Below are 461373 nucleotides of genomic sequence, written 5' to 3' on the forward strand. Positions count from 1 at the left end.
GAAACATTTTTGTACGTGTTTGCGCGCGTATTTGAAACATTTATGGGAGTTTTTGTCGCAATCCTTGTAAATTATGATATTGAGCAACTGAAACTCCTTTGGGAGAAAAAAAGAAAATAATGTTACATTTTATGACATTATTCGTTGACGTATGTCTTTTTTTAGACTATAATAGACAGGAAGAAGGAAATTGTAAATGAAGGAAAGAGAATTTCGCCGAAATATGGCTGTTTTTCCTATCGGCAGTGTTATGAAGTTGACCGATCTCTCGGCGCGTCAGATTCGTTATTATGAAGATCAAGAGTTGATCAAACCTGATCGAAACGAAGGGAACCGTCGCATGTATTCGTTGAATGACATGGATCGTCTGCTTGAAATCAAAGATTATATCTCTGAAGGTCATAATATTGCTGCGATTAAGAAAAAATATGCTGAACGCGAGGCGAAGTCCAAGAAAGCCGTGAGTCAGACGGAAGTGCGTCGTGCACTTCACAATGAACTCCTCCAGCAGGGGCGCTTTGCTTCAGTACGGTCACCCTTTGGTCGCGGTTAGGCAATCGCAAGTAGTCATATATTAAGGAGAAAACCCATGCCAATCACAGCTGCAGATATTCGTCGTGAAGTCAAGGAAAAAAATGTTACCTTTATCCGTCTCATGTTTTCAGATATTCTGGGAACCATGAAAAACGTCGAAATTCCTGCTACAGATGAACAGTTAGATAAGGTCTTGTCAAACAAAGCCATGTTTGATGGCTCTTCTATTGAAGGTTTTGTACGTATCAATGAGTCAGATATGTACTTGTACCCAGACTTGGATACATGGACAGTCTTCCCTTGGGGAGATGAAAATGGAAGTGTTGCAGGTTTGATCTGTGATGTCTATACAACAGAAGGCGAACCCTTTGCAGGTGACCCTCGTGGTAATCTGAAGCGTGCACTTCGTCATATGGAAGAAGTAGGATTCAAATCTTTCAACCTTGGTCCAGAACCAGAATTCTTCCTCTTTAAGTTGGATGAAAATGGGGATCCAACACTTGAAGTAAATGACAAGGGTGGCTACTTCGACTTGGCGCCTACAGACCTTGCAGACAATACGCGTCGTGAAATCGTTAATGTCTTGACCAAAATGGGATTTGAAGTAGAAGCGAGTCACCACGAGGTTGCGGTTGGACAACACGAGATTGACTTCAAGTATGATGAAGTCCTCCGTGCCTGTGACAAGATTCAAATCTTTAAACTTGTTGTTAAAACCATTGCTCGTAAACACGGTCTTTACGCAACCTTCATGGCGAAACCAAAATTTGGTATCGCTGGATCAGGTATGCACTGTAATATGTCCTTGTTTGATGCAGAAGGAAATAATGCCTTCTTTGATCCAAATGATCCAAAAGGAATGCAGTTGTCTGAAACGGCCTACCATTTCCTTGGCGGTTTGATTAAGCATGCTTACAACTATACTGCTATCATGAACCCAACAGTTAACTCATACAAACGTTTGGTTCCAGGTTATGAAGCGCCTGTTTACATTGCTTGGGCTGGTCGTAACCGTTCGCCACTTGTGCGCGTACCAGCTTCACGTGGTATGGGAACTCGTCTTGAGTTGCGTTCAGTGGACCCGATGGCAAACCCATACATCGCTATGGCAGTTCTATTGGAAGTTGGTTTGCATGGTATTGAAAACAAAATCGAAGCACCAGCTCCTATCGAAGAAAATATCTATATCATGACAGCGGAAGAGCGTAAGGAAGCTGGAATTACTGACCTTCCATCAACGCTTCACAACGCCTTGAAAGCCTTGACTGAGGATGAAGTGGTCAAGGCAGCCCTAGGTGAACACATCTACACTAGTTTCCTTGAAGCCAAACGTATCGAGTGGGCTAGCTATGCAACCTTTGTGTCACAATGGGAAGTTGATAATTATCTTGATTTGTATTAAGAACATAAAAAAGATTGTCTGATTGGGCAATCTTTTTTATTGTTGCAAAAATTTAAATGGATTTTGACGCTGTTTTTAGTATAGTTATTATATAGAAATACAGAAAATGAGAAAGAGTGAATTATGCATTAAAAAGAAATAATATTCTGAAAATAACTAGAAAATGACGTTCATAAATTTTCGTTATACCTATTTAATGCAGTAGTGTGGCGGGTTTAGCGTGGGAAAGAAAAAAGTTTACAATTTGACAACATATTTCTTGAAATACGAATTAGTAAATGATAAAATGTTTTTTGGAATGGATGAGTTTCGGAGAGTTTATAAATTATTTACTATATTATTTACTCAAGTTCTACTCGCCATATTTCATTAAAAAGGAAAGGAGATTCTATGCAAAAAGATAAGTGGTGGCTTCCGTTTTTAGCAGTGGGAGTCATCATCGGATTGTCGGTGGGTTTGATTTATTATACTAGACCCGCTAAGGACGGAGAAGTAGGGACTTCATCAGTTTCGCAATCAACTTCAAGTGCTGAGAACAATACTGCCTTGAGTCTAAAAGGTCAACAACTTCCAGAATTTAAAATGACTTCTCAAGACGGTAAATTGGTTGCTAGTTCAGAGCTGTATGATAAACCTATGTTAATTGTCGAATGGGCTAGTTGGTGTCCTCATTGTCAGAAACAACTACCCATTGTTCAGCAGATGTATGAAAAGTATGGTGAACAGATCAATTTTGTTTTACTAAATATGAACGAACCTGGTAAAGAAACAAAGGAGAGTGCTGATCGATACATTAAGGAAAAAGGATACACTTTCCCTTATTACTATGACGAAGATCAATCAGCGGCAGATCTATTACAGGTTCAGACCATACCAAGTATGTATTTTGTAACCAAAAAGCAAGAAGTAAAAAATGTATTGGTTAATCATTCCGATGCGGAAAGCTTTTCTAAAGAGTTGCAAACACTACTCAACTAACATATATCTACTATAGAAAAGGGGGAAGAAGAAATCACAATAGGATTTCAGAAATAGCAATGAGAGATTTCATTAAAAAGGTCTCCATATTGTTTATCGTTTTATTCTTATCTGTTCCATTAGCCTTAATGGGACAGCTGCTTGGTAGCGCTGCAGAAAATGAAGGCAGTAATACTATTGAAGTAGGTGGAAATACAAAGATAACACAAAATGGATGTTCCCGTAAAATTGAAAAAACGGAAAAAATTAGCTGGCGCCTGCCTAGAAAACCAGTGGATTTGGTAATCTTGCAGGATGCGAGTGGATCATTTAAGAACACCATTCCAAATGTCCAGAACGCTTTAAAAACTCTGACGACATTTGTGAAGGAAGAAGAGTATGATGAAAATAACCCACGTTTGGTTAAGACTGATAATCCAGATACATCAGACCGGGTTATGATGGCGACCTTCCAAGGTGCAGATGGATACAACTACTACTACAATAATGATTTTACAGGTCGTAAAGATGTTTATGGTAGTTGGGGACCTGACTATGATTACAAATACAAGGCAAGTAACTTGTCTTCTGATCAAAATGATATCCATCAATTCATTAATAATATTAAAGTAGCGGGAGGAACACCAACTGTTCCAGCTATTGACGATGTCATTGCTCAATATAATGAAAGAAAAGGGAATATGGCTAATGGTCGTAAAACTATCTTTCTTTTGATTACGGATGGTGTTGCCAATGGGAAACGTGACCCTGATGGTAAGGTTCGTCTAGAGTACAGTGATTATCGGAACAATATTCTTACACGTGCATGGAATTTTAATGAACTAACAGAGGCTTCTCAAAACGTTTTAGGGCGTGTGAAAGAGGTTAAGGAAGCATCTACAAGACTTAAAAATGTTGTTGGTTCTGAAGGAACAGTAGTAGTTGGTTTCTGGGAGGACGTAACAATCTTTGCGAATTCCAAAGCTCAGTACTATGACACATATAAAGAAGGTTATTCAAAATATTTTGATATAGGGGATAACCGAAGTGTCCAAGAGATTTTCCATGAAGCATTAGAGGGGATGGCTTCTCCAGCTAAAAATATCAATGGAAAAGATGTTTCCTTCTATGTTAATGAACAAAGCGATATCAATAAATTCTCAAGTCGAGTTCTAGAATCTGTTGGTGCTGCTCTGGTTAAAGAAGATATCAAAGGTGAGTTTGAAGTTACTCCAGGATATAAGGTAGATGCAGTTCGAATCAATGGTAAGAAGATTGTATCAAAGGTTACCGATTCGAAGAAAGAAATTCGTGGTAAGATTGTTCAAGAAGGAGACAAGGTTACAATCTCTGTTCCAGAGAGTGTCTTTAATCCAGGAAACAACAAGTTTGACTATGATTTGAGTAAGGAAGCACATGCTGAACAAGTTGATGAGGATGATGAGCAAGACCCTCCTGCAGACTACAAACCAGTTAAGGAGACAGTACCAGTTCCTGAGCTGACTGGTAAATTTAAAGTTGGTGATTTTGCGACTGAAACAATCGGTGGTTCGAAAGAAACTGTAGAAGTTCAAAAACTGGAATACTGTTACCCAAGTGCCACCAAGAAAATTGCAGACCAAGATCAAAGCAATGATACTGGTACTATTGAAGATCCGCTTCAATTGACTAAAAAACCAGCCTATGCAGCGAACTTGTCTGCCAAAGACGAAACATTTACTTATACAGTAGATTACAACTTCAACAACGCTCCTTATGAGTTTAAGCAAAACGTTATGTTGACAGACCCTCTTGACTATCGTTTGGAGGTTGTAGGTCACCATGCGTCTGGCCCAGAAGGTACTATCCTGACACGTGTTGTGAAGCAAAAGGATGATCTTGGAAACGAACGTGATGTTGTTGTTGCTGATGTACCAAGTGTGAATGGTTATGAATACTTAGTGCTTCAAAAAGCTAAAATGACCATTACCGTTCGCTTGAAGGAGCAATATCGCAATAATCAAGCGAGCAAAGAATTTATGGCCCTTCTTCAGGATAATGATGGTTTCGGTTTGCTGAACCAGGGTAATATCATGTGGAATGGTGAGGATAATAATCCTGATCCAAGTAACCATGCTAAAACAGCTGACAAACCAAGTACAATTCGACGCTCAAACCCAGTCTATGTCAAACCACCAGTCGAGACAGAAGTTACAAAGAAGGTCAATGGTAAGGAACATGAAGATCTTAAGAAAGAAGAAGAACTCTTCGAGTACAAGGTGACTGTTCCATGGCCAGGCATTGCAGATACATTCAGCCTTACGGATACAGTTGTTTCAGAGTTGGAAGTTCAGGCAGATAGCTTGAATGTAAAACTTGGTGAAAAAGATAATACTGAGTTGAAAACTGCTACAAAAGTTGAAGGTCAAACTGTTTCACTGACTCTTGATAAAACTCAACTTGAAAAAATCTCACGTAAGGTAACGCGTCGTAAAACTAAAGATGTTCAATACCTTGAATTGACCTTCAAGGCTAAGATTCGTCCGGGTGCTGACCTTTCTAAATATAAGGAAGATGGTCAAATTAAAGTACCTAACACGGCAGATGTTGCCTTGAATGATATCAAGAAAACATCGAATAAAGTAACGGTTACCCCACCAAAACCAAAAGAACCTTCTATTGATAAGAAGATTAATGAGAACTTGGATAGCTTCCAAACGTTTGATGGGCAACCATACAACTACAACATTACAACAGCAGTACCAAGTGATGTTGCCAATTACAAGAAATTTGTGATTCGTGATACACTGGATGCTAATTTGGAACTTGCAGGCGACGTAAGTATTAAAGGTTCTGCAGCGGCACTCTTTGATATCCACACCAATGACCAAGAGATTACGGCAACGGTGAAGGATGGTCAGTTTGGTGAACTTGCAAAATACTCAACTGTTGAACTAGTCATTCCTGCAAAAGTTAAAAATGGTGTGACAGGTACAACCATTGAAAACAAGGCTTCTATTTCCTTTACAAATGAGAATAATGTAGAGAAAGAAGTTGAATCGAAACCTGTCACCGTAACGCCACCTCCTGTAACGAAGAAGATCAATGAAACCCTTGATCACTTAGATATCGCGACAGGTCAAGCGTATAACTACAACATTAAGACAAAACTTCCAACAGATATTACAGATTACAAGAAATTTGTGATTACAGATACACTTGAAGGAGATTTGTCAGTTATCAATGAAACTTCAAGCAAACCAGTTATCAAAGGAGCGGCTACAGCCTTCTTCGATGTAACAGTTGAGGGTCAAACCGTGACTGCAACGATGAAGGACTTTGCGAACGCTACAGACCTTGCTGGTCAAGAAGTGGAATTGATTATTCCGGCTAAGATCAATGATGGAGTGACTCGTATCAACATTCCAAATACTGCGAAGTTCAGCTTCACAGATAAGAACGATCATAGCGGAGAAAAAGAAACGAAACCTGTCACCGTAACCCCTCCTTCAGAACCAGGTGTTGATAAGAAAATCAACGAAACACTGACAGAGGCAACAATCGGTGCAGAAACCGACTTTACTTATAATATCAAAGCGAAATTGCCAAATGATATTACAACGTACAAGTCCTTCGTTGTAACGGATACCTTGGATGAGAACTTGACTCCAGGTCAAGCTGAAATCAAGGGAGCTGCAGCGAAATTCTTCGATGTAACAGTTCAAGGTCAAACCGTGACTGCAACGATGAAAGATTTTGCGAATGCGGGTGACTACGGTAACCAAGAAGTAGAGCTCGTGATTCATGCCAAAGTGAAGAAAGGCTCAACTGTTCCATCTATTGAGAACAAAGCTAAGATTACTTACACCAACAAGAATGACCAACAAGGTGAGAAAGAAACCAAGCCGGTCACTGTTACACCACCACCAATCACGAAGAAGGTGAATGGTCAGGAACACGCAGATCTTGGTAAGTTATCAGAAATCTTTACTTATACGATTGACTCAACGGTTCCACATGTGGCAGATACCTTTACCATTTCAGATGATATCGTCAAAGAATTGGCATTTGAAGGAGAAGCAACGGTCACTGTTGATGGCCAAGCTGTTCAAGACCTTACTGTAACAACAGAAGGTCAACGTTTGACGGTCACATTTGGTAAAGAGCAAGTGAAACAATATGCTGGTAAAGCTGTACAAGTTTCATTTAAGGCTAAGGTGAAGGAAGGCATTACCTTTGATGCACTTTTAGCGGCTTATCCAAATGAATCAAAAGACAAGCCGGTAGTACCAAATACTGCTAGCTACATCATTAATGACAATCCAGATTCTAAGAAAGAATCAAAACCAGTCACTGTCACTCCACCGCCAACAACAACTCCAGAGCTTAGGAAGGAAGTAAACGGAGCAGAACGTTACGATCTTGCAAAACGTAATGAAGAATTTACTTATACTTTGAAAACAACAATGCCTGCCAATGCAACTGAGTTTGAGATGACAGACGAGTTGAAAGAAGTTCTAGAATTTGTTGGTGAGAATGCTTCAGCTACTGTTAAACTTGATGGTGAGGATGCAGGATCTAAGGCGACAGTGACACTTTCTGGTCAAGTCATCAAAGTTGCCTTTACAGAAGCTTCTGTCAAAGCAGATGCCGGTAAGTCAATTGAAGTGAATTTCAAGGCTAAGATTAGAGATAATGCCAACTTGTCAGCTTATGTGAATAAAGATGGTAAGACAGAGATTCCGAATAAGGCTTCTTATGATATTGATCATAATCCAAAATATCACAAGGACTCTAACGAAGTCCCAGTAACGCCACCAACACCAGAAGAGCCAGAGATCAAGAAAGATGTGAATGGCAAAGAATCAGCAACACTTGCGAAACGTGATGAAGTCTTCACTTATAATGTGAAAACAAGTGTAGCGCAAGATGCGACAGCCTTCTCAGTCACAGATACCCTAGTGGACGTTCTTGAATTCGCAGGAACTTCAAGTGCTAAATTGAATGGTCAAGCTCTTGATGCAAGTCAAATCAAGGTAGAAGGACAAACCATTACCTTGACGCTTACAGAAGACCAAGTGAAAGCCAATGGCGGTCAAGCAGTTGAATTAACATTCGATGCCAAGATCAAAGCTGGCGCAAACTTGTCTGCATATGTGAAGGAAGACGGCCGTACACAGATTCCGAATAAGGCTTCTTATGACGCAAGCTTCCCACACAAACCAGGTGTGCACAAGGATTCGAACGAAGTCCCAGTGACGCCACCAACACCAGACGAGCCAGAGATCAAGAAAGATGTGAACGGTAAGGCAGAAGAAACCCTCGTAAAACGCGACCAAGTCTTCACATACAATGTGAAAACAACAGTAGCGCAAGATGCGACAGCCTTCAGCGTAACCGATAAGATCGAAGATGTTCTTGAGTTCGCAGGTAAATCAAGTGCGACCTTGAATGGTCAAGCTCTTGATGCTAGCCAAATCAAGGTAGAAGGACAAACCATTACCTTGACCCTTACAGAAGACCAAGTGAAAGCCAATGGCGGTCAAGCAGTTGAATTAACATTCGACGCCAAGATCAAAGCTGGCGCAAACTTGTCCGCATATGTGAAGGAAGACGGCCGTACACAGATTCCGAATAAGGCTTCTTACGACGCAAGCTTCCCACACAAACCAGGTGTGCACAAGGACTCTAACGAAGTCCCAGTAACACCTCCAACACCAGACGAGCCAGAAATCAAGAAAGATGTGAACGGCAAGGCAGAAGAAACTCTCGCAAAACGCGACCAAGTCTTCACATACAATGTGAAAACAAGTGTAGCGCAAGATGCGACAGCCTTCTCAGTCACAGATACACTAGTAGACGTTCTTGAATTCGCAGGAACTTCAAGTGCTAAATTGAATGGTCAAGCTCTTGACGCTAGCCAAATCAAGGTAGAAGGTCAAACCATTACCTTGACTCTTACAGAAGAACAAGCTAAAACAAGTGCTGGTCAAGCTGTTGAATTAACTTTCGACGCGAAGATCAAAGCGGGTGCTAACTTGTCTGATTATGTAACAGAAGATAAGTCAATCAAGGTTCCGAACAAGGCAGCTTACAAGGTAGATCTTCCAAACAAACCAGGCTTCACTAAGGATTCCAATGAAGTTCCAGTAACGCCACCGACTCCAGAAGAGCCAGAAATCAAGAAAGATGTCAACACGAAAGCTGAAGAAACACTCGCTGATCGTGATCAAGTCTTCACCTACAACGTGAAAACAAGTGTTCCAACAGATGCGACAGTCTTCAGTGTAAGTGATACACTTGAATCTGTTCTTGATTATGCAGGTTCAGCAAACGCGAGCTTGAATGGTCAAGCGCTTGACGCTAGCCAAATCAAGGTAGAAGGTCAAACCATTACCTTGACACTTACAAAAGAACAAGTGAAAGCAAATGGTGGTCAAGCAGTTGAATTGAGCTTCACTGCGAAGATTAAAGCGGGAGCTGATTTGACTCCATATCTAACAGATCGTGGATTCACTGTTCCAAATACAGCTTCTTATGACGCGAAGTTCCCACACAAACCAGGGCTACACAAAGATTCGAATAAAGTTCCGGTAGTCGTTCCAAAAGAACCAGAACCAGAAATTTCTAAGAAGATTAATCGTACCTTGGACCACTTGGATGTGGAATACGACGCACCATACATGTATAATGTCAATACAACTTTGCCAAAAGATATTGATAAGTACAAAGAGTTCACAGTCACAGATACACTCGAACCGGTCTTGGCAATCGCTGATACGCCAGTAGCCTATGTGGATGGTCGTGATGCAAATGGTGCCCTTGAAACAAGTGTTAAGGGAAATACAGTCACTGTGAAAGTGAAAGATTTCGCTCGATTGAAAGGTTTCAAAGAAATCCAATTGTATATTCCAGCTAAACTCAAAGCGAATAGCGATTTGAAAGCTTATAAGGACCAATTGGTACCAAACAAAGCAACTGTCAACTTCAAGGATGCGAATGGTCAATCTGGCAGCAAGGAAACAAAACCAGTAACGGTGAAACCGCGTGACCCAGAAAAACCAACAGATCCAACACCAGGTGAACCTGCTAAGACAGTTGGGCCAGAAGATGGATCTAAACCTGATAAAGACTACCACTTACCAAACGCTTTAGATACCTTCCGCTTCGATATCACTACACCGGTTCCAACAGATCCAGTAGATGAAAACGGAAATGCTAAGAAGGATCAATATGGTCGTCTTATCAAGACAGACTTGACTAGCTTTACGATCACTGATAAAATCGATTCAGTCTTGAAAGTCAACAAAGACCGTATCGCTCTTAAAGTTGAAAATGCTCAGTTTGACAAGATCAAAGCAACTCTTCAAGCTCAACTTGAACAGTCTGAGAAAGAACTCAAAGCTTTGACAGGCAAGTCAACAGAAGAGACTTCAACAGAGACTGGTAAGAAGGAAGAACTCAAGGCAGCGGAAGCTAAAGTAGCTGAATTGAAAGCGAAGTTGGAAGCAGCTAAGGCAGCGCAGCCAGCTAAACCAGCTGAAACTACAACACCAGCTACTCCAGCAACAGCTGCTGAAGAAACAACTCCAGCTACATCTAATTCTTCTGCATCAGAAGATAAGAAACCTGCAACTAGCGAGCCAAGTCAAGATCTTGCAAGCTTGGAAGCAGAGTTGAAAGCAGCTGAAGAAAACTTGGCTAAACTTCAAGCACCAGCTGAGAAAGAATCAGAATTGGTACCAGCTGATAAGAAACAACAACAAGAGAAACTTGAAAATGAAATCAAGAAACTAAAAGAAGCTCAAACCAAGCTTCAAGCAGCTATTGATAAATTGAGTAAGGCTTCAAATGATCGTGGTGAATTAGTAGGTAAAGATTTAGAAGCAATTGCTACTGTTACTTACGATGAAACTAGCAATGTTGTGACTTTTGAAATCAGCGATAAGGATGTTCTTGAAGCCGTGAAGGGAAGTACCGTACGTCTTGTACTTTACACTAACTTCAAAGAAGGAACAGATTTTACAAAATTCACTGGTGGTGTACCAAATACAGCTGAAGTAAGCTTTAACCATAATCCAAAGCCAAAAACTACCAACAAAGTTGTGGTGTTCCCACCAACACCAGAAAAACCACAAACTCCGCCACCAGGTGGAACCGTTCCTCCAGCAGAACCTAAGAAAATATTGCCAAATACAGGTTCTGAAGGATCTTCAATCTTTGGAGTACTTGCAGCCCTAGCTCTAGGACTTGCTGGACTTCTAGTTTGGAAGCGTAAAGCTGAACGTTAGTATCATATAGTAAGAGGAGAGTAGAAAATTTTACTCTTCTCCTTACTGTATATTGAAAGTGTTAAGGAAAGAATAATGAGTAGAAAAAAATTATTAAAGTTAGGAATTTCTATACTTGCTTTAAATGCACTTGGAGTAGCCACTTATCATGTAGCTCCCGACTTGTATCAAATTCCAACAGTGCATGCGGAAGAGACACCAGCGGAAGATGAAGAAATTCCAGATGGCCAAGAGCGAAGTATTGCAAATACTTTCAAAAGAATGCTTGATAGTATAGAATCTTCAATTAAGGATTTTACAAATAGTCCAGATGAGGATAATAAAGAACTCCTAGAGGGTGATGTAGAAGAAGCAAAGAATTTTTTTGAGACTGCAAAGAAGGCAATGAAGAGTCCAGAAGGTCAAAAAAGTTTTGCGGCGCTTGAAGCTCGCTACAATTCTTTAAAAGCTAAGGCTGAGGCACTTCTCACTGGGGGAGATTTAAAAGAAGAACATCAAGAAGTCACAACTACTGAGGAGATTCCTTACCCATCTCGGACAGAAAACAATGCAGACCTCGCTGAAGGTACTCGAAAGGTAAAACAAGCGGGAGAAAAAGGTCAGAAGAAAGTTGTTTGGGATGTTACTTTGGTAAATGGCGTTGAGAAAAAACGTGATAGAAAGAACCAAACAGTAATTAAAGAACCAGTAGAAGAAATCATCGAAGTTGGAACTAAGAAAACAGGTGTTGAAACCAAAGAAACAGTGACTGTGGAGGAAAAAGTTGCTTTCAAAGAAGAAACGAAAGTAGATCCAGCACTGGATAAAGGTCAAACGCGTGTTGAAGAAGGTGAAGAAGGTATCGATGAAGTCACTTATGAAGTGACAAAAGTGGATGGTGTTGAAAAATCTCGTAAAGAAGTTTCACGCAAGACTAAGAAAGTTGCAAAAAACAAGATTACTTATACAGGTTCAAAAACTGTTGTAACGACTAAGGAAGTAACCAAAACTGAAGAAGTTGCCTTCCAGACTCGTGAGGTTGAAAATGCACTCTTAGCCGAAGGTGTTCGCCGAGTGAAAACAGCTGGGCAAAAAGGTGTTCGTACGATTGTTGAAACAGTGACTTACACAGACGGTGTTGAAACAGGCCGCGAGGTGAAATCAAATACAATCACTACTCCAGCAGTAGACGAAGTTGTCGAAATTGGAACTAAGAAAGCAGCGGTTGTAACGACTAAGGAAGAGACCAAGACAGAAGAAGTTGCTTTCCAAACTAAGGAAGTAACAAATCCAAATCTTCCAGAAGGAAGTCGTCAAGTGAAAGCTGTTGGTAAGAAGGGTGTTCGCACCATTGTTTATACAGTGACTTACACAGACGGCGTTGAAACAGGTCGCGAGGTGAAATCCAACACAATCACCACTCCAGCAGTAGATGAAGTTGTCGAAGTTGGAACTAAGAAAGTAGTAGCCCCAGTTGTAACGACTAAGGAAGAAACGAAGACAGAAGAAGTTGCTTTCCAAGTCAAAGAAGTGCAGAACGCAGACCTTCCAGAAGGCAGTCGTCAAGTGAAGATAGCTGGTAAGAAGGGTGTTCGCACCATTGTTTATACAGTGACTTACACAGATGGCGTTGAAACAGGTCGTGTTGAGAAATCAAGCACAATCACCACTCCAGCAGTAGATGAGATTGTCGAAGTTGGAACTAAGAAAGTAACTCCTACAACAACCAACGGTGATAAGAATGATACTGCAACAACAGGGAACCAAGCTGAAAGCACTAAGAAAGAAGAAACTGCAAGCCAAGAACAGAAAGTTCTACCAAGCACAGGTACAGCTTCTACCAGTCTTCTTTCAATGATTGGTTTATTTATCGCTGGTCTAGTAGGCTTTGTCGTTCGTAAGAAAGACTAAGGCTCTCTAATTGTACAAAAGCATCTTTTGTACGAGAAATACTAAAAAGAACCCAGAATTTATTCTTGGGTTCTTTTTTATAAAAAATTAAATATATTAATGTTTATGTGTAGCTTGAGTACGTTATGAAACTCATGGAGTGATAATAGGTTCAACAATAAAACAGCTATTTACATAGTGTAAACGCCTGTTCTGAAATTTTGATATTTTAATTATTCTCACCGAAAATTGACAATCTGGAAATACAAAAAAGTAAATATTTTTTTATATCTGCTTTCAATTTCCCTTTCTTTGTGTTAGAATGAGATGAATATTTCTTTTGAAATGATCAAATAATCATTTTTAGTTTTGGAGGTACATTATGAAATGGAAATATCGCATGAGAATGCCTTTTTCTACTATTTTCAGTAGAAAAAAACAGGCTTTTCTCGGACTAGTCGTTTTACTTTTTTCTATTTTTCTTCTTCCGCTTCAATCTTATGCGGCTTTAGAAGAAATAAAAAATGGAACGGATATCTCAACCTTGGATATTCGTAAGTTTAATTTGAACATCAACAATTTTAGTGTTTTATCTAAATCACAGGCTGTTGATCAGTTTCATTTATCGAATCCCCACTATGAATATCTCTGGGGTGGTGCCTATCCAGGCGAGATGGAGAACTTTACTCTTAAAGTAGATAAAAGTAAAAAGCAGGATCAAGTTTTTGAAAATCCTCTTTCTCTAAAATTCACAAATATTGGGACAGTTAATGGTAAGCAAGTAGATGCTTACTTAAAATTCAATAAGGTAACTCTTCACTATCTAAACACTGCTCAAGCAGAGTCTGAAATGAATAGTACTCAAAAATCTACTGTTGAATTTTTCTCAATTTCTGAATTATGGGAAAGTAGTGCTTTTGAAATTGGTAATGTTCCTTACGTAGATGCGAATCATGACTACATCATGAATAAAGCATTTTGGATTGATGCTGATGTAACAGCCGAGTTGAGTTATGCAGATGGTTCAGAGACAGATTTGAAGTTGGTCATGAAACCAACGGATATCGATGCAATGGATGCAAACAACTTGAAGGAAACCTTCTATATTAAAGGTTATCAAAATGATGTTAATCTTCGTCTGATGAACAATGCCAATGTTTTGAAACAGGAAGACCAAGGAGAACGAACTGCTTGGATTGCGACTCAGATTACAAGTGGTAGCTATTCTGAGAACAATATCTCTGGTTTCGCCCTTCGATCGAATAGTAATAGGATGAATTTTGCTTATTCATCAACAGAGGTTGCTTCGGCCGTCTTTGGTCTCTATGTTGAAAAACTTGATCCTAGCCCTGTTCTAGAAGTTGATCCTACAGAGATTCCAGCTAAAGAGGGGCAAAATATCACTTATAAAGCAAGGTTTAAAGTTCCGGTTCCTGGCAAAGATCTTTTAGCAGCGCCTTCATCTATCGAAATGGTTCAGAATTTTGATGAGCGCCTTGATTATCAAGAACTTAAAGTTGAATCAGGTGGAGTGACTCTGCAAGAAGGACGTGACTATACGATCGAGAAATCAGGTCAAACAGTTACTGTTAAAATGACACCTGAATACATAAAAGCAAATTCTTCTGCTGAAATTATTGTAACTTATAATACTACTACAAACAAAAAAGTGGAAGAAAAGGGACCTGAAAAAATTAACAACACTGTAACCTTGCATGTTGATAACTTATCAGCTCCTTCTAATCAGGTGAGCACTGCTCTTCTTTACGAAAAACACCATGAATTTGTCAGTGGAACTCCAGGTAAAGAGTTGCCACAAGAAGTGAAAGATTTGCTTCCAGCAACAGAAAAGAATTTACCTAATGGCAGTCAAGTAACGCCAACACAACCAAGTCAAACGGAAGTGAAGACAGCAGAAGGTACTTGGAGCTTCAAGTCCTATGACAAGGCATCAGAAACCATCAATGGAGCGGATGCTCACTTTGTCGGTACTTGGGAATTCACCCCAGCACCAACTTACAAGGCAACACATGAGTTTGTCAGCGGAACGCCAGGAAAAGAACTTCCACAAGAAGTGAAAACCTTGCTTCCAGCAGACCAAACAGACTTGAAAGATGGTAGTCAAGCAACTCCAACGCAACCAAGCCAAACAGAAGTGAAGACCGCAGAAGGTACATGGAGCTTCAAGTCCTATGACAAGGCATCAGAAACCATCAATGGAGCGGATGCCCACTTTATCGGTACTTGGGAATTCACCCCAGCACCAACTTACAAGGCAACACATGAGTTTGTCAGCGGAACGCCAGGAAAAGAACTTCCACAAGAAGTGAAAACCTTGCTTCCAGCAGACCAAACAGACTTGAAAGACGGTAGTCAAGCGACTCCAACCCAACCAAGTCAAACTGAGGTTAAGACAGCAGAAGGTACATGGAGCTTCAAGTCCTATGACAAGGCATCAGAAACCATCAATGGAGCGGATGCCCACTTTATCGGTACTTGGGAATTTACTCCAGCACCAACCTACAAAGCAACACATGAATTTGTAAGCGGAACTCCAGGTAAAGAACTTCCACAAGAAGTGAAAGCCTTGCTTCCAGCAGATCAAACAGAACTGAAAGACGGTAGCCAAGCAACGCCAACACAACCAAGTCAAACTGAGGTTAAGACAGCAGAAGGTACATGGAGCTTCAAGTCCTACGACAAGACTTCAGAGACCATTAATGGAGCAGACGCACACTTCGTAGGCACCTGGGAATTCACTCCAGCGCCAACAGTGACTCATAAGGCAACTCACGAGTTTGTCAGCGGAACTCCGGGTAAAGAGCTTCCACAAGAAGTGAAGGCCCTTCTTCCGGCAGACCAAACAAACTTGAAAGATGGCAGCCAAGCAACACCAACTCAACCAAGTCAAACAGAAGTGAAGACAGCAGAAGGTACATGGAGCTTCAAGTCCTACGACAAGACTTCAGAGACCATTAATGGAGCAGACGCACACTTCGTAGGCACCTGGGAATTCACTCCAGCGCCAACAGTGACTCATAAGGCAACTCACGAGTTTGTCAGCGGAACTCCGGGTAAAGAGCTTCCACAAGAAGTGAAGGCCCTTCTTCCGGCAGACCAAACAAACTTGAAAGATGGCAGCCAAGCAACACCAACTCAACCAAGTCAAACAGAAGTGAAGACAGCAGAAGGCACTTGGAGCTTCAAGTCCTACGACAAGACTTCAGAGACTGTCAACGGTTCAGATGTTAAGTTTGTAGGTACTTGGGAATTTACAGCGAGCTCAGCTCCAACAGTGACTCATAAAGCAGTTCACGAGTTTGTCAGCGGAACGCCAGGAAAAGAACTTCCACAAGAAGTGAAAGCCTTGCTTCCAGGAGATCAAACAGATCTGAAAGATGGCAGTCAAGTGACTCCAACTCAACCAAGTCAAACTGAGGTTAAGACAGCAGAGGGCACATGGAGCTTCAAGTCCTACGACAAGACATCGGAAACAATTAATGGATCAGATGTTAAGTTTGTAGGCACATGGGAATTCACAGCAAGCCCGGTTCCAACAGTGACTCATAAAGCAGTTCACGAGTTTGTCAGCGGAACTCCAGGCAAAGAACTTCCACAAGAAGTGAAAACCTTGCTTCCAGCAGACCAAACAGACTTGAAGGACGGCAGCCAAGTAACTCCAACTCAACCAAGTCAAACAGAAGTGAAGACCACAGAAGGTACATGGAGCTTTAAGTCCTACGATAAGACTTCTGAAACTATTAATGGGGCAGATGTTAAGTTTGTAGGCACATGGGAATTTACAGCAAGCCCAGTTCCAACAGTGACTCATAAAGCAGTTCACGAGTTTGTTAGCGGAACCCCAGGTAAAGAACTTCCACAAGAAGTGAAAACCTTGCTTCCAGCAGACCAAACAGACTTGAAAGACGGTAGTCAAGCGACACCAACGCAACCAAGCCAAACAGAAGTGAAAACGGCAGAAGGCACCTGGAGCTTTAAGTCTTATGACAAGGCATCAGAAACCATCAATGGAGCGGATGTTAAGTTTGTAGGTACATGGGAATTCACAGAAAGCCCAGCTCCAACAGTGACTCATAAAGCAGTTCACGAGTTTGTCAGCGGAACGCCAGGCAACGAACTTCCACAAGAAGTGAAAACCTTGCTTCCAGCAGACCAAACAGACTTGAAAGACGGTAGTCAAGTGACACCAACGCAACCAAGCCAAACAGAAGTGAAGACGGCAGAAGGCACCTGGAGCTTTAAGTCTTATGACAAGGCATCAGAAACCATCAATGGAGCGGATGTTAAGTTTGTAGGTACATGGGAATTCACAGAAAGCCCAGCTCCAACAGTGACTCATAAAGCAGTTCACGAGTTTGTCAGCGGAACGCCAGGCAACGAACTTCCACAAGAAGTGAAAACCTTGCTTCCAGCAGACCAAACAGACTTGAAAGACGGTAGTCAAGTGACACCAACGCAACCAAGCCAAACAGAAGTGAAGACGGCAGAAGGCACCTGGAGCTTTAAGTCTTATGACAAGGCATCAGAAACCATCAATGGAGCGGATGTTAAGTTTGTAGGTACATGGGAATTCACAGAAAGCCCAGCTCCAACAGTGACTCATAAAGCAGTTCACGAGTTTGTCAGCGGAACGCCAGGCAACGAACTTCCACAAGAAGTGAAAACCTTGCTTCCAGCAGACCAAACAGACTTGAAAGACGGTAGTCAAGCGACTCCGACACAACCAAGCCAAACAGAAGTGAAGACAGCAGAAGGCACATGGAGCTTCAAGTCCTACGATAAGACATCGGAAACAATTAATGGATCAGATGTTAAGTTTATAGGTACATGGGAATTTACAGCAACTCCAGTTCCAACAGTGACTCATAAAGCAGTTCACGAGTTTGTTAGCGGAACTCCAGGTAAAGAACTTCCACAAGAAGTGAAAGCCTTGCTTCCAGCAGACCAAACAAACTTGAAAGATGGCAGCCAAGCAATGCCAACGCAACCAAGTCAAACAGAGGTTAAGACAGCAGAAGGCACATGGAGCTTCAAGTCTTATGACAAGACATCTGAAACCATCAATGGAGCAGACGCACACTTCGTAGGAACCTGGGAATTCACTCCGGCCCCAATTAAAGATTCTGGAAATACTAGTCAACCAGAAGAAGGAAGTAGTCAAAAGCAGAACTTGTTACCAAACACAGGTTCAGCAGTATCTGGTCTTCTTTCAATCATCGGTCTTGCCTTTGCAAGCCTAGCAGCTTTTGTTCTTCGCAAGAAAGATTAAGCTACTCTTAGGAAATAACAAAATGACTTCTTAATTCCTGAGCCTAAGAAGAGAGAACGAAAAATCGTTCTCTCTTTTTCGTTTTATACACTTGTTTAATTTCTTATCTAATCTATGGTTTTTTCAGACTTAAAAGGAAATGCCAAGTATATGAGAAGTAAGATTCTAGGTCTTCAGACTGATTTTTAGCACTCTTGGCAAAAGAGTGCTAAATTTTTGAGTTTTTGTCTTGACATTCTCTTCTAAGGGTGTATAATAGAATCATGAATTAGCACTTGGATGTATCGAGTGCTAATCGATTGGACGGAGAGGAGTGATGAGATGGTTACAGAGCGTCAGCAGGATATTTTAAATCTGATTATTGACATCTTTACCAAAACGCACGAACCTGTCGGATCCAAGGCGCTACAAGAGTCTATTAATTCTAGTAGTGCTACCATTCGTAATGACATGGCAGCTCTAGAGAAGCAGGGTTTGCTTGAGAAGGCTCATACCTCAAGCGGTCGGATGCCAAGTGTCGCGGGATTTCAGTACTATGTGAAACACTCGCTTGCTTTTGACAGACTGGCTGAAAATGAGGTATACGAGATTGTCAAAGCCTTTGATCAGGAGTTCTTCAAACTGGAGGATATTCTGCAAGAGGCTGCTAATCTACTGACAGACCTGAGCGGCTGTACGATAGTAGCACTGGATGTTGAGCCGAGCAGGCAACGATTGACAGCCTTTGATATCGTTGTTTTGGGACAACATACAGCCTTGGCAGTATTTACCCTAGACGAGTCCCGAACGGTTACCAGTCAGTTTCTGATTCCAAGGAACTTCTTGCAGGAAGATTTGCTGAAACTGAAGAGCATCATTCAGGAACGTTTCCTCGGTCACACCGTTCTGGATATTCACTACAAGATTCGGACGGAGATTCCGCAGATTATCCAGCGTTACTTTACGACAACGGACAATGTCATGGATCTCTTTGAACACATTTTTAAAGAAATGTTCAACGAAAACATTGTAGTGTCGGGTAAGGTCAATCTCTTGAATTTTGCCAATCTAGCAGCCTATCAGTTCTTTGACCAACCGCAAAAAGTGGCTCTGGAGATTCGTGAGGGTCTGCATGAAGATCAAATGCAAAATGTCCGTGTTGCGGACAGTCAGGAATCCTGTCTAGCTGACTTGGCGGTGATTAGTAGCAAGTTCCTTATTCCTTATCGAGGTTTTGGAATTTTGGCGATTATCGGTCCGGTCAATCTGGATTACCAGCAATTGGTCAACCAAGTCAATGTGGTCAATCGTGTTTTGACCATGAAGTTGACAGATTTTTATCGCTACCTCAGCAGTAATCATTATGAAGTAAATTAATTTTGAAATCATTAAAGGAGGCGAACATGGCCCGAGATAAAAAAAACGAAGAAATGAAAGAAGAGGAAGTTGTGGAAACAACTGAAGAAACAACTCCTGAGAAGTCTGAGTTGGACTTGGCAAATGAACGTGCGGATGAGTTCGAAAACAAATACCTTCGCGCTCATGCAGAAATGCAAAATATTCAACGCCGTGCCAATGAAGAACGTCAAAACTTGCAACGTTATCGTAGCCAAGATCTGGCAAAAGCAATTTTACCGTCGCTTGACAACTTAGAACGTGCACTAGCAGTTGAAGGTTTGACAGACGACGTCAAAAAAGGATTGGAGATGGTGCAAGAGAGCTTGATTCACGCTTTGAAAGAAGAAGGAATCGAAGAAATCGCAGCTGACGGTGAATTTGACCATAACTACCATATGGCCATCCAAACTCTCCCAGCAGACGATGAACACCCAGCAGACACCATCGCTCAAGTCTTCCAAAAAGGCTACAAACTCCATGACCGCATCCTACGCCCAGCAATGGTAGTGGTCTATAACTAGGCTAGAGAACTTAAAAACTTGTCCGAAACGACAATAAACTATGAAGAAAGATAAAAAGCAAGCCGGAGGCTTGCAAGGAAGATATTTCCCGCCGTGGTGAAAGTTTCAGTAGCTTTTGCTACTGAAACAGGGGATTTTTGAGACAATAGGCTCAAAAATAAGTGATGAAATCCCAAAGGGAGTTGCTCACGTCCCCACCACTTAAGGGAAATATCAAAAAATCAAAATTCGAATTAAAATTTAAGGAGAAAAACACATGTCTAAAATTATCGGTATTGACTTAGGTACAACAAACTCAGCAGTTGCAGTTCTTGAAGGAACTGAAAGCAAAATCATCGCAAACCCAGAAGGAAACCGTACAACTCCATCTGTAGTATCATTCAAAAACGGTGAAATCATTGTTGGTGATGCTGCAAAACGTCAAGCAGTCACAAACCCAGATACAGTTATCTCTATCAAATCTAAGATGGGAACTTCTGAAAAAGTTTCTGCAAATGGAAAAGAATATACTCCACAAGAAATCTCAGCTATGATTCTTCAATACTTGAAAGGTTACGCTGAAGAGTACCTTGGTGAAAAAGTAACCAAAGCAGTTATCACAGTTCCAGCTTACTTCAACGATGCTCAACGTCAAGCAACTAAAGACGCTGGTAAAATCGCTGGTCTTGAAGTAGAACGTATCGTCAACGAACCAACTGCAGCAGCTCTTGCTTACGGTTTGGACAAGACTGACAAAGAAGAAAAAATCTTGGTATTCGACCTTGGTGGTGGTACATTCGACGTATCTATCCTTGAATTGGGTGACGGTGTCTTCGATGTATTGTCAACTGCAGGGGACAATAAACTCGGTGGTGATGACTTTGACCAAAAAATCATTGACCACTTGGTAGCAGAATTCAAGAAAGAAAACGGTATTGACTTGTCTACTGACAAGATGGCAATGCAACGTTTGAAAGATGCGGCTGAAAAAGCTAAGAAAGACCTTTCTGGTGTAACTTCAACTCAAATCAGCTTGCCATTCATCACTGCAGGTGAGGCTGGACCTCTTCACTTGGAAATGACTTTGACTCGTGCGAAATTTGACGATTTGACTCGTGACCTTGTAGAACGTACAAAAGTTCCAGTTCGTCAAGCCCTTTCAGATGCAGGTTTGAGCTTGTCAGAAATCGACGAAGTGATCCTTGTTGGTGGTTCAACTCGTATCCCAGCCGTTGTAGAAGCTGTTAAGGCTGAAACTGGTAAAGAACCAAACAAATCAGTAAACCCTGACGAAGTAGTTGCCATGGGTGCTGCGATCCAAGGTGGTGTAATTACTGGTGATGTGAAAGACGTTGTCCTTCTTGATGTAACACCATTGTCACTTGGTATCGAAACAATGGGTGGAGTCTTCACAAAACTTATCGATCGCAACACTACTATTCCAACATCTAAATCACAAGTCTTCTCAACTGCGGCAGACAACCAACCGGCCGTTGATATCCACGTTCTTCAAGGTGAACGCCCAATGGCAGCAGATAACAAGACTCTTGGACGCTTCCAATTGACTGATATCCCAGCCGCACCTCGTGGAATTCCTCAAATCGAAGTAACTTTCGACATCGACAAGAACGGTATCGTATCTGTTAAAGCCAAAGACCTTGGAACTCAAAAAGAACAAACTATTGTTATCCAATCTAACTCAGGTTTGACTGATGAAGAAATCGACCGCATGATGAAAGATGCGGAAGCTAACGCTGAAGCAGATAAGAAACGTAAAGAAGAAGTAGACCTTCGTAACGAAGTAGACCAAGCTATCTTTGCGACTGAAAAGACAATCAAGGAAACTGAAGGCAAAGGCTTCGATGCAGAGCGTGACGCTGCCCAAGCTGCCCTTGATGACCTTAAGAAAGCGCAAGAAGATAATAACTTGGACGAAATGAAAGCAAAACTTGAAGCATTGAATGAAAAAGCTCAAGGACTTGCTGTTAAACTCTACGAACAAGCTGCTGCAGCCCAACAAGCTCAAGCAGGAGCAGAAGGCGCACAAGCAACAGGAAACGCAGGCGATGACGTCGTAGACGGAGAGTTTACGGAGAAATAAAATAGTCCAGTGGACTATTTTATCCCGAGCTTGAAAATCGGAGAGCGAGGTCGATAAGAATGAGGAATCACTAGAGTGATTGTCATTCTACTGCAATCGCTATGGCGACTTGCTAAAAGCCTTACTCGTTCAAAAAAAGTATAATCGACTTTGTTTTAGAACGTCGTAATGATAAGAAGAAATTCAGAGGTTGCAACCCAGCCTCTGTTTTTCGGTAAGAAAAGAGTTGGAACGTAAATTTTTGGTTCTTCTTTAAACTAAGTTAGAAAGGAACTGAAACTGACCTAAACCGAGGTTTCGTTCCGAAATATTAACAGAAAGGAATAAGGGTGTTCGTAATTGAACTCGAGCGGAAAGCTTGGAAATTAGATAAACCTCCTAAGAAATCAGGATTTCTTGTCGGTTTCCTAAATTTCAGTCGCTTTCTGTTCGCTCTTAGTATCTTGTATGAACAATACTGAATTTTATGATCGTCTGGGGGTGTCAAAAAACGCTTCGGCAGACGAGATCAAAAAGGCTTATCGTAAGCTTTCCAAAAAATACCACCCAGATATCAACAAGGAGCCTGGCGCTGAGGAAAAGTACAAGGAAGTTCAAGAAGCCTATGAGACTTTGAGTGACGACCAAAAACGTGCAGCCTATGACCAATATGGTGCTGCGGGTGCCAACGGTGGCTTTGGTGGTGCTGGTGGTTTTGGCGGATTTGACGGAGCAGGTGGCTTCGGTGGTTTCGAAGATATCTTCTCAAGTTTTTTCGGGGGAGGCGGAGCTTCACGCAATCCAAACGCTCCTCGTCAAGGGGATGACCTCCAGTACCGTGTGAACTTGACCTTTGAAGAAGCTATTTTCGGAGCTGAAAAAGAAGTCAAGTACAACCGTGAAGCAAGCTGTCGTACATGTAACGGCTCTGGTGCTAAGCCAGGGACAAGTCCAGTCACTTGTGGACGCTGTCATGGTGCTGGTGTTATTAACGTTGATACGCAGACTCCTCTTGGTATGATGCGCCGTCAAGTAACCTGTGATGTCTGTCATGGTCGCGGAAAAGAAATCAAAGATCCATGTACAACTTGTCACGGAACAGGTCATGAAAAACAAGCTCATAGCGTACATGTAAAAATCCCTGCTGGTGTGGAAACAGGCCAACAAATTCGCCTAGCTGGTCAAGGTGAAGCAGGCTTTAACGGTGGGCCTTATGGTGACTTGTATGTAGTAGTTTCTGTGGAAGCTAGCGACAAGTTTGAACGTGAAGGAACCACTATTTTCTACAAGTTAAATCTTAATATCGTCCAAGCTACTCTTGGAGATACTGTTGAAATTCCAACCGTGCATGGAGATGTTGAATTGGTTATCCCAGAAGGAACACAGACTGGCAAGAAATTCCGTCTACGTGGCAAGGGAGCACCGAGCCTTCGTGGCGGTGCCGTTGGTGACCAATATGTTACTGTCAATGTCGTGACTCCAACAGGTTTGAACGACCGCCAAAAAGCAGCGCTTAAAGAATTCGCAGCTGCAGGTGACTTGAAAGTTAATCCAAAGAAAAAAGGCTTCTTTGACCATATAAAAGATGCCTTTGAAGGAGAATAAAGTAAAAAGAGCCGGCGGGCTCTTTTTAAAGCGTAAACAAGCTATATCCCATCAACTATACACCACAATTTAGACAACTCATTCACCATTTCATAACTAATACTCTTCGAAAATCTCTTCAAACCGCGTCAACGTCGCCTTGCCGTATATATGTGACTGAATTCGTCAGTCTTATCTACAACCTCAAAACAGTGTTTTGAGCAACCTGCGGCTAGTTTCCTAGTTTGCTCTTTGATTTTTATTGAGTATAAATCAAATACTTTCCCAGACTTTTCGCCGCAATGAAAACACCTGAAACCGGTTGATTTCAGGTGTTCGGAAACTTTAAGACCTAGGCTCAAAGTTTAGGTATGGAATTTCGAAGAAGGTCGCTACTGTTCGTCATTACTTAAGGAGAGTCTTAAAAAATCTATAAACCAAAAAGAGCCATCGGGCTCTTTTTAATTATCCTCATGCTCCTGTGTTTCTTTTATCACAGCTAGTCTAGTTTGGAAATCTTTTTCCAAGACTTTAAATTTATAGGTTAAATCTTTTTGGTATTCCTTGATAAGGGCTTTTTGTTGGTCGATGATTTGTAGGCTGTTTTGGATGATATCCAAATCCTCCTTCATAGCCTCGACACGGTCGCTAGTATCCACAAATTCCTCTGTGATGGCTTGGCGATTTTTTACGACAAAATAACTTCCAGCTGCAGCTCCTGCAAATAGCAGTAGATTAGATAATTTCATGGCAACTCCTTAGGCGTTTTTGATAGTTTCAGCGACTTGGGCGAGTTTGTCAAAGTCAGGTTCGTGGGCGATAAAATCAATCTTGAGGTCATCGTCCGCACTGTAGCGAGGTACGAGGTGAACGTGGGTATGAAAGACTGTTTGGCCTGCGATTTCTTCACAGTTGGCAATGATATTCATGCCAGCAGCCTTGGTAGCTTTCATAACTTTTTGAGCTACTTTTGGTACTTGGGCAAAGAGTTGGCTGGCGCTAGTAGCATCCATTTCCAAAAGATTGCGATAGTGCTCTTTTGGTACGACCAAGGTGTGTCCTGGTGTTACTTGAGAGATATCAAGAAAGGCAAGAATCTGCTCATCCTCGTATACTTTTGAAGCAGGAATCTCCCCTGCGATGATCTTACAAAAAATGCAATCTGACATAAAATCCACCTCTACTGTATTGAATTTTGATATAATATAGCTACATTATACCAGATTTGGAGAAAATATGTTAGAAATTAAAAACCTGACAGGAGGCTATATTCACGTTCCTGTCTTGAAAGATGTGTCCTTTACCGTTGAAAGTGGGCAGTTGGTCGGTTTGATTGGCCTCAACGGTGCTGGGAAATCAACGACTATCAATGAGATAATCGGTCTTTTGACGCCTTACAGTGGGGAAATCAAGATTAATGGTTTAACCCTGCGAGAAGATGCGACCAACTATCGCAAGCAGATTGGCTACATCCCAGAAACGCCTAGCTTGTATGAGGAATTGACCCTCAGAGAGCATATCGAGACGGTTGCCATGGCCTATGGTATTGGGCAAAAAGTGGCTTTTGATCGTGTGGAACCTTTGTTAAAAATGTTTCGTCTGGATCAAAAATTAGACTGGTTTCCAGTGCATTTCTCCAAAGGGATGAAGCAGAAAGTCATGATTATCTGTGCCTTTGTGGTGGATCCGAGCCTTTTCATCGTTGATGAGCCTTTCCTTGGGCTCGATCCGCTGGCCATTTCTGACTTGATTCAGCTTCTAGAAGTAGAAAAGCAAAAAGGCAAGTCCATTCTCATGAGTACCCATGTTTTGGATTCGGCGGAGAAGATGTGTGATGCCTTTGTTATTCTCCACAAGGGGGAGGTGCGGGCTCAGGGGAACCTCCAGCAACTCCGCGAAGCCTTTGACATGCCTCAAGCGAGTTTGAATGACATTTACTTGGCTCTGACCAAAGAGGAGGAGCTATGAAAGACTTGTTTTTAAAGCGAAAGCAGGCTTTTCGTAAGGAGTGTGTCGGTTATCTACGTTATGTCCTAAATGACCACTTTGTCTTGTTCCTGCTAGTTCTCATCGGTTTTCTAGCTTACCAGTACAGTCAACTCTTGCAAGATTTTCCTGAAAATCACTGGCCTATTCTCTTGTTTTTAGTAATAGTATCTATCTTGCTTTTGGCTTGGGGAGGAATCGCGACCTACATGGAAGTACCTGACAAGCTCTTTCTCTTAGCCAGTGAAGAGGAGGTTAAGTCTCACCTCAAAGGGCAGACGGTGCGCTCATTGGTTTTCTGGACAATTGTTCAAACCCTCTTTTTACTCTTGTTTGCGCCCTTATTTTTAGCCATGGGTTATGGCTTGCCAGTCTTTCTCATCCATGTGCTTTTACTGGGAGCTGGGAAATACTTCCTCTTTCGCCAAAAGGCCAGTAAATTTCTTACTGAGACTGGAATCGACTGGGACTATGTGATCACCCAAGAAAGCAAGCGCAAGCAAGTCTTGCTTCGTTTCTTTGCTCTCTTTACTCAGGTTAAGGGTGTTTCAAATAGTGTCAAACGTCGCGCTTATCTGGATTTTATCCTAAAGACTGTTCAAAAGGTGCCAGGGAAGATTTGGCAAAACCTCTATCTTCGTTCTTACTTGCGAAATGGAGACCTCTTTGCGCTCAGTCTCCGCCTCTTGCTCCTATCCTTGTTAGCTGTAATCTTTATCGAGCAGTCTTGGATTACGACAGCAGTGGTTGTCCTGTTTAATTACCTCTTGCTCTTTCAGTTGCTAGCACTCTATCATGCCTTTGACTACCAATACTTAACCCAGCTCTTTCCTTTAGAAAAGGGTGAAAAAGAGAAGGGCTTAAAACAGATTGTGCTCGGTGTTGGAAGTGTCGTTCTTTTGTTGGAATTGCTAGTCGGAGCAGTGGTTTTTCAAGAAAAAATAGCCTTGTTGGCTCTTGTAGGGGCTAGTCTCTTCCTACAATTGTTTTATTTACCTTACCAACTAAAAAGATTGGTTGACGAATAGACCAAAAACTAGTAGAATAGTAAGGAAACTTTATACGGAGGAAAGAAATGGACTTGGGTGATAATGAGCTAACGCTGACCCCTATACCTGGGAAGAGTGGCAAGGCTTATATGGGAAGCTACCCTGATGGGAAGCGCGTCTTTGTAAAAATGAACACCTCTCCAATCCTACCTGGCTTAGCCAGAGAACAAATCGCTCCTCAATTACTATGGACTCGTCGTTTGCCAGATGGTCGTGATATGTGTGCCCAGGAATGGTTGACGGGTAAAATCTTGACACCGCACGATATGAATCGCAAGCAGATCATCAATATCTTGACGCGTCTTCACCGCTCACGTCCCTTGATGAAGCAGTTGAGCCGTTTGGGATATACCATGGAGACGCCAGTAGACTTGTTGCAGTCTTGGAGGCAGGAAGCACCCGAAGTCTTGAAACGACATCAGTACTTAAACTCGGTGATTGATGATTTGCGCAGGACAGTTCCAGGTTTTAGAGAAGACCATGCAACGATTGTGCATGGTGATCTTCGCCATAGTAATTGGATTGAGACAGAGAGTGGACTCGTTTATCTAGTGGATTGGGATTCGGTTCGTCTGACGGATCGCATGTTTGATGTGGCGCATATGCTGTGTCATTATATTCCAGAGCAACATTGGCATGATTGGCTAACTTATTACGGTTATAAGTACAATCAGACAGTTTTAGATAAATTGTATTGGTATGGTCAGTATTCTTACTTGAGCCAGATTGCCAAATACTTTGTAAATCAAGATTTAGATAATGTAAACCGGGAGATTTATGCCTTGCGTGTCTTCCGTGACAAGTATGGAAAGAAGAGATGAGAGTTAGAAATCGTAAAGGGGCGACAGAGTTACTAGAGGCTAATCCCCAGTATGTTGTCCTCAATCCCTTGGAAGCCAAAGGGAAATGGCGAGACTTGTTTGGAAATGATCATCCTATTCATGTTGAAGTTGGGAGTGGGAAAGGAGCCTTCGTATCTGGAATGGCCAAACAGAACCCTGACATCAATTACATCGGGATTGACATCCAAAAGTCGGTATTAAGTTATGCCTTGGATAAGGTATTAGAAGTTGGAGTGCCTAATATCAAGTTGTTGTGGGTAGATGGTTCTGATTTGACGGACTACTTTGAAGACGGTGAGATTAATCGTCTCTACCTAAACTTTTCTGATCCCTGGCCTAAAAAACGCCATGAAAAACGTCGTTTGACTTACAAGAGTTTCTTGGATACCTTCAAGCGCATCTTGCCTGAGAATGGGGAAATCCATTTCAAGACAGACAATCGTGGCTTATTTGAGTACAGCCTAGTGAGCTTTTCTCAGTATGGGATGAAACTCAATGGTGTTTGGCTGGACTTGCATGCCAGTGATTTTGAAGGCAATGTCATGACAGAGTATGAGCAAAAATTCTCCAGCAAAGGTCAAGTAATCTACCGAGTTGAAGCAGAATTTTAAGAAATAGCTTGAAAACCAGCCGTTTGAGTGCTTATGCTTTACATAAATTGCCAAACGTGCTATACTAATAGTAAGAATATGAGAAAGAGAGGCGGGGAAATATCTTCGCCTCTTGCTTATGAGGAGGTGGACGCAATCGCAACAATCGTAGAATTAGTCAGAGAAGTTGTAGAACCTGTCATCCAAGCGCCTTTCGAACTCGTGGATATCGAGTATGGAAAGATTGGCAGTGACATGATTCTCAGTATTTTTGTAGATAAACCTGAAGGAATTACCTTGAACGACACGGCAGACTTGACAGAAATTATCAGTCCTGTCTTAGATACCATCAAGCCCGATCCCTTCCCAGAACAATATTTCCTAGAAATCACCAGTCCAGGCTTGGAACGTCCTTTAAAAACCAAGGATGCAGTCGCTGGAGCAGTTGGGAAATACATTCATGTCGGGCTCTACCAAGCCATTGATAAACAAAAAGTCTTTGAAGGAACCTTGCTATCCTTTGAAGAGGACGAGTTGACTATGGAGTATATGGACAAAACACGTAAGAAAACAGTTCAAATTCCATACAGTTTAGTATCAAAAGCACGTTTAGCAGTAAAACTATAGAAAAGAAAGGATAGCTTTTGAGGATTCAAAAGTAAAAAGAACATGAGTAAAGAAATGCTAGAGGCCTTCCGCATTTTGGAAGAAGACAAGGGAATCAAAAAAGAAGACATCATCGACGCAGTAGTAGAGTCGCTTCGTTCCGCTTATCGTAGACGCTATGGTCAATCAGACAGCGTAGCTATCGACTTCAATGAAAAGACAGGTGACTTTACAGTTTATACTGTCCGTGAAGTTGTTGATGAAGTGTTTGATAGCCGTTTGGAAATCAGCTTGAAAGATGCCCTTGCCATTAATTCAGCCTATGAGCTTGGTGACAAGATTAAGTTTGAAGAAGCACCAGCTGAGTTTGGTCGTGTAGCAGCCCAATCTGCTAAACAAACCATCATGGAAAAAATGCGCAAGCAAACACGTGCCATCACTTATAATACTTACAAAGAACATGAACAAGAAATCATGTCTGGTACGGTAGAACGTTTTGACAACCGCTTTATCTATGTCAATCTCGGTAGCATCGAAGCCCAATTGTCAAAACAAGACCAAATCCCTGGAGAGGTGTTTGCTTCCCACGACCGTATCGAAGTCTACGTTTACAAGGTTGAAGACAACCCTCGTGGTGTCAATGTCTTTGTTAGCCGTAGCCATCCAGAAATGATCAAACGCTTGATGGAGCAAGAAATCCCAGAAGTGTATGATGGAACTGTTGAAATCATGAGCGTAGCTCGTGAAGCAGGTGACCGTACCAAGGTTGCCGTTCGTAGCCACAATCCAAACGTGGACGCTATCGGGACAATCGTTGGTCGTGGTGGTGCCAATATCAAGAAAATCACCAGCAAGTTCCACCCAGCTCGTTACGACGCTAAGAGCGACCGTATGATTCCTGTTGAAGAAAACATCGACGTTATCGAGTGGGTAGCAGATCCGGCTGAGTTTATCTACAATGCTATCGCACCTGCAGAGGTTGACCAAGTTATCTTTGATGAAAACGACAGCAAACGTGCCTTGGTCGTTGTACCTGATAACAAGCTTTCTCTTGCTATCGGTCGTCGTGGGCAGAACGTTCGCTTGGCAGCTCACTTGACGGGTTACCGTATCGATATCAAGTCTGCCAGTGAGTTTGAAGCTATGGAAGAAGCAGGTCAAGTGGATTACGCAGTTTCGGATGAATTGATCGAAGAATAAAAGCTGCTAGAGGAGGGAAAGATGAAAACAAGAAAAATCCCTTTGCGCAAGTCTGTTGTATCCAACGAAGTGATTGACAAGCGTGATTTGCTCCGCATTGTCAAGAACAAAGAAGGAGAGATCTTTATCGACCCGACAGGCAAGGCCAATGGCCGTGGCGCTTATATCAAGCTAGACAATGCAGAAGCCCTAGAGGCGAAAAAGAAGAAAGTCTTTAACCGCAGCTTTAACATGGAAGTGGAAGAAAGCTTCTATGACGAGTTGATCGCTTATGTGGATCACAAAGTAAAAAGAAGAGAGTTAGGACTTGAATAAGCAAAAAATAAGCAATCTCTTGGGACTTGCTCAACGAGCAGGTCGGATCATATCAGGTGAGGAATTGGTGGTTAAGGCCATCCAAGACCAGAAAGCCAAGCTAGTCTTTCTAGCCCATGATGCTGGCCCTAATCTAACCAAGAAGATTCAAGATAAAAGTGACTATTATCAAGTAGAAGTTATAACCGTGTTTTCAACACTGGAATTAAGCATAGCAGTCGGAAAATCAAGAAAGGTTTTGGCTGTGACTGATGCTGGATTTACAAAGAAAATGAGGTCTCTTATGGAATAGAAGAGGAGGACATGATTTGTCTAAGAAAAGATTGTACGAAATCGCAAAAGAACTTGGAAAAGAAAGTAAAGAAGTTGTAGCGCGTGCAAAAGAGTTGGGCTTGGATGTGAAAAGCCACTCATCGAGCGTGGAAGTTGCTGCTGCTGAGCAAATCGCAGCTAGCTTTAAATCGGCACCTGCTCCTAAGGCAGAAGCAAAACCTGTAGCACCAAAAGCAAGTGTAGAAAAGAAAGCAGAAAAGTCTGTTCCGGATAAACCAGCTGCCGCAAAGGAAGAAAGCAAACCAGTTGCACCTGCAGCTCCTAAGGAAGAAAAAGTGGTGGCTGCAAGACCGCAGAGCCGAAACTTCAAGGCGGAGCGTGAGGCACGTGCAAAAGAGCAGGCAGAGCGACGCAAACAAAACAAGGGCAATAACCGTGACCAACAACAAAACGGCAACCGTCCGAAAAACGACGGCCGTAATGGTGGCAAACCTGGTCAAGGAAACCGCGACAATCGCCGTTTTAACGACCAAGGGAAGAAACCACAAGGTCAAGGAAATCGTAGTAATGATCGCCGTCAGCAACAAGACTTCCAGCCAAAACCAGCTGGACCACGTGTTGACTTTAAAGCCCGTGCAGCAGCCCTAAAAGCAGAGCAAAATGCAGAGTACGCACGCTCAAGCGAGGAGCGCTTCAAACAATCGCAAGCTGCTAAAGAAGCTTTGGCTCAAGCTAATAAACGCAAGGAGCCTGAAGAAATCTTTGAGGAAGCTGCTAAGCTAGCTGAACAAACGCAGCCAGCCGTAACAGTAGCTCCTGCAGCCAAGGAAGCGCCAGTGGATACACGTCGTAAAAAACAAGCTCGACCAGACAAAGAACGTGACGATTATGATCACGAAGAAGATGGTCCTAGAAAACAACAAAAGAATCGAAGTAGTCAGAATCAAGTGAGAAATCAAAGAAATAGTAACTGGAATAACAACAAAAAGAATAAAAAAGGCAACAAGCAAAATAACCGCAATCAGGCACCAAAACCTGTTACAGAACGTAAGTTCCATGAATTGCCAAGCGAATTTGAATATACGGATGGTATGACTGTTGCGGAAATCGCAAAACGTATCAAACGTGAACCAGCTGAAATCGTTAAGAAACTATTTATGATGGGTGTTATGGCCACACAAAACCAATCTTTGGATGGAGAAACCATTGAACTCCTATTGGTAGATTATGGTATCGAAGCCAAACAAAAGGTTGAAGTGGACAATGCGGACATCGAGCGCTTCTTCGTCGAAGATGGTTATCTCAATGAAGATGAACTGGTTGAACGTCCACCAGTTGTGACCATCATGGGACACGTTGACCATGGGAAAACAACTCTCTTGGATACCCTTCGTAACTCTCGTGTTGCGACAGGTGAAGCGGGTGGTATCACTCAGCATATTGGTGCCTACCAAATCGTGGAAAATGGCAAGAAAATTACCTTCCTTGATACACCAGGACACGCGGCCTTTACATCTATGCGTGCGCGTGGTGCATCTGTTACCGATATTACCATCTTGGTCGTAGCGGCAGATGACGGGGTTATGCCTCAGACTATCGAGGCCATCAACCACTCAAAAGCAGCCAACGTTCCAATCATCGTAGCCATCAACAAGATTGATAAACCAGGTGCCAACCCAGAACGTGTTATCGGTGAATTGGCAGAGCATGGTGTTATGTCAACAGCTTGGGGTGGAGATTCTGAATTTGTCGAAATCTCAGCTAAATTCAACCAAAATATCGAAGAATTGTTGGAAACAGTCCTTCTTGTGGCTGAAATCCAAGAACTCAAGGCAGACCCAACAGTGCGTGCTATCGGTACGGTTATCGAGGCTCGTTTGGATAAAGGAAAAGGTGCGGTCGCAACCCTTCTTGTGCAACAAGGTACTCTGAATGTGCAAGACCCTATCGTTGTCGGAAATACCTTCGGTCGTGTCCGTGCTATGACAAATGACCTTGGTCGTCGTGTCAAGGTTGCTGGACCATCAACGCCAGTTTCTATCACAGGTTTGAACGAAGCGCCAATGGCGGGTGACCACTTTGCTGTTTACGAAGATGAAAAATCTGCGCGTGCAGCCGGTGAAGAACGTGCGAAACGTGCCCTCATGAAACAACGCCAAGCTACCCAACGTGTCAGCCTTGAAAACCTCTTTGATACACTTAAAGCTGGTGAGCTTAAGTCTGTTAACGTTATCATCAAGGCCGACGTACAAGGTTCTGTTGAAGCCCTTTCTGCCTCCCTTCAAAAGATCGATGTGGAAGGTGTGAAAGTTACTATCGTTCACTCGGCAGTCGGTGCTATCAACGAATCTGACGTGACCCTTGCGGAAGCTTCAAATGCCTTTATCGTTGGTTTCAACGTACGCCCTACACCACAAGCTCGTCAACAAGCCGAAGCTGATGACGTAGAAATCCGTCTCCACAGCATTATTTATAAGGTTATCGAAGAGATGGAAGAAGCTATGAAAGGGATGCTTGACCCAGAATTTGAAGAAAAAGTTATTGGTGAAGCAATTATCCGTGAAACCTTCAAAGTGTCTAAAGTCGGAACCATCGGTGGATTTATGGTTACTAGCGGTAAGGTTACCCGTGACTCTAAAGTCCGTGTTATCCGTGACGGTGTCGTTATCTATGACGGCGAACTCGCAAGCTTGAAACACTACAAAGACGACGTCAAAGAAGTTACAAACGGTCGTGAAGGTGGATTGATGATTGATGGCTACAATGATATCAAGACTGATGATGTGATTGAGGCTTATGTCATGGAAGAAATCAAACGATAATAGAGAAACGATAGCCAATTTGACTCGTCGTCAACAGCGCCTTGATGAACCCTTAGTTCTATCTAAGGCTTGTTTCCTAGATTCAAATGGCTCTAGTTCCTCTATCTAACAGAAATAGCTAGGTCTGCTGGCCTAGCTTTTGGTTCAAAGTAGAGAAAGGAATATAATGGCAAATCATTTCCGTACGGATCGTGTGGGCATGGAAATCAAGCGCGAAGTCAATGAGATTTTGCAAAAGAAAGTCCGTGATCCGCGTGTCCAAGGTGTGACCATCACAGATGTTCAGATGCTAGGTGACTTGTCTGTTGCCAAGGTTTACTACACCATTTTGAGTAACCTTGCTTCGGATAATCAAAAAGCTCAAATCGGGCTTGAAAAAGCAACTGGTACCATCAAACGTGAACTTGGTCGCAATTTGAAATTGTACAAAATCCCAGATTTGACCTTCGTCAAAGACGAATCCATCGAATATGGAAACAAGATTGACGAGATGCTACGCAATCTGGATAAGAACTAAGAAAGAGGGGGAACCCTCTTTTTTGTTGCTGGAGTGCCAGATATGACGAGGCAATAATCTGTAAAAAAGAAAGTTAAACAAATGATTTTTTTGAAAAGGCTTTATATTTTTCTTATAGTATGATATGATAAGATGTGAAAAAAAGAAATAAGGAGATTGAAATGGCTGAACAAGATCTAGCTATGCAAGTATTGGAACAAGTGGTGAAACTACCTGTTGTGAAAGTTGATCGTTCAAAATTTTTAGTGGACAAGTTTTCTAAAGAATTAGATCCGAAGGATATCTCAACATTATTGGAGCAGGGTCCTTCTAGCTTGCTATCTCAGGAAATCTTAGATAGAGTTGCTAATGCTTGTATTATGGATAATGTCTTGCTGGCCAGTGGGACCTCGGTTTTAGCAGGCCTACCTGGAGGTCTTGCCATGGCAATTACCATACCAGCAGATGTAGCTCAATTTTATGCTTTTTCATTAAAATTAGCTCAAGAATTGGGGTATATTTACGGTTACGATGACCTTTGGGCTTCTCGTGATGAATTAAGTGAGGATGCTCAAAATACCCTCTTGCTATATCTTGGTGTCATGCTTGGGGTAAATGGTACAGCTGCCTTGCTTCGAGCAGGAGGTGTTGCTGTTGCTAAGCAAGTGATGAAAACTGTTCCTCAGAAAGCCTTGACAAAGACGCTCTGGTATCCAATTTTGAAAAAAGTTTTGAAAATTTTTGGTGTTAATCTGACAAAAGGAGGCCTAGCCAAAGGAATGGGGAAATTCATTCCTATCCTAGGTGGCATTATTTCAGGTGGCTTAACCTTTGCGACCATGAAACCGATGGGGGAAAGCTTGCAACAGGAGTTATCTAAATTAGTTAACTATAATGAAGAACAATATCAAGAAGACATAGAAACTATCCGAAAAGAAGCTGAAATCATCGAAGGTGAGTAATATGGGATTCATTAAAATTCTGACCAAGACTTACGGGAATTACTTTTTCGTGATGCAAAGCATCAAAGTCCTGAAGAACATGAAAAAAGATGACAATGCTCTAGTAGGTTTCGGGAAAGTACTGCTTGCTGACAAGCTGATGGATGTAGCCCAGTGGCTCGCAAAACCAGATGATAAGGAATAACTTGAAATGAAAGAAACTAGCAGGAACTCCGCTGCTAGTTTTTTAATCTCTTTCTATATGGTATAATATAAGCAGTAAAATCATTTTATACTCTTCGAAAATCTCTTCAAACCACGTCAGCTTCACCTTGCCGTAGGTATGGTTACTGACTTCGTCAGTTCTATCCACAACCTCAAAACACTGTTTTGAGCAACCTGCGGCTAGCTTCCTAGTTTGCTCTTTGATTTTCATTGAGTATTAGAACATACAATGGAGGTCGTCATGGACAATATCATCGATGTGTCAATACCCGTTGCAGAAGTGGTAGACAAGCATCCAGAAGTTTTGGAAATCCTAGTGGAGCTCGGTTTTAAACCACTTGCTAATCCCTTGATGCGCAACACAGTCGGTCGCAAAGTATCGCTCAAACAGGGTTCTAAACTTGAAGGAACTCCTATGGACAAGATTGTCCGCACGCTAGAAGCGAACGGCTATGAAGTGATTGGATTAGACTAATGGCAGATGAACGGATTCATATCCTACGGGATATTTTGCTAGAATTGCACAATGGCGCCTCTCCTGAGTCAGTTCAGGAGCGATTTGATGCGACTTTTACAGGTGTTTCAGCCATCGAGATTTCCCTCATGGAGCACGAGCTGATGAACTCAGACTCAGGTGTCACCTTTGAAGATGTCATGGAACTCTGTGATGTCCATGCTAATCTTTTTAAAAATGCAGTAAAGGGCGTCGAAGTAGAAGATACCGAGCACCCAGGTCACCCAGTTCGCGTCTTCAAGGATGAAAATCTGGCTCTCCGTGCTTCCTTGATTCGCATTCGGAGATTGTTAGATACCTATGAGTCTATGGAAGACGAGGAAATGCTTGCGGAGATGCGCAAGGGTTTGGTTCGTCAAATGGGGCTTTTGGGGCAATTTGATGTCCACTACCAGCGTAAGGAAGAGCTCTTTTTCCCCATCATGGAGCGCTATGGTCACGATTCACCCCCAAAAGTCATGTGGGGAGTGGATGATCAGATCAGAGAACTCTTTCAGACAGCTCTAGCGACAGCCAAGGCACTACCAGAAGTGTCGATTAACACTGTAAAAGAAGATTTCGAAGCTTTTGCGACAGAGTTTGAAAGTATGATTTTCAAGGAAGAGACCATCCTACTCATGATTCTCCTTGAGTCTTTCACCCAGGATGACTGGATTCAGATTGAGGAGGAGAGTGATGCCTACGGCTATGCCATTATCCGTCCGTCTGAAAAATGGGTGCCAGAGCGCCAGAGTTTCCTTGAGGAAAAGAGCGCAGAGGAGCCCGTGCAGCTAGACACGGCTGAAGGTCAAGTTCAGCAAGTTATCGATACACCAGAAGGACAGTTCACCATTACCTTTACCCCTAAGAACAAGGAAGCGGTACTGGACCGTCATAGTCAACAGGCTTTTGGCAATGGCTATCTCTCCGTCGAGCAGGCCAACCTCATCCTCAATCACCTCCCTATGGAGATCACTTTTGTCAATAAAGACGATATTTTCCAGTATTATAATGACAATGCGCCGGCTGATGAGATGATTTTCAAACGGACGCCGTCCCAAGTCGGACGCAATGTAGAACTCTGCCATCCGCCCAAGTACTTAGACAAGGTGAAGGCCGTTATGAAAGGTCTTCGTGAAGGGGTCAAGGACAAGTATGAAATGTGGTTCAAGTCAGAGTCGCGAGGCAAGTTTGTCCATATCACCTATGCCGCAGTACACGATGAAAACGGGGAATTCCAAGGCGTGCTAGAGTATGTTCAGGATATCCAGCCCTATCGAGAGATTGATACGGACTATTTCCGTGGATTAGAATAAGGAGAATCAATGAGTTACGAACAAGAATTTATGAAGGAATTTGAAGCCTGGGTCAATACCCAGATCATGATCAACGACATGGCGCACAAGGAAAGTCAAAAAGTCTACGAAGGAGACCAAGATGAACGCGCCAAAGATGCTATGATTCGCTACGAGAGTCGCTTGGATGCTTATCAGTTTTTGCTTGGTAAGTTTGAAAACTTCAAAGCAGGCAAGGGATTTCATGATCTGCCAGAAGGCTTGTTTGGTGAGCGAAACTATTAAAATACAGATACTTTCTTGATTTTTTCCCAAAATCTTGATAGAATATCTTTATTAAATCCTTGTCAGAGCAGGGATTTTTTATTGAAAGGATTTTATCATGTCAAAGAAACTCCAACGTAAAAAACAATTGCGAAATAGCCTTCGTCGCTCAGGTGCATTTTCAAGTACGGTGACCAAGGTTGTCGAAGAGACTAAGAAAGTCGTGAAACATGCAGAAAAATCTGCCAGCCAAGCAGGAAAAGTTGTCTCTAAAAAAGTGGAACAAGCAGTAGAAGCGACCAAGGAACAAGCTCAAAAAGTGGCGAATTCAGTAGAAGATTTCGCAGCTACTTTGGGTGGCCTCTCAGTAGATCGCGCTAAGACTTTCTATGATGAAGGCATCAAGTCAGCTTCTGACTTCAAAAACTGGACAGAAAAAGAACTCCTTGCCTTGAAAGGAATCGGCCCAGCTACCATCAAGAAATTAAAAGAGCACGGAATCAGCTTCAAGTAATTTTTCTTGTCCCTTGCATTTCCGTCAAAAACTTGCTACAATAGAGCCATTAGAGGTGTTTTGAGTCTCACATTTTACAGAAAGTGGCGGTGCTGAGAAGTCCACAAATGTGTCAAAACTGGTTGCTGATGGATGAAAAATGAAATAATATTGTCTTTTTATTATAAAGACGAGAGTTGCGGGCGTCTCTGCCCGAAATTGGGTGGTACCGCGGATAAACACATTCGTCCCTGTCATGGATATGGCAGGGGCGATTTTTTGTAGAAAGAGAGGTAGAAGGATGACAAGAGCAGAGTTGCCAGAACGAATAGAGACCGAGCGTCTGGTCTTGCGAGTCCGTACCGTGGCTGATGTTGTGGATATCTTTGACTATGCCAGTAGGTCAGAAGTTTCCTACCCAGCAGGCTTTCCGCCCGTCAAGAGCTTGGAAGATGAGATTTATTATCTAGAGCATATTCTGCCCGAGCGTAATGAAAAGAACAATCTCCCAGCGGGCTATGGAATTGTCGCTAAAGGAACCGATAAGGTCATCGGCTCTGTTGATTTCCCTCGTCGTCACGAGGATGATGTCTTGGAGATTGGCTATATCTTAAATCCAGACCATTGGGGTCTAGGTTATGTTCCAGAAGCAGCGCGTGCCTTGATTGACCTAGCTTTTAAAGAATTGAATCTGCATAAGATTGAACTGACTTGCTTTGGTTATAACCTTCAAAGTCAACGAGTTGCAGAGAAACTTGGCTTTACCCTTGAAGCTCGCATAAGAGACCGCAAAGATGCCCAAGGCAACCGTTGTGACAGTCTGATATATGGCTTGCTGAGGAGTGAGTGGGAGAGTTTTTAATGAGTAAGATATATTCTTGTTTTTATATGCTTTAAGGGAGACATGATGAGAAGTAGTCATAATCAAATATTAGATGCTTGGATTACAGTAGAACAATTATCAGAAGGGAATATTGAAAAAAGTGATTCTAAGTATAAGATTTTTCAAGGTGATGATTATCAATCAATATTAAAAGATTTTTTTAAACGTCAAAAATTAAAATCCAGTTCAGGGATTGCTGTTTATTGTGGAATTTTCCCTTTTCGAAAAATTATTGAAGTGTTAAGAGGCAAATACAATTTAAAGGCGACGGAGGAAGAATTGGGAAGAGCTTCTTATAAATTTACTTTTGCTCTATACTTTGATAAAGATTTGAAGTTCTTAGCTGATAAGTTTTTTTTAACCATGAGTGGGCAAATTTTCAAAAATGGGGAATTGCCTAAAGATTTCTTAATAGCAGAAAATGAGCTTCGAGAACAGTTAGGTCAGGCGTTTCTTGATGGAGAGTTCAATGAAGTTTTTAGTAAACTTCTCAAAAAGTATGAGATTTCACCAAGTGATTGCAGATATTATTTTGTTAAGAATTTTGCTGACGAAATAAATTTACATTCATTTTTTCTAAAGGATTTGAAATATGCAAAATCAATTTATAATGAAAATCTCAATCGTTATTTATCAGGATTCGATTCTGTAAGGGTTAATTTGGACGGCAATAAAGAATCATCCTATTTTAATCCCAAAGATTTAGAAACTATACTTGAACCGAAAAATTATCCATTAGGAAGATTTCCTAGTAACCCTGAATATGCTCTTTCCATGATGCAACAAGTAGCTGTAAATTTAGCTTCGAATGCGGATGAAGATGTGAGAAGTGTCAATGGTCCTCCGGGGACTGGTAAAACGACACTTTTAAAAGATATTTTTGCAGATCTGGTAACGGAACAGGCGAGAATTATTAGTGAATTATCGGCTCCTAAGCTTAAAGGGGATCTAGTTTGTCATGACAAACTAGATCTTATTGCAAAATTACCAAAAGAAATTGCAGAAAAAGGAATCGTAGTTGCAAGTTCTAATAATGGTGCTGTTAAAAATATTGTTAATGAATTACCCCAAAGAAAAGAAATTTATCAGAAATTAAATTGGTTAGATGAATTAAAGAAAATTGATTACTTTGCTGAAATCAGTAATGATTTATTGTTAGAAGATGAAGATGTTTCTAACGACAAAAAATATTGGGGATTGTTTTCGATAGAAGGTGGAAAAAAACAGAATAGAGACCGTCTGCAAAATGTTTTAAAAGCAATACGACAAGAGTTGAATTCGGATAAATTTCAATCGAATCCATCAGTATACGAAGAGTTTAAAATTCAATATCAGAAGCTATTTGATAAAAGAGAAAAGATGCAAGATATAGCAGATAAGATTCGATTGCATGTAAAATTGAAAAATGCTTACCAACAGGTTGAGATAGAGTTTCATCAGGATGATGCCCAAAGACGTTCAGAACTATCTAAAATACGGGATAAACATATTCAATTAGAAAATAGTAAAAAGGAAATAGAATCTGAGCTGTTTGAGCATGAGCGTCTTATTTCTATGTTAAATGTTAACAAACAGATAGCAGCACAAGATGTTGAGTTGATAAAATTACAAGCTCCACGTTTCTTATGGTTAAAAAGACTTTTCACACCATCGAAATTAGATACTTATTTTACGAGATTGAATCAAGCGAATGAAAGTCTAAAAGCAGAACTGAAGAAAGTACATGATGAAAGTCAATATTGCCACGGTTTGCAAAAAGAGATAAAAATGCATGAACTTGAATTAAATCAATTGAGTCAAAGGCAACAGAGGTATAATGAATGGAAATCTAAACAAGAAGATAAATTAATTCGTCATCAGGAAAAAATTTTGAAATTACAATCGGAACTTGCTACATACCCTGTTAAAAAGTTGAATTTTTCTGTTCCATATGAAGAACTACAAGTATCAAATTTTTGGTTTGATGATGACTATCGAGAAGAGCAGAGTCGTTTGTTTATTAAAGCACTGGCAGTTAGGAAGCAATTTATATATGACAATAAAAAGCATTTTGAAAAAGCATTATGGATTTGGGAGAAGCCTCAAAACTATTCAATGAGAGATAATGCTAGTGATTTATATAAAGCTGCGTGGAATTGGGTCAATTTCACTGTTCCAGTTATTAGTACAACTTTTGCAAGCTTTAATTCCATGTTTCGGTGTTTGCCTGAAAATAGTATCGGTAATGTATTTATTGATGAAGCGGGTCAGGCATTACCTCAAGCAAGTGTGGGGGCTATTTTTAGAAGTAAGCATATTATGGCTGTTGGGGATCCTTCTCAAATACAACCAGTACAGACTATGGATAAAAATATTTTAGGATTTTTAGCACAGCACCACAAGATAGCCTCTAAATATCTTGTGTCATCAACGCAAGAATTGATGGATTCTGCTAGTAGATATGGTTTTAAAAAACAAGATGGGACATGGATAGGACTTCCTCTCTGGGTTCATCGTCGTTCTAGTGATCCGATGTTCAGTATTTCCAATAAAATTTCTTATGATAATTTAATGGTTCAAGGAAAGGAAGAAGCTCGAGGTCTGGGAGAATGGTTTGACGTTGGTGGAGGTGCTAAGGATAAATTTGTTCCTGAGCAAGCTGATTATTTGAAAGAAGAGTTGCAGAAAAGACATGAGGAATTTGATGATATTTATGTCATTACTCCTTTTAAAAATGTATCGGTTCAACTAGCAAAAGAACTAGATAAAATCGGTTTCACAAAGCGGGAGAATGGAAAACCTATAAATGTAGGGACGGTACATACTTTCCAAGGAAAAGAAAATAAGATTGTATATTTTGTGCTTGGAGCAGATAATATGAGTGAGGGGGCTGCTCGCTGGGCTGTCTCTGAACCCAATATTTTAAACGTTGCAGCGACTAGAGCTAAAGAAGAGTTTTATATTATTGGGAATAAATCTCTTTACAAAGCCACACAGAGCCCTATTATAAGAGATACTATTGACATTTTAGATTCTTATCAAAGTAGCTTAGAAATTAACTAGAAAGGACACACACATGTCTAAAGAACTTTCACCTAAATACAATCCAGCCGAGGTTGAGGCTGGTCGTTACCAAAAATGGCTTGATGCTGATGTTTTCAAGCCTTCAGGCGATCAAAAGGCTAAGCCTTATTCGATCGTGATTCCACCACCAAACGTTACAGGTAAACTCCACCTTGGTCACGCTTGGGACACAACTTTGCAAGATATCATCATCCGTCAAAAACGCATGCAAGGTTTTGATACGCTTTGGCTTCCAGGTATGGACCACGCTGGGATTGCGACTCAGGCTAAGGTTGAGGAGCGCTTGCGTGGTGAGGGCATTACGCGTTATGACCTTGGTCGTGAAAAATTCCTAGATAAAGTCTGGGAATGGAAAGACGAATATGCCACTACCATCAAGGAACAATGGGGCAAGATGGGTCTCTCTGTAGACTACTCTCGCGAGCGTTTCACCCTTGACGAAGGCTTGTCAAAAGCTGTTCGCAAGGTTTTTGTCGAACTTTACAAGAAAGGCTGGATCTACCGTGGTGAGTTTATCATCAACTGGGACCCAGCAGCTCGCACAGCCCTTTCTGATATCGAGGTGATTCATAAGGATGTTGAAGGTGCCTTCTACCACATGAACTACATGCTGGAAGACGGCTCACGCGCCCTTGAAGTAGCGACCACTCGTCCTGAGACTATGTTTGGGGACGTTGCCGTTGCGGTCAATCCAGAAGACCCACGCTACAAGGATTTGATCGGTAAAAACGTCATCCTTCCAATCGCTAATAAATTGATTCCAATCGTTGGAGATGAGCACGCAGATCCTGAGTTTGGTACAGGTGTCGTGAAAATCACACCTGCCCATGATCCAAACGACTTCTTGGTTGGTCAACGCCATAACTTGCCACAAGTTAACGTCATGAACGAGGACGGAACCATGAATGACTTGGCCTTCGAATTTGCCGGCATGGACCGTTTTGAAGCTCGTAAGGCAGTCGTTGCTAAGTTGGAAGAAATCGGTGCCCTCGTTAAAATCGAAAAACGTGTCCACAGTGTTGGTCACTCAGAGCGTACTGGTGTAGTGGTTGAACCACGCTTGTCTACTCAATGGTTCGTCAAGATGGACCAATTGGCTAAAAATGCCATTGCCAACCAAGACACAGAGGACAAGGTAGAATTCTACCCACCTCGTTTCAACGATACCTTCCTCCAATGGATGGAAAATGTCCACGACTGGGTGATCTCTCGTCAGCTCTGGTGGGGTCACCAAATCCCTGCTTGGTACAATGCTGAGGGTGAAATGTACGTCGGCGAAGAAGCACCTGAAGGTGACGGATGGACTCAGGACGAAGACGTCTTGGATACTTGGTTCAGTTCTGCCCTTTGGCCATTCTCAACCATGGGCTGGCCTGGTGTCGACTCAGAAGACTTCAAACGTTACTTCCCAACTTCAACCTTAGTAACAGGTTACGACATCATCTTCTTCTGGGTGTCTCGTATGATCTTCCAATCCTTGGAATTCACTGGTCGTCAGCCATTCCAAAACGTTCTTATCCATGGTCTCATTCGTGATGAGCAAGGACGCAAGATGTCTAAATCTCTTGGTAACGGGATTGACCCAATGGATGTCATCGAGAAATACGGTGCCGATGCCCTTCGTTGGTTCCTTTCAAACGGTTCTGCACCAGGGCAAGACGTCCGCTTCTCTTACGAGAAAATGGATGCTTCATGGAACTTCATTAACAAGATCTGGAACATCTCTCGCTACATCCTCATGAACAATGAAGGTTTGACCCTTAAGCAAGCAACTGTCAATGTTGAAAAAGTTGCCAATAAGGAAGCTGGAAATGTCACAGACCGCTGGATTCTCCACAACCTCAATGAAACTATCGGCAAAGTCACTGAAAACTTTGACAAGTTTGAGTTTGGTGTTGCTGGTCACATCCTCTACAACTTCATCTGGGATGAATTTGCGGACTGGTACGTTGAGTTGACCAAGGAAGTCCTTTATAGCGATAATGAAGAAGAGAAAGTCATCACACGTTCTGTTCTCCTTTACACTTTGGACAAGATCCTTCGTCTCCTTCACCCAATCATGCCATTCGTGACAGAGGAAATCTTTGGACAAATCTCAGAAGGCTCTATCGTTACAGCAGAATACCCAACTGTTAACCCAGCCTTTGAAGACCTTGCTGCCCACACTGGTGTAGAAAGTCTCAAAGACCTGATCCGTGCTGTTCGGAATGCGCGTGCTGAAGTTAACGTAGCACCAAGCAAGCCTATCACCATCCTTGTTAAAACTAGCGATAGCGACTTGGAAGCCTTCTTTAACAGCAATGTCAACTACATCAAACGCTTCACAAATCCAGAACACTTGGAAATCGCCTCAAACATCCCTGCACCTGAACTCGCAATGTCAAGCGTCATCACAGGAGCAGAAATCTACTTGCCTCTCGCAGACCTCCTCAATGTCGAAGAAGAACTCGCTCGTCTCGACAAAGACCTCGCTAAATGGCAAAAAGAACTGGATATGGTCGGCAAGAAGCTCTCTAACGAACGCTTCGTAGCCAATGCCAAACCAGAAGTTGTCCAAAAAGAACGCGATAAACAAGCCGACTACCAAGCTAAGTACGACGCGACCGTCGCACGTATTGATGAGATGAAGAAGTTGGTGAAATAAGTAATTATATAAATATAATAAAACGCAGTGTAAAAACTGTGTTTTTTTTGGTATAATCAGTATAAATAAATTATCCAAAAGAGGTACAGATATGCCTTATGAATCAGGTGGAAGAGCAGATAAATTAGGTAATAAATATGAGTTTAACTGGATTGTTTTAAAATTTATTGATATTATTTCTGAAAAAATAGATGCTATTAAAGTTGAAGCTATAGGTGAAGAAGAAGTGGGGGTGGACGTTTGGGTTAGATACTCTAACGGAATAACAGAAGCTCAACAATGTAAAGGAAGAAATGCTAGTAAAGATTATTGGACTTTATCAGATTTAAATAGTCGTGGAATTTTGAAATATTGGAAATTGCATCTAAGCAGAGACTTGACAACTAAAGTTTCATTAGTTAGTCCACTTCCGTTTACAAACTTTTCTGATTTAATTTATAGAGCTAAGACTAATGATAATGCTCAGTCTTTTATTGATTATCAAGTTAATACATCTTCAGAGATTAAAAACTTATTTGATAACTATGTTAATAATTTGGGATTTTCCAAGGAAAAAGATATTCCAAAAATTATAAATTTTTTAAGTAGAACGGTGATTAGACAAGATCCATCTCCAGAAAATGAAGAATTTATAAAAGATATGATTAGTCAATATTTTATTGGTGATGCTGCTAGCATAAAGTCAAAATTCATTAATCTAATTTTACAAGGTGAAATTTATGGAAGATGGCTTTCATTTCAGGATTTGGAGAAATTTATTAAAAATGAGAAAATTGAATTCAGAAATTTAGCACGTGATGATAGGATAATACCTAGAATAAATATTTTAAATGATGAGTATAAAAACAGCTTTAAAACATTGGATTCCGGTCTAAAAATTCGCAAACAATTTGATGAATGTAAGAAATATATTCAAGAAGGAAAATCAATTATCATTCACGGGAAAGCTGGGAATGGTAAAAGTGGTTTAACAGAAAATATTATTGATTGGTGTAATAAAAGTAATATTTTACACTTAGATTTAAAACTAGATTGTTATATTCCTGAGGGTACTGCACAAGAATGGGGGGAGAAGTTAGGATTTCCTGCTAGCATAAGTTATTGTTTGAACGCTTTTTCTAAAGAGGATAATACTGTTCTCATATTAGATCAACTAGATGCATTAAGATGGACAGCAAGAAATTCTAAAAGTTCACTTGCGACTTGTTTGGAGTTGATTCGAGAGATACGGAACCTTAATTTGGAAAGAGAAAATAAAATCTCAATTATTTTTGTTTGCAGAACTTATGATTTAGAAAATGATAACGGAATTAAGGCGTTATTTGAAAATAAATCGAAAGATGATACTGAATCTTGGCATAAAGTTGAAGTTAATGAATTGTTGGAAAATGAGGTTGAGGAAATTTTAGGAAGTAAATACCATAGCTTTCCAAATAAATTAAAACAGTTACTAAGAACTCCTAGCAATCTCTACATATGGGAACAAATTAATAATAAAGAGGAGTACTATCAAATAACAAGTACATATAATCTAGTAGACAAATGGTGGAGAGATTTATCAGAGAAGTGTCACGATGCTAGCCTCATTGAAGATAATCTGAGTGATTTAAAAGAAAAATTTGTAAAACTATTTACGGATACAGGTGAAACTGTATTTAGCAAGAGAAGACTACGGGGTAATGAGAGGGCTTTGCGTTATCTAACTAGTCAAGGGATGTTAACAGAACATTCCAACAAAGTTTCTTTTGTTCATCAGTCATTCCTAGACTGTTTTGTTGCAGAGCGAATGATTCTTGATTACTATACTAATTCTGATGTAAACGACATTCTTGGAAATAAAACACAACAGAATCCAACAAGACGATATCAATTTCAGATTTTTCTTCAATCATTGTTAGAGGAATCAGAAAAAGATTTTTTAAATTTTGGAACTAGATTAATAAAGAGTGATAATGTCAGGTTTAATTTCAAATATGTTTTCTTTGAAATCTTAGGAAGTATTCAAGAACCATCTAAAAAGATTTTAGATTATATAGCAGAGCTGATTCAAGAAACAGAGTATAGAAATCATTTGTGTCAAACGGTAATTAGTAGTCATCAATTATATGTGAATTTTTTAGTGGAAGAGGGTATTTTTAAAAAGTGGTTTGATGAGAATAGAATATTAGTAATAAATTTATTAAGTAGTATCTCTCCAAATTACACAACTGAAAGTATTAAATTTATCAAATTATCAATAGCAAATTCTGATGATAAAAATGAGTGGCGGGGCTGTTTCTTTAATGATTATCATAATGATTCAGAAGAATTTTTTAAGGTAAGATTGTATTATTGGAAATCTTATCTAAAAGAACCAGATTTGTTTGACGACTTCTATAAAAATATAAACGCATATACAATTAAGATTATATGTTTATTTCTTGACAAATTTCAAGGCTCTGAAAATAGTAATAGATTTTATAGTGAATCAAAGGAATTTGACGAAGATTCGCATAATTACATAGATAAAAATTGTATACAAATCGTCAAAATATTATTGCCTTATCTTAAAAAGTATTCCGAGAATAATTCTACTAAATACAATCCAACCCTGAAAGAACGCGATAACTTACAAAGATATTACCTTCATTTATTAAATGAAACCAATAAATGTCTAATTTCGAAATATCCTGAGATTTTTTTTGAAATTTATAGTAGTTATATGGGAAATGGTGATTATCTCTATAATGAAGTTATTTTAGATGCAATGTATCACTTGCCTACGAATTATTTTAATACTTGTGTTGAATATTTACTGGCTGATTTTGATAAAACACTCTTTGAAAAATCTCAAGGCCATTCAAGCAAATTATTTTTAGCCAAACGGTTGATTTCAAAAGTTTCACAGAGCTGTTCGTTAGAAATGTATAATAAACTTGAAGAACAAATTATTCATTATGTTTCACCTGAGGCTAAACAAAGACTAGCAAGAAGAATTGAAAGAAATAAATCTCAAGATGATTACAGGGTTTATTGGCCATTTTGGGGAAGTTTACAATTTGAATTACTATCAGTTTTACCGAAAGAAAGGATAAGTAAAGAAGCTATCGAATTATTAAAGGTATTAGAACGATCTAATAGTTTTTCTGATTCTTTTTATGGCTCACATTGTGGAAGTGTAGTTTCTCCATTACAAGGTAAGAATATTTCTGCTAAATCTTGGAGAAATATTCTCATCAGCCCAAAAGGTGAGACAAAATGTAGATGGAATAGTGAGAGAAACATATTTATTGAGTCTTCTCCTAGTGAATTGGCTACTGATTTTAGAAGTACTGTTTCTAAAAATCCTAAAGAGTACGTTTCTTTATTTTTAAACTTATCGTCTAATCATAAAATCAATGAACATTATATAGATGGTCTACTGGGGGGGATTGTAGACTTAGAAAAAATTCCAGATACTGTTTTAAGTGATCTTGAATTCATACTATTAAATTTTGTAAATGAAAATAATTGGGAGAATCTTTATTATTTTTTCCGAGTCATAGAGAAACACGCAAACATAGAATGGTCCGAGAAAGTTTTGGAAAGGCTTAATTATTATCTTAAGAAAACTGATTTAGATGCTCTTGATAAATTTAACGAGAATCAAACTATGGAAAATTATTTACAACAGTCATACTCAACTTTAAGAGGTCATGGAATACATGCTTTAACAAAACTAATAGAAAATTCACCAACAAACATTTCGTACTTCAAAAATACTATCATTTCACTTGCTAATGATAAGACTGATTACATACGCTTAAATGCTATTTTTCTTCTGTATATAATTTTGGATTTAGATAAGGATTTTGCTAGAGAGTTATTTAGAGGGATTTTTACGGATGAAAAGATGTTAGCTCATTGGCATAGTAACTACATTTTGTATAGACTATACGAAGTTGAGAAAGAACAAATTCAATCTCTATTGCAGTTAGCTTTTGATTCAAAAGATACATTACTTGTAAAAAATGCTTCATGCCTGATTACAGAAATTTACTTAAATGAAGGAGATATGGAATCAACTGTATATAGTGGAAGTGGACTTCAAGTAGAAGGTATTTGTCAGATGGCTATTAATTATTTAAAGGTAAAGAACCATGAAGACAAATCAAAGAGGATTATACTGAATTATTTAGGTAAGAATGTTACAAATTTAGAAAAAATTTTACCACAACTATTCAGGGATGATTTATTAGATATTAAAGAAGATAAGGATTTAATATTTAATCTACTAACTTCTGAATATAGAGATAAATTATATTATTATTTTTTAGAATCTCTTGAAAAACAAGAATCAATTTCAGAATATGAAAACATCATTTTTGAAACAGTATGCAATATTGTGAGTAAAACTAATAAATTGAAATTAGAACCATATTATTATAGACGAATAGAAGAATATCTTTCTAGATTGATGATGCAACTTTACGATAAACATATGGGAGACGATATTGCTGATAGGTGTTTAGATATTATTGATCAAATGTTTGAAAATGAGTTTGGTAGCTCACGAACTCTGATTGAAGAATTGATGAATAAATAACAAAATTTTATAAGAAACTGATTGTAAGAGATTGAATTATTATGAATCTTAGAAAGAATTAGATAAACATAATGTGATTTATTCTTTTCAAGAGTTAGTCTTTTTGCATATAAAAGCTAAAGTAAAAGATATAGATTTCTCTCCCTTAACCTTTGACTATTCCGCAAAATTATCGTACAATAAAGAGTACATGATAAAATGAGGTCAGAGTCTGTTTGCTCTGGCGATAGTAGTATAAATGAGGAGAAACGCTTTGGAATTAGAAGTATTTGCTGGGCAAGAAAAAAGTGAACTATCTATGATTGAGGTGGCGCGTGCTATCTTGGAACTTCGTGGTCGCGATCATGAGATGCATTTTAGTGATCTTGTAAACGAAATTCAAAACTACCTTGGAACATCAAACAGCGATATCCGCGAAGCTTTGCCTTTGTTCTACACAGAGTTGAACTTTGACGGTAGCTTCATCTCTCTCGGAGACAACAAATGGGGGCTTCGTTCATGGTATGGTGTAGACGAAATCGACGAAGAAATCATCGCTCTTGAAGAAAGTGACGACGATGAAGTAGCACCAAAAGCTAAGAAAAAACGTGTCAATGCCTTTATGGATGGTGATTCAGATGCCATTGACTACAACGCAGATGATCCAGAAGACGAAGATGCATACGAAGCTGATCCAGCTCTTTCATACGATGATGAAAATCCAGATGATGAGAAAAATGAAGTGGAAGCTTATGATGCAGAAATCAACGAAATCGCTCCTGATGACTTGGGTGAAGACGTGGATCTCAACGAAGAAGACGACGAGTTTTCTGACGATGACGCTGAAACGAGTGAAGAAGAGTAAAAGACTTCACAGAGGAGATCGTAAGATCTCTTTTTTTGTTGCTTGAGCAGGTCATCCGTTTGGATGCGGATCTTTAGTTGGTTTTCTGAAAACAATCTCCTTTTTTCATCTTTTACCACTTCGGGTTGACAAATGTTCTGCTTTGAGGTATTATATTGTTCGGGCACCTCTTTTAGAGGTCGGGGCTCCCTAGTTACTAGGGAGCTATTTTTATTTTTCAGGAAGTTTTCTGGAAAAGTCGTTATTCATAAGGGTCTTGTTTTCTATCTCCCCTCGTAGTTAACAAGGCCTTGAGCATTTTAGAAAGAGGAATCTATGTCTACGAAATATATTTTTGTAACTGGTGGTGTGGTGTCGTCTATTGGGAAAGGAATTGTCGCAGCAAGTCTGGGTCGTCTCTTGAAAAATCGTGGTCTAAAAGTGACTATTCAGAAGTTTGACCCTTATATCAATATCGATCCGGGAACCATGAGTCCTTACCAGCATGGGGAAGTCTTTGTGACAGATGATGGGGCTGAGACCGATTTGGACTTGGGTCACTATGAACGTTTCATCGATATCAATCTCAACAAATATTCCAACGTGACAACTGGGAAAATTTACAGTGAAGTTCTTCGTAAAGAACGCCGTGGCGAGTACCTTGGGGCAACTGTCCAAGTCATTCCTCATATCACAGATGCTTTGAAGGAAAAAATCAAGCGTGCCGCTGTAACGACCGACTCTGATGTCATTATCACAGAGGTTGGTGGAACCGTTGGGGATATCGAGTCCTTGCCATTTCTAGAGGCCCTTCGTCAGATGAAGGCAGATGTGGGTGCAGATAACGTCATGTACATCCATACAACCTTGCTTCCTTACCTCAAGGCTGCTGGTGAGATGAAGACCAAGCCAACTCAACATTCTGTAAAAGAATTGCGTGGTTTGGGAATCCAGCCAAATATGTTGGTCATTCGTACAGAAAAACCAGCTGGTCAAGGGATTAAAAATAAACTAGCACAGTTTTGTGACGTGGCTCCAGAAGCTGTTATCGAATCGTTGGACGTTGAACACCTTTACCAAATTCCATTGAATTTACAGGCGCAAGGCATGGACCAAATTGTCTGTGACCATTTGAAATTAGACGCACCAGTAGCGGATATGACAGAATGGTCAGCCATGGTGGACAAGGTCATGAACCTGAAAAAACAAGTCAAGATCTCCCTCGTTGGTAAGTATGTGGAGTTGCAAGATGCCTACATCTCTGTGGTTGAAGCTTTGAAACACTCTGGGTATGCCAACGACGCAGAAGTGAAGATTAATTGGATCAATGCCAATGATGTGACAGCAGAGAATGTGGCAGAACTCTTGTCTGATGCGGACGGAATTATCGTACCAGGAGGTTTCGGTCAACGTGGTACGGAAGGGAAAATTCAAGCCATCCGTTATGCGCGTGAAAATGATGTTCCAATGTTGGGAGTCTGCTTGGGAATGCAGTTGACTTGTATCGAGTTTGCTCGTCACGTTTTGGGTCTTGAAGGTGCCAATTCTGCTGAACTTGCACCAGAAACAAAATATCCTATCATTGATATCATGCGTGATCAGGTTGATGTTGAGGATATGGGAGGAACCCTTCGCTTGGGACTTTATCCATCTAAGTTAAAACGTGGCTCTAAGGCAGCAGCTGCTTATCACAATCAAGAAGTGGTGCAACGCCGTCACCGTCACCGTTATGAGTTTAACAACGCCTTTCGTGGACAGTTTGAGGCAGCAGGTTTTGTCTTCTCAGGAGTTTCTCCAGATAATCGTTTGGTAGAAATTGTGGAGCTACCTGAAAATAAATTCTTTGTGGCGTGTCAGTATCACCCTGAACTTTCCAGCCGTCCAAACCGTCCAGAGGAACTCTACACAGCCTTTGTCACTGCAGCAGTTGAAAATAGTAACTAGTTATCTTCTAATTTCTGAGAATAATCTCAGAGGTTTCTTCTAGCATATTTAGGATAAGATTTGCAAAAAAAATAGATAGTGATATAATTAATATAATAATTCCTAAGGAGGATATACAATGAAAAAAATCACACTATTTTGTTTGTCTCTAACAGGTTTAGCTTTACTGGCTTTCCCTCATTCAGGAAAAGCATTCGAATTGCAAGAAGAATGGGTTATTAAGGGTGGGGTTAAGTATCAAGATGGCAAAATTCTTCGATTTAATAATGGCCATGAAGTAGATATCAAAGTCTTGGATTTGCCAAAAACTGAGAAAATCGAGTGGATGGTCAGTCTCAATGGTCAAGATCAGACAGTCAATTTCCTAGGCCAAGAAAAGGACAAGTCTATGGTCGGTACAGAGGGGCGTTACCTAAATTTCTACGTACCTTATGGCTATAGAGGAGATATCAAGGTCGAGGCCAAGAGTGGAAATGAAGTAAAGACCTGGTCCTCTAAAGTGGTAGATGATGTATATAATGGTGAGAAAAGTGGCTACTACCGTATTGAAGAATCAAAAGACCATTACACCTACCTTGATACAAAATGGGACTATCAAACCAAGACCTACACTGCTACCTTACCAGAGACTATCAATGGTCAAAAAGTTTATGCTTGGAAAGACCATGACAATGGTGAGTTAAAACTTACAAAACCAGAATCGATCAGTCATTCCTACAAGGGAGGAGGAGCCTTCCGAGAACTTTATCCGATTGTAAAAGCAGAAAGCTGGCTAAAATCAGACCAAAATTGGTACTATCAAAAACAAGGCCAACTAGTTCAAAATGCTTGGGTTAAAGACAATGGAACTTGGTACTTTATGAATGATAAAGGGATTATGTTTAATCAAACTTGGCTCTATCAAGGTGGCAACTGGTATGCCTTTAAATCATCAGGAGCTATGATTGCTAATGATTGGCTTTACGACCAAGGCAAGTGGTACTATTTATCAACTTCAGGCTCTATGAAAGCAAGCACTTGGATTTTTGACAAGGAAGAATGGTATTATGTAAGTTCTTCTGGTGCCATGATTGCGAATGATTGGGTCAAAGACAATGGTAAGTGGTATTATCTAGCTTCATCAGGTAAGATGCTTCGCAATACCTACACACCAGATGGCTACTACGTTGGCAACTCAGGTGCCTGGCAATAAGAATAATGCTCTTCGAAAATCTCTTCAAACCACGTCAGCATCGCCTTACTGTAGGTATGGTTACTGACTTCGTCAGTTCTATCCACAACCTCAAAACACTGTTTTGAGCAACCTGCGGCTAGTTTCCTAGTTTGTTCTTTGAGTATAAGAAGTCCTTTTCCTTTAAGGAAGGGGCTTTTTACTTGCTTTTCTGCGGCTTCCCTATTTGTCCTAGAGCCCTTTTTGTGTTACAATGAATGGTATGAAAGCTAAGAAATTATGGATGACTGGCTTGACTGTGGCTGGTCTAAGTGCCCTTGCTTTAGGGGCTAAAAAAGCAGCAGATAACCACAAACTCATGAAGACTCAAGAAGAGTTGACCGCTATCGTGCGCGAACTTTTCTCAGATATGGGTGAGATTGCGACTCTCTATGTTCAAGTCTACGAAAGTAGCCTAGAGCGACTGGTCGGAGGAGTCATTTTTGAGGATGGTCGTCACTATACCTTTGTCTATGAAAATGAAGATCTAGTCTATGAGGAGGAAGCCTTATGATTATTCCCAGTAATATAGAAGAGCTAGCAGGTTTTGTCGAGCAAGATGGCAAGAAGGTCTTCCTTTTTGTGGCGGACTGGTGTGGCGATTGTCGTTATATCTATCCTGCCTTGCCAGAGATTGAGGAGACAAATCCAGAGTTCACCTTTATTCGAGTGGACCGTGACCAGTACATGGATCTAGCCAAACTCTGGGATGTGTACGGGATTCCTAGCCTTGTTGTGCTAGAAAAGGACAAGGAAATCGGCCGATTTGTCAATCGCGACCGTAAAAGCAAGCAACAAATTAACGACTTTTTAGCAGAACTGAAATAGGAGAAAAGGAAAGAATGATTTTTACATATAATAAAGAGCATGTTGGCGATGTCCTTATGATCATCGTGAAAAACAGCGGAGATGCCAAACTAGACGTGGAGCGCAAAGGCAAAGTAGCCCGTGTTTTCCTCAAAGATAATGGGGAAACAGTAGCTTGGAATATTTTCGAAGTTTCAAGTTTGTTTGCAATTGCAGAGCGCGGTCAAGTCTTTTTGACAGATGAGCAAGTAGCACGTTTGAACCAAGAATTGCAGGCGGAAGGATTTACAGAAGAAATTGTCAATGACAAAGAACCTAAGTTTGTTGTTGGTGAGATTGTCGAGATGGTAGCCCATCCAGATAGTGACCACCTCAACATCTGCCAAGTTGCAGTCGCAAGTGATAAGACAGTGCAAATCGTTGCAGGGGCTCCCAATGCGCGTCTTGGCCTGAAAACCATTGTAGCTCTTCCTGGAGCTATGATGCCCAAAGGAAATCTCATTTTCCCAGGCGAACTTCGTGGTGAAAAGAGTTTTGGTATGATGTGCAGCCCTCGTGAATTGCATTTGCCAAATGCTCCGCAAAAACGTGGGGTTATTGAATTATCAGAAGACCAAGTTGTTGGAACTCCATTTGACCCAGCCAAGCACTGGATGGCCTAGGAAATTTTCAGTATTTGATAGACCAGATAGAAGGAAATAAGATGGCAAAAAATGTAGTAATTACAGGAGCGACCTCAGGAATCGGTGAAGCGATTGCGCGTGCTTATCTAGAGCAGGGGGAGAATGTCGTTCTAACAGGGCGACGGACAGACAGACTAGAGACTCTCAAGTCAGAGTTTGCAGAAACTTTTCCAAATCAAACAGTTTGGACCTTTCCACTGGATGTGACGGATATGACTATGGTCAAGACTGTCTGCTCCGATATTTTGGAAACGATAGGGCAGATTGATATATTGGTCAATAATGCCGGACTGGCTCTAGGCTTGGCTCCCTATCAGGACTATGAAGAATTGGATATGCTGACTATGTTGGATACCAACGTCAAGGGTTTGATGGCAGTTACTCGCTGTTTCTTGCCAGCAATGGTAAAAGCCAATCAAGGCCATATTATCAACATGGGATCGACCGCAGGAATCTACGCCTATTCAGGTGCAGCTGTTTACTCAGCCACCAAGGCTGCTGTTAAGACTTTTTCAGATGGCCTGCGAATTGATACCATCGCAACGGATATCAAGGTAACTACCATTCAGCCAGGAATTGTCGAAACAGATTTTTCTGCGGTACGTTTCCACGGTGACAAAGAGCGTGCTGCAACCGTCTATCAGGGAATTGAGGCCTTGCAAGCTCAGGATATTGCAGATACAGTGGTCTATGTGACCAGTCATCCCCGTCGTGTGCAGATTACAGATATGACCATTATGGCCAATCAACAGGCGACAGGTTTCATGGTGCATAAAAAATAAAAAATTTCTTCGAAAAGTTACAAGTTTCTGTAACTTTTTTTGATTTCCTGCGAATAGATAAGTAGGAGGAAGAAAATATGTATAATAAAGTTATCTTGATTGGACGTTTAACGTCTACACCAGAATTGCACAAAACCAACAATGACAAGTCAGTAGCTCGCGCAACTATTGCTGTGAACCGTCGTTACAAAGACCAAAATGGGGAACGTGAAGCTGACTTTGTCAATCTTGTTCTTTGGGGGAAATTGGCTGAAACCTTGGCAAGCTACGCAACCAAAGGTAGTCTTATCTCTGTGGATGGAGAACTTCGTACCCGTCGCTTTGAGAAAAATGGTCAAATGAACTATGTGACTGAAGTTCTTGCCACAGGATTCCAACTTTTGGAAAGCCGCGCCCAACGTGCTATGCGTGAAAATAACGCTGGACAGGATTTGGCAGACTTGGTTTTGGAAGAGGAGGAATTGCCATTTTAAGCATAGAAAAGCCTGAGTCAATCTTAGGCTTTTTTATCTTGAGAAAGTCAGACTTTTTTCTTGACTATTTCTGACCAAGTGATACAATAGAACTATGATTTAGCACTCAGATATAAAGAGTGCTAATAATATGTATGTCATCATGGAGGAAAGCAAATGTTGAAACCATTAGGAGACCGTGTGGTCTTGAAAATCGAAGAAAAAGAACAAACCGTTGGTGGCTTTGTCCTTGCGGGTTCAGCCCAAGAAAAAACCAAAACTGCCCAAGTTATAGCTACAGGACAAGGTGTTCGTACCTTGAATGGTGACTTGGTTGCTCCAAGCGTTAAGGCTGGAGACCGTGTCTTAGTTGAAGCACATGCAGGTATTGATGTCAAAGATGGAGATGAAAAGTATATCATCGTTGGTGAAGCTAATATCTTGGCAATCATTGAAGAATAGAAGGAGAAAGTAAGTATGTCAAAAGAAATTAAATTTTCATCAGATGCCCGTTCAGCTATGGTCCGTGGTGTCGATATCCTTGCAGATACTGTTAAAGTAACCTTGGGACCAAAAGGTCGTAACGTTGTGTTGGAAAAATCATTTGGCTCACCATTGATTACCAATGACGGTGTGACTATTGCCAAAGAAATCGAATTGGAAGACCATTTTGAAAATATGGGTGCCAAGTTGGTATCAGAAGTCGCTTCAAAAACCAATGATATTGCAGGTGACGGAACAACAACTGCAACTGTCTTGACCCAAGCTATCGTCCGTGAAGGAATCAAGAACGTCACAGCAGGTGCCAATCCAATCGGTATCCGTCGGGGGATTGAAGCAGCGGTTTCCGCAGCTGTAGAAGCCTTGAAAAACAATGCCATCCCTGTTGCTAATAAAGAAGCCATCGCTCAGGTTGCCGCTGTATCTTCTCGTTCTGAAAAAGTCGGCGAATACATCTCTGAAGCCATGGAAAAAGTGGGCAAAGACGGAGTCATCACTATTGAAGAGTCACGTGGGATGGAAACAGAACTTGAAGTTGTAGAAGGAATGCAGTTTGATCGTGGTTACCTTTCACAGTACATGGTGACAGATAGCGAAAAGATGGTGGCTGACCTTGAAAATCCATACATCTTGATTACCGACAAGAAGATTTCCAATATCCAAGAAATCTTGCCGCTTCTAGAAAGTATTCTTCAAAGCAATCGTCCACTCTTGATTATTGCGGATGATGTAGATGGCGAAGCTCTGCCAACTCTAGTATTGAATAAGATTCGTGGTACTTTCAATGTAGTTGCTGTTAAGGCTCCTGGTTTCGGTGACCGTCGTAAAGCCATGCTTGAAGATATCGCTATCTTGACAGGCGGAACTGTTATCACAGAAGATCTTGGCCTTGAGTTGAAGGACGCTACTATTGAGGCGCTTGGTCAAGCAGCGAGAGTAACTGTGGACAAAGATAGCACGGTTATCGTAGAAGGTGCTGGAAATCCTGAAGCTATTTCTCACCGTGTTGCAGTTATCAAGTCACAAATCGAAACCACAACTTCTGAATTCGACCGTGAAAAACTCCAAGAACGCTTGGCTAAATTGTCAGGTGGTGTCGCAGTGATCAAGGTCGGTGCAGCAACTGAAACTGAGTTGAAAGAAATGAAACTCCGCATTGAAGATGCCCTCAACGCTACTCGTGCAGCCGTTGAAGAAGGAATCGTTGCTGGTGGTGGAACTGCTCTTGTCAATGTGATTCCAGCTGTTGCTACCTTGGAATTGACAGGAGATGAAGCGACAGGACGCAATATTGTTCTTCGTGCCTTGGAAGAACCTGTTCGTCAAATTGCTCACAATGCAGGATTTGAAGGTTCTATTGTTATTGACCGTTTGAAAAATGCTGAAGTTGGTACAGGCTTCAACGCAGCAACTGGCGAATGGGTCAACATGATTGAAGAAGGAATCATTGACCCAGTGAAAGTGAGCCGTTCAGCCCTTCAAAATGCAGCATCTGTAGCCAGCTTGATTTTGACAACAGAAGCAGTCGTAGCCAATAAACCGGAACCAGCAGCCCCAGCTCCAGCAATGGATCCAAGCATGATGGGCGGCATGATGTAAAAGTAACTTATAAAAAACACAAAAGGAGGGAAGAACATCCCTCCTTTTAAGGTTTTCTCTTCTAAAATTGATTTGAGCTCTCCTAACTTATATGATAAAATAAGACTAGAAAAAGGAGAAGAACATGATCGATGTAGAAGAAATTCTGAGCAAGATGAATCCCAATCAGAAGATTAATTATGACCGTGTTATGCAGAAAATGGTACAGGTTTGGGAGAAAAATGAGCAACGTCCAACTATTCTCATGCATGTTTGCTGTGCTCCTTGTAGTACCTACACCCTAGAGTATCTGACCAAGTACGCTGATGTGACCATCTATTTTGCCAATTCCAATATCCATCCTAAGGCAGAATACCACAAGCGAGCTTACGTCACCAAGAAATTTGTCAGTGATTTCAATGAGCGAACAGGAAATACGGTCCAGTATTTAGAAGCGCCCTACGAACCCAATGAATACCGGAAGTTAGTCAGAGGACTGGAAGAAGAACCCGAAGGTGGGGATCGTTGCAAGGTTTGTTTTGACTACCGTCTGGATAAAACGGCGCAAGTGGCTATGGACTTGGGCTTTGACTACTTTGGTTCAGCTTTGACCATCAGTCCTCATAAGAATTCTCAAACCATCAACAGCATCGGAATCGATGTACAAAAGATTTATACCACCCACTATCTTCCAAGTGATTTCAAGAAAAATCAAGGCTACAAGCGCTCGGTGGAGATGTGCGAGGAGTATGATATCTATCGTCAATGTTATTGTGGATGCGTCTATGCAGCTCAAGCTCAGAACATTGATCTTGTTCAGGTTAAGAAGGATGCCACAGCTTTCTTGTTGGATAAGGATGTTGAAAAAGACTATTCCCACATCAAGTTTACTGTTACTAAATTAGATATATAGCAATCAACCCAGCTGAAAAGCTGGGTTTTTCAAATAAAAAACCAGGGCTTTCACCCCAGTTTGACAACTTTACCGATTCTTTAGTTCTATGTAGCGTTTGTACCAAATGTTGACATAGGCCTCTGAGAAAGGACCGCGCCCATTGTTGATCCAATCAACAAGGATTTTAACATGCTCTTTCAAAATATAGTCTAAATCATCAGAATACTTCATTTTGCGTTTATGGCGTTCATATTCTTCAACGTCCAAGAGACGCTTTTCACCATCAGTGAAAACCTTGACATCCAAATCATAATCAATGTATTTCAGGGCTTCCTCATCTAGATAGTAGGGGCTGGCCATATTGCAATAGTAGGAAATCCCATTATCACGAATCATGGCAATGATATTAAACCAATATTTTTTGTGAAAGTAAACAATAGCCGGTTCTCGAGTCACCCAACGACGACCGTCACTTTCGGTAACAAGTGTGTGGTCGTTGACGCCAATAATAGCGTTCTCTGTTGTTTTTAGTACCATGGTGTCCCGCCAAGTACGGTGGAGACTTCCATCATGCTTATAACTTTGAATTGTAATAAAGTCGCCTTCTTTTGGAAGTTTCATAACTAACCAACTTTCTACAATTTATAAGTTTATCGTTTACTATTATATCATAAATCGGTCTAATTTTTTTGAATTTTACCTGAAAATGTTAAAGATATTCTCTGAGAGCGCTGGCTATATCCGAAAAATCATAGCCTTTTCGAGCTAAAACTTGGGTTAAACGCTGTTTAAGTTCGTATCCTTCATACTTTCGAGCATACTTAGCATATTGTTTGTCTAGCTCTTTAAAAATGAGTTCTTGAGTCGTTTCTTGGTCGACTTGACTGTCCAAGTCGTCAAAGGCATTCTTAGCATCAGAATAGGAGAAGCCTTTGTTCGTTAAGTTTTGAATGATCTTATCTTGCAAGGCACGAGCAGGAAGCTTTCCATTGTATTTTTTAAGCAGTTTTTCTGCAACACGTTGAGCAACCTCTGAAAAATCAAAATCCTTTAAAACATCTTCAATAGTTGATTTGACAATCCCTTTTTGAGACAGTTTTTGAGCTAGCACATAGGGTCCCTTATCTCCAGAAAGTTGATTTGCATTGATGATAGAGTAGGCATACTGACGATCATTAATCCAGTTATCTTCTTTGAGATTAGCGATAACTTGACTAGTGATTGTTTCATCAATATCATACTTTTTCAGATACTCTCTCACTTCTTTTTCAGTACGAGCCTTAAATGATAGATGATAGAGGGCGAGATTCTTACCATAAGAAAACTGAGCAAAGCCCTGAATCTCAGTCAATTCTTCAGTGCTAACCACCTTATCTTTAGACAACATAAAACGGACAATGGTATCCTCCGTGATATAAGAGGTTTGCTGTCCATCTAACTCCATCAAGTAGAGGAGTTTTTTCTTTTCAAGTTTTGTGATTTTCATAGTTCTATTATACCCTAAAATGTGATAAGATAGGGGTATGAATCTGAAAGTCAAACAAAAAATACCTTTAAAAATCAAGCGGATGGGCATTAATGGTGAGGGAATCGGTTTCTATCAGAAAACCCTCGTTTTTGTGCCAGGCGCTCTCAAAGGAGAAGACATCTATTGTCAAATTACTTCTATTAAACGCAACTTTGTTGAAGCCAAATTACTAAAGGTTAATAAGAAGTCTAAATTTCGAGTCGTGCCAGCTTGTACGATTTATAATGAATGTGGTGGTTGCCAAATCATGCACCTCCACTACGATAAACAGTTAGAGTTCAAAACGGATCTGCTCCATCAAGCCCTGAAAAAATTTGCTCCTGCAGGATATGAAAACTATGAAATCCGTCCAACTATCGGAATGCAGGAACCAAAGTACTACCGTGCTAAGCTTCAATTTCAGACTCGGAAATTTAAAAATCAGGTCAAGGCAGGTTTGTATGTGCAAAACTCTCATTATCTCGTAGAGTTGAAAGACTGTTTGGTGCAAGATAAGGAAACCCAAGTGATTGCGAATCGCCTAGCTGAACTTCTTACTTACCACCAAATCCCCATCACCGATGAGAGAAAAAAGATAGGCGTTCGCACCATCATGGTACGCAGAGCAAGAAAAACGGGGCAAGTTCAGATTATCATTGTCACAAATCGCCAGCTTAATTTAAATCAACTGGTCAAAGACTTAGTCAAGGATTTTCCAGAAGTCGTCACAGTTGCAGTCAATACAAATACAGCAAAAACAAGTGAAATCTATGGTGAAAAGACGGAAATTATCTGGGGCCAAGAGAGCATTCAAGAAGGAGTACTCGACTATGAGTTTTCTCTCTCGCCCCGAGCTTTTTATCAACTTAATCCGGAGCAGACAGAAATTCTCTATAGTGAAGCAATTAAGGCTCTGGATGTCAGCAAAGAAGACCATCTAATCGATGCCTATTGCGGTGTTGGGACGATCGGATTTGCCTTCGCAAAGAAGGTCAAGAGTCTCAGAGGAATGGATATTATTCCGGAAGCTATTGAAGATGCCAAGCGAAATGCTCAAAAAATGGGGTTTGACAATACCCATTACGAAGCGGGGACAGCAGAAGAGATTATTCCACGCTGGTATCAAGATGGCTACCGAGCAGATGCCCTGATAGTCGACCCTCCTCGTACAGGCTTAGATGATAAGCTGTTGGAAACCATTCTGACCTATGTTCCAGACAAAATGGTCTATGTATCCTGCAATGTTTCAACCTTGGCACGAGATTTGGTTAAACTAGTAAAAGTCTATGATCTCCAGTATATCCAGTCGGTCGATATGTTTCCCCACACTGCACGGACAGAAGCAGTGGTTAAATTAGTGAAGAAAAGAAAAAATTAACTTCACTGAAAAAAGTCCTTGACAAAGGTAAAAAAGTAGGTATAATAGAAAGAGTTGAAAAGCTCAGGTCCGTTGGTCAAGGGGTTAAGACACCGCCTTTTCACGGCGGTAACACGGGTTCGAATCCCGTACGGACTATGTTGTATTGCGGCTAAAAAAACTTGAAAAAAGTTTAAAAAATCTGTTGACAGAGACAGGTGGCTGTGATATACTAATATAGTTGTCGCTCGAGAGAGAATGAGTGACAAAGACCTTTGAAAACTGAACAAGACGAACCAATGTGCAGGGCACTATAACTGAAGTTATAGTACTGAACAATGAAAAAACAATAAATCTGTCAGTGACAGAAATGAGTGAGAACTCAAACTTTTAATGAGAGTTTGATCCTGGCTCAGGACGAACGCTGGCGGCGTGCCTAATACATGCAAGTAGAACGCTGAAGGAGGAGCTTGCTTCTCTGGATGAGTTGCGAACGGGTGAGTAACGCGTAGGTAACCTGCCTGGTAGCGGGGGATAACTATTGGAAACGATAGCTAATACCGCATAAGAGTAGATGTTGCATGACATTTGCTTAAAAGGTGCAATTGCATCACTACCAGATGGACCTGCGTTGTATTAGCTAGTTGGTGAGGTAACGGCTCACCAAGGCAACGATACATAGCCGACCTGAGAGGGTGATCGGCCACACTGGGACTGAGACACGGCCCAGACTCCTACGGGAGGCAGCAGTAGGGAATCTTCGGCAATGGACGGAAGTCTGACCGAGCAACGCCGCGTGAGTGAAGAAGGTTTTCGGATCGTAAAGCTCTGTTGTAAGAGAAGAATGAGTGTGAGAGTGGAAAGTTCACACTGTGACGGTATCTTACCAGAAAGGGACGGCTAACTACGTGCCAGCAGCCGCGGTAATACGTAGGTCCCGAGCGTTGTCCGGATTTATTGGGCGTAAAGCGAGCGCAGGCGGTTAGATAAGTCTGAAGTTAAAGGCTGTGGCTTAACCATAGTACGCTTTGGAAACTGTTTAACTTGAGTGCAAGAGGGGAGAGTGGAATTCCATGTGTAGCGGTGAAATGCGTAGATATATGGAGGAACACCGGTGGCGAAAGCGGCTCTCTGGCTTGTAACTGACGCTGAGGCTCGAAAGCGTGGGGAGCAAACAGGATTAGATACCCTGGTAGTCCACGCCGTAAACGATGAGTGCTAGGTGTTAGACCCTTTCCGGGGTTTAGTGCCGCAGCTAACGCATTAAGCACTCCGCCTGGGGAGTACGACCGCAAGGTTGAAACTCAAAGGAATTGACGGGGGCCCGCACAAGCGGTGGAGCATGTGGTTTAATTCGAAGCAACGCGAAGAACCTTACCAGGTCTTGACATCCCTCTGACCGCTCTAGAGATAGAGTTTTCCTTCGGGACAGAGGTGACAGGTGGTGCATGGTTGTCGTCAGCTCGTGTCGTGAGATGTTGGGTTAAGTCCCGCAACGAGCGCAACCCCTATTGTTAGTTGCCATCATTTAGTTGGGCACTCTAGCGAGACTGCCGGTAATAAACCGGAGGAAGGTGGGGATGACGTCAAATCATCATGCCCCTTATGACCTGGGCTACACACGTGCTACAATGGCTGGTACAACGAGTCGCAAGCCGGTGACGGCAAGCTAATCTCTTAAAGCCAGTCTCAGTTCGGATTGTAGGCTGCAACTCGCCTACATGAAGTCGGAATCGCTAGTAATCGCGGATCAGCACGCCGCGGTGAATACGTTCCCGGGCCTTGTACACACCGCCCGTCACACCACGAGAGTTTGTAACACCCGAAGTCGGTGAGGTAACCTTTTAGGAGCCAGCCGCCTAAGGTGGGATAGATGATTGGGGTGAAGTCGTAACAAGGTAGCCGTATCGGAAGGTGCGGCTGGATCACCTCCTTTCTAAGGATAAGGAACTGCACATTGGTCTTGTTTAGTCTTGAGAGGTCTTGTGGGGCCTTAGCTCAGCTGGGAGAGCGCCTGCTTTGCACGCAGGAGGTCAGCGGTTCGATCCCGCTAGGCTCCATTGGTGAGAGATCACCAAGTAATGCACATTGAAAATTGAATATCTATATCAAATAGTAACAAGAAAATAAACCGAAACGCTGTAGTATTAAAAGAGTTTATGACTGAAAGGTCAAAAAATAAGGTTAAGTTAATAAGGGCGCACGGTGGATGCCTTGGCACTAGGAGCCGAAGAAGGACGTGACAAACGACGATATGCCTTGGGTAGCTGTAAGTAAGCGATGATCCAGGGATTTCCGAATGGGGGAACCCAACAGGTACTACCTGTTACCCGCATCTGTTAAGGATGTGAGGAGGAAGACGCAGTGAACTGAAACATCTAAGTAGCTGCAGGAAGAGAAAGCAAAAGCGATTGCCTTAGTAGCGGCGAGCGAAACGGCAGGAGGGCAAACCGAAGAGTTTACTCTTCGGGGTTGTAGGACTGCAATGTGGACTCAAAGACTATAGAAGAATGATTTGGGAAGATCAGCCAAAGAGAGTAATAGCCTCGTATTTAAAATAGTCTTTGTACCTAGCAGTATCCTGAGTACGGCGGGACACGTGAAATCCCGTCGGAATCTGGGAGGACCATCTCCCAACCCTAAATACTCCCTAGTGACCGATAGTGAACCAGTACCGTGAGGGAAAGGTGAAAAGCACCCCGGGAGGGGAGTGAAATAGAACCTGAAACCGTGTGCCTACAACAAGTTCGAGCCCGTTAATGGGTGAGAGCGTGCCTTTTGTAGAATGAACCGGCGAGTTACGATATGATGCGAGGTTAAGTTGAAGAGACGGAGCCGCAGGGAAACCGAGTCTGAATAGGGCGCCTTAGTATCATGTCGTAGACCCGAAACCATGTGACCTACCCATGAGCAGGTTGAAGGTGCGGTAAGACGCACTGGAGGACCGAACCAGGGCACGTTGAAAAGTGCTTGGATGACTTGTGGGTAGCGGAGAAATTCCAAACGAACTTGGAGATAGCTGGTTCTCTCCGAAATAGCTTTAGGGCTAGCGTCGACATAAAGATTCTTGGAGGTAGAGCACTGTTTGGGTGAGGGGTCCATCCCGGATTACCAATCTCAGATAAACTCCGAATGCCAATGAATTATGGTCGGCAGTCAGACTGCGAGTGCTAAGATCCGTAGTCGAAAGGGAAACAGCCCAGACCACCAGCTAAGGTCCCAAAATAATTGTTAAGTGGAAAAGGATGTGGGGTTGCACAGACAACTAGGATGTTAGCTTAGAAGCAGCTATTCATTCAAAGAGTGCGTAATAGCTCACTAGTCGAGTGACCCTGCGCCGAAAATGTACCGGGGCTAAAACAATTTACCGAAGCTGTGGATACCTTTATAGGTATGGTAGGAGAGCGTTCTATGTGTGAAGAAGGTATACCGTGAGGAGTGCTGGAACGCATAGAAGTGAGAATGCCGGTATGAGTAGCGAAAGACAGGTGAGAATCCTGTCCACCGTAAGACTAAGGTTTCCAGGGGAAGGCTCGTCCGCCCTGGGTTAGTCGGGACCTAAGGAGAGACCGAAAGGTGTATCCGATGGACAACAGGTTGATATTCCTGTACTAGAGTATGTAGTGATGGAGGGACGCAGTAGGCTAACTAAAGCAGACGAATGGAAGAGTCTGTCTAAGCAGTGAGGTGTGATATGAGTCAAATGCTTATATCTATAACATTGAGCTGTGATGGGGAGCGAAGTTTAGTAGCGAAGTTAGTGACGTCACACTGCCAAGAAAAGCTTCTAGCGTTTAAACATACTCTACCCGTACCGCAAACCGACACAGGTAGTCGAGGCGAGTAGCCTCAGGTGAGCGAGAGAACTCTCGTTAAGGAACTCGGCAAAATGACCCCGTAACTTCGGGAGAAGGGGTGCTGACTTTACGTCAGCCGCAGTGAATAGGCCCAAGCAACTGTTTATCAAAAACACAGCTCTCTGCTAAATCGTAAGATGATGTATAGGGGGTGACGCCTGCCCGGTGCTGGAAGGTTAAGAGGAGTGCTTAGGAGTAATCCGAAGGTATGAATTGAAGCCCCAGTAAACGGCGGCCGTAACTATAACGGTCCTAAGGTAGCGAAATTCCTTGTCGGGTAAGTTCCGACCCGCACGAAAGGCGTAATGATTTGGGCACTGTCTCAACGAGAGACTCGGTGAAATTTTAGTACCTGTGAAGATGCAGGTTACCCGCGACAGGACGGAAAGACCCCATGGAGCTTTACTGCAGTTTGATATTGAGTGTCTGTACCACATGTACAGGATAGGTAGGAGTCTATGAGATCGGGACGCCAGTTTCGAAGGAGACGTTGTTGGGATACTACCCTTGTGTTATGGCCACTCTAACCCGGATAGGTTATCCCTATCGGAGACAGTGTCTGACGGGCAGTTTGACTGGGGCGGTCGCCTCCTAAAAGGTAACGGAGGCGCCCAAAGGTTCCCTCAGAATGGTTGGAAATCATTCGCAGAGTGTAAAGGTATAAGGGAGCTTGACTGCGAGAGCTACAACTCGAGCAGGGACGAAAGTCGGGCTTAGTGATCCGGTGGTTCCGTATGGAAGGGCCATCGCTCAACGGATAAAAGCTACCCTGGGGATAACAGGCTTATCTCCCCCAAGAGTTCACATCGACGGGGAGGTTTGGCACCTCGATGTCGGCTCGTCGCATCCTGGGGCTGTAGTCGGTCCCAAGGGTTGGGCTGTTCGCCCATTAAAGCGGCACGCGAGCTGGGTTCAGAACGTCGTGAGACAGTTCGGTCCCTATCCGTCGCGGGCGTAGGAAATTTGAGAGGATCTGCTCCTAGTACGAGAGGACCAGAGTGGACTTACCGCTGGTGTACCAGTTGTCTTGCCAAAGGCATCGCTGGGTAGCTATGTAGGGAAGGGATAAACGCTGAAAGCATCTAAGTGTGAAACCCACCTCAAGATGAGATTTCCCATGATTTTATATCAGTAAGAGCCCTGAGAGATGATCAGGTAGATAGGTTAGAAGTGGAAGTGTGGCGACACATGTAGCGGACTAATACTAATAGCTCGAGGACTTATCCAAAGTAACTGAGAATATGAAAGCGGACGGTTTTCTTGGTATTTGATAGATATTCAATTTTGAGTAGGTATTACTCAGAGTTAAGTGACGATAGCCTAGGAGATACACCTGTACCCATGCCGAACACAGCAGTTAAGCCCTAGAACGCCGGAAGTAGTTGGGGGTTGCCCCCTGTGAGATATGGAAGTCGCTTAGCAGAATAGGAAGTTTAGAGACTTCCTTTTTGGGAGTTTAGCTCAGCTGGGAGAGCATCTGCCTTACAAGCAGAGGGTCAGCGGTTCGATCCCGTTAACTCCCATAGGTCCCGTAGTGTAGCGGTTATCACGTCGCCCTGTCACGGCGAAGATCGCGGGTTCGATTCCCGTCGGGACCGTTTAAGATAACGGAAGTTATTTTAGACTCGTTAGCTCAGTTGGTAGAGCAATTGACTTTTAATCAATGGGTCACTGGTTCGAGCCCAGTACGGGTCATATTTGCGGGTTTGGCGGAATTGGCAGACGCACCAGATTTAGGATCTGGCGCTTAACGGCGTGGGGGTTCAAGTCCCTTAACCCGCATAATAGAAATCAGCCGGCTTAGCTCAGTTGGTAGAGCATCTGATTTGTAATCAGAGGGTCGCGTGTTCAAGTCATGTAGCCGGCATTTTTTTATATAGAATAAGAGGTCGATGCGAACGTAGTTCAGTGGTAGAACACCACCTTGCCAAGGTGGGGGTCGCGGGTTCGAATCCCGTCGTTCGCTTAGAGAGGCCGGGGTGGCGGAACTGGCAGACGCACAGGACTTAAAATCCTGCGATTGGTAACGATCGTACCGGTTCGATTCCGGTCCTCGGCATATAATGATGAGCACCCTTAGCTCAACTGGATAGAGTACCTGACTACGAATCAGGCGGTTAGAGGTTCGACTCCTCTAGGGTGCATTTTTTTATTTAACGCGGGAAGTAGCTCAGCTTGGTAGAGTACTTGGTTTGGGACCAAGGTGTCGCAGGTTCGAATCCTGTCTTCCCGATTCATGGCGGTGTAGCTCAGCTGGCTAGAGCGTCCGGTTCATACCCGGGAGGTCGGGGGTTCGATCCCCTTCGCCGCTATATTGATCTTGTTGGACCTTTAGCTCAGCTGGTTAGAGCTCTCGGCTCATAACCGAGTGGTCGTAGGTTCAAGTCCTACAAGGTCCATTGTAAATAATGGAGGATTACCCAAGTCCGGCTGAAGGGAACGGTCTTGAAAACCGTCAGGCGTGTAAAAGCGTGCGTGGGTTCGAATCCCACATCCTCCTTTTTATATTAACGCGGGATGGAGCAGCTCGGTAGCTCGTCGGGCTCATAACCCGAAGGTCGTAGGTTCAAATCCTGCTCCCGCAATTTGGCTCGGTAGCTCAGTTGGTAGAGCAATGGATTGAAGCTCCATGTGTCGGCGGTTCGATTCCGTCTCGCGCCATATTTTGTTTTATTAAGCGGGTGTAGTTTAGTGGTAAAACTACAGCCTTCCAAGCTGTTGTCGCGAGTTCGATTCTCGTCACCCGCTTTGAACGAAAGTTCATACCAAGTTTTTGAACTTGGGCGCGTAGCTCAGGTGGTTAGAGCGCACGCCTGATAAGCGTGAGGTCGGTGGTTCGAGTCCACTCGTGCCCATTAATAGGAGAATTACTCAAGAGGCTGAAGAGGACGGTTTGCTAAATCGTTAGGTCGGGTAACCGGCGCGGGGGTTCGAATCCCCCATTCTCCGTGAGTTAAGAGGGCTGTTAGGCTCTTTTTTTGTAAGCAAATCCCCCTTCTAAATCGTTAAAAGGGGGATTTGTTTATTACCAATTTGTTAGTGATATTTCTCCGCTATTTAGCCAGATAGTTTGTTTATCTTCAAGTTCAACTTGAAGTTGACCAGATTCTGAGATTTCTTTTGCAAGACCTTTTTTCAATTTTTCATCTAGCTGGAAGGTAACTTCTTTTCCAAGAACGATTGATCTTTCTTTATAGATATAAAGTAGCTCATCTGAATCCGTATTGTAGAAACAATTCCATATTTCGCTGATGAGCTCATTACGACTAATTGGTGCAGGTGGCATAAATAGGCTGCCTGCTTTTTCTTTTAGGTCTTCTGGGAAGTCTGCTATAGAAAAATTTATACCAAGTCCGATAATGACGTCTGTAACCGAGCCTGTCTCAACTGATGTCATTGCTTCGGTGAGGATACCTGCTATCTTTTTATTTTTTAAGTAGATATCATTTACCCATTTGATATCTACTTCTATCATAGTTAGATTTTTAATGGCTTTGTAGACTGCAGCAGCTACAAGGAGAGTATAGGAAGGGAGTTTTTCATAGGGAAGATTGGGTTGAATATGCAGGGACATATAGATCCCGCCCTGAGATGGAGAATAGTAGGGACGCTGAAAGCGGCCACGACCTGCTGTTTGACAGGTTGAAAGATAGAGTGTATTTCCTTTGTTTCCAGCTTCAATCCCTTCTTTTGCATCTGTTTGTGTTGATTTGGTCTCAGGTTTGTAGCGAATGGTTAAGTTGGTTTTCTCCTGAATCAAATCAGGCAATATCAAATCGCCTTGAATAAGCTTGTAGCCTCTATTTTTGATACTGTCAATTTCTAGGCCCTCTTGTTGAAGACGTTGGATCGCTTTCCATATGGATGTACGGCTTAAATTCAGTTCTTCTCCGATTTTTTCTCCGCTAACATAATCGTTTTCTCTAGCTAATATTTGGTAAACTAGTTGGTGTGATTTCATTGATTTTCCTTTCTAGCTAAGAGAGAGTGAGAGTATTCATTTCGAGTTTGACTAGGTGTTTTATGAAAAAACTGTTTGTAGGCTTTTGAGAAATGTAGTGGATCTGAAAAACCCACAGAATATGCAATGACTTTGATCGTTTCATTGGTGTGTTCTAGTAACTGTTGAGCACGCTTCATTCGAACGAAAAGTAAATACTCTTTTGGAGAGAGTTGGTGAAATTCTTTAAACACACTAGTTAAGTAACTTCTATGAACCGATAGCTCTTTTGCTAAATCTTGAATGGTGAGCGATTGTGGATAGTGATTATCAATTAATCGTTTGCAGTCAAGATAGAGCTGGTGAGTTGATGAAATATTCTCTTTTTTCTGATTGGGAGCAATCGTTCCTAGATGAAACATTAGTTCATGGAGTTGTCCCATGATGTGGAGTTGAGCCAATTCATTAGATTTTGTAATCTGAGCAAAGCGGACAATATCTGAGATGAGTTTTGCAGTTGTTTGTGTATGACAGTTATTTGACTGGATGAGGTAGGATTGGTCAGAAATTTGAGATAGAGCAAAGTAGTCAGGTGCCCTCCCTCCAGTGATCCCCAACCAGTAGTAAGCCCAAGGATCCTGGTTATCTGCTTTATAGAATGTTAATTCATCTGGTTTTAGTAAAAAGAAATCTCCTGCCTTTAAATCAACAATTTTCCCCTTATAATGGAATTGACCTTTTCCTTTAGTAATGTAATGTAGTACATAGGTATCTCGAATAGCTGGGCCAAAAGAGTAATTAGGCGTGCATTCTTCATAACCGTAGAAGCTAAGAGAAAGATCAATTGTTCCAGTCTGGTATTCTGAAAAAACGAGCATGGGCCACCTCCTACCTAACATTTTACCATACTTTGTATACATTTCTCTATTTTAGAAAGCGCTTTTATGTGCTAAAATTTTATCAAGAAATAGATGAGGTACAATTTATGGGAATTCGGATAGAGAATAATCTATTTTACGTTGAGAGTAAAGGTTTAAGTTTGATTATTGAAAATAGGGATGGATTCTTATTATTAAAACATTTAGGAAAGACTATTAAGAACTATAGAGGGGCTAATAGTGTTTACGAACGCGATCATGCTTTTTCTGGTAATCCCATAGCTACTAATCGCACCTTTAGTTTGGATACGCAACGTCAGATTTTTGGACAACATGGTTTGGGTGACTTTAGAAAACCAACTTTACAGATTCAGCATGATGCAACTGAAGTAACAGACTTTCGATTTGTAGAAGCAAAGATTTTAAAAGGTCAGAATGGTCCACAGGGTTTACCTTCTCCACACAGCATGGATGATACAGAGACTCTTGCCTTGATTTTAGAAGATTCTAAGGCTCAACTTAGTCTGACTTTGTATTATACTGCTTTTGATAATGATGCGACAATTGCTAGTTACAGCAAATTGGAGAATAATAGCAATCAGGAAGTTGTCATTCATAAGGACTTTTCTCTCATGGCTGATTTTCCTGCTGCAGCTTACGAAATAGTGACTTTACAGGGAGCTTATGCTCGTGAAAAGACTGTCCGACGTCAACAGGTAGAGCAAGGAATCTTTTCGATTAGTTCGAACCGTGGAGCTTCTGGGCATGCTCAAACACCAGCTCTTCTATTATGTGATCAAGGAGTTACAGAGGATGCTGGGAATGTGTTTGCTCTACAACTGATGTATAGTGGAAACTTCGAAGCTTTTGTCCAAAAGAATCAACTGAATGAAGTTCGGGTGGCTATTGGAATTAATCCAGAAAATTTTTCTTGGAAGTTAGATCCTGAGGAAAACTTTGAAACACCGGTAGCTTTAGTGACCTATTCAGACGAGGGATTAACTGGTATTAGTCATGAAAGTCAGAATTTTGTACTTAAGCACATTATGCCAAGTAAATTTTCTAAAAAAGAGCGTCCAATTCTAATCAATAACTGGGAAGCTACCTACTTTGACTTTCAGAGAGAAAAATTGTTAGAACTAGCTGATGAAGCTAAGAAAGTTGGAATTGAACTTTTTGTATTAGATGATGGGTGGTTTGGTAATCGCTTTGATGATAATCGTGCTTTAGGTGACTGGCGTGTTAATGAGGAAAAATTGGGTGGAAGTCTAGTAAGTCTGATTTCAGCGATCCATGAAAGAGGTTTGCAGTTTGGGCTTTGGTTAGAACCTGAGATGATTTCCGTTGATAGCGACTTGTATCGTAAACATCCTGACTGGGCCATTCAGGTTTCAGGTTATGAGCATACCTATTCTCGAAATCAATTAGTACTTAATCTTGCTAATCCTCAGGTAGTAGAATATTTGAAAAATGTTTTAGATGAACTCCTCTCTCATCATAAAATTGACTACATCAAATGGGATATGAACCGCAATATCACTAATCTGGGGAATGGTTCAGTTTATCTGGAAACCCAGATGCAATCTCATCAATATATGTTGGGGCTTTACGAACTCGTTTCTTATCTGACAGAGAAACACAGTCATATTCTCTTTGAGTCCTGCTCTGGTGGTGGTGGACGAAATGATCTTGGTATGATGCGTTATTTCCCACAAGTCTGGGCTAGTGATAATACTGATGCTATTGCACGTTTACCAATCCAATACGGTTCATCCTATCTCTATCCAACCATTTCCATGGGGGCTCATGTGTCAGCAGTACCAAATCATCAGATGGGACGAATGACACCATTGGAAACTCGTGGTCATGTAGCAATGATGGGAAATCTGGGGTATGAGCTTGATTTGACAAGTTTATCAGATGAAGAGAAGGCTGAGATTGCTAATCAGGTGAACTTGTATAAAGAATTGCGACCAGTAGTCCAGTTGGGGAATCAGTATAGGTTAATCAATCCCGATGCTGAATCCAATGAAGCAGCTGTACAATTTAACTATGAAAATCAAACGATTGTGACCTACGTCCGAGTCCTGTCAGTTGTGGAAACAATGGAAACCACCTTGAAACTGAAAGACTTAGAAGTGGAAGGGCTTTATGAGCTGGAAGGGACAAACATTGTTTACTCGGGTGCAGAGCTCATGTATGCAGGTTTAACTGTTACCTTATCACCAGGAGATTTTTTGAGTAGACAGTATAAATTCAAAAGACTATAATAAAAGCGTATAAATTTATCAAGGAGGCATTCCAATGAAATGGTATAAGAAAGCAGGTTTTCTTTTAGTAGCTGGGGCAAGTTTACTAGGCCTCGTGGCTTGTGGTCAGAACAATCAATCAACTGATGGCAAGGTAACGATTGAGTTTTTTAACCAGAAGACCGAGATGGCAGATACCTTGCAAAAGATAGTGGATGATTTTGAGAAGGAACACCCTAATATTGATGTGAAGCTGACTACAGTACCTTCAGCTGGAATTGTTCTAAAGACTCGGATTTTATCAGGAGATGTTCCAGATATTATTAATATCTATCCTCAAAATATGGATTTTCAGGAGTGGGCGAAGGCAGGTTATTTTGCGGATATGACAGGAAAACCCTATCTTGAGAACATCAAGAATGACTATGCTGAAAAGTATGCAATCAATAACAAGATTTATAGTGTGCCTTTAACGGCCAACCTTTATGGAATCTATTACAATAAAACGAAGTTTAAAGAATTAGGACTTGAGGAACCGAAGACTTTTAAAGAATTTCAAGAGATTGTTAAAAAGATAAAAGATAGTGGGAATTCTCCATTTGCGGTTGCGGGCAATGAAGGCTGGACATTAAATGGTTACCACCAACTTTCTCTCATTACTATTACAGGTAGTGGAGATGCGGCTAATAACTACCTTCGCTTTTCAAAACCAAATGCTATCTCTGCAGATGATGCTGTTTTAAAAGCCGATGCAGAACGACTCGATTTATTGGCAGATAATGCTCAGGATGGTTGGCGTGGTGCTTCTTATAATGATGCGGTGGTAGCATTTTCGAGTGGAAAAGCCTGGATGATGCCACAAGGATCATGGGCATTAGCGGCAATTAATCAACAGGATCCAAAATTTGAGGTGGGGATGTTTGCCTTTCCTGGAGAAGAAGTAGGAAAAGAAGTCACTGTTGGTGCAGGGGACATGGCATTATCAACTTCGGCTACTACTAAACATCCGAAAGAAACCGAAGAATTTATCAGCTATATGACTAGTCCAAAAGCTATGCAGTCATATTATGATGTAGATGGATCACCAGTTGCTGTAAAAGGCATACAGGAAAAAGAAGACTCAGCGCTTACAGAGATTTCTAAACTGGCATTTACTGACAAACATTATGTTTGGTTGGGCCAACACTGGAATTCTGAAGAAGACTTTTTTAATCTAAGTGCAGGTTACTTGATGGATAAAAATCTGAAAAATATGGCAAACAATCTCAATGCTTTCTTTAATCCAATGAAGGCAGATTTGGACTAGAATAGGAGTTAAGATGATATGGCTATTCGAAAATTTTTAAATAAATACTGGGGTTGGACTTTTTTGCTCATCCCACTTGCATTACAAGCTATCTTCTTTTACTTTCCAATGGTGCAAGGTGCTTTCTATAGTTTGACTAACTGGACTGGATTGACCTATAATTATAAATTTGTTGGTTTAAATAACTACAAATTGCTGATGATTGATGGTAAATTCTTCACAGCCATAGCCTTTACTTTGATTTTAACTCTGGCATTGATTATTGGAGAGATTACGATTGGGATGGTTGTGGCACGAGCCTTAAATTCTAAGATGAAGGGGCAGACCTTCTTTAGAGCTTGGTTCTTTTTCCCGGCTGTTTTGTCTGGTTTGACAGTTTCCTTGATTTTTAAACAATTCTTCAACTATGGGCTTCCAACGATTGGAAAAATTTTAGGGCTTGGTTTTTTACAAGAGAGTCTATTAGGGACACCTGTCGGAGCGGTAGTGGCAACTATTTTTGTTCTTCTATGGCAAGGAGTAGCTATGCCAATCATTCTCTTTCTTGCTGGTCTTCAGAGTATTCCAAATGATATTTTAGAGGCAGCATCAATTGATGGTGCAACGAGTAAACAAACCTTTTGGAAGATTGAATTACCCTATTTGCTGCCAACGATCTCAATGGTTTTTATCTTGGCACTTAAGTCCGGTCTGACTGCCTTTGACCAGATTTTTGCATTGACGAGTGGTGGTCCAAATAATGCTACAACGTCTCTTGGACTTTTAGTCTACAACTATGCTTTCAAGAGTAATCAATATGGATATGCGAATGCAATTGCTTTGATTTTATTCTTAATTATTGGAATTGTTTCTCTGATCCAAATCAAACTATCAAAGAAATTTGAAATCTAATAGAGGAGTCCTACACATGAAAAAAGAAGAAAAATTGAATCAGTTTTGGAAATATGTCCTCTTGATAGTAGGTGGTATCCTTATACTTGTTCCTTTATTGGTAACAGTATTTAGTTCTTTCAAAATAACTAAGGATATCATGAATCATTTCTTTAGTTTGCCCAATCCTTTTACCTTAAGTAATTATGAACGATTAATTTCGGATGGAATTGGAGGCTATTTCTGGAATTCAGCTGTTATTACGGTGTTATCATTGATTGTAGTGGCTTTCTTTATACCAGCTGCAGCTTATTCCATTGCTCGAAATATGTCCAAGAAAAAAGCCTTTGCAATTATGTATTCGCTCTTGATCTTAGGGATATTTGTTCCATTTCAGGTGATTATGATTCCCATCACAGTTATGATGAGTAAACTCGGTCTAGCAAATATGTGGGGACTAGTAATACTCTACCTAACTTATGCCATTCCACAGACTCTCTTCTTGTATGTTGGCTATATTAAAATCAGTATACCAGATAGTTTAGATGAAGCTGCAGAAATTGATGGGGCTGATCGTTTTACAACTTATCGTCGAATCATTTTTCCAATGCTGAAGCCCATGCATGCGACAACTTTGATTATCAATGCTCTCTGGTTCTGGAATGACTTTATGTTGCCACTCTTGATTCTGAATAAGGATTCCAAGATGTGGACTTTGCCTCTCTTCCAATACAACTACCAAGGTCAGTACTTCAATGACTATGGCCCAAGTTTTGCATCCTATATTGTGGGAATTGTAACGATAACCATTGTCTACCTCATCTTCCAAAAACATATCATTTCAGGAATGAGCAACGGGGCAGTGAAGTAAGAAAGTGCTTAGGGGATTTATAATTTCATACATAGACGAACGGTTCAGCTTATTGACAATTCTATGTAGAAAACAAGAAAGTAGTGCTTAATTGCTTGCAGTCTATATTAGTACGAGTTCAATGTGAACAAAAATCTAAAAATATCTTTCATTTACGAAGCCAGGTCATATAAGACTTGGCTTTCATCAGAAAAAGGAGAACATCTATGACCATTCAAAATAAAACCATGTTGATTACTTACTCAGATAGTCTTGGAAATAACCTTAAAGACCTGTATGAGAATTTGGAAGAACATTTTGGCGATGCTATTGGGGGAGTTCACCTTCTACCATTTTTCCCATCAACAGGTGATCGTGGATTTGCGCCAGTTGACTATGATGAAGTGGATTCAGCTTTTGGTGATTGGGAGGACGTTAAGCGTTTAGGTGAGAAATATTATCTTATGTTTGACTTTATGATTAATCATATTTCTCGCCAATCTAAGTATTATAGGGACTATCAAGAAAAACATGAAGCCAGTGAATTTAAAGATCTCTTTCTAAACTGGGATAAGTTTTGGCCGGAAAATCGTCCGACACAAGCTGATGTGGATTTAATTTACAAACGTAAGGATCGTGCACCAAAGCAAGAGATTGTTTTTGCAGACGGTTCAGTAGAACATTTGTGGAATACCTTTGGTGAGGAGCAGATTGATCTTGATGTGACCAATGAAGTAACGATGGCATTTATCCGTAAGACGATTCAACATCTAGCGAGTAATGGGTGTGATTTGATTCGTCTAGATGCCTTTGCTTATGCAGTGAAGAAATTGGATACCAATGATTTCTTTGTGGAACCAGATATTTGGAATTTATTGGACAAAGTTCGAGATATCGCTGCTGAGTATGGGACAGAGCTCTTACCTGAGATTCATGAACACTATTCGATTCAGTTTAAAATAGCGGACCATGATTACTATGTTTACGATTTTGCCCTTCCAATGGTGACCCTTTATACTCTTTACAGTTCCAGAACAGAGCGCTTGGCTAAGTGGTTAAAGATGAGCCCGATGAAGCAATTTACGACACTAGATACTCATGATGGGATTGGAGTGGTAGATGTCAAGGATATCCTGACTGATGAGGGAATTGACTATGCTTCAAATGAGCTCTATAAGGTTGGAGCGAATGTCAAACGTAAGTACTCTAGTGCAGAGTATAACAATCTAGATATCTACCAAATCAATTCAACCTACTATTCTGCGCTTGGAGATGATGATGTCAAGTATTTCCTCTCTCGTTTGATTCAAGCTTTTGCTCCAGGCATTCCTCAGGTTTACTATGTGGGTCTATTAGCAGGTAAGAATGACTTGAAATTATTAGAAGAAACCAAAGAAGGTCGAAATATTAATCGTCATTACTATAGTAATGAGGAAATAGCAGAAGAAGTTCAACGTCCTGTGGTGAAGTCTCTTCTCAATCTATTTTCTTTCCGTAATCAATCAGAGGCCTTTGACCTAGAAGGGACTATTGACATTGAAACACCAACAGCTCACAGCATTGTAATCAAACGTCAAAATAAAGACAAGTCCGTAACAGCAGTAGCAGAAATTGATTTGCAAAGTCAGACCTATCAAGTAGTGGAAAACGGCAGAAAAATTCAGTTCTAGTGCTATATTGATGATAGAATTTTTTGTGGTGAAAACGTGTTCATTGTTCCCAAATGACGGAAAAAATGGTAGAATATAAAGATAGTTTAGCATTTATCTTCTGGAGAAATCCAGAACAGAAAGGATCCGTTTTGAAATCAATTGGATTACTGGATAAGATAAGAGGGCTTTCGAAAAAAGATTTCTTTTTATATTTGATGATCATAAGTATCTTTTTACCTTTTTATTTATTCTTAGGGCTCTTTGCTTTATATTTGATAGGTTTACTTGTTACTGGGGAGATGAAGGGAATTATCAAAGGATTGGCCAAACATCCTGTACTTCTCTTTTTTATTGCCTACAGTAGTATCATCTCTATCGTCGCTAAGAATTGGCTTGGATTGGTTGCATCTTTACTGATGTTTCTCTTCCTCATTTTCTTTAGTTTTTACCAGAAACGTCTGACACATGCTTTCTTTCGACTGATACTGCAGACAATCTTGTTTGGTAGTGTGCTCTCTGCGGCTTTTGCTACTTTGGAGCATTTCCAAATTGTAAAGAAATTTAACTATGCCTTTCTTTCGCCCAATATGCAGGTATGGCATCAGAATCGGGCAGAAGTGACCTTTTTTAATCCTAATTACTATGGAATTATTTGTTGTTTCTGTATCATGATTGCCTTCTATCTCTTTACAACGACCAAGTTGAATTGGTTGAAGGTATTCTGTGTGATTGCAGGCTTTGTTAATCTCTTTGGATTGAACTTTACGCAAAATCGAACTGCCTTTCCTGCTATTATCGCTGGAGCCATCATTTATCTCTTTACAACCATTAAAAACTGGAAGGCCTTTTGGCTTAGTATCGGGGTCTTTGCGATTGGCTTGAGTTTCCTTTTTTCTAGTGATTTGGGAGTTCGGATGGGGACTTTAGATTCCTCTATGGAAGAACGCATTTCTATCTGGGATGCTGGGATGGCCTTGTTTAAGCAAAATCCTTTTTGGGGGGAGGGGCCATTGACTTACATGCACTCTTATCCTCGGATAAATGCTCCTTATCATGAACATGCTCACAGCCTTTATATTGATACGATTCTGAGTTACGGAATTGTGGGAACCATTTTATTAGCTTTGTCTTCTGTTGCTCCTGTTCGTTTGATGATGGATATGAGTCAGGAGTCGGGGAAACGTCCAATTATCGGTCTTTATCTATCTTTCCTTACAGTGGTTGCTGTGCATGGAATCTTTGACTTGGCCCTTTTCTGGATTCAGTCAGGCTTCATTTTCTTGTTAGTTATGTGCAGTATTCCATTGGAGCGTCGAACTTTGGTATCAGACATGACGGATTAAGTTTATAAGATTGAAATCTTCTACCTTGAGTAGGAGATTTTTTACTGAGAAAAATTAGTTCTAAATCGAAATAGTTGACAATTGGAATAATAAGTATTATAATGTTTTTTATTCGTATCGATATAGAAATAAATTGGAGGTTTCATGAAATATTGTCATTTGGTAGCCCATCATATTCGTTTGTTGAATGGGCGGATTTTTCAAAAGTTACTGAGACAGGATCCTGAGGCTCTTTATCGGAGTGAACAGGGCAAGATTTTAGCGGTTTTATGGAATAGTGAAACTGGCTGTGCAACTGCGACAGATATTGCGCTAGCGACTGGGCTTGCTAACAATACGCTCACAACCATGATAAAGAAACTTGAGGAGCAAAACCTGGTCATCATTAGCCCATGTGGAATAGATAAGAGAAAGAAGTATGTCAAGCTAACGGAGCAAGGTTTGTCCCAGAAAGAAATTGGCCAGCGTGTCAGTCAAAAATTGGATGCAATTTTTTATAAAGGATTCACTGAGGAAGAAATTCGTCAATTTGAAAGTTATCAAGAACGCATCTTAGAAAATTTAAAAGAAAATGAGGCATAAATCATGTCAAAACAAGTTGAAAATGCTCACAACCTATACATTCATGCTATTCAAGATGGACGAGTTGCTGAGGCTCAGGCCCAGTCTGTAGGAGATACCTACATTCAACACTCGACAGGAGTGCCAGATGGGAAAGAAGGGTTTGCGGCTTTCTTTGCAAATTTCTTTGAGCGCCATCCCGAGCGTGAGATGAAAATTGTTCGCACTATTGAAGACGGCAATCTAGTCTTCGTCCATGTTCATCAATATCTCAATGGTGGGGAAGCTCAATGGGTGACGACAGATACTTTCCGTGCGGATGAGAATGGTCGTATCGTGGAGCATTGGGATGTTATTGACTACTATCGTGCTCCAGAAAACGGCCAATTAGACCAGATTTTTGGAGATTTTAAGATCAAGGATTTGGATAAGACAGCAGAAAATAAAAAGTTGGTTCGCCGTTTCTTGACAGAAATTTTCCAAAATGGGGAACTGGAGCAGTGGAATGATTATGTGGCAGACGATCTGATTCAGCATAATCATGAGATTAGCCAAGGAAGTGATGCTTATAAAAACTATGTGGCTGAACATGGTGTCACTTTCGACTTTGTTTTCCAGCTTTTGGGACAAGGAAACTATGTGGTTAGCTATGGACAGACTCATATTGATGGAGTTGCCTATGCTCAGTATGACATCTTCCGTTTGGAGAACGGCTTGATTGTGGAGCATTGGGACAATAAGGAAGTCATGCCTAAGGTAGAGGACTTGACCAATCGAGGAAAATTTTAAATTGAGGACAAAGAATGATTGAATATAAAAATGTAGCGCTACGCTATACAGAAAAAGATGTCTTGAGAGATGTCAATTTACGGATTGAGAATGGGGAGTTCATGGTTTTAGTTGGACCTTCTGGGTCCGGTAAGACGACCATGATTAAGATCATTAATCGTCTCTTGGAACCAACTGATGGAAATATTTATATGGATGGCAAGCGCATCAAAGACTATGATGAGCGTGAACTTCGTCTTTCTACGGGTTATGTTTTACAGGCCATTGCTCTGTTTCCCAATCTAACGGTTGCGGAAAATATTGCTCTCATTCCTGAGATGAAGGGCTGGACTAAGGAAGAAATAGCGACGAAAACAGAAGAGCTTTTGGCTAAGGTTGGTTTACCGGTAGCTGACTATGGGCACCGTTTACCTAATGAATTATCTGGCGGAGAACAGCAACGGGTCGGGATTGTCCGTGCTATGATTGGTCAGCCTAAGATTCTCCTCATGGATGAGCCCTTTTCAGCCTTGGATGCTATTTCGAGAAAACAGTTGCAGGTTCTGACGAAAGAATTGCATAAAGAGTTTGGTATGACAACGATTTTTGTGACCCATGATACGGATGAAGCTTTGAAATTGGCGGACCGTATTGCTGTCTTGCAGGATGGCGAGATTCGTCAGGTGGCGAATCCTGAGACGATTTTAAAGGCTCCTGCAACGGACTTTGTAGCAGACTTGTTTGGAGGTAGTGTTCATGGCTAATTTGATATCAACTTTTCAGGAGCGTTTTGGTGATTGGGTAACAGCTCTATCTCAACATTTGCAGTTATCGCTTTTGACCTTGTTACTAGCTATTTTTATAGCGATTCCCTTGGCTGTTTATCTTCGCTATCATGAGAAATTGGCGGACTGGGTCTTGCAGATTGCAGGGATTTTCCAGACCATCCCGTCTCTGGCCTTGTTGGGGCTCTTTATTCCCTTGATGGGAATTGGAACCTTGCCTGCTTTGACGGCTCTAGTGATTTATGCGATTTTCCCGATTTTGCAAAATACTATTACTGGGCTGAAGGGAATTGATCCGAGTCTGCAAGAGGCTGGGATTGCCTTTGGTATGACCAGGTGGGAGCGTCTCAAGAAGTTTGAAATTCCACTTGCCATGCCTGTCATAATGTCTGGTATTCGGACGGCGGCGGTTTTGATTATCGGTACGGCAACCTTGGCTGCCTTGATTGGTGCAGGGGGACTAGGTTCCTTTATCCTTTTGGGAATTGACCGCAATAATACCAGTCTGATTTTGATTGGGGCCCTTTCTTCTGCAGTGCTTGCCATTGCCTTTAACTTCCTACTAAAAGTGATGGAAAAAGCAAAATTGAGAACGATTTTCTCTGGTTTTGCCTTGGTGACCATATTGCTCGGTCTGTCTTATAGTCCAGCCCTTTTGGCTCAAAAAGAGAAAGAAAACTTGGTGATTGCTGGGAAATTGGGACCAGAACCCGAAATTTTGGCCAATATGTATAAGTTGCTGATTGAAGAAAATACCAGTATGACTGCGACTGTTAAACCGAATTTTGGGAAAACAAGCTTCCTCTATGAAGCTCTGAAAAAAGGGGACATTGATATCTATCCTGAATTTACTGGTACGGTGACTGAAAGTTTGCTTCAGCCATCACCTAAAGTGGGTCATGAGCCAGATCAGGTTTATCAGGTGGCGCGTGATGGCATTGCCAAACAGGATCATCTGGCCTATCTAAAACCTATGTCTTATCAAAATACCTATGCTGTAGCTGTTCCGAAAAAGATTGCTCAAGAATATGGCTTGAAGACCATTTCGGACTTGAAAAAAGTGGAAGGACAGTTGAAGGCAGGCTTTACTCTCGAATTTAATGATCGTGAGGATGGAAATAAGGGCTTGCAATCAATGTATGGTCTCAATCTCAACGTAGCGACCATGGAGCCAGCTCTTCGCTATCAGGCAATTCAGTCAGGCGATATTCAAATCACAGATGCCTATTCGACAGATGCAGAGTTGGCACGTTATGATTTACAGGTCTTGGAGGATGACAAGCAACTCTTCCCGCCTTATCAAGGGGCACCACTCATGAAAGAAGCTCTTCTCAAGAAACACCCAGAGTTAGAAACGGTGCTTAATAAATTGGCTGGTAAAATTACAGAAAGCCAGATGAGCCAGCTTAACTACCAAGTTGGTGTAGAAGGCAAGTCAGCAGAACAAGTAGCCAAGGAATTTCTACAAGAACAAGGTTTGTTGAAGAAATAGTTTGAAAATGTCAAACTCAACTTGCTTAAACGACTATAGAAAAGAATGCTCAGACAATGTCGTCTGGGCTTTTTTGATATTAGAGTTACTGAATGTCTTTCAAAATGGAAAATAAGAGGAAATTTTTAGGATTTTCTAAAATTTTACTGTAAATACACTTGACTATTCACAAAATAGGTGTATAATGTGTTGTGAACTAATTAACAAATAAAGATTTCCAGCTCATGTCGACTAAGGATGGAAATCTTGTGTATAGACAGTTCAGTAGATATATAATAGAGCGTTGCGTCCGAAAGTCTATCCAGACACGGCTCTTTAAAAACAAAAGGAGAAGATTATGAAAACAGAACCGATTCATCGTACCAGTATGTGGAAATTTAAGTTAAGTGCTGCCACCATGACTTTGATTCCCGCTGCCGTGGGGATTAACTATGTTGCCAAAGCCTTGGCGGAGGGGTTAAAGTTGCCCGTTTGGCTGGGGTCTTTGGGAACCTTTCTTACCAGCATGTTGGCTGGGCCAGTTGCCGGTGCCATTAGTGGTTTCATCAACAACGTGATCTATGGGCTGACCTTATCGCCAATTTCAACCGTGTATGCGATTACCAGCATCGGAATTGGGATTGCTGTCGGAGTTTTGCACGCCAATGGGTGGTTCTCGTCAGCGCGACGAGTATTTGTTTCTGCTATTATTATTGCCATCGTTTCAGCTGTCATTTCAACGCCACTCAACGTCATCTTTTGGGGTGGTCAGACCGGTATCGCTTGGGGTGACTCATTGTTTGCGGTAATGGTCGCCAATCATGTACCAGTGTGGCTGGCCTCATTTACCGATGAGTTTGTCTTGGATATTTTGGATAAAGTCTGCGTGGCCTACCTGGCATTCTTCATCTATCGTCAGCTGCCGAAGCGGATGGTGCACTTCTTTAGCGATGATAAATGATGACTGATAAAACATTGATTTCTGGAGCGTCACGGGTCAAGCTCAAGTGGTACCAGGTGATCGATCCGATTACTAAGCTCTTGTTCATCTTGGACATGACGTTGTTGAGCTTTGCCAGTATGAATTTATTGCTTCAGGCCGGATTAATTCTTGTCGCAACACTGCTATTGTTATTTTCCAAATTGAGTTCTACCACCTTTAAGGCGCTGGGATTCAGCCTGTTTCTGATTTGCACCATGCTGATCATCCAAGGGTTATTTTACAGTCGGAATCAAACTGTGCTGTTTTCTGTGCTTGGGGTGTCGTTCTACAAAGAAGGCCTGATTTACGCCACCACTCTGGGTTGTCGAGTATTGGTGATTATTTTGACCAGTGGCTTTTTTATGGTGACCACGAGTATTTCAGAAAACGCGGCCTATTTGGAACTGTCCGGATTGTCTTATAAAACCGTCTACGTTCTGATGTCGGTGTGTTATATTTTGCCGGAAATGATGCGCAATATGCGGAAAATCCAGCAGGCACAAAAAGTTCGCGGAACCAATCCGCAAAAAACGTTGATTCAGAAACTAAAGTCAGTCCTGCCGGTTCTAATTCCATTGGTGATTAAGACATTGGATCAATCGATGACGCGGTCGATTTCTCTCCAACTGAGAGGTTTTGATAATCTCAACCGGACTGTCAGAACCTCCCAGCGCGTGTATCGCCTGTCGCGGACGCTGCACATTGGTCTGACTGGATTGGCAATTTTATTGATTGGGTGGAAGATATGGACGAAGATAAACGGATTGTAATTGAAAATTTGACCACCCGTTATCCGGGTACTGAGCAACCACAACTGCGTCAGATTAACGCGGAGGTTCATACCGGCCAGGTGGTTGGGATTATCGGGAATAGCCACTCCGGCAAATCGACTTTGTGCCGTGTTCTGGCAGGGGTCATTCCCAAAATTGTGTCTGCTGAGATTGAGGGCGATTGGCACATGTTTGGCCAGCGAGTGTCTGACAATTGGCCCGTTTATAATGCCATGAATGGAGTTGTACTGCAAAATCCAGCTGGCCAACTAAGCGGGTTGGCAGACACGGTTGCCGATGAAATCGCCTTTGACTTGATTAATCAGGGAATGGCTGAAGGACTGATTCAAAAACGGGTTGAAGAAGTTGCCACGCAAATGGGGCTGATTGAACAGCTGAATTTGCGTCCCGAGAGCCTTTCCGGTGGTCAGATCCAGCGGTTGGCAATTGCCACGGCGATTGTGGCTAATCCGGCTGTTTTGATTATGGATGATCCGACCAGTGAGATGGATCCCCTTGGCCGCCGGCAATTTTTCCAATGGCTGGCCCAAGTCAAAGAGACGACTGTCTTCATTGTCACCAGTGAAATTGACGATTTGTGCGAAGTCGCCGACGTTGTGTGGGTGCTGCACGAGGGTCAAATGGTAGCCCAGGGCAGGCCGGGTGAGGTGTTTAATCATTTGGCAGCTGACTGGCAGATTCCAGCCCCGACAATCCAGCAACTTGCTCAAAAAATGGATTGGCACTTGGCTGATGGCCGGTATCCGGTGAATTACGCTGATCTGAAGGAGGTTCGTTATGTCCACAATTGAACTGAGCCACCTGACGTTCACTTATCCGGAACGGTCCTTTAGCTTGGATGTTGAAGACAAACACTTCGCCGATCCGATGGTGGCGATTGTCGGCCAAAATGGTGCCGGCAAATCAACGCTCTTCAAATTGTTGACGGGTTTGCTGACACCACAAACCGGTGTGATTAAGATCGATGGAGAAAATTTTAATGATCTTAAACCAGTCGAAAAGTTACTGAAGGTTGGGATTACTTTTCAGAATCCTGACGATCAGCTTTTCAACCCGACCGTTCAACGAGAGGTGGAGTGGAATGTCGCGCAGGTCATGGATGACCACGACACGATTACGAGGCGGGCTTTAGCGGCTCTAAAAAGAGTTGGCTTGGATGATAAAACAGCTGAAAGTCCATATGACCTGTCATTGTCGGAACGCAAGCTGTTGAGCGTTGCCACAGTTTTGGCAGTGGATCCGGCGATTTATTTATTTGATGAGCCGATGATGTCGCTTGATTGGGAAAGCCGGCGCAAGTTGACCGCAATTTTCCATCAGTTGGCTGATTCGGGCCACCAAGTTGTGACCATCACCCATGACATGGATTGGGTCGCCGCCGAGTTTGAGTCGGTGTATGTTATGGAACACGGGAAGTTTGGCTTCGCCGGCAGTCCACGGGAATTGTTCAGCAATCACGAACTTGTCCAGCGAGTGGGATTACTACCACCGCGGATTATGGACATAGCGGAGTCGCTGGGTGATTCACAGACATATTTATCGGTTAATGATTATTGCCAGAAAAATCGAGATGTATAGAAAAAGTCACCTCTGCGGGTTTTCCAGGTTGAAGGATTAACCTCAGCTTCTGGCAAGAACTCACATGGGTGACTTTTGTGTTTAATAACGTTTCATGATCATCGGGTGCTTCCTCAGATCACTCGGTTTGATTTTACTTTGTTTCATGGTCATAATCATATACCATTTCTTTTGGATTTTTTGTTTGACTAATACAAAATAGGTCTTCGCATTTTTAGCGCCCATTAGGATCATCAGTATAATTTTCTGAATTAGGAGACTGTCCCATCACTATTCGAACTTCGTCTCCCAACTTACGCTGTTCCCATTCATCCGTGAATCCTTTAAATCACAATTCTGGAACTTTCTTTTTAACTGAATCATCTATTTTCGCCATAGTCCCCACCATTTTATTGGTTTTTCTTGTTCTTCTATCCTTTTTTGATCTTTGATTTGTTCCTGCAAATTTTCCAACTTCTCTTTAAGAGCGTTCACTTCATCTTTATATTGATTGTCTAAGTGTTTGAATTCTGTTTCCTGTGAGGGCATTTTGAGGGCTTTTAAGTTATCATTTTCCGCCTTGTATTCTTCTAGCAACTTTTTATCTTGCAAGGCTAATCGTTGTTACTGGTCTAACAAATTAGTTAGTTTTTCTATTTGTTGGTCTTTGGTATTTGATTTGCTACTACTTTCTACTTTACCTAAAATTATTTTTTCTGCTTTAGAATTTATTAGATTAGACCCATTGGAACTTTTAAGCTGTAATTCTTTTGGTAACCTTTGGTAGTGATATTGAATATTTTGTTTTGTAACACTCAACTCATCCGCCAGCTCTTTGATCGTTTTTAAGTCTTCACTCATGGTTTAAGTCCTGCCTTTTAACCGTTGGTAGATATTGTTCAATGGCTTTTTTGAGGTAGCGTGCGATATTATGCTTAGAATATTCTTCACGTCTGCTGGCAACATAGGACAAGTGGTCTTTGACACTATTTAGCCCTCTTAATTCTTTCAGTTCGTCATAGAGGGGGTAAACATGGACTTGCAATCCTGCCATGATTTTTGTATCTTGCATTTCAAACGGACTTAGCAACATATTTTCTAGCAATAGTGTGGTGTACTTGCTTTTCATTGCTTCAATAGCTAGCTTATCTTCGGTTTCTGCTTTGCGTGCTTTATCTTCTTGATAGGCGGTATCTTCTAACTTATAGCTGTTATCGTCTGCTCGACGTTTCTTTCGTAACCAGATATCCAATGTTAAACCGTCCGCATCAATCGCTCGATAGAGATAATGCCAACGCCCCTTAATTTTGATATAGGTTTCATCCATTTTCCACGAATAGAAGGACTGTTTATTTTTCTTTTTCCAGAGATGATAGAGGATTTTACTGTATTCTTGAACTCACCGATAAATCGTAGTGTGACAAACATTTATTCCACGGTCATAAAGCAATTCCTGAACTTCACGATAGCTCAGATTGTAACGTAGGTAATAACCAACAGCGACAATGATGACGTCTTGTTGGAATTGTTTGCCTTTAAAATGATTCATCTCTCAAGCCTTACTAACCTTTTTTCTGCTCTTTGAGAAGCTGAAGGTCGAGCAAGTAATTACCTTTTTGGTTTGATTAACTCTGTCATTTACCTTATCTTGGCTTTGCAGAAAGGCTTTTATGGTGAGGTGTTAACGACACTTTACTTTACGGTCATGCAGCTAATTGGACTTCTAGTTTGGATCTACCAGGCACAGTTTAAGAAAGAAAAGCAGGAGTTTGTCGCGCGTAAACTGGATGGCAAGGGTTGGACCAAGTATCTTTCCATTAGTGTTCTTTGGTGGTTGGTATTTGGATTCATTTATCAGTCTATCGGAGCCAATCGTCCTTATCGTGATTCCATCACTGATGCGACTAATGGGGTTGGGCAAATCCTCATGACAGCTGTTTACCGTGAGCAATGGATATTCTGGGCAGCTACCAATGTCTTTTCAATCTATCTCTGGTGGGGAGAAAGCTTGCAAATTCAAGGAAAATACCTGATTTACTTGATCAATAGTCTCGTTGGTTGGTATCAGTGGAGCAAGGTAGCAAAGAGTGCTTAAAAAGTAAAAAAGGATCAGATGATCCTTTTTTGTGTTAGAGCAAAATGAATAATACCGTAATGATAATAGCGCTCGTTATACGAACGATGTGGTGCGATATATGTTGGTTTTCTTGCTGTCGCCCGTTCCAGTAGGCACCATAGCAGACGATACTCGAACCCACAATCCATAGAAGAATGGTTGCAAGTGGGACGAAGTAAAAGATGGCTAGAGCCAGAGAAGTGAGGCAACTGCCGACCAAGATACACTTGTTTCCCAAACTGTAGTTCTTTTGTTTCATGGCTGAAAAAGCAGCAGCAAGGTGAAGCAGTGAGAAGGCGAGAGCTAGTACAATTGTTAGTATTCCTAGAATCATCGAAGTTAACATAGTTGGTTCCTTTCTGAGTTACAGGCTTAGTTATCAAGTGGAGTTATAGAGGTCATCTCGATTACATCAAGGTAAAATCTCACCACTTGGTCTTCGGTATAGGATTTTCCTTTTTTTAGCCACCAAGTTAGGGTCTCGATAAAGTTCGTCACAACAAAATGCTGGAGGTAGGAGGCCGGAATGTTTGGATAGGCCTCTTGCAAGTCATCCGCCACCATGGGATAGACGTGGTGTTCGAGTTCCTTGTGTAGTTGGCGGAGGAAGTAGTCGTTTTTGGAAAAAAGGAGACTGGTGACACGGTCCTGGTTTTTCTGAAAATGTGAAAAGATATGTGTGAGGTAGTCCTCGGTAGTAAAGTGTTCTTCCCTTTCAAAGAGATGATGAAAGAGGTAGCGACAGAGTTCATCTAAAAGCAGTTCCTTGCTCTCGTAGTGACAGTAAAAGGTTGAGCGCCCAACATCTGCCAAGTCAATGATATCTTGGACAGTAGTAGCATCATAGCCTTTGTCGTTCAAAAGTTGTAAAAAAGCTTGATAGATAGCTTGTTTAGTCTTGCTGACTCGACGGTCTCTATTTGGCATATAGACACTTGAGACAAACTGTTCAGAACTGAACATGGCTGACAGTTTGCTTCTATCCTTTCTTTAGATTTTATTAGATAATACAAATGAAGGAAGTATGTATATACCCATTATACCAAAGGAGGGAGAGAAATGAGTTCTAAAACATCTATCTGGTTAGCTTTTTTCTTAAATTTAAGCTATGCGATAGTCGAGTTTATCGCAGGAGGAATCTTTGGTTCGAGTGCAGTTCTTGCTGATTCTGTTCATGACTTGGGAGATGCTATAGCCATTGGCATCTCAGCCTTTTTAGAAACAATTTCAAACCGTGAAGAAGATAGGCAGTACACCTTGGGTTACAAACGTTTTAGTCTTTTAGGGGCCATGCTAACGGCTGTGATTCTTATGATAGGGTCTGTCCTAGTGATTTTGGAAAATATCACAAAGATCGTTCACCCTCAACCCGTTAATGAAAATGGTATCCTCTGGCTGGGAATCATTGCAGTGGCTATTAATGTGCTAGCTAGTCTAGTAGTCCGTAAAGGAAAGACAAAGAACGAGTCAATTCTTAGCTTGCATTTTTTGGAAGACACTCTTGGTTGGTTGGCCGTCATCCTAATGGCGATTATCCTTCGGTATACAGACTGGTATATCCTTGATCCGCTTTTGTCTCTAGTTATTTCTATCTTTATTCTATCGAAAGCCATTCCTCGCTTTTGGAGCGCGCTAAAAATTTTCCTAGATGCTGTGCCAGAAGGGGTCGAGACAAGTGATTTGGAGAAAGATTTAGAGGCTCTACCCAATGTCAAAAGTGTCAACCAACTTAGCATTTGGTCCATGGACGGTTTAGAGAACAATGCTGTTGTCCACATTTGTATCTGGGATTGGGAACAGATGATGGAGACCAAAGAAGTGGTGCGTCAATTTTTAGAAGAAAGAGGCGTGCAGAATATCACTATTGAAGTGGATAGCAGTCAAAGCAATCATGCGCAACATAAGCGGAGGGTGAGAGAATTAGAGCAGAAGCATGGGCATCATCATTAGAAAAACGACCTCGCTAGAGGTCGTTTTGTTATCCTATTCATTCCTTGTACTTTCCCTCAAGGTCAGTCTGGTTCCCAGCATGGTCAGGCTAGGGATTTTGCGACCGTGTAGAACTTCCTTGTTAAGAATATCCATACCTGCTCGGCCCATTTCCTCGGTATAGACGGTAATGCTAGAAAGAGGAGGATAGACCTGCTTGGTCAGGCTAGTGTCGTTAAAAGAAATGAGGCTGACGCGGTCTGGTAGGCTGATTCCAGCTTCTTGGAGAGCACGGAGGGCGCCGATGGCTAAACTATCGCTGGCAGCGAAAAAGGCTGGTGGGAGTTGTTCTCCTAGCTTGTGAATGGCCTCCTTCATCAAGTCATAGCCAGACTGGGCAGTAAAGATCCCTTGAAAGACCAGTTCTTCATGGTAGATTCCTTTTGCTTGGGTAATGTCTTTGAAATTTTCTAGCCGCTTATCCTCAATGATTTCTTCTTGGTCGGTTGTTTCCTCAAGGCCTGTTAGAATGCCAATCCGATCCAGTCCCTGACTGAGGAAATGGACTACAACTTGTTTCACAGCAGTGTAAAAGTCCGTAATAATGCAGGTATGTCCCAATGAAAGTGTATCGCTGTCTAAAAAGACCAGGGGTTTTTGGTATTCTTCAAAGGCAGAAATCTGAGCTCGGCTGAACTTTCCAATACAGAGTATCCCGATTACTTCCTCACTCAGTGTAAAAGGATGGTCATTAAAATAGCGCAAGATATCATAGTCCAACTCTTGGGCTCTTTTTTCAATACCGAGACGAATCTGGTAGTAGTAGAGGTCGTCTAGCTCCCCCTGCTCGCTGACCCATTGGATAATGGCAATTTTCTGCTTGGGCTTATGGGATTCGCCTGTCTTGAGGTGCTTGGTATAGCCCAGCTCTTCAGCGACAGTTAAAATACGGTGTCGGGTTTCTTCTGTAACAGATAGACTCTGGTCGCGATTGAGGACACGGGATACGGTCGCGATAGAGACAGAGGTTAGCTGTGCAATGTCTTTTAAGGTAGCCATAAATCCTCCTTCTTTTAGGTTAGTATATCATATTTTTCTTATTTTTACCTATTTTTTAGTAAAACTTTAGTAAAAAGGATTGACCTTGGTAAAAACCTTGGATACAATAGAAGAAAACGATTACACGTTAAGGTGGCTTAACGGACAGTCAAAGGAGAATTCATATGACACAACATCTTACTGCTGAAGCCCTTCGTAAAGACTTTCTTGCCGTTTTTGGTCAAGAAGCAGACCAAACCTTCTTTTCACCAGGTCGCATCAATTTGATTGGTGAACACACGGACTACAATGGCGGGCACGTTTTTCCAGCTGCTATTTCCTTGGGAACATACGGTGCAGCTCGCAAGCGTGACGACCAAGTCTTGCGTTTCTACTCAGCTAACTTTGAGGACAAAGGTATCATCGAAGTGCCTCTTGCTGACCTCAAATTTGAAAAAGATCACAGCTGGACCAACTATCCAAAAGGGGTTCTTCATTTCTTGCAAGAAGCTGGACATGTGATTGACAAAGGGTTTGATTTTTATGTTTATGGGAATATCCCAAATGGTTCTGGCTTGTCTTCATCAGCATCTTTGGAACTCTTGACAGGGGTCGTTGCAGAGCATCTCTTTGATTTAAAACTAGACCGTTTGGATTTGGTTAAAATCGGAAAACAAACAGAAAACAACTTTATCGGAGTCAACTCTGGTATCATGGACCAGTTTGCTATCGGTATGGGTGCTGACCAACGTGCCATTTACCTGGATACCAACACCTTGGAGTATGACTTGGTGCCACTTGATTTGAAGGACAATGTCGTTGTTATCATGAACACCAACAAACGTCGTGAACTGGCGGACTCTAAGTACAATGAACGTCGTGATGAGTGTGAAAAAGCAGTAGAAGAATTGCAAGCTGCCTTGGATATTCAGACCTTGGGTGAATTGGATGAGTGGGCCTTTGACCAATATAGCTATCTGATTAAAGACGAAAATCGCTTAAAACGAGCTCGCCATGCTGTGCTTGAAAACCAACGTACTCTTAAAGCTCAAGCAGCCCTTCAAGCAGGTGATTTGGAAACATTTGGTCGCTTGATGAATGCTTCTCACGTTTCTCTAGAACATGACTATGAAGTAACTGGCTTGGAATTGGATACCCTTGTTCATACGGCTTGGGCACAAGAAGGTGTTCTGGGTGCTCGTATGACAGGGGCAGGATTTGGTGGCTGTGCCATTGCCTTGGTGCGAAAAGATGCTGTTGAGGCCTTTAAGGAAGCTGTAGGCAAGCACTACGAGGAAGTAGTTGGATACGCTCCAAGCTTCTATATCGCTGAGGTTGCAGGTGGCACTCGCGTCCTTGACTAGTTAAAAGGAGGCTCTATGGTGACCTTAGTAGATAAATTTGTAACACACGTTATTGCTGAAAGTTCATTTGAGGAAATGGATCGAATCTACCTAACCAATCGTGTCTTGGCACGAGTGGGAGATGGTGTTTTGGAGGTTGAGACTGATCTAGATGAGTTGATTGACCTCAAGGACCAGTTGGTCGAGAAAGCGGTTCGATTAGAGACGATTGAGGATAGTCAGACTGCGCGTGAAATCCTCGGTGCTGAACTGATGGACTTGGTGACCCCTTGTCCAAGTCAGGTTAATCGTGACTTTTGGACAACCTACGCCCAATCTCCCGAACAGGCGATAGCGGATTTTTACCAGCTCAGCCAGAAAAACGACTATATCAAGCTCAAGGCTATTTCTAAGAATATCGCTTATCGCGTTCCATCAGACTATGGAGAGCTTGAGATTACCATCAACCTCTCTAAGCCTGAAAAGGATCCAAAGGAGATTGCGGCAGCTAAGTTGGTTCAAGCTAGCAATTACCCACAGTGTCAGCTTTGTCTAGAGAACGAAGGCTACCATGGTCGGGTTAACCACCCAGCTCGCAGCAATCACCGCATTATCCGTTTTGAAATGGCTGGTCAGGAGTGGGGCTTCCAGTATTCGCCCTATGCTTATTTTAATGAGCACTGTATCTTCTTAGATGGTCAGCATCGACCTATGGCCATTAGTCATCAGAGCTTTGAGCGTCTGCTGGCTATTGTAGAGCAGTTTCCTGGCTATTTTGCAGGCTCTAATGCCGACCTGCCAATCGTGGGAGGCTCTATTCTGACTCATGATCACTATCAAGGAGGCCGTCACGTGTTTCCTATGGAATTGGCTCCCCTGCAAAAGACTTTCTGTTTTGCTGGTTTTGAGCAGGTCAAGGCTGGGATTGTCAAGTGGCCTATGTCAGTGCTTCGTTTGACTTCGGATTCCAAAGAGGATTTGATCAACTTGGCTGATAAGATTTTGCAGGAATGGCGCCAGTATTCAGATTCTGAAGTGCAGATTTTAGCAGAGACAGACGGGAGACCGCATCACACTATCACACCGATTGCGCGTAAGCGTGATGGACAGTTTGAATTGGACTTGGTCTTGCGGGACAATCAGACTTCGGCAGAGCATCCGGATGGCATCTATCATCCCCACAAGGATGTTCAACATATCAAGAAGGAAAATATCGGCTTGATTGAGGTCATGGGCTTGGCTATCTTACCACCTCGTTTGAAAGCGGAAGTGGAGCAAGTTGCAAGCTACCTTGTGGGAGATGGTGAAGCGGTTGCTGCTTATCATCAGGAATGGGCAGACCAGCTTAAAGCCCAACATCTGGACCTAGCAGATAAAGAAAAAGCCCTTGAAATCGTCAAGGACTCTGTGGGTGCTATTTTTGCACGTGTTTTGGAGGATGCAGGAGTTTACAAGCAGACGGAACAAGGACAGGAAGCCTTTATGCGCTTTGTAGAACAGGTCGGAATTTTGCCAGACTAAGAGCTTTCTCCTTGCACAGTCCTATAAAAAGTAGTATCATAGTGTCGTTTGAACTATCAGGAGGAAACGATGAAAGATTTTCATTTTGACGCTATATCTGCCTTTGAAAATTACGAAATAGAAAAAATGAGAGATGGTCATGTCGTGGTGACGACAAAAGTAGTGGACTCGTCGCTCAACTACTATGGCAATGCCCATGGTGGCTATCTCTTCACCCTTTGTGACCAAATCAGTGGTTTGGTGGTCATCTCGCTGGGGCTTGATGGAGTGACGCTCCAGTCCTCTATCAACTACCTCAAGGCAGGAAAACTCGACGATGTGCTGACCATTAAAGGAGAATGTGTCCATCAAGGTCGCACAACCTGTGTAGTGGATGTGGATATCACCAATCAAGAAGGCAGAAATGTCTGCAAAGCCACCTTTACCATGTTTGTCACAGGCCAGCGGTCAGAAGAAAGACAGGTAAGGATATAGATAAACAAAAAAGAGGCTCCCACCTCTTTTTCTTATTTCTTTTTCCGGTTTAGGACGGCATTGAGTACAATGGCCAGTAAGCTGGCTACGACGATTCCGTTTGAGAAGAACATTTGGAAGGCTGTCGGCATGCTGACGAAGAGATTACTATTGTTGAGTCCGACACCTGCAGCGATTGAAACTGCTGCGATAAGGAAGTTATGTTCATTGTTAGCAAAGTCAACGCGGGCAAGGATTTGCATCCCTTGAAGGGAAACAAAGCCAAACATCACCAGCATGGCCCCTCCAAGGACAGGGCTTGGAATGATTTGGGCGAGGGCTCCAAACTTAGGAAGGAGTCCAAGGAGGACTAGGAAACCAGCTGCGTAGTAGATTGGCAGACGGGTCTTGATACCTGATAATTTAACCAAACCAACGTTTTGTGAAAATCCTGTGTAAGGGAAGGTGTTAAAGATTCCTCCGAGAAGTACGGCCAAACCTTCTGCGCGGTAACCGTTGCGAAGGCGTGTGCTGTCGATTGGGTCATTGGTAATATCAGACAAGGCCAGATAAACACCAGTGGATTCAACCATAGACACCGTTGCAATGATACACATCATGACAATAGAAGAGATTTCAAAAGTTGGCATCCCAAAGTAGAGTGGAGTTGGGACATGGACAAGCGGTGCTGCCGCAACAGGGGAGAAATCTACCAAGCCCATGGTAGCAGCAATGGCAGTTCCAACGACCAACCCAATCAAAATCGAAATCGACTTAATAAATCCTTTGGTAAAGATGTTGATCAAGAGGATAGTCAAAACAGTGATAGCTGCAAGCAAAAGGCTTTGACCAGTTGGCTCTGGAACATTATTTCCCATATTTCCGATAGCGACTGGAATCAGGGTCAATCCAATCGTGGTAATAACAGATCCTGTTACGATAGATGGGAAGAGATTGGCTACTTTTGAGAAAATACCTGAAATCAGAACTACATAAATCCCAGAAACGATAAGGGCACCAAACATAGCACCGCTACCGTGACTTTGCCCAATCATAATCAAAGGAGCGACGGATTGGAAGGCAACTCCGAGAACGACTGGTAGTCCAATCCCAAAGTATTTGTTGAGTTGGAGTTGGAGGAAGGTCGCCACCCCACACATGAAGATATCGGTAGAAATCAGGTAGGTCAATTGCTCAGCTGAATAGCCCAGAGCTGTCGCAATCATGATGGGAACCAGGATGGATCCTGAGTACATGGCTAGTAAGTGCTGTAAGCCAAGAACGGCTGCTTGTGAGTGTTTTTCTTGTTTTTGCATTAGAGATCTGCCTCCTTAAATACGACCTGACCATTTTCAAAACGATCCAAACGGGCCAGTGATAGGACGGGATATCCTGCTTTTTCAAGCAAATCACGACCATCTTGGAAAGATTTTTCAATCACAATACCAATCGCTTCAACTTTTGCTCCGGCTTGTTCGATGATTTGGATCAAGCCTTTGGCAGCTTGTCCATTTGCTAGGAAATCATCGATAATCAAGACCTTGTCCTCTGGTGAGAGGAATTTTCCAGCGATGGAAACGGTGCTGGTCACCTGCTTGGTAAAGGAGTAGACTTGGGCGGTTAAGATGCCTTCGTTCATGGTGATGTTTTTAGCTTTCTTGGCGAAAATCATGGGAACATTTAAAGCTTCAGCTGTAAAAACGGCTGGGGCAATACCTGACGCTTCAATGGTTACGACCTTGGTAATGCCAGCAGAAGCGAATTTTTCCGCAAAAACCTTACCAATCTCTCGCATCAAGCTAAAGTCAACTTGGTGGGTTAAAAAGGAATCCACCTTGAGGATGTTGTCACCCAAGATATGCCCATCCTTGAGGATGCGCTCTTCTAATAATTTCATAAGACCTCCTAAAGTCTAAAAGATACTTCATTTGCTTGTCTAGAGTTTCTAGCAAGAAATAGAAAAAGGACCTACTTAATCCCCTAAGTAAGTCCCCAAAATAGGCATGGCCAACACCATACCTTCAGCTGACATACTCATTGTTAGGTGTTACGGCACCTTGTAGAAACGTCGTGCCAATTCACGACATAAACAAGTAAAATGATATTCAATTTTAAACAGGTTACTGCCAATGTTTTTATTTTACACCAATTAGCTTTATAAATCAAATATTTTGTTAGCAAATAGTTCATAAAAGCGAACGAATAAAAGGCTGCAACGCTAGAAAGTATTGTAGCCTTTTATTCTTCTATTCGCTAAATCTTAAAAAATAACCATCTGGATCCAAAACGGCAAATTCGTGAGGATAGATGTAGTGATCCCCAACACGAAATGTTCTCTTAGTCAAAGGACGATAAATAGGATAGTCAGCTTCCAGCAGTTTTTGGTGGAGCTGTGGGACATCTTCAATGCCAAAGGAAATATTGACACCGCGCCCGAAAGGATAGGTTAGTTGGGCTAATTCTTCTGTGCTGCCTTCTTCTAGCATAAGTTGGCAGTCTTCAAGCGAGAGGAAGAGAAATTTCTCCTCTGGACGCTCGTATTCGACAGAAAATCCCAGCAAGTCGCAGTAGAAGTGGCGTGACTTTTCGAGGTCAGATACTACAAATTCAGGAATGACAGCTTGATAGTCCATTAGCTTTCTCCTTAAAGTTCAATTTCCAATACAATCGGCGTATGGTCTTGACGCGCACCTGAGTCAATCATGTCAGACTTGGTCACCTTGTCAGCCACGCGGTTGCTAGTGAGCCAGTAGTCGATTCTCCAGCCTGTATTGTTGATTTTAGAAGTCTTGCTACGTTGGGCCCACCAAGTATAACGTTCTGGGACATCGCCGTGAATATGGCGGAAGGTGTCAGTAAATCCAGTTGCCAAGAGGTTGGTAAATCCAGCACGCTCCTCGTCTGTAAATCCTGGTGAACGGCGGTTGCTGGCAGGATTTGCAAGGTCGATTTCCTTGTGAGCTACGTTGTAGTCTCCAGTCGCAAGGACTGGTTTTTCTTTGTCTAGTTGCGCCAAATACTCAGCATATTTGACATCCCAGACTTGGCGTTCTTCCAAGCGTTTGAGCCCATCACCAGCGTTTGGAGTGTAAACTTGCGTTACGAAAAATGTATCAAATTCCAAGGTGATGATGCGGCCTTCCAAATCCATGGTAGAAGGAGCACCGATTTCTGGGAAGCTAATCGTTGGTGTGAGTTCTTTCTTATAGAGGAACATGGTTCCAGCGTAGCCTTTGCGAGCAGGTTCTTGAGAGGAACGCCAAGTGTTTTCATAACCTGGGAAGAGTTCTTCAAGCACTTCTATGTGTTTCTTAGTAGGGCCCTTGGCAGAAAGCTTGGTTTCTTGGATAGCGATAATATCAGCATTTTCGGCTACCAAGGTTTGTAGGACTTCTTGGGACAATTTTGCACGAGCTGAGTCGCTCGTTAGGGCTGCATTGAGGGAATCAATATTCCATGATATGAGTTTCATAAACTTACCTTTTTCATTCAGATTACAGACTATATTATACCAAAAAAAGGCGCATTTCCCCAACGTATGGTTTGAAAAATCACCCTCTTTCGTTTATAATTAAGAATGATTTTATGAAAGGGAGTGAAAATACATGAAATTCTATTCTTATGACTATGTCCTCAGCCAAATCGGTCAGCAAAATGGCATCATGATTGGTTTAGGGATTGTTTTATTAGCTGTGACAGGATTTTTAGCTTTCAAGGCTTATCATGATAAAAAGGGGACCAAATTTCGTGAGTTGGTCATGATTTCAGCCTTGACCTTATTAGCTCTCCTTTTAGTCAGCATCACGACTTATCAAAACAATCAAGTTTCTAATAATAAATTTCAAGCTTCACTTCATTTCATCGAGCTTGTTTCCAAAGAATTGGGAGTAGACAAGTCAGAGGTCTATGTCAATACTTCTGCGGATACTGATGGCGCACTTATCAAGGTAGGAGATCACTATTATCGTGCCTTGAACGGAAGTGAGCCAGACAAGTACCTGCTAGAGAAAGTGGAATTGTATAAAACAGATGCAATTGAACTGGTGGAGGTGAACAAATGACACTCAATTATATCGAAATTTTAATCAAACTAGCCTTGGGTCTCTTTTCTCTTGTTTTCGTAATTAATGTGACAGGAAAGGGCAACCTAGCGCCTAACTCAGCAATAGATCAAATTCAGAACTATGTACTCGGGGGGATCATCGGTGGGGTGATTTACAATAGTGCCATCAGTATCCTTCAGTATGCAGTTATCTTGATCATGTGGACCATTCTGGTCTTGACTCTCAAATGGCTTAACAACAATATTCACTTTGTGAAACGTTTAATTGATGGGAAGCCAACCCTGCTCATCAAAAATGGGAAGATTGATCCAGAAGCCTGCCGTTCGGTTGGTTTATCAGCAGCGGACGTAGCACTTAAGCTCCGTAGCCAGGGAATTTTCCAAATGAAACAAGTTAAACGCGCTATGCAGGAGCAGAACGGTCAACTTATCGTAGTCCAAATGGGAGATGAGAATCCCAAGTATCCTGTTGTCACAGACGGTGTTATCCAAGTCGAAATTTTGGAGACCATTGGTCGCAGCGAAGAATGGCTACTTGATAACCTCAGCAAACAAGGGTATGACAATGTTGTCAATATCTTTATCGCTGAGTATGACAAGGGTGTCGTCTCAGTCGTAACTTATGAATAAGAAAAACCTGGGGTCTTGTACTCTTCAAAAATCAAATTCAAACTGCGTCAACGTCGCCTTGCCGTACTCAAGTACAGCCTGCGGCTAGTTTCCTAGTTTGCTCTTTGATTTTCATTGAGTCTTGGCCTCAGGTTTCCATTTGCAATCAGAAAGGGATTTTATGTCCATTATTCAAAAACTCTGGTGGTTTTTCAAGTTAGAAAAGCGCCGTTATTTAGTCGGGATTGTGGCCTTGGTCTTGGTTTCCGTCCTCAATCTCATTCCCCCCATGGTCATGGGACGGGTGATTGATGCCATTACGTCGGGGAAATTAACCCAGCAGGACCTCCTTCTTAATCTATTTTATCTGCTGCTGGCAGCCTTTGGGATGTACTATCTGCGCTATGTTTGGCGCATGTATATCCTTGGCACCTCCTACCGTCTGGGGCAGATTATGCGGTCTCGTTTGTTTGAGCATTTTACTAAAATGTCGCCAGCCTTTTATCAGACCTATCGGACGGGGGATCTGATGGCACACGCTACAAATGACATCAATGCCTTGACGCGTCTGGCAGGTGGCGGAGTCATGTCAGCAGTGGATGCTTCTATCACGGCACTGGTGACTTTGTTGACCATGCTCTTTAGCATTTCATGGCAAATGACTTTGGTTGCCATTCTTCCCTTGCCTTTTATGGCTTATGCGACCAGTCGTCTAGGGAGAAAGACCCACAAGGCCTTTGGCGAGTCACAGGCAGCCTTTTCTGAACTCAATAACAAGGTGCAGGAGTCTGTATCAGGTATCAAAGTGACCAAATCTTTCGGTTATCAGGCGGATGAGTTGAAGTCCTTTCAGGCAGTCAATGAATTGACCTTCCAAAAGAATCTCCAAACCATGAAATACGATAGTCTCTTTGACCCTATGGTTCTCTTGTTTGTTGGTTCGTCCTACGTTTTAACTCTTTTGGTCGGTTCTTTGATTGTTCAGGAGGGGCAGATTACGGTTGGAAATCTGGTTACCTTTATCAGCTACTTGGATATGCTGGTTTGGCCTCTTATGGCTATTGGTTTCCTCTTTAATATTACTCAGCGAGGGAAGGTGTCCTATCAGCGGATTGAGGATCTTTTGTCTCAGGAATCACCTGTAAAAGATCCTGAATTTCCTCTGGACGGTATTGAAAATGGGCGCTTGGAGTATGCTATTGACAGCTTTGCCTTTGAAAATGAGGAGACACTGACGGATATTCACTTTAGCTTGGCAAAAGGGCAAACTCTGGGCTTGGTTGGTCAGACAGGCTCTGGGAAAACATCCTTGATTAAACTTCTCTTGCGAGAATACGATGTAGATAAAGGAGCTATTTACCTAAATGGTCATGACATTCGGAATTATCGTCTGACGGACCTTCGCAGCCTTATGGGCTATGTTCCTCAGGACCAGTTCCTCTTTGCGACCTCTATTTTAGACAATATCCGCTTTGGCAATCCTAATTTACCCCTTTCAGCAGTTGAGGAAGCGACCAAGCTAGCACAAGTTTACCAAGATATTGTAGCCATGCCTCAGGGATTTGATACGTTGATTGGTGAAAAGGGAGTCAGTCTTTCTGGTGGTCAAAAGCAACGTCTGGCCATGAGTCGGGCTATGATTTTAGACCCTGACATCTTGATTCTAGATGATTCTTTGTCAGCCGTGGATGCTAAGACAGAGTATGCGATTATCGACAATCTCAAGGAAACGCGTAAGGATAAGACAACCATCATCACGGCTCATCGCCTCAGTGCAGTTGTCCATGCAGATCTAATCTTGGTTCTGCAAAATGGCCAAATTATAGAACGGGGTAGACACGAAGACTTGCTAGCCATGGATGGCTGGTATGCCCAAACTTACCAGTCTCAGCAGTTGGAAATGAAAGGAGAGGAAGATGCAGAATAAGAAAGAACAATGGACTGTATTGAAGCGCCTGATGTCCTATCTCAAGCCCTATGGCCTCCTGACCTTTTTGGCATTAAGTTTTCTCCTTGCGACTACGGTCATTAAAAGCATCATTCCACTTGTAGCTTCCCGCTTTATCGACCAGTATCTCAGCAATCTTAATCAACTGGCCGTGACCGTTTTGCTGGTCTACTATGGTCTTTATCTCCTGCAAACTCTAGTTCAGTATGTCGGCAATCTTCTCTTTGCACGGGTGTCTTACAGTATTGTCAGAGACATTCGGCGGGATGCCTTTGCCAATATGGAGAAACTGGGCATGTCTTATTTTGACAAGACGCCAGCAGGTTCCATCGTCTCACGTTTGACAAATGATACCGAGACCATCAGTGATATGTTTTCGGGGATTTTATCCAGCTTTATTTCAGCAGTTTTTATCTTTCTGACAACTCTGTATACCATGTTGGTGCTGGATTTTCGTTTGACAGCTTTAGTCTTACTCTTTCTTCCCTTGATTTTCCTTTTGGTCAATCTCTATCGGAAAAAGTCAGTGAAAATCATCGAGAAAACCAGAAGTCTCTTGTCGGATATCAATAGTAAGCTGGCAGAAAACATCGAGGGAATCAGGATTATCCAGGCCTTTAATCAAGAGAAGCGCCTGCAGGCAGAATTTGATGAGATCAACCAAGAACACTTGGTCTATGCCAACCGTTCTGTGGCCTTGGATGCCCTCTTTTTGAGACCTGCCATGAGTTTGTTGAAACTTCTAGGCTACGCTGTTTTGATGGCCTATTTTGGCTACCGTGGGCTTTATCTGGGAATAACAGCAGGAACCATGTATGCCTTTATCCAGTATATCAATCGTCTTTTTGATCCCCTTATTGAGGTAACGCAAAACTTTTCAACCCTGCAAACGTCTATGGTATCTGCAGGCCGTGTCTTTGCCTTGATTGACGAGACGACCTATGAGCCTCTTCAAGAGAATGGGCAAGCTAAAGTCAAAGAAGGCAATATCCGTTTTGAACATGTGTGTTTCTCTTATGACGGTAAACATCCGATTCTGGATGACATTTCCTTTTCAGTTAAGAAGGGTGAAACCATTGCCTTTGTAGGTCATACAGGTTCCGGGAAATCTTCCATTATCAATGTCCTCATGCGCTTTTATGAATTTCAGTCAGGCCGCATTCTCTTGGATGATGTGGATATCCGAAACTACAGTCAGGAAGAGTTGAGAAAAAACATCGGTTTGGTCTTGCAGGATCCCTTCCTCTATCACGGGACTATCAAGTCCAATATCGCCATGTATCAAGATCTTAGTGATGAAGAAGTCCAGGCTGCGGCTGCCTTTGTTGATGCAGATTCCTTTATTCAGGACCTTCCGCAGGGTTATGATGCACCTGTGTCTGAGCGTGGCTCGAGTTTTTCTACTGGCCAGCGCCAGCTTCTTGCCTTTGCTAGAACAGTCGCCAGTCAGCCTAAAATCCTGATTTTGGATGAAGCGACAGCCAATATTGACTCTGAAACAGAAAGTTTGGTTCAAGATTCCCTAGCTAAGATGAGACAGGGTCGGACGACCATTGCTATTGCTCATCGCCTTTCGACCATCCAAGACGCCAACTGCATCTATGTCTTGGACAAGGGGCGCATCATTGAGAGTGGAACCCATGAGGAACTCTTGGCCTTGGAAGGAACCTATCACAAGATGTATAGCTTGCAGGCAGGGGCTCTTACCTAAAGAAGAATTCCTTTAAATTACAGATTTCTTGCACCGCCTTTTCCATTTTGTGGTATAATGAAAAATGTTGACAAATAGTATAATAAAAACAAAGGAGAAACAGCATGCTGAAATGGGAAGACTTGCCCGTGGAGATGCAATCAAGCGAGGTTGAGTCTTACTACCAGCTTGTCTCTAAAAGGAAGGGTTCGCTGATTTTCAAGCGTTGCCTGGATTGGGTTCTGGCCTTGTTTTTGCTAGTTTTGACTTCTCCCATCTTTCTTATCTTGAGCATTTGGATCAAGTTGGATAGCAAGGGACCTGTCATTTACAAGCAAGAGCGCGTGACCCAGTACAACCGTCCGTTCAAGATTTGGAAGTTCCGTACTATGGTAACGGATGCGGATAAAAAAGGAAGTCTAGTGACTTCTGCTAACGATAGCCGTATTACCAAAGTTGGAAATTTCATCCGCCGTGTGCGTTTGGACGAACTGCCTCAGTTGGTCAATGTCCTTAAAGGCGAAATGTCCTTTGTCGGTACACGACCTGAAGTGCCACGTTACACCAAGCAGTATAGTCCTGAAATGATGGCGACCTTGCTCTTGCCAGCAGGAATCACCTCTCCAGCCAGCATCAACTACAAGGATGAGGATACGATCATCAGTCAGATGACAGAGAAAGGTCTGTCGGTTGACCAGGCCTATATCGAACACGTCCTCCCTGAAAAGATGCGCTATAACCTCGCCTATCTCCGAGAGTTTAGTTTCCTTGGAGACATCAAAATCATGTTTCAAACCGTGTTTGAAGTGCTAAAATAAAGTAGTCATGAGAAAATGAGTACAGATAAAAGGAGCAAATCAATGCCAAATTACAATATTCCATTTTCACCTCCCGATATTACCGAAGCTGAAATTGCTGAAGTAGCGGATACCCTTCGTTCTGGTTGGATTACAACAGGTCCGAAGACAAAAGAACTGGAGCGCCGCTTGTCTCAATACACACAGACACCTAAGACTGTCTGCCTCAACTCTGCGACAGCCGCTCTTGAGTTGATTTTGCGTGTTTTGGAAGTGGGACCAGGTGATGAAGTCATCGTTCCAGCTATGACTTATACAGCTTCATGTAGTGTCATCACTCACGTAGGAGCAACACCTGTCATGGTGGATATCCAAGCAGATACTTTTGAAATGGACTATGACTTGCTAGAGCAAGCCATTACTGAAAAGACTAAGGTGATTATTCCGGTTGAGCTTGCAGGGATTGTGTGCGACTATGACCGTTTGTTCCAAGTCGTGGAGAAAAAACGTGATCTCTTTACAGCTGCTAGCAAGTGGCAAAAAGCCTTTAATCGTATCGTGATTGTCTCTGATAGTGCTCATGCTTTGGGATCGACCTATAAAGGGCAACCAGCTGGTTCGATCGCTGACTTTACTTCCTTCTCATTCCATGCTGTTAAGAACTTTACAACGGCTGAGGGAGGAAGTGCGACTTGGAAAGCCAATCCAGCGATTGACGACGAAGAGATGTACAAGGAGTTTCAAATCCTTTCCCTTCACGGTCAAACAAAGGATGCTCTTGCCAAGATGCAATTGGGTTCATGGGAATACGATATCGTTACACCAGCCTACAAGTGCAATATGACGGATATCATTGCTTCGATTGGTTTGGTACAATTGGACCGTTACCCAGCTTTGCTACAACGTCGTAAGGACATCGTGGACCGCTATGATCGTGGGTTTGCGGGTACTCGTATTCACCCACTGGCACACAAGACTGATACTGTCGAATCTTCACGCCACCTCTACATCACCCATGTAGAAGGAGCAAGTTTAGAAGAACGCAACCTCATCATCCAAGAATTGGCCAAAGCAGGAATTGCAAGTAATGTACACTATAAACCGCTTCCTCTCTTGACAGCCTATAAGAATCTTGGTTTTGATATGGCAGATTATCCAAGGGCCTATGCCTTCTTTGAAAATGAAATTACCCTCCCTCTTCACACTAAATTAAGCGATGAAGAAGTTGATTACATCGTTCAGACTTTGGTGAGAATTTCTGAAGAAATCCTCGGTTCTGGAAAAAAATAATAAAAAATCTTGACAAAAAGCGGACAATAGCATATAATATTCTCAACAAATCAGAAAAGTAACTATTTTTGATCTTCAGGGAGCCTGTGGTGATTGTGAACAGGTGGTTGGAAGTAGTGAAAGTGGGCTGATTTTAAAAATGAATTTGAAACAATGAAAATTCGGTGCGCACACCTTACAGTGCAACTTGTTGTTAGACAAGGCAGAGATGTAAAGGGGAATAGTCCCTTTATAATTGAGGTGGCACCGCGTTACCAACGCCCTCACACAGAAGTAGATTCTGTGTGTGGGCTTTTTTCTTTCGGTCATTTTGTTTATCTTTTATTAGGGCGTTAAGTCGCTTTGATGAACTTGAGTTCTATCTGCAGCTCCTTGCCTACTACTAAAAGCAAACAAAACGGCCGGATTAATATGGAAAGAGGAAAATTTTATGACAACTAAAGGATATTTTGGACAATTTGGTGGTAGTTTTGTACCGGAGCCGATTCAGGCTTTGTTGGATGAGTTAGAAGTGACATTTGATAAATACAAGGATGATCCAGAGTTTTTGGCAGAATTTCGTCATTACTTAAAAGACTATTCAGGTCGCGAAACACCGCTTTATTTTGCGGAAAGTTTGACAGATCACTTAGGTGGGGCTAAGATTTATCTTAAACGTGAAGACCTGAACCACCTTGGTTCTCACAAACTCAACAACGTTTTAGGGCAAATTCTTCTTGCCAAACGTATGGGTAAAAAACGTGTCATTGCAGAAACAGGGGCTGGTCAGCACGGTGTTGCGACAGCAGCTGCTGCAGCCAAGTTTGGTATGGCTTGTGATGTCTACATGGGGGCAGAAGATGTGGAGCGTCAACGTCTCAATGTTTTCCGTATGGAGATGATGGGAGCGACCGTTCACGCAGTTGAAACAGGGACACGAACTCTCAAGGATGCGGTCGATGCAGCCTTTGGAGCATGGATGAATGACCTTGAAGCCTTCTACGTTTTGGGATCTGCTGTAGGACCTCATCCTTATCCTACAATTGTTCATGAATTCCAAAAGGTCATCAGTGAAGAATCTCGCCGTCAAATCTTGGAAAAAGAAGGCCGTTTACCAGACTACGTCATTGCCTGTGTAGGTGGTGGTTCCAATGCTATCGGTGCTTTTTCACAGTATGTGGCTGATGAAGAAGTCAAATTGGTTGGGGTCGAAGCTGCCGGTCATGGACTTGACACAGACAAGCATGCAGCCACTATGACAAAAGGTAGTGTCGGAATTGTCGATGGTATGAAGACCTATGCAGTCTTTAAGGAAGACGGAGAGCTGGCGCCAGTTTACTCTATCTCAGCTGGTTTGGACTATCCAGGGGTCGGCCCAGAACACGCCTACTTCAAAGATTCAGGCCGCGTAGAATACGTAGCAGCGACAGATGAAGAAGCTGTTCAAGCCTTGCTCCTTCTAAGCAAGACTGAAGGGATTATCCCAGCGATTGAAAGTTCGCACGCCATCGCAGAAGCGGTTAAACGTGCACCGAAACTAAGTAAGGATGATATTATCATCATCAATGTCTCTGGTCGTGGAGACAAGGACGTAGCTGCGATTGCAGACTACCTAGAAGCTAAGAAATAAGAGATGGAAAAATTACAGCCTTTTCTCTCACAGAGAGCTTGTGGTTGCTGAAAACAAGCAGAGAAAGCTGTAAGGTTGGGTCCATCTGAAACGAGAGAAGAAAACATAATTCTCAAGGGAGTGCTCTTTATCGCACAGCCTGTTACAAGAGCTTTCTGAGACAGGAATGAGAGATAGGAGAAATCCTATAATTGAGGTGGCACCGCGAATTTCGTCCTCACGCAAGTTATTTTGCGTGGGGATTTTTCATACAATCGCCACGGACTAGAAGTAGAACTGAAAGGGAAATTACAATGGAACGAATCATTCATGGAGATGTCTTATCACCAATCTTGGCTTATATGCGCCTAAAGGGGCAACACAAGGTGATCTTAGAAAGTATTCCGAGAGACAAGGAAACCGCTCGTTTTTCTATCCTAGCCTATAATCCTGTTTTTGAGATTCAGTTTGAAAATGGAGTCCTCTATCAAAATGGGCAAGTGATTGATCGGGATCCTTTGGATTTCCTTTATGATGTGACTCATAAGAGCCAGCACCATTCAGACCTCCCTTTTGGTGGGGGAGCTATTGGCTTTGTCGGTTACGATATGATTTCGCTCTATGAAGAAATCGGTCAAATCCCTGAGGATACCATTGGAACGCCAGACATGCATTTCTTTGTCTATGAGAGCTACATGGTCTTTGACCACAAGAAGGAAAAAATCCATGTCATCGAAGATGCTCTTTACAGCGAGCGCAGTCAAGAAGACTTGGAAAAAGCCTTGAACCAAGTGCTAGAGGAGTTACGCATCCCTGCTCCAAATGAATTTGAAGACTTGGATTTATCTCCGCTAGACTTCAAACCGCATATCGCCCCTCAGAAGTTTGAGCAAATGGTCGAAACCGCTCGTGACTTGATTCGTAATGGTGATATGTTCCAATGCGTGCTCAGTCAGCGTTTCTCAGCAGAAGTTACTGGAAATCCTTTTGACTTCTACAGAAATCTCCGCGTGACCAATCCATCTAATTACCTCTATTTCTATGATTTTGGGGATTATCAAATCATCGGTGCTAGTCCAGAAAGTTTGGTTTCTGTCAAAAATGGCATCGTAACTACCAATCCGATTGCAGGTACGCGACCAAGAGGAGCTACGGATGAAGAGGACAAGGCCTTGGCGACAGACCTCCTGTCTGATGAGAAGGAAACAGCAGAACATCGAATGTTAGTAGACTTGGGACGTAACGATATCGGCCGCATCTCTGAAACGGCAAGTGTCCAAGTCACTAAGTATATGGAAGTGGAGCTCTTCCGTTATGTCATGCATTTGACCAGCGTGGTCAAGGGACGTTTGCTTCCAGAACTCAATGCCATGGATGCCTTGAAAGCTACACTTCCAGCTGGAACAGTTTCAGGAGCACCAAAGATTCGGGCCATGAGACGGATCTATGAACTGGAGATGGAAAAACGAGGCGTATATGCAGGAGCAATCGGCTACTTGTCTGCGACGGGTGATATGGATTTCGCCATTGCCATCCGAACTATGATTCTCAAAAATCAAATAGCCTATGTGCAGGCTGGGGCAGGGATTGTCTATGACTCCATCGCCCAAAACGAATACCAAGAAACCATTAACAAGGCTAAATCTATGACTAGAATTGGAGAACTAAGACCATGATTTTATTGATTGACAACTATGATTCTTTTACCTATAACTTGGCGCAGTACATTGGGAATTTTGCAGAAGTGCAGGTCTTGAGAAATGATGATTCCAAGCTGTATGAAGAAGCTGAAAAAGCAGATGGTCTGGTCTTTTCTCCTGGTCCTGGTTGGCCGGTGGATGCCGGAAAGATGGAAGACATGATTCGTGATTTTGCTGGGAAGAAGCCGATTCTTGGAATTTGTTTGGGTCACCAAGCTATCGCAGAGGTCTTTGGTGGGAAGCTAGGCTTGGCTCCAAAAGTCATGCATGGGAAACAGAGCCATATCAGCTTTGAAGCGCCATCTGTTCTCTATCAAGGCATTGAGGATGGTCGTCCAGTCATGCGTTATCACAGCATTTTGATTGAAGAAATGCCAGAAGGCTTTGAAGTGACAGCTCGTTCGACTGATGACCAAGCTATTATGGGAATTCAACACAAAAACCTTCCAATTTATGGATTCCAGTACCATCCAGAGAGTATCGGAACGCCAGATGGCTTGTCTTCTATTCGGAATTTTATCGAGAAGGTTGTAAAGTGAGGAAACTAGGATGAAAGAGATTATTGAAAAATTAGCAAAATTTGAAAATTTATCAGGTGTGGAAATGACGGATGTCATCGAGCGTATCGTAACTGGGCGTGTAACCGAAGCGCAGATTGCTTCTCTCCTCTTGGCCCTTAAGATGAAGGGGGAAACACCTGAAGAACGCACAGCCATTGCACAAGTCATGAGAGGGCATGCCCAACACATTCCAACTGAAATTCATGATGCTATGGACAACTGTGGTACAGGTGGGGACAAGTCCTTCAGTTTTAACATCTCAACAACTGCAGCCTTTGTCTTGGCTGGTGGCGGTATTCATATGGCCAAGCACGGTAACCGTTCGATTTCTTCTAAATCGGGTTCGGCAGATGTCCTTCAAGCATTGGGTATCAATCTTGACCTCAAACCAGCTGAACTAGGTAAGGTTTTCGATAAAACTGGAATCGTCTTTCTCTTTGCTAAAAATATGCACCCAGCTATGAAGTACATCATGCCCGCTCGTTTGGAACTAGGAATTCCAACGATCATGAACTTGACTGGTCCACTGATTCACCCAATGGCTTTGGAAACACAGCTTCTTGGTATTAGTCGTCCAGAACTGCTAGAAAGTACAGCTCAGGTATTGAAAAATATGGGTCGCAAACGTGCAGTTGTGGTTGCTGGACCAGAAGGTCTTGATGAAGCTGGCTTGAACGGAACAACCAAGATTGCTCTTCTTGAAAATGGCGAAATCACCTTGTCAAGCTTCACTCCAGAGGATTTGGGGATGGAACGCTACGCTATCGAAGATATCCGTGGTGGCAATGCTCAGGAAAATGCAGAAATTTTGCTCAGCGTTCTTCAAAACCAACCAAGTCCATTCTTGGAAACGACAGTCTTGAATGCTGGTCTTGGTTTCTATGCCAATGGTAAGGTAGCTAGTATCAAGGAAGGAGTTGCCTTGGCTCGTCAAGTGATTGCTAGTGGCAAGGCCCTTGAAAAACTCAGACTGTTACAGGAGTACCAAAAATGAGTCAGGAATTTTTAGCACGAATCTTGGAGCAGAAGGCGCGTGAGGTCAAGCAGATGGAACTGGAGGAAATCCAGCCCCTACGCCAGACCTATCGCCTAGCTGAATTTTTGAAGAATCACCAAGATCGTTTACAGGTAATCGCTGAAGTCAAGAAGGCTAGCCCTAGTCTGGGAGATATCAATCTCGATGTGGATATTGTGCAACAGGCCCAGACTTATGAAGCGAACGGAGCAGTGATGATTTCGGTTTTGACAGATGAGATTTTCTTTAAAGGGCATTTGGATTATCTACGGGAGATTTCCAGTCAAGTAGAGATTCCGACGCTCAACAAGGACTTTATCATCGATGAAAAACAAATCATCCGCGCTCGCAATGCCGGCGCGACAGTTATCTTGCTCATCGTGGCTGCCTTGTCAGAAGAACGCCTCAAGGAACTGTATGACTACGCGACAGAGCTTGGTCTGGAAGTCTTGGTGGAAACTCACAATCTAGCTGAACTAGAGGTAGCCCACAGACTTGGTGCTGAGATTATTGGGGTTAATAACCGCAACTTGACCACCTTTGAAGTCGACTTGCAGACCAGTGTAGACTTGGCCCAGTACTTTAAGGAAGGTCGCTATTACATTTCTGAATCTGCTATTTTCACAGGGCAGGATGCAAAACGACTAGCACCATTCTTTAACGGAATTTTAGTTGGGACAGCTCTGATGCAGGCAGAAGATGTAGCTCAGAGAATCAAGGAGTTGCAGATTGACAAAGGTTAAGATTTGTGGACTATCGACCAAAGAAGCGGTAGAGACAGCCGTATCAGCAGGTGCGGATTACATCGGTTTTGTCTTCGCACCTAGTAAAAGGCAGGTGACCTTGGAACAGGCTGCTGAGCTAGCAAAGCTCATTCCTGTCAACGTTAAAAAGGTTGGTGTATTTGTTTCACCAAGTCGAGCAGAACTGCTAAAAGCGATTGAAAAAGTTGGCTTGGACTTGGTTCAAGTTCATGGTCATGTAGGGGATGATTTGTTTGAGGATTTACCTTGTGCCAGCATTCAGGCGGTGCAGGTGGATAGAAATGGACATGTGTCCAATTCTCAGGCAGATTATCTACTCTTTGATGCCCCTGTGGCTGGGAGTGGCCAGACCTTTGACTGGGGTCAACTGGATACGACAGGACTAGCTCAGCCCTTCTTTATCGCAGGTGGGCTTAATGAAGATAATGTAGTAAAAGCAATTCAACACTTTACTCCCTATGCAGTAGATGTATCAAGTGGAGTGGAGATAGATGGACAAAAAGATCAGGAAAAGATTAGAAGATTTATAGAGAGGGTAAAGCATGGCATATCAAGAACCAAATAAAGATGGATTTTACGGAAAATTCGGCGGACGTTTCGTCCCAGAAACATTGATGACGGCAGTTTTGGAGTTGGAGAAGGCCTACCGAGAAAGTCAAGCAGACCCCAGTTTCCAAGAGGAATTAAATCAGCTTTTACGCCAGTATGTAGGACGTGAAACTCCTCTTTACTACGCAAAAAACTTGACCCAGCATATTGGCGGAGCCAAGATTTACCTCAAACGGGAAGACCTCAACCATACAGGGGCCCACAAGATTAACAATGCCTTAGGACAAGTTCTTCTGGCTAAACGTATGGGTAAAAAGAAAATTATCGCTGAAACGGGTGCTGGTCAGCATGGTGTGGCAACTGCAACAGCTGCGACACTCTTTAACATGGAATGTACCATCTACATGGGTGAGGAAGATGTCAAACGCCAAGCCCTTAATGTCTTTCGTATGGAGCTTTTGGGAGCTAAGGTTGAGGCCGTGACAGATGGTTCGCGCGTGCTTAAGGACGCAGTCAATGCAGCCCTTCGTTCATGGGTGGCAAATATTGATGATACCCACTATATCCTTGGTTCTGCCTTGGGGCCTCATCCTTTCCCAGAAATCGTTCGTGACTTCCAAAGTGTCATCGGGCGAGAGGCTAAACAACAGTACCGTGACTTGACAAGTCAAGATTTACCAGATGCCCTAGTAGCTTGTGTTGGTGGTGGTTCCAATGCCATCGGTCTCTTCCATCCATTTGTGGAAGATGAGTCAGTAGCCATGTATGGAGCTGAAGCAGCAGGACTTGGTGTGGATACAGAGCACCACGCAGCAACTTTGACCAAGGGTCGTCCGGGTGTCCTTCACGGTTCCCTCATGGATGTACTCCAAGATGCGCATGGTCAAATTCTTGAAGCCTTCTCTATTTCAGCAGGTTTGGACTATCCTGGTATCGGTCCAGAACATTCTCACTACCACGATATCAAACGTGCCAACTATGTCCCTGTGACAGACGAGGAAGCCTTGGAAGGATTCCAACTCTTGTCTCGTGTGGAAGGGATTATCCCAGCCTTGGAATCTAGCCATGCTATCGCTTTTGCAGTGAAATTGGCTAAAGAACTCGGACCAGACAAGTCTATGATTGTCTGCCTATCTGGACGTGGGGACAAGGATGTGGTTCAAGTTAAAGACCGCTTGGAAGCAGATGCAGCAAAGAAGGGAGAAGCTCATGCCTAAGACACTAACAGAAAAATTGGATGCTATTAAAGCAGCTGGAAAAGGAATTTTCGTTCCCTATATCATGGCCGGAGATCATGAGAAAGGTCTGGATGGTCTCGCTGAAACAATCCACTTTTTAGAAGATTTGGGTGTTTCAGCTATTGAAGTGGGCATTCCCTTTTCAGACCCTGTTGCAGATGGACCTGTGATCGAAGAAGCAGGCTTGCGCAGTCTAGCTCATGGGACTTCTACCCAGGCTTTGGTTGAAACCTTGAAAACTATTCAGACTGAGGTGCCACTGGTCATCATGACCTACTTCAACCCCCTTTTTCAGTACGGTGTGGACAAATTTGTCAAAGATCTGGCAGATACAGCAGTTAAGGGCTTGATTATCCCAGACCTGCCTCATGAGCATGCCAACTTTGTAGAGCCCTTTTTGGTAGACACAGATATCGCCTTGATTCCCCTAGTTAGCTTGACCACAGGACTTGAGCGTCAAAAAGAGTTGATTGCAGGGGCAGAAGGCTTCGTCTATGCCGTTGCCATCAATGGGGTGACAGGGAAATCTGGCAATTACCGTGCAGACTTGGACAAGCACTTGGCGCAACTGCATCAAGTAGCCGATATTCCTGTCTTGACAGGATTTGGTGTATCAAGTCAGGCTGATGTAGAACGCTTTAATGCGGTGTCAGATGGCGTTATCGTCGGTTCGAAAATTGTAAAAGCTCTCCACCAAGGAGAGCCGATTGAGGACTTTATCAAACAAGCAGTAGCTTACCAAAAATAATCACACAAGCAGCAAGTAAGAGGAAAGGCACGAAAGGAAGTCTTTCCTTTTTCTTTTGAGGGTATACGTTCATGAATGACAGTTGATTATTAGTTTGGGTATTGCTTATGAATGGTATCTATATAGTTGGTGAAATGTTTCAGGAAATGCTTAGGAGATATAACAGTGATGTATTTTCCAAAAGCAAGCAAGGTATTGTATCCCCAATCATTGTCGTTTAACGGATAAGTAATCTCGTAAATATCGCTATTAATAGGTTTTATGGCATTATAGCCTAAGAGTTCGACAAATCGATCAAGAACAATTTTCTGGACATGCAGGATGACAGGTACTTTGTTTTCATTCATCCAAGCACCACCATCATAGGGAAGTGGTGTAAAATGTCTTTTTGAAAAAGTATCGGAGAGAGTAAGTTTACTAATTCTAGCAACTTTAAAAACAGAAAAACGCGCTTTATCAGTTTCGTAGGCATCCATATACCAACTCCGGTCCTTATAGACAATACGGTAAGGCTCACAATTTTTTTGACTCACCAGTCCTTGTGAATTAATATAGGAAAATTTTATTTTTACTCTACCTCTGATAGCTTCCAATAACTTAAAAATCAAAGTTCGGATTTCCAAGTTCCCTTGAGATAGAGACAAATCAATTTCGAAATCAGAGTATGTATTGGTAGCATTTAATTTCAATATAGCATTGAAAGTAGAGGTATCTTCCAATACTTGATAACGGCTTTTTAAACCAGATTCGATTGAAAGTCGTTCGGATTGAGTCAAGGGAGGTTTATCAGTTTGAAAGTCTTCCATAAGAAAAATTCCTCCGTTTTTTCCTTTCATTACATAGAGAGGAATGCCTGCAAGAGATAAATCATCAATATCTCTCATAATAGTTCGGGTACTGACTTTAAAAAGTTCTGATAGTTCTTTAGCTGTTGTTTTTCGTTGATTTACTAAATGAGAAATGATTCCCATTTGACGGTCGATTTTCATAATTTTCTCCTTAAATATGACAGATAGTTGTCATATTACTTTTGTTATGATTATACCATAAAGAAAGGAGTTCATATAATGAAACATCAAACTAAACCATCGTTTACCTTAGTTGGCAAGAGTATTTTGATAGAAGGAACTACAGTTCATGAACATCACTATTCTAAAGAGAAAACGGCATTCTATACTCAGTTATTTAAAGAAGGAATGCTAGGAAAATTGATGCCCCATTCTCTAGATAAAAGAGGCTATGCTTTGATAGTTCCTCATAAAGATGGTATACAATACTACGCAGGAGTTGCGGCAAATAATGCTGTGGCAGGTTACGAAAGCATTCTTGTCCCAGAGAAAGATTATTTAGTAAGCTCAGCCAGTGGTGATAAATCAAGACTCTTGTTTGATAAATTGGAGGATAACTTTTTTGAGGGAGAATATAGTTCGCTTTACAATGATGGAATTATCTTAGAAATACTTTTAAACGGTAATCCCATGGATGCAGAAGTTGAGCTTTGGGTTCCCAATTCAACAAACTAATAAGAACTGATAGAAAATTATTATAGTTGCAGCAAGTAAGAGGAAAGGCACGAAAGGAAGTCTTTCCTTTTTCTTTTGCAGGAGAAAGGCCAGAATGCCTGCCGCAGAAGCGAACTGAATCAAGATGAGTAATTCTGTCACGCTAAAGACGAGCGCACAAGAAGCCAGAAAGAGAAAATCCCCTGCACCCATGCGGATATCTATGAAATGAGCCATGATTCCAAGGATAATGAAGAAGACCATGACTAGATTCCAACCACAGAAAGCCATGAGGATTAGGTGGAAAGTCATCCAGACCAGCAAGGGATATTCCTGATGGCGAAAGTCATAGATTCCTAAGGTCAGGCCAGCAGTGATGAGGATGATTTGACCCAAGGAAATCCATCCCCAAGACCAAGCTAGAAAGAGGATTCCTAAGCCGAGTTCAAAGAGGGCATACCAGAATGGATAACGAATCTTGCAGTAGCGACAGCGAAAGCGATTAAATACCTGCGAGAGGATAGGAATCAAATCCAACGGACGCAAGCGAGTCTGACAGGAATCGCAGTGACTAGCTGGTCGGATAATGGATTGCTCAGGAAAACGGTCAATGACCAAACCCAAGAAAGAAGCGAGAATGCTCCCGACAAGAAAAAAATAAAGATCAATCATACTTATCTATTCGTAAAAAATAGGAGAAGTAGTATAATAAAGAAACATTGATAAGATGGTGAGGTCAAGATGATGATTCGTTTTGAAGAAAATGTGAGCACAGAAAATGCTCAGCACGTATGCCAATGGTCCAACTCCCTTGGCAAATCCTTTCAAGAACAATGGATGGGAACAATGATTCCTTTTCCCTTAACAATTCAAGTCTTGCAAGATTTGGAAGGAATTTTTTCAATCTTTGATGGACAAGAGTTTGTGGGGCTTATCCAGAAAATCAGGCTAGAAGACAGGAATCTTCATATCGGGAGATTTTTTATCAACCCTCAGAAGCAGGGGCAAGGCTTAGGTAGCCAGGCTTTAAGAAAATTTGTTAGTTTGGCCTTTGAAAATGAAGACATAGACACTATTTCTCTAAATGTCTACGAGGCAAATCAAACAGCTTACAAGCTTTACCAAAAAGCAGGATTTGAAATCGTTCAAATGGTTGAAGTACCTATACGAAAATACATCATGAAAAAGGGCAGATAGCAGTCACATGGGGCTAGAGTCCCAAGGATTTTCAAGGAAAAGGAAGTTATCTTTCAAAGTTAGAAACAAGACTTCTATGATTTCTTAGATAGAGGAGATAGACATGTCGAGACCTAGAAAAATACGAATCTTGCTCGCTTCTGTACTTGCCCTAGTTGTTGGTATCAATCTTTATTCTCAGTATCAAAGCCACCAAGAACGGTTCCAATTAAAGACCTCCTTTGAAGAAAAGGACACTATAGCCGTCTTAAAACATTTAACGGATTCAGGGAGATATGCGTCTGACATTCGTAAAGCAGGCTATGTCGTTCCTCCCGACGGTGCCATTCGCTTGGATGGAGGAATTGACTCCATAGGGATAAAAGGAGACATTGATTTGAAAATGTTGAATCCTGGCAGGGATGAAGTCTCTGTTATATTTGAAACAATGGTAAATGAGGAAAAAATAAATGCCTACTATATTTTAGATAAGCAATTAACCCTAAAACGTAGATACTATTCTTATATTAGTAATCAAAATAAAGAAAGTGTGATGATATCTCAAGCCGAAGAAGAACGCTTATTAAAGATTGTTCGAAAAGAGTTGAAAGCTTTTCTAGATAAGATGTATCAGACTTTGTATGGTTGATGTTACTAGTGAGAAATGGAGGCGAGATTCTGTTTAGGATTTCAACGATAATGAGAAAGGAGGGACAAGAATGTTTACAGAATTGCTCTTTATTGTCTCTTTTGTGTTACTTTTACGTTTGTTTAAGAGTAGGCGCTCACGAACGATTATAGGAGTCTTGTATAGTTTGCTGCTAGTCTGGTTTGTCTTTTCCGTTTTGAACTATGGCAAATACACTCTTCAACCAGGTCAATCCGTCAACTTAAGAGTAAATCCCAGAACGCAAGATTTGGAATACTATTCAATCTTCATCTTGAAGAAAAATGATTCAAGCAGAATTAAATTAACTGGCTCTAGTGTTTGGAGTGAGAGTAATGGTGATGTTTACTATGAAGTAGAGGGACAAAAAATTACAAAAAGCCATGGTTTCGATGAGGAGGATGAAGAACTTCCAAACAATCAAGCAGATATTTATTTAGAAAAAGATGGAGTTGTTGTGAGTTACCAAGGTGAAAAAGTGTTTGATGCCACCAATAACAAGCCCTACACGATAACCATTACCAATGTAGACAACCAGCCAGCCCAATTTGAGGCTCAGGTGGTGGATAAGTAAGCACGTCTAGTAGTGTGTAAGCTTTTAAATGTTCTTTCTTTAAAAGGGAGATATTATTTTAAGTAAACAAAAAAGCCTTGATTCCAAGGCTTTTCCTGTTAAGAATCTCTTTTAACGAAAAATGGGAAGCGGGTTTAGAATCCGATCTACAAAAAAGAGGACATTTACGGTCCTCTTTTTGACTACTATAATGAAAAGGTCAATTAACGTTTAGCCTTATTTTTCGTCTTTGTGAAGCATGTTTTTAACACCTTCAATAGCGCCTTCGACAGCGTCTTTTGCATCTTCAGCAACTTCTTTTACTTTAGAAACAACTTTTTCAGCTGTTCCTTCTTTTTCCATTTTTTCATCGCCGATCATTTTGCCGACACCTTCTTTAATGGAACCTTTTGCTTGGTTTAATTTTTCTTCTGTTGACATGATTCTGCCTCCTTTAAATTGATTGATTTTGATTAGATGAATTAGTGTACGCGAGCATTTTCTTTTGTTTCGCCTTTAACGGCTTCAACACCTTCGCCTACTTTTTCTTGAACAGCAGCAACACCTGAACCGATACCAGATTTCACTTTTTCAAATTGTTCTGAAGCAAATTCTCCTGTTGAAGAAGCCACGTCAGTTACTCGATCTTGAAGGCTAACTGAATCTGCTTCATGCTGTTCCTTCGTTTTGATATCAACAACATTCACATTGACTTCAACAACTTCTAGATCCGTCATTTTTGTAACTTGTGATACGACAACATCTTTGATTTCTTTGTACAAAGCAGGGACATTCTTTTGGTATTCAACAACAATGTTCAAGTCAACTGCAACTTGCTCTTTCCCAACTTCAACATTGACACCATGAGTGACATTATCTGTATTGATAATTTTTTCTGTTAGATTAGAGAAGAATCCTCCATCCACATCCAAAAGTCCAGGTACTTTTTCAAGCGAAAGACCAATGATTTTTTGGATTACTTTGTCTTCATAAGTGAGTTCCCCTTTGACATTTTGAGAAACAACAGCAACATCTTTTTTATCTACATTTTTATCTACGTTTGACATACGAGACTCCTTTATTTATTTAAATATTTTTCCTTAACATAGTATCCAGCAAATGCTCCTAAACCTCCACAGATTAACACAAATAGTGTTTTGAAAAAGCCAAAGGATAAGATAAAGCAAGCGAGAATGACACCTACTAGACCTGCAATAATTGGATACTGATATTTTTTAAACCATTCCATTTTTTACTTCCTTACTTTACACGACTAACAGTCTTTTTGGTCGTTTTTGGAGGTTCAAATTCTTTCACTTTAACTTCAAGTTTTACCTCACGTTCAATACCAAAGAACTGCTTTAATCCATGAGTTATTTCATTCTGGATGACAAGACATCGATTTGAGATGTTTTCTGAAGGAAGAATTTTGCCCTCAACATAAACGAAACATTTATTTTTGCGGCTATTTACATGGACTGTTGGTTCTTTGATCAACTGATGATCAATGACCAAACATCGAACAAAGCCTTCGATAGCTGAATTTTTTAGTTTTAATGTATCTTCTTGAGTCTCTAATTGAATCTCTAAATACTGTTTAGGATAGAAGAGTATTACTAGCATTGAAATTAACACTAAAACAGATAGGACAAGTGTCCCCCAAAAGACATATCTAGCAATCATAAATTCAGCGTAGAGTTCTCTCCAACTGAATAAGTGGATATCTAAATCACTGACCTGATGATAATCTATGAGAATAGGAAGGAAAATAGTCAAGATTAAGATACAGAAAATAAGTAACAATATTTTCTTTGATTTTGACATATTAAATCCTTTCAATTGAAAAGCTTTAAACCATAATTTTACCCGTCTACAGTATTCAAAATTATGGCTTATCACTTTTAATTTCTTATTAGGTAATGCTTATTTTTTACCAAATAGAAATGAAACGACTGCAACAACAATCACAGCACCTACGATTGATGGAATAATAGCCATCCCAGCCAATGAAGGTCCCCAGCTTCCGAGAAGAGATTGTCCTACAGATGAACCGATAAGCCCTGCAAAGATATTTGCAATTATTCCCATTGAACCACCTTTTTTAGTGATTGCACCAGCGGCGAGACCAATAAGACCTCCTACAATAATGGACCACAACATAGTGTATCCTCCTTTTCTATTTCTAAATCAAAGAATCAATTTCAGAAAATCAATTTCTTTGATTAAATTAATTATATAATATTTAAATATGGAAGGATAATAATTTGTCTTAGATTACGTATTATAAAAATACACCATAGGTACAAATAAATAAGAAAATCTTGGTGCTACTGAGTTTCTAAGTGATTAGACTAGTCTTTTGATGACAAGCAAAAGTCGTTGTAAGAGGATAAATGCACTCTATATGGTATAATTGCATGAAGATTGATAGGCAATCCTTTAGTTTATTACAAAGAGAGAAAAGCTATTCATGAGAGATTTATTATCGAAAAAAAGTCACAGACAATTAGAATTATTAGAATTACTATTTGAAAACAAACGCTGGTTTCATATTTCAGAACTAGCAGAATTATTGCACTGTGCAGAACGTTCTGTAAAAGATGACTTATCCCATGTCAGATCTTCTTTTCCTGACTTGCTATTTCATTCCTCGACAAATGGTATCCGTATCATAAATACTGACGATAGTGATATTGAAATGATCTATCATCATTTTTTTAAGCATTCAACTCACTTTTCAATATTAGAATTTGTCTTCTTCAATGAAGGATGTGATAAAGAGAATATTTGCAAAGAGTTTTATATCAGTTCTTCCTCTCTTTACCGTATCATCAGTCATATTAATAAAATTATTAAGAAGCAATATCGTTTTGAAATTAGCCTCAATCCAGTTCGAATCACTGGAAATGAAATCGATATCCGTTACTTTTTTGCCCAATATTTTTCAGAGAAATATTATTTCCTCGAATGGCCCTTTGAAGATTTTTCTGTAGAACCTTTGTGTAAGCTGTTGGCACTGGTCTATAAAGAAACTGCATTTCCAGTCAATTTCGCCACTCAACGAATGTTAAAGTTACTCCTCGTAACAAATTTATACCGAATAAAGTTTGGTCATTTCTTGGAAGTTGAGAAAAATTCTTTTAACAATCAATTGTTGGAATCTTTCATGCAGGCAGAAGAAATCGAAGAGATTGTAGCCAGCTTTGATTCTGAATATCATATCTCATTGAATATAGAAGTGATAGGTCAACTGTTTGTATCCTATTTTCAAAAAATGTTTTTCATAGATGAAGAAGTATTTCTGAACCATGCAAAAACAGACAGTTATGTAAAAAAATCGTATCAGTTATTGGGAGATCTAGTAGATCAGGTATCAAGAGACTATAATCTTCAAGTAGACAATAGAGACAATCTGATTTGGCATCTGCATAATACGGCACATCTGCATCGTCAGGAATTATCGACAGAGTTTATCCTATTTGATCAAAAAGGTAATACAATCAAGAACTTTCAAAATATTTTCCCTCGCTTTGTTTCAGAGGTGAAGGAAGGAATGGAACATTATCTAAAGACTTTGGAAATGGATGATAGTTCAATGAAGGTCAATCATTTGTCTTATACTTTTATCACTCATAGCAAACACTTGGTGCTAAATCTTTTACAAAATCAACCGAAATTAAAGGTTTTGGTCATGAGTAATTTTGATCAGTATCATGCAAAATCAGTAGCTGAGACACTTTCTTACTATTGCAGCAACAATTTTGAACTGGAAGTTTGGAGTGAATTAGAGTTATCACTTGATGCTCTAAAGGAATCACCTTACGACATCATTATTTCTAATTTTATTATTCCTCCTATTGAAAATAAGAGACTGATCTATTCCAATAATGTCAATACAGTCGCTCTCATCTCTTTGCTTAACGCAATGATGTTTATTCGATTAGACGAGTAACTAAGAATAACAAAAAAGCCTTGACTCCAAGGCTTTTCCTGTTGTATTTAAATGCCCTGCAAGCATTTTTAAGAAATCTTCATCTTGAAACTAACCAAAAATGTTGAAATATAAACGATTTTTGGAAGATACTTGGAATAATTTTGAATGTGATTATTTCAAAACGTGGCAAAAGTGGGGCAAATTATTTAGGATATAGAAAATAGATAAGTTTTGATATCATCTTTTTCTTGATAGTCGAGTCATAATAAAGTTAAGATATTGTGGACTTATTTTGAAACATCTCAATCTTATCATTGCAATAAGCGATTAAATCCTGAGATCTTTCAAAAGTATAACCTTTTTCAGAAACTGTTTTGACAGTTTTATCATCAAAATAGTAGCCTGTCAAACCAGTGACTTCTTCTGATAAGGTGAGGTAGTAGCCTGTTTTAATTCCCTCATCTAAATCTTTTGAAAAAGATTTCATCAGGCGTCCAAAGAGAGACTTTTTCGTTTTTTCATCACTGGAATCATTCCCCAAGTTGGTTGAAATTAAACCTGGATGGTAAGAATTGATGGTGATGTTTGAACCTCTTAAGAAGAACTTTCTGGCTAGATAGCGTGTCATCCAAATAGTGTAAAGTTTAGAATTATTATAGGCCAATCCGGGATTATAATTGTTCTCAAATCCAAAGTCTAAATCCTTGACCTTGGCAAAATGATGCATATAGGAGGAGGTATTAATGATACGACCGTCAGGCGCTTTTTCTAACAAGGGGCTTAGCTCAGTTGTTAACATATAGGGAATGAGAACGGATAACATAAAAGTCAACTCGACATTTTCAGCACTCGCTTTTCGTTCTTTTCCTGCATACAGTCCTGCATTGTTAAACAAGACATCGATACTTTGAAAGTCTCGCTTGATTTCTTCCACAAATCGATAAACATCGTCTAATTTTGAAAAATCTGCAAGGTAACTAGAAACTCTGCCTCTCAAGGAAACTGCCCGAACCTCTTGAAGCGCCAACTCAAGTTTTTGAGGGTTTCGACCATGGAGGATGATCTGATGACCTTCACTGGCCAGTTTCTTTGCCAAATGTTTCCCAATACCGTCAGTAGCACCTGTAATCAGAATCGTTTTGACCATCTTAGTCCTCCAAGAAAGTAATGAGTTCTTTTGAAAATTCGTCTGCATATTGGAAGATCGAACCGTGCCCTGCATTTGGATAGATAATCAGCTTACTATTTTCGATTTTCTCATGCATGTCATAGGAATTTTCCGTTGGAACCTGCATATCCTTGTCCCCGTTGACGATTAAGGTTGGTTGAGTGATAAATGTTAGATCGTCTTGAGGATCTTTCCCCCAACCTTTAATAGCTTTGAGTTGAGTTAGGAATCCTGATACGTTCATGTCTTTATCCGCAAATTCCTTTGTTCTCATACCCATTCGTCCTAGAACTTTCAAAGCTTCAATTTTCCCTTGTTCATCATGATTATAGAAGATATAGCGTTTAGGGTCGATGCGCTCGAGTCCAGCTTTAAACATATACTTAAATGTTTTCCCTGTTACCTTATCGATCTCTTTTCCACCTCGAGGTCCTGTTCCTGCCAAGATGAGACGGTTGACTAGATTAGGCTTGATTCTGACAATTTCTTGTGCAATCATACCTCCCATTGAAAGACCTAGGAGGTTGATTTTATCGTAACCAAGGGCTTGAATAAAGGCAATTGTCTGCTCAGCCATTCCAGGAATCGTCGAAGCAACTTTTCCCTGGCTGGCTCCTACTCTAGGAAGATCGACTACAATGACATGGTGCTTTTCAGCAATCAAGTCTAATAGTCTTGGATCCCAGTTATCTAGAGTTGCTGCCAAATGGACCAGCATCAGAAGAGGTAGTTTTGATTTGCCTTTACTGAGTTCGCGATAGGCAATTTGATTTCCTTGGACAGTGATGTATTGATTTTTAGTTGTAAGATATGACATTGTGTTTTCCTTTTTATTTCTTAAAGCTGAGGACTGTTTTTCCACGCGAGCGACCATTAGCGACCTTGTCTAAGGCGCTATTCACTTCTTCAAATGGATAAACTGTATCGATAGAGGGTTTGATTTCTAATTTACTAAAGAGGTCAGCTACCTCTTGTAATTGAGCGCCGTTGCTTTCTACAAAGATAAAATGGTAGTGGACACCGTATTTGTCAGCCATCTTATCAAATTTACGACCTGCTAAGCCGAGAATAATCTGTTTCCATTCTGGCAGATTCATACGTTTGGCAAAGTCACCGTTTGGCATAGCACGGAGAGAAACAAGGTGACCACCTTTTTTCATGATAGACATTTGTTTTTCAGTTTCAGCTCCACCGAGAGTATCGAGGACATAATCAACCTGGCTAACATTTTTTGTATAATCCTCTGTTTTGTAATCGATAAAGCGGTCTGCTCCTAGGTTCAATACACGCTCAGCGCTATCTCCAGCCCCATTGGTAATGACCTTCAAACCTTTAGCCTTAGCAATCGGAATGGCCATTCCACCGACACCGCCTGTACCACCAGAGATAAAGATTGTCTTGCTAGCTTGAGCATCCATGAGTTCCAAGGCTTGCATAATGGTCAAGGCAGTAAGCGGAACAGCAGCGGCTTCCTCGTCTGAAAGATAGTCTGGAACCTTGGCTAAGGCTTGGCTATCGACAGCAACGTATTCTGCAAAGGCACCGATGTGGTCGAGTGGGAGACGTCCAAAAACTCGGTCTCCAACTTTGAGGTTTTTGACTTGTCTTCCGGTCTCTTCAATGATACCGACCACTTCATTACCCGCAGTTTGTGGGAGTTTGTAAGGTACGATCATCTTGACTTCTCCTCGGGAAATCATGTTATCCAGAGGATTAACACCAGCTGCGGAGACTTTGACCAAAACTTGTTTGTCTGTAATGCTTGGTTTAGCGATTTCTATGATGTTCAGTGTGATATTGTTTTTATTATAAGTAGTGTGTTGAGCGACTTTCATGTGATTTCTCTTTTCTTTTTAATGTGATTTCATATACTTGTATCTAATACAAGTATGTGTTGTTTCCGATAAAAACTGACTTGCTATCAAATCAGTTCCGGACTTGTTTATATAAATTGTCAATGACATCTTCTAAAGTTTGATTTGCTAATTCCTTCTCTAATTGAGATTCGGCACTAGCGAAAAGCGGTGAAACTGCTCCTTGGATATGTTTTCCAACGGGACAATCAGGATTACTATTTTGATGAACAGGAAATAAACTAATATGTTTGATTTCTTGAGTAGCATAGTAGATCTCTAGTAAAGTCATTTTCTTTGGAGACTTACTGAGTTGATAACCCGTTTTTCCTTGATGGGAATGAATCAAATCTGCATTTTTCAATAAGGCAATTACTTTTCGAATGTAACTAGCGTTAGTCCCAACACTAATAGCTAGTGCTTGAGAACTTAAGGTTTCCTTGCTTTCACTAATCATTGTTAAGATATGCAAAGCAACTGAGAATTTTGTATCCATCTGAACTCCTTTTTATAAACCTGTATCAGATACAAGAATAAGTATAACATAAATAAAAAGAAAAGCAAGACTTTTGTTTTAAATTAAGAAAAATTTTTTTGAAGAGTGTCTTAAGATTAAAGATGTCTAGAAAGGAAGTTGATAAACAAATGTGGGACAAATCTTACTTAGACAAGTGAAAAAAGCCTTGAGTTCCAAGGCTTTTCCTGTTGTATTTAGATGCCCCCTGCATGGATTTGTAAGAACTTTTCATATTGAAAATAAACAAAAATGTTGAAATATAGCTGATTTTAGGGAAATACTTTTAGGTATTTTCAATGTCAGGATTTAAAAATGGGGCAAAAGCGGGGCAAAAACGAATGACTCGTATTTTGTTTGAAAACCTATAATACCTAATGATTATGCTATTCTAGATATATAGTTTTGTTATAAATAAATGTCAGTGCGAGATCAAATTGGAGAATAAAATGGAAAAACAAATTTCTACGTAGAATGGAATGCGAAAAAGTGATAATTAAAGAGACGAAAAAGCTGAGAATATGATTTCCCAGCTTTTTTGAATGCGATAGAAATAGCAACTAGACTATTTACGAAAGGCCTCAATAATGTAGGTGAAGCCAGTAACTAAAAATGAAAAGGCAATGACATAAACGACAAAGACACCTGTAGCCACTGGATTGAACAGAATCACTAGACCTAGTAAAAATTCAAGCAAGGCTACCCACATGATATTGCTACCAATAATAGGGAAAATCAATCTTAGACGATTGCCTTTAAAGAAAGCAATAATGGCTTCTACAATTAACCAAATTCCTACAATGGTCGGAATGACGACCGGCAGGGTCACAAAGCCATAAGCAACGAGGTAAAGAGCTAAGAGAAGACTAACAAATCCTTGGAAAAGATAAACAGGTGAGCGAAGCTCTTTTGGTGCAGAGAAATAGCCTAAAATAGCTGCTATAGAAGAAACCAGTAAACCAAATGAAATCCACCAGCTGTAAGCAACAAGATTAGCTACTGGGTTTGTAAATAGGAAAAGTCCTAAAAGGACAAAAACAACTCCTGCAAGGAATAGCAGTAAACGATTAGAAAATTTCATTTCAATACCCCCTATATAGTATAGTATAGTTTGATAATAAGACTATTGTACTTATTTTTATAGAAAATGTCAATAAAATAAATAAACAATTTGGAAGTTTCAGTCTGATTCATGAAAAGAAAATCAGTTTTTATCATTTTGAAAATAAAAAGAGAAGATAAAATTTGTCTTCTCTACATGAAAATATTGTATGGCATCAAAGCAAAAGTAACTGGCTTTACACTATTTGTTAAGATGTAATTTGATTCAAAAAGAAAAGATAGATTTAAATGTAGGGCAAATCAGTTATAGACAAACAAAAAAGCCTTGTAAATCAAGGCTTTTTCCTGTTGTTTAGATGCCCCCTGCAGGGCTCGAACCTGCGACCCATAGATTAAGAGTCTACTGCTCTACCAACTGAGCTAAGGAGGCAAAGAAAAAGCTGTATTGGTGCCGAAACTTCACGGTTTGTATTGAACCCGCGCAATTAAGCAGGTGGGCAACTCGCTCTAACTGAAGCTGTTTCCGTGTGAGACGGCCTACATGCTGTTAGAAGACTTTTGTTTCCCTAATAATACAAAAAATAGTCGGTCAACACTTAAGTGTGAAGTCGTACACCACAGCGTTTCTATGTTTATATGATACCACTTTTTCAAAAAAAATCAAGAGGAAAATGCAATTATTTGAAAAGGATTTCACAAGTCCCGTAATTTATCAATGGTTTCCTTGCGTTGCGCCAAGGCCCGTTCGTACTTGCCAGTATCTTCCGGAGTGAAATAGCGCTGGTCTTTGATTTTTTCTGGCAGATAGTCTTGCTTGACCCAGTTTCCAGGATAGTTGTGCGGATAGAGATAGTTTTGCGCATTCCCAAGTTCCTTGCTTCCGCTGTAGTGGCCATCGCGCAGGTGTCGAGGGATAGGCAAATGCCCTGATGTTTTGAGATCAGCAAGGGCCTTGTCCATCGCCACATAGGCTGAGTTGGACTTGGGTGAAAGTGCCAAATCAATCACGACATTGGCGATGAGGATGCGAGCTTCTGGGAAGCCAATCTTTTGAGCAGCATCTAGAGCAGTTACAGTATGGATTTGAGCTTCAGGATTGGCCAAACCGATATCTTCATAGGCGATAACGGTCAAGCGACGAGCGAGACTAGGAAGATCCCCAGCCTCAATCAAGCGGGCAGCATAGTGGAGACTGGCATCAACGTCCGAGCCACGGATAGACTTTTGCAGGGCTGAGAGGACATCGTAGTGACCGTCCCCATCCTTATCCATGGTAATGTAACTCCTCTGCAGGCTGTTTTCCATGATATCCAGTGTGATATGGCGGATGCCCTTGTCATTTTCGGGAGTAGAGAGAACAGCCAGATCCAGCGAGTTAAAGGCAGAACGCAGGTCTCCATTTGTAGAGGTTGCGATGAAATCCAGCGCATCCTCATCTAGCTCAACTGGGAAGTCAAATCCCCTTTCAGGGTCGCTGATGGCAATTTGCAGGGCTTGTTTAACATCTTGATTGGACAAGGGTTCTAACTCAAAAATCTGAACACGGCTACGAATGGCTGGAGTGACAGAAAAGAAAGGATTTTCAGTCGTCGCCCCAATCATGATGACCAGACCACTTTCTAAGAGGGGAAGGAGAAAGTCTTGCTTGGTTTTATCTAGTCGGTGGATCTCGTCCAGTAGTAGGACCAATCCACCAGAGAATTTAGCCTCTTCAGCGATTTCTTGAAGTCGCTTCTTACTATCGACTGTCGCATTAAAGGTCCGAAAGGCATACTTGGTCGTTCCAGCGATGGCAGAGGCAATACTGGTCTTGCCAATACCTGGAGGTCCGTAGAGAATCATGGAGGACAGACGATTGGCTTCCACCATGCGACGGATAATTTTTCCTGGTCCGACCAGATGCTCCTGACCGATGACCTGGTCGATAGTTTTTGGGCGCATGCGAAGCGCGAGATTGTCTGGCATAGCAGTCCTTTCTAACATGGATTTTCTGATGTATATGTGGTAAGATGGTAGTATCTATTTTAGCATATTTCCGAGTAATCGGGGCGATTTAAGAGTCGCATAGAAAGAGGACAAAATGGCAACATACGGATTTTTAGATGTTTTAGAGGAAGAATTGGACAAGAACTTTCCCTTTGACTTTGAGATTAGCTGGGACAAGCGCAATCATGCAGTTGAAGTGAGTTTTTTATTGGAAGCACAAAATGCTGCGGGAGTAGAGATGCTAGACGAGGACGGAGAGGTCTCATCAGACGACATTCTCTTTGAAGAAGCAGTCCTTTTCTACAATCCTGCCAAGTCAACAGTCAATGAGGAAGACTATTTGACAGTTATCCCTTACCTACCTAAAAAAGGTTTTTCTCGTGAGTTTCTAGCTTATTTTGCGCTATTCCTCAAAGACACTGCAGAGGTTGGGCTGGATGCGCTTATGGACTTTTTGGAAGACCCAGAAGCAGAAGAGTTCGTCATGGAATGGAACCAAGAAGTCTTTGAAGAAGGAAAAGTCGGCTTGGAAGAAGGAGAATTTTATCCTTATCCGAGATACTAGAGACTAGGGGAGAAAGTATATGAAGAAAATAGTCTTGTCTTGTATTTCTGGTCTGTCCTTTGTTTTTTTGATGCTGGGATTTGTTTTTGGGACGATTGCCTTTAAAGAGTTAGATTTCTCGTTAGTCTTTGTTCCAGGCTATCTATTTACTTTTTTCAGCATTTATCTGATATTTATCCTTCATGAGCTGGGGCACGCAGTCTGCGGTTACCTGACAGGCTATCGACTGGTGGCTTTTGGATTAGGGAATTTTCTTTTGACCAAAAGGTCAGGCAAGTTTTCTCTTAGTCGAACAGCCGTTCTGAAAAATGTTGGTGCTCAGTATATTGGATTGAAAGAAGATGAAAGTGATCAAAGAATCATCTTGATGCTTGCAGGTGGCTTGATAGTTCATCTTAGCTTGATTTTATTGGCGATATTGTATGGATTTTTGACAAGAAGCTGGTATTTTGCGGCTACTTGGATTTGCCTAAATGTATCTTTTCTTCTCATCAATGCTAAGCCAGTTGGGATTACCGATGGAGCAAAAATTTGGGAATTGCTACAACATCCTGAAAATACCAAATACGCCTACTCGGTGTTGAGGCATTCTGCTCAGACCTTGCTAGCTCCTCAAGAGTATGATTTGAAAGACTTTATCATTCCTGTTGATGAGGATGTGAGAGGGAGTTTTGCTGAAAGCATTCAGATTTTTCAGGGACTAGTTTTCATATTCGATGGTCAGATAGAGACTGCCAAAAAACACTTTCAGTCTTTATTAGATAAAACAGACAATCCGATGTCTCAAACTCTTTCCCAATTATACCTTCTTCAAATTGCCTTGCTTGAAAGGGATCATGAGAAAGCAGAGGAATATGCAAGTAATCGAGGAGTCAAGTCCTTCTTATCTCTAAAAATGGCAGACACGCAGATAATGCAAGCCTGGTATCAATTTCTGGTAAAGAAAGATATGGATCAGACTGACAAGGCTATAAAAATTGCTAGACAAAACATGGTGACCAGCCGTTTGGTGCGGGATGAGAAACGTTATTATGAAAACTGGTTAGCAGAGTTGGAGAAAGAATTATCCGAAGGAGTCTGATATGGAAATAGAAATTTCTGATTTTACAGGTTGCAAAATTGCCCTCTTTTGTGAGGATAGGATTTTAACTATCTTGCGTGATGATAAGGCAAGCATTCCTTGGCCCAATATGTGGGAATTGCCAGGTGGCGGACGAGAAGGTGATGAAAGTCCTTTTGAGTGCGCGGCGCGTGAAGTTTACGAAGAACTAGGAATTCATCTGACTGAAGATTGCCTGCTTTGGAGCAAGGTGTACCCAAGTATGCTTTTTGAGGGGAAGGAATCCGTCTTTCTAGTGGGAAAGTTGACTCAGGAACAGTTTTACAAGATTGTCTTTGGAGATGAAGGGCAGGGATATAGACTGATGAGCGTTGAGGAGTTTCTTGGCTCAGATAAGGTTGTGCCCCAGTTGCAGGATAGAGTGAAGGATTATATGGAGAGTAATTATGATTAGACTAGAACGAGCAGGAGCAGAGGATTTAGAAGCGATTATTGCGATTCAAAGAGCCAGTTTTAAGGCGGTCTATGAGAAATACCAAGATGAGTATGATCCCTATCTAGAGGATCGTGAACGAATCAAGTGGAAATTGGTTGAGCGTCCCAATAGCTATTACTACTTTGTGAAAGAAAATGGAGAAAATATCGGATTTTTACGAGTTCAGACAAATGAAGAGTTAACGAATGCTTGGTTGGGAACGGCAGCGATTTTGCCCCAGTATCAAGGAAAAGGTTATGGTTCTGGGGGATTGAGATTGCTGGAAAAGGAATTTCCGACGATTAAACAGTGGGATTTGTGTACGGTATTACAGGATGCGGGCATGGTCGCCTTTTATGAGAAAAATGGCTACCGTCAAACCCATATCGAGCCTGAAAAAGAAGGTATGGATATGGTTTACATGAAAAAATTGATTGACAAATAGAAAGGATGGTTCGGTTACATTTCTAAACTGAACCCGCCCTAAACACTGTGCCAAAAAGATAAACTTCTCTTAGACACAATCGTCTTCAGAGAGTTTCCTATTTTGGCATTGTGTTTTACGGGCTTGGTATCTTAATGATGGAAACATGGCAAGAGTTAAAAGTTACAGTGAAGCGTGAGGGGGAGGAGCTGGTCTCTAATCTCTTGATTGAGCTAGGAGCGCAAGGTGTTGCGATCGAGGATAGTATGGACTATGTGGGAAATGTGGACCGATTTGGTGAGATTTTCCCAGAGGTCGAGCAGCAAGAAGAAATCGTGGTGACAGCCTATTATCCCGAAACGGTTGATGTAGCAACGGTTGAGGCAGACTTGCAGGCACGTCTGGCAGAATTGGCAGATTTTATGGACTTAGGAGAAGTCAAGATGGGGACGACTGCCTTGGCTGAGGAAGACTGGGCAGACAACTGGAAGAAATATTATGAACCAGCTCGTATCACACATGACTTGACCATTGTGCCGTCCTGGACGGACTACGAGGCGACTGCTGGAGAAAAGATTATCAAGTTGGATCCTGGTATGGCCTTTGGGACTGGAACCCATCCAACGACCAAGATGAGCCTCTTTGCCTTGGAGCAGGTTCTCCGTGGTGGCGAAACGGTGCTAGATGTGGGTACTGGTTCAGGAGTCCTTTCTATTGCCAGCTCGTTGCTTGGTGCCAAGGAGATCTTCGCCTATGACTTGGATGATGTGGCAGTTCGAGTCGCTCAGGAAAATATTGAGCTCAACCCTGGTATGGAAAACATCCATGTAGCGGCAGGTGATTTGCTCAAGGGTGTGGAGATTGAGGCAGATGTGATTGTGGCTAATATCTTGGCGGATATTCTCATTCATCTGACGGATGATGCTTATCGCTTGGTCAAGGATGAAGGTTACCTGATAATGAGTGGGATTATCAAGGACAAGTGGGACATGGTGCGCGACTCGGCTGAGTCAGCTGGATTTTTCCTTGAAACCCACATGATTCAAGGGGAATGGAATGCCTGCGTCTTTAAGAAGACTAAGGATATTTCAGGTGTGATTGGAGGCTAGCATGCAGCAGTATTTTGTCAAGGGTATTGCTACCTCGCCAGTCACCATTGAGGACAAGGAAACCAGCAAGCATATGTTTCAGGTTATGCGCTTGAAAGAAGATGATGAGGTTACCTTGGTCTTTGAGGATGGTATTAAGCGTTTGGCGCGCGTGCTAGATGTGGAGGCTCGTCAGTTGGAGCTAATCAAAGAATTAGCTGACAATGTGGAACTGCCAGTCCAAGTGACCATTGCATCTGGATTTCCCAAGGGAGATAAGCTAGAGTTTATCACTCAAAAAGTAACCGAACTTGGTGCCGGCCAGATCTGGGCTTTTCCTGCTGACTGGTCAGTTGCCAAGTGGGACGGCAAGAAATTGGGCAAGAAAGCCGAAAAACTAGAAAAAATTGCCCTTGGAGCAGCAGAGCAAAGCAAGCGAAATCTGGTCCCAAGTATTCAGCTTTTCGAGAAAAAAGCAGATTTTCTAGCACAGCTGGACCAGTTCGACTCTATTGTAGTGGCTTATGAAGAATCAGCAAAAGAGGGAGAAGCCGCTGCGCTTCTGCAAGCAGTCACTGGTCTTGAAAAAGGAGCTAAATTGCTCTTTATCTTTGGCCCAGAAGGCGGTCTATCACCTGCAGAAATCGAAAGTTTTGAAGCCAAAGGAGCCGTCTTGGCAGGACTTGGTCCCCGCATTCTAAGAGCAGAAACAGCACCACTTTACGCCTTATCAGCCCTTAGTGTTTTATTAGAATTAGAGAAATAAGAGGAAGAAAATGGAACAAAAACACCGTTCAGAATTTTCCGAAAAGGAACTTTGGGATTTAACAGCCCTATACCAAGACCGTGAGGATTTCTTGCGTGCAATCGAGAAAACGCGCGAAGACATCAATCAATTTAGCCGAGATTACAAGGGTAATCTTCATACTTTTGAGGATTTAGAGAAGGCCTTTGCAGAATTGGAACAAATCTATATCCAGATGAGTCATATCGGCAATTATGCCTTTATGCCTCAGACGACGGACTATAGCAATGAGGATTTTGCTAATATTGCCCAAGCTGGGATGGAATTTGAGACAGACGCCAGTGTAGCCTTGACTTTCTTTGACGATGCCTTAGTCGCTGCAGATGAGGAAGTCTTGGATCGTTTGGGTGAACTGCCACATTTGACGGCAGCCATTCGTCAGGCTAAAATCAAAAAAGCCCACTATCTCGGGGCAGACGTAGAGAAGGCCTTGACCAACCTAGGGGAAGTCTTCTACAGTCCACAGGACATCTATACTAAGATGCGTGCTGGGGATTTTGAAATGGCTGACTTTGAAGCTCATGGCAAGACCTACAAAAACAGCTTTGTAACTTATGAGAATTTCTACCAAAACCACGAGGACGCTGAGGTTCGTGAAAAATCCTTCCGTTCTTTCTCAGAAGGACTTCGTAAGCACCAAAATACAGCAGCCGCAGCCTATCTAGCTCAAGTCAAGTCTGAAAAACTCTTGGCAGATATGAAAGGCTACGACTCAGTTTTTGATTATCTTTTAGCTGAGCAGGAAGTAGATCGTGCCATGTTTGACCGCCAGATTGACCTCATCATGAAGGATTTTGCGCCAGTGGCTCAGAGATACCTCAAGCATGTTGCCAAGGTCAATGGTCTTGAAAAGATGACCTTCGCTGACTGGAAATTGGACTTGGATAGCGCCCTCAATCCTGAAGTGAGCATTGAAGATGCCTATGATTTGGTCATGAAGTCAGTAGAACCTTTGGGACAAGAATATTGTCAGGAAGTTGCTCGCTATCAAGAAGAGCGCTGGGTGGACTTCGCTGCCAATAGTGGCAAGGATTCTGGTGGATATGCGGCGGATCCATATCGCGTGCACCCTTATGTCCTCATGAGCTGGACAGGCCGTTTGAGCGATGTCTATACCTTGATTCATGAAATCGGGCATTCTGGTCAATTTATCTTTTCTGACAATCACCAAAGTTACTTTAATGCTCATATGTCGACCTACTATGTTGAAGCGCCATCAACCTTCAATGAATTGCTTTTAAGTGATTATTTGGAACATCAGTCTGACGACCCTCGTCAAAAACGCTTTGCCCTTGCTCACCGTTTGACAGACACCTACTTCCATAACTTTATTACCCACCTCTTGGAAGCAGCCTTCCAGCGCAAGGTTTATACATTGATTGAAGAAGGAGAAACCTTCGGAGCAAGCAAACTTAACAGCATTATGAAGGAAGTCTTGACGGATTTCTGGGGAGATGCCATTGAAATTGACGACGATGCGGCTTTGACTTGGATGCGCCAGGCTCACTACTACATGGGCTTGTATAGCTACACCTACTCAGCCGGACTTGTCATCTCGACCGCGGGTTACCTTCATCTGAAACATTCAGAAACTGGAGCTGAAGATTGGCTCAATCTTCTCAAATCAGGTGGAAGTAAGACACCGCTTGAGTCAGCCATGATTATCGGAGCGGATATCTCAACAGACAAACCACTTCGTGATACCATCCAGTTCTTGTCAGACACAGTTGACCAGATTATCGCCTACAGTGCTGAGCTGGGAGAGTAAGGGTATCCAGTGTCGGATTTAAGACGGTTTATCGATAAGATGAATACACAAAAATCACCTGTTTTAGGTGATTTTTTCATGCTTTAAAGATTTACTCAAATTTTCCTTTATTGGCTTCATTTGAAGCCTTCATGCTAATTTGTAAAAGGTTGGCGAGATTTTCATTATCAAGGCTAGCTTCTCCATTATTATCCACTTTTATGGCGAGGTAATGAGTGTTACGATCAAGATAATCCATTCCCTCTAAGTCGACATAGTTATTTGCTTTAAAATCAAGCGCCGCTAATTGATAAACAAATCGAATATTTAGAGCTTTAGCATAGTCTGTTTCAAGAACTTTTTGTTGTTCTTCTGCCAGTCCTTGAAAGAATTCGAGACTGTCTGTGTGATAGGATGCTTTGACTTCATATTGGTAAGTATCTACAGCTGGAGACATAAATTTCAAATAAACCAAGTCGCCTTCTACCTTATAGTCCTCAAGAGTATAGGCACCTGCTTTTCCTAATGCATTGGTGTTGACCTTGAAAAACATTGGTGCATAAATTTTCAGAGGATATTTTTCTCCCTTATACTCAAAGATGGTATCATTTGAAAAATTCGGACGGATTTTAGTTAACTCAGGGACTAAATATTCGTTCCAAATCTTATCAAATAACTCTTCTTGATTGCTAGCACTCGCTGATTTCACAACTAGGTCAAAATTTTCTTGATTGACAAAGACAGCATCCACTAATTTGAGGGCTGTTTGAACCTTAGGATCCGAAATTTCCTTTTTCTTTTTTTCAAGATTCTCAGCCGCCTCTTTCGTGCGATCTAAAGTTTTATTAAATTGACTGCCACTGTTGGTTTCAACAAAGGTTCTCTCATAGTTGGTAGGTTCAACTTTGGCATTCCAGTCAAATGAAGCGGCAGGACCAGTTACATCTTTCTTGTGATAGGTAGAGGCCTGATTGTTTGAATTATTTGTAGAACTAGTAGATGGCTTTGATGAGCAAGCACCAAGGGCTAAGGCTAGTGTTGTCACACAAGCTAGGCAACAAAGTCTGAACGATTTTTTCATACATTTCTCCTTCAAGTAATGCTTGTTATTCATTGGCTATTATATCATGACCTTTAGGATTACAGTGTTTTAAAATGAATTAGACAGGATTTTAACATCATAGATGAAACAGTCATATCAGCCTTTTATGATATACTATAAGGGAAATATGATTAGTTGTTTTATTAATTATCATAAGCAAGGAGAGGGTTATGAAAAAACGCATATTTCTCACAATGTTACTTTTAGGAGGATTGATAATGATAGGATTGGCAGGGTGTGGAGAAAATAAAAATAGTCGAGAATGGATTGAGAACAAAGTCTCCGAGGTCAGTCGTGTCTATCCAACCGAGAATCTGTTTGACTTGTTTAAGCAATTTCCGGAAGGATTTGAGATTGAGCAGGTCTATTTTAAAAAGAAAAGTGATGGAATTGACGATTTTATCACAGAAATTAAGCTGAAAGGTGATGCAACATCGCATACAATAACGGGTACTCTTTCTAAAATCCCAGCGAAGGATGATGCACCAAAAAGCGAAGAAGTAGTAGTAAGTGTTCAATATGTAGACAATAAATTTATTTTTTCTGATGAAGAAACTGCTAAAAAAATATGGAAGTTTGACAGATTTTTATTTCAAAAGTTGACTTTAAATAAAACTGAATTGTCTAAGTTAAGATTAAAAGAGAAATCGTATAATAGCGTGACAAATGGTTTTAGTATTTTATATTTTACAGAAAATGAAGTAGTTAATAATTATTTTCATAAAAATGATTCTGAAACATCCGTACTGGAGATTGGAAGTTCTCTACAAAATGAGGGTTATTACTACTACTCAATTTTACTAGATTACAATGATGGCTATTATTTTAGAGAAACGGTATCAAATGCGGAGGTATATAACGGCCAATAGTGGAATTCCAACTTTAGACGTGGCGAATATGACTTACGAATTTGAATAAGACGCAAGGCAATATTGCTTTTATGATATCCTACAAGAGAATGATGGTGGCTATCTTATTGAATATTATAAAAAAGGAGAAGGTTATGAAAAAACGCATGTTTTTCGAAATGTTACTTTTAGGGGGATTGATCATGATAGGATTTGCGGGATGTGGAGAAAATAAAAATAGTCGAGAATGGATTGAGAACAAAGTCTCCGAGGTAAGTCGTGTCTATCCAACCGAGAATTTGTTTGACTTGTTTAAACAATTTCCGGAGGGTTTCAAAGTAAATCAAGTATTTATAAAACGTGGAAACTATATTATCGAAATAACTTTACAAGGAGACAGTAGTAACCAAACAATTTCTGGAGTGCTAACCAAGATACGGGCTTCTGATAATATTACTGAAAAGCCAGAAGAAACAATAAGGGTGAATTATATAGATGGAGAATTTATCTTTTCCGATGAGGGGAAAGCGAAAGAATTATGGCCTTTTGATGGATTCTTATTCCAAAAGTTAACAATTAATCAGTCTTTTCTATCTTCTTTATCTATGAAATCCAAAAGTTATAATGGCAATAATGGTGCATTTGATATTGATTATTTGGTTCGGAATCAAACTATCAATCAGTATTTTAAAAAACATGAAAACGAACAGGCAACATTAGGTTTTGGAAGTTCATACCGAAACGACGATTATTTCTATTATTCAGTAACTGTCAACTACGACAATGTTTATTCATTTAGAGAAACCGTGTCAAATTAAAAGGAGATTCAATGGTGGATAAAAAATTTGTTAATAGTGGAATTCCAACTTTAGATGCGTCGAATCTAACTTACGAATTTGAATAAGAAGCAAGGAAATATTGCTTTTATGGTATATTATAAGGGAGCTATTGTCAGCTGTTTTATTGAATATTATAAGCAAGGAGAGGATTATGAAAAAACGCATGTTTTTCGAAATGTTACTTTTAGGGGGATTGATCATGATAGGATTGGCAGGATGTGTAGAAAATAAAAACAGTCGAGAATGGATTGAGAACAAAGTATCTGAGGTTAGTCGTGTCTATCCAACCGAGAATCTGTTTGACTTGTTTAAGCAATTTCCAGAAGGGTTTGAGATTGAGCAGGTCTATTTCAAAAAGAAAAGTGATGGAATTGACGATTTTATCACAGAAATTAAGCTGAAAGGTGATGCTACATCGCATACAATAACGGGTACTCTTGCTAAAAGCCCAGCGAAGGAAGATGCGCCAAAAAGCGATGAAGTGGTAGTAAATGTTCAATATGTAGACAATAAATTTATTTTTTCTGATGAAGAAAGTGCTAAAAAAATATGGAAGTTTGATGGTTTCTTGTTTCAAAAAATTGGTATAGATAAAGAATTTTTAAGTAAATTATCATTAAAAAACAAACATTTTAACGGAAATAATGGTTCTTTTGATATAGATTATATTATTAAAAACACAACGATTAACCAATATTTTAATAAACAGCAACAAGTTGAAACAGTACTAGGATTTGGTAGTTCTTTGAGGTTAGATGACTTTTATTACTATTCTGTTAGTGTTGATTTTAATGATGGCTATTATTTTAAGGAGAGAGTATCGAATTAGGAGAGAAGTATGAGTAAAAAGGATACGGCGAATAGTGGTATTGCTACTCTAGATGCAGCAAATCTGACTTACGAACTTGAATAAGCAGCAAGGAAATATTGCTTTTATGGTATATTATAAGGGAGCTATAGTTAGCTGTTTTATTGAATATTATAAGTAAGGAGAGGATTATGAAAAAACGCATGTTTTTTGAAATGTTACTTTTAGGGGGATTGATCATGATAGGATTGGCAGGATGTGGAGAAAATAAAAATAGTCGAGCATGGATTGAGAACAAAGTATCTGAGGTTAGTCGTGTCTATCCAACCGAGAACCTGTTTGATTTGTTTAAGCAATTTCCGGAAGGGTTTGAGATTAGAAGTACTGATACTTACGATGAGACGAAGGACTATTCTCGTTATCAGAAGATTGAACTCGTAGGAAATGCAGAAACAAAAGAAATAACTGGTAATTTTAAAAGAATAGAAGCTCGAGGTAATTCTTATGAAGAAAAAGTGCTTTTAGAAAGCCGTATTGTGTACACTGAAAAAGGATTAGAATTTTTGAATACAGAAGTTTCTATAGATGATTTGTTTTATGATGGGTTTTTATTTCAAAAGTTAGAACTAAATAAAGCAGTTCTATCTCGATTTGAGCTCAAAAAAACGTACTATAATTGGGAGACTGGTGATGCTTCTATTACTTATAAAAATGTAAATAGTAAAATTATTCAGGATTACTTCCATATACAATCAAGTGAGTCGTTAGACCTTTTTATTAGTGCAGACCACTCTGCAACTATTGGCTATGAATACGGTTATCCTGTGGTTTTTGACGGAGAAAATATATCTCATTCAGAACTTATAACAGGAAAAAGTAAGAGTATGGAGAAGATAGATGACAAATAGTAATGTACTGACCTTGGAGACGTCTAATCTGACTTACGAATGTGAACAAGATGCAAGGAATTGTTGCTTTTATGGTATACTATAAGGGAACTATGATTAGTTGTTTTATTGAATATCATAAGTAAGGAGAAAGTTATGAAAAAACGCATGTTTCTCATAATGGTACTTTTAGGAGGATTGATAATGATGAGCTTGGCAGGGTGTGGAGAAAACAAGAATAGTCGAGAATGGATTGAGAATAAAGTCTCTGAGGTTAGTCGTGTCTATCCAACCGAGAATCTGTTTGATTTGTTTAAGCAATTTCCGAAAGGGTTTAATATTACTCAAACATTTTATAAGGATTCGCTCAGAACAGTAGTTTCCTTAGATGGAGATGAAGAAAGTCAAACCATAAAAGGAAAGATAGAGACTATGCAAATCTCTACTGATCCATATAAAGAAGAAGTGAAAGAGCATGTTGATGTAGAATATAAAGATGGTGAATTTATATTTTCTAGCAATGAGGTAGCGGAAAAAATTTGGGATTATAAAGGTTTTCTATTTCAAAAATTAAGTTTGAATAGAGATGTTTTATCTCAAATGAAGCTTGAAAAGTTTCAATATTATTCAAATCGCAATGTGTTTGAAATCTATTATTTTAGTGATGACTCTACGATAAATAATTTCCTTAATTCAAAAGGAGAACACATCTTATCAATAAGTGGCTCGGAATCTTATAATAATACAAAAGGTTATCGATTGAATGTTAATATTGCTTTTAAGGATAACCCAAATGATGGAATGAGTGAGATAGTTTCAAGTTGGATAGATGATAGAAATAGTGTTTCTAATTAATTTGCTAACATTTAAAACATCCTGATTGACCTGATTATAAATAAGGAGCATGCGAAAGAATGAGTGAAAAAGAATCAGTTAACAGTGGAATTCCAACTCTGGATGCAGCGAACCTGACTTATGAATTTGAGAATGCAAGGTGGAGAGGAGCAACTGATGAACAAATTTTAGATAAGAAAATAGGTGCTCAAAAGGATAAGACTATCCCCTCCAACCTCCAATATCTAGATGATTTTCATGATGATTCCGCTGGCACAAGTGGTACAGCCTTCCTAGATAAGGACAGTGGAGAGGTGATCATTGCCTATACGGGAACGAATCCTAATGCGGATATAGTCAAGGATGTCGCTACAGATGTCGGTAGTATAGCCATGGCGCTCGGTTTTCATTATGATGAAGCTTTCAAATTTTATGAAAGGATTCGACAGAGATATGGGGATAATATTACTCTAACTGGACATTCTTTAGGAGGGAACATCGCTCAGAGGGTGGCCTTAGAGTATAACGCTCCGCGTACTGTGGTATATAACTCAGCCCCTCTCTATTTAGAAGGTCTTATCGAATCTAAAGATAAAATCATAGATTATCTGACTCCGTGGGATTCGGCAAGGGAGAAGATAATCAATAAACAAAAGACATTCACAGGTCAAGTAGTACGAATCCGGACTCAAGATGACTTTCTTAACAATATCTCAAAGCCTTTTTTAGGTGTATACTTGGGAGAAGATTATCTGCTTGAAAATTCTGGTGGGCACAATATTGACCCAGATATTACGGGTGATAAAAATCAAATTAACCAAATCAAGGATATTTTGGAAAAACAGAGTCCAGAGAAAATGACTGGACTTGAAAAGAAGAACTATGAGACCCTGAAGAAATTACAAGGTGTCAAAAATGGACTTCTAAAACAGTTGAATACTAAATTTTTATCAGATGGCAGTATAAGTAGCCATGAGATGTTTTTCTTGGATAGTGTCCAAGCAACAGCTGTTGCGACGGCAATGACAGAGAGTGTCAGTAACGGACACAGCGAGATTGAGGCAGTGGCTAAAAAAGCAGTTACAGATGCTGAAACACTCTACGATAACAGTAAGGAAGTTCCCTGGTTTGTAACAGAGTTAACTAATGATGAGATAGAGGATGTCTATGTAGAAGCTGGGGTAACGTATGATAGTATTGTGGGTGAGACTCAGAGACATTTTGATAAAAAAGTAAGTAAATCAGCTGCGATTGTAAAAGCCTTTACGGATTTGGAAACCAACATTCAGAAAGGTGTTGAACAGGCGGTTGAAGGAGACGAAAGCTTGGCAAGGGATATTAATCAATGGACAAACTAGAAGAAATCCAAGTGAAAATAAAAAAGCAAGAAGAGGGACTTTGGTCCTTGGAGGATGACTATAGAACTGCTAAGAAGAAAATAGAAGAATCCTATGAAAGTTTAGATCATAATCGTTCTCAGTTGACAAGACTATATGAGGAGTTTGAGAACATTGCTTATGATTTTGGTAGACAGAAATCTGGAGACGATGGGGAGCACCATCAATTTCTGATGTTATTGGAATCTTATTCAAGTGAGACGAGTAGTGAGTATCTTCGGCAGTATGCTAAAATAGAGGCAAAAGATGAAGAGTTGCAGACTCAGTACCGAAAAGAGCGCTCTCGCTTAGAAAAAGAGTTAGAAGAGAGTTATAGTCAAAGAAAAGACTTATATGAGTTAGAAAGGAGGCAGAAGAAATGCTAGTGGATTTAGTCATAGATGCTTTGATTGGACCTATGTCAGAATCAGCCAGACGAGAAATCAAAAAAACATTAGAAAGAGCAGCTATCAAAGCATTTTGTGCTCCTCCTATAAAATCAGGTAGAAAAGGTATTGTAGATAAGTACGATGAGGAGATAGGGGTTCTTGCTATGACAAATAAAACTGCTGTAACGACTTTAGCAGCTCAAATGGATAGCTCAATTAATGGGTTGGGACAAAAAGCCATTAGCGAGACTATTAGTAAAAATAGTACATCTTTTGAAGATTTAACTCCGAAAAAGAAAAAATAGTGCTTTAACTATGCCATGTTCCTTTCCAATTTTTCCAAATATTCCTATTCAAAGTCATCTTCGGATGGCTTTTTGATAAGTTACTAGAAATGTAGAGGTGCTAGAGATGCGTCAAGAATTACAAAGAAAAGTGACAGAAGAAAAACCAAGCTATAGTCGAGAAGAAATTCAGTGGTTGCTTGAGCATTTAGGAGATCCCTCTCCAGAAATTCGAGATGAACTTGTTTTTACGAGTTTGGCTAGAGGAATTCAAGAAGAACTGTTTTCCCTTGAGCAGTTTCAGTTTATCTCAGAAGAGGTCTCCTCTAATGAAAGGCTATACAAAGAGATTGATAGTAGAGGAGTTTCAACTCTTAAACGTTCTTTTAGGGCGCTTATTTATGCCAATCTTTTGTATGCAGATGGTAACGAGCACTCTCTTTTCTATAAAGGCTTAAAAGCTGATATAAGAAATGCTATGCTATCTCAAGGTTTGTATTACCTTAAAAAAGAAAAGGATACGACAGGTTTTTCAAGTCAGTATGGTTGGGTTCACGCTTTTGCGCATGGAGCGGATCTCTTGACGGAAGTCGTTTGTCATCCAGATTTTCCTAGTAACAGATTTTCTGAAGTATTTGATGTACTGGGTCAATTATTTAAAAGAATTACCATTCGTTTTACAAATGATGAGGACTGGCGCTTAGCGAGAGTACTTTATGAACCCATTTTGCAAGGGAAATTAGGGCAAGAACAAGTAGCTTCTTGGATAAAAACTATTGACTTTCCGATAGAAGAGAGGGAAGATTTTTATAAATTTTCCAACTTCAGATCCTGTCTGTTGGAAGTCTATATCCAACTTGACCAGAAAAATAGTTTACAAGATGCCTTGAAAGAAGCCATTCAATCTTTTCAGTACTAAGGATAAGCGAGTCGTTTCATGATTTTCAAATACTTTCCAGTCAATTTTCTTGAAACACTTTCCTTCTTTTGATAGACTAATACATAGTTTGAAAAAAGGAGATTTACCATGAAAAAATTTGTTGCTGAATTAATCGGTACATTTATGCTTGTGTTCATTGGAACAGGAGCTGTTGTTTTTGGAAATGGTCTTAATGGCCTTGGACACCTTGGAATTGCTTTTGCCTTTGGTTTGGCAATCGTAGTTGCAGCTTTCTCAATCGGAACTGTTTCAGGTGCACACTTGAACCCGGCGGTTTCGATCGCTATGTTTGTAAACAAACGTTTGTCATCTTCAGAGCTTGTAAACTATATCCTTGGACAAGTAGTTGGAGCTTTCCTTGCGTCAGCTGCAGTATTCTTCCTCTTGTCTAACTCAGGCATGTCAACTGCTAGTCTTGGTGAAAATGCCTTGGCAAACGGTGTCACTGTCTTTGGTGGATTCTTGTTTGAAGTCATCGCAACTTTCTTGTTTGTCCTAGTTATCATGACTGTAACATCAGCAAGCAAGGGTAATGGCGCAATCGCTGGTTTGGTAATCGGCTTGTCCTTGATGGCTATGATCCTTGTGGGATTGAACATTACTGGCCTTTCAGTAAATCCAGCTCGTAGCTTGGCTCCTGCTGCATTGGTAGGTGGTGCAGCCCTTCAACAAGTATGGATTTTCATCCTTGCCCCAATCGTTGGTGGCGTTCTTGCAGCACTTGTTGCGAAAAATTTCCTTGGAACAGAAGAATAATTGAAACTCAAAAAGCCTTGCTCCTCAGTTTGAGGAACAGGGCTTTTTCGTATCTGTTTAACGGTTGTCAATTTTCTCTGGATAAAGGTCGTGCTGGAAGAGGCGTTGTTCTGCCAAACCTTCATACTTGCTTCCAGGTCTACCGTAGTTGTAGTAGGGGTCGATTGAGATGCCACCGCGCGGAGTGAATTTTCCCCATACCTCCAAATAGCGAGGGTTTAGTAGATTGACCAAGTCTTTCCCGATGGTGTTGATACAGTTTTCGTGAAAATCCCCATGGTTTCGATAGCTAAAGAGGTAGAGTTTGAGGGATTTTGACTCGACGCAGAGCTTGTCAGGAATGTAGGAAATATAAATGGTCGCAAAGTCTGGCTGAGCAGTGATTGGGCAAAGGGAGGTAAATTCAGGACAGTTGAATTTGATGAAATAATCATTTTCCACATGACGATTGTCAAAGGATTCGAGAACTTCTGGTTGATAGTCAAAAATGTAGTTGGTTTCTTTGTTGCCCAGTAGGCTTAGGTTTTTCATTTCTTCTTGTTGTGACATGTTTTTTTCTTTCTAATTTAAACACCACGTTGGTTGTCGTAGAGGAGGGTATGGAGTTGAGGAAGGACGCGGACATTGCCCCAGCTATCGTCAGTAGCGACACATTCCCAGAGTTCTTTGAGTCGGTCTAGTTGGTCTTGGACAATATTGCCTGTAGCCTTGGGCTCAGGATTTCCAGCCGATAAGAAAAGGACATCTGGTTGGTAGCGTTCTTGAATCCCTTTAGCAAAGGCCAAATCGGCATCATCAAAGACAGGGATTTTAAAGGTGACCTTGTCTGGATCCAATTGGGAAACGATAAAGTCCAAGGTCTCGAAGTTGACTTCCATCTTTGATGAAGGAGGCTTGGGGCTCAGAGTGACCTGGTCGATGTCTTTTAACCAATTTTGCCAGCGAGAACCTTGAGTCTCAACAGCCAGAGTGATACCGCGTTCCTTGAGCTTGGTGACGAGTTCGGCCATGTTAGCTGCTAGGATAGCGGGATTTCCGCCAGATAGGGTTACATAGTCGTAGCTTCCTAGCTTATCTAAGGCTGCAATGACTTCATCAGCGGTCATGCGAGTTGGTTTTTCAGAACCATCCCAAGTAAAGGCAGAGTCGCACCAGTCGCAGTGGTAGTCGCAACCAGCAGTGCGGACAAACATGGTTTTCTGCCCGATAGCACGACCTTCACCTTGAAAGGTTGGGCCGAAAATTTCCAGAACTGGTAGTTTGAGGACACGTTCCCTAGTCATCTAACCACTCCCGTCTAAACTCCGCAAAGGCAGTCGGAGTCTCATAGAGACGAACATATTCCAAACGGAGATTGCGCTCGTCTGGCAACTCTTGGCTCATGGTTTGAAAAATCCAGTAAACCATATTTTCAGCGGTTGTATTCATATAAGGCAAGGTTTCATTGAGATAGCGATGATCCAAGTGGGGTTCTAAGTAGTTCTTGTAGATCGCTTTGATATCTCCAAAATCGTAGGTCATACCACGTTCATCTAAAAATCCACTGACAGCAACTTGCAGATGATAGGTGTGGCCATGCAGGGATTTGCATTTTCCCTCATAGTGAAAGAGGTGGTGGGCAGCGTCGAAGGTGAACTCTTTTGATACCAAGGTTCTGTGAGGATTGTAGACAAGAGACTCCCCAGTTTCCTGTTTGATTTCTTTGGGTGCAAAAAACATTAACCCTCTCCTTTCTGTGAGAGATAAACATCAAGGCCATGCTGACGCAGGTGGCAGGCTGGACAATCACCGCAGCCACTTCCGATAATCCCATTGTAGCAGGTCAAGGTCCTTTCACGAACGTAGTCAAATGCGTCGAGTTGGTCGGCTAATTCCCAAGTTTCAGACTTGTCTAGCCACATGAGAGGTGTTTGGATAACAAAGTCGTAATCCATGGCAAGGTTGAGAGTGACATTGAGAGATTTGACAAAGACATCCCGGCAGTCAGGGTAGCCAGAAAAATCTGTCTCGCAGACACCAGTAACGATATCTTGAATGCCTCGTTGCTTGGCAAGAACTGCTGCAAAGGATAGAAAGAGGTGGTTGCGGCCGTCAACAAAGGTATTGGGAACCTCTCCCTCTTTTTGCTCGATTTCCATATCAGAGGTCAGGGCATTTTCAGTGATTTGTCCCAGCAGAGACATATCTAAGATGTGATGACGAATGCCTTGTTCCTTAGCGATTTCTCTAGCAACTTGAATTTCGAGATGATGGCGTTGGCCGTAGGAAAAGGTGACGGCTTCGACTGTTTCATAGTGTTCTTTAGCCCAAAAGAGGCAGGTTGTGGAATCTTGACCGCCACTAAAGACGACCAAGGCTGATTGACGTTTCATAGTACTCCTTCCAAAGTGGAAAATGTTCAGAGCACGCAAAAAGCTCCCTTGAGGGGAGCTAAAAAATACCAAGTAGAGGTTTTTTTTAGCGATGGCATGTCCCAAACATCGTAATATTCTATCTACAGTCTAGCATATTTTTTGAAAAATGGCAAAGGGCAAGAAAAAAGAGACCAAATGAAGCACTTGGTCTCTCGTGTGATTAGCTCAATTCAGCAACGATGGCCTTGATTTGTTCTGCAGTATGTACTCCAGCAACTTGTTTTACCACTTGGCCGTCTTTTTTGAAGAGAAGAGTTGGGATAGACATGATTCCAAAGGCACGAGCTGTGTTTGGATTTTCATCAACGTCCATTTTAACGATTTTCAAAACATCTTCTGAAAGTTCTTCAGACAATTTATCCAAGATTGGACCTTGCATACGACATGGACCACACCAAGTTGCCCAGAAGTCTACCAAGACCAAACCGTCTTTTGTTTCTTGTTCAAATGTTGCATCTGTAATTGCTTTTGCCATTGTATTTCTCCTTTTTTAGTTATATTGGCTTAAATCTTGTTTCATGAGATAGAAGAAAACATCTCCATAAGTCCCATGGTAGTCCAAATCATGACCATTGTAGGTTAATTTTTGGACAGTATAGTAATCAGCAACGCCGATGAGGCAGGCGTGTTGAGAACGTTCAAAGTCTTGGTAAGACTCGAAAGTCATGGTTCTCTCTTGCTTACTGGCGTCTAGATAAGTAATTTCGATCATATAAAACTCCTTTGTTCGATCTTGACTTTATTGTACTCCTTGAAAAGAGAAATGTCAAGAAAAATGATTGCGCACGCAACTTTTTTAAAAAATCTGATTAAGAAATGAAATCAAGACTCGTTTCCAGTCTTTCTTCGACGGCTTTTTGCAGGTAAGCTAGGGTGGTTTGTCCCTCGTCAGTCAGGCAGATAAAACTAGCCCGTCTATCCTGATCGCAACATCTGCGACTAAGCAAACCGCAGTTTTTCTCTTCTAATCGTGCCACCATTCGAGAAACAGCGCTCGGACTGAGATGGAGTTTATCGGGTAAATCAATCTGTCGTAAGGATTTTTCATCGGCTAGATCCAAATAGTAGAGCAGGTAAAACTCTTTCAAATTCAGCCTTTGTTCACTCTGCTGGGCAATAGTTTCTTCCAACAAGGCTTCCATTTCTTTTTGATGGCGGTTGTAGTCAAACCATTTTTCTAAGTAGGTCATTGCTTTCTCCTGTCTTTTCAAAGTAAAAATCACAAAGTCATTAGTGACTGTTTCTGCAATACAAGATGATTGCGCATGCAATGATTATACTACTTTTAACTAATCCGTGCAAGAGAGAAGAATTGCAATATTTCCTTGAAATTTTCTGAAAAAAGAGTAAACTGGTATGCAAGAAGTCTATTTCGTGGAGTTTAGAATGAAATTATATGTTCAATTAATGATTCTCTTTGTGATTTCATTGATCGGTGAGGGAATTTCTAGTTTCTTTCATCTGCCTATCCCAGGCAGTATTATCGGTTTGATTATTCTCTTTCTAGCCTTACAGTTCAAGTGGCTGAGAACCAGACATGTCAACATGGTGGGGAATTTCTTGCTGGCCAATATGACTATTCTCTTTTTGCCACCAGCAGTGGGAATAATGGAGAAGTTTGATGTGATTGCTCCCTATCTCCTGCCCATCGTTTTGATTGTCTTTTTTGCAGCTGTCATCAATATTATCCTCATAGCCGTGGTAGTTCAGTTCATTAAGAGACGATTTGAGGGAGATTATGAGAAAGGAGATGCCAAATGAGTGAATTTGTTTCCAATCCCCTGTTTGGGCTTGCCCTGTCTATCCTTGCTTATCTAGTGGGGATGCTGATTTACAGACGTTTTCCCCATCCATTGACAACGCCCTTGCTTTTGTCGGCTGTTTTCATTATCATTTTTCTAAAGCTGACGGGGATTTCTTACCAAGATTACTACCAAGGTGGGGTTTATCTGAACAATTTGATTGTTCCGTCAACAGTGGCTTTAGGGATTCCGCTTTATAAGAGTTTTCACTTGATGAAGCACCATGCTCGCAGTATTCTCTTTGGTAGTCTGTTAGCAGTAGTTGTCAATACTTGCTTTACTGCCATAGTAGCGAAAATATTTGGCATGGACTTTTTCCTAGCTATTTCTCTCTTTCCCAAGTCAGTGACAACCGCTATGGCAGTGGGGATTACAGAAAAATTGCAAGGTTTGACGACTGTGACCTTGGTCGTCGTAGTGGCCACTGGCATTTTGACCAGTGTGATCGGACCAACCCTTTTGAAATGGTTGAAGATCGATGACCCAGTGGCTGTGGGACTTTCTCTTGGAGGAACAGGTCATGCTGTCGGAACGGGAACCGCCTTTCGATACGGATCGGTAGCAGGAGCCATGGGTGGCTTGGCTATCGGTGTCACTGGTATTCTCTACGTCTTTGTCAGCCCCATCGTAGCCAGTTTGATATTGAGTTAAAAAGCAAGGAAGCTGAGTTCCTTGCTTTTTTCCAATTTTATTTTGTAAGGATTTACTTTTCTTTGCTTAAATGAATGACTTGGTCGTAGCGTTTTAAGTCCTCGTCTGTATAATGGTGAATGACTTCAATGACTGTCTGAGGTAGCGAGAAGAGGAGGTCGCTAATCTTTTTGCTATTCTCTAAGTCAAGATTGGCCTTAATCTCATCAGCCAAGATGAGTTGGCTGTCGTGATAGAGCGCGCGAGCGATTTCGAGTCGTTGTTTCTCGCCACCAGACAGGCTATCGTTGCTAAGAGTTCGATTTTTCAAATGTTCTAAACCAGTTGTCTTGAGGATATGATTCAACCTTTCTTGCTTTTTAGTCATTCCTAGAAGGATATTGTCTTCCAGAGACAGCGTGTCAAAGTAATGGCTATCTTGGAGGATATAGGAGCTAACGCTCGTGATTTCTTGGCGTGATAGGCTTTGGCCAGCAAATGCAATCCGTCCACTGGTCGCAGCCAACTCTCCATGAATGATATTGAGTAAAGTCGTTTTTCCAGAGCCACTTTCACCGATAATGGCAATCTTTTCTCCTTTCTTGATGTGCATGGAAAGAGGGGATAAAAGGACCTGTCCCTCTTTTTCTAGAGAGATATTCTCTAGTTGGACGGGATAAATGTTTTGGAAGGTGCTAGTAGAAATAGGACTAGAATTTGTGAAAAGTACTTGGTACTTTTCACAGAGGTATTGAGTTGCTTTTCGGGTGTTAGTAAAGTAGGCTAATTCTTGGAATTGATAGCCAATATTATGAGAAACGAGATAAATGGCTACAAAACTAGCTGCGTTTAAATAACCATAATAGGTCATAAAACCGCCAATGACAATAGGGGCAACGGAGCAAAAGGCATCGATGCTATTGATAAAGAGACTGTTTAGGGTACGTTGTTTCTCATATCGTATTTCCGCATCCAAACTAGTCTGTAACTGATTTTGATAGCGAGCAAAAAAGAAGTCCTGTCCCTGATAATGACGAATCTGTTGGCTACCGCCAATAAAATTTGTCAAGCTTGATAAGTAGCTCTGGTTAATAGTGGACCGCTTTTCAGAAAGTGAATCTAAACGCTTAGATCCGATGGCACTACAGAGGACAGGGACGGAGTAGAAGAGAATAAAAATCAAGCCTAGGTAAAAATTAGTCCACAGGGCATATAGAATGGAGACGGTTGTGAAACCAAGAGAAGAAATAATGATAACGGTTGGCTCAATATAGCTCTTTTCTAACTGGTTGACGTCGTTTTCTAAATCAGACAAAATATCCTTTTCATCAATATCATAACCGCTGAGGAATCGCTTGAAAATAGCGCTTTTAATTCCATATCTGAAATCAGTAATCAAACGAGCGTAGTAATAGCGTTTTCCAGCTAGCCCCAGTAAGAGGATGAGGTTTCCAAGGATTCCCAGAATCAACACTTTCCAAAGAAGTTCCAGTTCTTGATTGGTAAAACTAGCAACGATACTCTGAATGAGCGCTGGCGTAATAATCGCTTCCAGCCATGTGATTGCAATCGAAAAGAAGTAAAGTGTTAAGTGTTTCTTTGCAACAAACGTTCTAAGCATAAAGAGCTCCCTCCTTATCAATATACAGTAATCACTTTTAAAATTATTATACTCCTTTTTATCCACATTTTCATACAATATATCTAAAAGAAAAGATCTAGCGATACAGAGTCGCTAGACCTTTAACTTATTGCAAGTTAACCTTGTTTTTCAAGATATAGTAGGTACCGAGATAGTAGATAGCTGATAAAAAGAGATCGCGCAGAATTTCTGTACCAATCATCATGTTAAAGTCATTTTCAATTCGGAAAAAGAGAGAAACATAACCAATGACGATGGCAATGACGATATAGGCTAGAATCCCCATAGCTGTTCGATACTCATTAAAGAGTTGTCCGATAGAGATGGAGAGGTAGATGGATAAAATCCATGCGATCGAACCTACAAACAGTGATAGCGCATACAGCCAGCCGTAGCTGAGGTAAGGGGAAATGAAGTTATAGAGGGCAGTGAAGTCTTTTTCTATTGGTGTTAAGAAGAAGATAATCAATATACTCAAGATAAAGACGATATAGCTTAAGATGGACCAGACAAGACCACCTAAAAGTTTTGCGATGATGATTTGGTGCTCAGAGACAGGCAAGGTCAGGGTCAAGTACCCTTGGCGGTCATAAACACTGCCCTTGAATCTTCGGATGATTAAAAAGATTGTTGCAATCCAAAGAGTGACGCTGAGTCCTCCAAAGACTAGTACTAAAAAGAAGATGAAATAAGCAGCATTGTTAGGATTGTAACTCTGGCTAAGGCTGCTAATAAAAGCTCCAATCAAAACTGAAATTGCAAGCACAGCACCGTAGAGTGCCAGATACCATTTATTGACATTTTTAAATTCATAACGAACTAGATTCCAAAACATAATAATCTCCTTTGCTTAGGCTTTAAATTCCTGGCGGAAGAGCTGGTCAATTGATTCACCTGACTCGTAACGAATATCATCAACATTTCCTTGGCGGACGACTTTTCCGTCTTTGAGGAAGATAATCTCATCCAAGATTGGCTCAATATCTGAAATCAAGTGGGTTGAAATTAGCACCGTAGAAGTTGGGGAATAGTTGTTGATGATGGTATTGAGGATATAATCACGGGCAGCTGGATCCACGCCTCCGATAGGTTCGTCCAGAACGTAGAGGCGGGCTTCACGGCTCATAACCAAGATGAGTTGGACCTTTTCCTTGTTCCCTTTTGATAGTTTCTTGAGGCGACTGTTTTCATCAATACCGAGATCGGCTAAAAGGTGTTGGGCTTTTTCGAGATTGAAATCCTGGTAGAAGGTTTTAAAATAGGTTAGAGCATCCTTAACCTTCATCTCTTCATTGAGGTAGGTTGTGTCTGGCAGATAGGAAACGATCGCCTTGGTAGCAGGACTTGGATCCTGTCCGTTAATGAGGACACGTCCTTTATTTGGTTGAAGGAGGCCATTGATTAGTTTGATTAGAGTTGTTTTTCCGGATCCGTTTGGTCCAAGGAGCCCGACAATCTTTCCGGCTGAGATCTCTAGTGAGATATTGTCAAGTGCCGCGGTTGCTCCATATGATTTTGTTACATTTTCAAGTGCTAGTAGTGTCATAGTCTTAAACTCCTTTAATATAGTCGCTTAATACATTTGGCAGTTCTTCTTTTTTGTAGCCAAATTGGAGCATGCAAGAGACGAATTGTTGCAGTTGCTCCTCGGAAAGTTGTTTGCGGGACTGAAGGATGAGGTCCAAATCCTCGGTGACAAATCGACCAGTTGTCCGCTTGCTATATACAAATCCTTCACGTTCGAGGTCAGACAAGGCGCGCTGAATGGTATTGGGATTGACCCCAGCCTCGCTCGCCAAATCTCTCACGGTAGGGAGCTGTTGATTGGGTTCCAGTTCATGGGAAACAATCTGTAATTTGATTTTTTCCATAATCTGTAAATAAATCGGTTTTGTATTATCAAATGACCAGGACATCATAGTCTCCTTTCTTTGCCTTTATTGTTCTAATCAAATAATACAATAAAACAAAAAACTTGTCAAGTAAAAATAAGAATTGTTTTGGGAATTGCTCAAAAAATGGTATAATGAAAAGAAAACGACAAGGAGGGAAGTGCATGCGTTGTCCAAAATGTGGGGCTACCAAGTCTAGTGTTGTTGATAGTCGACAAGCCGAAGAAGGAAATACCATCCGCCGAAGACGTGAGTGCGACGAGTGTCAGCATCGTTTTACAACCTATGAACGAGTAGAAGAAAGAACGCTGGTTGTCGTCAAAAAAGACGGTACGCGAGAGCAGTTTTCAAGAGATAAAATCTTTAATGGGATTATCCGCTCAGCCCAGAAACGTCCTGTGTCAAGTGATGAAATCAACATGGTGGTCAATCGCATCGAGCAAAAACTCCGTAGTCGCAGTGAGAATGAGATCCAAAGTGAATATATTGGGTCCTTAGTCATGGAAGAATTGGCAGAGCTTGATGAGATTACCTATGTTCGTTTTGCCAGTGTTTACCGTAGCTTTAAGGATGTGAGTGAGTTGGAGAGTCTGCTCCAGCAGATCACCCAGTCCTCTAAGAAGAAAAAGGAAAAATAGATGAAACCAAATGACCGTTTTTCTTTTCTAAAGAATAATCGGGTGTCGCAAGATACCTCTTCTCTGGTGCAGTGCTACCTCCCGATTATCGGTCAGGAGGCACTGAGCCTCTATCTATATACCATTACCTTTTGGGATGGTGGGCAAAAGGAACACCTCTTTTCCCATATCCTCAACCACTTAAACTTTGGCATGCCGACCTTGCTCCAATCCTTCAAAGTCTTATCTGCCTTCGATCTGTTGACCCTTTATCAGAAGGAGAATGTCTATGAATTACAGCTTCATTCTCCCCTCTCCAGTCAAGAATTTCTAAGTCATTCTGTCTATAGCAGATTATTAGAGAAAAAGATTGGGGATACAGCTGTTTCTGCTATGAAGCAGACTCCAAGTGAGGGAGAAGCACTCTCTGTTTCTTTGAGCCAAGTCTTTCCAACCCTGACTGAAGAAGTGACACCAAGCGAGTCTAAAAGCAAGTTAAAAAATGATTTTGACTTGGAACATTTCCAGCGTCTGATGGCTCGAGATGGCTTGCGTTTTGAAGACGAGCAGGCGGATGTTTTGGAATTGTTTGCCATCGCAGATGAAAAAAAATGGACCTGGTTTGAAACCTATCAATTAGCTAAGGCGACAGCTGTAGCTCAGGTTATTTCTGTCAAACGCATGCGTGAAAAGATAGCACAAAAACCAGCTACTTCTGACTTTAGCCCCAAAGAAATGACCATTATCAGGGAAGCCAAAAATAAAACACCCCTACATTTTTTAGCGGAAATCAAGCAAACGCGTAAGGGGAACATCACCCAAAGTGAAAGAGAACTCCTTCACCAGATGGCGTCTTTAGGCTTGATGGATGAAGTCATCAATATCATCTTGCTTCTAACCTTTAACAAGGTTGATTCGGCAAATGTCAATGAAAAATATGCCATGAAGGTTGCCAATGACTATGCTTATCAAAAAATTCGAACAGCAGAAGAAGCTGTGCTTCGGATTCGAGAGCGTCAGAAAAAAGGGCAAGAAGACCAGAAATCGAAAACTAGCTCGACTAAGACAAATGTTCCCAAGTGGAGCAATCCAGAATATAAAAATCAAACCAGTGAGGAAACTCGTCTGGAACTAGAACGTAAAAAACAAGAAATGTTAGCCCGATTAGAAGAAGGAGGAGACTAGATGGAGAGTGTTGGCGACGTTATCAAGCGTCAGATAAGTCGTTTTCAGTATCAGGACCTAGTCCAGCAGATTATGAAAGACCCAGATGTAGCGGCTTTTATCCAGAAAGAATCCCTCAGCCCAGAGGAGTTGAATCGTAGCATCTCCAAGTTCAACCAATATATCACAGAACGGGACAAGTTTCTTCGTGGGGATGCGGACTATATAGCGCGTGGCTACAAGCCCATCTTGGTTATGAATCACGGATATGCGGATGTGTCTTATGAAGAAACACCAGAACTAATCGCGGCAGAAAAAGAGGCTGCAATTAAGAATCGTCTTAAGTTGATCAATCTACCAGCCAGTCTCAAGAAAGCGAAATTGGCTCAGATTGACCTGGATGATCTAGGACGGTTGCCGATTTTTGAGAGACTCTATTCCTTTGTTGACCTTTACCCAAGCATTCGAAAAGGCCTCTATCTTTACGGAGATTTTGGTGTTGGTAAGAGTTTTATGATGGCAGCCTTAGCTCATGACCTATCTGAAAAACGTGGGGCATCAACGACCATTCTCCATTATCCAAGTTTTGTCATTGATGTGAAAAATGCCATCGGTGAAGGATCTGTGAAGACCTTGGTGGATGACATCAAGTTAGCAGAGGTCCTGGTCTTGGATGATATTGGTGCAGAGCAGTCGACACCTTGGGTACGTGATGAGATTCTCCAAGTCATTCTTCAGTACCGCATGCAGGAAGATTTGCCAACCTTCTTTACTTCCAACTTTAATTTCCAAGATTTGGAAAAACATTTTGCCAAAGGAAAGAATGGAAATGACGAGACTTGGGAAGCTAGACGGGTCATGGAACGAATCCGTTATTTGGCTGAGGAAACGAGACTAGAAGGAGAAAATCGCCGATGACAGAAACCATTAAACTGATGAAAGCTCATACTTCAGTTCGTCGCTTTAAGGAGGAAGAAATTCCTCAAGCAGACTTGGAAGAGATTTTGACTGCTGGACAAATGGCATCATCTTGGAAAAATTTCCAATCCTACTCTGTGATTCTTGTGCGCAGTCAAGAGAAGAAAGATGCTCTTTATGAATTGGTTCCTCAGGAAGCCATTCGCCAATCAGCAGCCTTTTTGCTCTTTGTTGGTGACTTGAATCGAGCGGAAAAGGGAGCAAGCCTTCATACGGACACTTTCCAACCTCAAGGGGTAGAAGGTCTCCTTATCACGTCTGTGGACGCTGCGCTTGCGGGGCAAAATACCTTGCTTGCAGCAGAGAGTCTGGGATATGGTGGTGTTATCATCGGTTTGGTTCGTTACAAGTCAGAAGAAGTGGCAGCGCTTTTTAACCTACCTGACTATACCTACCCTGTTTTTGGGATTGCCCTTGGCGTGCCAGATCAACAACACGAGGTCAAACCAAGACTGCCTTTGAACCAAGTGGTATTTGAAGAGGAATACCAAGAACAGCCAGTAGCGGCGATTTTGGACTATGACAAAGTACAGGCAGACTATGCTGGTGCGCGTGCGACGACCTCTTGGAGTCAACGTTTGGCAGAGCAGTTTGGTCAAGCTGAACCTAGTTCAACTCGGAAGAATCTAGAACAGAAAAAGTTATTGTAGAAAGTGAGAAAACATGGCCTTACCAACTATTGCCATTGTGGGACGTCCCAATGTTGGGAAATCAACCCTATTTAATCGAATCGCTGGTGAGCGAATCTCAATCGTAGAAGATGTCGAGGGTGTGACACGTGACCGTATCTATGCAACGGGTGAGTGGCTCAACCGTTCTTTCAGTATGATTGATACGGGAGGGATTGACGACGTCGATGCTCCCTTCATGGAGCAAATCAAACACCAGGCAGAAATTGCCATGGAAGAAGCGGATGTCATCGTCTTTGTAGTTTCTGGGAAAGAAGGAATCACAGATGCAGATGAGTACGTAGCTCGTAAACTTTATAAGACCCATAAACCTGTTATCCTTGCGGTTAACAAGGTTGACAACCCTGAGATGCGAAATGATATCTTTGATTTCTATGCGCTAGGATTGGGTGAACCACTGCCAATTTCGTCTGTCCATGGTATCGGTACGGGTGATGTGCTGGATGCCATTGTGGAAAATCTACCACACGAAGTCGAAGAAGAAAATCCAGATGTCATCAAATTCAGCTTGATTGGCCGTCCTAACGTTGGAAAGTCAAGTTTAATCAACGCTATTTTGGGAGAAGACCGTGTGATTGCCAGCCCAGTAGCTGGAACAACGCGTGATGCCATTGATACCCACTTTACAGATACGGATGGACAAGAGTTTACCATGATTGATACAGCTGGTATGCGTAAGTCTGGTAAAGTCTATGAAAATACGGAGAAATACTCTGTCATGCGTGCCATGCGTGCCATTGACCGTTCTGACGTGGTCTTGATGGTCCTCAATGCCGAAGAAGGTATCCGTGAGTACGACAAGCGTATCGCAGGTTTTGCCCACGAAGCCGGTAAAGGGATGATCATCGTGGTCAATAAGTGGGATACCCTTGAGAAAGATAACCACACCATGAAAAAATGGGAAGAAGATATCCGTGAGCAGTTCCAATACCTGCCTTACGCACCGATTGTCTTCGTGTCTGCTCTGACCAAGCAACGTCTCCACAAACTGCCTGAGATGATCAAGCAAATCAGCGAAAGTCAAAACACACGTATCCCATCAGCTGTCTTAAACGATGTCATCATGGATGCCATTGCCATCAATCCAACACCGACAGACAAAGGGAAACGCCTCAAGATTTTCTACGCAACCCAAGTGGCAACCAAGCCACCAACCTTTGTCATCTTTGTCAATGAAGAAGAACTCATGCACTTCTCTTACCTGCGTTTCTTGGAAAATCAAATTCGCAAGGCCTTTGTCTTTGAAGGAACCCCGATTCATTTGATCGCAAGAAAACGCAAGTAAGCCTTACTTATTTTTCTACAAAAACAAACTAAAAGAAGACTTCATAGTCTTCTTTTTTCTATCTAAGAGGGGAGAAAAGAACCTATCAAATTGGAGGAGAATCTGTCATCAAATTTCAATCATTCTCCTATCTTTTGTAATCTATTTGTAATGAAAATGCACTTTCTTTGTAAAAATCAAAATGCTATAATTCCTTAAATCAATTTTCCTTTATCAGGGAGGTTATTATGAAAAAAAGCAGATTATTTAAACATAGTTTGTTGGTTCGCTTGCTTGGGTTGCTGATGGTCTTTCTCTTCTTGTCAGCATTCACAGCACCTGAAAAACCTGAGTACGGGATCTATGACCCGGATCACTATCTAACGGATGAGACTATAAGTCAGATTCGGGAATTGAATAATGTAAATAGTAAAAAATCAGAAAAATTCCAGATGGGTGTTTACGTTGTGAAAAGCCTAGATGGAGAAACAATCGAGACTGTAGCCAATGAAACAGCTAGAGCTTGGAAGATTGGCTACTCGGGAGACAATCACGGTGTCTTGATTGTGGTAGCAGTCCAAGATAGAAAATCACGGATTGAAACCAGTAATAATGTGGCCAGTAAGATCACTGACTATCAGACTCACAGGTTCTTGACAACAGCACGTCCTTACTTTAAAAATGGTGACTATAACAAGGGTGTTCTCTCAATAGTCAATAATCTCAACTACATGTTCTATAGTGGATCGAGTACGACTGCTTCAAGTTCTAAAAGTAGTTACGACTATACTACCAACTCTAGTCGCTTAAGGGAACTTGAAAGGTATGCTGGTGAGAGCAGTTCTTCGAGACGTCATCGAAAAAGCAGTTCAAGTGACGGAGTTATCGTATTTGGAGTTCTCATTTACTTCATCGTGATGATTATCGGATTTCTATTTGGTGGTCGTGGTTCACGTGGAGATGATTCTGGCGGTGGCTGGTGGGGCGGTGACTCATCAGACTCAGGTTCCTCTTGGTCTGATTCGGGCTCCTCTTGGTCTGACTCAGGCTCCGACTCATCTGGTGGCTGGGACGGCGGTGGCTTTGATGGTGGCGGTTCGTCTGATGACTGGTGAGTAATCGTATATAGCTCAAATCGATTTCTCCATACAGTAAGGTGACTCCTTTGCAAGAGTTCACTCCTTAATTAAAAATAAAAACAAAGTTTGGGAAATTGATTTAAAATCTGAGTATTTTCTCAGAAAAGTTAATAAAAGAAAGTGTTAAGGTTTTGATATGAAACAAAATAAAGTAATTCTCTCAATAGTGGCTATTTTCTTTGGACTACTAATTCTGGGAAGTTGTTCCGCAGTGACGACCTATAATGGTCTGGTTGGTGAACAGACTAAAGTGGAGCAGGCTCAGGCTGATGTCTCGACAGCCCTCCAACGTCGTTCGGACTTGATTGGTAACTTGGTGGAGTCCGTTAAAGGACAAATGAATCATGAAACCGAAGTCTTTACCAAGATTGCGGATGCTAGAGCTAAAATCGGTAGTAGCTCAGTGACATCGGAAGAAAACCAAAAGGCTCAGGGAGAGTTGAGCTCAGCTCTTTCCCGCTTGATTTCCTTGACGGAGAATTATCCAGAACTCAAGAGCAATCAAAATGTTGAGCAACTAATGGTCGAACTTTCAGGCAGTGAAAATCGTATCTTTGTAGCACGCAAGGATTATAATAAAGTCGCAGCCGAGTACAATCAAAAGTTGAGAAGTTTTCCAACCGTGCTTTTTGCGAATATGATGAACTTTAAAGAAGCTGAAACCTTCAAGGAAACAGAAGAAGCCAAGACAGTTCCTAAGGTTGATTTTGGAACCTCTTCATCAAGTCAATAAAGTGAATCAGCCTATGAATAAAGGAATTTCTCTAGCGTGACTAGTGATTTCCAACCGAACCTGGAAAGCTTTTTCCAGGTATTTTTGGTATAATAAAAGGGAAGAGACAGTGACTCAAATGGAGGTTTGCTATGGAGAAAACAAAAGCCTTTCTTGAAGCGCACTACAAGAGATATATCCTTACGATTTGCCTTCTCTGGTTCCTCATGTTTTTTCTTCCTTGGGATTGGCAAATAGGAGGAGTTTCAGTATATTATTTCGTTATGAGAAAACTCTTTGTGGTTTTTGGTGTTTTATCTATCTTATACTCCGTGCTGATTAAAAAATTCAGTCTTCTCATCTTTGGAATTATCTTTTGCTTGGCCTTCTGGATCAATCTCTTTTTGTACTTTGGCTTATTGCCAGCATTTTTGGGAAATTAAACATTAAAAATTGGTGGACTAGACGAGTTTCTAGTCCTTTTTTCTTCCTTGACAAAATAGTTTGAGAAGTGAAAATGATTTTGTTGACGGGCGATCTGTATGATATAATAAGTTCCGTAAACAGAAGATTAAGGAATTTAATAATGGCGAAAAAAGTAAAGGACTATTATGACTTGGCTTATGCTAGGGATTTGAGTCAACGGATGCAAGAAGCGTCCCCTGCCTTTGAGGGACAAAAATTTATCTTGTTGCTAGAAAAAGACTTGGAAAATTTGGAGTTTAGCCAGCGTCAAGAACTCTTGGCTAAAAGTATCAAAGAATGTCTCCCCCTATCTTATCAGGACTCTCTCAAGGTTTTTGAGAAAATTTTAGGTCCTGAGTTAGAGGGTGGTTTAGGCATGTTTTCAGAAGGGTATTGGCTTTGGCCAATCGGTAAATATGTAGAACTATATGGAGACAAGGAATTTGAATTGAGCGCGGCCTTTAGTAAGGAACTAACCAAGCGATTTACTGGAGAATTTTCTATGAGACCTTTGCTGGCTCGCTATCCTAAGGCTACAATGACTTTGCTGTTAGAATGGAGTCGGGATGAAAATTTGCGCGTTCGTAGACTTGCTAGCGAGTGCATGCGTATCCGTCTGCCTTGGGCTAAGAGACAAACCGTGGTATTGGATTATTTTGAGGATTTTACCACTATTCTGACCAATCTAAAGGATGATAGAGACAAGTCCATTCAAAAAAGTGTAGCCAATAATCTAAATGATTTGTACAAGGAAGACCCTGATAAGTTTGAAAGGATTCTTCAAACTTGGCAAAAGGAGGAGCTGAGTCCAAGTTGTGCTTGGATCATCAAGCATGCATCTCGAACAAAAAACAAAAAGGTAGCCACAGAAGATTGATGCAAAAAAAGCTGAATTTTGGCTGGCCTTTTCCGTTGTAAATTAAGGATTCTTTCTTGAAAAATAATGGTAAATATGCTAAAATTAAAAGAACATTCTAAAATATTCAGAATAAAAAGTAAGGAAAATCATGGCTAATATTTTAAAAACGATTATTGAAAATGATAAAGGAGAACTTCGTCGTCTGGAAAAGATGGCTGATAAGGTTCTTAACTATGAGAGCCAAATGGCTGCAATGTCAGACGAAGAACTAAAAGCGAAAACTGACGAATTTAAAGAACGATACAACAAGGGTGAATCACTTGATTCATTGCTATATGAGGCTTTTGCGGTAGTACGTGAAGCAGCAAAACGTGTCCTCGGGCTTTTCCCTTATAAGGTTCAGGTCATGGGTGGGATTGTTCTTCACCATGGTGACGTTCCAGAGATGCGTACGGGTGAAGGGAAGACCTTGACAGCGACCATGCCAGTATACCTCAATGCCCTTGCAGGTAAAGGGGTTCACGTAGTTACAGTCAATGAATACCTAACAGAACGTGACGCGACTGAGATGGGTGAGCTTTACTCATGGCTCGGTCTTTCAGTAGGGATCAACTTGGCAGCTAAATCTCCAATGGAGAAAAAAGAAGCTTATCTTTGCGATATTACCTACTCAACCAACTCAGAGATTGGTTTCGACTACCTTCGTGACAACATGGTCGTTCGTGCAGAAAATATGGTACAACGTCCGCTCAACTATGCCTTGGTCGATGAGGTGGACTCGATCTTGATCGATGAAGCTCGTACACCATTGATCGTTTCAGGTGCTAACGCAGTTGAAACAAGCCAACTCTACCATATGGCGGATCACTTCGTGAAATCCTTGGATAAGGACGACTATATCATTGACGTTCAGTCTAAGACGATCGGTTTGTCAGATTCTGGTATTGACAAGGCTGAAAGCTACTTCAAACTAGAAAATCTCTACGACATTGAAAATGTGGCTCTTACTCACTTTATCGACAATGCCCTCCGTGCCAACTATATCATGATTCTCGATATTGACTATGTGGTTAGTGAAGAGCAGGAAATCTTGATTGTCGACCAATTTACAGGTCGTACCATGGAAGGTCGTCGTTACTCTGATGGTTTGCACCAAGCGATTGAAGCAAAAGAAGGTGTGCCAATCCAAGATGAGACCAAGACATCAGCTTCTATTACCTACCAAAACCTCTTCCGTATGTATAAGAAATTGGCAGGTATGACAGGTACTGGTAAAACAGAAGAAGAAGAATTCCGAGAAATTTACAACATTCGTGTTATCCCAATCCCAACTAACCGTCCAATTCAACGTATCGACCACTCAGACCTTCTCTATGCAAGTCTTGATGCGAAATTTAAGGCTGTTGTTGAAGATGTAAAAGCTCGTTACCAAAAAGGTCAGCCGGTCTTGGTAGGTACAGTTGCCGTTGAAACGAGTGACTTCCTTTCTAAAAAATTGGTAGCAGCAGGTGTTCCTCACGAAGTCTTGAATGCGAAGAACCACTACAGAGAAGCGCAAATCATCATGAACGCGGGTCAACGTGGTGCCGTTACCATCGCAACCAACATGGCCGGTCGTGGTACCGACATCAAGCTTGGTGAAGGGGTTCGTGAACTTGGTGGTCTTTGCGTCATTGGTACAGAGCGCCACGAAAGTCGCCGTATTGATAATCAGCTTCGTGGACGTTCAGGACGTCAAGGAGACCCAGGTGAGTCACAATTCTACTTGTCTCTTGAAGATGATTTGATGAAACGTTTCGGTTCTGAACGTTTGAAAGGTGTCTTTGAACGACTCAACATGTCTGATGAAGCCATCGAATCTCGCATGTTAACGCGTCAAGTTGAAGCAGCTCAAAAACGTGTCGAAGGAAACAACTATGACACTCGTAAACAAGTCCTTCAATACGATGATGTTATGCGTGAACAACGTGAGATCATCTATGCGCAACGCTATGATGTCATTACTGCAGATCGTGACTTGGCACCAGAAATCCATGCTATGATTCGTCGTACCATTGGACGTATCGTGGATGCACATGCTCGTTCGAAAGAAGATGAAAAATTGGAAGCAATCTTGAACTTTGCTAAGTATAACTTGCTTCCAGAAGATTCAATTAGCCGTTCAGATCTTGCAGGTTTGTCAGACCAAGCTATCAAAGATGAACTTTTCCAACGTGCCTTGAAAGTCTATGACAGCCAAGTTGCTAAGCTTCGTGACGAAGATGCAGTGAAAGAATTCCAAAAAGTCTTGATCCTACGTGTTGTAGACAACAAGTGGACAGACCATATCGATGCTCTTGACCAGTTGCGAAATGCTGTTGGTCTTCGTGGATATGCTCAAAACAACCCTGTTGTAGAATATCAAGCAGAAGGTTTCCGCATGTTTAATGACATGATTGGATCAATTGAATTCGATGTGACCCGCTTGATGATGAAAGCACAAATCCATGAACAAGAACGTCCGCAAACTGAACACAATATCAGTACAACTGCGACTCGTAATATCGCAGCGCAGCAGGCAAGCCTTCCAGAAGATTTGGACTTGAGCCAAATCGGACGAAACGACCAATGCCCGTGTGGATCAGGTAAGAAATTCAAGAACTGTCATGGTAAGAGACAATAATATGAGATAAGATACAGGCGGATACCTGGTAAAAATCATTTTTTGCTTGGTGTCCGTTTGCTTTATAAGGAGATGAATCATGGTATTTAAAGCTAAAAGTCCTAAAATTAACATTGAAGAAGTTCGCGCCTTGTCTAAATTAGAGGGAGCGGCTCTTGCGATAAAAAATCAACGTGATCAGGAATTGGAAGCCATCATCCGTGGGGAAGACCAGCGTATTCTCTTGGTGATTGGACCATGTTCATCTGATAACGAAGAGGCGGTTCTCGAGTATGCCAAGCGTCTATCTGCTTTGCAAGAAGAGGTCAAAGACCGTATTTTTATGGTCATGCGTGTCTATACAGCTAAACCTCGTACCAATGGTGATGGCTATAAGGGCTTGATTCATCAACCAAATGCGACAGAAGCACCTAGCTTGATCAATGGGATCAAGGCTGTTCGCCAACTGCACTACCGTGTGATTACCGAGACGGGAATGACAACAGCGGATGAGATGCTTTATCCTGAAAATCTTCCGCTGGTGGATGATTTGATTTCTTATATGGCTGTTGGAGCTCGATCTGTAGAGGATCAACAGCACCGTTTTGTAGCGAGTGGAGCAGATTTCTCGACAGGATTTAAAAATCCCACATCTGGAAATCTCAATGTCATGTTTAACGGGATTTATGCAGCACAAAATAAACAGAGTTTCCTCTTCCTCGGCAAAGAGGTGGAAACGACGGGGAATCCATTGTCCCACGCCATTCTTCGCGGAGCATTGAACGAATACGGGAAAAATATTCCTAATTACTACTATGACAATTTGATGGATACCATTGATCAGTATGAAAAGATGGGCTTAGAAAATCCCTTTATCATCATCGATACCAATCACGACAATTCAGGCAAGCAGTACATGGATCAAATCCGTATCGTTCGTCAGACCTTGATTAACCGTGACTGGAATGAGAAGATCAAAAAATATGTTCGTGGTTTTATGATTGAGTCCTATCTAGAAGATGGACGTCAAAATGAGCCAGAAGTTTTTGGTAAGTCCATTACAGATCCGTGTCTAGGCTGGGACAACACAGAAGCACTTGTTCGCGAAATTTACCAAACGCTAGGAGAGTAAGATGGCATTTATCGAAAAAGGTCAAGAAATTGATATTGAAGCAATCAAGGCTGCGACCCAGTTGTCACCTGAAGCCTTGCGAAAGAAAGAAGCCCGCGATAGAGAGCTGGCAGCCATCATCTCAGGTGAGGACGACCGAATCCTTTTGGTGATGGGACCGTGTTCTTCAGACAATGAAGAAGCTGTGCTCGAATATGCTCGTCGTTTAGCAGACTTACAGAAAAAAGTTGCAGATAAAATCTTTATTGTGATGCGTGTCTATACGGCTAAACCTCGTACCAATGGAGATGGCTATAAGGGTTTGGTTCATCAGCCGGATACTTCTAAAGCTCCAAGCTTGATTAATGGCATACAAGCTGTTCGTCAGCTGCACTACCGTGTGATTACGGAGACGGGCTTGACGACAGCTGATGAGATGCTTTATCCGTCAAATCTCGTTTTGATCGATGATCTAGTCAGCTACCATGCTGTAGGGGCTCGTTCAGTAGAAGACCAGGAACACCGTTTTGTAGCGTCTGGGATTGATGCTCCAGTTGGGATGAAAAATCCAACATCTGGGAACCTTGGGGTTATGTTTAATGCTATCTATGCAGCTCAAAACAAGCAAACCTTCCTTTACCACGGTCAAGAAGTGGAAACTTCGGGAAATCCTTTGGCCCATGTTATCCTTCGTGGCGCCATGAACGAATATGGTAAAAATGAACCCAATTTCTACTATGAAACCCTCTTAAATGCCATCAATCGTTATGAGACCATGGGACTTGAAAATCCCTTCATTATCATCGATACCAATCATGACAATTCAGGCAAGCAGTATATGGAACAAATTCGCATTGTTCGCCAAGCCTTGCTGAATCGTGACTGGAATGAAAAGATTAAAAAGACGGTTCGAGGCTTTATGATTGAGTCTTACCTAGCAGACGGTCGTCAAAACCAACCAGAGGTCTTTGGTTGCTCCATAACTGACCCTTGTCTAGGTTGGGAAAATACAGTAGCCTTGGTAGAAGAAATTTATACCACCTTAACAAAATAAGTGAAAAGGATGGAGTTGGGGGAATCTCAGCTCCTTTTATGAGTATGATAGTTGGACACGGAATTGACATCGAAGAATTGGCTTCGATAGAAAACGCAGTTACACGACGTGAGGGCTTTGCTAAGCGCGTGCTGACCCCTAAAGAAATGGAGCGTTTTGCCAGTCTCAAAGGGCGCAGGCAGATCGAATACTTGGCAGGCCGCTGGTCGGCTAAGGAGGCCTTTTCCAAGGCTATGGGGACAGGAATTGGCAAACTGACCTTTCAGGATTTGGAAGTTTTGAACAATGAACGAGGCGCGCCTTATTTTAGTCAGGCACCATTTTCAGGAAAGATTTGGCTATCTATCAGCCATACAGATCAGTTTGTGACAGCCAGTGTCATTTTGGAGGAAAATCATGAAAGCTAGTCCACATAGACCAACCAAGGCTCTGATTCATCTGGGAGCTATTCGACAAAATATTCAGCAAATGGGGGCTCATATCCCTGAAGGAACGCTCAAGTGGGCAGTGATCAAGGCTAATGCCTATGGTCATGGGGCTGTTGCCGTTGCCAAGGCTATTCAAAATGATGTTGATGGATTTTGTGTTTCCAATATTGATGAAGCTATTGAACTTCGTCAGGCTGGCCTCAGCAAGAAAATCCTCATTCTAGGTGTATCTGAGTTAGAAGCTATTGGCCTAGCTAAAGAATACGACATCACTTTGACGGTGGCTGGACTGGAGTGGATTCGAGCGTTGGTTGCCACTGGGGCTGATTTATCTGGCTTATCGGTTCACCTCAAGATTGACTCAGGGATGGGACGGATTGGTTTTCGAGATTCCAGTGAGGCAGAGCAGGCTCAAGCCTTGCTCCAACAACACGGCGCTCGTGTTGAGGGGATTTTTACCCACTTTGCTACTGCAGATGAAGAATCAGATGACTATTTTAATGCCCAGTTAGAATGCTTTAAAACTATTTTGGCAAGTATGAAGGAAGTTCCAGAGCTGGTTCATGCCAGCAACTCAGCAACGACCCTCTGGCATGCTGAGACTATTTTCAATGCAGTCCGTATGGGAGATGCCATGTATGGTCTCAATCCTAGTGGAGAGGTCTTGGACTTACCCTATGATTTGACACCAGCCTTGAGTTTGGAGTCTGCCCTTGTTCATGTCAAGACAGTTCCAGCTGGAGCTTGCATGGGCTATGGAGCAACCTATCAGGCGGATAGTGAGCAAGTCATTGCGACCGTGCCAATCGGCTATGCGGATGGTTGGACACGAGATATGCAAAATTTCACTGTCTTGGTAGATGGCCAAGCTTGCCCAATCGTCGGACGAGTATCTATGGACCAAATCACCATTCGTCTGCCTAAGATTTATCCGCTAGGAACAAAAGTAACCTTGATCGGCACAAACGGTGGCAAGGAAATCACAGCTACTCAGGTAGCGACCTATCGTGGAACTATTAACTATGAGGTGGTTTGTCTCCTCAGCGATCGCATTCCGAGAGAATATTATTAAAAAAGAAAGGAGTGGAGCATGAATCTACATCAACCCTTGCATGTCTTGCCTGGTGTGGGACCAAAGTCAGCAGAGAAATACGCTAAACTAGGAATTGAAAACTTGCAAGACCTCTTGCTCTACTTTCCTTTCCGTTATGAAGATTTCAAAACCAAGCAAGTGCTGGAGCTGGAAGATGGAGAAAAGGCTGTTCTTTCTGGTCAAGTCGTGACTCCTGCCAGTGTCCAGTATTATGGTTTTAAGCGCAATCGCCTGCGCTTTAGCCTCAAGCAGGGAGAAGTCGTTTTTGCGGTTAATTTCTTTAACCAGCCTTATCTAGCAGATAAGATAGAATTGGGAGCAACTCTTGCCGTTTTTGGAAAATGGGACCGTGCCAAGGCCAGTCTGACTGGGATGAAGGTTCTAGCTCAGGTGGAAGATGACCTCCAGCCTGTCTATCGTCTGGCTCAAGGAATCAGTCAGGCCAGTCTGGTCAAGGCCATCAAGACGGCTTTTGATCAGGGACTGGACCTCTTGATAGAGGAAAACCTTCCCCAGTCTTTGCTGGACAAATACAAACTCATGTCCCGTTGCCAGGCTGTTCGCGCTATGCATTTTCCCAAGGATTTGGCAGAATACAAGCAGGCCCTTCGCCGGATCAAGTTTGAGGAACTCTTTTACTTCCAAATGCAGTTGCAGTTACTCAAGTCTGAAAATAGAGTTCAGGGAAGTGGTCTGGTTCTGAATTGGTCTCAGGGAAAAGTGACAGCCGTTAAAGAAAGTCTTCCTTTTGCCCTGACCCAAGCTCAAGAAAAGAGTTTGCAGGAAATTTTGACAGACATGAAGTCGGACCATCACATGAATCGTCTCCTTCAAGGAGATGTGGGAAGCGGGAAAACGGTAGTTGCTGGCTTGGCCATGTTTGCGGCGGTGACGGTTGGCTATCAGGCAGCTCTTATGGTGCCAACAGAAATCCTAGCAGAGCAACACTTTGAGAGTTTACAGAACCTTTTTCCAGACTTGAAACTGGCTCTCTTGACAGGATCCTTGAAAGCTACAGAAAAAAGAGAAGTCTTGGAGACTATTGCCAAGGGTGAGGCTGACTTTATTATCGGGACTCATGCTTTGATACAAGATGGAGTGGATTATGCTCGCCTTGGCTTGATTATCATCGATGAGCAGCACCGTTTTGGCGTGGGGCAAAGGCGTGTTCTGAGAGAAAAAGGGAACAATCCTGACGTTCTCATGATGACAGCGACGCCCATTCCACGGACGCTGGCTATCACAGCCTTTGGCGATATGGATGTTTCCATTATCGACCAGATGCCAGCGGGTCGGAAACCCATTGTGACACGTTGGATCAAACATGAGCAACTACCTCAGGTACTGACTTGGTTAGAGGGGGAAATTCAAAAAGGTTCGCAAGCCTATGTTATCTCTCCCCTGATCGAAGAATCTGAAGCTCTGGATCTGAAAAATGCTATTGCCTTATCTGAGGAGTTGACAGCTCATTTTGCTGGCAAGGCAGAAGTAGCCCTCCTACATGGTAAGATGAAGAGTGACGAAAAAGACCAGATCATGCAGGAGTTCAAAGAGAGAAAAACGGATATTCTGGTTTCGACAACGGTTATTGAGGTTGGGGTTAATGTTCCCAATGCGACCGTCATGATTATCATGGATGCCGATCGGTTCGGTCTCAGCCAACTTCACCAGCTCAGAGGTCGTGTTGGTCGGGGGGACAAGCAGTCCTATGCTGTTCTCGTGGCTAATCCCAAGACGGATTCTGGGAAAGATCGCATGCGTATCATGACAGAAACGACCAATGGATTTGTCCTTGCGGAGGAAGATTTGAAAATGCGTGGTTCTGGAGAGATTTTCGGAACCAGACAGTCAGGCCTTCCAGAGTTTCAAGTGGCTGATATTATCGAAGATTTTCCGATTTTAGAAGAAGCCAGAAAGGTTGCCAGCTACATTAGTTCGATAGAAGGTTGGCGAGAGGATCCAGAATGGCGCATGATTGCTCTCCATCTGGAAAAGAAAGAACATCTAGATTAATACTCTTCGAAAATAAAATTCAAACCACGTCAACGTCGCCTTGGATTATATATGTAACTGACTTCGTCAGTCTTATCTACAACCTCAAAGCAGTGCTTTGAGCAACCTGCGGCTAGTTTCCTAGTTTGCTCTTTGATTTTCATTGAGTATAAGCTTTCTCTAAGGAAAACTTAAGCTAGCTTTTAGGTTTGGGTCTTATACTAGAGTCATCAAAAAGAAACGAGGGCTCTCACATGACTATTAAAGTAACCTACCAAAAGAAATTCCAAACCGTCAAACTAGAGAAAGGAGCTAGCACCTATTGATACACAGAGAGCGGAAACGCTCTTTTTATTTTTAAAACTACTTTCAGACGATAGGTTTGAGGAAAGAGAATCTAAAATCACTTTCTATTTAGAATTCTTTCTTGCATTGCCTTCCTAGATATGCTAGAGTTATGATAGCGATTACAAAATAAAAGGAGCATACTATGAAAAATCCAGCTTTGTTAGAAGAAATCAAGACCTATCTAGGAAGGGATGAGGTTCCAGAAGACTTTGATGCTTTCTGGGATGAAGAGGTCAAAAAAGTTTCATCTCTTCCAGCCTACCAGTTGGAGGAAAGAGATTTCCATATTCCTCAAGTCAAGTGCTATGAGCTCACTTTTGAAGGAACCAATGAAGGCAAGGTTTATGCACGTGTCATCCTTCCAAAGAGTGAAGGTAAAGTTCCCTTAATCTTCCACTTTCACGGCTATATGGGACGTGGCTGGGACTGGGCCGACATGCTGGCCTTTACCGTGGCTGGTTACGGTGTTGTTTCTATGGATGTCCGTGGACAGTCGGGCTATTCGCAAGACGGCATGCGTTCTCCACTAGGAAATACCGTTAAGGGACATATCATCCGTGGTGCTGTTGAAGGTAGGGATCATCTCTTTTATAAGGATGTTTATCTGGATATTTACCAGTTGATCGAAATTGTTGCTAGTCTACCTGAGATTGATGAGAAGCGACTTTCTAGTTATGGTGCCTCACAAGGAGGGGCTTTAGCCTTAGTTGCAGCTGCTCTCAATCCTCGGATTCAGAAAACAGTGGCCATCTATCCTTTCTTGTCAGACTTTAGACGAGTGCTTGAGATTGGCAATACCAGTGAAGCCTATGATGAACTCTTCCGTTATTTCAAGTTCCACGATCCCTTCCATGAAACAGAGGATGAAATCATGGCGACTCTTGCCTATATCGATGTGAAAAATCTTGCCCATCGTATCAAAGGAGAGGTCAAGATGATTACGGGCTTGGATGACGATGTTTGCTATCCTATTACCCAGTTTGCGATTTACAACCGCCTAACTTGCGACAAGGCCTATCGCATCATGCCAGAGTATGCTCACGAAGCCATGAATGTTTTTGTCAATGACCAAGTCTATAACTGGCTCTGTGGCAGTGAGATTCCTTTTAAGTACGTAAGATAATGAATGAGAGAGCCCAGGAGCTCTCTTTTTATGTCCAAAACCTGAAAGTACTTTTAGAAAATTTAAAATATTAAAATATTCTTAAAAGTAAAATCTATTCTGTGGGAACACAGATATAAATATAAGACTTTATTGTATAATAAAGGAAAAGTCACTTGTGAAAGGAGGAAAAAGGCTGCTGGGTGCTTAAAGAATTCCTCAGCAGAAAATGGGAGAGGATTGGAAGCTCTCATTAAGTTGGATATTTTCTTGTAAAACTTGTCTCTTGAAGAGACAATAAAAATTTTTAAAGAAAAAAGAAAGCGCTTTATTTTATGAAAAATGAAAGGACAAACATGAATTACAAATATTTAAATCGGAAACAGCGATACGGAATTCGAAAATTTGCAGTTGGGGCGGCATCTGTAGTGATTGGTACAGTGGTATTTGGAGCAAATCCAGTCTTAGCTCAAGAGCAAGCCAATGCAGCAGGGGCCAATACAGAAACTGTCGAACCTGGTCAAGGTTTATCAGAATTGCCAAAAGAAGCGTCCTCGGGAGATCTTGCTCATTTGGATAAGGATTTGGCTGGTAAATTGGCAGCAGCTCAAGACAACGGCGTTGAGGTGGACCAAGACCATTTGAAAAAAAATGAGAGTGCAGAATCAGAAACCCCATCCTCTACCGAAACCCCTGCAGAAGAAGCAAATAAGGAAGAGGAATCAGAGGATCAGGGTGCTATTCCTCGTGACTATTACTCAAGAGATTTAAAAAATGCTAATCCTGTCCTTGAAAAAGAAGATGTTGAAACCAATGCAGCAAATGGTCAGAGAGTTGATTTATCAAGTGAACTAGACAAACTAAAGCAACTAAAAAATGCTACAATTCACATGGAGTTCAAACCAGATGCATCAGCTCCACGCTTTTACAATCTCTTCTCTGTATCCAGTGACACCAAGGAAAATGAGTACTTTACTATGTCGGTCCTTGATAATACAGCTCTTATTGAAGGGCGTGGCGCTAACGGGGAGCAGTTCTATGATAAGTATACAGATGCTCCTTTGAAAGTTCGTCCTGGACAATGGAATTCCATGACCTTTACTGTCGAACAACCAACAGCGGAGTTACCTCATGGTCGAGTTCGTCTCTATGTGAACGGTGTCTTATCTCGAACAAGCCTCAAATCTGGTAACTTTATCAAAGATATGCCAGATGTTAATCAAGTTCAACTTGGAGCAACCAAACGGGCCAATAAAACAGTTTGGGCATCAAACCTACAAGTGCGAAACCTAACTGTTTATGATCGTGCTTTAAGCCCAGATGAAGTTCAGACAAGAAGTCAACTATTTGAAAGAGGTGATTTAGAAAAGAAACTTCCTGAGGGAGCGAAAATCTCAGAGAAAGAAGACGTCTTTGAAGGTGGAATGAACAACCAACCAAATAAAGATGGTATCAAGAGTTATCGTATCCCAGCTCTTCTCAAGACAGATAAAGGAACGCTGATTGCAGGTGCAGATGAACGTCGTCTCCATTCGAGTGACTGGGGTGATATCGGCATGGTCATCAGACGCAGTGAAGATAATGGTAAAACTTGGGGAGATCGAGTAACTATTACCAACCTACGTGACAATCCAAAGGCTTCTGATCCATCAATCGGTTCACCAGTGAATATCGATATGACCCTGACTCAAGATCCTGAAACCAAACGCATTTTTGCCATTTATGACATGTTCCCAGAAGGAAAAGGAATCTTTGGAATGTCTTCGCAAAAAGAAGAAGCCTACAAAGAAATCAATGGTAAAACCTATCAACTCCTCTATCGAGAAGGTGAACAGGAAGCTTATACTATTCGAGAAAATGGTACAGTTTACACTCCAGATGGTAAAGCAACAGACTACCGTGTTGTTGTAGAACCTGTTAAACCGGCCTATAGTGACAAGGGTGATCTATACAAGGGTGACCAGCTACTGGGCAATATCTACTTCACAACAAACAAAACTTCTCCATTTAGAATTGCGAAGGATAGCTACCTATGGATGTCTTACAGCGATGACGACGGGAAGACCTGGTCAGCGCCTCAAGATATTACTCCTATGGTCAAAGCCGATTGGATGAAATTCCTAGGAGTAGGTCCTGGAGTGGGGATTACCCTTCGTACTGGACCACATAAAGGTCGAATCGTCGTTCCTGTCTATACGACCAACCGGGCTAACCACCTCAATGGTTCTCAATCATCTCGAATCATCTACTCAGACGACCATGGTAAGACTTGGCATATGGGTGGTGGTGTCAACGACAATCGTACACTTTATGATGGTACAGTAGTCGATTCAAGTACCATGAGTAATTATTATGCTCAAAATACAGAAGCTTCAGTTGTTCAGTTAAACAATGGGGACCTCAAACTCTTTATGCGTGGGTTGACAGAAGATCTACAGGTTGCAACCAGTCATGATGGTGGTCTAACTTGGGACAATAACGTTGAACGCTACGATGTGCCAGACGTTTATGTTCAAATGGCTGCGACTCACACGGTTCAAAATGGCAAAGAGTATATTCTATTAGCAAATGCAAATGGTCCTGGTCGTAAAAATGGTTATATTCGAGTGGCTCGTGTAGAAGAAGATGGTCAGTTAACTTGGTTGCACCACCATTTGATTCAAGAAGGTGAGTATGCTTATAACTCACTTCAACAAATCGGACCAGATGAATTTGGACTTTTATATGAACACCATGCTCCTGGAGGTGTTCCATACACACTTTCCTTCAAGAAGTTCAACTGGGATTTCTTGACCAAGGAAAGAGTTTCTCCTAAAGAAGCAAAAGTAAAATATGCTATCCAAAAATGGCCAGGCATTATAGCCATGGAGTTCGATTCGGAAGTATTGGTCAACAAGGCTCCGACCCTTCAATTGGCAAATGGCAAGACAGCAACCTTTATGACCCAGTACGATACAAAAACTCTCCTATTCACAATAGACCCAGGGGATATGGGTCAAAGGATTACAGGTCTAGCCGAGGGTGCAATTGAAAGCATGCACAATTTACCAGTTTCTTTAGCTGGCTCTAAACTAAGCGATGGTATTAATGGCAGTGAAGCTGCTATCCATGAGGTGCCGGAGTACACAGGTGGTGTCAATGCAGAGGAAGCAACGGTTCATGAAGTTCCGGAGTATACAGGTCCAATGGCAACAGTAGGTGAAGAAGCAGCTCCAACGGTTGAAAAACCTGAATTCACAGGTGGTGTCAATGCAGAGGAAACCCCAGTGGCAGAGATACCAGAGTACACTGGACCATTGGCAACAGTAGGTGAAGAACCAGCTCCAACAGTAGAAAAAACAGAATTCACTGGTGGAGTCAATGCTGTTGAGGCAGCAGTCCATGAACTTCCAGAGTTCAAGGGTGGAGTCAATGCAGTTCTAGCAGCCTCAAACGAGCTTCCTGAATATAGAGGAGGTGCTAACTTTGTCTTGGCAGCTTCAAATGACCTGCCAGAGTATAAGGGTGGTGTCAATGGTGCTGAAGCAGCAGTCCTTGAAGTGCCAGAGTACAAGGGAGACACCAATCTAGTATTAGCAGCTGCAGACAACAAACTGTCTCTAGGCCAAGATGTGACCTATCAAGCGCCAGCAGCTAAACAAGATGAACTTCCAAATACGGGAAGCAAGGAAACAAGCTCACTGCTTTCCCTTGGTCTTGCAGGCGTTCTTTTATCCTTGTTTGCATTTGGCAAGAAGAGAAAAGAATAGTAAGCAAAAGCTATTTGAGTAGGTCTCAGAAGAGATAGCAGGTTTTTCATCCTGCTATCTTTCTTTATTACATTCAGCTTGATTCGAAATCATAAGAAGTCTGAAACTACTTTCAGGATAGTCTGTTCTATAAAATAGTTTTGAAACTGAAATCTATTCTATCACAATCTATTGAAAGCGCTTAACAAATGATATATAATAAGCCCATAGAAGAAAGAAAGGGAGGAAAGAGGATGCCACAGATCAGCAAAGAAGCCTTGATTGAACAAATCAAAGATGGAATCATTGTCTCTTGCCAGGCACTTCCTCACGAACCGCTTTATACAGAAGCGGGAGGAGTCATTCCCTTGCTAGTCAAAGCGGCTGAGCAAGGTGGAGCAGTCGGTATCCGAGCAAACAGTGTTCGCGATATCAAGGAGATTAAGGAGGTTACGAAACTCCCGATTATCGGGATTATCAAACGTGACTATCCGCCACAGGAGCCATTCATTACAGCTACTATGAAAGAAGTGGATGAATTGGCTGAACTCGATATTGAGGTCATTGCTCTGGATTGTACCAAACGTGAACGTTACGACGGTTTGGAAATTCAGGACTTTATCCGACAAGTCAAAGAAAAATATCCGCATCAACTCTTAATGGCTGATACTAGCACGTTTGAAGAGGGTATAGCAGCAGTTGAAGCAGGAATTGATTTTGTTGGAACAACCCTATCAGGTTACACCTCTTATAGTCCTAAGGTAGATGGTCCAGACTTTGAACTGATCAAAAAACTGTGTGAAGCAGGTGTGGATGTCATCGCTGAAGGGAAAATTCATACACCAGAACAAGCTAAGCAAATCCTTGAATATGGAGTGCGAGGTATCGTTGTTGGTGGAGCTATCACTAGACCAAAAGAGATTACGGAACGCTTTGTTGCCGGTCTAAAATAACACAATCTCAAAAAAGAGGAGAGTGGTCGATGCGTCGGACAAAATGAAAACGTATACAAATATAAAGAACTCATTATCCAATATGGATACGCTTATCAATTAGGAGAATACAAATGAAATTTAGAAAACTAGCTTGTACAGTACTTGCGGGTGCTGCGATTCTTGGCCTTGCGGCTTGTGGTAACTCTGGTGGAAGTAAAGATGCTGGAAGCTCTAGTAGCGATAGCGGGAAAACAGAAATCACTTGGTGGGCATTCCCAGTCTTCACACAAGAAAAAACGGGTGACGGTGTTGGAACTTATGAAAAATCAATCATCGAAGCTTTTGAAAAAGCAAATCCAGATGTAAAAGTGAAATTGGAAACCATCGACTTCAAGTCAGGTCCAGAAAAGATCACAACAGCTATCGAAGCTGGAACAGCGCCAGACGTACTCTTTGACGCACCAGGACGTATCATCCAATACGGTAAAAACGGTAAATTGGCTGAGTTGAACGACCTCTTCACAGACGAATTCGTCAAAGATGTCAACAACGAAAACATCGTACAAGCAAGTAAGGCTGGAGACAAAGCTTACATGTATCCAATCAGTTCAGCTCCATTCTACATGGCTATGAACAAGAAAATGTTGGAAGATGCTGGAGTTGCAAACCTTGTAAAAGAAGGTTGGACAACTGATGACTTTGAAAAAGTTTTGAAAGCGCTTAAAGATAAAGGCTATACACCAGGTTCATTGTTCAGTTCTGGTCAAGGGGGAGACCAAGGAACACGTGCCTTCGTTGCAAACCTTTATGGCGGTTCTGTAACAGATAAAGACGTAACCAAATATACAACAGACGATCCTAAATTCGTCAAAGGTCTTGAAAAAGCTGCTAGCTGGATTAAAGACGGTTTGTTGAACAACGGTTCACAATTTGACGGTGGAGCAGATATCCAAAACTTTGCCAACGGTCAAACTTCATACACAATCCTTTGGGCACCAGCTCAAAACGGTATCCAAGCGAAACTCTTGGAAGCAAGTAAGGTAGACGTGGTAGAAGTACCATTCCCATCAGACTCTGGTAAACCATCTCTTGAATACCTTGTAAACGGATTTGCAGTATTTAACAACAAAGACGATAAGAAAATCGCAGCTGCTAAGAAATTCGTTCAATTCATCGCAGATGACAAAGAATGGGGTCCTAAAGACGTAGTTCGTACAGGTGCCTTCCCAGTTCGTACTTCATTTGGCAAACTTTATGAAGACAAACGTATGGAAACAATCAGTGGCTGGACTAAATACTACTCACCATACTACAACACTATCGATGGATTTGCTGAAATGAGAACACTTTGGTTCCCAATGTTGCAATCTGTATCAAATGGTGACGAAAAACCAGCGGATGCTTTGAAAGCCTTCACTGAAAAAGCTAACGAAACAATCAAAAAAGCTACAAAACAATAAGCACTAAGTCAGATTGATTCCCCCCTTTTCCCTGTGCACTATGGTGTAAGAAAAGGGGGACTTTTGTTTGAAATGGTAGGAACTGTCACGAAATTAAAATGAAGTTCTTACATAAGCGAATCTTAAAAAATTTCATTTTGGTTTTAAAACAGTTCAAGAAAATTAAAAACTATTCTATTTGAAAGAGAGGTGCCGACTGTGAAAGTCAATAAAATTCGTATGCGGGAAACAGTGATTTCCTACGCTTTCCTAGCACCAGTGTTATTCTTCTTTGTCATCTTTGTCTTGGCTCCTATGATTATGGGATTCATTACAAGTTTCTTTAACTACTCCATGACTAAATTTGAGTTTGTGGGCTTGGACAACTACATTCGCATGTTTAAAGACCCTGTCTTTGTGAAGTCTTTGATCAATACCGTTATCCTGGTTATTGGATCTGTTCCGATTGTGGTTCTCTTCTCGCTCTTTGTAGCATCTCAAACCTATCATCAAAATGCCATTGCCCGTTCTTTTTATCGTTTCGTCTTCTTCCTTCCTGTAGTTACAGGTAGTGTTGCCGTAACGGTTGTATGGAAATGGATCTATGACCCCCTATCAGGGATTCTAAACTTTGTCCTTAAGTCAAGCCACATCATCAGCCAAAACATTTCTTGGCTGGGTGACAAAAACTGGGCTTTGCTAGCGATTATGATCATTCTTTTGACAACATCTGTTGGTCAACCGATTATCCTTTATATCGCTGCAATGGGGAATATTGACAACTCACTTGTTGAAGCAGCGCGTGTAGACGGTGCGACTGAATTCCAAGTCTTCTGGAAGATCAAATGGCCTAGCCTTCTTCCAACAACTCTTTACATCGCAATCATCACAACCATCAACTCATTCCAATGTTTCGCCTTGATTCAGTTGTTGACTTCTGGTGGTCCAAACTATTCAACAAGTACCTTGATGTACTACCTTTACGAAAAAGCCTTCCAATTGACAGAGTACGGCTATGCAAATACCATCGGTGTCTTCTTGGCAGTGATGATTGCCATTGTCAGCTTTGCTCAATTCAAGATCCTCGGAAACGACGTAGAATACTAAAGAAAGGAGACAGTTATGCAACCTACACAAAAGAAACCTTTAACAGCTTTCACTGTTATTTCAACGATTATCTTGCTCTTGTTGACCGTACTGTTCATCTTTCCATTCTACTGGATCTTGACAGGGGCCTTCAAATCACAACCTGATACCATTATGATTCCACCACAGTGGTTCCCTAAAATGCCAACCATGGAGAACTTCCAACAACTCATGGTGCAAAACCCTGCTATGCAGTGGATGTGGAACTCTGTATTTATCTCACTGGTAACCATGTTCTTAGTCTGTGCAACCTCTTCTCTAGCAGGTTATGTCTTGGCTAAAAAACGTTTCTATGGTCAACGTATCCTCTTTGCAGTCTTTATCGCTGCCATGGCACTTCCAAAACAAGTTGTCCTTGTACCATTGGTACGTATCGTTAACTTCATGGGAATTCACGATACTCTTTGGGCAGTTATCTTGCCTTTGATTGGATGGCCATTTGGGGTATTCCTTATGAAACAATTCAGTGAAAATATCCCTACAGAATTGCTTGAATCAGCTAAAATCGACGGTTGTGGTGAGATTCGTACCTTCTGGAGCGTAGCCTTCCCTATCGTGAAACCAGGATTTGCAGCCCTTGCAATCTTTACCTTCATCAATACTTGGAACGACTACTTCATGCAGTTGGTTATGTTGACTTCACGTCAAAACTTGACTATCTCACTCGGGGTTGCGACCATGCAGGCCGAAATGGCAACCAACTATGGTTTGATCATGGCAGGTGCAGCTCTTGCAGCCGTGCCAATCGTAACCGTCTTCCTTGTCTTCCAAAAATCCTTCACTCAAGGGATTACTATGGGAGCTGTTAAAGGATAAGACCTTGCGAAAATCGAGTTTAAACTACACCAGCATCACCTTGCCATACTTAAGTATTGCCTGCGGTTAGCTTTCTAGTTTGTTCTTCGATTTTCATTGAGTATAAGAGAATACAGAGTTATAAGTGTCTACAAAATGGAGAGTATGCAGTTACTTCGTGAAGTTTTGTCAGACACTTATAAACTTAAGAATGAACTCTTTTCATGATACTAGTTAGAGTAGGTTCGTTTTAGGGTAACTATTTCCCGCTTTAGTGGTATCTAAGATAAGCATCTTACGCTTATCTTAGACGGAATTTTTGAGACTGACGATGAAGGAGTGAAAGGCTCAAAAATTAGGAATGAAATTCCGAAGGAATTTGCTTCCGTCCGCACTATTACAGGGAAATAGAGGAAGGATAATTCGAAACTGAAAACTAGTAACTATCAGAAACGAAGGAAACAGTATGATTTTTGACGATTTGAAAAACATCACCTTTTACAAGGGGATCCATCCCAATCTAGACAAGGCTATCGACTATCTCTATCAGCACCGTAAGGCTTCTTTCGAACTCGGTAAGTATGAGATTGACGGGGACAAGGTCTTTCTAGTTGTTCAGGAAAATGTCCTCAATCAAGCTGAAAATGATCAGTTTGAGCACCATAAACACTATGCAGATTTGCATTTACTGGTAGAAGGACATGAATATTCAAGCTACGGTTCACGTATCAAAGACGAGGCAGTAGCATTCGATGAAGCGAGCGACATTGGTTTTGTCCATTGTCATGAACGCTACCCACTCTTGTTGGGTTATCACAATTTTGCGATTTTCTTCCCAGGAGAACCGCATCAGCCAAATGGCTACGCAGGGATGGAAGAGAAGGTTCGTAAATATCTCTTTAAAATTTTGATTGATTAAAAGAATCAGGAGGAGCAAACATGGCACAAAAAGGAGTAAGCCTTATCAAGGCAGCATTTGATACAGACAACTTTCTCATGCGTTTTAGTGAAAAGGTTTTGGATATCGTCACAGTCAATCTTCTTTTTGTCGTCTCTTGTTTGCCCATCGTGACGATTGGAGTGGCGAAAATCAGCCTCTATGAAACCATGTTTGAGATTAAGAGAAGCAGACGGGTACCAGTCTTTCAAACTTTTCTAAGAGCCTTCAAGCAAAATCTGAAACTGGGTTTCCAGTTAGGTTTGCTAGAGTTGGGTATTGTGTCATTAAGCCTTTTAGATCTCTATCTCTTCTGGGGCCAGACAGCTTTGCCTTTCCAGATTGTGAAAGCAATTTGTTTGGGGATTCTCATCTTCCTCACTCTCGTGATGCTAGCTAGTTATCCCATCGCTGCGCGCTATGATTTGTCATGGAAAGAAGTGCTGCAAAAAGGGCTTATCTTGGCAAGTTTTAACTTTCCATGGTTCTTCCTCATGTTAGCCATTCTCTTTCTCATTGTGATGGTTCTTTATCTATCCGCCTTCACTCTCCTTTTGGGTGGATCGGCCTTTATCCTCTTTGGTTTTGGTTTGCTAGTCTTTCTCCAAGCAGGTTTGATGGAGAAAATCTTCGCAAAATACCAGTAGGATGGCTTGTTTCTGAAACTACTTTCAATCGTTACAGTTTCTAAAATACAAGTAGAAACTAAAATCTAAGTGTATACAAGATATTGAAAGAGATTTTCACAAGGTGTATACTAAACTTGTAAAAAATAGAGCTGCTCTCAGCAGAAAAAAGAAATCTTAGGAGAAAATCTATGTCAGATTTGAAAAAATACGAAGGTGTCATTCCAGCCTTCTACGCATGTTATGATGATCAAGGAGAAGTCAGTCCAGAGCGTACCCGTGCCTTGGTTCAATACTTCATTGATAAGGGTGTTCAAGGTCTCTATGTCAATGGTTCTTCTGGTGAATGTATCTACCAAAGTGTGGCAGACCGCAAATTGATTTTGGAAGAAGTCATGGCAGTTGCTAAGGGCAAATTGACCATCATTGCTCACGTAGCTTGCAACAATACCAAAGATAGTATGGAACTTGCTCGCCACGCGGAAAGCTTGGGTGTAGATGCCATTGCAACGATTCCACCGATTTACTTCCGTTTGCCTGAGTACTCAGTTGCTAAATACTGGAATGACATTAGTGCTGCAGCACCAAATACAGACTATGTTATCTACAACATTCCTCAATTAGCAGGTGTTGCTTTGACTCCAAGCCTTTACACTGAAATGTTGAAGAATCCTCGTGTTATCGGTGTTAAGAACTCTTCTATGCCAGTTCAAGATATCCAAACCTTTGTCAGCCTTGGTGGAGAAGACCACATCGTATTCAATGGCCCAGATGAACAATTCCTAGGTGGTCGCCTCATGGGTGCCAAAGCTGGTATTGGTGGTACTTATGGTGCGATGCCAGAACTCTTCTTGAAACTCAATCAGTTAATTGCTGAGAAAGACTTGGAAACAGCGCGTGAATTGCAGTATGCTATCAATGCGATCATTGGCAAACTCACTTCTGCACATGGAAATATGTACGGTGTGATTAAGGAAGTCTTGAAGATCAATGAAGGCTTGAACATTGGTTCAGTTCGTTCGCCATTGACGCCAGTAACCGAAGAAGATCGCCCAGTTGTAGAAGCAGCAGCACAATTGATTCGTGAAACCAAGGAGCGCTTCCTCTAATCCATAAGGAGGTATTTATGACACACTACGTTGCAATTGATATCGGTGGAACCAACATCAAATATGGTTTGATTGACCAAGAAGGCCAACTTGTTGAATCGCATGAAATGCCAACTGAGGCATATAAGGGTGGACCCCATATCTTACAAAAGACAAAAGATATCGTTGCCAGCTATTTAGAAAAGGGCCCAGTAGCAGGTGTTGCCATTTCTTCTGCAGGAATGGTGGATCCTGATAAGGGTGAGATTTTCTATGCTGGTCCTCAGATTCCCAACTATGCAGGAACCCAGTTTAAGAAGGAAATCGAGACGAGTTTTGCTATTCCTTGTGAGATTGAAAATGATGTCAACTGTGCAGGTCTTGCTGAGGCAGTATCTGGTTCAGGCAAGGGAGCGAGTGTCACTCTTTGCTTGACCATTGGAACAGGTATCGGTGGTTGCTTAATTATGGATGGGAAAGTTTTCCATGGATTTAGCAATTCAGCCTGTGAAGTTGGTTATATGCATATGCAGGATGGAGCTTTCCAAGACTTGGCTTCTACGACAGCCTTGGTAGAGTATGTAGCAGCAGCTCATGGTGATCCAGTTGACCAGTGGAATGGCCGACGCATTTTCAAGGAAGCTACTGAAGGAAACAAGATCTGTATGGCTGGCATTGACCGCATGGTAGATTACCTTGGAAAAGGTTTGGCAAATATTTGCTACGTTGCCAATCCAGAAGTAGTCATTCTCGGTGGCGGCATCATGGGGCAAGAGGCTATTCTCAAACCGAAGATCCGCACAGCCTTGAAGGCGGCCTTGGTGCCAAGCCTAGCTGAAAAAACACGATTAGAATTTGCCTATCACCAAAATACGGCAGGTATGTTGGGAGCTTATTATCATTTCAAAACAAAACAATCCTAGTTTGGAATTATAGAATTAAGCAGAACACTTAATCACTAGTTGAGTGAAAAATGTTTTGCTTAATTCTTTTTTTATTGAAAAATTTGAGCCAAAGGATGTAATCGTGAGAAACTAGGAGAAAATAACCGACTTGCATGAGAAGTTAAGGAGAGAGCAATTCTATCATCAATTCAACTAGTGTTTAGCTTGAGTAAATGAGAAAATGTGGAAAAGTGATATAATGAGATGGATGAGAAATTGACAAATTAGAATTTGTAGAGGTGAGAAAATGTAATGGCAACCTATTCACCTGAAATCGAAATACTATAAAATTGCGAGGAGATTGTAAGATGAATAATTATATAAAATTAAATGAAGATAGATGGAATAATGTAAAAAACGACTATACTGAGCCATTGACACATGAAGAATTAGAAGAAGCTAGAAAGCATCCAATTTCTGTCGCCTTAACTGTGGGGAAAAAAGTTCCGACAGAATGGTTTGAAAAAGCCAAGGGACAAAAGATATTAGGTTTAGCTTGTGGTGGTGGCCAGCAGGGTCCGGTTTTTGCTGCAAAAGGTTATGATGTTACCATCATGGATTTTTCTAAATCGCAATTAGAAAGAGATGAGATGGCTGCAAAACGAGAAGGCTTAAAAATCAATACCGTTCAAGGCGATATGACAAAACCATTTCCATTTGAAGATGAAACCTTTGATATTGTTTTTAATCCGGTTTCAAATGTATATATAGAAGATTTAGAAAACATGTATAAAGAAGCCTCTCGCGTATTGAAAAAGGGTGGTCTGTTAATGGTTGGATTTATGAATCCTTGGATCTACATGTATGATGCTGACATTGTATGGGACAAACCTGATGAGGAATTACTGTTAAAGTTTTCACTCCCTTTTAATTCAAGAGAGCTTGAAGCGGAAGGCAGAATAACCATCAATCCAGAATATGGATATGAATTTAGCCATACCTTAGAAATGCAGATTAGAGGACAACTGAAGAATGGTCTCGCTATGATCGATTTTTATGAATCGTGTGACAAAAGACATCGATTGTCACGTTATGGAAATGACTACATTGCTACACTCTGCATTAAACTATGATATTATAGAACGTACCTCAGGAGAATAGCTCGTTTTATTTTACGATTAGAATTTCCCATACCCAAAATACCGCAATGTTGGGTGCCTATTATCATTTTTTACTCAATGAAAACCAAAGAGCAAAGTAGGGAGCGAGCCAGAGGTTGCTCACAGCACAGCTTTGAGGTTGTAGATAAGACTGACGAAGTCAGTTACCTATACGTACGGCAAGGTGAAGCTGACGTGGTTTGAAGAGATTTTTGAAGAGTATTAAAACAAAACAATCCTAGTTTGGTTCAACCAAACTAGGATTTTCTAACACGTTTTTGTCTACGATAGCCGTTGAGTTTTTTATTTTCCCAATAGCTGTTAAAGATTTTTTCCTTGCTCTCGCGATTGATTTCTAAAAAGTAGGCATAAATCAAATCTATTAAAATGAGCATAGGGAGTTGAGCGGAAATACGCTGGATGTAAGAAGATTGACTATGGCTTGTCACAAGGACTGTTTCAGTATAAGCCTGACTGTTTTTGTTTGGAGCGCTGGTAAATAAAATGGTCTTGGCCCCCATTTCCTTGGCGTCCAGCAAACTATCGAGGACGGATTGGGTAGTGCCTGAGAGAGAAAAGCCAAGTACCAGACAATTTTCATCCATGATACTAGTCGTCCAAGCAAAGCCATCCTGATCGGTCAAAGCTTCACAGACAACACCTAGACGCATAAAGCGCAGTTTCATCTCGCGGGCAATCAGACCAGAACTTCCCGTCCCAAAAAAGTAAACTCGTTCTGCGTCATCGATTAATTGGGCGACGCGTTCCAGTTGTTCTTCGTCAATCAAATCCTGAGTTTGTTCTCGCATGATACTGTAGCTTCGCAAAACACGTTTGGTCAAAGGACTGTGTTTGTGCGAATGAGTGTCCGGTTTACTAGCCTGATGCTGGTATTGAAAGACGAACTCTCGGTAGCCTGTAAAACCACACTTTTTGGCAAAGCGGGTCAAGGCTGCTTGGGAGATATGTAATTTCTGGGTAACTTGCTGAGAAGAGAGATCATCTTGGATCGTTTCAGCTTGCAAAAAATAGCGAGCGATTTCTTGCTCGAGCTCGGTTAATTCTTCAAAATGGAGGTCGATTATGGTTGCGATATCTGGCTTGTTCATGAGGCTCCTTTTTATGAGTCAAAGTCTTAAAAATTAACGCTTTCCTAACTATTACTATCATTATATCATAGAAAATAGGATAACCAAATAAAAAGGCATTTTCAATTAAAAGTCAAAAAATGCTTCGACTTTTCCAAGAGTTTCTCCGTAAAATATGGTACAATGAAATATACTGAGCTTCACCTGTTTGCTCTATTATTTTAGGGAAAATAAAGGTGGAAATCGGGAATTTTTCTAGAAAAGAGTCTTAGTTGTATGAGAAAATTTAATAGCCATTCGATTCCGATTCGGCTTAATTTACTATTTGCGATTGTCATCCTGCTCTTTATGGCCATTATTGGTCGATTGTTATACATGCAGGTGCTCAATAAAGATTTCTATGAAACAAAATTGGCCTCAGCCAGCCAAACAAGGGTAACAACCAGTTCAGCTCGTGGACAGATCTATGATGCGGCAGGGAAACCCTTGGTGGAAAATACTGTCAAGCAAGTTGTTTCTTTCACACGAAACAATAAAATGACGGCAACTGAATTGAAGGAGACAGCCAAGAAACTCCTCACATATGTAAATGTAACCTCTCCTGATCTGACAGATCGACAGATTGCAGACTACTACTTGGCGGACCAGGATATTTACAAAAAAACAGTCGAATCCTTGCCAAGCGATAAACGCCTGGATTCAGATGGGAACCGCTTATCGGAAGCGACACTTTACAATAATGCGGTTGAAAGCATTGACGTGAGTCAACTTAATTATACAGATGACCAGAAAAAGGAAATCTATCTCTTTAGTCAGCTCAATGCTGTTGAAAATTTTGCAACGGGAACCATTTCTACGGATGCCTTAGATGATACCCAAGTTGCTCTCGTTGCATCAGCGTCCAAGGAATTACCAGGTATCAGCATTTCAACCTCATGGGATCGTAAAGTACTGGATACATCTTTATCAACAATCGTTGGTAGCGTTTCAAATGAGAAGTCAGGACTTCCAGCAGAAGAAGTTGATGCCTATCTCAAAAAAGGCTATTCTCTCAATGACCGAGTGGGAACTTCCTATCTTGAAAAGCAATATGAAGATGTTCTTCAAGGAAAACGTTCCGTAAAGGAAATCCACCTCGACAAACACGGAAATATGGAAAGTGTGGAAAATGTCGAAGAAGGAAGCAAAGGAAACAATATCAAGTTAACGGTTGACCTAGCTTTCCAGAATGGTGTGGACGACCTACTCAAGAGCTACTTCAACTCAGAGTTGGGTAACGGTGGAGCCAAATACTCTGAAGGAGTCTACGCTGTAGCCCTCAATCCTAAAACCGGTGCAGTTTTGGCCATGTCAGGTGTCAAGCATGATGTCGAATCCGGGAAATTGAGCTCAGATTCGCTTGGAACGATAACCAATGTCTTTGTGCCAGGATCTGTTGTTAAGGCAGCGACCATCAGCTCTGGTTGGGAAAACGGAGTCTTGTCAGGTAATCAAACCTTGACAGACCAGCCGATTGTTTTCCAAGGTTCGGCCCCTATCAATTCATGGTATACCTTGTCATACGGCTCTTTCCCTATCACAGCAGTTGAGGCTTTGGAATACTCTTCTAATACCTACATGGTTCAAACTGCGCTAGGAATCATGGGACAAACCTACACACCAAATATGACAGTCGCAACGGGACAGTTAGAGACTGCAATGGGCAAATTGCGATCAACCTTTGGGGAATATGGACTCGGAGCTTCCACAGGAATTGATCTTCCTGATGAGTCAACAGGATTTACGCCGAAAGACTTCGATTTGGGGAACTATATCAATAATTCCTTTGGTCAGTTTGATAACTACACACCGATGCAGTTAGCCCAGTATGTCGCAACCATTGCAAACAATGGCGTACGTTTGGCTCCTCACATCGTTGAAGGAGTTTATGGAAACAATGACCAAGGTGGTTTAGGCAGCCTGATTCAAGAAACAGCAACTAAGGAACTAAACAAGGTCAATATCTCAGAATCAGATATGGCTATCTTGCAGCAAGGTTTCTATCAAGTTTCGCATGGAACGAGTGCTCTGACAACTGGTCGTGCCTTTTCAAATGGCGCAGCCGTTTCCATCAGCGGGAAAACGGGTACTGCCGAAAGTTACGTTAATGGTGGTCAAAAAGCCAATAATACCAATGCAGTCGCCTATGCACCGACCGAAAATCCTCAAATTGCGGTCGCAGTCGTCTTTCCTCATAACACCAACCTTACAAACGGTGTCGGACCTTCTATTGCGCGTGATATCATCAATCTTTATAACCAACACCATCCAATGAATTAGAAAGGAACTTATGCTGTATCCAACACCTATTGCCAAGCTGATTGATAGCTATTCAAAGTTACCAGGTATCGGGATTAAAACGGCTACCCGCCTAGCCTTCTATACCATTGGAATGTCTGATGACGATGTCAATGAATTTGCCAAAAATCTCCTGTCTGCTAAGCGGGAATTAACCTATTGTTCCATCTGTGGCCGTTTAACGGATGACGATCCTTGCTCGATCTGTACAGATCCGACTCGTGATCAGACAACCATCTTGGTGCTAGAGGATAGTCGCGATGTGGCTGCTATGGAAAACATCCAAGAATACCATGGACTCTATCATGTCTTGCACGGCCTCATTTCTCCGATGAATGGTATCAGCCCAGACGATATCAACCTCAAGAGTCTCATGACCCGTCTCATGGATAGTGAGGTTTCAGAGGTGATTGTGGCAACCAATGCGACGGCAGATGGGGAAGCGACATCTATGTATCTCTCTCGTCTCCTCAAACCCGCTGGTATCAAGGTAACTCGCCTAGCACGAGGACTAGCCGTGGGAGCAGATATCGAGTATGCGGACGAAGTCACACTCTTACGAGCCATTGAAAATCGGACAGAGTTGTAGGAGTCAGTAAAAACGTAGCTCATTTTGACACATAAGACGAGCCCTAGGAATTTTTCTAGGGCTTGTCTTTTTCTGTTTCTCACGAGAGGTGAACAAGCCTTGCTAATAAGACTACTCAAACTATAAGGCATCAGAAAACGGGTCTCCAAAATCACTAGTGGCGTCTTTGTCAAACTCATTCACTGAGCGATAGAGTTTACTCTAAGGAGATGAGCTCACTTGCCCTTAGGGTTTGTTTTGAAATCGTACTATTTTTGTGTTATGATATGGTCAATATACAATGAATAAAGGGAGTTTGAAGTATGGGTGGAAAGATAAAATCTAGCACGATAGCAGCAGAGGCAGCTATTAATGAATTGGTTGGGTATGACACGAGCAAGAAGCAAAATCAGCAAGTAGAATTTTCATATACTTCTGAAATTGCAGGGATGGAAGCTGGACGCCAGGCTTGCAATCAAATGCTTCAGGCGGTCAGTGATTTCAGCTCGGCTGTTTTGACCCAAGCAAATAAGTTTCCAGAAATTGCTCATAAGATTGAAAAACGCGACGTAGAGCTGGCTAAGAGATGGGAACATTAAAAATGGCAGATAAGAACGAAGAAAAACGCTACAAACTTTGGCGAGAAATTGTCAAGATTGACGATAAAGAAGAAAGTCTTCAGACTCTAAAAAGACAATATGAACTGCAGGTAACTCACTTTCACTCAGAAATCCAGAGTATCCACCATCGTATGGCGACTCTATTAGCTATCTCGCCTAGTTCTCGTCAGGTGATAGAGCAAATCGAAAGTGATAATAGAACCATTCAACGACAGATCAACTCTTATGTAGAAGAGGAACTGGATGAATTGGGAAAACAAACGAAGAAGGCTCGTCGGTCTTTCGATGAAGCTAGAGAAGAACTGATATCAGAAAGGAATCGGCTACCATGGGAGTAAAATACAGCGCACAAGAATCCCAAGAATTGATTCAGGCCATGACTAACAATCTCCAAGTCGCAAATGAAGTCACGGACCGCTTATCTAGTGGCTGTGATCACCTAATTTCCTCTTTAGACTCAGGTGAGCTGACAGGAGCAGCCTACACAGCTGGTAAAGGTCTCTTTACAGAGATTATCATCCCCAGCATCAAGAAGTTACAAGCAGCGATAGATGATATCCAACTAGAGTTGACCTCCTACAAAAATGCAGATGCTCAGGTCTCTGGATATGGAGATTTGGACCTGGACCAGCTCAAGGAACTTAAAAAATTGAGGGAAGAGCAGTTAGCTATCGTAGAAGCTCAGATTCAAGCGAGGGAGAACTGGCTAAATCAAATCAAAGATCTCTTTAGTCTCAATTGGGGGAAAGCCTTCTCTGAGAAGACCATCCTCTACAATACCAAGACTCAAATCGAGTCGGGTATTCAGGATTTGGATGACAAGATTGAAAAACTAGAATTTTTTGTCTCACAGGTTTCCCAGTATTTCAGCGATAGTCTAGAAGTCCTTAGCTTAGCGATTCAAGGAGCTACGCAACTAAGTAAAGTCATTGTCGATAGCGATGGTAACTACTATGCGGACGGTGTGGACATGAGCTGGGTGCAGAAGATGAAGGATGTGAAGATTGTTTCGCATGCCAAAAGAGATTTTCAAGACTCTGAAACTCGTGCCATCAATAAAGCTTCTAGGGATATGATGCTATCGGAAGATGGTGATGCCTACTATCGTGCCGAATTAAAGAAGCGCTTAAAAGGCCATGACAAGTCCGAATGGGATAAAATAATTGACGACTACAATCACACTCTTAAGATTGATGAAACAGGGAATATCATTGAAATTTCCCCCTTGGAACAAGGCTATGTCGTTTCAAAAAACGGGAAATACGATGCTGACTATACTCATTTGGTTAACAAAAAGTTTGATGAATTAAAAGCACAAAACTTTGAAGCAAATTCAGTCGAATTTTGGAGTGGAGTAGCTCAAATATTCTCTGGATTGGGAGTTTACTTTGCGAGTGGCGCCCTTGAAGTCTTGAGTATCATGGCTGGTCCACCAACAGCAGGGACAAGTATCGTAGCTGGTACGGCAGCATCTGTATCAGGGGTACAATATGGGAATGTACTGATAGCTAGTGGAGCAGTAACTAGCTTATCAGCTATCACAAAGACAGCCTTACTAAATGGCGAAATTCAGGTTAATTATTCTAGCAACTACGATAGCTGGAAGGCCAATAAACCTACGAGTAAGACCATTTCTGGCAGGGGTGGTAAACAAATTGAAGCCCGAGTAGGAAATCGAAAAGAGAACATTCGTGTAGATTGGGAGCCAAATAGTGGTCCTAATGGTGATGGATTATTTCAGGTTCAATCTGGAAGTGGGAAGTCGGGCTATTCGCTTAACGAAGCTATAGATGTTAATAGTATTTCAAGCAAAACAGATATATTGGATTGGGTGAATAAAACTAAAAAGATAAAGAATCTAGATAAAAGTGTGAAGAGTGAAATTGTAGAAAGAATATGGAAAGGATACCGAAACTATTACGGAAATTAGGTGAAGTGTATGAGACTATATATCAAAGGAGACTATACTAGAAAAGTGCCTTTTGGATACAGAGAACTCGCATGGAAAATGTGGTTTAAAGAAAGAAATGGTCAAGAAATAAGTTTCTCAAATGTCGGGGATGATGAGATGTTGCAAAATGACTTCTATTTATCTTTGAGGTTAGATAAGTGGGGAGCAAGTGGCTCTCGTTGGAAAGATGCCAAGGTTAAAGGTGGTAGTGCAATCAATTCCCAAAAATATGAAAATATTGATTTGGATTATGAGGGAAGTTATGAAAGCGACGGTAGAGAAAAGGGAAAATATCTAAGAATCGCTTCTAATTATTTGGATGTTTTAACAGTTGATAAACGAGCTATGTATATTATGGCACTCGAAATTGCGACTGCGATTGATGGAAAAATTAGTGAAGATGATAAGAAAACATGGTTAAGAATCGAGGAGTTCAAGGAAAAGCACAAAGATATCTTATCTCTGACCTTTGACGAAGCAAATGAGATGAGTTTGGAAGAAATTCAGACGATTGACGCTATTGACGAACCCATCTGGGAAGAATTGGATAGGCTTCGTGAAGAATACATCAAAATCCATGGTGAACGAGTTTATGACGATGAGGACGACGAGTGAAACTATATCTTAAAGGCAACTACGAAACTAGTATATACCAAAACTGTATGGAATATCCTTGGAAAATGTGGTTCAAAGAACGTAAGGGAGTGAAAGTTGGTTTTTCTTATGCATTTGATGATAATTTTTATTTGAGTTTAACTCTAGATAAATTTTCTTCAAATGATGAGCGTTGGGGAATGGCTGATTTTAGAATAGGAAAAGACTCTTGGGCGACTTTTAAGCGTGAAAATTTAAATTTAAATTTTGAAGATTCTTATGAAAGTGATGGGCGAGAAAAAGGAGACTATCTTCGAATAATCACGACTCATAAGGATATTCTAACGGTTGACAAGCGAGCGCTCTATATCATGGCGATTGAGGTAGCATCTGTCATTGACGGTCAAATCAGCGAAGACGACAAAGAAACTTGGCTGAGTGTTGAAGAATTCAAAACGAAACATAAAGACCTACTGAATATGACCTACGACGAAGCAGTCGATATTAGTTTAGAAGAGATAAAGGTTTTGAAAGCTATTGACGATCCCATCTGGGAAGAATTGGATAGGAAGCGTGAGGAGTACATCCAAATCCATGGCGAACGTGTTTATGACGATGAGGACGACGAGTGAGAATTTACATCAAAGGTGATTATGCTAAAAAAATAACATTTACTACTATAGAACTAGTTTGGAAGATGTGGTTTAAAGAACGGAATGGCAAGAAAATAAGTTTCTCCAATGTTGGTGATGATGCCATGCTACAGGATGATTTTTACTTTGGTGTTCGGTTACACAAATGGGCTTCTGTTGATGAAAGATGGGATAAAGCTTCTTTTATAATTCCGAGCAATCCTTGGTTGTCTTTGGAATATGAGAGTATAACATTGGAATTTGAAAAAACTTTCATTACAGAGTGGAGAGAACGTGGGGATTATCTACGTATCGCAACCTCTCATACAGATGTGTTAACAGTTGATAAACGAGCTATGTATATCATGGCAGTCGAGGTAGCTTCTGCAATTGATGGTCGGATTAGCGAGGATGACAAGGAGACCTGGATGGATGTAGAGACTTTTAAGGAGTTGCACAAGGATGTCTTATCACTAAGTTAAGATAAAGCAACCGATATCAGCGTGGAGGAACTGAAAAGTTTGAAACCTGTAGAGGAACCTTTGTGGGATGAAGAAGAACGTCTTCGTGAAGAATACATCAAAATCCATGGTGAACGTGTGTATGACGACGAGGAAGACGAGTGAGAATTTACATCAAAGGTGATTACATCAAAGAAATTCCATTTGATTACATGGAACTAGCGAAAAGGATGTGGTTTGATACTAAAGATGGGAAGACAGTAGATATTTCTTATTTTGGGAATACTCGCCCATTTAAAACAGACCCAACTATTCACTTGAAATTGAATAAGTGGATGCATGATAATAGATGGAATAATGTTCAGTTGAAAGAAGGGATTATCAATAAATTTGGGAGTCATGTATATGAAAATCTTGAATTAGATTTTGAAGACAATCCAGCAACAGACTATCGAGAAAAAGGAGACTGTCTACGTTTAGCTTCTACCCACCTTGACCTTCTAACTGTTGATAAACGTGCCTTCTATATTATGGCCATTGAAATTGCGACTGCTATTGATGGTCAGATTAGCGAAGATGATAAAGAGAGCTGGTTAAGTGTGGAGGAATTTAAAAACCAGCATGAGGATATCCTTTCGATGAGTTATGAAGAGGCTAACGAGCTGAGTTTGGAAGAAATTCCGTTTATGGACGATGTAAGAGACCCGGTTTGGGAAGAAGACGACCGCAGGAATGAAGAATACATCAAAATCCATGGCGAGCCAGTTTATGACGACGAGGAAGACGAGTGAGAGTTTATAATAAAACTTATTTGAAAGAGAGTGTTATATGGAGGGAAGAAACTAATGTCAGATAAATTAAAACAGTTTAAATGGTTGATCGTATTGTTTTTGTTTCTGTTAGCAATTCCTTCATATTTTGCTTACAATCATTTCCGACAATCTAGTACTTTAAAAGAAGCCTTTGAGAAAAATGAAAGAATTGAAGTTCTTCATCATTTAATGGCATCAGGAAAATATGCGTCTGACATCCGCAAGGCAGGATATACTATTCCTTCTGACGGAGCTATTCGATTGGATGGAGTTATTTATCCATTAGAAATTGAAGGAGAGTTACATTTGAAAATTAGCCCTCCCAAAAAGGATGCTAAGGATTTTCAGTTGTTTTTCATTACACAGATTAATGAAAAACAAACGCATGTAGCTTTCATTTTAGATAAAAATCTGAATTTAATTTATTCCAGCTATTCTCAGCAAAATGGAAACGGGAAAAGAGAGATTGTTTCTGTCTCACAAGCCGAAGAAGATTACTTGTTGAGAAGTGTTCAAAGCGAGATTGATGACTTCATGAAAAAAATGTATCAAACCTTGTATGGTTAGATTGTTTGAGAAAGTAACTTCTTGCTCAACGCAATGCTGTATGAACAAGACTTCTAAGATTACTTAGACAGAGGGGGTGAAAAGAATGTCGGGACTTAAAAAAATACTGATCGTTATTGGTTCTGTAATTGCCTTAGCTACTGGCTTGAATCTTTATTTTCAGTATCAAAACCACCAAGAATATATGCAATTAAAAACCTCCTTTGAAGAGAGGGACAATATAGCCGTCTTACAACGTTTAATGGCGTCAGAAAAATATGCGTCTGATATCCGTAAAGCGGGTTATGTCGTTCCTCCCGATGGTGCTATTCGTTTGGATGGAGGAATTGACTCCATAGAGATAAAAGGAGACATCAATTTGGATATCTCAAATCCGGGACGGAATGGGGTTACTGTTTATTTTAGAATGGAGATAGATGGTAAAATAACTAGCGTACTATATGAATTGGATAAGAACTTTGATATAGTTTCTAGCAGCTACTTTCAATTTAATGAAAAAAATATAAAAGAGAGTGTGAACATCTCTCAATCCGAAGAAGAACGCCTATTAAAGATTGTTCAAAAAGAGCTTGATGGCTTCATGAAAAAGATGTATCAAACCTTGTATGGATAGTTTGCCAGAGAAAGTAACTTCTTGCTCAACACAATGCTGTATGAACAACACTTCTATGATTACTTAGACAGAGGGGGTGAAAAAAATGTCGGGACTTAAAAAAATACTAATCGTGATTGGTTCTGTAATTGTCTTAGCTACTGGCTTGAATCTTTATTTTCAGTATCAAAACCACCAAGAATATATGCAATTAAAAACCTCCTTTGAAGAGAGGGACAATATAGTCGTCTTACAACGTTTGATGGCATCAGAAAAATATGCGTCTGACATCCGTAAAGCGGGCTATGTCGTTCCTCCCGATGGAGCTATTCGCTTGGATGGAGGAATTGACTCCATAGAGATAAAAGGAGACATCGATTTGAAAATATCACATCCTGGACGTAATGGGGTTACTGCTTATTTTGAAATAGAGATAGATGGTAAAATAACTAGCGTACTATATGAATTGGATAAGAACTTTGATTTAACTTCTAGCGCCTATTTTCAAATAAATGAAAAAAATATAAATGAGAGGGTGACTATTCCCAAAGTCGAAGAAGAGCGCCTATTAAAGATTGTTCAAAAAGAGCTTGATGGCTTCATGAAAAAGATATATCAGACTTTGTATGGATAGTTTGCCAGAGAAAGTAGCTTCTTGCTCAACGCAATGCTGTATGAACAACGGGGTGTGTTGAGGGATTTTACTAGAAAAAGATACCGTAGATGAGATACAAAAAAATTACCCAAGTACTTATAATTTCATTCGAAATATTGAAACAGGGAATCAAGAGTTGACAGAGATGAGGTGATTAGATGAAGAAGAGAAAATTTGTAATTTTTTCGTTGCTAATAGTTCTATTATTATCTTTCTCTGGTTTTCAGTACTATAAATATCAGAGAGTTCATAATATTTTTGATGAAATATACTACGAAGAAAGTGATTATCACAATTATACATTTCTCTGGAAAGGACGAGCTTTTTATAAGTTAAAAAGTTTAAAATTTGTGGACAACGATTCTCAAGAAATTTCTATTCATTCTATTGATTATAAAAGTGTAGATTTACCAAATACTATTCAATCTCTAGGTTATTATTTTTAATTTGGATTTCAGGAGATGACGAAAGTTGGGATAGAGATGCGTTTGAGACTGCCAGATACAGAGACAACCATAAATGTAGATTACCTGTACGATGTAAACAATCGGCAATTAGAACGGTTTATGTGGTACTATGATGATGAGAGTACAGGATATTTTCAGTAGTCTCAAGTAGAGGACTTTCTTGCCAAACGCGGTAAGACTGTTGATGAGATTCGCAAGGAAGCAGACAATGTACTCCGTAATAAAGTCCTTAAAGACTGGACCACTATCTACTCTAGTCGTTTTAGCACAGATAATTGGGGAGAAGTGACAGTTAAGGATATATGGAGAACAGAATAACAAACGAAACGGCGAGGCAATAGTGTTATACAGGTGGGGTGCTATGACAGAGTTCTTAAGAATATTTTATTTTATTCGATAGCTTTGGTCTGCTTTCTTTTGGTGTGACGAAAGAAACTCCCTATACTATCACCATCACCAATGTAGACAACAAGCCAGCTTACTTTGAAGCTCAAGTGGTGGATCGGTAGATTTAGGAACCGTAAACTAGGCCTCAGTTGTTGTAATTGTTTGGTAAAGGAGACTTATTTGCTTTGAAAGTAACAATCAGCTTGTTTCTTTCGAATATGCAAGAGAGGCTCTAGTGGCGAATACTAGTCAAAATGTCAAAAAAGATTTAGATAAACCTAATCCCGCAGTTGGAGAGTAAAATGTTAAAAAGAATAAGAAACTATTATAAAAACAAACCAACTCAAGCTGTCCTAATGCTCATAGTTCTTATTTGGTCAGTATATGAGATTGGTGCGACCAGCTTGGCAAGTAACTCGGCATTAACTAAGGAATTCATGCATAGTCGGTATGTTATAGTTTGGCCAATGGTAGATAAGAAAATGAAATTATACCATTATGCGGAAGAATGGACTAATGACGTTTTAGTTGGAATGATGCATTTAGACTATGGAAATATAAGAATAACTAGTTTTCCTAAAAAATGGGAGAGTGAAGCTGAAGTTTACTATACGCTGACTCAGGATGAGTATGCTGATAGAGTATATTTTTTCTTAGACGAGCCAATTTCCAAAGCCTATATCAGCAGATTAGAACAAAATTATTATTTGATTTCAAAGAATGCAGTTGCTATTAAAGAGGAAACAGGTAAAACGGTTGAACAGTTAGTTCAAGAAGTGGGGAATGCAAGGAAAACCTTCTTATCAGCTCTTGGAAAGATGAAAATCCTTCGTTTGGTTTATTTGATTCTTCGTATGATAGTATTGTTGCAGTGTATCAGGTGGTCGGGTCAGCGTAGAAAAAGGAAAGAGAACGAAATTTTGCAGAATAGATAGAGCTCCCAAAAGGTATGATGATAAAGAGCTTCCAAACAATCAAAAAGATATTCATTTGGTAAAGAATGGGATTGTTGTCAGCTACCAAGGGGAGAAAGTTTTTTATGTAACCAATAACAAGTCCTACACGATCACCATCACCAATGTAGACGACAAACCGGCGCACTTTGAAGCTCAAGTGGTGGATAGGTAAAATTTCAGCTCTCAAATGAGGGCTTTTTTAGATACAAGTTTCAAAAAAGAAGCAAATATGATATACTAAAGAACGAATATTCTATTAGAATTAGGACAAGCAATATGAAACAAACGATTATTCTTTTATACGGTGGGCGTAGTGCAGAGCGTGAAGTCTCTGTCCTTTCAGCTGAAAGTGTGATGCGTGTGGTCAACTACGATCGTTTCACAGTCAAGACTTTCTTCATCAGCCAATCAGGTGACTTTATCAAAACGCAAGAATTTAGCCAGACTCCAGGTCAAGAGGATCGTCTCATGACCAATGAGACCATTGACTGGGACAAGAAAATCGCGCAAAGTGCCATCTATGAAGAAGGTGCAGTGGTCTTTCCAGTTCTTCATGGTCCGATGGGAGAAGATGGCTCTGTTCAAGGATTCCTTGAAGTTTTGAAAATGCCTTATGTCGGTTGCAATATCTTGTCATCAAGTCTTGCCATGGATAAAATCACGACCAAGCGTGTGTTAGAATCTGTCGGGATCGCTCAAGTTCCTTATGTGGCCATTGTCGAAGGAGATGATGTGACTTCTAAAATCGCTGAAGTTGAAGAAAAACTGACTTATCCAGTCTTCACGAAGCCGTCAAACATGGGTTCCAGTGTCGGTATTTCTAAGTCTGAAAACCAAGAAGAACTCCGCCAAGCTCTAGAACTTGCCTTCCAATATGACAGCCGTGTCTTGGTAGAGCAAGGGGTAAATGCCCGTGAAATCGAGGTTGGTCTCTTGGGCAACTACGAAGTGAAGAGCACGCTTCCTGGTGAAGTGGTCAAGGATGTTGCCTTTTATGACTACGATGCCAAATATATCGATAACAAGATTACCATGGACATCCCAGCCAAGATTAGTGATGATGTAGTAGCTGTCATGCGTCATAATGCAGAAACAGCCTTCCGTGCAATCGGTGGCCTCGGTCTGTCTCGTTGTGATTTCTTCTATACCGATAAGGGCGAGATTTTCCTAAATGAGCTCAATACCATGCCAGGTTTTACCCAGTGGTCTATGTATCCACTGCTTTGGGACAATATGGGGTTCAGCTACCCAGAACTAATCGAGCATTTGGTTGACCTTGCTAAGGAAAGCTTTGACAAGCGCGAAGCGCATTTGCTATAAAAATGAAAGAGAGGGTAGAAGCCGGAACTATCACTGCATGGTGACTAGAGTTCTCGGACTTCAACCCTTTTTAAAGGAGTAGAAATGAAATTAACAATCCACGAAGTGGCTCAAGTTGTAGGAGCTAAAAATGATATCAGCATCTTTGAGGACACCCAGTTAGAAAAAGCTGAGTTTGACAGTCGTTTGATTGCGACAGGAGATTTATTTGTCCCCCTCAAAGGTGCGCGTGACGGTCATGACTTTATCGAAACAGCTTTTGAAAATGATGCAGCAATAACCCTCTCTGAGAAGGAAGTAGAAGGTCATCCCTACATTCTAGTAGATGATGTCTTGACTGCCTTTCAAACCCTAGCTGCCTACTACCTTAAAAAAACGGCTGTTGATGTCTTTGCTGTTACAGGTTCAAATGGAAAGACAACGACCAAGGATATGCTGGCGCATTTGCTGTCAACAACCTACAAGACTTACAAAACACAAGGAAACTACAATAACGAGATCGGACTTCCTTATACAGTTCTTCATATGCCTGATGATACTGAAAAGTTGGTCTTGGAGATGGGACAGGATCACTTGGGAGATATCCATCTCTTGTCTCAATTAGCCCACCCAAAGACAGCCATCGTTACCTTGGTTGGGGAAGCCCATTTGGCCTTTTTCAAAGACCGTTCCGAGATTGCTAAGGGGAAAATGCAAATTGCAGACGGGATGGCACCTGGTTCCTTGCTTTTAGCGCCAACTGACCCTATTGTAGAGGAATACTTGCCAACTGATAAAAAGGTGGTCCGTTTTGGGCAAGGAGCAGAGCTGGAAATTACCGACTTGGTTGAGCGTAAGGATAGCTTGACCTTTAAGGCCAATTTCTTGGAGCAAGCCCTTGATCTGCCAGTAACTGGTAAGTACAATGCCACCAATGCTATGATTGCATCCTATGTTGCCCTGCAAGAAGGAGTCTCAGAGGAGCAAATTCGTCAGGCCTTCCAGAACCTAGAATTGACCCGAAATCGTACTGAGTGGAAGAAAGCAGCCAATGGAGCAGATATTCTGTCTGACGTATACAATGCTAATCCAACAGCTATGAAGTTGATTTTGGAGACATTCTCTGCCATCCCAGCCAACGAAGGAGGCAAGAAAATCGCTGTCTTGGCAGACATGAAGGAACTCGGAGACCAGTCTGTCCAACTCCATAACCAGATGATTTTGAGCCTATCGCCAGATGTGGTGGATACCGTGATTTTCTATGGAGAAGATATTGCGGAATTAAGCCAGCTGGCTAGTCAAATGTTCCCAATCGGTCACGTTTTCTACTTCAAGAAAACAGCTGACGAGGACCAATTTGAAGACCTAGTCAAGAAGGTTAAGGAAAGCCTTGGAGCCAATGACCAAATTTTGCTTAAAGGCTCTAACTCCATGAATCTAGCCAAGCTGGTAGAAAGTTTAGAAAATGAATGCAAGTGATTTTACCAAGTATCTGCAAAGAATGCTAGCCATTACGGATACTGGATTAACCTTTACAAAAGATCCTTTCGACCGTGAGCGCTACGAGGACTTGCGAATCCTGTTATCTGAAATGTTGAATCAGGTATCAGACCTCGATGCAGAAGAAGTGGCAGAAGTCATGAAACCGACTTCCGCTTATGCAACTCCTCTGATGGACGTCCGTGCTTGGATTGTTGAGGATGAAAAAGTATGTTTAGTTAGAGGAAAAGGGGAGGATAGTTGGGCTTTGCCAGGTGGATTTGGTGAAGTCGGCTACTCTCCAACCGAAAATATTCTTAAAGAAATTGAAGAAGAAACTGGTTTTACAGCAAAAGCTGAAAGGCTGCTTGCAGTTTTTGATACCAATCGTTTCCAACTACAGAGCAAACAATATGCAAAGTTTGTCTTTGAATGTCAACTTCTTGACGGACAATTTCAAGAAAATCAAGAAATTGCTGAGCTTCAATTTTTTGCCATTGACCAATTGCCAGTTTTATCTGAAAAACGCATCACCAAGGAGCAAATGGAGATTCTTTGGCAAGTTTATAAAGGACAAAGAGACCAATATGTTGATTAGTTTATGCTAGAGAAGTTGACAAATCAAAAAAGGGTATCTACAAGGTGCATTTCTGCAATACAAATGATATAATAGGTTGCGAATTTAAGACTCAAGTATTCTATGCATGGCATAGAATCAAGTTTTTTCAAAAAATTTAAAAGCTGGGGGGAGTGAATTTTTTTTACTGCCTCTAGCTAGATGAACGAGGAATAGAATATGAATTTGTGGGATAAATTATTTACCACACAGATATCAGAACCGCCCCAGTTTGAACTTCACTGGTACATTGGTTTGTTATGTTTATTGGCTCTTACTTTTTATGCTTCTTATCGTTTTCGCGACAAAGTTGCTTACCAGCGTTTTATTCAGATTCTTCAGTCTGTTCAACTGATTGTTCTGTATAGCTGGTATTGGGGGAATCTCATGCCTCTGTCAGAAAGTTTGCCCTTCTATCATTGCCGTATCGCCATGTTTGTGATGCTCTTAATTCCAGGGACATCCAAGTACAAACAGTACTTTGCCCTTTTAGGAACTTTTGGAGCAACAGCAGCACTGGCTTACCCACTCTTTGATCCCTACCCATTTCCACACGTGACCATTTTGTCCTTCATTATCGGACATGTTGCCCTTTTAGGAAATGCGCTCCTATACTTGTTTAGAAACTATCAACCTTCCCTTCTCGATTTGAAGAATGTGGTGGTGATTACCTTCGCCTTAAATGGCTTGATATGGGTTGTCAACTTAGTTGTAGGTGGAGATTATGGATTTTTAAACAAACCACCACTTGTTGGAAGCTTCGGCCAGCCCTTAAATTATCTCATTGTTTCGACTGTTATCGTGATAGCAATTCGCTTAACAGGGAAATTAGTAGAAAATTTTTTACAACAAAAATCGGAAGAATTTATTCAAGAGAAGATCTAAAATGATCTTCTCTTTTTTGGATTTTTAAGAAACAAAAAAGAAATTGTGAACGTTAACTTCAAATAATCTCTTAGAAGAAGAATTTTTCTAGAATTTTCTCAAAAAACATGCAGGAATTTTATCAAAAACTAAGCACGATTGGATTTTTTGTGTTATAATATTCTTTGAATAGCTATGCCCAAACATAGTTATTAAATAGAAGTGAGAAACTTGGAAGACAGAGAGGATGCGATGTAATGACTAGAGATGGTTTTTTTACAGGCTTAGATATCGGAACTAGCTCGATTAAAGTGCTAGTAGCTGAGCATAGAGATGGCGAAGTAAATGTAATTGGTGTTAGCAATGCCAAAAGTAAAGGTGTAAAAGACGGAATTATTGTTGATATTGAAGCAGCTGCTTCAGCGATCAAATCCGCAATCACACAGGCAGAAGAGAAAGCTGGTATTTCTATTAAGTCTGTTAACGTTGGCCTTCCAGCAAACCTCTTGCAGGTTGAACCAACACAAGGAATGATTCCTGTAACTTCAGATACCAAAGAAATCACAGATCAAGATGTTGAAAATGTTGTCAAATCAGCTTTGACAAAGAGCATGACTCCTGACCGTGAAGTGATTACCTTTATTCCAGAAGAATTCATCGTGGATGGATTCCAAGGCATCCGTGACCCTCGTGGTATGATGGGTGTCCGCTTGGAAATGCGTGGTCTGCTTTACACAGGTCCTCGTACGATTCTACACAATCTTCGCAAGACGGTTGAGCGTGTAGGTATTCATGTTGATAACGTGATTATTTCACCTTTGGCAATCGTGAACTCCGTTCTCAATGAAGGTGAACGTGAATTTGGTGCGACTGTCATTGACATGGGTGGAGGTCAGACTACTGTAGCGACTATTCGCAACCAAGAATTGCAGTTCACTAACATCTACCAAGAAGGTGGAGATTACGTTACTAAAGACATTTCTAAAGTCTTGAAAACATCTCAAAAAATTGCAGAAAGTTTGAAACTGAACTATGGTGAAGCTTACGTTCCACTTGCAAGTAACGAAACTTTCCAAGTTGAAGTAATTGGTGAAGTAGAACCTGTTGAAGTAACCGAAAGCTACTTGGCAGAAATTATCTCAGCACGCATCAAACATATCTTTGACCAAATCAAACAAGAGTTGGAAAGAAGACACTTGTTAGATTTGCCAGGAGGTATCGTCCTTATCGGTGGAAATGCAATTTTGCCAGGAATTGTTGAATTAGCCCAAGAAGTATTTGGTGTTCGCGTAAAACTTTATGTACCAAATCAAGTTGGAATTCGCAACCCTGCATTTGCGCACGTGATTAGCTTGTCTGAGTTTGCTGGTAAATTGACTGAAGTCAATCTTCTTGCTCAAAAAGCAGTTAAAGGAGATGAATTCCTTCGTCAAAAACCAATCAACTTTGGCATTCCAAATCAACGTTTGAATCCTGTAGCGCAACCAAGTCCAGCACAAACAGCTCCAGCTGAAACCGTGCAGGAAGCTCCAGTTGCTCCCAAGGAAGAATTCCAAGCAAGTTCTCAAAGTAAACCGAAGCTAACAGAACGTTTCCGTGGTTTGATCGGAAGCATGTTTGATGAATAAAAGAGGATAAGAAATTATGACATTTTCATTTGATACAGCAGCAACTCAAGGCGCAGTTATTAAGGTAATTGGTGTCGGTGGTGGTGGTGGTAACGCCATTAACCGCATGGTTGACGAAGGTGTTGCTGGTGTAGAATTTATCGCAGCCAACACTGATGTACAAGCCCTTAGCAGTACGAAAGCAGAAACAGTTATCCAACTTGGTCCAAAATTGACTCGTGGTTTGGGTGCTGGAGGTCGTCCGGAAGTTGGACGTAAAGCTGCAGAAGAAAGTGAAGAAGCTTTGACGGAAGCTATCACTGGAGCAGACATGGTCTTTATCACTGCAGGTATGGGTGGTGGATCTGGTACAGGTGCAGCCCCTGTTATTGCACGTATCGCTAAAGATCTTGGTGCTCTTACAGTTGGTGTTGTGACACGTCCTTTCGGATTTGAAGGAAGCAAACGTGGCCAGTACGCTGTAGAAGGAATCAACGAACTTCGCGAGCACGTTGATACTTTGTTGATTATCTCTAATAACAACTTGCTTGAAATTGTTGATAAGAAAACGCCACTTCTTGAAGCTCTTAGCGAAGCAGATAACGTTCTTCGCCAAGGTGTTCAAGGGATCACTGACTTGATCACGAACCCAGGATTGATTAACCTTGACTTTGCTGATGTGAAAACTGTAATGGCAAATAAAGGAAATGCCCTTATGGGTATCGGTATCGGTAGTGGTGAAGAACGCGTTGTTGAAGCCGCTCGTAAAGCTATTTACTCTCCACTTCTTGAAACAACTATTGATGGTGCAGAGGATGTCATCGTCAACGTTACTGGTGGTCTTGACTTGACTTTGATTGAAGCAGAAGAAGCTTCAGAAATTGTCAACCAAGCAGCTGGTCAAGGTGTAAACATCTGGCTTGGAACATCAATTGACGAAAGCATGAAGGATGAAATCCGTGTTACTGTTGTAGCGACAGGTGTTCGTCAAGAGCGCGTGGAAAAAGTAGTTGGAGCTCGTAACAACCAACCAGTTGGACGTCCATCAACTAAAGCGCCACAAGCACACACATTTGACCGTCAATTCGACTTGGAAGAGACAGCAGAATTGCCTAAATCAAGCCCACGTCGTTTTGAAACAAACCAAGCCTCTGCTTTTGGAGACTGGGACTTGCGTCGTGAGTCAATTGTTCGCCAAACAGATCCAGTTGTTTCACCAGTAGAACGCTTCGAAACACCAGTTTCACAAGATGAAGATGAATTGGATACACCTCCATTCTTCAAAAATCGTTAATCAATGAATTTGAAAAAAAATACTGAATTAGTTTTTCAGCAAATAGCTGATGCTAGTCAAGAAGCCAACCGTGCTCTAGATGCTGTTTCAGTAATCGCAGTGACAAAGTATGTAGATGTACAAACAGCGGAAGCCTTGCTTCCGCTTGGTGTCCGTCATATAGGTGAAAATCGAGTCGATAAATTTTTAGAAAAATATCAGGCCTTGAAAGATTACCCAGTTACTTGGCATTTAATAGGAACACTACAGAGACGGAAAGTGAAAGAAGTAATCCCATATGTGGATTACTTTCATGCTTTAGACTCCCTGAAGTTAGCCCAGGAAATTCAAAAGAGAACAGATCATGTTATCAAGTGTTTCTTGCAGGTCAATATTTCTGGGGAAGAAAGCAAGCATGGGTTTTCAAAAGAAGAATTGCTAGAACTTTTGCCAGAATTGGCTAAGTTAGATCAGATTGAGTATGTTGGTTTAATGACCATGGCTCCTTTTGAGGCAGACAGTGATGAATTGAAAGAAATTTTCAAGGATACGCAGGCTCTGCAAGCAGAAATTAGAGAAAAACAAATCCCTAATATGCCGATGACAGAGCTAAGCATGGGAATGAGTCGTGATTTTAAAGAAGCGATTCAGTTCGGCTCAACCTTTGTTCGAATCGGTACAGCATTTTTTAAATAGGAGAGAGCTATGTCTTTAAAAGATAGATTCGATAAATTTATAGATTATTTTACAGAAGACGGAGAAGAAACGACTAACTACCAGACTCAACAAGAGGAAACAGTTAGCCCAGCCATCTCATCTTCTAAAGAATTACCAGCACCTGCTCAGTCAGGATCAGCAAAAGATGCAAATATTACTCGTCTACATGCGCGTCAGCAAGAATTAGCAATGCAAAGCCATCGTTCAGATGAGAAAGTGACAATTGACGTTCGCTATCCAAGAAAATATGAAGATGCAACTGAAATTGTAGATTTGTTGGCTGGCAATGAAAGTATTTTGATTGATTTCCAATACATGACAGAGGTACAAGCCCGTCGTTGCCTTGATTACTTGGACGGAGCCCGTCATGTCTTGGCTGGAAATATGAAAAAAGTTGCGAGCACGATGTATCTATTGACTCCTGTCAACGTTGTCGTGAATATTGAAGATATCAAACTTCCAGATGAATCACAAAGCGCTGAGTTTGGTTTTGATATTAAACGAAATAGAGCAAGATAATGATTTTCTTAATCCGTTTAATCCAAAATGCGGTTAGCATTTATTCCATCATTCTCGTTGCATTTGCTCTTCTTTCATGGTTTCCAAATGCCTATGAAAGCCAACTAGGTCGCTTAGTTATCAGACTTGCTCGCCCAGTTATTGAGCCACTTCGTAAACTCAATCTACAATTTGCTGGTCTTGACTTTACGGTTTGGGCAGCGCTGATTCTGATTCAGTTTGTTGGAAATCTCTTAACACGACTAGTCTTATTACTATGACAGCAAATCGAGCCATTTATCAGCATTTTTCCCAAGATGATATTCCCTTTATTGATAAGGGTTTAGAGTGGTTCAAGCGTGTAGAAGATACCTATGCGCCGGTACTTACTCCTTTTATCAATCCCCATCAGGAACAGATTTTGAGGGTGCTAGCTGGGACATATGGACTGGGTTGCCAAAGTAGTGGTGATGTTCTTCCGACAGAGTCGGTTCGTGTTCTTCTCTATCCAGATTACTTTGAACCGGAGATATCAGACTTTGAAATGGCCTTGTTGGAAATTTGCTATCCGAGTAAGTTTGAACAACTGAGTCATGGAAAAATATTGGGAACAATCATCAACCAACTAGGAATTGACCGTAAATTATTTGGTGATATCTTGGTAGATGAAAAGAGAGCACAGATTTTTGTCAATCGTGATTTCATTCCTCTTTTTCAGGATGGAATAAGAAAGATTGGCAGACTTCCTGTATCGCTGGAGGAACGTCCTTTTACCGATAGGATTTTGTCTAAAATTGATTATAGAGAACGAGAAATTTTAGTTTCGAGTTTTCGATTGGATGCCCTCTTATCAAGTGCCTTGAAATTATCTAGAAATCAAACTAGCCAACTGATTGAGAAAAAATCTGTCCAGGTAAATTATCATGTGATTGAAAAATCTGATTACCAGGTTGCAGTTGGAGATTTGATCAGTGTGAGAAAGTTTGGTCGTTTGAAAGTTGTCAAAGACAATGGTCAGACCAAAAAGGATAAGAAAAAACTAACAGTCCGGCTACTTTTAAGCAAGTGAGAAGAAATATGTCGATTACACCACAAGAAATAAGTGATAAAGCTTTCTCAAGAACATTCAGAGGCTACAATCAGGAAGAAGTTGACCTCTTTCTTGATAAGATTTACTTTGAATTAGAGGAGATGATTCGATACAAAGATGAAACTGAACTCTATATCAAAAAACTAGAAGAACGTCTTTCCTATTATACGAATGATATTCCTAAGAGAACAGTAACAAGCGAGCAAGAACCAGAAGCAATTAATGATTCTATTTTTTATTAAGTAAGTGAGGAAAAGTATGCCAATTACATCGTTAGAAATTAAAGATAAAACCTTTGGCACAAGATTTAGAGGTTTTGACCCAGAAGAAGTAGACGAGTTTCTTGATATCGTTGTTCGTGATTATGAAGACTTGGTTCGTAGTAATCACGATAAAGAGACACACATCAAAAGTTTGGAAGAACGTTTGTCTTACTTTGATGAGATGAAGGATTCCTTGAGTCAGTCAGTTTTGATTGCTCAAGATACAGCTGAGCGTGTCAAACAAGCTGCTCAAGAACGTTCAAACAATATTATTCAACAAGCTGAACAAGATGCTCAGCGTTTGCTTGAAGAAGCGAAATACAAGGCAAATGAAATTCTCCGTCAGGCTACAGATAATGCGAAGAGAGTGGCTGTTGAGACAGAAGAGTTGAAGAACAAGAGCCGTGTATTCCATCAACGCCTCAAGTCTACGATTGAAAGTCAATTGGCTATTGTCGAGTCATCTGATTGGGAAGACATTCTTCGCCCAACAGCTACTTACCTTCAGACAAGTGATGAAGCCTTTAAAGAGGTGGTGGGTGAAGTTCTTGGTGAAACTGTATCTTTACAACCAGAGGAAGAACCAATTGATATGACTCGCCAATTCACACCAGAAGAGGTTGCTGAATTGCAAGCTCGTATCGAGGCTGGCAATAAAGAATTAGCTGAGTTTGAAGCTCAACAAAATCAACAGACAGAAGAAAGTGACCAGCATGAAGAGTCAGTTGAAGTAGAAGCTACTGCGGCAACTGAGAACGATGCAAATAAAGAATCTGTTCTTATCCTATAAAAAAATGTGAGAACAAGATCCAACCAACTATATTTTCAGCGAGCGGGAGATGGTGAGAGTCCTGCAATCCCTAGTGGTTAGATTATCCTCTCAATCAATCTAGTCCGAAAGCAGTAAGACTAGACGTCCCCCACGTTACGGGAAAAGAGGAAAAGAGACCCTGTCTTTTTTCGAACAAAGGTGGTACCACGATTTTCGTCCTTTTTGCGAATCGTGGTTTTTATTTTGTCAGTTTAAATTAAAGGAGTAACAATGAAACTTAAAGAAACCCTCAATTTAGGGAAAACAGACTTTCCTATGCGTGCTGGTCTTCCAACCAAAGAACCAGTTTGGCAAAAAGAATGGGAAGAAGCAAAACTTTACCAACGTCGTCAAGAATTGAACCAAGGAAAACCACATTTCACCTTGCATGATGGACCTCCGTATGCAAACGGAAATATCCACGTTGGACATGCCATGAACAAGATTTCTAAAGATATTATTGTTCGTTCTAAGTCTATGTCTGGATTTTACGCTCCTTACATCCCAGGTTGGGATACTCATGGTCTGCCAATCGAACAAGTCTTGGCAAAACAGGGTGTTAAACGCAAAGAAATGGACTTGGTTGAGTACTTGAAACTTTGCCGCGAGTACGCTCTTTCTCAAGTTGATAAACAACGTGAAGACTTTAAACGATTGGGTGTTTCTGGCGACTGGGAAAATCCTTATGTGACTTTGACTCCGGACTATGAAGCGGCTCAGATCCGTGTCTTCGGAGAAATGGCTAAGAAAGGCTACATCTACCGTGGTGCCAAGCCAGTTTACTGGTCTTGGTCATCTGAATCAGCTCTTGCTGAAGCGGAAATTGAGTACCATGATTTGCTTTCAACTTCCCTTTACTATGCTAATCGCGTCAAAGACGGAAAAGGTGTGCTAGATACAGATACCTATATCGTTGTCTGGACAACAACTCCATTTACCATCACAGCTTCTCGCGGTTTGACAGTTGGAGCAGATATTGATTATGTAGTCGTACAACCAGCTGGTGAATCTCGTAAGTTTGTGGTTGCTTCAGAATTATTAAATAGTCTTTCTGAGAAATTTGGTTGGGCTGATGTTCAGGTCTTGGCAACCTACCGTGGTCAAGAATTGAATCACATCGTAACAGTCCACCCATGGGATACGGCTGTAGATGAGTTGGTAATCCTTGGTGACCACGTTACGACTGACTCTGGTACTGGTATTGTCCATACAGCCCCTGGTTTTGGTGAGGACGACTACAATGTCGGTGTTGCCAACGGCCTTGAAGTTGCTGTAACAGTTAACGAACGCGGTATTATGATGGAAAATGCTGGTCCTGAATTTGCGGGTCAGTTCTATGACAAGGTTGTGCCGACTGTTATCGAAAAACTGGGTGATTTACTCCTTGCTCAGGAAGAAATTTCTCACTCATACCCATTTGACTGGCGTACCAAGAAACCAATCATCTGGCGAGCTGTTCCACAGTGGTTTGCTTCTGTATCTAAATTCCGCCAAGAAATCTTGGATGAAATTGAAAAAGTGAAGTTCCACTCAGAATGGGGGAAAGTTCGTCTTTACAATATGATTCGTGACCGTGGCGACTGGGTTATCTCTCGTCAACGTGCTTGGGGTGTTCCGCTTCCAATCTTCTACGCAGAAGATGGTACAGCTATCATGACAGCTGAAACGATTGAACATGTAGCTCAACTCTTTGAGGAACACGGTTCTATCATCTGGTGGGAACGTGATGCTAAGGACCTCTTGCCAGAAGGATTTACTCATCCAGGTTCACCAAATGGCGAGTTCAAAAAAGAAACAGACATCATGGACGTATGGTTTGACTCAGGTTCATCATGGAATGGAGTAGTGGTCAACCGTCCAGAACTCAAATATCCAGCAGATCTTTACCTTGAAGGTTCTGACCAGTACCGTGGTTGGTTCAACTCATCACTTATCACATCTGTTGCTAACCATGGCGTTGCTCCTTACAAACAAATCTTGTCACAAGGATTTGCGCTTGATGGTAAAGGTGAGAAGATGTCTAAATCTCTTGGAAATACCATTGCTCCAAGCGATGTTGAAAAACAATTTGGTGCGGAAATCTTGCGTCTCTGGGTAACAAGTGTTGACTCAAGCAACGACGTGCGTATCTCTATGGATATCTTGAGCCAAGTCTCTGAAACTTACCGTAAGATCCGTAACACTCTTCGTTTCTTGATTGCTAACACTTCTGACTTTAACCCAGCTCAAGACGCAGTGGCTTACGATGAACTTCGTTCAGTTGACAAGTACATGACGATTCGCTTTAACCAGCTTGTCAAGACCATTCGTGATGCTTATGCCAACTTTGAATTCTTGACAATTTACAAGGCCTTGGTGAACTTCATCAACGTTGATTTGTCAGCCTTCTACCTTGACTTCGCTAAAGACGTTGTTTACATCGAAGGTGCCAAATCACTCGAACGCCGTCAAATGCAGACAGTCTTCTATGACGTTCTTGTCAAAATCACCAAACTCTTGACACCAATCCTTCCTCACACAGCAGAGGAAATCTGGTCATATCTTGAGTTTGAAGCTGAAGAATTTGTGCAATTGTCTGAATTACCAGAAGCTCAAACTTTTGCCAACCAAGAAGAAATCTTGGATACATGGTCAGCCTTCATGGATTTCCGTGGACAAGCTCAAAAAGCCTTGGAAGAAGCGCGTAATGCAAAAGTTATCGGGAAATCGCTCGAAGCACACTTGACAGTTTATCCAAATGAAGTGGTGAAAACTCTTCTTGGAGCAGTGGATAGCAATGTGGCTCAACTCTTGATCGTGTCAGAATTGACCATCGCAGAAGGACAAGCTCCAGAGAGTGCAGTAAGCTTTGAAGATGTAGCCTTTACAGTTAAACGCGCTGCAGGTGAAGTATGTGACCGTTGCCGTCGTATCGATCCAACTACTGCAGAACGCAGCTACCATGCAGTCATCTGTGATCACTGTGCAAGCATCGTAGAAGAAAACTTTGCAGATGCAGTTGCAGAAGGATTTGAAGCGAAATAATCAGATTAGAAATATGTCTTCTCATAGTTTAAGATGAGATAAAAATGTAAAAGAGAGAAAGTTATTTCTCTCTTTTTTGTTGGAAAAAGTTTAGGACAAAGGGGGGAATCTAATAAGTTTGGGCCTCGTTTTAAGTTGGATTTTTGAGATTTTTTAAAAAGAGAGGTCGTTTTTTGGTACTTTTCAAAAGCATGTGTTGCTTCTAAAAATCGCGACAAATAATTTGAATAATCAAGTGAAATCAGGTAGAATAGAAAGGATTGAATAATATATTGAAAAGGAAATCTTTAGAATGACACATCAGTTTTATGGAGAAAAACGACAGCGCTTTTCTTTCCGGAAGTTGTCCGTTGGGCTCGTTTCGGCGACTATTGGAAGCTTCTTTTTGAGTGGGCAAATAACTGGGGACTTGACTTCTGTAAAGGCAGCAGAAATTCAAAGTCAGCAGTCTGCTCATGTCAAATACCACTACGTAGTGGAGTCTGAATTGACGGAGGCAGAGAAGAGTGCCTTGATCAGGGAGATTCCAAAGTATGTTGAGGATGCTTCAGAGACCTATTACTTAGTTTATCGTCCGACTACTCAAGGGGATTCATCTGGAGTATTGCCTAAGACAGGTCACTCCGGCCTTTGGGAATCAACTTTTACAGCGATGGGTCTTGCATTACTAGTGCTTGTAGTAGTTAGAGGCAGGAATGGGAAGAGATATTTATCTTCTATCTTGTTGGTAACTGGAATGGGATCAATACTGTTATCTCCAACAGTCTTAGCAGTGACGAATATCGAACTTGCGGCATATAATCAAAGTCTTAACTTGGGTCTTGGAGATGCACTGCCAGCGCCATTGAAAATTGACGGTTACGACTATATCGGTTATCTAAAGAATGAAGAACAAAATGATAGTCATTTAGCTCATTCTGCTCATAAGGAAAATCCGACACTTGACTTGGAGAAAGAGAAGGGAAGTGAACTTAAACCGAGTGAAACAAATCTTGATATGAAAGAGGTTGTTTCAGATAAGGGGGATGCTTTAACTGAGGAAGAAAGAGAAGCTATAGCTGCTAAGGAGATAGAGTTCACACGCTCAACTCCTATTTATGACTTACCAGAACTAAAAATTAGTGAGCAAAAGTCAGTCCAAGAACTTCCTTATCAGACAAAATACCAATATACCGATGAATTGGCTCAAGGTCAATCAAAAGTTATACAATCAGGTGTTCGAGGTCAACGTACAGTAGTGACTCGTCATTTTCGTAAGGATCAAGAAATCGTAAAAAGCGAAATGATTTCTGATCAAGTGACGGTTGAACCTGTTTCTGAAATTATTTTAGTTGGAACAGCTCCAACTAACTCGATACCCAAAGAAACTCCAGTTCACGAAGTTCCGGAGTTGGCAGAATATGGCACAACTCCTGAGACAGCTCCAGTTCACGAAGTTCCAGAACTGACGGAATACGGTACAACTCCTGAGACAGCTCCAGTTCATGAAGTTTCAGAATTGACAGAATATGGCACCAGTTCTGAGACGCCTCCAGTTCAAGAGATTCCAGAACTGACGGAATATGGCACCAGTCCTGAGACGTCTCCGATTCGTGAGACTCCAGAACTGACAGAATATGGCACCAGTCCTGAAACATCTCCAGTTCACGAAGTTCCAGAATTGACAGAATATGGCACCAGTTCTGATACGCCTCCAGTTCAAGAGATTCCAGAACTGACAGAATATGGGACTAGTTCTGAGACGTCTCCAGTTCGTGAGACTCCAGAACTGACGGAATACGGTACAACTCCTGAGACAGCTCCAGTTCATGAAGTTTCAGAATTGACAGAATATGGCACCAGTTCTGAGACGCCTCCAGTTCAAGAGATTCCAGAACTGACGGAATATGGCACCAGTCCTGAGACGTCTCCGATTCGTGAGACTCCAGAACTGACAGAATATGGCACCAGTCCTGAAACATCTCCAGTTCACGAAGTTCCAGAATTGACAGAATATGGCACCAGTTCTGATACGCCTCCAGTTCAAGAGATTCCAGAACTGACAGAATATGGGACTAGTTCTGAGACGTCTCCAGTTCGTGAGACTCCAGAACTGACAGAATATGGTACAACTCCTGAAACAGCGCCTGTTCACGAAGTTCCAGAATTGACGGAATATGGCACCAGTTCTGATACGCCTCCAGTTCAAGAGATTCCAGAACTAACGGAATATGGGACAAATCCTGAAACAGCTCCTATTCATGAGAATTCTGAGTTGGAATTGACTACAAATGATGAGGTTAGAATAGAAAAGATTGATTTTTCTATTGACGAGCAATATACAGATGAGATTCCAGAGGGTAGTCGCCAGATCGCAACACCAGGTGTTGAGGGAGAGCGCACGATCAAGACTCGTGTCTACAGTTCTAACGGTCAAGAGGTTGACCGCCAAGAGTTGTCCAACGAGGAAACTCTAGCTCCCGTAACACAAATTGTCAAAGTCGGCACGGCTAAGCCAACTATGGTACCGAACGATCCACCGAAAGAAGACGCACTGCCAGAGTATCCGTTGACTTATACCGACGAAACTCGTGTAGAGAAAATAGCCTTCAACATTGACGAGCAAACTACGGATGAATTGGTCCAAGATGCCCGCCAGATCACAACACCAGGTGTTGAGGGAGAGCGCACGATCAAGACCCGTGTCTACAGTTCCAATGGTCAAGTTGTTGACCGCCAAGAACTTTCGAATGAAGAAACCTTGGCTCCAGTAACACAAATTGTCAAAGTCGGCACAGCTAAGCCAACTATGGTACCAAGCGATGCGCCAAAAGCAGACGCTTTGCCAGAGTATCCACTCACTTATACCGACGAAACTCGGGTTGAGAAAATTAACTTTAGCATTCGTGAAGAAGAAACCGATGAGCTTGTTCGAGATGCTCGTCAAATCGCAACTCCGGGAGTCCAAGGTGAGCGCACGATTAAGACTCGTGTCTACAGTTCTAACAGTCAGGAAATCGACCGTCAAGAACTTTCGAATGAAGAAACCTTGGCTCCTGTAACGCAAATTGTTAAAGTTGGTACGGCTAAGCCAACTATGGTGCCAAATGAAGCGCCAAAAGCAGATATTCTGCCAGAATATCCGCTAACTTACACTGACGAAACGCGCGTTGAAAAAATCAACTTTAACATTCGTGAAGAAGAAACGGATGAATTGGTTCGTGATGCTCGTCAAATCGCCACTCCAGGCGTTCAAGGCGAACGGACCATCAAGACTCGTGTCTACAGTTCTAACGGTCAAGTTGTTGATCGTCAAGAGTTGTCTAATGAAGAAACCTTGGCTCCAGTAACGCAAATTGTCAAAGTCGGCACAGCTAAACCAAGCATGGTACCGAATGAAGCTCCGAAAGCAGATATTCTGCCAGAATACCCGCTAACTTACACTGACGAAACGCGCGTTGAAAAAATCAACTTTAACATTCGTGAAGAAGAAACGGATGAATTGGTTCGAGATGCTCGTCAAATTGCGACTCCAGGAGTCCAAGGTGAGCGTACGATTAAGACTCGTGTTTACAGCTCTAACGGTCAGGAAATCGATCGCCAAGAATTGTCTAATGAGGAAACCCTAGCTCCAGTAACGCAAATTGTCAAAGTCGGAACAGCTAAACCAAATATGGTACCAAATGATGCACCAAAAGCGGAAGCTTTAGAGGAGTTCGATTTAATTTCACTGCATAATCTCTTGGCAGAAGCGGATCAGATTAAAGCTCAGGCCAGTTATTTCAACGATAGTCAGAGTCATCAAGCTAACTATGATGCTGCTTTGACGGCAGGTCAAGCTATTCTGAGCCAATCTCAAGCTAGCCAAGCAGAAGTCAACCAACTGGTGGAACAAATCAATCAAGCCAAGGCGCAATTAAGTGGACTTGAAGTTGTCAAAACAGCTCTCCAGACTGAGTACGATTTAAATCCAAGAGTTAAAACTTCTGTTAAATATAAGAATGCGGATTCAGAAAAGCAGACAGCTTATACTGACGAATTGACCAAGGCAGAGGGAGTTTTGAACGATCAAACAGCTACACAAGTACAGGTCAACCAAGCTCTTGTTAGTCTGACAGCAGCCAAAGAAGCACTAAATGGAGTGCCTAAAGTCAAGCCGACAGTTTCCATTCTAAGTCTGACTGAGAATACTGATGATAAGTCGGTGACGGTCCAATATAGATTGGAAGACCAGACCCAGTCCTTCCGTTCAGCGACTGCAGAATTGTACCAGGGAGACCAGCTGATTCGCACTCTTCCAATTACCAACTTTGCTGGCAGCTTGAAAATTGGCGACTTAGACTACTACACAGGCTACACTCTAAAAACTAAGTTGACTTATGAATTGGATAATGGTAGCTTTACTGAGTTTGAAACAGACAGTCGTAACTTTGAGCTAGAATACAAGAAGATTGCCTTCCGTGATATTGATTCCGTTGAGTTTTATCATAAAGAAAACGACCAATACAAGCGCTTTGTATCGATGAACTCTATGCCTACGGATCTGTCTACTTACTTCGTCAAGATCAAATCAAGCGAATCCAAGGAAATTCTCCTACCAGTTCACAGCATTTCTGAAGCAGAGAAAGATGGCAAGGCAGTCTATAAGGTTAATGTAACCCTTCCTGAACTCGTCCAAGAAAGTGAAACGGGCTATAAGTCTGGGCACGACTTCTACATCAGTAAGGCAGTCCCAAGCCAGCAAAATGTCTACACTAGCTTTGCTAGATTGGTAGACGCTATGAAGCGAAATATGGCAGGAAATTATGTGTTGGGAGCTGATTTGGATGCTAGTGAGGTTAGTCTTGCACCTGCAGATTATGTCTACCTCAAAGGGAACTTCACAGGTAGTCTGACAGGTAGTCATAATGGTAAGCAATACGCCATTTATAATCTAGCCAAACCTTTATTTGAAAACCTCAAGAGTGGGTCTACCATTTCCAATATCGACTTTAAAGATGTGAATATCGTGGGTACCTATGACTCAGCTGCGCTGGCACGCAATGCGGAGAATGCGCGAATCACAGATGTTTCTGTTCAGGGGAGAGTATCGGTAGTAGGAAACGCCTCTAACGTAGCGGGTCTAGTAGTTAATGGAACCAATACGAAGATTACAAATAGTTCCTTTACGGGTACCATCCTATCTAACAGTCAACACATCAAAGCCTATAACGTAGGTGGTTTGGTTTCAAGCCTTAAAGGAGGAGAATCTCTTCTTAGCCAAAGTAAAGCAGATGTAACGATTATAAGTGGTGCACGATCAAATGAACAACGTATCGGTGGTTTGGTTGGACGTCTAGAAAACAATGCTCGAATCACCAAATCTTATGTGACAGGAAAAGTATATAATGCAACCACTAACGGTCAAATCGGTGGAGTGGTCGGCTCGAACTACTTTAATGGTTTAGTTGATAATGTGATCAGTAATGTTAGCGGTACAAATGTTTACAGTATTTCTGGGGATCAGGGCTACAAAAACGACCGCATTACGCAAGCATATAAAGTTGCTAAGAGTGAAACCTTGAAAAACGATCAGTTTGTTACTTCTACAATTACTCAAGAAGAAATGGAAGAAAAACTGACTGCTATGGACATCACGACTAGCCTAGATGACACGAATCTAAATACGCGTTTTGTCGACTATGGTGAGGAAAAAAATGTTCAATTCGACCGCGGATATTCTTACGCAAATATGGAGAAACTGCTTCCTTTCTACAATAAAGAAACCATTGTTTCGTTTGCGAACAAGATTCCGAAAGAGCATAAGTTGAACAAGGAGTACCTACTGGATGTTGTTCCGATGAAGGGTGACCAGATTATCACTGATATCCATGGCAATAAAACAGCAATCAATCGTTTGATGCTTCACTACATGGACAATACCATCGATTACCTAGAAATATCTTATAAGGGAGATTTCGTAAATCGAGGCATTGCTGAGTATAGTATCAAGGGGTTAGACCTTCTTTATACTCCAGAAGCCTTTGTATCAGATTATACTAGTATTCTAAATCAAATCCTGCCAGAGTTAAACAAGGTCGTTCTTGATTCGCCAGCTATGCGCACAGTTCTTGGTGTAGCAGCAGATACTTCTTTGGATGAACTATACTTAGACACTGCATTTACGCAAGTGAAAAGCAAGCTATCAGGGGAGCTTCGCAAAGTGCTGGCTATGGATAAGGCTATCAATACTGAAGGTGAAGTAGTTAAGGATTATCTTGTTAAGAAGATTCTTGCTGATAAAGAAGCTTTCCTATTAGGTCTGACTTATCTTAACCGTTGGTATAATATCAACTATGACGATTTTAATGTTAAGGACTTGTCGGCTTACAAGTTGGATTTCTACGGTAAGAATGATGTTTCGGTTCTTGATACAATCATAGCTTTAGGGAAATCAGGACTAGAGAATCTCAAGGCTAAAAACAACTATACAGCGTATGATAATTCGCTCTCTGAAGCAACTGATAAACGAGGACTCTTCAATTACCTTGAAGGCTACCGTCAGCTCTTCTTACCATATAAGACCAATAATGAATGGCTCAAAACCAATACAAAGGCCTACATCGTTGAGGCTAAATCGGATGTAGCAGAAGCGAGACAGCTTCAGGATGCAGCCGAGGGCAAGAGCAAGTACTCTGTCGGTGTTTATGATAAGATTACTGCAGATAATTGGGAACACAAGGGCATGCTCCTGCCACTCTTGACCATGACAGAGAAGGGTGTCTATGCTATCTCCAATATGTCTACCCTCTCTATGGGAGCTTATGATCGCTACCGCCTGGATGCCAATAACAGGGTGCGCACAGACGCAGAACTAGTTGAATATGTCGAAGACAGAGTGAGAAAAACAGCTGAATACCAGCGCGACCACTATGATTTCTGGTATAAGATTCTGAATCCAGAAAGCAAGGACAAGCTCTTCCGTTCTGTTCTGGTTTATGATGGGTTCTTCTTGACTGATAAAGCAGGACAAAGCTACTGGGCTCCAGCTAATGACAAAAAATCACAGGCTATGCAGGAATTCTTTGGACCAGCTGGCAAGTGGTATCCAAGCAAGGGTTACAATGCCTATGCTACGGGAAGTGTTACCCATTTTGATAGAGCACGATTGTTAGAAGACTATGGAAACTCAGTCTACACGCATGAGATGACCCATAATTCTGACGGTGCAATTTACTTTGAAGGTTATGGCCGTCGTGAGGGCTTGGGTGCGGAACTCTATGCTCGGGGACTCTTGCAATCTTCGCCGAGCGCAGATGAACCAACTATTACGCTCAATACTCTCTTCAAGGTGGACAAGGATTCTAAGACACGTATGCATACCTATAATTTCAAGGAACGTGTTCAAAATGCAGCAGACCTGCAACACTATGTCCATGGTATGTTTGACATGATCTACACCTTGGACTATCTAGAAGGTACTTCTATGCTGAAGCAGAGTGATGCTGCCAAGTTACAGTGGTTCAGGAAGATGGAGAATTACTATATTACAGATAAGTATGGCAAGGAGACCCACGCTGGAAACCAGACGCGAAGCTTTACAGCTGAGGAAATCAAGCAACTGAAGACCTTTGACTCCCTGATTGAAAATGATGTGATCACTCGTCGGGAGAATAAGGAAAGTGGGAAATATGGTCGAAATGGCTACCTCAGTCTCAGCCTCTTCTCACCAATTTACTCAGCCTTAAGCAATCCAAATGGAGCACCAGGTGACGTTATGTTCCGTCGCACAGCCTATGAATTACTAGCAGCCAAGGGCTACCATGACGGATTTGTCCCTTATGTTTCTGGTCAGTACTCTCAGGAAGCTTTCGATGAAGGGAAGAAAACGTGGGACGGATGGTCTGGAAGAGATGTTGGTCTCGTGACGGACCAGAAAGTCTTGGAAAATGTATTTAAAGGTGAATACACCTCTTGGGCAGCCTTCAAGAAGGCCATGTACAAGGAGCGAATTGATCAGCTGACCAAGCTGAAGCCAATTACCATTGAGTACGAGCTTAAAAATCCAAACAGTACCAAGAAAGTAACCATTCGTTCTTATGCAGAGATGCAGCAGTTGATGGACGCAGCCGTGGCAGAGGATGTACGCAACATTACCAATGCTACTAGCCGTGTCGAAGCTAGCTGGGTTAACCTGCTCAAGAAGAAGATTTACAATGCTTATCTTCGTGAGACAGACGACTTCAGGCAGTCTATTTTCAAGAAATAAGGAAACGATTCTGTTTGATTAAAATTTGAAAAATTCCTAGGTTTAAGGCTACCTAGGAATTTTTCTGTGGTTTCTCCATGATCTTGTTTGTGCATTCAATACCTGATTAGATAAGGATTTTGAAAGCGTAAATGAACTGAAAAGATTAGCAGTTTTTTGTGGCTATTATTTATAGCAAATAAATTGAATAATCTAGTAAATTTCGGTAGAATAGAGGGGATTCAAATCATGATGAAGGAAAGATTAGGAATGAAAAGAAATTATTTAGGAGAAAAGCACCAACGTTTTTCATTGAGAAAAGTTTCGGTTGGTTTGGTTTCTGCTCTGGTAGGCGTTTTCTACCTTTCTAGTGGAGGAGGTTCTCTTGCAAATGTAGCAGCTAGTGAACAGACGCCATCCGTCACAAAACAGATTCACTATAAGTACGTGACAGAGAGTGAACTCACGGACCAAGAGAAGCAGTTGGTAGTCAAAGAATTGCCACAGTTTGCTGAGGAAACAGATGATACTTACTATTTGATTTATCGTCCGACGAGACAGCTGCCTGCAACTGGTCACAGCCAACTCATTAGCTCAATTGCAGCAGGGGCAGGCATTGTGCTACTGGTCGTAGCGATTAAACTGGGCAGAGATGATCGCAAGAAACTTGCTTCATTCATGCTTTTGACCAGTCTAGGAAGTCAGCTGATTGCGCCAACTTCCTTGGCTTTGACAAATCAAATGCTGGCAGACTATAATCAGGAATTGACTGTACAGGTCGGGGAAACATTGCAATCCCCACTTACGATTGAAGGCTACCAATATGTAGGGTATTTGAAATCTCAAAAAGAAGTAAACTCTCCAGTTGATGGCAAGAAAGAGTTGAATCATTCGGCTCCTATTGATACTCCAGTCCAAACTTCGAACGGAAGCCAAGCGCAGGAAGAGTATCGTGCTCAGAAACCAAGTGAAGCTCCTGTCTTTGAACAACCAGAGTTAAAGGTTGATAGTAAAGAAACGAGTCGTACAGAGATTATTCCTTTCCAAGTGGAGGAAGTAGAGGCGGATGATTTGCCGCAAGGTCAAACTGAGGTGATTCAGGCAGGGAAAAATGGTAGTCGTACCATCGTGACCCGCAGCTACCTTTTAAATGGTCAGGTGATCCATACAGAGGAGGTTTCCAATCAGGTAACGACTGATCCGACTTCTGAGATTAGAAAAGTCGGAAGCAAGATCCCTTCTCCTACAAAACCAAGCCCAGGGGAGTCCGTTAGCGAGAAACCAACAGACGCTCCAATAAATGAAGTTCCAAGCTTAAACGTTGAAGAAAAAGATGTTACCACAACAGTGGCTGAACCCTACACTCGAGAACGAGTAGAGAGTGATAGCTTGCCAGTTGGCCAAATCAAGATAACTCAAGCTGGTCAAGATGGCGTGCGTACAATCGTCACCCGTCAGTACATGGTAGATGGAAAAGTAGAGAGAAGCCAGGAACTCTCTAACGAAGTGACGACTCCAGCGGTCTCAGAAATCGTAACAGTTGGAACAGGCCCTGTTAGTGACAAACCAACAGACGCTCCTATAAATGAAGTTCCAAGCTTAAGCGTCGAAGAAAAAGACGTTACTATGACGGTAGCAGAACCTTACACTCGAGAACGAGTAGAGAGTGATAGCTTGCCAGTTGGCCAGACAAAGATAACCCAAGCTGGTCAAGATGGCGTGCGTACGATCGTCACTCGTCAGTACATGGTAGATGGAAAAGTAGAGAGAAGCCAGGAAATCTCCAACGAAGTGACAACTCCTGCATTATCAGAAATCGTAACAGTCGGAACAGGTCCTGTTAGCGAGAAACCAACAGACGCTCCTGTAAATGAAGTTCCAAGCTTAAACGTTGAAGAAAAAGATGTCACCACGACGGTAGCAGAACCCTATCCAACTAAGGAAGTGGAAAGTGCTGACCTGCCTTTGGGGCAAAGGGAAGTTAGCCAAGCAGGCCAAGATGGCGTCCGTACGATTGTGACTCGTCAGTATTTAGTAGATGGAAAAGTTGAAAATACAGAGGAAATCTCTAACACTATTACAAAAGAAGCAGTTCCTCAGATCATCAAAGTCGGTACAAAACCAATTTCTACAAATGCGGATCATGCTCCTGTAGAGCCAGAAAAAGGAATCCTCGACCTCGAACCCTTGCACCAATTAGTGGAAGAGGCCGATAGCATCCAGAAAACGCATCAGTATTTCAATGATACCACTGCAGATCAAGAGTCTTATAAACAGGCAGTCGCAAATGCCCAAGCTCTCTTTGAGGCATCTCATGCCAGTCAAGAACAGGTTGATTCCTTGAAAAATGCCCTTGAAACTGCTAAGAATAATCTAGACGGTCAACCTGTTGATAAGAAAACTCTTGGTGTTGAATTTGACATGAAGGATGTGACTCAGTCTACAGTTGCTTACCAGTATGCTGATGAACAAGCCAAACTCCGCTATCGTCGTGCTCTAGATCAGGCCAAGCTCGTTTTGGACAATCCTTTCGCCAATCAAGCCTTGGTCGATCAAGTTCGGACGGATCTCGAGGCAGCTCGTCAAGCTCTGGATGGAGTCAAGAGAAAACCAACCCTCTCTCTAGTCCGTGTCGAGAAGGAAGAAGATCAACGCCAAGTTTCTCTTAGCTATCACTTGACGGATGCTACAGCTAGCTATCAATCAGCCAAAGTGCAGCTATACAAGGGCGAAACGCTGATCAAGGAAGTCGACCTTGTGGACCTCGCTCAAAAATTGACACTTGATGACTTGGACTACTATACTCCTTATACCCTCAAAACTGTCATGAAATATGACCTGGGTCAAGGGGAACAAACTAGTATAGAGGATCAACGTCCAGTTCAGCTAGATTATAAGAAGGTTGAAATCAAAGACATCGACCGCATCGAACTGTACGGTAAAGATGGTAGTCACTACCGACGTTACCTATCCCTGTCGGAAGTGCCGTCCGATATGAATAACTACTATGTCCGAATTCAGTCAGATAAGTTCAAGGATATGCTCTTACCCGTTTCTAAGATTACAGACAAGGGCAATGCCTATTCCGTAACGGTATCAGCTAATCAGCTCGTCGAGGGAGAAGGGGACCATTATCGTCCAGATTACTCTTTTGAACTGCCGAAAACGCCTCTTAGCCAAGAAGGTGTCTATACGTCCTTCAAAGCGCTCATAGAGGCCATGAAGTCAAACCCGACTGGAAACTTCAAACTAGGAGCGGATGTTTCAGCAGATGAGATTCAGTTAGAACAGTCTGCGACAAGCTATGTTCCAGAAGAATTTTCAGGTAGTCTAACTAGCCGAGTGGATGGAAAAGATTATACCATCTACAACTTGGCAAAACCACTCTTTGCAACCTTGAAAAATGCCACCATCCAGCAACTGACCTTGAAATCGGCTGCAGTTTCAGGTAAGGACTCTATAGGGACCTTGGCTAGCAATGCTCAAAATGCAACGATTACGGATGTTTCTGTAAGTGGTAGTCTATCTGGAAACAAGCATATCGGTGGACTGGTAGGAGTTGCCCAAAACACAAAACTAACCAATGTTGCCTTTAAAGGGTCCATCACCAGCACCCAAGATGGGGGACAGGAGTACAATATTGGTGGCTTGGTTGGTAATTTCCACGGCAACCAATCACTGGCGCAGAAGAGTCAGGTGGATGTATCTATCCAAGTAACGGGTCGAAATGGAGACCAGCGTGTTGGAGGCTTGATCGGTCGTTTGCAGAATGGAGCTAGATTAGAAACTTCTTATGTGTCTGGTTCTATCCAAAATGGAGGTCATTCTGGCCAAGTCGGTGGAGCGATCGGGTCTACTTGGAACAATGGACAGGTCCGAAATGTCTTGACCAGTGTCAAGGTTCAAAATGGTCATGCGATGACAGGAGATCCCTATCCTGAGGCTTCTGTTCGGGACTCTTATGTTCTTGAAGGAACTACAGCAAATCGAAAAGATGAGCGTTTTGTCCGTTCTATTTCAGAGGCCGATGCGCAAGCCAAACGTCAGTCCTTTAGAATCACTTCGAACTTGACGGACCAAGAGCCATTGCAGCAAGCTTACCAGCATCAAACAGACTATAGTCGAGTGAGGGGAGCTCAGGAGTCCAGAAAGCAAGCCTACGAAAATGTAGAAAAACTATTACCATTCTACAACAAAGACTTCATCGTTCATACAGCCAACCAATTAGCTGAAGATGATAAACTCAACAAAGTAGCCCTGCTAGATGTGGTTCCGATGAAAGATGAGACACTGATAACAGATGTCAACAGCCATAAGGGTGAAATCAATAGACTGATGCTGCATTATGCAGATAAGACGATCGCTTATCTTGATCTGACCTACAAGGGTGATTTTGCCAATGGCCAGATTGCAGAATATAGCATCGCTGATAAGAATTTGCTCTATACGCCAGAAGCCTTCCTATCTGACTACCAGTCCATTAAAGCGAGTGTCTTGGAAGAACTCAAAGCTGTGACCTATGACTCAGCTGCAGTTCGAAAGGTCCTTGGAATTGGTGAAACAGCTTCCTTAGATGATCTTTATCTAGAAAAAGCCTTTGAACAAACCAAAGCCGAACTAGGTCAGGAACTCCTTAAGGTGCTTTCAGTTGATAAGTCGATCAACACCCTTGGCCCTGCTGTAGCGGATGCGATTAGCCAAAAGATTCTGAAGAACAAAGAGGCCTTCATGCTTGGTCTGACCTATCTCAATCGTTGGTACAATGTCAACTATGGAACGTTCAATACCAAAGATCTTAGTGCCTATAAGTTTGATTTCTTTGGCAATCAAGCAGCTTCGACACTGGATACTATCATCGCTCTCGGGAACTCTGGAATGGGCAATCTTCGAGCGCAAAACAACTTCAATGCTTACCGACAATCCCTAGCCAAGGAAAAAGGCAAAGGAGACCTCTTTGCTTACTTAGAAAGTCTGCGTGAACTCTTCTTGCCAAATAAAACCAACAGTGAGTGGTTCAAGGAAAATACTAAGGCTTATATCGTAGAAGCTCGTTCAAGTCTGCCAGAAATTCAGGCTAAGCAAGACAATGCAGATCGTAAGAGTAAGTATACAATCAAGGTCTACGACAGACTGACTCAGGGAGATTGGGGCTTCAAGCAAATGGTCCTCCAACTTCTGACCTTACCTGAAAGAGATGTCTATATCATCAGCAATATGTCGACTATTGCCTTTGGTAGCTTTGGAGGCTACAGGAAAGAAGGTGGTAGAGTTCTCTCAGGCGAGGAACTCCATCGACACGTTGAAAAACTTGTGGATCAATCAGCTGAATGGCAACGAAACCACTATGACATGTGGTACAACATTTTAAGTCCAAACAGGAAAGACACTCTATTCAGACGGGTGATCGTTACAGACGGTTTCTTTCTTTATAATGATAAAGGCCAGCAATATTGGGCTCCTCGTAATAATAAGACCTCTGTTGCTATGTACAATTTCTTTGGTCCTGCTGGCAAATATCACGGAGACAATGGACTAGGAGCCTTTGCCAATGGTTATGAAGTCTTCTACGTCTATGACCAGATGCTGGGAGCTTCTGGAACCATGGTCTATACCCATGAAATGACCCACAACTCGGATGGTTCTATCTATTTTGAAGGACATGGTCGTCGTGAGGGTGAAGGACCTGAGAGCTTTGCTACAGGGATGTTAGAGTCTGTAACCAATGTTAGCGAAAAAGGTCTCGTACTTAACAGCTTCTATCAAGGAGATAAAGATTCGACCACACGTTACCATACCTATGATCCTGTTGCTCGATTCTCCTCAGCAGATGCTCTTCGCGACTACATGCATGGAGTCTTTGACGTACTGAACCTTCTAGATTATGTAGAAGGGGATGTTGTTACTGGTGTTCTAACTGATCAACAGAAAATGAAATGGTACCGTAAGGCTGAAAATTATAAATTTGAGAATACGTCTTATGGTAAGCAAGCTCACGCTGATGATCGAATTGTCCCTATAACTGCCGAAGAAGCAGCCAAACTAAAATCTGTCGATGCTCTGGTTGATCATAATATCATTGGTCGTCGCGATGGTTGGGATAGAGCTAGCTTTGGACGAAATGGCTACTATGTCATCAATATGTTTGCTTCCTTCTATGCAGCTCTGGACAATCCAACTGGTGCACCTGGGGGACTTATGTTCCGCCGTAGAGCTTATGAATTGCTCGGAGACAAGGGTTACCAACAAGGATTTGTCCCATATGTATCTGGCCAATACGCTGGCCAAGCGCTTAAAGAAGGTCATAAGACCTACTCAATCTGGAACAGAGGAGATGTCGGAGTAGTTGGAGATGATTTGGTTTTCAAAAATCTCTATGGTAGCCAGTATGAATCATGGAAGGATTTGAAGAAAGCCATGTTGAATGAGCGATACAACAAGGCTCAAAACTTCCTTCGCCCTATCACTATCGAGTTTGAAGCAGGAAAACTAGATAGCAAACGACAAATTACGATTTCTTCTTATGAGGAATTACAAGATTATATGTACTTAGCAGTACTAGCGGATGCCTCAGCTAAGAACATTGATCGTGCCTTATCAGACAGCTCTAAGAGCAGTGTCGCCCAACTCAAGTATCGTATTTTCAACGCTTATCTACGTGCCACAGACGACTTCAGACAGTCCATCTTTGAAAGATAGACACGAAAAAAGAAGATCCAAGTGATCTTCTTTTTTAGGTGAATGGCTTGCTTAGTACAAAAACGAATGAATTTACAAATAAATTGATACAGGACATATTTCTTACTCTAAATATCTGGAGAGAAATTGGAAAACATTCATCATCTAGTATACTCGTTTCGAAATTTCTTTTGTTTTTCATGAAAATATGATAAAATGATAGTTGTAAAATTTTTTTAAGGAGATTCGGATGAAAACAAAAGCACTTGCTCGCGTAAATGCGATTTTTGGTCTTATTTCAGGTATCGTCTTGCTGTTGGCACCTCTTGTTATGTTTATGATAGCTGTCGGGGCTGCTGCGGCGACGGAGGACTCGGATGCAACAGTTGGTATATTGACGATTTTTTCAATCATTTTGGCATTGGTAAAAATTGCTGTCTTGGTTTTAGGAATTGTGTCTATTGTCTATTACAAGGACGATGAACGTGTGACCCCTGCACCGTCTGTTTTGTTTATCGTAGGTGGTTCTGTTGGATTGATCCCATTCTTGGGATGGGTAGGAGGAATTCTGACAATCATTGGTGGTTCCCTCTATTTTGGACTTTTGAAAAAATTCGAGATTCAAGAATAATGACTTTTTGTTAGAAATATTTTCAAATAAGAGAAGGCGCTTAGCCTTCTTTTTGTGTCATCAACCAGGGGTAAATTTGACAGGATAAATAAGCTTTTACATTCATAAAATTCAAAGTATTTATTTGAGACAAGGAAGTATTTTTATAGTATAATGGTGGATGTGAAATACCTATATCAAAATATAATGCTAGTTATTTTCTTGATAGAGGTTGAATAGTTGAGAGGATTTAGAATGAAAAAGTTTTTTGGAGAGAAGCAGCATCGTTTCTCCTTACGAAAATTAGCAATTGGACTTGTGTCAGCTTCGATTTCAAGCCTATTTTTTGTGTCCATTGCTAGTAGTGGAACCGTATTTGCTCAAGAAAATGCAGCTGTTCACTACAAATATGTGACGGATACAGAGCTAAGTAGTCAAGAGAAGGACTTGATTGTAAAGGACATTCCTAAAATTGCGGAAGATAGTGAGAGCACCTATTATCTAGTCTACCGTATGGATGAGAAAGCCCAGCTAGGTCAGTTGCCCAATACAGGTGGGCAGAATAGCTTTACTAGTGTTTTAACTGGTGGAGCCTTGGCTTCGATTGGCCTCCTCATTTTTGTCGTATCGAAAAAGAAAGGCAAAAAGAAAGCTCTCTTGAATGTGATTTTGGTAACAGGGATGGGCAGCGGTTTAGCTTCTTCAGTTCAGGCTATTGAAAATCAACTTTTGCTCCAGTACAATCAAGAATACCAATTATCTCAAGGAGATAGTCTGCCATTGCCACGCGCCTTATCGGGTTATACCTATCTAGGCTATATTAAGAAAGACAAGGACTCTAGTCAGCAAGAAACTGCTGCTAGGGATCAGAAACTAGACTACACGGTTCAACCTCATTTCCAAACCAACGAAGGTGGACAAAGGGCAGGAGATGAGCAGAAAGCTCCGTCTCCTACAATCCCTTCTCAAGATTCATCCAATCAAAATCCGTCTGGTCTTGCGAGTGTGGATCCTCAGGATGAAGTCTTGGCTGGTCGCGTGAACAAACCAGAACTCCTATACAAAGACCAAGCGATTGTAACCAAACTAGACTTTTCAGAAGTGGTGCAGGAAAATCCAGAACTAACAGAAGGAACCATCCATGTCAAACAAGAAGGTCGTGCTGGAAAGAAGATTGAACTTGTTCGCATTTTCACAGTTGAAAACCAAGAAATTTCTCGGGAAGTTCTCTCAACTAAAGTAGAAGAAGCCTTGCCACGTATAGTTGAGAAAGGGACTAAGAAGGCAGTAGCTGCGAGTGAAGCACCTCAGTCTGCAAGAAAAGGAGAGCCTGAGACGCAGGCTCCATTACCAGAATATACAGGCGAGCAAGCGGGAGCGGTTGTAGCCCCAGAGACAGCTGAAAAAACAGAATATACAGGCACCCAAGCAGGAGCAGTCGTTGAACCCGAGCAAGTTGCTCCATTGCCTGAGTATCAGGGAACTCAAGCTGGTGCCATTGTTGAACCGGAAAAAGTTGTGCCAGAGGTTGGGGGCGTCCAGTCAGGGGCTTTGGTGGAACCAGAAACGACTAACAAACCAGACTATACAGGCGAGCAGTCTGGAGCAATCGTAGAACCGGAACAGGTGCCACCAACACCAGAATATACAGGAACTCAAGCGGGGGCGGTTGTAGCCCCAGAGACAACTGAAACATCAGAATATACAGGCACCCAAGCAGGAGTCATTGTGGAACCAGAGACCCAGTCTTCCCTACCAGAATATACAGGCACTCAAGCAGGAGCCATCGTTGAACCGGAACAAGTCGCTCCTCTTCCAGAATATACTGGTAATACTGAGCAAGTAAAACCGGAAGCTCCGACAGAAAAACCAAAAGAAAAAGATCCAGAAAAAACACTTGAATTAAGAAATGTTTCGGATCTGGAGTTGTATAGTCAGACCAATGGTACTTATAAACAACACGTTTCTTTAGACGGTGTCCCAAGTAATCCAGACACTTACTTTGTCAAGGTTAAATCTTCGACGTTTAAAGATATCTATCTACCAGTCGCTTCAATAACGGCAGAAATAAAAGATGGTCAGCCAGTTTATAAAATCACAGCCAAGGCTGAGAAACTCCAGCAAGAGCTAGAAAATAAATATGTCGATAATTTCACCTTCTACCTAGCTAAGAAGGCTAGAGAGGAAACGACAACCTTTACTTCCTTTAGCAACCTAGTCAAAGCTATCAACCAGAATCTCTCTGGAACCTATCATTTAGCATCTAGTTTGAATGCCAATGAAGTGGAGTTGGAGCCTGAAGCTAAATCCTACATCAAGGGCATCTTTACTGGTCAGTTGATCGGTGAAAAAGATGGCAAGCAGTATGCTATTGACAACTTGAAAAAACCACTGTTTGAAATTTTGAGTAGTGCCACAGTAGAAAAATTGAGTCTGAAAAATGTCTCTATTTCAGGTAAAGATGATATCGGTTCACTGGCCTATGAAGCCCGGAATGGCACAAAGATTAAGCAAGTTCACGTTGATGGTGTTCTCGCCGGTGAACGTGGTATCGGTGGTTTGCTGGCTAAGGCTGAGCAATCAAGTATCACAGAGAGCAGTTTCAAGGGAAGAATTATCAACACGTATGAGACGACTGCTGCCTATAATATCGGTGGTCTGGTCGGTCATTTGACAGGTGACAAGGCTTTACTTACTAAGTCAAAAGCGACAGTAGCCATTTCGTCCAACACAAATAGTTCAGATCAGACAGTGGGTGGTCTTGCAGGTCTAGTAGATCAGGATGCACAAATCCAAGATAGCTATGCTGAAGGCGATATTAACAATGCCAAGCACTTTGGTAGAGTCGCGGGAGTAGCAGGCTATTTGTGGGATCGAACTTCTAATCTAGAAAAGCATGCTGGAAGATTGACCAATGTTCTTAGTGATGTCAATGTAACCAACGGAAATGCCATTACCGGTTACCACTATAATGGAATGAAGGTGAAGGACACATTCAGCAGCAAGGCCAACAGAGTCTACAATGTCACCTTAGTCAAGGATGAGGTCGTCAGCAAGGAATCCTTTGAAGAAAGAGGAACGATGCTAGATGCTTCCCAAATCGAAAGCAAAAAAACAGCCATCAATCCTCTCACTCTACCAACAGTGGAGCCCCTCTCAACAAGTGGCAAGAAAGACAGTGATTTTTCTAAGGTGGCTCATTATCAAGCTAAGCGCGCCTTGGCTTATAAGAACATTGAAAAATTGTTATCTTTCTACAACAAGGCAACCATCGTCAAATACGGAAATCTGGTCAATGAGAACAGCCTTTTATATCAAAAAGAACTCTTGTCAGCAGTCATGATGAAGGATGACCAAGTCATCACAGACATTATTTCTAACAAACAGACTGCAAACAAACTCTTGCTTCACTACAAGGGTCATTCATCTGAGAAGCTCGATCTCAAGTACCAGGCTGATTTTGCCAAATTAGCAGAATATAGTCTAGGAGATACTGGCCTTCTCTATACGCCAAACCAATTCTTGTATGACCAAAGCTCTATCATCAAGCAAGTCTTACCAGACTTACAAAAGGTTGACTATCATTCAGAAGCCATCAGAAAGACGCTCGGTATTTCTCCAAACGTTAAGCAGACTGAGCTCTATCTAGAGGACCAGTTCGCCAAAACCAAGGAACATCTGGAAGACAGTTTGAAGAAACTCTTGTCAGCAGATGCTGGACTTGCTGGTGACAACCCAGTTACCAAGGGCTATCTTGTAGATAAAATCAAACGCAACAAGGAAGCCTTGCTACTTGGTTTGACGTATCTGGAACGGTGGTATAACTTCAGCTATGGTCAGGTAAACGTCAAAGACCTTGTTCTGTACCATCTGGACTTCTTTGGTAAGGGAAATGCTTCACCATTAGATACTCTGATCGAGTTGGGTAAATCTGGCTTTAACAACCTTCTAGCTAAGAACAACGTTGATACTTATTCTATTAGTCTAGCTAGCCATCATGGAACGACAGATTTATTTAGCACTCTAGAACATTACCGAAAAGTCTTTTTACCAAATACAAGTAACAATGACTGGTTTAAATCAGAGACTAAGGCTTACATCGTCGAAGAAAAATCCACTATCGAAGAGGTGAAAAAGAAGCAAGGACTAGCTGGCACCAAGTATTCTATCGGTGTTTATGATCGCATCACGAGTGCCACATGGAAATACCGCAATATGGTCTTGCCTCTCCTTACCTTGCCAGAGAAATCAGTATTTGTCATCTCGACCATGTCCAGCCTAGGATTTGGAGCCTATGATCGCTACCGCAATAGTGAGCATCAAGCGGGCAAGGCTCTCAATGACTTTGTTGAAGAAAATGCGCGTGAAACAGCCAAACGCCAGCGAGATCACTACGATTATTGGTATCGTATTTTAGATAATGAGGGACGTGAAAAACTCTATCGTACGATTCTCCTTTATGATGCCTATAAGTTTGGGGATGACACAACATCTGGAAAAGCTACAGTGGAGGCTAAGTTTGATAGCTCCAATCCAGCCATGAAAAACTTCTTTGGCCCAGTTGGCAATAAGGTAGTACACAATCAGCATGGAGCCTACGCAACAGGTGATGGAGTCTATTATATGTCTTACCGTATGCTGGACAAGGATGGAGCCATTACTTATACCCATGAAATGACCCATGATTCCGATCAGGATATCTACCTTGGCGGCTATGGTCGAAGAAGTGGCTTGGGACCAGAGTTCTTTGCAAAAGGTTTATTGCAAGCCCCTGACCAACCAAGTGACGCAACCATTACCATCAATTCTATCTTGAGACACTCAAAATCAGATAGTACAGAGGGATCCCGTCTGCAAGTCTTGGATCCGACAGAGAGATTCCAAAACGCAACAGATCTTCAGAACTATGTCCACAACATGTTTGATCTTATCTACATGCTGGAATACCTCGAAGGGCAATCAATCGTTAAGAAACTGAATGTTTACCAGAAAATGGCGGCTCTCAGAAAAATTGAGAACAAGTATGTAAAAGATCCAGCAGATGGAAATGAGGTTTACGCCACTAACGTAGTCAAAGAATTGACAGAAGCAGAGGCTCAAAAACTAACTAACTTTGATAGTTTGATTGACCATAACATCTTATCAGCTCGTGAGTACCAATCTGGAGACTACGAGCGAAATGGCTACTATACCATTAAACTCTTTGCCCCAATCTATTCAGCTCTCAGCAGTGAGAAAGGCACGCCAGGGGACCTTATGGGACGTCGGATCGCTTACGAACTTTTGGCTGCCAAAGGTTTTAAGGATGGTATGGTACCTTATATCTCAAATCAATACGAAGAAGCTGCCAAACAAAAAGGTCAAACTATCAATCTCTATGGGAAAGAACGAGGATTGGTGACCGATAAACTTGTATTGGACAAGGTATTTGAAGGCAAGTATGCATCTTGGGCTGCCTTTAAGAAAGCCATGTATAAAGAACGTGTGGATCAGTTTGAAAACTTGAAACAAGTGACCTTTAAAGATCCGACAAAACCATGGCCAAGCTATGGGACCAAGACCATCAATCAAGTGAGTGAATTGCAAGCCCTCATGGATCAAGCTGTTCTCAAGGATGCTGTAAGTCCTCGTTGGAGCAACTATAATCCAGAGTATGATAGTGCCGTTCATAAGTTGAAGAGAGCAATCTTTAAAGCTTATCTTGACCAAACAAACGACTTCAGAACCTCTATTTTTAAGAAATAAGGGTTGGAAAATGAAAAGGGAGGATCGACAGATCTTCTCTTTTTATGTTCGGATGTCTGAAAGCAGGTAGGCGATTTGTTTGTGACGGAGAAGGTCTTTTGTTTCTGGAGCAAATATGGTAGAATGATAGCTACGAGAGAAGGAGGTTTTTATGGAGAGAGATAGATTGGTTCGACTCAATTGGAGACTGGGCATGGTGGCAGGCATAACCTTGCTTTTGGGACCTGTCCTACGATTTTTGCTATCCTATACTGGTGCCATCATCTATAAAGATCCTTCAAAGGTGCTGGTCGTCACGGTAACCTTTTCCTTGCTCCTGACATTTTTTAAGATTTTGATGATTGCATTAGGGACCTTTATGTTAATCTATTTCGAAGAAGATCAACAACTTCGAAAGCTACCTTCTATTTTATTTATCATTGGTGGCGTGCTGGGCTTTCTTTCAGCGACCGAGTGGATAGGAGGATTTCTAATCATTAAAGGCGCTGTTTCTTTTTCTAAATTTTTGAAAGAAGTCCGTGGCCTTGTCTGATAGTCTAGTGAAACAATCCGTTTGAGGGTTGTTTTTTTATTTAAAGAATTATCTGGCAAAAGAATATGTTAGCAAAATGCTTTTTTATAAGAAAACATGATGTCATACAACTTGAAAAAATAAAAAGAGAATATTATGAAACAATCTTTCATTACATCGTATTTAACATTCTATTTAAAAGCTTCCATTGCTTTAGAGGGAGTCTTTATAAAAACTTCTAACCCTAATACTATTTTAAAAGTTATTCCACTGGGTTCTCAAAATAAAACAATTCCTGTTGATCATGTTGCAAGTGTAGATAGTTCATTTCATCTTGATTTCAAATCATTTGCTTGGGGTATCATTTTCGCTCTTATTGGCCTTTCAATGATGCAAAATTCATTTATCGGAGGATTGATATTAGCGGTTTATGGTGTATTAACAGTGCTAAGTGCTTTTCAAACTCTACTAGTTTTGCATCTTACTTCTGGTGGAACACATGTTGTCAGTGTGGTAGTATTTGAAAAAGCTAATCTTGAAAATTGCAAAGAAACAATTGAAGGTCTAATTCATAATCGTTACAATGATACTAATGTAACTAAGAATACTGATCGTTTAATTGATGCTTTAAATAACAAATAATTGCAATCGTTTCTTGATTGAATATCGCGAATTAATAATATCTAGATGAGAGGACACCGTTCTCTCTTTTTAGTTGATTTTAACTAGCTTTTTTGTGAAAAATTGTGTAAAATAGAATAGATAAACGAGGGAAACCTCGAAAAATAAAAGGAGAATCCATCTAATGGTAAAATTGGTTTTTGCTCGCCACGGTGAGTCTGAATGGAACAAAGCTAACCTTTTCACTGGTTGGGCTGATGTTGATTTGTCTGAAAAAGGTACACAACAAGCGATTGACGCTGGTAAATTGATCAAAGAAGCTGGTATCGAATTTGACCAAGCTTACACTTCAGTATTGAAACGTGCAATCAAAACAACAAACTTGGCTCTTGAAGCTTCTGACCAATTGTGGGTTCCAGTTGAAAAATCATGGCGTTTGAACGAACGTCACTACGGTGGTTTGACTGGTAAAAACAAAGCTGAAGCTGCGGAACAATTTGGTGATGAGCAAGTTCACATCTGGCGTCGTTCATACGATGTATTGCCTCCAAACATGGATCGTGATGATGAGCATTCAGCACACACTGACCGTCGTTACGCTTCACTTGACGACTCAGTTATCCCAGATGCTGAAAACTTGAAAGTGACTTTGGAACGTGCCCTTCCATTCTGGGAAGACAAAATCGCTCCAGCACTTAAAGATGGTAAAAACGTATTCGTAGGAGCTCACGGTAACTCAATCCGTGCCCTTGTAAAACACATCAAACGCTTGTCAGACGACGAAATCATGGACGTGGAAATCCCTAACTTCCCACCATTGGTATTCGAATTCGACGAAAAATTGAATGTAGTTTCTGAATACTACCTTGGAAAATAATCTATAAACAGAAAGCCTAGGAATTCCTAGGTTTTTTTGTATCTAAGTTTAAAAAAAGGCAATTTAGCTAATTGAAAAAGTATAAAATGAGAGGATATAGCTTATGAAATAGTAAGTTGTATGAATTAATCTTCTTTTGATTCGTAGCTCCAGTGTTCGTAGTTATAGGTTGATAAGATTATATCCGTGATTTCTTCCGGTTCTTCTTGAGCTCCCCCAGCAATCCAAAGAGAAATAATTCCTTCAATACTTGATAAGAAGATTTCCAAAGCGTATTTGTGAGGAATTTGGAAGTTTTCAGATAAGAAATGACGAGTCTTTTCTTTTTGATTTTCAGTTAGAATAATGCTACTTAGAAATTCACGAATTGCACCACGAAAGTCTATGTAATGACTTTGGGACAAGGCGTTAATAAGGCGTTCGTTCGAACGTAATATATAGAAGTTGGCTAACATAAACTTTCTAGGCGATTCTCTTTCTTTTTCTAAAAAAATGTAGAGCTGGGAAATAATTTCACTTTTAAAACTGTCAATCATTTGATATTTGTCTTCATAGTGTAGATAGAAAGTTCCCCTATTAATTCCTGCCCGTTTACAGAGCTTACTAATTGATATATTTTCAAATTTATCCTCTGATAGCAGCTGAATCAAAGCTTCTTTGATATCTTCCTTAGTAGTAGTTTTTCGTTTCTGAACCATTTTATCTTCCTTCTTCTTAAATCAACACTTTGTTGATTTTTGATTATTGCTTTTTGACTTAGCCCATTATATAATATTTGTGATTTAGAATCAACATCTTGTTGATTTAAGAAAACGAGCTTTGAAAAGGAGATAAACGATATGGCTTATATTGAAATGAAACACAGCTACAAGCGTTATCAGGTTGGGGATACGGAGATTGTGGCTAATCGTGATGTGAATTTTGAAATTGAAAAGGGGGAGCTGGTCATTATCCTTGGTGCTTCTGGTGCTGGAAAATCAACGGTTCTCAATCTCCTAGGAGGTATGGATACCAATGATGAGGGAGAGATTTGGATTGATGGTGCCAATATTGCCAACTATAGTTCGCACCAACGAACAAACTATCGTCGTGAAGATGTAGGCTTTGTTTTTCAATTTTACAATCTGGTCTCCAATCTGACAGCCAAGGAAAATGTGGAATTGGCCTCAGAAATCGTGACAGATGCCTTGGATCCAGAGCAGGTTTTGACAGATGTAGGGCTAGGTCATCGCCTCAATAACTTTCCAGCCCAGCTTTCTGGAGGGGAGCAACAGCGAGTCTCCATTGCACGCGCTGTAGCTAAGAATCCTAAAATTCTCCTTTGTGATGAACCGACAGGTGCCTTGGATTACCAGACAGGGAAACAAGTCTTGAAAATTCTCCAAGACATGTCTCGTCAAAAAGGAACGACGGTGATTATCGTGACCCACAATGGCGCGCTAGCCCCTATTGCAGATCGCGTGATTCATATGCGTGATGCCACGGTTAAGAGTGTGACGATTAATGAGAATCCACAGGATATCGATATATTGGAGTATTAGCATGAAAAAAACATATCGGAAAGACCTATTTCAGTCAGTGACGACTTCAAAGGGACGCTTTGTTTCTATCTTGACCTTGATGATGCTGGGTTCTTTAGCCCTAGTAGGACTCAAAGTGACTAGCCCAAACTTGGAACGCACGGCAGGGGATTATCTCCGTAAAGCCAATGCTTTGGATCTGGCAGTGATAGCTGATTATGGCTTGGACAAAGAAGATCAGGACGAACTAAAGACCCTTCAAGGAGCAAGTGTTGAGTTTGGCTATATGGCAGACCTAACCGTTGAAAATGGTGAGGAAGCAGTTCGACTTTATTCCAAACCAGAGAGCATTTCAACCTTTCAAGTGACAGAAGGGCGACTGCCAGAAGCTGGTGAGGAAATTGCCCTAGCCGACTTCTGGAAAGACCGCTATCAGATTGGGCAGACCATTACCTTTACTAAGAAAGAAGAAAAGTCCATCGTAAAATCCCAAACTTTTACAATTACTGGATTTGTTCAGTCGGGTGAGATTCTTTCTAAAGAAGATTTAGGAAGTGCTAGTAGTGGAAATGGCAACCTGACTGGCTATGGAGTAATTTTACCCAGTCAGTTTGACTCAGATGTTTATAGTATTGCGCGTGTGCGCTATGACGATTTAAAAAATCTGGATACTTTTTCATCAGACTATAAGACCAAACGAGCCCAACATCAGGAAGAGTTGCAAGACTTACTTGCTGATAATGGTCAAAAAAGATTGGCAAGTATTAAAACAAATGGGCAAAAGAGCCTGAAAGATGGGAAAGAACAGCTCCAAACTGCTGAAAGCAACCTTGAAAATGGTAAGAGTCAGTTAGAGCAGACTGAAAGTCGCTTGAAAACGCAAGAAGAACAAGCGACCGCTTTACCAGAACCGCAAAAGAGTCAAATCGAGGGACATCTGACAAAAGCTAAGGAAGAACTGGCGACTAAAAAAGAAAAACTGGCTCAGACAGAGAGTGATCTAACCAAGGAAAAAGAGAAGCTTGAACAGCGTCAGAAAGACCTTGATGAACTGGCAGAGCCGAAATACCACGTATACAATCGCCAAACCATGCCAGGTGGTCAAGGCTACCGCATGTACAGCAATTTATCAACAAGTATTCGTTCTATCGGAAATATTTTCCCCGTGGTGCTATATATGGTCGCTGCAATGGTGACCTTTACAACGATGACTCGCTTTGTAGATGAAGAACGCACCAATGCAGGCATTTTCAAGGCCTTGGGTTACCGCAACCGAGATATTGTTGCCAAGTTTGTCCTCTATGGTTTTCTTGCAGGAACTGTGGGAACCCTTATAGGAACACTTCTTGGACATTATCTTCTTGCAGGGGTGATTTCAGATGTTATAACAGCTGGGATGGTTGTTGGAAAAAGTCACGAGTATTTCTATTGGTCTTATAGTCTTATTGCCCTAGCTTTAAGTTGGGTATCCAGCGTTTTGCCGGCTTATCTGGTAGCGCGGAGGGAATTACACGATGAAGCAGCCCAACTCTTACTTCCCAAACCTCCCGTTAAGGGATCAAAGATTTTGCTGGAACGCCTGAGCTTTATTTGGAGTCGTTTGAGTTTTACTCATAAGGTTACGGCAAGAAATATCTTTCGTTATAAGCAACGGATGTTGATGACCATTTTTGGAGTTGCAGGTTCAGTTGCTCTCCTATTTGCAGGTCTTGGCATTCAGTCATCTGTGGGAGGAGTTGTCGAGCGCCAATTTGAACAAATCCAGCAATACCAGATGATTGTAGCGGAAAAGAGCAGTGCGAGTGAGCAAGAAAAAGCAGATTTAGAAACCGCCTTGCAGGCTGAATCTATCTATGCTTATCAAAAGATTTACTCTAAATCCATTGAAAAAGATTTCAAAGGAAAAGCAGGACTTCAAACCATCACTATGATGGTTACTAGTGGAGAAGACTTTAAGCCTTTTATCATATTAGAGGAAAATGGGCGAGAGGTGCAGGTCACCGATGGAGCGGTCGTGAGTCAAAAATTAGCCCAACTAGCAGGTGTTACGGTTGGAGATGAGCTAGAGCTTGATGGGAAGGAAATCAAGGTCGCGGCTATTTCTGAAAACTATGTTGGACACTTTGTTTATCTCAAACGAGCGACTTACGAACAAGTCTATGGAACTAGTCCGCAAGACAATACCTACCTAGTAAAATTAAAAGACCCAACACCTTCCAATACGGAGAAAGAAGCGGCTACTTTCATGGGAAAAGCTGCTGTTTCTGGGGTAGTCCAAAATGCAACGGCTATCCATCTCTTTGAATCTGTAGCCAATTCTCTCAATAAAACCATGGCAATCCTTGTCCTTGTTTCCGTCTTACTAGCCATTGTCATTCTTTACAATCTCACCAATATCAATGTGGAAGAACGTATCCGCGAACTTTCCACTATCAAGGTTCTCGGTTTCCACAATAAAGAAGTGACCCTCTATATCTACCGCGAGACCATAGTGCTATCCCTTGTGGGGATTGTTCTCGGTTTGGTAGCAGGCTACTATTTACATCAATTTTTGATACAAATGATTTCACCTGCCACCATACTCTTTTATCCTCAGGTCAGCTGGGAAGTCTATGCGCTTCCAATCGTCGCAGTGACGGTGATTTTGACTTTACTAGGTCTCTTTGTCAATCACCACTTGAGAAAGGTGGATATGCTTGAAGCCCTGAAATCAGTAGAGTAATTCAAGGTTTTAAACAGTAAATCAGTTGACAAAGTCTCTGCTTCTTGGTAGAATAAGAATTGTCGTAAAGACAAATAACTTCTTCTTGGTTACAGGCATGCCAACCTGTCACTCGGATGAAGCCAAATAAAAAGGAGAAACATCATGGCAATCTCAAAAGAGAAAAAAAATGAAATCATCGCACAATATGCACGTCACGAAGGTGATACAGGTTCAGTAGAGGTTCAAGTTGCTGTCCTTACTTGGGAAATCAACCACCTTAACGAACACATCAAACAACACAAAAAAGACCACGCTACTTACCGTGGATTGATGAAGAAAATCGGTCGCCGTCGTAACTTGCTTGCATACTTGCGTAAAAACGACGTTAACCGTTACCGTGAGTTAATCAACTCTCTTGGACTTCGTCGTTAATCTTGCGTCTAAAACGTTTCTATACTTCGTTGCCTTCGCCTCGATGTACCATCAGTACAATCTTCGGCTTGTCGCCTAGTCTATAAACGTTTTATCCAGCAAGAATCAAGCTCTCTGATTTCAGAGGGCTTTTTATGTTGTCACCTTATCTCGATATACTCAAGTATAATCTTTGGTTACGGTTCCTAGCACTGTAAGGTAAAATAAACCAGATCATCTCCCTTCGGGGAGATTTTTTTGTTTTACTAAAAATTTTGTACAATCTTCGGCTTGCCGCTTAGTCTATAAACGTTTAATCCAGCAAGAATTATGATGCTAAGGGCGCCAAAAATCCGTATGAAAATAGGGAAAGGACACAGTGTTCGATGAACACAAGGAGTTTTATCTTTTTCACTAGGATTTTAGCCCGAGCTCAAATCAGCTCTCTGACTTCAGCGAGCTTTTTTATTGAGGTTTTATCGGTCACAATTTTGGAGACTACAAAAACAATGATCTTGGCTGTTGCAGCTCCAACATTGTTTTATCGGTCACAATTTTGGAGACTACAAAAACCACTAGCGAAGATTCTTGCTTCTTCTGCGTGTTTTATCGGTCACAATTTTGGAGACTACAAAAACCTCAAATGGTATCAGCTAATTACACCATAAAGGTGCGCAGCTACTCGGCTTGAAAAGTCGAGTAGCTGTCTGCAAGCCCCCTCGGAGAGCCCACACTTTACGAAGTAAAGTATAGTATGTTATACTTTACATGGAAGTAGTCACCGAATTTCAGTTAGAAATTACTTTGTAACTACGTTTTGAGGAGGAGTAAAATGCTTTCCTACGTTCGACATTACCCACTAGCGATAGCAAAATTAATGTGTCTGTGCTCTCCTAAAATCTGCTGATTTATTACTAACTAATACAGGAGGCTTTTATGGGACAGACAATCATATCTGCTATTGGTGTTTATATTTCCACCAGTATCGATTATTTAATTATTTTAATTATTTTATTTGCACAGCTATCACAGAATAAACAGAAATGGCATATTTATGCGGGGCAATATCTAGGCACAGGCTTACTTGTAGGGGCGAGTTTAGTTGCTGCTTATGTCGTTAATTTCGTGCCTGAAGCATGGATGGTTGGATTGCTTGGTTTAATCCCTATCTATTTAGGGATTCGCTTTGCAATTGTTGGAGAAGGTGAGGAAGAAGAGGAAGAAATTATTGAAAGATTAGAACAAAGCAAGGCAAATCAACTGTTTTGGACAGTTACATTGCTGACAATTGCGTCTGGCGGAGATAATTTAGGTATCTATATACCTTATTTTGCTTCGTTAGATTGGTCACAGACCCTCGTGGCGTTGCTTGTGTTTGTAATCGGCATAATTATCTTTTGCGAGATTAGTCGGATGTTATCCTCTATTCCGTTAATATTCGAGACAATTGAAAAATACGAGCGAATCATTGTGCCCATAGTATTCATTCTACTTGGACTATACATCATGTATGAAAATGGCACGATAGAGACTTTTCTGATCGTGTAGATTTTTTTGTTTCACTAGGATTTTAGCCCGGGCTCAAATCAAGCTCTCTGATTTCAGAGGGCTTTTTATGTTGTCACCTTACCTCGATATACTCAAGTATAATCTTCGGTTACGGTTCCTAGCACTGTAAGGTAAAATAAACCAGATCATCTCCCTTCGGGGAGATTTTTTTATTTTCACTAGTTTTATAGTACAATCTTCGGCTTGTCGCCTAGTCTATAAACGTTTTATCCAGCAAGAAACAGGAGATGCTAAGGGCCTTAAAAATCCGTATGAAAATAGGGAAAGGATACCGTGTTCGATGAACATAAGGAGTTTCATCTTTTTCACTAGGATTTTAGCCCGGGCTCAAATCAGCTCTCTAATTTTAGAGGGCTTTTTATGTTGTCACTTTACCTCGATATACCCAAGTATAATCTTCGGTTACGATTATTAGCACTGTAAGACCAACTATATTTATTTTTCTCATCTTGTTCCATTGTTGAAAATATGGTATACTTTTTATGAGAATTTTCTAAATTTTTAATTTTGTCTAAGGAGGTTTTCATGCTTTCCAAATTTTCTGGAAGCCGACAGAACGTACAATTTGTGTTACTTTTAGGTGTTTTGCTAAGTGTTTTAGGAATTTCACTTTTTCTAGCTGTTTCTATGGGGTCCGTAGCGATTGACTTAGGAGATACCTATCGGATAATTTTGAGCAGATTGGGATTTCCTCTTGAGATAGGAGAGGTTTCCAAGTCTACTCTTGCCATTGTATGGAACATGAGATTCCCCCGAGTATTATTAGGTCTGATAGTAGGGGCTGGTCTTTCTATGTGTGGTAGCGTGATGCAGTCTACAGTGAACAATCCCATCGCAGAGCCTTATGTCTTAGGAATTTCTGCGGGTGCAACTCTAGGAGCAACCTTAAGCATCATTCTTGGTTTAAAATTGGTGATTAGCCTTGGAGCTTTCCTTGGAGCTATTTTGGCAACAATCGCTGTCCTTATCATTGCCTCTATGCAGGGAAGGATGACGACTTCTAGTCTGATCTTATCAGGAACGGTGGTCAATGCTCTCTTTCTGGCATTTTCCAACTTTATTATCTCAGTTGGCGCTAATGCGGACAGTGTGATGACCATTAAGTTTTGGACCATGGGCTCGCTTGCAGGGACTACTTGGTCTGACTTAGTCCTGCCAACTATAGTAGTAGGATTGGCCTTTCTATTTTTCGCTACCCAGTATCGTGTTTTTAATGCGATGATGATGGGAGATGAGGCTGCTTTAACTTTGGGAATTCCCTTACGCTTCTATTGGTATCTTTACGTGACCGTGGTGGCTGTGCTGACAGCTGTCTTGGTGGCTACTTGTGGGATTATTGGATTTGTCGGTCTCATTACTCCTCACTTAGCTCGAGGATTAGTAGGAACGAATTACAGGAGACTTTTTCCTGTTGCGACCTTGCTGGGTGCCCTCTTTGTCATCTGGGCAGATGTACTCTCTCGTGTCATCATTCCAAACGCTGAGTTGCCGATTGGTATTTTCACAGCCTTAGTAGGTGCTCCCTTCTTTATCTACATTGTTGGAGGTAGGCGAAGGGAGGTGAGGACCTGATATGGACTTGATTTGTCAGGATGTCCACTTTGGACTAGGAGAGAAAAAAATTCTCAAAGGAGTTTCTCTTAAGGTTGAAGGGCATCAATTTCATACGATACTAGGACCAAATGGAAGTGGAAAAACCAGCCTGCTTAAACTCCTCTATCGTCAAGAAAAAGCGGACAAAGGCTTGATAAGCCTAGATGGAAAGCCGCTGGAGTATTGGTCACTTAAAGAAACGGCTAAGCAGATGGCAGTTGTAACCCAGTTTAATCAATTGCAGTTTGATTGTACAGTTGAGGAAATCGTCTTGCTAGGAAGAACTCCCCACCTCTCTTTTCTACAGAAGGAAAAGGAAAGGGATTATGCCCTCGTTCAAGATGCTCTTGTCAAGGTGGATATGCTCGAGAAGAAAACTCGTCTCTATTCGTCTCTGTCAGGGGGGGAGAAACAACGAGTCTTGTTAGCACGCGCCTTAGCGCAAGAACCGACTCTCTTGCTCCTGGACGAACCAACCAATCACCTGGATATCAAGTACCAGTTAGACTTGTTGGCCATTGTGAAGAATCTCAAGGTCAATGTTTTAGCTGTCCTACATGATATTCAACTTGCTTGTCGCTATTCGGATTATCTCTATCTGATGAAAGAGGGAGAAATCCTTTACCAAGGGACTCCAAAGGAGACCATCACCCCTGAGTCATTGCAAACTGTATATGGAGTTCAAAGTCAGGTGACTTGGACTGAGGATCAGCAAGCCATGATTCACTATTTATAAGAAAGAAAAGGAAAACAAAATGAAAAAAACACTCAGTATTTTACTCGTAACAGTAGCTACCCTAACCATGGCAGCTTGTGGTAACACTACTACAGAAAAAGCTACCACACAGTCTAGTACAGAAACAAGTCAAAAGGCAAGTGCAGAGACGACTTATCCGTTAACGGTCAAGACCTATGATGCTAAAGGGAATGAAGTCGAACAAGTTTTTGAGAAGGCACCTGAAAAAGTTATCACCAACAATCTGTCAACCACTGAAATCTTATTGGAGTTAGGCTTGAAGGATAAAATTGCTGGTATGCTCAACCCAGACAATGCCTTAACAGGTAAATACAAGGACGCGATTGCAACGATTCCTCAAATTGGGGACAAAAAAACAGTCTCACAAGAGACAGTCCTTTCTTATGAGCCAGATGCTGTGATGGGTCGAAACATGATGTTTTCTGAAAAATCCTTGGGGACAGTTAGCACTTGGAATGAAAACAAAATCCCAGTCTATACGCAAAAAGCTTCTCTCTCAACGATTCAGCAAGATTTGGGGAATATTGTAGAAGATGTCAAAAATCTTGGAATGATTTTCAATGTTCAGGACAAGGCCAATGAATACGCAGCCCAATTACAAGCTAAAATTGACGCTGTTAAGAAAGCAAACCCAGCAAGTCAAGGTGAAAAGAAAAAGGCTTTGATTATGGTTGCTTATAATGACGAAACCTTTGGTGCTTACAAGTCTGCTTTGCAAGAGAGCCTGCTAAATCAACTTGGTTATACAAATGTTGCAACGGGAACATCAGGCTTGACCTTGGAAAATCTCGTGTCAATGGATCCTGAGTTGATTATCTATGTAACCAGTGACCGCAATAAAAAATTGGATGCTAACGCAGTAGAGTTGATGAAGGCAAATGAAGTTTTGGAAAATGTTCCTGCTATTAAGAATCAAAAAATCATGACTATTTCTTACGATGAGTTGATGGATTATGGTCCAGCAGTGATTGATTCCCTTGAGAAAATCAATGACTTTATCAATAAATAATGAGTTTGATTGGGAAGGGATCCAAGTCAAGGTCAGTCTTCCTTCGACCTATGACCCCAATCAAACCTATCCAGCTATTCTCTTGAATGATGGAAACTTGGATTTTCTATCTTCCCTTTCTGAATCTGTGATTTTAGTGGGCTTGACCTCTAAAAATCGCCTAGACGATTACACTCCATGGAAGGCAGCTGCTCTGAGAGATGGGGCTCCAGATTTTGGCGGTCAGGCAAATACCTATCATAGTCATTTATTTGGAGGTCTTTTAGACAAGTTGCAGTCACTTTATCGTCTGGACAAAAATCGCCTTGCTTATGGAGGATACTCACTAGGTGGTTTGGCGGCTGTATACAGTCTTTTCCGTTTTGATAAGGTCTCTTGTATCTTCTCTATCTGCGGTTCCTTTTGGTATCCTGATTTTACGACTTATTGCAAGGATGAAAATGTGAGAAATCTAGATTGTTTGCTGTATTTACAGAATGGTCAAACAGAAGGAGCCCATCATACCAATCGCTTGGCTCAAGCACCAGTCTATGCTGAGCAGATTCATACCAGTCTTCAGAAACACTATCCGACTAGTCAGTTTGTCTTTGATCCCTATGGGCATCATGAGCAAGTGGCTGAACGATTCCTAGCCTTTTCCAACTGGTTGGCCCAAAAATGGAAAATCGAATAAAAGAAATATCCCTTGGTTTTTACCAAGGGATAATTGTATTTCTTAACCAAGAGACTCTCTCTTCTTATCTGGATTCCAGATAAAGCTTGCGATGAAGGTAAAGATAATCGTTAGGATACCAACAATCACAGCAAGGAAGAGGGCAGGGATGCGGACAAACCACCAGAGTGGATTTGGTTTTTTATCATTGTGCCACTGCTTGGTTTCTTCGTCCAAACGTTGGAATTCTGCTTGGATACGGTCTGCAACCATTTCAATCCCTTCATCATTCATTTTCTTGATGTCTGAGATATCGATAGGATTCCCAAAGTTCATATCCACACGTTCACGGCTGACCAATCCCTTCAAGGTCATGGGACCTGTGTAGGTGACAGGCATGATACGGACCTTGGCCATTTTGGCAATCAAGGCAACTCCACCCTTGACATCATTTGAGTGACGGCTCCCACTTGGGAACATGATGAGAGAGCGGTCGCTTTTTTTGAGGACGTTGATAGGGTACTTGATGGCAGAGGCGTTAGGTTTTTCCCGGTCGATAGGAAAGGCGCCACACATACGGATCCACCAGCCAAAGATGCGGTTGTTAAACAGCTCTTTTTTAGCCATAAAGATGAACTGTTTTGGCTTGGTTGCAAAGGCCATGTAAACAGGATCCCACCAGGTACGATGAGGTGCTACGAGGATATAGTTTTCATCTTGACTAGGGATTTTATCAGTATTGTAATAGTGGGCATTGCCATTGATGGACCACAAGATCAGCATGACTAGTCCACGTAAATAAGTATAAAACATGAGATCTCCTTCGATTGTATTGCTTTTATTATTATACCTTATCAAAAGACTGCTGGCAAACTTTTTCAGTTGACAGTGGACAGTTTTAGATTTGATTAGAATTCTTTTAAAAAAAATGATATGATAGAATTTATGGATAAAAATAAGATTATGGGATTAACCCAAAGAGAAGTCAAGGAAAGACAGGCTCAAGGTTTGGTCAATGACTTTACCGCATCAGCCAGTACCAGTACTTGGCAAATCATCAAACGAAATGTTTTTACACTTTTTAACGCATTAAACTTTGTTATTGCCCTAGCGCTTGCCTTTGTGCAGGCTTGGAGCAATCTGGTCTTCTTTGCCGTTATTTGCTTTAACGCTTTTTCTGGGATTGTGACCGAGCTGCGAGCCAAACACATGGTGGACAAGCTCAATCTCATGACCAAGGAAAAGGTCAAAACCATTCGTGATGGTCAAGAAGTCGCTCTCAATCCTGAAGAATTGGTTCTAGGAGATGTCATTCGTTTGTCTGCGGGAGAGCAGATTCCTAGTGATGCTCTGGTTCTGGAAGGATTCGCAGAAGTCAATGAAGCTATGTTGACGGGTGAGAGTGATTTGGTGCAAAAAGAAGTGGATGCCTTGCTTTTATCAGGGAGTTTCCTAGCCAGTGGCGCAGTTTTGGCTCAAGTTCACCATGTCGGGGCAGAAAACTATGCTTCCAAACTCATGCTGGAAGCCAAGACCGTTAAACCCATCAACTCTCGTATCATGAAATCGCTAGACAAGCTAGCTGGTTTTACTGGGAAGATTATCATTCCCTTTGGTCTGGCCCTCTTGCTAGAAGCCTTGCTTTTAAAAGGCTTGCACCTCAAGTCATCCGTTGTAAATTCGTCGACAGCACTTTTGGGTATGTTGCCTAAGGGAATCGCCCTTTTGACCATCACTTCGCTCTTGACTGCAGTGATTAAGCTAGGCTTGAAAAAGGTTTTGGTTCAGGAGATGTACTCTGTTGAGACCTTGGCGCGCGTGGATATGCTCTGTTTGGACAAGACGGGAACCATCACCCAAGGAAAGATGCAGGTGGAGGCTGTTCTTCCTTTGACCGAAGAGTATGGTGAGCATGCGATTGCCAGCATTCTGACTAGCTATATCGCTCATAGTGAGGATAAAAATCCTACAGCTCAAGCCATTCGCCAGCGTTTCCAAGGAAAGGTTGCCTACCCTATGCTTTCCAATCTTCCCTTCTCTAGCGACCGCAAGTGGGGAGCTATGGAGTTAGAAGGGCTAGGGACAGTTTTCTTAGGTGCGCCTGAGATGTTGTTGGACTCTGAAGTCCCAGAAGCTAGAGAGGCCTTGGAGAGAGGCTCGCGTGTTTTGGTCTTGGCCCTCAGTCAGGAAAAACTAGATCATCACAAACCACAGAAACCGTCTGACATTCAAGCCCTGGCCCTGCTGGAAATCTTGGATCCGATTCGAGAAGGAGCAGCTGAGACACTAGACTATCTTCGTTCCCAGGAAGTGGGACTCAAGATTATCTCTGGTGACAATCCCGTTACAGTTTCCAGCATTGCCCAGAAGGCTGGCTTTGCAGACTATCACAGCTATGTAGATTGCTCAAAAATCACAGATGAGGAATTGATTGCCATGGCTGAAGAGACTGCGATTTTCGGACGTGTTTCCCCTCATCAAAAGAAACTCATCATCCAAACGCTGAAAAAAGCAGGGCATACAACAGCAATGACAGGGGACGGTGTCAATGATATTCTGGCCCTTCGTGAAGCAGACTGCTCTATCGTGATGGCTGAGGGAGATCCTGCGACTCGTCAGATTGCCAATCTGGTTCTCTTGAACTCAGACTTTAATGATGTTCCTGAGATTCTCTTTGAAGGTCGTCGTGTGGTTAATAACATCGCCCATATCGCACCTATTTTCTTGATTAAGACCATCTATTCCTTCTTGCTTGCAGTCATCTGTATTGCCAGTGTTCTTCTAGGACGGTCTGAGTGGATTTTGATTTTTCCTTTCATTCCGATTCAGATTACCATGATTGACCAGTTCGTGGAAGGTTTCCCACCATTCGTTCTGACTTTTGAGCGAAATATCAAGCCTGTTGAGCCAAATTTCCTCAGAAGATCCATGCTACGTGCCCTACCAAGTGCCCTTATGGTCGTCTGCAGCGTTCTTTTTGTGAAAATATTTGGGGCTAGCCAAGGTTGGTCAGAGTTAGAAATCTCAACCCTACTTTATTATCTCCTTGGGTCTATCGGTTTCTTATCCGTATTTAGAGCCTGCATGCCATTTACCCTCTGGCGTGTCCTCTTGATTGTTTGGTCAGTAGGAGGCTTCCTAGCCACAGCTCTCTATCCAAGGATTCAAAAACTGCTTGAAATATCAACCTTAACTGGACAAACACTGCCTGTTTATGGAGCCATGATGCTGGTCTTTACTGTGATATTTATCTTAACCAGTCGTTATCAAGCTAGAAAATAAAGAAAGGCTGCAATCTGTGGATTGCGGCCTTTTTAGGTGCAAGATTGCTAGCCGAAATATGGTATAATAAGAGGTAATAGAGTTTTGGAAAGTGAGAGAAGATGATTTCAAAGAGATTAGAATTGGTGGCGTCCTTTGTGCCACAGGGGGCCGTTTTACTAGATGTGGGAAGTGACCATGCTTATCTGCCCATCGAGTTAGTTGAGAGAGGCCAAATCAAAAGCGCCATTGCAGGGGAAGTGGTGGAAGGTCCTTACCAGTCTGCGGTTAAAAATGTTGAGGCTCACGGTCTAAAGGAGAAAATCCAAGTCCGTTTAGCCAATGGCTTAGCGGCATTTGAAGAGGAAGACCAAGTATCGGCCATCACCATTGCTGGTATGGGTGGCCGTTTGATTGCGACCATATTGGAAGAAGGCTTGGGCAAGCTAGCTAATGTAGAGCGTTTGATCCTCCAACCCAATAATCGTGAAGACGACTTGCGTATCTGGTTGCAAGATCACGATTTTCAGATCGTGGCAGAAAGCATCCTAGAAGAAGCTGGCAAATTCTACGAGATTTTGGTGGTGGAAGCGGGACAAATGAAGTTATCAGCCAGTGACCTTCGCTTTGGTCCTTTCTTGTCCAAAGAGATCAGTCCAGTCTTTGTTCAAAAGTGGCAAAAAGAAGCAACTAAGCTAGAATTTGCCCTCAGTCAAATCCCAGAAAAAAATCTAGCAGAACGTCAAGTTCTAGCTCATAAAATTCAAGCCATCAAGGAGGTACTCCATGCTAGCAAGTGAAGTGATTAAACGTTATGAAGCCTTTTGTCCGCAAGAATTTTCTATGGAGGGGGACAGTCGTGGTCTGCAAATCGGGACTCTAGACAAGGATATCCAAAAAGTCATGGTTACCCTCGATATTCGTGAAGAGACAGTGGCAGAAGCTATTGAAAAGGGTGTAGATTTGATTATCGTTAAGCACGCGCCGATTTTCCGTCCCATCAAGGACTTGGTAGCCAGCCGTCCGCAAAATCAGATTTACATCGACCTTATCAAGCATGACATCGCCGTTTATGTCAGTCATACTAATATTGACATCGTTGAGAATGGCCTCAATGACTGGTTCTGCCAGATGCTAGGTATTGAGGAAACGACCTATCTGCAGGAAACAGGCCCAGGACGTGGGATTGGGCGGATTGGAAATATTCAAACTCAGACATTTGGGGAATTGGCCCAGCATGTCAAGCAAGTCTTTGGTCTTGATAGTCTTCGCATGGTCCATTATCAAGAGAGTGATTTGAAGAAGGAAATTTCAAGAGTAGCCATCTGTGGTGGTAGTGGTCAATCTTTCTATAAGGATGCTTTAGTAAAGGGAGCAGATATCTATATTACTGGTGATATCTACTACCACACAGCTCAGGATATGCTGTCTGATGGCTTGTTGGCGCTGGACCCGGGCCACTATATCGAAATTCTTTTTGTGGAAAAAATTGCTGCACTCCTTACTCAATGGAAGGAAGAAAAGGGCTGGACTATTGATATTGTACCTAGTCAAGCATCGACCAATCCTTTCCACCATATCTAGTTAGAAAGTGAAGACAATGAAAAAAGTTGCCATTATCGGAGCAGGGATTGTAGGGGCAACAGCTGCCTACTACCTTTCTAAAGAAAGTGATCTAGAGGTGACCGTTTTTGACCATGGACAAGGTCAGGCTACCAAGGCAGCAGCGGGAATTATCAGTCCTTGGTTTTCCAAACGTCGTAATAAAGCCTGGTACAAGATGGCGCGCTTGGGAGCTGACTTTTATGTGGATTTGTTGGCTGATTTAGAAAAGTCAGGACAGGAAATCGACTTTTACCAGCGTTCGGGAGTTTTTCTCTTGAAAAAGGATGAATCCAAGTTAGAAGAACTCTATGAACTAGCACTCCAGCGTAGGGAAGAATCTCCCTTGATAGGTCAATTAGCTATTCTAGACCAAGCGTCTGCAAATGAATTATTCCCTGGCTTGCAGGGATTCGACCGCCTGCTCTATGCTTCTGGTGGAGCGAGAGTAGATGGCCAACTCTTAGTGACTCGTTTGCTAAAAGCTAGTCAAGTCAAGCTGGTCAAAGAAAAAGTGAGTCTGACACCTTTAGCATCCGGCTATCAGATTGGTGAAGAGGTGTTTGATCAGGTTATTTTGGCAACAGGAGCTTGGTTGAGGGACATTTTGGAGCCTTTAGGATATGAGGTAGATGTTCGTCCCCAAAAGGGGCAACTCCGAGATTATCAGCTTGCCCAAGACATGGAATCATACCCTGTTGTCATGCCAGAAGGGGAGTGGGATTTGATCCCTTTTGCAGGTGAGAAATTGTCCTTGGGTGCTACCCATGAAAATGATATGGGATATGACTTGACGGTAGATGAAACCTTGCTCCAACAAATGGAGGAGGCAGCCTTACCCCACTATCCAGCCTTGGAAGAAGCGAAATCATCAGGTGAGCGTGTGGGAATCCGTGCCTACACCAGTGATTTCTCCCCATTTTTTGGGCAAGTGCCAGGATTGGCAGGTGTCTATGCGGCTAGCGGTCTAGGTTCATCAGGCCTCACAACGGGCCCGATCATCGGGTATCATCTAGCTCAGCTGGTCCAAGACAAGGAGTTGACCTTGGACCCTGAAAATTATCCCATTGCAAACTATGTCAAACGAGTAAAAAGCGAATAATACTCAATGAAAATCAAAGAACAAACTAGGAAGCTAGCCGAAGGCTGTACTTGAGTACGGTAAGGCGACGCTGACGTGGTTTGAATTTGATTTTCGAAGAGTATAAGCATTTTACTGAAATTTTAGCAGGCAGTTTAGGATGTCAAATGACATTCCCTATCAAAAATGATAAAATAAGAAAAAATAATCCGAGAATCGAGGAAAAAAGATGCAAGAAAAGATTTTGGTAACTGGTGGTGCCGGATTTATCGGAACCCACACTGTTATTGAGTTGATCCAAGCAGGTCATCAAGTCGTTGTGGTGGATAATCTTGTTAATAGTAACAGAAAAAGTTTAGAAGTTGTTGAGAGAATTACAGGAGTTGAAGTACCTTTCTATGAGGCAGATATCCGTGACACAGATACCCTCAGAGATATTTTCAAGCAAGAAGAGCCGACTGGTGTCATTCACTTTGCCGGTTTGAAGGCTGTTGGTGAATCAACACGTATCCCTCTTGCCTACTATGACAATAATATCGCTGGAACTGTCAGCCTTTTGAAAGCTATGGAAGAAAACAACTGTAAGAACATCATCTTCAGTTCTTCTGCGACAGTTTACGGAGACCCTCATACAGTTCCAATCTTAGAAGATTTCCCACTTTCAGTGACCAACCCTTACGGTCGTACCAAGCTCATGCTAGAGGAAATTTTGACCGATATCTACAAGGCTGACTCAGAATGGAATGTGGTCTTGCTTCGTTACTTTAACCCAATCGGAGCGCATGAAAGTGGAGACCTAGGAGAAAATCCAAACGGAATTCCAAACAATCTCTTGCCTTATGTTTCACAAGTAGCAGTTGGCAAACTAGAACAAGTACAAGTTTTTGGAGATGATTACGATACAGAAGATGGAACTGGGGTTCGTGACTATATCCACGTTGTCGATTTAGCCAAAGGTCACGTCGCAGCTCTACAAAAGATCCAAAAAGGTTCAGGCCTTAATATTTACAACCTTGGAACAGGTAAAGGCTATTCAGTTCTTGAAATTATCCAAAACATGGAAAAAGCAGTGGGTCGTCCTATTCCTTACCGCATCGTAGAACGTCGCCCAGGTGATATCGCCGCATGCTACTCAGACCCGGCAAAAGCCAAAGCAGAACTGGGCTGGGAAGCAGAACTCGACATCACCCAAATGTGTGAAGACGCATGGCGTTGGCAAAGCAAGCATCCAAATGGATTTGAAGACTAAGATGATGATTTCAATCATTGTCCCTTGTTTAAACGAAGAGGAAGTACTTCCTCTTTTTTATCAGTCTGTGGAAGCTCTGATTCCTGATTTGGGAGCAGAGGTCGAATATGTCTTTGTAGACGATGGCTCAAGCGATGGAACCCTGCAGCTTTTGAAGACCTATCGGGAGCAAAATCCTGCGGTCCGTTATGTCTCATTCTCACGAAATTTTGGGAAAGAGGCAGCCTTATACGCAGGCTTGCAGCATGCAATTGGAGACTTGGTGGTCGTGATGGATGCAGACCTTCAGGATCCTCCTAGTATGCTACTTGAGATGAAAGCCTTACTAGACCAAAATGCAGATATAGACTGTGTTGGGACACGGAGAACTAGTCGGGAGGGGGAACCCTTTTTCCGCAGTTTCTGTGCTGACCTCTTTTACCGCCTCATGCAAAAAATTAGCCCAGTGGCCTTGCCCTCAGGTGTCCGTGATTTTCGCATGATGAGAAGGTCTGTGGTAGATGCTATTTTAGCCTTGACCGAGTCCAATCGTTTTTCTAAGGGCCTCTTTGCTTGGGTTGGTTTCCGAACGCACTATCTTGACTATCCAAATGTCGAAAGACAGGCTGGCAAGACCAGTTGGAGTTTTAGGCAGCTCTTTTTCTACTCGATTGAAGGGATTCTTAACTTTTCAGATTTTCCCTTGAGTATAGCCTTTGTAGCGGGACTCTTATCTTGTTTTCTTTCTTTTGTGATGACAGTTTTTGTAGTGTTTCGGACTCTTATCTTGGGAAATCCGACATCTGGTTGGACCTCTTTGATGGCTGTCATTCTTTTTCTTGGAGGGATTCAACTCCTGACCATTGGAATTCTAGGCAAGTATATCAGTAAGATTTATCTAGAGACCAAAAAAAGACCACTCTATCTCGTCAAAGAAAAAAGTGATGATAGGCCCCCGAAAAAAGATAGAATTTATCTAACATAGTCACTTTTTGTTGTTTATAATTCTTTTAGTTCGGAGTTTGGGTGATTTTTAAAAGAATTAGGGATTTGAAATGATTTAAAGAATCTATGCAGACGAAATTTACTGCAATTGTAGTGAGTTAATAAATAAAAATTTAGGAGGATTATTTTATGCTAAGTAAAGAGGATTATACTGAAGAAATCGGGCTAATAAAGAAACAAAATTATGTAGAGGCTGAATTGTATCCTATAGTTGCTGATATAATTAAGCCAACTTTAAAAGATAGTTTATCAAAAAGATATGTCTTCGGAAGACAAAGAAGTGATTTGGGACAAATTTATTATGGTCTAAGTAATTTTCCTGATATAGTTATTTTAGATAAGACTTATGAAAACAAATCTAGGAAAAGTATAAAAATTGAAGAATGGAAGAAACTTCGAGGATGCGTGGAAGTTAAGAATTTAAATCATCTTTTAATTACAGAGGAAGAAATCAAATCAACCATATCGAACAGTTTTGAACATATAACTGGAGAGATGGGACAACTTATTGGAGACCTTTTATGGTATAAAAAAGTAATTTATACAAATGGAATTGAATGGAGATTTCTAAGTTTAGATGACAAGGAAGAGATAGATAACACAATTGTTGAAGTGGTTAACAAAAGAATAGAAACAGAAGAGGCGGGAAATTCTTTTGATTGGTGGAAGAATATTAAAGATTTATCGTTCAATTATACGGATATATGTTTATCTAAAGATTGTATACAGGAGTGGGACGAATTTGTAAAGAAAGTAACGGAAATAGAATGGTAGGAGTCTATTCTCATTGAGAAATTTAGATTATAAGTTACAGTAAGATTTACCTGGAAACCAAAAAAAGACCACTCTACCTCATCAAAGAAAAGAGTGACCTTTCTATTATTGAAGGAAAAAATAACCAAAAAAGACTATAATTTTACCTAGAAATATGCTAAACTAGTAAGTGTGGGAAAAATGAGAAAAAATCAATTATATTTATTTCCTGCTTCCTACGATGGATCTTTTAGGAGTGCACGTGTAGGACAATTTTTGATGGCCTCCAGAACATCGCTGGTCTCAGCGATTTCTCTTTGCAATTCGACTGGATCATCGTAAAATCGAACGATTCCATTATCATGGTAATCAAAGAGTTCAGAATAGGTTTGGCAAAGCCCGCAGGCGATGCACCGTTCGGGTATAAGTGTGACTTTCATATTTATATTGTAATAAGAAAATGTAAAAAAAACAAGGAGTAAGGTATGGAAAAAGAACCGTGGCAAGAAGATATTTACGAAAACAATGAGGAAGAAACAAGATCAGAGCGTCGACACCGGAAACAAAAAGGGAAAGGCGTTGTTGCGAATCGTGTCTTGACAGTTCTAGCTAGTCTCTTCTTTGTAATTGTTGTAGCGATGGTAGTTGTATTGATTTACCTATCAACCGGTGGAAGCAATCGTACATCATCTTTGAAGGACTTCTATGATGCATCGTCTCCTTCTACAAGTTCAAGTTCTAAAGTGGAAGAATCATCATCTTCAAGTAGCAAGGTAGAGGAAACAGCTTCTTCTGAATCAACACCTTCACAGAGCAGTTCGGAAGAGCATACTACAGAGGGTGAAGGAACACTTACAGTACAGCCTGGAGAGGGAGAAGCAGCTCTTGCTCAACGTGCAGGGATTTCCATTGCCCAGCTAGAAGCCCTAAATCCTTCTCACATGTCATCTGGATCTTGGTTTGCCAACCCAGGTGATGTCATCAAGACAAGATAGGAGTCGGTCATGAAGACAATTCAAATTGCTATCGATGGTCCAGCTTCGAGTGGTAAGAGTACGGTCGCAAAGATTGTCGCTAAGGATTTTGGTTACACTTATCTCGATACGGGTGCTATGTACCGTGCTGCGACTTATATAGCGCTCAAACACCAGTTGGATGCAGGAAATGTAGATCAACTTCTCGAGCTTCTTAACCAACACCCCATTAGTTTTGGTCGTTCAGAAACAGGTGAGCAACTTGTTTTTGTAGGGGATGTTGAGATTACGCATCCGATTCGTGAAAATGAAGTGACCAACAAGGTTTCAAGCATTGCTGCCATTCCTGAAGTGCGTGAGAAACTGGTTTCGCTCCAGCAAGAGATTGCTCAGCAAGGTGGTATCGTCATGGATGGGCGTGATATCGGGACAGTTGTTTTACCACAAGCTGAACTCAAGATTTTCCTAGTGGCTTCTGTTGAAGAAAGAGCAGAGCGTCGTTACAAGGAAAATATTGCTAAAGGGATTGAAACAGACCTTGAAACGCTGAAAGAAGAGATTGCTGCGCGTGACTACAAGGATAGTCATCGTGAAACCTCACCTCTCAAACAGGCTGAGGATGCAGTTTACCTTGACACAACTGGACTAAGTATCCAAGAAGTGGTTGAAAAAATTGAATCAGAAGCAAAAAAATATATGTCCTAGGGACGAGAGGAGCAGGCTAAATGAAGCCTGCTCCTTTTCTCTCTTTTGCGCGCGTTTCAAAACAGTCTTTTTGGGAGAATTTTGATAAAATAGTAGTATCAATAAAAAGGACGGAAGCATGACAAAGAAAATCATAGCCATTTGGGCCCAAGATGAAAAAGGTGTGATTGGGAAGGAAAATCGTCTCCCTTGGCATTTGCCAGCAGAGTTGCAACATTTTAAGGAAACAACTTTAAATCATGCTATACTGATGGGGCGAGTGACCTTTGATGGCATGGGACGTCGTCTGCTTCCAAAACGGCAAACCCTGATTTTAACGCGCAATAGCGAAGAAGTCATAGATGGGGCGCTCGTATTTCAAGATGTGGAGTCTGTTTTAGCGTGGTATCAGAGTCAGGAAAAAAATCTCTATATCATTGGCGGAAAACAGATTTTTCAGGCTTTTGAGCCTTATTTAGATGAAATCATCGTGACACAGATTCATGCTCAGGTGGAGGGAGATACCTATTTTCCTGAGGAATTTGACTTGTCTCATTTTGAGACAGTAGCAAGCAAATCTTATACCCGAGATGAGAAAAACGACTATGATTTTACTATCGAATACCGAGATAGAAAGGAAGTCTAATGGAGCGCAGTATATTTGGATTTTTTACAGCTTTTTTGTGTGTGATCTGTATTTTGACTGGAGCACAGGCTTTTCGTAAGAAGCGCTATGGACTGTCTGCCTTACTCTGGTTGAATGCTTTTACCAATCTGGTGAACAGTGTCCATGCTTTTTATATGACCTTATTTTAGATAGAATGATAAATTAGAATGGAAGGAAATCATGCCTACAAATAGGAAAAATGATATGATGGTTTATTGCTCATTTTGTGGCAAGAGCCAAGAAGAAGTAAAGAAAATAATCGCTGGGAACAACGCCTTTATCTGTAATGAATGTGTGGAGTTGGCCCAGGAAATCATTTGGGAGGAGTTGGCTGAGGAAGTCTTGGCAGACTTGTCTGAAGTACCAAAACCAATCGAGCTCCTCAATATCTTGAATCACTATGTGATCGGTCAGGATCGTGCTAAACGTGCCTTGGCAGTGGCAGTTTACAACCACTACAAACGCATCAATTTCCACGATACTCGTGAAGAGTCAGAAGATGTGGATTTGCAGAAGTCAAACATCTTGATGATTGGCCCAACTGGTTCTGGGAAAACCTTCTTGGCTCAGACTTTGGCTAAGAGCTTGAATGTGCCTTTTGCTATTGCAGATGCGACAGCTCTGACTGAGGCTGGGTATGTGGGTGAGGACGTGGAAAATATCCTCCTCAAACTCTTGCAGGCCGCTGACTTTAACATCGAACGTGCAGAGCGTGGGATTATTTACGTGGATGAAATTGACAAGATTGCCAAGAAGAGCGAGAATGTGTCTATCACACGTGACGTATCTGGTGAAGGTGTGCAACAAGCCCTTCTCAAGATTATCGAGGGAACTGTCGCTAGCGTGCCGCCTCAAGGAGGACGCAAACATCCACAACAAGAGATGATTCAGGTGGATACTAAAAATATCCTCTTTATCGTGGGTGGTGCTTTTGATGGCATCGAAGAAATCGTTAAACAACGTCTGGGTGAAAAAGTTATTGGCTTTGGCCAAAATAACAAGGCGATTGACGAAAACAGCTCTTACATGCAAGAAATCATCGCAGAAGACATTCAAAAATTCGGTATTATCCCTGAGTTGATTGGACGCTTGCCTGTCTTTGCTGCTCTTGAGCAATTGACGGTCGATGACTTGGTTCGCATCTTGAAAGAGCCAAGAAATGCCTTGGTGAAACAATACCAAACCTTGCTTTCTTATGATGACGTTGAGTTGGAATTTGACGACGAAGCCCTTCAAGAGATTGCTAATAAAGCCATTGAACGCAAAACAGGTGCGCGTGGTCTTCGTTCTATCATCGAAGAAACCATGCTAGATGTTATGTTTGAAGTGCCAAGTCAAGAAAATGTGAAATTGGTCCGCATCACGAAAGAAGCTGTCGATGGAACGGAAAAACCAATCCTAGAAACAGCCTAGAGGAGACTATGGAAATCAATACACACAATGCTGAAATCCTGCTCAGTGCGGCAAACAAGTCCCACTATCCGCAGGATGACCTGCCAGAGATTGCCCTTGCAGGGCGTTCAAATGTCGGCAAGTCTAGCTTTATCAACACCATGTTGAACCGCAAAAATCTTGCTCGTACATCAGGAAAACCTGGGAAGACCCAGTTACTCAACTTCTTCAACATTGATGACAAGATGCGCTTTGTGGATGTGCCTGGTTATGGCTATGCCCGCGTTTCCAAAAAGGAGCGTGAAAAGTGGGGGCGCATGATTGAGGAATACTTAACGACTCGTGAAAATCTCCGTGCCGTGGTTAGTCTAGTGGATCTCCGCCACGACCCGTCAGCAGATGATGTGCAGATGTACGAATTTCTCAAATATTATGAGATTCCGGTTATCATCGTTGCGACCAAGGCGGACAAGATTCCCCGTGGTAAGTGGAATAAGCACGAATCAGCAATCAAAAAGAAATTAAACTTTGATCCAAGTGACGATTTCATCCTCTTTTCATCTGTCAGCAAGGCAGGGATGGATCAGGCTTGGGATGCAATATTAGAAAAATTGTGAGGGAAAGAAATGGCAAAAACAATTCATACAGACAAAGCTCCAAAAGCAATCGGACCTTATGTTCAAGGGAAAATCGTTGGCAATCTTTTGTTTGCTAGCGGTCAAGTTCCTCTATCTCCTGAAACTGGAGAAATTGTAGGAGAAACGATCCAAGAACAGACCGAACAAGTTTTGAAAAATATCGGTGCTATTTTGGCTGAAGCAGGAACAGACTTTGACCATGTTGTTAAAACAACTTGCTTCTTGAGCGATATGAATGACTTTGTTCCTTTTAACGAGGTTTACCAGACTGCCTTTAAAGAGGAGTTCCCAGCTCGTTCAGCTGTAGAGGTTGCACGTCTTCCTCGTGATGTAAAAGTCGAAATTGAAGTGATCGCAGAGATTGGATAAGCTAGTTGAAGTTTGGCTCTGCCAAACTTTTTTTGATATAAGGAGAGATAGATGATAAAGAAACAACTTCACCTGGTGATTGTGACAGGGATGAGTGGCGCAGGGAAAACGGTAGCCATTCAGTCCTTCGAGGATTTAGGATATTTCACTATTGACAATATGCCACCAGCCCTCTTGCCAAAGTTTTTGCAGTTGGTAGAGACCAAGGATGATGACCATAAGTTAGCCCTAGTAGTCGATATGCGGAGCCGTTCCTTCTTTTCAGAGATTCAGGCTGTTTTGGATGAATTGGAAAACCAAGACGATTTGGATTTTAAAATTCTCTTTTTGGATGCAAAAGATAAGGAATTGGTGGCACGCTATAAGGAAACTAGAAGAAGTCACCCTCTAGCTGCTGATGGTCGGATTTTAGATGGCATCAAGCTGGAACGTGAACTCTTAGCACCTTTGAAAAACATGAGTCAAAATGTGGTGGATACGACAGAACTCACTCCGCGTGAACTGCGTAAAACCATTGCTGAGCAATTTTCGGACCAAGAACAGGCCCAGTCTTTCCGTATCGAGGTTATGTCTTTTGGATTCAAGTATGGTATCCCGATCGATGCAGACTTGGTTTTTGATGTCCGTTTCTTGCCAAATCCATACTACCTTCCGGAGCTCCGTAATCAGACAGGTGAGGATCAAGCAGTTTATGATTATGTGATGAATCATGAAGAGTCTGAAAGTTTCTATCAGCACTTACTCGCCTTGATTGAACCCATTTTGCCAAGTTACAAAAAAGAAGGCAAGTCTGTTTTAACCATCGCAGTAGGATGTACAGGTGGACAGCACCGTAGTGTTGCCTTTGCCAAACGAATCGCTGAGGACCTTGCTAAAAATTGGCCTGTCAATGAAAGCCATCGTGACAAAGACAGAAGAAAGGAAACGGTAAACCGTTCATGAGAAAACCAAAGATAACGGTGATTGGTGGAGGAACAGGTATCCCCGTCATTTTGAAAAGCTTGCGAGAAAAGGATGTTGATATCGCTGCTATCGTAACGGTAGCTGATGATGGTGGATCTTCTGGTGAACTAAGAAAGAATATCCAACAGCTGACACCACCAGGTGATCTTCGCAATGTTCTGGTGGCTATGTCGGATATGCCTAAGTTTTATGAGAAGGTTTTTCAGTACCGCTTTTCAGAAGACGCTGGAGCTTTTGCGGGTCATCCACTGGGGAATATTATCATAGCAGGACTCTCTGAAATGCAAGGGTCCACTTATAATGCCATGCAGCTGCTAAGTCTCTTTTTCCACACAACAGGAAAAATCTACCCCTCAAGCGATCAGCCTTTGACACTGCATGCAGTCTTTAGAGACGGTTCTGAGGTGGCAGGTGAGAGCCACATTGCAGATCATCCAGGCATGATCGACCATGTCTATGTGACCAATACCTTGGATGATGAAATACCCCAAGCCAGCCGTCGAGTAGTCAATACTATTCTCGAGAGTGACATGATCGTCTTGGGGCCTGGTTCCCTCTTTACATCGATTTTGCCCAATATTGTCATCGAGGAGATTGGGCAGGCTCTACTGGAGACCAAGGCAGAGATCGCCTATGTTTGCAATATCATGACCCAGCGCGGGGAAACAGAGCACTTTTCAGACAGTGACCACGTGGAAGTCCTCCATCGACACTTAGGTCGGCCTTTTATTGATACGGTCTTGGTTAATATCGAGAAGGTTCCTAGAGAATACATGGATACCAACCGTTTTGATGAGTATTTGGTTCAGGTAGAGCATGACTTTGCTGGTCTTTGCAAGCAGGTTCCTCGTGTGATTTCATCCAACTTCCTTCGTTTGGAAAATGGAGGAGCCTTCCATGATGGCGATTTGATTGTAGACGAATTGATGCGCATCATACAGGTGAGAAAATGAGTTTTACAGTTGCAGTAAAAGAAGAAATTCTTGGTCAACACCATCTCAGTCGTCATGAATTATCAGCCATCATCAAGATGTCTGGTAGTATTGGTCTCTCGACTTCGGGCTTGACCTTGTCCGTCGTGACTGAAAATGCTAAGTTAGCTCGGCATCTCTATGAGTCCTTTTTCCATTTTTATGAAATCAAGTCAGAGGTTCGTCACCATCAGAGAAGCAATCTTCGCAAGAACCGTGTCTATACGGTCTATACCGATGAGAGGGTGCAGGAGCTTTTAGCTGATTTGCGGCTTGCGGATTCCTTCTTTGGTTTGGAGACAGGTATCGATCCTGATATTTTAGCAGATGAAGAAGCAGGTCGTGCCTACTTATGTGGGGCCTTTCTGGCAAATGGCAGCATCCGAGATCCTGAGTCTGGCAAGTACCAGTTGGAAATCAGTTCTGTTTATCTAGACCATGCCCAAGGACTGGCCTCTCTTCTTCAGCAGTTTTTGCTGGACGCCAAGGTTATAGAGCGCAAGAAAGGTGCAGTTACCTATCTCCAGCGAGCAGAAGACATTATGGATTTCTTGATCGTGATTGGGGCCATGCAGGCGCGTGATAATTTTGAACGCGTCAAGATTTTGCGTGAAACCCGTAACGACCTCAATCGAGCCAATAACGCTGAAACAGCCAATATCGCTCGGACAGTTTCTGCCAGTATGAAGACCATCAATAATATCAGTAAAATTAAAGATAGAATGGGCTTGGAAAATTTACCCGTGGATTTGCAAGAGGTGGCTCAGTTGCGAATCCAGCATCCAGACTACTCTATCCAGCAGTTGGCAGATAGCCTGAGCAATCCCCTGACCAAGAGTGGTGTCAACCACAGACTCAGGAAGATCAATAAAATAGCAGATGAATTATAAAACCACGGATTAGTAAATCCGTGGTTCTTTTCTTATAAACTGGTTGAGTGTTTGGGTTGTACTTTTTGGTCAGGGTCGATGTAGTTGATAGCATTGTTAACGGCAGTAGGTGCTTCACCCAGTCCTGTCGCGATCAAATCAATCTTTCCTTCGTAGTAGCAGCAGTCTCCGATAGCGTAAATACCTGCTTGGCTGGATTCTTGCTTGCTATTGACGATAATCTTATGGCGGTTGAGATCCAGTCCCCAGTTTTTAAGATTTCCGACAGAAGACTTGAAGCCGTAGTTGACAAAGAGGTGGTCCAAGTCAATCGTTTCGGCTTCATCCGATTTGACTTTTGTAATTTCCAGTTTATCAAGTGTTTTTCCATCTCCAAGGAGTTGGCTAGGAACGAATGGTGTCTTGATAGTCACAGATGATGCTTGCAGGGCTTGCACACTGTGTTCCAAGGCACGGAAGTTATCTCGACGGTGAACAAGAGTAGTTGGGGCGATTTTTTCAAAAGCTAGAGCCCAGTCCACAGCTGAGTCCCCTCCACCAAGGATGGTCACTTTCTTACCAGCGTATTGCTGGATATTGGCAACGTGGTAGTGGATATTTTCATAGTTTTCGACGCCATCTAATTCGAGCGGACGTGGTTTAAAGGCACCACCACCCATGGCAATGATGACTGTTTTGGTCAGGTGGCTTCCCTTGTTAGTTGTAATGCTAAATCCCTCATCTTGTTTCTCAATCTCAAGAACGGTTTCGTTGAGGTGAACAGGTGTTTCAAAGCCGTTTAGCTGTTCAAGTAAACGCTTGGTTAACTCTTCTCCAGTTAAGTTTGGGAAACCTGGCACATCAAGGATTTGCTTTTCAGGGTAGAGGATGGCAGGCTGACCACCGAGCTGGGGAAGGGAGTCGATGATTTGGACTTTGGCTTGGCGTAGGTGGGCGTAAAAGGCAGCAAAGAGGCCGACAGGACCGCCACCTACAATAGTAATATCATAGAGTTGAGACATGATTTCTCCTTCGTTTTTTCTAGTCAGTTTATTTTATCATAATTTTGCTTAATTTAAAATGAAGTAGGATGGGGAAAAAATGAGTAGAAAATGGTATAATAGTACGGAAAGTGTTTTGACAGGGAGGAGGCCAGGGATGAATTTTCAACAATTATCCAATTGGCAATACTGGACGAGTTTGTTTTCAAGTCCTTGGACGATAGTCATCAATCTGATTGATATTTTGATTGTGACTTATATTTTATACCATTTTACCAAAGCGATTGCAGGGACCAAAATCATGATATTGGTGCGGGGAGTCCTGGTCTTTATTTTAGGCCAGATTCTGTCCAATATGATTGGCTTAACGACCATTTCATGGTTGATCAATCAGATTATCACCTACGGGGTCATCGCAGCGGTGGTTATCTTCTCGCCAGAGATTCGGACTGGTTTGGAGAGATTGGGGCGAGCTACTGATTTCTTCTACAATGCCCCTATTAGTGCGGAAGAGCAAATGGTTCGTGCCTTTGTCAAATCAGTCGAGTACATGAGTCCGCGTAAGATAGGTGCTCTGGTTGCTGTTCAGCGAGTGAGAACCTTGCAGGAATATATCTCAACTGGGATTCCTCTAGATGCGAAAATCTCATCCGAGTTATTGATTAATATCTTTATCCCCAATACTCCCTTGCACGATGGTGCGGTCATTGTCAGAGAAGATCGGATTGCCGTAACTTCAGCCTACCTACCCCTGACTGAAAATACAGGAATTTCCAAGGAGTTTGGGACACGTCACAGGGCAGCGATTGGTTTGTCGGAAGTATCAGATGCTCTTACCTTTGTGGTTTCAGAGGAAACAGGCGGAATCTCAATCACCTATAATGGAGTCTTTAAGCATGATTTGACCTTGGAAGAGTTTGAATCTGAATTAAGAAGAATCTTGCTTCCAACATCAGAGAAAAAACAAGGTCTGAAAGAGCGTTTGCTAGGAGGATTGAAACATGAGAAAAAATAGTCTTTATATTATTTCTTCCTTCTTTTTCGCCTGCATCCTCTTTATCTATGCGACTTCAACAAACTATCAGAATAGCAACAGCGCCAGACAGGTGAGGACAGAAACCTATACCAATACGGTTCTTAATGTCCCAATCGATATTCAGTACGACAGCGATCAGTACTTTATTAGTGGCTTTACCTCTGAAGTGACCGTCTTTCTGACAGGGTCAAACAGAGTTGCATTGGCGAGTGAAATGCAGGAAAGCACTCGGAAATTCAAGGTCAAAGCTGACTTAACCAATGCCAGTGTAGGAACCATCGAAGTTCCTCTAACCATTGAAAATTTACCAAGTGGTTTGACGGCTGTTGCAACTCCGCAAAAGATAACAGTCAAGGTCGGTAAAAAAGCAAAACGAGATAATGTAATCGTTGTGCCTGAGATTGATCCTAGCCAGATTGATTCTCGAGTGAAAATTGATACAGTCACTGTGTCAGATGAAAAAGTAACGGTCATTAGTGACGAGGAAACTCTCTCTAGAGTAGATCGTGTCATTGCCATCTTGCCAACGAGTGAACGGATAACAGGTAACTATTCAGGCTCTGTTCCTCTACAAGCAGTTGATAAAAATGGAAATGTCTTGCCAAGCGTCATTATGCCATTTGACACTACAATGAAAATTACAACCAAAACAGTATCGTCTAGCTCGAGTTCTTCGTCAACGACCTCATCAACAGGATCCTCGACTAGCAGCTCGTCTTCAACGAGTTCAGAAACAAAACCAGACTCGTCTAAACAAGAATAAATAAAAAAGTAGAAAAGGATGATTAACAAAATGGGTAAATATTTTGGGACCGATGGAGTCCGTGGAGAAGCAAACGTAGAACTGACGCCAGAATTGGCCTTTAAATTAGGACGTTTTGGTGGTTATGTTCTTAGTCAACATGAAACAGAAGCCCCTAAAGTCTTTGTAGGACGTGATACACGTATCTCAGGAGAAATGTTAGAATCAGCCTTAGTGGCAGGTCTCCTCTCTGTAGGGATTCACGTCTACAAACTCGGTGTCCTTGCAACACCAGCAGTAGCTTATTTGGTCAAAACTGAGGGAGCCAGTGCAGGTGTCATGATTTCCGCTAGTCACAACCCAGCCCTTGATAATGGAATTAAATTCTTTGGTGGGGATGGCTTCAAACTTGATGATGAAAAAGAAGCAGAAATTGAAGCCTTGCTAGATGCTACTGAAGACACTCTTCCTCGTCCAAGCGCCGAAGGCTTGGGAACCTTAGTGGACTATCCAGAAGGTTTACGTAAGTATGAAGGCTACCTTGTTTCAACTGGAACGCCTCTTGAGGGAATGAAAGTGGCCTTGGATACAGCCAACGGTGCAGCGTCTACGAGTGCTCGTCAAATCTTTGCAGACCTTGGGGCTCAAATAACTGTTATCGGTGAGACACCAGATGGTCTGAATATCAACTTGAATGTGGGTTCTACACACCCAGAAGCTCTCCAAGAACTAGTCAAAGAAAGCCAGTCAGCTATTGGTTTGGCCTTTGACGGAGACAGTGACCGTTTGATTGCTGTTGATGAAAATGGCGACATCGTCGATGGTGATAAAATCATGTACATCATCGGGAAATACCTTTCTGAAAAAGGACAGTTGGCTCAAAACACCATCGTGACAACGGTTATGTCTAACCTTGGCTTCCATAAGGCCTTGGAGAGTGCTGATATTAACAAGGCAGTGACTGCTGTTGGTGACCGCTATGTCGTTGAAGAAATGAGAAAATCAGGCTACAACCTTGGTGGTGAACAATCAGGTCACGTTATCTTGATGGACTACAATACAACTGGTGATGGTCAATTATCAGCTGTCCAATTGACTAAAATCATGAAAGAAACAGGCAAAAGCTTGTCTCAACTAGCATCAGAAGTGACAATTTACCCACAAAAACTGGTCAATATCCGAGTGGAAAATGCCATGAAAGAAAAAGCCATGGAAGTACCAGCCATTAAAACTATCATCGAAAAGATGGAAGAGGAAATGGCAGGGAACGGTCGTATCCTTGTCCGCCCAAGTGGAACAGAACCCCTCTTGCGCGTCATGGCAGAAGCCCCAACAACAGAAGAAGTTAACTACTACGTAGATACAATTGCTGCTGTTGTTAAAGATGAAATCGGAATTGACTAAGGCCTAGAAAAACTAGATGAAATGATAAAAATGTGGTACAATTGCATAGTAAATTGTAGCAATGGGAGAGAAAAATGAATCTTAAACGAGAACAAGAATTTGTTAGCCAGTATCACTTTGATGCTCGTAACTTTGAATGGGAAAATGAAAATGGAGCTCCTGAAACCAAGGTAGACGTGAACTTTCAGTTACTCCAGCATGACCAAGAAAATCAAGTAACTTCTTTAGTCGTTATCTTGAGTTTCATGATTGTCTTTGACAAATTTGTCATCAGCGGAACGATTTCCCAAGTGAACCATGTGGAAGGTCGCATTGTCAACGAACCAAGCGAATTTAACCAAGAAGAAGTTGAAACTCTGGCACGTCCATGTTTGAACATGCTCAATCGTTTGACGTATGAAGTAACAGAAATCGCCTTGGATCTTCCAGGGATCAATTTGGAGTTTTAGTCATGAAATTAGCTGTCATTACAGATTCTTCAGCCTATTTAGAGGAGAAGACGCTGCAAAGAGAGAATCTTTTTATCTTGGATATTCCTGTCAATATCGATGGGGAGGAGTATGTGGAAGGTGTCAATCTGACTGCTGAGGAATTTTATCAAAAAATGGCTCAGTCTGCAGAATTGCCTAAAACTAGTCAACCAAGTATTGCCAAATTGGATGAGATTCTAAGTTCCTTGAAAGATGAAGGCTATACTCATGTCTTGGGCCTCTTTCTTTCGTCAGGAATTTCAGGCTTTTATCAGAATATCCAATATATGTTAGACGAGTATGAAGGTTTGACCATTGCCTTTCCAGATACCCATATCACAAGTTCCCCTCTAGGATTTATGGTAGAGAGTGCCTTTGAATGGGCCGAACAAGGCGATGATTTTGCTCAGATTCAGGAGAAATTAGCTCTTCAAATTGCTGATAATTCAGCCTTTATCATAGTAGATGACCTCGACCACTTGGTTAAGGGAGGACGTTTGTCAAATGGGGCAGCCGTCTTAGGAAATCTTCTCAGTATCAAGCCCATTCTTTACTTTAATGACCAAGGTGTAATTGAAGTTTACGAAAAGGTTCGTACGGAAAAGAAGGCAACCAAGCGTTTGGTGGAAATCATCAAAGAGTTGACAAAAGATGGGAACTACCGTATTACAGTCATTCATGGTAACGCACCTCAAAAGGCGGCAGATTTGCGCCAACTCTTGATTGAGAATGGTGTGAATTCTGAGATTCCAATTGTTAGCTTTGGTAGTGTCATTGGGACCCACCTTGGAGAGGGCAGTATCGCCTTGAGCTATACACCAATCGTCTAAATTGTTCTTACAAGCTTTGTATCTTATATAGGAGTAGAGATGAGTATTCGAGTAATTATTGCCGGTTTTAAGGGAAAGATGGGCCAAGCTGCTTGTCAGATGGTCTTGGCTGATCCTAACTTGGACTTGGTTGCAGTTTTGGATCCGTTTGAGTCTGAGTCAGAGTGGCAGGGAATTCCTGTCTTCAATGATAAGGCTGCCTTGGCTGGTTTTGAAGCGGATGTCTGGGTGGATTTCACCACACCAGCTGTTGCCTACGAAAATACGCGCTTTGCCCTTGAAAATGGCTTTGCTCCTGTCGTAGGAACAACAGGCTTCACTAGTGAAGAAATTGCAGAACTAAAAGCATTTTCCCGTGAACAAGATTTGGGTGGCTTGATAGCCCCTAACTTTGCCTTGGGAGCAGTCTTGCTGATGCAATTTGCGGCGCAGGCTGCCAAATATTTCCCAAATGTGGAGATTATCGAGCTCCATCATGACAAGAAAAAAGATGCTCCGAGTGGAACAGCTATTAAAACAGCTGAGTTGATGGCGGAAGTTCGGGAATCAATCCAGCAAGGTGCGCCTGATGAGGAAGAATTGATTGCGGGTGCTCGTGGTGCTGACTTTGATGGCATGCGCATCCACTCGGTTCGTCTACCAGGCTTGGTTGCCCATCAGGAAGTCATCTTCGGCAATCAAGGAGAAGGATTGACCCTCCGTCATGACTCCTATGATCGCAGCTCCTTCATGACAGGGGTCAATTTGGGAATCAAAGAAGTTGTCAAGCGTCATGAGCTTGTCTATGGATTAGAACACTTATTATGAGATTAACACAAATGCCTTCTGAATTTCAGAAGGCTTTACCAGTATTAGAAAAAATTAAAGAAGCAGGTTTTGAAGCCTATTTTGTTGGAGGCTCTGTTCGAGATGCCCTCCTCCATCGTCCTATCCATGATGTGGATATTGCGACCTCTTCCTATCCAGAGGAAACCAAGCAGATATTTCCGCGAACAGCTGATATCGGAATCGAGCACGGAACCGTCTTAGTTTTAGAAGGGGACGAGGAGTATGAGGTAACAACTTTTCGAACAGAGGATGTCTATGTGGACTATCGCAGACCCAGCGCGGTTTCCTTTGTGCGTTCGCTAGAAGAAGACCTCAAGCGCCGTGATTTCACAGTTAATGCCTTTGCCTTAGATGAGACAGGGGAAATCATTGACTTGTTCCATGGTTTAGAAGATTTGGAGAACCAAGTCTTGCGAGCGGTTGGGGTGGCTAGTGAGCGTTTCAATGAAGATGCTCTGCGCATTATGCGTGGTTTTCGTTTTCAGGCCAGTCTCGGTTTTAAACTTGAGCTAGAAACTTTTGTGGCGATGAAGACTTTGACGCCACTCTTGGAGAAAATTTCTGTAGAGCGCACCTTCGTTGAGTTTGATAAACTCTTGCTGGCACCTTTTTGGCGAGTTGGTCTGTCTTCCATGATTGAGAGTCGAGCTTATGACTATCTTCCAGATATGGCAGGGAGCCAGGACAAGCTCAACAAACTGTTTGATTTGGAAACTGATTTCACTTTTGAGTCTTCCGAACAAGCCTGGGCGGCTCTATTGTGGGCTTTGGAGATTAAAGATGCACAGCCATTTTTGAAGCATTGGAAAACCTCACGTCAATTTGCCAAGCAGGTTCAGGATTTGCTGACTATTTTGGCTTTGCGAGAAGAAGGAGAGCTGAGCAAGCGCGATTGTTACCGATTTGACTTGGATTCCCTTCTACAAGCTGAAAGTCTTCGTCAGGCTCAAGGAAAAGAAGTCAATTCACAAGCTATCACAGAAACCTACCAGAGTTTGACCATTCATGATAAGAAAGAAATTCAGATTAATGGTGGCATTTTGATTAAGGAATATGGCTATCAACCAGGGCCAGACTTGGGAGAGATTTTAACAGAGATTGAATATGCCATTGTCGATGGAGAGTTGGAAAATGATCGTCAAGCCATCCATGTTTACCTAAGGGAGAAAAAATGAGTGATTTTATCGTTGAAAAACTAAGTAAATCCGTTGGTGACAAGACCGTTTTTAAGGATATTTCTTTTATCATCCATGACTTGGACAGAATCGGTCTGATCGGTGTCAATGGAACGGGTAAGACCACCCTTTTAGATGTTTTATCAGGTGTTTCAGGCTTTGATGGGGATGTCAGTCCTTTTTTGGCTAAGAATGATTACAAGATTGGCTACTTGACCCAGGATCCAGAGTTCGATGATAGCAAGACAGTTTTGGATACGGTCCTATCCAGTGACCTCAAGGAAATCCAGTTGATTCGTGAGTATGAACTCCTCATGCTCGACTATAGCGAGGACAAGCAGGCTCGTTTGGAACGAGTCATGGCTGAGATGGATTCTCTCCAAGCCTGGGAAATCGAAAGTCAGGTCAAGACGGTTCTCAGCAAGTTGGGTATTCAGGATTTGTCGACTCCAGTTGGTGAATTGTCAGGTGGTCTGAGAAGACGGGTTCAGTTGGCGCAAGTTCTCCTAGGCAACCACGACCTCTTGTTACTGGACGAGCCGACCAACCATCTGGACATTGCGACCATTGAGTGGCTGACTCTCTTTTTGAAAAATTCCAAGAAGACAGTTCTCTTTATCACCCACGATCGCTATTTCCTAGATGCACTATCAACGCGGATTTTCGAGTTGGACCGAGCAGGCTTGACCGAGTATCAGGGAAATTATCAGGACTATGTTCGTCTTAAGACAGAACAAGATGAGCGTGATGCAGCACTTCTCCACAAAAAAGAACAACTCTATAAGCAAGAATTAGCCTGGATGCGTAGACAACCGCAAGCGCGTGCGACCAAGCAGCAGGCTCGTATCAATCGTTTTCACGATTTGAAAAAAGAAGTTTCAGGTGGCGTTGCTGAAACAGACTTGACCATGAACTTTGAAACTAGCCGTATTGGTAAGAAGGTCATCGAGTTTAAAGATGTTTCCTTTGCTTATGAGAATAAGCCGATATTGCAAGATTTTAATCTCTTGGTGCAAGCCAAAGACCGTATCGGTATCGTTGGGGACAACGGTGTTGGGAAATCAACTCTGCTTAATCTCATCGCAGGAAGTCTTGAGCCGACTAAAGGTCAAGTGATCATCGGTGAGACGGTTCGCATCGCCTATTTTTCTCAACAAATTGAAGGTTTGGATGAAAGCAAACGGGTTATCAATTACCTGCAGGAAGTAGCAGAAGAGGTTAAGACCAGTGGTGGTTCTACGACTTCCATTGCAGAGTTGCTAGAGCAGTTTCTCTTCCCACGTTCTACGCATGGAACCTTGATTGAGAAATTGTCTGGTGGAGAGAAAAAACGCCTTTATCTTCTCAAATTGCTCTTGGAAAAACCCAATGTTCTTCTTTTGGACGAGCCGACCAATGACCTAGATATTGCGACTTTGACAGTCTTGGAAAATTTCTTACAGGGCTTTGCAGGTCCTGTCTTGACAGTTAGCCACGATCGTTATTTCTTGGATAAGGTAGCGACCAAGATTCTCGCCTTTGAGAATGGCAAGATTCGTACTTTCTTTGGTCATTATACCGACTATCTTGATGAAAAAAACTTTGAAACTGATATAGCCAATCAAGTGCAAAAGGCAGAAAAGGAAAAAGTAGTCAAGGTCCGTGAAGACAAGAAACGCATGACCTACCAAGAAAAGCAGGAGTGGGCAAGCATTGAAGGCGATATTGAAGCCTTGGAAAATCGTATCGCTACCATTGAAGAAGAAATGCAGGCAAATGGCTCTGACTTTGGTAAACTAGCAATGCTTCAGAAAGAGCTAGACGAGAAAAACGAAGAACTTCTTGAAAAATACGAACGCTATGAATATTTAAGTGAGTTGGCATGATGGAAGAAAAAGTCATTAAACGTAGTCCCAAGAAAATCATTTGGAATGCCTTGTTTGGCCTCGCTTCAGTGCTTTTCTTCTTGCTACCTCTCTATTATCTCCATTCGTATTCGCAAAAGGGGACCAGACTTCATACGATAAGTCTGTTATTAATACTGCTTGTCCTCTTTTGTGCTGGAGTAGTCATTTATCAGACTTACAGACTTTTAAGCTCGGATAAGGAATATTTGAGATGTACTGTCGAGGGGTTTTACTACAAACCAAATCCAAAAAAAACCAGCCATTTCTACGCTTGGGCTGATGTAGAGGAATTTTCCTTCTCTCGGATTCGAGGGAAGTACAGGGACTCCTATCGGATTGAAGTTTTTTTTAAGAATAACGAAAATGTGAAATCCCAATCACCTCTAGCCCTACTGATGAAAAGGTGTTTCCCTTTTCATCCGTCAGCAGATTTAATTATTCCGATCTTTCTACTAGATGTAGGACTTCCTGAAAGAGTCTATGAGACCATGAAGTACTATGAAAGAGAATGGCGCATCGAGCAAAATCGTCAATCAAGAAAAGAGGCAAAACAAGCTTCGAAAAGCAAATCTTCCAAACCGTCATAGTCTGTCTTTGCTTAAAGTAGAATAATCAAAAAGGCCCTATCCATTGGATAGGGTCATTGTTTGTCTTCTTTTTTAGTTTCCTGGTGGAAGATATTTTGCCAAGTTTCATGGCGACGCCAGATACTGGTGTGGACGATACCATCTAACTCATAGCAAATGAGCTTGGTTTTCTGACTAATGGAAGTGATTTGAATATCCTTAATAGTAGCTTTAAGTTCTTTTTCGGCTTGATAAGCGACTTTATCCATCTGCTCTCCATCTTGACGGATATAGAGAAAGTCCTCAGCAAGGAGTTCTTCTAGCTGATTTCCTTGGTCAATCAATTGCTCACGCATGAGCAGTTTTTTGTAGACATTGTCTAAAATTTCGTCCTCAGGTATGGGAGCTGGCTCGATATGAACATCGGTATCAAAGACTCCAAAACGTTCTTCCAGCATGGATTCGACCTGGTCCGCAATCTCGTGACTTTCATAGACAGATAGGTCAGGATTCATCTCCAGGGTGATATCAAGGTAGATATTGCTACCGTAGGTACGCCCTCTTTGGGACTTGACCTTACTAATCTTTGGTATTTCCATGATGGCCTTTTGGTAGTCCTCTAGCAGACGGTCATCGAAGCCATCTGAAAGACTAAAGGAAGACTCGATAAAGATATCATAGGCTGTCTTTAAGATAAAGAAAGTGATGATGATTGCAACCAGTTTATCCACAATTGGATAATTGAAACTGCTGGCTAGGATAGCAATGGTCGTCCCAAGCGAGGTGACAGCATCGGAAAGATTGTCCTTAGCAGCTGCTTTGAGAGCCTTGGATTTGGATTTCTTACTGAGACGAGTATTATAGAGATAAACGGCGAACATGACTGCTGCAGAGACGACTCCGAGAGTTGCACCCAATGGGTCGATAACTGTCTGTTCCCGACTGAGAATTTTTTGAATGGTGTCCCGAAGAACATCAAAGCCAACGTAGAACATGATGATGGAAGTAATCAAACTAGCCAAATCTTCAATTTTCCAGTGACCGAAACGATGGTCACGATCTGCGGGTTGGCGAGCCATCCGAATCCCAATCAAGAGAGCAACATTTCCAATAATATCTGATACGTTGTTGAAACCATCCGCTACCAAACTGGAAGAATGCAGGAGGTGGCCAGTTGCCAATTTTGCTGCAGACAAGAGGAGGTAAGTCGAAATGCTGATAATGGCTCCACGTTCTGCCAATTTGAGATTTGACATGGATTGGTTCATCGGGCTTCCTTTCTAGTCATATAGTATTCTACCATTATACTGGTTTTCAAAGGAAAATTCAAATTTAGTCTTGTTTCATCGGATTTAAACCCTTGAAAATTGTTCAAATTTTGATATAATAGTACTACTCAAGGGAGTAGCTGGCAGAAACCTGTGATAGTGTCGTCATTCCGAATTGTATACTGAAAAGTATGTTTTCCGGCACTATCTTAAACAGCGAGACTTGTTATGATTAACAGGTCTCTTTTTGTTTGTCGTGAAAAGATAGGACAGAAAGAGAGTCTGTTTTGCACACAATGTCAAGGAGGAGACACATGTCAAAAGAACAAAAACGCCAAGCGTTTTATACTCAAAGTCCTGAAGAGGTCTTGAAGTCAGTAGAAGCAAATGAGCAAGGTCTTTCGTCAAGCGAAGCGCAGAAACGCCTAGCTGAATATGGACGCAATGAACTTGAAGAGGGTGAGAAAAAATCACTCCTAGTCAAGTTTATCGAGCAATTTAAGGATTTGATGATTATCATCCTAGTTGCTGCGGCTATCTTGTCTGTCATCACTTCTGGTGGGGAAGATATCGCAGATGCTATCATCATCCTAGCCGTGGTTATCATCAACGCTGCCTTTGGTGTTTACCAAGAAGGAAAAGCAGAAGAAGCCATCGAAGCCCTCAAGTCTATGTCTAGTCCAGCTGCTCGCGTTCTTCGTGATGGACACATGGCTGAGATTGACTCAAAAGAATTAGTGCCAGGTGATATCGTTGCCCTTGAAGCAGGTGATGTGGTGCCAGCAGACCTACGTTTGCTAGAAGCCAACTCTCTTAAAATCGAAGAAGCAGCTTTAACAGGCGAGTCTGTTCCAGTTGAAAAAGACTTGACAGTCGAGCTCGCTGCAGATGCTGGTATTGGTGACCGTGTCAATATGGCCTTTCAAAACTCAAATGTGACTTATGGTCGTGGTCTTGGTGTTGTTGTCAATACAGGTATGTACACTGAAGTGGGTCATATCGCTGGCATGCTCCAAGATGCGGATGAGACGGATACACCTCTCAAACAAAACTTGAACAACCTTTCTAAGGTCTTGACGTACGCTATCTTGGTCATTGCCCTTGTTACTTTTGTTGTTGGTGTCTTCATTCAAGGAAAAAATCCACTTGGTGAGTTGATGACCTCTGTTGCGCTTGCTGTTGCAGCCATTCCAGAAGGACTCCCAGCTATCGTAACCATCGTTCTTGCCCTTGGTACTCAAGTTTTGGCCAAACGAAACTCTATCGTTCGTAAGTTACCAGCAGTTGAAACGCTTGGTTCGACTGAAATCATCGCTTCTGATAAGACTGGTACGCTTACCATGAACAAGATGACAGTCGAGAAAGTCTTCTATGACGCAGTCCTACATGACTCAGCTGATGACATTGAACTTGGCTTGGACATGCCACTACTTCGTTCAGTTGTCTTGGCCAACGATACCAAGATTGATGCTGAAGGAAACCTGATCGGGGATCCAACGGAAACAGCCTTCATCCAGTATGCCTTGGACAAGGGTTACGATGTTAAAGGATTTTTAGAGCAATATCCTCGTGTAGCTGAGTTACCATTTGACTCAGATCGTAAACTCATGTCAACGGTTCATCCATTACCAGATGGTAAATTCCTCGTAGCAGTCAAGGGGGCTCCAGATCAACTTTTGAAACGTTGTGTTGCTCGTGATAAAGCTGGAGATGTTGCTCCGATTGATGAGAAAGTCACTGAATTAATCCATACAAACAACTCGGAAATGGCTCACCAAGCCTTGCGTGTCCTTGCAGGTGCTTATAAGATTATCGATAGTATTCCAGAAAATCTTACTTCTGAAGAGCTTGAAAACAACTTGATCTTCACTGGTTTGATCGGAATGATTGACCCTGAACGTCCTGAAGCCGCAGAAGCTGTTCGTGTGGCTAAGGAAGCTGGAATCCGTCCAATCATGATTACAGGTGACCACCAAGACACAGCAGAAGCTATTGCCAAACGTTTGGGAATCATTGATGCAAATGATACAGAAGGTCACGTTTTAACTGGTGCTGAACTCAACGAACTGTCTGATGAAGACTTTGAAAAAGTAGTTGGTCAATACTCTGTTTATGCCCGTGTGTCTCCAGAGCACAAGGTTCGTATCGTGAAAGCTTGGCAAAAACAAGGTAAAGTCGTTGCCATGACAGGTGACGGTGTCAATGACGCGCCAGCTCTGAAAACAGCCGATATCGGTATTGGTATGGGAATCACTGGTACAGAGGTTTCTAAGGGAGCTTCTGACATGATTCTTGCAGATGATAACTTTGCGACCATCATCGTTGCAGTTGAAGAAGGACGTAAGGTCTTCTCAAACATTCAAAAGACTATTCAGTACCTACTTTCTGCCAATACTGCTGAAGTTTTAACCATCTTCCTATCAACCCTCTTTGGTTGGGACGTCTTGCAACCAGTTCATCTCTTGTGGATCAACTTGGTAACAGATACCTTCCCAGCTATCGCTCTAGGTGTTGAGCCTGCTGAGCCTGGTGTCATGAACCATAAACCACGTGGACGCAAGGCAAGCTTCTTCTCAGGTGGTGTTTTGAGTTCTATCATTTATCAAGGTGTACTCCAAGCAGCTATTGTTATGAGTGTTTATGGCCTTGCGATTGCTTACCCAGTTCACGTGGGTGACAATCATGCTATTCACGCAGATGCCCTCACTATGGCCTTTGCAACACTTGGTTTGATTCAGCTCTTCCATGCCTACAACGTCAAGTCTGTTTACCAATCCATCTTGACAGTCGGACCATTCAAGTCTAAGACCTTCAACTGGTCTATCTTGGTATCCTTCATCCTCTTGATGGCAACAATCGTTGTAGAACCGCTTGAAGGTATCTTCCACGTAACCAAACTAGACTTGTCTCAATGGGGTATTGTTCTAGCTGGAAGCTTCTCAATGATACTTATCGTCGAAATCGTTAAGTTTGTTCAACGTAAACTTGGTCTTGATAAGAACGCGATTTAAAAAGAAAGTCATCTTCGGATGGCTTTTTTTGCATTTGAGAGAAAGGACTAGGAGTTGCTCCCTTTTGTGCTATAATAAAGTAAAGTAGCAAGGAGTGAAAGAGAATGGAAAAGAAAATTGTCCGAGATGTCTTATTCTTGTCGCAGGTCTCGAAACCTGCAAGTCAGGAAGACCTTTATCTGGCTAAGGATTTGCAGGATACCCTGCTGGCTAATCGCGAGACCTGTGTCGGTCTGGCAGCCAATATGATTGGTGTGCAGAAGCGTGTCATTATCTTTAATCTTGGCTTGGTTCCCATGGTCATGTTTAACCCCATTCTCCTTTCCTATAAAGGACCTTACGAGACAGAGGAAGGTTGTTTGTCTTTGACTGGGGTGCGACCAACAACTCGCTATGAAACGATTACGGTTTCCTATCGTGATAGTAAGTGGGAGGAACAGACCATTACGTTAACAGGTTTTCCAGCTCAGATCTGCCAACATGAACTGGATCATTTGGAAGGACGGATTATTTAGGAGGAACTCAGATGAAACGCATACTTTTTGAACTTGTTTTTATCGCAACGACTTGGTATATCTTTTTGCCGCCCTTCAATCTGACTAGCTGGGAATTCATCTTCTTTCTCTGTGGGCATCTGGTGGTGATGGGGATTTTGTTTAGTTTCCGCAAGGATACCAATCTCCTCAAAACTGTTCATGTACGTCATGGCAAGGCTGCCAAAGATCTCAATCTAGAAGGATTCCTTTTTACCAAACTTAGTAGAGGATTGTTTCTGACTGCAGGTATCATGTTTGCCCTTGCTGGTCTGGTAAGCCTAGTAACCTCTAGCTTTTTCCAAGCAAAAAATTATGCTAATGTGGTGTCTATCACAGAAAAAGATTTTAAAGATTTTCCTAAGAGTGATACCAGTAAGGTTCCAATCCTAGATCGGAGCACTGCAGAAAAGATTGGAGACCGTTATCTAGGCTCTCTGACGGATAAGGTCTCCCAGTATGTGGCAGCAGATACCTACACTCAGCTGACGGTTGATGGCAAACCTTATCGGGTGACACCTTTGGAGTATGCCGACTCGATCAAATGGTTTAATAATCAGTCCAAGGGAATTGGTGAGTATATCAAGGTTGATATGGTGACAGGAAATGCGGAATTGGTGGATTTAAAAACGCCAATGAAGTATTCAGACTCCGAGTACTTTAACCGCGATGTTAAACGTCATCTTCGGATTAAGTACCCAACCAAGATTTTTAAAAAGCCATCCTTTGAGGTGGATGATGAAGGCAATCCTTTCTATGTAGCAACCGTTTATCAAAAGCAGTTTGGTCTAGGAGTTCCTCGCCCTTCGTCTGTTATTATCTTAGACGCCACCAATGGAGAAACCAAGGAATACAGCTTGGATGAAGTACCAGAATGGGTGGATCGTGTCTATCCAGCAGAAGAAACCATCCAGCAAATCAACTATAACGGCAAGTATAAAGACGGCTTCTGGAATGCCTTGATTTCTAAGAAAAACGTTACCCAAACGACCGAGGGCTATAACTATCTTTCTATCGGAAATGACATTTATCTCTACACTGGGGTGACTTCAGCCAACGCTGACGAAAGTAATCTAGGATTTATCCTTGAAAATATGCGCACTGGTGAAATCACCAAGTACAATCTAGCTTCAGCAACCGAAGAATCAGCCCGTGCTTCCGCAGAAGGAGCAGTGCAGGAAAAAGCCTATAAGGCGACCTTCCCTATCCTTGTCAATCTCAATGACAAACCGCTCTACATCATGGGATTGAAGGACAATGCAGGCTTGGTTAAGGAGTACGCATTGGTCGATGCCGTGGAGTACCAAAACGTCATCGTAGCAACTACTGTAGATGAACTCCTCAGCAAGTATGCCAATAAAAACGACCTCGAGCTGGATAATGAAACGGTAGAAAACATCAAGGGAGTGGTTTCAGACCTTAAATCAGCTGTTATCAAGGGTGACACCGTCTACTTTTTCAAAGTTGATGGCAAGATTTATAAGGTCAAGGCTTCCGTGTCAGACGACCTTCCTTACCTTGAAAATGGCCAATCTTTCGAAGGTCAAGTTGGAAAAGATAATTATCTCAAGACCTTTAAAGTACAATAATACTCTTCGAAAATCTCTTCAAACTACGTCAGCGTCGCCTTGCCGTACTCAAGTACAGCCTGCGGCTAGCTTCCTAGTTTGCTCTTTGATTTTCATTGAGTATAAAAATAGGTTTTCTCAGTTCAAGGAGAAAAAAGATAAATTCTTATCTATCTTAACAAGCTTAGCTGGCACAGCCCTTGTTCTCGTGGCTATCTGGTTAGGATGGCCAAAATAAACAGAGAAACCTCGGTATGAACCGAGGTTTTTAAGATGAAATTCTTGGTAGTGGTTGAAAAATATGCTACACTAACAATATGAAAATTTTAATCCCAACAGCAAAAGAAATGAACACAGACCATCCTTGTATCGAAGCGCTCCCTTTGAGGGAAGAAAGTCAGGCAGTCCTTGAATCACTGGCGCATTACTCAGCTAGTGAATTAGAGACTTTTTATAAGGTATCTGTCGAGAAAGCAGAAGAAGAGTACGGCCATATTCAAGCTTTAAAAGATCACAGGGCTAAACATTATCCAGCCTTGAAACTTTTCGATGGTCTCATGTATCGTCACATCAAACGAAATGGGTTAACCGAAGCTGAACAAACCTATCTTGAAAATCATGTCCTAATTACCTCGGCTTTATACGGTGTTGTCCCCGCCTTGTCGCCCATGGCTCCTCACCGTTTGGACTTTCTGATGAAGTTAAAAGTAGCTGGTAAGACTTTAAAGAGTCATTGGAAGTCAGCCTACGATGAGGTCCTACAAGATGAGAACTTGATATTCTCACTCCTATCATCAGAGTTTGAAACCGTATTTTCTAAGGAAATTAGAGAAAAGATGGTGACCTTCAAATTTATGGAGGATAAGGCAAGTCAGTTGAAAATCCACTCAACTATTTCAAAAAAAGCCCGTGGCGCCTTTTTGACCGCCTTGATAGAGGGGCAAGTCCAAACAGTCGAACAAGCTCGCCAGCTCAGTTTTGCAGGTTTTGACTACCAACCTGATTTATCCAGTGACTTAGAACTCGTCTTTGTGAAACAAGCATAAAACCAGCTCATTCGAGCTGGTTTTTGCTGTATTAGTTGATGGCTGCAAGAATGTCGTCCGCTTGTTTTGCAAGTGATGAAGCAGTTGCTTCTTCTAACACCAATTTTCCATCTGTCCAAGCAGAGTCATTGACACGAGCAGCTGTAAAATCACCAACGACTTGTGTACGGATAAATGGCAAGAGGTCTTTATAAATAGCAAAGAGTTGATCGTGACCGGCATTGGCTACAGATGAGACAGTAACAAACTTGTCTTGGAGGGCAGAAGCACCACGTGTATCAGACAAGTCAATGGCGCGAGAGAGCCAGTCAAGCAAGTTTTTCACTGTTCCAGGGATAGAGAAGTTGTAGACTGGAGAGAAGATCCAGATAGCATCCGCAGCAAGGACTGCTTCACGAGTAGCAACTACAGCTGGATGAGTTGGACCTTCCAAATCTTGGCTGAAGAGAGGAACAGCTGAGTAATCAAGATAGCTAACTTCTGCTTTTCCAGCAAGTGCTTTTTCAGCTTCAAGGGCCATTTGGTGGTTGAAAGAACCTTGGCGAAGTGAACCGACGATAAATAGTACTTTTTTAGACATGATGTGTCTCCTTTAGTTTAAAATTCAAAGAGCGAGCCCTTTTGTTACCATCTATGTTACAACAAATGATACTAATTAGCAATAATTTTGCTCACAAATTTTTAAATTTTTTTAAAATGCGGATTAAGTCTTCCTTTTCGCCATCTTCCAAGATGCTGAGTGCTTCTACGATAGAATCGATATGGTCAGGAAGAACCTCTTCGATTTTTCTGCGTCCTGCAGGTGTTAATTTCAGGAAAAAGGATCGACGATCTTTTGGGTCACAAGTTCTAGAAATCCACCCATCTCGAACCATATTTCGAATGACAACAGTCATGTTTCCAGAAGTGGCTAGCATTTTTTCAATCAAATCCTGAATGCGTAGTTCCCCCTTGCTATAGAGGGTTTCCAAAACTGAAAATTGGGTGGGTGTTAGCCCGTGTTCTTTAGCAGCCTTAGCTTCATATGGTTTAAAAGTCCGTATGGCTTTATTGAGGATGATAGTTGTTTTTAAGTCTAGTTGATTATCGGAAATTTTCTCTTTCAAATATTGTTTCATAAGGTTATTTTATCAATAATGAGAGAGAAAAACAAGAACTTATATTTTATAGGAAAAGAATCTTAGAATGTTCCTGTATTCACTTGTAATAAAGGAGGAGAGATGGTAAAATAGACGAGTGAAACTAAGACAGAAAAAAGCAAAAAACAAGCTACTTTTACAGTATGGAATCGGCATTGCTCTGGTAGTACTAGTCATGACGACTTCCTTCCTTTATCTGATATCACTCAGCATGAAACCCTATCAAGATGCTAGAGTTGAGGGAGAAAAACTAGCCAAGCAGTATGCAGAATTGGAAAAGGCAGATCAGGTTGATTTTTATAATGGGCTAGAAGGTTATTACAGCGTTTTAGGACATAATAAAAAGCAAGAGGCCATTGCCGTACTGATTGAAAAGAATGACCACAAGATTTATGTTTATCAGCTTGATAAGGGGATTTCTCAAGACAAGGCAGTGACGATTTCGAGGGAAAAAGGAGCTAGCGACATTGACAAGATTACTTTTGGTCGCTATCAGGACAAGCCGATTTGGGAAGTTAAGTCAGGAAACCAGGACTACCTGGTTGACTTTGAAACAGGAGCAGTGATCCAATAAGGAGGGCATATGAAACTATCCAAACGTGTACTAGAAATGGAAGAAAGCGTCACTCTAGCTAGTGATGCAAGAGCCAAAGCATTAAAAGCTCAGGGAAAGGATGTTCTTTTCTTAACCTTGGGACAGCCTGATTTTCATACTCCTGAAAACATTCAGGATGCAGCGGTAGAAGCGATTCGAGATGGACGAGCTTCCTTTTATACAGTTGCTTCAGGCCTACCAGAGTTAAAAGCGGCGGTTAATACCTATTTTGAACGCTATTATGGGTATTCTGTTGCAGCCAACGAGGTTACCTTTGCCACTGGTGCTAAGTTCTCTCTCTACACCTTCTTTATGGCTGTGGTCAATCCAGGTGATGAGGTCATCATTCCTACACCATACTGGGTCAGCTATGGAGATCAGGTCAAGATGGCAGAAGGTGTGCCAGTCTTTGTCCAGGCAAAGGAAGACAATCACTTTAAAGTAACAGTAGAGCAGCTAGAAGCAGCCCGAACAGATAAGACCAAAGTCTTGGTTCTCAATTCGCCATCGAATCCGACTGGTATGATTTACTCTCGTGAGGAACTCATGGCTATCGGAAATTGGGCTGTTGCGCATGATGTCCTTATCCTAGCAGATGATATTTATGGTCGTTTGGTTTATAACGGGAATGAGTTTGTTCCAATCTCTAGTCTGTCAGAAGACATTCGCAAGCAAACCATCGTGATTAACGGTGTATCTAAGGCCTATGCCATGACTGGTTGGCGGGTAGGTTATGCTGTGGGAAATCCTGAAATTATCGCTGCCATGAGCAAGCTAACAGGACAAACGACTTCCAATCTGACAGCAGTATCTCAATATGCAACGATTGAGGCGCTGACTGGACCGCAAGACTCTGTTGAAACCATGCGCCAGGCTTTTGAGGAGCGTTTGAATACCATTTATCCTCTCTTGTGCCAAGTGCCAGGATTTGAAGTTGTCAAGCCCCAAGGAGCTTTCTACCTCTTCCCAAATGTTAAAAAAGCGATGGAGATGAAGGGGTATACCGATGTGACAGAGTTTACAACAGCTATCCTCGAAGAAGTCGGCCTTGCCTTGATTACAGGAGCTGGATTTGGAGCACCAGAAAATGTTCGTCTCAGCTATGCCACAGACTTGGATACCTTGAAAGAAGCTATTCGCCGTTTGCATCAATTTATGGAAAAATAAAACTTAGAATCTTCGCCTTTTTAGCGAAGATTTTTTGTAACGAAAATCTCACGATTTTTCTCTAGTAGAACCTAGCTATCACAGTCTATTTATGGTAAAATAGTGGGTAATGATGTCTTCGGACAAGTTAAACTAAAAAAGGAAGATAGATTATGACAAAACGTGTAACAATTATCGATGTAAAAGACTACGTTGGTCAAGAAGTGACCATCGGAGCCTGGGTTGCCAACAAATCTGGAAAAGGGAAAATTGCCTTCTTGCAATTGCGTGATGGAACAGCCTTCTTCCAAGGTGTAGCCTTTAAACCAAACTTTATTGAAAAGTTCGGTGAAGAAGTGGGACTTGAGAAGTTTGATGTCATCAAACGCCTAAGCCAAGAAACTTCTGTTTATGTGACAGGAATTGTCAAAGAAGACGAACGTTCTAAGTTTGGCTATGAGTTGGATATTACAGACATCGAAGTGATTGGTGAATCTCAAGACTACCCAATCACACCAAAAGAACACGGAACAGACTTCTTGATGGACAACCGTCACTTGTGGCTCCGCTCTCGTAAGCAAGTAGCGGTTATGCAAATCCGTAACGCGATTATCTATGCGACTTATGAGTTTTTCGACAAGAACGGCTTCATAAAATTTGATAGCCCTATTCTTTCAGGAAACGCAGCAGAAGATTCTACAGAACTCTTTGAAACAGACTACTTTGGAACACCAGCCTACTTGAGTCAATCAGGTCAGCTTTATCTAGAAGCAGGAGCTATGGCTCTTGGTCGTGTCTTTGACTTTGGTCCAGTATTCCGTGCTGAAAAATCAAAAACACGTCGTCACTTGACTGAGTTCTGGATGATGGATGCTGAGTACTCCTACTTGACACACGATGAGTCACTTGACTTGCAAGAAGCTTATGTAAAAGCTCTCCTTCAGGGTGTCCTTGACCGTGCTCCTCAAGCCCTGGAAACCTTGGAACGTGATACGGAGCTTTTGAAACGCTACATTGCGGAGCCGTTCAAACGCATCACTTACGATCAAGCCATTGACCTCTTGCAAGAGCATGAGAATGATGAAGATGCTGACTACGAGCATTTGGAACATGGAGATGACTTTGGTTCACCACACGAAACCTGGATTTCAAACCACTTTGGTGTGCCAACATTTGTCATGAACTACCCAGCAGCTATCAAGGCCTTCTACATGAAACCAGTTCCTGGAAATCCAGAGCGCGTACTTTGTGCAGACTTGCTTGCACCAGAAGGATATGGAGAAATCATCGGTGGTTCTATGCGTGAGGAAGACTACGATGCCCTTGTCGCTAAAATGGAAGAACTTGGAATGGATCGTACAGAATATGAATTCTACCTTGACCTTCGTAAATACGGTACAGTACCACATGGTGGATTTGGTATCGGTATCGAGCGTATGGTAACCTTCGCAGCTGGAACCAAACACATCCGTGAAGCTATTCCATTCCCACGTATGTTGCACCGTATCAAACCATAAGCTAGTAAAAGAAGATAATTTTGTCTTCTTTTTTCACTTTTATCTTGCTATCTATCAGTTTTTCTAGTATAATAGTTTATTGTGAGCAAACCTCACTTACCCCTTGCAACGACTGGGGGTCATTAGACCAAAAGGAGGAACATATCAATGGCTAAATACGAAATTCTTTATATCATTCGTCCAAACATTGAAGAAGAAGCGAAAAACGCTTTGGTAGCACGTTTTGACTCTATCTTGACTGACAACGGTGCAACTGTTGTTGAATCAAAAGACTGGGAAAAACGTCGTCTTGCATACGAAATCCAAGATTTCCGTGAAGGACTTTACCACATCGTTAACGTTGAAGCAAACGACGACGCAGCTCTTAAAGAGTTTGACCGTCTTTCAAAAATCAACGCTGACATTCTTCGTCACATGATCGTCAAACTTGACGCGTAAGAAGGTAAATTATGATTAACAATGTTGTACTTGTAGGGCGTATGACACGTGATGCTGAGTTGCGTTATACCCCATCAAATGTAGCAGTTGCGACTTTTACTCTTGCAGTAAACCGTACATTTAAGAGTCAAAATGGCGAACGTGAGGCTGATTTCATCAATGTCGTTATGTGGCGCCAACAGGCTGAAAATCTTGCTAACTGGGCTAAAAAAGGCTCTCTTATCGGGATCACAGGTCGTATCCAGACTCGTAGTTACGATAACCAGCAAGGACAACGTGTCTACGTAACAGAAGTCGTGGCTGAGAATTTCCAAATGTTGGAAAGCCGCGGAGTGCGTGAAGGACATACAGGTGGAGCTTATTCTGCACCAACTGCTGGTCAATCAGCACCTGCAAACCCAGTACCAGACTTTTCACGTTCTGAAAATCCATTTGGAGCAACAAATCCATTGGACATTTCAGATGATGATTTACCATTCTAATGGACAATTAATACTATAAAGGAGAAAAAACATGGCTCAACAACGTCGTGGCGGATTCAAACGCCGTAAAAAAGTTGATTACATCGCAGCAAACAAAATTGAATATGTTGATTACAAAGATACTGAGCTTCTTAGCCGTTTCGTTTCAGAACGTGGGAAAATCCTTCCTCGTCGTGTAACAGGAACTTCAGCTAAAAACCAACGTAAAGTAACAACAGCTATCAAACGCGCACGCGTAATGGCTTTGATGCCTTTCGTAAACGAAGATTAAAAAAAAGACCCGGGTGGGTCTTTTTTTCAGGTCCAGTGGCCCTCTTTTACACGAGCATGGAAATGAGAGAGCGAGTTGAGGTCCAGTGGACCTCTTTTTCATGAGCTCGGAAATAAGAAAGCGAATTAAGATCCATATGGGTCTTTTTTTCACGAGCCTTGAAATGAGAGAGCGAATTGAGGTCCAGTGGACCTCTTTTTCAGATTTTTATAGGATTTTGTTAGAAAGGATTCCCTGTTGACCTAGTAAGATTCTTTTGTCTTACTAGGTTTTTTCTTTTAATCTTTATTATCGTGCTATAATGGTAGGAGAAAGCTATAAAGGAGCAGCTTATGAAGACGACATGTTCAATTAGAAAAATGCAAGAATCTGACATACAAGAACTATCTCGAGGATTTATCAGCCAAGGTTGGCCAAGTAGAGAGGAGATTTTAACTCGATACTTTAAGGAGCAAGAAAGTGGGGAGAGAGAAGTCTTAGTTGCAGAGGTTGAGGGTGCTTTAGCGGGTTATATCACAATTTTGTCCTGCGCTAAGCAGGGGCCTTTTGCAGAAATCTATCCAGAACTCTCAGATTTTAATGTCTTTGAACCTTTTCAAAATCAAGGTATTGGAAATCTCTTGCTGGAAGAAGCAGAAAAACAAGTTAGGCTCATATCGGATAAGGTGACCCTTGGTGTTGGGCTCCATTCAGGGTATGGACCTGCCCAGAGATTGTACATCAAACGAGGCTATATTCCAGATGGGACGGGTGTTTGGTATCAGAACCATCAACCGGCCATGAATGCGGTTTGTGAAGATATCGGAGAATTGGTCTTGTATCTGTCGAAAAATTTGTTTTAAGACAGATTTTATAAGGTTTAAATTTTAAATATAGTAAACAACAATCACAGTCCCTTTTTCATTCGAAAAAGGAATTTTTTTGTTTGAAATTGTTTGATTTATTCCTCAAAGTGGTAAAATATAATTGTTTGAATTATCAAGATAAAAATAAATATCAAAAAAAACATATAAGGTTTAGTTTTTTTAAATACGGATTCTTTTGAAAAGTCTTAAAATTTCCTAAAATAAGGCTTTTTAAAGGTTGTAAATAATATTGTTACAAAAAGGTTACAAATTGTTAAAATTAAATTAAATGCAATAATATAATTTGGAAAAAATTTGACATATAAATTAATTGACGGTAAAATAATTAAGATAATCAAATTAATTGATTTGCGCAATAATTCGATATAAAGATTAATCTGATGTGTCAAATTTTATTATAGTAGAAGGATAGCGTAATGAAGAAACTGAAAGTGATGGTTGTTTTTGGAACACGACCAGAAGCTATTAAAATGGCCCCTTTAGTGTTAGAATTGCAAAAACATAGTGACAGCATTGAGACGATCACAGTTGTGACAGCTCAGCACCGTCAAATGCTTGATCAAGTTCTTGAAACGTTTAGCATCGAGCCACATTATGACCTGGATATTATGGGGAAAAATCAATCCCTCTTAGACATTACTGGAAAAATTTTAGAAAAGTTTGATCCAGTTGTTAAGCAAGAACTTCCAGATATAATTCTTGTTCATGGAGATACAACAACAACTTTTGCAGCAAGTTTAGTTGCTTTCTATAATCAGGTACGAATCGGCCACGTTGAAGCTGGCCTAAGGACATTTGATAAGTATTCTCCTTTCCCAGAAGAAATGAATCGTCAGATGACTGATAACCTAGCGGATCTCTATTTTGCTCCAACTAGTGAGAGTAAAGAAAATCTCCTCAAGGAAAATCACCCTGAGTCTGCTATTGTCATTACGGGAAATACAGCCATTGATGCCTTGAAACTAACCGTTCAATCGGATTACTATCATGAAGTTTTAGATCAATTGGATCCAGATAAGAAACTTGTATTAGTAACCATGCATCGTCGTGAGAATCAAGGTCAACCAATGAGAAATGTCTTTGCAGCTTTACGTGAGATGGTCGATCTTCATCAGGAAATTGAAGTTGTTTATCCTGTTCACCTTAGCCCTGCTGTGCAAGAAGCAGCAAACGATATCTTAGCTGGTCACGATCGTATTCACTTGATTGAGCCTTTAGATGTACTTGATTTTCATAATTTGGCTTCAAGAAGCTATTTTATCATGACTGACTCTGGAGGTGTTCAGGAAGAGGCGCCTTCTCTCGGCAAACCTGTCCTTGTCCTTCGTGACACAACGGAACGTCCAGAAGGAGTAAGAGCAGGTACGTTGAAGCTAGTTGGTACGGATCCAGTACGTGTGAAAGAAGCGATGGCAGCACTCTTAACAGATGAAACTCTTTATAGACAAATGTCTCAGGCACCAAATCCTTATGGAGATGGAAGAGCCTCTGAACGAATCGTACAATCCATTCAACAGTACTTTGGGGCAGCGACTTCTGTATCGGAATTCAAAGGGGGGAAATAAGATAAAATGAAAAATTGGAGTCAATTTAAAAACTGGCTTATGGCTTTGCTTGCTTGTGAGGTCATTCTTTTGGTGCTTTGTTTTTTGTATGCTCGAGCAATCATTTTAGAACAAATCTTTTTTTTAGCTTTAGCCTTGTTTGCAGTGTTGGTATTATCTGACCTTTTGCTTACTTGGACCCTTATCTTAGCATTTGGTTTTGGACTTATCGTTTTGGTTGCGGGTGTGGTTTATATCCCGATCATTCAACTGGTCTTTTTATTAATCAGTTTTCCTCTTTTGATTGGGATTCTACTTAAGGTTCGTTATTATTTCTTCAAGGTGGCCTCAAAGGTACAAGAACAGGAAGACGAAGCGCGAGCAGATTACCAAGCGATGGTCACTGAACAAAGTGATGTTACGGTTCAATCTCTATTGATTCATTGGGCACATGAAGATTTGTTCTTCCAGATTAAACCGAAAGAACATAACCAGATGCTCAGTAGCATTCAAGAGGTAATTGCTCAGGAATTGAGCTACAATGATAAACTCTATTACGTTTCGGATGGTAATTTTCTCGTTCTATCCAGTAAAAGCCAACATTCTTTGAAGGAACTTTATTTGAATGGTTTGCAGGAGAAACTGAGCAGTTTAGTTTTTCATGGAGAAGATGGCAATCAAGGAATTCAGTTCCAAACAGGCTATTTGGTGATTAACTCTGATAATAAAGATAAATACCAAGACTACGCGGATGTCGCCAGTCATCTCAAACGTCAACTAGAGACAGATGTAATTGTGGAATATTAGGAGGGGAACATGACTTTAACCGAACTATTTTTTGGTATTGCTTTGGGACTCAGTCTCGCCTTTGGCATTTGTTTTATCATACTATTTATTGCATACAATATTCTTTACCATCGAGTAAACAAAAATTTTAAGGCGGTGAATCATGATTAGTCAAATGTTAATGATTTTTACCTTGCTTACAATTTGGATTTCTCTAGCATGGGGCTTGGTAATTCTCTTTTCGGCAGTACACTTTTGGTTTAAACACAGTGATTTTCGTGTAGACACTTCGCCTCTACCTTATTATCCTAAGGTAACGATTGTTGTTCCTGCCCATAATGAGGATGTGGTTATTGCCCAAACGGCAAAAGCTATCTTGGATATGAACTATCCTCACGACCGTGTGGAGTTGCTCTTGTTTGCGGATAACTGTTCGGATAACACCTATGCAGAATGTTTGTCTGTACAAGCCATGCCTGAATATGCAGGAAGAAATCTAACCATTATCGACCGTACTGGTACGGGAGGAAAAGCGGGCGTTCTAAACGATGCTTTGGAGATGGCAACAGGCGAATACATCTGTGTTTATGATGCAGATGCCATGCCTGAAAAAAATGCTCTTTATTTCCTTGTCAAAGAAGTTATGAAGGATCCAGAACGTCATGTGGCATCTTTTGGCCGCAACAAGACTCGAAACGCCAACCAAAATTTCTTGACTCGTTGTATCAACCAAGAGATCGTTGTTACTCAGCGCGTGCACCACGTTGGGATGTGGCATCTCTTTAAAATTGGGCGTATCCCAGGAACCAACTTTATCATTCAAACCGACTTTGTAAAGAGTATCGGTGGTTGGAAAAATGGTGCCTTAACTGAGGATACCGATATTTCCTTCAAAATCATGCAGAGTGGTAAATTGATTGCCCTTGCCTATAATTCAGAGGCTTTCCAACAAGAACCTGAGACCTTAAAGAGTTACTATATGCAGCGGAAACGTTGGGCGAAAGGAAATTATGAAGTTGTTCTCTCGAACTTTAAGCATTTATTTGGCAGAGCAAACTGGCGCGTTAAACTAGAAGTCTTTAACTATTCTTGTGTTTTCTTTTGGTTTAACTTTGCTATTGTTCTTTCGGATTTGATTTTCCTAGCGAATGTGCTAGCGATCTGTCTTAATCTTTTCTTCCCAGATGTCAGGGTTCCATTTGCTTTTGATGCGGACAATATCTACATCGCTCAGCTCATGCTCTTTAACTGGATTCTCATGATTGGTCTCTATTTGATGCAAATTATGACAGCATTGGCAAGTCAATTTGGACAAGCAACAACTAAACAAATCTGGTTAGCCCTGGCAGCCTATTTCTCTTATGCACAGATGTTTATCGTTGTATCCGTTGATTCCATTTCTTCAATCGTGCTGGATAAAGTACTCCGACGAAAAGAAACCAAGTGGGTTAAAACCAAGCGATTTGCAGGATAGGAGGTTCTATGAAAACGAATAAATTAAAATATGTCTGGTTTGTGCTCATTCTTTCTATCTTTTGTTTAGCCTTGTTTTTGGCAAGAGGAAGGACTAAAATCGAGATGCGTAATCGAATTTACAGCCAATGGAGCCAACAGTTCCTTGTTACAAAAGGCAATCAGTCTTATGTTCGTACGACGAGTGATTCGGAGGGAACAACAGTTCTATCTGAAGCCCAAAGTTACGGCATGCTCATAACGGTTTTAGCAGCCCAAAAAGGGCAAGCAAGTCAAGCAGATTATGAGAGTCTTTATCGCTATTATCAAAATCATCGTATTGAGGGAACGCAGTTGATGTCTTGGAAGCAAGTGATCAAAAATGATAGCGAAACGGTCGAGAAACAAAATGCAACTGATGGAGATCTCTATATCGCTTATTCTTTAATTGAAGCTGCCAAACAGTGGCCAGATAAGGCGCAGGAATACCAAGAGCAAGCTAAAAAAATCTTGGATGATATCCTTAAGTACAACTACAATGAAGAGACAGGTGTTTTAACAGTAGGAAACTGGGCAAACAAGGATTCTGATTATTATTACTTGATGCGGACATCTGATACTCTTCCTCACTATTTCCAGTCTTTCTATGACCTGACTGGAAACAAACAGTGGTTAGATGTTAAGGATAAGATGCTTGGGCAATTGGAGCAAATCAGTTCTCATTCTGATACGGGTCTCTTGCCAGACTTTATCTGGGCTGAGAAGTCAGGGGCACGTCTTGTTGATGCCAACACTATCGAATCTCAATACGATGGGGCGTACTCTTATAACGCTTGCCGTTTGCCTTATCACTTGTCACAGAGCCAGGATGAAAGAAGCCAAAAACTCGTTCAAAAGATGATGGATTTCTTTATGAAAGAGCAACGCATTTATGCTGGCTATGACTTGAATGGAACGGCCCTCAATCAATACCAGGCAGGTAGTTTCTTGGCACCGATTACCTACGCGTCTGACAAGGGAGAAGGCTATCTGAAACTTCTTCAGCAAAATAAATACATTTTCACACAAGATTTACCTTCGGACAACTACTATGATGCAACGATGATTACCATGATTGCTCTAGAGATGTTCTAGGATGAAAAGAGAGGGCTAGTTTTTCTGGCTCTCTTTTTGATAGGATTTTCATCTTTTTTCATAAAGGGAATTTCATCAGCTTTATGGTATAATGGAAAGAGTGATGGAAAAGAGGTAGAGAGATGGATGCGAAATTAAAATACAAGGCAAAAAAGATTAAAATCGTCTTTTTTGATATTGATGATACCTTGCGTACGTCAAAGACAGGTTTTATTCCAGCTACAATTCCCACTGTCTTTAAACAGTTACGTGAAAAAGGAATTTTAACAGGAATTGCCTCTGGTCGTGGTATTTTCGGTGTCGTTCCAGAGATTCGTGAGCTCAAACCTGACTTTTTTGTAACTCTAAATGGGGCTTATATCGAAGATAAAAAAGGCCAGGTCATTTATCAGCATCAGATTGACAAGTCAGATGTTGAGGAGTTCATTTCTTGGACTAAGCGAGAGGAAATTGAGTACGGCTTGGTTGGTAGTCTTGACGCCAAACTTTCTACTCGAACAGAACTGATCAGTGAGGCTATTGACCCGATTTATCCGAACCTGGGTGTGGATCCTGACTTTCATGAAAAAGCAGATATTTACCAGATGTGGACCTTTGAGGATAAAGGGGATGACTTACGGTTACCAGATAGTCTCTCTGGTAAACTTCGCATGGTGCGTTGGCATGAACATTCATCAGATATCGTGCCTATTTCAGGTTCAAAAGCAACTGGTGTAGCCAAGGTGGTGGAACATCTAGGCTTGAAACCAGAAAATGTTATGGTCTTTGGAGATGGGCTCAATGACTTGGAACTCTTTGGTTATGCTGGAATAAGTATTGCTATGGGTGTTTCCCATGATAAAATCAAAGAAAAAGCAGATTATATTACAAAAACAGTAGAAGAAGATGGCATTTTTGATGCCTTAGAAGGATTTGGTATGGTAGAAAAAGAATTGCATTTCCCACAAGTAGACATTGAAGCAGTAGAAGGTCCGCTTGCGACCATTAAGACAAATCACGGAGACTTGCGTATCAAGCTTTTCCCTGAACATGCTCCTAAAACAGTGGCTAACTTTGTTGCTCTGTCAAAAGACGGTTACTATGATGGTGTGATTTTCCACCGAATTATCAAGGACTTTATGATCCAAGGTGGAGACCCAACTGGTACTGGTATGGGTGGTGAGTCAATCTACGGCGACTCTTTTGAAGATGAATTTTCAGAAGAACTCTACAATATCCGTGGTGCCCTTTCTATGGCCAATGCGGGTCCAAATACCAATGGCAGCCAGTTCTTTATCGTTCAAAACCAACATTTGCCGTACTCTAAAAAAGAGATTGCGCGTGGTGGCTGGCCTGAACCAATCGCTGAGATTTATGCAGAACAAGGTGGAACTCCTCACCTTGACCGTCGCCATACTGTTTTTGGGCAATTGGTGGACGCAGAATCGTTTGCGGTCTTGGATGCCATTGCAGCTGTTGAGACTGGTGCAATGGACAAACCAGTTGAAGATGTAGTAATTGAAACGATTGAAATTGAGGACTAGAATGAAAATTGGTGATAAGCTAACTGGGCGTATTACAGGAATTCAGCCCTATGGTGCCTTTGTTGAGTTAGAGACAGGGGTGACAGGGCTGATTCACATCTCGGAGATTCGGACGGGATTTATTGAAAATATCTATGACATTTTAAAAATTGGTGATGAAGTCCAAGTTCAGGTGGTGGATTTTGACGAATACACTGGGAAGGCTAGTCTTTCTATCCGTACCTTGGAAGAGGAAAAACATCAATTGCCAAGACGGAGACGTTTTTCAAATGATCGGATCAAGCACGGTTTTGCACCACTTGGGCGAATGATGCCTGTTTGGACGCGTGAGGCACTAGAGTATTTAAAGAAGAAGCCATAAATACGATTATTTAAATCGTTTGTAATATTAACATCATTTGTTATAATAAAAGTATGAAAGAAGAACAATTATTAAAACCAGGAGAGCGAATCAATCAGCTCTTTTCGACAGATATCAAAATCATCCAAAATAGAGAGGTGTTTAGCTATTCGGTGGATAGTGTTCTTTTATCACGCTTTCCTCGCTTCCCTAAACGGGGTTTAATTGTGGACTTTTGTGCTGGAAATGGTGCAGTGGGACTTTTTGCTAGTTCACGTACTCAGGCGCGGATAATATCTGTAGAGATTCAGGAGCGCTTGGCGGATATGGCAGAGCGTTCGGTTCAGTTGAATGGCTTGGAAGAGCAGATGCAGGTCATCTGTGATGATTTGAAAAATATGCCTGCCCACATTCAGGGAAGTAAGGTGGATATGATTTTGTGCAATCCGCCTTATTTTAAGGTGGATCCGCATTCCAATCTGAACGAGAGTGAACATTACCTTCTGGCCAGACACGAAATTACGACTAACCTAAAAGAAATTTGCCGTAGTGCTCAGAGTATTCTCAAGTCTAATGGCCGTTTGGCCATGGTTCATCGTCCAGATCGGCTCTTGGATATCTTAGACATGCTTCAACGCCATAATTTAGCACCCAAGCGCCTGCAATTTGTCTATCCTAAACGTGAGAAGGAGGCTAATATGCTCTTAATCGAAGCTATCAAGGATGGATCGACCAGTGGCTTTAAGGTCTTGCCACCACTCATCGTTCACAATGATGATGGTTCTTATACACCAGAAATTCAAGAGATTTACTATGGATCATAAGGCCTATATGTATGTGGTGGAGTGTCGCGACGGTTCTTACTATACGGGCTATACAACGGATGTGAAGAGGCGCCTTGCCGTTCATAATAGTGGTAAGGGAGCCAAGTATACCCGAGCTCGCTTGCCAGTCAAACTCATCTATGTAGAGGGTTTTGCCAGTAAGGAAGAAGCCATGTCTGCCGAGGCTCTCCTCAAACGAAAGAAACGTCCTCAGAAAGAACGATTTTTATCTGAAAATCAAGAGAAAAATCTAGTCAACCATATTGATGTCTAAGGAGGAGTCTTTTGGCTCCTCTTACTTTTGTCAAAAGAGGAAAAAAGTGCTACAATAAGATGAATAAATTTAAAGAGGTATTATCATGTCTAAGATTCTAGTATTTGGTCACCAAAATCCAGACTCAGATGCCATCGGGTCATCTGTAGCCTTTGCTTACCTTGCAAAAGAGGCTTATGGATTGGACACAGAAGCAGTAGCACTTGGAACTCCTAATGAAGAAACAGCCTTCGTTTTGAACTATTTTGGTGTAGAAGCACCACGCGTCATCACATCTGCTAAAGCAGAAGGTGCAGAGCAAGTCATCTTGACTGACCACAATGAATTCCAACAGTCAGTGTCAGATATCGCTGAAGTAGAAGTTTACGGAGTTGTGGATCACCACCGTGTGGCTAATTTTGAAACTGCCAGCCCACTTTACATGCGTTTGGAACCAGTTGGATCAGCGTCTTCTATCGTTTATCGCATGTTCAAAGAGCATGGTGTAGCTGTTCCTAAAGAAATCGCAGGTTTGATGCTTTCAGGTTTGATTTCAGATACTCTTCTTTTGAAATCTCCAACAACTCACCCATCTGATAAAGTCATTGCGCCTGAATTGGCTGAATTAGCAGGCGTCAACTTGGAAGAGTACGGTCTTGCTATGTTGAAAGCTGGTACAAACTTGGCTAGTAAATCTGCTGAAGAATTGATTGATATCGATGCTAAGACCTTTGAACTCAATGGAAATAAGGTTCGTGTTGCCCAAGTCAATACTGTTGATATTGCTGAAGTCTTGGAACGCCAAGCAGAAATCGAAGCAGCAATGCAAGCGGCTAATGCGGCAAACGGCTACTCAGATTTTGTCTTGATGATTACAGACATCGTCAACTCAAACTCTGAAATTCTGGCTCTTGGATCAAACATAGATAAGGTGGAAGCAGCTTTCAATTTCAAACTTGAAAACAACCACGCTTTCCTTCCAGGTGCTGTTTCACGTAAGAAACAAGTGGTGCCTCAGTTGACTGAAAGCTTTAATGGGTAATTCTTAAGGAATATTTGGAACTGTTAATTTGACTATTTATAGAAGGTGATAGCATGATGCGATTGATTGAAGGACTGCGCTTTTTGGTTGAGGTGGTGGCAATCCTTGGTCTTTTCTCCGTATCTGTGATACAAATTTCTTGGCTGGAAAAATTCCTATTTTTTCTTCTAGCAGTTCTATTAATCTTATTTTGGGCGCGATACATGGCACCAAAATCTCCATATGCTTTTAAAAAATGGCATCGCCTCGTTGCTGAGACATCGATTTTTATTTTAGTTAGTGGTAGTTTTTGGCATTTGTATGGATTGCAAATAGGAATCCTATACTTAGCTCTGTCTTTTGGAAGTTTGGGTCTGCTTTATTATTTTCAGCTAGAGTGATTCTTATAATATATTTAATGAATTATTTAAATGGTAATTATTTGACTGGAGATTGACACGAGAAAACGGTGTTTTCTATATAGCTAAAGGGGTTTCGGCTCCTTTTTTTCTAGGAGAGAAAGATGTTAGAAAATGGTGATTTGATTTTTGTGAAGGATCTTTCAGATATGGGGCAGGCTATCCAGGCTTCTACTGGGAACTATAGTCATGTAGCCATCTTTTTGGACGGTTTCATCTACCATGCTAGTGGGAAAGCTGGTGTCATTTGTCAAGAACCGGCTGAATTTTTTGAACCAACTCATCTTTACGATCTTTATGTCTATCCAGAGCTGGAAGCTGACTTGGTAAAGGAGAGAGCTAGCAAACATTTGGGTGCACCCTATAATGCCTCTTTTTATCCAGATGGTTCTGGCTTTTATTGCTCCCAGTATATCGCTGAAATCCTCCCGATTTTTAAAACTATTCCCATGAAATTTGGGGACGGGGAGCAGGAGATCAGTGATTTTTGGAGGGAATACTACAGGAAACTCGAACTTCCAGTGCCTCTGAATCAACCAGGGACCAATCCTAGTCAACTAGCAGCATCCCCCCTTTTAGAATGTAAAGAAAGGAATCTTCATGATTCAGATTTTTAATCCATCTCGTTTGACTCGGCAGCCATTTTTTATAGATTTGGTGGACTATCTGGACCAGCATGACGATGTGATCCTCCGAGAAATCAAGGCCCAGTTTCCAGATGTGGCAGTTGATAAACTCATGGAAGAGTATATAAAGGCAGGATTGATCCGAAGGGAAAATAAACGCTATTCCCTCAATCTCCCTTTTCTAGAATCAATAGATAGTCTGGTCCTTGACCAAGAAATTTTTGTCAGAGAGGATAGTCCAGTTTATCAAGCCTTGCTGGAGAAAACTTTTGAGACGGAATTGTGCAATCAAACCAATGCTGCCATTTTAGTCGAATCTACAGATTTTGCTAGAGAAAAGATGACCCTGTCTAACTATTTCTACAAGGTCAAGAATCAATATCCTTTGACAGAAAAACAGCAGGAACTCTATGCCATTTTAGGAGATGTCAATCCTGAGTATGCTCTCAAGTATATGACGACCTTTTTACTGAAGTTTCTCAAAAAAGACCAGCTTATGCAGAAACGGCGTGATATCTTCGTTGAGAGTTTAGTCGTCTTGGGTTATATTGTTCAAAACGAAGAAGGAAAGTATGAGTTGGCTGTTGATTTTAACAAGGAACGCTTGACTTTCTATTTACCTTAATTGCTTGCTTTTGAGCAGATTATTTGACTTTACTAAAGAATAAGCATAAACTAAATGTAAGCGATAACCATTATCGTATTAAAAGCAAAGGAGACAGAGCTATGTCACTTGAAAATAAATTGGAACAAGCAACTGGTGCTATCAAAGAAGGATTTGGGAAAGTTACTGGTGATAGCAAAACTGAAGCAGAAGGTGCTGTAGAAAAAACAGTTGCGAAAGCAAAAGAAGTTGTAGAAGATGCTAAAGGTGCTGTAGAAGGTGCCGTTGAAGGTCTTAAAAATTCATTTAAGAAAGAAGACTAAAAAAATCAAGGGAATGCTTCCCTTGATTTTTTTATAGATAACGTTCTGCGATAGCTGCATCTCCAGGATAATCTTCTTTCTTTCCTTGGACGATCTGGTAACAATCAGCTCCCTTACCAGCAATAATCACGGCATCGAGTTCTTGATTTGTGATGGCCATCGCCGCCTTGATGGCTTGTTCACGATTGGCAATCTTTTCAACAGGATGACTGATATAGCTACTGATTTCCTCTGCAATGGCCATTGGATCTTCATAGTTGGGGTCATCCGCAGTTAGAAAGACTTGAATCTCAGGATGTTGATTGAGAAGGAGTCCAAAGTCTTTGCGACGACTTTCACCCTTGTTTCCAGTCGAACCGAGAACCAGAGCGATCTTTCCAGTTTGATGGGTTTCAACAACAGAAATCAGTTTTTTCAGACTATCGCCATTGTGGGCATAGTCGATGAAGATCTTGGCTCCATTTTTCTGAGTGAGAACTTCCATACGTCCAGGAACCCGGGTTGCAGCAATCCCTTTTTTGATGTCCTCTAGACTGGCACCTAGACGAAGACAGGCAAGTCCTGCAGCAACTGCATTTTCTTGGTTAAAGTGGCCGATGAGTTGGATATCATAATCACCAGCGAGTTTACCTGTAGCTGAAAAGCTAAAGGCTTTGGAGTTCGCGATTTGGTTGCTTGACTGGCTACCATAGAAGTCATGTTCTTGATCTTCTACTTGTTCTTTCAATACAGAAAAGTGGTCCATGTCGCTATTAATGACAACTGCTCGGCTATTTTTCATCAAGAGACGTTTGTGGTAGAAGTAGTCTTCAAAGCTAGGATGCTCAATCGGACCGATATGGTCAGGAGTGATGTTAAGAAAGACACCTACATCAAAGGTTAGACCATAGACTCGATGAACAAGATAGGCTTGGCTAGAGACTTCCATTACAAGATGGGTTCTTCCATTCTTAACAGCCTGAGCCATCATGTCGAAAAGATCGATATTTTCGGGTGTTGAGAAGGAAGATTTAAAGAAGGTCTCGCCATCCAGAGTTGTGTTCATAGTTGACAAGAGAGCTGTTGGGTAGCGTTGAGATAGGATGTGGTAAGCAAAGTACGCTGCTGTTGTCTTTCCTTTTGTCCCTGTGAAAGCGAGAATTTTGAGTTTCTCTTGTGGATTGCCATAAAATTCCATAGCAATCAAACTCATGGCTTTTTTGATATCGTTCACAATGATGACGGGGATACCGACTTCGTAGTCCTTTTCAGCTACATACCAACCTAACCCCTGCGAGATAGCTGAGAGCAGATATTCTTTTTTAAAGGCAACACCTTTTGCAAAAAAAAGAGTCCCTTCTTTTACTTTTCGACTGTCGTAACTGATGCTGTCAAAAACAACTTCACTGTAGTTGTAGTGGTAATGTCCTTGGTCAATAATCTCGCGAAAAAGGCCATCTTTCTTTAAAATATCTAATACGGTTTCAATCTTAATCATACTTTCTATTATAAACTTCAAGCCCGAATTTTACAAGTAACAAGGAAAAGTTTATAATGGAAGATAAGGAACCTTTCCTAGTTATCAAAATTGAATGAGGAAGCTATGTCTAACGAAAACAATCACCAGCAAGCCCAGATGTTGCGAGGGACTGCTTGGCTAACAGCTAGTAACTTTATTAGTCGCCTCCTTGGTGCTATCTACATTATTCCCTGGTATATCTGGATGGGGACCTATGCTGCCAAGGCAAATGGACTCTTTACCATGGGCTACAATATTTACGCCTGGTTCTTGCTGATTTCGACAGCGGGTATCCCAGTTGCGGTCGCCAAACAAGTGGCTAAGTACAATACCATGCGAGAAGAAGAGCATAGCTTTGCCTTGATTCGGAGTTTCCTAAGCTTTATGACGGGCTTAGGCATAGTCTTTGCTTTGGTCTTGTATCTCTTTTCTCCTTGGTTAGCAGATTTGTCAGGTGTGGGGAAAGACCTGATTCCCATCATGCAGAGCTTGGCTTGGGCGGTCTTGATTTTCCCGTCTATGAGTGTCATCCGAGGTTTCTTCCAAGGGATGAATAACCTCAAACCCTATGCTATGAGTCAAATCGCCGAGCAGGTGATCCGTGTTATCTGGATGTTGATGGCAACCTTCTTCATTATGAAGATGGGTTCTGGTGACTACTTATCAGCCGTTACTCAATCGACATTTGCGGCCTTTGTGGGGATGGTGGCGAGTTTTGCAGTTTTGATTTATTTCCTTGCCCAAGAAGGTTTACTCAAAAGAGTATTTGAAACACGGGATAGGATCAATAGTAAGCGACTCTTAGTCGATACCATCAAGGAAGCCATTCCCTTTATCCTGACAGGATCAGCCATCCAGCTCTTCCAGATTTTAGACCAGATGACCTTTATCAATAGTATGAAGTGGTTTACCAACTACAGTAATGAAGACTTGGTTGTCATGTTTTCTTATTTCTCTGCCAATCCTAATAAAATTACCATGATTTTAATCTCTGTAGGGGTTTCCATTGGTAGTGTCGGCTTGCCGCTTTTGACGGAAAACTATGTAAAAGGTGACTTGCCAGCTGCGGCTCGCCTAGTCCAAGATAGCCTCACCATGCTCTTCTTATTTTTACTGCCGGCAACGGTTGGAGTGGTCATGGTAGGGGAGCCTCTTTATACAGTCTTTTACGGTAAGCCAGATAGTCTGGCCATGGGCTTGTTTGTCTTTGCAGTTTTGCAGTCTACTATCCTAGGCTTGTATATGGTCTTGTCTCCTATGCTTCAGGCCATGTTCCGAAACCGCAAGGCAGTTCTATACTTCATCTATGGTTCCATTGCTAAGATTGTCTTGCAATTGCCAACCATTGCTATTTTCCATAGCTATGGTCCCTTGATTTCAACGACTATCGGACTAATCATTCCGAATGTCCTGATGTACCGAGACATCTGCCAGGTAACGGGTGCTCGTCGAAAGATAATCTTGAAGCGAACCATTTTGATTACCATCTTGACCCTTGTCATGTTTATCCTAGTTGGCTTCTTGCAGTGGCTACTCGGTTTTGTCTTCCAACCAAGTGGACGTTTTTGGAGTTTCCTTTATGTGGCTCTCATCGGAGGGCTTGGAGGAGGCCTTTATGGTTTGATGAGCCTACGGACACGACTCTTGGACAAGATAATTGGAAAGGCTCAAGCAGACCGACTACGTACACGATTGAAAATATCGTAAAAAGATTTATAAATAAAAGTAATAAATTTAACCTTTCTTTAACAGAAAGGTTTTTATACTACATTTTTCTAAAAAAAAGAGAACTTTTTCTAAAATCAAGAGCAAAAAATATGCTTTTTTAAGGTTTTCTTCAGAAATCGCTTGACTAAATAAAACCAAAGCTGTATAATAAGACAAAACTTTTAAACAGGAGGTTCTGGAAATGAAAAAGTCTAAGGCCAAGTATCTGACACTTGCAAGTGTCGTGTTAAGCGCAGGTATCTTACTGAGCGCATGTGGAAATTCAAGTAGCGCTACTAAAACATATAACTATGTTTATTCGAACGATCCATCTAGTTTGAACTATCTTGCAGAAAACCGTGCAACAACCAATGACATCGTGACCAATTTGGTGGATGGGTTAATGGAAAATGACCAATATGGTAACTATGTTCCATCATTGGCAGAGGATTGGACTGTTTCTCAGGACGGTTTGACCTATACTTACAAATTGCGTAAGGATGCAAAATGGTATACTTATGAGGGTGAAGAATACGCCCCTGTAACGGCCCAAGACTTTGTGACAGGTTTGAAATATGCTGCTGATAAAAAATCCGAAGCTTTGTACCTTGTTCAAGACTCGGTAGCAGGTTTGGATGACTATATCAACGGGAAAACAACTGACTTTTCAACTGTCGGTGTTAAGGCGATTGACGACCAAACGGTTCAGTACACTTTGACACGTCCAGAATCTTATTGGAATTCTAAAACAACTTCAACCATTCTCTTCCCTGTCAATGCAGATTTCTTAAAATCAAAAGGGGATGACTTTGGTAAGGTAGATCCTTCTAGTATTTTGTACAATGGACCTTTCTTAATGAAATCTTTTGTTTCAAAATCTGTTATCGAATTCAAGAAAAATCCCAACTACTGGGATGAAAAGAATGTCTTTGTGGATGATGTGAAATTGGCCTATTATGATGGTAGTGACCAAGATGCACTAGCACGTAACTTTGTAGAAGGAGTCTATAGCTACGCGCGTCTCTATCCAAATAGCTCAAGCTTTGAAGGCATTAAAGAGAAGAACAAGGATAACATCATCTATAGTATGCAAAATGCAACTTCTTATTACTTGAACTTCAACTTGGACAGAAAATCTTATAACTTCACTTCTAAGTCCTCTGATATCGAAAAGAAATCAACCCAAGAAGCAGTTCTTAATAAAAACTTCCGTCAAGCCTTCAACTATGCTTATAATCGTACAGCCTATGGAGCACAATCTCAAGGGGAGGACGGAGCAACGAAGATTATTCGTAACTTGGTTGTACCTCCAACATTTGTAAGTATCAACGGAAAAGACTTTGGCGATGTTGTTTCAGAAAAGATGGTCAACTATGGCCAAGAATGGCAAGGAATCAACTTTGCAGATGCACAAGATCCATACTACAATCCTGACAAGGCTAAAGCTAAATTTGCAGAAGCTAAGAAAGAATTGGAAGCTAAGGGTGTGCAATTCCCAATCCACTTGGATGTATCTGTAGACCAATCAGCTAAAAAAGGTGTACTTGAAGCAAGCTCTTTGAAACAATCCATCGAATCTGTTCTAGGAGCTGAGAATGTGGTTATCGATATCCAACAGCTATCAACAGATGACTTTGACAACTCTAGCTACCTAGCTCAAACTGCAGCTCAAAAAGACTTTGATATCTATAATGGCGGTTGGAGTGCGGACTACTTGGATCCATCAAGTTATCTTGATATCTTAAATGTCAATAACGGTGGTATGTTGCAAAACATTGGTCTAGAACCAGGTGAGGTCAATGACAAGGCTAAGGCAGTTGGTCTGGATACTTACACTCAAATGTTAGAAGAAGCGAACAAGGAGCAAGATCCAGCAAAACGTTATGAAAAATATGCTGAAATTCAAGCTTGGCTCGTTGATAGCGCCCTTGCAATTCCAAACGTTTCTCAGGGTGGAACACCGACCTTGAGAAAGACAGTTCCATTCTCATCACCATTCTCACAAGCTGGAAATAAGGGTGTCGAATCATACAAGTATCTCAAGTTACAAGATAAGACTGTAACGGCTGATGAGTATGAAAAAGCTAAAGAAAAATGGCTAAAAGAAAAAGAAGAATCAAATAAAAAAGCCCAAGAAGAACTGGCAAAACACGTTAAATAACCAGTCTATTCAACAGGAAAAACGATAGTTTCTCAAGGAACTATCGTTTTTATATAGTTTGAAACTATAACTAGCTCTTGAAAACAAGAAAATGAGTTAGTAAAAATAAGTGGTACAATAGTTACTATAGATTTGGAGGTATTGTATGAGCAAAGAACTACACATCAACACAATTTTGGCCCAGGCTGGGATCAAGTCAGATGAGGCTACAGGTGCCTTGGTAACACCGCTTCATTTTTCAACCACTTATCAGCATCCGGAGTTCGGTCAGTCTACGGGATTTGACTATACTCGGACTAAAAACCCAACTCGCAGTAAAGCGGAGGAGGTCTTGGCGGCTATTGAGTCAGCAGACTATGCCCTAGCGACAAGCTCAGGAATGGCTGCGATTGTACTGGCCTTTAGTGTTTTTCCAGTAGGAAGTAAAGTCTTGGCTGTGCGTGATCTGTATGGGGGTTCTTTCCGTTGGTTCAACCAAGTGGAGCAAGAAGGCCGTTTCCATTTTACCTATGCCAATACAGAAGAAGAGCTAATTGCTGAGTTAGAGAAAGATGTGGATGTTCTCTATATCGAAACACCAACCAATCCCTTGATGTTGGAATTTGATATTGCCAAACTAGCCAAACTAGCTCATGCCAAGGGTGCCAAGGTAGTGGTGGACAATACCTTCTACAGTCCGATTTATCAACGTCCGATTGAAGACGGTGCGGATATCGTTCTTCATTCTGCCACCAAGTACTTAGCAGGGCACAATGATGTCTTAGCTGGGGTGGTTGTGACTAATAGTTTAGAACTATATGAGCAATTGTTCTACAATTTGAATACGACTGGTGCGGTCTTGTCACCATTTGATAGTTATCAGTTGATTCGTGGTCTCAAAACCCTGCCTCTTCGTATGGAGCGTTCTACAGCCAATGCCCAAGAAGTGGTTGCCTTTTTGAAGGCTTCACCTGCTGTCAAGGAAGTGCTCTATACAGGACGTGGAGGCATGATTTCCTTTAAAGTAGTGGATGAAAAACGTATTCCTCATATTTTAAATAGCCTCAAGGTCTTCTCTTTTGCGGAAAGTTTGGGTGGGGTGGAGAGTCTGATCACCTATCCGACGACTCAAACCCATGCGGATATTCCAGCAGAAGTGCGCCATTCCTATGGCTTAACAGATGACCTCTTGCGCTTGTCAATTGGGATTGAAGATGCTAGAGATTTGATTGCGGACTTGCGCCAAGCTTTGGAAGGATAAGATAGATATGGGAAAATATGATTTTACAAGCCTGCCCAATCGTTTTGGGCACCATACCTATAAATGGAAAGAAGCAGAAGCTGATCGAGAAGTTCTACCAGCCTGGATAGCAGATATGGACTTTGTGGTTTTGCCTGAAGTTCGACAAGCTGTACAAGCCTACGCAGATCAGTTGGTCTATGGCTATACTTATGCTAGTGATGCTTTGATTGAGTCGGTTCAGGACTGGGAAGCCAGTCAACACGGGTATCACTTTGACAAGGATGCCCTCGTCTTTATAGAGGGAGTGGTACCAGCTATTTCAACAGCTATTCAAGCCTTTACAAAAGAAGGAGAGGCGGTTCTGATTAACACACCGGTCTATCCACCTTTTGCCCGCAGTGTCAAACTCAACAATCGCAGATTGATTACCAATTCTTTGGTGGAAAAGGATGGGCTGTTTGAGATTGACTTTGACCAGTTGGAGAATCAATTGGTAGAAGAGGATGTGAAGCTTTATATCCTTTGCAATCCCCACAATCCTGGTGGACGTGTTTGGGAAAAGGAAGTGTTAGAAAAGATTGGGCATCTCTGCCAAAAACATGGTGTTTTGTTGGTTTCAGATGAGATTCACCAAGATTTGGCTCTCTTTGGTCGCAAACACCAGTCTTTTAACACCATTGATCCCGCCTTTAAAGATTTTGCCCTTATCTTGAGTAGTGCCACTAAGACCTTTAATATTGCTGGGACCAAGAATTCCTATGCAGTTATTGAAAATCCAAAGCTTCGTGTGGCTTTCCAAAAACGTCAGTTGGCCAATAACCAACATGAAATCTCAGGCTTGGGGTATTTGGCGACAGAAGCTGCCTACCGTTATGGTAAGGACTGGTTAGGAGAGTTGAAAGAAGTCATCGAGGACCACATTAACTATGTAGTAGATATTTTGGGCAACGAAACCAAGATTAAGGTCATGAAACCACAAGGTACCTACTTGATCTGGCTTGATTTTTCAGCCTATGACCTAACAGATGACCGCTTGCAAGAGCTTTTGAAGAATGAAGCCAAGGTTATCTTGAACCGAGGTTTGGACTTTGGTGAGGAAGGAACTCTTCATGCCCGTCTCAATGTAGCTATGCCGAAGTCAGTACTGGAAGAGGTTTGTCAACGCATCGTGACCACTTTTGCTACCCTTTAAAAATCGAGCCTTCTAGGAGAAAAGTCTTCCTAAAAGGCTATTTTCATAGGGGAAAATGTGGTATAATGAAAAGATAAGATAAAGGGGTAACTATGGCTAAATTGATTCCAGGGAAGTTGCGCATGGAGGGTGTTTCCCTCTATGAGAAGGGCAAGATTGAGATCATCAAGGAAAAAGGGAATCGCCTCTATACTCGTGTGTCGGGAGAAGACTTGCGCTACAGTTTAGAGGATGATCTGGTTTTTTGTGCTTGCGATTTTTTCCAAAAAAGAGGTTACTGTGTTCACCTCGCAGCGCTCGAGCATTATCTGAAGAACGACGAAGAAGGCCAGGTGATTTTACAAGCCTTAGAAAAAGGACATGAAGAGCAAGAAGAGGTCGAAACCAAGGTTGGTTTTGGTGGTAGTTTTTTGGAGCGTATCCAACCTCAGAAGAGAGAGAAAATCTACACTTTGTCGGCTCAAGGCCAGGTAGAAGCTGGAACCAATCGCCTCCTTTGGACTCTCCGAATCGGTTTAGTTGATAGTCAAAAATATTATGTCATTCGTGACATCCCTCTCTTTTTGAAGGTCTTGGTCCATCGAAAGCCATATATGATTGGGAAGCACTATGAAAATGACTTGTCTTGGGATGCTTTTGATACAGCTAGTCAAGAAGTTCTTACTTTTTTATGTGGCTTGATTGAGGAGGGACTGAGTCAAGACCTCTTTTTCCCCAATCAAGGCCGTCACCTCTTTTTCCCTCTGACCTTTTTTGAGCAGGGAGTGGAGTTGCTGATGAACTTGGAGGATTTTCATTTTGAACACCAGATTACAAGTTATGAAAATCTTCTCTTTCATGATTTAGATCCAGATGCAGAACTGTTCTCTTTTTCCGTGCAGGAGTATCCCGATTATTTTGAGATGGAAATTTCTGAGACTGAGCGAGTTAACGTATTCTATGGAGGGGCAGTTCTCTTTCGTAAGGGGAATCTTTATCTCTTAAACCCTAAACAAATCAGCCTCCTAAAGGAAGTCAAGAAGCTTCCTCAGGAGGAAAGAGGGAGGAAATGTCTCCAGTTTGACAACAGTGATCGCGACCGTCTGGCCGCCTGTCTTCCCTTGTTTGGACAGCTAGGAACAGTGTCTGCCCCCGAGCGCTTGCAAATCAGACCCTTTTCACCAATCTTTTGCTTTGATAGGGAGGATGACGGCCGCATTCGCTTAGATATCCAGTTTGACTATGGAGATGTTAAGGTGACTAGTCGTCAACAGCTGGAACAATTACCTTTTTCAAGTGATGCCGTCTTGGAAAACCAGCTATTTCAGGTTTGTTTAGGGGCTGGTTTTGAGGCTGATTTTCAGTCTTGGAGACAGGCTTTGAAGCCAGAGGCAGTTTATTCTTTCTTTCACCATACGATTCCAGCTTTTGAGAAGTTGGGCCAGGTTTTCTTGTCTGATGAGATGAATCAGCTCTACAGTGTCCAAGCTCCTCAGGTTCAGATTGAGCCCAAGGGAGGACTGTTGGAGATTCAATTTGATTTCCAAGGGATTGCCCAAGAAGAGATTGATCAAGCTCTTAAAGCCCTGACCAGCAATCAGGATTTCTATATCAGTTCTTCTGACCAAGTGTACTTTTTTGATGAGGAAACCAAGCAGATTCGTCAAAATTTGCAGGAACTGGGGGTTGAGCTAAAAGATGGTTCTTTCCAAGCGCGAAAATCTCTGGCTTATAGCCTTTCTCAGCTTTTTGAAGGTCGAGATCGGATCTCCTTCTCGGAAGAATTTCAGCATTTAGCTCATGATTTGACCCATCCAGAGGACTTTCCTTTGGGAGATATACAGGTTCAGGCGAGTTTGAGAGATTATCAGGAAAAGGGTGTTCGTTGGCTCCAGATGCTTCATCACTATGGCTTTGGTGGCATCCTAGCCGATGATATGGGACTGGGAAAAACATTGCAAACCATTGCTTTTTTGACTAGTCAGGTGACAGAAGATAGTCGGGTCTTGATTTTAGCGCCGTCAGGTTTAATCTACAACTGGGCAGATGAATTCAGGAAATTTGCCCCACAGTTGGATTTGGCTGTCGTTCATGGTTTGAAAGCGAATCGAGAAGCGATTCTTTCTGAAAATCACCAAATCTATGTGACTAGCTATGCCACCTTTCGTCAAGACAGCGAGCTTTATCAAGAGATGGCTTTTGATTTTCTCTTCTTAGATGAAGCCCAGGTCATGAAAAATGCCCAAACCAAGATTGCTCAGAGTTTGCGCCAGTTTGTGGTGCCGGCAGTCTTTGCTTTGTCAGGTACGCCTATTGAAAACCATTTAGGAGAGTTGTGGTCTATCTTTCAAATTGTGCTTCCAGGACTCTTACCAAGTAAAAAGGAGTTTATGAAATTACCGGCTGATCGAGTCGCGCAGTTTATCAAGCCCTTTGTCATGAGGCGTAAGAAAGAAGAAGTTCTTACAGAACTGCCTGATCTGATCGAAGTCGTCTATAAAAATGAACTGGAAGACCAACAGAAGGCTATCTATCTAGCCCAGTTGCAACAGATGAGAGACCGCCTAGCGCAAGTGACCGATCAAGAATTCCAGAGAAGTCGGGTAGAAATCTTATCTGGACTCATGCGTTTGCGTCAAATCTGCGATACGCCAGCTCTCTTCATGGACGATTACCAGGGAGCTAGTGGTAAACTCGATAGTCTCCGAGATTTATTGCTACAAGTGGCTGATGGTGGGCATCGGGTCTTGATTTTCTCCCAGTTCAAAGGAATGTTGGAAAAAATCGAGCAAGAACTCCCAGACTTGGGCTTGACCTCCTTCAAAATCACAGGTTCAACTCCTGCTCATGACAGACAAGAGATGACCAAGGCCTTTAATCAGGGAGAAAGAGACGCCTTTCTCATCTCTCTGAAGGCAGGTGGTGTTGGTCTCAATCTAACGGGAGCTGATACGGTTATTTTGGTTGACCTTTGGTGGAATCCCGCTGTCGAAGCCCAGGCTATCGGACGTGCCCATCGTATGGGACAGGAGCAGAAGGTAGAGGTTTATCGCTTAATTACAAAAGGAACCATTGAAGAGAAAATCCAAGAACTTCAAGAACAAAAGAAACATTTGGTTTCCCAAGTTTTAGATGGTACGGAGTCGCGTGCGAGTCTCAGCCTGGCAGAAATTCGTGAAATTTTGGGAATTTCTGAAGCCAGCACTTGAAAAATCAAGACAATACGCTATAATGAAGTGTTGAAAGGAAATACAAAATGAAACAAGATCGATTTCCATTGGTGTCAGATGATGAGATCATGCTGACCAAAATGCCAGTCATGGACTTGTACGATGAGTCAGACTTTATTAGCAATATCAAAGGTGATTACCGCGATAAGAACTATTTGGAATGGTCTCCTATTAATGAAGAAGAAACCGTAGTTTCTCCAGTGGTTAATAAGGAGTCAAAACCAAGTCCAGAACCTAAAAAAGTTGAAAAAACCTATGCTGAATTGGCTCGAGAAGAGGCGCGTGCGGACTTGAAGAAGAAACGTTCAGCCAAGTATTTGACTCAGGATGTTAGTCATACCAGACGACACAATGGTTCCACACTTGTTCGTCAAGGAAACCAACCAACAGCACCATTTCAAAAGGAAAATCCAGGTGAGTTTGCCAAATTTAGCAAAAACTTGAGCCAGTCTCACTATATCTTAGCTGAGGAGGTTGGCCAAGTGGCGAACCCAACTCCGAAAGTCCAAACGGGAAAAGCTAACAAGAACAACTATGATTTTCTAAAGAAGAGTCAAATCTATAATAAAAAGAATAAGCAAACGGAACAGGAACGTCAGGTTGCCCAAGAGTTGAATCTGACAAGAATTACTGAGTAGGGGAGAAAAGCATGTCAAAAACATATCATTTTATTGGAATCAAGGGATCAGGGATGAGTGCCTTGGCCTTGATGTTGCACCAAATGGGACACAAGGTTCAAGGTTCAGACGTTGAAAAATACTACTTTACTCAACGTGGACTAGAGCAGGCAGGGATTGCCATTCTTCCTTTTGATGAAAAGAACCTACAAGGTGATGTGGAGATTATCGCGGGGAATGCCTTCCGTCCAGATAACAACGTTGAAATCGCCTATGCAGATCAAAATGGCATCAGCTACAAACGTTACCACGAATTCCTAGGTAGCTTTATGCGCGACTTTGTCAGCATGGGAGTAGCAGGAGCTCATGGAAAAACTTCAACGACAGGTATGCTGTCACACGTCTTGTCTCACATCACAGACACCAGCTTCTTGATTGGTGATGGGACAGGTCGTGGTTCAGCCAATGCCAAATATTTTGTCTTTGAATCAGACGAATATGAGCGCCATTTCATGCCTTACCACCCAGAATACTCTATCATCACCAACATTGACTTTGACCATCCAGACTACTTTACAAGTCTAGAGGATGTTTTCAATGCCTTTAACGACTATGCCAAACAAATTACCAAAGGTTTGTTTGTATACGGTGAAGATCCTGAGTTGCGTAAGATCACAGCCAATGCGCCAATCTATTACTATGGTTTTGAAGCAGAAGGCAATGACTTTGTAGCTAGCGATCTTCTTCGTTCTACGACTGGTTCGACATTCACCGTTCATTTCCGTGGTCAAGAGTTGGGTCAATTCCACATTCCAACCTTTGGTCGTCACAATATCATGAATGCGACAGCTGTTATAGGTCTTCTTTACACAGCAGGTTTTGATTTGAACTTGGTCCGTGAACACTTGAAAACTTTTGCAGGTGTTAAGCGTCGTTTCACTGAAAAAATCGTCAATGATACAGTGATCATTGATGACTTTGCCCACCATCCAACAGAAATCATTGCAACCTTGGATGCAGCTCGTCAGAAATATCCAAGCAAGGAAATCGTGGCAGTCTTCCAACCGCATACCTTTACAAGAACCATTGCCTTGTTGGACGAATTTGCCCATGCATTGAATCAAGCAGACGCCGTCTACCTAGCGCAAATCTATGGATCAGCTCGTGAAGTGGACCATGGTGATGTCAAGGTAGAAGACCTAGCTAATAAAATCAACAAGAAACATCAGGTTATCACTGTTGAAAATGTTTCTCCACTCCTAGACCATGACAATGCTGTTTACGTCTTTATGGGTGCAGGAGACATCCAAACCTATGAATATTCATTTGAACGTCTCTTGTCTAACTTGACAAGCAACGTCCAATAAGGAAAACAGATGGAAATTCCAATCACTATAAGGCAAGCTACCCTATCAGATTTAGAAGAAATGTTGGCGATTGAAGAAGCCAATCCTTCGTTAGAAGAGGCATTTAGCCGCCAATCCTTAGAAGAGAGTATCCGCAAGACTGCGGGTACCTTTCTTGTAGCTGGGGATGAAAATCAGCTCCTAGGCTATGTTTTAGGAGAAGCTCAGTATCTTCATCCCAAGTGGATAGAAATAAAATCATTGACCATTCTTCCTGACCATTGGGGACAGGGGTTGGGAACTCTTCTTCTTGCGGCCTTGAAACAGGTGACAGTCGAACTAGATTACCAAGGTATTCTTTTACAAAGTCCTGATGAACTACTATCTTATTTTGAAATGAATGGCTTTGTTGAAGAAGAAATGACAGAAAGTCATTATGGCAGTGGTTCTGAATGGTATCTGATTTGGGAAAATCCCTTTTATCAGGAGGAAATATGAAAATCAGACAAGCAAGATTTTCGGATTTGGATCGGATTATAGAGATAGAGCTGGAGAATTTTTCACTGGAGGAAGCCATTCCTCGTTCGGTCTTTGAGGCCCATTTGCAGGAAATTCAGACCAGTTTTCTGGTAGCTGAAAAAGAGGGGAATATTCTTGGTTATATCGAAGGTCCAGTCGTCCCACACCGCCATCTACATGATCAGTCATTTACAGAAGAAATAAAAGACTATAGCCATCAACCTGGAGGTTATATTTCTGTGACTTGCCTATCTATTGCCAAGGAAGCACAAGCTTTGGGGGTAGGGAAAAGACTATTAAGGGCTTTGAAAGAAGTCGCTTTAGAACATGAGCGAGAGGGCATTAATCTGACATGTCATGATTACCTTATCGCCTATTATGAAAAGCACGGCTTTGTTAATGAAGGAATATCCCAGTCAAACTTTGCTGGGGAAACATGGTATGATATGGTCTGGCAGCCTGAAAATCAATAAAACTAGCTAGGGAATGCCCTAGTTGGTTGCTTTTCTACGACTTTTAAGATATAATATTATGGATTGTCAACAAGGAGGTAATGCTTTTGACTGAAAAATCAAGAGAAGAAGAAAAATTAAGCTTTAAAGAGCAGATTCTACGTGATTTAGAAAGAGTAAAAGAACAAGATAGAAGAGAGAAAGAAGTAGAGATTCCAAATCTGACGGCTTCATCATCTCAAGCTAGTTCAGCAACTCCTTCAGATCTTGAACCAGAAACATCAACAGAAGAGTTGATGGCTGATTCCCTGTCTGTTGTCGATAAAATTCTAAAGAATGCACCAAGTGTTCCTCCACTTTCAAGTGCTAGAACTGATGAAACGGATGACCAAGAAGAGAAAGAGATTAGACAGCCAATCATCGACAAGATTGAAGTTGTAGAATCTGAAGAACCTCTAGTAGAGCCGATTCATCTGGCTGAAGAACCTGTAGTGGAACCCGTTCAACCTAAGGTAGAACCAGTTGAGCTTAAACCCGAAGAAAAAGAATTTAACGATACTCCGACTAAGGTTGCCGTAACCTATAAAACAGAAGACAAGAAAGAGGAAATCACTCCAGGAATGCCTGAAAGAGTTGAGCCTGTTTCTACAGAATCTAGCAGTGGATTAGCTGATGCTCCACGTCGTAGTCGTCGTCAAGGTGCAACATCAACTAAGAAAAAGAATAAATCAAAAGCTAAAGGTTGCCTAGTAACAGTTCTAGTTCTCCTAGTACTCGTTACAGTTGGTGGTTACTTTGGTTATGGTTACGTTCAAGATTCCTTGAAACCTGTGGATGCAAGCTCTAAGGATTACGTAACGGTTCAAATCCCAGACGGTGCAAATGTTCAAGAAATTGGAAGCACCTTGGAAAAATCTGGTTTGGTTAAACATGGACTGATCTTTAGCCTTTATGCTAAATACTATAGCCATGCTAACTTGAAGTCAGGTTATTACAACTTGAAGAAGAGTATGAGTACGGATGAGTTGATTCAAGAATTGGAAAAAGGTGGGACTCCTGAAGCTCAGGCACCTGTTCTTGCAAACTTGACAATTCCAGAAGGCTATACATTAGAGCAAATCGCTCAAACAGTAGGACAACTTCAAGGTGAATTTAAAGAACCTCTTACTGCGGATGCTTTCTTGGCAAAAGCTCAAGATGAGACCTTTATCTCACAATTAGTAGCCAAGTATCCAAACCTACTTGGAAGTCTTCCAACAAAAGACAGTGGCGTTCGTTATCGTCTTGAAGGCTACCTTTTCCCAGCCACCTATACGATCAAAGACGGCACAACTGTTGAAAGTTTGATTGATGAGATGGTGGCTGCTATGGATAAGGCTATGTCGCCATATTACGCTACGATCAAAGAAAAGAATCTGACAGTTAATGAATTGCTCAGCATTGCTTCTCTTGTCGAAAAAGAAGGTGCTAAGACCGAAGACCGCAAGAAAATCGCAGGTGTCTTCTATAACCGCTTGAATGTTGGTATGCCACTTCAAAGTAATATCGCTATCCTATATGCTCAAGGAAAACTTGGTCAAAAGATTAGTTTAGCAGATGACGCTGGAATTGATACAACGATTGATTCACCATACAATGTTTACACACACCTTGGTCTCATGCCTGGACCGGTTGATAGCCCAAGTTCGGATGCGATTGAAGCAAGTGTAAACCAGACAAAGAGTGAGTACTTGTACTTTGTAGCAAATGTTGAAGACGGTAAAGTATACTTTGCAACAACAAAAGAAGAACATGATCAAAACGTTGCAGAGCATATCAATAGCAAGTTACCTCAAGCAAGTAGTTCAAACTAAAATTATGTGGTTTTCCACATAATTTTGTTTTAAAAAAGTAAATAGAAAAGAAAGTTAAAAAAATGGCAGAAAAAACTTACCCAATGACCCTTGAAGAAAAGGAAAAACTAGAAAAAGAATTAGAGGAATTGAAACTCGTTCGTCGTCCTGAAGTCGTAGAGCGTATCAAGATTGCTCGTTCTTATGGAGACCTTTCAGAAAATAGTGAGTATGAAGCAGCGAAAGATGAACAAGCTTTTGTTGAAGGTCAAATTTCAAGTCTAGAAACAAAAATTCGCTATGCTGAAATTGTTAATAGCGATGCAGTTGCCCAAGATGAGGTAGCAATCGGTAAAACAGTAACAATCCAAGAAGTCGGTGAAGACGAAGAAGAGGTCTACATCATCGTCGGTTCCGCTGGTGCAGATGCTTTTGCTGGTAAAGTCTCAAATGAAAGTCCGATTGGCCGTGCTTTGATTGGCAAGAAGACTGGTGATACTGCAACGATTGAAACACCAGTTGGTAGCTATGATGTCAAAATCTTAAAGGTTGAAAAAACAGCTTAAATAGAATGAAAAAGGAGTAGTGAAGGTTTTGCCTTGCTCAACTCCTTTTTGGTTTTTTAGATAAAAAGGAGACTATATGAGTGAAAATAAGAAGAAAAACAAAATGGAGCGTGGTTTAACCAATCGCCATGTTCAGGTGATGGCCATTGCGGGGACAATCGGAACAGGACTTTTCCTAGGTGCTGGTCGCTCTATCAGCCTTACAGGACCTTCTATCATTCTGATTTACATGATTACTGGAGCCTTTATGTTTTTGATGATGAGGGCTGTTGGGGAGATGCTGTATCAGGATCCAGAACAACATACCTTTATCAACTTTATCACCCGTCATTTGGGGAAAGGCTGGGGATATTTCTCAGTTTGGTCTTATTGGTTGTCAGTTGTCTTTATCGGTATGGCAGAAATCACTGCCATCTCAGACTATGTCCGCTTCTGGTTTCCCACCTGGCCTAGCTGGATGATTCAGCTTGTCTTTTTAACGATTTTGGCTTTGGTCAATCTGATTGCGGTTAAGCTCTTTGGAGAAGTCGAGTTTTGGTTTGCTATGGTCAAGATTGTGGCGATTTTAGCCATGATTGCCACTGGGGTCTTTATGGTTTTGACGGGCTTTAAGACACCGCATGGTGTTGCAAGTTTGGCAAATATCAGTGACCAATTCTCTCTTTTTCCAAACGGAGTTATGAACTTTGTCATGGCCTTTCAAATGGTATTTTTTGCCTATCTGATGATTGAGTTTATCGGGGTAACAACTTCTGAAACAAAGAACCCTCGTCAGGTCTTGCCCAAAGCTGTTAAGGAAATTCCTCTCAGAATTATCTTCTTCTATGGGGGAGCTCTTATTGCGATTATGGCCATTATTCCTTGGTCTTATCTTAATTCTTCTGATTCTCCATTTGTAACAGTCTTTGAACTGGCAGGGATCAAGTGGGCGGCGGCTCTAATCAATTTTGTTGTCTTGACCTCAGCAGCTTCTGCTCTTAACTCAACTCTCTACTCAACAGGGAGACACCTATATCAGATTGCCCATGATTCGCCCAATCGTTTCTTAAAGGCCATCAAGGTCGATACCCTTTCTCGCCACAATGTTCCACAAAATGCCATCATCGCCTCAGCGATCTTGATTGCTCTGGCTGCCTTTATCAATGTGTTGCCAGGTGTTTCAGATGCCTTTGCTTTAATCACCGCATCCTCATCAGGTGTATACATCGCGATTTATATCTTGATTATGGTGGCTCATCTCAAATACCGCAAGTCACAAGACTTCATGGCTGATGGCTACCTCATGCCTCAGTATCGCTTGCTTAATCCCCTAACCATTCTCTTTTTTGTCTTTGTTTTCGTGACTCTCTTTTTGCAAGAGTCTACCTTCATGGGGGCAGTTGGTTCTGCTATCTGGATCCTTATTTTTGGGATTTATAGTCAGTGGAAATTTAGAAAATAAATCATGAACTCATCAACTCTGCTTGGTGAGTTTTTCTAGTTTGACAGTCTATTGAAATAGGATTATAATCAAGCTGTAGCAGTTTATTAGGAGGTTTGAATGCACGTTAGATTGGAAAATAAGGAATCACATAAAGCGCAAGAAATCGCGAATCAAATTCGTGCTTATAATCGTTCCAAAAGAGAAGAGGCTGAAAGCGAGCCACTGAATCTTTATGTTGAAGACGAAATGGGCAATCTCATGGCGGGCTTAGTAGCTGAGACTTTCGGAAATTGGTTGGAAATCGAATATTTATTTGTGAAAGAGGAATTGAGGGGACAAGGAATTGGTTCAAAACTATTGGAGCGAGCAGAAAATGAAGCCAAGAATCGAAACTGTCGTTTTGCTTTTGTCAACACTTACCAGTTTCAAGCGCCAGATTTTTATCTAAGTCATGGCTACAAGGAAGTTTTTGCCTTGCAAGACTATCCCTACACAGGACAAAGATACTATTACCAAAAGGATTTGTGATCTAGACTTCTTTCCTTTGAAGAGGAGCTTAGCTAAGTAGCAAAAAAGAACGAATACTCTTTATCATGTAAGATGGTAGAGAGTTTTTTTGTTAATAAAATATTACAAAATGACATTTATATATTGCATTAAGTTAGATATATGGTATAATGTATTTGAGAAAAGGAGCGCAACTTTTTAAAAATTATAAGGAGGAATCAAGTGGCTAAAAATTTAAAGCTAAAACTAGCTCGTGTGGAACTTGATATGACACAGGGGGATTTGGCAGAGGCTGTTGGTGTTACTAGGCAGACTATAGGCTTGATAGAAGCAGGGAAATATAATCCTAGTCTTTCCCTTTGCCAGTCTATTTGCAGATGCTTAGGCAAAACTTTGGATCAATTATTTTGGGAGGAAGAAGATGAAAAATAGAAAAAAACTTGTGATCAAAGATGAACGTACGGAAAAATTGGACGGAAACATTTCAGGAGAAATTCTCTTGGGAATGTGCTTATTTTTGGCACTGGAAATTTTTGCCAAAGTTTATATTTTCAATTTAACACTTTTGTCCTATTTATCAGAATTACTTTTATTGATTGGAGTCGGTTTGTATGCTATTATTCGCCGCATGTATGTAGGAATTGACATTCGAGATATTGTTGAGAATACTGGAAAAGAAAGAATTTTATCTGCTTTGGGATTTTCTATAGTGATTTTATTGATTGATATCGTAGGCAATCGCGAGGAACTGGTCAATCTATTGACTTGGAAGTACTCCCTAAAAGTGGTTCTAGCAGTTATCATCTATCTCGTTGGGAGTTTTTCTATGGATAGAGTTATCCTATACTTGAATCGCAGAAATCAGCAAGTTTGGGAGGAAGAAGATGAAAAATAGATTTTTTTATTATCAATTACTAGACGAAAGAGAAGAACAACTGATTAACAAAGCTGGGACAGAGTCTTTTAATGTGTTTATCGGGCTCATTCTGCTAAGTTATTTGGTGGCTGTATTAGCACCTGCTCTTTTTAATTCTAATATTCTTCTGGTTACCCTTCTTTTAGGAATTTCCTTCTTTTTCAATCGTGCACGACAACTTGGAGTGACCTACTATAGTCGTTTTCATTTTACGATTGTAGGGTGTTTGCTGGTAACTCTCGCTATTACGACTCTCTTGATGTTGGAGAATTATCAATTCAATATCGAAATTTATCAGCACAATCCTTTGAACGTTAAATACTTGTCTGCTTGGGTCATTACTTATCTGATTTACCTTCCTTGGGTTTTTATCGGCAATCTCGGCCTTAAAAGTTATGGTGAATGGGCTCAAAAAAAGTTTGAGCAAGATATGGATGAACTGGAGAATGGAGAATAGCTTGTTAGCTTTTTATCAATCTCAGTAAAATGTGTTATAATAGTACTAATTTATCGGATGGTGTGAAAGTGGTAGAATACGTTCATACCTTTGTAAAGTAGGAAGAAGGAAAACAGATGTATCCAGATGATAGTTTGACATTGCACACGGACTTGTACCAGATTAACATGATGCAAGTTTACTTTGACCAAGGAATTCACAATAAAAAGGCGGTCTTTGAAGTTTATTTCCGTCAGCAACCTTTTCAGAACGGTTATGCAGTTTTTGCTGGCTTGGAAAGAATTGTACATTATCTTGAAGACTTACGCTTTTCTGATAGCGATATTGCCTACTTGGAGACGCTTGGGTATCATGGAGAATTCTTGGACTACCTACGAAATCTCAAGTTAGAACTAACGGTTCGTTCTGCTCAGGAAGGGGACTTGGTTTTTGCTAATGAGCCGATTGTGCAGGTTGAAGGACCTCTAGCCCAATGTCAATTGGTCGAAACGGCTCTCTTAAACATCGTTAACTTTCAAACCTTGATAGCGACCAAGGCAGCACGTATTCGTTCAGTCATTGAAGATGAACCCTTGATGGAATTCGGTACACGTCGTGCGCAAGAAATGGATGCAGCTATCTGGGGAACACGCGCAGCCGTGATTGGAGGAGCCAACGGAACTAGCAATGTGCGAGCAGGGAAGCTCTTTGGCATTCCTGTCTTGGGTACTCATGCCCATGCCTTGGTACAGGTTTATGGAAACGACTATGAGGCCTTCAAGGCTTATGCGTCAACCCATCGTGACTGTGTCTTTCTAGTAGATACATATGATACGCTTCGCATCGGTGTGCCAGCTGCCATTCAGGTTGCTCGTGAACTGGGAGACAAGATTAATTTTAAAGGCGTTCGTATCGACTCAGGGGATATAGCCTATATTTCCAAGAAAGTTCGCCAACAGTTAGATGAGGCTGGATATCCAGATGCCAAAATTTACGCTTCCAATGACCTCGATGAAAATACTATCCTTAACCTCAAAATGCAACACGCTAAGATTGACGTTTGGGGGGTGGGTACCAAGCTGATTACAGCCTATGACCAGCCAGCTCTTGGGGCAGTTTATAAGATTGTGGCTATCGAAGATGAAACTGGTAAGATGCGCAATACCATCAAGCTTTCAAGCAATGCTGAAAAAGTATCGACACCAGGTAAGAAGCAAGTATGGCGCATTACTAGTCGTGAAAAAGGTAAGTCAGAAGGTGACTACATCACCTATGACGGTGTGGATGTTGCCAGCATGACAGAAATCAAAATGTTCCATCCAACTTATACCTACATCAAGAAGACCGTTCGAAATTTTGATGCTGTTCCTCTCTTGGTGGACATCTTCAAAGCAGGAACATTAGTTTACAACTTGCCTAGTTTAACAGAAATTCAGGCCTATGCTCGCAAGGAATTTGACAAGCTATGGGATGAGTACAAGCGTGTGCTCAATCCGCAGCACTATCCAGTAGATTTGGCGCGTGATATTTGGCAAGATAAGATGGACTTGATTGATAAGATGCGCAAAGAAGCCCTTGGTGAAGGAGAAGAAGAATGAGTTTGCAAGAGACCATTATCCAGCAACTGGGCGTCAAACCAGTGATTGACGCCCAAGAAGAAATTCGTCGTTCGATTGATTTCTTAAAGAGATACTTGAAAAAACACCCCTTCCTTAAAACATTTGTACTAGGGATTTCTGGAGGACAAGACTCAACCTTAGCAGGGCGTTTGGCGCAATTAGCTATGGAAGAAATGCGAGCTGAGACAGGAGATGACAGCTACCAATTTATCGCTGTCCGCCTGCCATACGGAGTGCAAGCTGATGAAGCAGATGCTCAAAAAGCTCTTGCTTTCATCCAGCCAGATGTCAGCTTGGTTGTGAATATCAAGGAATCAGCTGATGCTATGACAGCTGCAGTCGAAGCGACAGGAAGTCCTGTTTCAGACTTTAACAAGGGAAATATCAAGGCTCGTAGTCGTATGATTGCCCAATATGCCCTTGCGGGTGCCCATAGCGGAGCGGTCATTGGAACAGACCATGCTGCGGAAAATATCACAGGCTTTTTTACTAAGTTTGGTGACGGTGGTGCAGATATTCTCCCACTTTATCGCCTCAATAAACGTCAAGGGAAACAACTCTTGAAGGAACTTGGTGCAGACCCAGCTCTTTATGAAAAAATCCCAACAGCAGATTTGGAAGAAGAAAAACCTGGACTTGCTGACGAAGTTGCACTTGGAGTCACTTACAATGAAATTGATGATTACCTTGAAGGCAAAACAATCAGCCCAGAAGCTCAAGCGACTATCGAAAACTGGTGGTACAAAGGCCAACACAAACGCCACCTACCAATCACCGTATTTGATGACTTTTGGGAGTAAAAACCTCCAGTGGAGGTTTTTAGCCTCTCACCTTGAAATAAAAAAGTGAGAGTTAGTCCAGTGGACCTTTTTAGCCCGAGTCTAGAAACGAGAAAGCGAGGCAGATTCGGTAACTCGTAGAGTTCGATTTTCCTTGTCTCACCCCCGCAACGATGACTAGGTTTGAAAAAGCTTGATAAAGCGCATTTCAAACCAGACAGCGACTGCGTCAAGTAACTAGATGAAAAACTTGTTTTCTAGCTGTTACTGAGTATAGTCTTTTTACCCTGAGCCTAGAAATGAGAAAGCGAGGAAGGTCCGGGGGACCTTTTTAGCCCGAGTCTAGAAACAGGAAAACGAGGCAGATTCGGTAACTCGAAAAGTTCGATTTTCCTTATCTCACCCCCGCAACGATGACTAGGTTTGAAGAAGCTTGGTAAAGTGCATTTCAAACCAGACAGCGACTGCGTCAAGTAACTAGATGAAAAACTTGTTTTCTAGCTGTTACTGAGTATAGTCTTTTTATCTTGAGCCTTAAGCTTAGAAAGCGAGGTAACATTATGAAAGCAATCGGTACGCAAATATTACAGACAGAACGTTTAATTTTGAGAAGATTTGTGGAGAGTGATGCAGAAGCCATGTTTCAAAATTGGGCTTCGTCTGCTGAGAATCTGACCTATGTCACCTGGGATCCTCATCCTGATGTTGAAGCGACTCGGAACTCGATTCGAAATTGGGTTGCATCCTATACTAATCCCAACTATTACAAATGGGCCATTTGTCTCAAAGAGAACCCAGAGCATGTGATAGGAGATATCAGCATCATTGAAATGCACGAGGAAGATTTAAGTTGTGAAATTGGGTATGTTTTAGGAAAAAACTTTTGGGGCCGAGGTATGATGACAGAGGCCTTGAAAGCTGTGTTAGACTTTTGTTTTACTCAAGCAGGCTTTCAAAAGGTCAGAGCTCGTTACGCCAGTCTTAACCCAGCTTCAGGCCGTGTGATGGAGAAAGCTGGAATGTCCTATCTAAAAACTATTGCCAATGGTGTGGAGAGAAAAGACTACGTTGCGGATCTTATTTATTACCAGATAAGTAGGGAAGACAGGTGATTTCTTTTCTGTTTCTATCAAAGTCAGACCTTGTCTGGCTTTTTTTGTGCCAGATTTCTGAATAAACTGATTAAATTCCTATTTTTCCCTATCATTGTCCCTGTTTTTTCTGGAGTTTTGGAGCTATAATAGTCCTATCAAATCAAAGAATGGAGGAAGGCAATGGACAATATAATCTTTTTTATCAGTGTTTTTCTTGCTGGAATTCTTTCCTTCTTTTCTCCTTGTATCTTACCCTTGTTACCGGTCTATGCAGGGGTCTTGTTGGATGACAAAGATGGTGCTCAGGCTTCTAGCGGAAAAATTTCAATCTCACTTGTTAGTTTAGTGAGAACTCTGGCCTTTATAGCGGGGATTTCTTTTATCTTTATCTTACTGGGCTATGGAGCTGGTTTTTTAGGCAATTTGCTTTATGCTTCTTGGTTTCAGTATGTGACGGGTGCGGTCATCATTCTCTTGGGCTTGCACCAGATGGAAGTTTTACATTTGCAGGGGCTCTACAAGGAAAGAAGGCTACAATTAAAGAGACAGGGGCAAAAGGGTAACGGATATAGTCAGGCATTTTTACTGGGGTTGACCTTTAGTTTTGCTTGGACGCCATGTGTAGGGCCAGTTCTGGGGTCTGTTTTAGCCTTGGCGGCTTCAGGTGGTTCAGGAGCTTGGCAGGGTGCTGGTTTCATGTTGGTTTACACGCTGGGTTTAGCGCTGCCATTTTTGGTTCTAGCTCTCGCCTCCAGCTATGTTTTGAAACATTTTCGAAAACTCCATCCCTACCTCGGAACTCTCAAAAAAGTGGGTGGTTTCCTCATTATCGTGATGGGAATCTTGGTGCTTTTGGGGAATGCTTCCATTTTAACTACATTATTTGAATAGAGAGGAAAAAGAAATGAAAAAATGGCAAACATGTCTCCTTGGAGTAGGCTCAATCTGTTGCTTGGCAGCCTGTTCGGCTAAAAATATGACAGAGGAATCTACTATGAAGGAGCAAACGAAAACAGAACAAGTCAGTTCGCAAACTGCGACTAAAGGTCAGGCGGTTGGTGATTTTGAACTGATGGGAGTAGATGGTAAGACCTATCGTTTATCTGACTACAAAGGCAAGAAAGTCTATCTTAAATTCTGGGCTTCTTGGTGTTCCATCTGTCTGGCTAGCCTTCCAGATACGGACGAAATTGCTAAAGAAGCTGGTGATGACTATGTGGTATTGACAGTGGTCTCTCCTGGGCACAAGGGAGAACAATCTGAAGCTGACTTTAAGAACTGGTATAAGGGCTTAGATTATAAAAATTTACCGGTTTTAATTGATCCATCAGGCAAACTTTTGGAAAGTTATGGTGTTCGTTCTTACCCGACTCAAGCCTTTATAGACAGGGAAGGCAAGCTGGTCAAAACGCAACCAGGTTTTCTGGATAAGGATATGATTTTAAAAACATTGAAAGAAATGGGGTAGAGAAAGGCTATGAATGATAAAGTAAAACTTTTTGTCTTGGCAGGGGTCATTCTCCTAGCCCTAACCGGTTTCTATTTTCTATTGATGCGAAATGCAGGGCAGACAGATAGCTCGCAAATTGAGAAAGCGTCAGTTAGCCAAGGAGGAAAAACAGTGAAAAAAACAGAAGTGAGTAAAGACGCAGACTTGCACGAAATTTATCTAGCTGGGGGATGTTTCTGGGGAGTGGAGGAATACTTCTCACGCGTTCCCGGAGTGACAGATGCCGTTTCAGGCTATGCAAATGGTAGAGGGGAAACAACCAAGTACGAATTGATTAACCAAACAGGACATGCAGAGACTGTCCATGTTACCTATGATGCCAATCAAATTTCCCTCAAAGAAATCCTGCTTCATTACTTCCGCATTATCAATCCAACCAGCAAAAATAAACAAGGAAATGATGTGGGAACCCAGTACCGTACTGGCGTTTATTACACAGATGACAAGGATTTGGAGGTAATCAACCAAGTCTTTGATGAAGTTGCTAAGAAATATGACCAACCTCTGGCAGTTGAAAAGGAAAACTTGAAGAATTTTGTGGTGGCGGAGGATTATCACCAAGACTACCTCAAGAAAAATCCAAATGGTTACTGCCATATCAATGTTAATCAGGCGGCCTATCCCGTCATTGATGCCAGCAAATATCCCAAACCAAGTGATGAAGAATTGAAAAAGACCTTGTCAGCTGAGGAGTATGCAGTTACCCAGAAAAATCAAACAGAACGAGCTTTTTCAAACCGTTACTGGGATAAATTTGAATCTGGTATCTATGTAGATGTAGCTACTGGCGAACCTCTCTTTTCATCAAAGGACAAGTTTGAGTCTGGTTGTGGCTGGCCTAGTTTCACCCAACCCATCAGCCCAGATGTTGCTACCTACAAGGAAGATAAGTCCTACAATATGACGCGCATGGAAGTGAGAAGCCGAGTTGGAGATTCTCACCTTGGCCATGTCTTTACAGATGGGCCTCAGGACAAGGGTGGCTTACGCTACTGTATCAATAGTCTCTCTATCCGCTTTATTCCCAAAAACCAAATGGCAGAAAAAGGCTATGCCTATTTACTAGATTATGTTGATTAAGAAGGCTTTCCTAAGCAGTTAGAGGAAAATTTTGCTATACTGATACTAGTAAGTGACAAAGGAGCAGAGCATGACCTACACAATCTTAATCGTAGAAGATGAGTATCTGGTTAGACAAGGCTTGACTAAGCTGGTCAATGTAGCAGCCTACGATATGGAAATCATCGGTCAGGCTGAAAATGGAAGGCAGGCTTGGGACTTAATTCAAAGGCAGGTGCCAGATATCATTTTAACCGATATCAACATGCCTCAGCTGAATGGCATCCAGTTGGCCAGTCTGGTACGAGAAACCTATCCTCAGGTGCATCTGGTATTTTTGACAGGTTACGATGATTTTGATTATGCCTTGTCTGCTGTTAAACTCGGTGTAGATGATTACCTGCTCAAACCCTTTTCTCGTCAGGATATTGAGGAAATGTTGGAGAAAATCAAGCAAAAACTAGACAAGGAAGAAAAAGAAGAGCAGTTACAAGATTTATTAACCGATAAGTTTGAGGGAAATATTGCTCAGAAGATCCAGTCTCATCTGGCTGATAGTCAATTTAGTTTAAAGTCTTTAGCCAGTGAATTGGGCTTTAGTCCGACTTATTTGAGTTCCTTGATTAAGAAAGAGTTGGGCCTGCCTTTTCAGGATTATTTGGTGAGAGAGCGTGTCAAACAAGCCAAGCTCTTGCTTCTGACTACGGATTTAAAGATTTATGAGATAGCCGAAAAGGTTGGTTTTGAGGATATGAACTATTTTACCCAACGTTTTAAACAGATTGCAGGTGTGACACCTCGTCAGTTTAAGAAAGGGGAAGGCCGATGAAGCGTTCTTCTCTCTTAGTCAGAATGGTTATTTCCATCTTTCTGGTCTTTCTCATTCTACTAGCTGTTGTTGGGACTTTCTACTATCAATCTAGTTCAGCAGCCATTGAGGCTACTATTGAGGGCAATAGTCAAACGACCATTAGCCAAACTAGCCACTTTATTCAGTCTTATATCAAAAAATTAGAAACCACCTCTACCAGTTTGACCCAGCAGAAGGATGTCTTGGCCTATGCTGAGAATCCTAACCAAGACCAAGCCAAGGGAATCCGAGATCTGTTTTTGACTATCTTAAAGGCAGACCAGGACTTGAAAACGGTGGTACTGGTCACCAAATCCGGTCAGGTTATTTCTACAGATGATAGTGTGCAGATGAAAACTTCCTCAGATATGATGGCTGAGGATTGGTACCAAAAGGCCATTCATCAGGGAGCTAAGCCAGTTTTAACCCCAGCTCGTAAATCAGATAGTCAGTGGGTTATTTCTGTCACTCAGGAACTTGTTGATGCAAAGGGAGCCAATCTTGGTGTGCTTCGCTTGGATATTTCCTATGAAACTCTGGAAGCCTATCTTAACCAACTCCAGTTGGGCCAGCAGGGTTTTGCCTTTATCATCAATGAAAATCATGAATTTGTCTACCATCCTAAACATACAGTTTATAGTTCATCTAGCGAAATGGAGGCTATGAAACCCTACATCGAGACAGGACAGGGCTATACGCTGGACCATCAATCCTACGTTAGTCAGGAAAAGATTGCAGGAACAGATTGGACGGTTATAGGAGTGTCTTCGCTGGAGAAGTTAGACCAAGTTCGGAGTCATCTCTTGTGGACCTTGCTTGGAGCAAGTGTCACATCTCTTCTTGCCTGTCTCTGCTTGGTGTGGTTCAGTCTCAAGCGCTGGATTGCCCCTTTGAAGGATTTGAGAGAAACCATGCTGGAAATTGCTTCTGGTGCTCAAAATCTGCGTGCTAAGGAAGCTGGCGCCTATGAACTGAGAGAAGTGACTCGCCAGTTTAATGCCATGTTGGATCAGATTGATCAGCTGATGGCAGATGTGCGCAGGCAGGAAGAAGCGACCCGGCAGTATGAACTTCAAGCCCTGTCGAGCCAGATTAATCCGCATTTTCTCTATAACACCTTGGATACCATCATCTGGATGGCTGAATTTCAGGATAGTCAGCGAGTGGTTCAGGTGACTAAGTCCTTGGCAACCTATTTCCGCTTGGCGCTCAATCAAGGAAAGGATTTGATTTCTCTTTCTGATGAAATCAATCATGTCCGCCAGTATCTCTTTATCCAAAAACAACGTTATGGGGATAAGCTGGAATATGAAATTGATGAAAATTCTGCCTTTGATAACCTAGTCTTACCCAAGTTGGTGCTACAACCCCTTGTAGAAAATGCCCTTTATCACGGCATCAAGGAGAAGGAAGGTCAGGGCCATATTAAAGTTTCCGTCCAGAAAAAGGATTCAGGGCTTGTCATCCGCATTGAGGATGATGGTGTTGGTTTCCAAAATCCTGGCGATAGCAGTCAAAGTCAGCTCAAACGTGGGGGAGTTGGTCTGCAAAATGTCAACCAACGCCTCAAACTTCATTTTAGAGAAAACTATCAGATGAAGATTGATTCTGTACCTGAAAAAGGGACGACAGTTGAAATATGCATCAATAAAAAAGCAATTAGCTAACTCCCAGTATATTCTGGGAGTTTTGCTTTTAAAAATCAGAATGATTAGTTGGCCTTGATAAAATCAGTAAAAAAAGATATGATAGATAGTGACAAAAGAGGTATCAAGTATGAAGGAAAAAGATATTCAAAGAGCAACAAGCCAGATTGTTGAAGATGTATTAGAAAAGGCCAATTTGAAGCAGGGATCCATCTTTGTTTTGGGCCTTTCTTCTAGTGAGGTGATAGGTGGTCAGATTGGCAAGGAATCCAGTCAAGAAATTGGGGAAATTATTGTGAAGACCATCCTAGATATCCTAGAGGGAAAAGCAATTCATCTAGCCGTTCAAGGTTGTGAACATGTCAATCGAGCCCTCGTTGTTGAACGCCAGGTGGCAGAGCAGTTTGGTCTGGAAATGGTCAGCGTCCTTCCGACTCTTCATGCAGGAGGTTCAGGTCAGTTGGCAGCCTTCAAGTTTATGAAGGATCCAGTTGAGGTTGAATTTATCAAGGCCCATGCTGGGTTGGATATCGGAGATACTGCAATTGGCATGCATGTCAAGCACGTTCAGGTTCCGATTCGCCCTGTACTGCGTGAAATTGTGCATGCCCATGTAACGGCTCTAGCTAGTCGTCCAAAATTAATCGGAGGTGCGCGTGCGCATTATCCGCAAGATTCTATTAGAAAGTCGTAAAATCATTCTGTAGCAACAGAAGAAAAGCAAGAGACAGAGGAAACAATGGTATAGATACCATGACTTCCTCTGTTCTTTTTTGTTGTATTTTTGTGTAAAGTGCTCCAAATAAGACCAGTTTTTACAAGAAGAAGGGGTGCTATCTGATGGAGAATTGCCAAAAAGTAGAAAAAAAGAAACTTAGAGAAGATTTTCCGTTATAGAAATCAGTAAACAAAGCTGGATTTAGCTGTTCTAGGTCGGCTATTTTGTGCTATACTTAAGATATGCATAGAAAAACAGTGATTGATTTTAGGGCTTTGGGGGAGAGATACACCTTTACCCAGCCGATCAGAGAGTTAAAAACGAGAGATTTAGCAGAAGTAGCAGACTTGCTGGCACAAGTGGAAAGCTACCAAGAGCAAGGCTACTATGTAGTGGGCTATGTCAGCTACGAGGCTGCACCTGCATTTGAGGAGAAATTAGCAGTTCATAAAGCTCCTTTACTGGCAGAGTATCTGCTATATTTCACAGTTCATGATAGGGTAGAAACATCGCCTATTCCTTTGACTTATGAGGAAGTAGATCTGCCTTCAAAGTGGCGAGAACAAACATCTGCAGAGGACTATAAAAAAGCTATTTCCCAGATTCACCATCATTTGCGTCAGGGGGACACCTACCAGGTAAATTACACTGTCCAACTCAAGCAAGACTTGAGTGTCAATCCTTTTGCCATTTACAATCGTATGGTGGTAGAGCAGGAGGCGGGCTACAATGCCTATGTTGAACATGATGAGATGGCAGTGATTTCCATGAGCCCAGAGCTCTTTTTTGAGCAAAAAGACCGTGAGTTGACAACGCGACCAATGAAGGGAACGACTCAGCGGGGAGTGGCTGACCAAGATGATCTGGACCAGGCTAGTTGGTTGGAGCAGGATCCCAAAAATCGTTCTGAAAATATGATGATTGTGGACCTCTTGCGCAATGATATGAACCGTATTTCCGAAGTGGGTAGTGAACATGTGGAGCGTCTCTGTCAAGTGGAGCAGTATTCAACCGTTTGGCAAATGACTTCGACCATCAAGAGTCAGTTACGATCGGATGTTGACCTAGTTGAAATCTTCCGTTCGCTCTTTCCATGTGGTTCCATAACGGGAGCTCCAAAAATTGCGACCATGGAAATCATCAAGAACTTGGAGCCCCAACCCAGAGGAGTTTACTGCGGAACGATTGGTCTCTTGCTTCCAAATGGACGACGGATTTTCAATGTCGCCATTCGGACCATTCAACTGCATCAAGGGAAAGCCATCTATGGAGTTGGAGGCGGGATTACTTGGGATAGCACCTGGGAATCTGAATACCGAGAGGTTCATCAAAAGGCGGCTGTACTCTATCGTAAACAAGCACGTTTCCAATTGATTACAACTGGGAAAATCAGCCAGAAAAACTTGTTATTTGAAGAACAACATCTGGAAAGACTGACAAAGGCTAGTCGATATTTTGCCTATCCTTTTAATCCGGAAGAACTGAGACAAAAGATAGAGAAAGAGTGCCAAGTTTGTGATGCTAATCAAGACTACCGCTTGCGAATCATCCTCAGCAAATCTGGAGAGATAGAACTCAGTAGCCAAATCTTAACACCCCTTAGTCCAAGTTTCTGTCAGGCTCAACTTTGTCTGCAAGAAGCAGATTTGAATCAAGCGTTTACCTACTTTAAAACAACTAATAGACCACACTTAAGTCTAGGGGAACAGGAAATCATTTACCATAATGCAACAGGAGAACTACTTGAGACCTCTATTGGAAATCTGGTCTTAAAAATTAATGGTAAACTCTACACACCGCCTACCAGTCTAGGAATTTTACCAGGAATCTACCGCCAGCATTTGCTGGAAAGAGGACTGGTAGATGAAAAAGTCTTGACTTTAAAAGACCTAGCTCAGGCGGAGGCTATCTATGGCTGTAACGCAGTCAGAGGTTTGTATGAGTTGGAAGTGATATAACTATGGATTTTTCAATTAAGTTTTAGATTTATTTGTTAATATTTGATTTGAAAGCAAAATTAAATATATGGTATACTATAAGTATAAATCAATAAAAATAATGGAGATTTTTATGAAAAAATCAAAAAAAATTTTAGTAACCAGCTTAGCAACTGCAACACTGGGACTTATTGCATTATCAGATACAACTGGAGACTTTCCTTTTTCGGCTCAGCATGTTTCTGCTCAAGAAAAGGATGCATCTAAAAATGGTAAGGTTGTAAAAGAGAATACAACTTCGGCGTCAAATCAAGCTGAGAAATCAAAAACACCAGCGCAAAAACCTGCTGAGAAATCAAAAACACCAGCGCAAAAACCTGCTGAGAAACCAAAAACACCAGCGCAAAAACCTGCTGAGAAACCGAAAACACCAGCACAAAAACCTGCTGAGAAACCTAAAAATACAAGTCCTAAAGAGGATAAGTCCAAATCTACAGCTCAGTCTGGTTGGGTAGGCTCATCGTACTATGAAAATGGTACTAAAGTTACTAATAAGTGGATTTTTGATAAAAAAGCTAATTCTTATTTCTATCTAAATGCTTCGGGAAACTATGTCCAAAATACTTGGGAAGGCAATTACTATCTCAAATCAGATGGAAAGATGGCCAAGAATGAATGGATTTATGATAAGAAATACTCTGCTCATTATTATTTAACAGGAGAAGGCAGCTACGCTCGTAATACATGGGTAGGTAATTACTATCTAAAATCAGATGGGAAGAGAGCTAAAAATGAATGGATTTATGATACGAAATCGAGTTCATATTTTTATCTAACATCAGAAGGAAGTTCTGCTCGTAACACTTGGGTAGGAAATTACTACCTCAAATCAGATGGAAAGATGGCTAAGAATGAATGGATTTATGACAAAAACTACGGGTCATACTATTATCTAACAGCAGAAGGCAGCTACGCACGTAACAAATGGGTAGGTAATTACTATCTAAAATCAGATGGTAAGATGGCCAAAAATGAATGGGTAGATGGTGGCCGGTATTATGTTGATTCTGACGGAAAGATAGTAAAAAGTGAATGGATTTATGACAAAAACTATGGTTCCTATTATTATCTAACAGCAGAAGGCAGCTATGCTCGAAGCAAATGGGTCGGAAATTATTATCTCAAATCAGATGGTAGGATGGCTAAAAGTCAGTGGGTAGATGGTGGCCGTTATTATGTAGGAGACGATGGTTTGTGGCAACCAAAACCAGCGCCAAAGCCAGCACCAAAACCAGCTGAGAAACCAAAAACGCCAGCACCAAAACCAGCTGAGAAACCGAAAACGCCAGCACAAAAACCAGCTGAGAAACCGAAAACGCCAGCACAAAAACCTGCTGAGAAACCGAAAACACCAGCACAAAAACCTGCTGAGAAACCAAAAACACCAGCACCAAAACCGGCTGAAAAAACTAAAGAAACAACTCCTAAACAGGATAAATCACAATCTAAAGTTCAGTCTGTCTGGGTAGGAAATTACTACCTCAAATCAGATGGAAAGAGAGCTAAAAATGAATGGGTAGATGGTGGTCGTTATTATGTTGATTCTGATGGAAAAAAGGTTAAAAGTGACTGGATTTATGATAAAAACTATGGTTCATATTATTATCTAACAGCAGAAGGAAGCTCTGCTCGCAATAAATGGGTAGGAAATTATTACCTCAAATCAGATGGAAAGATGGCCAAGAATGAATGGGTAGATGGTGGCCGTTATTATGTTGAATCAGATGGTAAAATGGCTAGGGATAAATGGGTAGATGGTGGCCGTCACTATGTAGACTACGATGGTGTGCGGCAACCAAAACTAGATGGGAAGCAGTACAATGCTGCTTTAAATAAAGCGAAAAGCTATAATTCGGTTTTACATATGTCAAAAAAAGATCTCTATAACCAATTAACGTGGAATGGTTTTTCAAGTTCAGTAGCGCAGTATGCCATCGATCACTTGAATGCAGATTACAAAGCAAATGCCTTAATTACAGCAAGAGCATACCGAAAGAATAACCATTTATCAAAGACAGAGATTTATGAGTGGCTAACTTCTTCTTATGTTGGAAAATTTACAAAAGAAGAAGCAAACTATGCAATTCAAAAACTTAATCTACCATCAGAAGGCAGCCAAGCTCGCAATAAATGGGTAGGAAATTATTATTTCAAATCAGATGGAAAGATGGCCAAGAATGAATGGGTAGATGGTGGCCGTTACTATGTTGATTCTGAAGGCAAAATGGTAAGGGGCAAATGGGTAGATGGTGGCCGTCACTATGTAGACTACGATGGTGTGCGGCAACCAAAACTAGATGGGAAGCAGTACAATGCTGCTTTAAATAAAGCGAAAAGCTATAATTCGGTTTTACATATGTCAAAAAAAGATCTCTATAACCAATTAACGTGGAATGGTTTTTCAAGTTCAGCAGCGCAGTATGCCATCGATCACTTGAATGCAGATTACAAAGCAAATGCCTTAATTACAGCAAGAGCATACCGAAAGAATAACCATTTATCAAAGACAGAGATTTATGAGTGGCTAACTTCTTCTTATGTTGGAAAATTTACAAAAGAAGAAGCAAACTATGCAATTCAACATTTAGGTGACTAATTTTTACAAATAGTGAAGCAAATGAGATGTTTTAATTTTGGCTTGTGGCCTGCAAACCTTTGCACAAAAGAGACGATTTTGTTATACTATATCTGTAAGCATTTTCAATTAAAAAGGAGAAGACGATGAGTCAAAAGATTATTGGGATTGACCTTGGTGGAACATCTATCAAGTTTGCAATTTTAACTCAAGAGGGAGAAATCCAAGAAAAATGGTCTATCAAGACTAATATTTTGGATGAAGGAAGCCATATCGTAGATGATATGATTGAGTCTATTCAACATCGTTTGGACTTGCTTGGATTGTCAGCTACGGATTTTCGAGGTATTGGAATGGGATCACCAGGTGTGGTTGACCGTGAGAAAGGGACTGTTATCGGTGCCTACAACCTAAACTGGAAAACCCTTCAACCGATTAAAGAAAAGATTGAAAAAGCCTTGGGGATTCCATTCTTTATCGATAATGATGCCAACGTAGCTGCTCTTGGTGAGCGTTGGATGGGTGCTGGTGAAAACCAACCAGACGTTGTCTTTATGACACTTGGTACAGGTGTTGGTGGCGGTATCGTGGCAGAAGGCAAATTGCTTCACGGTGTTGCTGGTGCAGCAGGAGAGCTTGGTCATATCACTGTTGACTTTGACCAACCGATCGCATGTACCTGTGGTAAAAAAGGCTGTCTTGAGACAGTTGCTTCAGCAACAGGGATTGTTAACTTGACTCGTCGCTATGCAGATGAATACGAAGGCGATGCAGCCTTGAAACGCTTGATTGACGACGGTGAAGAAGTAACTGCTAAAACTGTCTTCGACCTTGCAAAAGAAGGGGACGACCTTGCCTTGATCGTTTATCGTAACTTCTCACGTTACTTGGGAATCGCTTGTGCCAACATCGGCTCAATCCTCAACCCATCAACAATCGTTATCGGTGGTGGTGTATCAGCTGCGGGAGAATTCCTTCTACAAGGTGTTCAAAAAGTCTACGACGAAAACACCTTCCCACAAGTACGTACATCAACAAAATTAGCTCTTGCAACTCTAGGAAATGACGCTGGAGTTATCGGTGCGGCATCACTTGTATTGCAATAAGATAAAAAAGGGGGAAAAACACTACTTTAAAGCTAGTGATTTTCCTCCTTTCTTTTTTTATGCTATACTAGTTAAGACTATAAATGAGGTGAGAGTAAATGACAAAAGCTGATACGATTTTTAAAAAAAATATTGAACGAATCCTCAAAGACGGTGTCTTTTCTGAGCAGGCTCGTCCCAAGTACAAGGATGGGACTGTTGCCAACTCCAAGTACGTAACGGGTGCCTTTGCCGAGTATGATTTGTCTAAGGGCGAATTTCCCATCACAACCTTGCGGCCCATTGCAATCAAATCCGCCATCAAGGAAGTGCTCTGGATCTACCAAGATCAGTCTAATAGTCTAGAAGTTCTCAATGACAAGTACAATGTTCATTACTGGAATGATTGGGAAGTGGGAGACACGGGAACCATTGGTGAGCGCTATGGGGCGGTCGTTAAGAAACACGACATCATCAATAAGATTCTCAAACAGTTGGAAGCCAATCCTTGGAATCGTCGCAATATCATCTCACTCTGGGATTACCAAGCATTTGAGGAGACAGACGGCCTCCTTCCATGCGCCTTTCAGACCATGTTTGATGTCCGTCGCGTTGATGGGGAAATCTATCTGGATGCGACCTTGACCCAGCGTTCTAACGATATGTTGGTGGCCCACCACATTAACGCTATGCAGTACGTGGCTCTTCAAATGATGATTGCCAAGCATTTTGGATGGAAGGTTGGGAAGTTTTTCTATTTTATCAACAACCTTCATATCTATGATAATCAGTTTGAACAAGCTGAGGAATTGCTCCGTCGTGAGCCGTCAAACTGCCAACCACGCTTGGTTTTAAATGTTCCTGATGGGACCAATTTCTTTGATATCAAAGCAGAAGACTTTGAGTTGGTTGACTATGATCCGGTTAAGCCACAGCTGAAGTTTGATTTGGCTATTTAAGAAAAATGTAAATATCCTTCTATGACTAGCACCTCATAAGTTAGACAGAAAAATCTAACTTATGAGGTGTTTTCTTATGTTGTAATTTATGAGGATAAAGTTCAAATTTATAATCTGCAAAAGCAGGCTTTTCGTCAACTGTAGTGGTCTAGCGAAAATCCTTTTTAAGACAGGTATAGGAGTTATTGTGCTGACTATAGTTAAACTTTTTCGGACTAAGCATATCCTTCTGTCTGCTAGGACGAGTGTAAGGAGAGATAGGAGTGATGTCTTAATTCAGTAAGAACTTAAGTTTAATGGGAGTTTTGTAACTGGAATTCGCGATAATGTAAGAAAGTTTGATGTTTTCTATCTAGCTAAAGAGGGCAGGCAATACCTGACTGTTACGTACATTACCTGCCTCCAAACTATAGCCGGCGCTCAGCAGTACTTATCGCTGAGCAGTCTAGGCAAAACTCTCCTTAGAAATTAAGATTATCCAACTCCGATAATAATAATTCCTTCTAGTAAAAAGAGTAGGAGTGGTAATATTTTTTGTTTTTTCATGTGTAATCCTCACTTTTGTTTTTTTTTATTATATGTTATTATTGGGGTGAATAAAATATATTCCCATATATGCGTGATGGAGGTTCAGAATGAAAAATTTTGGAGAAATTTTTAAAAAGTTTAGAGAATCAAGAGGATTGCGGTTAAAGGATCTCACGAAGGATGGTATATCAACATCTCAGCTTTCACGTTTCGAAAAAGGAGAAACGGATTTAACCATTTCAAAGTTTATACATATTCTAAATGAAATTAATATGCCAATTGATGAATTTATGTATGCCGTTCATGATTTTCATCGTGATGAACTAAATGAACTATTAGCTCAGGTTAGGAAATATGTAACGACTCGCGACATTGAAGGGATGAAGAGATTGTTGATATCTCAAATGGAAAATGAAGGAAAACGAGAGAAATTTCATCATATAAATACCATTTTAGTTAAAATTCGTCTTCAGGATTTATCGGGAGAAAAATACTATAATGAAACAGATTTGAATGATTTAACCGATTATCTATTTGGTGTTGAATATTGGGGATATTATGAATTGTTGATTTTCATGAATACTTTGGATGTTCTAAAACATGATGTTTTTATGGTTTTAGCAAGAGAAATGTCTAGACGATCAGATTTTTATAAAGAAATTCCTATTAATCGACGCCTGATTTCAACCATGTTGCTTAATGCTTATATTACCTGTATTGAAAAGAAAAAGTTTATGGATGCTTTGTATTTTGAAAAACAATTGAAACAATGCTTTTTTATCGAGATAGAAATTTATGAAAGACTCATTTTTCTCTATGCTCAAAACCTTTATCGCTATCAAAAAAACGGAAATAAGATTGCAATTATTGAAATGAAAAAATGTATTGGAGCAATAAAATTAGCAGGCAGTAACCACTTAGCAAAGATTTATGAAGGACATTTAAAAAAAGTTTTAGGGGAGGACAGTCATCAAGCAGATATGGGAAAGAAATTTTGACTGAACTATTGAATGATATAATCATATCATCAAATAAAGGAGGATAATAAAATGGATAATCTCAAAATTATCGATTTGGAAGAATTACTAGCCAATAAATCAGCCTATGTTATTCATGATTGCGGCCCTAGTCATTCTTGTGGTGGAGGTCGGTAACGACTATCTTATTTTTATTGTGAGAGGGATTTTTATTCCCTCTCTATGTTATATAGGGGGAATAATTATGTTAAAAGCATTTATTACAGAATCTGATACTCTTTATTTTAATTCTGAAACCTTTACTTTATCAACTTCAATAGATGATTTGAATAATAATATCAAAAAAGAAAACGATTATAATATTTTAAAAAAAGTAGTAATCAATATTTCAAATAACTGTAATCTTTCATGTACATACTGCTATGCTGATGGTGGTAATTACGGAATGATGAATCAACTGATGAATATTGATACAGCAGATAAAATTATTGATCAGCTAGTCTCTCGCAGAATTCAATGTATCAAGAGATTAATCCTTTTTGGAGGCGAGCCGTTTTTAAATATTGATTTGTTTGTTTATATTATTGAAAAGCTATCTAAAAATATTGAGATTCAAAAAATTGAAACTGTGACAAATGGTACCATCTTAAATAAGAAAGTTGAAATGATGATTAACAATTATCATCCTTTTTTAACAGTTAGCCTTGATGGCCCACAATTGATTCACGATAAGTTAAGAGGCAAGGGAAGTCATAGACGAACATTGAATTTTATTCAGTATTTAAAAGAAATAGATTACGAAAATTTTGAAGTCGCTTCTACTTACACGCGGATGCATCAAAAACTTGGATTTCAAAAAGGGGATATCTATAGATATTTTACTGATATGGGTGTTAGATTTAATATCAATAATGTATTTAGCAAAAATAAAATTCTAATAGTTAAAGAAATGGAAATGACTGAAGAAAATAGAAAAACATTTATCGATCAGTCATTCGAAGATATTATCAATAATAATGTTAAAAACTACATTAGCCCGATTGTTTATGATGTGCTACTTTCAATGATTTTTAAAAGTAAGATAGAATCGTTTTGTGTTGATATTGATCCAGAAACAACAATAACATTTGATGTTGATGGATCAACTAAATCTTGCTTTAGATTTTGGGGGACCCATAGCAGTGATAAAGTTACACAATTCAATAATAAGGATAACTTTTCTAAGTGTAAAGATTGTTGGTGTAGAGGAATGTGCATGGAATGTGTCGCAAATATGATTGATGGCTATTCATCAATTATTTCTGAAGAAGGAAAATTTATTGAGTGTAAAAAACAAGATTTAATGGAATACTGTATTTATAAAATTATTGAATTGAGTAAGGATAAAGAGCGTTTAACAAAATTAGTTAACAATTTTGAAAGGTTCATTAGATATGCTTAAAAAGTTCATCACAAAAAAACATTTGGTGCTCTATTTTATTTTCATTGCTATTACGTGGTTAGAGGCTATCATCACACCAACCTTGGTATCGATGATTATAGCCAGTTTTGAGAAGAAGATTCTGGATGATTTATGGATAGCCCTTACTGTAGGTATAATTGGTAATTTATTTATTCTTATTGGATTGGCTGGGAAAAGGTATTATTATGCCAAGTTAGTAGCAGATTTCACTTGGATCATGAAATATAAATTGTTTGAGCATTTTCTATATAATAAAAATAGTAAAAAAGAGGATATCCTATCCAATCTTGAAAACGATGTCAAACAATTAGAAACGTCTTATCTCGAACCAGCAGTCATTATTATTTCCTCAGTTGGTTTTACAATAGTTTCCATTGTATATGCATTGACAACAAATTTTTGGTTGGGCTGGATATTTATCTTTTTTTACTCTATGCCTGCACTCTGTAGTGGTATAGGTAGTAAAAAATTAGCCCTTATTTCTGAGGAAAAAGCGACGTCGAATCAGGAGTACTTGTCTCAGACAACGAATATCATTGGTGGAGAGAGTGTGATTAAAAATTACGGTGCTATGGATTTCTTCTATTCTCTTTTCAGAAGAGCCTTGTCGAAGAGAATTGATCAGGACATTCGTTATGAACAACAACGTACGATTAATAATATTCTCATTAATAGTATTGACGCATTTTGTTCGGTAGTTCCCATCATTATCGGTGGTATAATGACTTATTATAATTATTTGTCAGGAGCTAGTTTTGTTGCAATTTATCTAGTATCTCATAACATAGGCTATCAATTCAATGAATTGTCATATTTTATCAATACCTATAAATCAAGCAAGCAGCTTAGGAATCGTTATGATTTTCTACTTCAAGATGCGATTATACAAACAGATGACCTGTCTTCAACATCACTTTTTCCTATCTTAGTTGATTGCGTCAGTTTAAGTTTTGAAGATAATATACTTTTTGAAAATCTATCATTTGAAATTAAAAAAGGAGAAAAAATTGCTCTAATAGGTGCAAGTGGTTGTGGTAAGTCAACCTTACTTAACCTCATCTATGGGCAACTATCTCCAGATTTGGGGAAGGTGACTTATGCTGGTCAGATCTTAAATCAAGAGCAAGTTGCCAAATCAGCTTCTTATATTTTACAAGATTCCTATATTTTTGATGGTTTATCACTTGAGGAGAATATTACCCTTGGAGAGTCGATGGATAATATAAAGATGGACCTGATTCTTAATCGAGTAAATCTAGAATTTTTAAAGGGACATCTTCTTTATGGAAATCATCTTTCTGGTGGGGAAAAGCAACGTATAGAAATCGCTCGCAGTTTGTATCATAATAGTGATCTGATTTTGGCAGACGAGGTTAAAGCCAATCTTGATAAAGTGAATTCAAAACAAATTTCAAATATCTTATTAACCCTTCCACAAACCTTGGTTGAGGTAATCCACCATTATGATGAGGAGACACTTGCACAATACGACAAAGTAATTAATTTGTCTCAGTGACAATCAATAAAAAGAGGAAAGTATGTCTCGTTCATTTGTAAAATTATTAGTACGCGAATTGTTTGCATTTGGATGACAGTTAACATCATTGTGTATATATACGTTATTACAAAATCTGATATTGTAAATTTAATAGATTCAATATTGCCTTTTTATGAATAATATAAGTAAAGAATAGTAGCAAACATATTTAATTTACACCTCAATCATGAAATTTTCTGTCTAACTTTCGTAATATAGATTCATACTTTATTTATCAATTCGATTTCTACTTTTTAATTATAAAGTATGGGTTAAAAGTCGTCGAAATCAAAAAACACATAGTATCAGTTTTTTGAATACCTGATACTATGTGTTTTATTGTGGAAATATTTATTGGGCATTCTCCTCAAATTAAGTTTATCCCCAACTTCTTTTGTTGCTTAATGTGATACGCGGCGGCGAGCTGCTTTTTTGCGGTTTTCTTCGATGAAAGCTGCTTTTTGCTCTTCTGGCTCAATCACTTTCTTTTTAATTGCGTATACTGCACCTGCAACAGCAGCGACAGTTCCTGCGACACCTGTTACAAGACCTTTAGCGAATCCTTTAGCCATGAGTCTTCCTCCTTTATCTTCCCGATCAGCCAGGCTCCCCAAGTGGTAGCATTTTTCTGACTGACCTTTTTGTGATATAATAATAGTAACGAAAAAATGGAAATTTTTCAAGGAAAAAAGATGAAAACAAAAATAATTGTGATTGTTGGACCGACCGCTGTTGGGAAGACAGCCCTTGCTATTGAAGTAGCCAAGCGCTTTGGTGGAGAGGTGGTCAGTGGTGACAGTCAGCAAGTATACAGAGGGTTGAATATTGGGACGGCCAAGGCTAGCCCAGAGGAGCAAGCAGCTGTTCCTCATCATTTGATTGATGTCAGAGAGGTGACCGAGTCTTACTCGGCTTTTGATTTTGTTTCAGAAGCTAAGAAGGCTATTGAGGATATTCAAAGCCGTGGCAAGCTAGCCATTATCGCTGGTGGAACTGGACTTTATATCCAGAGCTTGCTTGAAGGCTATCATCTAGGTGGGGAAACACCTCATGAGGAGATTGTAGCTTATCGGGCTAGTTTGGAGCCTTATTCAGATGAGGAATTAGCCCATCTTGTGGAGCAAGCAGGTCTTGAAATTCCCCAGTTTAATCGTCGTCGTGCCATGCGTGCCTTGGAAATTGCCCATTTTGGTCAGGATTTGGAAAATCAGGAAAGTCCTTATAAAGCTTTGATTATTTGCTTGGATGATGAACGCAGTCAGCTTTATGAACGTATCAACCGTCGAGTAGATCTGATGTTTGAGGCTGGACTTTTGGATGAGGCTAAGTGGCTTTTTGACTATTATCCAGATGTGCAGGCTGCTAAAGGCATTGGCTACAAGGAACTCTTCCCTTATTTTCGAGGAGAGCAAACTCTTGAGGAAGCAAGCGAGAGTCTCAAACAGGCGACCCGCCGTTTTGCTAAGCGTCAGTTGACCTGGTTCCGTAATCGCATGCAGGTGACCTTTTATCAGATAGGAGAGTCTGGTGTGAAGGAGCGCATTCTAAGCCAGATTGAGGAGTTTTTACATGATTGAAACGGAGAAAAAAGAGGAGCGAGTTCTGCTGATTGGTGTGGAATTACAGGGCATGGACAATTTTGACCTCTCTATGGAAGAATTGGCCAGTCTAGCCAAGACAGCTGGGGCAGTCGTAGTCGATAGCTACAGGCAAAAACGGGAAAAGTATGACTCCAAGACCTTCGTTGGTTCTGGTAAGTTGGAAGAAATCGCTCGAATGGTGGATGCAGAAGAAATTACTACTGTCATTGTCAATAATCGCTTGACTCCACGGCAAAATGTCAATCTAGAGGAAGTCCTGGGTGTAAAAGTGATTGACCGTATGCAGTTGATTTTGGATATCTTTGCCATGCGGGCTCGAAGCCATGAAGGGAAACTCCAAGTCCACCTAGCCCAGCTCAAATATCTCTTGCCTCGCTTGGTTGGTCAAGGGATTATGCTCAGCCGTCAGGCAGGGGGAATTGGTTCCCGTGGTCCAGGGGAAAGCCAGCTGGAACTGAACCGTCGTAGCGTTCGCAATCAAATCACAGATATCGAGCGCCAGCTCAAGGTGGTTGAGAAAAATCGAGCGACTGTCAGAGAAAAACGCTTGGAGTCAAGTACCTTTAAAATCGGTTTGATTGGTTACACCAATGCTGGGAAATCAACCATCATGAACACCTTGACCAGTAAGACCCAGTATGAAGCAGACGAGCTGTTTGCGACCCTGGATGCGACGACAAAGAGCATCCATCTAGGGGGCAATCTTCAGGTTACATTGACTGATACGGTTGGCTTTATCCAGGATTTGCCAACAGAATTGGTGTCCAGTTTCAAGTCAACCTTAGAAGAAAGTAAACATGTAGACCTTCTGGTTCATGTCATCGATGCCAGCAATCCTTATCACGAGGAACATGAAAAAACGGTTCTGTCTATCATGAAAGACTTGGATATGGAGGATATTCCTCGCCTGACTCTTTATAATAAAGCGGATTTGGTGGAGGATTTCACGCCTACTCAAACGCCGTATGCCCTCATTTCTGCCAAGTCTGAGGATAGTCGTGAGCAGTTGCAAGCATTGTTTTTGGAGAAGATCAAGGATATTTTTGAAGTCTTTACCCTGCGCGTGCCTTTTTCAAAGTCTTACAAGATTCATGATTTAGAAAATGTAGCGATTCTGGAAGAGCGTGATTATCAAGATGACGGTGAAGTGATTACAGGCTATATTTCTGAGAAAAATAAATGGAGGTTAGAGGAATTTTATGACTGATATTAAAACTTTGGCTCTAAAGTATGGAGGTTATACAAGTCTGGATAGGGTCTATCTAGATCAGCTTCTAGCTGGCAAAACAGAGCAAGAGCAGTTGGCTCTCATCACACCTCCTCCGAGTGTAGTCAATGCCTACTTTGCTGAACTCTACCAGAAAAAGAGTCCTCAGGCTGCGACAGATTACTTTGCAGAACTCAGTCAGGAACTAAATCTCTACAATGTTGAGCCAAGTTTCACTCTAGAAAGCAAGCCCTTTATTCGCCTTAACCTGTCGGGTAAATCCTTTGGATTTTGCTATGAGAGTGAGGGATTGGGGCGGATTTTCTCTGAAAATGAAGAGGGAATCTCGGATGACTTGCTCTTTGAGATTGCGCAAATTTTCCCTCATCAACTCGTCTTTGAAGAATTTGGAAAGATTTACATGAAGGATGCCGGAGATGAGGAAGTTATTAGTGTAGAAAATCTCACAGCTTTGACAGATTTGGAAAGTTTAGCAGATGGCCGTAAGCGTCTCAAAGGCTACAGCCAAGAGGATTTACTGCAAGAAGCTGTTGCTTTTTCTAGCAAGCGCTATTTCCGATCGGAAAATCGCACAGCCATGTTATATATTGATTAATTAGAAAGTATCGAATGGATATTCAATTTTTAGGAACAGGGGCAGGTCAGCCCTCTAAAGCCCGCAACGTTTCAAGTCTCGCATTGAAACTCTTGGACGAGATTAACGAAGTCTGGCTCTTTGACTGTGGAGAAGGAACGCAAAATCGCATTCTGGAAACCACGATTCGACCACGGAAGGTCAGCAAAATCTTTATCACCCACCTGCATGGAGATCATATCTTTGGCTTGCCAGGATTCCTTTCTAGCCGTGCCTTTCAGGCAAATGAGGAGCAGACGGATTTGGACATCTATGGACCGCAAGGAATCAAGTCATTTGTTTTAACCAGCCTTCGTGTGTCAGGCTCTCGTCTGCCTTACCGCATTCATTTTCATGAGTTTGACCAAGATTCTCTAGGGAAAATCCTTGAGACCGATAAATTCACTGTGTATGCAGAGGAGCTGGACCACACTATTTTCTGTGTTGGCTATCGTGTCATGCAAAAGGACTTAGAAGGTACCTTGGATGCTGAGAAACTCAAGGCTACTGGTGTCCCGTTCGGCCCGCTTTTTGGAAAAATCAAAAACGGTCAGGACGTTGTTCTAGAAGACGGAACTGAAATCAAGGCTGCTGACTATATCTCAGCGCCACGTCCAGGTAAGATTATCACCATTCTGGGTGATACCCGAAAAACCAATGCCAGTGTGCGTCTGGCTGTCAATGCCGATGTCCTTGTCCATGAGTCCACTTATGGAAAGGGCGATGAGAAGATTGCCCGCAACCACGGTCACTCAACCAATATGCAGGCAGCGCAAGTAGCAGCAGAAGCCGGTGCTAAACGCCTCTTGCTCAATCATATCAGTGCACGTTTCCTCTCAAAAGATATCAGTCAGCTCAAGAAAGATGCAGCAACTGTTTTTGAAAATGTCCATGTCGTCAAAGATCTGGAAGAGGTTGAGTTATAATGTTATAGTTCGTTGAGAGGGAAATAAGATGACTGTTGAAAATCGTTTATTGGATAAAGCGGATTGGTATTTTGAGAATGCCTTAACCAACTACTTGCACAGCTATTCATTACAAAAAGAAGAGTTAACTCAAAAAGATTATCGGGAGATTTATCGTTGGGCTGCGAATCATATCGGTTTTTTCGTTACTTGGCTCATCCAGCATGATGCCAAAGAAATGATGTCTCCTGATGAAGAAACGGTATTCCAAAGTGTAAAAAATGAGCAAACTTTGGGTGTTGATTATCTTTTAGACTGGTGCGATGGTAAACTGGGAACAATGGATATTACAAAGGATTTTCAGGCTTTTGTAAATGACTATTATGAACATCAGTATATGGATGATTATTCCGAATTTGTAGTCAATGACTTGTATGACTTGCCTTTAGAATTTTTAGGCAGCTGGGAGGATTATCATCTGTTTGCTCCTGTCATTGACCAAGCTTATGCTCATTATTTAGCTGGAAAAAGATTTCATTAATTGACCAAAACTTTGAAAGGAATAGAGATGCGCACCATCATCATCACTGGAGCAAGCGGTGGCTTAGCCCAAGAAATGGTCAAACTCTTGCCAAATGACCAACTCATCTTGCTAGGTAGAAACAAGGAAAAACTAGCCCAACTATATGGAAATCATCCTCATGTGGAATTAATTGAAATCGATATTACTGATGACTCAGCCCTAGAAGCTCTGGTAGCTGACCTCTATCTCCGTTACGGCAAGATTGATGTCTTGATTAACAATGCTGGATATGGAATTTTTGAAGATTTCGACCGGATCCCTGATCAAAACATTCACAAGATGTTTGAGGTCAATACCTTTGCCCTGATGAACCTTTCTCGTCGCCTTGCGGCGCGAATGAAGGAGAACCGAAAAGGGCATATCATCAACATCGTCAGCATGGCAGGTTTGATAGCGACTAGCAAGTCCAGTCTTTACTCAGCGACCAAGTTTGCGGCTATTGGATTTTCAAACGCTTTGCGCCTCGAACTGATGACCTATGGTATTTATGTAACAACAGTCAATCCAGGACCAATCCGAACAGGATTTTTTGACCAGGCTGACCCAGATGGGAGCTACCTCAAGTCGGTTGACCGATTTCTCTTAGAACCAGATGCAGTCGCTAGAAAGATTGTCAAAATCATAGGAAAAAACAAACGGGAACTCAATCTCCCAGTTTTGTTGAACCTAGCCCATAAGTTTTATACCCTTTTTCCCAAGCTGGCCGATAAGTTGGCAGGGGGAATCTTTAATTATAAGTAGAAGGAGTTCCTTACAAAAGGAACTTTTTTTATAATATTGAACTGAGTGTCAAAAATTTGTTTGTTTTTGTTCTAAATCTACATTCACATTTTTTGAATCTTCTACAAATTTTAGAAAAAACAATCAAAAATATGATTTTTTGTGTTTAGGGTATTGTAATTTCCTATATTGTTTTATAAAATAAGGATAAAAGGCTATGAAAAAGTAATGCGCTTACAAAGAAATGGAAGCGGTTACTAAAGGAGGGTTTTATGGAAAAAGGCTTTTGGAATCGTAAAAGAGTCTACAGTATTCGGAAGTTTGCTGTAGGAGCTTGCTCTGTCATGATTGGAACCTGTGCGGTTCTATTTGGAGGAAGTGTCATTGGAGAATCACCAGTTTTCGCAGATGAAACTCCGATTACTCACACTGTGGAACAAGCAAAAGAGGAAAGTCCGGCAGTGGAGGAAAAAGAAAATCAAGCTGTAGCAGAGCACAAGGATGCTGCAAGTGTCGATCAAAGTCAAGCCACTCCAATTGAAGCAAGCAAACCAGAGGTGAAAGAAGAGGAACCTGTAGCTCCAAAAGAGGAGAAAGCATCTCTAAAGCCTGAAGAAACAGCTCCAAAGGTAGAATCTCAAGCTTCAAGTCAAGAAAAGCCTGTCAAGGAAGATTTGAAAGCTGCGACAAATGAAGAAGTGAATCAAATGATTGAAGATAGAAAAGTGAATTTTAATCAAAATTGGCACTTTAAACTCAATGCGAATCCTAAAGAAGCTGTGAAATCAGATGCAGATGTATCAACATGGCAAAAATTGGATCTCCCACACGACTGGAGTATCTTTAACGATTTTGACCATCAGTCACCTGCCCAAAACGAAGGTGGACAGCTCAATGGTGGTGAAGCTTGGTATCGTAAGACTTTTAAACTTGATGAAAAAGATCTCAAGAAGAATGTTCGTTTGACCTTTGATGGTGTCTACATGGATTCTCAAGTCTTTGTCAATGGCCAGTTAGTGGGACATTATCCAAACGGTTATAACCAGTTCTCATACGATATTACCAAATACCTCCACAAAGATGGTCGTGAGAATGTGATTGCTGTCCATGCAATTAACAAACAACCAAGTAGCCGTTGGTATTCAGGTAGCGGTATCTACCGTGATGTGACCTTGCAAATGACAGATAAGGTTCATGTTGAGAAAAATGGTACAACCATCTTAACACCAAAGCTAGAACAACAGCAACATGGCAAGGTTGAAACGCATGTGACCAGCAAAATCGTTAATACAGACGATAAAGACCATGAACTTGTAGCAGAGTATCAAATCGTTGAACGTGGTGGTCAGGCTGTAACGGGTTTGGTTCGTACAGCGAGTCGTACCTTGAAAGCACATGAATCAACAAGTCTTGATGCGATTTTAGAAGTTGAACAACCAAAACTCTGGACAGTTTTAAATGACAAACCAGCCTTGTACGAATTGATTACGCGTGTTTACCGTGATGGTCAATTGGTGGATGCTAAGAAGGATCTGTTTGGTTACCGTTACTATCATTGGACTCCAAATGAAGGTTTCTCTTGAATGGTGAACGCATTAAATTCCATGGTGTTTCCTTGCACCATGACCACGGAGCGCTTGGAGCAGAAGAAAACTATAAGGCAGAATACCGTCGTCTCAAACAAATGAAGGAGATGGGCGTTAACGCCATCCGTACAACTCATAACCCTGCAAGTCCACAGACTTTGCAAATCGCAGCAGAACTTGGTTGCTGGTTCAGGAAGAGGCCTTTGATACTTGGTATGGTGGTAAGAAACCTTATGACTACGGACGTTTCTTTGAAAAAGACGCTACTCACCCAGAAGCTAGAAAGGTGAAAAATGGTCTGACTATGATCTTCGTACCATGGTCGAAAGAGATAAAAACAACCCAGCTGTCTTCATGTGGTCTATAGGGAATGAAATCGGTGAAGCAGATGGAAAGGCTCACTCTCTTGCAACGGTTAAACGCTTAGTAAAAGTGATTAAAGATGTTGATACTACACGTTATGTTACCATGGGAGCAGATAAGTTCCGCTTTGGTGATGGTAGCGGTGATCATGAGAAAATTGCTAATGAACTGGATGCAGTTGGTTTCAACTATTCAGAAGACAACTACAAGAAACTTCGTGCGAAACATCCAAACTGGTTGATTTATGGTTCTGAAACATCTTCAGCTACCCGTACACGTGGAAGTTACTATCGCCCTGAACAGGAATTGAAACATAGTAACGGACCTGAGCGCCATTACGAACAGTCTGACTATGGTAATGACCGAGTTGGCTGGGGTAAAACGGCAACAGATTCATGGACCTTTGACCGTGACAACGCTGGCTATGCTGGACAGTTTATCTGGACAGGTACGGACTATATCGGTGAACCTACACCATGGCACAACCAAAACCAAACTCCCGTTAAGAGCTCTTACTTTGGTATCGTAGATACAGCAGGTATTCCAAAACATGACTTTTATCTCTACCAAAGCCAATGGGTTTCTGCCAAGAAGAAAACGATGGTACACCTTCTTCCTCACTGGAACTGGGAAAATAGAGAATTGGCATCGAAAGTTGAAGATTCAGACGGAAAATCCCAGTTCGAGCTTACTCAAACGCTGCAAGTGTAGAATTGTTCTTAAATGGTCAATCTCTTGGAGTTAAGAAGTTCAACAAGAAACAAACCAGTGATGGCCGCACTTACCAAGAAGGTGCCAATGCTAAGGAACTCTATCTTGAATGGAAGGTTGCGTACCAACCAGGTACTTTAGAAGCTGTAGCTCGCGATGAAGCTGGAAAAGAAATTGCACGTGACAAGATCACGACGGCAGGTCAACCAGCAGGTGTTCGTCTCATCAAGGAAGAACACGCAATCGCAGCAGATGGAAAAGACTTGACCTACATCTACTACGAAATCGTAGATAGTGAAGGAAATGTGGTACCAACTGCCAATAATTTGGTTCGTTTCCAATTGCATGGACAAGGTCAACTGGTTGGTGTTGATAATGGGGAACAAGCCAGCCGTGAACGCTACAAGGCACAACCTGATGGTTCTTGGATCCGCAGAGCCTTTAACGGTAAAGGGGTTGCCATTGTTAAATCAACTGAGCAAGCAGGTAAATTCACTCTAACAGCCCATTCAGATCTCTTGAAATCTGGTCAAGTAACGGTCTTTACTGGTAAAAAAGAAGACCAAGAAAAGACCGTTCTCGGAACAGAAGTACCAAAAGTACGTACTGTTATTGAGAAAGAGCCAAAAATGCCGAAGACAGTCGGTTTTATCTACAGTGATGGCAGTCGTGAAAAACGTCCAGTAACTTGGTCTTCAGTTGATGTGAGCCAAGCAGGAGTTGTGACTGTTAAAGGTATGGCAGACGGACGCGAAGTTGAGGCCCGTGTCGAAATTCTAGCAATCGCAAATGAGCTTCCAACTGTTAAGCGTGTTGCTCCAGGAACAGACTTGAGCGCTGTTGACAAATACGTTTCTATTGCTGTTACGGATGGAAGCGTACAAGAATACGAAGTTGATAAGTGGGAGATTTCGGAAGCAGATAAAGCTAAACTGTCAGTTGCAGGATCACGTATTCAAATGACTGGTCAACTGGGTGGTGAGACTATTCACGCTACCCTTGTGGTAGAAGAAGGTAATCCTGCGGCTCCTGCAGTACCAACTGTAACTGTTGGTGGCGAATCTGTCACTGGTCTTACTACTCAAAATCCAATGCAATATCGAACTCTTGCTTACGGTGCATCCTTGCCAGAAGTTGTAGCAAGTGCTGAAAATGCGGATGTTACTGTAGTCCAAGCAAGTGCAGCAAACGGCATGCGTGCAAGCATCTATGTTCAACCAAAAGATGGTGGACCTCTTCAAACATATGCAATTCAATTCCTTGAAGAAGCACCAAAAATTGACCACTTGAGCTTACAAGTAGAGCAAGCTGACGGTCTTAAAGAAGACCAAACAGTGAAATTGTCTGTCCTTGCACACTATCAAGACGGAACACAAGCAGTTTTACCAGCAGATAAAGTGGCCTTCTCTACAAGTGGTGAAGGGGAAGTCGCGGTTCGTAAAGGAATGCTTGAGTTGCATAAGCCAGGAACAGTCTCTCTCAAAGCAGAATATGAGGGGCTACAGGTCAAATCGATCTCACGATCCAGGCCAATACTGAGAAAAAAGTAGCCCAATCTATCCGTCCAGTAAATGTAGTCACAGATTTACATCAAGAACCAAGCCTTCCAGCTACAGTGACAGTAGAGTATGACAAAGGTTTCCCTAAAGCCCACAAAGTCACTTGGCAAGCCATTCCAAAAGAAAAACTCGACCACTATCAAACCTTTGAAATTCTAGGTAAAGTTGAAGGTCTGGATCTTGAAGCGCGTGCTAAAGTATCTGTAGAAGGCATCGTTTCAGTTGAAGAAGTCAGTGTGACAACTCCAATTGCAGAAGCACCACAATTACCAGAAAGCGTTCGTACCTACGATTCAAATGGCCACGTTTCATCAGCTAAAGTTACTTGGGATGCGATTCGTCCAGACCAATACGCCAAGGAAGGTGTCTTTACAGTTAATGGTCGCCTAGAAGGTACGCAATTAACAACTAAACTTCATGTTCGCGTATCTGCTCAAACTGAGAAGGGAGCAAACATTTCTGACCAATGGACCGGATCAGAATTGCCACTGGCCTTTGCTTCAGACTCAAATCCAACTGATCCTGTTTCAAACGTCAACGATAAATTGATTTCCTTTAATGACCGCCCAGCTAATCGTTGGACAAACTGGAACCGTACTAATCCAGAAGCTTCAGTTGGTGTCCTATTCGGAGATTCAGGTATTTTGAGCAAACGTTCAGTTGATAATCTAAGTGTCGGATTCCACGAAGACCACGGAGTTGGTGTACCGAAGTCTTATGTGATTGAATATTATGTCGGTAAGACCGTTCCAACAGCCCCTAAAAACCCTAGCTTTGTAGGTGAGGAAAACCATGCCTTTAATGATCCTGCAAACTGGAAAGAGGTAAGCAATCTCAAAGCACCAGCTCAATTAAAAGCTGGAGAAATGAATCATTTCAGCTTTGACAAGGTTGAAACCTATGCGGTTCGCATTCGTATGGTTCGACTTGATAGCAAGAAAGGAACGTCTATCACAGAAGTACAAATTTTTGCGAAACAAGTTGCGGCAGCTAAACAAGGACAAACGAGAATCCAAGTTGACGGTAAAGACTTAGCAAACTTCAACCCTGATTTGACAGACTACTACCTTGAGTCTGTAGATGGAAAAGTTCCTGCAGTAACAGCAAGTGTTAGCAACAATGGTCTCGCTACCGTAGTTCCAAGTGTTCGTGAAGGTGAGCCAGTCCGTGTCATCGCGAAAGCTGAAAATGGTGACATCCTAGGAGAATACCGTCTACACTTTACAAGCAATAAAGATTTGCTCTCTCGTAAACCAGTTGTCGCGGTCAAACAAGCACGTTTGGTACAAGTAGGTCAACCACTTGAATTGCCAACGAAGGTTCCGGTTTACTTCACAGGTAAAGACGGCTACGAAACAAAAGACTTGGCAGTTGAATGGGAAGAAGTTCCAGCAGAAAATCTGACAAAAGCAGGTCAATTTACTGTTCGAGGCCGTGTCCTTGGTAGCGACCTCGTTGCGGAATTCTCTGTACGAGTGACAGACAAACTTGGTGAGGCCCTCTCAGACAACCCTGACTATGATGAAAATAGTAACCAAGCCTTTGCCTCAGCAACTAATGATATTGACGACAGTTCTCATGACCGTGTTGACTATATCAATGATAGAGATCATTCTGAAAATCGTCGTTGGACAAACTGGTCTTCAACACCATCTTCTAATCCAGAAGTATCAGCGGGTGTGATCTTCCGTGAAAATGGTAAGATTGTAGAACGGACTGTTGCTCAAGCTAAACTTCACTTCTTTGCAGATAGTGGTACGGATTCACCATCTAAACTCGTTTTAGAACGCTATGTCGGTCCAGAGTTTGAAGTGCCAACCTACTATTCAAACTACCAAGCCTACGACGCAGACCATCCATTCAACAATCCAGAAAATTGGGAAGCTGTTCCTTATCGTGCGGATAAAGACATTGAAGCCGGTGATGAAATTAACGTTACCTTTAAAGCTGTGAAAGCCAAAGCCATGAGATGGCGTATGGAGCGCAAAGCGGATAAGAAGGGTGTTGCGATAATTGAGATGACCTTCCTTGCTCCAAGCGAATTGCCTCAAGAAAGCACTCAATCGAAGATTCTTGTAGATGGAAAAGAACTTCCTGATTTCGCTGAAAACCGTCAAGACTATCAAGTAACTTATAGCGGACAACGTCCAAAAGTTTCAGTTGAGGAAACAGACCAAGTTGCTTCAACAGTTGTAGATAGCGGAGACGATAGCCTTCCAGTACTTGTTCGTCTTGTTTCAGAAAGTGGAAAACAAGTCAAGGAATACCGTATCCAGTTGACCAAGGAAAAACCAATTTCTGAGAAGACAGTTGCTGGTGAACAAGAAGAACTTCCAAAACTCGAATTTGTTGAAAACGATTTGGCCTACAAGACAGTTGAGAAAAAGGATTCAACGCTGTATCTAGGAGAAACTCGTGTAGAACAAGAAGGAACAGTTGGTAAAGAACGTATCTTTACAGTGATTAATCCTGATGGAAGTAAGGAAGAAAAACTTCGCGAAGTGGTAGAGACTCCGACAGACCGCATCGTCTTGGTTGGAACTAAACCAGGAACCTCCCTTCCAGAAGATGAAGTGAAGAACCTAGTCCTTAACAGACCAGAACTTGTAATCGAAGAAGAAACAATTGATTTCAAGGTTCAGGAGCAAAAGAATGATCAGCTTCCAGTAGGTCAAACTCGTGTTCTCCAAGAAGGTCAAAAAGGTATCCGTGTTCACTTGATCGAAGTTGAAAATGGCAAGCGAACTGAAAAAGAAAGCTATGATAAAGTCATGGCTCAAGATCGCATTGTAGAAGTTGGTACGGCTGTTGAAACGACTAAACCAGTACCTCAAGAATCTACAAAACCACAAGTATCAGAAAAAGCAGATACAAAAGAAATCTCCTCAAGTGAAGCTAGTCAAGCTCAAGAAGAACAGTTACCAAATACAGGAAGTGCAGAAAGTCAAGCAGCTCTAGCAGCAGGTTTAGCTCTTCTTGGCTTGAGTGCAGGTCTAGTGGCCACTAAAGGTAAAAAAGAAGACTAGAATGAATCAGTATTTCTTCTAATTGTATCTCAGAAAGACCAGGGAAACCTGGTCTTTTTAATGGGTAGAAGTATTCTCTAAAGAGCAATTTAACGTTTGTGAAATCAGATAACCAAAATGATAAAAACACTATCTGGTATCCAAAACGAGATGAACTTATTTTTTAAAAAATAGCGGTAAAATATACCAGTTTCTGTTTCGATGATAGGAGAAGAAAAAGGCATAAAGTGGTTAATATACGGATGTGAAAAAGTCGATTTCAATCGGTAAGAAAAAATTGGATATTTTTTATAAAAATTTGCTTGATAGTTCTAGCCTTTTTCTTCATAGTATGATAAAATGTGGATGTGATGTGGCTAATAATTTTCGCTTGAAAAAGGAGAATGGTGATTAGTTGGGGACAATCATTTAGTTTACTATTACATTGTACATTTACAACTGAATATTATAAGAAAGGAAGATTAAATGAACAAGAAAATAAGATCTTGGATTCAGATCCTTATTCTTTGTTTGGGAGTTATTCTCCAATCATTTGCCCCTCTGACGCAAGTACATGCGACAGAGTATAATGATGTGATCACTAGTGTTGGTGTTGAAAACAGATCTGGTGAAGCTTTAACGCAAGGGTTGGATATTTGGCAAGAATTCCGTCTTACTGCAGATTTTGTTTTGCCAGATAATACGGTGCATGAAGGTGATACAACAACACTTCAATTGCCATCAGAGATTACATTTTCAAACTCTTCAGACATTGAATTACGAGATGCTTCTAACAATCTTGTAGCTACTGGTCGTTTAGATGCAGCTAGCAAAACGATTACTCTAACTTACACAAAGTTTGTTGAGAATAATTCTGGCGTTAGGGGGAAATTCTTTGTCTATGTTCGAGTTGACCATGATGTTGTTTCAGAAGAAAAAGACATTGATGTCAATATTACTGTAGGACATAGAGTTCTATTTGCAGGGAAAATCCGTTACAACGGCCCTCCAGGGAAATACGACTCTAAAATTGAAAAGAGTTCCTTCCAATACAAGGATGACGAGAAAAATGTAATCCGTTATAACATTACTGTAAACCGCAATATGGCGAACTACAGTGATGTCACTATCAAAGATGCTTTCTCTTCTCCAAATATGACCTTCCTACCAGATACTTTTCGTATTTACAAAGTAGATTGGAGTTGGAATAACGGAGACTGGAAATGGACTAATGCTCAGGATATGACCGAAACCTTTAAAAACCAACTAGTGGTAAATGCGAATGGTGATGGTTTCACCCTTCCTTTAGGAGATACTAATGGTTTTGGTTATATGATCGAGTATCGAGCTAAAGCGAATTATGATCTAGTCGATGGTGAGGAAATCACGAACGTAGCCAACATGAGCTACAATGGTAGTGAGAATGAACAATCAACCAGCACACGTACCTACCAGATTGCAGGTGGTGTTGCAGAAGGATATGTTTTCACCATTAAAATTCATAAGGTAGACGAAGCAGGCCAACCTCTGCAAGGTGCAGTTTTTGAAGTGATTCGTGATCGTAACCAAGCCGTTGTTGGACGATTGACAACAGATTCTGATGGTAACGCTAGTGTAGGCAAATTGTTGCGAGACAACTATACAATTCGTGAAGTAACTGCTCCTCTTGGCTATGACAAATTAACTGAAGATATTAAAATTTCTCCAGATGAGTTTGGTTCAGACAAATCAGTAGAACGTCGAATTGAAAATAAAAAGACACCTCCGAAGACTCCAACTGAAAAAGAAATTACTTTCAAAAAGGTGGATCCAAATGGGAAAGAAATCCCAGGTGCCGAACTTAAAATCTACAGCGGAGATCGTGTAAGACCAGAAGCTCCACCTGTAGCAGACTGGACAACAGAAGCTAATACTTCTAAAGTGATTAAATTAGCTCCTGGTACCTATACTCTAACAGAGTCCTATGCTCCAGATGGGTATCAGTATGTTGATGATGTTACCTTCACGGTCAATGCTGATGGTTCTATTACAATTGTCAAAAAAGGTACAACAGATACTGTCGTAACAACTGGTTCTGTTTTGTCAATCACTGACAAAGAGGATACAACTCCAAAGGCTATTACCTTCAGTAAAGTCAATCTTGGAGGAAATGAAATCGCTGGTGCACAGATTAAGATCTACAAGGGCGAAAAAGCTGAAGGTACAGCCGTAGAAAGCTGGACTTCAACTGACCAACCTAAGCAACTGAATCTTGAACCAGGCATCTACACTTTCCATGAGGAAGCAGCCCCAACTGGTTACCTCAAAGTAACGGATATCACTTTCCAAGTTAAACCTAACGGTACTGTTGAAGTGACAAAAGTAGGTGAAAAAGATTCTAAAGGTGAAGACAATCGTGTTGTAGCCCAAAATTCAACTCTGACAGTTACTGATAAAGATGACGATGTAGCTCGTAAAATCACGTTCAGTAAAATTAGTCTTGGTGGGGTTGAAATCGCAGGAGCACAAATCAAGATCTTCAAAGGCGATAAGGCAGAAGGTACAGCTGTAGAAAGCTGGACTTCAGAAGCTGGTAAGTCTAAAGAATTGAGTTTGGCCCCAGGTACTTACACCTTCCATGAGGAAGCAGCCCCAACTGGATACCTCAAAGTAACGGATATCACTTTCAAAGTTAACTATGATGGAACAGTTAAAGTGACGAATGTTGGTACTAAGGATGCTAAAGGCGAGGACAATACAGTCGTAACCGATGGTTCAACAATCAAAGTCACTGATAAAGATGACGATAGTCCACGTAAGATTACCTTTAGTAAGGTTAACCTTGGTGGTACAGAAATTGCAGGAGCTCAAATCAAGATCTACAAGGGCGACAAGGCAGAAGGCACAGCTGTAGAAAGCTGGACATCTGAAGCTGGTAAGTCTAAAGAGCTCAACTTGGCCCCAGGTACTTACACCTTCCATGAGGAAGCCGCTCCAACTGGTTACCTCAAAGTAACAGACATCACTTTCCAAGTCAAACATGATGGCACAGTGGAAGTGACCAACGTTGGTGAAAAAGACTCTAAGGGTGAAGACAACAAGGTCGTAACTAATGGCTCAACTGTTACAGTAACGGATAAAGACGATGATAGTCCAAAAGCCATTACTTTCAGTAAAGTTAGCCTTGGTGGAACAGAAATCGCAGGCGCTCAAATCAAGATCTACAAGGGCGACAAGGCAGAAGGCACAGCCGTAGAAAGCTGGACTTCAGAAGCTGGTAAGTCTAAAGACTTGAACTTGGCTCCAGGTACTTACACCTTCCATGAGGAAGCAGCCCCAACTGGTTACCTCAAAGTAACGGATATTACTTTCAAAGTGAAAACTGACGGAACAGTAGAAGTAACCAATGTCGGCGAGAAAGACTCTAAGGGTGAAGACAACAAGGTCGTAACCAACGGCTCAACTGTAACTGTAACTGATAAAGATGATGACCTTCCACGTAAGATCACCTTCAGCAAGGTTAGCCTTGGTGGAACAGAAATCGCAGGCGCTCAAATCAAGATCTACAAGGGCGACAAGGCAGAAGGCACAGCTGTAGAAAGCTGGACATCTGAAGCTGGCAAGTCTAAAGACTTGAACTTGGCTCCAGGTACTTACACCTTCCATGAGAAAGCAGCTCCAACTGGTTACCTCAAAGTAACGGACATCACTTTCCAAGTCAAACATGACGGCACAGTGGAAGTGACAAATGTTGGTGAGAAAGACTCTAAAGGTGAAGAAAACAAAGTCGTAACCAACGGCTCAACAGTAACTGTAACCGATAAAGACGATGACCTTCCACGTAAGATTACCTTCAGCAAGGTTAGCCTTGGTGGAACAGAAATCGCAGGCGCTCAAATCAAGATCTACAAGGGCGACAAGGCAGAAGGCACAGCCGTAGAAAGCTGGACTTCAGAAGCTGGTAAGTCTAAAGATCTCAACTTGGCTCCAGGAACTTACACCTTCCATGAGGAAGCAGCCCCAACTGGATACTTAGCAGTAACAGATATTACATTCCAAGTCAAACATGACGGCACAGTGGAAGTGACAAATGTTGGTGAAAAAGACTCTAAAGGTGAAGAAAACAAAGTTGCCACAAACGGTTCAACTGTAACTGTAACCGATAAAGACGATGACCTACCACGTAAGATTACCTTCAGCAAGGTTAGCCTTGGTGGAACAGAAATCGCAGGTGCTCAAATCAAGATCTTCAAGGGCGATAAGGCAGAAGGCACAGCCGTAGAAAGCTGGACTTCAGAAGCTGGTAAGTCTAAAGATCTCAACTTGGCGCCAGGTACTTACACCTTCCATGAGGAAGCAGCTCCAACTGGTTACCTCAAAGTAACGGACATCACTTTCCAAGTCAAACTTGACGGCACAGTGGAAGTGACAAATGTTGGTGAAAAAGACTCTAAAGGTGAAGAAAACAAAGTCGTAACCAACGGCTCAACTGTAACTGTAACCGATAAAGACGATGACCTACCACGTAAGATTACCTTCAGCAAGGTTAGCCTTGGTGGAACAGAAATCGCAGGTGCAGAGATTAAGATCTATAAAGGCGATAAGGCAGAAGGCACAGCCGTAGAAAGCTGGACTTCAGAAGCTGGTAAGTCTAAAGATCTCAACTTGGCGCCAGGTACTTACACCTTCCATGAGGAAGCCGCTCCAACTGGTTACCTCAAAGTAACGGACATCACTTTCCAAGTCAAACATGATGGCACAGTGGAAGTGACAAACGTTGGTGAGAAAGACTCTAAGGGTGAAGAAAACAAAGTTGCCACAAACGGTTCAACAGTAACTGTAACCGATAAAGACGATGACCTTCCACGTAAGATCACCTTCAGCAAGGTTAGCCTTGGTGGAACAGAAATCGCTGGTGCAGAGATTAAGATCTATAAAGGCGACAAGGCAGAAGGCACAGCCGTAGAAAGCTGGACTTCAGAAGCTGGTAAGTCTAAAGATCTCAACTTGGCTCCAGGCACTTACACCTTCCATGAGGAAGCAGCTCCAACTGGTTACCTCAAAGTAACGGACATCACTTTCCAAGTCAAATACGACGGCACAGTGGAAGTGACAAATGTTGGTGAGAAAGACTCTAAAGGTGAAGAAAACAAAGTCGTAACCAACGGCTCAACAGTAACTGTAACCGACAAAGACGATGACCTTCCACGTAAGATCACCTTCAGCAAGGTTAGCCTTGGTGGAACAGAAATCGCTGGTGCACAAATCAAGATCTACAAGGGCGACAAGGCAGAAGGTACAGCCGTAGAAAGCTGGACTTCAGAAGCTGGTAAGTCTAAAGACTTGAACTTGGCACCTGGCACTTACACCTTCCATGAGGAAGCAGCTCCAACAGGCTACCTCAAAGTAACCGACATCACTTTCCAAGTCAAACATGACGGCACAGTGGAAGTAACCAATGTTGGAGAAAAAGACTCTAAGGGTGAAGAAAACAAAGTTGCCACAAACGGTTCAACTGTAACTGTAACTGATAAAGATGATGACCTTCCACGTAAGATCACCTTCAGCAAGGTTAGCCTTGGTGGAACAGAAATCGCTGGTGCAGAGATTAAGATCTATAAAGGCGACAAGGCAGAAGGCACAGCCGTAGAAAGCTGGACTTCAGAAGCTGGTAAGTCTAAAGATCTCAACTTGGCTCCAGGCACTTACACCTTCCATGAGGAAGCAGCTCCAACTGGTTACCTCAAAGTAACGGACATCACTTTCCAAGTCAAATACGACGGCACAGTGGAAGTGACAAATGTTGGTGAGAAAGACTCTAAAGGTGAAGAAAACAAAGTCGTAACCAACGGCTCAACAGTAACTGTAACCGACAAAGACGATGACCTTCCACGTAAGATCACCTTCAGCAAGGTAAATCTAGCGGGTGAAGAAATCGCGGGTGCAAAAATCCAAATTTTCCGTGGAGAAAAAGTTGCAGGTAATCCTGTGGCTGAATGGACTTCAAAAGCCAAACAATCACATGTACTTGATTTGACTCCGGGAGTATATACTTTCCATGAAGAGGCCGCTCCAACTGGATACTTAGCAGTAACAGATATTACATTCCAAGTTAACTACGACGGAACTGTAACAGTGGTAAATGCTAGTGGAAATCAGGTTGAGTTTAAGGATGGTAAGTTAGTAGTAACGGACCAAACTGAACCAGAAAATCCTAACCTACCAAACACTGGAAGCGAATCTGGACAAGCTGCATTAGCAGCAGGTTTAGCTCTTCTAGCTTTAGGTGCAGGTCTTGTTGCAACTAAACGAAGAAAAGAAGACTAATCTCATTTAGTAGCCAATAAGTACAGTAAAGAAAGATCAGGGATAACCCCCTGGTCTTTTTTCTATGATTCAGAATAATGAAATATGATAAATTAAACTATTTACCAGTATGGTATATGACTATTGCTAAATCTCTTCTGATTTTTACTTATATAAAATAGTTTGGATAATTATTAAGGTGTATCAAACTTATAAATAAATGGAACGTTTTGTGCATTGTTCCTTTCTGTTTGTTTAAAAGAGAAGTTGTTCGTAAGTGTTCACTATACTTAAAGAAACTTCAGTCTGATGAAAGAATTAATTTTTATGGCAGTAATTTTACACTGTGTCAATATTTTCAAAAGGCAATAACCTCATAATATTACAAAAAAAGTTAATTTTGTTTTATAATGAAATTAAAGGAGGTTTCTATATTAAAAATAGAACAAATATGATAAATATTGCACTCACATATAGTTATGAAACATGTTAATATGATGTAACTTATTCAATAACCCTCATGGATTTCAACGAATTCGAAAGGAGATGAGTGTTGAGATTTTATAATCATAGTTTGTCGGTTTAATGTTTTCGGTAATTTAGAAAGGAAGATTATGAAGAACAAGAAATTCTGGTTACCCATCCTAACTTCTCTGGCCTGTTTGCTAGGGATAATCTTTGCTCCAAATTCAGTTCAAGCAAAGGAACTGAAGAACGTTATCAGTAATATTGGAATTTGGGAGGTTGATAATGGTAAGTTTATAAAACCGGATGCGAATGGTGTTTATACACTTTCTCCTGAGCATCATAACTACTCAAATTATAAATTCACTGTTGATTACGATTTGAGCGCCTATGATGGTAAATTAGAGGACGGTGATACCTTTACCTTTACTGTTCCGAGTCCTTTAACGGTTAGAAATGAAACCTTTGATTTAAAAGATAAGGAAACCGATCTGGTTATCGGAGAAACCCAAATTGTATCAAACGGGGATAATAATGGTGGTAAGGCAACTATTACATTAAAAAATCTGAAAACCTATCTTGAGAAAAAAGGTGGCTATCAAGTCCAAAACGTTAAAGGGAATTTCTTTGTTGGTTTTAGTTCTAAAAATGAATTAAGCAATGAAACGCTTCGTTTTGATAAAACGGAAACCATAAATGAAATTACCCATCAAATCAAGGTGAAAAAAGGTGGTACAGCTGATTATTCTGAAGGAATCGGTCGAGCTAATTTCAATAAATATCATGGTTTGATTTACAAAGAGGATTGGACATCCAAGGCTCTAAATAAGAGTGGAAAATACTTACACAGCTGGTATGTTCGTGTTAATCCGAAACAAGCAGCCTATAATAAAATTGAAATTCATGACTGGGTAGATCCAAATGCTTCACCAATGCAGATGATCCCTGAAACATTTAGCGTCACGGCAGGTTGGTATGATCAATATTATTACTTTAAAGATGAAGTGGTTTTAGAAGCTGGTAAGGATTATCAAGTAAAATGGAATGATTCTTACACAGAATTTACTTTAACAATTAACAATGCATCTTCAATTCTTGCGAAGAACGGTAAACCAGCAGCATTTCGAATTAATTATAAAACAAGTGCTCCAGCTGATGGCACGCAAGTCCAAAACAATGCTGAAATGAAGGGTGATGACCAGATTCTAACATATGACGACTATAGTAATAAGACAGTCGTTAAGCAAATCGGAAACTCAGTCGTTGCTTCTGGTGGTACAATTCAGTTAGAAACTGGTTACCGTATCATTCTTTACAAGGTCGACGAGCTGACTCATGACCGTCTAAAAGGAGCAAAATTCAAGATTACTCCTCCGGCAGGAGCTACGGCTAAAGAGGAAATTGTAACGACAAATGATGACGGAATTGCTGAGTCATCTATTTACTCAGAAAGTGATATCAAGAAAGGGAACTTTACAGTAACCGAGATTGAAGCTCCTGAGGGATATGAGTTGAATCCTACTCCATTTGAGATGACTGTTGGACAAGATGGAGCTATCAAAACAGTTACAAATAAACGTAGCAAAGCTAAAGTTAAGATTAAAGCTAATAAAAAACTTACAGGACGTGAGTTGAAGGCTGAAGAGTTTGAATTCACTTTAACAGACCAAGATGGTAAGGTGAAAGAAACTGTGAAGAATGACAAAGACGGAAACATTGCTTTCTCAGAATTGGAATTCGACAAAGCAGGGACTTATACCTTTAAAATTGCTGAAAAAGCTGGCAGTGATACAAACATCAAGTACGACACTAAAACTGTCACGGCTACAGTTACTGTAGCGGACAAGGGTAAAGGTGCACTTGAAGCAACTGTTTCTTACGATGATGAAAAAGCTTTCGAGAATACTTACACTCCAGCAAAAACGGAAGTTCCTGTGAAGAAAGTATGGAAGGACGAGAACAACCAAGACGGTAAACGTCCAACTTCTGTCACAGTTAAATTGCTTGCAGATGGTCAAGATACTGGTAAAACACTTGAATTGACTGAAGCAAATGGTTGGGCTGGAAGCTTCAAAGACCTTGATGCTGATAAAGGCGGCACACCAATCCAGTACACGGTAGTAGAAGTAACTGTTGCTGGTTACACTTCTGAAATTACTGGTGATGCTGCATCTGGATTCACCATCACAAATAGCTATTCACCAGAAACAGTTGATGTAAAAGCAACTAAGAACTGGGATGACGCTAATAACCAAGACGGCAAACGTCCGACTAAGATTACAATCAATCTTTTAGCAGACGGTAAGAAAGTTGATTCGAAAGAAATTCAGGCTGCTGCAGACGGAACATGGACTGCTACATTCGAAAAATTAGCAAAATATAAAGCTGGTAAAGAAATCAAATACACTGTAACAGAAGAAGCCGTAGCAGAATACGAAGCGACTATTACAGACTTTACCATCACAAACAAATATGCTCCTAAAGAAATTGACTACAAGGTAACAAAAGTATGGAACGATGCGAACAACCAAGATGGTAAACGTCCTGAGTCCGTAACGGTTCAACTTTATAAAAAAGTAGGAAATGCAGATCCAGTAGCCGTTGAAGGTAAGAAATTGACCTTAACAGCTAAGGAAAAGACTGATGATAACACTTGGGTAGCATCCTTCACCAATCTTCCACAATACGAAGCTGGAAAAGAAATCACCTATTCTATCAAGGAAGTGGATGTACCAGCTGGTTACGAATCTTCTGTGACTGGTCAAGTAGTTACAAACAATTACACACCAAAAACAGTAGTTCTTTCCGGAACTAAGGTTTGGAAAGATAACAACAACCAAGACGGTAAACGTACAACATCTGTGAAAGTTCAAATTCTTAACGGAGAAAAAGTTGTTCAAGAAATTGAAGTTTCAGAAAAAACTGGCTGGAAGTTCGAATCTAAAAAACTTCCTAAGTATGAGAATGGTAAAGAAATCAAGTATACTGTCAAAGAAACTGCTATGACAGAATACAAAGCAACCATCACTACAGATAAGGATGGAAAGTACACCATTACCAACGAACATACTCCAGAAAAAACAGCTGTAAAAGGTCATAAGATCTGGAAAGATGAAGATAACAAAGATGGCATCCGTCCAGCATCTATCACCGTAAAACTTCTTGCAGATGGTAAGGAAACTGGTCAGACAGCTACAGTGTCAGAAACAAGTGGCTGGACTTATGAGTTTACAGGTCTTGATCGTTATCAAGAAGGTAAGGAGATTGCCTACACTGTTGAAGAAGTGAATGTTCCAGATGGTTATACAGCTTCAGTAGAAGGTTACAACATTACAAATACACACACTCCTGAAAAACCAACACCTGGTAAACCAAATGAACCAGGTAAGCCTAAAAAAGGTGGGGAATTACCTAATACAGGAAGCGAGTCTAACCAAGCGACTCTAGTAGCGGGAATCGCCCTTCTTGGATTGGGAACAGGATTCTTGGCAAGACGCAAAAAAGAAGATTAAGTTTTTTAAACGGTATCTTTCACGAAATGTTGCAACGCAGTTTAAAAGTAGAAACAAGTGTCAATGGAAATTGGCACTTGTTTTTTGTAACTGACCCTGGTTCTACTACCGGATACAAGTGGATAGTTGCCACTTACTAAAAAGCTATTGTTTTTGCGATGAATTCCACTATAATAGGTGACAAATAAAAAAGGAGATGTTGCATATGATTGAAACAAGATTACAAGATAAATTAAAGTCAGGTTTAGAGGTAGAAAATTTTCAAAAAGATGGCGATATCTATCTGTCTCTTAATCCAGATTATCTATCTGGAGATAATGCTAAATACATGACCATGTATAACCGTATGGCTCGCTGGTACGATATGAGTGAGAAATGGATAGGACCACTTCTCCACGGCAAGGCGATTGATAAGTTGAGAAGGGATCTGATGGAGGAAATAGAATGGAAAGATAATTTATCTGTTCTTTATGTCTCTATAGGGACTGGTCAAGACCTCCGTTATATTCCTGAGACAATTGACCTGAAAAGTTTAGACTTTGTAGGGGTAGATATTTCTATCAGTATGCTAAAAAAATGCCAGAGATCTTGCGCTAAAAAGACCAATTTGCAACTTTTCCATGCTTGCGCGGAGGAACTACCCTTTGCGGATAATAGTTTTGACATTGTCTACCATATTGGCGGAATCAATTTTTTCAATGATAAGGCCAAGGCTATGCAGGAAATGCTACGAGTGGCGAAGCCAGGAACCAAAATTTTAATCGCAGATGAGACGGCTGACTATGTGGATCAGCAATATAAGAAAAATCATTTTAGTAAGGATTATTTTAAAGACGCTACTGTTGATTTGAGTGAAATTGAGAATGCTGTTCCAAGCGAAGTTAAGGAAAAGGAAATGAAACTTCTTTGGGATGGCAAATTCTACGCCTTGACATTTAGGAAATAAGAAAAAGTATCTTGGTAGAGCTTAGAAAGTAAGTATGAAGATAAAAACATTCCCTTAGACAGCTGTCTGAGGGAATGTTTTTTATGGGAGCATCATCAATTCGACAATCATAGCTATGTAGATGATTAAGGTAAGGAGAAAACCGGCTCTCCAGAAGAATTTGATGAATTTAGGGTAATAAAAACTTCGTTTTTTGACAAGGAAAAAGACTACAAGGAGGATTGCTAGGAGAGAAAGTGCGACTCCAAGTCGCGGTAGAAAGTTGTGGGTAAAGGCTTTAGCAGTAATCAGATGGTACTCAAATACCAAAAGTGGAAAAGCTAGATCCGCGAAATTAAATCCTATTTTCCTAAGTCCAAAAAGCTTGGTGACAATAAAGCAAACCACCAAGGTTAATATCAATAATAAAATAGATGCTATTTTCATTAAAATCATACCAATATTGTATCATAAAAAAACGCTAAAGGAAATGAGAAACAAGGGAATTTGTTGGAAAGTCAGGCTTTTGAGATTGTAGGTGTTTTTTGTTATAATGAAAGTTATGAAATCTTATAATACCTTGAATGATTATTATCGAAAACTTTTCGGAGAAAAGACTTTCAAAGTTCCTATCGATGCGGGATTTGACTGTCCAAATCGGGATGGAACTGTAGCACATGGTGGTTGTACTTTTTGTACGGTTTCAGGTTCTGGAGATGCCATCGTGGCACCGAATGCCCCTATTCGTGAGCAATTTTATAAGGAAATTGACTTTATGCACCGCAAATGGCCAGATGTTAAAAAATATCTAGTTTATTTCCAAAACTTTACCAACACCCATGAAAAGGTGGAAGTGATTCGAGAACGTTACGAGCAGGCTATCAATGAGCCAGGTGTAGTAGGAATCAATATCGGAACGCGCCCAGACTGTTTACCCGATGAAACCATCGAATATTTGGCTGAGTTGTCGGAACGCATGCATGTGACGGTAGAATTGGGCTTACAGACAACCTTTGAAGCAACCTCTGACCTGATTAACCGTGCCCATTCTTATGAATTGTATGTGGAAACAGTAAAACGCTTGAGGAAATATCCCAAGATTGAGATTGTTTCCCATTTGATCAACGGTCTTCCAGGGGAAACCCATGAGATGATGGTTGAAAATGTCCGTCGCTGTGTCACGGACAATGATATTCAAGGAATTAAACTGCACTTGCTTCACCTCATGACCAATACACGGATGCAGCGAGATTACCACGAAGGACGTTTGCAACTGATGAGTCAGGACGAGTATGTCAAGGTCATTTGTGACCAGTTGGAAATCATTCCCAAGCATATCGTCATCCATCGAATTACAGGAGATGCACCGAGAGATATGTTGATTGGTCCTATGTGGAGCCTCAATAAATGGGAAGTGCTAAATGCTATTGAAACTGAGATGCGCCGTCGTGGAAGTGTGCAAGGATGCAAGGCTGTAAAACAGGAGTTTAAAAATGAAAAGACCACTTGAGATGGCACATGATTTTTTGGCTGAGGTTGTGACTCAGGATGATATCGTAGTGGATGCGACCATGGGCAATGGCCATGATACCCTTTTTTTAGCCAAGCTAGCCAAGCAAGTCTATGCCTTTGATATTCAGGAGCAGGCTTTGGAGAAGACGCAAGAGCGTTTGGATCAGGCTGGAATGACAAATACCCAGTTAATCTTGCAAGGTCATGAGACACTAGACCAGTTTGTGACAGAAGCTAAGGCAGGGATTTTTAATCTGGGTTATCTGCCTTCTGCTGACAAATCCGTCATCACTCAACCTCAGACTACTATCGAAGCCTTAGAAAAGCTGTGTCACTTGCTTGTCAAAGGGGGACGGATTGCAATCATGATTTACTATGGTCATGAAGGAGGAGACACCGAGAGGGATGCTGTATTGGATTTTGTTAGCCAGTTGAACCAACAAGAGTATACAGCTGCCATTTATCGGACACTCAACCAAGTTAATAATCCACCGTTTTTAGTTATGATTGAAAAATTAGAAAGGTATAGACATGGATAAACAATACCTTCGTGAGAAGCTTGAGGCAATGCGCCAAAATTTTGTCGAGTCAACGCATCACGAGCGAGCAGTCGGGGTGCTCGACGAAGCACATATGAGCAAGAAAATGCTTAAAATTAAGAAAAAATTAGTGGCTCTTGAAATGGAACGGTGCCAGAAAAAAATTGAGCACAAAGACTGTTCTAAGATTGATCAGAAAATCCAAGAGCAAAAGGAGATTTTTGAATCTTGTTGTAAAAAAGATTAAGGAGGAATTGTGTGGAATTACTCATTTACTTGATTCTATTTTTATTTGTCTTAATCATTTCAACCACGACCAATAAACTTCTCCCTTTTTTGCCCCTTCCTCTTGTACAAATCCTTTTGGGGATTGGAATTGGCTTATTTGTTCCCGATGCGGACTTTCATCTCAATACAGAGCTGTTTCTGGCCATAGTTATTGGTCCCTTACTTTTTCGGGAGGCAGAAGAAGCGGATATTACGTCCATTTTGAAGCACTGGCGGATTGTTGTCTTTCTGATCTTTCCTGTGATTTTTATCTCGACCTTGAGCTTGGGGGGCATGGCTCACTTCCTTTGGATGACTCTTCCTTTGGCGGCCTGTTTAGCAGTTGGGGCGGCACTTGGGCCAACAGATTTGGTTGCCTTCGCATCTCTTTCTGAACGTTTTCGTTTTCCCAAACGGGTTTCTAATATCCTAAAAGGGGAAGGACTCTTAAATGACGCTTCTGGTTTGGTTGCCTTTCAGATGGCTCTTGCTGCTTGGACAACAGGAACCTTTTCTTTCAGCCAAGCTGGAACTTCCCTAGCGTTTTCTATCCTTGGTGGTTTTGTAGTCGGTTTTGTGACGGCTATGGTCAATCGTTTTTTGCATAGCTTTTTACTGAGTGTGCGAGCGATAGATATAGCCAGTGAACTATTGCTAGAGCTAAGTTTGCCACTCATGACCTTTTTCATCGCAGAAGAGTTTCATGTTTCAGGGATTATAGCAGTAGTGGTTGCAGGTATTTTGAAGGCCAGTCGTTTTAAGAAAATTACGCTCCTTGAGGCTCAGGTAGACACCGTGACGGAGACCGTCTGGCACACCGTGACCTTTATGCTAAATGGATCAGTCTTTGTTCTCTTGGGAATGGAATTAGAGTTGATAGCAGAGCCGATCTTGTCTAATTCTCTCTACAATCCCCTTCTTTTACTGCTTTCAGTTGTCGTTCTGACCTTCTTACTCTTTGCGATCCGCTTTGTCATGATTGCTGGTTTTTACTTTGTGAGGACGCGTCGACTTAAGAAAAAAATTCATAAGTACATGAAAGATATGCTTCTTTTGACCTTCTCTGGTGTCAAAGGGACAGTATCTATCGCGACTATTCTCCTCATACCAAGTCATTTGGAGCAGGAATATCCTTTGTTACTCTTCCTTGTAGCAGGCGTTACACTGTTGAGCTTTTTAACAGGTTTACTAGTCCTCCCTCACTTATCTGAGGAACAAGAGGAAAGCAAGGACCATTTGATGCATATTGCGATTCTGAATGATGTAGCTGCAGAATTAGAAAAAGAACTAGACCATCACAAGAATAAACTTCCTCTTTATGCAGCTATTGATAATTACCATGGTCGGATTGAAAATCTCATCCTTAGTCTGGAAAATAAGAGAGTCCAAGAGGACTGGGAGTCCTTAAAGCTTCTTATCTTGAGTATTGAGAGTGACGGTTTGGAGCAAGCCTATGAAGAAAATAGAATTAGTGAGCGTGGCTATCGAGTTTACCAACGTTACCTAAAAAACATGGAGCAGAGTATCAATCGGAATTTCGCTTCTAGAGTGACTTATTACTTCCTAGTTTCCTTACGGATACTGCGCTTTCTACTCCATGAAATGTTTACCTTTGGCAAAACTTTCCGTAGTTGGATGAACGAAGAATCTCGTAAACTACTAGCAGTTGACTATGATCAGATTTCAGAGTTGTATTTGGAAAATACAGAGCTGATTATCGAGAGTTTGGAAAACCTAAAAGGGGTTTACAAGAGTTCTCTGATTAGTTTTATGCAAGAATCTCGTCTACGCGAGACGGCTATTATCGGAAGTGGTGCTTTTGTTGAGCGGGTTATCAATCGCATCAAGCCAAACAATATCGATGAAATGCTACGAGGCTACTATCTCGAACGTAAGGCAATCTTTGAATACGAAGAAGCTAAACTGATAACAGCCAAGTATGCCAAAAAACTACGACAAAATGTGAATAATTTAGAAAATTATTCTCTGAAAGAAGCCGCAAATACTTTACCTTATGATATGCTAGATTTAATCAGAAGAACTTAGATGATGAAGAAAATGACGGAGGATGGAACATGAAAAAGTGGTGGAAAGAGCTGATGGACAGGCCCTTATTGAAAGCTTTTTTGCATTATTATCAAGCATCTGATAGTGAGTTGACCAGTGTTGCGGTTGCCTACTATTGGTTGATTTCAATCTTCCCCTTGCTGATGATAATGGTCAATATTTTGCCTTATTTTCAGATTCCAGTCTCAAATTTCTTACTGACAATCAAGGAATTCTTGCCTGATACGGTGTATGATGTGGTTGCCAAGATTGTACGAGAAGTTCTGACTCAACCATCAACTGGTTTGCTGAGTTTTGCCGTTTTATCTGCCCTCTGGACCTTTTCGAAATCAATGGATTTCCTCCAAAAAGCCTTTAATAAAGCCTATGGAGTGACCAAGAGTCGAGGAATTATCTCCCATCAGTTGATGAGTTTACTTGTTAGTTTCGGCTTGCAGATTCTTTTTGCATTGGCCTTATTTTTGAGTATGTTTGGTCGTATGTTGCTCAACATCCTCAAAACTTACTGGCAATCAGACAGTTCGCTATTCTCCTACCTGCAAGACTTTACAGGCCCTCTGGTCTATGCCTTGATCTTTGCCATTCTAGTTATGATTTATTACTTCCTTCCAAAAGTAAAAGCACCACGAATCCGCTATGTTTTACCAGGAAGTGTCTTTGTTTTGCTAACTCTTATCTTTTTATTGAATATCTTTTCTGTCTACGTCAATAGTTATGTTAATCATCTAGTTGACGTTCGATTTTTCAGTTCCATTATCGTGGTAGTCATGATGTTTTGGTTTATTCTCATTGCAAAGATTTTGATTATCGGAGCAGTTATCAATGCCAGTGTTCAGAGTTTGAAAGATCCAAAGTTTAGTATGGAATAATTAAAAAAATCCCTATTAGGTTTCCTAATAGGGATTTTCTTAATAGATAAACATAGCATCTCCAAAACTGAAGAAGCGGTAGTGTTCTTGGATGGCATGGTGATAGGCATCTAGGACTAAGTCACGACCGGCAAAGGCAGAAACTAGCATAACAAGAGTTGACTTGGGTAGGTGGAAGTTGGTTGAAAAAGCATCCACAACCTTCCAGTCGTAGCCTGGTTTGATAAAGATATTGGTCCAGCCAGAATCTGCTTGGATTTGCCCATTAAACTTGGAACCGATGGTTTCCAGTGTGCGGATCGAAGTGGTTCCGACAGCGATGACGCGACCTCCATTTTCCTTGACAGAGCGAAGGGTGGCAGCTGCTTTCTCAGAAAGTTGGTAGAATTCTGAGTGCATTTCATGTTCGTCCAGATTGTCAACAGAGACAGGTCTAAAGGTTCCGAGTCCGACGTGAAGAGTGAGATAAACCAGATGAACACCCTTGGCTTGGATTTCTGCTAGCAGTTCTTTAGTAAAGTGGAGACCAGCAGTCGGTGCAGCAGCAGAGCCACTTTCTTTAGCGTAGACCGTTTGATAACGTTCGCGATCATCTAGTTTTTCATGGATATAAGGCGGCAGTGGCATTTCACCTAGACTTTCCAAAACTTCTAGGAAAATTCCTTGGTATTCAAAGCGGACAATGCGGCCCCCGTGGGTTAATTCTTCGGTAACAACAGCGCTGAGGCGGCCATCGCCAAAGCTGACACGAGTACCAACCTTGAGGCGTTTGGCAGGTTTAGCGAGGACTTCCCACTCATCACCACTAGTATTTTTGAGCAGGAGAAGCTCCACATGACCTCCGGTCTCTTCCTTTTGACCATAGAGGCGGGCAGGGAGAACGCGAGTGTCGTTCATAACAAGGGCATCACCTGGTTCCAACATATCAATAATAGAGTGAAAGTGTTTATCCTGCATTTCTCTCGTCTCGCGATTAACGATAAGAAGTTTAGACGCATCACGTTTTTCAAGGGGTGTTTGGGCAATCAATTCCTCAGGTAAGTGGAAATCAAAATCAGCTGTATTCATTTTTTTATCATTCTTTCTAAGTTCTAATCTTATCCATTATAACATGTTTCAAGTTTAGACGCTCTTTTTTAAGAAATTAAATCGTTTTCACTTGACAAAAATTGGTCTATACCATATAATAAATATAGAAACATGGAGGATATAAAATGAAAGTTATAAAAGTTGAGAATCAAGTCGAAGGTGGAAAAGTAGCTTTTGAGATTTTGAAGGAAAAATTGGCCAATGGTGCTCAAACATTAGGACTTGCGACAGGAAGCAGTCCACTTGAATTTTACAAGGAAATCGTTGAGAGTGACCTTGATTTTTCAAATCTAACCAGTGTGAACCTTGATGAGTATGTAGGGCTTGATGGGGACAATCCGCAGTCTTATCGTTACTTCATGCAGGAAAACTTGTTCAACCAAAAACCATTTAAAGAAAGTTTCTTGCCTCGTGGGGTTAAGGACAATGCTGAAGAAGAAGTTGAACGCTACAATCAAATTTTGGCGGACCATCCTGTTGATTTGCAAATCTTGGGAATTGGTCGCAACGGACATATCGGCTTTAACGAGCCAGGAACTCCATTTGATAGCCAAACGCATCTAGTAGAACTTGATCAATCTACCATCGAAGCTAATGCTCGCTTTTTTGACAAGATTGAAGACGTTCCAACTCAAGCCATTTCAATGGGAATTAAAAACATCTTGGATGCCAAGTCAATTATTCTTTTTGCTTACGGTGAGTCAAAAGCAGAAGCTATTGCTGGAACAGTATCTGGCCCAGTGACTGAGAACCTCCCAGCAAGTAGTCTACAAAACCACCCTGATGTGACTATTATCGCTGATGCAGAAGCGCTCAGCTTACTTGAAAAATAAAAATTACACGAACCACTTGCTCTTTGGAGTGAGTGGTTTTTTGATTCTTATAAGCTAGAAGTGAAATTTTGATAATTTTGGTTTAAACTATAAAATATTTGAATAAAGAAATTATATAAATTTTAATGCAGGAAAAAATATAACAAGATAATAATTGAAGTTAAGTATACGTAGTTTTTTTCTTTTATAATTTAAATAATAACTAAAATTTTTTAAGTTTACTTAGTAGCGAAGCTATAAAAAAAGTTGTATAATGTTCTGAGTTATAAAATTATAATTAAGGAGATTATAATGGGGAAAGATTTATTTAATCCACGCCTTCATAAGTTTTCTATTCGAAAACTAAATGTAGGTGTTTGTTCTGTGCTCTTGTCCACCTTGGTCCTTTTGGGAGCAACTTCTCAAGTTAATGCTGATGAGACGAGTGTGACAAACTCTTTAAACGAGGTAGCTAAAACAAACTTTGATAAGACAACGGGGACTTCTATATCACCTACAGATTCTAAAACATCAGAAAAGTCTGAAACACCATCTGTAGTAGAATCCTCTCAACCAACTAAAGAAACAGCAACTTCAAATTCTGGAACAGAGCCTGCTGATAAAAAGAACAATGACCAATCGGTTATCTCTGAAACATCACAGTCTCCTGTTGAGAAACCAGTTACTTCTCCAGAAGATAAATCTACAGAGAGTACTAAACCAGAAACTGCAGTTGCTCCAATAATTGCTGAACCTACTGAGACGTCTAGTGTTACTGAACAATCTACACGTTCTCGTAGAGTTCGTCGTGATACCCAGGCAACTTCAGTTGCACCAGCTAGTTATGCAGGTGCGGACGATGCGACTCCTGTACCACGTACATCTAAACCAGAATTGTCTGAATCAGAGAAGAAAGAAAGTACACAATTAGCAAAACAAATTAACTGGATTGATTTCTCTGATACAGCAAGCTTGAAAAACTTAGATCCTCAGGGAGGGTTTAAGATTGGAACTACTTATACGAAAGAAATTTCACCTGGTTATGTAGTTACCTTGACAGTTACTGAGCTTAAACCATTCCACGCTACTGAAATTTATAAAAAGCGTGTGGAAGGAACTTCATCTGCTGGAACTTATGATCCAAATGCAACAAACAGTTATTTAAAAAACTGGAAAGATTATGGAAAAACTCCACCTCCTGTATCAGGTCAACCACAAGATAAATGGAGTACTATTGGTGGACAAGGTTTTGATACAAAAGGCCATAAAACTCAAATTATCGTACCAGTTGATGGTGTAAACTGGGGGGTTAAATTTAAAATAGAAGCCACTTATCGTGGAAAAAAAGTAAAACCAGCAGTTGTTATGGCTGATGGAGAAGATGCTAACCCTGGTGAATATGGTATTTTTACCACTAACGGTGAAGGTTGGGAATACGTAGGAGAATGGATGAAAGGTCCTCGTGCAAAAGGACCTTACACTGTTACGACTGAAGAACTTGTTAAGCAGGCTGACAAGACAACAAGAGGTGGTCTACTCATCCTAAAAGATAAGACTATCGATTGGAATAAGTTTTTGAGTCCTGATACAGTTACAGGTGGTCTGGGTAGTCAAGTATTTGGACCAATAGTTTCAGCAAGTAAAGCAGTACCAGTTGTAATGACCCGTGGGGCTTCTGAGGTAGGTTTTTATGTTGCGACCGCAGGGCAACAGGCACTTATGATGGGATTCTTGGTAGTTGATGGTGGTGATGCGCCAGAAAGTTACGGTGAAGCTCATCATACTATCTCTACACGCGATTCGATAACAAATGTTCAAATAAAGCAACCTTACTTAGGTTCTACAGAAGCAGATATCGATGTGGATTCTAAAAATGACTGGACTTCTGATGATCGTGAGGATGTTTCAGATGAAGGTCCGCAGCAATTGCTAACTGCTGATCAATATAGCAACACTAACGACCTCTTGGATTTAAACAAAGCTAAGAATGGCACTTATACCCTTAAGATTAAGGCTAATCCAAATGGTAATGCTAAAGCATATGTCAAAGCATGGGTGGACTTCAATAATAACGGGAAATTTGATGATAATGAAGGCAGTGTGGTTAAAGAAATAACTGCTAATGGAGACCACACTTTAACATTTAATGCAATTCCGAGTCTTAGTGGTGGATTAGTTGACCAACTTGGAATGCGTGTGCGTATTGCGACTAATGCAGGTGATATTGAGAAGCCTACCGGGACTGCCTTTAGTGGTGAAGTTGAGGACATGTTGGTTCGTCGTACTTATCCACCTCAAGGTGAAAAGAAAGAAACAACTGGTCTTCAAGGTGAGACACAAAATGCTACAGTTCACTTCACACCTAAAGGACCAGATCGTTCAGATTTTGTAACTAATGCTAGCATGAGTAGCCAAGCGCCACAGGTTTTGGATAATCAAGGGAATGTCTTGACTCCAACTAACGGCAATACTTATGTGCGTCCTGAAGGGACCTATGTAGTGACTGCTAATGGTGATGATATCGATGTAGTGTTCACACCAAATGCAGACTTCATAGGAACTGCTGAAGGGATTAATATTCGTCGTACAGACTCAAACGGTTCATCAACTAACTGGCAATCAACTGATGCATCAAATCCAAATAAGAATGACATTTTGAACAATATGGATGGTCGCTACATCCCTACTGTTCGAAAGATACCGACATATGAATCAACTGGTGTTCAAGGTCAAGAACAAAACAAAAATCTAATCTTTAATGATGGCGATCCAGCTAAAACGCCAGTGACTCCAGATGCTTCACGCCCTGCGACCTTTGTGGATGCTAACGGCCAACCTATTACTGGTAGCTCAGTTCCTGCTACATCCAATGGTCAGTCAGTTGGAACTTATGAGTTAGACCCTAACACTGGTCAAGTCACTTTCAAACCTAACAAAAATTTTGTCGGTACTCCAGACCCAGTTACTGTCCAAGTAAATGATTCTAACGGTGTTCCTTACCGAGCACATTATAAACCAACAGTGACTAAAGTGACACCTACAGGAACTAACGCAACCAGCACAGGCCCTCAGGGTGTTCCACAAACAGGCACTCCAAGCTTCCAAGGTGGTGATCCACTGGTTCCAATCGATGAAACAGTCGAGCCAACCTTCGCAGATGGAAGCAAGGAAAAAGTGATTTCAGGTCAAGGAACTTACACGATTGCGCCAGACGGAACTGTAACTTTCACTCCAGACAAGCAGTTTGTAGGCAAACCAGATCCAGTCACAGTCAAACGCGTAGATAAGAATGGCACCCCAGTGACTGCGACTTACAGTCCAGAGTTTACTAAGGTAACACCAACTGGTACGGGAGATAAGACAGAGGGTCTACAAGGTCAGGTCCAAGAAGGTAAAGTGACCTTCACTCCAGGTCATGCCTCAGTTCCATTCCCAGCTGATTCAACTCCACTATTTGACAATGGTACAACTGTGAAAGAAGTGCCAAATGTCGGTAAGTTCGAAGTGGACGCAGACGGAAAAGTAACTTTCACACCAGACAAACAGTTCAAGGGTGAAACACCAGAGCTTGAATTGACTCGTGTGGATGTCAACGGAACTCCTGTTACTGTCAAGTACCAAGCGGTGGTGAAAGAAGTAACCCCAACTTCAACAGACGCCACTTCAAATGGTATCCAAGGTCAACCGCAAAAGGGTACCCCAACCTTCACAGAAGGTAATCCGGCTGTTCCAATTGATGATACGAAACCAATGACTTTCGAAGATGATCAGTCAACAAAAACAGTTCCAGGTGTAGGTGAATACAGCATCAATCCAGATGGCTCTATTACCTTTACGCCAGAAAAACAGTATGTTGGTACACCAACTCCAGTCACAGTGAAACGTGTGGATAAGAATGGCACCTCAGTCACTGCGACCTATACCCCAACAGTGACCAAGGTAACCCCAATCAGCACTAACGCAACCAGCACAGGTCCTCAGGGTGTTCCACAAACAGGCACTCCAAGCTTCCAAGGTGGCGATCCATTGGTTCCAATCGATGAAACAGTAGAGCCAACCTTCGAAGATGGAAGCAAAGAGAAGTCTATTCCAGGTCAAGGAACTTACACGATTGCATCAAATGGAACTGTAACTTTCACGCCAGACAAACAGTTTGTTGGAAACCCAACTCCAGTCACAGTCAAACGTGTGGATAAGAATGGTACTCCAGTTACTGCGACTTACAGTCCAGAGTTTACGAAAGTAACACCAACAGGAACTAGCGCAACTAGCACGGGTATCCAAGGTCAACCGCAAAAAGGTACCCCAACCTTCACAGAAGGTAATCCATTGGTTCCAATTGATGAAACAGTAGAGCCAACCTTCGAAGATGGAAGCAAAGAGAAGTCTATTCCGGGTCAAGGAACCTACACGATTGCACCAGACGGAACAGTGACCTTCACCCCAGACAAACAGTTTGTCGGAAACCCAGATCCAGTTACAGTCAAACGTGTGGATAAGAACGGGACCCCAGTTACTGCGACTTATACCCCAACAGTGACCAAGGTAACACCAACAGGAACTGGCGCAACCAGCACAGGTCCTCAGGGTGTTCCACAAACCGGGACTCCAACATTTGCTGGTGGTGATCCACTGGTTCCAATTGATGAAACAGTAGAGCCAACCTTCGCAGATGGAAGCAAGGAAAAGAATATTCCAGGCCAAGGAACTTACACAATTGCGCCAGACGGAACAGTAACCTTCACTCCAGACAAGCAGTTTGTAGGCAACCCAGATCCAGTCACAGTCAAACGTGTAGATAAGAACGGGACCCCAGTTACTGCGACTTATACCCCAACAGTGACCAAGGTAACACCTACAGGAACTGGCGCAACCAGCACAGGTCCTCAGGGTGTTCCACAAACCGGGACTCCAACATTTGCTGGTGGTGATCCACTGGTTCCAATTGATGAAACAGTAGAGCCAACCTTCGCAGATGGAAGCAAGGAAAAGAATATTCCAGGCCAAGGAACTTACACAATTGCGCCAGACGGAACAGTAACCTTCACTCCAGACAAGCAGTTTGTAGGCAACCCAGATCCAGTCACAGTCAAACGTGTAGATAAGAACGGTACAGAGGTTACTGCGACTTATACTCCAACAGTGACTAAGGTAACCCCAACTAGCACTAACGTAACCAGCACAGGTCCTCAAGGTGTTCCGCAAACAGGAACTCCAAGCTTCCAAGGTGGCGATTCACTGGTTCCAATCGATGAAACAGTTGAGCCAACCTTCGAAGATGGAAGCAAAGAGAAATCTATTCCAGGCCAAGGAACTTATGCAATCTCACCAGATGGCACCGTCACCTTCACTCCAGACAAACAGTTTGTCGGAAACCCAACTCCAGTCACAGTTAAACGTGTAGATAAGAATGGCACCCCAGTTACTGCGACTTACAGTCCAGAGTTTACTAAGGTAACTCCGACTGGTTCAGGTGATAAGACAGAGGGTCTGCAAGGTCAAGTCCAAGAAGGTAAAGTGACCTTCACTCCAGGCCATGACTCAGTTCCATTCCCAGCTGATTCAACTCCACTATTTGACAATGGTACAACCGTGAAAGAAGTGCCAAATGTTGGTAAGTTCGAAGTGGACGCAGACGGTAAGGTGACCTTCACTCCTGATAAACAGTTCAAGGGTGAAACACCAGAACTTGAATTGACTCGTGTGGATGTCAACGGAACTCCTGTTACTGTCAAGTACCATGCGGTGGTGAAAGAAGTAGTTCCAACCAGCACTAACGCAACCAGCACAGGCCCTCAGGGTGTTCCGCAAACAGGTACTCCAACCTTCCAAGGTGGTGATCCACTGGTTCCAATCGATGAAACAGTAGAGCCAATCTTCGACGATGGAAGCAAAGAGAAGTCTATTCCAGGTCAAGGAACTTACACGATTGCATCAAATGGAACTGTAACTTTCACGCCAGACAAACAGTTTGTTGGAAACCCAGATCCAGTTACAGTGAAACGTGTGGATAAGAATGGTACTTCAGTTACTGCAACCTACAGTCCAGAGTTTACGAAAGTGACTCCTACAGGAACCGGTGCAACCAGCACAGGTCCTCAAGGTGTCCCACAAACTGGTACTCCAACCTTCCAAGGTGGCGATCCACTGGTTCCAATTGATGAAACAGTCGAGCCAACCTTCGCAGATGGAAGCAAAGAGAAATCTATTCCAGGCCAAGGAACTTACACGATTGCGCCAGACGGTACAGTGACCTTCACTCCAGATAAGCAGTTTGTAGGCAAACCAGATCCAGTCACAGTCAAACGCGTAGATAAGAATGGCATCCCAGTTACTGCGACTTACAGCCCAGAGTTTACGAAAGTAACACCAACTGGTAAAGATACTTCTTCAGTTAACATTAAGGGTCTTGTTCAAACAGGTACGCCAACATTTGAAGGTGGTAATCCGCTTGTTCCAATCGATGAAACTGTGGCAGCAACATTTGAAGATGGATCAACTGAAAAAGTGATTCCAGGTGAAGGAACTTACTTAATCTCACCAGATGGCATCGTCACCTTCACTCCAGAAGCTAATTTTGTAGGAAAAGGAACAGGCGTAACGATTGTCCGCAAGAATAAGAATGGTACTCCAGTTACTGCAAGCTATCGTCCAACAGTTGTAGATCCATCTACTGGTCATGACACGGCTTCTACAGGAGCAAAAGGCCAACCACAAGTGGCAACACCAACGTTTGAAGGACATATCGATAGTACAGTTCCACCAACCTTTGAGGATGGCAGCACGACTATGGTTGTTCCGGGTGAAGGAAGCTATACAATTGATAAAGATGGTCACATTACCTTTACACCAGAACCAGACTTTGTTGGTACAGCTAAAGGATTGGTTGTGAAACGTCTGGATATGTATGGAAATGTAGTTATTGCTCATTACACACCAACTGTCCTTGGACAAACACAAGTGAGTGATGCGACATCCGAAGGTCTTAAAGGTCAAACTCAGACTGGTAAACCAAACTTTACAGGTGATGTCGATCTGACAGTTCCGCCAACCTTTGAAGATGGAACAACTGAAAAAGTCGTTCCAGGTGAAGGAACTTATGTAATCTCACCAGATGGCACCGTCACCTTTACCCCTGAGGCAGACTTTGTAGGACAAGCTAAAGGTGTGAAAGTGATCCGTAAAGATCGCAATGGAAATATTATTTCAGGATTCTATACTCCAACAGTAGTAGAACTTCCTGTGGTTGAAAATCCAGAACAACAAGGTATTACAGAAGAAAGAACTGCTAAAACTCTTCCAAATACGGGTTCTGAGGAGACATCTCACTTGACAGTTGGTCTATTGGCTGCTTTATCAGGTATGGGATTAATTTCTCTAGCTCAAAGAAAAAAATCTGAAGAAGAATAATTAGTGGCGAAAGTCATCTAATAAGTTGTTTTAGATACTTGATTGAAATGATTACATTCATTGCTATCTAAGAAGATGTCAGTCTAACAGAAAGAGAGAACCAATTGGTTCTCTCTTTTTGGTAATTGATTTGAAAATCGTCTAATTATTTTGCCTCAATTGTTCACTATCCTGCTAAAGTGGTATAATAAAGTTATTCAGAGGGGGTTCGAAGTTTTGATTTAATCACAGCCTTTCAAACTCATTTTCATTGGCAGGACCTATAGGCTTCTTTTATGGAACTTCGAAGAATACTCAAATCAGACGGGATACTCTTACTAGCTTGTGAGTATAACAAGTTATCTTACTTTTTACCAGAGGTGCAAAGCGAAGAAGCATTTAGACGATTCTTGTTGTTAATAAGGTTTGAGCTCGTAACTAGTCAAAGAAAGGGAGCGTGGATCTTTTATAAAATTCGTAAAGGATTTGTTAAAAAGTAGCTTTTTTAAAATCTTTTACAGGAGGGATCGGAATGAATACGAAGAATAGGAATTTGATAGAAGATAATAAAAAAGCTGAAAACAAAAGCTTTCTCTATTATTTACACGAGGAAAAAGTATTTGATTCGCAGTCGCTAGCTGATTTATGTCGCTACGTAGAAAAGCTCGATTCTATTAGTATAGATCAGATGAGGGATTTGCATTTTATTGAAAATCAAATTCTTCGTCATCTGGTATATCATTTTGACAGCAATGACTTGAGTAAGATTTCGAATCTTCCTGATGAATATTGGGAATATATTGAACCTTTTGAACAAGCAGTAACAAAGTTGTATGATTTGATGTAAAAATTGGTGGATTTGATAAAGTATAGGCAAGAAAGTAATTATTGAATCGGAAAATCGGAATAAATGTAGGTTTTCCCTTGACAATTATTCCTTTTACGTGTAAAATAGAATAGATCTTGAACTTGAAGGGAGTGAAAAAAATGTCTAAAACAGTAGTACGTAAGAATGAATCTCTTGACGATGCACTTCGTCGTTTCAAACGTGCGGTTACTAAAGCTGGTACTCTTCAAGAAACACGCAAACGTGAATTCTATGAAAAACCTTCTGTAAAACGTAAACGTAAATCAGAAGCAGCTCGTAAACGTAAAAAATTCTAATTTGAAATGAAAGGCTAGACTTGTCTAGTCTTTTTTTGCATAGTATTTAGAGGAACAAATTCTTATGAAAGAGTATATAAAAGAATATCAAAAAATGCGTGAAAATCACTTGGAAGATTGGGGTTATTGTGCTGATCCGATAGATTGGAAGAGTCAAACCAAAGAATTTTTGAAAAGTATTTGACCGATTCAAAAGTATTGTCTGACAAGGTTTTAAGGGTTAAATTGTACAGTAGCTTATTGCTAGATGATATTCAATATTTTGCCTATTATGCTGCGTTTTTAGATGGGGATTATAAGCAGTTAAACAACGCTCTATGGCAAACAGGAAGAACCGAGTTGCTGAGAGGCGGTTTGTTAGCAAGTGGAACCATTTACACAGATGGAATTTTGAAAGGCTTGTTTACCTCTTTTGCTTGTAACGATTTTTCAGCCATTCCATCATTCATCCCCAAAGATTTACCCTTGTTGAAAGGAACCTATTATCCAGAAAATGTGATGAATCTTTTATACGCTCTTTATTATCAAGATGAAGAAAGATTATCCGATTCTCTTTTACGTGCACAACAGTTTTTGGAGAAGAAAAAACGAACTGGCATGGAAGAATTTTCTGTTCGGTATTTTATAAACTTGGCAAGAAAAGATGCAGTTGCATTAAGTGAGGCCTTACAAAGTTTATGCCTAGCTTATCAGAGGCGAGGTTACCCTTATGAAAAAATTGATAAGTGCTTTGCGGATGAGATTCATGGTCTATATCGTTTGGTACGATTGTTTGACCATTCCTTGTTCGAAGAAGTCAGCATGCCGTCTCATAAGACTTTTTTGAAGGACTTTGAAGAATGGCAAGTCCGAAATCAGTTTCCAAAAGGTCAACAGTTCTATACCTATCCTCAAGATATGGCTGATGCAAACAGAATGTTAACAAAAGGTCTTCCAAGGATTTACTTAGAAAAATCTGGAAGAGACTTGGTGATAGACGTTGACCAATTTGCAGTAGATTTGTCTCGGTTAATTTAAAAGAGTAGGAAAAGACTTACTAGTCAAATCTTTTCCCAAGCAACATCAAATAAATACTGTAAATCCTGCAAAAAAAGGAAACTTCCACCTACAATCTGATATAATAGTAGGGAGAACTCGATTGAAGGAGGAAATTATGTCGGTTTTAGTAAGAGATGTCATTGAAAAACTCAGACTAGATATTGTCTATGGTGAAGGCGAATTACTTGAAAAAGAAATCAATACTGCGGACATTATGAGACCTGGTCTTGAAATGACGGGCTATTTTGATTACTATACACCAGAACGGATTCAGCTGTTAGGGATGAAGGAGTGGTCCTATTTAGTTGCCATGCCTGCCCAGAACCGTTATCAAGTTTTGAAGAAGATGTTTCTACCTGAAACACCTGCGGTTATCGTGGCTCGTGGTCTGGTAGTACCAGAGGAAATGTTGAGGGCTGCTAGAGAATGCAAGATTGCGATTTTAACCAGTCGAACAGCAACCAGTCGTTTATCTGGAGAACTTTCTAGCTACCTTGATTCCCGTTTGGCTAAACGTACTAGCGTGCATGGTGTCTTGATGGATATCTATGGCATGGGGGTCTTGATCCAAGGGGATAGTGGTATCGGTAAGAGCGAGACAGGTCTTGAGCTTGTGAAACGTGGACACCGTCTAGTAGCAGACGATCGTGTAGATATTTATTCTAAGGATGAGATGACTCTTTGGGGCGAACCTGCTGAAATCTTGAAGCATTTACTTGAGATTCGTGGAGTTGGGATTATCGATATCATGAGTCTTTATGGTGCGAGTGCTGTAAAAGATTCTTCACAAGTTCAGCTAGCAGTTTATTTGGAAAATTATGATACGCATAAGACCTTTGACCGTCTAGGAAACAATGCCGAAGAACTCGAAGTTTCTGGTGTAACGATTCCGCGTATCCGCATCCCAGTAAAAACAGGACGCAATATCTCCGTTGTTATTGAGGCAGCTGCCATGAACTATCGTGCTAAAGAAATGGGCTTTGATGCGACGCGTTTATTTGAAGAACGCTTGACAAATCTAATCGCTCAAAATGAGGTGAAACATGATTAATCCAGTCGCATTTGAAATTGGCCCCTTTGCTATTCGTTGGTATGCTTTGTGTATTGTAGCTGGTTTGGTTCTGGCAGTTTATCTTGCCATGAAAGAAGCTCCTAAAAAGAAAATTCTATCAGATGATATTTTGGATTTTATCCTGATTGCTTTTCCAGTAGCTATTTTAGGTGCTAGACTATACTACGTACTCTTTCGCTTAGATTATTATCTGCAAAATCCAGGTGAAATCATCGCCATTTGGAATGGTGGTTTGGCCATTTATGGAGGTTTGATAGCAGGGGCTATTGTCCTTTATATCTTTGCAGATAGAAAGCTGATTAATACTTGGGATTTCTTAGATATTGCAGCACCGAGCGTCATGGTTGCCCAGAGTTTAGGGCGCTGGGGGAACTTCTTTAACCAAGAAGCCTACGGTGCAGCGGTAGATAGTCTGGATTATTTGCCGGGCTTCATTCGTGACCAGATGTACATTGATGGTAGCTACCGTCAGCCGACCTTCTTATATGAGTCGGTTTGGAACCTGATTGGATTTGCTTTAATCTTGATTTTTAGACGAAAATTGAAGGGAATCAGACGCGGTCATATCACTGCTTTCTACTTGATTTGGTATGGTTTTGGTCGTATGATTATCGAAGGAATGCGGACGGATAGCCTTATGTTCTTTGGTCTGCGAGTTTCCCAATGGTTATCAGTTATCCTTATCGGACTCGGTATTTTTATCATACTTTATCAAAATCAAAAGAAAGCCCCTTTCTATCATACAGAGGAGGAAAAATAAATGTTAGAAGTTGCATATATTCTTGTTGCGATTGCTTTGATTGTCTGTTTAGTCTATTTGACAATCACGATTCAAAAAGCCGGTCGTATGATTGATGAAACAGAGAAAACCATCAAAACGTTGAGCTCAGATGTGAACGTTACCTTGCATCAGACCAATGAATTGTTGGCTAAGGTCAATGTGTTAGCAGACGATATCAATATCAAAGTTGCGACGATTGATCCACTTTTTACGGCTGTGGCTGACTTATCTGAGTCAGTATCTGATCTCAACCAACATGCACGTGTTTTAGGTAAAAAGGCTTCATCTGCTGGTTCAAAGACCATTAAAACAGGTGCAAGCTTGTCCGCTCTTCGTTTCGCAAGTAAATTTTTCAAAAAATAAAAAAGGAGAAATCTTATGGGAAAACTATCCTCTATCCTTTTAGGAACAGTTTCAGGTGCAGCTCTTGCTTTGTTTTTGACGAGTGACAAGGGCAAGCAAGTTTGTAGTCAAGCTCAGGATTTTCTAGATGATTTGAGAGAAGATCCAGAATATGCTAGAGAGCAGGTTTGTGAAAAACTAACAGAAGTAAAGGAACAGGCAACTGACTTTGTACTGAAAACAAAGGAACAAGTAGAATCTGGTGAAATCACTTTTGATAGTGTCCTTGACCAAGCTAAAAACTGTGCTCGACAAGCGACAGAAGCGTCAAAGGAAACCTTTAACAATCTCAAGGAGCAGTGGCAAGAACAGTCAACAACTCCAGACGTTGCTGAAGACCAAGAAGAAATCATCATCGATATTACTGAAGTATAATGCATCACCATCTCTGGTTTTTGGAGATGGTGATTTTTATCTGCAAGCCTGTCTTTGTGGTATAATAAGTACTATGCAGAAAAAACCAACGTCCGCCTATGTGCATATTCCCTTTTGCACACAGATTTGTTATTATTGTGACTTTTCAAAGGTGTTTATTAAGAATCAACCAGTAGATAGTTATTTGGAGCATCTGCTAGAAGAGTTTCGTTCTTATGATATCCAAAAATTGCGAACCCTCTATATTGGAGGTGGGACGCCAACGGCTTTGTCCGCTCCGCAATTAGAAGTGCTCTTAGATGGTTTGACTAAAAATCTAGACTTGTCAGCCTTAGAAGAGTTGACCATTGAGGCCAATCCTGGTGATCTGGACGCGGATAAAATCGCGGTTTTGAGGCATTCGCCAGTCAATCGTGTTTCACTAGGTGTGCAGACTTTTGATGACAAAATGCTGAAAAAGATTGGGCGCAGTCATTTAGAGAAGGATATTTATGAAAATATCGACCGCCTCAAATTGGCTGGTTTTGACAATATTTCTATCGACCTAATCTACGCTCTTCCAGGTCAAACTATGGATCAGGTCAAGGAAAATGTGGCAAAGGCTATCTCGCTTGATATTCCTCATATGAGCCTTTATAGCTTGATTTTGGAGAATCATACGGTCTTTATGAACCGCATGAGACGTGGGAAATTGCCCCTACCCAAGGAAGAGTTAGAAGCGGAAATGTTTGAATACATCATTTCAGAGCTTGAGCGGGCTGGCTTTGAGCATTATGAGATTTCCAATTTCTCCAAGCCAGGCTTTGAAAGTCGCCACAATCTCATGTACTGGGACAATGCTGAATATTATGGTATCGGTGCGGGTGCTTCAGGTTATGTGGACGGGGTACGTTATAAAAATCATGGTCCTATCCGCCACTATCTCAATGCGGTAGAGGCAGGAAATGCTCGGATTACAGAAGAACACCTGAGTCAAAGGGAGCAGATGGAAGAAGAAATGTTTCTAGGCCTCCGGAAAAAATCCGGGGTTTCCATGGCGCGATTTGAAGAAAAATTTTGACGGTCCTTTGATGGACTTTATGGTGAAATCATCAGAGACTTGGTTCAACAAGGACTTATGCAGATTGACGGTGATCGTGTCCGAATGACAAAGAGGGGTCTCTTCTTAGGAGACACTGTAGCAGAACGATTTATTTTGGAGTAGAACAATGGGCTTAACTTATCAAATGAAAATGAAAATTCCTTTTGATATGGCGGACATGAACGGTCATATCAAACTTCCAGATGTGATTTTGCTGTCCTTGCAAGTATCAGGTATGCAGTCAATTGAGCTGGGAGTTAGCGACAAGGATATGTTAGAACGCTACAATCTGGTCTGGATTATTACAGACTATGCGATTGACGTGGTACGCTTGCCTCGCTTTGCTGAAGAGATTACGATTGAAACAGAAGCATTGACTTACAATCGTCTTTTTTGCTACCGCCGTTTTACTATCTATGATGAAGCAGGTCAAGAAATCATTCGCATGGTAGCAACCTTTGTTCTCATGGACAGGGACAGTCGTAAAGTTCATGCCGTCGAACCGGAAATTGTTGCTCCTTACCAGTCTGAGTTTGATAAAAAACTCATCCGCGGGCCAAAGTATGCAAATCTAGAAGATCCGATCAGTAAAGACTACCATGTTCGTTTTTACGACTTGGATATGAATGGTCATGTTAATAACAGTAAATACTTGGATTGGATTTTTGAGGTCATGGGAGCAGATTTTTTGACCAAGTATATTCCAAAGAAAATCAATCTCAAATATGTCAAAGAAGTGCGACCAGGTGGCATGATTGCTTCAGCTTATGAACTCAAGGGACTAGAAAGTAAGCATGAGATTATCAGTGATGGCGAGATAAATGCCCAAGCTATGATTACGTGGCAAGAAATTGAAGACAATTAGAAAGGACGATATGGCTTATAAAGGTTATTTAATTGATTTAGACGGAACCATTTACAAGGGGAAAGACCGGATTCCGGCAGGTGAGGCTTTTGTCCATGAGTTACAAAAAAGAGAAATTCCCTACCTCTTTGTGACCAATAATACAACTCGTACTCCTGAGAGTGTACAAGAGATGTTGGCTAAAAATTTTAATATCAACACGCCTTTATCAACTGTCTACACAGCAACCTTGGCAACCATCGACTATATGAATGACTTAGGACTGGAAAAGACAGTCTATATTATCGGCGAAGCGGGGCTCAAGGATGCCATTCAGGCTGCAGGTTATGCGGAAGACAAGGAAAATCCTGCCTATGTGGTCGTTGGACTGGACTGGCAAGTTGACTATGAAAAATTTGCCACAGCAACCCTAGCTATCCAAAAGGGTGCTCACTTTATCGGAACCAATCCAGACCTCAATATCCCTACGGAACGTGGTCTTTTGCCTGGTGCTGGTTCACTAATTACACTTCTTGAAGTAGCAACACGGGTCAAACCAGTTTATATCGGGAAACCAAATGCTATCATTATGGATAAGGCAGTTGAGCACTTAGGTTTGAAAAGAGAAGAATTGCTCATGGTTGGGGACAATTACCTGACGGATATCCGAGCAGGGATTGACAATGGCATTCCAACGCTCTTGGTGACGACAGGTTTTACCAAAGCAGAAGAAGTGGCGGACTTGCCAATCGCACCAACTCATGTAGTTTCTAGCCTTGCGGAGTGGAATTTCGATGAAAACTAAACTGACCTTTTGGGGAAGTATGCTCTTTCTCCTCTCCCTTTCTATCCTACTGACCATTTATCTTGCATGGATTTTCTATCCTTTGGAAATTGAGTGGCTGAACTTAGCGGATCGAGTCTATCTAAAGCCAGAAACCATTCAGTACAATTTTCATATCTTGATGAATTACCTGACTAATCCCTTTAGTCAGGTCTTAGAGATGCCAGATTTTCGTTCATCAGCAGCAGGTCTACACCACTTTGCGGTGGTGAAGAATCTCTTCCACTTGGTTCAGCTAGTTGCCCTAGTGACATTACCAAGTTTCTATTTCTTTGTTAGAAAGATTGTGAAAAAAGGCTTTTTGCCCCTATATCGTAAAAGTATCTTGACTTTAGTGCTATTGCCTCTCGTCATTGGCTTTGTAGGAGTGTTGATTGGCTTTGAGCAATTCTTTACTCTTTTCCATCAGATTCTCTTTGTGGGAGATGATACCTGGCTTTTTGATCCAGCAAAGGATCCCGTTATTTGGATTTTGCCAGAGACTTTCTTTCTCCATGCCTTTGTACTTTTCTTTGTTTTATATGAAGGAATGTTTGGTTTCCTTCTTGCTAAAGCTTCAAGGAAATAGTGGAAAAAGTTCTGTATTTTTAATAAAAAACGAGAGAAGTTGCTCTACTCCCTATTTATTGTTAGGTTATCCTAAAGATAAACTTGCAAAGCAGGAGATTTTTGCAGAAAACAGTCTATTTTCTATGAAAAAATAGGCTTTTTTTCTAAAAATACCTAGTCAAGCGCTTTATTTTTTTGTATAATAGAAATAGCAAGTATAGATAAAAGAAGAGAAAAGCATGATTACACTATTTTTATCACCGAGTTGTACATCATGTCGTAAGGCAAAGGCTTGGTTAGAGACGCATAAAGTGCCCTTTCAAGAGCATAATATTATGACTAGTCCTTTAACAAGAAAAGAATTACAACATATTCTTTCCTTGACCGAAAATGGTACTGATGACATCATTTCAACTCGTTCAAAAATTTTTCAAAAATTGGATATTGATGTAGAGAGTATCTCGGTATCGGAGTTGCTTCAGTTGATTGAGCAATATCCTAGTCTTTTGCGTCGCCCAATTATTATAGATACAAAACGCATGCAGATCGGTTTTAATGAAGATGAGATTCGTGCTTTTCTCCCTCGTAGTTACCGTAAACAAGAATTGAAAGAAGCAACATTGAGAGCTGGTATTGGATAGATGAACAAACAGTATAGTTACCCACTAGATTTGTCGTGGAGCACTGAAGAACTTGCTTCAGTGCTTTCTTTTTTTAATGATGTTGAAGCTGCTTATGAAGATAAGGTAGAAGCAAAAAAACTGCTAGATTCTTACAAGAAATTTAAGTCTGTGGTTCCGAGCAAAAGCGAAGAAAAACGCTTAGGTCGCGAATTTGAGACAGCGAGCGGTTATTCCTTCTATCATGCAGTTCAATTAGCAAAAGAAAAAAGAGAAGGGAAGATTTCTCTTGGAAACTAAATTTGAATTTGCCAAACAGATTGTGCAGGAAGCTGCTGCCTATATTTTGGCTCACATGAAAGAAGATTTGCAGGTTGAGCGCAAGTCTTCGCCTACAGACTTGGTGACGCGTTTGGACAAGGAGGTCCAGGAACTCTTGGTTGAACGGATCAAGTCCTCCTATCCTGAGGACTTGATTTGCGCGGAAGAGGGTTGTTTACGTGCTGCAGTCGGTCAAGGTTCCGTTTGGGTGATTGATCCCATTGACGGTACCAATAACTTTGTCGCCCAGCAGGAAGATTTTGCCGTGATGTTGGCTTATTTTGAGAATGGTGTGGGCAAATTTGGTGTCATCTATGATGTCATGAAAAGTGATTGTTACCATGGTGGTGGTGCCTTTCCTCCTTGCCGCAATAATGAGCCCTTACCGCCTTTTAAAAAGAAACCTCTTCAAGAATTTTTAGTTGCCGGTAACTCAGGTATGTTTGAAAGCAATGAGTGGGGCTTGGCGGATTTGGGTCGAGCAGCGTTGGGAGTCCGTGTCTATGGCAGTGCGGCTATTAGTTTTGCCAAGGTTTTATGTGGTCGTCTTCTGACTTATATTACCTACCTGCAACCATGGGATTACGCTGCGGCCAGTATCTTAGGGGAAAGTCTGGGTTATCGTCTTCTTACGGTATCAGGTGAGCCCGCTGATTTTAAAACGCGTCAGCCTGTCATGATGGTGCCAATCGAGATGCAAGAAGAGATTCAGTCTTATATCTACGAAAGGAAAGAAAACTAAATGCAATTTCCAGAAGGATTTGTTGAAAAATATGAAGCGATACTAGAAGATGAGGCAAGAGACTTTCTTGCCTCTTTTAAACAAGAAGCGGTTTCGGCTTTTCGGGTCAATCCCTTAAAAGAAAGTCAGTTATCGTTTGCGGATGCCATTCCAAATACACCTTGGGGGTATTATGGTAAGGTTTCTGGGAAGTCACCAGAGCACGTGACAGGTTTCGTTTATTCGCAAGAGCCTGCAGCCCAAATGGTGGCCCAGGTAGCTCAACCCCTTCCCGGTATGAAGGTTTTGGACTTGGCGGCAGCACCAGGTGGAAAATCCACTCAACTAGCAGCTTATCTGGCTAATCAAGGAGTCCTTGTCTCCAACGAAATTTCAAGCAAGCGAGCTAAGATTTTAGTGGAAAATATGGAACGGTTTGGAGCTACAAACGTAGTCGTGACCAATGAGTCTGCGGATCGCTTAGCCAAGGTCTTTAAAGGATACTTTGATGTGATTGTCCTTGATGCTCCTTGCTCGGGTGAAGGGATGTTCCGTAAACAACCAGATGCCATGGATTATTGGAACATCGACTATCCGAATCAATGTGCCAGTCTCCAAAGAAAGATTTTAGAAGATGCAGTCACCATGCTTGCTGAGGGTGGCCGTCTGGTCTACTCGACCTGTACTTGGGCACCAGAGGAAAATGAAGAAATCGTCCACTGGTTGCTGGATACTTATGATTTTGAACTGCTTCCAGTCGAGCATGTGAACGGTATGGTAGAAGGAATGGACCTTCCTGAAACGGCGCGGATGTATCCTCATCATTTCAAGGGAGAAGGTCAGTTTGTTGCCCACCTGCAGTTTAAGGGACAAAATCCCGCACCTAAATTCAAAGCTAGCAAGAGCAATCTCAGTCGTGAGCAACTGGCTTTGTGGCAAGAATTTGCCCAAAAACACTTGCGAGTCAATCTAACTGGTATCTTGCAGACTTTTGGAGACCAGATCTATCTCTTGCCAGAGATGCTACCTGATCTAGGGAAACTCAAAATTGCCCGAAATGGGCTCCATCTGGGTACTTTTAAGAAGAAACGTTTTGAACCAAGCTTTGCTCTCGGATTAGCCTTGAAACCAAGTCAAGTAAAACAAAGTGTCGAAATCAATGATGAGGACTTTGTAAAATATGTGGCTGGTGAGACTGTTCAATTGGCTGAAGATCGACCAAATGGCTGGTACCAAGTTGTGCTTCAAGGAAACGGATTGGGCTTTGCCAAGGTAACGGGAAATGTTTTGAAAAATTATTATCCAAAAGGGCTCAGATTCAGGTGAAAAAGCTAGTCAAAGAGCCTATTCTATGTTATAGTGGAAGTATGAGTTTTTTCTGATAGTCTTTCATTATTACTTATATTATACGATGGAATTGTCCGCTCCTAAGAATGACTAGATAAAATAAAGCGGGACAATCATTGATGATAATTAGATGATCAGGACAAACGGAAGAAATCAGAACATTTATCATTATGTTCAAGGAGAATAACAGTGAAAAAAAGAAAAAAGCTCGTCATGTCTCTTGCAGCTCTTTTGATGGCAGGTTCTCTAGCAGGATGTGCTAGCTGGATTGATCGTGGAGAATCTATGACAGCCGTTGGTTCAACAGCTCTTCAGCCTCTTGTCGAAGCGGCAGCAGATGAATTCGGTTCTAGAAACATCGGAAAAACAGTTAATGTTCAAGGTGGTGGATCGGGTACAGGACTATCTCAAGTCCAGTCTGGAGCAGTTGACATCGGGAACTCTGACGTCTTTGCAGAGGAAAAAGAAGGAATCGATGCTTCAGCTCTAGTAGACCACAAGGTTGCAGTGGCTGGTCTTGCAGTGATTGTAAACAAGGAAGTGGATGTTGAAAATCTCACAACCGAGCAACTTCGCAAGATCTTTACTGGTGAAGTAACTAACTGGAAAGAAGTTGGGGGCAAGGACCTGGCAATTTCAATCATCAACCGAGCAGCAAGTTCTGGTTCACGAGCGACGTTTGATACGGTGGTTATGAATGGCCAAGCAGCAATGCAGAGCCAAGAGCAGGATTCTAACGGGATGGTCAAGTCCATTGTATCCCAAACGCCTGGAGCCATTTCTTACCTGGCTTTTGCCTATGTAGATGACTCCGTGAAAAGCATGAAACTGAATGGGTATGAGCCTACGTCTGAAAATGTAACAACCAACAACTGGCCTTTGTGGTCTTATGAACACATGTATACCCTAGGTCAGCCGAATGAGTTGGCGACTGAATTTTTAAAATTCATCCTCTCAGACGAAGCCCAGACTGGAATTGTTAAGGGCATGGGCTATATTTCCATCAATGAAATGAAAGTCCAAAAAGATGCGTCAGGTACCGTAACAGCGATAGAAGGGAGTCAATAATGAATCAAGAAGAACTTTCAAAAAAATTGCTCTCTCCTTCAAAGAACTCTCGCCTTGAGAAGTTTGGTAAAGGATTGACCTTCGCCTGTCTTTCTTTGATTGTCATCATTGTGGCGATGATTTTGATTTTTGTAGCGCAGAAAGGCTTGTCGACCTTCTTTGTCAATGGGGTGAACATCTTTGATTTCCTCTTTGGACAAACTTGGAATCCTTCAGGAAAACAATTTGGTGCTCTGCCAATGATTTTGGGTTCCTTTATTGTAACGATTTTATCAGCTCTCATCGCAACTCCCTTTGCTATTGGTGCTGCAGTCTTTATGACAGAAGTATCACCAAAAGGTGCTAAGATTTTGCAACCAGCTATTGAACTTCTTGTTGGGATTCCATCAGTTGTCTATGGATTTATCGGTTTGCAGGTTGTGGTTCCATTTGTTCGTAGTGTCTTTGGTGGAACTGGTTTTGGGATCTTGTCAGGTATTTTCGTTCTCTTTGTCATGATCCTACCAACTGTAACCTTTATGACAACAGACAGCTTGCGTGCTGTGCCCCGTCACTACCGTGAAGCTAGTTTAGCCATGGGAGCCACTCGTTGGCAAACCATCTGGCGTGTGACCTTGAAAGCAGCACGTTCAGGTATTTTCACTGCAGTGGTCTTTGGGATGGCGCGTGCCTTCGGTGAAGCCCTTGCTATTCAGATGGTGGTCGGAAACTCAGCAGTTATCCCAACCTCGCTCACAACACCAGCTGCGACCTTGACATCTGTATTGACTATGGGTATCGGAAATACCGTCATGGGTACAGTTGATAATAACGTACTCTGGTCACTGGCCTTAGTCTTGCTCTTGATGAGTTTGGCCTTTAACAGTGTGATTAAATTGATTACGAAAGAAAGAGGAAAGAAAAACTATGCACGCTAAGAAATTAGATAAACTTGCAACAGCTGTCCTCTATACCATCGCGGGTATCATCGTGACCATCTTGGCATCTTTGATTCTCTATATCTTGGTGAGAGGGTTACCGCATATCTCTTGGTCCTTCTTGACAGGGAAATCTTCCTCTTATCAAGCAGGTGGGGGTATTGGGATTCAGCTCTATAATTCCTTCTTCCTTTTAGTCATTACCTTGATCATTTCTGTTCCCCTGTCTATGGGAGCTGGCGTTTTCCTCGCTGAGTATGCCAAAAAAGGACCTGTGACCAATTTTATTCGTACCTGTATTGAGATATTGTCTTCTCTACCATCAGTCGTTGTGGGTCTCTTTGGTTACTTGATCTTTGTAGTCCAGTTTGAGTATGGATTTTCAATCATTTCAGGTGCCTTGGCCTTGACGGTCTTTAACCTCCCTCAGATGACTCGAAATGTTGAGGACAGTTTAAAACACGTTCACCATACACAACGTGAGGCTGGTCTTGCCCTTGGAATTTCTCGTTGGGAGACTGTGGTCCATGTCGTCATTCCAGAAGCCCTTCCAGGTATCGTAACGGGTGTTGTCTTGGCATCTGGTCGTATCTTTGGTGAGGCCGCCGCTCTTATCTATACGGCAGGACAATCTGCTCCAGCCCTTGACTGGTCTAACTGGAATGTCCTCAGTGTTACCAGCCCTATCTCAATCTTCCGACAAGCAGAAACCTTGGCTGTCCACATCTGGAAGGTCAACAGTGAAGGAACCATTCCTGATGCTACTATCGTATCAGCAGGTTCTGCCGCTGTGCTCCTCATCTTTATCTTGATTTTTAACTTTGGAGCACGTAAACTCGGAAGCTATTTACACAAGAAATTAACCGCTGCCTAAAGGAGAAGCCATGTCAAAATATAACTGGGATGAAAAGCATATCATCACCTTCCCTGAAGAAAAAGTGGCCCTCTCTACCAAGGATTTACATGTTTACTATGGTAAAAATGAATCCATCAAGGGCATCGATATGCAATTTGAAAAAAATAAAATTACAGCCTTGATTGGTCCTTCTGGATCAGGGAAATCTACTTATCTTCGCAGTCTCAATCGGATGAATGATACTATTGATATTGCCAAGGTCACAGGTCAAATTCTCTACCGAGGGATTGACGTTAATCGTCCAGAAATCAATGTCTATGAGATGCGCAAGCATATCGGAATGGTCTTCCAACGTCCAAATCCATTTGCCAAGTCTATTTACCGCAACATCACTTTTGCTCATGAACGTTCAGGTGTTAAGGACAAGAAAGTACTTGATGAAATTGTTGAAACCTCTCTAAGACAGGCAGCCCTATGGGATCAGGTCAAAGATGACCTCCACAAATCAGCCTTAATGCTTTCTGGAGGTCAGCAACAACGTCTCTGTATCGCTCGCGCTATCTCTGTTAAGCCAGATATCCTCTTGATGGATGAACCGGCGTCAGCCTTGGATCCGATTGCGACAGCCCAGCTGGAAGAAACCATGTTGGAATTGAAGAAGGACTTTACCATCATCATCGTTACCCACAGTATGCAACAGGCTGCGCGTGCAAGTGACTACACAGGATTTTTCTACTTGGGTGACTTGATTGAGTATGATAAGACATCCAATATTTTCCAAAATGCTAAGTTACAGTCAACAAATGATTATGTAACGGGACACTTTGGTTAGAAAGGAAACGGTATGTCAGAAGCGATTTTACAGGTCTCAGACCTGTCCGTTTATTACAATAAAAAGAAGGCCTTGAATAGTGTTTCCCTTTCTTTCCAACCTAAGGAAATAACGGCCTTGATAGGTCCATCTGGATCAGGAAAGTCCACCCTACTCAAAGCCATCAACCGCATGGGCGATCTAAATCCTGAGGTGACTACAACTGGATCAGTGGTCTATAATGGTCACAATATCTACAGCCCCCGTACCGATACGGTTGAATTGCGTAAGGAAATTGGTATGGTCTTTCAACAGCCCAATCCCTTCCCTATGTCTATCTACGAAAATGTTGTCTATGGCCTACGTATCAATGGGGTTAAGGATAAACATGTTTTGGATGAAGCAGTAGAAAAAGCCTTGCAACGTGCTTCTATCTGGGATGAAGTAAAGGATCGTTTGCATGATTCGGCCATTGGTCTCTCTGGTGGACAACAACAACGTGTTTGTGTTGCTCGTGTCCTAGCAACCAGTCCCAAAATTATCCTCTTAGATGAACCAACTTCAGCTTTGGATCCTATTTCTGCAGGTAAGATTGAGGAAACCTTGTATGGTCTGAAAGATAAATACACCATGCTCTTGGTAACGCGTTCGATGCAACAAGCCTCACGTATCTCTGATAAAACAGGATTTTTCCTAGATGGGGATTTGATCGAGTTTAATGATACGAAGAAGATGTTCCTAGACCCACAAAACAAGGAAACAGAAGATTATATTACAGGAAAATTTGGATAAGGAGTTGAATGATGTTACGATCTCAATTTGAAGAAGATTTGGAGAAATTGCACAACCAGTTCTATGCTATGGGACAAGAAGTGCTCTCGCAGATCAATCGTACAGTGCGTGCCTTTGTTACGCATGACCGTGATTTGGCAAAAGAAGTCATCGAAGACGATGCAGAAGTAAATGAATATGAAGTGAAGCTGGAAAAAAAATCATTTGAAATGATTGCCCTCCAACAACCTGTTTCGCAAGACCTTCGTACCGTCTTGACCGTTCTCAAGGCAGTGTCAGACGTGGAACGCATGGGAGATCATGCAGTGTCTATCGCTGAAGCGACCATTCGTATGAAGGGGGAGCAACGTATCCCTTCTGTTGAAGAAGAAATCAAAAAAATGGGACGCGACGTGAAAAACTTCGTCGAAGCAGCTCTAGATCTTTATCTCAATGGGTCTGTGGATCAAGCCTACGAAGTAGCGGCGATGGATGAAAAAATCAACCATTACTTTGATAGCATCCGTGATTTGGCTACAGAAGAAATTAGAAAAAATCCTGAAGCTATCGTTACAGGCCGTGATTACTTCCAGGTTATTTCCTTCTTGGAACGTATTGGAGACTACGCAAAAAATATCTGTGAATGGGTTGTTTACTTTGAAACAGGTAAGATTGTCGAACTATAAGAAACGGTTTAAATATACAGAAGAAAAGGCTGATTAAAATAAATCAGTCTTCTCTTTTTATGAAAAGAATTGTTTTACAATCAAAATCTCTAAAAGGGTTGACAACTATTTTTAAAAGAGTTATAATTATTCAGAATTAACAGAAAGGTCGTTTATTTATGAAGTTTAAGAAATGGATATTAGTTGTGTGTAGCATGCTTGCCAGCATGGTTTTGGTAGCTTGCCAGTCAGGAATGGATAGTTCTCAGTCTGCTGTGGACGCTATTAAACAAAAAGGGAAGCTAGTTGTGGCGACCAGCCCAGACTATGCGCCATTTGAATTCCAAGCCTTGGTAGATGGTAAAAATCAAGTGGTTGGGGCAGATATTGATATGGCTCAAGCGATTGCAGATGAGCTTGGGGTTAAACTTGAAATCTCTAGTATGAGTTTTGACAATGTCTTGACCAGTCTTCAAACTGGAAAGGCTGACTTGGCTATTGCAGGAATTAGTGCTACAGATGAGAGAAAGGAAGTCTTTGACTTTTCAATCCCTTACTATGAAAACAAAATGAGTTTCTTGGTTAGAAAAGCCGATTTAGACAAATACAAGGATCTTACAAGCCTAGCAAGTGCCAATATCGCAGCTCAAAAGGGAACTGTGCCAGAAACCATGGTCAAGGAACAATTACCAAATGCCCAGTTGACATCTTTGACCAATATGGGGGAAGCCGTCAATGAATTGCAGGCTGGAAAAGTGGATGCGGTTCATATGGATGAACCAGTTGCTCTTAGCTACGCAGGTAAAAACTCAGACCTTGTTGTTGCATCTGTTAACTTGACGATGAAAGATGGCGAAGCCAATGCCGTTGCTATCAAGAAGGATCAATCAGACTTAAAAGCAGTAGTAGATAAGGTTATCCAAAAACTGAAAGATGACGGAACCTATCAAACTTATCTTGAAAAGGCAGCAAAACTAACAGAAGTTGAACAATAAGAAAAAGCAGAGTTGGACTTTAATCCGATTCTGCTTTTATGTATTCTAATAGCTCTTCTAGATTTTCAAGAGTGACTTTAGCGAACTGATAAGGACAGGCGTTCAAATAAGCCTTCTCAAAAAAGTCTAGTTTGAGTGAGCTGTGTTTCAAACTGGCAATTTTAGGATAGTGTCTCAAATCAAGCAAGAGACCATCGTGTAGAGGATAGTGGGGCAAGGGACAGGTGTTTTTTTCAAGTACTTCCTTAATCTGAGCCTGATAGTTCTCTTGAAGGGTCAGTCTGGCCAGTCGATTTTTTTCAAATAACTGGCTATCGATGTAAAGAGACAGAGCCTTTTGCATGATGAGATTGCTGTCATAGTCCAGGATATTTTTGTAGGAAACAAAGGCCTCTTTTAGGGCATTTGGGAGAATGAGAGCGGTAAGACGAAGGGCTGGAAAGAGACTGGTTGAGAAGGACTTGATATAAATGACCCGATCCTCTGTATCCAGATAGTGGAAGGTCTGTCCTTTTTTAGGGTCTAAATCTCCTAGATAGTCATCCTCTACGATATATACACCATACTGATTTGCTAGATCCAGAATGGCCCTTTTTTCCTGATCAGAATAGGAATGACCTAGGGGATAGTGGAAGCGAGGAATAGTGTAGAAAAACTTGATCTTCCTAGATTTGAACTGTTCTTCTAGTTCGTCAAGGTTGATGCCATCAATTCGGCGTTCAATGGTCTGGTATGCTAGCCCCTGAGCGACCAAGAGGCGATTCATCCGGTGGTAGGTCGGTTGTTCGACCAAAATCTCAGTTCCCTTGCTCGGAAAGTCAATCTGAGAAAGGATAAAGAGAGCTTGCTGGGTACCAGATGTTAGAACCAGTTGATCGGGTTTACAGTAGAGAGCTTGGTTGAAAAGAAGTTGATGGACAGATTGTCTTAGTTCCTCAAGGCCTTCTTGGTTGTCATAGTAGTTGAAGAGGTAGTTTTCTCGGCCTATCAGGGTTTCGTTGACGCAGAGTCGGAAGTCGTCATAGGCACTGGCATGTTCGTCAGTGACTTCGATTTCCAAGTCTTGGTGCTGTCCTTGTTCTAGAACATAGTAGCCACTTTGGGGTTTGGCATAGAGGTATTGTTCATGGCGTAATTCCAGCAGGGCTCGTTGGATAGTGTCCTTGCTACAGTGGAAGTCTTGGCTCAATTGACGGATGGAGGGAAGCCGGCTACCTGTTGGAAATTTTCCTGATTCGATCCCCTTTTTTAGAAAGGAAACGACTACTTGGTATTTACTTTCTTTCTTCATTCCAGACCTCCGTTGATTTTGTTACATTGTACCTTTTTTTTGCCTCCTTTGCAATGGGAAAAGCATTCCCCCTTTCACAACTAGGAGCAAATGTGGTATACTTAGAAAGTATAATGATTCATTGAAAAGAAGATAAGAAAGAGAATGGATAGAAAAGTGCAGGAACCGGTAAAATTATTTCAATACAATACTCTAGGTGCCCTAATGGCTGGTCTCTATGGCGGAACCATGACAGTGGGAGAATTGCTGGAACATGGTGATCTTGGTTTGGGGACTTTGGATTCGATTGATGGGGAGTTGATTGTCCTTGATGGTAAGGCTTATCAAGCCAAGGGATCTGGTCAAACGCCTGAAATCGTTGAGGTGGCAGCGGATGCTCTTATTCCCTATGCAGCAGTGGTCCCTCATCAGGCAGAAGTGATTTTTCGTCAGCGCTTTGAGATGACGGACAAGGAATTGGAAAAGCGAATTGAGTCCTACTATGATGGGGAAAATCTTTTTCGTTCCATCAAGATTCATGGCGAATTTTCACAAATGCACGTACGGATGATTCCTAAATCCACACCTGATACCAAGTTTGCTGATGTAGCGACTCACCAACCTGAATATAGCCGTGAAAATGTATCGGGAACCATTGTTGGATTTTGGACACCTGAGATTTTCCATGGGGTGAGTGTTGCAGGCTATCATTTGCATTTTATCTCAGATGACTTGACCTTTGGTGGGCATGTGATGGACTTTGTTATCAAAGAAGGAATGATTGAGGTTGGGGCAGTCGACCAGTTGGACCAACGTTTTCCAGTCCAAGATCGCCAGTATTTATTTGCCAAATTTAACGTTGACGAGATGAAGAAAGATATTGATAAGTCAGAATAGGAGAAAAAGATGACAGTACATATTATCCTCACCATGATCGCTTTGGTTCTCATTCTAGTAAGTGGAACTTGGTATGCCAAAAAACGGTTTAAAATCTCTCTTGCAGTGATGGGCTTGGGGGCAATCGCATTTTTTGTTTCTTCTCAAGTGTTAGAGAAGATGGTTCACCTTCTGGTACTCCATCCGCAAAAAGATGGAGCCATTCCGCTCATGCAGGAGCAGCCTTTCTTATACGTCCTTTATGGAATCGCCATGGCTGCCCTCTTTGAGGAAACAGCTCGTCTTGTCTTTTTTAAATGGTTGGAGAAAAAGAGAAAGCTAGAAGATCGAGATGCTTTGGCCTATGGTTTGGGACATGGGGGCTTGGAGATGCTCTATCTCGGAATGGGAAGCTTGATTGGTTTGTTGATCCTCTTTTCACTCATCCAGTCTTCAAATACTGATGTAGCCAATCTCCTTCCAAAGTCTACACTCGAAACGGTTCAGTCTCTATCGGTTTGGCAGGTTTATTTACTAGGAGTTGAACGTGTTCTTGCTCTGGTTCTGCAAATCGGTCTTTCCATCTGGGTTTACCAAAGTGTTAGCCAAAAGAAATGGATCTATCTCTTTGCTGCCTATGGATTACATGCCTTGTTTGACTTAGCTCCAGCTCTATCTCAAGTGGGCTGGATTGCAAATCCGCTTCTAGTTGAGTTTATTCTTCTCGTAGAACTTCTAGCTTTTATCTGGCTAACCAAATCTACATTTTGGAAAAAATCATAAAAAGAGGGGTGACCTCTTTTTTTATGTAAAGATAAAACAAGCTCTTTTTATGGTCGTCAAATGTCTCTAAAAATGGTATAATGGAATGAATTTTGAAAAAGGAAGAGTGACATGTCAGTAAAAGAAAAAATGCTTGAAATCCTAGAAGGAATCGATATTCGTTTTAAGGAACCCTTGAAGACCTATACCTATACCAAGGTTGGAGGTCGAGCGGATTATCTAGTTTTGCCACGCAATCGCTATGAGATGGCTCGTGTCGTCCAATTTGCCAATCAAGAGAATATTCCCTGGATGGTGCTAGGAAATGCCAGCAATATCATCGTTCGTGAAGGTGGAATCCGTGGTTTTGTCATCTTGTGCGATAAGCTTAATAACGTTTCGGTTGATGGCTATACCATCGAAGCAGAAGCTGGAGCCAACTTGATCGAAACGACACGTATTGCCCTCCGTCATAGTTTGACTGGTTTTGAGTTTGCTTGTGGGATTCCTGGAAGCATCGGTGGAGCTGTCTTTATGAATGCAGGTGCCTATGGAGGAGAGATTGCCCATATCTTGCAGTCTTGTCAAATTTTGACCAAGGAAGGGGAAATCAAGACCTTATCTTCCAAGGATTTGGCTTTTGGTTACCGCCATTCAGCTATTCAGGATTCTGGGGCTGTTGTTTTGTCAGCTAAATTTGCCCTTGCACCTGGAAATCATCAGGTTATCAAGCAAGAAATGGACCGCTTGACGCACCTACGTGAACTCAAACAACCTCTAGAATACCCATCATGTGGGTCAGTCTTTAAGCGTCCAGTGGGGCATTTTGCAGGACAGTTGATTTCAGAGGCTGGCTTGAAAGGCTATCGTATCGGTGGTGTGGAAGTATCTGAAAAGCATGCCGGTTTTATGATTAATGTTGCTGACGGAACGGCCAAAGACTACGAGGACTTGATCCAATCTGTTATCGAAAAAGTCAAGGAACACTCAGGTGTCACCTTAGAGCGAGAAGTTCGTATCTTGGGTGAACACGAATAACATTATTTTTACATAGCATTCAAAGATTGGGATTTTATCGCTAAATGAGGTTTAGGTCAATTTATTTCCTACGCTTGTGTCTAGCATTCTAACAAGGTCCCAATCTGTTAATTTACGAAGAAGAAGGAATTTAGAGGAATTGAAAAAACCAATTATTGAATTCAAAAACGTCTCTAAAGTTTTTGAAGACAGCAACACCAAGGTTCTCAAAGACATCAATTTTGAGTTGGAAGAAGGGAAGTTTTACACTCTTTTAGGCGCATCCGGTTCAGGAAAATCAACCATTCTAAACATCATTGCAGGTTTACTGGATGCGACGACAGGGGATATTTTACTGGATGGGGTACGGATCAACGACATTCCAACTAATAAACGAGATGTCCATACGGTCTTCCAATCCTATGCCTTGTTTCCACATATGAATGTGTTTGAAAATGTTGCCTTTCCACTCCGCTTGCGTAAAATCGACAAGAAAGAAGTCGAACAACGTGTAGCGGAAGTTCTCAAGATGGTTCAGTTGGAAGGATATGAAAAACGTTCCATCCGTAAACTTTCTGGAGGACAACGCCAGCGTGTGGCCATTGCCCGTGCCATTATCAACCAGCCCCGTGTGGTCTTGTTGGATGAGCCCTTGTCAGCGCTGGACTTGAAATTGCGAACAGACATGCAGTACGAACTGCGTGAACTGCAACAACGATTGGGGATTACCTTTGTCTTTGTCACTCACGATCAGGAGGAAGCTCTGGCTATGAGTGACTGGATTTTCGTTATGAACGATGGCGAGATTGTTCAGTCAGGAACACCTGTTGATATCTACGATGAGCCAATCAACCATTTTGTTGCGACCTTTATCGGTGAGTCAAATATCTTGCCAGGAACCATGATTGAGGACTACTTGGTTGAGTTTAATGGCAAACGCTTTGAAGCAGTCGACGGGGGGATGAAGGCAAATGAGCCTGTTGAGGTTGTCATTCGTCCAGAGGACTTGCGCATTACCCTTCCTGAAGAAGGCAAGCTCCAAGTTAAAGTTGATACCCAGCTTTTTCGTGGGGTTCATTACGAGATTATCGCCTATGACGAGCTCGGAAATGAATGGATGATCCACTCGACCCGTAAGGCCATCGTTGGTGAAGAAATCGGTCTGGACTTTGAACCAGAAGACATCCACATCATGCGTCTAAATGAAACCGAAGAAGAGTTTGATGCTCGTATCGAAGAATACGTAGAAATCGAAGAGCAAGAAGCAGGTCTGATTAACGCGATCGAGGAGGAAAGAGATGAAGAAAACAACCTCTAAACTCTTTGTAGTGCCCTACATGCTTTGGATTGCCCTCTTTGTATTGGCACCCCTGGTCTTGATTTTTGGGCAATCCTTTTTCAACATTGAAGGCCAGTTCAGTTTAGAAAACTATAAATCTTACTTTGCGTCACAAAACTTGACCTATCTTAAGATGAGCTTCAACTCTGTGCTCTATGCAGGCATTGTAACTCTAGTGACACTTCTTATCAGCTATCCAACAGCTCTCTTTTTGACTCGTCTCAAGCACCGTCAACTCTGGCTTATGCTGATTATCCTGCCTACATGGATCAACCTACTCCTTAAGGCCTATGCCTTTATCGGGATTTTTGGTCAAAATGGGTCTATTAACCAATTCTTGGAATTCATCGGAATCGGTTCGCAACAGTTGCTCTTTACGGATTTCTCTTTTATCTTTGTCGCAAGCTACATCGAGCTTCCATTTATGATTTTGCCGATCTTCAATGTTTTGGATGATATGGACAATAATCTCATCAATGCCAGCTATGACCTCGGTGCGACCAAGTGGGAAACCTTCCGCCATGTTATCTTCCCTCTTTCTATGAACGGTGTGAGAAGTGGGGTTCAATCTGTCTTTATCCCTAGTTTGAGTCTTTTTATGTTGACACGTTTGATTGGGGGGAACCGGGTTATTACGCTGGGAACGGCTATTGAGCAGAACTTCCTGACCAATGACAACTACGGTATGGGTTCTACCATCGGTGTGGTTCTCATCCTGACCATGTTCATCACCATGTGGGTGACCAAGGAAAGGAGAGAACGATGAAAAAATTTGCCAATCTTTACCTAGCCTTTGTCTTTATCATCCTTTATTTGCCAATTTTTTACTTGATTGGCTATGCCTTTAATGCTGGCGATGATATGAACAGCTTTACTGGTTTTAGCTTGAGTCATTTTCAAACCATGTTTGGTGATGGTCGCCTCATGTTGATCCTCACCCAAACCTTTTTCTTGGCCTTTCTGTCAGCCTTGATTGCGACCATTATCGGGACTTTCGGTGCCATTTATATCTACCAGTCTCGTAAGAAATACCAAGAAGCCTTTTTATCACTCAATAATATCCTCATGGTTGCGCCTGATGTTATGATTGGTGCCAGCTTCTTGATTCTCTTTACCCAGCTGAAGTTTTCACTTGGCTTCTTGACGGTTCTATCTAGTCACGTGGCCTTCTCCATCCCAATTGTGGTCTTGATGGTCTTGCCTCGTCTCAAGGAAATGAATGATGATATGATTCACGCGGCTTATGACCTAGGTGCCAGCCAGTTTCAGATGTTCAAGGAAATCATGCTTCCGTACCTAACACCGTCTATCATTGCAGGCTACTTTATGGCCTTTACCTATTCATTAGATGACTTTGCCGTGACCTTCTTTGTAACGGGAAATGGGTTTTCAACCCTATCAGTCGAGATTTACTCTCGTGCTCGGAAGGGGATTTCGCTAGAAATCAATGCCCTGTCTGCACTCGTCTTTCTCTTTAGTATTATCCTAGTTGTAGGTTATTACTTTATCTCACGTGAGAAGGAGGAGCGAGCATGAAAAAACTCTATTCATTTTTAGCAGGAATTGTGGCGATTATCCTTGTCTTGTGGGGAATTGCTCATCATCTAGATAGTAAAATCAACAGTCGAGATAGTCAAAAACTGGTTATCTACAACTGGGGAGACTACATTGATCCAGAACTTTTGGAGAAATTCACAGAAGAAACAGGGATCCAAGTACAGTATGAGACCTTTGATTCTAACGAAGCCATGTATACCAAGATCAAGCAAGGGGGAACAACCTACGATATTGCCATCCCGAGTGAGTACATGATCAACAAGATGAAAGATGAAGATCTTTTGGTTCCTCTTGATTATTCAAAAATTGAAGGCATCGAGAATATCGGACCTGAGTTCCTCAACCAGTCTTTTGACCCGGGCAATAAATTCTCCATCCCATACTTCTGGGGGACCTTGGGAATTGTTTATAATGAAACCATGGTAGATGAAGCGCCTGAGCATTGGGATGACCTCTGGAAACCAGAGTATAAGAACTCCATCATGCTCTTTGATGGAGCGCGTGAGGTTCTGGGACTGGGGCTTAACTCGCTCGGTTACAGCCTCAACTCAAAGGATCCTCAACAGTTGGAAGAGACAGTAGATAAGCTCTACAAACTGACTCCAAATATCAAAGCCATTGTGGCGGACGAGATGAAGGGTTACATGATTCAGAACAACGCTGCTATCGGTGTGACTTTCTCTGGAGAAGCCAGCCAGATGTTGGAGAAAAATCCTAACCTCAAGTATGTCGTTCCGACTGAGGCCAGCAATCTCTGGTTTGATAACATGGTCATTCCAAAAACCGTGAAAAACCAAGATGCCGCCTATGCCTTTATCAACTTTATGCTGAAACCCGAAAATGCTCTGAAAAATGCGGAGTATGTAGGCTACTCAACACCAAACCTACCAGCCAAGGAAATGCTCCCAGAGGAGACAAAAGAAGACAAATCCTTCTATCCAGACGCTGATACTATGAAACACTTGGAAGTTTATGAGAAGTTTGACCATAAATGGACAGGAATCTACAGTGACCTCTTCCTCCAGTTTAAAATGTATCGGAAGTAGGAGATATGCTTTCTTGTCAGCTTTCCCAGTTGACGCAGAACTCAAAAAACGATATAATAAGAAAGTTGAGAATTGATTTTCTGTCATCTTAGTCCAGAGAATTGGCGGTGCTGCGAGCCATCTAAGCTAGGAAATCATGCTACTCAATCACATAATTGCATAAGAATAAGAGAATGACAAGTTCATTGAATGAAGGTGGTACCGCGGTTTTTCGCCCTTCGTGATGTGAACTTGTCTTTTGATTTTTGGAGGTGTTTATGAAGACATTTCTCGTGAAACAAAAGTTTCGTCTTGGGGGCGAACGCTTCGATATCAAGGATGATAGAGGAGTAGTGAACTATCAGGTGGAGGGCTCTTTCTTCCAAATTCCTAAGACCTTTACCATCTATGACGCCTATGGTGAGCAGATCAGTGAAATCAGTAAAGAATTTTTCACCTTGCTTCCTCGCTTTAACATTCAGCTACGGGACGGGTCAAATTTCGTCATTCGTAAGAAGTTTACTTTCTTCAGAGATAAGTATGAATTTGACAACCTCGGTCTTCGTATTGAGGGCAATATCTGGGATTTGAATTTCAAATTGCTGGATGATCGTGACCAAGTGATTGCTGAGATTCGGAAAGAGATTTTTCATTTAACCTCGACTTACACCGTAACCGTCTATGAAGACTCTTATGCAGACCTAGTCATTTCCCTCTGTGTCGCGATTGACTATGTGGAAATGCTGGAAAGCCAATCAAATTAAACAAGTAATAAGGAGATATTATGAAACAACTATCTAGTGCTCAAGTACGCCAAATGTGGCTAGATTTCTGGGCAAGCAAAGGCCACTCTGTAGAACCATCAGTCAGCTTGGTTCCTGTAAATGACCCAACTCTTTTGTGGATCAACTCTGGGGTAGCAACCCTTAAGAAATATTTTGACGGAACCATCATTCCTGAAAATCCACGTATTACCAATGCCCAAAAAGCCATCCGTACGAACGACATCGAAAACGTAGGGAAGACTGCGCGTCACCATACCATGTTTGAAATGTTGGGGAACTTCTCTATCGGAGATTACTTCCGTGATGAAGCTATCACTTGGGCTTATGAGCTTTTGACAAGTCCTGAATGGTTTGACTTTCCTAAAGACAAACTATACATGACCTACTATCCAGACGATAAAGATTCTTATAATCGCTGGATTGAAGTGGGCGTGGACCCAAGTCACTTAATCCCAATCGAAGATAACTTCTGGGAAATCGGTGCTGGGCCTTCTGGACCAGATACAGAAATCTTCTTTGACCGTGGGGAAGCCTTTGACCCAGAAAACATCGGTATTCGCCTTCTTGCAGAAGATATTGAAAACGACCGTTATATCGAGATCTGGAATATCGTATTGTCACAATTTAACGCAGACCCAGCAGTCCCTCGTAGCGAGTACAAGGAATTGCCACACAAGAACATCGATACGGGTGCTGGTTTGGAGCGTTTGGTGGCAGTTATCCAAGGGGCGAAGACAAACTTTGAAACGGATCTCTTCATGCCGATTATCCGTGAAGTTGAGAAATTATCTGGTAAGGTCTACGACCAAGATGGCGATAACATGAGCTTCAAGGTTATCGCTGACCATATTCGTTCTCTTTCATTTGCCATCGGTGATGGTGCCCTTCCAGGAAACGAAGGCCGTGGTTATGTCCTTCGTCGTCTTCTTCGTCGTGCTTCCATGCATGGTCAAAAATTGGGTATCAATGAGCCTTTCCTTTACAAACTCGTTCCAACTGTTGGAAAAATCATGGAGAGCTACTACCCAGAAGTGCTTGAAAAACGTGACTTTATCGAGAAAATCGTTAAGAGCGAAGAAGAGTCATTTGCTCGTACCCTTCACTCAGGTCAACACTTTGCAGAAACTATCGTAGCAGACTTGAAAGCTAAAGGACAAAGCGTTATCGCTGGGCAAGATGTTTTCAAACTCTACGATACTTATGGATTCCCAGTTGAATTGACAGAGGAAATCGCCGAAGAAGCTGGTATGACTGTAGACCGCGAAGGCTTTGAAGCAGCCATGAAAGAGCAGCAAGAACGTGCGCGTGCTTCAGCTGTCAAAGGCGGATCCATGGGGATGCAAAATGAAACCCTTCAAAATATCACTGTTAAGAGTGTCTTCAACTACAATGCTAGCCAATTGTCTTCTAAATTAGTGGCTATCGTAGCTGATAATGCAGAAGTAGAAGTTGTATCTGAAGGAACTGCATCTCTTATCTTTGCAGAAACACCATTCTACGCTGAAATGGGTGGACAAGTAGCTGACCATGGTCAAATCTTGGATGCTACTGGAAATGTCGTAGCTACTGTGACAGACGTTCAAAAAGCACCAAACGGCCAAGCTCTTCATACTGTTGAAGTTCATGCTCCGCTTACTTTGAATGCAGAATATACTTTGGCGATTGATACTGACCGTCGTCACCGTGTCATGAAGAACCATACAGCAACTCACTTGCTTCATGCGGCTCTTCACAATATCCTTGGCCACCATGCAACTCAAGCAGGATCTCTGAACGAAGTCGAATTCCTTCGCTTTGACTTCACACACTTCCAAGCCGTGACTCCAGAAGAATTGCGTGCTATTGAACAGCAAGTCAATGAAAAGATCTGGGAAGCTATTGCAGTCAAGACTGTTGAGACTGATATCGACACAGCCAAAGAAATGGGAGCTATGGCCCTCTTTGGTGAGAAATATGGTAAAGAAGTCCGCGTTGTGACCATCGGTGACTACTCAGTAGAACTCTGTGGTGGTACCCACGTTGGCAATACTTCTGAAATCGGTCTCTTCAAGATTGTCAAAGAAGAAGGAATCGGTTCAGGTACCCGCCGTATCTTAGCAGTGACTGGTAAGGAAGCCTTTGAAGCTTATCGTGAACAAGAAGACGCTTTGAAAGCCGTCGCAGCAACCTTGAAAGCACCTCAACTCAAGGAAGTTCCTCATAAGGTTGAAGGACTTCAAGAGCAACTTCGTCAATTGCAAAAAGAAAATGCAGAATTGAAGGAAAAAGCAGCAGCTGCAGCTGCAGGTGATGTCTTCAAGGATGTGAAGGAAGTCAACGGACACCGTTACATTGCAAGCCAAGTTTCTGTATCAGACGCAGGTGCCCTTCGTACCTTTGCGGATAACTGGAAACAAAAAGACTACTCTGATGTGCTTGTCCTAGTTGCATCTATCGGTGACAAAGTCAATGTTCTTGTAGCTAGCAAGACAAAAGATGTGCATGCAGGAAACCTTGTCAAAGAATTGGCTCCAATCGTCGATGGACGTGGTGGTGGTAAACCAGACATGGCCATGGCAGGAGGAAGCAACCAAGCGAAAATCCAAGAACTCTTGGAGGCAGTAGCAGGTAAATTATAAGACAATAAAGATCTATCCATTTGGGTAGGTCTTTTTGTGCATACAAAAAAGCCAAATCCGGTTGGATTTGACTTGTACCTGATAGGTTTATTTTGCTGCCCAGACACTGACTGAACCCGCTGCTACTGGAAATTCTCCATAACCTTCAGCATTGATTGTAACTTGATTGTGGTGGTTTCCAAGTAAATCTACGAAAGTTTGGTTAGCCCATTCTTGACCAACAAACATAGACTTGCTGTTTTCTTGGTCATTGGAGATAAGGACAGCGATTGGGGATTGATGTTCAGCACCCGAACGTACCCATCCGATACAGTTGGCATCGTCAAAGTAGTCTGTTTGCTCTCCATAGGCCATGTCTTTTCGGATGGCTAGGAGACGGTCAAGAACTTCTCTGAAATCTTGTTGAGCAAATTGCCCAGAAATACCATAATAGTCTCCGTAAAAGACACATGGAAGACCATCTTGGCGTAATAGAATAAGGGCATAGGCTGCAGGTTTAAACCATTCTTCGACGGTTGATTCAAGTGCCTGTCCTCTTTGAGTATCATGGTTGTCAACGAAAGTGACAGCCTTATCAGGTTTGATTTCCACTAAACTATCAGCAAAAATACTACGAAGGTCATAGCTTGCTCCAGCTTGACTGGCTTCAAAGAGATTTTGGTGGAGACGAACATCCACAAGGTCAAAGCGCTCCTCAATTTTTTCAAGATAGTCCAGATTGGCTTCTTTGTCTGGGTTCCAAAATTCACCAAAAACATAGAAATCTTGACCGTATTTTTCCTTCATATCACGGATGAAATTGCCCATAAAGAAGGAGTCAATGTGCTTAACGGCATCCAAGCGGAAACCAGCTACACCAGTCGTTTCCATGAACCAGTCAGCCCAGTCATAGATGTTTTGGATGACTTCGGGATGCTTAAAGTCTAGGTCAGCATACATGAGGTAGTCGTAGTTACCGTTTTCGTTATCGACCAATTCCTCATTTGCCCAACCTTTATTGTCTCCTTGGATCAGGTAAATACCAGACTTACGGCGTTTGGCATCGTAGTCTGTACCTGTGAAGTGGTACCAGTGCCAGTGGAAGTCATTGTAGGTATCTTGGCGACCATCGAAAGTAAAGTGAGTCCAGCCATTGATAGTAAAGGGCTCGCTTAGTTGAACGGTACGATCCTCAGGGTCCACTTCAATAACCTGAAAGGCTTCCATATGATCGGCAGCAGCCTTGTGATTGAGCACCACATCGGCCATAGGTTGAATTCCCTGTGCTTTTAGGGCTTGAATGGCTTGAAGATAGTCTTCTTTAAACCCATACTTGGTACGGACAGTTCCTTTTTGCTGAAATTCGCCTAGGTCAAAAAGATCGTAAACACCATAGCCGACATCTTTTTCGTTGGTTGCCTTGAAGGCAGGTGGCATCCAGACGTGGCTAATCCCCAGATGAGCTAGGTGTGAAGCATCTTCAGCCAGTCGCGTCCAGTGTTGGCCGTCGTGAGGCAGATACCATTCAAAGTATTGCATAAGTGTCTGATTTTGCATTGTTTTTCCTCTTGCTTATCAATGTTGTGTTTTATTCTACCATAAAGTTTAGAACTAGGCAAACGTTTGCGCAAGATTCTATACTCATTTCTGAAATTGTCTATTTTTAGCGAATAAAATCTCTATTTCCATCACAAGGGAGAGGATGTTTTGCTGAAAAAGTAAATGGCATATACTTATTTGAACAAAAATGACACTCAGTAAACTAAAGTACATATGGTTAAACGGTTTCTTTTTTGAGAATTGTCACAAAATTTGCTATAATAGTAGCTATGAATAGAATTAGGGTCAGCAGACGTGTTGAAAAAAAGCTAGCTAAGGGTCTAGTTCTTTTGGAAGCAAGTGATTTAACAGATATTGATCTGACGGATCAGGCAGTAGAAGTTCTTAGTCAAGACGGGAAGTTTTTAGGGAGTGCCTATCTTTCTCAGCAGAACAAGGGCATTGGCTGGTTGGTCAGCAAGGAAAAGGTTGGTTTCAACCAATCCTTCTTTGAAACTCTGTTTCGTAAGGCTAAGGAAGCTAGAAAGCCTTATTATCAAGATGACTTGACTACTGCCTTTCGCCTTTTTAACCAAGAGGGGGATGGTTTTGGTGGTCTGACTGTTGATCTCTATGGAGATTATGCTGTCTTTTCTTGGTACAACTCCTTTGTTTACCAGATTCGTAAGCTGATCGTAAAGGCTTTTAAGGAAGTTTTTCCTGAGGTCTTGGGGGCTTATGAAAAGATTCGTTTTAAAGGTCAAAACTACGAGTCTGCCTATGTTTATGGTGAGGAAGCGCCAGATTACTTTACTGTTCTTGAGAATGGCGTGCTCTATCAAGTCTTTATGAATGATGGCTTGATGACCGGGATTTTCCTAGACCAGCATGAGGTTCGTGGGAGTCTGGTTGACGGTCTAGCCATGGGCAAATCCTTGCTCAATATGTTTTCCTATACGGCGGCCTTTTCAGTTGCTGCAGCTATGGGAGGTGCCAGTGAGACGACTTCAGTTGACTTGGCCAAACGGTCTAGAGAGCTGTCAGAAGCTCATTTTCAGGCAAATGGACTCAGCACGTACAATCATCGTTTTATCGTCATGGATGTCTTTGAGTACTTCAAGTATGCCAAGAGAAAAGGCTTGACCTATGATGTGATTGTTCTTGATCCGCCAAGCTTTGCCCGCAATAAAAAACAAACATTCTCTGTAGCTAAGGACTATCACAAGTTGATTTCCCAGAGTCTAGAGATTTTAAATCCGGGAGGCATTATCATTGCCAGTACCAATGCTGCCAATGTTTCCCGCCAGAAATTTACAGAACAAATTGATAAAGGTTTTGCAGGAAGAAGGTATCAGATCTTGAACCAATATGGTCTTCCAGCTGACTTTGCCCATAATAAAAAAGATGAAAGCAGTAATTACCTCAAGGTGATTAGTATGAAGGTTAGTAGATGAAATTAATCGTTTCAGTGATGCCAAGAAGTTTAGAAGAAGCGCAAGAACTGGATGCAACTAGGTATGAAGATGCCGATATCATTGAGTGGCGTGCGGACTTTCTTACAAAGGACGCTATTTTACAGGTAGCACCCGCTATCTTTGAGAAATTTGCAGGACGCGAACTGGTCTTTACCCTTCGGACTCGAGCTGAGGGAGGAGAAATCGAACTTTCCTCAGAAGAGTATGTTCAAATCATCAAGGAAGTTACTCAACTCTATCAGCCGGATTATGTAGATTTTGAGTATTTCAGCTATAAGGACGTTTTTGAGGAAATGTTGGATTTTCCAAATCTGGTTTTGAGTTACCATAATTTCCAGGAGACACCTGAAAACATGATGGAGATTTTGTCTGAGTTGACCAGTCTCTCTCCGAAAGTGGTCAAGGTATCAGTTATGGCCCATACGGAGCAGGATGTTTTAGATCTGATGAACTACACACGAGGATTTAAGACACTCAATCCTGAGCAAGAGTACGTGACCATTTCCATGGGGAAAATGGGCAAGGTATCACGCATTACTTCAGATGTGACGGGTTCAAGTTGGTCATTTGCTAGTCTGGATGAAGCGAGTGCCCCAGGTCAGATTTCGCTATCAAACATGAAGAAAATCAGGGAGATTTTGGATGAAGCTTGATGGCTATACACGTTTAGCTGCGGTTGTTGCCAATCCCATCAAACACTCTATTTCACCCTTTATCCACAATAGGGCCTTTGAGGCGACAGCTACCAATTGTGCCTATGTAGCTTGGGAGATTGAAGCGGGTGATTTGGCAGAAACAGTCGCCAATATTCGCCGTTACCAGATGTTTGGTATCAACCTGTCTATGCCTTACAAGGAGCAAGTGATTCCTTATCTGGATGAGTTGAGTGATGAGGCTCGTTTGATTGGGGCGGTCAATACAGTTGTTAATCAAGACGGAACGTTAATTGGATATAATACAGATGGCAAGGGATTTTTTAAGAGCTTGCCTTCTTTTACAATCTCAGATAAGAAAATGACCATTCTGGGAGCAGGTGGTGCGGCCAAATCCATTTTGGCGCAGGCTATTTTGGATGGTGCCAGTCAGATTTCAGTCTTTGTTCGTTCAGCTTCTATAGAAAAAACAAGACCTTACCTAGATAAGTTGCAGGAGCAAACAGGCTTTAAAGTGGACTTGTATGCTTTAGAAGATATTTCTGAACTGCAAGAAAAGATTGCCAAGACGGACCTACTCGTCAATGCCACTAGTGTGGGGATGGATGGCAAATCATCCCCAATTCCTGAAAGCATAGTCTTACCAGAGGCTCTATTGGTGGCAGATATTATTTACCAACCCTTTGAGACCCCATTTTTGAAATGGGCCAAAGGTCAGGGGAATCAAGCAATCAATGGCCTTGGAATGTTGCTCTATCAAGCTGCTGAAGCTTTTCAACTGTGGACAGGTAAAGAAATGCCGACAGACGAGATTTGGCAGTCCTTAACAGAAAAATATCAATAATGAAAAGGAGACCCTACTATGAAAATCAGAATCGATATTCCGCATCATCCTTATGATATTCAGATTGAAAAAGGTTGTCTGGCTCAGGCTGGTCAATGGTTGCGAGAACTCTGGCAACCTCAAAAAGTGGTCATTGTAACCGACAACCATGTAGCTTCTCTCTATGCAGAGAAGGTTAAACTCAGCTTAGAAGATGCTGGTTTTCAGGTAGCTGTTTTTGACTTTTTAGAAGGCGAAGAAAGAAAGAATTTAACAACCGTTCAGAAGGTCTATGAATTTCTAGTCAAGCAAGGTCTGACTCGTAGCGATGGGATCGTGGCTCTTGGCGGTGGTGTTGTTGGGGATCTGGCTGGTTTTGTAGCCTCTACCTATATGCGGGGCATTCACTTTGTTCAGATTCCGACTAGTTTGACTGCCCAGGTTGATTCTTCTATCGGTGGAAAGACGGGTGTCAATACTCCATTTGCTAAAAATATGGTGGGAACTTTTGCCCAACCAGATGGGGTTCTGATTGACCCGCTGGTCCTTGAAACACTCGGAAAAAGGGAGTTGATTGAAGGGATGGGTGAGGTTATCAAGTATGGCTTGATTGAGGATCCAGAACTTTGGGCTCTCTTGACGGAGCTGGATGGTTCTGTAGAGAGCATTCTGGAGCATGCAGAGACTTTGATTGAACATTCTTGTCAGGTTAAGCGGAAGATGGTAGTCGAAGATGAGTTGGATAACGGTGTTCGTCTTTACCTCAATTTTGGACACACTATTGGTCATGCCATTGAAGCAACGGCCGGTTATGGCAAAGTCATGCATGGTGAGGCCGTGGCCATGGGGATGGTGCAGATTTCCAAGGTTGCTGAGGAAAAAGGTCTTATGCCAGAAGGAATAACCCAGTCCATTAGAGAGATGTGCCAGAAATTTGGTTTGCCAGTTGACTATGAAAACTGGGATGTTGACAAGCTCTATCAGGCTTTGACTCATGATAAGAAAACGCGTGGCAACACCTTGAAACTGGTCTTGGTACCAGAGCTTGGTTCAGCGACCATTCACCCAGTTTCTCTGGAAGAGATGAAAGACTACTTGGTAAAATAAGGAGAATGTATGAGATATTTAACTGCAGGAGAATCACACGGCCCCCGTTTGACAGCCATCATTGAAGGAATTCCTGCTGGACTTCCTTTGACAGTAGAGGACATCAATGACGACCTTAAACGCCGTCAGGGTGGCTACGGTCGTGGTGGTCGTATGAAGATTGAGAGTGACCAGGTTGTCTTTACATCAGGCGTTCGCCACGGGAAGACGACAGGGGCTCCGATTACCATGGATGTTATCAATAAAGACCACCAGAAATGGCTGGATATCATGTCTGCGGAGGACATTGAAGACCGCCTTAAAAGCAAACGAAAAATCACCCATCCACGTCCCGGTCATGCCGATTTGGTTGGGGGCATCAAGTACCGTTTTGACGATTTGCGAAATTCTTTGGAGCGTTCATCAGCTCGTGAAACAACCATGCGAGTAGCAGTTGGAGCAGTAGCCAAACGTCTCTTAGCTGAACTGGATATGGAGATTGCCAACCATGTCGTGGTCTTTGGTGGCAAGGAAATCGATGTACCTGAAAATCTGACAGTGGCTGAGATTAAGGAACGAGCTGCCCAGTCTGAAGTTTCTATTGTCAACCAAGAGCGGGAACAGGAAATCAAGGACTATATTGACCAAATCAAACGTGACGGTGATACCATCGGTGGGGTTGTAGAGACAGTCGTCGGAGGCGTTCCAGTTGGCCTTGGCTCCTATGTCCAATGGGACAGAAAATTGGATGCGCGATTGGCCCAAGCAGTTGTTTCTATCAATGCCTTTAAAGGGGTGGAATTTGGTCTTGGATTTGAAGCTGGTTACCGCAAAGGCAGCCAAGTTATGGATGAAATTCTCTGGTCTAAAGAAGACGGCTATACTCGTCGTACCAATAATCTAGGTGGTTTTGAAGGTGGTATGACCAATGGGCAACCAATTGTTGTTCGTGGAGTTATGAAACCCATTCCCACTCTTTACAAACCACTTATGAGTGTGGATATCGAAACCCACGAACCTTACAAGGCAACCGTGGAGAGAAGTGATCCGACCGCTCTGCCAGCAGCTGGGGTAGTCATGGAAGCTGTTGTAGCAACGGTTCTGGCGCAAGAAATCCTTGAAAAATTTTCATCGGACAACCTAGAGGAATTAAAAGAAGCGGTAACCAAACACCGTGAGTATACAAAGAACTATTAAGGAGTTCCTATGGCAAAAACCATCTATATCGCAGGTCTCGGTTTGATTGGTGCCTCGATGGCGCTTGGTATCAAACGCGATCATCCTGATTATGAAATTCTAGGTTATAATCGCAGTCAGGCTTCTAGAGATATTGCCTTGGAGCGGGGGATGATTGACCGTGCGACGGATGATTTTGCCAGTTTTGCTCCTCTGGCAGATGTCATCATCTTGACCTTGCCAATCAAGCAGACCATTGCTTTTATTCAGGAGTTGGCAGGTTTGAACTTGAAAGAAGGCGTCATTATCTCGGATGCGGGCTCAACCAAGGCTGCCATTGTGGAAGTGGCGGAGGAATATTTGGCTGGCAAGTCAATTCGTTTTGTCGGGGCTCATCCCATGGCTGGTAGCCACAAGACAGGAGCTGCCTCTGCCGATGTTAATCTCTTTGAAAATGCCTACTATATCTTTACTCCATCTAGCTTGACCACTCCAGAAACCCTTTCAGAAATGAAGGACCTACTTTCAGGCCTCCATGCTCGTTTCATTGAAATTGATGCCAAGGAGCACGATCAAGTAACTTCACAGATTAGCCATTTTCCCCATATCTTGGCATCAGGTCTCATGGAACAAACAGCAGTTTATGCTCAAGAACATGAGATGGCAAGACGCTTTGCGGCGGGTGGATTTCGAGATATGACTCGCATTGCGGAAAGCGAGCCAGGTATGTGGACTTCTATTCTCTTGTCTAACCGTGAGACTATTCTAGAGCGAATTGCGGATTTCAAGGAACGCTTGGAAGCGATTGGTCAGGCCATCAGCAGGGGAGATGAAGAGCAAATCTGGAACTTTTTCAACCAAGCGCGTGCGCAACGTCAGGCCATGGAAATACATAAGCGTGGTGGTGTGGACAGTTCTTATGACCTCTATGTCGACGTTCCCGATGAAGAAGATGTCATCTTGCGGATTTTGGAATTGCTACGTGGAACTTCTTTGGTTAATATCCACATCAACGAGGAAAACCGTGAGGATGTTCACGGGATTCTACAAATTTCCTTTAAAAATGCTCAAGATTTGGAACGAGCTGAGCGCTTAATTACAGAAAATACCGACTACACAGTCGTCATCAAATAAGGAGAAAATCATGTCAAATATTTACGATAGTGCAAATGAACTTAGTCGCGGATTACGCGAATTACCAGAATACAAGGCGGTTAAGGTAGCCAAAGATGCCATCCAAGCTGATGAACAAGCTAGCAAGATTTTTGCAGACTACCTCGCTTTCCAGCAAGAAATCCAAGTCATGGCGCAAACGGGACAAATGCCAGACGCCTCTTTCCAAGAAAAGATGCAGTCTTTCAGCAAACAAATCCAAGAGAACGCTCTTTTGTCAGATTTCTTTGCCAAACAGCAACAATTGTCCATTTATCTTTCGGACATTGAAAAAATTGTCTTTGAACCTGTTTCAGAATTATTGAAATAGTATTTTATCTGTATAAAAGCCAGAAATTTTAGGAATTTCTGGCTTTTTTGTGATAAAATAAGAAAAAGTATTGCAAGTATGAGGTCAACTATGAAACTAAAAACAAACATTCGCCACTTACATGGCAGTATCCGGGTTCCAGGTGACAAGTCTATCAGCCACCGTACGATTATTTTTGGAAGTTTGGCTGAGGGCGAGACTAAGGTTTATGATATTTTGCGTGGAGAGGATGTACTTTCAACCATGCAGGTTTTTCGTGACCTTGGTGTTGAAATTGAGGACAAATATGGGGTTGTTACCATTCAAGGTGTTGGAATGGATGGCTTAAAAGCTCCGCAAAATGCCTTGGATATGGGGAATTCTGGCACCTCGATTCGCCTGATTTCAGGTGTCCTTGCTGGTGCAGACTTCGAAGTAGAGATGTTCGGAGACGACAGTCTTTCTAAACGTCCTATGGACCGTGTGACGATTCCATTGAAAAAAATGGGCGTCAGTATTTCAGGGCAAACTGAGCGAGACCTGCCCCCTCTTCACTTAAAAGGGACGAAAAAACTTACACCTATTCACTATGAGTTGCCAATCGCCTCTGCTCAGGTCAAGTCAGCCTTGATGTTTGCAGCCTTGCAGGCTCAGGGGGAGTCCGTTATTATCGAGAAAGAATGTACTCGTAACCACACCGAAGATATGCTACAGCAATTTGGTGGCCATTTAAGTGTGGATGGCAAAAAAATCACAGTTCAAGGACCACAAAAACTGATCGGACAAAAGGTAGTTGTTCCAGGAGATATTTCCAGTGCAGCCTTTTGGTTGGTCGCAGGTTTGATTGTTCCAAACTCTAGTGTGGTGCTGCAGAATGTGGGGATTAACGAAACTCGTACTGGTATTATTGATGTCATTCGCGCCATGGGTGGAAAACTAGAAATAACTGAAATCGATCCTGTCGCTAAATCAGCAACCTTGACTGTCGAGTCTTCAGACTTGAAAGGAACAGAGATTGGTGGAGCCTTGATTCCCCGCTTGATTGATGAATTGCCTATTATTGCCCTTTTAGCGACACAAGCGCAAGGTGAAACAGTCATTAAGGATGCTGAGGAACTCAAGGTAAAGGAAACAGACCGCATTCAGGTGGTGACAGATGCCTTAAATAGCATGGGGGCGGATATCACTCCTACAGCAGACGGGATGATTATCAAAGGAAAATCAAGACTTCATGGCGCTAGAGTCAATACGTTTGGTGACCATCGAATTGGAATGATGACAGCCATCGCAGCCCTCTTGGTTGCTGATGGAGAAGTGGAGCTTGACCGTGCAGAAGCCATCAACACTAGCTATCCTAGCTTCTTTGATGATTTGGAGAGCTTGATTCATGGCTAAGGTATTACTCGGATTTATGGGGGCAGGCAAGTCGACAATTGCTAGAGGCTTGGACCCAGACTATATCGATATGGATGCCTTAATCGAGGAACGTTTGGGCATGTCTATTGCGGATTTCTTCGCTGAAAAAGGAGAAGTGGCCTTTCGTCAAGTAGAGTCAGAAGTTCTAGCTGACTTACTAAAAACGGACCGAGTTGTGTCAACTGGCGGAGGAGTCGTCATTTCTCAGAGAAATCGTGACTTGCTCAAAACCAATCCTGAAAACATCTACCTAAAAGCAGATTTTGAAACCCTCTACCAACGTATCGCAGCTGATAAGGACAATCAGCGCCCACTGTTTCTAAATAATAGTAAGGAAGAACTGGCAGCTATTTTCAAAGAAAGACAAGCTTGGTATGAGGAAGTAGCCAGTCGGGTTTTGGATGTAACCAAGTTAAGCCCAGAGGAAATTACAGAGGAACTGAGATGAAAATTGCCTATCTAGGTCCCAAGGGATCTTTTTCGCATCATGTTGTGCAAACGGCTTTTCCACATGAGGAACTAGAGCCTTTTTCAAATATTACAGACGTTATCAAGGCCTATGAACAGGGCTTGGTGGACTATTCTGTGGTACCAGTTGAAAACTCCATTGAAGGTAGTGTCCATGAAAGTTTGGATTACCTTTTTCACCAGGCTCGCATCCAAGCAGTTGCAGAAATCGTCCAGCCTATTCACCAGCAGTTAATGGTGGTTCCAGGTCAGTCAAAAATTGAGAAAATCTTTTCCCATCCTCAGGCTCTGGCTCAAGGAAAGAAATTCATTGATAAACACTATCCAGAGGCCAAAATTGAGGTAACAGCCAGTACCGCCTATGCAGCTCGCTTTATTTCAGAGCATTCAGACCAGCCATACGCAGCTATTGCTCCTAAAAGTTCAGCTGAAGAATATGGCTTGGAATTGATTGCAGAGGATATTCAGGAGATGGAAGCCAATTTCACACGTTTTTGGGTGTTAGGGGCAGAGATACCGAAGATTCCTTTGAACTCACAAGCTGAAAAAATGAGTTTGGCCTTGACCTTACCAGACAATCTACCAGGTGCTCTTTACAAGGCGCTTTCGACCTTTGCTTGGAGAGGGATTGACTTAACAAAGATTGAAAGTCGCCCCCTTAAAACAGCCTTGGGAGAATACTTTTTCATTATCGATGTAGACTATAGTGACAAAGAACTGGTTCATTTTGCAAGACAAGAACTAGAAGCTATTGGAATCCAGCACAAGATACTGGGAACCTACCCGATTTTTACCATAACTGATTTAGAAAAGGAGAGTCAATGAGCAAAGAAAATCCTTTAAGTCACCACGAGCAGTTACGTTATGACTATCTCTTCAAAAATATTCATTACCTCAACGACCGTGAACGGAGGGAATTTGATTATCTGCAACAGAAAATGGCAGGTCCTAAGTCTGAAGTTCACCATTTCTACCAAGAAGAAAAAGAAGAATCTTGGGGTAGAGATATTGATCTTCCGACTTATGGCAGTAGAAGCCGGTCTAAGAAACGTGAAAAGGTAGCTCCTCAACCTAAAGTCAAAAAGAAAAAGAGAAGAATTCGCTTCAAACGAATACTGACTTGGTTCTTGCTGTTGATTACCTGTGTGCTTGCAGGAATGATTTTTATGTTTCTTCGAGGGTTCCAGTCAGCAGCAAATCCAACAAATAAGCCAGCTGACGCCAAGGCAGCTCAAGTAGAGGTCTTTAACGGTCAAGATACCAAAGATGGTGTGAATATCCTAGTCATGGGGACAGATGGCCGTATCGGTCAAAATAGTGCAGAAACCCGTACTGACACAATCATGGTACTGAATGTCAGTGGATCGGATAAGAAGATCAAACTAGTCAGCTTTATGCGTGACAACTTAGTTTATATCGACGGGTATAGTAAGATTATAAATGGCCAGAAACAGACGGATAATAAACTAAATGTTGCTTATGAACTTGGGGAACAAGAAGGGCAAAAAGGGGCAGAAATGGTCCGCAAGGTTCTAAAAGACAACTTTGATTTGGATATTAAGTACTATGCCCTGGTCGACTTCCAGGCTTTTGCAACAGCTATTGATAGCCTCTTCCCTGACGGAGTAACGATTGATGCCCAATTCTCAACATTGAATGGTCAACCTTTAACAGAAGCCACAGTTGGAGATGACCTTCATGCAACAGAGACAGAATCGCCAACCCAAACCATCAAAGTTGGAAAACAGCAGATGAATGGATCCACCTTGCTGAACTATGCTCGCTTCCGTGATGATGACGAGGGAGACTACGGCCGTACCAAACGTCAGCAACAAGTCATGTCAGCTGTTCTTGAGCAAATCAAAGATCCAACCAAGCTCTTTACGGGATCAGAGGCACTTGGAAAAGTCTTTGGAATGACATCAACAAATCTACCATATAGCTTCTTGTTGACCAATGGCTTATCTGTCCTAGAAGGTGCTCAAAATGGCATTGAAAGACTCACCGTCCCAGAACTTGGTGACTGGGTAGATGCTTATGATATCTACGGTGGACAAGGACTTCTAGTTGATCAAAATAAATACCAAACCAAACTCGCCCAAATGGGAATGAGATAGAATACTATAAAAAAATCAAAGTTTGAATCACTAGTGAAAAAGTGGTTTAGGCTTTGATTTTTCTTAGTATCTGATGGATTTTTAGGGCTTTTTTATGGTATAATAAAACGATATAACTCGTTATTGGACAGAAGAGGAGAGACATGAGTGATTTGAAAGCGATTCAGGCTCGTAGTCTGGAAATGGCTGAATATTTCGTCGCATTTTGTAAAGAACATGATTTGTTGTGCTATCTCTGTGGTGGAGGAGCCATTGGCGCCCTTCGTAATAAGGGCTTCATTCCTTGGGATGATGATTTGGACTTTTTCATGCCGCGTAAGGACTATGAAAAATTAGCAGAACTGTGGCCACGTTATGCAGACGAGCGTTATTTCTTGTCAAAGAGTAATAAAGATTTTGTAGACCGTAACCTTTTTATTACCATTCGTGACAAGGAAACTACTTGTATCAAGCCTTATCAGAAGGATTTGGATTTGCCACACGGTTTGGCCTTGGATGTTTTACCATTGGATTATTATCCTAAAAATCCAGCTGAGCGTAAGAAACAGGTTCGTTGGGCCTTGATTTATTCACTCTTTTGTGCGCAAACTATCCCAGAAAAGCATGGTGCAGTCATGAAATGGGGAAGTCGTATCTTACTCGGCCTGACTCCAAAATCTCTACGTTATCGCATTTGGAAAAAAGCTGAAAAAGAAATGACCAAGTATGGTCTGGCTGAGTGCGATGGAATTACGGAATTATGCTCAGGTCCCGGCTACATGCGAAACAAATACCCAATCGCATCCTTTGAAGACAATCTTTTCTTGCCATTTGAAGGAACTGAGATGCCTATTCCAGTTGGCTACGATGCTTATCTCAGCACTGCTTTTGGGGACTATATGACACCGCCACCAGCGAACAAACAAGTACCGCATCATGATGCTATTATAGCAGACATGGACAAGAGCTACACAGAGTATAAGGGAGAATATGGAGCATGATGGGAGAAAAAATAAGCGTTATCGTTCCAGTTTACAATGTAGAGGCTTATCTGGAGCGATGTGTGGAGTCGATTCTTCAACAGACTTATGCCCATTTTGAGTTAATCCTAATCAATGATGGTTCTACTGATTCCAGTGGACAGATCTGTGATCACTTAGCGTCTCAGTATGAGAATATCAAGGTTTATCATATCGAAAATGCTGGTGTTTCAAATGCTAGAAATATGGGAATTCAGCTAGCAACGGGTTCTTGGGTTACCTTTATTGATAGCGATGATTTCGTTACCCAGGATTACCTAGCTACTTTAGCAAGTGCAGCTGAAGGGTTGAATGTAGGCTTTGTAATTGCTCCTCTGCACCATATCAAAAACGGCATTGTAACAGACCTACCTTCACATTCAGAAAAAACAGAACTCTGGTCAACAGAAGAAACCATGAAGGAACTACTGATGACTACCAGAACATCATTTTTTCCAGTCGCAAAACTGTTTAAGAGAGACCTGCTTGCCGATGAAAAGTTTAATACCAATTATCACCTAGCTGAAGATGCCTTGTTTTTAACTGAATTGCTACTAAAGACAAGATGCAGTTGCGTATTTATTGACAAACCTGTTTATTATTATGATCATCGTGAGGGAAGTGCAACAACATCTGTTAATCGACATGTATTTGACACAATAGAAGTTTATAAGCAAATAATTGCTCAAGTTTCACAAGCCTTCCCTAATTTAAAATACGAATTAATAAATAGAGAATGTTGGTCGTACATCACAGTTTACGATAAAATTATCTTTACTTCACGTGAAGAGTATCAAAAGGAGAAAGCCGAGCTGAGGACTTGGATTGTTCAGCACCGACGCGAAATATGGAAAGATGCTTATTTCACCACTTTTCGCAAGGTAGCTATCCTTTCACTTGTCATTTCTCCATGGCTATATAAGAAAATTGTTGGATTAAAAAACTAATATCATGAGAAGGAGTTGAAAATGAATTTTTCAAAAATGGATGAATACTTTGAAAAATCAAAACTATGGATTGCGTATCTATTTGTTTTCATTTCGATTTTAAGTATGAGTTCACTGGTTTATAAGATAGCAAATCCCCTCTACAAGGGATTATCAGCGATTGTAGTGCTTTATATTTGCTATACCTTATTGTTTAAGTGGAAAGAAATCACAGCAGATCGCAAATTTCTATCCTTATTTGGACTCTTAGCTGGAAGTCATCTGCTATCAGCTGTTTTCAATCGCTCTGGACATCTGATTGGAAATGTGATTGAAATTCTCTTCATGGTAACCTATGTTTTATTATTTACCATGTTACAATCAGGGCAACTTAAAAAATTATTTGACTGGATTGCCTATACGGTTCAAATTGTATCTTTTTCTTCAGCAATTTTTGCGTTTGGTTTATTGATAAGTAGAGTCCTCATCCTATTTAAGATTGGTGAACAATCTTATTACTATGGTGTCATGAACGGCCGTCTGTGGGGGATTGTCAATCCAAATGCTAGTGCGATATTTTCATACATTAGCATTATTTTGGCTATGTATTTGATCCATAAAGGAAGTAAATATTCTGTTTATCTTAAACTGAACAATGTGATTCAATTCGTTTACTTCGCTACGATGCAAAGTCGAGGAGCCTTACTTTCTTTACTTCTCATGATTGGACTCTATAGTTTCTTTGCTACTAGAGGAAGTATCGTTAAACGATTCCTCACTTTTATAGTTGCTGGTTTGCTGATTACTGCAACTAATATTGGATTAAGCTATGTAACTTCAATCTATATCTCATCTGAAACTGCGACTGTCTTAGATTTAAACAAAGGAGAATCCTATGCTGAAACAGATTCGTCTGTCACTAAGAAGAACGGTGAGCTCCATCTGATCGAAACAACACCAAGTGGTAGAACCTATATCTGGAAAAATGCCATCAAGATGGGAAGTGCCAAACCAATTTTTGGTTATGGTGTACGAAACGTTCCAGATTACTACGCAGAATATTTCAGTAAATTTGAGATTCAAAACTCCCTTATCGGTGGGAATTTCCATAACATTTTTGTGACTATATTTGTCAGTTCGGGAGTTATAGGTTTGGTATCCTTCCTTCTTGTACTGGCTTATGTCATCAAGCGCTTTTTAACGTATTTGATTGTTTCCAAGAAACATACTGATAAATTGATCATGATCCTTTTCTTTGGTATCTTGTTTGGTCAATTATTTGAAAGTCAGATTATGTATTCAACCAACTTTATTAATATCATCTTCTGGCTAGCGATTGGCTATGGACTCGTAGTCTGCAAACGGGATGAAGGAGTTCGGTACCAAGAAGTAACAGATGTCAATGAAATTCAAGAGATGGAACTTGGAATCATGGAGTATATTCATGAAGTTTGTCAGAAAATTGGTGTCAAGTATTTCTTAGCATATGGAAGTCTAATTGGTGCTGTTCGCCATCAAGGATTTATCCCTTGGGATGATGACATGGATATCTGCATGTTACGAGAAGATTATGAAAAGTTGCAAGACTACCTTATCGCTAACCCTGATGAACGTTACGAGGTCATGTCTTATAAAAATAATCTCAACTATGTCTATCCCTTCATGAAAGTGCAGGATAACCATACTTACTTGCTGGAAGAAGATGTTCGCATTGATTCGAATATGGGAATCTATGTCGATATTTTCCCTGTGGATGGCTACGAGGATGACGTACAATTTAAAAACAAGATGACGAAACTGATAAAGAAACGTCAATTGAGTTGCTACACCTTCAAAGGCATTACCAATACAAAAAGTGTACTGAATTCACTGCTACGTTATGTGTCAGTTATTATTTTCTATTTCACCAATACGAACAAATACGTTGCCCAGATTGAAGAGCTTGCAAAATCCCGTAAAGTCTCAGATTATGAGCAAGTGGATTATCTTATCTACAAGGATATGAACAAACCAGTGTGGAGACGTGAATGGCTGGAACAAGTTACTACTGGAATATTTGAAGGTAAGGAATTTACCATTCCAAAAAATTATCATGAAATTTTGACCTCAGACTACGGAGACTATATGCAATTGCCACCGGTTGAACAAAGAGTATCTCATCATGATTTTAAATTATGGAAGATTGTTAAAAGGTCTAAATGACGGGATTGGGATTAAGAAACGTTTAAAAATATAGTCAAATTTAGGAGAATAGAACCTATGTCTGAAAGAACTTTAACTCTTGAAGAAATAAAGCAAGTAGAATTGGATATTTTAAAGTATCTACATGATCTTTGTGAACAACATCAAATCAAATACTTTATTGATTTTGGAACCTTACTAGGGGCCGTACGCCATAAAGGATTTATCCCTTGGGATGATGATACAGATATTTCCTTGGCGCGTGATGAATTTGAAAAACTGTACAAGGTTTTACAAAATGAAAATCATCCCTACTATAAATTGATTTCATTCAGAGAAACAAAGGGATATCCATACAGTTATATGAGAGTCTATGATGTAAGGACTCGTCGAGATGCTAACCTCGTAGACCCAACGGTTGTATTGGGAACTTGCGTTGACATTTTTCCATATGATGGTGTCGTAAAAGAGGAAAGTGACCGTAAAAAAATGAAGCTCTACAAATATTTCATTCGCCTTTCTTCTTTGAATTTTAAAGGGATCAAGTCTGAGAATGGTGGACTTAAGAACCTCCCTCGTTATATGGGATCAGCTATTTTCCGCTTAACTTCCCCACAGCTATGGAATCAAAAATTAGAGAGCCTTGCTTTGAAGTATAGTGTAGATCAAGCAACAGATCTAACTTGTACTATCTATGACCCTTATTATCCAAATGGTATAAAAAAAGAATGGCTCTATGATTTGATTGATATGCCCTATGAAGACATTGTGGTCAAGGTTCCGAGAAAATACCATGAAATACTTGTCTACGAATTTGGAGAAAACTATATGACTCCACCTCCTATTGAGCAACAAGTCCCAGGAGGGGATAAAAATTATTGGATTGATTAGATTTAAAAGTTGCTTATTGTTAAGATAAAGGAGTTTTCAAGGTGAAAAATAAATGGTTATTAAAATCAGTCAGCTATAGTGTTCTCGCATTCTTTCTATTACTGATTCAGTTATCGCAAGGAGTAGATGCAGATACCATCTCTGCAGGTTCGGGCAATCGTATCCATTTCATAAATACTAAAGCAAAATCTGGGAGTGATGCCATCCTTCTGGAAAGCAATGGTCACTATGCTTTGATTGATATGGGGGAAGACTATGATTTCCCTGATGGGAGTGACCCACGCTATCCAAGCCGCTGGGGAATTTCCATGAGAAATTATCAAGTATTGGAGGATCGATTGATTCGCCACTTGGATCAAATAGGTGTAAAAAAATTAGATTTTATTATAGGCACTCATGTTCATAGTGACCATATTGGTGGAGCAGACGAAATACTCAATCGATATCAAGTCGGTAAGTTTTATTTGAAAAAATATTCAGATGATCGGATCACAGCAAACTGGGGACTATGGGATAATCTTTTCAATTATGATAATGCTTTGAGAGCAGCTCAAAAACGAGGAGTTACTCTTATCCAGAATATTTCAGATGAGGATAGCCATCTAAAATTAGGTGATATGGATATCCAACTCTACAACTATAAGAATGAATATGATGCTGACGGGAATCTGAAAAAAGTTCGAGATGATAACTCCAACTCCATTGTTTCAGTAGTGACTGTGGCAGGAAAGAGAATCTATCTTGGTGGAGATTTGGATAATGCCGAAGGAGCAGAAGATAAGTTAGGTCCAGTTATCGGCAAGGTTGATATGATGAAATGGAACCACCATTATGATGCGACAATTTCAAATACGATTAATTTCCTTGAAAACTTATCACCAAAAATGATTATTCAGACAACTGGTGGAGATATTAATGTTGCTTCAACCAGAGAATACCTTCAGAAGAAAAATATTCAGGTTCTTCATGCTGCTAGCCAAACTCAAGACGCTACCGTTTTTGATATTAGCGATAAAGGATTTGCAAATGTTTCAAATTCCTTCCCTAATATCCCTGTAGTTGACGAAAAATGGTATCAAGAAGATGGTTATTGGAAATATCGTTTGACTGACGGAGAAATGGCTATCGGCTGGAGAGAGATTGGCGGAGCCACTTATTTCTTTAATGGAAAAGGACAAATGCAAGCAGGTCGCTGGCTTCACCTTAACGACGACTGGGGAGAAAATGCCAAAGGGAATGATTACTATCTGAACCAAAATGGTAAAATGCAAACTGGTGGTTGGTTCAAACTAGATGACTCTTGGTATTATATCCAATCAAATGGTGCTAGACGATTTAGCGAGCTCTCTGAAATTGGAGGGAAAAAGTATCTCTTTGCTGCAGATGGGAAGATGCTAACAGGACACCAAGTCTATAATGGCAAGAAGATGTTCTTTAGCGAAAGTGGTGCACTCCAAACAGCAGGTAAGCCTTCAACATGGCAAAAGATTGATTCAAATTGGTATTTCTATGATGAGGATGGGCTAAAGACCATCGGTAAAAAGAATATCAATGGAAGCACATACTACTTTAATCAAGAAGGTATCATGCAAACTGGCTGGGCATTTGTTGATGGTCACTGGAACTATTTTGCAAGTTCTGGAGCTATGAAAACCGGCTGGGTCAAGGATCAGGAAACATGGTATTATCTGGATAAAGATGGCATCATGTTAACTGGCAGACAAGATATAAATGGTGTTCGTTACTATTTGAATGCTAGTGGTGCCATGCAGACTGGATGGAAGTGGCAAGACAATAGCTGGTACTTCTATACGAACTCAGGTGCTATGAAAACTGGTTGGTTGAAAGATAAAGAATCATGGTATTATTTGGATCCAGAAACAGGTATTATGGCTGTAGGATCTAAAGAGATTGACGGTAAGAACTATTTCTTCAGCTCAGCAGGTACTATGCAAGTTGGATGGCAGTGGTCAAATGATTCTTGGCATTACTACGCTACGTCGGGCGCACTCCAAACTGGTTGGTTGAAAGATGGTGATGTCTGGTATTATCTTGAAGGTAAGGAAGGCGTTATGTTAGTCGGCCTCCATCAAGTAGATGGTAAGCAATATTACTTTAGCAAATCTGGTGCCATGCAAACAGGCTGGAAATGGTTTGATAATCATTACCGTTACTTTGAATCAAATGGAGCCATGAAAACTGGTTGGATAAAAGACAAAGGCGTCTGGTATTATCTAAATCCTGAAGATGGCATCATGTTGGTTGGCCTTCATAAAGTAAATGGTGATCATTATTACTTTGATGAATCAGGAGCTATGCAGAAAGGTTGGAAACAGCTTGATGGTAATTGGTACTATTTCCAAGCTGATGGTTCTTTGTTGAAGAACGCAACAACACCTGATGGTTATAAAGTAAACGAAGAAGGAATCTGGAAACAGGCTGTTGCTGCTGTAAATAGCGATGCAGTCAAGCCAGAACAGAAACAAGAAGCTAATTCCTCTATTGTTGAACAACCTAAACAAGATTCAAATCTAGAAGCCAACGCTTCTGATAAGAAAGAAAAAGAATAAAGAAGAAATCCCCTACTGACAACTAATTTATCAGTAGGGGATTTTTTTAATTTCGTTTTAATTTAGCAAGTACAAGGTTCAGTGCATAGTGGAGTGTTTTATCTTTGGTAATAAAGAGGGTCAAGAGGTAATAGATACCACAAGTTGCTACGGTAGACAGAACCATGAGAATCATATTGAAGTTTACTGTGTAGGAATTGATTTGGAAAATCATCTTGAAAATATAGAAGATTGGGATAAAACCAAGGGATATAATGCTATAACGTGTTAAGGTTATAAAAATTTCTTTTAAACTAATCAGTTGGTGTTTCTTGATAAAATGAATTTCAAGTAAAACAACGATAGTTTCTGCGATAATGGTCGTAGCGATGTAATACTCAGGTGCAAAAATATTATTGAAATACAAGATGCTATTTAATAGTATATTGGCACCACCACCAAGGAAGTAGAAGGCGGTTAAGCGATTTTCATGGTCATTGATAAAGATAATCTGTTTACCAAGAATCAACTCAATAGCCCAAATGATGGTACGAAAAGCGAAGACGCTAGTTACGATACCCGCTTCAAGATATTTTTCAGAAGAATAAATAACAGTTGCGTACCGTCCCAATATCATAATCCCAATACTAGTTGGAACCATAAGGAAATAGAATAAGGATGCCGCTTGATTCACGAGATAATTATAGGACTTGTAATCCTTTTTACCGAGATAGTAGCCAAGGCGCGGAATACTAACGTTGATAGCTCCACTCAAGACACTGGCAATCAACATGACAATACTATAGGCAATTGTATAATAAGAAATGTAGTTTTCATCTGGTCCCTTGGTGATAAACATTCTATCTAGCAAGGTGTAAAGCATATTAGCGTTTGCTAAGAGAAGCATAGTGAAGAGCGGTTTAGAAGCTTTGACTAATTCGACGAATCCAATTTTAACAAAAGAAACTTCTCTCTTAATCCAAAGAAAACTGAGCAGGTAGTTGAGGATAGTGGTCGCTGTCATAACGATAGCATAAGGAACAATATCATCTGCCGTTTTAACAAAGGCGAAGATAGCGACCAGCATGGTAATTCGAATAATTAATGTTTTATAGAGGATGAAGGCATAGTTTTCATAAGCCTCGTTCATCCATTCGATATTGAGAAATTGGAAGAGTGCTTGGGCCCCTAGGATGTAGTACAGGACTTTCAGATTCTCAATGCTGGTGTCAAAGAAGATAATGAGGAAGTAGATACCTGTCGTCAGGAGAGAGGTGAAAACCGAGATATAAAACAACTTAGAAAAGACGTAGTTGATTTTATTCTTGTCATCCTTGACCTTACTAATAGCTCGAATCCCGTAGTTGTATATTCCAAAGGCAGCTAGTGGAATAATGAAACTTGCCCAGGTATTGGCTGTATTGAAATAACCGTAATTGGATTTGCTGAGAATCCGCGTCAGATAAGGATTGGTTATCAGTGGAAAAACGATATTGAGAATATTGACCAGCAAGCTGGCCAAGGCATTTACTTTTATATTTTTCATTGAACTTTCTTTCTTAAATCTAAAATCATATCTAGTATTATATCACATTCTCGCTTCATTCTTTTGATAAAATCGTAAAAATCTAGTATAATAGATAGACTGAAAGTATGAGGTTACTAGATATGAAGATGAAACAAATTAGTGATACAACACTGAAAATAACGATGACTTTAGATGATTTGATGGATCGAGGAATGGAGATTGCGGACTTTCTCGTTCCTCAGGAAAAAACCGAAGAGTTTTTCTATGCTATTTTAGATGAGTTAGAGATGCCAGACAATTTCTTGGATAGCGGCATGCTGAGTTTCCGCGTGACGCCAAAACCTGATAAGGTGGACGTCTTTGTGACCAAGTCCAAGATTGACCAAAATCTGGATTTTGAAGATTTGGCGGACTTACCAGACATGGAAGAATTAGCCCAAATGTCGCCGGATGAATTTCTCAAAACCTTGGAAAAGAGCATTGCAGATAAGACCAAGGACGATATTGAGGCCATTCAATCTCTAGAGCAGGTCGAAGCAAAGGAAGAAGAGCAAGAGCAGGCAGACAAGGAGACTGAGAGTAAGAAAGAACCTTATATCTACTATATCCTGCGCTTTTCAAGCCTTGGTGACTTAGTTGCTTTTGCAAAGACGGTTAACTACCAGATGGAAACCTCTGAACTCTATAAGATGAATGGGCACTACTATTTGACAATCTTAGTCGATGTGGAAAATCATCCAAGTCCATATCCGGCTTGGCTCTTGGCTCGTATGCGTGAGTTTGCAGACGACAGTGACATCAGTCGTTCAGTCTTGCAAGAGTATGGGCAAATCTTGATCAATCACGATGCAGTTCTTAATCTGCAAAAGATTCGTTCATAATTTTTAAAATCAATTTTCATTTATCAAGAAAGACGAATCATGGGATTCGTTTTTTCTTTTCTAGACTGAAATAGTGATTTACTATAATAGGAATTTTCATAAAATTCTGTTATAATGGCTATATCAGAAAATTTCTAGGAGACAAACATGACAGTTAAAATTGCTTTACTTGGATTTGGTACCGTTGCAAGTGGCGTGCCTTTCCTCCTAAAGGAAAATGGAGAAAAAATCGTTCAGTCAGCTCATTCAGAGATTGAAGTAGCCAAGGTATTGGTCAAGGATGAAGATGAAAAGAACCGCTTGCTTGCAGCAGGGAATGACTTTAACTTTGTAACCAATGTAGATGATATTTTAGCAGACAAAGATGTTACCATTGTAGTGGAATTGATGGGACGTATCGAACCTGCTAAGACCTTTATCACTCGTGCCTTAGAAGCTGGGAAACACGTTGTTACTGCTAACAAGGACCTTTTGGCTGTCCATGGTGCAGAATTGTTAGAAATCGCTAAAGAGCACAATGTGGCACTCTACTACGAAGCGGCAGTTGCTGGTGGGATACCAATTCTTCGTACCTTGGCAAATTCGTTGGCTTCTGACAAAATCACTCGTGTTCTTGGTGTCGTAAACGGAACTTCTAACTTTATGATGACCAAAATGGTCGAAGAAGGCTGGTCTTATGATGACGCTCTTGCGGAAGCACAAAGACTAGGTTTTGCAGAAAGTGATCCTACAAATGACGTGGATGGGATTGATGCAGCCTACAAGATGGTCATTTTGAGCCAATTTGCCTTTGGGATGAAGGTTGCCTTTGACGATGTAGCCCACAAGGGAATCCGTAACATCACACCAGAAGACGTAGCTGTAGCCCAAGACCTGGGCTATGTAGTGAAATTGGTTGGTTCTATCGAGGAAACTCCTTCAGGTATTGCCGCAGAAGTGACCCCAACCTTCCTACCTAAAGCACATCCACTTGCCAGTGTGAATGGTGTAATGAACGCTGTTTTTGTAGAATCTATCGGTATCGGTGAGTCTATGTACTACGGACCAGGTGCTGGTCAAAAACCAACTGCAACAAGTGTTGTAGCAGATATTGTTCGTATCGTTCGTCGCTTGAATGATGGTACCATTGGTAAAGACTTCAACGAATATAGCCGTGAATTGGTCTTGGCTAATCCAGAAGATGTCAAAGCTAATTACTATTTCTCAATCTTGGCTCCAGACTCAAAAGGTCAGGTCTTGAAATTGGCTGAGATTTTCAACGCTCAAGATATTTCCTTCAAGCAAATCCTCCAAGATGGCAAAGAGGGTGACAAGGCGCGTGTCGTGATTATCACTCATAAGATCAATAAAGCACAACTTGAGAATGTTTCAGCTGAGTTGGGCAAAGCTTCAGAATTTGACCTCTTGAATACCTTCAAGGTGTTAGGAGAATAGGATGAAGATTATTGTACCTGCAACCAGTGCCAATATCGGGCCAGGTTTTGATTCGGTCGGTGTAGCTGTAACCAAGTATCTTCAAATTGAGGTTTGTGAAGAACGGGATGAGTGGTTGATTGAACACCAGATTGGCAAATGGATTCCCCATGACGAACGTAATCTTTTGCTTAAGATTGCCTTGCAAATTGCGCCTGACTTGCAACCGAGACGCTTGAAAATGACCAGTGATGTTCCCTTGGCGCGTGGTTTGGGTTCTTCTAGCTCGGTTATCGTTGCTGGGATTGAACTGGCTAACCAACTGGGCAATCTCAACTTATCTAACCACGACAAATTGCAGTTGGCTACCAAGATTGAAGGACATCCTGACAATGTAGCTCCAGCCATTTATGGAAATCTTGTTGTTGCGAGTTCCGTTGAAGGGCACGTTTCTGCGATTGTGGCAGACTTCCCGGAGTGTGATTTTCTAGCTTATATTCCCAACTATGAATTACGCACTCGCGATAGCCGAGGTGTCCTTCCTAAGAAATTGTCCTACAAGGAAGCTGTTGCAGCTAGTTCTATCGCCAATGTGGCCGTTGCAGCCTTATTAGCAGGAGATATGGTGACAGCTGGCCAAGCAATCGAGGGGGACCTCTTCCACGAGCGTTATCGTCAAAGTCTGGTCCGTGAATTTGTGACGATTAAGCAAGTAGCCAAAGAGAATGGTGCCTATGCAACCTATCTTTCTGGTGCTGGACCGACAGTTATGGTCTTGGCTTCTCATGACAAGATGCCAGCGATTAAGGCAGAATTGCAAAAGCAGTCTTTCAAAGGCAAACTTCATGATTTGAAGGTTGATACCCAAGGTGTCCGTGTCGAAACAAAGTAAAGAAATAGAGGATAGGATGGGGAAACTCTCGACCAGAGGGCTTCCTATCCTTTTTTTGAAAAGAAGTTTATACTCAATGAAAATCAAAGAGCAAACTAGGAAGCTAGCCGCAGGTTGCTCAAAACAGTGTTTTGAGGTTGCAGATGTAAGCTGCCGTGGTTTGAAGAGATTTTCGAAGAGTATTAGTTAAAAACTCGATAAAGGAGAAACGAAGATGGCAGAAATTTATCTAGCAGGTGGTTGTTTTTGGGGGTTAGAGGAATATTTTTCCCGTATTTCTGGAGTGCTGGCAACCAGTGTCGGCTACGCTAATGGGCAAGTCGAAACGACCAATTACCAGCTGATTAAGGAAACAGACCATGCAGAAACGGTTCAAGTGATTTACGATGAGAAAGCAGTGTCACTTCGAGAAATTTTGCTTTATTATTTCCGAGTCATCGATCCCTTATCTATCAACCAGCAAGGGAATGACCGTGGTCGTCAATATCGTACTGGGATTTATTACCAAGATGAAGCAGACTTGCCTGCTATCTACACAGTGGTGCAGGAGCAGGAACGCATGCTGGGTCGAAAGATTGCAGTAGAAGTGGAGAAACTTCGGCACTACATTTTAGCAGAAGACTACCATCAAGACTATCTCAAGAAAAATCCTTCAGGTTACTGTCATATCGATGTGACCGATGTTGAGAACCCATTGATTGATGCTTCTAACTATGAAAAACCTAATCAAGAGGTGTTAAAGGACAGTTTAACTGAAGAGTCCTATCGTGTCACCCAAGAAGCTGCTACAGAGGCTCCATTTACCAATGCCTATGACCAAACCTTTGAAGAAGGGATTTATGTAGATATCACGACTGGCGAGCCACTCTTTTTTGCCAAGGATAAGTTTGCTTCAGGTTGTGGTTGGCCAAGTTTTAGTCGTCCGATTTCTAAGGAGTTGATTCATTATTACAAGGACATGAGCCATGGAATGGAGCGAATCGAGGTTCGTTCTCGGTCGGGAAATGCTCACTTGGGTCATGTTTTTACAGATGGACCGCAGGAGTTAGGTGGCCTCCGTTACTGTATCAATTCGGCCTCCTTGCGTTTTGTAGCAAAGGATGAGATGGAAGAAGCAGGATACGGCTATTTATTACCTTATTTAAATAAATAAAACTGAGAGGGTGGGGCTTCCCACTTTCTTCATTTCCAGAATAAGAATAGAAGGGATCTATGAAACACTTACTATCTTACTTCAAACCCTATATCAAAGAATCGATTCTAGCACCCTTGTTCAAGTTACTTGAAGCTGTTTTTGAGCTCTTGGTTCCCATGGTGATTGCTGGGATTGTTGACCAGTCCTTGCCCCAGAGAGATCAAGGGCATCTATGGATGCAGATTGGCCTGCTCCTTATCTTTGCAGTGATTGGCGTTTTAGTGGCCTTGGTAGCCCAGTTTTACTCAGCCAAGGCAGCGGTTGGTTTTGCCAAGGAATTGACAGATGATCTTTATCGTCATATTCTTTCCTTACCCAAGGATAGTAGAGATCGTCTGACAACTTCTAGCTTGGTGACTCGCTTGACTTCGGATACCTACCAGATACAGACTGGGATCAATCAATTCCTGCGCCTCTTTTTGCGAGCGCCTATTATCGTTTTTGGTGCCATTTTTATGGCCTATCGCATCTCGGCTGAGCTGACTTTCTGGTTTTTAGTTATGGTTGTCATTTTGACGATTGTCATTGTCGGCCTATCTCGGCTAGTCAATCCTCTCTACAGTAGTCTCAGAAAGAAAACGGATCAGCTGGTTCAGGAAACGCGTCAGCAATTACAAGGCATGCGAGTTATTCGTGCTTTTGGTCAGGAAAAACGAGAGTTACAAATTTTTCAAACTCTTAACCAAGTTTATGCTAGATTACAAGAAAAGACAGGTTTCTGGTCTAGTTTGTTAACACCACTGACTTATCTGATTGTTAATGGAACTCTTCTCGTCGTCATCTGGCAGGGATATATTTCAATTCAAGGAGGTTTACTCAGTCAAGGTGCCCTGATTGCTCTTATCAACTACCTCTTGCAGATTTTGGTGGAATTGGTTAAGCTCGCCATGCTGATCAATTCCCTCAACCAGTCCTATATCTCAGCCAAGCGAATCGAGGAAGTCTTTGACGAGGCTCCAGAGGATATCCATTCAGAGTTAGAACAAAAGCAAGCTACCAGAGATAATGTTTTACAAGTCCAAGAATTAACCTTTACCTATCCTGATGCCGCCCAGCCTTCTCTGAGAAACATTTCCTTTGATATGAAGCAAGGGCAAATCCTTGGTATCATCGGAGGAACTGGTTCTGGTAAATCAAGCTTGGTGCAAGTCTTACTTGGTCTTTATCCAGCAGACAAGGGGAGCATTGATCTTTATCGAGATGGATGCAGTCCTCGTAATCTTGAGCAATGGCGGTCTTGGATTGCCTATGTGCCCCAAAAGGTCGAACTCTTTAAGGGAACTATTCGTTCCAACTTGACTTTGGGTTTCAATCGAGAAGTGTCTGACCAGCAACTCTGGCAGGCCTTGGAGATTGCGCAAGCTAAGGATTTTGTCAGTGAAAAGGAAGGACTTTTGGATGCCCTAGTTGAGGGAGGAGGGCGAAATTTCTCAGGCGGACAAAAACAAAGGCTATCTATTGCCCGAGCAGTCTTGCGTCAAGCTCCATTTCTCATCCTAGATGATGCGACCTCGGCCCTCGACACCATCACCGAGTCCAAGCTCTTGAAAGCTATCCGAGAAAATCTGCCAAATACGAGCTTAATCTTGATTTCTCAACGGACTTCGACACTTCAGATGGCTGACCAGATTCTCCTTTTGGAAAAAGGTGAGCTCCTAGCTGTTGGCAAGCACGAGGACTTGATGAAAACTAGCCAAGTCTATCGCGAAATCAATGCATCTCAACATGGAAAGGAGGACTAGCATGAGACGACAAACTGCAAACCAGACGCTCAAACGTTTAGCCGTAGATTTAGTAAGCCATCCTTTTCTCCTTTTCCTTGCCTTTCTAGGAACTATTGCCCAAGTTGCTTTATCGATCTACCTACCTATCTTGATTGGGCAGGTCATTGACCAGGTCCTAGTAGCTGATTCTTCACCAGTTTTTTGGCAGATTTTCCTTCAGATGATCTTGGTGGTTATAGGAAATACACTGGTACAATGGGCCAATCCTCTTCTTTATAATCGTCTAATCTTCTCTTATACCAAAGACTTGCGAGAGCGAATCATTCATAAGCTCCATCGTTTACCGATTGCTTTTGTGGATCGGCAGGGCAGTGGAGAGATGGTCAGTCGTGTGACCACAGACATCGAGCAGTTGGCAGCTGGTTTGACCATGATATTTAACCAATTTTTCATTGGCGTCTTGATGATTTTGGTTAGCATTCTAGCAATGCTTCAAATTCACCTCCTCATGACCCTCTTGGTCTTGCTGTTGACGCCACTGTCTATGGTGATTTCACGCTTTATTGCCAAACGCTCTTATCATCTCTTCCAGAAGCAAACAGAGACGAGGGGAATTCAGACTCAGCTGATTGAAGAATCGCTTAGCCAGCAAACTATTATCCAGTCCTTTAATGCTCAGACAGAGTTTATCCAAAGACTGCACGAGGCGAATGCCAACTACGCAGGCTATTCTCAGTCAGCCATCTTTTATTCTTCAACGGTCAATCCTTCGACTCGCTTTGTCAATGCGCTCATTTACGCGCTTTTAGCTGGAGTGGGAGCTTATCGTATCATGATGGGATCCACCTTGACTATTGGGCGTTTAGTGACTTTTTTAAACTATGTCCAACAGTACACCAAGCCCTTTAACGATATTTCTTCAGTTCTAGCCGAGTTGCAAAGTGCTCTCGCTTGTGCAGAGCGCATCTATGCTGTCTTAGAGAACTCTGAGGTGTCTGAAACAGGTAAGGAAGTCTTGACCAGCGACCAAGTCAAGGGAGCTATTTTCTTTAAACATGTCTCTTTTGGCTATCATCCTGAGAAGGTTTTGATTAAGGATTTATCCATTGATATTCCAGCTGGTAGCAAGGTAGCCATCGTTGGTCCGACAGGTGCTGGAAAATCAACTATTATCAATCTCCTCATGCGTTTTTATCCTATTAATTCAGGAGATATCTTGTTAGATGCTCATTCCATTTACAATTATACCCGAGCGTCATTGAGACAGCAGTTTGGGATGGTTCTCCAAGAAACCTGGCTCAAGCAAGGAACCATCCATGACAATATTGCCTTTGGAAATCCTGATGCTAGTCGGGAGCAGGTGATTGCTGCCGCAAAAGCAGCCAATGCAGACTTTTTCATCCAACAGTTACCACAGGGATACGATACCAAGTTGGAAAATGCAGGAGAATCACTATCTGTCGGTCAAGCCCAGCTCTTGACCATCGCCCGAGTCTTTCTAGCTATACCAAAGATTCTTATCTTAGACGAAGCGACTTCCTCCATCGATACACGGACAGAAGTGCTAGTACAGGATGCCTTTGCTAAACTCATGAAGGGACGTACAAGCTTTATCATTGCTCACCGTTTGTCAACCATTCAGGATGCGGATTTGATTCTTGTCTTGGTAGATGGTGACATTGTAGAGCATGGTAACCATCATGATCTCATGGATAGAAAGGGCAAGTATTACCAAATGCAAAAAGCTGCGGCCTTTAGCTCTGAATAAGTCATTCCTACCCATTTAAATTCTTAATGACACTAAAAGTTGCCTTCGGGTGACTTTTTTGTTACAATAGCTAGAAAAAATCAAGGTCTTAGAAGGAGAAAACAATGAAAGTCTATCAGCATGTAAATATCGTGACTTGTGACCAAGATTTCCATGTTTATTTGGATGGTGTCTTAGCCGTTAAGGATTCTCAAATCGTCTATGTCGGCCAAGAGGAGCCAGAGATTTTAGAGCAAGCTGAGCAGATTATAGACTATCAGGGAGCCTGGATCATGCCTGGTTTGGTTAATTGCCACACCCATTCTGCCATGACAGGTTTGCGAGGGATTCGGGATGACAGCAACCTCCATGAATGGCTCAATGACTATATCTGGCCGGCAGAAGCAGGATTTACTCCCGACATGACTACCAAGGCAGTCAAAGAAGCTCTGACAGAGATGCTCCAGTCAGGGACAACAACCTTCAACGATATGTATAATCCCAATGGTGTGGATATTGAGCAAATTTATCAGGCAGTCAAGGCATCTAAGATGCGTTGTTATTTCTCACCGACCCTCTTTTCTTCAGAGGCAGAAACAACTGCTGAGACCATAAGCAGAACACGTGCCATCATAGAGGAAATCTTAGAATATGAAAACCCAAATTTCAAGGTTATGGTAGCTCCTCATTCTCCATATAGCTGTAGTAGAGACTTGCTGGAAGCGAGCTTAGATATGGCAAAAGAGCTGGACATTCCTATCCATATCCATGTGGCGGAGACTAAGGAGGAATCAGGAATTATCCTCAAACGATACGGCAAACGCCCCCTCGCCTTTCTAGAAGAACTGGGTTACTTAGATCATCCGTCTGTCTTTGCTCATGGGGTCGAATTAAACGAGAGAGAAATTGAACGCTTGGCAACTTCTCATGTGGCTATCGCCCATAATCCTATTAGTAACCTCAAACTGGCCTCAGGGATAGCTCCAATCATCCAACTGCAAAAAGCAGGAGTAGCAGTCGGAATTGCGACAGACTCGGTTGCTTCCAATAACAATCTTGATATGTTTGAGGAAGGACGGACCGCAGCCCTTCTTCAGAAAATGAAGAGTGGAGATGCCAGCCAATTCCCTATCGAGGCAGCCCTTAAGGCACTGACGATCGAAGGAGCTAAGGTTCTAGGAATGGAAAAGCAGATAGGAAGCCTAGAAGTCGGCAAACAGGCAGATTTTCTGGTCATTCAACCACAAGGAAAAATCCATCTTCAACCTCAGGAAAATATACTCTCTCACCTGGTTTATGCTGTCAAATCCAGTGATGTCGATGATGTTTATATCGCTGGAGAACAGGTGGTTAAGCAAGGCAAAGTTTTGACAGTAGAGATTTAAAAAAATTTAAAAAAAGTTTGCAAAAATCTTGCATTCTTTTTTTGTCTATGCTATACTTATATACGGTTTGAAAAAACTGCCTAAGACAGTAGGGGAGCTCGACTCATAAAGATCCTACCGAGGACAAAACGTATCATGTAAAAAGAAGCGTATTGTACTTTCGTGTCTAGGTTTGGGCGCGTTTTTCTTTTGGAAAAATTCCCCAAGCAAAATAATTACGGAGGTGAACACACTAATGAGTGAAGCAATTATTGCTAAGAAAGCGGAACTAGTTGACGTAGTAGCTGAGAAAATGAAAGCTGCTGCATCAATCGTCGTTGTAGACGCTCGTGGTTTGACAGTTGAACAAGATACAGTTCTTCGTCGTGAGCTTCGTGGAAGCGAAGTTGAGTATAAAGTAATTAAAAACTCAATCTTACGTCGTGCAGCTGAAAAAGCTGGTCTTGAAGATCTTGCATCTGTTTTTGTTGGACCATCTGCAGTAGCATTTTCTAACGAAGATGTTATCGCACCAGCGAAAATCTTGAACGATTTTGCTAAAAACGCTGAAGCACTTGAAATCAAAGGTGGTGCAATCGAAGGCGCTGTCGCATCTAAAGAAGAAATCGTTGCTCTTGCAACTCTTCCAAACCGCGAAGGACTTCTTTCTATGCTCCTTTCTGTACTTCAAGCGCCAGTGCGCAACGTTGCTCTTGCAGTCAAAGCGGTTGCAGACAACAAAGAAGACGCAGCTTAATCTTAAGCTACGCAGCGTAGCCTAGCTACGGAAAAACGATTATAAAATTAAAAACTTATTTGGAGGAAATAACAATGGCATTGAACATTGAAAACATTATTGCTGAAATTAAAGAAGCTTCAATCCTTGAATTGAACGACCTTGTAAAAGCTATCGAAGAAGAATTTGGTGTAACTGCAGCTGCTCCTGTAGCTGTTGCTGCAGCTGGTGCTGCTGACGCTGGTGCTGCTAAAGACTCATTTGACGTTGAGTTGACAGCTGCTGGTGACAAAAAAGTTGGCGTTATCAAAGTTGTACGTGAAATCACTGGTCTTGGACTTAAAGAAGCTAAAGAACTTGTTGATGGTGCACCAGGTGTCATCAAAGAAGGCGTTCCAACTGCAGAAGCTGAAGAAATCAAAGCTAAATTGGAAGAAGCTGGAGCTTCAGTTACTCTTAAATAATAGAGCAACTACATTAGTAGCTTAAAAACATGATTAAACCGCTATTCTTAGGAGTAGCAGTTTTTCTTTTTGTTCAAGAAGGGGCAGAAAAGGGGCGAACTAATTATATAGTTTATCTAGGAGACAAACAAGTTTTGAATAATAGACTTTCCATAAAAAATGATACAAGTTTTTACCCTTCAGGATTTATTTTTTCTAGTATCATCATTCCTATTAACAGTAGAAAAGTAAGTTTTTAATTTATTGATACTCCGGATATTACAATCTCAGTATTAAAGAACTTTATTGAAGGTAATTTTCGAACGGTTTGAGGTAATTTCAATGAAATTTTAATAGATATTTCAATTTTCTTCTTGACTCTGACCTTAGGTAAGGGATTATACTAATAGTAGATAAGAAAGGAGATTATTATGCAAATCAATATGATTCGTTCAGATAAAGTTTACCAAGAGATGCTCGAGCTTCCTTTAGAAAAGAGAGAAGGTTACTTTCGAGCTAAAATATTAGCACCTTTTGCAACCAAATACCAAACGCAACACATTCCTCTGAAAGCAAAGTATCCTGGAGGATTTGATGCTCTTTTCCTACTTGGCTTTATGAATCAGCTACCCAGCACTTTGTCAGAAAAGGATAGACCAGCTATTGATGCTCTGAGCTCTGATCAACTCTGGCAAAATTGTCAAGATACCATCAAGAGGAGTATCGGTCTTTTTGAGCAAGCTGGCTATGATTTAGAGGTTGAGGATTACTATTTTACTATTTTGTTAGGCAATCCAGAAAAACCTATGCTACAGCTCAATAAGGGTTACAGCGGAGATGGAGGAATTCCAGGCTACCTCATGCTTAGTTTACTACCAAATGACTATACTTTACCCCGTGTGCAGGCAGCGTTGGCCCATGAGTGTAATCACAATGTCCGTTTCCAATTTGTCAAATGGAATCAGCAGACGACATTAGCAGACTGGGTAGTCAGTGAGGGATTGGCAGAGTCTTTTGCAGCTGAGCTTTATGGCAAAGATCTAATCGGATCTTGGGTTACTTCAACCAGTCCAGAGCAGTTAGAAGAGATTAAGCCCATCATCTCAAGTCAGCTTCAGCTAACAGGGATGGCGGAAATGGCACCATATCTCTACGGTGATGAAATAGCTAAGATACAGGGTCAGATACCAGTTGGAATGCCTTATGCTGCGGGCTATGCTTATGGTTATCATCTGATACAAGCTTATCTGAAAAAGACTGGCAAGAGCATTATTGAGGCTACTGTGACATCAACGGAAGAGATTCTAGAGGCGACGAAAGACTTTTGGAAATGACACTTTTGCTTGCAAATCTGCCAGAGTTTGATATAATGTAGGTAATTTTTGGAGGTGACTATATGCACTATAAAAGAGTTGAATTAAAAGTCGCAAATCAGGGTATCCATGAGCGCAAGATTTTTCAAGGTGTTAAGATTTTCAGTCGTAGCAAGCTGTCCAAAGATCAGAAAAGCATTCTAACACAGAAGCTTTACCTGACACCGAAGCAAAACATTGTTTACTATCAACGGACAGATATCAACTATGACCAGAACTGGTATCATCATAAGGACTATTATGAATTAGCTTATGGTCAGATGGATAGAGAGACGGTTTTTAAGGTTTGCCAAGATTTTGACGAACTAAGTCCTTTTCTGGAGAACGAGCTGCTGGAGAAGCTAAAAGAAGAGCAGTCTGCAGGCAAATTTTTTGAAAAATTAGATATATAAAAATCCGACTGCTTTTATAAGCAGTCGGATTTCTTCTAGTGTGATAGTGCTGAAACAATACCTTTACTATCATAGCATTGGCTACATTTTTAAAAGTTGTTTTAGCTGTCTTGAGGAGCTTGATACTGATGTCCTCGAGTCGACCATAGTATACTAACATCTATTCATCTGATAAGAGGGATTTTATCATCCAGATATTCATAGCTGGGTGGCCGGCAGCGTTAGAAAGTGGTTGTTGCAATGCTGTAAAACCATAGTGCTGATAGATTACCACAGCCGTAGCCAGTTCAGTAGAGGTTTCTAGATAAAGTTGTTCATAACCTGCTAGGCGGGCTTCATGGAATATCCGCTTTATCAACCTGCTGGAATAACCTTTGCCACGGCTATTTTTAGTGACATACAGTTTTTGTAATTCAGCAATCTTATCAGACACAGGTGCAAAGCCACCGCAACCAACCAGCTGACCTTCATCTTCCAGAATAAAGTAAGCTGCTCTCTCTTGCTGTTGATAGTAGTCGGCCAAATGATCTAGATGAGAATCAAAGTAGACTGTTCCAGGTTTGTCAAGCCCGAATTCTTCAAGACTAGCTCGAATGAGTTGTGCTACAGCTAGATTATCTCTTACTTCCATTGGCCGTAAGTTCATCATTTGTCCTCCGATAGGATGTATCGACTAATTAAACAATACCTTGTGCAATCATAGCGTTTGCTACGTTTTCGAAGGCAGCGATATTTGCTCCTGCAAGGTAGTCGGTACCAAGTCCGTATGTTTCAGCAGTTGTTTTAGCTGTATTGAAGATGTTTGTCATGATGTCTTTGAGGCGTCCATCAACTTCTTCACGGGTCCATGAAAGGCGAAGGCTGTTTTGGCTCATTTCAAGCGCTGATACAGCTACACCACCAGCGTTAGCAGCTTTGGCAGGTCCGTAAAGGATTCCGTTTTCTTTGTAGACTTTAATCGCATCAAGGTCACTAGGCATGTTAGCACCTTCAGATACACAGATAACGCCTTGAGCAACCAAACGTTTAGCTGCGTCGCCGTTGATTTCGTTTTGAGTCGCACATGGAAGAGCGATGTCGTAGTTTCCAGCGTAAGTCCATACAGAACCTTCATGGTAAGTAGCAGTTGCTTTCTCAGCTGCATACTCAGTCAAACGAGCACGGCGTTTTTCTTTAACATCAACCAAAAGATCAAAGTCAATTCCGTTTTCGTCGATGACATAACCGTTTGAGTCAGATACAGAGATAACAGTAGCGCCGAGTTCAGTTGCTTTTTGAAGAGCATATTGAGCTACGTTACCAGAACCTGAAATAACCACTTTCTTACCAGCAAAACTGTTACCATTAGCTTTGAGCATTTCTTCAGTATAGTAAACCAAACCATAACCAGTTGCTTCTGGACGAATCAAGCTACCACCAAATCCAAGAGGTTTACCAGTCAAGACACCCGCATCAAATTGGTTAAGACGTTTGTATTGTCCGTAAAGGTAACCAATTTCACGTCCTCCAACACCGATATCACCAGCAGGTACATCAAGAGATGGTCCGATGTATTTTTGCAATTCAGTCATGAAGCTTTGGCAGAAGCGCATCACTTCAGCATCAGTCTTCCCTTTAGGATCGAAGTCTGATCCACCTTTACCTCCACCGATTGGAAGTCCAGTCAAAACGTTTTTAAAGATTTGTTCGAAGCCAAGGAATTTCAAGATCCCTTGGTTTACAGTTGGGTGGAAACGAAGTCCGCCTTTATATGGTCCAACAGCTGAGTTGAATTGAACACGGTAACCACGGTTGACTTGGACTTTTCCCTCACGGTCCACCCAAGGAACACGGAAAGAAATCACGCGCTCAGGCTCAGTGATACGTGCCAAGATGTTTTCTTCGATATACTCAGGGTGTTTTTCAAAGACAGGCTCCAAGGTACTGAAGAATTCCTCAACCGCCTGGAGAAATTCAGCCTCATGCCCGTTACGAGCTTTCACAGTTGCAAACACGCTTTGGATATAGTCTTTAGCAGATGTCATATCGTTCTCCTTTTTGTTGTTATATTTTATTACATGAGCCATTATAGCAGAAATTTTTTTGAGTGTAAAGAAAAAAACAGAAATTTTCTAAAAATTCTTTCAATTTACAAAACCGAACGTTTTATATAGAAATTAGTTTCTCAAAGAGAAAATCTTAAAGTATGGTATAATATTAGAAATAAAAGGAATCTGGAGGATCAGAATCATGGTATCAACGAAAACACAAATAGCTGGCTTTGAGTTTGACAATTGCTTGATGAATGCAGCGGGTGTTGCTTGTATGACGATAGAAGAGCTTGAAGGGGTCAAAAACTCAGCAGCGGGTACTTTTGTCACGAAGACAGCGACCTTGGACTTTCGTCAGGGCAATCCTGAGCCACGCTACCAGGATGTTCCACTTGGTTCTATCAACTCTATGGGCTTGCCAAATAACGGCTTAGACTACTATCTGGACTATCTTTTGGACTTGCAGGAAAAAGAGCCAAACCGTACTTTCTTCCTATCTTTAGTTGGCATGTCTCCAGAAGAAACACATACCATCTTGAAAAAAGTTCAAGAGAGTGAATTCAAAGGACTGACAGAGCTTAATCTCTCTTGTCCAAATGTTCCAGGAAAACCTCAGATTGCCTATGATTTTGAAACAACAGACCGTATCTTGTCAGAGGTATTTGCCTACTTTACCAAACCTCTTGGAATCAAATTGCCACCTTATTTTGATATTGTCCACTTTGACCAAGCGGCTGCTATTTTCAACAAATATCCACTCAAATTTGTTAACTGTGTTAACTCTATCGGGAACGGCCTATATATAGAAGACGAGTCGGTCGTTATTCGTCCTAAAAATGGTTTTGGTGGCATTGGTGGAGAGTATATCAAACCGACTGCTCTTGCTAATGTGCACGCCTTTTATCAACGCTTAAATCCGCAAATCCAAATTATCGGAACGGGTGGTGTTCTAACGGGTCGTGATGCCTTTGAACACATCCTCTGCGGTGCTAGCATGGTGCAAGTAGGGACCACCCTACACAAGGAAGGCGTTGGAGTTTTTGAGCGCATTACCAATGAATTGAAAGCTATTATGGTGGAAAAAGGGTATGAGAGCCTAGAAGATTTCCGTGGGAAATTGCGCTATATTGATTAAGTTTAATAAAAAATCAGAAGAAAGGAGAGATGATGCTAGCCATTGAAGACAGTCAGAAGTTGACTTTATCAAATCTATCTAGCTTGAATCTATTTACAGGAACAGATCAGGGCCAGTTTGAAGTTATGAAGAGTCAGGTGTTGAGGCAGATTGGTTATGATCCAGCTGATCTCAATTTTGCTTACTTTGATATGAAAGAAGTAGCTTATAAAGACTTAGAGTTGGAGTTGGTCAGTCTCCCTTTCTTTGCGGATGAGAAAATCGTGATATTAGACCATTTTGTCGATATCACAACAGCCAAGAAACGCTTTTTAGCAGATGATGAGCTCAAGTCGTTTGAAGAATACCTTGATAACCCTTCACCAACAACCAAGTTATTGATTTTTGCAGAAGGAAAGTTAGATAGTAAAAGACGGCTGGTCAAATTGCTCAAACGAGATGCGACTGTCTTTGATGCTATTGAACCCAAGGAACAAGAACTCCGCCAGTTTTTCCAAAAATGGAGTCAGACACAAGGTCTGCAGTTTGCGGAAAAATCTTTTGAAAATCTACTCATCAAGTCTGGTTTTCAGTTTAGCGAAATCCAGAAAAATCTCCTCTTTTTACAGTCTTATAAATCAGACGGCGTGATTGAGGAGAAGGACATTGTCGAGGCCATTCCAAAGACCTTGCAGGATAATATTTTTGATTTGACTCAGTTTATTTTAGCTAAGAAGATTGACCAGGCCCGTGACTTGGTTAGAGACTTGACCTTGCAAGGGGAGGATGAGATCAAGCTCATAGCTGTCATGTTAGGACAGTTTCGTACCTTTACCCAAGTGAAGATTTTATCAGAGACTGGTCAGACGGAATCGCAGATTGTAAGCAGTCTGGGAACTTATTTGGGGCGAAATCCTAATCCTTATCAAATCAAGTTTGCACTGAGAGATTCGAGAGGGATTTCCATTGCCTTTCTCAAGCGAGCGATTTCTTATTTGATTGAAACAGACTACCAGATTAAGACAGGTGTCTATGAAAAGGGGTACCTGTTTGAAAAGGCACTTTTGCAGATCGCGGCAGAAGCAAATTGAGCAAAAAACTTGAAAAAAGAGGATGATTGCGTTATCATTTTCATATAGAAAGAAAAAGAGGTATTACAGATGGCTATTATCTTACCAGACCTTCCATACGCATACGACGCTTTGGAACCATACATCGATGCAGAAACAATGCACTTGCACCATGACAAACACCACCAAACTTATGTAAACAATGCAAATGCAGCTCTTGAAAAACACCCTGAAATTGGTGAAGACCTTGAAGTCTTGCTTGCTGATGTAGATTCTATCCCAGCTGATATCCGCCAAGCGCTTATCAACAATGGTGGTGGACACTTGAACCACGCTCTTTTCTGGGAATTGATGACTCCAGAAAAAACAGCTCCTTCAGCAGAACTTGCAGCAGCAATCGATGCAACATTTGGTTCATTTGAAGAGTTCCAAGCAGCCTTTACAGCAGCAGCTACAACTCGCTTTGGTTCTGGCTGGGCTTGGTTGGTTGTCAACAAAGAAGGGAAGCTTGAAGTAACTTCAACAGCAAACCAAGACACACCAATCTCAGAAGGCAAAAAACCAATCTTGGGCTTGGACGTTTGGGAACATGCTTACTACGTGAAATACCGCAACGTGCGTCCTGACTACATCAAAGCTTTCTTCTCAGTGATTAACTGGAACAAAGTAGACGAGCTATACGCAGCAGCTAAATAATAAAATATGGAGGGAAGAGTCAATCTTCTCTTTTTAAGGTTATAAAGCAGAAGTCTGACAGAATCGTCAGACTTTTTTCATTTAGAGGATATTCGTGCCAACTGCTAGAAATTATGGTAAAATAGAGTGTTAAGTAATCGTGGAAAAGGAAGACTATGCGTAAAGAAATTGCACCTGAATTATACAACTATAACAAGTTTCCTGGCCCAGAATTTCATGTGAATGGGGATAAGGTTGAGACTGAAGGGATTGCTTTTACCTTGGTTGAAAATATCAAGGATGCTTTCGATGTGACTGTCTTTAATCAACGCTTCTCAGAAGTGTTGACCAAGTTTGATTATGTCGTGGGGGACTGGAGCAATGAACAGCTCCGCCTACGCGGTTTTTACAAAGACGATCGAACAGAGGAAAAAATTGAAAAAATCAGTCGCTTACAAGATTATCTTTTGGAGTACTGTAGTTATGGTTGTGCTTATTTTGTCTTAGAAAACCAAGCACCTAAGCGTGCGTCATTTGACAAGAAAATGCGTAAAAAGGAAGAGGAAAACCTTCCTAGAAGAGGAAAGAAACCTTCGCAAAACAAGAGAAAACCAAATGCGGATAAGAGAAATAGACGTCGTCATAAGGACCAAAAGTCTCAGAAAGAGGACAAGGGACAGCGCCATTTTGTCATTCGTCAGAAATAGATAGAGAATAAGGAGAAGAGATGAAACCGTCTATTTATAGTTTAACACGTCAAGCCATGCAAGAATGGGTATTAGAACAAGGAGAAAAGAAATTCCGAGCAGATCAAATCTGGGAATGGCTCTACCGTAAACGTGTCCAGTCATTTGAAGAAATGACCAATCTTTCCAAGGATTTGATTGCTAAGCTCAATGAGCAGTTTGTGGTCAATCCTTTGAAACAACGGATTGTACAAGAGTCGGCTGACGGTACTGTTAAGTATCTTTTCGAGTTGCCAGATGGTATGTTGATTGAAACAGTGCTGATGCGTCAACACTACGGGCTGTCAGTCTGTGTGACTACTCAGGTCGGCTGTAACATCGGCTGTACCTTCTGTGCATCAGGCTTGATTAAGAAGCAACGTGACCTTAATAACGGTGAAATTGTAGCGCAGATCATGCTGGTTCAGAAATATTTTGATGAGCGTGGTCAAGACGAGCGTGTCAGTCATATCGTAGTCATGGGAATTGGAGAACCATTTGATAACTACAACAATGTTTTGAATTTCGTCCGTACCATCAATGATGACAAGGGGATGGCTATCGGTGCTCGTCACATCACAGTTTCAACTTCAGGTTTGGCCCATAAAATTCGTGACTTTGCTAATGAAGGCGTACAAGTCAATCTCGCTGTTTCCCTTCACGCACCCAATAATGAATTGCGCTCAAGCATCATGAAAATTAACCGTGCCTTTCCGATTGAAAAACTCTTTGCTGCTATTGAGTACTATATCGAAACAACCAATCGCCGTGTGACCTTTGAATACATCATGCTCAATGAAGTCAACGATGGAGTAGAACAAGCCTTGGAGCTTGCTGAATTGCTCAAGAACATCAAGAAATTGTCTTATGTAAACTTGATTCCCTATAACCCAGTTAGTGAACATGACCAATATAGCCGTAGTCCCAAAGAGCGCGTGATGGCCTTCTATGATACCCTCAAGAAAAAAGGGGTCAACTGTGTTGTCCGTCAGGAACATGGTACAGATATTGATGCAGCTTGTGGACAATTGCGTTCCAATACAATGAAACGTGACCGCCAGAAGGCAGTCGCAGCGGTAAATCCATAAAATGACTAGAAAAAGAGAATTAATCTTAAGGTTGGGAGTGGCTATTTACAGTTTTTGCATTGTCTGTTTTTGTTTTACCCCCCAGCCTCAACTTCCTACAGGAGTGGAAACTCCAGGTATTCAAACTTTTGGACGCCTGGTTTTTCTTTTAACTCCCTTAAACTCCCTTTGGAATCTGGGTGAAGTGACCAGTTTGGGACAAGTCATTTGGATCTTTTTGCAGAATATTTTAAATGTCTTCTTGCTCTTCCCTCTGGTCTTTCAACTGATCTATCTCTGTCCAAATTTACGACAAACGAAAAAAATCCTATTTCTCAGTTTTCTACTGAGTCTAGGAATTGAGTGTACGCAGCTGGTCTTAGACTTTTTCTTTGATTTTAATCGGGTCTTTGAGATTGATGATTTGTGGACCAATACCTTGGGTGGCTATCTGGCTTGGATCCTCTATAAAGGGCTGCATAAAAACAAGATAAGGAATTAGAATGAGTATTTTAGAAGTTAAAAATTTAAGTCACGGTTTTGGTGACCGTGCAATTTTTGAAGATGTGTCCTTCCGTCTCCTCAAGGGAGAGCATATCGGTTTAGTTGGTGCTAACGGTGAAGGGAAATCAACCTTTATGAGCATTGTGACTGGTAAGATGTTACCAGATGAAGGGAAGGTAGAGTGGTCTAAGTATGTGACTGCTGGCTACCTGGATCAGCATGCTGTGCTAAAGGAAGGTCAAACTGTGCGTGATGTACTCCGTACTGCCTTTGATGAGCTTTTCAAAGCAGAAGCACGTATCAATGACCTCTATATGGAAATGGCCGAAGACGGAGCGGATATCGATGCGCTTATGGAAGAAGTAGGAGAGCTCCAAGACCGTTTGGAGAGTCGTGACTTCTATACTTTGGATGCTAAGATTGATGAAGTGGCGCGTGCTCTCGGTGTTATGGACTTTGGCATGGATACGGATGTAACTGCCTTATCAGGCGGTCAAAGAACCAAGGTCCTCTTGGCCAAACTCCTCCTTGAAAAACCAGATATCTTGTTACTTGACGAGCCAACCAACTACTTGGATGCTGAACACATTGACTGGCTCAAGCGTTATCTCCAAAACTATGAGAATGCCTTTGTCCTTATTTCTCACGATATTCCTTTCCTCAACGACGTGATCAATATCGTCTACCATGTTGAAAACCAACAGTTGACGCGTTATTCTGGTGATTACTACCAGTTTCAAGAAGTCTATGCTATGAAGAAATCTCAGCTAGAGGCGGCATACGAACGTCAACAGAAAGAAATTGCTGACCTCAAAGACTTTGTCGCTCGAAACAAAGCCCGTGTCGCAACACGTAATATGGCCATGTCTCGCCAGAAGAAATTGGATAAGATGGACATTATCGAGCTGCAAAGTGAGAAGCCAAAACCATCCTTTGATTTCAAACCAGCTCGTACGCCAGGGCGCTTTATATTCCAAGCCAAGGACTTGCAGATTGGTTATGACCGTCCTCTTACCAAGCCTTTAAACCTTACTTTTGAACGCAATCAAAAGGTTGCAATAATTGGAGCCAATGGTATCGGGAAAACAACTCTCCTGAAGTCTCTCTTGGGCATTATCCCACCAATCGCTGGAGAAGTCGAACGTGGCGACTACCTAGAACTTGGTTATTTTGAGCAAGAAGTAGAAGGTGGCAATCGTCAAACACCTCTTGAAGCTGTTTGGAATGCTTTTCCTGCACTTAACCAAGCAGAAGTCCGTGCGGCCCTTGCTCGTTGTGGTTTGACAACTAAGCATATCGAAAGCCAGATTCAGGTCTTATCAGGTGGAGAACAAGCCAAGGTACGCTTCTGTCTCTTGATGAACCGTGAAAACAACGTTTTAGTGCTGGATGAGCCGACCAACCACCTAGATGTGGATGCTAAGGAAGAACTCAAACGGGCGCTTAAAGAATACAAAGGAAGCATTCTTATGGTTTGTCACGAACCAGACTTCTATGAAGGCTGGATGGACCAAATCTGGGACTTTAACAAGCTAACTTAAAAGCAGTAAAAAAGCCAAGTCGAAATGACTTGGCCTTTTTGACTAGTAATTTAAATAGTTTTCAACTTCAGATTTCTCAATTTCTTTACCGTAGTGGCAAATCGGACAAGAAACGAAGTAACTCTTACCATAAGGGAAAAGTGGAATCCAGTAGAGGGTGAACTTGCGTCCAGTTTCTACAATCTCCCAAGTGTCAACATTGTTACAGTGACCACATTCGATCGCAGTTTGCGTATGTCCCAAATCTTTCTGATAACCTTTAGAACCCCAAAATAAAATCATGTCATCGTCTCCTTATCTGTTGATGGCTTATTTTTTGCTGAAGTCGTAGTCTTTCACGACTTCTATACTATCAATGGTGATAGCAGACGTTGGTTTGTCTTTCTCATCTTTTTCAGCTTTGGCAATCTTGTCAACAACATCCATACCATCAATGACTTGACCAAAGACGGGGTGTTTGCCGTCTAGACTTGGATTTCCACCTTCTTTATAGGCTTCAATGATTTTCTTTGGATACTTGCTTGTAGGGAGTTTAGCTGAAATATCTGTTGAGTTTTGATTGACGAAGAACTGGCTACCGTTGGTGTTTGGTTGACCAGTGTTAGCCATAGCAAGGGCTCCTCGGATATTGTATAGGTAAGGAGAGATTTCATTTTTGAAACCAGTTCCCTTGTCCTTTGTTTTATCCTTATCATGCCAGATAGATTGGCCCCCTGTACCATCTCCCTTAGGATCTCCAGTTTGGACCATAAAGCCATCGATGACACGGTGGAAGGTGATGCCGTTATAGTAGCCTTCCTTAGCGTGAGTAAGGAAGTTTTCAACCGCAAGAGGTGCTAGTTTTGGAAAGAGTTTGATGCGGATATCGCCTTGATTTGTGTGTAAAATGACCTCAGCTTCATCTTCAGCAACTTCCTTAGAAAGTTGAGGGAAGTTGGCATTTTCATTGGTCAATGCGTCATTCAAATCTTTGGCAGCCTGAGCAGCTGCTTTTGAGCTTTCTTCAGCTGAGATGCTGGAGTCGACATATTCATCACCACGGAGACTACGTTGGATACTAGTACATCCAACAAGGGCTACAGTTGATAGTAAAAGAAGGGTTGCTAGTTTTTTCATTGTTTTCCTCTCAAAAATTCATTTCTACCATTGTACCCTAAAAGGGAGGTGATTTCAAATGTTAATGATTTTACTAAAAATTTCTAGGAGTTAAAAAAATTAAAACTCTGTCAAGTTTTTTTCTTGACACCTGTCAGAAATCTGCTATAATAGAACATGTGCTAAATAGCTCAGCTATTTCACCGAAATAAAAAAATAAGAAAAGAGACATTAAAAAATGGCAGTTAAAATCCGTTTGACTCGTATGGGTTCTAAGAAAAAACCTTTCTACCGTATCAACGTAGCAGACTCACGTTCACCACGTGACGGACGTTTCATCGAAACAGTTGGTACTTACAACCCACTTGTTGCTGAAAACCAAGTAACTTTGAAAGAAGACCGCGTTCTTGCATGGTTGGCTGATGGAGCTCAACCTTCAGATACAGTTCGCAACATCCTTTCAAAAGAAGGCGTATTGAAAAAATTCCACGATTCTAAATTCTCAAAATAAGTTTAAAGTAGGTTGACAGATGGATACGATTGAAAATCTCATTATTGCGATTGTGAAACCTTTGATTTCACAACCTGATGCCTTAACTATCAAGATCGAAGACACACCAGAGTTTTTGGAGTATCACTTGGATCTTGACCAAAGCGATGTCGGTCGTGTTATCGGTCGTAAAGGTCGCACTATCTCAGCGATAAGAACGATTGTCTACTCTGTCCCAACTGAAGACAAGAAAGTAAGAATCGTTATCGACGAAAAATAAGAAAAGCGGGACAGAAGTCTCGCTTTTTTGTGAGGAGGAGAAGATGAAGGATTTAACGTTTAGACAATTACAAGCTTACTTACTCGAACATTACCAGCAATCTCGGACTGAGGAAGGTCTCTTTATCAAGCTAGTGGAGGAAGTCGGAGAAGTAGCCGAGGTCTTGAACGGGCGCTCTGGTCGAAAAGAGTCTGTCCAGGACTCAAATGAGGAACTAGCCAAAGAACTAGCTGATATCATTCACTACACCGTCGCAATCGCGACCATAAACGACATTGATCTAACCAAAACCATCTTTGACAAAGATAAGAAGGCTGCCATTAAGTACCAACATGAACGAGATTTGGAAGAATTTTTGGAGGGAAAATATCTATAGTGTCTTTTTTCTTCAACTTGTGAAAATCCCTAGAACGTGATAAAATAAAGGATAAGGGTTTTTAATAAATCATTGTTATAGAATGAGTGGATTTCTTTATGAAACGATTTGAAGTAACTACAAAAATTGGCAGCCTCTCTGTTACTTATAAAAAGCAAAAGAAAGTGCTTGTTTGTTTAAATGGCGCAGGTTTGCTACCAAGTTATGAAAATTTTTCACTTATACTTGAAAAACTTCCTCCCACAATTGGTTATTTGACAATTGATTTTCCAAACACAGGTAGGAGTCCGATTCATGACCAATCTGGAAAAAATCTGGACAATCTTGTAGACGCGGTTTATGAAGTACTTGAAGAATTGGCGATTTATGAATATATACTTTGTGCACATAGTTTGAGTGGAATTTTAGCTTGCAAATTGATGAACAAATCAATTAAGTGTCAGGCTTTAGTAGCAATTGAACCAACAACTAAAAAAGTAATGTTTTCTGATTTTTCAGAAAATCCTTATCCAGAAATGGAAGAGCAAATGAGACTGATTGAAGAGTGTGGCCCCGAAGTCTATTTTAAGAACATAACTCAAGCAGCATTTAGCTCTGAAACTAATGAAGAAATCTGGGATTTAGTGCAAGAAAAAGATTCAGAGTTGGAAAGACAAGTTCCAGAATTTCATATATATTGTGAGATTACTGAGGAAGATTTTAAGAATGTATCTATAGAAGCTCATGTCCCTGTATTTATTTTTTGTCAGGCTTATAGAGAAAAAGAATACAGAGACTCAGAATATTGGACTTCCAATACTAAACTCATTTTAGGAGGGAATCACCATTATTTACAATGGTCTGAATCAGAAAAAATTGCGAATATTATTCGAGAATTGTCAGAATAAGATGGAAAGAAGGAGAGTACAGGAGACAAGATGAACTACTTTAATGTTGGGAAAATCGTTAATACGCAGGGTCTACAAGGTGAGATGCGAGTCTTGTCTGTGACGGATTTTGCTGAGGAACGGTTTAAAAAAGGGGCAGAGCTGGCTTTATTTGATGATAAAGACCAGTTTGTCCAAACAGTGACCATCGCAAGTCACCGTAAGCATAAGAACTTTGACATTATCAAATTCAAAGACATGTACCATATCAATGCGATTGAAAAGTACAAGGGTTATAGTCTCAAGGTCGCCGAGGAAGATTTGAACGATCTAGATGATGGAGAATTCTATTATCACGAGATTATCGGTTTGGATGTTTACGAGGGAGATAACTTGGTTGGAACCATCAAGGAAATTCTGCAACCAGGAGCCAATGATGTCTGGGTGGTAAAGCGAAAAGGTAAGCGAGATTTGCTTTTACCTTACATTCCGCCAGTAGTTCTCAATGTTGATATTCCAAACAAGCGGGTTCAAGTGGAAATCTTAGAAGGGTTAGATGATGAAGATTGATATTTTAACCCTCTTTCCAGAGATGTTTTCTCCGCTAGAGCACTCGATTGTTGGAAGGGCTCGAGAAAAAGGGCTCTTGGATATCCAGTATCATAATTTCAGAGAATACGCTGAAAAAGCCCGTCATGTTGACGATGAGCCCTACGGAGGCGGTCAGGGGATGTTGCTAAGGGCTCAACCCATTTTCGATGCCTTTGATGCTATTGAAAAGAAAAATCCCCGTGTCATTCTTCTTGATCCTGCTGGGAAACAGTTCGATCAAGCTTACGCTGAGGATTTGGCTCAGGAAGAGGAACTGATCTTTATCTGTGGTCACTATGAAGGGTATGACGAGCGTATCAAGACCTTGGTAACCGATGAAATTTCCCTAGGAGACTATGTTTTGACTGGAGGAGAATTGGCGGCCATGACCATGATTGATGCGACCGTGCGCTTGATTCCAGAAGTGATTGGTAAGGAGTCTAGTCACCAGGATGATAGCTTCTCTTCGGGACTTCTCGAATATCCTCAGTATACTCGCCCTTATGACTATCGAGGCATGGTCGTGCCAGATGTGCTCATGAGTGGGCACCATGAAAAGATTCGCCAGTGGCGACTATATGAGAGTCTAAAGAAAACCTACGAGCGCAGACCTGACCTGCTAGAAAACTATCAACTGACAGCCGAAGAAGAAAAGATGCTGGCTGAAATCAAAGAAAACAAAGAATAAAGGAGAACCTTATGCAAGTAATCAAACGTAATGGAGAAATTGCTGAATTTGATCCAGATAAAATTTACCAAGCTGTCCTAAAAGCAGCTCAAACAGTTTATGTTTTGACTGATGACCTACGTCAAAACCTAGCGCAAGTTACTAAGAAAGTCGTTTTGGACTTGGAAGAAGCAAAAGTAGAACGTGCGACTATCAGCATGATCCAATCAATGGTAGAGCACCGCTTACTTGGAGCTGGCTACATTACCATTGCAGAACACTATATCTCTTATCGCTTGCAACGTGATTTGGAGAGAAGTGGTTATGGCGACCATATCGCAGTTCACCTTCATTTTGAACAAATCCGTTAAGAAAAAGAGTGGGATGCAAAGAACATCTCACTCTTTCTTAAATAGACTTTTCTGAGCTTTTTGTACAGTTGAGGGAACAAAACGAAGTCGTTTAATATCACTGATACGAATGATTCGGGTCACGTTTTTTGAAAAATTTTTGACGATGATTTGTTGGCGGTTAGCATCGTGTTTGACAATATCACCCGTAAAACTTGTCTCAGCAAGTATGACATGAATAGCCGACTTTTTCTGGATGGCTTGTTCAATCATAGTAGTGAGGGAGTTGTCCTCGATTTGAGGATGATCATCATTCCCATTGAGAAAACCATGTAGTTTATCTAGAACTAGTTTGAATGTCTGTCTCATAGAATCCTCCCTTCTTATATATCCACATTATATAAAATTTTCCTAAAAACCACAAGATTTTTACGAATAGACTATAGAAAGCATATCACATAAAGGAGTTAAAATGGCAGAATTTACATTTGAGATCGAAGAACACTTGCTCACCTTGTCTGAAAATGACAAAGGATGGACAAAAGAACTAAATCGCGTTAGCTTTAATGGAGCACCAGCAAAGTTTGATATTCGTTCTTGGAGTCCTGACCATACTAAAATGGGCAAAGGAATCACGCTTTCCAATGAAGAATTTCAGGTAATGGTCGATGCCTTTAAAGGGGGACAATAAAAAGAATCTTGAGTGCAACTCAAGATTCTTTTTTTAGGACACAATATAGTCACAGAGAGAAGTCTTAGACAATTGAATGAAAGTCTCTCTATACTCTTCAGGTGGAATTGGATTATCTTTACGAATCCAGATTTCAATGAAAGAGATTGCCATGGTTGTAATGATATAAGCGATGTCCTCTTTATTAAAATTATATTTCAGTTGGTAATTGACATTCTTTAGTACCCACTCTGAGTATGTTCCACGCAGAAATTCCTTCCAACATGGGTCGACTTGTGTGGTATACAAGGTGTTAACAACTTCCCTTTTTTCGTATATGAGAGGAAGTATATGGTCTGCTAAAAAGCTGATAGGATCTCCATCATTGCTAGGGCAGTACTTATTAAAGACGTTAAAAATGTGCTGATTGGTCTCTTCGTGAATGTATTCAATAATATCTTCAAAGTTGTTAAAATGCTTTTGATAAATCGCTTGTCGTGAAATACCAGCTTCAGCAGCAATTTCAGTCATTGTAAAGGAACTACGCTGAGGATTTTTCTTAGCTAGTGTGATGAGAGCCCCAATGATTAGCTCACGAGTATTCTTTGCCATAGAATTACCTTTCTACTTATAATTATTTACAGTTATTTTTGAATGAAGAAAAATCAGAATGTTCAAGTTAATATAAACAATCAATGAACATTAAATTTTCTGAATCTTTTAGGTGGCTCTATTGTATCATAAATGATTTATAAAATATAGCTCAATCATTGAAAATGCGTTTTCTGAAAAGTATACAATTGCTAAGCATCCAAAATCAATAGAAGCTTATTCGGTTTGAATCAATTAGAATACTTTTCTACTTTGCATATTTTGAATAGCTATAATTTGAAGAATAAAACGATTAATATTCATACTGGTATAAGAATAGTCAAGTATCTAAATAGTGTACAGTTGATTCTTAGAAAGGAAATAGTCCAGAACAATGGTTCTAGACTATTCTTTTATCTTGAAAAATATGGAAGGCTTTTCAATCGTTTGAGTAGGGGACGACTAATGAAACTAATGGCAATAATCTTACCAAGATCAGGGAGGATAAAGGGAAGGACACCAACTGCAAGTGCCTGATCAAATGGCATCCCAGCAAGGAAGTGGAGGCTGAGAATGCCTCCGGCAAAGACGAGGGAGTCACCCAAGAGGTTGGCTAGGAAAATGCGAATGTAGCCACTATTTTGATGGATGAGATAAGATGTAAGTCCAGCATAGACAAGGTCGAACCAAAGATAACCTGCACTTGGGCCGATTAAAACGTGAAATCCTGCACCACCCCCTGCAAAGACAGGTAGACCAATAGCACCCAGCAGGAGATAGAGAGCTACAGATAAAACAGCTTCCCTAGGTCTAAAAACAGTAGCAATCAGACCGATCGCAAAGTTTTGCAGAGTGAAAGGGACAGGACCGATAGGGAGACTGATTTGTGCCAATACAGCGATGAGAGCAGCGCCGATAGCAGGAATGGCATAGATATGAGCTTTTTTCAAAACTGTTAACCTCTTTTCAAAATTATAGTAACTATTATACTAATTCAGAAAGAAAAGTCAACCTATTTTTAAAAACAAGGTAACAATTTTGTAACGGCCGATTTTGCAAGTAAAAAGAGACCTCAAGAGGTCTCTTGCGATAATTAGCGCATGGTCACAAATTCTTCTGAAGCGGTTGGGTGGATAGCTACTGTAGCATCAAAGTCCGCCTTGGTTGCTCCCATCTTAATAGCAACAGCGAATCCTTGAATCATCTCATCCACTCCGTAACCAAGTCCGTGAAGTCCAACAACTTTTTCGTCAGCACCGGCGGTGATGAGTTTGAAGCGAGATTCTTGACGATGGCTTGTAACGGCTGAGTACATTGATGCAAAGCTTGACTTGTAGACTTTGATGTTATCTTGGCCGTATTCTTTGATAGCTTGATCTTCAGTTAAACCGACTGTTCCGATTGCTGGGTGGGAGAAAACAACAGTAGGGATAGTCGTGTAGTCCATCTTGGCATTTGTTTTCCCGTTGAAGAGGCGTTCAGATAAGGTACGTCCTGCCTTGATGGCTACCGGGGTCAGTTCTTTCTCACCAGTAACATCTCCAAGAGCATAGATGCCATCTACAACTGTATTTTGATATTCATCTACTTGGATAAATCCACGTTGGTTGAGTGTGACGCCAGCCTTTTCTAACTCCAGACCGTCTACATTTGGACGGCGACCGGTAGCCCAGATAACTTGGCTGGCAGTGTGACTAGAACCGTCTTCGAAATGAATGGTAATACCTTGCTCCGTTTCTTCGAGCTTGACGGGTACCTTATGTGTGTGCAAAGGTAGACCTGTTTTTTCCATTTCATTGACAAGTCCTTCAACGATGTAGCTGTCAAAACCACGCAAGGGACGATCGCGACGGACAAACAAATCGGTTTTTACTCCTAGTGCGTGGAGAACACCTGCTAATTCAACGGCGATATAACCAGCTCCAAGAATCGCAACGGATTCAGGAAGCTGCTCCCAAGCAAAGACATCGTCTGAGCTGCCACCGAGTTCAGCTCCAGGGATAGTTGGGATGCTTGGACGAGCACCAGTCGCAATCACGATATGCTTGGCACGAATCAATTCACCATTAACACTGACAGTGTGGGAATCAACAAAATGAGCACGCCCCTCAATCAAATCAACTCCGTTGCGTTTGAAACTTCCATCATAAGATGAACGAGCGCGATCGATATAGGCTTCACGATTTTGACGAAGTTTTGCGAAATCAAATTGAACATTTGAACTCGTAAACCCATAGTCAGGACCGTAGTGGTGGAAGCTTTCAGCGATTTGTGCTCCATACCACATGATTTTTTTAGGAACACAGCCGACATTGACACAAGTTCCGCCTAATTTTTTTTCTTCGATAACAGCTGCTTTAGCGCCGTGTTCACCAGCTCGGTTCATAGTGGCGATGCCACCGCTCCCTCCACCAATGGCGATGATATCATATTCTCTCATAGAAAACTCCTTATAGCTTTGATAGTCATATTCTATCGTTTTTATTTTTTGAATGCAAAAATCTGCTACGGTAAAAAAATTATAAAAACGCTTGCCAAATTCCAAAAGATATTGTATTCTATTTCTAGAACAATAACCCAATAAACGAATGCCGAACGAAATAATGATTCTGAATTGTCATTGTTTCCATCTGAACTGTTATTGTTTGGGCTTGGTGTTTCTGATATAATGGTTTTTGTAAGGCAAAAGAATAAAGGAGCTTGAAAATGAAAAGAAATAAAAAGGCAAAAAAATGGCAATTATATACAGCGATTGGTGTTGCCAGTGCTATTGTTATCGGTGCTGCGGCGATTATGATTTTTAGACAACCTTCCCAGTCAGCAGTCAAGGATGAAACCTCTCATATCGTTACTGCTAAGGAAGGTTCCGTTGCTTCATCGGTTCTCTTGTCAGGTACGGTTACAGCAAAAAATGAACAATACGTTTATTTTGATGCTAGTAAGGGAGATTTAGATGAAATTCTTGTTTCGGTTGGGGACAAGGTAGAAGAAGGGCAAGCTTTGGTGAAATACAGCAGTGCAGATGCTCAAGCTGCCTATGATGCAGCCGATCGTGCAGTTGCAAAGGCAGACCGTCATATCGAGGAGTTAAACAAAGCTCGTGAGAATGCATCAGCTGCACCAGCTTCTCCACAAGTTCCAACAGAAGCTGGACTCCCAGAACAAGCGCAAGCAGCAACTTCTTCCGTATCCTCTATTGATTCTCAAATCAGTGATGCCAAGGATAACCGTGCAGATGCTGTGGCTCAGCTCAACAAGGCTCAAGCTCAGCTAGATGCTGCAACAGTCCTCAGTACACTAGAAGGGACTGTAGTTGAAGTTAATCGTAATGTTTCCAAATCGCCAACAGGTAATAGCCAAGTGGTAGTACATGTCGTAAGTAATGAAAACTTGCAGGTCAAAGGGGAGTTGTCTGAATACAACCTTGCTAACCTTTCTGTTGGGCAAGAAGTTACCTTTACTTCGAAGGTTTACCAAGATAAGAGCTGGACAGGAAAAATCAGCTATATTTCTGATTATCCTAAAAACAACGGAGAAGCAGCAAATGCAGCCCTTGGAGGAAATACTGGATCTAAGTACCCTTATACTGTTGATGTGACCAGCGATATCGGTGAGTTGAAGCAAGGCTTCTCTGTCAGTGTGGAAGTCAAAAACAAGAGTAAAGCCATCCTTGTTCCTCTGACAAGTGTTGTTACCGAAAATGACAAAAACTATGTCTGGATCGTTGACGACCAGAAAAAAGCGAAGAAGGTAGAAGTTACTTTGGGGAATGCGGACGCAGACAACCAAGAAATTACTTCAGGTTTGACAGACGGTGCCAAGGTCATCAGTAATCCAACATCTTCCTTGGAAGAAGGAAAAGAGGTGAAGGCTGATGAAGAAACTAATTAGTCTCAAAAATATCTGCAGGAGTTATCGAAATGGTGACCAAGAACTGCAGGTCCTTAAAAATATCAATCTAGAAGTTCATGAAGGTGACTTTGTTGCTATTATGGGACCATCTGGTTCTGGTAAGTCTACGTTGATGAATACCATCGGAATGTTGGATACACCAACCAGTGGAGAGTACTACCTTGAAGGGCAAGAAGTTGCAGGTCTTGGAGAGAAACAACTGGCCAAGGTTCGTAACCAGCAAATCGGATTTGTCTTTCAGCAGTTCTTTCTCTTGTCCAAGCTCAATGCACTTCAAAACGTCGAATTGCCCTTGATTTACGCTGGTGTTTCGGCTTCAAAACGTCGGAAATTGGCTGAGGAATTTCTGGAAAAGGTTGAGCTGACGGAGCGCAGTCATCATTTGCCGTCGGAGTTATCAGGTGGTCAAAAGCAACGTGTAGCGATTGCGCGTGCCTTGGTAAACAATCCCTCTATCATCCTAGCAGACGAACCCACAGGAGCCTTGGATACCAAGACGGGAAACCAAATCATGCAGTTGTTGGTGGAGTTAAACAAGGAAGGGAAAACCATTATCATGGTCACGCATGAGCCTGAGATTGCTGCCTATGCCAAACGCCAAATTGTCATTCGTGATGGTGTTATCTCATCAGACAGTGCCCTAGAAAAGGAGGAAAACTAAGATGCAGAATCTGAAATTTGCCTTTTCATCCATCATGGCTCACAAGATGCGTTCCTTCCTCACCATGATTGGGATTATCATCGGAGTTTCGTCTGTCGTTGTCATCATGGCTCTGGGAGACTCCATGTCTCGTCAGGTCAATAAAAATATGACCAAATCACAGAAGGATATCCATGTCTTTTTCTCTCCTATTAAAAGCAAGGACGGTTCCTTCACGCAGAAACAATCCGCTTTGACAGTCAGCGGGAAAGAAGAGGATGTTCATGTTGAACCACCAAAACCACTAGAATCCTGGGTCAAGGAAGCTGCTAAACTTAAAGGAGTAGACAGTTACTATGTCACCAACTCGACCAACGTCACCCTATCTTATAAGGATAAGAAGGTTGAACGCGCGACTCTGACAGGCGGAAATAGTACCTACATGAACGCAGTTGAAAATGAAATCGTTGCGGGTAGAAGTCTAAGACCGCAAGACTACAAGGAATTTGCCAGTGTGATTTTGTTGGATGAAGAATTAGCCAAGAGTTTGTTTGATAGTCCAGAAGCTGCGGTTAATCAAGTCATCTCTGTCAATGAATTTAGTTACCGTGTGATTGGCGTTTATACTAGCAATGAAGCTAAAACTGCTAAAGCCTTTGGGATTGGTGGTCTTCCAATTACGACCAATATCTCTCTCGCAGCCAATTTTAATACTGATGAAATCTCGAATATCGTCTTTCGTGTCAATGATACTAGTCTAACGCAGACCTTGGGACCAGAGTTGGCTCGAAAACTGACCGAGATTGCAGGTCTTCAACAAGGGGAGTACCAAGTTGCGGATGCAACTGCCGCCTTCCAAGAGGTACAACAACTATTTGGTTTTATGACCACCATTATCAGTGCCATTGCAGGAATCTCTCTCTTTGTCGGGGGAACTGGTGTTATGAATATCATGCTAGTTTCGGTTACAGAACGCACGCGTGAGATTGGTCTACGTAAGGCGCTTGGAGCTACACGGGCTAATATCTTGGTACAGTTTTTGATTGAGTCTATGATCTTGACCTTGCTAGGTGGTGTCATCGGTCTTGGGATTGCTGCTGGAATGACCATGTTAGCTGGAGTACTGCTTCAAAACATGATTGCAGGTATTGAAGTTGGGGTTTCCCTCCCAATCGCTCTCTTTAGCTTGGCTGTGTCAGCCAGTGTTGGGATGGTTTTCGGAGTCTTGCCAGCCAATAAAGCGTCTAAGCTTGATCCGATTGAAGCCCTTCGTTATGAATAAGATATAGAACAGAAAAAAACAAGATGGACATTTGTCTGTCTTGTTTTTGTATGGATTTTCCTATCGAAAATCACTAAAAATATGATATAATGAAGTGTTAGAAAAACAGGTTTCATTTGCCTGGAAAGGAAAAATTATGTCTGAAAAGAATTTTTATATTACAACACCGATTTACTATCCATCTGGTAAACTTCATATCGGTTCTGCCTACACAACCATCGCTTGTGATGTCCTAGCTCGCTACAAACGCCTCATGGGCTACGATGTCTTTTATCTGACAGGTCTTGATGAGCATGGTCAAAAGATCCAACAAAAAGCGGAAGAAGCTGGCATCACACCACAAGCCTATGTTGATGGCATGGCAGTTGGCGTCAAAGAACTCTGGAAATTACTCGATATCTCATATGATAAATTTATCCGTACAACTGATGATTACCATGAAAAAGTTGTAGCTCAGGTCTTTGAACGCTTGCTTGCTCAAGATGATATCTACTTGGGCGAATATTCTGGTTGGTATTCAGTATCAGATGAGGAATTCTTTACAGAAAGCCAGCTTGCGGAAGTTTTCCGTGATGAAGCTGGAAATGTGACGGGCGGTATCGCTCCATCAGGTCACGAAGTGGAATGGGTTTCTGAAGAATCTTACTTCCTTCGCCTCAGCAAATACCAAGATCGTTTGGTAGAATTTTTCAAATCTCACCCTGATTTCATCACTCCAGATGGTCGTCTCAATGAAATGTTGCGTAACTTCATCGAGCCAGGTTTGGAAGACTTAGCAGTTTCTCGTACAACCTTTACCTGGGGTGTTCCAGTCCCATCAAATCCCAAACACGTTGTCTACGTTTGGATTGATGCCCTTCTTAACTATGCGACTGCTCTTGATTACGGTCAAGACGATCATGCTAACTATGATAAATTCTGGAATGGAACGGTCTTCCACATGGTTGGAAAAGATATTCTTCGTTTCCACTCCATCTACTGGCCAATCCTTCTCATGATGTTGGATATGAAATTGCCTGACCGCTTGATTGCCCACGGTTGGTTCGTCATGAAAGACGGCAAGATGTCTAAGTCTAAAGGGAATGTCGTTTACCCTGAAATGCTAGTAGAACGTTATGGACTGGATCCACTTCGTTACTACCTCATGCGTAGCCTTCCAGTCGGTTCAGATGGAACCTTCACTCCAGAAGACTACGTCGGCCGTATCAACTATGAATTAGCAAATGACCTTGGAAACCTCCTTAACCGAACAGTTTCCATGATTAACAAGTACTTTGATGGACAAATTCCTGCCTATGTAGAGGGTGTGACTGAATTTGATAATGCTCTTGCTCAAGTAGCAGAGCAATCTATCTCTGACTACCATATACACATGGAAGCAGTTGACTACCCACGTGCCCTTGAAGCAGTCTGGACTCTTATCTCACGTACCAACAAATACATCGATGAGACAGCCCCATGGGTCTTGGCTAAGGATGAAGAGCACCGTGACCAATTGGCAAGTGTCATGAGCCACTTGGCAGCCAGCCTTCGTGTCGTAGCTCACATGATTGAGCCATTTATGATGGGAACTAGTCGCGCTGTATTGGCACAACTTGGTCTAGCAGAAGTTTCTAGCCTAGAAAACTTGAGCTTGGCAGATTTCCCTGCAGATGTGACTGTTGTTGCCAAAGGAACACCAATCTTCCCACGCCTCGACATGGAAGAAGAGATTGCCTATATCAAAGAGCAAATGGAAAGCAACAAACCAGCTGTCGAAAAAGAATGGAATCCAGATGAAGTTGAACTCAAACTCAACAAGGATGAAATCAAGTTTGAAGACTTTGATAAGGTCGAGATCCGTGTCGCAGAAGTCAAAGAAGTTTCTAAAGTGGAAGGTTCTGACAAGTTGCTCCAATTCCGCCTCGATGCAGGTGATGGCGAAGACCGTCAAATCCTATCAGGAATTGCCAAATACTATCCAAACGAACAAGAATTGGTCGGCAAGAAGGTCCAAATCGTTGCCAACCTCAAACCACGTAAAATGATGAAAAAATATGTCAGTCAAGGGATGATTCTCTCAGCTGAACATGATGGCAAATTAACTCTTCTCACAGTTGATCCAGCTGTACCAAACGGAAGTGTGATTGGGTAAAAGCAAAAAACCAACGTTAGACACGTTGGTTTTTCTTGTTGTTTGCGAGATTTTCTAAGAAGTGGTCCATCTCCTTTTGCGACCGGAGGACAATTACTTTCTCTGGATAGGTTTCTTGAACCAGTTGATAGCGTTCTTTAGCATTCTTTGTCCGCCCATCCCAGAGAATCCATCGGATAAACGCCCAGTCAAAGCGTTCAGGACAACCTGCAGCCATACTTTCTCGGACCTTGCCTCGGTAAGTGAGATACCGTTTAAAGGCTCGAAAGAGACAAGTCCATGGTGAAAAATTGAGAAAGATGATTTGGTCAGCTTCCTGCATCCTTTCTTCATAGCAGCACCAAGAGTAGTTGCCGTCGATGATCCAAGTTTCATGTTTTGTGAGAAAGTTTTTCATCTCGGCTTTCATCCAATCACGGTCACTGTCTTGCCAACCAGGTTGAAATTGGAGTGTGTCCATATGCAGTTTGGGGATAGAGTAGTAGTTTGATAACGTTTCAGCTAGAGTTGACTTGCCGGCTCCAGAATATCCTATGATTGCGATTTTCATTTTCTACCTTTTCTGATTAGAGGACAAAAAAACAGCCTCTATGGACTGTTTCTTATTTAGCAAGTTTAGCTGAAAGACGAGCTTTATCGCGGCTTGCTTTGTTTTTATGAATCAAACCTTTAGTTTCTGCTTTGTCGATAGCTGAGCTAGCAGCACGGAAAAGTTCTTCAGAAGGGTTTGCTTCGAAAGTTTTGATAGCAGTACGCATAGCTGATTTTTGAGCTGAGTTTTTTTCGTTTTGTTTAACGTTCAATTCAGCGCGTTTGATAGCTGATTTAATGTTTGCCAATGTTCTTACCTCCATATTTACTAACTATACTATTATATCTGAAAACTTATGTTTTGACAAGGGGAAATTATTTTTTTAGGTAAATTTCATCGATTTCATGGTTTTTAGTCTTGTGGAGAATGACCTCGGCGCGATTCCTTGTCGGTTCGATATAGTTTTGTAGATTTGTGAGATTAATACTAGTCCAAACCTGATGTGCAAAGGCTTCAACTTCTCCAATTGGCATTTGCGTAAAACGGTGGTAGTAGCTGTTGGGATCATTTTGGGCAAAGCTGAGTAGTTTTAAGAAACGATCCAGATACCAGCTTTCAATATCCTCGACAGCAGCATCCACATAGATGGAGAAATCAAAGAAATCAGTGATGTAAAGACGCTCATTTTGAGGATTTTGAAAGACATTAATCCCCTCTACAATGACAAAATCAGCAGCTTTGACACGTTGTTTCTCTCCAGGAACGATGTCATACACTTCATGAGAATAGACAGGAATATCGACATCTTGCCCATTCTTTAGGCGGTCAAGAAAATTCAGCAAGGTTTCCATATCATAACTTTCAGGAAAACCTTTGCGATTTAAGATATCTTGGTCCATCAAGGTTTGATTGGGATAGAGAAAACCGTCAGTTGTCACCAATTCTACAGTAGCATCCGGGAGAGTACGTGATAAAAGAATCTGAAGTAAGCGACTAGTAGTCGATTTCCCCACAGCAACACTACCAGAAACCCCAATGATAAAAGGCTGCGATTTGCTTTCACGTTGGAGAAAAATTCCTTTTGAAAATGCCAAATCATCCTTAGTGCGCTTGTAAATATGGATAAGATGGACTAGGGGAAGATAGACGTCTGTTACGTCCTGCAGACTAATCTGGTCATTGAAACTCTTGATGGATTCTAGTTCCTCTTCTGTCAAAGGTGGTGTTGTCTTTCGATGTAAAGATTGCCAAGTCTGGCGACTGATTTTTTCAAAATGTAAAAATTCGTTGGTCATTTGTTTTCCCCTAGATATTTTGTTTATCATACCATAAAAAGCTAAAAAAATAAAGCGGTTTCTTGATGGTAGTAAGTCAATATCGTATAATAGAGGTAGATGGAGGTTAAATAATTTAATGATGAGATAGGGAATGGTTTCTGAAGACTTATCAGTTATTGAAAGTGGGCTTTTTGGTTCACAACTTATAGGAGGTGTGTCATGAAAATCTTAAAACGTTATATATTGGAACTCTGTTTTATTTTAAGTTTTGCCTTACCTTTTATAAGGGGAGCGAATGCGGATAATGGTAGACGCTTTGTAGAAACCTATTACGGTTTTACCTTCTTAATGGATCATCTCCTTGTAACAGTTATCTTTATCTGTTCACTCTTGGTTGCTTGGCTACTAAAAAAACGGTGGACGAAATGGCTTGCTGCTGGTAGTTATCTATTTTTGATTTTGTGGATTGCTACAGAAGGATATCTATTCCGTATGTCACTAGAAGATTTGATACGACTTTGGACAAGTTTGGAAATCTTGACACAAACTTATCAGTTGGGTTTTTATCTAAACATCATATTGGGAATCTTGTTGATAATAAAGTATTTTAAGGTTAAGAAATAGTAATAAAAATGCGCCCGATTGCAGACGAACTGTTTTTTCCTGACTATGATAATTTGTAGTTCCTGATAGATTGTAATGTATTTCTGATAATTGAAAGAGATTGAAGAAAAGGTCTTTTGACTAGGATTCTTCAGTCTTTTTCATTTGATCATCACTTTGTAAACGATTTACAATTCAAGCCAAATTATGGTAAAATAGTTTTATGAGTAAAATGTATTATGCAGAAAATCCTGATGCTGCTCACGACATTCATGAGTTGAGAGTGGAGTTGTTGGGAGAAAACATGACCTTTTTGACGGATGCGGGTGTTTTTAGCAAGAAAATGGTTGACTTTGGGAGTCAGCTCTTGCTCAAGTGTCTAGAGGTAAATGAAGGAGAGACGGTCCTTGATGTGGGTTGTGGTTATGGGCCATTGGGCTTGTCATTGGCCAAGGCTTATGGAGTTCAGGCGACCATGGTCGATATCAATAATCGTGCCTTGGACCTAGCGCGACAAAATGCTGAACGAAATAAAATTGAAGCGACGATTTTCCAATCCAATATCTATGAACAAGTTGAAGGGAAGTTTGACCATGTTATTTCCAATCCGCCGATTCGAGCGGGCAAACAGGTTGTTCATGAGATTATCGAAAAGAGCAGAGATTTCTTGAAAGACAGAGGAGATTTAACCATTGTTATTCAAAAGAAACAAGGGGCTCCAAGTGCTAAAAGTAAGATGGAAGAAGTTTTTGGAAATTGTGAAATCGTAAAGAAAGATAAGGGATATTATATCCTTAGAAGTGTGAAAGAATGAGAGCAGTTGATTTAATCCAAAAGAAACGAGATGGTCAAGAACTGACTTCAAATGAAATCAAATGGTTGGTAGAAGGCTATGTGGCTGGAACTGTTCCAGACTATCAAATGTCTGCTTTTGCTATGGCTGTTTATTTTAAAGGAATGACCACACGTGAGATTTCTGATCTGACGATGAATATGGTCAAGACAGGTCAGGAGTTTGATTTGTCAGCTATTGAGGGGGTTAAAGTTGATAAGCATTCGACTGGTGGTGTAGGTGATAAGGTGACCTTAATCTTGGCTCCTCTTGTTGCGAGTTTCGGCGTGCCTGTTGCTAAGATGAGTGGTCGAGGTCTCGGCCATACTGGTGGAACAATTGATAAATTGGAGTCTATTAAGGGATATCAAGTTGAGCGAAGTCAAGAAGATTTCATTCGTCAGGTACAGGACATTGGTGTATCTGTCATTGGGCAGTCCAATCAACTGGTTAAAGCAGACAAACTTCTCTATGCCCTCCGTGATGTGACAGCAACTGTCGACACGATTCCTTTGATTGCTAGTTCTGTTATGAGCAAGAAAATTGCTGCAGGAGCGGATGCCATTTTGCTAGACGTAACGGTCGGTGAGGGTGCCTTCATGAAGACGGTTGATGAGGCGCGTGAATTGGCTCAAACCATGGTGGATCTTGGTAAGGCTGTTGGTCGAAAAACAGTAGCAGTCATTACCGATATGAGTCAGCCCTTGGGAAGAGCCATTGGCAATCGTCTCGAAATCCTTGAGGCATTGGAGATTTTACAAGGGAAAGGCCGAGAAGATATTAGTCACTTTATCTGCGAGCTAGCTCAGATTATGCTTGGGTTGGCTGATATTGAGAAAACGATCGAGGAAATCCGTCAACACCTGGAAAATGGCCAAGCACTGGCTAAGTTTGAAGAAATGGTAGCAGCACAAGGTGGCGATTTAGAAGATCTCTATCGCCCAGTCAAAGTTGCCCATGTGCTGGAAATTCCAGCTCAAGATACAGGTGTTATTTCAGCCCTTCCAGCTATGGAATTTGGGCTCTATGCCATGAGACTAGGAGCTGGTCGTGCAGTCAAGTCTGATGACTTGGACTATGAAACAGGGATTGTTTTTGAAAAGAAAGTTGGAGACTCCGTTCAAAAAGGAGAAATTGTTGCAAAAGTTTATACAAATGGAAAAATTTCTTCTGAACTAGTTACAGAATTTCAAAAATATGTTAAAATAAATGATGGAGTGCAAAGTTTACGAGAAATTATAGAAATTATCTCATAAAACTAGGGAGAATCCGAATATGAAATTAAATAAATATATCGATCATACGCTTTTAAAGCAAGATGCAAGCCAAGAACAAATTGATCGTTTGCTATCTGAAGCGCGTGAGTATGACTTTGCCAGCGTTTGTGTTAATCCTACATGGGTTAAACATGCGAAAACAGGGCTTGAAGGCTCAGATGTAAAGGTTTGTACAGTAGTAGGTTTTCCTTTGGGAGCAACAACTTCAGCTGTGAAAGCTTTTGAAACAAAAGAAGCTGTCCAAAACGGTGCAGATGAGATTGATATGGTTATCAATGTTGGTGCCCTCAAATCAGGCAATCTGGATTTAGTTGAATCGGACATCCGTGCTGTCGTAGAAGCAAGTGGTGACAAGTTGGTTAAGGTCATTATTGAAGCTTGCTTGTTGACAGATGATGAAAAGGTTGTGGCCTGCCAATTATCCCAGAAAGCAGGCGCTGACTTTGTCAAAACATCAACTGGATTTTCAACAGGTGGTGCCACTATTGAGGATGTTCAGTTGATGCGTGAAACAGTCGGGTCAGATATGGGAGTTAAGGCGGCTGGTGGAGCTCGTTCATATGCAGATGCTGTCGCTTTTGTGGAAGCAGGCGCTACCCGTATCGGAACATCTGCTGGTGTAGCAATCTTAAAAGGAGAATTGGCAGATGGCGACTACTGAGTTGATTGAACTAGCAATTGAAACCAGCAAACAAGCCTATGTCCCCTATTCTCACTTTCCCATCGGAGCTGTCTTAGTAGCCAAGGATGGTAGTATTTATACGGGTGTGAACATCGAGAATGCTAGCTATCCTTTGACTAATTGTGGAGAACGTACTGCTATTTTTAAAGCAGTTTCGGAGGGGCAACGGGAGTTTTCAGAGTTGATTGTCTACGGACAAACTGAAAAACCCATCTCGCCATGTGGTGCTTGTCGCCAGGTCATGGTTGAATTTTTTGAACAAGATCTAAAAGTGACCTTAGTCGCTAAAGATCAATCGACGGTCGAGATGACGGTCGGGGAGTTACTTCCATACTCATTTACAGACTTAAATTAGTCTGAGTCACTCTCTGAGTGATGCGGTCCTTGTGGCCAACCAATCCATACTTGCAACATCGTTGCACATCTTATTTAGGAGGTTCAGTAATGAACAAGAAACAATGGCTAGGCCTTGGTCTAGTTGCAGTAGCAGCAGTTGGACTTGCTGCATGTGGTAACCGCTCTTCTCGTAACGCCGCTTCATCTTCATCAGAAATGAAGACCAAAGCAGCAATCGTAACAGATACTGGTGGTGTTGATGATAAATCATTTAACCAATCAGCTTGGGAAGGTTTGCAAGACTGGGGTAAAGAACACAATCTTTCTAAAGATAAAGGTTACACTTACTTCCAATCAACAAGCGAAGCAGACTATGCTAACAACTTGCAACAAGCGGCTGGAAGTTACAACCTGATCTTCGGTGTTGGTTTTGCTCTTCACAATGCAGTTGAGGAAGCAGCAAAAGACCACTCTGACCTAAACTATGTCTTGATTGATGATGTGATTGAAGGTCAAAAGAATGTTGCGAGCGTAAGATTTGCGGATAACGAAGCAGCTTACCTTGCTGGTGTTGCAGCAGCGAAAACTACGAAAACAAAACAAGTTGGTTTTGTAGGTGGTATCGAATCTGAAGTTATTTCACGTTTTGCAGCTGGATTCAAAGCTGGAGTTGAATCAGTAGACCCATCTATCAAAGTTCAAGTTGACTACGCTGGTTCATTTGGTGATGCTGCCAAAGGTAAAACAATTGCAGCAGCTCAATATGCTGCCGGTGCAGACGTTGTCTACCAAGCAGCTGGTGGTACAGGTGCTGGTGTCTTTGCTGAAGCAAAATCATTGAACGAAAACAAAAATGAAAACGAAAAAGTTTGGGTTATCGGTGTAGACCGTGACCAAGCAGCAGAAGGTAAATACACTTCTAAAGATGGTAAAGAATCTAACTTCGTTCTTGTATCTACATTGAAACAAGTCGGTACAACTGTAAAAGATATTGCCAACAAAACAGAAAAAGGTGAATTCCCTGGTGGACAAGTGATTGTTTACTCATTGAAAGATAAAGGGGTTGAGCTAGCAGTAACAAACCTTTCAGAAGAAGGTAAAAAAGCTGTTGAAGATGCAAAAGCTAAAATCCTTGACGGAAGCGTAAAAG

The 461373-nt window shown here is 41.5% G+C and carries 419 protein-coding genes, 20 tRNA genes, 3 rRNA genes, 11 pseudogenes, 1 riboswitch and 3 other annotated features (2 of these 457 cut by a window edge); of the genes and pseudogenes, 383 read left to right on the forward strand and 70 right to left on the reverse strand.

What is annotated here, in order from left to right; all coding sequences use genetic code 11:
* From DG474_RS01895 to dnaJ, 12 genes and pseudogenes are all read left to right on the forward strand, one after another.
* Nucleotides 1-120, forward strand: partial view of an FUSC family protein gene (locus tag DG474_RS01895; protein WP_255778619.1) — the 3' end only. The gene continues 408 nt to the left of window position 1, outside the view; 120 of the gene's 528 nt are visible here — the last part of the coding sequence; its start codon lies beyond the left edge, outside the window; it ends in the stop codon at nt 118-120.
* A 76-nt stretch (nt 121-196) separates the two neighbouring features.
* Nucleotides 197-553: a transcriptional repressor GlnR gene (glnR, locus tag DG474_RS01900; RefSeq protein WP_000664333.1), complete on the forward strand. Its 357-nt coding sequence runs from the start codon at nt 197-199 to the stop codon at nt 551-553.
* A gap of 36 nt (nt 554-589) precedes the next feature.
* The gene (gene glnA / locus DG474_RS01905; protein ID WP_001122885.1) at nt 590-1936 is read left to right on the forward strand and encodes a type I glutamate--ammonia ligase; all 1347 of its coding nucleotides are present in this window, start codon (nt 590-592) and stop codon (nt 1934-1936) included.
* Between the two features lie 390 nt (nt 1937-2326).
* The gene (locus DG474_RS01910; protein WP_001168154.1) at nt 2327-2914 is read left to right on the forward strand and encodes a TlpA family protein disulfide reductase; all 588 of its coding nucleotides are present in this window, start codon (nt 2327-2329) and stop codon (nt 2912-2914) included.
* A 59-nt stretch (nt 2915-2973) separates the two neighbouring features.
* Nucleotides 2974-11163: an LPXTG-anchored isopeptide-forming adhesin PadA gene (gene padA, locus DG474_RS01915; protein ID WP_255778640.1), complete on the forward strand. Its 8190-nt coding sequence runs from the start codon at nt 2974-2976 to the stop codon at nt 11161-11163.
* A gap of 75 nt (nt 11164-11238) precedes the next feature.
* Nucleotides 11239-13053 (forward strand): G5 domain-containing protein, encoded by a 1815-nt coding sequence (locus DG474_RS01920; protein ID WP_000087620.1) that lies wholly within the window; start codon nt 11239-11241, stop codon nt 13051-13053.
* Nucleotides 13054-13414: 361 nt separating this feature from the next.
* Complete coding sequence (locus tag DG474_RS01925) at nt 13415-18322, forward strand: LPXTG-anchored SHIRT domain periscope protein (RefSeq protein ID WP_255778653.1); 4908 nt, start codon at nt 13415-13417, stop codon at nt 18320-18322.
* A 74-nt stretch (nt 18323-18396) separates the two neighbouring features.
* Nucleotides 18397-18483, forward strand: a pseudogene (locus DG474_RS01930) (DUF2812 domain-containing protein); the annotation flags it as partial.
* Between the two features lie 160 nt (nt 18484-18643).
* A complete protein-coding gene (hrcA, locus tag DG474_RS01935; protein ID WP_255778663.1) occupies nt 18644-19678 on the forward strand; it encodes a heat-inducible transcriptional repressor HrcA in 1035 nt (344 codons plus the stop codon).
* Nucleotides 19679-19704: 26 nt separating this feature from the next.
* The gene (grpE, locus tag DG474_RS01940; protein WP_049519837.1) at nt 19705-20220 is read left to right on the forward strand and encodes a nucleotide exchange factor GrpE; all 516 of its coding nucleotides are present in this window, start codon (nt 19705-19707) and stop codon (nt 20218-20220) included.
* Between the two features lie 256 nt (nt 20221-20476).
* Nucleotides 20477-22300 (forward strand): molecular chaperone DnaK, encoded by a 1824-nt coding sequence (gene dnaK, locus DG474_RS01945; protein WP_000034683.1) that lies wholly within the window; start codon nt 20477-20479, stop codon nt 22298-22300.
* Nucleotides 22301-22747: 447 nt separating this feature from the next.
* Nucleotides 22748-23884 carry a molecular chaperone DnaJ gene (dnaJ, locus tag DG474_RS01950; protein ID WP_001066307.1) on the forward strand — a complete coding sequence of 379 codons (1137 nt, stop codon included), beginning with the start codon at nt 22748-22750 and terminating at the stop codon, nt 23882-23884.
* Between the two features lie 440 nt (nt 23885-24324).
* Here dnaJ and DG474_RS01955 read toward each other — a convergent pair whose 3' ends face one another.
* Entirely contained in the window at nt 24325-24612 is a 288-nt protein-coding gene (locus tag DG474_RS01955) for a hypothetical protein (RefSeq protein ID WP_255778679.1), read from the reverse strand.
* A gap of 9 nt (nt 24613-24621) precedes the next feature.
* Complete coding sequence (locus DG474_RS01960) at nt 24622-25032, reverse strand: HIT family protein (RefSeq protein WP_255778680.1); 411 nt, start codon at nt 25030-25032, stop codon at nt 24622-24624.
* A 67-nt stretch (nt 25033-25099) separates the two neighbouring features.
* Here DG474_RS01960 and DG474_RS01965 point away from each other — a divergent pair, with 67 nt between their 5' ends.
* The 31 genes from DG474_RS01965 (at nt 25100) to DG474_RS02115 (ending at nt 58600) form a co-directional block, all read left to right on the forward strand.
* Nucleotides 25100-25831, forward strand: coding sequence for an ABC transporter ATP-binding protein (locus tag DG474_RS01965; protein WP_255778681.1), 732 nt, complete (start codon nt 25100-25102; stop codon nt 25829-25831).
* Nucleotides 25828-26877: an ABC transporter permease gene (locus DG474_RS01970; RefSeq protein ID WP_255778682.1), complete on the forward strand. Its 1050-nt coding sequence runs from the start codon at nt 25828-25830 to the stop codon at nt 26875-26877. The genes DG474_RS01965 and DG474_RS01970 overlap by 4 nt, the downstream gene beginning before the upstream one ends.
* Before the next feature lie 47 nt (nt 26878-26924).
* Nucleotides 26925-27719: a cell cycle regulator CcrZ gene (gene ccrZ, locus DG474_RS01975; protein WP_093585866.1), complete on the forward strand. Its 795-nt coding sequence runs from the start codon at nt 26925-26927 to the stop codon at nt 27717-27719.
* The gene (gene trmB, locus DG474_RS01980) at nt 27716-28351 is read left to right on the forward strand and encodes a tRNA (guanosine(46)-N7)-methyltransferase TrmB (protein ID WP_061415776.1); all 636 of its coding nucleotides are present in this window, start codon (nt 27716-27718) and stop codon (nt 28349-28351) included. Before ccrZ ends, trmB begins: the two co-directional genes overlap by 4 nt.
* 126 nt (nt 28352-28477) lie before the next feature.
* Nucleotides 28478-28957 (forward strand): ribosome maturation factor RimP, encoded by a 480-nt coding sequence (rimP, locus tag DG474_RS01985; protein ID WP_000338692.1) that lies wholly within the window; start codon nt 28478-28480, stop codon nt 28955-28957.
* Nucleotides 28958-28999: 42 nt separating this feature from the next.
* A complete protein-coding gene (gene nusA, locus DG474_RS01990; RefSeq protein WP_255778684.1) occupies nt 29000-30136 on the forward strand; it encodes a transcription termination factor NusA in 1137 nt (378 codons plus the stop codon).
* 21 nt (nt 30137-30157) lie between these two features.
* The gene (gene rnpM / locus DG474_RS01995) at nt 30158-30451 is read left to right on the forward strand and encodes an RNase P modulator RnpM (protein ID WP_000857555.1); all 294 of its coding nucleotides are present in this window, start codon (nt 30158-30160) and stop codon (nt 30449-30451) included.
* Nucleotides 30444-30743 (forward strand): YlxQ-related RNA-binding protein, encoded by a 300-nt coding sequence (locus DG474_RS02000; RefSeq protein ID WP_001041396.1) that lies wholly within the window; start codon nt 30444-30446, stop codon nt 30741-30743. Before rnpM ends, DG474_RS02000 begins: the two co-directional genes overlap by 8 nt.
* Before the next feature lie 16 nt (nt 30744-30759).
* Complete coding sequence (gene infB / locus DG474_RS02005) at nt 30760-33546, forward strand: translation initiation factor IF-2 (RefSeq protein ID WP_255778685.1); 2787 nt, start codon at nt 30760-30762, stop codon at nt 33544-33546.
* Between the two features lie 166 nt (nt 33547-33712).
* A complete protein-coding gene (gene rbfA / locus DG474_RS02010; RefSeq protein ID WP_001273601.1) occupies nt 33713-34063 on the forward strand; it encodes a 30S ribosome-binding factor RbfA in 351 nt (116 codons plus the stop codon).
* Between the two features lie 161 nt (nt 34064-34224).
* The gene (locus DG474_RS02015; RefSeq protein WP_000840376.1) at nt 34225-35004 is read left to right on the forward strand and encodes a hypothetical protein; all 780 of its coding nucleotides are present in this window, start codon (nt 34225-34227) and stop codon (nt 35002-35004) included.
* A 1-nt stretch (nt 35005) separates the two neighbouring features.
* On the forward strand, nt 35006-35188 hold the full coding sequence (locus DG474_RS02020) for a hypothetical protein (protein WP_000505783.1): 183 nt from the start codon (nt 35006-35008) through the stop codon (nt 35186-35188).
* 261 nt (nt 35189-35449) lie between these two features.
* On the forward strand, nt 35450-35683 hold the full coding sequence (locus tag DG474_RS02025; RefSeq protein WP_000368739.1) for a DUF1858 domain-containing protein: 234 nt from the start codon (nt 35450-35452) through the stop codon (nt 35681-35683).
* Nucleotides 35683-37017, forward strand: a complete 1335-nt coding sequence (locus DG474_RS02030; protein ID WP_255778686.1) for a DUF438 domain-containing protein — start codon at nt 35683-35685, stop codon at nt 37015-37017. The genes DG474_RS02025 and DG474_RS02030 overlap by 1 nt, the downstream gene beginning before the upstream one ends.
* A 9-nt stretch (nt 37018-37026) precedes the next feature.
* A complete protein-coding gene (locus DG474_RS02035; protein ID WP_000119715.1) occupies nt 37027-37281 on the forward strand; it encodes a DUF1912 family protein in 255 nt (84 codons plus the stop codon).
* A gap of 97 nt (nt 37282-37378) precedes the next feature.
* Nucleotides 37379-37774: a helix-hairpin-helix domain-containing protein gene (locus DG474_RS02040; protein ID WP_000038703.1), complete on the forward strand. Its 396-nt coding sequence runs from the start codon at nt 37379-37381 to the stop codon at nt 37772-37774.
* Nucleotides 37775-38054: 280 nt separating this feature from the next.
* Entirely contained in the window at nt 38055-38615 is a 561-nt protein-coding gene (locus DG474_RS02045; protein ID WP_000196174.1) for a GNAT family N-acetyltransferase, read from the forward strand.
* Nucleotides 38616-38660: 45 nt separating this feature from the next.
* On the forward strand, nt 38661-41678 hold the full coding sequence (locus DG474_RS02050; RefSeq protein WP_001257862.1) for a DEAD/DEAH box helicase: 3018 nt from the start codon (nt 38661-38663) through the stop codon (nt 41676-41678).
* A 13-nt stretch (nt 41679-41691) separates the two neighbouring features.
* Nucleotides 41692-44343, forward strand: a complete 2652-nt coding sequence (locus tag DG474_RS02055; protein ID WP_255778687.1) for a valine--tRNA ligase — start codon at nt 41692-41694, stop codon at nt 44341-44343.
* 91 nt (nt 44344-44434) lie between these two features.
* Entirely contained in the window at nt 44435-48907 is a 4473-nt protein-coding gene (locus DG474_RS02060) for a hypothetical protein (RefSeq protein ID WP_255778688.1), read from the forward strand.
* A 253-nt stretch (nt 48908-49160) separates the two neighbouring features.
* Nucleotides 49161-49751 (forward strand): DNA-directed RNA polymerase subunit delta, encoded by a 591-nt coding sequence (gene rpoE, locus DG474_RS02065; RefSeq protein WP_000418415.1) that lies wholly within the window; start codon nt 49161-49163, stop codon nt 49749-49751.
* A 315-nt stretch (nt 49752-50066) separates the two neighbouring features.
* Nucleotides 50067-51674 (forward strand): CTP synthase, encoded by a 1608-nt coding sequence (gene pyrG, locus DG474_RS02070; protein WP_255778690.1) that lies wholly within the window; start codon nt 50067-50069, stop codon nt 51672-51674.
* Between the two features lie 118 nt (nt 51675-51792).
* Complete coding sequence (locus DG474_RS02075; protein WP_255778691.1) at nt 51793-52866, forward strand: N-acetylmuramoyl-L-alanine amidase family protein; 1074 nt, start codon at nt 51793-51795, stop codon at nt 52864-52866.
* Between the two features lie 232 nt (nt 52867-53098).
* Nucleotides 53099-53398: a DUF4651 domain-containing protein gene (locus DG474_RS02080; protein ID WP_002879788.1), complete on the forward strand. Its 300-nt coding sequence runs from the start codon at nt 53099-53101 to the stop codon at nt 53396-53398.
* Nucleotides 53395-53712: a thioredoxin family protein gene (locus DG474_RS02085; RefSeq protein WP_000586556.1), complete on the forward strand. Its 318-nt coding sequence runs from the start codon at nt 53395-53397 to the stop codon at nt 53710-53712. Before DG474_RS02080 ends, DG474_RS02085 begins: the two co-directional genes overlap by 4 nt.
* 14 nt (nt 53713-53726) lie before the next feature.
* Nucleotides 53727-54353, forward strand: coding sequence for a YtpR family tRNA-binding protein (gene ytpR, locus DG474_RS02090; protein WP_255778692.1), 627 nt, complete (start codon nt 53727-53729; stop codon nt 54351-54353).
* 41 nt (nt 54354-54394) lie between these two features.
* Entirely contained in the window at nt 54395-55156 is a 762-nt protein-coding gene (locus DG474_RS02095) for an SDR family oxidoreductase (RefSeq protein WP_255778693.1), read from the forward strand.
* 77 nt (nt 55157-55233) lie between these two features.
* On the forward strand, nt 55234-55629 hold the full coding sequence (locus tag DG474_RS02100; protein ID WP_000282436.1) for a single-stranded DNA-binding protein: 396 nt from the start codon (nt 55234-55236) through the stop codon (nt 55627-55629).
* A gap of 156 nt (nt 55630-55785) precedes the next feature.
* Nucleotides 55786-56070: a co-chaperone GroES gene (gene groES / locus DG474_RS02105; RefSeq protein ID WP_000917317.1), complete on the forward strand. Its 285-nt coding sequence runs from the start codon at nt 55786-55788 to the stop codon at nt 56068-56070.
* Between the two features lie 15 nt (nt 56071-56085).
* A complete protein-coding gene (groL, locus tag DG474_RS02110; protein WP_255778694.1) occupies nt 56086-57708 on the forward strand; it encodes a chaperonin GroEL in 1623 nt (540 codons plus the stop codon).
* A gap of 124 nt (nt 57709-57832) precedes the next feature.
* A complete protein-coding gene (locus tag DG474_RS02115) occupies nt 57833-58600 on the forward strand; it encodes an epoxyqueuosine reductase QueH (protein WP_000567567.1) in 768 nt (255 codons plus the stop codon).
* Nucleotides 58601-58669: 69 nt separating this feature from the next.
* Here DG474_RS02115 and ntdP read toward each other — a convergent pair whose 3' ends face one another.
* Both ntdP and recX read right to left on the reverse strand, forming a co-directional pair.
* Entirely contained in the window at nt 58670-59203 is a 534-nt protein-coding gene (gene ntdP / locus DG474_RS02120) for a nucleoside tri-diphosphate phosphatase (protein ID WP_000775318.1), read from the reverse strand.
* Between the two features lie 88 nt (nt 59204-59291).
* On the reverse strand, nt 59292-60068 hold the full coding sequence (gene recX, locus DG474_RS02125; protein WP_125391896.1) for a recombination regulator RecX: 777 nt from the start codon (nt 60066-60068) through the stop codon (nt 59292-59294).
* A gap of 37 nt (nt 60069-60105) precedes the next feature.
* Between recX and rlmD the strand changes: the two genes are divergently transcribed.
* The 23 genes from rlmD (at nt 60106) to DG474_RS02240 (ending at nt 68252) form a co-directional block, all read left to right on the forward strand.
* Nucleotides 60106-61467, forward strand: a complete 1362-nt coding sequence (rlmD, locus tag DG474_RS02130) for a 23S rRNA (uracil(1939)-C(5))-methyltransferase RlmD (RefSeq protein WP_255778695.1) — start codon at nt 60106-60108, stop codon at nt 61465-61467.
* A gap of 66 nt (nt 61468-61533) precedes the next feature.
* Nucleotides 61534-61605 (forward strand) — tRNA-Glu (locus tag DG474_RS02135).
* Between the two features lie 230 nt (nt 61606-61835).
* A 16S ribosomal RNA gene (locus DG474_RS02140) occupies nt 61836-63382 on the forward strand.
* A 51-nt stretch (nt 63383-63433) separates the two neighbouring features.
* Nucleotides 63434-63506: transfer RNA gene (locus tag DG474_RS02145), tRNA-Ala, on the forward strand.
* Between the two features lie 122 nt (nt 63507-63628).
* A 23S ribosomal RNA gene (locus tag DG474_RS02150) occupies nt 63629-66531 on the forward strand.
* 77 nt (nt 66532-66608) lie between these two features.
* A 5S ribosomal RNA gene (rrf, locus tag DG474_RS02155) occupies nt 66609-66724 on the forward strand.
* Together the 16S, 23S and 5S rRNA genes with 19 tRNA genes alongside form the textbook arrangement of a ribosomal RNA operon.
* Before the next feature lie 29 nt (nt 66725-66753).
* A tRNA-Val gene (locus tag DG474_RS02160) sits at nt 66754-66826 on the forward strand.
* 2 nt (nt 66827-66828) lie between these two features.
* Nucleotides 66829-66901: transfer RNA gene (locus DG474_RS02165), tRNA-Asp, on the forward strand.
* Between the two features lie 24 nt (nt 66902-66925).
* Nucleotides 66926-66998, forward strand: a tRNA-Lys gene (locus DG474_RS02170).
* Between the two features lie 5 nt (nt 66999-67003).
* A tRNA-Leu gene (locus tag DG474_RS02175) sits at nt 67004-67085 on the forward strand.
* Between the two features lie 12 nt (nt 67086-67097).
* Nucleotides 67098-67170, forward strand: a tRNA-Thr gene (locus DG474_RS02180).
* A gap of 27 nt (nt 67171-67197) precedes the next feature.
* A tRNA-Gly gene (locus tag DG474_RS02185) sits at nt 67198-67269 on the forward strand.
* 7 nt (nt 67270-67276) lie between these two features.
* A tRNA-Leu gene (locus DG474_RS02190) sits at nt 67277-67362 on the forward strand.
* Between the two features lie 11 nt (nt 67363-67373).
* Nucleotides 67374-67447, forward strand: a tRNA-Arg gene (locus DG474_RS02195).
* A gap of 15 nt (nt 67448-67462) precedes the next feature.
* Nucleotides 67463-67536: transfer RNA gene (locus tag DG474_RS02200), tRNA-Pro, on the forward strand.
* 5 nt (nt 67537-67541) lie between these two features.
* Nucleotides 67542-67615: transfer RNA gene (locus DG474_RS02205), tRNA-Met, on the forward strand.
* 13 nt (nt 67616-67628) lie between these two features.
* Nucleotides 67629-67702 (forward strand) — tRNA-Ile (locus tag DG474_RS02210).
* 11 nt (nt 67703-67713) lie between these two features.
* A tRNA-Ser gene (locus DG474_RS02215) sits at nt 67714-67803 on the forward strand.
* Nucleotides 67804-67814: 11 nt separating this feature from the next.
* Nucleotides 67815-67888, forward strand: a tRNA-Met gene (locus DG474_RS02220).
* Between the two features lie 3 nt (nt 67889-67891).
* Nucleotides 67892-67964 (forward strand) — tRNA-Phe (locus DG474_RS02225).
* A 16-nt stretch (nt 67965-67980) separates the two neighbouring features.
* Nucleotides 67981-68051 (forward strand) — tRNA-Gly (locus DG474_RS02230).
* 33 nt (nt 68052-68084) lie between these two features.
* Nucleotides 68085-68158 (forward strand) — tRNA-Ile (locus DG474_RS02235).
* A gap of 6 nt (nt 68159-68164) precedes the next feature.
* Nucleotides 68165-68252, forward strand: a tRNA-Ser gene (locus DG474_RS02240).
* 76 nt (nt 68253-68328) lie between these two features.
* Here DG474_RS02240 and birA read toward each other — a convergent pair.
* Entirely contained in the window at nt 68329-69264 is a 936-nt protein-coding gene (gene birA / locus DG474_RS02245; RefSeq protein WP_255778696.1) for a bifunctional biotin--[acetyl-CoA-carboxylase] ligase/biotin operon repressor BirA, read from the reverse strand.
* The gene (locus DG474_RS02250; RefSeq protein ID WP_255778697.1) at nt 69261-70121 is read right to left on the reverse strand and encodes an AraC family transcriptional regulator; all 861 of its coding nucleotides are present in this window, start codon (nt 70119-70121) and stop codon (nt 69261-69263) included. Before DG474_RS02250 ends, birA begins: the two co-directional genes overlap by 4 nt.
* Nucleotides 70122-70228: 107 nt before the next feature.
* Between DG474_RS02250 and DG474_RS02255 the strand changes: the two genes are divergently transcribed.
* The 14 genes from DG474_RS02255 to DG474_RS02320 all read left to right on the forward strand — a co-directional run bounded on the left by DG474_RS02255 (nt 70229) and on the right by DG474_RS02320 (nt 85327).
* Nucleotides 70229-72391 carry an alpha-galactosidase gene (locus DG474_RS02255; protein ID WP_255778698.1) on the forward strand — a complete coding sequence of 721 codons (2163 nt, stop codon included), beginning with the start codon at nt 70229-70231 and terminating at the stop codon, nt 72389-72391.
* Between the two features lie 34 nt (nt 72392-72425).
* Nucleotides 72426-73676: an extracellular solute-binding protein gene (locus tag DG474_RS02260; protein ID WP_255778699.1), complete on the forward strand. Its 1251-nt coding sequence runs from the start codon at nt 72426-72428 to the stop codon at nt 73674-73676.
* An 18-nt stretch (nt 73677-73694) separates the two neighbouring features.
* Nucleotides 73695-74567 carry a carbohydrate ABC transporter permease gene (locus tag DG474_RS02265; RefSeq protein WP_255778700.1) on the forward strand — a complete coding sequence of 291 codons (873 nt, stop codon included), beginning with the start codon at nt 73695-73697 and terminating at the stop codon, nt 74565-74567.
* 16 nt (nt 74568-74583) lie between these two features.
* Entirely contained in the window at nt 74584-75417 is an 834-nt protein-coding gene (locus tag DG474_RS02270; RefSeq protein ID WP_000711261.1) for a carbohydrate ABC transporter permease, read from the forward strand.
* 206 nt (nt 75418-75623) lie between these two features.
* Entirely contained in the window at nt 75624-77066 is a 1443-nt protein-coding gene (gene gtfA / locus DG474_RS02275) for a sucrose phosphorylase (RefSeq protein WP_255778701.1), read from the forward strand.
* Between the two features lie 131 nt (nt 77067-77197).
* A complete protein-coding gene (locus tag DG474_RS02280) occupies nt 77198-78391 on the forward strand; it encodes an O-antigen ligase family protein (protein WP_008293041.1) in 1194 nt (397 codons plus the stop codon).
* A gap of 144 nt (nt 78392-78535) precedes the next feature.
* Complete coding sequence (locus tag DG474_RS02285; protein ID WP_255778702.1) at nt 78536-78973, forward strand: MarR family winged helix-turn-helix transcriptional regulator; 438 nt, start codon at nt 78536-78538, stop codon at nt 78971-78973.
* A 3-nt stretch (nt 78974-78976) separates the two neighbouring features.
* Complete coding sequence (locus DG474_RS02290; RefSeq protein ID WP_042902613.1) at nt 78977-79741, forward strand: nuclear transport factor 2 family protein; 765 nt, start codon at nt 78977-78979, stop codon at nt 79739-79741.
* Nucleotides 79742-79755: 14 nt separating this feature from the next.
* Complete coding sequence (locus DG474_RS02295; RefSeq protein ID WP_255778703.1) at nt 79756-80484, forward strand: ATP-binding cassette domain-containing protein; 729 nt, start codon at nt 79756-79758, stop codon at nt 80482-80484.
* On the forward strand, nt 80477-81997 hold the full coding sequence (locus tag DG474_RS02300; protein ID WP_255778704.1) for an ABC transporter permease/substrate-binding protein: 1521 nt from the start codon (nt 80477-80479) through the stop codon (nt 81995-81997). The genes DG474_RS02295 and DG474_RS02300 overlap by 8 nt, the downstream gene beginning before the upstream one ends.
* Before the next feature lie 337 nt (nt 81998-82334).
* Nucleotides 82335-82937 carry a hypothetical protein gene (locus DG474_RS02305; RefSeq protein WP_042768773.1) on the forward strand — a complete coding sequence of 201 codons (603 nt, stop codon included), beginning with the start codon at nt 82335-82337 and terminating at the stop codon, nt 82935-82937.
* Nucleotides 82937-83728 (forward strand): energy-coupling factor transporter transmembrane component T, encoded by a 792-nt coding sequence (locus DG474_RS02310; protein ID WP_180364442.1) that lies wholly within the window; start codon nt 82937-82939, stop codon nt 83726-83728. The genes DG474_RS02305 and DG474_RS02310 overlap by 1 nt, the downstream gene beginning before the upstream one ends.
* The gene (locus DG474_RS02315) at nt 83704-84540 is read left to right on the forward strand and encodes an ABC transporter ATP-binding protein (protein ID WP_000343048.1); all 837 of its coding nucleotides are present in this window, start codon (nt 83704-83706) and stop codon (nt 84538-84540) included. The genes DG474_RS02310 and DG474_RS02315 overlap by 25 nt, the downstream gene beginning before the upstream one ends.
* Nucleotides 84527-85327: an energy-coupling factor ABC transporter ATP-binding protein gene (locus DG474_RS02320; RefSeq protein ID WP_000103848.1), complete on the forward strand. Its 801-nt coding sequence runs from the start codon at nt 84527-84529 to the stop codon at nt 85325-85327. Before DG474_RS02315 ends, DG474_RS02320 begins: the two co-directional genes overlap by 14 nt.
* Nucleotides 85328-85690: 363 nt before the next feature.
* On the opposite strand, the gene DG474_RS02325 is transcribed toward DG474_RS02320, so the two are convergent.
* The 4 genes and pseudogenes from DG474_RS02325 to DG474_RS02340 form a co-directional block, all read right to left on the reverse strand.
* A complete protein-coding gene (locus tag DG474_RS02325; protein WP_001152920.1) occupies nt 85691-85918 on the reverse strand; it encodes a hypothetical protein in 228 nt (75 codons plus the stop codon).
* A 12-nt stretch (nt 85919-85930) separates the two neighbouring features.
* Nucleotides 85931-86167 (reverse strand): hypothetical protein, encoded by a 237-nt coding sequence (locus tag DG474_RS02330; RefSeq protein WP_001287839.1) that lies wholly within the window; start codon nt 86165-86167, stop codon nt 85931-85933.
* Nucleotides 86160-86480 (reverse strand): annotated as a pseudogene (locus DG474_RS02335) (DNA replication protein); the annotation flags it as partial. The gene DG474_RS02330 and the pseudogene DG474_RS02335, both read right to left, overlap by 8 nt.
* Nucleotides 86481-86504: 24 nt before the next feature.
* Nucleotides 86505-86855 (reverse strand): annotated as a pseudogene (locus DG474_RS02340) (IS6 family transposase); the annotation flags it as partial.
* Nucleotides 86856-86894: 39 nt separating this feature from the next.
* Between DG474_RS02340 and pnuC the strand changes: the two are divergent.
* Nucleotides 86895-87401 (forward strand): annotated as a pseudogene (pnuC, locus tag DG474_RS02345) (nicotinamide riboside transporter PnuC); the annotation flags it as partial.
* Between the two features lie 34 nt (nt 87402-87435).
* Here pnuC and DG474_RS02350 read toward each other — a convergent pair.
* Entirely contained in the window at nt 87436-87768 is a 333-nt protein-coding gene (locus DG474_RS02350; RefSeq protein WP_255778705.1) for a glucuronide permease, read from the reverse strand.
* A gap of 26 nt (nt 87769-87794) precedes the next feature.
* The gene (locus tag DG474_RS02355) at nt 87795-88349 is read right to left on the reverse strand and encodes a TetR/AcrR family transcriptional regulator (protein WP_255778954.1); all 555 of its coding nucleotides are present in this window, start codon (nt 88347-88349) and stop codon (nt 87795-87797) included.
* Nucleotides 88350-88481: 132 nt separating this feature from the next.
* Here DG474_RS02355 and DG474_RS02360 point away from each other — a divergent pair, with 132 nt between their 5' ends.
* Complete coding sequence (locus tag DG474_RS02360) at nt 88482-89372, forward strand: cation diffusion facilitator family transporter (protein WP_255778706.1); 891 nt, start codon at nt 88482-88484, stop codon at nt 89370-89372.
* 33 nt (nt 89373-89405) lie between these two features.
* On the opposite strand, the gene galR is transcribed toward DG474_RS02360, so the two are convergent.
* Nucleotides 89406-90410: a DNA-binding transcriptional regulator GalR gene (gene galR, locus DG474_RS02365; RefSeq protein ID WP_255778709.1), complete on the reverse strand. Its 1005-nt coding sequence runs from the start codon at nt 90408-90410 to the stop codon at nt 89406-89408.
* A gap of 164 nt (nt 90411-90574) precedes the next feature.
* Here galR and DG474_RS02370 point away from each other — a divergent pair, with 164 nt between their 5' ends.
* The 3 genes from DG474_RS02370 (at nt 90575) to DG474_RS02380 (ending at nt 93727) form a co-directional block, all read left to right on the forward strand.
* A complete protein-coding gene (locus DG474_RS02370) occupies nt 90575-91753 on the forward strand; it encodes a galactokinase (protein WP_255778710.1) in 1179 nt (392 codons plus the stop codon).
* Nucleotides 91754-91771: 18 nt separating this feature from the next.
* Nucleotides 91772-93253 (forward strand): UDP-glucose--hexose-1-phosphate uridylyltransferase, encoded by a 1482-nt coding sequence (locus DG474_RS02375; RefSeq protein WP_255778955.1) that lies wholly within the window; start codon nt 91772-91774, stop codon nt 93251-93253.
* A gap of 69 nt (nt 93254-93322) precedes the next feature.
* Nucleotides 93323-93727, forward strand: a complete 405-nt coding sequence (locus tag DG474_RS02380) for a PaaI family thioesterase (RefSeq protein WP_000651199.1) — start codon at nt 93323-93325, stop codon at nt 93725-93727.
* 32 nt (nt 93728-93759) lie between these two features.
* On the opposite strand, the gene DG474_RS02385 is transcribed toward DG474_RS02380, so the two are convergent.
* From DG474_RS02385 to DG474_RS02400, 4 genes are all read right to left on the reverse strand, one after another.
* Entirely contained in the window at nt 93760-95022 is a 1263-nt protein-coding gene (locus DG474_RS02385) for a nucleobase:cation symporter-2 family protein (RefSeq protein WP_049478418.1), read from the reverse strand.
* Nucleotides 95022-95603, reverse strand: coding sequence for a xanthine phosphoribosyltransferase (locus tag DG474_RS02390; protein ID WP_042902627.1), 582 nt, complete (start codon nt 95601-95603; stop codon nt 95022-95024). Before DG474_RS02390 ends, DG474_RS02385 begins: the two co-directional genes overlap by 1 nt.
* Nucleotides 95604-95723: 120 nt before the next feature.
* A riboswitch (purine riboswitch) is annotated at nt 95724-95819 on the reverse strand.
* 133 nt (nt 95820-95952) lie between these two features.
* The gene (locus DG474_RS02395) at nt 95953-96339 is read right to left on the reverse strand and encodes a bleomycin resistance protein (protein ID WP_042902628.1); all 387 of its coding nucleotides are present in this window, start codon (nt 96337-96339) and stop codon (nt 95953-95955) included.
* Nucleotides 96340-96350: 11 nt separating this feature from the next.
* Nucleotides 96351-97178 (reverse strand): exodeoxyribonuclease III, encoded by an 828-nt coding sequence (locus DG474_RS02400; RefSeq protein ID WP_255778711.1) that lies wholly within the window; start codon nt 97176-97178, stop codon nt 96351-96353.
* 133 nt (nt 97179-97311) lie between these two features.
* On the opposite strand from DG474_RS02400, the gene DG474_RS02405 reads away from it, so the two are divergent.
* From DG474_RS02405 to trpA, 14 genes are all read left to right on the forward strand, one after another.
* Nucleotides 97312-97767 carry a DUF3290 family protein gene (locus DG474_RS02405; protein WP_139658371.1) on the forward strand — a complete coding sequence of 152 codons (456 nt, stop codon included), beginning with the start codon at nt 97312-97314 and terminating at the stop codon, nt 97765-97767.
* Nucleotides 97764-98399 carry a DUF421 domain-containing protein gene (locus tag DG474_RS02410; protein WP_255778712.1) on the forward strand — a complete coding sequence of 212 codons (636 nt, stop codon included), beginning with the start codon at nt 97764-97766 and terminating at the stop codon, nt 98397-98399. The genes DG474_RS02405 and DG474_RS02410 overlap by 4 nt, the downstream gene beginning before the upstream one ends.
* Nucleotides 98400-98559: 160 nt before the next feature.
* Nucleotides 98560-100305: an ABC transporter ATP-binding protein gene (locus DG474_RS02415; protein ID WP_255778713.1), complete on the forward strand. Its 1746-nt coding sequence runs from the start codon at nt 98560-98562 to the stop codon at nt 100303-100305.
* Nucleotides 100295-102037 carry an ABC transporter ATP-binding protein gene (locus DG474_RS02420; RefSeq protein ID WP_255778714.1) on the forward strand — a complete coding sequence of 581 codons (1743 nt, stop codon included), beginning with the start codon at nt 100295-100297 and terminating at the stop codon, nt 102035-102037. The genes DG474_RS02415 and DG474_RS02420 overlap by 11 nt, the downstream gene beginning before the upstream one ends.
* Before the next feature lie 104 nt (nt 102038-102141).
* Nucleotides 102142-102834 (forward strand): sugar transferase, encoded by a 693-nt coding sequence (locus DG474_RS02425; RefSeq protein ID WP_255778715.1) that lies wholly within the window; start codon nt 102142-102144, stop codon nt 102832-102834.
* Between the two features lie 42 nt (nt 102835-102876).
* Entirely contained in the window at nt 102877-104103 is a 1227-nt protein-coding gene (locus tag DG474_RS02430; protein WP_255778716.1) for a DegT/DnrJ/EryC1/StrS family aminotransferase, read from the forward strand.
* Nucleotides 104104-104145: 42 nt separating this feature from the next.
* Nucleotides 104146-104371: a binding site (T-box leader), on the forward strand.
* Between the two features lie 162 nt (nt 104372-104533).
* On the forward strand, nt 104534-105712 hold the full coding sequence (trpB, locus tag DG474_RS02435) for a tryptophan synthase subunit beta (RefSeq protein WP_000208442.1): 1179 nt from the start codon (nt 104534-104536) through the stop codon (nt 105710-105712).
* Nucleotides 105709-105934, forward strand: a binding site (T-box leader). It overlaps the preceding gene by 4 nt.
* A 71-nt stretch (nt 105935-106005) precedes the next feature.
* Entirely contained in the window at nt 106006-107367 is a 1362-nt protein-coding gene (gene trpE, locus DG474_RS02440) for an anthranilate synthase component I (protein WP_255778717.1), read from the forward strand.
* Nucleotides 107364-107930 (forward strand): aminodeoxychorismate/anthranilate synthase component II, encoded by a 567-nt coding sequence (locus tag DG474_RS02445; RefSeq protein WP_255778718.1) that lies wholly within the window; start codon nt 107364-107366, stop codon nt 107928-107930. Before trpE ends, DG474_RS02445 begins: the two co-directional genes overlap by 4 nt.
* 10 nt (nt 107931-107940) lie before the next feature.
* Nucleotides 107941-108945, forward strand: a complete 1005-nt coding sequence (trpD, locus tag DG474_RS02450) for an anthranilate phosphoribosyltransferase (protein ID WP_255778719.1) — start codon at nt 107941-107943, stop codon at nt 108943-108945.
* Nucleotides 108942-109709 (forward strand): indole-3-glycerol phosphate synthase TrpC, encoded by a 768-nt coding sequence (gene trpC / locus DG474_RS02455; protein WP_255778720.1) that lies wholly within the window; start codon nt 108942-108944, stop codon nt 109707-109709. The genes trpD and trpC overlap by 4 nt, the downstream gene beginning before the upstream one ends.
* Entirely contained in the window at nt 109696-110295 is a 600-nt protein-coding gene (locus tag DG474_RS02460) for a phosphoribosylanthranilate isomerase (RefSeq protein WP_255778721.1), read from the forward strand. The genes trpC and DG474_RS02460 overlap by 14 nt, the downstream gene beginning before the upstream one ends.
* The gene (gene trpB / locus DG474_RS02465) at nt 110273-111496 is read left to right on the forward strand and encodes a tryptophan synthase subunit beta (protein ID WP_255778722.1); all 1224 of its coding nucleotides are present in this window, start codon (nt 110273-110275) and stop codon (nt 111494-111496) included. The genes DG474_RS02460 and trpB (DG474_RS02465) overlap by 23 nt, the downstream gene beginning before the upstream one ends.
* On the forward strand, nt 111489-112265 hold the full coding sequence (gene trpA / locus DG474_RS02470) for a tryptophan synthase subunit alpha (protein WP_255778723.1): 777 nt from the start codon (nt 111489-111491) through the stop codon (nt 112263-112265). The genes trpB (DG474_RS02465) and trpA overlap by 8 nt, the downstream gene beginning before the upstream one ends.
* Here the strand turns inward: trpA and DG474_RS09595 are convergent.
* Together DG474_RS09595 and DG474_RS02475 are read right to left on the reverse strand one after the other, a co-directional pair.
* Nucleotides 112237-112323, reverse strand: a pseudogene (locus DG474_RS09595) (prepilin peptidase); the annotation flags it as partial. The gene trpA and the pseudogene DG474_RS09595 overlap by 29 nt on opposite strands.
* A 31-nt stretch (nt 112324-112354) precedes the next feature.
* A complete protein-coding gene (locus DG474_RS02475; RefSeq protein WP_084881659.1) occupies nt 112355-113254 on the reverse strand; it encodes a helix-turn-helix transcriptional regulator in 900 nt (299 codons plus the stop codon).
* Between the two features lie 78 nt (nt 113255-113332).
* Here DG474_RS02475 and DG474_RS02480 point away from each other — a divergent pair, with 78 nt between their 5' ends.
* Nucleotides 113333-113788, forward strand: a complete 456-nt coding sequence (locus tag DG474_RS02480) for an effector binding domain-containing protein (protein ID WP_000682684.1) — start codon at nt 113333-113335, stop codon at nt 113786-113788.
* Here the strand turns inward: DG474_RS02480 and DG474_RS02485 are convergent.
* Nucleotides 113777-114439 (reverse strand): prepilin peptidase, encoded by a 663-nt coding sequence (locus tag DG474_RS02485; protein WP_084881660.1) that lies wholly within the window; start codon nt 114437-114439, stop codon nt 113777-113779. The genes DG474_RS02480 and DG474_RS02485 overlap by 12 nt on opposite strands.
* A 69-nt stretch (nt 114440-114508) precedes the next feature.
* On the opposite strand from DG474_RS02485, the gene DG474_RS02490 reads away from it, so the two are divergent.
* The 3 genes from DG474_RS02490 (at nt 114509) to DG474_RS02500 (ending at nt 116184) form a co-directional block, all read left to right on the forward strand.
* On the forward strand, nt 114509-114964 hold the full coding sequence (locus DG474_RS02490; RefSeq protein WP_084881661.1) for a GNAT family N-acetyltransferase: 456 nt from the start codon (nt 114509-114511) through the stop codon (nt 114962-114964).
* Nucleotides 114965-115067: 103 nt separating this feature from the next.
* The gene (locus DG474_RS02495; protein ID WP_125414323.1) at nt 115068-115592 is read left to right on the forward strand and encodes a thiol-disulfide isomerase; all 525 of its coding nucleotides are present in this window, start codon (nt 115068-115070) and stop codon (nt 115590-115592) included.
* A gap of 70 nt (nt 115593-115662) precedes the next feature.
* Nucleotides 115663-116184: a hypothetical protein gene (locus DG474_RS02500; RefSeq protein WP_000493727.1), complete on the forward strand. Its 522-nt coding sequence runs from the start codon at nt 115663-115665 to the stop codon at nt 116182-116184.
* Between the two features lie 216 nt (nt 116185-116400).
* Here DG474_RS02500 and DG474_RS02505 read toward each other — a convergent pair whose 3' ends face one another.
* The 5 genes from DG474_RS02505 to DG474_RS02525 all read right to left on the reverse strand — a co-directional run bounded on the left by DG474_RS02505 (nt 116401) and on the right by DG474_RS02525 (nt 118323).
* Nucleotides 116401-116604: a CsbD family protein gene (locus DG474_RS02505; protein WP_000102421.1), complete on the reverse strand. Its 204-nt coding sequence runs from the start codon at nt 116602-116604 to the stop codon at nt 116401-116403.
* 41 nt (nt 116605-116645) lie between these two features.
* A complete protein-coding gene (locus DG474_RS02510) occupies nt 116646-117230 on the reverse strand; it encodes an Asp23/Gls24 family envelope stress response protein (RefSeq protein WP_125422050.1) in 585 nt (194 codons plus the stop codon).
* 11 nt (nt 117231-117241) lie between these two features.
* Complete coding sequence (locus tag DG474_RS02515) at nt 117242-117412, reverse strand: DUF2273 domain-containing protein (protein WP_045616759.1); 171 nt, start codon at nt 117410-117412, stop codon at nt 117242-117244.
* Nucleotides 117413-117423: 11 nt separating this feature from the next.
* Nucleotides 117424-117987: an alkaline shock response membrane anchor protein AmaP gene (gene amaP / locus DG474_RS02520; protein WP_255778724.1), complete on the reverse strand. Its 564-nt coding sequence runs from the start codon at nt 117985-117987 to the stop codon at nt 117424-117426.
* Nucleotides 117988-118086: 99 nt separating this feature from the next.
* Nucleotides 118087-118323, reverse strand: a complete 237-nt coding sequence (locus DG474_RS02525) for a GlsB/YeaQ/YmgE family stress response membrane protein (protein ID WP_042768735.1) — start codon at nt 118321-118323, stop codon at nt 118087-118089.
* A gap of 310 nt (nt 118324-118633) precedes the next feature.
* Between DG474_RS02525 and DG474_RS02530 the strand changes: the two genes are divergently transcribed.
* Nucleotides 118634-120115 carry an AcpB/EbpR/MafR family transcriptional regulator gene (locus tag DG474_RS02530; RefSeq protein WP_255778725.1) on the forward strand — a complete coding sequence of 494 codons (1482 nt, stop codon included), beginning with the start codon at nt 118634-118636 and terminating at the stop codon, nt 120113-120115.
* Between the two features lie 253 nt (nt 120116-120368).
* Here the strand turns inward: DG474_RS02530 and DG474_RS02535 are convergent, their stop codons facing one another.
* The 7 genes from DG474_RS02535 to DG474_RS02565 all read right to left on the reverse strand — a co-directional run bounded on the left by DG474_RS02535 (nt 120369) and on the right by DG474_RS02565 (nt 126659).
* Nucleotides 120369-121244, reverse strand: coding sequence for an SDR family NAD(P)-dependent oxidoreductase (locus DG474_RS02535; protein ID WP_255778727.1), 876 nt, complete (start codon nt 121242-121244; stop codon nt 120369-120371).
* A gap of 1 nt (nt 121245) precedes the next feature.
* Nucleotides 121246-122082 carry an alpha/beta fold hydrolase gene (locus tag DG474_RS02540; RefSeq protein ID WP_255778728.1) on the reverse strand — a complete coding sequence of 279 codons (837 nt, stop codon included), beginning with the start codon at nt 122080-122082 and terminating at the stop codon, nt 121246-121248.
* A 13-nt stretch (nt 122083-122095) separates the two neighbouring features.
* Nucleotides 122096-123100, reverse strand: coding sequence for an NADP-dependent oxidoreductase (locus DG474_RS02545; RefSeq protein ID WP_255778729.1), 1005 nt, complete (start codon nt 123098-123100; stop codon nt 122096-122098).
* 91 nt (nt 123101-123191) lie between these two features.
* Entirely contained in the window at nt 123192-123614 is a 423-nt protein-coding gene (locus DG474_RS02550; protein ID WP_255778730.1) for an Rrf2 family transcriptional regulator, read from the reverse strand.
* Nucleotides 123615-124197: 583 nt separating this feature from the next.
* The gene (locus DG474_RS02555; RefSeq protein WP_003004261.1) at nt 124198-124713 is read right to left on the reverse strand and encodes an HdeD family acid-resistance protein; all 516 of its coding nucleotides are present in this window, start codon (nt 124711-124713) and stop codon (nt 124198-124200) included.
* Nucleotides 124714-125051: 338 nt separating this feature from the next.
* Nucleotides 125052-125124 (reverse strand) — tRNA-Lys (locus DG474_RS02560).
* Nucleotides 125125-125387: 263 nt separating this feature from the next.
* Nucleotides 125388-126659, reverse strand: coding sequence for a replication-associated recombination protein A (locus DG474_RS02565; RefSeq protein WP_049505622.1), 1272 nt, complete (start codon nt 126657-126659; stop codon nt 125388-125390).
* A 115-nt stretch (nt 126660-126774) separates the two neighbouring features.
* Between DG474_RS02565 and DG474_RS02570 the strand changes: the two genes are divergently transcribed.
* From DG474_RS02570 to pepF, 7 genes are all read left to right on the forward strand, one after another.
* Nucleotides 126775-127245 (forward strand): DUF3013 family protein, encoded by a 471-nt coding sequence (locus DG474_RS02570; protein WP_049505623.1) that lies wholly within the window; start codon nt 126775-126777, stop codon nt 127243-127245.
* A 19-nt stretch (nt 127246-127264) separates the two neighbouring features.
* Nucleotides 127265-128326 carry a site-2 protease family protein gene (locus DG474_RS02575; RefSeq protein ID WP_255778732.1) on the forward strand — a complete coding sequence of 354 codons (1062 nt, stop codon included), beginning with the start codon at nt 127265-127267 and terminating at the stop codon, nt 128324-128326.
* Nucleotide 128327: 1 nt separating this feature from the next.
* Complete coding sequence (locus tag DG474_RS02580) at nt 128328-128759, forward strand: NUDIX hydrolase (protein ID WP_255778733.1); 432 nt, start codon at nt 128328-128330, stop codon at nt 128757-128759.
* Nucleotides 128752-129225, forward strand: coding sequence for a GNAT family N-acetyltransferase (locus DG474_RS02585; protein WP_255778734.1), 474 nt, complete (start codon nt 128752-128754; stop codon nt 129223-129225). Before DG474_RS02580 ends, DG474_RS02585 begins: the two co-directional genes overlap by 8 nt.
* Before the next feature lie 137 nt (nt 129226-129362).
* Nucleotides 129363-130313 (forward strand): 50S ribosomal protein L11 methyltransferase, encoded by a 951-nt coding sequence (gene prmA / locus DG474_RS02590; protein WP_304665708.1) that lies wholly within the window; start codon nt 129363-129365, stop codon nt 130311-130313.
* A 1-nt stretch (nt 130314) separates the two neighbouring features.
* Nucleotides 130315-131058 (forward strand): 16S rRNA (uracil(1498)-N(3))-methyltransferase, encoded by a 744-nt coding sequence (locus DG474_RS02595; protein ID WP_255778736.1) that lies wholly within the window; start codon nt 130315-130317, stop codon nt 131056-131058.
* A 10-nt stretch (nt 131059-131068) separates the two neighbouring features.
* Entirely contained in the window at nt 131069-132865 is a 1797-nt protein-coding gene (gene pepF / locus DG474_RS02600) for an oligoendopeptidase F (RefSeq protein WP_255778737.1), read from the forward strand.
* A gap of 91 nt (nt 132866-132956) precedes the next feature.
* On the opposite strand, the gene DG474_RS02605 is transcribed toward pepF, so the two are convergent.
* Nucleotides 132957-133925, reverse strand: a complete 969-nt coding sequence (locus tag DG474_RS02605) for a hypothetical protein (protein ID WP_255778738.1) — start codon at nt 133923-133925, stop codon at nt 132957-132959.
* Between the two features lie 191 nt (nt 133926-134116).
* Between DG474_RS02605 and DG474_RS02610 the strand changes: the two genes are divergently transcribed.
* The 10 genes from DG474_RS02610 (at nt 134117) to DG474_RS02655 (ending at nt 141907) form a co-directional block, all read left to right on the forward strand.
* Nucleotides 134117-134815 (forward strand): hypothetical protein, encoded by a 699-nt coding sequence (locus tag DG474_RS02610; RefSeq protein ID WP_255778739.1) that lies wholly within the window; start codon nt 134117-134119, stop codon nt 134813-134815.
* A gap of 134 nt (nt 134816-134949) precedes the next feature.
* Nucleotides 134950-135612, forward strand: a complete 663-nt coding sequence (locus tag DG474_RS02615) for a hypothetical protein (RefSeq protein WP_125391591.1) — start codon at nt 134950-134952, stop codon at nt 135610-135612.
* A 172-nt stretch (nt 135613-135784) separates the two neighbouring features.
* The gene (locus DG474_RS02620; protein WP_125391922.1) at nt 135785-136462 is read left to right on the forward strand and encodes a hypothetical protein; all 678 of its coding nucleotides are present in this window, start codon (nt 135785-135787) and stop codon (nt 136460-136462) included.
* Nucleotides 136463-136632: 170 nt separating this feature from the next.
* Nucleotides 136633-137349, forward strand: a complete 717-nt coding sequence (locus DG474_RS02625) for a hypothetical protein (protein WP_255778740.1) — start codon at nt 136633-136635, stop codon at nt 137347-137349.
* Between the two features lie 135 nt (nt 137350-137484).
* On the forward strand, nt 137485-138183 hold the full coding sequence (locus DG474_RS02630) for a hypothetical protein (RefSeq protein WP_125391382.1): 699 nt from the start codon (nt 137485-137487) through the stop codon (nt 138181-138183).
* A gap of 59 nt (nt 138184-138242) precedes the next feature.
* On the forward strand, nt 138243-139520 hold the full coding sequence (locus DG474_RS02635; RefSeq protein ID WP_049501465.1) for a Tle-like phospholipase domain-containing protein: 1278 nt from the start codon (nt 138243-138245) through the stop codon (nt 139518-139520).
* 11 nt (nt 139521-139531) lie between these two features.
* The gene (locus DG474_RS02640) at nt 139532-139924 is read left to right on the forward strand and encodes a hypothetical protein (RefSeq protein ID WP_227946013.1); all 393 of its coding nucleotides are present in this window, start codon (nt 139532-139534) and stop codon (nt 139922-139924) included.
* Nucleotides 139918-140232, forward strand: coding sequence for a hypothetical protein (locus DG474_RS02645; RefSeq protein WP_000959511.1), 315 nt, complete (start codon nt 139918-139920; stop codon nt 140230-140232). Before DG474_RS02640 ends, DG474_RS02645 begins: the two co-directional genes overlap by 7 nt.
* Before the next feature lie 106 nt (nt 140233-140338).
* Nucleotides 140339-141130: a DUF2785 domain-containing protein gene (locus DG474_RS02650; protein WP_255778741.1), complete on the forward strand. Its 792-nt coding sequence runs from the start codon at nt 140339-140341 to the stop codon at nt 141128-141130.
* A 108-nt stretch (nt 141131-141238) separates the two neighbouring features.
* Nucleotides 141239-141907 (forward strand): MIP/aquaporin family protein, encoded by a 669-nt coding sequence (locus DG474_RS02655; protein WP_000714823.1) that lies wholly within the window; start codon nt 141239-141241, stop codon nt 141905-141907.
* A gap of 57 nt (nt 141908-141964) precedes the next feature.
* On the opposite strand, the gene queF is transcribed toward DG474_RS02655, so the two are convergent.
* From queF to DG474_RS02690, 7 genes are all read right to left on the reverse strand, one after another.
* On the reverse strand, nt 141965-142456 hold the full coding sequence (gene queF / locus DG474_RS02660; protein ID WP_000082583.1) for a preQ(1) synthase: 492 nt from the start codon (nt 142454-142456) through the stop codon (nt 141965-141967).
* 17 nt (nt 142457-142473) lie between these two features.
* Entirely contained in the window at nt 142474-143190 is a 717-nt protein-coding gene (gene queE, locus DG474_RS02665) for a 7-carboxy-7-deazaguanine synthase QueE (protein ID WP_000196457.1), read from the reverse strand.
* A complete protein-coding gene (gene queD / locus DG474_RS02670) occupies nt 143183-143626 on the reverse strand; it encodes a 6-carboxytetrahydropterin synthase QueD (RefSeq protein WP_125844368.1) in 444 nt (147 codons plus the stop codon). Before queD ends, queE begins: the two co-directional genes overlap by 8 nt.
* Complete coding sequence (queC, locus tag DG474_RS02675) at nt 143626-144279, reverse strand: 7-cyano-7-deazaguanine synthase QueC (protein ID WP_000828777.1); 654 nt, start codon at nt 144277-144279, stop codon at nt 143626-143628. The genes queD and queC overlap by 1 nt, the downstream gene beginning before the upstream one ends.
* A 202-nt stretch (nt 144280-144481) precedes the next feature.
* Nucleotides 144482-144796, reverse strand: coding sequence for a thioredoxin (gene trxA, locus DG474_RS02680; RefSeq protein ID WP_001029581.1), 315 nt, complete (start codon nt 144794-144796; stop codon nt 144482-144484).
* Between the two features lie 15 nt (nt 144797-144811).
* On the reverse strand, nt 144812-145033 hold the full coding sequence (locus DG474_RS02685; protein ID WP_000570263.1) for a DUF4649 family protein: 222 nt from the start codon (nt 145031-145033) through the stop codon (nt 144812-144814).
* A gap of 97 nt (nt 145034-145130) precedes the next feature.
* A complete protein-coding gene (locus DG474_RS02690; RefSeq protein WP_000221641.1) occupies nt 145131-145511 on the reverse strand; it encodes a MarR family winged helix-turn-helix transcriptional regulator in 381 nt (126 codons plus the stop codon).
* Between the two features lie 196 nt (nt 145512-145707).
* Here DG474_RS02690 and DG474_RS02695 point away from each other — a divergent pair, with 196 nt between their 5' ends.
* Nucleotides 145708-146082 carry a CidA/LrgA family protein gene (locus tag DG474_RS02695; RefSeq protein WP_000781327.1) on the forward strand — a complete coding sequence of 125 codons (375 nt, stop codon included), beginning with the start codon at nt 145708-145710 and terminating at the stop codon, nt 146080-146082.
* Nucleotides 146079-146774, forward strand: a complete 696-nt coding sequence (locus DG474_RS02700) for an LrgB family protein (protein ID WP_001288947.1) — start codon at nt 146079-146081, stop codon at nt 146772-146774. The genes DG474_RS02695 and DG474_RS02700 overlap by 4 nt, the downstream gene beginning before the upstream one ends.
* Before the next feature lie 52 nt (nt 146775-146826).
* Here DG474_RS02700 and gggC (DG474_RS02705) read toward each other — a convergent pair whose 3' ends face one another.
* The 4 genes from gggC (DG474_RS02705) to DG474_RS02720 all read right to left on the reverse strand — a co-directional run bounded on the left by gggC (DG474_RS02705) (nt 146827) and on the right by DG474_RS02720 (nt 150311).
* On the reverse strand, nt 146827-148374 hold the full coding sequence (gene gggC, locus DG474_RS02705; protein WP_000946536.1) for a streptosactin export ABC transporter GggC: 1548 nt from the start codon (nt 148372-148374) through the stop codon (nt 146827-146829).
* A 127-nt stretch (nt 148375-148501) separates the two neighbouring features.
* The gene (locus DG474_RS02710) at nt 148502-149230 is read right to left on the reverse strand and encodes a hypothetical protein (protein ID WP_000498773.1); all 729 of its coding nucleotides are present in this window, start codon (nt 149228-149230) and stop codon (nt 148502-148504) included.
* Between the two features lie 15 nt (nt 149231-149245).
* A complete protein-coding gene (locus DG474_RS02715) occupies nt 149246-149941 on the reverse strand; it encodes an ABC transporter ATP-binding protein (protein WP_000173187.1) in 696 nt (231 codons plus the stop codon).
* Nucleotides 149942-149945: 4 nt separating this feature from the next.
* On the reverse strand, nt 149946-150311 hold the full coding sequence (locus DG474_RS02720) for a GntR family transcriptional regulator (protein ID WP_000119117.1): 366 nt from the start codon (nt 150309-150311) through the stop codon (nt 149946-149948).
* A 140-nt stretch (nt 150312-150451) separates the two neighbouring features.
* On the opposite strand from DG474_RS02720, the gene nrdR reads away from it, so the two are divergent.
* The 26 genes from nrdR (at nt 150452) to DG474_RS02850 (ending at nt 180654) form a co-directional block, all read left to right on the forward strand.
* Nucleotides 150452-150925, forward strand: coding sequence for a transcriptional regulator NrdR (gene nrdR / locus DG474_RS02725; protein WP_001203678.1), 474 nt, complete (start codon nt 150452-150454; stop codon nt 150923-150925).
* Nucleotides 150926-152089: a DnaD domain protein gene (locus tag DG474_RS02730; RefSeq protein WP_255778743.1), complete on the forward strand. Its 1164-nt coding sequence runs from the start codon at nt 150926-150928 to the stop codon at nt 152087-152089.
* A complete protein-coding gene (gene dnaI, locus DG474_RS02735; protein WP_255778744.1) occupies nt 152090-152986 on the forward strand; it encodes a primosomal protein DnaI in 897 nt (298 codons plus the stop codon).
* Nucleotides 152983-153696: an NADPH-dependent oxidoreductase gene (locus DG474_RS02740; protein WP_125391378.1), complete on the forward strand. Its 714-nt coding sequence runs from the start codon at nt 152983-152985 to the stop codon at nt 153694-153696. The genes dnaI and DG474_RS02740 overlap by 4 nt, the downstream gene beginning before the upstream one ends.
* A gap of 13 nt (nt 153697-153709) precedes the next feature.
* Nucleotides 153710-155020, forward strand: a complete 1311-nt coding sequence (der, locus tag DG474_RS02745) for a ribosome biogenesis GTPase Der (RefSeq protein ID WP_001207688.1) — start codon at nt 153710-153712, stop codon at nt 155018-155020.
* A 227-nt stretch (nt 155021-155247) separates the two neighbouring features.
* Nucleotides 155248-156114 carry a TPM domain-containing protein gene (locus DG474_RS02750; RefSeq protein WP_255778745.1) on the forward strand — a complete coding sequence of 289 codons (867 nt, stop codon included), beginning with the start codon at nt 155248-155250 and terminating at the stop codon, nt 156112-156114.
* A gap of 160 nt (nt 156115-156274) precedes the next feature.
* Nucleotides 156275-156871, forward strand: a complete 597-nt coding sequence (locus DG474_RS02755; protein WP_000812471.1) for a LemA family protein — start codon at nt 156275-156277, stop codon at nt 156869-156871.
* Nucleotides 156872-157002: 131 nt separating this feature from the next.
* Nucleotides 157003-157293 (forward strand): hypothetical protein, encoded by a 291-nt coding sequence (locus DG474_RS02760; protein ID WP_125391375.1) that lies wholly within the window; start codon nt 157003-157005, stop codon nt 157291-157293.
* A gap of 143 nt (nt 157294-157436) precedes the next feature.
* The gene (locus DG474_RS02765; RefSeq protein ID WP_125391374.1) at nt 157437-158192 is read left to right on the forward strand and encodes a DNA alkylation repair protein; all 756 of its coding nucleotides are present in this window, start codon (nt 157437-157439) and stop codon (nt 158190-158192) included.
* Between the two features lie 130 nt (nt 158193-158322).
* The gene (gene secA / locus DG474_RS02770; protein ID WP_001284115.1) at nt 158323-160836 is read left to right on the forward strand and encodes a preprotein translocase subunit SecA; all 2514 of its coding nucleotides are present in this window, start codon (nt 158323-158325) and stop codon (nt 160834-160836) included.
* A gap of 79 nt (nt 160837-160915) precedes the next feature.
* Entirely contained in the window at nt 160916-161947 is a 1032-nt protein-coding gene (locus tag DG474_RS02775) for a 3-deoxy-7-phosphoheptulonate synthase (RefSeq protein ID WP_255778747.1), read from the forward strand.
* A 1-nt stretch (nt 161948) separates the two neighbouring features.
* Nucleotides 161949-162980: a 3-deoxy-7-phosphoheptulonate synthase gene (locus DG474_RS02780; RefSeq protein WP_049478699.1), complete on the forward strand. Its 1032-nt coding sequence runs from the start codon at nt 161949-161951 to the stop codon at nt 162978-162980.
* Between the two features lie 44 nt (nt 162981-163024).
* Entirely contained in the window at nt 163025-163387 is a 363-nt protein-coding gene (gene acpS / locus DG474_RS02785) for a holo-ACP synthase (RefSeq protein WP_025171527.1), read from the forward strand.
* Nucleotides 163377-164480, forward strand: a complete 1104-nt coding sequence (gene alr / locus DG474_RS02790; protein WP_255778748.1) for an alanine racemase — start codon at nt 163377-163379, stop codon at nt 164478-164480. The genes acpS and alr overlap by 11 nt, the downstream gene beginning before the upstream one ends.
* An 18-nt stretch (nt 164481-164498) precedes the next feature.
* A complete protein-coding gene (gene recG, locus DG474_RS02795; RefSeq protein WP_255778749.1) occupies nt 164499-166514 on the forward strand; it encodes an ATP-dependent DNA helicase RecG in 2016 nt (671 codons plus the stop codon).
* Between the two features lie 469 nt (nt 166515-166983).
* Entirely contained in the window at nt 166984-167964 is a 981-nt protein-coding gene (locus DG474_RS02800; RefSeq protein WP_255778750.1) for an acetylxylan esterase, read from the forward strand.
* Between the two features lie 335 nt (nt 167965-168299).
* Nucleotides 168300-171692: an SIALI-17 repeat-containing surface protein gene (locus DG474_RS02805; RefSeq protein ID WP_255778751.1), complete on the forward strand. Its 3393-nt coding sequence runs from the start codon at nt 168300-168302 to the stop codon at nt 171690-171692.
* A 233-nt stretch (nt 171693-171925) separates the two neighbouring features.
* Nucleotides 171926-172624: an N-acetylmannosamine-6-phosphate 2-epimerase gene (locus DG474_RS02810; RefSeq protein WP_001135645.1), complete on the forward strand. Its 699-nt coding sequence runs from the start codon at nt 171926-171928 to the stop codon at nt 172622-172624.
* A gap of 113 nt (nt 172625-172737) precedes the next feature.
* Nucleotides 172738-174066 carry an extracellular solute-binding protein gene (locus DG474_RS02815; RefSeq protein WP_071851252.1) on the forward strand — a complete coding sequence of 443 codons (1329 nt, stop codon included), beginning with the start codon at nt 172738-172740 and terminating at the stop codon, nt 174064-174066.
* 219 nt (nt 174067-174285) lie between these two features.
* Nucleotides 174286-175152: a carbohydrate ABC transporter permease gene (locus DG474_RS02820; protein WP_161801140.1), complete on the forward strand. Its 867-nt coding sequence runs from the start codon at nt 174286-174288 to the stop codon at nt 175150-175152.
* Nucleotides 175153-175167: 15 nt separating this feature from the next.
* A complete protein-coding gene (locus DG474_RS02825; RefSeq protein WP_001183243.1) occupies nt 175168-176007 on the forward strand; it encodes a carbohydrate ABC transporter permease in 840 nt (279 codons plus the stop codon).
* A gap of 445 nt (nt 176008-176452) precedes the next feature.
* Nucleotides 176453-176905, forward strand: a complete 453-nt coding sequence (locus DG474_RS02830) for a NanQ anomerase/TabA/YiaL family protein (protein ID WP_255778752.1) — start codon at nt 176453-176455, stop codon at nt 176903-176905.
* A gap of 20 nt (nt 176906-176925) precedes the next feature.
* The gene (locus DG474_RS02835) at nt 176926-177570 is read left to right on the forward strand and encodes a YesL family protein (protein WP_042902679.1); all 645 of its coding nucleotides are present in this window, start codon (nt 176926-176928) and stop codon (nt 177568-177570) included.
* A 170-nt stretch (nt 177571-177740) separates the two neighbouring features.
* Nucleotides 177741-178658: a dihydrodipicolinate synthase family protein gene (locus DG474_RS02840; RefSeq protein WP_247930900.1), complete on the forward strand. Its 918-nt coding sequence runs from the start codon at nt 177741-177743 to the stop codon at nt 178656-178658.
* Between the two features lie 17 nt (nt 178659-178675).
* Nucleotides 178676-179560, forward strand: coding sequence for an ROK family protein (locus DG474_RS02845; protein ID WP_206285553.1), 885 nt, complete (start codon nt 178676-178678; stop codon nt 179558-179560).
* A 329-nt stretch (nt 179561-179889) separates the two neighbouring features.
* On the forward strand, nt 179890-180654 hold the full coding sequence (locus DG474_RS02850) for a class I SAM-dependent methyltransferase (protein ID WP_255778753.1): 765 nt from the start codon (nt 179890-179892) through the stop codon (nt 180652-180654).
* A 284-nt stretch (nt 180655-180938) separates the two neighbouring features.
* Here the strand turns inward: DG474_RS02850 and DG474_RS02855 are convergent, their stop codons facing one another.
* Nucleotides 180939-181790 carry a MurR/RpiR family transcriptional regulator gene (locus DG474_RS02855; protein ID WP_001039477.1) on the reverse strand — a complete coding sequence of 284 codons (852 nt, stop codon included), beginning with the start codon at nt 181788-181790 and terminating at the stop codon, nt 180939-180941.
* Nucleotides 181791-182045: 255 nt separating this feature from the next.
* On the opposite strand from DG474_RS02855, the gene pbp2b reads away from it, so the two are divergent.
* The 35 genes and pseudogenes from pbp2b (at nt 182046) to DG474_RS03040 (ending at nt 230154) form a co-directional block, all read left to right on the forward strand.
* Complete coding sequence (gene pbp2b, locus DG474_RS02860; protein WP_255778754.1) at nt 182046-184088, forward strand: penicillin-binding protein PBP2B; 2043 nt, start codon at nt 182046-182048, stop codon at nt 184086-184088.
* 10 nt (nt 184089-184098) lie between these two features.
* Nucleotides 184099-184695, forward strand: coding sequence for a recombination mediator RecR (gene recR, locus DG474_RS02865; RefSeq protein ID WP_000966754.1), 597 nt, complete (start codon nt 184099-184101; stop codon nt 184693-184695).
* A 302-nt stretch (nt 184696-184997) separates the two neighbouring features.
* On the forward strand, nt 184998-185273 hold the full coding sequence (locus DG474_RS02870) for a TIGR04197 family type VII secretion effector (RefSeq protein WP_000509001.1): 276 nt from the start codon (nt 184998-185000) through the stop codon (nt 185271-185273).
* A complete protein-coding gene (locus DG474_RS02875) occupies nt 185261-185632 on the forward strand; it encodes a hypothetical protein (RefSeq protein WP_255778755.1) in 372 nt (123 codons plus the stop codon). Before DG474_RS02870 ends, DG474_RS02875 begins: the two co-directional genes overlap by 13 nt.
* A complete protein-coding gene (locus DG474_RS02880; RefSeq protein ID WP_255778757.1) occupies nt 185623-187224 on the forward strand; it encodes an LXG domain-containing protein in 1602 nt (533 codons plus the stop codon). The genes DG474_RS02875 and DG474_RS02880 overlap by 10 nt, the downstream gene beginning before the upstream one ends.
* Nucleotides 187225-187233: 9 nt before the next feature.
* Nucleotides 187234-187860 (forward strand): hypothetical protein, encoded by a 627-nt coding sequence (locus tag DG474_RS02885; protein ID WP_255778758.1) that lies wholly within the window; start codon nt 187234-187236, stop codon nt 187858-187860.
* Nucleotides 187857-188471 (forward strand): hypothetical protein, encoded by a 615-nt coding sequence (locus DG474_RS02890; RefSeq protein WP_084881679.1) that lies wholly within the window; start codon nt 187857-187859, stop codon nt 188469-188471. Before DG474_RS02885 ends, DG474_RS02890 begins: the two co-directional genes overlap by 4 nt.
* Nucleotides 188468-189097: pseudogene (locus DG474_RS02895) on the forward strand (hypothetical protein). Before DG474_RS02890 ends, DG474_RS02895 begins: the two are co-directional and overlap by 4 nt.
* A complete protein-coding gene (locus DG474_RS02900; RefSeq protein WP_255778759.1) occupies nt 189094-189723 on the forward strand; it encodes a hypothetical protein in 630 nt (209 codons plus the stop codon). The pseudogene DG474_RS02895 and the gene DG474_RS02900 overlap by 4 nt, the downstream one beginning before the upstream one ends.
* Nucleotides 189724-189777: 54 nt before the next feature.
* Nucleotides 189778-190311, forward strand: a complete 534-nt coding sequence (locus DG474_RS02905) for a thiol-disulfide isomerase (protein WP_049519102.1) — start codon at nt 189778-189780, stop codon at nt 190309-190311.
* Between the two features lie 85 nt (nt 190312-190396).
* Nucleotides 190397-190924, forward strand: coding sequence for a thiol-disulfide isomerase (locus DG474_RS02910; RefSeq protein WP_070568405.1), 528 nt, complete (start codon nt 190397-190399; stop codon nt 190922-190924).
* A gap of 85 nt (nt 190925-191009) precedes the next feature.
* Entirely contained in the window at nt 191010-191537 is a 528-nt protein-coding gene (locus tag DG474_RS02915; RefSeq protein WP_070696232.1) for a thiol-disulfide isomerase, read from the forward strand.
* A 179-nt stretch (nt 191538-191716) separates the two neighbouring features.
* Nucleotides 191717-192343, forward strand: a pseudogene (locus DG474_RS09640) (TipC family immunity protein).
* Between the two features lie 371 nt (nt 192344-192714).
* Entirely contained in the window at nt 192715-193347 is a 633-nt protein-coding gene (locus DG474_RS02935; RefSeq protein WP_255778762.1) for a hypothetical protein, read from the forward strand.
* Nucleotides 193348-193402: 55 nt separating this feature from the next.
* A complete protein-coding gene (locus DG474_RS02940; RefSeq protein ID WP_000240324.1) occupies nt 193403-193540 on the forward strand; it encodes a hypothetical protein in 138 nt (45 codons plus the stop codon).
* Nucleotides 193541-193644: 104 nt separating this feature from the next.
* Nucleotides 193645-194688 (forward strand): D-alanine--D-alanine ligase, encoded by a 1044-nt coding sequence (locus DG474_RS02945; RefSeq protein WP_000814699.1) that lies wholly within the window; start codon nt 193645-193647, stop codon nt 194686-194688.
* Between the two features lie 84 nt (nt 194689-194772).
* A complete protein-coding gene (locus DG474_RS02950; RefSeq protein ID WP_255778763.1) occupies nt 194773-196146 on the forward strand; it encodes a UDP-N-acetylmuramoyl-tripeptide--D-alanyl-D-alanine ligase in 1374 nt (457 codons plus the stop codon).
* A complete protein-coding gene (locus DG474_RS02955) occupies nt 196133-196744 on the forward strand; it encodes an NUDIX hydrolase N-terminal domain-containing protein (RefSeq protein ID WP_255778764.1) in 612 nt (203 codons plus the stop codon). Before DG474_RS02950 ends, DG474_RS02955 begins: the two co-directional genes overlap by 14 nt.
* A 198-nt stretch (nt 196745-196942) precedes the next feature.
* On the forward strand, nt 196943-197647 hold the full coding sequence (locus tag DG474_RS02960; RefSeq protein WP_001055269.1) for a YwaF family protein: 705 nt from the start codon (nt 196943-196945) through the stop codon (nt 197645-197647).
* A gap of 236 nt (nt 197648-197883) precedes the next feature.
* Nucleotides 197884-199254 carry a cell division protein FtsA gene (ftsA, locus tag DG474_RS02965; protein WP_000196346.1) on the forward strand — a complete coding sequence of 457 codons (1371 nt, stop codon included), beginning with the start codon at nt 197884-197886 and terminating at the stop codon, nt 199252-199254.
* 16 nt (nt 199255-199270) lie between these two features.
* Nucleotides 199271-200527: a cell division protein FtsZ gene (gene ftsZ, locus DG474_RS02970; protein WP_255778765.1), complete on the forward strand. Its 1257-nt coding sequence runs from the start codon at nt 199271-199273 to the stop codon at nt 200525-200527.
* A 3-nt stretch (nt 200528-200530) separates the two neighbouring features.
* Complete coding sequence (locus tag DG474_RS02975) at nt 200531-201202, forward strand: YggS family pyridoxal phosphate-dependent enzyme (protein ID WP_001049616.1); 672 nt, start codon at nt 200531-200533, stop codon at nt 201200-201202.
* Nucleotides 201203-201211: 9 nt separating this feature from the next.
* The gene (locus DG474_RS02980) at nt 201212-201742 is read left to right on the forward strand and encodes a cell division protein SepF (RefSeq protein ID WP_000053367.1); all 531 of its coding nucleotides are present in this window, start codon (nt 201212-201214) and stop codon (nt 201740-201742) included.
* On the forward strand, nt 201742-202002 hold the full coding sequence (locus tag DG474_RS02985) for a YggT family protein (RefSeq protein ID WP_000576501.1): 261 nt from the start codon (nt 201742-201744) through the stop codon (nt 202000-202002). The genes DG474_RS02980 and DG474_RS02985 overlap by 1 nt, the downstream gene beginning before the upstream one ends.
* Nucleotides 201999-202790 (forward strand): YlmH family RNA-binding protein, encoded by a 792-nt coding sequence (locus DG474_RS02990; protein ID WP_255778767.1) that lies wholly within the window; start codon nt 201999-202001, stop codon nt 202788-202790. Before DG474_RS02985 ends, DG474_RS02990 begins: the two co-directional genes overlap by 4 nt.
* Nucleotides 202791-202798: 8 nt before the next feature.
* Entirely contained in the window at nt 202799-203053 is a 255-nt protein-coding gene (locus DG474_RS02995) for a DivIVA domain-containing protein (RefSeq protein WP_000028988.1), read from the forward strand.
* A gap of 16 nt (nt 203054-203069) precedes the next feature.
* Entirely contained in the window at nt 203070-203864 is a 795-nt protein-coding gene (locus tag DG474_RS03000) for a DivIVA domain-containing protein (protein WP_044020427.1), read from the forward strand.
* A 252-nt stretch (nt 203865-204116) separates the two neighbouring features.
* A complete protein-coding gene (gene ileS, locus DG474_RS03005) occupies nt 204117-206909 on the forward strand; it encodes an isoleucine--tRNA ligase (protein ID WP_255778768.1) in 2793 nt (930 codons plus the stop codon).
* A 292-nt stretch (nt 206910-207201) separates the two neighbouring features.
* Nucleotides 207202-215136: an SIALI-17 repeat-containing surface protein gene (locus DG474_RS03010; RefSeq protein WP_255778771.1), complete on the forward strand. Its 7935-nt coding sequence runs from the start codon at nt 207202-207204 to the stop codon at nt 215134-215136.
* 249 nt (nt 215137-215385) lie between these two features.
* Complete coding sequence (locus tag DG474_RS03015; protein WP_255778772.1) at nt 215386-221811, forward strand: ZmpA/ZmpB/ZmpC family metallo-endopeptidase; 6426 nt, start codon at nt 215386-215388, stop codon at nt 221809-221811.
* Nucleotides 221812-222040: 229 nt separating this feature from the next.
* Nucleotides 222041-222421 (forward strand): hypothetical protein, encoded by a 381-nt coding sequence (locus DG474_RS03020; RefSeq protein WP_000849881.1) that lies wholly within the window; start codon nt 222041-222043, stop codon nt 222419-222421.
* Nucleotides 222422-222655: 234 nt separating this feature from the next.
* Nucleotides 222656-228145 (forward strand): ZmpA/ZmpB/ZmpC family metallo-endopeptidase, encoded by a 5490-nt coding sequence (locus DG474_RS03025; RefSeq protein WP_255778773.1) that lies wholly within the window; start codon nt 222656-222658, stop codon nt 228143-228145.
* 151 nt (nt 228146-228296) lie between these two features.
* The gene (locus DG474_RS03030) at nt 228297-228677 is read left to right on the forward strand and encodes a hypothetical protein (RefSeq protein WP_000439021.1); all 381 of its coding nucleotides are present in this window, start codon (nt 228297-228299) and stop codon (nt 228675-228677) included.
* A 135-nt stretch (nt 228678-228812) separates the two neighbouring features.
* Nucleotides 228813-229298, forward strand: a complete 486-nt coding sequence (locus tag DG474_RS03035; protein WP_255778774.1) for a hypothetical protein — start codon at nt 228813-228815, stop codon at nt 229296-229298.
* 163 nt (nt 229299-229461) lie between these two features.
* Entirely contained in the window at nt 229462-230154 is a 693-nt protein-coding gene (locus tag DG474_RS03040) for a phosphoglycerate mutase (protein ID WP_000240130.1), read from the forward strand.
* Nucleotides 230155-230279: 125 nt separating this feature from the next.
* Here the strand turns inward: DG474_RS03040 and DG474_RS03045 are convergent, their stop codons facing one another.
* Complete coding sequence (locus DG474_RS03045) at nt 230280-230852, reverse strand: TetR/AcrR family transcriptional regulator (protein ID WP_042902697.1); 573 nt, start codon at nt 230850-230852, stop codon at nt 230280-230282.
* 141 nt (nt 230853-230993) lie between these two features.
* Here DG474_RS03045 and DG474_RS03050 point away from each other — a divergent pair, with 141 nt between their 5' ends.
* From DG474_RS03050 to DG474_RS03085, 8 genes are all read left to right on the forward strand, one after another.
* A complete protein-coding gene (locus tag DG474_RS03050) occupies nt 230994-231695 on the forward strand; it encodes an ABC transporter ATP-binding protein (protein WP_049550459.1) in 702 nt (233 codons plus the stop codon).
* The gene (locus tag DG474_RS03055; protein ID WP_255778956.1) at nt 231691-234396 is read left to right on the forward strand and encodes an FtsX-like permease family protein; all 2706 of its coding nucleotides are present in this window, start codon (nt 231691-231693) and stop codon (nt 234394-234396) included. The genes DG474_RS03050 and DG474_RS03055 overlap by 5 nt, the downstream gene beginning before the upstream one ends.
* 144 nt (nt 234397-234540) lie before the next feature.
* Nucleotides 234541-234810: a 30S ribosomal protein S15 gene (rpsO, locus tag DG474_RS03060; RefSeq protein WP_001018251.1), complete on the forward strand. Its 270-nt coding sequence runs from the start codon at nt 234541-234543 to the stop codon at nt 234808-234810.
* Between the two features lie 915 nt (nt 234811-235725).
* Nucleotides 235726-236337, forward strand: coding sequence for a CadD family cadmium resistance transporter (locus DG474_RS03065; protein WP_000531720.1), 612 nt, complete (start codon nt 235726-235728; stop codon nt 236335-236337).
* A gap of 546 nt (nt 236338-236883) precedes the next feature.
* Nucleotides 236884-237930, forward strand: coding sequence for a FecCD family ABC transporter permease (locus DG474_RS03070; protein WP_255778775.1), 1047 nt, complete (start codon nt 236884-236886; stop codon nt 237928-237930).
* A gap of 1 nt (nt 237931) precedes the next feature.
* On the forward strand, nt 237932-238687 hold the full coding sequence (locus DG474_RS03075; RefSeq protein ID WP_255778776.1) for an ABC transporter ATP-binding protein: 756 nt from the start codon (nt 237932-237934) through the stop codon (nt 238685-238687).
* A gap of 19 nt (nt 238688-238706) precedes the next feature.
* Nucleotides 238707-239717 carry an ABC transporter substrate-binding protein gene (locus tag DG474_RS03080; protein WP_255778777.1) on the forward strand — a complete coding sequence of 337 codons (1011 nt, stop codon included), beginning with the start codon at nt 238707-238709 and terminating at the stop codon, nt 239715-239717.
* Entirely contained in the window at nt 239698-240390 is a 693-nt protein-coding gene (locus tag DG474_RS03085; protein WP_255778778.1) for an alpha/beta hydrolase-fold protein, read from the forward strand. Before DG474_RS03080 ends, DG474_RS03085 begins: the two co-directional genes overlap by 20 nt.
* A gap of 42 nt (nt 240391-240432) precedes the next feature.
* Here DG474_RS03085 and DG474_RS03090 read toward each other — a convergent pair whose 3' ends face one another.
* A complete protein-coding gene (locus DG474_RS03090; protein ID WP_042768620.1) occupies nt 240433-241182 on the reverse strand; it encodes a lysophospholipid acyltransferase family protein in 750 nt (249 codons plus the stop codon).
* 132 nt (nt 241183-241314) lie between these two features.
* Between DG474_RS03090 and DG474_RS03095 the strand changes: the two genes are divergently transcribed.
* From DG474_RS03095 to DG474_RS03130, 8 genes and pseudogenes are all read left to right on the forward strand, one after another.
* Nucleotides 241315-243651 (forward strand): cation-translocating P-type ATPase, encoded by a 2337-nt coding sequence (locus tag DG474_RS03095; RefSeq protein ID WP_255778779.1) that lies wholly within the window; start codon nt 241315-241317, stop codon nt 243649-243651.
* 101 nt (nt 243652-243752) lie between these two features.
* A complete protein-coding gene (locus tag DG474_RS03100) occupies nt 243753-244430 on the forward strand; it encodes a tRNA (adenine(22)-N(1))-methyltransferase (RefSeq protein WP_255778780.1) in 678 nt (225 codons plus the stop codon).
* On the forward strand, nt 244417-245214 hold the full coding sequence (locus DG474_RS03105) for a Nif3-like dinuclear metal center hexameric protein (RefSeq protein ID WP_255778781.1): 798 nt from the start codon (nt 244417-244419) through the stop codon (nt 245212-245214). The genes DG474_RS03100 and DG474_RS03105 overlap by 14 nt, the downstream gene beginning before the upstream one ends.
* A 16-nt stretch (nt 245215-245230) precedes the next feature.
* On the forward strand, nt 245231-246334 hold the full coding sequence (locus DG474_RS03110) for an NAD(P)/FAD-dependent oxidoreductase (RefSeq protein ID WP_255778782.1): 1104 nt from the start codon (nt 245231-245233) through the stop codon (nt 246332-246334).
* Nucleotides 246335-246542: 208 nt separating this feature from the next.
* A complete protein-coding gene (gene galE / locus DG474_RS03115) occupies nt 246543-247562 on the forward strand; it encodes a UDP-glucose 4-epimerase GalE (protein ID WP_255778783.1) in 1020 nt (339 codons plus the stop codon).
* Nucleotides 247546-248526 carry a glycosyltransferase family 2 protein gene (locus DG474_RS03120; protein ID WP_439794571.1) on the forward strand — a complete coding sequence of 327 codons (981 nt, stop codon included), beginning with the start codon at nt 247546-247548 and terminating at the stop codon, nt 248524-248526. The genes galE and DG474_RS03120 overlap by 17 nt, the downstream gene beginning before the upstream one ends.
* 149 nt (nt 248527-248675) lie before the next feature.
* Nucleotides 248676-249320 carry a hypothetical protein gene (locus DG474_RS03125; protein ID WP_084878704.1) on the forward strand — a complete coding sequence of 215 codons (645 nt, stop codon included), beginning with the start codon at nt 248676-248678 and terminating at the stop codon, nt 249318-249320.
* A 38-nt stretch (nt 249321-249358) separates the two neighbouring features.
* Nucleotides 249359-249460: pseudogene (locus DG474_RS03130) on the forward strand (glycosyltransferase); the annotation flags it as partial.
* A 75-nt stretch (nt 249461-249535) separates the two neighbouring features.
* On the opposite strand, the gene DG474_RS03135 reads toward DG474_RS03130, so the two are convergent.
* Nucleotides 249536-249739 (reverse strand): ferredoxin, encoded by a 204-nt coding sequence (locus tag DG474_RS03135; RefSeq protein ID WP_002874767.1) that lies wholly within the window; start codon nt 249737-249739, stop codon nt 249536-249538.
* A 45-nt stretch (nt 249740-249784) separates the two neighbouring features.
* Here DG474_RS03135 and DG474_RS03140 point away from each other — a divergent pair, with 45 nt between their 5' ends.
* From DG474_RS03140 to whiA, 9 genes are all read left to right on the forward strand, one after another.
* Nucleotides 249785-250294: an SAG1386/EF1546 family surface-associated protein gene (locus DG474_RS03140; protein ID WP_000410192.1), complete on the forward strand. Its 510-nt coding sequence runs from the start codon at nt 249785-249787 to the stop codon at nt 250292-250294.
* A 9-nt stretch (nt 250295-250303) separates the two neighbouring features.
* Entirely contained in the window at nt 250304-250978 is a 675-nt protein-coding gene (gene cmk, locus DG474_RS03145) for a (d)CMP kinase (protein WP_000849409.1), read from the forward strand.
* Between the two features lie 118 nt (nt 250979-251096).
* The gene (locus tag DG474_RS03150) at nt 251097-251603 is read left to right on the forward strand and encodes a dihydrofolate reductase (protein ID WP_042902706.1); all 507 of its coding nucleotides are present in this window, start codon (nt 251097-251099) and stop codon (nt 251601-251603) included.
* Between the two features lie 201 nt (nt 251604-251804).
* Entirely contained in the window at nt 251805-253037 is a 1233-nt protein-coding gene (gene clpX / locus DG474_RS03155; protein ID WP_255778787.1) for an ATP-dependent Clp protease ATP-binding subunit ClpX, read from the forward strand.
* A gap of 8 nt (nt 253038-253045) precedes the next feature.
* The gene (gene yihA / locus DG474_RS03160) at nt 253046-253633 is read left to right on the forward strand and encodes a ribosome biogenesis GTP-binding protein YihA/YsxC (protein ID WP_000405196.1); all 588 of its coding nucleotides are present in this window, start codon (nt 253046-253048) and stop codon (nt 253631-253633) included.
* Between the two features lie 9 nt (nt 253634-253642).
* A complete protein-coding gene (locus tag DG474_RS03165; RefSeq protein WP_001140420.1) occupies nt 253643-254023 on the forward strand; it encodes a RidA family protein in 381 nt (126 codons plus the stop codon).
* A 51-nt stretch (nt 254024-254074) separates the two neighbouring features.
* Nucleotides 254075-254965 carry an RNase adapter RapZ gene (rapZ, locus tag DG474_RS03170; RefSeq protein ID WP_255778788.1) on the forward strand — a complete coding sequence of 297 codons (891 nt, stop codon included), beginning with the start codon at nt 254075-254077 and terminating at the stop codon, nt 254963-254965.
* Complete coding sequence (locus tag DG474_RS03175) at nt 254962-255939, forward strand: YvcK family protein (RefSeq protein WP_042768608.1); 978 nt, start codon at nt 254962-254964, stop codon at nt 255937-255939. The genes rapZ and DG474_RS03175 overlap by 4 nt, the downstream gene beginning before the upstream one ends.
* A complete protein-coding gene (gene whiA / locus DG474_RS03180; protein WP_042768607.1) occupies nt 255936-256847 on the forward strand; it encodes a DNA-binding protein WhiA in 912 nt (303 codons plus the stop codon). The genes DG474_RS03175 and whiA overlap by 4 nt, the downstream gene beginning before the upstream one ends.
* 32 nt (nt 256848-256879) lie before the next feature.
* Here whiA and DG474_RS03185 read toward each other — a convergent pair whose 3' ends face one another.
* Nucleotides 256880-257848, reverse strand: a complete 969-nt coding sequence (locus DG474_RS03185; RefSeq protein WP_042768605.1) for an NAD(P)/FAD-dependent oxidoreductase — start codon at nt 257846-257848, stop codon at nt 256880-256882.
* 136 nt (nt 257849-257984) lie between these two features.
* Here DG474_RS03185 and cdaA point away from each other — a divergent pair, with 136 nt between their 5' ends.
* The 9 genes from cdaA to DG474_RS03230 all read left to right on the forward strand — a co-directional run bounded on the left by cdaA (nt 257985) and on the right by DG474_RS03230 (nt 266785).
* Nucleotides 257985-258842 carry a diadenylate cyclase CdaA gene (gene cdaA / locus DG474_RS03190; protein WP_042768603.1) on the forward strand — a complete coding sequence of 286 codons (858 nt, stop codon included), beginning with the start codon at nt 257985-257987 and terminating at the stop codon, nt 258840-258842.
* Nucleotides 258829-259626: a CdaR family protein gene (locus DG474_RS03195; RefSeq protein WP_042768602.1), complete on the forward strand. Its 798-nt coding sequence runs from the start codon at nt 258829-258831 to the stop codon at nt 259624-259626. Before cdaA ends, DG474_RS03195 begins: the two co-directional genes overlap by 14 nt.
* Before the next feature lie 30 nt (nt 259627-259656).
* Complete coding sequence (gene glmM, locus DG474_RS03200; protein WP_255778957.1) at nt 259657-261009, forward strand: phosphoglucosamine mutase; 1353 nt, start codon at nt 259657-259659, stop codon at nt 261007-261009.
* Between the two features lie 74 nt (nt 261010-261083).
* Nucleotides 261084-261458: a DUF1149 family protein gene (locus DG474_RS03205; RefSeq protein WP_001050092.1), complete on the forward strand. Its 375-nt coding sequence runs from the start codon at nt 261084-261086 to the stop codon at nt 261456-261458.
* Between the two features lie 2 nt (nt 261459-261460).
* On the forward strand, nt 261461-262309 hold the full coding sequence (locus tag DG474_RS03210) for a DegV family protein (protein WP_255778789.1): 849 nt from the start codon (nt 261461-261463) through the stop codon (nt 262307-262309).
* Between the two features lie 39 nt (nt 262310-262348).
* Complete coding sequence (gene dapB / locus DG474_RS03215; RefSeq protein ID WP_255778790.1) at nt 262349-263116, forward strand: 4-hydroxy-tetrahydrodipicolinate reductase; 768 nt, start codon at nt 262349-262351, stop codon at nt 263114-263116.
* Entirely contained in the window at nt 263113-264312 is a 1200-nt protein-coding gene (locus tag DG474_RS03220; RefSeq protein ID WP_255778791.1) for a CCA tRNA nucleotidyltransferase, read from the forward strand. The genes dapB and DG474_RS03220 overlap by 4 nt, the downstream gene beginning before the upstream one ends.
* Nucleotides 264309-266177 (forward strand): ABC-F family ATP-binding cassette domain-containing protein, encoded by a 1869-nt coding sequence (locus DG474_RS03225; RefSeq protein WP_255778792.1) that lies wholly within the window; start codon nt 264309-264311, stop codon nt 266175-266177. Before DG474_RS03220 ends, DG474_RS03225 begins: the two co-directional genes overlap by 4 nt.
* Nucleotides 266174-266785 (forward strand): hypothetical protein, encoded by a 612-nt coding sequence (locus DG474_RS03230; protein WP_255778793.1) that lies wholly within the window; start codon nt 266174-266176, stop codon nt 266783-266785. Before DG474_RS03225 ends, DG474_RS03230 begins: the two co-directional genes overlap by 4 nt.
* 53 nt (nt 266786-266838) lie before the next feature.
* Here the strand turns inward: DG474_RS03230 and DG474_RS03235 are convergent, their stop codons facing one another.
* Nucleotides 266839-268032 (reverse strand): cation diffusion facilitator family transporter, encoded by a 1194-nt coding sequence (locus DG474_RS03235; protein ID WP_255778794.1) that lies wholly within the window; start codon nt 268030-268032, stop codon nt 266839-266841.
* A 314-nt stretch (nt 268033-268346) separates the two neighbouring features.
* Between DG474_RS03235 and DG474_RS03240 the strand changes: the two genes are divergently transcribed.
* The 5 genes from DG474_RS03240 to yaaA all read left to right on the forward strand — a co-directional run bounded on the left by DG474_RS03240 (nt 268347) and on the right by yaaA (nt 274190).
* A complete protein-coding gene (locus DG474_RS03240) occupies nt 268347-271043 on the forward strand; it encodes a cation-translocating P-type ATPase (protein ID WP_255778795.1) in 2697 nt (898 codons plus the stop codon).
* A gap of 104 nt (nt 271044-271147) precedes the next feature.
* Nucleotides 271148-271558, forward strand: a complete 411-nt coding sequence (locus tag DG474_RS03245; RefSeq protein WP_000412252.1) for a peptide deformylase — start codon at nt 271148-271150, stop codon at nt 271556-271558.
* A gap of 11 nt (nt 271559-271569) precedes the next feature.
* The gene (locus tag DG474_RS03250) at nt 271570-273165 is read left to right on the forward strand and encodes a hypothetical protein (RefSeq protein ID WP_255778796.1); all 1596 of its coding nucleotides are present in this window, start codon (nt 271570-271572) and stop codon (nt 273163-273165) included.
* Nucleotides 273166-273250: 85 nt separating this feature from the next.
* Nucleotides 273251-273382, forward strand: coding sequence for a DUF3953 domain-containing protein (locus tag DG474_RS03255; RefSeq protein WP_002874755.1), 132 nt, complete (start codon nt 273251-273253; stop codon nt 273380-273382).
* Nucleotides 273383-273461: 79 nt separating this feature from the next.
* Complete coding sequence (yaaA, locus tag DG474_RS03260; protein ID WP_042902724.1) at nt 273462-274190, forward strand: peroxide stress protein YaaA; 729 nt, start codon at nt 273462-273464, stop codon at nt 274188-274190.
* A gap of 31 nt (nt 274191-274221) precedes the next feature.
* Here the strand turns inward: yaaA and DG474_RS03265 are convergent, their stop codons facing one another.
* Together DG474_RS03265 and DG474_RS03270 are read right to left on the reverse strand one after the other, a co-directional pair.
* A complete protein-coding gene (locus DG474_RS03265) occupies nt 274222-274770 on the reverse strand; it encodes an NADPH-dependent FMN reductase (protein WP_042902725.1) in 549 nt (182 codons plus the stop codon).
* Nucleotides 274771-274861: 91 nt separating this feature from the next.
* Entirely contained in the window at nt 274862-275308 is a 447-nt protein-coding gene (locus tag DG474_RS03270) for a MarR family winged helix-turn-helix transcriptional regulator (RefSeq protein ID WP_255778797.1), read from the reverse strand.
* A 118-nt stretch (nt 275309-275426) separates the two neighbouring features.
* Here DG474_RS03270 and DG474_RS03275 point away from each other — a divergent pair, with 118 nt between their 5' ends.
* The 20 genes from DG474_RS03275 to DG474_RS03370 all read left to right on the forward strand — a co-directional run bounded on the left by DG474_RS03275 (nt 275427) and on the right by DG474_RS03370 (nt 291493).
* On the forward strand, nt 275427-275903 hold the full coding sequence (locus DG474_RS03275; RefSeq protein ID WP_255778798.1) for a cell wall elongation regulator TseB-like domain-containing protein: 477 nt from the start codon (nt 275427-275429) through the stop codon (nt 275901-275903).
* A gap of 9 nt (nt 275904-275912) precedes the next feature.
* Nucleotides 275913-277091 carry a pyridoxal phosphate-dependent aminotransferase gene (locus tag DG474_RS03280; protein WP_042902728.1) on the forward strand — a complete coding sequence of 393 codons (1179 nt, stop codon included), beginning with the start codon at nt 275913-275915 and terminating at the stop codon, nt 277089-277091.
* 152 nt (nt 277092-277243) lie between these two features.
* On the forward strand, nt 277244-278587 hold the full coding sequence (gene asnS / locus DG474_RS03285) for an asparagine--tRNA ligase (protein WP_042902729.1): 1344 nt from the start codon (nt 277244-277246) through the stop codon (nt 278585-278587).
* A 147-nt stretch (nt 278588-278734) separates the two neighbouring features.
* Nucleotides 278735-279025, forward strand: coding sequence for a 30S ribosomal protein S6 (rpsF, locus tag DG474_RS03290; protein WP_002896497.1), 291 nt, complete (start codon nt 278735-278737; stop codon nt 279023-279025).
* A gap of 11 nt (nt 279026-279036) precedes the next feature.
* The gene (gene ssbA, locus DG474_RS03295) at nt 279037-279507 is read left to right on the forward strand and encodes a single-stranded DNA-binding protein SsbA (protein WP_000609596.1); all 471 of its coding nucleotides are present in this window, start codon (nt 279037-279039) and stop codon (nt 279505-279507) included.
* Between the two features lie 31 nt (nt 279508-279538).
* Complete coding sequence (rpsR, locus tag DG474_RS03300) at nt 279539-279778, forward strand: 30S ribosomal protein S18 (protein ID WP_000068664.1); 240 nt, start codon at nt 279539-279541, stop codon at nt 279776-279778.
* A gap of 332 nt (nt 279779-280110) precedes the next feature.
* Entirely contained in the window at nt 280111-280620 is a 510-nt protein-coding gene (locus DG474_RS03305; RefSeq protein WP_000858591.1) for a GNAT family N-acetyltransferase, read from the forward strand.
* A gap of 440 nt (nt 280621-281060) precedes the next feature.
* A complete protein-coding gene (wecB, locus tag DG474_RS03310; protein ID WP_000734436.1) occupies nt 281061-282209 on the forward strand; it encodes a non-hydrolyzing UDP-N-acetylglucosamine 2-epimerase in 1149 nt (382 codons plus the stop codon).
* A 6-nt stretch (nt 282210-282215) separates the two neighbouring features.
* The gene (locus DG474_RS03315) at nt 282216-282995 is read left to right on the forward strand and encodes a hypothetical protein (RefSeq protein WP_000800615.1); all 780 of its coding nucleotides are present in this window, start codon (nt 282216-282218) and stop codon (nt 282993-282995) included.
* 142 nt (nt 282996-283137) lie between these two features.
* Nucleotides 283138-284448 (forward strand): glycosyltransferase family 2 protein, encoded by a 1311-nt coding sequence (locus DG474_RS03320; RefSeq protein ID WP_000625492.1) that lies wholly within the window; start codon nt 283138-283140, stop codon nt 284446-284448.
* 8 nt (nt 284449-284456) lie between these two features.
* Complete coding sequence (locus tag DG474_RS03325; RefSeq protein ID WP_070657440.1) at nt 284457-285560, forward strand: family 8 glycosyl hydrolase; 1104 nt, start codon at nt 284457-284459, stop codon at nt 285558-285560.
* A gap of 122 nt (nt 285561-285682) precedes the next feature.
* Nucleotides 285683-287083, forward strand: coding sequence for a bifunctional Cof-type HAD-IIB family hydrolase/peptidylprolyl isomerase (locus DG474_RS03330; RefSeq protein ID WP_255778799.1), 1401 nt, complete (start codon nt 285683-285685; stop codon nt 287081-287083).
* A gap of 1 nt (nt 287084) precedes the next feature.
* Nucleotides 287085-287444: a S1 RNA-binding domain-containing protein gene (locus DG474_RS03335; RefSeq protein ID WP_000689620.1), complete on the forward strand. Its 360-nt coding sequence runs from the start codon at nt 287085-287087 to the stop codon at nt 287442-287444.
* A gap of 53 nt (nt 287445-287497) precedes the next feature.
* Nucleotides 287498-288247 carry a tRNA1(Val) (adenine(37)-N6)-methyltransferase gene (locus tag DG474_RS03340; RefSeq protein WP_000657018.1) on the forward strand — a complete coding sequence of 250 codons (750 nt, stop codon included), beginning with the start codon at nt 287498-287500 and terminating at the stop codon, nt 288245-288247.
* Nucleotides 288237-288521 (forward strand): GIY-YIG nuclease family protein, encoded by a 285-nt coding sequence (locus tag DG474_RS03345; RefSeq protein ID WP_000349631.1) that lies wholly within the window; start codon nt 288237-288239, stop codon nt 288519-288521. The genes DG474_RS03340 and DG474_RS03345 overlap by 11 nt, the downstream gene beginning before the upstream one ends.
* Before the next feature lie 85 nt (nt 288522-288606).
* On the forward strand, nt 288607-289542 hold the full coding sequence (locus DG474_RS03350) for a manganese-dependent inorganic pyrophosphatase (RefSeq protein ID WP_049477470.1): 936 nt from the start codon (nt 288607-288609) through the stop codon (nt 289540-289542).
* A 53-nt stretch (nt 289543-289595) separates the two neighbouring features.
* Entirely contained in the window at nt 289596-289922 is a 327-nt protein-coding gene (locus tag DG474_RS03355) for a DUF2568 domain-containing protein (protein ID WP_049477471.1), read from the forward strand.
* Nucleotides 289923-290044: 122 nt separating this feature from the next.
* Nucleotides 290045-290557, forward strand: a complete 513-nt coding sequence (locus DG474_RS03360; protein ID WP_049477472.1) for a YiiX/YebB-like N1pC/P60 family cysteine hydrolase — start codon at nt 290045-290047, stop codon at nt 290555-290557.
* Entirely contained in the window at nt 290541-291191 is a 651-nt protein-coding gene (locus DG474_RS03365) for a DUF1803 domain-containing protein (RefSeq protein ID WP_255778800.1), read from the forward strand. Before DG474_RS03360 ends, DG474_RS03365 begins: the two co-directional genes overlap by 17 nt.
* A 101-nt stretch (nt 291192-291292) precedes the next feature.
* Nucleotides 291293-291493, forward strand: a complete 201-nt coding sequence (locus DG474_RS03370) for a CsbD family protein (RefSeq protein ID WP_000051185.1) — start codon at nt 291293-291295, stop codon at nt 291491-291493.
* Between the two features lie 31 nt (nt 291494-291524).
* Here the strand turns inward: DG474_RS03370 and DG474_RS03375 are convergent, their stop codons facing one another.
* The gene (locus DG474_RS03375) at nt 291525-292970 is read right to left on the reverse strand and encodes a UDP-N-acetylmuramoyl-L-alanyl-D-glutamate--L-lysine ligase (RefSeq protein WP_255778801.1); all 1446 of its coding nucleotides are present in this window, start codon (nt 292968-292970) and stop codon (nt 291525-291527) included.
* Between the two features lie 105 nt (nt 292971-293075).
* Here DG474_RS03375 and DG474_RS03380 point away from each other — a divergent pair, with 105 nt between their 5' ends.
* The 33 genes from DG474_RS03380 to gggC (DG474_RS03535) all read left to right on the forward strand — a co-directional run bounded on the left by DG474_RS03380 (nt 293076) and on the right by gggC (DG474_RS03535) (nt 331470).
* The gene (locus tag DG474_RS03380) at nt 293076-294698 is read left to right on the forward strand and encodes a putative polysaccharide biosynthesis protein (protein ID WP_255778802.1); all 1623 of its coding nucleotides are present in this window, start codon (nt 293076-293078) and stop codon (nt 294696-294698) included.
* Between the two features lie 202 nt (nt 294699-294900).
* Entirely contained in the window at nt 294901-296859 is a 1959-nt protein-coding gene (locus DG474_RS03385; RefSeq protein WP_255778803.1) for a peptide ABC transporter substrate-binding protein, read from the forward strand.
* A 145-nt stretch (nt 296860-297004) separates the two neighbouring features.
* The gene (locus DG474_RS03390; RefSeq protein ID WP_084945844.1) at nt 297005-298099 is read left to right on the forward strand and encodes a cystathionine gamma-synthase; all 1095 of its coding nucleotides are present in this window, start codon (nt 297005-297007) and stop codon (nt 298097-298099) included.
* 7 nt (nt 298100-298106) lie between these two features.
* Nucleotides 298107-299273 (forward strand): MalY/PatB family protein, encoded by a 1167-nt coding sequence (locus DG474_RS03395; RefSeq protein WP_000521333.1) that lies wholly within the window; start codon nt 298107-298109, stop codon nt 299271-299273.
* A 92-nt stretch (nt 299274-299365) separates the two neighbouring features.
* Nucleotides 299366-302461 carry a pilus expression-regulating Snf2 family helicase gene (locus DG474_RS03400; protein ID WP_255778804.1) on the forward strand — a complete coding sequence of 1032 codons (3096 nt, stop codon included), beginning with the start codon at nt 299366-299368 and terminating at the stop codon, nt 302459-302461.
* 47 nt (nt 302462-302508) lie between these two features.
* Nucleotides 302509-303120 (forward strand): divisome accessory protein ZapJ, encoded by a 612-nt coding sequence (zapJ, locus tag DG474_RS03405; protein WP_044020482.1) that lies wholly within the window; start codon nt 302509-302511, stop codon nt 303118-303120.
* An 11-nt stretch (nt 303121-303131) separates the two neighbouring features.
* On the forward strand, nt 303132-304466 hold the full coding sequence (murC, locus tag DG474_RS03410) for a UDP-N-acetylmuramate--L-alanine ligase (protein WP_000048081.1): 1335 nt from the start codon (nt 303132-303134) through the stop codon (nt 304464-304466).
* Between the two features lie 9 nt (nt 304467-304475).
* Nucleotides 304476-304943 (forward strand): GNAT family N-acetyltransferase, encoded by a 468-nt coding sequence (locus DG474_RS03415; RefSeq protein WP_255778805.1) that lies wholly within the window; start codon nt 304476-304478, stop codon nt 304941-304943.
* Nucleotides 304940-305437, forward strand: coding sequence for a GNAT family N-acetyltransferase (locus tag DG474_RS03420; RefSeq protein ID WP_000702417.1), 498 nt, complete (start codon nt 304940-304942; stop codon nt 305435-305437). The genes DG474_RS03415 and DG474_RS03420 overlap by 4 nt, the downstream gene beginning before the upstream one ends.
* A gap of 80 nt (nt 305438-305517) precedes the next feature.
* On the forward strand, nt 305518-307269 hold the full coding sequence (mltG, locus tag DG474_RS03425; RefSeq protein WP_255778806.1) for an endolytic transglycosylase MltG: 1752 nt from the start codon (nt 305518-305520) through the stop codon (nt 307267-307269).
* Between the two features lie 62 nt (nt 307270-307331).
* Nucleotides 307332-307814 carry a transcription elongation factor GreA gene (gene greA, locus DG474_RS03430; RefSeq protein ID WP_000818765.1) on the forward strand — a complete coding sequence of 161 codons (483 nt, stop codon included), beginning with the start codon at nt 307332-307334 and terminating at the stop codon, nt 307812-307814.
* Nucleotides 307815-307890: 76 nt separating this feature from the next.
* Nucleotides 307891-309255 (forward strand): amino acid permease, encoded by a 1365-nt coding sequence (locus DG474_RS03435; RefSeq protein WP_255778807.1) that lies wholly within the window; start codon nt 307891-307893, stop codon nt 309253-309255.
* A gap of 99 nt (nt 309256-309354) precedes the next feature.
* A complete protein-coding gene (locus DG474_RS03440; RefSeq protein WP_255778808.1) occupies nt 309355-309765 on the forward strand; it encodes a GNAT family N-acetyltransferase in 411 nt (136 codons plus the stop codon).
* 201 nt (nt 309766-309966) lie between these two features.
* Nucleotides 309967-310176 carry a helix-turn-helix transcriptional regulator gene (locus DG474_RS03445; protein ID WP_001107501.1) on the forward strand — a complete coding sequence of 70 codons (210 nt, stop codon included), beginning with the start codon at nt 309967-309969 and terminating at the stop codon, nt 310174-310176.
* Nucleotides 310166-310639, forward strand: coding sequence for a DUF6773 family protein (locus tag DG474_RS03450; protein WP_255778809.1), 474 nt, complete (start codon nt 310166-310168; stop codon nt 310637-310639). Before DG474_RS03445 ends, DG474_RS03450 begins: the two co-directional genes overlap by 11 nt.
* Nucleotides 310629-311117, forward strand: coding sequence for a DUF6773 family protein (locus DG474_RS03455; protein WP_255778810.1), 489 nt, complete (start codon nt 310629-310631; stop codon nt 311115-311117). Before DG474_RS03450 ends, DG474_RS03455 begins: the two co-directional genes overlap by 11 nt.
* A gap of 116 nt (nt 311118-311233) precedes the next feature.
* On the forward strand, nt 311234-312694 hold the full coding sequence (locus DG474_RS03460) for a nicotinate phosphoribosyltransferase (protein ID WP_255778811.1): 1461 nt from the start codon (nt 311234-311236) through the stop codon (nt 312692-312694).
* A complete protein-coding gene (gene nadE, locus DG474_RS03465) occupies nt 312691-313515 on the forward strand; it encodes an NAD(+) synthase (RefSeq protein ID WP_255778812.1) in 825 nt (274 codons plus the stop codon). The genes DG474_RS03460 and nadE overlap by 4 nt, the downstream gene beginning before the upstream one ends.
* A gap of 539 nt (nt 313516-314054) precedes the next feature.
* A complete protein-coding gene (locus DG474_RS03470) occupies nt 314055-314606 on the forward strand; it encodes a GNAT family N-acetyltransferase (RefSeq protein WP_255778813.1) in 552 nt (183 codons plus the stop codon).
* 162 nt (nt 314607-314768) lie between these two features.
* The gene (ccdA2, locus tag DG474_RS03475) at nt 314769-315479 is read left to right on the forward strand and encodes a thiol-disulfide oxidoreductase-associated membrane protein CcdA2 (protein WP_045592194.1); all 711 of its coding nucleotides are present in this window, start codon (nt 314769-314771) and stop codon (nt 315477-315479) included.
* A 13-nt stretch (nt 315480-315492) separates the two neighbouring features.
* The gene (locus DG474_RS03480; protein WP_255778814.1) at nt 315493-316056 is read left to right on the forward strand and encodes a redoxin family protein; all 564 of its coding nucleotides are present in this window, start codon (nt 315493-315495) and stop codon (nt 316054-316056) included.
* Between the two features lie 9 nt (nt 316057-316065).
* Nucleotides 316066-317178, forward strand: a complete 1113-nt coding sequence (msrB, locus tag DG474_RS03485) for a peptide-methionine (R)-S-oxide reductase MsrB (RefSeq protein WP_255778815.1) — start codon at nt 316066-316068, stop codon at nt 317176-317178.
* Nucleotides 317179-317248: 70 nt separating this feature from the next.
* Nucleotides 317249-317986 (forward strand): response regulator transcription factor, encoded by a 738-nt coding sequence (locus tag DG474_RS03490; RefSeq protein WP_255778816.1) that lies wholly within the window; start codon nt 317249-317251, stop codon nt 317984-317986.
* A complete protein-coding gene (locus DG474_RS03495) occupies nt 317983-319674 on the forward strand; it encodes a cache domain-containing sensor histidine kinase (RefSeq protein WP_255778817.1) in 1692 nt (563 codons plus the stop codon). The genes DG474_RS03490 and DG474_RS03495 overlap by 4 nt, the downstream gene beginning before the upstream one ends.
* Nucleotides 319675-319783: 109 nt before the next feature.
* Nucleotides 319784-320347: a TIGR01440 family protein gene (locus DG474_RS03500; RefSeq protein ID WP_255778818.1), complete on the forward strand. Its 564-nt coding sequence runs from the start codon at nt 319784-319786 to the stop codon at nt 320345-320347.
* A gap of 266 nt (nt 320348-320613) precedes the next feature.
* A complete protein-coding gene (pabB, locus tag DG474_RS03505; protein ID WP_125397793.1) occupies nt 320614-322329 on the forward strand; it encodes an aminodeoxychorismate synthase component I in 1716 nt (571 codons plus the stop codon).
* Nucleotides 322330-322441: 112 nt separating this feature from the next.
* Nucleotides 322442-324964, forward strand: coding sequence for an Ltp family lipoprotein (locus DG474_RS03510; RefSeq protein WP_255778819.1), 2523 nt, complete (start codon nt 322442-322444; stop codon nt 324962-324964).
* A 125-nt stretch (nt 324965-325089) separates the two neighbouring features.
* Nucleotides 325090-326049: an ROK family glucokinase gene (locus tag DG474_RS03515; protein WP_000078551.1), complete on the forward strand. Its 960-nt coding sequence runs from the start codon at nt 325090-325092 to the stop codon at nt 326047-326049.
* A 98-nt stretch (nt 326050-326147) separates the two neighbouring features.
* Nucleotides 326148-326987 (forward strand): thymidylate synthase, encoded by an 840-nt coding sequence (locus DG474_RS03520; RefSeq protein WP_255778820.1) that lies wholly within the window; start codon nt 326148-326150, stop codon nt 326985-326987.
* Between the two features lie 635 nt (nt 326988-327622).
* Nucleotides 327623-328513 (forward strand): helix-turn-helix domain-containing protein, encoded by an 891-nt coding sequence (locus DG474_RS03525; RefSeq protein WP_255778821.1) that lies wholly within the window; start codon nt 327623-327625, stop codon nt 328511-328513.
* A 51-nt stretch (nt 328514-328564) separates the two neighbouring features.
* Nucleotides 328565-328669: a streptosactin gene (gene gggA, locus DG474_RS09600; protein ID WP_000369345.1), complete on the forward strand. Its 105-nt coding sequence runs from the start codon at nt 328565-328567 to the stop codon at nt 328667-328669.
* A gap of 67 nt (nt 328670-328736) precedes the next feature.
* Nucleotides 328737-329933 (forward strand): streptosactin maturase GggB, encoded by a 1197-nt coding sequence (gggB, locus tag DG474_RS03530; RefSeq protein ID WP_255778822.1) that lies wholly within the window; start codon nt 328737-328739, stop codon nt 329931-329933.
* Complete coding sequence (gene gggC / locus DG474_RS03535; protein WP_000913380.1) at nt 329926-331470, forward strand: streptosactin export ABC transporter GggC; 1545 nt, start codon at nt 329926-329928, stop codon at nt 331468-331470. The genes gggB and gggC (DG474_RS03535) overlap by 8 nt, the downstream gene beginning before the upstream one ends.
* Nucleotides 331471-331892: 422 nt before the next feature.
* Here the strand turns inward: gggC (DG474_RS03535) and DG474_RS03540 are convergent, their stop codons facing one another.
* Nucleotides 331893-332063 (reverse strand): DUF3042 family protein, encoded by a 171-nt coding sequence (locus DG474_RS03540; protein ID WP_001051782.1) that lies wholly within the window; start codon nt 332061-332063, stop codon nt 331893-331895.
* 120 nt (nt 332064-332183) lie between these two features.
* On the opposite strand from DG474_RS03540, the gene miaA reads away from it, so the two are divergent.
* The 15 genes and pseudogenes from miaA to DG474_RS03590 all read left to right on the forward strand — a co-directional run bounded on the left by miaA (nt 332184) and on the right by DG474_RS03590 (nt 355573).
* On the forward strand, nt 332184-333068 hold the full coding sequence (gene miaA, locus DG474_RS03545) for a tRNA (adenosine(37)-N6)-dimethylallyltransferase MiaA (RefSeq protein ID WP_255778823.1): 885 nt from the start codon (nt 332184-332186) through the stop codon (nt 333066-333068).
* The gene (gene hflX / locus DG474_RS03550; protein WP_255778824.1) at nt 333061-334299 is read left to right on the forward strand and encodes a GTPase HflX; all 1239 of its coding nucleotides are present in this window, start codon (nt 333061-333063) and stop codon (nt 334297-334299) included. The genes miaA and hflX overlap by 8 nt, the downstream gene beginning before the upstream one ends.
* On the forward strand, nt 334292-334915 hold the full coding sequence (locus DG474_RS03555; protein ID WP_255778825.1) for a cystathionine beta-lyase: 624 nt from the start codon (nt 334292-334294) through the stop codon (nt 334913-334915). The genes hflX and DG474_RS03555 overlap by 8 nt, the downstream gene beginning before the upstream one ends.
* Before the next feature lie 14 nt (nt 334916-334929).
* On the forward strand, nt 334930-335859 hold the full coding sequence (gene rnz / locus DG474_RS03560) for a ribonuclease Z (protein WP_255778826.1): 930 nt from the start codon (nt 334930-334932) through the stop codon (nt 335857-335859).
* A 28-nt stretch (nt 335860-335887) separates the two neighbouring features.
* A complete protein-coding gene (locus DG474_RS03565) occupies nt 335888-336379 on the forward strand; it encodes a DUF7832 domain-containing protein (RefSeq protein WP_000215492.1) in 492 nt (163 codons plus the stop codon).
* Between the two features lie 27 nt (nt 336380-336406).
* Complete coding sequence (locus DG474_RS03570; protein WP_255778827.1) at nt 336407-337162, forward strand: SDR family NAD(P)-dependent oxidoreductase; 756 nt, start codon at nt 336407-336409, stop codon at nt 337160-337162.
* Nucleotides 337163-337413: 251 nt separating this feature from the next.
* Nucleotides 337414-338724, forward strand: a complete 1311-nt coding sequence (locus tag DG474_RS09605) for a glycoside hydrolase family 2 protein (RefSeq protein WP_439794567.1) — start codon at nt 337414-337416, stop codon at nt 338722-338724.
* Between the two features lie 32 nt (nt 338725-338756).
* Nucleotides 338757-338858 (forward strand): annotated as a pseudogene (locus DG474_RS09610) (hypothetical protein); the annotation flags it as partial.
* A gap of 50 nt (nt 338859-338908) precedes the next feature.
* Nucleotides 338909-339094 (forward strand): hypothetical protein, encoded by a 186-nt coding sequence (locus DG474_RS09615; RefSeq protein WP_439794573.1) that lies wholly within the window; start codon nt 338909-338911, stop codon nt 339092-339094.
* Complete coding sequence (locus DG474_RS09620) at nt 339046-339801, forward strand: glycoside hydrolase family 2 TIM barrel-domain containing protein (RefSeq protein WP_439794568.1); 756 nt, start codon at nt 339046-339048, stop codon at nt 339799-339801. Before DG474_RS09615 ends, DG474_RS09620 begins: the two co-directional genes overlap by 49 nt.
* Nucleotides 339802-339803: 2 nt before the next feature.
* Nucleotides 339804-341351, forward strand: a complete 1548-nt coding sequence (locus DG474_RS09625; RefSeq protein ID WP_439794569.1) for a DUF4982 domain-containing protein — start codon at nt 339804-339806, stop codon at nt 341349-341351.
* Between the two features lie 65 nt (nt 341352-341416).
* Entirely contained in the window at nt 341417-344386 is a 2970-nt protein-coding gene (locus DG474_RS09630; protein ID WP_439794570.1) for an Ig-like domain-containing protein, read from the forward strand.
* Nucleotides 344387-344851: 465 nt separating this feature from the next.
* Nucleotides 344852-350671, forward strand: a complete 5820-nt coding sequence (locus DG474_RS03580; RefSeq protein WP_255778828.1) for a SpaA isopeptide-forming pilin-related protein — start codon at nt 344852-344854, stop codon at nt 350669-350671.
* A gap of 593 nt (nt 350672-351264) precedes the next feature.
* Nucleotides 351265-354627: a Cna B-type domain-containing protein gene (locus tag DG474_RS03585; RefSeq protein ID WP_255778829.1), complete on the forward strand. Its 3363-nt coding sequence runs from the start codon at nt 351265-351267 to the stop codon at nt 354625-354627.
* A 205-nt stretch (nt 354628-354832) separates the two neighbouring features.
* Nucleotides 354833-355573 (forward strand): class I SAM-dependent methyltransferase, encoded by a 741-nt coding sequence (locus DG474_RS03590; RefSeq protein WP_042902092.1) that lies wholly within the window; start codon nt 354833-354835, stop codon nt 355571-355573.
* Between the two features lie 81 nt (nt 355574-355654).
* Here DG474_RS03590 and DG474_RS03595 read toward each other — a convergent pair whose 3' ends face one another.
* The gene (locus DG474_RS03595; protein ID WP_255778958.1) at nt 355655-356014 is read right to left on the reverse strand and encodes a DUF3397 domain-containing protein; all 360 of its coding nucleotides are present in this window, start codon (nt 356012-356014) and stop codon (nt 355655-355657) included.
* A gap of 91 nt (nt 356015-356105) precedes the next feature.
* Here DG474_RS03595 and mnmL point away from each other — a divergent pair, with 91 nt between their 5' ends.
* The 5 genes from mnmL to DG474_RS03620 are packed head-to-tail and all read left to right on the forward strand — an operon-like array spanning nt 356106 to nt 360806.
* Nucleotides 356106-357062, forward strand: a complete 957-nt coding sequence (gene mnmL, locus DG474_RS03600) for a tRNA modification radical SAM protein MnmL/YtqA (RefSeq protein ID WP_255778830.1) — start codon at nt 356106-356108, stop codon at nt 357060-357062.
* Complete coding sequence (gene mnmM / locus DG474_RS03605; protein WP_255778831.1) at nt 357046-357603, forward strand: tRNA 5-(aminomethyl)-2-thiouridylate-methyltransferase MnmM; 558 nt, start codon at nt 357046-357048, stop codon at nt 357601-357603. Before mnmL ends, mnmM begins: the two co-directional genes overlap by 17 nt.
* On the forward strand, nt 357596-357850 hold the full coding sequence (locus tag DG474_RS03610; protein ID WP_000361094.1) for a hypothetical protein: 255 nt from the start codon (nt 357596-357598) through the stop codon (nt 357848-357850). Before mnmM ends, DG474_RS03610 begins: the two co-directional genes overlap by 8 nt.
* 11 nt (nt 357851-357861) lie before the next feature.
* Nucleotides 357862-359916, forward strand: coding sequence for a cation:proton antiporter (locus tag DG474_RS03615; protein WP_125384497.1), 2055 nt, complete (start codon nt 357862-357864; stop codon nt 359914-359916).
* A 29-nt stretch (nt 359917-359945) separates the two neighbouring features.
* Nucleotides 359946-360806, forward strand: coding sequence for a YihY/virulence factor BrkB family protein (locus DG474_RS03620; RefSeq protein WP_255778832.1), 861 nt, complete (start codon nt 359946-359948; stop codon nt 360804-360806).
* Nucleotides 360807-360845: 39 nt separating this feature from the next.
* Here the strand turns inward: DG474_RS03620 and queA are convergent, their stop codons facing one another.
* Nucleotides 360846-361874 (reverse strand): tRNA preQ1(34) S-adenosylmethionine ribosyltransferase-isomerase QueA, encoded by a 1029-nt coding sequence (gene queA, locus DG474_RS03625; RefSeq protein ID WP_255778833.1) that lies wholly within the window; start codon nt 361872-361874, stop codon nt 360846-360848.
* Nucleotides 361875-362020: 146 nt separating this feature from the next.
* Here queA and DG474_RS03630 point away from each other — a divergent pair, with 146 nt between their 5' ends.
* The 25 genes and pseudogenes from DG474_RS03630 to DG474_RS03750 all read left to right on the forward strand — a co-directional run bounded on the left by DG474_RS03630 (nt 362021) and on the right by DG474_RS03750 (nt 387338).
* Nucleotides 362021-362728, forward strand: coding sequence for a glucosamine-6-phosphate deaminase (locus DG474_RS03630; RefSeq protein WP_000864607.1), 708 nt, complete (start codon nt 362021-362023; stop codon nt 362726-362728).
* Nucleotides 362729-363019: 291 nt separating this feature from the next.
* Complete coding sequence (locus DG474_RS03635) at nt 363020-370117, forward strand: GEVED domain-containing protein (RefSeq protein WP_255778834.1); 7098 nt, start codon at nt 363020-363022, stop codon at nt 370115-370117.
* A gap of 212 nt (nt 370118-370329) precedes the next feature.
* Nucleotides 370330-370596 (forward strand): annotated as a pseudogene (locus tag DG474_RS03640) (methyltransferase domain-containing protein); the annotation flags it as partial.
* Nucleotides 370597-370628: 32 nt separating this feature from the next.
* Nucleotides 370629-370943 (forward strand): hypothetical protein, encoded by a 315-nt coding sequence (locus DG474_RS03645; protein WP_247940987.1) that lies wholly within the window; start codon nt 370629-370631, stop codon nt 370941-370943.
* Between the two features lie 140 nt (nt 370944-371083).
* Complete coding sequence (gene rpsU, locus DG474_RS03650; protein WP_000048054.1) at nt 371084-371260, forward strand: 30S ribosomal protein S21; 177 nt, start codon at nt 371084-371086, stop codon at nt 371258-371260.
* A gap of 144 nt (nt 371261-371404) precedes the next feature.
* The gene (locus tag DG474_RS03655; protein ID WP_255778835.1) at nt 371405-372277 is read left to right on the forward strand and encodes a hypothetical protein; all 873 of its coding nucleotides are present in this window, start codon (nt 371405-371407) and stop codon (nt 372275-372277) included.
* 136 nt (nt 372278-372413) lie between these two features.
* Nucleotides 372414-373349 (forward strand): HPr(Ser) kinase/phosphatase, encoded by a 936-nt coding sequence (gene hprK, locus DG474_RS03660; protein WP_000115190.1) that lies wholly within the window; start codon nt 372414-372416, stop codon nt 373347-373349.
* Nucleotides 373342-374130 carry a prolipoprotein diacylglyceryl transferase gene (gene lgt / locus DG474_RS03665; protein ID WP_255778836.1) on the forward strand — a complete coding sequence of 263 codons (789 nt, stop codon included), beginning with the start codon at nt 373342-373344 and terminating at the stop codon, nt 374128-374130. Before hprK ends, lgt begins: the two co-directional genes overlap by 8 nt.
* Nucleotides 374131-374514, forward strand: coding sequence for a DUF948 domain-containing protein (locus DG474_RS03670; protein ID WP_000895027.1), 384 nt, complete (start codon nt 374131-374133; stop codon nt 374512-374514).
* A gap of 15 nt (nt 374515-374529) precedes the next feature.
* Nucleotides 374530-374928 (forward strand): YtxH domain-containing protein, encoded by a 399-nt coding sequence (locus DG474_RS03675; protein WP_000517391.1) that lies wholly within the window; start codon nt 374530-374532, stop codon nt 374926-374928.
* A gap of 73 nt (nt 374929-375001) precedes the next feature.
* Nucleotides 375002-376132 (forward strand): annotated as a pseudogene (gene hemW / locus DG474_RS03680) (radical SAM family heme chaperone HemW).
* A gap of 4 nt (nt 376133-376136) precedes the next feature.
* Entirely contained in the window at nt 376137-376874 is a 738-nt protein-coding gene (locus DG474_RS03685) for an acyl-[acyl-carrier-protein] thioesterase (protein ID WP_255778837.1), read from the forward strand.
* A 10-nt stretch (nt 376875-376884) separates the two neighbouring features.
* A complete protein-coding gene (locus DG474_RS03690) occupies nt 376885-377658 on the forward strand; it encodes a TIGR01457 family HAD-type hydrolase (RefSeq protein WP_255778838.1) in 774 nt (257 codons plus the stop codon).
* On the forward strand, nt 377648-378265 hold the full coding sequence (locus tag DG474_RS03695; protein ID WP_255778839.1) for a TIGR01906 family membrane protein: 618 nt from the start codon (nt 377648-377650) through the stop codon (nt 378263-378265). The genes DG474_RS03690 and DG474_RS03695 overlap by 11 nt, the downstream gene beginning before the upstream one ends.
* A 220-nt stretch (nt 378266-378485) precedes the next feature.
* Complete coding sequence (locus DG474_RS03700) at nt 378486-378887, forward strand: Spx/MgsR family RNA polymerase-binding regulatory protein (RefSeq protein WP_000631261.1); 402 nt, start codon at nt 378486-378488, stop codon at nt 378885-378887.
* Nucleotides 378888-379166 carry a UPF0223 family protein gene (locus DG474_RS03705; RefSeq protein WP_001041963.1) on the forward strand — a complete coding sequence of 93 codons (279 nt, stop codon included), beginning with the start codon at nt 378888-378890 and terminating at the stop codon, nt 379164-379166.
* The gene (locus tag DG474_RS03710; RefSeq protein ID WP_255778840.1) at nt 379156-379929 is read left to right on the forward strand and encodes an inositol monophosphatase family protein; all 774 of its coding nucleotides are present in this window, start codon (nt 379156-379158) and stop codon (nt 379927-379929) included. The genes DG474_RS03705 and DG474_RS03710 overlap by 11 nt, the downstream gene beginning before the upstream one ends.
* On the forward strand, nt 379930-381234 hold the full coding sequence (locus DG474_RS03715) for an RsmF rRNA methyltransferase first C-terminal domain-containing protein (RefSeq protein WP_255778841.1): 1305 nt from the start codon (nt 379930-379932) through the stop codon (nt 381232-381234).
* Nucleotides 381235-381444: 210 nt separating this feature from the next.
* Nucleotides 381445-382323 (forward strand): phosphate ABC transporter substrate-binding protein PstS, encoded by an 879-nt coding sequence (locus DG474_RS03720; protein ID WP_255778842.1) that lies wholly within the window; start codon nt 381445-381447, stop codon nt 382321-382323.
* Nucleotides 382323-383240 (forward strand): phosphate ABC transporter permease subunit PstC, encoded by a 918-nt coding sequence (pstC, locus tag DG474_RS03725; protein WP_001070944.1) that lies wholly within the window; start codon nt 382323-382325, stop codon nt 383238-383240. The genes DG474_RS03720 and pstC overlap by 1 nt, the downstream gene beginning before the upstream one ends.
* On the forward strand, nt 383230-384114 hold the full coding sequence (gene pstA, locus DG474_RS03730) for a phosphate ABC transporter permease PstA (RefSeq protein ID WP_033629488.1): 885 nt from the start codon (nt 383230-383232) through the stop codon (nt 384112-384114). The genes pstC and pstA overlap by 11 nt, the downstream gene beginning before the upstream one ends.
* 10 nt (nt 384115-384124) lie before the next feature.
* Nucleotides 384125-384928: a phosphate ABC transporter ATP-binding protein PstB gene (pstB, locus tag DG474_RS03735; RefSeq protein WP_049520716.1), complete on the forward strand. Its 804-nt coding sequence runs from the start codon at nt 384125-384127 to the stop codon at nt 384926-384928.
* 12 nt (nt 384929-384940) lie between these two features.
* Nucleotides 384941-385699, forward strand: a complete 759-nt coding sequence (gene pstB, locus DG474_RS03740; RefSeq protein ID WP_001287327.1) for a phosphate ABC transporter ATP-binding protein PstB — start codon at nt 384941-384943, stop codon at nt 385697-385699.
* Nucleotides 385700-385710: 11 nt separating this feature from the next.
* Nucleotides 385711-386364 carry a phosphate signaling complex protein PhoU gene (phoU, locus tag DG474_RS03745; protein WP_000946469.1) on the forward strand — a complete coding sequence of 218 codons (654 nt, stop codon included), beginning with the start codon at nt 385711-385713 and terminating at the stop codon, nt 386362-386364.
* A gap of 158 nt (nt 386365-386522) precedes the next feature.
* Complete coding sequence (locus tag DG474_RS03750) at nt 386523-387338, forward strand: ABC transporter substrate-binding protein (RefSeq protein WP_255778843.1); 816 nt, start codon at nt 386523-386525, stop codon at nt 387336-387338.
* 19 nt (nt 387339-387357) lie between these two features.
* Here DG474_RS03750 and DG474_RS03755 read toward each other — a convergent pair whose 3' ends face one another.
* Entirely contained in the window at nt 387358-388629 is a 1272-nt protein-coding gene (locus DG474_RS03755; protein WP_255778844.1) for an aminotransferase-like domain-containing protein, read from the reverse strand.
* Between the two features lie 144 nt (nt 388630-388773).
* Here DG474_RS03755 and budA point away from each other — a divergent pair, with 144 nt between their 5' ends.
* The 9 genes from budA to alaS all read left to right on the forward strand — a co-directional run bounded on the left by budA (nt 388774) and on the right by alaS (nt 398587).
* A complete protein-coding gene (budA, locus tag DG474_RS03760) occupies nt 388774-389505 on the forward strand; it encodes an acetolactate decarboxylase (protein ID WP_000375405.1) in 732 nt (243 codons plus the stop codon).
* A gap of 9 nt (nt 389506-389514) precedes the next feature.
* Nucleotides 389515-390267, forward strand: a complete 753-nt coding sequence (locus tag DG474_RS03765) for a YhfC family intramembrane metalloprotease (protein WP_255778845.1) — start codon at nt 389515-389517, stop codon at nt 390265-390267.
* A gap of 111 nt (nt 390268-390378) precedes the next feature.
* Nucleotides 390379-391284 carry a UDP-N-acetylmuramate dehydrogenase gene (murB, locus tag DG474_RS03770; protein WP_101800074.1) on the forward strand — a complete coding sequence of 302 codons (906 nt, stop codon included), beginning with the start codon at nt 390379-390381 and terminating at the stop codon, nt 391282-391284.
* A gap of 139 nt (nt 391285-391423) precedes the next feature.
* Complete coding sequence (locus tag DG474_RS03775) at nt 391424-392581, forward strand: ABC transporter ATP-binding protein (protein WP_049519497.1); 1158 nt, start codon at nt 391424-391426, stop codon at nt 392579-392581.
* On the forward strand, nt 392562-393368 hold the full coding sequence (locus DG474_RS03780; RefSeq protein ID WP_000754116.1) for an ABC transporter permease: 807 nt from the start codon (nt 392562-392564) through the stop codon (nt 393366-393368). Before DG474_RS03775 ends, DG474_RS03780 begins: the two co-directional genes overlap by 20 nt.
* Nucleotides 393365-394138, forward strand: coding sequence for an ABC transporter permease (locus DG474_RS03785; protein ID WP_255778846.1), 774 nt, complete (start codon nt 393365-393367; stop codon nt 394136-394138). Before DG474_RS03780 ends, DG474_RS03785 begins: the two co-directional genes overlap by 4 nt.
* On the forward strand, nt 394135-395205 hold the full coding sequence (locus DG474_RS03790; protein WP_007520285.1) for an ABC transporter substrate-binding protein: 1071 nt from the start codon (nt 394135-394137) through the stop codon (nt 395203-395205). Before DG474_RS03785 ends, DG474_RS03790 begins: the two co-directional genes overlap by 4 nt.
* A gap of 257 nt (nt 395206-395462) precedes the next feature.
* Nucleotides 395463-395948, forward strand: a complete 486-nt coding sequence (locus tag DG474_RS03795) for an LURP-one-related/scramblase family protein (RefSeq protein WP_255778847.1) — start codon at nt 395463-395465, stop codon at nt 395946-395948.
* Nucleotides 395949-395968: 20 nt separating this feature from the next.
* A complete protein-coding gene (alaS, locus tag DG474_RS03800) occupies nt 395969-398587 on the forward strand; it encodes an alanine--tRNA ligase (RefSeq protein ID WP_255778848.1) in 2619 nt (872 codons plus the stop codon).
* 87 nt (nt 398588-398674) lie between these two features.
* Here alaS and DG474_RS03805 read toward each other — a convergent pair whose 3' ends face one another.
* Nucleotides 398675-400123 carry an alpha-amylase gene (locus DG474_RS03805; protein ID WP_255778849.1) on the reverse strand — a complete coding sequence of 483 codons (1449 nt, stop codon included), beginning with the start codon at nt 400121-400123 and terminating at the stop codon, nt 398675-398677.
* 272 nt (nt 400124-400395) lie between these two features.
* On the opposite strand from DG474_RS03805, the gene DG474_RS03810 reads away from it, so the two are divergent.
* The 16 genes from DG474_RS03810 to DG474_RS03885 all read left to right on the forward strand — a co-directional run bounded on the left by DG474_RS03810 (nt 400396) and on the right by DG474_RS03885 (nt 418347).
* Nucleotides 400396-401559, forward strand: coding sequence for a class I SAM-dependent rRNA methyltransferase (locus tag DG474_RS03810; protein ID WP_255778850.1), 1164 nt, complete (start codon nt 400396-400398; stop codon nt 401557-401559).
* Nucleotides 401556-402233, forward strand: a complete 678-nt coding sequence (gene aroD / locus DG474_RS03815) for a type I 3-dehydroquinate dehydratase (protein ID WP_000767778.1) — start codon at nt 401556-401558, stop codon at nt 402231-402233. The genes DG474_RS03810 and aroD overlap by 4 nt, the downstream gene beginning before the upstream one ends.
* The gene (locus DG474_RS03820; protein WP_125391211.1) at nt 402223-403077 is read left to right on the forward strand and encodes a shikimate dehydrogenase; all 855 of its coding nucleotides are present in this window, start codon (nt 402223-402225) and stop codon (nt 403075-403077) included. Before aroD ends, DG474_RS03820 begins: the two co-directional genes overlap by 11 nt.
* A gap of 18 nt (nt 403078-403095) precedes the next feature.
* A complete protein-coding gene (gene aroB, locus DG474_RS03825) occupies nt 403096-404163 on the forward strand; it encodes a 3-dehydroquinate synthase (protein WP_125391212.1) in 1068 nt (355 codons plus the stop codon).
* Between the two features lie 9 nt (nt 404164-404172).
* Entirely contained in the window at nt 404173-405339 is a 1167-nt protein-coding gene (gene aroC / locus DG474_RS03830) for a chorismate synthase (protein WP_125391213.1), read from the forward strand.
* A 9-nt stretch (nt 405340-405348) separates the two neighbouring features.
* On the forward strand, nt 405349-406452 hold the full coding sequence (locus tag DG474_RS03835; protein WP_001140471.1) for a prephenate dehydrogenase: 1104 nt from the start codon (nt 405349-405351) through the stop codon (nt 406450-406452).
* 10 nt (nt 406453-406462) lie between these two features.
* Entirely contained in the window at nt 406463-406801 is a 339-nt protein-coding gene (locus DG474_RS03840) for a YlbF/YmcA family competence regulator (protein WP_044020548.1), read from the forward strand.
* Between the two features lie 90 nt (nt 406802-406891).
* On the forward strand, nt 406892-408175 hold the full coding sequence (gene aroA, locus DG474_RS03845; RefSeq protein WP_255778851.1) for a 3-phosphoshikimate 1-carboxyvinyltransferase: 1284 nt from the start codon (nt 406892-406894) through the stop codon (nt 408173-408175).
* Nucleotides 408168-408644: a shikimate kinase gene (locus tag DG474_RS03850; RefSeq protein WP_001151357.1), complete on the forward strand. Its 477-nt coding sequence runs from the start codon at nt 408168-408170 to the stop codon at nt 408642-408644. The genes aroA and DG474_RS03850 overlap by 8 nt, the downstream gene beginning before the upstream one ends.
* Nucleotides 408641-409489: a prephenate dehydratase gene (gene pheA / locus DG474_RS03855; protein ID WP_255778852.1), complete on the forward strand. Its 849-nt coding sequence runs from the start codon at nt 408641-408643 to the stop codon at nt 409487-409489. Before DG474_RS03850 ends, pheA begins: the two co-directional genes overlap by 4 nt.
* Nucleotides 409486-410781, forward strand: a complete 1296-nt coding sequence (locus DG474_RS03860) for an LCP family protein (RefSeq protein WP_255778853.1) — start codon at nt 409486-409488, stop codon at nt 410779-410781. The genes pheA and DG474_RS03860 overlap by 4 nt, the downstream gene beginning before the upstream one ends.
* Before the next feature lie 143 nt (nt 410782-410924).
* Nucleotides 410925-411761: a LicD family protein gene (locus DG474_RS03865; protein ID WP_255778854.1), complete on the forward strand. Its 837-nt coding sequence runs from the start codon at nt 410925-410927 to the stop codon at nt 411759-411761.
* Nucleotides 411758-412726, forward strand: coding sequence for a glycosyltransferase family 2 protein (locus DG474_RS03870; protein ID WP_000971794.1), 969 nt, complete (start codon nt 411758-411760; stop codon nt 412724-412726). Before DG474_RS03865 ends, DG474_RS03870 begins: the two co-directional genes overlap by 4 nt.
* A 21-nt stretch (nt 412727-412747) precedes the next feature.
* A complete protein-coding gene (locus DG474_RS03875; protein ID WP_255778855.1) occupies nt 412748-414907 on the forward strand; it encodes an O-antigen ligase family protein in 2160 nt (719 codons plus the stop codon).
* Between the two features lie 57 nt (nt 414908-414964).
* Complete coding sequence (locus DG474_RS03880) at nt 414965-415777, forward strand: LicD family protein (RefSeq protein WP_247942895.1); 813 nt, start codon at nt 414965-414967, stop codon at nt 415775-415777.
* A gap of 41 nt (nt 415778-415818) precedes the next feature.
* Complete coding sequence (locus DG474_RS03885; protein ID WP_255778856.1) at nt 415819-418347, forward strand: MBL fold metallo-hydrolase; 2529 nt, start codon at nt 415819-415821, stop codon at nt 418345-418347.
* A 46-nt stretch (nt 418348-418393) separates the two neighbouring features.
* On the opposite strand, the gene DG474_RS03890 is transcribed toward DG474_RS03885, so the two are convergent.
* Entirely contained in the window at nt 418394-419872 is a 1479-nt protein-coding gene (locus DG474_RS03890; RefSeq protein WP_255778857.1) for an oligosaccharide flippase family protein, read from the reverse strand.
* A gap of 122 nt (nt 419873-419994) precedes the next feature.
* Here DG474_RS03890 and mecA point away from each other — a divergent pair, with 122 nt between their 5' ends.
* The 12 genes from mecA (at nt 419995) to DG474_RS03950 (ending at nt 432014) form a co-directional block, all read left to right on the forward strand.
* A complete protein-coding gene (mecA, locus tag DG474_RS03895; protein WP_049485091.1) occupies nt 419995-420735 on the forward strand; it encodes an adaptor protein MecA in 741 nt (246 codons plus the stop codon).
* A 147-nt stretch (nt 420736-420882) separates the two neighbouring features.
* Nucleotides 420883-422169, forward strand: coding sequence for a homoserine dehydrogenase (locus DG474_RS03900; protein ID WP_255778858.1), 1287 nt, complete (start codon nt 420883-420885; stop codon nt 422167-422169).
* A 1-nt stretch (nt 422170) separates the two neighbouring features.
* Nucleotides 422171-423040, forward strand: coding sequence for a homoserine kinase (thrB, locus tag DG474_RS03905; RefSeq protein ID WP_044020572.1), 870 nt, complete (start codon nt 422171-422173; stop codon nt 423038-423040).
* Between the two features lie 214 nt (nt 423041-423254).
* On the forward strand, nt 423255-424193 hold the full coding sequence (msrB, locus tag DG474_RS03910; RefSeq protein ID WP_255778859.1) for a peptide-methionine (R)-S-oxide reductase MsrB: 939 nt from the start codon (nt 423255-423257) through the stop codon (nt 424191-424193).
* Between the two features lie 59 nt (nt 424194-424252).
* Nucleotides 424253-425977, forward strand: coding sequence for an ABC transporter ATP-binding protein (locus tag DG474_RS03915; RefSeq protein WP_255778860.1), 1725 nt, complete (start codon nt 424253-424255; stop codon nt 425975-425977).
* Between the two features lies 1 nt (nt 425978).
* Nucleotides 425979-427727: an ABC transporter ATP-binding protein gene (locus tag DG474_RS03920; protein WP_255778861.1), complete on the forward strand. Its 1749-nt coding sequence runs from the start codon at nt 425979-425981 to the stop codon at nt 427725-427727.
* A gap of 104 nt (nt 427728-427831) precedes the next feature.
* A complete protein-coding gene (locus DG474_RS03925) occupies nt 427832-429091 on the forward strand; it encodes a TRZ/ATZ family protein (protein ID WP_255778862.1) in 1260 nt (419 codons plus the stop codon).
* Nucleotides 429092-429152: 61 nt separating this feature from the next.
* Nucleotides 429153-429288, forward strand: a sequence feature (ribosomal protein L10 leader region).
* A gap of 38 nt (nt 429289-429326) precedes the next feature.
* Nucleotides 429327-429827 (forward strand): 50S ribosomal protein L10, encoded by a 501-nt coding sequence (gene rplJ / locus DG474_RS03930; RefSeq protein WP_001287274.1) that lies wholly within the window; start codon nt 429327-429329, stop codon nt 429825-429827.
* 74 nt (nt 429828-429901) lie between these two features.
* A complete protein-coding gene (rplL, locus tag DG474_RS03935) occupies nt 429902-430270 on the forward strand; it encodes a 50S ribosomal protein L7/L12 (protein WP_001196964.1) in 369 nt (122 codons plus the stop codon).
* Nucleotides 430271-430299: 29 nt separating this feature from the next.
* Entirely contained in the window at nt 430300-430509 is a 210-nt protein-coding gene (locus tag DG474_RS03940) for a hypothetical protein (protein WP_255778863.1), read from the forward strand.
* Between the two features lie 171 nt (nt 430510-430680).
* Entirely contained in the window at nt 430681-431583 is a 903-nt protein-coding gene (locus DG474_RS03945) for a DUF2268 domain-containing putative Zn-dependent protease (protein WP_255778864.1), read from the forward strand.
* Between the two features lie 62 nt (nt 431584-431645).
* Nucleotides 431646-432014, forward strand: coding sequence for an EXLDI protein (locus DG474_RS03950; protein WP_049490162.1), 369 nt, complete (start codon nt 431646-431648; stop codon nt 432012-432014).
* A gap of 160 nt (nt 432015-432174) precedes the next feature.
* Here the strand turns inward: DG474_RS03950 and DG474_RS03955 are convergent, their stop codons facing one another.
* Both DG474_RS03955 and gdhA read right to left on the reverse strand, forming a co-directional pair.
* Nucleotides 432175-432660, reverse strand: coding sequence for a GNAT family N-acetyltransferase (locus tag DG474_RS03955; protein ID WP_001053559.1), 486 nt, complete (start codon nt 432658-432660; stop codon nt 432175-432177).
* A gap of 31 nt (nt 432661-432691) precedes the next feature.
* The gene (gene gdhA, locus DG474_RS03960; protein ID WP_000199519.1) at nt 432692-434038 is read right to left on the reverse strand and encodes an NADP-specific glutamate dehydrogenase; all 1347 of its coding nucleotides are present in this window, start codon (nt 434036-434038) and stop codon (nt 432692-432694) included.
* A 205-nt stretch (nt 434039-434243) separates the two neighbouring features.
* On the opposite strand from gdhA, the gene DG474_RS03965 reads away from it, so the two are divergent.
* The 7 genes from DG474_RS03965 (at nt 434244) to DG474_RS03995 (ending at nt 440740) form a co-directional block, all read left to right on the forward strand.
* On the forward strand, nt 434244-435179 hold the full coding sequence (locus DG474_RS03965; RefSeq protein ID WP_255778865.1) for a dihydroorotate oxidase: 936 nt from the start codon (nt 434244-434246) through the stop codon (nt 435177-435179).
* A 32-nt stretch (nt 435180-435211) separates the two neighbouring features.
* The gene (holA, locus tag DG474_RS03970; RefSeq protein ID WP_255778866.1) at nt 435212-436249 is read left to right on the forward strand and encodes a DNA polymerase III subunit delta; all 1038 of its coding nucleotides are present in this window, start codon (nt 435212-435214) and stop codon (nt 436247-436249) included.
* A gap of 69 nt (nt 436250-436318) precedes the next feature.
* Nucleotides 436319-436924, forward strand: coding sequence for a superoxide dismutase SodA (gene sodA, locus DG474_RS03975; RefSeq protein ID WP_049477664.1), 606 nt, complete (start codon nt 436319-436321; stop codon nt 436922-436924).
* A 155-nt stretch (nt 436925-437079) separates the two neighbouring features.
* Nucleotides 437080-437610: a YutD family protein gene (locus tag DG474_RS03980; protein ID WP_001224366.1), complete on the forward strand. Its 531-nt coding sequence runs from the start codon at nt 437080-437082 to the stop codon at nt 437608-437610.
* Between the two features lie 20 nt (nt 437611-437630).
* Nucleotides 437631-438716 carry a dual-specificity RNA methyltransferase RlmN gene (rlmN, locus tag DG474_RS03985; RefSeq protein ID WP_000804751.1) on the forward strand — a complete coding sequence of 362 codons (1086 nt, stop codon included), beginning with the start codon at nt 437631-437633 and terminating at the stop codon, nt 438714-438716.
* Nucleotide 438717: 1 nt separating this feature from the next.
* On the forward strand, nt 438718-439197 hold the full coding sequence (locus DG474_RS03990) for a VanZ family protein (RefSeq protein WP_255778867.1): 480 nt from the start codon (nt 438718-438720) through the stop codon (nt 439195-439197).
* A 1-nt stretch (nt 439198) separates the two neighbouring features.
* Nucleotides 439199-440740 carry an ABC-F family ATP-binding cassette domain-containing protein gene (locus tag DG474_RS03995; RefSeq protein ID WP_000025356.1) on the forward strand — a complete coding sequence of 514 codons (1542 nt, stop codon included), beginning with the start codon at nt 439199-439201 and terminating at the stop codon, nt 440738-440740.
* Between the two features lie 42 nt (nt 440741-440782).
* On the opposite strand, the gene DG474_RS04000 is transcribed toward DG474_RS03995, so the two are convergent.
* Together DG474_RS04000 and DG474_RS04005 are read right to left on the reverse strand one after the other, a co-directional pair.
* Nucleotides 440783-441022, reverse strand: coding sequence for a zinc-ribbon domain-containing protein (locus DG474_RS04000; protein WP_000600214.1), 240 nt, complete (start codon nt 441020-441022; stop codon nt 440783-440785).
* Nucleotides 441023-441049: 27 nt separating this feature from the next.
* Nucleotides 441050-441856 (reverse strand): peptidylprolyl isomerase, encoded by an 807-nt coding sequence (locus DG474_RS04005; RefSeq protein WP_000731941.1) that lies wholly within the window; start codon nt 441854-441856, stop codon nt 441050-441052.
* Between the two features lie 217 nt (nt 441857-442073).
* On the opposite strand from DG474_RS04005, the gene rpsP reads away from it, so the two are divergent.
* The 7 genes from rpsP to DG474_RS04040 all read left to right on the forward strand — a co-directional run bounded on the left by rpsP (nt 442074) and on the right by DG474_RS04040 (nt 445476).
* A complete protein-coding gene (rpsP, locus tag DG474_RS04010; protein WP_000268760.1) occupies nt 442074-442346 on the forward strand; it encodes a 30S ribosomal protein S16 in 273 nt (90 codons plus the stop codon).
* A gap of 19 nt (nt 442347-442365) precedes the next feature.
* Entirely contained in the window at nt 442366-442605 is a 240-nt protein-coding gene (gene kphA / locus DG474_RS04015; protein WP_000379617.1) for an RNA-binding protein KphA, read from the forward strand.
* A 43-nt stretch (nt 442606-442648) separates the two neighbouring features.
* Complete coding sequence (locus DG474_RS04020) at nt 442649-442981, forward strand: MazG nucleotide pyrophosphohydrolase domain-containing protein (protein WP_000654125.1); 333 nt, start codon at nt 442649-442651, stop codon at nt 442979-442981.
* Nucleotides 442982-443079: 98 nt separating this feature from the next.
* Entirely contained in the window at nt 443080-443868 is a 789-nt protein-coding gene (locus DG474_RS04025; RefSeq protein WP_000819211.1) for an alpha/beta hydrolase family protein, read from the forward strand.
* 30 nt (nt 443869-443898) lie between these two features.
* A complete protein-coding gene (gene rimM, locus DG474_RS04030; protein ID WP_255778868.1) occupies nt 443899-444417 on the forward strand; it encodes a ribosome maturation factor RimM in 519 nt (172 codons plus the stop codon).
* Nucleotides 444407-445126, forward strand: coding sequence for a tRNA (guanosine(37)-N1)-methyltransferase TrmD (gene trmD / locus DG474_RS04035; RefSeq protein ID WP_255778959.1), 720 nt, complete (start codon nt 444407-444409; stop codon nt 445124-445126). Before rimM ends, trmD begins: the two co-directional genes overlap by 11 nt.
* Nucleotides 445127-445137: 11 nt before the next feature.
* Nucleotides 445138-445476: an ATP cone domain-containing protein gene (locus tag DG474_RS04040; RefSeq protein ID WP_001196045.1), complete on the forward strand. Its 339-nt coding sequence runs from the start codon at nt 445138-445140 to the stop codon at nt 445474-445476.
* Nucleotides 445477-445503: 27 nt separating this feature from the next.
* On the opposite strand, the gene DG474_RS04045 is transcribed toward DG474_RS04040, so the two are convergent.
* Nucleotides 445504-445824: a eukaryotic translation initiation factor 4 gamma gene (locus DG474_RS04045; RefSeq protein ID WP_255778869.1), complete on the reverse strand. Its 321-nt coding sequence runs from the start codon at nt 445822-445824 to the stop codon at nt 445504-445506.
* A gap of 103 nt (nt 445825-445927) precedes the next feature.
* Between DG474_RS04045 and DG474_RS04050 the strand changes: the two genes are divergently transcribed.
* Complete coding sequence (locus DG474_RS04050; RefSeq protein WP_000807419.1) at nt 445928-446146, forward strand: YdbC family protein; 219 nt, start codon at nt 445928-445930, stop codon at nt 446144-446146.
* Between the two features lie 33 nt (nt 446147-446179).
* Here DG474_RS04050 and DG474_RS04055 read toward each other — a convergent pair whose 3' ends face one another.
* The 3 genes from DG474_RS04055 to gor all read right to left on the reverse strand — a co-directional run bounded on the left by DG474_RS04055 (nt 446180) and on the right by gor (nt 449156).
* Nucleotides 446180-446737: a TetR/AcrR family transcriptional regulator gene (locus tag DG474_RS04055; RefSeq protein WP_255778870.1), complete on the reverse strand. Its 558-nt coding sequence runs from the start codon at nt 446735-446737 to the stop codon at nt 446180-446182.
* Nucleotides 446738-447129: 392 nt separating this feature from the next.
* Nucleotides 447130-447666, reverse strand: coding sequence for a biotin transporter BioY (locus DG474_RS04060; RefSeq protein ID WP_045617334.1), 537 nt, complete (start codon nt 447664-447666; stop codon nt 447130-447132).
* A gap of 143 nt (nt 447667-447809) precedes the next feature.
* Entirely contained in the window at nt 447810-449156 is a 1347-nt protein-coding gene (gene gor / locus DG474_RS04065; protein ID WP_084881760.1) for a glutathione-disulfide reductase, read from the reverse strand.
* Nucleotides 449157-449422: 266 nt separating this feature from the next.
* Here gor and DG474_RS04070 point away from each other — a divergent pair, with 266 nt between their 5' ends.
* From DG474_RS04070 to metG, 4 genes are all read left to right on the forward strand, one after another.
* Nucleotides 449423-450607 (forward strand): efflux RND transporter periplasmic adaptor subunit, encoded by a 1185-nt coding sequence (locus DG474_RS04070; protein ID WP_217970835.1) that lies wholly within the window; start codon nt 449423-449425, stop codon nt 450605-450607.
* Nucleotides 450591-451289 carry an ABC transporter ATP-binding protein gene (locus DG474_RS04075; protein ID WP_000733785.1) on the forward strand — a complete coding sequence of 233 codons (699 nt, stop codon included), beginning with the start codon at nt 450591-450593 and terminating at the stop codon, nt 451287-451289. The genes DG474_RS04070 and DG474_RS04075 overlap by 17 nt, the downstream gene beginning before the upstream one ends.
* 1 nt (nt 451290) lies before the next feature.
* Nucleotides 451291-452550 carry an ABC transporter permease gene (locus DG474_RS04080; protein ID WP_215804752.1) on the forward strand — a complete coding sequence of 420 codons (1260 nt, stop codon included), beginning with the start codon at nt 451291-451293 and terminating at the stop codon, nt 452548-452550.
* Nucleotides 452551-452686: 136 nt separating this feature from the next.
* Complete coding sequence (gene metG, locus DG474_RS04085) at nt 452687-454684, forward strand: methionine--tRNA ligase (RefSeq protein WP_255778872.1); 1998 nt, start codon at nt 452687-452689, stop codon at nt 454682-454684.
* Between the two features lie 16 nt (nt 454685-454700).
* Here metG and DG474_RS04090 read toward each other — a convergent pair whose 3' ends face one another.
* From DG474_RS04090 to coaA, 3 genes are all read right to left on the reverse strand, one after another.
* Nucleotides 454701-455234: a DNA topology modulation protein gene (locus DG474_RS04090; protein WP_255778873.1), complete on the reverse strand. Its 534-nt coding sequence runs from the start codon at nt 455232-455234 to the stop codon at nt 454701-454703.
* A 52-nt stretch (nt 455235-455286) separates the two neighbouring features.
* A complete protein-coding gene (gene rpsT / locus DG474_RS04095; protein WP_001274010.1) occupies nt 455287-455523 on the reverse strand; it encodes a 30S ribosomal protein S20 in 237 nt (78 codons plus the stop codon).
* 67 nt (nt 455524-455590) lie between these two features.
* The gene (coaA, locus tag DG474_RS04100; RefSeq protein ID WP_000180523.1) at nt 455591-456511 is read right to left on the reverse strand and encodes a type I pantothenate kinase; all 921 of its coding nucleotides are present in this window, start codon (nt 456509-456511) and stop codon (nt 455591-455593) included.
* Nucleotides 456512-456712: 201 nt separating this feature from the next.
* Between coaA and DG474_RS04105 the strand changes: the two genes are divergently transcribed.
* The 6 genes from DG474_RS04105 to DG474_RS04130 all read left to right on the forward strand — a co-directional run.
* Nucleotides 456713-457117 (forward strand): hypothetical protein, encoded by a 405-nt coding sequence (locus DG474_RS04105; RefSeq protein WP_216734078.1) that lies wholly within the window; start codon nt 456713-456715, stop codon nt 457115-457117.
* 202 nt (nt 457118-457319) lie between these two features.
* Nucleotides 457320-457910 (forward strand): class I SAM-dependent methyltransferase, encoded by a 591-nt coding sequence (locus tag DG474_RS04110; RefSeq protein WP_255778874.1) that lies wholly within the window; start codon nt 457320-457322, stop codon nt 457908-457910.
* Nucleotides 457907-459184 carry a pyrimidine-nucleoside phosphorylase gene (locus DG474_RS04115; protein ID WP_227945799.1) on the forward strand — a complete coding sequence of 426 codons (1278 nt, stop codon included), beginning with the start codon at nt 457907-457909 and terminating at the stop codon, nt 459182-459184. The genes DG474_RS04110 and DG474_RS04115 overlap by 4 nt, the downstream gene beginning before the upstream one ends.
* 19 nt (nt 459185-459203) lie before the next feature.
* Nucleotides 459204-459866 (forward strand): deoxyribose-phosphate aldolase, encoded by a 663-nt coding sequence (deoC, locus tag DG474_RS04120; protein ID WP_255778875.1) that lies wholly within the window; start codon nt 459204-459206, stop codon nt 459864-459866.
* Nucleotides 459853-460242: a cytidine deaminase gene (locus DG474_RS04125; RefSeq protein ID WP_049519639.1), complete on the forward strand. Its 390-nt coding sequence runs from the start codon at nt 459853-459855 to the stop codon at nt 460240-460242. Before deoC ends, DG474_RS04125 begins: the two co-directional genes overlap by 14 nt.
* Before the next feature lie 89 nt (nt 460243-460331).
* On the forward strand, nt 460332-461373 hold the 5' portion of the coding sequence (locus DG474_RS04130) for a BMP family lipoprotein (RefSeq protein WP_001036150.1). It continues 14 nt past the right edge of the window; only the first 1042 of its 1056 coding nucleotides appear in the window; the start codon lies at nt 460332-460334; the stop codon falls past the right edge of the window.

It is taken from the genome of Streptococcus oralis (assembly GCF_024399415.1).
Classification (GTDB): Bacteria; Bacillota; Bacilli; order Lactobacillales; family Streptococcaceae; genus Streptococcus; species Streptococcus oralis_CS.

Excerpts from the sequence above, each read along its gene's own strand:
- glnR (WP_000664333.1), top strand. The coding sequence starts at position 197 with ATGAAGGAAAGAGAATTTCGCCGAAATATGGCTGTTTTTCCTATCGGC.
- glnA (WP_001122885.1), top strand. The coding sequence starts at position 590 with ATGCCAATCACAGCTGCAGATATTCGTCGTGAAGTCAAGGAAAAAAAT.
- DG474_RS01910 (WP_001168154.1), top strand. The coding sequence starts at position 2,327 with ATGCAAAAAGATAAGTGGTGGCTTCCGTTTTTAGCAGTGGGAGTCATC.
- padA (WP_255778640.1), top strand. The coding sequence starts at position 2,974 with ATGAGAGATTTCATTAAAAAGGTCTCCATATTGTTTATCGTTTTATTC.
- DG474_RS01920 (WP_000087620.1), top strand. The coding sequence starts at position 11,239 with ATGAGTAGAAAAAAATTATTAAAGTTAGGAATTTCTATACTTGCTTTA.
- DG474_RS01925 (WP_255778653.1), top strand. The coding sequence starts at position 13,415 with ATGAAATGGAAATATCGCATGAGAATGCCTTTTTCTACTATTTTCAGT.
- hrcA (WP_255778663.1), top strand. The coding sequence starts at position 18,644 with ATGGTTACAGAGCGTCAGCAGGATATTTTAAATCTGATTATTGACATC.
- grpE (WP_049519837.1), top strand. The coding sequence starts at position 19,705 with ATGGCCCGAGATAAAAAAAACGAAGAAATGAAAGAAGAGGAAGTTGTG.
- dnaK (WP_000034683.1), top strand. The coding sequence starts at position 20,477 with ATGTCTAAAATTATCGGTATTGACTTAGGTACAACAAACTCAGCAGTT.
- dnaJ (WP_001066307.1), top strand. The coding sequence starts at position 22,748 with ATGAACAATACTGAATTTTATGATCGTCTGGGGGTGTCAAAAAACGCT.
- DG474_RS01955 (WP_255778679.1), bottom strand. The coding sequence starts at position 24,612 with ATGAAATTATCTAATCTACTGCTATTTGCAGGAGCTGCAGCTGGAAGT.
- DG474_RS01960 (WP_255778680.1), bottom strand. The coding sequence starts at position 25,032 with ATGTCAGATTGCATTTTTTGTAAGATCATCGCAGGGGAGATTCCTGCT.
- DG474_RS01965 (WP_255778681.1), top strand. The coding sequence starts at position 25,100 with ATGTTAGAAATTAAAAACCTGACAGGAGGCTATATTCACGTTCCTGTC.
- DG474_RS01970 (WP_255778682.1), top strand. The coding sequence starts at position 25,828 with ATGAAAGACTTGTTTTTAAAGCGAAAGCAGGCTTTTCGTAAGGAGTGT.
- ccrZ (WP_093585866.1), top strand. The coding sequence starts at position 26,925 with ATGGACTTGGGTGATAATGAGCTAACGCTGACCCCTATACCTGGGAAG.
- trmB (WP_061415776.1), top strand. The coding sequence starts at position 27,716 with ATGAGAGTTAGAAATCGTAAAGGGGCGACAGAGTTACTAGAGGCTAAT.
- nusA (WP_255778684.1), top strand. The coding sequence starts at position 29,000 with ATGAGTAAAGAAATGCTAGAGGCCTTCCGCATTTTGGAAGAAGACAAG.
- rnpM (WP_000857555.1), top strand. The coding sequence starts at position 30,158 with ATGAAAACAAGAAAAATCCCTTTGCGCAAGTCTGTTGTATCCAACGAA.
- rbfA (WP_001273601.1), top strand. The coding sequence starts at position 33,713 with ATGGCAAATCATTTCCGTACGGATCGTGTGGGCATGGAAATCAAGCGC.
- DG474_RS02015 (WP_000840376.1), top strand. The coding sequence starts at position 34,225 with ATGGCTGAACAAGATCTAGCTATGCAAGTATTGGAACAAGTGGTGAAA.
- DG474_RS02020 (WP_000505783.1), top strand. The coding sequence starts at position 35,006 with ATGGGATTCATTAAAATTCTGACCAAGACTTACGGGAATTACTTTTTC.
- DG474_RS02025 (WP_000368739.1), top strand. The coding sequence starts at position 35,450 with ATGGACAATATCATCGATGTGTCAATACCCGTTGCAGAAGTGGTAGAC.
- DG474_RS02030 (WP_255778686.1), top strand. The coding sequence starts at position 35,683 with ATGGCAGATGAACGGATTCATATCCTACGGGATATTTTGCTAGAATTG.
- DG474_RS02035 (WP_000119715.1), top strand. The coding sequence starts at position 37,027 with ATGAGTTACGAACAAGAATTTATGAAGGAATTTGAAGCCTGGGTCAAT.
- DG474_RS02040 (WP_000038703.1), top strand. The coding sequence starts at position 37,379 with ATGTCAAAGAAACTCCAACGTAAAAAACAATTGCGAAATAGCCTTCGT.
- DG474_RS02045 (WP_000196174.1), top strand. The coding sequence starts at position 38,055 with ATGACAAGAGCAGAGTTGCCAGAACGAATAGAGACCGAGCGTCTGGTC.
- DG474_RS02050 (WP_001257862.1), top strand. The coding sequence starts at position 38,661 with ATGAGAAGTAGTCATAATCAAATATTAGATGCTTGGATTACAGTAGAA.
- DG474_RS02055 (WP_255778687.1), top strand. The coding sequence starts at position 41,692 with ATGTCTAAAGAACTTTCACCTAAATACAATCCAGCCGAGGTTGAGGCT.
- DG474_RS02060 (WP_255778688.1), top strand. The coding sequence starts at position 44,435 with ATGCCTTATGAATCAGGTGGAAGAGCAGATAAATTAGGTAATAAATAT.
- pyrG (WP_255778690.1), top strand. The coding sequence starts at position 50,067 with ATGTCTACGAAATATATTTTTGTAACTGGTGGTGTGGTGTCGTCTATT.
- DG474_RS02075 (WP_255778691.1), top strand. The coding sequence starts at position 51,793 with ATGAAAAAAATCACACTATTTTGTTTGTCTCTAACAGGTTTAGCTTTA.
- DG474_RS02080 (WP_002879788.1), top strand. The coding sequence starts at position 53,099 with ATGAATGGTATGAAAGCTAAGAAATTATGGATGACTGGCTTGACTGTG.
- DG474_RS02085 (WP_000586556.1), top strand. The coding sequence starts at position 53,395 with ATGATTATTCCCAGTAATATAGAAGAGCTAGCAGGTTTTGTCGAGCAA.
- ytpR (WP_255778692.1), top strand. The coding sequence starts at position 53,727 with ATGATTTTTACATATAATAAAGAGCATGTTGGCGATGTCCTTATGATC.
- DG474_RS02095 (WP_255778693.1), top strand. The coding sequence starts at position 54,395 with ATGGCAAAAAATGTAGTAATTACAGGAGCGACCTCAGGAATCGGTGAA.
- DG474_RS02100 (WP_000282436.1), top strand. The coding sequence starts at position 55,234 with ATGTATAATAAAGTTATCTTGATTGGACGTTTAACGTCTACACCAGAA.
- groES (WP_000917317.1), top strand. The coding sequence starts at position 55,786 with ATGTTGAAACCATTAGGAGACCGTGTGGTCTTGAAAATCGAAGAAAAA.
- groL (WP_255778694.1), top strand. The coding sequence starts at position 56,086 with ATGTCAAAAGAAATTAAATTTTCATCAGATGCCCGTTCAGCTATGGTC.
- DG474_RS02115 (WP_000567567.1), top strand. The coding sequence starts at position 57,833 with ATGATCGATGTAGAAGAAATTCTGAGCAAGATGAATCCCAATCAGAAG.
- ntdP (WP_000775318.1), bottom strand. The coding sequence starts at position 59,203 with ATGAAACTTCCAAAAGAAGGCGACTTTATTACAATTCAAAGTTATAAG.
- recX (WP_125391896.1), bottom strand. The coding sequence starts at position 60,068 with ATGAAAATCACAAAACTTGAAAAGAAAAAACTCCTCTACTTGATGGAG.
- rlmD (WP_255778695.1), top strand. The coding sequence starts at position 60,106 with ATGAATCTGAAAGTCAAACAAAAAATACCTTTAAAAATCAAGCGGATG.
- birA (WP_255778696.1), bottom strand. The coding sequence starts at position 69,264 with ATGAAATCACACCAACTAGTTTACCAAATATTAGCTAGAGAAAACGAT.
- DG474_RS02250 (WP_255778697.1), bottom strand. The coding sequence starts at position 70,121 with ATGCTCGTTTTTTCAGAATACCAGACTGGAACAATTGATCTTTCTCTT.
- DG474_RS02255 (WP_255778698.1), top strand. The coding sequence starts at position 70,229 with ATGGGAATTCGGATAGAGAATAATCTATTTTACGTTGAGAGTAAAGGT.
- DG474_RS02260 (WP_255778699.1), top strand. The coding sequence starts at position 72,426 with ATGAAATGGTATAAGAAAGCAGGTTTTCTTTTAGTAGCTGGGGCAAGT.
- DG474_RS02265 (WP_255778700.1), top strand. The coding sequence starts at position 73,695 with ATGGCTATTCGAAAATTTTTAAATAAATACTGGGGTTGGACTTTTTTG.
- DG474_RS02270 (WP_000711261.1), top strand. The coding sequence starts at position 74,584 with ATGAAAAAAGAAGAAAAATTGAATCAGTTTTGGAAATATGTCCTCTTG.
- gtfA (WP_255778701.1), top strand. The coding sequence starts at position 75,624 with ATGACCATTCAAAATAAAACCATGTTGATTACTTACTCAGATAGTCTT.
- DG474_RS02285 (WP_255778702.1), top strand. The coding sequence starts at position 78,536 with ATGAAATATTGTCATTTGGTAGCCCATCATATTCGTTTGTTGAATGGG.
- DG474_RS02290 (WP_042902613.1), top strand. The coding sequence starts at position 78,977 with ATGTCAAAACAAGTTGAAAATGCTCACAACCTATACATTCATGCTATT.
- DG474_RS02295 (WP_255778703.1), top strand. The coding sequence starts at position 79,756 with ATGATTGAATATAAAAATGTAGCGCTACGCTATACAGAAAAAGATGTC.
- DG474_RS02300 (WP_255778704.1), top strand. The coding sequence starts at position 80,477 with ATGGCTAATTTGATATCAACTTTTCAGGAGCGTTTTGGTGATTGGGTA.
- DG474_RS02305 (WP_042768773.1), top strand. The coding sequence starts at position 82,335 with ATGAAAACAGAACCGATTCATCGTACCAGTATGTGGAAATTTAAGTTA.
- DG474_RS02310 (WP_180364442.1), top strand. The coding sequence starts at position 82,937 with ATGACTGATAAAACATTGATTTCTGGAGCGTCACGGGTCAAGCTCAAG.
- DG474_RS02315 (WP_000343048.1), top strand. The coding sequence starts at position 83,704 with ATGGACGAAGATAAACGGATTGTAATTGAAAATTTGACCACCCGTTAT.
- DG474_RS02320 (WP_000103848.1), top strand. The coding sequence starts at position 84,527 with ATGTCCACAATTGAACTGAGCCACCTGACGTTCACTTATCCGGAACGG.
- DG474_RS02330 (WP_001287839.1), bottom strand. The coding sequence starts at position 86,167 with ATGAGTGAAGACTTAAAAACGATCAAAGAGCTGGCGGATGAGTTGAGT.
- DG474_RS02350 (WP_255778705.1), bottom strand. The coding sequence starts at position 87,768 with ATGTTAACTTCGATGATTCTAGGAATACTAACAATTGTACTAGCTCTC.
- DG474_RS02355 (WP_255778954.1), bottom strand. The coding sequence starts at position 88,349 with ATGCCAAATAGAGACCGTCGAGTCAGCAAGACTAAACAAGCTATCTAT.
- DG474_RS02360 (WP_255778706.1), top strand. The coding sequence starts at position 88,482 with ATGAGTTCTAAAACATCTATCTGGTTAGCTTTTTTCTTAAATTTAAGC.
- galR (WP_255778709.1), bottom strand. The coding sequence starts at position 90,410 with ATGGCTACCTTAAAAGACATTGCACAGCTAACCTCTGTCTCTATCGCG.
- DG474_RS02370 (WP_255778710.1), top strand. The coding sequence starts at position 90,575 with ATGACACAACATCTTACTGCTGAAGCCCTTCGTAAAGACTTTCTTGCC.
- DG474_RS02380 (WP_000651199.1), top strand. The coding sequence starts at position 93,323 with ATGAAAGATTTTCATTTTGACGCTATATCTGCCTTTGAAAATTACGAA.
- DG474_RS02385 (WP_049478418.1), bottom strand. The coding sequence starts at position 95,022 with ATGCAAAAACAAGAAAAACACTCACAAGCAGCCGTTCTTGGCTTACAG.
- DG474_RS02390 (WP_042902627.1), bottom strand. The coding sequence starts at position 95,603 with ATGAAATTATTAGAAGAGCGCATCCTCAAGGATGGGCATATCTTGGGT.
- DG474_RS02395 (WP_042902628.1), bottom strand. The coding sequence starts at position 96,339 with ATGGACTATCAAGCTGTCATTCCTGAATTTGTAGTATCTGACCTCGAA.
- DG474_RS02400 (WP_255778711.1), bottom strand. The coding sequence starts at position 97,178 with ATGAAACTCATATCATGGAATATTGATTCCCTCAATGCAGCCCTAACG.
- DG474_RS02405 (WP_139658371.1), top strand. The coding sequence starts at position 97,312 with ATGAAATTCTATTCTTATGACTATGTCCTCAGCCAAATCGGTCAGCAA.
- DG474_RS02410 (WP_255778712.1), top strand. The coding sequence starts at position 97,764 with ATGACACTCAATTATATCGAAATTTTAATCAAACTAGCCTTGGGTCTC.
- DG474_RS02415 (WP_255778713.1), top strand. The coding sequence starts at position 98,560 with ATGTCCATTATTCAAAAACTCTGGTGGTTTTTCAAGTTAGAAAAGCGC.
- DG474_RS02420 (WP_255778714.1), top strand. The coding sequence starts at position 100,295 with ATGCAGAATAAGAAAGAACAATGGACTGTATTGAAGCGCCTGATGTCC.
- DG474_RS02425 (WP_255778715.1), top strand. The coding sequence starts at position 102,142 with ATGCTGAAATGGGAAGACTTGCCCGTGGAGATGCAATCAAGCGAGGTT.
- DG474_RS02430 (WP_255778716.1), top strand. The coding sequence starts at position 102,877 with ATGCCAAATTACAATATTCCATTTTCACCTCCCGATATTACCGAAGCT.
- trpB (WP_000208442.1), top strand. The coding sequence starts at position 104,534 with ATGACAACTAAAGGATATTTTGGACAATTTGGTGGTAGTTTTGTACCG.
- trpE (WP_255778717.1), top strand. The coding sequence starts at position 106,006 with ATGGAACGAATCATTCATGGAGATGTCTTATCACCAATCTTGGCTTAT.
- DG474_RS02445 (WP_255778718.1), top strand. The coding sequence starts at position 107,364 with ATGATTTTATTGATTGACAACTATGATTCTTTTACCTATAACTTGGCG.
- trpD (WP_255778719.1), top strand. The coding sequence starts at position 107,941 with ATGAAAGAGATTATTGAAAAATTAGCAAAATTTGAAAATTTATCAGGT.
- trpC (WP_255778720.1), top strand. The coding sequence starts at position 108,942 with ATGAGTCAGGAATTTTTAGCACGAATCTTGGAGCAGAAGGCGCGTGAG.
- trpB (WP_255778722.1), top strand. The coding sequence starts at position 110,273 with ATGGCATATCAAGAACCAAATAAAGATGGATTTTACGGAAAATTCGGC.
- trpA (WP_255778723.1), top strand. The coding sequence starts at position 111,489 with ATGCCTAAGACACTAACAGAAAAATTGGATGCTATTAAAGCAGCTGGA.
- DG474_RS02475 (WP_084881659.1), bottom strand. The coding sequence starts at position 113,254 with ATGAAAATCGACCGTCAAATGGGAATCATTTCTCATTTAGTAAATCAA.
- DG474_RS02480 (WP_000682684.1), top strand. The coding sequence starts at position 113,333 with ATGAAACATCAAACTAAACCATCGTTTACCTTAGTTGGCAAGAGTATT.
- DG474_RS02485 (WP_084881660.1), bottom strand. The coding sequence starts at position 114,439 with ATGATTGATCTTTATTTTTTTCTTGTCGGGAGCATTCTCGCTTCTTTC.
- DG474_RS02490 (WP_084881661.1), top strand. The coding sequence starts at position 114,509 with ATGATGATTCGTTTTGAAGAAAATGTGAGCACAGAAAATGCTCAGCAC.
- DG474_RS02495 (WP_125414323.1), top strand. The coding sequence starts at position 115,068 with ATGTCGAGACCTAGAAAAATACGAATCTTGCTCGCTTCTGTACTTGCC.
- DG474_RS02500 (WP_000493727.1), top strand. The coding sequence starts at position 115,663 with ATGTTTACAGAATTGCTCTTTATTGTCTCTTTTGTGTTACTTTTACGT.
- DG474_RS02505 (WP_000102421.1), bottom strand. The coding sequence starts at position 116,604 with ATGTCAACAGAAGAAAAATTAAACCAAGCAAAAGGTTCCATTAAAGAA.
- DG474_RS02510 (WP_125422050.1), bottom strand. The coding sequence starts at position 117,230 with ATGTCAAACGTAGATAAAAATGTAGATAAAAAAGATGTTGCTGTTGTT.
- DG474_RS02515 (WP_045616759.1), bottom strand. The coding sequence starts at position 117,412 with ATGGAATGGTTTAAAAAATATCAGTATCCAATTATTGCAGGTCTAGTA.
- amaP (WP_255778724.1), bottom strand. The coding sequence starts at position 117,987 with ATGTCAAAATCAAAGAAAATATTGTTACTTATTTTCTGTATCTTAATC.
- DG474_RS02525 (WP_042768735.1), bottom strand. The coding sequence starts at position 118,323 with ATGTTGTGGTCCATTATTGTAGGAGGTCTTATTGGTCTCGCCGCTGGT.
- DG474_RS02530 (WP_255778725.1), top strand. The coding sequence starts at position 118,634 with ATGAGAGATTTATTATCGAAAAAAAGTCACAGACAATTAGAATTATTA.
- DG474_RS02535 (WP_255778727.1), bottom strand. The coding sequence starts at position 121,244 with ATGGTCAAAACGATTCTGATTACAGGTGCTACTGACGGTATTGGGAAA.
- DG474_RS02540 (WP_255778728.1), bottom strand. The coding sequence starts at position 122,082 with ATGTCATATCTTACAACTAAAAATCAATACATCACTGTCCAAGGAAAT.
- DG474_RS02545 (WP_255778729.1), bottom strand. The coding sequence starts at position 123,100 with ATGAAAGTCGCTCAACACACTACTTATAATAAAAACAATATCACACTG.
- DG474_RS02550 (WP_255778730.1), bottom strand. The coding sequence starts at position 123,614 with ATGGATACAAAATTCTCAGTTGCTTTGCATATCTTAACAATGATTAGT.
- DG474_RS02555 (WP_003004261.1), bottom strand. The coding sequence starts at position 124,713 with ATGAAATTTTCTAATCGTTTACTGCTATTCCTTGCAGGAGTTGTTTTT.
- DG474_RS02565 (WP_049505622.1), bottom strand. The coding sequence starts at position 126,659 with ATGCCAGACAATCTCGCGCTTCGCATGCGCCCAAAAACTATCGACCAG.
- DG474_RS02570 (WP_049505623.1), top strand. The coding sequence starts at position 126,775 with ATGGCAACATACGGATTTTTAGATGTTTTAGAGGAAGAATTGGACAAG.
- DG474_RS02575 (WP_255778732.1), top strand. The coding sequence starts at position 127,265 with ATGAAGAAAATAGTCTTGTCTTGTATTTCTGGTCTGTCCTTTGTTTTT.
- DG474_RS02580 (WP_255778733.1), top strand. The coding sequence starts at position 128,328 with ATGGAAATAGAAATTTCTGATTTTACAGGTTGCAAAATTGCCCTCTTT.
- DG474_RS02585 (WP_255778734.1), top strand. The coding sequence starts at position 128,752 with ATGATTAGACTAGAACGAGCAGGAGCAGAGGATTTAGAAGCGATTATT.
- prmA (WP_304665708.1), top strand. The coding sequence starts at position 129,363 with ATGGAAACATGGCAAGAGTTAAAAGTTACAGTGAAGCGTGAGGGGGAG.
- DG474_RS02595 (WP_255778736.1), top strand. The coding sequence starts at position 130,315 with ATGCAGCAGTATTTTGTCAAGGGTATTGCTACCTCGCCAGTCACCATT.
- pepF (WP_255778737.1), top strand. The coding sequence starts at position 131,069 with ATGGAACAAAAACACCGTTCAGAATTTTCCGAAAAGGAACTTTGGGAT.
- DG474_RS02605 (WP_255778738.1), bottom strand. The coding sequence starts at position 133,925 with ATGAAAAAATCGTTCAGACTTTGTTGCCTAGCTTGTGTGACAACACTA.
- DG474_RS02610 (WP_255778739.1), top strand. The coding sequence starts at position 134,117 with ATGAAAAAACGCATATTTCTCACAATGTTACTTTTAGGAGGATTGATA.
- DG474_RS02615 (WP_125391591.1), top strand. The coding sequence starts at position 134,950 with ATGAAAAAACGCATGTTTTTCGAAATGTTACTTTTAGGGGGATTGATC.
- DG474_RS02620 (WP_125391922.1), top strand. The coding sequence starts at position 135,785 with ATGAAAAAACGCATGTTTTTCGAAATGTTACTTTTAGGGGGATTGATC.
- DG474_RS02625 (WP_255778740.1), top strand. The coding sequence starts at position 136,633 with ATGAAAAAACGCATGTTTTTTGAAATGTTACTTTTAGGGGGATTGATC.
- DG474_RS02630 (WP_125391382.1), top strand. The coding sequence starts at position 137,485 with ATGAAAAAACGCATGTTTCTCATAATGGTACTTTTAGGAGGATTGATA.
- DG474_RS02635 (WP_049501465.1), top strand. The coding sequence starts at position 138,243 with ATGAGTGAAAAAGAATCAGTTAACAGTGGAATTCCAACTCTGGATGCA.
- DG474_RS02645 (WP_000959511.1), top strand. The coding sequence starts at position 139,918 with ATGCTAGTGGATTTAGTCATAGATGCTTTGATTGGACCTATGTCAGAA.
- DG474_RS02650 (WP_255778741.1), top strand. The coding sequence starts at position 140,339 with ATGCGTCAAGAATTACAAAGAAAAGTGACAGAAGAAAAACCAAGCTAT.
- DG474_RS02655 (WP_000714823.1), top strand. The coding sequence starts at position 141,239 with ATGAAAAAATTTGTTGCTGAATTAATCGGTACATTTATGCTTGTGTTC.
- queF (WP_000082583.1), bottom strand. The coding sequence starts at position 142,456 with ATGTCACAACAAGAAGAAATGAAAAACCTAAGCCTACTGGGCAACAAA.
- queE (WP_000196457.1), bottom strand. The coding sequence starts at position 143,190 with ATGACTAGGGAACGTGTCCTCAAACTACCAGTTCTGGAAATTTTCGGC.
- queD (WP_125844368.1), bottom strand. The coding sequence starts at position 143,626 with ATGTTTTTTGCACCCAAAGAAATCAAACAGGAAACTGGGGAGTCTCTT.
- queC (WP_000828777.1), bottom strand. The coding sequence starts at position 144,279 with ATGAAACGTCAATCAGCCTTGGTCGTCTTTAGTGGCGGTCAAGATTCC.
- trxA (WP_001029581.1), bottom strand. The coding sequence starts at position 144,796 with ATGGCAAAAGCAATTACAGATGCAACATTTGAACAAGAAACAAAAGAC.
- DG474_RS02685 (WP_000570263.1), bottom strand. The coding sequence starts at position 145,033 with ATGATCGAAATTACTTATCTAGACGCCAGTAAGCAAGAGAGAACCATG.
- DG474_RS02690 (WP_000221641.1), bottom strand. The coding sequence starts at position 145,511 with ATGACCTACTTAGAAAAATGGTTTGACTACAACCGCCATCAAAAAGAA.
- DG474_RS02695 (WP_000781327.1), top strand. The coding sequence starts at position 145,708 with ATGAAATTATATGTTCAATTAATGATTCTCTTTGTGATTTCATTGATC.
- DG474_RS02700 (WP_001288947.1), top strand. The coding sequence starts at position 146,079 with ATGAGTGAATTTGTTTCCAATCCCCTGTTTGGGCTTGCCCTGTCTATC.
- gggC (WP_000946536.1), bottom strand. The coding sequence starts at position 148,374 with ATGCTTAGAACGTTTGTTGCAAAGAAACACTTAACACTTTACTTCTTT.
- DG474_RS02710 (WP_000498773.1), bottom strand. The coding sequence starts at position 149,230 with ATGTTTTGGAATCTAGTTCGTTATGAATTTAAAAATGTCAATAAATGG.
- DG474_RS02715 (WP_000173187.1), bottom strand. The coding sequence starts at position 149,941 with ATGACACTACTAGCACTTGAAAATGTAACAAAATCATATGGAGCAACC.
- DG474_RS02720 (WP_000119117.1), bottom strand. The coding sequence starts at position 150,311 with ATGTCCTGGTCATTTGATAATACAAAACCGATTTATTTACAGATTATG.
- nrdR (WP_001203678.1), top strand. The coding sequence starts at position 150,452 with ATGCGTTGTCCAAAATGTGGGGCTACCAAGTCTAGTGTTGTTGATAGT.
- DG474_RS02730 (WP_255778743.1), top strand. The coding sequence starts at position 150,926 with ATGAAACCAAATGACCGTTTTTCTTTTCTAAAGAATAATCGGGTGTCG.
- dnaI (WP_255778744.1), top strand. The coding sequence starts at position 152,090 with ATGGAGAGTGTTGGCGACGTTATCAAGCGTCAGATAAGTCGTTTTCAG.
- DG474_RS02740 (WP_125391378.1), top strand. The coding sequence starts at position 152,983 with ATGACAGAAACCATTAAACTGATGAAAGCTCATACTTCAGTTCGTCGC.
- der (WP_001207688.1), top strand. The coding sequence starts at position 153,710 with ATGGCCTTACCAACTATTGCCATTGTGGGACGTCCCAATGTTGGGAAA.
- DG474_RS02750 (WP_255778745.1), top strand. The coding sequence starts at position 155,248 with ATGAAAAAAAGCAGATTATTTAAACATAGTTTGTTGGTTCGCTTGCTT.
- DG474_RS02755 (WP_000812471.1), top strand. The coding sequence starts at position 156,275 with ATGAAACAAAATAAAGTAATTCTCTCAATAGTGGCTATTTTCTTTGGA.
- DG474_RS02760 (WP_125391375.1), top strand. The coding sequence starts at position 157,003 with ATGGAGAAAACAAAAGCCTTTCTTGAAGCGCACTACAAGAGATATATC.
- DG474_RS02765 (WP_125391374.1), top strand. The coding sequence starts at position 157,437 with ATGGCGAAAAAAGTAAAGGACTATTATGACTTGGCTTATGCTAGGGAT.
- secA (WP_001284115.1), top strand. The coding sequence starts at position 158,323 with ATGGCTAATATTTTAAAAACGATTATTGAAAATGATAAAGGAGAACTT.
- DG474_RS02775 (WP_255778747.1), top strand. The coding sequence starts at position 160,916 with ATGGTATTTAAAGCTAAAAGTCCTAAAATTAACATTGAAGAAGTTCGC.
- DG474_RS02780 (WP_049478699.1), top strand. The coding sequence starts at position 161,949 with ATGGCATTTATCGAAAAAGGTCAAGAAATTGATATTGAAGCAATCAAG.
- acpS (WP_025171527.1), top strand. The coding sequence starts at position 163,025 with ATGATAGTTGGACACGGAATTGACATCGAAGAATTGGCTTCGATAGAA.
- alr (WP_255778748.1), top strand. The coding sequence starts at position 163,377 with ATGAAAGCTAGTCCACATAGACCAACCAAGGCTCTGATTCATCTGGGA.
- recG (WP_255778749.1), top strand. The coding sequence starts at position 164,499 with ATGAATCTACATCAACCCTTGCATGTCTTGCCTGGTGTGGGACCAAAG.
- DG474_RS02800 (WP_255778750.1), top strand. The coding sequence starts at position 166,984 with ATGAAAAATCCAGCTTTGTTAGAAGAAATCAAGACCTATCTAGGAAGG.
- DG474_RS02805 (WP_255778751.1), top strand. The coding sequence starts at position 168,300 with ATGAATTACAAATATTTAAATCGGAAACAGCGATACGGAATTCGAAAA.
- DG474_RS02810 (WP_001135645.1), top strand. The coding sequence starts at position 171,926 with ATGCCACAGATCAGCAAAGAAGCCTTGATTGAACAAATCAAAGATGGA.
- DG474_RS02815 (WP_071851252.1), top strand. The coding sequence starts at position 172,738 with ATGAAATTTAGAAAACTAGCTTGTACAGTACTTGCGGGTGCTGCGATT.
- DG474_RS02820 (WP_161801140.1), top strand. The coding sequence starts at position 174,286 with ATGCGGGAAACAGTGATTTCCTACGCTTTCCTAGCACCAGTGTTATTC.
- DG474_RS02825 (WP_001183243.1), top strand. The coding sequence starts at position 175,168 with ATGCAACCTACACAAAAGAAACCTTTAACAGCTTTCACTGTTATTTCA.
- DG474_RS02830 (WP_255778752.1), top strand. The coding sequence starts at position 176,453 with ATGATTTTTGACGATTTGAAAAACATCACCTTTTACAAGGGGATCCAT.
- DG474_RS02835 (WP_042902679.1), top strand. The coding sequence starts at position 176,926 with ATGGCACAAAAAGGAGTAAGCCTTATCAAGGCAGCATTTGATACAGAC.
- DG474_RS02840 (WP_247930900.1), top strand. The coding sequence starts at position 177,741 with ATGTCAGATTTGAAAAAATACGAAGGTGTCATTCCAGCCTTCTACGCA.
- DG474_RS02845 (WP_206285553.1), top strand. The coding sequence starts at position 178,676 with ATGACACACTACGTTGCAATTGATATCGGTGGAACCAACATCAAATAT.
- DG474_RS02850 (WP_255778753.1), top strand. The coding sequence starts at position 179,890 with ATGAATAATTATATAAAATTAAATGAAGATAGATGGAATAATGTAAAA.
- DG474_RS02855 (WP_001039477.1), bottom strand. The coding sequence starts at position 181,790 with ATGAACAAGCCAGATATCGCAACCATAATCGACCTCCATTTTGAAGAA.
- pbp2b (WP_255778754.1), top strand. The coding sequence starts at position 182,046 with ATGAGAAAATTTAATAGCCATTCGATTCCGATTCGGCTTAATTTACTA.
- recR (WP_000966754.1), top strand. The coding sequence starts at position 184,099 with ATGCTGTATCCAACACCTATTGCCAAGCTGATTGATAGCTATTCAAAG.
- DG474_RS02870 (WP_000509001.1), top strand. The coding sequence starts at position 184,998 with ATGGGTGGAAAGATAAAATCTAGCACGATAGCAGCAGAGGCAGCTATT.
- DG474_RS02875 (WP_255778755.1), top strand. The coding sequence starts at position 185,261 with ATGGGAACATTAAAAATGGCAGATAAGAACGAAGAAAAACGCTACAAA.
- DG474_RS02880 (WP_255778757.1), top strand. The coding sequence starts at position 185,623 with ATGGGAGTAAAATACAGCGCACAAGAATCCCAAGAATTGATTCAGGCC.
- DG474_RS02885 (WP_255778758.1), top strand. The coding sequence starts at position 187,234 with ATGAGACTATATATCAAAGGAGACTATACTAGAAAAGTGCCTTTTGGA.
- DG474_RS02905 (WP_049519102.1), top strand. The coding sequence starts at position 189,778 with ATGTCAGATAAATTAAAACAGTTTAAATGGTTGATCGTATTGTTTTTG.
- DG474_RS02910 (WP_070568405.1), top strand. The coding sequence starts at position 190,397 with ATGTCGGGACTTAAAAAAATACTGATCGTTATTGGTTCTGTAATTGCC.
- DG474_RS02915 (WP_070696232.1), top strand. The coding sequence starts at position 191,010 with ATGTCGGGACTTAAAAAAATACTAATCGTGATTGGTTCTGTAATTGTC.
- DG474_RS02935 (WP_255778762.1), top strand. The coding sequence starts at position 192,715 with ATGTTAAAAAGAATAAGAAACTATTATAAAAACAAACCAACTCAAGCT.
- DG474_RS02945 (WP_000814699.1), top strand. The coding sequence starts at position 193,645 with ATGAAACAAACGATTATTCTTTTATACGGTGGGCGTAGTGCAGAGCGT.
- DG474_RS02950 (WP_255778763.1), top strand. The coding sequence starts at position 194,773 with ATGAAATTAACAATCCACGAAGTGGCTCAAGTTGTAGGAGCTAAAAAT.
- DG474_RS02955 (WP_255778764.1), top strand. The coding sequence starts at position 196,133 with ATGAATGCAAGTGATTTTACCAAGTATCTGCAAAGAATGCTAGCCATT.
- DG474_RS02960 (WP_001055269.1), top strand. The coding sequence starts at position 196,943 with ATGAATTTGTGGGATAAATTATTTACCACACAGATATCAGAACCGCCC.
- ftsA (WP_000196346.1), top strand. The coding sequence starts at position 197,884 with ATGACTAGAGATGGTTTTTTTACAGGCTTAGATATCGGAACTAGCTCG.
- ftsZ (WP_255778765.1), top strand. The coding sequence starts at position 199,271 with ATGACATTTTCATTTGATACAGCAGCAACTCAAGGCGCAGTTATTAAG.
- DG474_RS02975 (WP_001049616.1), top strand. The coding sequence starts at position 200,531 with ATGAATTTGAAAAAAAATACTGAATTAGTTTTTCAGCAAATAGCTGAT.
- DG474_RS02980 (WP_000053367.1), top strand. The coding sequence starts at position 201,212 with ATGTCTTTAAAAGATAGATTCGATAAATTTATAGATTATTTTACAGAA.
- DG474_RS02985 (WP_000576501.1), top strand. The coding sequence starts at position 201,742 with ATGATTTTCTTAATCCGTTTAATCCAAAATGCGGTTAGCATTTATTCC.
- DG474_RS02990 (WP_255778767.1), top strand. The coding sequence starts at position 201,999 with ATGACAGCAAATCGAGCCATTTATCAGCATTTTTCCCAAGATGATATT.
- DG474_RS02995 (WP_000028988.1), top strand. The coding sequence starts at position 202,799 with ATGTCGATTACACCACAAGAAATAAGTGATAAAGCTTTCTCAAGAACA.
- DG474_RS03000 (WP_044020427.1), top strand. The coding sequence starts at position 203,070 with ATGCCAATTACATCGTTAGAAATTAAAGATAAAACCTTTGGCACAAGA.
- ileS (WP_255778768.1), top strand. The coding sequence starts at position 204,117 with ATGAAACTTAAAGAAACCCTCAATTTAGGGAAAACAGACTTTCCTATG.
- DG474_RS03010 (WP_255778771.1), top strand. The coding sequence starts at position 207,202 with ATGACACATCAGTTTTATGGAGAAAAACGACAGCGCTTTTCTTTCCGG.
- DG474_RS03015 (WP_255778772.1), top strand. The coding sequence starts at position 215,386 with ATGAAAAGAAATTATTTAGGAGAAAAGCACCAACGTTTTTCATTGAGA.
- DG474_RS03020 (WP_000849881.1), top strand. The coding sequence starts at position 222,041 with ATGAAAACAAAAGCACTTGCTCGCGTAAATGCGATTTTTGGTCTTATT.
- DG474_RS03025 (WP_255778773.1), top strand. The coding sequence starts at position 222,656 with ATGAAAAAGTTTTTTGGAGAGAAGCAGCATCGTTTCTCCTTACGAAAA.
- DG474_RS03030 (WP_000439021.1), top strand. The coding sequence starts at position 228,297 with ATGGAGAGAGATAGATTGGTTCGACTCAATTGGAGACTGGGCATGGTG.
- DG474_RS03035 (WP_255778774.1), top strand. The coding sequence starts at position 228,813 with ATGAAACAATCTTTCATTACATCGTATTTAACATTCTATTTAAAAGCT.
- DG474_RS03040 (WP_000240130.1), top strand. The coding sequence starts at position 229,462 with ATGGTAAAATTGGTTTTTGCTCGCCACGGTGAGTCTGAATGGAACAAA.
- DG474_RS03045 (WP_042902697.1), bottom strand. The coding sequence starts at position 230,852 with ATGGTTCAGAAACGAAAAACTACTACTAAGGAAGATATCAAAGAAGCT.
- DG474_RS03050 (WP_049550459.1), top strand. The coding sequence starts at position 230,994 with ATGGCTTATATTGAAATGAAACACAGCTACAAGCGTTATCAGGTTGGG.
- rpsO (WP_001018251.1), top strand. The coding sequence starts at position 234,541 with ATGGCAATCTCAAAAGAGAAAAAAAATGAAATCATCGCACAATATGCA.
- DG474_RS03065 (WP_000531720.1), top strand. The coding sequence starts at position 235,726 with ATGGGACAGACAATCATATCTGCTATTGGTGTTTATATTTCCACCAGT.
- DG474_RS03070 (WP_255778775.1), top strand. The coding sequence starts at position 236,884 with ATGCTTTCCAAATTTTCTGGAAGCCGACAGAACGTACAATTTGTGTTA.
- DG474_RS03075 (WP_255778776.1), top strand. The coding sequence starts at position 237,932 with ATGGACTTGATTTGTCAGGATGTCCACTTTGGACTAGGAGAGAAAAAA.
- DG474_RS03080 (WP_255778777.1), top strand. The coding sequence starts at position 238,707 with ATGAAAAAAACACTCAGTATTTTACTCGTAACAGTAGCTACCCTAACC.
- DG474_RS03085 (WP_255778778.1), top strand. The coding sequence starts at position 239,698 with ATGACTTTATCAATAAATAATGAGTTTGATTGGGAAGGGATCCAAGTC.
- DG474_RS03090 (WP_042768620.1), bottom strand. The coding sequence starts at position 241,182 with ATGTTTTATACTTATTTACGTGGACTAGTCATGCTGATCTTGTGGTCC.
- DG474_RS03095 (WP_255778779.1), top strand. The coding sequence starts at position 241,315 with ATGGATAAAAATAAGATTATGGGATTAACCCAAAGAGAAGTCAAGGAA.
- DG474_RS03100 (WP_255778780.1), top strand. The coding sequence starts at position 243,753 with ATGATTTCAAAGAGATTAGAATTGGTGGCGTCCTTTGTGCCACAGGGG.
- DG474_RS03105 (WP_255778781.1), top strand. The coding sequence starts at position 244,417 with ATGCTAGCAAGTGAAGTGATTAAACGTTATGAAGCCTTTTGTCCGCAA.
- DG474_RS03110 (WP_255778782.1), top strand. The coding sequence starts at position 245,231 with ATGAAAAAAGTTGCCATTATCGGAGCAGGGATTGTAGGGGCAACAGCT.
- galE (WP_255778783.1), top strand. The coding sequence starts at position 246,543 with ATGCAAGAAAAGATTTTGGTAACTGGTGGTGCCGGATTTATCGGAACC.
- DG474_RS03120 (WP_439794571.1), top strand. The coding sequence starts at position 247,546 with ATGGATTTGAAGACTAAGATGATGATTTCAATCATTGTCCCTTGTTTA.
- DG474_RS03125 (WP_084878704.1), top strand. The coding sequence starts at position 248,676 with ATGCTAAGTAAAGAGGATTATACTGAAGAAATCGGGCTAATAAAGAAA.
- DG474_RS03135 (WP_002874767.1), bottom strand. The coding sequence starts at position 249,739 with ATGAAAGTCACACTTATACCCGAACGGTGCATCGCCTGCGGGCTTTGC.
- DG474_RS03140 (WP_000410192.1), top strand. The coding sequence starts at position 249,785 with ATGGAAAAAGAACCGTGGCAAGAAGATATTTACGAAAACAATGAGGAA.
- cmk (WP_000849409.1), top strand. The coding sequence starts at position 250,304 with ATGAAGACAATTCAAATTGCTATCGATGGTCCAGCTTCGAGTGGTAAG.
- DG474_RS03150 (WP_042902706.1), top strand. The coding sequence starts at position 251,097 with ATGACAAAGAAAATCATAGCCATTTGGGCCCAAGATGAAAAAGGTGTG.
- clpX (WP_255778787.1), top strand. The coding sequence starts at position 251,805 with ATGCCTACAAATAGGAAAAATGATATGATGGTTTATTGCTCATTTTGT.
- yihA (WP_000405196.1), top strand. The coding sequence starts at position 253,046 with ATGGAAATCAATACACACAATGCTGAAATCCTGCTCAGTGCGGCAAAC.
- DG474_RS03165 (WP_001140420.1), top strand. The coding sequence starts at position 253,643 with ATGGCAAAAACAATTCATACAGACAAAGCTCCAAAAGCAATCGGACCT.
- rapZ (WP_255778788.1), top strand. The coding sequence starts at position 254,075 with ATGATAAAGAAACAACTTCACCTGGTGATTGTGACAGGGATGAGTGGC.
- DG474_RS03175 (WP_042768608.1), top strand. The coding sequence starts at position 254,962 with ATGAGAAAACCAAAGATAACGGTGATTGGTGGAGGAACAGGTATCCCC.
- whiA (WP_042768607.1), top strand. The coding sequence starts at position 255,936 with ATGAGTTTTACAGTTGCAGTAAAAGAAGAAATTCTTGGTCAACACCAT.
- DG474_RS03185 (WP_042768605.1), bottom strand. The coding sequence starts at position 257,848 with ATGTCTCAACTCTATGATATTACTATTGTAGGTGGCGGTCCTGTCGGC.
- cdaA (WP_042768603.1), top strand. The coding sequence starts at position 257,985 with ATGAATTTTCAACAATTATCCAATTGGCAATACTGGACGAGTTTGTTT.
- DG474_RS03195 (WP_042768602.1), top strand. The coding sequence starts at position 258,829 with ATGAGAAAAAATAGTCTTTATATTATTTCTTCCTTCTTTTTCGCCTGC.
- glmM (WP_255778957.1), top strand. The coding sequence starts at position 259,657 with ATGGGTAAATATTTTGGGACCGATGGAGTCCGTGGAGAAGCAAACGTA.
- DG474_RS03205 (WP_001050092.1), top strand. The coding sequence starts at position 261,084 with ATGAATCTTAAACGAGAACAAGAATTTGTTAGCCAGTATCACTTTGAT.
- DG474_RS03210 (WP_255778789.1), top strand. The coding sequence starts at position 261,461 with ATGAAATTAGCTGTCATTACAGATTCTTCAGCCTATTTAGAGGAGAAG.
- dapB (WP_255778790.1), top strand. The coding sequence starts at position 262,349 with ATGAGTATTCGAGTAATTATTGCCGGTTTTAAGGGAAAGATGGGCCAA.
- DG474_RS03220 (WP_255778791.1), top strand. The coding sequence starts at position 263,113 with ATGAGATTAACACAAATGCCTTCTGAATTTCAGAAGGCTTTACCAGTA.
- DG474_RS03225 (WP_255778792.1), top strand. The coding sequence starts at position 264,309 with ATGAGTGATTTTATCGTTGAAAAACTAAGTAAATCCGTTGGTGACAAG.
- DG474_RS03230 (WP_255778793.1), top strand. The coding sequence starts at position 266,174 with ATGATGGAAGAAAAAGTCATTAAACGTAGTCCCAAGAAAATCATTTGG.
- DG474_RS03235 (WP_255778794.1), bottom strand. The coding sequence starts at position 268,032 with ATGAACCAATCCATGTCAAATCTCAAATTGGCAGAACGTGGAGCCATT.
- DG474_RS03240 (WP_255778795.1), top strand. The coding sequence starts at position 268,347 with ATGTCAAAAGAACAAAAACGCCAAGCGTTTTATACTCAAAGTCCTGAA.
- DG474_RS03245 (WP_000412252.1), top strand. The coding sequence starts at position 271,148 with ATGGAAAAGAAAATTGTCCGAGATGTCTTATTCTTGTCGCAGGTCTCG.
- DG474_RS03250 (WP_255778796.1), top strand. The coding sequence starts at position 271,570 with ATGAAACGCATACTTTTTGAACTTGTTTTTATCGCAACGACTTGGTAT.
- yaaA (WP_042902724.1), top strand. The coding sequence starts at position 273,462 with ATGAAAATTTTAATCCCAACAGCAAAAGAAATGAACACAGACCATCCT.
- DG474_RS03265 (WP_042902725.1), bottom strand. The coding sequence starts at position 274,770 with ATGTCTAAAAAAGTACTATTTATCGTCGGTTCACTTCGCCAAGGTTCT.
- DG474_RS03270 (WP_255778797.1), bottom strand. The coding sequence starts at position 275,308 with ATGAAACAATATTTGAAAGAGAAAATTTCCGATAATCAACTAGACTTA.
- DG474_RS03280 (WP_042902728.1), top strand. The coding sequence starts at position 275,913 with ATGAAACTATCCAAACGTGTACTAGAAATGGAAGAAAGCGTCACTCTA.
- asnS (WP_042902729.1), top strand. The coding sequence starts at position 277,244 with ATGACAAAACGTGTAACAATTATCGATGTAAAAGACTACGTTGGTCAA.
- rpsF (WP_002896497.1), top strand. The coding sequence starts at position 278,735 with ATGGCTAAATACGAAATTCTTTATATCATTCGTCCAAACATTGAAGAA.
- ssbA (WP_000609596.1), top strand. The coding sequence starts at position 279,037 with ATGATTAACAATGTTGTACTTGTAGGGCGTATGACACGTGATGCTGAG.
- rpsR (WP_000068664.1), top strand. The coding sequence starts at position 279,539 with ATGGCTCAACAACGTCGTGGCGGATTCAAACGCCGTAAAAAAGTTGAT.
- DG474_RS03305 (WP_000858591.1), top strand. The coding sequence starts at position 280,111 with ATGAAGACGACATGTTCAATTAGAAAAATGCAAGAATCTGACATACAA.
- wecB (WP_000734436.1), top strand. The coding sequence starts at position 281,061 with ATGAAGAAACTGAAAGTGATGGTTGTTTTTGGAACACGACCAGAAGCT.
- DG474_RS03315 (WP_000800615.1), top strand. The coding sequence starts at position 282,216 with ATGAAAAATTGGAGTCAATTTAAAAACTGGCTTATGGCTTTGCTTGCT.
- DG474_RS03320 (WP_000625492.1), top strand. The coding sequence starts at position 283,138 with ATGATTAGTCAAATGTTAATGATTTTTACCTTGCTTACAATTTGGATT.
- DG474_RS03325 (WP_070657440.1), top strand. The coding sequence starts at position 284,457 with ATGAAAACGAATAAATTAAAATATGTCTGGTTTGTGCTCATTCTTTCT.
- DG474_RS03330 (WP_255778799.1), top strand. The coding sequence starts at position 285,683 with ATGGATGCGAAATTAAAATACAAGGCAAAAAAGATTAAAATCGTCTTT.
- DG474_RS03335 (WP_000689620.1), top strand. The coding sequence starts at position 287,085 with ATGAAAATTGGTGATAAGCTAACTGGGCGTATTACAGGAATTCAGCCC.
- DG474_RS03340 (WP_000657018.1), top strand. The coding sequence starts at position 287,498 with ATGAAAGAAGAACAATTATTAAAACCAGGAGAGCGAATCAATCAGCTC.
- DG474_RS03345 (WP_000349631.1), top strand. The coding sequence starts at position 288,237 with ATGGATCATAAGGCCTATATGTATGTGGTGGAGTGTCGCGACGGTTCT.
- DG474_RS03350 (WP_049477470.1), top strand. The coding sequence starts at position 288,607 with ATGTCTAAGATTCTAGTATTTGGTCACCAAAATCCAGACTCAGATGCC.
- DG474_RS03355 (WP_049477471.1), top strand. The coding sequence starts at position 289,596 with ATGATGCGATTGATTGAAGGACTGCGCTTTTTGGTTGAGGTGGTGGCA.
- DG474_RS03360 (WP_049477472.1), top strand. The coding sequence starts at position 290,045 with ATGTTAGAAAATGGTGATTTGATTTTTGTGAAGGATCTTTCAGATATG.
- DG474_RS03365 (WP_255778800.1), top strand. The coding sequence starts at position 290,541 with ATGATTCAGATTTTTAATCCATCTCGTTTGACTCGGCAGCCATTTTTT.
- DG474_RS03370 (WP_000051185.1), top strand. The coding sequence starts at position 291,293 with ATGTCACTTGAAAATAAATTGGAACAAGCAACTGGTGCTATCAAAGAA.
- DG474_RS03375 (WP_255778801.1), bottom strand. The coding sequence starts at position 292,970 with ATGATTAAGATTGAAACCGTATTAGATATTTTAAAGAAAGATGGCCTT.
- DG474_RS03380 (WP_255778802.1), top strand. The coding sequence starts at position 293,076 with ATGTCTAACGAAAACAATCACCAGCAAGCCCAGATGTTGCGAGGGACT.
- DG474_RS03385 (WP_255778803.1), top strand. The coding sequence starts at position 294,901 with ATGAAAAAGTCTAAGGCCAAGTATCTGACACTTGCAAGTGTCGTGTTA.
- DG474_RS03390 (WP_084945844.1), top strand. The coding sequence starts at position 297,005 with ATGAGCAAAGAACTACACATCAACACAATTTTGGCCCAGGCTGGGATC.
- DG474_RS03395 (WP_000521333.1), top strand. The coding sequence starts at position 298,107 with ATGGGAAAATATGATTTTACAAGCCTGCCCAATCGTTTTGGGCACCAT.
- DG474_RS03400 (WP_255778804.1), top strand. The coding sequence starts at position 299,366 with ATGGCTAAATTGATTCCAGGGAAGTTGCGCATGGAGGGTGTTTCCCTC.
- zapJ (WP_044020482.1), top strand. The coding sequence starts at position 302,509 with ATGAAACAAGATCGATTTCCATTGGTGTCAGATGATGAGATCATGCTG.
- murC (WP_000048081.1), top strand. The coding sequence starts at position 303,132 with ATGTCAAAAACATATCATTTTATTGGAATCAAGGGATCAGGGATGAGT.
- DG474_RS03415 (WP_255778805.1), top strand. The coding sequence starts at position 304,476 with ATGGAAATTCCAATCACTATAAGGCAAGCTACCCTATCAGATTTAGAA.
- DG474_RS03420 (WP_000702417.1), top strand. The coding sequence starts at position 304,940 with ATGAAAATCAGACAAGCAAGATTTTCGGATTTGGATCGGATTATAGAG.
- mltG (WP_255778806.1), top strand. The coding sequence starts at position 305,518 with ATGCTTTTGACTGAAAAATCAAGAGAAGAAGAAAAATTAAGCTTTAAA.
- greA (WP_000818765.1), top strand. The coding sequence starts at position 307,332 with ATGGCAGAAAAAACTTACCCAATGACCCTTGAAGAAAAGGAAAAACTA.
- DG474_RS03435 (WP_255778807.1), top strand. The coding sequence starts at position 307,891 with ATGAGTGAAAATAAGAAGAAAAACAAAATGGAGCGTGGTTTAACCAAT.
- DG474_RS03440 (WP_255778808.1), top strand. The coding sequence starts at position 309,355 with ATGCACGTTAGATTGGAAAATAAGGAATCACATAAAGCGCAAGAAATC.
- DG474_RS03450 (WP_255778809.1), top strand. The coding sequence starts at position 310,166 with ATGAAAAATAGAAAAAAACTTGTGATCAAAGATGAACGTACGGAAAAA.
- DG474_RS03455 (WP_255778810.1), top strand. The coding sequence starts at position 310,629 with ATGAAAAATAGATTTTTTTATTATCAATTACTAGACGAAAGAGAAGAA.
- DG474_RS03460 (WP_255778811.1), top strand. The coding sequence starts at position 311,234 with ATGTATCCAGATGATAGTTTGACATTGCACACGGACTTGTACCAGATT.
- nadE (WP_255778812.1), top strand. The coding sequence starts at position 312,691 with ATGAGTTTGCAAGAGACCATTATCCAGCAACTGGGCGTCAAACCAGTG.
- DG474_RS03470 (WP_255778813.1), top strand. The coding sequence starts at position 314,055 with ATGAAAGCAATCGGTACGCAAATATTACAGACAGAACGTTTAATTTTG.
- ccdA2 (WP_045592194.1), top strand. The coding sequence starts at position 314,769 with ATGGACAATATAATCTTTTTTATCAGTGTTTTTCTTGCTGGAATTCTT.
- DG474_RS03480 (WP_255778814.1), top strand. The coding sequence starts at position 315,493 with ATGAAAAAATGGCAAACATGTCTCCTTGGAGTAGGCTCAATCTGTTGC.
- msrB (WP_255778815.1), top strand. The coding sequence starts at position 316,066 with ATGAATGATAAAGTAAAACTTTTTGTCTTGGCAGGGGTCATTCTCCTA.
- DG474_RS03490 (WP_255778816.1), top strand. The coding sequence starts at position 317,249 with ATGACCTACACAATCTTAATCGTAGAAGATGAGTATCTGGTTAGACAA.
- DG474_RS03495 (WP_255778817.1), top strand. The coding sequence starts at position 317,983 with ATGAAGCGTTCTTCTCTCTTAGTCAGAATGGTTATTTCCATCTTTCTG.
- DG474_RS03500 (WP_255778818.1), top strand. The coding sequence starts at position 319,784 with ATGAAGGAAAAAGATATTCAAAGAGCAACAAGCCAGATTGTTGAAGAT.
- pabB (WP_125397793.1), top strand. The coding sequence starts at position 320,614 with ATGCATAGAAAAACAGTGATTGATTTTAGGGCTTTGGGGGAGAGATAC.
- DG474_RS03510 (WP_255778819.1), top strand. The coding sequence starts at position 322,442 with ATGAAAAAATCAAAAAAAATTTTAGTAACCAGCTTAGCAACTGCAACA.
- DG474_RS03515 (WP_000078551.1), top strand. The coding sequence starts at position 325,090 with ATGAGTCAAAAGATTATTGGGATTGACCTTGGTGGAACATCTATCAAG.
- DG474_RS03520 (WP_255778820.1), top strand. The coding sequence starts at position 326,148 with ATGACAAAAGCTGATACGATTTTTAAAAAAAATATTGAACGAATCCTC.
- DG474_RS03525 (WP_255778821.1), top strand. The coding sequence starts at position 327,623 with ATGAAAAATTTTGGAGAAATTTTTAAAAAGTTTAGAGAATCAAGAGGA.
- gggA (WP_000369345.1), top strand. The coding sequence starts at position 328,565 with ATGGATAATCTCAAAATTATCGATTTGGAAGAATTACTAGCCAATAAA.
- gggB (WP_255778822.1), top strand. The coding sequence starts at position 328,737 with ATGTTAAAAGCATTTATTACAGAATCTGATACTCTTTATTTTAATTCT.
- gggC (WP_000913380.1), top strand. The coding sequence starts at position 329,926 with ATGCTTAAAAAGTTCATCACAAAAAAACATTTGGTGCTCTATTTTATT.
- DG474_RS03540 (WP_001051782.1), bottom strand. The coding sequence starts at position 332,063 with ATGGCTAAAGGATTCGCTAAAGGTCTTGTAACAGGTGTCGCAGGAACT.
- miaA (WP_255778823.1), top strand. The coding sequence starts at position 332,184 with ATGAAAACAAAAATAATTGTGATTGTTGGACCGACCGCTGTTGGGAAG.
- hflX (WP_255778824.1), top strand. The coding sequence starts at position 333,061 with ATGATTGAAACGGAGAAAAAAGAGGAGCGAGTTCTGCTGATTGGTGTG.
- DG474_RS03555 (WP_255778825.1), top strand. The coding sequence starts at position 334,292 with ATGACTGATATTAAAACTTTGGCTCTAAAGTATGGAGGTTATACAAGT.
- rnz (WP_255778826.1), top strand. The coding sequence starts at position 334,930 with ATGGATATTCAATTTTTAGGAACAGGGGCAGGTCAGCCCTCTAAAGCC.
- DG474_RS03565 (WP_000215492.1), top strand. The coding sequence starts at position 335,888 with ATGACTGTTGAAAATCGTTTATTGGATAAAGCGGATTGGTATTTTGAG.
- DG474_RS03570 (WP_255778827.1), top strand. The coding sequence starts at position 336,407 with ATGCGCACCATCATCATCACTGGAGCAAGCGGTGGCTTAGCCCAAGAA.
- DG474_RS09605 (WP_439794567.1), top strand. The coding sequence starts at position 337,414 with ATGGAAAAAGGCTTTTGGAATCGTAAAAGAGTCTACAGTATTCGGAAG.
- DG474_RS09620 (WP_439794568.1), top strand. The coding sequence starts at position 339,046 with ATGGTCGAAAGAGATAAAAACAACCCAGCTGTCTTCATGTGGTCTATA.
- DG474_RS03580 (WP_255778828.1), top strand. The coding sequence starts at position 344,852 with ATGAACAAGAAAATAAGATCTTGGATTCAGATCCTTATTCTTTGTTTG.
- DG474_RS03585 (WP_255778829.1), top strand. The coding sequence starts at position 351,265 with ATGAAGAACAAGAAATTCTGGTTACCCATCCTAACTTCTCTGGCCTGT.
- DG474_RS03590 (WP_042902092.1), top strand. The coding sequence starts at position 354,833 with ATGATTGAAACAAGATTACAAGATAAATTAAAGTCAGGTTTAGAGGTA.
- mnmL (WP_255778830.1), top strand. The coding sequence starts at position 356,106 with ATGAAAGTTATGAAATCTTATAATACCTTGAATGATTATTATCGAAAA.
- mnmM (WP_255778831.1), top strand. The coding sequence starts at position 357,046 with ATGAAAAGACCACTTGAGATGGCACATGATTTTTTGGCTGAGGTTGTG.
- DG474_RS03610 (WP_000361094.1), top strand. The coding sequence starts at position 357,596 with ATGGATAAACAATACCTTCGTGAGAAGCTTGAGGCAATGCGCCAAAAT.
- DG474_RS03620 (WP_255778832.1), top strand. The coding sequence starts at position 359,946 with ATGAAAAAGTGGTGGAAAGAGCTGATGGACAGGCCCTTATTGAAAGCT.
- queA (WP_255778833.1), bottom strand. The coding sequence starts at position 361,874 with ATGAATACAGCTGATTTTGATTTCCACTTACCTGAGGAATTGATTGCC.
- DG474_RS03630 (WP_000864607.1), top strand. The coding sequence starts at position 362,021 with ATGAAAGTTATAAAAGTTGAGAATCAAGTCGAAGGTGGAAAAGTAGCT.
- DG474_RS03635 (WP_255778834.1), top strand. The coding sequence starts at position 363,020 with ATGGGGAAAGATTTATTTAATCCACGCCTTCATAAGTTTTCTATTCGA.
- DG474_RS03645 (WP_247940987.1), top strand. The coding sequence starts at position 370,629 with ATGAATACGAAGAATAGGAATTTGATAGAAGATAATAAAAAAGCTGAA.
- rpsU (WP_000048054.1), top strand. The coding sequence starts at position 371,084 with ATGTCTAAAACAGTAGTACGTAAGAATGAATCTCTTGACGATGCACTT.
- hprK (WP_000115190.1), top strand. The coding sequence starts at position 372,414 with ATGTCGGTTTTAGTAAGAGATGTCATTGAAAAACTCAGACTAGATATT.
- lgt (WP_255778836.1), top strand. The coding sequence starts at position 373,342 with ATGATTAATCCAGTCGCATTTGAAATTGGCCCCTTTGCTATTCGTTGG.
- DG474_RS03670 (WP_000895027.1), top strand. The coding sequence starts at position 374,131 with ATGTTAGAAGTTGCATATATTCTTGTTGCGATTGCTTTGATTGTCTGT.
- DG474_RS03675 (WP_000517391.1), top strand. The coding sequence starts at position 374,530 with ATGGGAAAACTATCCTCTATCCTTTTAGGAACAGTTTCAGGTGCAGCT.
- DG474_RS03685 (WP_255778837.1), top strand. The coding sequence starts at position 376,137 with ATGGGCTTAACTTATCAAATGAAAATGAAAATTCCTTTTGATATGGCG.
- DG474_RS03690 (WP_255778838.1), top strand. The coding sequence starts at position 376,885 with ATGGCTTATAAAGGTTATTTAATTGATTTAGACGGAACCATTTACAAG.
- DG474_RS03695 (WP_255778839.1), top strand. The coding sequence starts at position 377,648 with ATGAAAACTAAACTGACCTTTTGGGGAAGTATGCTCTTTCTCCTCTCC.
- DG474_RS03700 (WP_000631261.1), top strand. The coding sequence starts at position 378,486 with ATGATTACACTATTTTTATCACCGAGTTGTACATCATGTCGTAAGGCA.
- DG474_RS03705 (WP_001041963.1), top strand. The coding sequence starts at position 378,888 with ATGAACAAACAGTATAGTTACCCACTAGATTTGTCGTGGAGCACTGAA.
- DG474_RS03715 (WP_255778841.1), top strand. The coding sequence starts at position 379,930 with ATGCAATTTCCAGAAGGATTTGTTGAAAAATATGAAGCGATACTAGAA.
- pstC (WP_001070944.1), top strand. The coding sequence starts at position 382,323 with ATGAATCAAGAAGAACTTTCAAAAAAATTGCTCTCTCCTTCAAAGAAC.
- pstA (WP_033629488.1), top strand. The coding sequence starts at position 383,230 with ATGCACGCTAAGAAATTAGATAAACTTGCAACAGCTGTCCTCTATACC.
- pstB (WP_049520716.1), top strand. The coding sequence starts at position 384,125 with ATGTCAAAATATAACTGGGATGAAAAGCATATCATCACCTTCCCTGAA.
- pstB (WP_001287327.1), top strand. The coding sequence starts at position 384,941 with ATGTCAGAAGCGATTTTACAGGTCTCAGACCTGTCCGTTTATTACAAT.
- phoU (WP_000946469.1), top strand. The coding sequence starts at position 385,711 with ATGTTACGATCTCAATTTGAAGAAGATTTGGAGAAATTGCACAACCAG.
- DG474_RS03750 (WP_255778843.1), top strand. The coding sequence starts at position 386,523 with ATGAAGTTTAAGAAATGGATATTAGTTGTGTGTAGCATGCTTGCCAGC.
- DG474_RS03755 (WP_255778844.1), bottom strand. The coding sequence starts at position 388,629 with ATGAAGAAAGAAAGTAAATACCAAGTAGTCGTTTCCTTTCTAAAAAAG.
- budA (WP_000375405.1), top strand. The coding sequence starts at position 388,774 with ATGGATAGAAAAGTGCAGGAACCGGTAAAATTATTTCAATACAATACT.
- DG474_RS03765 (WP_255778845.1), top strand. The coding sequence starts at position 389,515 with ATGACAGTACATATTATCCTCACCATGATCGCTTTGGTTCTCATTCTA.
- murB (WP_101800074.1), top strand. The coding sequence starts at position 390,379 with ATGTCAGTAAAAGAAAAAATGCTTGAAATCCTAGAAGGAATCGATATT.
- DG474_RS03780 (WP_000754116.1), top strand. The coding sequence starts at position 392,562 with ATGAAGAAAACAACCTCTAAACTCTTTGTAGTGCCCTACATGCTTTGG.
- DG474_RS03785 (WP_255778846.1), top strand. The coding sequence starts at position 393,365 with ATGAAAAAATTTGCCAATCTTTACCTAGCCTTTGTCTTTATCATCCTT.
- DG474_RS03790 (WP_007520285.1), top strand. The coding sequence starts at position 394,135 with ATGAAAAAACTCTATTCATTTTTAGCAGGAATTGTGGCGATTATCCTT.
- DG474_RS03795 (WP_255778847.1), top strand. The coding sequence starts at position 395,463 with ATGAAGACATTTCTCGTGAAACAAAAGTTTCGTCTTGGGGGCGAACGC.
- alaS (WP_255778848.1), top strand. The coding sequence starts at position 395,969 with ATGAAACAACTATCTAGTGCTCAAGTACGCCAAATGTGGCTAGATTTC.
- DG474_RS03805 (WP_255778849.1), bottom strand. The coding sequence starts at position 400,123 with ATGCAAAATCAGACACTTATGCAATACTTTGAATGGTATCTGCCTCAC.
- DG474_RS03810 (WP_255778850.1), top strand. The coding sequence starts at position 400,396 with ATGAATAGAATTAGGGTCAGCAGACGTGTTGAAAAAAAGCTAGCTAAG.
- aroD (WP_000767778.1), top strand. The coding sequence starts at position 401,556 with ATGAAATTAATCGTTTCAGTGATGCCAAGAAGTTTAGAAGAAGCGCAA.
- DG474_RS03820 (WP_125391211.1), top strand. The coding sequence starts at position 402,223 with ATGAAGCTTGATGGCTATACACGTTTAGCTGCGGTTGTTGCCAATCCC.
- aroB (WP_125391212.1), top strand. The coding sequence starts at position 403,096 with ATGAAAATCAGAATCGATATTCCGCATCATCCTTATGATATTCAGATT.
- aroC (WP_125391213.1), top strand. The coding sequence starts at position 404,173 with ATGAGATATTTAACTGCAGGAGAATCACACGGCCCCCGTTTGACAGCC.
- DG474_RS03835 (WP_001140471.1), top strand. The coding sequence starts at position 405,349 with ATGGCAAAAACCATCTATATCGCAGGTCTCGGTTTGATTGGTGCCTCG.
- DG474_RS03840 (WP_044020548.1), top strand. The coding sequence starts at position 406,463 with ATGTCAAATATTTACGATAGTGCAAATGAACTTAGTCGCGGATTACGC.
- aroA (WP_255778851.1), top strand. The coding sequence starts at position 406,892 with ATGAAACTAAAAACAAACATTCGCCACTTACATGGCAGTATCCGGGTT.
- DG474_RS03850 (WP_001151357.1), top strand. The coding sequence starts at position 408,168 with ATGGCTAAGGTATTACTCGGATTTATGGGGGCAGGCAAGTCGACAATT.
- pheA (WP_255778852.1), top strand. The coding sequence starts at position 408,641 with ATGAAAATTGCCTATCTAGGTCCCAAGGGATCTTTTTCGCATCATGTT.
- DG474_RS03860 (WP_255778853.1), top strand. The coding sequence starts at position 409,486 with ATGAGCAAAGAAAATCCTTTAAGTCACCACGAGCAGTTACGTTATGAC.
- DG474_RS03865 (WP_255778854.1), top strand. The coding sequence starts at position 410,925 with ATGAGTGATTTGAAAGCGATTCAGGCTCGTAGTCTGGAAATGGCTGAA.
- DG474_RS03870 (WP_000971794.1), top strand. The coding sequence starts at position 411,758 with ATGATGGGAGAAAAAATAAGCGTTATCGTTCCAGTTTACAATGTAGAG.
- DG474_RS03875 (WP_255778855.1), top strand. The coding sequence starts at position 412,748 with ATGAATTTTTCAAAAATGGATGAATACTTTGAAAAATCAAAACTATGG.
- DG474_RS03880 (WP_247942895.1), top strand. The coding sequence starts at position 414,965 with ATGTCTGAAAGAACTTTAACTCTTGAAGAAATAAAGCAAGTAGAATTG.
- DG474_RS03890 (WP_255778857.1), bottom strand. The coding sequence starts at position 419,872 with ATGAAAAATATAAAAGTAAATGCCTTGGCCAGCTTGCTGGTCAATATT.
- mecA (WP_049485091.1), top strand. The coding sequence starts at position 419,995 with ATGAAGATGAAACAAATTAGTGATACAACACTGAAAATAACGATGACT.
- DG474_RS03900 (WP_255778858.1), top strand. The coding sequence starts at position 420,883 with ATGACAGTTAAAATTGCTTTACTTGGATTTGGTACCGTTGCAAGTGGC.
- thrB (WP_044020572.1), top strand. The coding sequence starts at position 422,171 with ATGAAGATTATTGTACCTGCAACCAGTGCCAATATCGGGCCAGGTTTT.
- msrB (WP_255778859.1), top strand. The coding sequence starts at position 423,255 with ATGGCAGAAATTTATCTAGCAGGTGGTTGTTTTTGGGGGTTAGAGGAA.
- DG474_RS03915 (WP_255778860.1), top strand. The coding sequence starts at position 424,253 with ATGAAACACTTACTATCTTACTTCAAACCCTATATCAAAGAATCGATT.
- DG474_RS03920 (WP_255778861.1), top strand. The coding sequence starts at position 425,979 with ATGAGACGACAAACTGCAAACCAGACGCTCAAACGTTTAGCCGTAGAT.
- DG474_RS03925 (WP_255778862.1), top strand. The coding sequence starts at position 427,832 with ATGAAAGTCTATCAGCATGTAAATATCGTGACTTGTGACCAAGATTTC.
- rplJ (WP_001287274.1), top strand. The coding sequence starts at position 429,327 with ATGAGTGAAGCAATTATTGCTAAGAAAGCGGAACTAGTTGACGTAGTA.
- rplL (WP_001196964.1), top strand. The coding sequence starts at position 429,902 with ATGGCATTGAACATTGAAAACATTATTGCTGAAATTAAAGAAGCTTCA.
- DG474_RS03940 (WP_255778863.1), top strand. The coding sequence starts at position 430,300 with ATGATTAAACCGCTATTCTTAGGAGTAGCAGTTTTTCTTTTTGTTCAA.
- DG474_RS03945 (WP_255778864.1), top strand. The coding sequence starts at position 430,681 with ATGCAAATCAATATGATTCGTTCAGATAAAGTTTACCAAGAGATGCTC.
- DG474_RS03950 (WP_049490162.1), top strand. The coding sequence starts at position 431,646 with ATGCACTATAAAAGAGTTGAATTAAAAGTCGCAAATCAGGGTATCCAT.
- DG474_RS03955 (WP_001053559.1), bottom strand. The coding sequence starts at position 432,660 with ATGAACTTACGGCCAATGGAAGTAAGAGATAATCTAGCTGTAGCACAA.
- gdhA (WP_000199519.1), bottom strand. The coding sequence starts at position 434,038 with ATGACATCTGCTAAAGACTATATCCAAAGCGTGTTTGCAACTGTGAAA.
- DG474_RS03965 (WP_255778865.1), top strand. The coding sequence starts at position 434,244 with ATGGTATCAACGAAAACACAAATAGCTGGCTTTGAGTTTGACAATTGC.
- holA (WP_255778866.1), top strand. The coding sequence starts at position 435,212 with ATGCTAGCCATTGAAGACAGTCAGAAGTTGACTTTATCAAATCTATCT.
- sodA (WP_049477664.1), top strand. The coding sequence starts at position 436,319 with ATGGCTATTATCTTACCAGACCTTCCATACGCATACGACGCTTTGGAA.
- DG474_RS03980 (WP_001224366.1), top strand. The coding sequence starts at position 437,080 with ATGCGTAAAGAAATTGCACCTGAATTATACAACTATAACAAGTTTCCT.
- rlmN (WP_000804751.1), top strand. The coding sequence starts at position 437,631 with ATGAAACCGTCTATTTATAGTTTAACACGTCAAGCCATGCAAGAATGG.
- DG474_RS03990 (WP_255778867.1), top strand. The coding sequence starts at position 438,718 with ATGACTAGAAAAAGAGAATTAATCTTAAGGTTGGGAGTGGCTATTTAC.
- DG474_RS03995 (WP_000025356.1), top strand. The coding sequence starts at position 439,199 with ATGAGTATTTTAGAAGTTAAAAATTTAAGTCACGGTTTTGGTGACCGT.
- DG474_RS04000 (WP_000600214.1), bottom strand. The coding sequence starts at position 441,022 with ATGATTTTATTTTGGGGTTCTAAAGGTTATCAGAAAGATTTGGGACAT.
- DG474_RS04005 (WP_000731941.1), bottom strand. The coding sequence starts at position 441,856 with ATGAAAAAACTAGCAACCCTTCTTTTACTATCAACTGTAGCCCTTGTT.
- rpsP (WP_000268760.1), top strand. The coding sequence starts at position 442,074 with ATGGCAGTTAAAATCCGTTTGACTCGTATGGGTTCTAAGAAAAAACCT.
- kphA (WP_000379617.1), top strand. The coding sequence starts at position 442,366 with ATGGATACGATTGAAAATCTCATTATTGCGATTGTGAAACCTTTGATT.
- DG474_RS04020 (WP_000654125.1), top strand. The coding sequence starts at position 442,649 with ATGAAGGATTTAACGTTTAGACAATTACAAGCTTACTTACTCGAACAT.
- DG474_RS04025 (WP_000819211.1), top strand. The coding sequence starts at position 443,080 with ATGAAACGATTTGAAGTAACTACAAAAATTGGCAGCCTCTCTGTTACT.
- rimM (WP_255778868.1), top strand. The coding sequence starts at position 443,899 with ATGAACTACTTTAATGTTGGGAAAATCGTTAATACGCAGGGTCTACAA.
- trmD (WP_255778959.1), top strand. The coding sequence starts at position 444,407 with ATGAAGATTGATATTTTAACCCTCTTTCCAGAGATGTTTTCTCCGCTA.
- DG474_RS04040 (WP_001196045.1), top strand. The coding sequence starts at position 445,138 with ATGCAAGTAATCAAACGTAATGGAGAAATTGCTGAATTTGATCCAGAT.
- DG474_RS04045 (WP_255778869.1), bottom strand. The coding sequence starts at position 445,824 with ATGAGACAGACATTCAAACTAGTTCTAGATAAACTACATGGTTTTCTC.
- DG474_RS04050 (WP_000807419.1), top strand. The coding sequence starts at position 445,928 with ATGGCAGAATTTACATTTGAGATCGAAGAACACTTGCTCACCTTGTCT.
- DG474_RS04055 (WP_255778870.1), bottom strand. The coding sequence starts at position 446,737 with ATGGCAAAGAATACTCGTGAGCTAATCATTGGGGCTCTCATCACACTA.
- gor (WP_084881760.1), bottom strand. The coding sequence starts at position 449,156 with ATGAGAGAATATGATATCATCGCCATTGGTGGAGGGAGCGGTGGCATC.
- DG474_RS04070 (WP_217970835.1), top strand. The coding sequence starts at position 449,423 with ATGAAAAGAAATAAAAAGGCAAAAAAATGGCAATTATATACAGCGATT.
- DG474_RS04075 (WP_000733785.1), top strand. The coding sequence starts at position 450,591 with ATGAAGAAACTAATTAGTCTCAAAAATATCTGCAGGAGTTATCGAAAT.
- DG474_RS04080 (WP_215804752.1), top strand. The coding sequence starts at position 451,291 with ATGCAGAATCTGAAATTTGCCTTTTCATCCATCATGGCTCACAAGATG.
- metG (WP_255778872.1), top strand. The coding sequence starts at position 452,687 with ATGTCTGAAAAGAATTTTTATATTACAACACCGATTTACTATCCATCT.
- DG474_RS04090 (WP_255778873.1), bottom strand. The coding sequence starts at position 455,234 with ATGAAAATCGCAATCATAGGATATTCTGGAGCCGGCAAGTCAACTCTA.
- coaA (WP_000180523.1), bottom strand. The coding sequence starts at position 456,511 with ATGACCAACGAATTTTTACATTTTGAAAAAATCAGTCGCCAGACTTGG.
- DG474_RS04105 (WP_216734078.1), top strand. The coding sequence starts at position 456,713 with ATGAAAATCTTAAAACGTTATATATTGGAACTCTGTTTTATTTTAAGT.
- DG474_RS04110 (WP_255778874.1), top strand. The coding sequence starts at position 457,320 with ATGAGTAAAATGTATTATGCAGAAAATCCTGATGCTGCTCACGACATT.
- DG474_RS04115 (WP_227945799.1), top strand. The coding sequence starts at position 457,907 with ATGAGAGCAGTTGATTTAATCCAAAAGAAACGAGATGGTCAAGAACTG.
- deoC (WP_255778875.1), top strand. The coding sequence starts at position 459,204 with ATGAAATTAAATAAATATATCGATCATACGCTTTTAAAGCAAGATGCA.
- DG474_RS04125 (WP_049519639.1), top strand. The coding sequence starts at position 459,853 with ATGGCGACTACTGAGTTGATTGAACTAGCAATTGAAACCAGCAAACAA.